This window comes from Streptomyces sp. NPDC088915 (assembly GCF_044749825.1).
In the GTDB taxonomy this organism is placed as follows: Bacteria; Actinomycetota; Actinomycetes; order Streptomycetales; family Streptomycetaceae; genus Streptomyces.
In genome coordinates, this window is sequence record NZ_JBIVIR010000004.1 from 57018 (window position 1) to 445704 (window position 388687).

The 388687-nt window shown below is 73.8% G+C and carries 286 protein-coding genes and 10 pseudogenes (1 of these 296 running past the window's edge); 124 read left to right on the plus strand and 172 right to left on the minus strand.

Going from position 1 to position 388687, the window contains the following annotated elements:
- From ACIP5O_RS08885 to ACIP5O_RS08900, 4 genes are all read right to left on the minus strand, one after another.
- On the minus strand, positions 1–402 hold the start of the coding sequence (locus tag ACIP5O_RS08885) for an alpha/beta hydrolase (protein WP_401290319.1). The gene continues 570 nt to the left of window position 1, outside the view; 402 of the gene's 972 nt are visible here — the first part of the coding sequence; its start codon is at positions 400–402; its stop codon lies beyond the left edge, outside the window.
- Between the two features lie 213 nt (positions 403–615).
- Positions 616–1584 carry an NAD(P)H-quinone oxidoreductase gene (locus tag ACIP5O_RS08890; protein WP_401290321.1) on the minus strand — a complete coding sequence of 323 codons (969 nt, stop codon included), beginning with the start codon at positions 1582–1584 and terminating at the stop codon, positions 616–618.
- A 193-nt stretch (positions 1585–1777) separates the two neighbouring features.
- A complete protein-coding gene (locus tag ACIP5O_RS08895) occupies positions 1778–2491 on the minus strand; it encodes a type 1 glutamine amidotransferase domain-containing protein (RefSeq protein WP_401290323.1) in 714 nt (237 codons plus the stop codon).
- A gap of 14 nt (positions 2492–2505) precedes the next feature.
- Positions 2506–3522: a DUF3533 domain-containing protein gene (locus ACIP5O_RS08900; protein WP_401290326.1), complete on the minus strand. Its 1017-nt coding sequence runs from the start codon at positions 3520–3522 to the stop codon at positions 2506–2508.
- 213 nt (positions 3523–3735) lie between these two features.
- Between ACIP5O_RS08900 and ACIP5O_RS08905 the strand changes: the two genes are divergently transcribed.
- The 4 genes from ACIP5O_RS08905 (at position 3736) to ACIP5O_RS08920 (ending at position 8395) form a co-directional block, all read left to right on the plus strand.
- Positions 3736–4989, plus strand: coding sequence for an NADH:flavin oxidoreductase/NADH oxidase family protein (locus ACIP5O_RS08905; RefSeq protein WP_401290329.1), 1254 nt, complete (start codon positions 3736–3738; stop codon positions 4987–4989).
- A gap of 96 nt (positions 4990–5085) precedes the next feature.
- Complete coding sequence (locus tag ACIP5O_RS08910; RefSeq protein ID WP_401290332.1) at positions 5086–6006, plus strand: acetoacetate decarboxylase family protein; 921 nt, start codon at positions 5086–5088, stop codon at positions 6004–6006.
- A gap of 18 nt (positions 6007–6024) precedes the next feature.
- Entirely contained in the window at positions 6025–7620 is a 1596-nt protein-coding gene (locus ACIP5O_RS08915; protein WP_401290335.1) for a succinic semialdehyde dehydrogenase, read from the plus strand.
- A gap of 160 nt (positions 7621–7780) precedes the next feature.
- Positions 7781–8395, plus strand: a complete 615-nt coding sequence (locus ACIP5O_RS08920; RefSeq protein WP_401290338.1) for a TetR/AcrR family transcriptional regulator — start codon at positions 7781–7783, stop codon at positions 8393–8395.
- A gap of 37 nt (positions 8396–8432) precedes the next feature.
- Here ACIP5O_RS08920 and ACIP5O_RS08925 read toward each other — a convergent pair whose 3' ends face one another.
- Positions 8433–8720: a hypothetical protein gene (locus tag ACIP5O_RS08925; protein ID WP_401290340.1), complete on the minus strand. Its 288-nt coding sequence runs from the start codon at positions 8718–8720 to the stop codon at positions 8433–8435.
- 88 nt (positions 8721–8808) lie between these two features.
- A complete protein-coding gene (locus ACIP5O_RS08930) occupies positions 8809–10476 on the minus strand; it encodes a sodium:solute symporter family protein (RefSeq protein ID WP_401290343.1) in 1668 nt (555 codons plus the stop codon).
- A gap of 245 nt (positions 10477–10721) precedes the next feature.
- Between ACIP5O_RS08930 and ACIP5O_RS08935 the strand changes: the two genes are divergently transcribed.
- From ACIP5O_RS08935 to ACIP5O_RS08955, 5 genes are all read left to right on the plus strand, one after another.
- Positions 10722–11981 (plus strand): NAD(P)/FAD-dependent oxidoreductase, encoded by a 1260-nt coding sequence (locus ACIP5O_RS08935; protein ID WP_401290345.1) that lies wholly within the window; start codon positions 10722–10724, stop codon positions 11979–11981.
- Entirely contained in the window at positions 11978–12745 is a 768-nt protein-coding gene (locus ACIP5O_RS08940) for a DUF1365 domain-containing protein (protein WP_401290348.1), read from the plus strand. The genes ACIP5O_RS08935 and ACIP5O_RS08940 overlap by 4 nt, the downstream gene beginning before the upstream one ends.
- 88 nt (positions 12746–12833) lie before the next feature.
- Positions 12834–14159, plus strand: a complete 1326-nt coding sequence (locus tag ACIP5O_RS08945) for a class I SAM-dependent methyltransferase (protein WP_401290351.1) — start codon at positions 12834–12836, stop codon at positions 14157–14159.
- A complete protein-coding gene (locus ACIP5O_RS08950) occupies positions 14156–15442 on the plus strand; it encodes a class I SAM-dependent methyltransferase (RefSeq protein ID WP_401290354.1) in 1287 nt (428 codons plus the stop codon). The genes ACIP5O_RS08945 and ACIP5O_RS08950 overlap by 4 nt, the downstream gene beginning before the upstream one ends.
- Positions 15439–16260: a DUF1295 domain-containing protein gene (locus ACIP5O_RS08955; RefSeq protein ID WP_401290357.1), complete on the plus strand. Its 822-nt coding sequence runs from the start codon at positions 15439–15441 to the stop codon at positions 16258–16260. The genes ACIP5O_RS08950 and ACIP5O_RS08955 overlap by 4 nt, the downstream gene beginning before the upstream one ends.
- A gap of 9 nt (positions 16261–16269) precedes the next feature.
- Here ACIP5O_RS08955 and sbnA read toward each other — a convergent pair whose 3' ends face one another.
- From sbnA to ACIP5O_RS08980, 5 genes are read right to left on the minus strand one after another with little or no spacing between them, the layout of a single operon-like run.
- On the minus strand, positions 16270–17259 hold the full coding sequence (gene sbnA, locus ACIP5O_RS08960) for a 2,3-diaminopropionate biosynthesis protein SbnA (protein WP_401290360.1): 990 nt from the start codon (positions 17257–17259) through the stop codon (positions 16270–16272).
- A 60-nt stretch (positions 17260–17319) separates the two neighbouring features.
- Entirely contained in the window at positions 17320–18366 is a 1047-nt protein-coding gene (sbnB, locus tag ACIP5O_RS08965; protein ID WP_401290363.1) for a 2,3-diaminopropionate biosynthesis protein SbnB, read from the minus strand.
- On the minus strand, positions 18363–19364 hold the full coding sequence (locus ACIP5O_RS08970; RefSeq protein WP_401290366.1) for a TauD/TfdA family dioxygenase: 1002 nt from the start codon (positions 19362–19364) through the stop codon (positions 18363–18365). Before ACIP5O_RS08970 ends, sbnB begins: the two co-directional genes overlap by 4 nt.
- Positions 19365–19390: 26 nt before the next feature.
- Positions 19391–21994, minus strand: coding sequence for an amino acid adenylation domain-containing protein (locus tag ACIP5O_RS08975; RefSeq protein ID WP_401290369.1), 2604 nt, complete (start codon positions 21992–21994; stop codon positions 19391–19393).
- Complete coding sequence (locus tag ACIP5O_RS08980; RefSeq protein ID WP_401290372.1) at positions 21994–24510, minus strand: Pls/PosA family non-ribosomal peptide synthetase; 2517 nt, start codon at positions 24508–24510, stop codon at positions 21994–21996. Before ACIP5O_RS08980 ends, ACIP5O_RS08975 begins: the two co-directional genes overlap by 1 nt.
- A 179-nt stretch (positions 24511–24689) precedes the next feature.
- On the opposite strand from ACIP5O_RS08980, the gene ACIP5O_RS08985 reads away from it, so the two are divergent.
- Positions 24690–26177, plus strand: coding sequence for a glutamate synthase subunit beta (locus ACIP5O_RS08985; protein ID WP_401290375.1), 1488 nt, complete (start codon positions 24690–24692; stop codon positions 26175–26177).
- A 91-nt stretch (positions 26178–26268) separates the two neighbouring features.
- Here the strand turns inward: ACIP5O_RS08985 and ACIP5O_RS08990 are convergent, their stop codons facing one another.
- Positions 26269–26646 (minus strand): hypothetical protein, encoded by a 378-nt coding sequence (locus tag ACIP5O_RS08990; protein ID WP_401290378.1) that lies wholly within the window; start codon positions 26644–26646, stop codon positions 26269–26271.
- A gap of 291 nt (positions 26647–26937) precedes the next feature.
- Here ACIP5O_RS08990 and ACIP5O_RS08995 point away from each other — a divergent pair, with 291 nt between their 5' ends.
- The 4 genes from ACIP5O_RS08995 (at position 26938) to ACIP5O_RS09010 (ending at position 29562) form a co-directional block, all read left to right on the plus strand.
- The gene (locus ACIP5O_RS08995; protein ID WP_401290381.1) at positions 26938–27372 is read left to right on the plus strand and encodes an ATP-binding protein; all 435 of its coding nucleotides are present in this window, start codon (positions 26938–26940) and stop codon (positions 27370–27372) included.
- A gap of 143 nt (positions 27373–27515) precedes the next feature.
- Complete coding sequence (gene sigK / locus ACIP5O_RS09000; protein WP_401290383.1) at positions 27516–28082, plus strand: ECF RNA polymerase sigma factor SigK; 567 nt, start codon at positions 27516–27518, stop codon at positions 28080–28082.
- Positions 28079–28825 (plus strand): anti-sigma factor domain-containing protein, encoded by a 747-nt coding sequence (locus ACIP5O_RS09005; protein ID WP_401290386.1) that lies wholly within the window; start codon positions 28079–28081, stop codon positions 28823–28825. The genes sigK and ACIP5O_RS09005 overlap by 4 nt, the downstream gene beginning before the upstream one ends.
- Before the next feature lie 101 nt (positions 28826–28926).
- Positions 28927–29562, plus strand: a complete 636-nt coding sequence (locus ACIP5O_RS09010; protein ID WP_356541929.1) for a carbonic anhydrase — start codon at positions 28927–28929, stop codon at positions 29560–29562.
- Between the two features lie 551 nt (positions 29563–30113).
- Here the strand turns inward: ACIP5O_RS09010 and ACIP5O_RS09015 are convergent.
- Together ACIP5O_RS09015 and ACIP5O_RS09020 are read right to left on the minus strand one after the other, a co-directional pair.
- The gene (locus tag ACIP5O_RS09015) at positions 30114–30542 is read right to left on the minus strand and encodes a VOC family protein (protein ID WP_401290389.1); all 429 of its coding nucleotides are present in this window, start codon (positions 30540–30542) and stop codon (positions 30114–30116) included.
- A 4-nt stretch (positions 30543–30546) separates the two neighbouring features.
- Positions 30547–31527, minus strand: coding sequence for a TIGR03557 family F420-dependent LLM class oxidoreductase (locus ACIP5O_RS09020; RefSeq protein WP_401290393.1), 981 nt, complete (start codon positions 31525–31527; stop codon positions 30547–30549).
- A 423-nt stretch (positions 31528–31950) separates the two neighbouring features.
- On the opposite strand from ACIP5O_RS09020, the gene ACIP5O_RS09025 reads away from it, so the two are divergent.
- The 3 genes from ACIP5O_RS09025 to ACIP5O_RS09035 all read left to right on the plus strand — a co-directional run bounded on the left by ACIP5O_RS09025 (position 31951) and on the right by ACIP5O_RS09035 (position 35215).
- Positions 31951–33120, plus strand: coding sequence for a polysaccharide pyruvyl transferase family protein (locus ACIP5O_RS09025; protein WP_401290396.1), 1170 nt, complete (start codon positions 31951–31953; stop codon positions 33118–33120).
- A gap of 30 nt (positions 33121–33150) precedes the next feature.
- Positions 33151–34560: an FAD-dependent oxidoreductase gene (locus tag ACIP5O_RS09030; RefSeq protein ID WP_401290398.1), complete on the plus strand. Its 1410-nt coding sequence runs from the start codon at positions 33151–33153 to the stop codon at positions 34558–34560.
- A 238-nt stretch (positions 34561–34798) separates the two neighbouring features.
- Positions 34799–35215: a CBS domain-containing protein gene (locus ACIP5O_RS09035; RefSeq protein WP_401290401.1), complete on the plus strand. Its 417-nt coding sequence runs from the start codon at positions 34799–34801 to the stop codon at positions 35213–35215.
- Between the two features lie 124 nt (positions 35216–35339).
- Here ACIP5O_RS09035 and ACIP5O_RS09040 read toward each other — a convergent pair.
- Positions 35340–35522: pseudogene (locus tag ACIP5O_RS09040) on the minus strand (plasmid stabilization protein); the annotation flags it as partial.
- A 40-nt stretch (positions 35523–35562) separates the two neighbouring features.
- Between ACIP5O_RS09040 and ACIP5O_RS09045 the strand changes: the two are divergent.
- Positions 35563–36120, plus strand: coding sequence for a DUF6328 family protein (locus tag ACIP5O_RS09045; RefSeq protein ID WP_401290402.1), 558 nt, complete (start codon positions 35563–35565; stop codon positions 36118–36120).
- Positions 36121–36154: 34 nt separating this feature from the next.
- Here the strand turns inward: ACIP5O_RS09045 and ACIP5O_RS09050 are convergent.
- The 4 genes and pseudogenes from ACIP5O_RS09050 to ACIP5O_RS09065 form a co-directional block, all read right to left on the minus strand.
- Positions 36155–36964, minus strand: a pseudogene (locus ACIP5O_RS09050) (cytochrome c oxidase assembly protein); the annotation flags it as partial.
- Positions 36964–37527 (minus strand): DUF2243 domain-containing protein, encoded by a 564-nt coding sequence (locus ACIP5O_RS09055; RefSeq protein WP_401290404.1) that lies wholly within the window; start codon positions 37525–37527, stop codon positions 36964–36966. The gene ACIP5O_RS09055 and the pseudogene ACIP5O_RS09050, both read right to left, overlap by 1 nt.
- 724 nt (positions 37528–38251) lie before the next feature.
- Positions 38252–39307: a LysR family transcriptional regulator gene (locus ACIP5O_RS09060; protein ID WP_401290407.1), complete on the minus strand. Its 1056-nt coding sequence runs from the start codon at positions 39305–39307 to the stop codon at positions 38252–38254.
- A gap of 107 nt (positions 39308–39414) precedes the next feature.
- The gene (locus ACIP5O_RS09065) at positions 39415–39963 is read right to left on the minus strand and encodes a carboxymuconolactone decarboxylase family protein (RefSeq protein WP_356541933.1); all 549 of its coding nucleotides are present in this window, start codon (positions 39961–39963) and stop codon (positions 39415–39417) included.
- Between the two features lie 142 nt (positions 39964–40105).
- Between ACIP5O_RS09065 and ACIP5O_RS09070 the strand changes: the two genes are divergently transcribed.
- Complete coding sequence (locus ACIP5O_RS09070) at positions 40106–40684, plus strand: TetR/AcrR family transcriptional regulator (RefSeq protein ID WP_401290411.1); 579 nt, start codon at positions 40106–40108, stop codon at positions 40682–40684.
- Positions 40685–40739: 55 nt separating this feature from the next.
- Here the strand turns inward: ACIP5O_RS09070 and ACIP5O_RS09075 are convergent, their stop codons facing one another.
- The 7 genes from ACIP5O_RS09075 to ACIP5O_RS09105 all read right to left on the minus strand — a co-directional run bounded on the left by ACIP5O_RS09075 (position 40740) and on the right by ACIP5O_RS09105 (position 49974).
- Positions 40740–42419 (minus strand): acyl-CoA synthetase, encoded by a 1680-nt coding sequence (locus ACIP5O_RS09075; RefSeq protein ID WP_401290413.1) that lies wholly within the window; start codon positions 42417–42419, stop codon positions 40740–40742.
- Positions 42416–45634, minus strand: a complete 3219-nt coding sequence (locus ACIP5O_RS09080) for an FAD/NAD(P)-binding protein (RefSeq protein WP_401290416.1) — start codon at positions 45632–45634, stop codon at positions 42416–42418. The genes ACIP5O_RS09075 and ACIP5O_RS09080 overlap by 4 nt, the downstream gene beginning before the upstream one ends.
- Positions 45631–46104: a cobalamin-dependent protein gene (locus tag ACIP5O_RS09085; RefSeq protein ID WP_356541941.1), complete on the minus strand. Its 474-nt coding sequence runs from the start codon at positions 46102–46104 to the stop codon at positions 45631–45633. Before ACIP5O_RS09085 ends, ACIP5O_RS09080 begins: the two co-directional genes overlap by 4 nt.
- A 232-nt stretch (positions 46105–46336) precedes the next feature.
- Positions 46337–46762 carry a cupin domain-containing protein gene (locus tag ACIP5O_RS09090; RefSeq protein ID WP_401290420.1) on the minus strand — a complete coding sequence of 142 codons (426 nt, stop codon included), beginning with the start codon at positions 46760–46762 and terminating at the stop codon, positions 46337–46339.
- The gene (locus ACIP5O_RS09095) at positions 46755–47666 is read right to left on the minus strand and encodes a sulfurtransferase (protein ID WP_356541944.1); all 912 of its coding nucleotides are present in this window, start codon (positions 47664–47666) and stop codon (positions 46755–46757) included. Before ACIP5O_RS09095 ends, ACIP5O_RS09090 begins: the two co-directional genes overlap by 8 nt.
- 72 nt (positions 47667–47738) lie before the next feature.
- On the minus strand, positions 47739–48278 hold the full coding sequence (locus ACIP5O_RS09100) for an HPP family protein (protein WP_401290423.1): 540 nt from the start codon (positions 48276–48278) through the stop codon (positions 47739–47741).
- Positions 48279–48423: 145 nt separating this feature from the next.
- The gene (locus ACIP5O_RS09105; protein WP_401290426.1) at positions 48424–49974 is read right to left on the minus strand and encodes a vanadium-dependent haloperoxidase; all 1551 of its coding nucleotides are present in this window, start codon (positions 49972–49974) and stop codon (positions 48424–48426) included.
- 331 nt (positions 49975–50305) lie between these two features.
- On the opposite strand from ACIP5O_RS09105, the gene ACIP5O_RS09110 reads away from it, so the two are divergent.
- From ACIP5O_RS09110 to ACIP5O_RS09150, 9 genes are all read left to right on the plus strand, one after another.
- Positions 50306–50857, plus strand: a complete 552-nt coding sequence (locus tag ACIP5O_RS09110; RefSeq protein WP_401290428.1) for a hypothetical protein — start codon at positions 50306–50308, stop codon at positions 50855–50857.
- A 50-nt stretch (positions 50858–50907) separates the two neighbouring features.
- Positions 50908–51336, plus strand: coding sequence for a transposase family protein (locus tag ACIP5O_RS09115; RefSeq protein ID WP_401290431.1), 429 nt, complete (start codon positions 50908–50910; stop codon positions 51334–51336).
- An 81-nt stretch (positions 51337–51417) separates the two neighbouring features.
- A complete protein-coding gene (locus ACIP5O_RS09120; RefSeq protein ID WP_401290965.1) occupies positions 51418–51831 on the plus strand; it encodes a transposase in 414 nt (137 codons plus the stop codon).
- Between the two features lie 271 nt (positions 51832–52102).
- A complete protein-coding gene (gene dhaK / locus ACIP5O_RS09125; RefSeq protein ID WP_356541954.1) occupies positions 52103–53095 on the plus strand; it encodes a dihydroxyacetone kinase subunit DhaK in 993 nt (330 codons plus the stop codon).
- A gap of 46 nt (positions 53096–53141) precedes the next feature.
- On the plus strand, positions 53142–53765 hold the full coding sequence (gene dhaL, locus ACIP5O_RS09130) for a dihydroxyacetone kinase subunit DhaL (protein WP_401290434.1): 624 nt from the start codon (positions 53142–53144) through the stop codon (positions 53763–53765).
- On the plus strand, positions 53762–54187 hold the full coding sequence (locus ACIP5O_RS09135; protein WP_356541957.1) for a PTS fructose transporter subunit IIA: 426 nt from the start codon (positions 53762–53764) through the stop codon (positions 54185–54187). The genes dhaL and ACIP5O_RS09135 overlap by 4 nt, the downstream gene beginning before the upstream one ends.
- Before the next feature lie 166 nt (positions 54188–54353).
- On the plus strand, positions 54354–56369 hold the full coding sequence (locus ACIP5O_RS09140) for an FAD-dependent oxidoreductase (RefSeq protein WP_401290438.1): 2016 nt from the start codon (positions 54354–54356) through the stop codon (positions 56367–56369).
- A gap of 64 nt (positions 56370–56433) precedes the next feature.
- Positions 56434–56973 (plus strand): PadR family transcriptional regulator, encoded by a 540-nt coding sequence (locus ACIP5O_RS09145; protein ID WP_401290439.1) that lies wholly within the window; start codon positions 56434–56436, stop codon positions 56971–56973.
- A gap of 69 nt (positions 56974–57042) precedes the next feature.
- The gene (locus ACIP5O_RS09150) at positions 57043–58446 is read left to right on the plus strand and encodes an FAD-dependent oxidoreductase (protein ID WP_401290442.1); all 1404 of its coding nucleotides are present in this window, start codon (positions 57043–57045) and stop codon (positions 58444–58446) included.
- A gap of 50 nt (positions 58447–58496) precedes the next feature.
- Here ACIP5O_RS09150 and ACIP5O_RS09155 read toward each other — a convergent pair whose 3' ends face one another.
- Positions 58497–59837 (minus strand): DUF2252 domain-containing protein, encoded by a 1341-nt coding sequence (locus ACIP5O_RS09155; RefSeq protein ID WP_401290444.1) that lies wholly within the window; start codon positions 59835–59837, stop codon positions 58497–58499.
- A gap of 183 nt (positions 59838–60020) precedes the next feature.
- Between ACIP5O_RS09155 and ACIP5O_RS09160 the strand changes: the two genes are divergently transcribed.
- Positions 60021–60782, plus strand: coding sequence for a GntR family transcriptional regulator (locus tag ACIP5O_RS09160; protein ID WP_401290447.1), 762 nt, complete (start codon positions 60021–60023; stop codon positions 60780–60782).
- A 134-nt stretch (positions 60783–60916) separates the two neighbouring features.
- Here ACIP5O_RS09160 and ACIP5O_RS09165 read toward each other — a convergent pair whose 3' ends face one another.
- Together ACIP5O_RS09165 and ACIP5O_RS09170 are read right to left on the minus strand one after the other, a co-directional pair.
- Positions 60917–62449 carry an amino acid permease gene (locus ACIP5O_RS09165; protein WP_401290450.1) on the minus strand — a complete coding sequence of 511 codons (1533 nt, stop codon included), beginning with the start codon at positions 62447–62449 and terminating at the stop codon, positions 60917–60919.
- Between the two features lie 90 nt (positions 62450–62539).
- On the minus strand, positions 62540–63514 hold the full coding sequence (locus ACIP5O_RS09170; RefSeq protein WP_401290453.1) for a hypothetical protein: 975 nt from the start codon (positions 63512–63514) through the stop codon (positions 62540–62542).
- Positions 63515–63818: 304 nt separating this feature from the next.
- On the opposite strand from ACIP5O_RS09170, the gene ACIP5O_RS09175 reads away from it, so the two are divergent.
- The 5 genes from ACIP5O_RS09175 to ACIP5O_RS09195 all read left to right on the plus strand — a co-directional run bounded on the left by ACIP5O_RS09175 (position 63819) and on the right by ACIP5O_RS09195 (position 68862).
- Positions 63819–65285: an FGGY family carbohydrate kinase gene (locus ACIP5O_RS09175; RefSeq protein WP_401290456.1), complete on the plus strand. Its 1467-nt coding sequence runs from the start codon at positions 63819–63821 to the stop codon at positions 65283–65285.
- Positions 65282–66751, plus strand: coding sequence for an FAD-dependent oxidoreductase (locus tag ACIP5O_RS09180; RefSeq protein ID WP_401290459.1), 1470 nt, complete (start codon positions 65282–65284; stop codon positions 66749–66751). The genes ACIP5O_RS09175 and ACIP5O_RS09180 overlap by 4 nt, the downstream gene beginning before the upstream one ends.
- The gene (locus ACIP5O_RS09185) at positions 66748–67968 is read left to right on the plus strand and encodes an FAD-dependent oxidoreductase (RefSeq protein ID WP_401290462.1); all 1221 of its coding nucleotides are present in this window, start codon (positions 66748–66750) and stop codon (positions 67966–67968) included. The genes ACIP5O_RS09180 and ACIP5O_RS09185 overlap by 4 nt, the downstream gene beginning before the upstream one ends.
- Positions 67969–68077: 109 nt before the next feature.
- The gene (locus ACIP5O_RS09190) at positions 68078–68554 is read left to right on the plus strand and encodes an NUDIX domain-containing protein (RefSeq protein ID WP_401290465.1); all 477 of its coding nucleotides are present in this window, start codon (positions 68078–68080) and stop codon (positions 68552–68554) included.
- Between the two features lie 62 nt (positions 68555–68616).
- Positions 68617–68862 (plus strand): hypothetical protein, encoded by a 246-nt coding sequence (locus ACIP5O_RS09195; RefSeq protein ID WP_401290468.1) that lies wholly within the window; start codon positions 68617–68619, stop codon positions 68860–68862.
- Positions 68863–68943: 81 nt separating this feature from the next.
- Here the strand turns inward: ACIP5O_RS09195 and ACIP5O_RS09200 are convergent, their stop codons facing one another.
- Positions 68944–70206, minus strand: coding sequence for a cytochrome P450 (locus tag ACIP5O_RS09200; RefSeq protein ID WP_401290967.1), 1263 nt, complete (start codon positions 70204–70206; stop codon positions 68944–68946).
- A gap of 412 nt (positions 70207–70618) precedes the next feature.
- On the opposite strand from ACIP5O_RS09200, the gene ACIP5O_RS09205 reads away from it, so the two are divergent.
- Positions 70619–72001: a D-alanyl-D-alanine carboxypeptidase family protein gene (locus ACIP5O_RS09205; RefSeq protein WP_401290471.1), complete on the plus strand. Its 1383-nt coding sequence runs from the start codon at positions 70619–70621 to the stop codon at positions 71999–72001.
- A 63-nt stretch (positions 72002–72064) separates the two neighbouring features.
- Here ACIP5O_RS09205 and ACIP5O_RS09210 read toward each other — a convergent pair whose 3' ends face one another.
- From ACIP5O_RS09210 to ACIP5O_RS09220, 3 genes are all read right to left on the minus strand, one after another.
- Entirely contained in the window at positions 72065–74452 is a 2388-nt protein-coding gene (locus ACIP5O_RS09210) for an ATP-binding cassette domain-containing protein (protein WP_401290474.1), read from the minus strand.
- A 227-nt stretch (positions 74453–74679) separates the two neighbouring features.
- The gene (locus ACIP5O_RS09215) at positions 74680–74922 is read right to left on the minus strand and encodes a DUF5133 domain-containing protein (RefSeq protein WP_125659285.1); all 243 of its coding nucleotides are present in this window, start codon (positions 74920–74922) and stop codon (positions 74680–74682) included.
- A 145-nt stretch (positions 74923–75067) separates the two neighbouring features.
- A complete protein-coding gene (locus ACIP5O_RS09220; protein WP_401290478.1) occupies positions 75068–75928 on the minus strand; it encodes a glutathione S-transferase C-terminal domain-containing protein in 861 nt (286 codons plus the stop codon).
- Positions 75929–76417: 489 nt separating this feature from the next.
- Between ACIP5O_RS09220 and ACIP5O_RS09225 the strand changes: the two genes are divergently transcribed.
- From ACIP5O_RS09225 to ACIP5O_RS09240, 4 genes are all read left to right on the plus strand, one after another.
- Positions 76418–76873 (plus strand): RrF2 family transcriptional regulator, encoded by a 456-nt coding sequence (locus ACIP5O_RS09225; protein ID WP_401290480.1) that lies wholly within the window; start codon positions 76418–76420, stop codon positions 76871–76873.
- Positions 76874–77054: 181 nt separating this feature from the next.
- The gene (locus ACIP5O_RS09230) at positions 77055–78512 is read left to right on the plus strand and encodes an acyl-CoA dehydrogenase (RefSeq protein ID WP_401290483.1); all 1458 of its coding nucleotides are present in this window, start codon (positions 77055–77057) and stop codon (positions 78510–78512) included.
- 156 nt (positions 78513–78668) lie between these two features.
- Positions 78669–79559 carry a universal stress protein gene (locus ACIP5O_RS09235; protein ID WP_401290485.1) on the plus strand — a complete coding sequence of 297 codons (891 nt, stop codon included), beginning with the start codon at positions 78669–78671 and terminating at the stop codon, positions 79557–79559.
- Positions 79560–79697: 138 nt separating this feature from the next.
- A complete protein-coding gene (locus ACIP5O_RS09240) occupies positions 79698–80420 on the plus strand; it encodes a CAP domain-containing protein (RefSeq protein ID WP_401290489.1) in 723 nt (240 codons plus the stop codon).
- Between the two features lie 9 nt (positions 80421–80429).
- On the opposite strand, the gene ACIP5O_RS09245 is transcribed toward ACIP5O_RS09240, so the two are convergent.
- The 5 genes from ACIP5O_RS09245 to ACIP5O_RS09265 all read right to left on the minus strand — a co-directional run bounded on the left by ACIP5O_RS09245 (position 80430) and on the right by ACIP5O_RS09265 (position 87034).
- Complete coding sequence (locus tag ACIP5O_RS09245) at positions 80430–82004, minus strand: sigma-70 family RNA polymerase sigma factor (protein WP_401290492.1); 1575 nt, start codon at positions 82002–82004, stop codon at positions 80430–80432.
- Positions 82005–82174: 170 nt separating this feature from the next.
- Positions 82175–82465: a hypothetical protein gene (locus ACIP5O_RS09250; RefSeq protein ID WP_356541991.1), complete on the minus strand. Its 291-nt coding sequence runs from the start codon at positions 82463–82465 to the stop codon at positions 82175–82177.
- A 97-nt stretch (positions 82466–82562) separates the two neighbouring features.
- A complete protein-coding gene (locus tag ACIP5O_RS09255; protein WP_401290495.1) occupies positions 82563–84785 on the minus strand; it encodes an NADP-dependent isocitrate dehydrogenase in 2223 nt (740 codons plus the stop codon).
- A gap of 44 nt (positions 84786–84829) precedes the next feature.
- Positions 84830–85900 (minus strand): phosphatase PAP2 family protein, encoded by a 1071-nt coding sequence (locus tag ACIP5O_RS09260; RefSeq protein WP_401290498.1) that lies wholly within the window; start codon positions 85898–85900, stop codon positions 84830–84832.
- 99 nt (positions 85901–85999) lie between these two features.
- Complete coding sequence (locus ACIP5O_RS09265) at positions 86000–87034, minus strand: LacI family DNA-binding transcriptional regulator (RefSeq protein ID WP_401290501.1); 1035 nt, start codon at positions 87032–87034, stop codon at positions 86000–86002.
- 284 nt (positions 87035–87318) lie between these two features.
- Here ACIP5O_RS09265 and ACIP5O_RS09270 point away from each other — a divergent pair, with 284 nt between their 5' ends.
- The 7 genes from ACIP5O_RS09270 to ACIP5O_RS09300 all read left to right on the plus strand — a co-directional run bounded on the left by ACIP5O_RS09270 (position 87319) and on the right by ACIP5O_RS09300 (position 95844).
- Positions 87319–89118: a VanW family protein gene (locus ACIP5O_RS09270; RefSeq protein WP_401290503.1), complete on the plus strand. Its 1800-nt coding sequence runs from the start codon at positions 87319–87321 to the stop codon at positions 89116–89118.
- 164 nt (positions 89119–89282) lie between these two features.
- A complete protein-coding gene (locus tag ACIP5O_RS09275; protein ID WP_401290505.1) occupies positions 89283–90314 on the plus strand; it encodes a serine hydrolase domain-containing protein in 1032 nt (343 codons plus the stop codon).
- Positions 90315–90512: 198 nt separating this feature from the next.
- Complete coding sequence (locus tag ACIP5O_RS09280) at positions 90513–91958, plus strand: glyceraldehyde-3-phosphate dehydrogenase (RefSeq protein ID WP_356542002.1); 1446 nt, start codon at positions 90513–90515, stop codon at positions 91956–91958.
- A gap of 113 nt (positions 91959–92071) precedes the next feature.
- Entirely contained in the window at positions 92072–92929 is an 858-nt protein-coding gene (locus tag ACIP5O_RS09285) for a DUF817 domain-containing protein (RefSeq protein WP_401290509.1), read from the plus strand.
- A 217-nt stretch (positions 92930–93146) separates the two neighbouring features.
- Entirely contained in the window at positions 93147–93350 is a 204-nt protein-coding gene (locus tag ACIP5O_RS09290) for a cold-shock protein (protein WP_015031667.1), read from the plus strand.
- A gap of 225 nt (positions 93351–93575) precedes the next feature.
- Positions 93576–94979, plus strand: a complete 1404-nt coding sequence (locus tag ACIP5O_RS09295) for a DEAD/DEAH box helicase (RefSeq protein ID WP_401290512.1) — start codon at positions 93576–93578, stop codon at positions 94977–94979.
- A 106-nt stretch (positions 94980–95085) separates the two neighbouring features.
- Entirely contained in the window at positions 95086–95844 is a 759-nt protein-coding gene (locus ACIP5O_RS09300) for an NADPH-dependent F420 reductase (protein ID WP_401290515.1), read from the plus strand.
- A 59-nt stretch (positions 95845–95903) separates the two neighbouring features.
- On the opposite strand, the gene ACIP5O_RS09305 is transcribed toward ACIP5O_RS09300, so the two are convergent.
- Positions 95904–96143: a hypothetical protein gene (locus ACIP5O_RS09305; RefSeq protein WP_401290517.1), complete on the minus strand. Its 240-nt coding sequence runs from the start codon at positions 96141–96143 to the stop codon at positions 95904–95906.
- Positions 96122–96691, minus strand: coding sequence for a hypothetical protein (locus ACIP5O_RS09310; protein ID WP_401290520.1), 570 nt, complete (start codon positions 96689–96691; stop codon positions 96122–96124). The genes ACIP5O_RS09305 and ACIP5O_RS09310 overlap by 22 nt, the downstream gene beginning before the upstream one ends.
- A gap of 843 nt (positions 96692–97534) precedes the next feature.
- On the opposite strand from ACIP5O_RS09310, the gene ACIP5O_RS09315 reads away from it, so the two are divergent.
- Both ACIP5O_RS09315 and ACIP5O_RS09320 read left to right on the plus strand, forming a co-directional pair.
- The gene (locus ACIP5O_RS09315) at positions 97535–97990 is read left to right on the plus strand and encodes a hypothetical protein (RefSeq protein ID WP_401290522.1); all 456 of its coding nucleotides are present in this window, start codon (positions 97535–97537) and stop codon (positions 97988–97990) included.
- A gap of 297 nt (positions 97991–98287) precedes the next feature.
- Positions 98288–98593, plus strand: a complete 306-nt coding sequence (locus ACIP5O_RS09320) for a hypothetical protein (RefSeq protein WP_401290525.1) — start codon at positions 98288–98290, stop codon at positions 98591–98593.
- A 111-nt stretch (positions 98594–98704) separates the two neighbouring features.
- Here ACIP5O_RS09320 and ACIP5O_RS09325 read toward each other — a convergent pair whose 3' ends face one another.
- The 5 genes from ACIP5O_RS09325 to ACIP5O_RS09345 form a co-directional block, all read right to left on the minus strand.
- Positions 98705–100753 carry an ABC transporter permease gene (locus ACIP5O_RS09325; protein ID WP_401290528.1) on the minus strand — a complete coding sequence of 683 codons (2049 nt, stop codon included), beginning with the start codon at positions 100751–100753 and terminating at the stop codon, positions 98705–98707.
- Between the two features lie 94 nt (positions 100754–100847).
- Positions 100848–101666, minus strand: coding sequence for a molybdate ABC transporter substrate-binding protein (gene modA, locus ACIP5O_RS09330; RefSeq protein WP_401290531.1), 819 nt, complete (start codon positions 101664–101666; stop codon positions 100848–100850).
- 321 nt (positions 101667–101987) lie between these two features.
- On the minus strand, positions 101988–102554 hold the full coding sequence (locus tag ACIP5O_RS09335) for a molybdopterin-dependent oxidoreductase (RefSeq protein WP_401290534.1): 567 nt from the start codon (positions 102552–102554) through the stop codon (positions 101988–101990).
- Between the two features lie 147 nt (positions 102555–102701).
- A complete protein-coding gene (locus ACIP5O_RS09340) occupies positions 102702–105485 on the minus strand; it encodes a molybdopterin-dependent oxidoreductase (protein WP_401290536.1) in 2784 nt (927 codons plus the stop codon).
- Positions 105482–106315, minus strand: coding sequence for an FAD binding domain-containing protein (locus ACIP5O_RS09345; protein WP_401290538.1), 834 nt, complete (start codon positions 106313–106315; stop codon positions 105482–105484). The genes ACIP5O_RS09340 and ACIP5O_RS09345 overlap by 4 nt, the downstream gene beginning before the upstream one ends.
- 240 nt (positions 106316–106555) lie before the next feature.
- Here ACIP5O_RS09345 and ACIP5O_RS09350 point away from each other — a divergent pair, with 240 nt between their 5' ends.
- A complete protein-coding gene (locus tag ACIP5O_RS09350; protein WP_401290541.1) occupies positions 106556–108100 on the plus strand; it encodes a PucR family transcriptional regulator in 1545 nt (514 codons plus the stop codon).
- A 35-nt stretch (positions 108101–108135) separates the two neighbouring features.
- Here the strand turns inward: ACIP5O_RS09350 and ACIP5O_RS09355 are convergent, their stop codons facing one another.
- The 3 genes from ACIP5O_RS09355 to ACIP5O_RS09365 all read right to left on the minus strand — a co-directional run bounded on the left by ACIP5O_RS09355 (position 108136) and on the right by ACIP5O_RS09365 (position 110651).
- The gene (locus ACIP5O_RS09355; RefSeq protein WP_401290543.1) at positions 108136–108534 is read right to left on the minus strand and encodes a molybdopterin-binding protein; all 399 of its coding nucleotides are present in this window, start codon (positions 108532–108534) and stop codon (positions 108136–108138) included.
- 119 nt (positions 108535–108653) lie between these two features.
- Entirely contained in the window at positions 108654–110126 is a 1473-nt protein-coding gene (locus ACIP5O_RS09360) for a hypothetical protein (RefSeq protein ID WP_401290546.1), read from the minus strand.
- Between the two features lie 435 nt (positions 110127–110561).
- Positions 110562–110651 carry a putative leader peptide gene (locus tag ACIP5O_RS09365; protein ID WP_356542022.1) on the minus strand — a complete coding sequence of 30 codons (90 nt, stop codon included), beginning with the start codon at positions 110649–110651 and terminating at the stop codon, positions 110562–110564.
- 255 nt (positions 110652–110906) lie between these two features.
- Here ACIP5O_RS09365 and ACIP5O_RS09370 point away from each other — a divergent pair, with 255 nt between their 5' ends.
- The 5 genes from ACIP5O_RS09370 to ACIP5O_RS09390 all read left to right on the plus strand — a co-directional run bounded on the left by ACIP5O_RS09370 (position 110907) and on the right by ACIP5O_RS09390 (position 114466).
- Entirely contained in the window at positions 110907–111872 is a 966-nt protein-coding gene (locus ACIP5O_RS09370; RefSeq protein ID WP_401290549.1) for an LLM class F420-dependent oxidoreductase, read from the plus strand.
- A gap of 103 nt (positions 111873–111975) precedes the next feature.
- On the plus strand, positions 111976–112221 hold the full coding sequence (locus ACIP5O_RS09375; protein WP_401290552.1) for a DUF6479 family protein: 246 nt from the start codon (positions 111976–111978) through the stop codon (positions 112219–112221).
- Positions 112222–112330: 109 nt separating this feature from the next.
- Positions 112331–113050 carry a HemK2/MTQ2 family protein methyltransferase gene (locus tag ACIP5O_RS09380; RefSeq protein WP_401290555.1) on the plus strand — a complete coding sequence of 240 codons (720 nt, stop codon included), beginning with the start codon at positions 112331–112333 and terminating at the stop codon, positions 113048–113050.
- A gap of 97 nt (positions 113051–113147) precedes the next feature.
- Entirely contained in the window at positions 113148–113438 is a 291-nt protein-coding gene (locus tag ACIP5O_RS09385) for a CDGSH iron-sulfur domain-containing protein (RefSeq protein ID WP_401290558.1), read from the plus strand.
- Positions 113435–114466, plus strand: a complete 1032-nt coding sequence (locus ACIP5O_RS09390) for an iron-containing redox enzyme family protein (RefSeq protein ID WP_401290560.1) — start codon at positions 113435–113437, stop codon at positions 114464–114466. The genes ACIP5O_RS09385 and ACIP5O_RS09390 overlap by 4 nt, the downstream gene beginning before the upstream one ends.
- Before the next feature lie 86 nt (positions 114467–114552).
- On the opposite strand, the gene ACIP5O_RS09395 is transcribed toward ACIP5O_RS09390, so the two are convergent.
- The 7 genes from ACIP5O_RS09395 to ACIP5O_RS09425 form a co-directional block, all read right to left on the minus strand.
- A complete protein-coding gene (locus ACIP5O_RS09395; RefSeq protein ID WP_401290563.1) occupies positions 114553–115293 on the minus strand; it encodes a class I SAM-dependent DNA methyltransferase in 741 nt (246 codons plus the stop codon).
- Between the two features lie 69 nt (positions 115294–115362).
- Entirely contained in the window at positions 115363–116379 is a 1017-nt protein-coding gene (locus ACIP5O_RS09400; protein ID WP_401290565.1) for a pyridoxal-phosphate dependent enzyme, read from the minus strand.
- Positions 116300–117349, minus strand: a complete 1050-nt coding sequence (locus tag ACIP5O_RS09405; protein WP_401290568.1) for a GHMP kinase — start codon at positions 117347–117349, stop codon at positions 116300–116302. Before ACIP5O_RS09405 ends, ACIP5O_RS09400 begins: the two co-directional genes overlap by 80 nt.
- A complete protein-coding gene (locus ACIP5O_RS09410) occupies positions 117346–118200 on the minus strand; it encodes a Rossmann-like domain-containing protein (RefSeq protein WP_401290571.1) in 855 nt (284 codons plus the stop codon). The genes ACIP5O_RS09405 and ACIP5O_RS09410 overlap by 4 nt, the downstream gene beginning before the upstream one ends.
- Positions 118201–118228: 28 nt before the next feature.
- Positions 118229–119020: an ABC transporter ATP-binding protein gene (locus ACIP5O_RS09415; protein ID WP_401290574.1), complete on the minus strand. Its 792-nt coding sequence runs from the start codon at positions 119018–119020 to the stop codon at positions 118229–118231.
- A complete protein-coding gene (locus ACIP5O_RS09420; RefSeq protein WP_401290968.1) occupies positions 119017–120000 on the minus strand; it encodes a FecCD family ABC transporter permease in 984 nt (327 codons plus the stop codon). Before ACIP5O_RS09420 ends, ACIP5O_RS09415 begins: the two co-directional genes overlap by 4 nt.
- Positions 120001–120394: 394 nt before the next feature.
- Positions 120395–121429: an ABC transporter substrate-binding protein gene (locus tag ACIP5O_RS09425; RefSeq protein WP_401290577.1), complete on the minus strand. Its 1035-nt coding sequence runs from the start codon at positions 121427–121429 to the stop codon at positions 120395–120397.
- 227 nt (positions 121430–121656) lie between these two features.
- Here ACIP5O_RS09425 and ACIP5O_RS09430 point away from each other — a divergent pair, with 227 nt between their 5' ends.
- Complete coding sequence (locus ACIP5O_RS09430) at positions 121657–122841, plus strand: MFS transporter (protein ID WP_401290971.1); 1185 nt, start codon at positions 121657–121659, stop codon at positions 122839–122841.
- A gap of 58 nt (positions 122842–122899) precedes the next feature.
- Here ACIP5O_RS09430 and ACIP5O_RS09435 read toward each other — a convergent pair whose 3' ends face one another.
- From ACIP5O_RS09435 to ACIP5O_RS09445, 3 genes are all read right to left on the minus strand, one after another.
- Positions 122900–123160, minus strand: coding sequence for a helix-turn-helix domain-containing protein (locus tag ACIP5O_RS09435; RefSeq protein WP_401290580.1), 261 nt, complete (start codon positions 123158–123160; stop codon positions 122900–122902).
- The gene (locus tag ACIP5O_RS09440) at positions 123160–123657 is read right to left on the minus strand and encodes a DUF2975 domain-containing protein (RefSeq protein ID WP_401290583.1); all 498 of its coding nucleotides are present in this window, start codon (positions 123655–123657) and stop codon (positions 123160–123162) included. Before ACIP5O_RS09440 ends, ACIP5O_RS09435 begins: the two co-directional genes overlap by 1 nt.
- 70 nt (positions 123658–123727) lie before the next feature.
- Positions 123728–125953 (minus strand): PP2C family protein-serine/threonine phosphatase, encoded by a 2226-nt coding sequence (locus tag ACIP5O_RS09445; RefSeq protein WP_401290586.1) that lies wholly within the window; start codon positions 125951–125953, stop codon positions 123728–123730.
- 454 nt (positions 125954–126407) lie between these two features.
- Here ACIP5O_RS09445 and argC point away from each other — a divergent pair, with 454 nt between their 5' ends.
- The 9 genes from argC to ACIP5O_RS09490 all read left to right on the plus strand — a co-directional run bounded on the left by argC (position 126408) and on the right by ACIP5O_RS09490 (position 136915).
- The gene (gene argC / locus ACIP5O_RS09450; protein ID WP_401290589.1) at positions 126408–127445 is read left to right on the plus strand and encodes an N-acetyl-gamma-glutamyl-phosphate reductase; all 1038 of its coding nucleotides are present in this window, start codon (positions 126408–126410) and stop codon (positions 127443–127445) included.
- Positions 127446–127560: 115 nt separating this feature from the next.
- Entirely contained in the window at positions 127561–128712 is a 1152-nt protein-coding gene (argJ, locus tag ACIP5O_RS09455; protein WP_401290592.1) for a bifunctional glutamate N-acetyltransferase/amino-acid acetyltransferase ArgJ, read from the plus strand.
- Positions 128713–128942: 230 nt separating this feature from the next.
- Entirely contained in the window at positions 128943–129782 is an 840-nt protein-coding gene (argB, locus tag ACIP5O_RS09460) for an acetylglutamate kinase (RefSeq protein WP_401290974.1), read from the plus strand.
- Between the two features lie 47 nt (positions 129783–129829).
- A complete protein-coding gene (locus tag ACIP5O_RS09465; RefSeq protein WP_401290976.1) occupies positions 129830–130960 on the plus strand; it encodes an acetylornithine transaminase in 1131 nt (376 codons plus the stop codon).
- 511 nt (positions 130961–131471) lie between these two features.
- A complete protein-coding gene (locus ACIP5O_RS09470) occupies positions 131472–132449 on the plus strand; it encodes a 3-oxoacyl-ACP synthase III family protein (RefSeq protein ID WP_401290594.1) in 978 nt (325 codons plus the stop codon).
- 66 nt (positions 132450–132515) lie between these two features.
- The gene (locus tag ACIP5O_RS09475; RefSeq protein ID WP_401290597.1) at positions 132516–133790 is read left to right on the plus strand and encodes an aminotransferase class III-fold pyridoxal phosphate-dependent enzyme; all 1275 of its coding nucleotides are present in this window, start codon (positions 132516–132518) and stop codon (positions 133788–133790) included.
- 62 nt (positions 133791–133852) lie between these two features.
- The gene (locus ACIP5O_RS09480) at positions 133853–134998 is read left to right on the plus strand and encodes an acyl-CoA dehydrogenase family protein (protein WP_401290600.1); all 1146 of its coding nucleotides are present in this window, start codon (positions 133853–133855) and stop codon (positions 134996–134998) included.
- A 47-nt stretch (positions 134999–135045) separates the two neighbouring features.
- A complete protein-coding gene (locus tag ACIP5O_RS09485) occupies positions 135046–135462 on the plus strand; it encodes a thioesterase family protein (protein WP_401290602.1) in 417 nt (138 codons plus the stop codon).
- Positions 135463–135568: 106 nt separating this feature from the next.
- Positions 135569–136915 (plus strand): hypothetical protein, encoded by a 1347-nt coding sequence (locus ACIP5O_RS09490; RefSeq protein ID WP_401290605.1) that lies wholly within the window; start codon positions 135569–135571, stop codon positions 136913–136915.
- Positions 136916–136964: 49 nt separating this feature from the next.
- Here ACIP5O_RS09490 and ACIP5O_RS09495 read toward each other — a convergent pair whose 3' ends face one another.
- On the minus strand, positions 136965–137525 hold the full coding sequence (locus ACIP5O_RS09495) for a CGNR zinc finger domain-containing protein (RefSeq protein WP_401290607.1): 561 nt from the start codon (positions 137523–137525) through the stop codon (positions 136965–136967).
- A 61-nt stretch (positions 137526–137586) separates the two neighbouring features.
- Here ACIP5O_RS09495 and ACIP5O_RS09500 point away from each other — a divergent pair, with 61 nt between their 5' ends.
- Complete coding sequence (locus ACIP5O_RS09500; protein ID WP_401290609.1) at positions 137587–138840, plus strand: MFS transporter; 1254 nt, start codon at positions 137587–137589, stop codon at positions 138838–138840.
- A gap of 49 nt (positions 138841–138889) precedes the next feature.
- Here ACIP5O_RS09500 and ACIP5O_RS09505 read toward each other — a convergent pair whose 3' ends face one another.
- The 4 genes from ACIP5O_RS09505 to ACIP5O_RS09520 are packed head-to-tail and all read right to left on the minus strand — an operon-like array spanning position 138890 to position 143526.
- Complete coding sequence (locus ACIP5O_RS09505; protein ID WP_401290979.1) at positions 138890–140470, minus strand: amidohydrolase; 1581 nt, start codon at positions 140468–140470, stop codon at positions 138890–138892.
- Between the two features lie 49 nt (positions 140471–140519).
- Complete coding sequence (locus ACIP5O_RS09510; protein ID WP_401290611.1) at positions 140520–141374, minus strand: ABC transporter ATP-binding protein; 855 nt, start codon at positions 141372–141374, stop codon at positions 140520–140522.
- On the minus strand, positions 141371–142453 hold the full coding sequence (locus ACIP5O_RS09515; RefSeq protein WP_401290614.1) for a FecCD family ABC transporter permease: 1083 nt from the start codon (positions 142451–142453) through the stop codon (positions 141371–141373). The genes ACIP5O_RS09510 and ACIP5O_RS09515 overlap by 4 nt, the downstream gene beginning before the upstream one ends.
- Positions 142450–143526: a FecCD family ABC transporter permease gene (locus ACIP5O_RS09520; RefSeq protein WP_401290616.1), complete on the minus strand. Its 1077-nt coding sequence runs from the start codon at positions 143524–143526 to the stop codon at positions 142450–142452. The genes ACIP5O_RS09515 and ACIP5O_RS09520 overlap by 4 nt, the downstream gene beginning before the upstream one ends.
- A gap of 256 nt (positions 143527–143782) precedes the next feature.
- On the opposite strand from ACIP5O_RS09520, the gene ACIP5O_RS09525 reads away from it, so the two are divergent.
- A complete protein-coding gene (locus ACIP5O_RS09525; RefSeq protein WP_401290618.1) occupies positions 143783–145480 on the plus strand; it encodes an ABC transporter ATP-binding protein in 1698 nt (565 codons plus the stop codon).
- Between the two features lie 68 nt (positions 145481–145548).
- A complete protein-coding gene (locus tag ACIP5O_RS09530) occupies positions 145549–147405 on the plus strand; it encodes an ABC transporter ATP-binding protein (RefSeq protein ID WP_401290981.1) in 1857 nt (618 codons plus the stop codon).
- 65 nt (positions 147406–147470) lie between these two features.
- On the opposite strand, the gene ACIP5O_RS09535 is transcribed toward ACIP5O_RS09530, so the two are convergent.
- The 4 genes from ACIP5O_RS09535 to ACIP5O_RS09550 all read right to left on the minus strand — a co-directional run bounded on the left by ACIP5O_RS09535 (position 147471) and on the right by ACIP5O_RS09550 (position 164574).
- Positions 147471–147611: a hypothetical protein gene (locus tag ACIP5O_RS09535; protein ID WP_401290620.1), complete on the minus strand. Its 141-nt coding sequence runs from the start codon at positions 147609–147611 to the stop codon at positions 147471–147473.
- Positions 147608–161866 carry an amino acid adenylation domain-containing protein gene (locus tag ACIP5O_RS09540; protein ID WP_401290623.1) on the minus strand — a complete coding sequence of 4753 codons (14259 nt, stop codon included), beginning with the start codon at positions 161864–161866 and terminating at the stop codon, positions 147608–147610. Before ACIP5O_RS09540 ends, ACIP5O_RS09535 begins: the two co-directional genes overlap by 4 nt.
- Before the next feature lie 131 nt (positions 161867–161997).
- The gene (locus ACIP5O_RS09545; RefSeq protein ID WP_401290626.1) at positions 161998–163053 is read right to left on the minus strand and encodes an iron-siderophore ABC transporter substrate-binding protein; all 1056 of its coding nucleotides are present in this window, start codon (positions 163051–163053) and stop codon (positions 161998–162000) included.
- Positions 163054–163221: 168 nt separating this feature from the next.
- On the minus strand, positions 163222–164574 hold the full coding sequence (locus ACIP5O_RS09550; RefSeq protein WP_401290628.1) for a lysine N(6)-hydroxylase/L-ornithine N(5)-oxygenase family protein: 1353 nt from the start codon (positions 164572–164574) through the stop codon (positions 163222–163224).
- A 264-nt stretch (positions 164575–164838) separates the two neighbouring features.
- Between ACIP5O_RS09550 and ACIP5O_RS09555 the strand changes: the two genes are divergently transcribed.
- Both ACIP5O_RS09555 and ACIP5O_RS09560 read left to right on the plus strand, forming a co-directional pair.
- On the plus strand, positions 164839–165786 hold the full coding sequence (locus ACIP5O_RS09555; RefSeq protein ID WP_401290631.1) for a methionyl-tRNA formyltransferase: 948 nt from the start codon (positions 164839–164841) through the stop codon (positions 165784–165786).
- A 149-nt stretch (positions 165787–165935) separates the two neighbouring features.
- On the plus strand, positions 165936–166619 hold the full coding sequence (locus tag ACIP5O_RS09560; protein ID WP_401290633.1) for a MarR family winged helix-turn-helix transcriptional regulator: 684 nt from the start codon (positions 165936–165938) through the stop codon (positions 166617–166619).
- Positions 166620–166656: 37 nt separating this feature from the next.
- Here ACIP5O_RS09560 and ACIP5O_RS09565 read toward each other — a convergent pair whose 3' ends face one another.
- Genes ACIP5O_RS09565 through ACIP5O_RS09575 form a run of 3 tightly spaced genes read right to left on the minus strand, consistent with a single transcriptional unit; the run spans position 166657 to position 170565 of the window.
- Positions 166657–168723, minus strand: a complete 2067-nt coding sequence (locus tag ACIP5O_RS09565; RefSeq protein ID WP_401290635.1) for an iron ABC transporter permease — start codon at positions 168721–168723, stop codon at positions 166657–166659.
- Positions 168724–168727: 4 nt separating this feature from the next.
- Positions 168728–169708, minus strand: coding sequence for an iron-siderophore ABC transporter substrate-binding protein (locus tag ACIP5O_RS09570; RefSeq protein WP_401290638.1), 981 nt, complete (start codon positions 169706–169708; stop codon positions 168728–168730).
- Entirely contained in the window at positions 169705–170565 is an 861-nt protein-coding gene (locus ACIP5O_RS09575) for an ABC transporter ATP-binding protein (protein ID WP_401290640.1), read from the minus strand. Before ACIP5O_RS09575 ends, ACIP5O_RS09570 begins: the two co-directional genes overlap by 4 nt.
- A 152-nt stretch (positions 170566–170717) precedes the next feature.
- On the opposite strand from ACIP5O_RS09575, the gene ACIP5O_RS09580 reads away from it, so the two are divergent.
- Positions 170718–171476 (plus strand): uracil-DNA glycosylase, encoded by a 759-nt coding sequence (locus ACIP5O_RS09580; RefSeq protein WP_401290643.1) that lies wholly within the window; start codon positions 170718–170720, stop codon positions 171474–171476.
- Positions 171477–171548: 72 nt separating this feature from the next.
- Here ACIP5O_RS09580 and ACIP5O_RS09585 read toward each other — a convergent pair whose 3' ends face one another.
- On the minus strand, positions 171549–172958 hold the full coding sequence (locus tag ACIP5O_RS09585) for an amidase (protein ID WP_401290646.1): 1410 nt from the start codon (positions 172956–172958) through the stop codon (positions 171549–171551).
- 187 nt (positions 172959–173145) lie between these two features.
- On the opposite strand from ACIP5O_RS09585, the gene ACIP5O_RS09590 reads away from it, so the two are divergent.
- On the plus strand, positions 173146–173790 hold the full coding sequence (locus tag ACIP5O_RS09590; RefSeq protein WP_401290648.1) for an isochorismatase family protein: 645 nt from the start codon (positions 173146–173148) through the stop codon (positions 173788–173790).
- A 45-nt stretch (positions 173791–173835) separates the two neighbouring features.
- On the opposite strand, the gene ACIP5O_RS09595 is transcribed toward ACIP5O_RS09590, so the two are convergent.
- The 5 genes from ACIP5O_RS09595 to ACIP5O_RS09615 all read right to left on the minus strand — a co-directional run bounded on the left by ACIP5O_RS09595 (position 173836) and on the right by ACIP5O_RS09615 (position 179849).
- The gene (locus ACIP5O_RS09595; RefSeq protein WP_401290650.1) at positions 173836–175719 is read right to left on the minus strand and encodes an SIP domain-containing protein; all 1884 of its coding nucleotides are present in this window, start codon (positions 175717–175719) and stop codon (positions 173836–173838) included.
- A gap of 140 nt (positions 175720–175859) precedes the next feature.
- Positions 175860–176912, minus strand: coding sequence for an ABC transporter substrate-binding protein (locus ACIP5O_RS09600; protein ID WP_401290653.1), 1053 nt, complete (start codon positions 176910–176912; stop codon positions 175860–175862).
- A 2-nt stretch (positions 176913–176914) separates the two neighbouring features.
- On the minus strand, positions 176915–177763 hold the full coding sequence (locus ACIP5O_RS09605) for an ABC transporter ATP-binding protein (RefSeq protein WP_401290656.1): 849 nt from the start codon (positions 177761–177763) through the stop codon (positions 176915–176917).
- Positions 177760–178836 (minus strand): FecCD family ABC transporter permease, encoded by a 1077-nt coding sequence (locus tag ACIP5O_RS09610; protein ID WP_401290658.1) that lies wholly within the window; start codon positions 178834–178836, stop codon positions 177760–177762. Before ACIP5O_RS09610 ends, ACIP5O_RS09605 begins: the two co-directional genes overlap by 4 nt.
- Positions 178836–179849 (minus strand): FecCD family ABC transporter permease, encoded by a 1014-nt coding sequence (locus ACIP5O_RS09615; RefSeq protein WP_401290661.1) that lies wholly within the window; start codon positions 179847–179849, stop codon positions 178836–178838. Before ACIP5O_RS09615 ends, ACIP5O_RS09610 begins: the two co-directional genes overlap by 1 nt.
- A gap of 194 nt (positions 179850–180043) precedes the next feature.
- On the opposite strand from ACIP5O_RS09615, the gene ACIP5O_RS09620 reads away from it, so the two are divergent.
- Positions 180044–180790 (plus strand): AraC family transcriptional regulator, encoded by a 747-nt coding sequence (locus tag ACIP5O_RS09620; protein ID WP_401290664.1) that lies wholly within the window; start codon positions 180044–180046, stop codon positions 180788–180790.
- Positions 180791–180993: 203 nt separating this feature from the next.
- Positions 180994–181203 carry an MbtH family protein gene (locus ACIP5O_RS09625; RefSeq protein WP_121830477.1) on the plus strand — a complete coding sequence of 70 codons (210 nt, stop codon included), beginning with the start codon at positions 180994–180996 and terminating at the stop codon, positions 181201–181203.
- A 49-nt stretch (positions 181204–181252) separates the two neighbouring features.
- Here the strand turns inward: ACIP5O_RS09625 and ACIP5O_RS09630 are convergent, their stop codons facing one another.
- Positions 181253–181756 (minus strand): GNAT family N-acetyltransferase, encoded by a 504-nt coding sequence (locus tag ACIP5O_RS09630; protein ID WP_401290667.1) that lies wholly within the window; start codon positions 181754–181756, stop codon positions 181253–181255.
- A gap of 136 nt (positions 181757–181892) precedes the next feature.
- Here ACIP5O_RS09630 and ACIP5O_RS09635 point away from each other — a divergent pair, with 136 nt between their 5' ends.
- The 13 genes from ACIP5O_RS09635 to ACIP5O_RS09695 all read left to right on the plus strand — a co-directional run bounded on the left by ACIP5O_RS09635 (position 181893) and on the right by ACIP5O_RS09695 (position 216164).
- Complete coding sequence (locus ACIP5O_RS09635) at positions 181893–182162, plus strand: phosphopantetheine-binding protein (protein WP_401290670.1); 270 nt, start codon at positions 181893–181895, stop codon at positions 182160–182162.
- Positions 182149–183489 (plus strand): enterobactin transporter EntS, encoded by a 1341-nt coding sequence (gene entS, locus ACIP5O_RS09640; RefSeq protein WP_401290672.1) that lies wholly within the window; start codon positions 182149–182151, stop codon positions 183487–183489. The genes ACIP5O_RS09635 and entS overlap by 14 nt, the downstream gene beginning before the upstream one ends.
- Before the next feature lie 139 nt (positions 183490–183628).
- On the plus strand, positions 183629–197887 hold the full coding sequence (locus ACIP5O_RS09645) for an amino acid adenylation domain-containing protein (protein ID WP_401290674.1): 14259 nt from the start codon (positions 183629–183631) through the stop codon (positions 197885–197887).
- 20 nt (positions 197888–197907) lie between these two features.
- Positions 197908–205173: an amino acid adenylation domain-containing protein gene (locus ACIP5O_RS09650; RefSeq protein WP_401290984.1), complete on the plus strand. Its 7266-nt coding sequence runs from the start codon at positions 197908–197910 to the stop codon at positions 205171–205173.
- Positions 205174–205371: 198 nt separating this feature from the next.
- Positions 205372–206187, plus strand: a complete 816-nt coding sequence (locus ACIP5O_RS09655) for a 2,3-dihydro-2,3-dihydroxybenzoate dehydrogenase (protein WP_401290987.1) — start codon at positions 205372–205374, stop codon at positions 206185–206187.
- 185 nt (positions 206188–206372) lie between these two features.
- Complete coding sequence (dhbC, locus tag ACIP5O_RS09660) at positions 206373–207548, plus strand: isochorismate synthase DhbC (RefSeq protein ID WP_401290990.1); 1176 nt, start codon at positions 206373–206375, stop codon at positions 207546–207548.
- Positions 207545–209233: a (2,3-dihydroxybenzoyl)adenylate synthase gene (locus ACIP5O_RS09665; protein WP_401290677.1), complete on the plus strand. Its 1689-nt coding sequence runs from the start codon at positions 207545–207547 to the stop codon at positions 209231–209233. The genes dhbC and ACIP5O_RS09665 overlap by 4 nt, the downstream gene beginning before the upstream one ends.
- A gap of 48 nt (positions 209234–209281) precedes the next feature.
- Complete coding sequence (locus ACIP5O_RS09670) at positions 209282–209905, plus strand: isochorismatase family protein (protein ID WP_401290680.1); 624 nt, start codon at positions 209282–209284, stop codon at positions 209903–209905.
- 6 nt (positions 209906–209911) lie between these two features.
- On the plus strand, positions 209912–210562 hold the full coding sequence (locus ACIP5O_RS09675; RefSeq protein WP_401290683.1) for a 4'-phosphopantetheinyl transferase family protein: 651 nt from the start codon (positions 209912–209914) through the stop codon (positions 210560–210562).
- A gap of 122 nt (positions 210563–210684) precedes the next feature.
- Positions 210685–212187 (plus strand): MFS transporter, encoded by a 1503-nt coding sequence (locus ACIP5O_RS09680; protein ID WP_401290685.1) that lies wholly within the window; start codon positions 210685–210687, stop codon positions 212185–212187.
- Positions 212188–212294: 107 nt separating this feature from the next.
- The gene (locus tag ACIP5O_RS09685) at positions 212295–212567 is read left to right on the plus strand and encodes a GlsB/YeaQ/YmgE family stress response membrane protein (protein ID WP_401290688.1); all 273 of its coding nucleotides are present in this window, start codon (positions 212295–212297) and stop codon (positions 212565–212567) included.
- A 433-nt stretch (positions 212568–213000) separates the two neighbouring features.
- Entirely contained in the window at positions 213001–214923 is a 1923-nt protein-coding gene (locus ACIP5O_RS09690; protein ID WP_401290690.1) for a sigma-70 family RNA polymerase sigma factor, read from the plus strand.
- Between the two features lie 47 nt (positions 214924–214970).
- The gene (locus ACIP5O_RS09695) at positions 214971–216164 is read left to right on the plus strand and encodes an MFS transporter (protein WP_401290693.1); all 1194 of its coding nucleotides are present in this window, start codon (positions 214971–214973) and stop codon (positions 216162–216164) included.
- A gap of 24 nt (positions 216165–216188) precedes the next feature.
- Here the strand turns inward: ACIP5O_RS09695 and rph are convergent, their stop codons facing one another.
- Positions 216189–218792, minus strand: a complete 2604-nt coding sequence (rph, locus tag ACIP5O_RS09700) for a rifamycin-inactivating phosphotransferase (protein ID WP_401290695.1) — start codon at positions 218790–218792, stop codon at positions 216189–216191.
- Between the two features lie 275 nt (positions 218793–219067).
- Between rph and ACIP5O_RS09705 the strand changes: the two genes are divergently transcribed.
- Positions 219068–219718, plus strand: coding sequence for a macro domain-containing protein (locus tag ACIP5O_RS09705; protein ID WP_401290697.1), 651 nt, complete (start codon positions 219068–219070; stop codon positions 219716–219718).
- 85 nt (positions 219719–219803) lie between these two features.
- Positions 219804–221420 (plus strand): ADP-ribosyltransferase domain-containing protein, encoded by a 1617-nt coding sequence (locus tag ACIP5O_RS09710; protein ID WP_401290700.1) that lies wholly within the window; start codon positions 219804–219806, stop codon positions 221418–221420.
- A gap of 13 nt (positions 221421–221433) precedes the next feature.
- Here ACIP5O_RS09710 and ACIP5O_RS09715 read toward each other — a convergent pair whose 3' ends face one another.
- The 5 genes from ACIP5O_RS09715 to ACIP5O_RS09735 form a co-directional block, all read right to left on the minus strand.
- Complete coding sequence (locus tag ACIP5O_RS09715; RefSeq protein ID WP_401290703.1) at positions 221434–221823, minus strand: hypothetical protein; 390 nt, start codon at positions 221821–221823, stop codon at positions 221434–221436.
- A 183-nt stretch (positions 221824–222006) separates the two neighbouring features.
- The gene (locus ACIP5O_RS09720) at positions 222007–222438 is read right to left on the minus strand and encodes a hypothetical protein (protein WP_401290705.1); all 432 of its coding nucleotides are present in this window, start codon (positions 222436–222438) and stop codon (positions 222007–222009) included.
- A 128-nt stretch (positions 222439–222566) separates the two neighbouring features.
- Complete coding sequence (locus tag ACIP5O_RS09725; protein ID WP_401290992.1) at positions 222567–223412, minus strand: RNA polymerase sigma factor SigF; 846 nt, start codon at positions 223410–223412, stop codon at positions 222567–222569.
- A gap of 146 nt (positions 223413–223558) precedes the next feature.
- Positions 223559–224002 carry an ATP-binding protein gene (locus tag ACIP5O_RS09730; RefSeq protein ID WP_401290707.1) on the minus strand — a complete coding sequence of 148 codons (444 nt, stop codon included), beginning with the start codon at positions 224000–224002 and terminating at the stop codon, positions 223559–223561.
- 114 nt (positions 224003–224116) lie between these two features.
- Positions 224117–225025, minus strand: a complete 909-nt coding sequence (locus ACIP5O_RS09735) for a PP2C family protein-serine/threonine phosphatase (protein WP_401290710.1) — start codon at positions 225023–225025, stop codon at positions 224117–224119.
- 410 nt (positions 225026–225435) lie between these two features.
- On the opposite strand from ACIP5O_RS09735, the gene ACIP5O_RS09740 reads away from it, so the two are divergent.
- Positions 225436–225951: a MarR family winged helix-turn-helix transcriptional regulator gene (locus ACIP5O_RS09740; RefSeq protein ID WP_401290712.1), complete on the plus strand. Its 516-nt coding sequence runs from the start codon at positions 225436–225438 to the stop codon at positions 225949–225951.
- 170 nt (positions 225952–226121) lie between these two features.
- On the opposite strand, the gene ACIP5O_RS09745 is transcribed toward ACIP5O_RS09740, so the two are convergent.
- The 4 genes from ACIP5O_RS09745 to ACIP5O_RS09760 all read right to left on the minus strand — a co-directional run bounded on the left by ACIP5O_RS09745 (position 226122) and on the right by ACIP5O_RS09760 (position 234412).
- Positions 226122–227321, minus strand: coding sequence for a PP2C family protein-serine/threonine phosphatase (locus ACIP5O_RS09745; protein WP_401290994.1), 1200 nt, complete (start codon positions 227319–227321; stop codon positions 226122–226124).
- A gap of 74 nt (positions 227322–227395) precedes the next feature.
- Positions 227396–227764, minus strand: a complete 369-nt coding sequence (locus tag ACIP5O_RS09750; RefSeq protein ID WP_125667364.1) for an STAS domain-containing protein — start codon at positions 227762–227764, stop codon at positions 227396–227398.
- Positions 227765–227811: 47 nt separating this feature from the next.
- Positions 227812–230301 carry a SpoIIE family protein phosphatase gene (locus ACIP5O_RS09755; protein ID WP_401290715.1) on the minus strand — a complete coding sequence of 830 codons (2490 nt, stop codon included), beginning with the start codon at positions 230299–230301 and terminating at the stop codon, positions 227812–227814.
- Positions 230302–230398: 97 nt separating this feature from the next.
- Positions 230399–234412, minus strand: a complete 4014-nt coding sequence (locus ACIP5O_RS09760; protein WP_401290718.1) for a HAMP domain-containing protein — start codon at positions 234410–234412, stop codon at positions 230399–230401.
- Between the two features lie 328 nt (positions 234413–234740).
- Between ACIP5O_RS09760 and ACIP5O_RS09765 the strand changes: the two genes are divergently transcribed.
- Positions 234741–234968, plus strand: coding sequence for a DUF5133 domain-containing protein (locus ACIP5O_RS09765; RefSeq protein ID WP_356542123.1), 228 nt, complete (start codon positions 234741–234743; stop codon positions 234966–234968).
- Positions 234969–235102: 134 nt separating this feature from the next.
- Here ACIP5O_RS09765 and ACIP5O_RS09770 read toward each other — a convergent pair whose 3' ends face one another.
- The 5 genes and pseudogenes from ACIP5O_RS09770 to ACIP5O_RS09790 form a co-directional block, all read right to left on the minus strand.
- Entirely contained in the window at positions 235103–235264 is a 162-nt protein-coding gene (locus ACIP5O_RS09770) for a DUF5670 family protein (RefSeq protein ID WP_073816292.1), read from the minus strand.
- A gap of 185 nt (positions 235265–235449) precedes the next feature.
- Positions 235450–235761, minus strand: coding sequence for a hypothetical protein (locus tag ACIP5O_RS09775; RefSeq protein ID WP_356542125.1), 312 nt, complete (start codon positions 235759–235761; stop codon positions 235450–235452).
- Between the two features lie 65 nt (positions 235762–235826).
- Complete coding sequence (locus ACIP5O_RS09780) at positions 235827–236549, minus strand: GvpL/GvpF family gas vesicle protein (RefSeq protein WP_401290723.1); 723 nt, start codon at positions 236547–236549, stop codon at positions 235827–235829.
- Positions 236550–236621: 72 nt separating this feature from the next.
- Positions 236622–237341: a GvpL/GvpF family gas vesicle protein gene (locus ACIP5O_RS09785; protein ID WP_401290725.1), complete on the minus strand. Its 720-nt coding sequence runs from the start codon at positions 237339–237341 to the stop codon at positions 236622–236624.
- Between the two features lie 209 nt (positions 237342–237550).
- A pseudogene (locus tag ACIP5O_RS09790) lies at positions 237551–237805 on the minus strand (GlsB/YeaQ/YmgE family stress response membrane protein); the annotation flags it as partial.
- A 186-nt stretch (positions 237806–237991) separates the two neighbouring features.
- On the opposite strand from ACIP5O_RS09790, the gene ACIP5O_RS09795 reads away from it, so the two are divergent.
- Positions 237992–239722: a thiamine pyrophosphate-dependent enzyme gene (locus tag ACIP5O_RS09795; protein WP_401290728.1), complete on the plus strand. Its 1731-nt coding sequence runs from the start codon at positions 237992–237994 to the stop codon at positions 239720–239722.
- A 181-nt stretch (positions 239723–239903) separates the two neighbouring features.
- Entirely contained in the window at positions 239904–240755 is an 852-nt protein-coding gene (locus ACIP5O_RS09800; RefSeq protein WP_401290731.1) for a TIGR04222 domain-containing membrane protein, read from the plus strand.
- Positions 240756–240941: 186 nt separating this feature from the next.
- Here the strand turns inward: ACIP5O_RS09800 and ACIP5O_RS09805 are convergent, their stop codons facing one another.
- The 7 genes from ACIP5O_RS09805 to ACIP5O_RS09835 form a co-directional block, all read right to left on the minus strand.
- On the minus strand, positions 240942–242942 hold the full coding sequence (locus ACIP5O_RS09805; protein ID WP_401290733.1) for a SpoIIE family protein phosphatase: 2001 nt from the start codon (positions 242940–242942) through the stop codon (positions 240942–240944).
- Positions 242943–242967: 25 nt separating this feature from the next.
- Positions 242968–244560: an oleate hydratase gene (locus ACIP5O_RS09810; protein WP_401290735.1), complete on the minus strand. Its 1593-nt coding sequence runs from the start codon at positions 244558–244560 to the stop codon at positions 242968–242970.
- A gap of 181 nt (positions 244561–244741) precedes the next feature.
- A complete protein-coding gene (locus ACIP5O_RS09815; RefSeq protein WP_401290738.1) occupies positions 244742–246169 on the minus strand; it encodes a cellulose binding domain-containing protein in 1428 nt (475 codons plus the stop codon).
- Between the two features lie 23 nt (positions 246170–246192).
- A complete protein-coding gene (locus ACIP5O_RS09820) occupies positions 246193–247689 on the minus strand; it encodes a beta-N-acetylhexosaminidase (protein WP_401290741.1) in 1497 nt (498 codons plus the stop codon).
- A gap of 9 nt (positions 247690–247698) precedes the next feature.
- Positions 247699–248532 carry a carbohydrate ABC transporter permease gene (locus tag ACIP5O_RS09825; protein WP_401290743.1) on the minus strand — a complete coding sequence of 278 codons (834 nt, stop codon included), beginning with the start codon at positions 248530–248532 and terminating at the stop codon, positions 247699–247701.
- Positions 248529–249428: a carbohydrate ABC transporter permease gene (locus tag ACIP5O_RS09830; protein WP_401290745.1), complete on the minus strand. Its 900-nt coding sequence runs from the start codon at positions 249426–249428 to the stop codon at positions 248529–248531. The genes ACIP5O_RS09825 and ACIP5O_RS09830 overlap by 4 nt, the downstream gene beginning before the upstream one ends.
- Positions 249425–250681: an extracellular solute-binding protein gene (locus tag ACIP5O_RS09835; RefSeq protein WP_401290747.1), complete on the minus strand. Its 1257-nt coding sequence runs from the start codon at positions 250679–250681 to the stop codon at positions 249425–249427. The genes ACIP5O_RS09830 and ACIP5O_RS09835 overlap by 4 nt, the downstream gene beginning before the upstream one ends.
- 192 nt (positions 250682–250873) lie before the next feature.
- On the opposite strand from ACIP5O_RS09835, the gene ACIP5O_RS09840 reads away from it, so the two are divergent.
- The 3 genes and pseudogenes from ACIP5O_RS09840 (at position 250874) to ACIP5O_RS09850 (ending at position 253590) form a co-directional block, all read left to right on the plus strand.
- Positions 250874–251641: a GntR family transcriptional regulator gene (locus ACIP5O_RS09840; protein WP_356542146.1), complete on the plus strand. Its 768-nt coding sequence runs from the start codon at positions 250874–250876 to the stop codon at positions 251639–251641.
- 34 nt (positions 251642–251675) lie between these two features.
- Positions 251676–252440 (plus strand): GntR family transcriptional regulator, encoded by a 765-nt coding sequence (locus tag ACIP5O_RS09845; protein ID WP_401290751.1) that lies wholly within the window; start codon positions 251676–251678, stop codon positions 252438–252440.
- A 189-nt stretch (positions 252441–252629) separates the two neighbouring features.
- Positions 252630–253590 (plus strand): annotated as a pseudogene (locus ACIP5O_RS09850) (hypothetical protein).
- Between the two features lie 111 nt (positions 253591–253701).
- Here ACIP5O_RS09850 and ACIP5O_RS09855 read toward each other — a convergent pair.
- Positions 253702–253797, minus strand: a pseudogene (locus ACIP5O_RS09855) (antibiotic acetyltransferase); the annotation flags it as partial.
- Between the two features lie 2 nt (positions 253798–253799).
- Between ACIP5O_RS09855 and ACIP5O_RS09860 the strand changes: the two are divergent.
- A pseudogene (locus ACIP5O_RS09860) lies at positions 253800–253973 on the plus strand (TetR family transcriptional regulator); the annotation flags it as partial.
- Between the two features lie 67 nt (positions 253974–254040).
- Here ACIP5O_RS09860 and ACIP5O_RS09865 read toward each other — a convergent pair.
- The 4 genes from ACIP5O_RS09865 to ACIP5O_RS09880 are packed head-to-tail and all read right to left on the minus strand — an operon-like array spanning position 254041 to position 258112.
- Positions 254041–254871 carry a glycosyltransferase family 2 protein gene (locus ACIP5O_RS09865; RefSeq protein ID WP_401290754.1) on the minus strand — a complete coding sequence of 277 codons (831 nt, stop codon included), beginning with the start codon at positions 254869–254871 and terminating at the stop codon, positions 254041–254043.
- Positions 254856–255899 carry a glycosyltransferase gene (locus ACIP5O_RS09870; protein ID WP_401290756.1) on the minus strand — a complete coding sequence of 348 codons (1044 nt, stop codon included), beginning with the start codon at positions 255897–255899 and terminating at the stop codon, positions 254856–254858. Before ACIP5O_RS09870 ends, ACIP5O_RS09865 begins: the two co-directional genes overlap by 16 nt.
- Positions 255900–255929: 30 nt before the next feature.
- Entirely contained in the window at positions 255930–257000 is a 1071-nt protein-coding gene (locus ACIP5O_RS09875; RefSeq protein WP_401290758.1) for a glycosyltransferase, read from the minus strand.
- The gene (locus tag ACIP5O_RS09880; RefSeq protein ID WP_401290761.1) at positions 256997–258112 is read right to left on the minus strand and encodes a glycosyltransferase family 1 protein; all 1116 of its coding nucleotides are present in this window, start codon (positions 258110–258112) and stop codon (positions 256997–256999) included. Before ACIP5O_RS09880 ends, ACIP5O_RS09875 begins: the two co-directional genes overlap by 4 nt.
- 440 nt (positions 258113–258552) lie before the next feature.
- Here ACIP5O_RS09880 and ACIP5O_RS09885 point away from each other — a divergent pair, with 440 nt between their 5' ends.
- Positions 258553–259584, plus strand: coding sequence for a hypothetical protein (locus ACIP5O_RS09885; RefSeq protein ID WP_401290763.1), 1032 nt, complete (start codon positions 258553–258555; stop codon positions 259582–259584).
- 33 nt (positions 259585–259617) lie between these two features.
- On the opposite strand, the gene ACIP5O_RS09890 is transcribed toward ACIP5O_RS09885, so the two are convergent.
- Genes ACIP5O_RS09890 through ACIP5O_RS09910 form a run of 5 tightly spaced genes read right to left on the minus strand, consistent with a single transcriptional unit; the run spans position 259618 to position 263778 of the window.
- Positions 259618–261063, minus strand: coding sequence for a cytochrome P450 (locus tag ACIP5O_RS09890; RefSeq protein ID WP_401290765.1), 1446 nt, complete (start codon positions 261061–261063; stop codon positions 259618–259620).
- Positions 261060–261683, minus strand: coding sequence for an ATP/GTP-binding protein (locus ACIP5O_RS09895; RefSeq protein WP_125668279.1), 624 nt, complete (start codon positions 261681–261683; stop codon positions 261060–261062). The genes ACIP5O_RS09890 and ACIP5O_RS09895 overlap by 4 nt, the downstream gene beginning before the upstream one ends.
- Positions 261664–262020, minus strand: coding sequence for a DUF742 domain-containing protein (locus ACIP5O_RS09900; protein ID WP_365540493.1), 357 nt, complete (start codon positions 262018–262020; stop codon positions 261664–261666). The genes ACIP5O_RS09895 and ACIP5O_RS09900 overlap by 20 nt, the downstream gene beginning before the upstream one ends.
- Positions 262017–262424 carry a roadblock/LC7 domain-containing protein gene (locus ACIP5O_RS09905; RefSeq protein WP_260607026.1) on the minus strand — a complete coding sequence of 136 codons (408 nt, stop codon included), beginning with the start codon at positions 262422–262424 and terminating at the stop codon, positions 262017–262019. Before ACIP5O_RS09905 ends, ACIP5O_RS09900 begins: the two co-directional genes overlap by 4 nt.
- Before the next feature lies 1 nt (position 262425).
- Positions 262426–263778, minus strand: coding sequence for a sensor histidine kinase (locus tag ACIP5O_RS09910; RefSeq protein WP_401290767.1), 1353 nt, complete (start codon positions 263776–263778; stop codon positions 262426–262428).
- A 780-nt stretch (positions 263779–264558) separates the two neighbouring features.
- On the opposite strand from ACIP5O_RS09910, the gene ACIP5O_RS09915 reads away from it, so the two are divergent.
- Positions 264559–265725 (plus strand): glycoside hydrolase family 64 protein, encoded by a 1167-nt coding sequence (locus tag ACIP5O_RS09915; RefSeq protein WP_401290996.1) that lies wholly within the window; start codon positions 264559–264561, stop codon positions 265723–265725.
- A gap of 389 nt (positions 265726–266114) precedes the next feature.
- Here the strand turns inward: ACIP5O_RS09915 and ACIP5O_RS09920 are convergent, their stop codons facing one another.
- Positions 266115–266519 carry a hypothetical protein gene (locus ACIP5O_RS09920; RefSeq protein WP_401290770.1) on the minus strand — a complete coding sequence of 135 codons (405 nt, stop codon included), beginning with the start codon at positions 266517–266519 and terminating at the stop codon, positions 266115–266117.
- 274 nt (positions 266520–266793) lie between these two features.
- Positions 266794–267372 (minus strand): TetR/AcrR family transcriptional regulator, encoded by a 579-nt coding sequence (locus ACIP5O_RS09925; protein WP_401290772.1) that lies wholly within the window; start codon positions 267370–267372, stop codon positions 266794–266796.
- Between the two features lie 79 nt (positions 267373–267451).
- On the opposite strand from ACIP5O_RS09925, the gene ACIP5O_RS09930 reads away from it, so the two are divergent.
- Positions 267452–268345, plus strand: a complete 894-nt coding sequence (locus ACIP5O_RS09930) for an NADP-dependent oxidoreductase (protein WP_401290774.1) — start codon at positions 267452–267454, stop codon at positions 268343–268345.
- Positions 268346–268822: 477 nt separating this feature from the next.
- Here ACIP5O_RS09930 and ACIP5O_RS09935 read toward each other — a convergent pair whose 3' ends face one another.
- From ACIP5O_RS09935 to ACIP5O_RS09960, 6 genes are all read right to left on the minus strand, one after another.
- Complete coding sequence (locus ACIP5O_RS09935) at positions 268823–269566, minus strand: amino acid ABC transporter ATP-binding protein (protein ID WP_401290776.1); 744 nt, start codon at positions 269564–269566, stop codon at positions 268823–268825.
- Entirely contained in the window at positions 269563–270471 is a 909-nt protein-coding gene (locus tag ACIP5O_RS09940) for an amino acid ABC transporter permease (protein ID WP_401290779.1), read from the minus strand. Before ACIP5O_RS09940 ends, ACIP5O_RS09935 begins: the two co-directional genes overlap by 4 nt.
- A gap of 10 nt (positions 270472–270481) precedes the next feature.
- Positions 270482–271342, minus strand: a complete 861-nt coding sequence (locus tag ACIP5O_RS09945; protein ID WP_401290781.1) for an ABC transporter substrate-binding protein — start codon at positions 271340–271342, stop codon at positions 270482–270484.
- A gap of 226 nt (positions 271343–271568) precedes the next feature.
- A complete protein-coding gene (locus tag ACIP5O_RS09950; protein ID WP_401290784.1) occupies positions 271569–272405 on the minus strand; it encodes an SAM hydroxide adenosyltransferase in 837 nt (278 codons plus the stop codon).
- A gap of 300 nt (positions 272406–272705) precedes the next feature.
- Entirely contained in the window at positions 272706–274430 is a 1725-nt protein-coding gene (locus tag ACIP5O_RS09955) for an acyl-CoA dehydrogenase family protein (RefSeq protein WP_401290787.1), read from the minus strand.
- 79 nt (positions 274431–274509) lie between these two features.
- A complete protein-coding gene (locus ACIP5O_RS09960; protein ID WP_401290790.1) occupies positions 274510–275073 on the minus strand; it encodes a PadR family transcriptional regulator in 564 nt (187 codons plus the stop codon).
- Between the two features lie 309 nt (positions 275074–275382).
- Between ACIP5O_RS09960 and ACIP5O_RS09965 the strand changes: the two genes are divergently transcribed.
- Positions 275383–276969 carry an MFS transporter gene (locus tag ACIP5O_RS09965; protein WP_401290793.1) on the plus strand — a complete coding sequence of 529 codons (1587 nt, stop codon included), beginning with the start codon at positions 275383–275385 and terminating at the stop codon, positions 276967–276969.
- A gap of 6 nt (positions 276970–276975) precedes the next feature.
- Here ACIP5O_RS09965 and ACIP5O_RS09970 read toward each other — a convergent pair whose 3' ends face one another.
- The 6 genes from ACIP5O_RS09970 to ACIP5O_RS09995 form a co-directional block, all read right to left on the minus strand.
- Positions 276976–278061, minus strand: coding sequence for an aldose epimerase family protein (locus ACIP5O_RS09970; protein WP_401290796.1), 1086 nt, complete (start codon positions 278059–278061; stop codon positions 276976–276978).
- 60 nt (positions 278062–278121) lie between these two features.
- Positions 278122–279171: a LacI family DNA-binding transcriptional regulator gene (locus ACIP5O_RS09975; protein ID WP_401290799.1), complete on the minus strand. Its 1050-nt coding sequence runs from the start codon at positions 279169–279171 to the stop codon at positions 278122–278124.
- A 72-nt stretch (positions 279172–279243) separates the two neighbouring features.
- Positions 279244–280290, minus strand: coding sequence for an ABC transporter permease (locus ACIP5O_RS09980; protein ID WP_401290801.1), 1047 nt, complete (start codon positions 280288–280290; stop codon positions 279244–279246).
- Positions 280287–281261 carry an ABC transporter permease gene (locus ACIP5O_RS09985; protein WP_401290803.1) on the minus strand — a complete coding sequence of 325 codons (975 nt, stop codon included), beginning with the start codon at positions 281259–281261 and terminating at the stop codon, positions 280287–280289. Before ACIP5O_RS09985 ends, ACIP5O_RS09980 begins: the two co-directional genes overlap by 4 nt.
- A complete protein-coding gene (locus ACIP5O_RS09990; RefSeq protein ID WP_401290805.1) occupies positions 281258–282904 on the minus strand; it encodes a sugar ABC transporter ATP-binding protein in 1647 nt (548 codons plus the stop codon). The genes ACIP5O_RS09985 and ACIP5O_RS09990 overlap by 4 nt, the downstream gene beginning before the upstream one ends.
- Before the next feature lie 299 nt (positions 282905–283203).
- Positions 283204–284301 carry an ABC transporter substrate-binding protein gene (locus ACIP5O_RS09995; RefSeq protein WP_401290808.1) on the minus strand — a complete coding sequence of 366 codons (1098 nt, stop codon included), beginning with the start codon at positions 284299–284301 and terminating at the stop codon, positions 283204–283206.
- 574 nt (positions 284302–284875) lie between these two features.
- On the opposite strand from ACIP5O_RS09995, the gene ACIP5O_RS10000 reads away from it, so the two are divergent.
- Positions 284876–288166, plus strand: coding sequence for a LamG-like jellyroll fold domain-containing protein (locus ACIP5O_RS10000; protein ID WP_401290811.1), 3291 nt, complete (start codon positions 284876–284878; stop codon positions 288164–288166).
- A 90-nt stretch (positions 288167–288256) separates the two neighbouring features.
- Here the strand turns inward: ACIP5O_RS10000 and ACIP5O_RS10005 are convergent, their stop codons facing one another.
- Positions 288257–288715 carry an AbfB domain-containing protein gene (locus tag ACIP5O_RS10005; RefSeq protein ID WP_401290999.1) on the minus strand — a complete coding sequence of 153 codons (459 nt, stop codon included), beginning with the start codon at positions 288713–288715 and terminating at the stop codon, positions 288257–288259.
- Positions 288716–288751: 36 nt separating this feature from the next.
- Positions 288752–291085: pseudogene (locus ACIP5O_RS10010) on the minus strand (AbfB domain-containing protein); the annotation flags it as partial.
- Positions 291086–291451: 366 nt separating this feature from the next.
- Between ACIP5O_RS10010 and ACIP5O_RS10015 the strand changes: the two are divergent.
- Positions 291452–292549: a glycoside hydrolase family 43 protein gene (locus ACIP5O_RS10015; protein WP_401290814.1), complete on the plus strand. Its 1098-nt coding sequence runs from the start codon at positions 291452–291454 to the stop codon at positions 292547–292549.
- Between the two features lie 21 nt (positions 292550–292570).
- On the opposite strand, the gene ACIP5O_RS10020 is transcribed toward ACIP5O_RS10015, so the two are convergent.
- Both ACIP5O_RS10020 and ACIP5O_RS10025 read right to left on the minus strand, forming a co-directional pair.
- Entirely contained in the window at positions 292571–293134 is a 564-nt protein-coding gene (locus ACIP5O_RS10020; RefSeq protein WP_401290817.1) for a class F sortase, read from the minus strand.
- Between the two features lie 92 nt (positions 293135–293226).
- Positions 293227–293739, minus strand: coding sequence for a sortase (locus tag ACIP5O_RS10025; protein ID WP_401290819.1), 513 nt, complete (start codon positions 293737–293739; stop codon positions 293227–293229).
- 376 nt (positions 293740–294115) lie between these two features.
- On the opposite strand from ACIP5O_RS10025, the gene ACIP5O_RS10030 reads away from it, so the two are divergent.
- Positions 294116–295192 (plus strand): nitrous oxide reductase family maturation protein NosD, encoded by a 1077-nt coding sequence (locus ACIP5O_RS10030; RefSeq protein ID WP_401290821.1) that lies wholly within the window; start codon positions 294116–294118, stop codon positions 295190–295192.
- A 69-nt stretch (positions 295193–295261) separates the two neighbouring features.
- Positions 295262–296308 (plus strand): methyltransferase, encoded by a 1047-nt coding sequence (locus tag ACIP5O_RS10035; RefSeq protein ID WP_401290824.1) that lies wholly within the window; start codon positions 295262–295264, stop codon positions 296306–296308.
- A gap of 96 nt (positions 296309–296404) precedes the next feature.
- On the opposite strand, the gene ACIP5O_RS10040 is transcribed toward ACIP5O_RS10035, so the two are convergent.
- The 7 genes from ACIP5O_RS10040 to ACIP5O_RS10070 are packed head-to-tail and all read right to left on the minus strand — an operon-like array spanning position 296405 to position 301701.
- A complete protein-coding gene (locus ACIP5O_RS10040) occupies positions 296405–296740 on the minus strand; it encodes a TcmI family type II polyketide cyclase (RefSeq protein ID WP_401290826.1) in 336 nt (111 codons plus the stop codon).
- Between the two features lie 41 nt (positions 296741–296781).
- Positions 296782–297261, minus strand: coding sequence for an SRPBCC family protein (locus tag ACIP5O_RS10045; RefSeq protein WP_356542188.1), 480 nt, complete (start codon positions 297259–297261; stop codon positions 296782–296784).
- Between the two features lies 1 nt (position 297262).
- Positions 297263–297523, minus strand: a complete 261-nt coding sequence (locus ACIP5O_RS10050) for an acyl carrier protein (RefSeq protein WP_121832942.1) — start codon at positions 297521–297523, stop codon at positions 297263–297265.
- 27 nt (positions 297524–297550) lie between these two features.
- On the minus strand, positions 297551–298798 hold the full coding sequence (locus tag ACIP5O_RS10055) for a ketosynthase chain-length factor (RefSeq protein ID WP_401290829.1): 1248 nt from the start codon (positions 298796–298798) through the stop codon (positions 297551–297553).
- Entirely contained in the window at positions 298795–300063 is a 1269-nt protein-coding gene (locus ACIP5O_RS10060) for a beta-ketoacyl-[acyl-carrier-protein] synthase family protein (RefSeq protein WP_401290831.1), read from the minus strand. The genes ACIP5O_RS10055 and ACIP5O_RS10060 overlap by 4 nt, the downstream gene beginning before the upstream one ends.
- The gene (locus tag ACIP5O_RS10065; RefSeq protein WP_356542196.1) at positions 300060–300521 is read right to left on the minus strand and encodes a cupin domain-containing protein; all 462 of its coding nucleotides are present in this window, start codon (positions 300519–300521) and stop codon (positions 300060–300062) included. Before ACIP5O_RS10065 ends, ACIP5O_RS10060 begins: the two co-directional genes overlap by 4 nt.
- Before the next feature lie 55 nt (positions 300522–300576).
- Complete coding sequence (locus tag ACIP5O_RS10070) at positions 300577–301701, minus strand: TcmI family type II polyketide cyclase (protein WP_401290834.1); 1125 nt, start codon at positions 301699–301701, stop codon at positions 300577–300579.
- A 306-nt stretch (positions 301702–302007) separates the two neighbouring features.
- Here ACIP5O_RS10070 and ACIP5O_RS10075 point away from each other — a divergent pair, with 306 nt between their 5' ends.
- Positions 302008–303660 (plus strand): FAD-dependent oxidoreductase, encoded by a 1653-nt coding sequence (locus ACIP5O_RS10075; RefSeq protein WP_401290836.1) that lies wholly within the window; start codon positions 302008–302010, stop codon positions 303658–303660.
- A 101-nt stretch (positions 303661–303761) separates the two neighbouring features.
- Here the strand turns inward: ACIP5O_RS10075 and ACIP5O_RS10080 are convergent, their stop codons facing one another.
- The 16 genes from ACIP5O_RS10080 to ACIP5O_RS10155 all read right to left on the minus strand — a co-directional run bounded on the left by ACIP5O_RS10080 (position 303762) and on the right by ACIP5O_RS10155 (position 340855).
- The gene (locus ACIP5O_RS10080) at positions 303762–305387 is read right to left on the minus strand and encodes an alpha/beta hydrolase (protein ID WP_401290838.1); all 1626 of its coding nucleotides are present in this window, start codon (positions 305385–305387) and stop codon (positions 303762–303764) included.
- 218 nt (positions 305388–305605) lie between these two features.
- A complete protein-coding gene (locus ACIP5O_RS10085) occupies positions 305606–306358 on the minus strand; it encodes a 4'-phosphopantetheinyl transferase family protein (protein ID WP_401290840.1) in 753 nt (250 codons plus the stop codon).
- 7 nt (positions 306359–306365) lie between these two features.
- Positions 306366–307682 carry an MFS transporter gene (locus tag ACIP5O_RS10090; protein ID WP_401290842.1) on the minus strand — a complete coding sequence of 439 codons (1317 nt, stop codon included), beginning with the start codon at positions 307680–307682 and terminating at the stop codon, positions 306366–306368.
- A 47-nt stretch (positions 307683–307729) separates the two neighbouring features.
- On the minus strand, positions 307730–308074 hold the full coding sequence (locus ACIP5O_RS10095) for a hypothetical protein (protein WP_356542208.1): 345 nt from the start codon (positions 308072–308074) through the stop codon (positions 307730–307732).
- The gene (locus ACIP5O_RS10100; RefSeq protein ID WP_401290846.1) at positions 308071–309375 is read right to left on the minus strand and encodes a glutamate synthase-related protein; all 1305 of its coding nucleotides are present in this window, start codon (positions 309373–309375) and stop codon (positions 308071–308073) included. Before ACIP5O_RS10100 ends, ACIP5O_RS10095 begins: the two co-directional genes overlap by 4 nt.
- Positions 309372–310385, minus strand: a complete 1014-nt coding sequence (locus tag ACIP5O_RS10105; protein WP_401290848.1) for an asparagine synthetase A — start codon at positions 310383–310385, stop codon at positions 309372–309374. The genes ACIP5O_RS10100 and ACIP5O_RS10105 overlap by 4 nt, the downstream gene beginning before the upstream one ends.
- 81 nt (positions 310386–310466) lie before the next feature.
- Positions 310467–311804 carry a methylaspartate mutase gene (locus ACIP5O_RS10110; protein ID WP_401290851.1) on the minus strand — a complete coding sequence of 446 codons (1338 nt, stop codon included), beginning with the start codon at positions 311802–311804 and terminating at the stop codon, positions 310467–310469.
- Positions 311801–312295 (minus strand): cobalamin B12-binding domain-containing protein, encoded by a 495-nt coding sequence (locus ACIP5O_RS10115; RefSeq protein WP_401290853.1) that lies wholly within the window; start codon positions 312293–312295, stop codon positions 311801–311803. The genes ACIP5O_RS10110 and ACIP5O_RS10115 overlap by 4 nt, the downstream gene beginning before the upstream one ends.
- Before the next feature lie 177 nt (positions 312296–312472).
- The gene (locus ACIP5O_RS10120; protein ID WP_383153204.1) at positions 312473–312688 is read right to left on the minus strand and encodes an MbtH family protein; all 216 of its coding nucleotides are present in this window, start codon (positions 312686–312688) and stop codon (positions 312473–312475) included.
- Complete coding sequence (locus ACIP5O_RS10125; protein WP_401290856.1) at positions 312685–320061, minus strand: amino acid adenylation domain-containing protein; 7377 nt, start codon at positions 320059–320061, stop codon at positions 312685–312687. Before ACIP5O_RS10125 ends, ACIP5O_RS10120 begins: the two co-directional genes overlap by 4 nt.
- A 157-nt stretch (positions 320062–320218) precedes the next feature.
- Positions 320219–325843 (minus strand): condensation domain-containing protein, encoded by a 5625-nt coding sequence (locus tag ACIP5O_RS10130; RefSeq protein ID WP_401290858.1) that lies wholly within the window; start codon positions 325841–325843, stop codon positions 320219–320221.
- Between the two features lie 155 nt (positions 325844–325998).
- Positions 325999–327891: an amino acid adenylation domain-containing protein gene (locus ACIP5O_RS10135; RefSeq protein WP_401290860.1), complete on the minus strand. Its 1893-nt coding sequence runs from the start codon at positions 327889–327891 to the stop codon at positions 325999–326001.
- Between the two features lie 8 nt (positions 327892–327899).
- Positions 327900–328934 (minus strand): TauD/TfdA family dioxygenase, encoded by a 1035-nt coding sequence (locus ACIP5O_RS10140; protein WP_401290861.1) that lies wholly within the window; start codon positions 328932–328934, stop codon positions 327900–327902.
- Positions 328935–328992: 58 nt separating this feature from the next.
- A complete protein-coding gene (locus ACIP5O_RS10145) occupies positions 328993–329793 on the minus strand; it encodes a thioesterase II family protein (RefSeq protein WP_401290864.1) in 801 nt (266 codons plus the stop codon).
- The gene (locus tag ACIP5O_RS10150) at positions 329790–339338 is read right to left on the minus strand and encodes an amino acid adenylation domain-containing protein (protein ID WP_401290867.1); all 9549 of its coding nucleotides are present in this window, start codon (positions 339336–339338) and stop codon (positions 329790–329792) included. The genes ACIP5O_RS10145 and ACIP5O_RS10150 overlap by 4 nt, the downstream gene beginning before the upstream one ends.
- 125 nt (positions 339339–339463) lie before the next feature.
- Positions 339464–340855: a helix-turn-helix domain-containing protein gene (locus ACIP5O_RS10155; RefSeq protein WP_401290869.1), complete on the minus strand. Its 1392-nt coding sequence runs from the start codon at positions 340853–340855 to the stop codon at positions 339464–339466.
- Positions 340856–341159: 304 nt separating this feature from the next.
- Between ACIP5O_RS10155 and ACIP5O_RS10160 the strand changes: the two genes are divergently transcribed.
- Positions 341160–341417, plus strand: a complete 258-nt coding sequence (locus ACIP5O_RS10160; protein ID WP_401290871.1) for a hypothetical protein — start codon at positions 341160–341162, stop codon at positions 341415–341417.
- Positions 341418–341488: 71 nt separating this feature from the next.
- Here ACIP5O_RS10160 and ACIP5O_RS10165 read toward each other — a convergent pair whose 3' ends face one another.
- Positions 341489–344575, minus strand: coding sequence for an AfsR/SARP family transcriptional regulator (locus tag ACIP5O_RS10165; protein ID WP_401290874.1), 3087 nt, complete (start codon positions 344573–344575; stop codon positions 341489–341491).
- 216 nt (positions 344576–344791) lie between these two features.
- Between ACIP5O_RS10165 and ACIP5O_RS10170 the strand changes: the two genes are divergently transcribed.
- The 3 genes from ACIP5O_RS10170 (at position 344792) to ACIP5O_RS10180 (ending at position 347275) form a co-directional block, all read left to right on the plus strand.
- The gene (locus ACIP5O_RS10170) at positions 344792–345190 is read left to right on the plus strand and encodes a nuclear transport factor 2 family protein (RefSeq protein WP_356542234.1); all 399 of its coding nucleotides are present in this window, start codon (positions 344792–344794) and stop codon (positions 345188–345190) included.
- Between the two features lie 286 nt (positions 345191–345476).
- Entirely contained in the window at positions 345477–346724 is a 1248-nt protein-coding gene (locus ACIP5O_RS10175) for a PP2C family protein-serine/threonine phosphatase (protein WP_401290877.1), read from the plus strand.
- A gap of 59 nt (positions 346725–346783) precedes the next feature.
- On the plus strand, positions 346784–347275 hold the full coding sequence (locus tag ACIP5O_RS10180; RefSeq protein ID WP_401290880.1) for a GNAT family N-acetyltransferase: 492 nt from the start codon (positions 346784–346786) through the stop codon (positions 347273–347275).
- Here the strand turns inward: ACIP5O_RS10180 and ACIP5O_RS10185 are convergent.
- The 4 genes from ACIP5O_RS10185 to ACIP5O_RS10200 form a co-directional block, all read right to left on the minus strand.
- The gene (locus tag ACIP5O_RS10185) at positions 347259–348011 is read right to left on the minus strand and encodes a class E sortase (protein WP_401290883.1); all 753 of its coding nucleotides are present in this window, start codon (positions 348009–348011) and stop codon (positions 347259–347261) included. The two genes, ACIP5O_RS10180 and ACIP5O_RS10185, sit on opposite strands and share 17 nt — an antisense overlap.
- A 149-nt stretch (positions 348012–348160) precedes the next feature.
- A complete protein-coding gene (locus tag ACIP5O_RS10190) occupies positions 348161–349252 on the minus strand; it encodes a DUF1996 domain-containing protein (RefSeq protein WP_401290886.1) in 1092 nt (363 codons plus the stop codon).
- 145 nt (positions 349253–349397) lie between these two features.
- Positions 349398–351566, minus strand: a complete 2169-nt coding sequence (locus ACIP5O_RS10195) for a discoidin domain-containing protein (protein WP_401290888.1) — start codon at positions 351564–351566, stop codon at positions 349398–349400.
- Between the two features lie 127 nt (positions 351567–351693).
- On the minus strand, positions 351694–353889 hold the full coding sequence (locus ACIP5O_RS10200; RefSeq protein WP_401290891.1) for a discoidin domain-containing protein: 2196 nt from the start codon (positions 353887–353889) through the stop codon (positions 351694–351696).
- Positions 353890–354079: 190 nt separating this feature from the next.
- Between ACIP5O_RS10200 and ACIP5O_RS10205 the strand changes: the two genes are divergently transcribed.
- Positions 354080–355099 carry a LacI family DNA-binding transcriptional regulator gene (locus ACIP5O_RS10205; RefSeq protein WP_401290893.1) on the plus strand — a complete coding sequence of 340 codons (1020 nt, stop codon included), beginning with the start codon at positions 354080–354082 and terminating at the stop codon, positions 355097–355099.
- 121 nt (positions 355100–355220) lie between these two features.
- Here the strand turns inward: ACIP5O_RS10205 and ACIP5O_RS10210 are convergent, their stop codons facing one another.
- The 4 genes from ACIP5O_RS10210 to ACIP5O_RS10225 are packed head-to-tail and all read right to left on the minus strand — an operon-like array spanning position 355221 to position 359816.
- Complete coding sequence (locus tag ACIP5O_RS10210) at positions 355221–356597, minus strand: GH1 family beta-glucosidase (protein WP_401290894.1); 1377 nt, start codon at positions 356595–356597, stop codon at positions 355221–355223.
- A 35-nt stretch (positions 356598–356632) separates the two neighbouring features.
- Positions 356633–357472, minus strand: a complete 840-nt coding sequence (locus ACIP5O_RS10215; RefSeq protein WP_401291001.1) for a carbohydrate ABC transporter permease — start codon at positions 357470–357472, stop codon at positions 356633–356635.
- 34 nt (positions 357473–357506) lie between these two features.
- A complete protein-coding gene (locus ACIP5O_RS10220; protein WP_365549349.1) occupies positions 357507–358499 on the minus strand; it encodes a sugar ABC transporter permease in 993 nt (330 codons plus the stop codon).
- A gap of 12 nt (positions 358500–358511) precedes the next feature.
- The gene (locus ACIP5O_RS10225) at positions 358512–359816 is read right to left on the minus strand and encodes an ABC transporter substrate-binding protein (RefSeq protein ID WP_401290898.1); all 1305 of its coding nucleotides are present in this window, start codon (positions 359814–359816) and stop codon (positions 358512–358514) included.
- A 170-nt stretch (positions 359817–359986) separates the two neighbouring features.
- Between ACIP5O_RS10225 and ACIP5O_RS10230 the strand changes: the two genes are divergently transcribed.
- On the plus strand, positions 359987–361294 hold the full coding sequence (locus ACIP5O_RS10230; protein ID WP_401290901.1) for an ROK family protein: 1308 nt from the start codon (positions 359987–359989) through the stop codon (positions 361292–361294).
- Between the two features lie 66 nt (positions 361295–361360).
- On the plus strand, positions 361361–361615 hold the full coding sequence (locus ACIP5O_RS10235) for a LapA family protein (protein WP_401290903.1): 255 nt from the start codon (positions 361361–361363) through the stop codon (positions 361613–361615).
- Positions 361616–361624: 9 nt separating this feature from the next.
- Here ACIP5O_RS10235 and ACIP5O_RS10240 read toward each other — a convergent pair whose 3' ends face one another.
- On the minus strand, positions 361625–362773 hold the full coding sequence (locus tag ACIP5O_RS10240; RefSeq protein WP_401290905.1) for an acetate/propionate family kinase: 1149 nt from the start codon (positions 362771–362773) through the stop codon (positions 361625–361627).
- 228 nt (positions 362774–363001) lie between these two features.
- Between ACIP5O_RS10240 and ACIP5O_RS10245 the strand changes: the two genes are divergently transcribed.
- The gene (locus ACIP5O_RS10245) at positions 363002–364843 is read left to right on the plus strand and encodes a thiamine pyrophosphate-requiring protein (RefSeq protein ID WP_401290908.1); all 1842 of its coding nucleotides are present in this window, start codon (positions 363002–363004) and stop codon (positions 364841–364843) included.
- Positions 364844–364942: 99 nt separating this feature from the next.
- Here the strand turns inward: ACIP5O_RS10245 and ACIP5O_RS10250 are convergent, their stop codons facing one another.
- Positions 364943–365743, minus strand: a complete 801-nt coding sequence (locus ACIP5O_RS10250) for an SDR family NAD(P)-dependent oxidoreductase (RefSeq protein WP_401290911.1) — start codon at positions 365741–365743, stop codon at positions 364943–364945.
- A gap of 352 nt (positions 365744–366095) precedes the next feature.
- Here ACIP5O_RS10250 and ACIP5O_RS10255 point away from each other — a divergent pair, with 352 nt between their 5' ends.
- Positions 366096–366752 carry a maleylpyruvate isomerase N-terminal domain-containing protein gene (locus ACIP5O_RS10255; protein ID WP_401290913.1) on the plus strand — a complete coding sequence of 219 codons (657 nt, stop codon included), beginning with the start codon at positions 366096–366098 and terminating at the stop codon, positions 366750–366752.
- A 144-nt stretch (positions 366753–366896) separates the two neighbouring features.
- Here the strand turns inward: ACIP5O_RS10255 and ACIP5O_RS10260 are convergent.
- The 3 genes and pseudogenes from ACIP5O_RS10260 to ACIP5O_RS10270 form a co-directional block, all read right to left on the minus strand.
- A pseudogene (locus ACIP5O_RS10260) lies at positions 366897–367357 on the minus strand (GAF domain-containing protein); the annotation flags it as partial.
- Between the two features lie 209 nt (positions 367358–367566).
- The gene (locus ACIP5O_RS10265) at positions 367567–369567 is read right to left on the minus strand and encodes a hypothetical protein (RefSeq protein WP_401290916.1); all 2001 of its coding nucleotides are present in this window, start codon (positions 369565–369567) and stop codon (positions 367567–367569) included.
- 341 nt (positions 369568–369908) lie between these two features.
- Positions 369909–370658: a hypothetical protein gene (locus tag ACIP5O_RS10270; protein ID WP_401290919.1), complete on the minus strand. Its 750-nt coding sequence runs from the start codon at positions 370656–370658 to the stop codon at positions 369909–369911.
- A 330-nt stretch (positions 370659–370988) separates the two neighbouring features.
- On the opposite strand from ACIP5O_RS10270, the gene ACIP5O_RS10275 reads away from it, so the two are divergent.
- The gene (locus tag ACIP5O_RS10275; RefSeq protein WP_401290922.1) at positions 370989–371606 is read left to right on the plus strand and encodes a thioredoxin domain-containing protein; all 618 of its coding nucleotides are present in this window, start codon (positions 370989–370991) and stop codon (positions 371604–371606) included.
- Positions 371607–372114: 508 nt separating this feature from the next.
- Here the strand turns inward: ACIP5O_RS10275 and ACIP5O_RS10280 are convergent.
- A pseudogene (locus ACIP5O_RS10280) lies at positions 372115–372375 on the minus strand (IS5/IS1182 family transposase); the annotation flags it as partial.
- A 198-nt stretch (positions 372376–372573) separates the two neighbouring features.
- On the opposite strand from ACIP5O_RS10280, the gene ACIP5O_RS10285 reads away from it, so the two are divergent.
- A complete protein-coding gene (locus ACIP5O_RS10285; RefSeq protein ID WP_401290924.1) occupies positions 372574–372786 on the plus strand; it encodes a hypothetical protein in 213 nt (70 codons plus the stop codon).
- A gap of 290 nt (positions 372787–373076) precedes the next feature.
- Here ACIP5O_RS10285 and ACIP5O_RS10290 read toward each other — a convergent pair whose 3' ends face one another.
- The 3 genes from ACIP5O_RS10290 to ACIP5O_RS10300 form a co-directional block, all read right to left on the minus strand.
- Positions 373077–373259 (minus strand): hypothetical protein, encoded by a 183-nt coding sequence (locus tag ACIP5O_RS10290; RefSeq protein ID WP_401290926.1) that lies wholly within the window; start codon positions 373257–373259, stop codon positions 373077–373079.
- A gap of 66 nt (positions 373260–373325) precedes the next feature.
- Complete coding sequence (locus ACIP5O_RS10295) at positions 373326–374270, minus strand: lantibiotic dehydratase C-terminal domain-containing protein (RefSeq protein WP_401290929.1); 945 nt, start codon at positions 374268–374270, stop codon at positions 373326–373328.
- Complete coding sequence (locus ACIP5O_RS10300; protein ID WP_401290931.1) at positions 374267–375697, minus strand: hypothetical protein; 1431 nt, start codon at positions 375695–375697, stop codon at positions 374267–374269. Before ACIP5O_RS10300 ends, ACIP5O_RS10295 begins: the two co-directional genes overlap by 4 nt.
- Before the next feature lie 81 nt (positions 375698–375778).
- Between ACIP5O_RS10300 and ACIP5O_RS10305 the strand changes: the two genes are divergently transcribed.
- A protein-coding gene (locus ACIP5O_RS10305; protein WP_401290934.1) for an IS5 family transposase occupies positions 375779–376653 on the plus strand; the annotation gives its coding sequence in 2 pieces (ribosomal slippage) (positions 375779–376159 and positions 376162–376653; 873 coding nt in all).
- Between the two features lie 21 nt (positions 376654–376674).
- Here the strand turns inward: ACIP5O_RS10305 and ACIP5O_RS10310 are convergent.
- Positions 376675–377130 carry a VOC family protein gene (locus ACIP5O_RS10310; protein WP_401290937.1) on the minus strand — a complete coding sequence of 152 codons (456 nt, stop codon included), beginning with the start codon at positions 377128–377130 and terminating at the stop codon, positions 376675–376677.
- 106 nt (positions 377131–377236) lie between these two features.
- Positions 377237–377773 carry a hypothetical protein gene (locus ACIP5O_RS10315; RefSeq protein WP_401290940.1) on the minus strand — a complete coding sequence of 179 codons (537 nt, stop codon included), beginning with the start codon at positions 377771–377773 and terminating at the stop codon, positions 377237–377239.
- Between the two features lie 458 nt (positions 377774–378231).
- Between ACIP5O_RS10315 and ACIP5O_RS10320 the strand changes: the two genes are divergently transcribed.
- A complete protein-coding gene (locus tag ACIP5O_RS10320; protein WP_401290943.1) occupies positions 378232–379071 on the plus strand; it encodes a hypothetical protein in 840 nt (279 codons plus the stop codon).
- Here ACIP5O_RS10320 and ACIP5O_RS10325 read toward each other — a convergent pair.
- Positions 379059–379562, minus strand: coding sequence for a hypothetical protein (locus tag ACIP5O_RS10325; protein ID WP_401290946.1), 504 nt, complete (start codon positions 379560–379562; stop codon positions 379059–379061). The genes ACIP5O_RS10320 and ACIP5O_RS10325 overlap by 13 nt on opposite strands.
- Positions 379563–379581: 19 nt before the next feature.
- Between ACIP5O_RS10325 and ACIP5O_RS10330 the strand changes: the two genes are divergently transcribed.
- The 3 genes from ACIP5O_RS10330 to ACIP5O_RS10340 all read left to right on the plus strand — a co-directional run bounded on the left by ACIP5O_RS10330 (position 379582) and on the right by ACIP5O_RS10340 (position 383582).
- Positions 379582–379740, plus strand: coding sequence for a hypothetical protein (locus tag ACIP5O_RS10330; RefSeq protein ID WP_401290949.1), 159 nt, complete (start codon positions 379582–379584; stop codon positions 379738–379740).
- A 1128-nt stretch (positions 379741–380868) separates the two neighbouring features.
- Entirely contained in the window at positions 380869–381465 is a 597-nt protein-coding gene (locus tag ACIP5O_RS10335) for a papain-like cysteine protease family protein (RefSeq protein ID WP_401290951.1), read from the plus strand.
- A gap of 881 nt (positions 381466–382346) precedes the next feature.
- Complete coding sequence (locus ACIP5O_RS10340) at positions 382347–383582, plus strand: metalloprotease (protein ID WP_401290954.1); 1236 nt, start codon at positions 382347–382349, stop codon at positions 383580–383582.
- A gap of 111 nt (positions 383583–383693) precedes the next feature.
- Here ACIP5O_RS10340 and ACIP5O_RS10345 read toward each other — a convergent pair.
- A pseudogene (locus ACIP5O_RS10345) lies at positions 383694–384441 on the minus strand (transposase family protein).
- A gap of 408 nt (positions 384442–384849) precedes the next feature.
- Between ACIP5O_RS10345 and ACIP5O_RS10350 the strand changes: the two are divergent.
- The 3 genes from ACIP5O_RS10350 to ACIP5O_RS10360 all read left to right on the plus strand — a co-directional run bounded on the left by ACIP5O_RS10350 (position 384850) and on the right by ACIP5O_RS10360 (position 388619).
- Positions 384850–386205 carry a collagenase gene (locus ACIP5O_RS10350; protein WP_401290956.1) on the plus strand — a complete coding sequence of 452 codons (1356 nt, stop codon included), beginning with the start codon at positions 384850–384852 and terminating at the stop codon, positions 386203–386205.
- A gap of 201 nt (positions 386206–386406) precedes the next feature.
- Positions 386407–387162, plus strand: coding sequence for a transposase family protein (locus ACIP5O_RS10355; RefSeq protein ID WP_401290959.1), 756 nt, complete (start codon positions 386407–386409; stop codon positions 387160–387162).
- Between the two features lie 716 nt (positions 387163–387878).
- Positions 387879–388619, plus strand: a complete 741-nt coding sequence (locus ACIP5O_RS10360) for a hypothetical protein (protein ID WP_401290961.1) — start codon at positions 387879–387881, stop codon at positions 388617–388619.
- Positions 388620–388687: the final 68 nt, after the last annotated feature.

Here is a 388687-nt window from a genome sequence, read left to right on the forward strand (position 1 = left end):
CTGGGTGGGGTACTTCGCCTCGGGCGCGCGGTCGTAGACGGGGAAGACGCCCGCCGCCCCGGCGCCGACCGTGAGTTCGCGGAAGAGCCGGTCGTGCGTCTTCTCGTCGCCGAAGACCCAGCCGGCGCCGTGGATGTAGAAGACCACCGGCAGCGGCCCGGTGGACCCGGCGGGCCGGATGATGCGGGTGCGGACCGTGCCCCACTCGCCCGCGTCCACCTCGACCCACTCCTCGTCGACCTCGGGGCGGGGCACGCTCTCGTCGCTCTGCAGGCCGAGCAGGATGTCGCGGCCCTTCTCCGGGGGGACCTCGTAGATCCGCGGGTGCGGATCCGTCGCCTCGCACAGCTCCTTCGCGGCCGGTTCCAGGTAGGGGGTGATCGGAGGAGGAAGATCGGTCATGTCCGCTCCATGTCACGGGCACGCGGGTGCCCTGTTCACACGGCCTCGCGGGCCGCGGCTGTCGCGTCTGCCTGCCCGGGCGCGGTGGCGCCCGATTCCATCGTTTGTGTCCGACCGGTCCGTCGCAACCCGGCCGCGAGGTCCGGCGCGTCGAGGAGCCGACGGGCCGGTCCCTCTCCGGCCCGCACGGCGAAGGCCTTCAGGGGCCCGGTGTCACGCGCTTTCGTCGTTCACGAGGAGGATCTTGCCGAGGTGGCCGCCGGCTTCCATGAGGCGGTGGCCCTCGGCGGCGTCGGCCATGGGGACGGTCCGGTCGACGAGCGGCTTCACGGTGCCGTCCTCGATCATGGGCCAGACGTTCTCCTGGACCTGGGCCACGATCTCGGCCTTGTCCTCCTTGGAGCGGGTCCGCAGGGTGGTGCCGTGCACGGAGGCCCGCTTGAACACGATCTCGGCGAGGTTGAGCTTCCCCTCCAGACCGTTCTGCAGGCCGATGACGACCAGCCGTCCGTCGGCCGCCAGGGAACGGACGTTGCGCTCCAGGTAGTCGCCGCCGACGACGTCGAGGATCACGTCGTAGGGGCCGTGCTCGGTGAAGTCCTCGGCGCGGTGGTCGATCGCCGCGTCGGCGCCCAGCTCCCGCGCCCGCGCGACCTTCTCCGGGCCGCCGACCGTGGTGACGACGCGGGCGCCCAGGGCCTTGGCGACCTGGATCGCCATGGAGCCCACGCCCCCGAGCCCGCCGTGCACGAGGAGGGTCTCCCCCGCCTTCAGACCGGCCGTCATGACGAGGTTGGACCAGACCGTGGCGGTGACCTCGGGAAGGCCCGCGGCCTCCACCAGGCCGACTCCCCCGGGGATCGTGAGGAGCTGTCCGGCGGGGACGGCGACCTTCTGCGCGTAACCGCCGCCCGTCAACAGGGCGCAGACCTCGTCGCCCACCCGCCATCCGGTGACGCCCTCGCCGACGGCGGCGATGCGGCCGGAGACCTCCAGGCCCGGGTACGGCGACCAGTCGGGCTGCAGGGGGTAGAGCCCCATGCGCTGCATGACGTCCGCACGGTTCAGAGCGCCGGCCGCCACGTCGACGACGACCTCGCCGGCGGCGGGCGTCGGGTCTTCGACCTCGATCCACTCCAGGACCTCGGGACCACCGTGCTCCCTGATCGTCACAGCCTTCACGACAGCTCCGTTCCTGAAAAATGCGATGAAGGGCTCCTACGGGGCGCTGAGGAGCGGGACCCGGCGAGCCAGAATGTTTACATCACTTACATCACTTACGTTACGACTTGAAGTGTGCAACGTCAACATTGGGGGCACGGGGAGGCGTCCGCTCCTCCGCCGGACGGGAGACCGGAGGCGCTCGGGACAGGCTCTAGCGGGCCCTCGCCGCCTCGACGTCGGCGACGACACGTTCGGCGAGGCGTTCGGAGGACGGCGGGTTCTGTCCCGTGTACAGGTTGCGGTCGACCACCACGTACGGCCGCAGCGGCAACCGGGCCTTGGAGTACTCCGCCCCGCTCTCCCGCAGCCGGTCCTCGAGGAGCCAGATCGCCTTGCGGCCGAAGCTGTTGAACTTCTCCTCCAGGTTCGAGAGGCCCGTCATCCGGTATCCGGCGAACGGCCACGACCCGTCCGGGTTCTTCGCCGCGAACGCCGCCGCCGGAGCGTGGCACAGCAGCGCCAGCGGCTTGCCCGAAGCGAGCACCCGCGTCAGCAGCGCGCCCGAGACCGGGTCGACCGCCAGGTCCTCCATCGGTCCGTGCCCGCCCGGGTAGAACACCACGTCGAAGTCGTCCGGATCGATCGCGTCCAGCGGGCGGGGACCGTTCAACTCGCCCTGGATCGAATTCAGGTACGCGGCCACCTTCCGCAGCTTCGACGGCCACCCGGCCGTCTTCGACATGCTCAGCCGGTCGAGGGTCGGGACCTTCCCGCCCGGCGTCGCGATCACGGTCTCCCATCCCGCCTCGGTGAAGACCTCGTGCGGCACCGCCAGTTCCTCGCCCCAGAACCCCGACGGATGCACCTCCCCGTCCCGCAAGGTCCACCGATCGGCCGCGGACACGACGAACAGCACCCTGGTCACAGCGGGCCTCCCCATCAGCCCGCCTCCGCGATGCGGCGCTGCCGGAGCACCGCCGCGAACAGGGTGATCAGGACGCCGACGACCGCCCAGGCCGACAGGACGAGCAGCGAGGAGGTCATGTCGTTGCCGTGGAAGTACGAGATCGAGCGGGCCGCCCAGGTGCCCGCGCCCGGCGGCAGGGCCGGGCCGATGGCCTGCCAGAAGGGTGGGAGCATCGGGGCGGGGAAAGCACCGCCCGCGCTCGGGTTGCCCGCGATCACCACCAGCAGGATCGCCAGGCCGATCCCGATGACGCCGAAGAGGCCCTGGAGGGCGAGGGTGGCGGCGCCGACGGCGAAGATGAGCAGGGCGCCGAGCCCCCACAGCGCCCAGACGCTGCCGGGCAGGGCGTCCAGGACCGGCCCCACGATGACCGCGCCGCCCAGCCCGCCGGCCAGCGCGACCAGGGTCATCGTGCCCAGGCGGGTGGCCGCGCGGATCGGGTTGGCCGGCCGGGCGCCGGCGCTGATCGCCAGGATCGACGCGCACAGGTAGGCGCCCACGCACCAGCCGATGACCAGGTAGAACGAGGACAGGCCGTTGAAGTCGTGCGGCGAGGCCGGGGCCACGTCGACCGTGCGGACGGTCCGCCCCTGGCTCTTGTCCACGGCGGTGATCAGCGTTCCCAGGGCCAAGGACAGGGCCTTGCCGCCGCCGGAGGCCACCAGGAGCGTGTCGGTGGTGCCGGCCGGGTCGACCACGAGCGCCCCGTAGAGGTCCCGATCGGCGATCCGCTCCCGGGCCGTCCGCTCGTCGGGCAGCGCCCGGGGGTCCAGCGGCGAGCCGGGCAGCCCGTCCAGGCGGGCCACCGTCTGCCCCGCCACCGCCCGCGGCGCCACCACCCCGAAGGACACGTCCTTCAGCCTGGGCTCGTGAAGGGCTCCCACGTAGGAGGCGATGAACAACAACTGCAGGACGATCACCCCGATCACCAGCAGCGTGGCCCGCGGAGTGACGGCGTCCTTCACCTCGGACAAGGCGCTCTGTCTCATACCCCCACGCTCCCGGGGACCGGGAGCCCACGCAGCCGGAGGGCACCCGAACGGCTGTCGACACGCCCGGGCACGCCCGGACACACCGCGTCGGACACGCACCACGCGGTTGCGACGTACCCCACAGCCTTGAATGTTTACGGCGATTACATCGAGGCGCTAATGTGAGTGGTGCACACATCGCAGGCGATCGAGACGGAAGAGAGATCCCACATGACCAGCGAGCTGTTCTCACCGCTGCCCCTGCGCTCCGGGCAGGTGCTGAACAACCGGATCGCGAAGGCGGCCATGGAGGAGAACATGGCCGGCGACGGCCAGCTCCCCGACGAGCAGTTGTTCACGCTGTACCGGCGCTGGGCCACCGGCGGCACCGGACTGCTGATCACCGGCAACGTCATGGTCCACGCCGAGGCGCTGACCGGGCCCGCCGGTGTCGTGCTCGACGAGCACGCGCCCCTGGAGCCGTTCGCCGAGTGGGCGAAGGCCGGCAAGTCCGGCGGGGGCGCGATATGGATGCAGATCAACCACCCCGGCCGCCAGGTGGCCTCCGACATGCCCGGCGTGGTGTGGGGCCCGTCCGAGATCGGCGTCAGCCTGGGCAGGCACAGCAGCCGCTTCGGCAAGCCGACGGCCATGACCCCGCGGCAGATCGAGGAGACCGTGGGGCGGTACGCGGTGACCGCGCGCCGCGCCGAACAGGCCGGCTTCGACGGCGTCGAGGTCCACGCCGCCCACGGCTACCTGCTCTCGCAGTTCCTCTCCCCCCTGGTCAACAAGCGCACCGACCGGTGGGGCGGGTCCCTGGAGAACCGGGCCCGGATGCTGCTCGACATCGTCCGCGCCGTGCGGGCCGCCGTCTCGCCGTCCTTCGCGGTCGCGGTCAAGCTCAACTCCGCCGACTTCCAGCGCGGCGGCTTCGACGCCGACGACGCGCGCCAGGTCATCGCCATGCTCGAACCCCTCGGCGTCGACCTGGTCGAGCTCTCCGGGGGCAGCTACGAGAGTCCCGCGATGACCGGCCGCTCCGCCGACGACCGCACCCGGGCCCGTGAGGCGTACTTCCTGGACCTGGCCGAGGACCTGGTCACCACCAGCCCGCTCCCCCTGATGCTCACCGGCGGCATCACCCGGCGCGCGACCGCGGAGAAGGTCCTCGCCGGCGGTGTGGCGGTCGTCGGCATGGGCACCGCCCTCGCCGTCACCCCCGACCTGCCCGACCGCTGGCGCGAGGACCGCGAGGCCGACCGGCAGATGCGACCGGTGACCTGGTCCGACAAGGCCCTCGCCTCCGCCGCGAGCATGGCCCAGGTCCGCCACCAGATGCGCCGTCTCGCCCGGGGCAGCAGCCCCAGGCCCGGCACCCACCCGGCGATCGCCCTGCTCTCCGAACAGCGCAGGCAGCGCAAGGCCCTGCGCGGCTACCGCGCGTGGCTGGCCGGGCCCCGAAGCGCGGCCCGAGGGGCGTGACCCGGACGGCGTCCCTCCGTCCCGACGCGTTGACGCCGCACACATAGCGCCTTACCGTCATGTATACGCCGCTCACATCGAAGTGAGGAACTCCCCATGTCTACGACTCAGCAGGACACCGTCAAGGTCGACCTCGGAGGCCGCGAAGTCACCGTCCCCAAGGGCGGCCTGTACGACCGGTACCGCATGAACCCCGACCTCGACACGATCGCCCGCGACCCGCGCGTCAGCGGCGTGGACTTCTTCCGGAAGCTGCCCAAGGTCAAGGTCGACTCCCCGATCGGCCCCACGCTGACCCCGAACTTCTACTACGCGATGTCGTCCGCCCGGCTGACGATGCTCGCGCCGTCCCGCGCGATCCGCGCCCGGCTGCCCGAGGAGCTCTCCCCGCTGGAGGTCGCGCCGGGTCTCGGACTGGTGTCGGTGATGTTCTTCCGCTACGACGTGTGCGACATCGACTTCTACACCGAGGCCGCCGTCGGCATCGCCGTCAAGCCGGCCCGGCACGGCGGGCTCGGCTTCTTCGACCTCGTCTCCGGCCTGAAGAACGAGCACCTGCACTCCTACGTCCTGTCCCTGCCGGTGAACTCGGAGATCGCGCAGGTCCGGGGCCACGACGGCTACGGCTTCCCCAAGTGGGTCACCGACCTCGACGTCTCCATCGACCACCACCGCACCACCGCGCGCGTGGCCGACGACTCCGGCGGCGTCGACCTGGCGCTCCTGGCGAACACGCCGGCCCAGAAGGCCCACCCGAGCGGTGAACGGGTCGGCTCGCTCACCTCGTACACGACGATCGACGGCGCCTGGCACTCCACGCTGAACCAGACCAACGTGCTGAACGCCGGCACGACGCGCAGCGCCAAGGGCATCACCCTCCAGCTCGGACAGGGCCGCATGTCCGACGACCTGCGCTCGCTCCAGCCGAAGCGGACCGTCCGGTTCGACGTCATGACCGAGGGTCAGGCCGCCCTGCACATGCCGGTCCCCACCTCGGTCCACAGCCGCGGCAAGTAAGAGCAGAGGAGCCCCGTCATGGCCACCACCCACGCCGGTCCGACGACCACCCGCGGCCCGGCCCTTCCCGCCTCGATCACCCCGTCCTTCCTCCAGCGCCTGACCGCCCGGGTCTCGGCCGCGCCGAACGCCGCGCGCGTCACCACCACCGCCCCCTACACCGGCGTCCCGCTGGCCGACCTCCCGGTCTCCACCCCCGGGGACGTCGAGGACGCGTTCGCCCGCGCCCGCACCGCGCAGAAGGTCTGGGCCGCCACGCCGATCGCGGAGCGCAAGAGGATCCTGCTGCGCTACCACGACCTGGTCCTGGCCCGTCAGGACCAGGCCCTGGACCTGATGCAGGCCGAGAACGGCAAGACCCGCCGCGACGCCTTCCTCGAAGTCGTCGACATCGGCATCGTCTCGCGCCACTACGCGCGCACCGCCGCCAAGTACCTGGGCCCCAAGCGGCGCAGGGGGGCGATCCCGCTGCTCACCCACACCACCGAGCTGCGCCACCCCAAGGGCGTGGTCACCGTCGTCTCGCCGTGGAACTACCCGCTGAGCATGGCCGCCAGTGACACCATCGCCGCCCTCATGGCCGGCAACGCCGTCGTACAGAAGCCCGACACCCAGACCGCGCTGACCGCCCTGTGGTCGATGGAGCTGATGTACGAGGCCGGGCTGCCCGAGGACGTGTGGCAGATGGTGATCGGCCGGGGCGGCTCCATCGGCGGCGCGCTGATGGACAACGCCGACTACATGATGTTCACCGGCTCCACCGCCACCGGACGCCGGATCGCGAGCGACGCCGGCAAGCGCCTGATCGGCGCCTCCCTCGAACTCGGCGGCAAGAACCCGATGATCGTCCTGGACGACGCCGACGTCGACAAGGCCGCCGACGGCGCCGTGGCCGCCTGCTTCCCCTCCGCCGGGCAGCTCTGCGTCTCCGTCGAGCGCCTGTACGTGGCCGAGTCCATCCGCGACCGGTTCGTCGCCGCCTTCGTCGCCCGCACGAAGAGGCTCAAGCTCGGCGCCGCCTACGACTACAGCATCGATGTCGGCAGCCTCACCACCCCCGCCCAGCTCAAGACCGTCACCGAGCACGTCGACGACGCCGTCGCCAAGGGCGCCACCGTCCTGGCCGGCGGCAGGGCGCGCCCCGACCTCGGCCCCCTCTTCTACGAGCCGACCGTCCTCACCGGCGTCACGCCCGACATGACGCTGCACTCCCACGAGACCTTCGGCCCCGTCGTCTCCGTGTACTCCTTCCGCGACGTCGACGACGCGATCGCGCAGGCCAACGCCACGGCCTACGGCCTCAACGCCAGCGTCTGGTCCCGCGACGGGGCCCGGGGCCGGGCCGTCGCCGCCCGCGTCCACGCGGGGACCGTCAACGTCAACGAGGCCTTCGCCGCCGCCTGGGGAAGCGTCGACGCCCCCATGGGCGGCATGGGCGACTCCGGGCTCGGCCGCCGCCACGGCGCCGACGGCATCCTCAAGTACACCGAACCCCAGACCGTCGCCCACCAGCGCCTCCAGGGCTTCACCCCGCCGTCGGGCGTCGGCTTCGAGACCTGGGCCGCCCTCCTGACCGGGGCGCTCAAGGTCCTGAAGGCGGTCGGCGCCCGCTGAGGCGGCGGCGGGCGTACGGCGGGCCCGCGCGGAGGAGCGGCGGCGGGCGCAGGCTGCCGGTCGGGCCGGTTCCCTCTTCCTTTTCGATCGCTTACGATGTATACGGCGTTCACATGAGAGAGGACGTGTGAACGCCGTGAACGCGAAGGATGTGCGCCCCATGCCCCAGACCGGCACGTACCACCACGGCGACCTGCGCGCCGCCTGCCTGCGCGCCGCGCGCGAACTCCTGGAGGAGGACGGCAGCGCGGGCCTCTCGCTGCGTGCGGTCGCCCGGCGCGCCGGGGTGTCGGCCACCGCCCCCTACCGCCACTACGCCGACCGCGACGCGCTCGTCTCCGCCGTGGCCGCCGAGGGGTACCGCGAGCTCGCCGGACACCTGGCCGAGGCCCATCCCGCGCCCTCGACGCCTGACGAACTCGCCGCGGTGGCGGTCGCCTACGTGCGGTTCGCCCTGGAGCACCCCGCCCTGTTCCGGGCGATGTTCGCCGAGCCCTGCGACCCGACCAGCGAGGAGCGGGTCGCGGCGACCGCCGCCATCTCCGAGTACGTCCGCGGCATCGTCCGCGCCACATTCCCCGACGTGGACGCGGACGCCCTGTCGACCACGGTGTGGGCGCTCGTCCACGGCCTGGCCTTCCTGCACCTCGACGGCAAGCTCGACTCCTCCACCCCCGAGGTGGTCGCCGCCCAGGTCACCTCCGCCGTCCACGCCCTGTTCGGCGCGTCCCCGGCGCTGTCCGGGGCGGCGGCGGCCGCGCGGGCGACGGCCTGATCCGCCGTCACCCTGCGGGGCCCCCGGGCCCGGCTCGTCAGGAGGCCGAACGGTCGGCGGGAGGAGCGGGCGGTGCCGTCGGCCGGAGCTTCAGCCAGACGAGGAAGAAGAGGCCGAGGGCGAGCATGCCCAGGCCCGTCCAGAGGTTGATGTTGACGCCGACGGCCTTCTCCAGGTCGGCGTCGTCGGCGGTGACGCCCGCGAGGGTCACCATCACGCCGTAGAGGGTGAACAGGCCGCCGATGATGCGCCGGATGTCGAAGAGCCGGGCGGCGGTGGCGGACTTCTCCTCCACTTCGGAGACTTCGCGCTGCGGTTCGGACATGGTGGGTTGCCTCCGGTCGTTCGGGTCGTTCGGGTCGTTCGGGTCGTTCGAGTCGTCAAGTCGTTCGAGTCGCCAGGTCGTCAGGTCGTCAGAAGGAGTACGGCAGGTAGCAGAGCGCGGCCAGGGCGACCGCCCCCCAGCCGAGGAGGACGGGGCGCCGGTACCAGGCGTCGTCGCCCTCGGACGGCGCCTCGTCCATGCCGGGTGACCTCGTCCCGTACACCAGCCCGGCCAGTTCGGCCTCGGGCTTGGGGGCCGTGAAGAGCGTGACGACGACCATCACCACGGCGCCGGCGACGAAGCCGACGATGGCCGAGACGAAGTTGGCGCCCTGGTCGGTGGGGATGCCGATGACGCCCTGCTTGTAGATGACGAAGTAGTTGACCATCGCGGCCACCGTGCCCGCGACCAGGCCCCAGAAGCCGGACTTGACCGAGGCGCGCTTCCAGAACATGCCGATGATGAAGACGACGAACATCGGCACGTTGAAGAAGGAGAACAGGGTCTGGAGGTACCCCATGATGTTGGAGAAGCTGGCGGCGAGGAACGCGGTGCCGATGGAGGCGAGGACGCCGAGGGCGGTGACCAGGCGTCCGAAGCGCAGGTAGTAGCCGTCCTCACGGCCCTTCACCACGTACTTGGCCCAGATGTCGGCGGTGAACACGGTGTTGAACGACGACACGTTCGCGGCCATGCCCGCCATGAAGGCGGCGAGCAGGCCGGTGACGGCGATGCCGAGCACGCCGTTGGGCAGCAGCTCCTGCATGAGCAGCGGGATGGCGTCGTTGTAGGTGAGGCCGGAGCCCTCCGTGCCGATCTTCGGCACCAGGGTGGCGGCGACCAGGCCGGGGATCATCACCACGAAGACGATGAAGATCTTGGGGAACGCGGCGATGAGCGGGGTGCGCCGGGCCGCCGACAGGTTCTTGGCGGACAGGGCCCGCTGCACCTCGGCGAAGTTGGTGGTCCAGTAGCCGAAGGAGAGGACGAAGCCGAGGCCGAGGACGATGGTCAGCCAGTTGGCACCGAGCGGGTTGGGGTCGCCGATGCCGGTGCCGCCCCAGGCGGACAGGAAGTCGGCGCCGTGGCTCTTCTCCAGGGAGGAGGTCAGGCCGTCCCAGCCGCCGACCCGCTTGAGGCCGAGGATCGTGAGCGGTATGAGGGCGGCGAGGATCACGAAGAACTGCAGGACCTCGTTGTAGATCGCCGAGGAAAGGCCGCCGACCGTGATGTACGCCAGGACGAAGAACCCGGCGACGACGATGGAGACCCACTGCGGCCAGCCGAGGAGCGCCTCCACGACGATCGACAGGGCGTAGAGGTTGACGCCCGCGATGAGGATGGCGGCGAAGGCGAAGAGGACCGAACTCAGCAGGTGCGCGGGCCGGTCGAAGCGCTGGAGCAGGAACTCGGGGACCGAGCGGACCTTGGAGCCGTAGTAGAAGGGCATCATCACCAGGCCCAGGAAGACCATGGCAGGGATGGCGCCGATCCAGTACCAGTGGACGACGGCGACGCCGTACTGGGCCCCGGTCGCCGCCATGCCGAGGATCTCCGTGGCTCCCAGGTTGGCGGCGACGAACGCCAGCCCGGTGACCCAGGCCGGCAGCGAGCGGCCCGAGAGGAAGAAGTCGAGGCTGGTTCTCACACTCGCCCGGGCGGCGAAGCCGATGCCCAGGACCACGACGAAGTAGATCGCCAGGATCGAGTAGTCGAGCCAGTTGGTGGGGAGCCGCAGCTCCGCGGCCAGGTGCATGGGGTACTCACTTCGTCGCCCGAAAGGAACAGGCGCGAACCTACGCACGTAACGACAAGAAGTGAACGGTCTCCTTGCTTATTTTTGATTGATCGTGATCGAACGTGGGGGAGGTTTCCGACAAAAGGCATGGCAAGGGACGTGGAAACTTCCGTGTCGCCTCTCTCCAATCCGTCCGCCCGACGGCTGCGAAGTACGGGTGAATCGTGCCGCGGTCGCGGCGTGTCGGGTGGCGGGAGAGTCGTGTGGAGCAACGCAAGGTGGCAGTGGTCGGCGCCGGGGTGGCGGGGCTGACCGCCGCCTACGTCCTCTCCTCGGCGCGCGAGGTCACCCTGTACGAGGCGGACGGACGCCTCGGCGGCCACGCCCACACCCGGGAACTGGCCGGGCCCGACGGCCGGCCGGTGTCCGTGGACTCCGGCTTCATCGTCCACAACGAGCGCACCTACCCGACCCTGTTGCGACTCTTCGACGAACTGGGCGTCGCCACGCAGGACACCGAGATGAGCATGTCGGTGCGGTGCGACGGCTGCGCCCTGGAGTACGCGGGCGCCCGCGGGGCCGCCGGGCTCTTCGCCTCGCGCGGCGCCCTGCGCGGCCGTTACCTGCGACTCCTCGCCGAGGTCCCCGCCTTCCACCGCGCGGCCCGGCGCCTGCTGGACCGAGGAGAGGACCAGGACGTCACGTTCGGGGACTTCCTGCGCGACAACGGCTTCTCCCCCTACTTCATCGGCCACTTCGCGCTCCCGCTGGTGTCGGCGGTGTGGTCCTGCCCGGCCCGCACCGCCCTCGTCCACCCGGCCGCGTACCTCTTCGCGTTCCTCGACCACCACGGCCTGCTGTCCGTCACCGGGTCCCCGCAGTGGAGGACCGTCACCGGCGGCTCGGCCGCCTACGTGGCCGCCGCCGCCAAGCGCGTCCAGCGCGTCCTCACCGCCAGTCCCGTCGCGGCCGTCCGGCGGACCGGTGGCGGCGCGGTGGTCACCACCCGGGACGGCGCCGCCGAGACGTACGACGCCGTCGTGATCGCCACCCACCCCGACCAGGCGCTGCGGATGCTCGCCGACGCGACCCCCGACGAACGGCGGGTGCTCGGCGCCTTCACGTACTCCCGCAACCCCACCGTGCTGCACACCGACGCCTCCGTCCTGCCCCGCTCGCCGCGCGCCCGGGCGTCCTGGAACTACCACCTGACCGGGTGCGACCCCTCCACCGACCCGGTGCGGATCAGCTACGACATGCGGCGCCTGCAGCGGCTGCCGGCCGGGGCCGAGTACGTCGTCACCCTCGGCGGTGACGGCCTCGTCGCCCCGGACCGGGTGGTGGAGCGCATGGTGTACGAACACCCCGTCTACACGCCCGCCTCGGTCGCGGCGCAGCGGGAACTCCCCGGTCTGAACACCGGAGTGACGGCGTACGCGGGCGCGTGGCACGGCTGGGGGTTCCACGAGGACGGCTGCCGCTCCGGGGTGCTCGCCGCCCTGTCCCTGGGCGTGCGGTGGTGACGGGCGCCGGTCCGGCGGCGCCCGCGCTGTACGAGTGCGTGGTCGCCCACGCGCGGACCGCGCCGCTGCGCCACTCCTTCCGGCACCGCACGTACCTGTGGTGCGTGGACCTCGACGCGCTGCCGGTGCTGCCCGCCCCGGTCCGGCCGCTGGCCCGGTTCGACGCCCGCGACCACTTCACGGGCCGTGCCGGGTCGATCCGGGCGGGCCTCGACGCGTACCTGGCCGGTCACGGCGTCGACCTGGGCGGGGGGCGCGTCGTGATGCTCGCGCACGCGCGCGTGTTCGGCTTCGTCTTCAACCCGCTGAGCGTGTACTGGTGCCACGACGCGACCGGCGCCCCGGTGTGCGTGGTGGCCGAGGTCCACAACACGTACGGGCAGCGGCACTGCTACCTGCTCCGGCCCGACGGCGAGGGGACCGCCGAGGCGGACAAGGCCTTCTACGTCTCCCCGTTCTTCGGCGTCGAGGGCCGCTACCGGATGCGCCTGCCGCTGCCCGGCGAGGAGCTGCGCCTGGCGGTGCAGTTGCGGACCGGGGACGGCCGTCCGTTCACCGCGACCGTACGGGGCCGCCGGCGCCCCGCCACCGTCGCCGCCCTCCTCGGGTGCGCGGTGCGCAGGCCGTGGTCGACCGGCGCCGTGTGGGCCGGGATCCGCCGCCACGGCATCCGCCTGTGGCTGCGCGGCCTGCCCGTACGGCCCCGTCCCGGAGCCGGGACGCCCTCCTCGCCGTGCGGGCGGCCGACCGCCCGTACGCGCTGATCCCACCGCACACCACCCAGAAGGACACACCGCTTTGAATCCTCCCTCCCCTGTCTTCCCCGATCGCGCCCGGGCTCCCCGGCGTGCCGTGTCCGTGCCGGTCCAGCCCGGTCCGGCCGCGGCCGTCCACACCGACGAAGCCGTGGACCGCGTCGAAGCCGCCGGAGCCGTCGGGGCCGTGGACGTCGTCGAAGCCGTCGACGCCGACCGCTGGCCGGACGTGGCCCGGCCGCCGAAGACGACGCCCGGCCGGACGGCCCTCGCCCGGTACCTGGTGCGCAAGGCGCTGAAGGACCTGTCGCTCCTCGCGCCCGACGGCGCCGCGGACCCCGCCGTGCCGTCCACGCCCCGGCTCGTGCTCCACGACCCGGACGCCTTCTACCGCAGGATCGGCGGCGCCGGTCTGATCGGCTTCGGCGAGTCCTACATGGCCGGGGAGTGGGACAGCGACGACCTGCCCGGGGTCCTGACCCGCCTCGCCGCGCACGTCGACGACCTGGTGCCCGCCCCGCTGCGCGGACTGCGCTCCCTGTGGGTGCCGTCCCGGCCGGACGGCGACCGCAACACCCCCGACGGGGCGCGGGAGAACGTCCACCGCCACTACGACCTGTCGAACGAGCTGTTCGCCACCTTCCTCGACCCGTCCCTCACCTACTCCTCCGCGCTGTTCCCCGCCTTCCCCGCCCGCTTCGCGTCCCTGACGGACGCCCAGCACCGCAAGATCGACCGGCTCCTGGACCTCGCCCGGGTCGGTCCGGACACGCGGCTCCTGGAGATCGGCACCGGCTGGGGCGAGCTCGCCCTGCGGGCCGCGGCCCGGGGCGCGCGGGTCACCACCCTCACCCTCTCCTCCGAGCAGGCCGACCTCGCACGCGCGCGCGTGCGGGAGGCCGGCCTGGCCGACCGGGTCGACATCCAGCTGCGCGACTACCGGGACGTCGAGGGCCGCTACGACGCCGTCGTCAGCGTCGAGATGATCGAGGCGGTCGGGGCCGAGTACTGGCACTCCTACTTCCGGACCCTGCGCGGCGCGCTCGCCCCCGGCGGCAGGGTCGCCCTCCAGGCCATCACCATGGGCCACCTGCAGATGCTGCACACCGCCGCCACCCACACGTGGATCAGCAAGTACGTCTTCCCCGGCGGTCTGATCCCCTCCCGCGAGGCCATCGACGCGCACTCCACCGCCGCCGGGCTGCGCACCGTCGCCGACAACGGCTACGGCCCGCACTACGCGGAGACCCTGCGCCTGTGGCGGGAGCGGTTCACCGCCCGGCGGGACGACGTCGCCGCCCTCGGCTTCGACACCGTCTTCCGGCGCATGTGGGAGCTGTACCTCGCCTATTCGGAGGCCGGTTTCCGCTCCGGCTACCTCGACGTCCGCCAGATCCTCCTGACCGAAGGGACCCCCCGATGAGGCCCGCCGCCGACCGTCTCGCCGAACTGCTCGGCCACTTCGTCACCGGTCCGCCGCCGGTACGGCTGCGCGCCTGGGACGGCAGCACGGCCGGTCCCGCCGACGCGCCCCTCGTCTCGCTCCGCTCCCCCGCGGTCCTGCGCCGCCTGCTGTGGCAGCCGGGCGAACTGGGCCTGGCGGAGGCGTACGTCACCGGGGAGCTCGACGTCGAGGGGGACCTCGCCCGGGCCCTGTCCCGGGCCGGCCGCGCCGTCCGCGACCAGGGGACCGTCCGGCCGGGACCGGCCGGACTGGCGGCGGCCGGCGCCCTGGCCGTGGGCCTGGGCGCGGCCGGGCCTCCGCCGCGCCGCCCCGACGGCCGCGCCCGCCTCGGCGGCCGGCTGCACACCACGGGCCGCGACCGGGCCGCGATCAGCCACCACTACGACCTCTCCAACGACTTCTACGCCCTGCTGCTCGACGAGTCGATGGCGTACTCGTGCGGGTACTGGACCCGTCCCGACGACCCCTCCTACGGTCTGGCCGACGCCCAGCGGGACAAGCTGGAGCTGATCTGCCGCAAGCTCGGCCTGCGCGCCGGGGACCGGCTCCTCGACGTCGGCTGCGGCTGGGGCTCGCTCGCCGTGCACGCCGCCCGCGAGCACGAGGTCCGTGTCACCGCCGTCACCCTCTCCCGGGCCCAGCGGCACTTCGTGGCCGACCGGTGCGTGCGCGAGGGCGTGGCCGACCTCGTGGACGCCGAGTTCGGGCACTGGCGCCACATCGACGCGACGGGCTTCGACGCGGTGTCCACCGTGGAGATGGGCGAGCACGTCGGCGACGCCGAGTACCCGGAGTTCGCGGCGAAGCTGTACGGCGCGCTGCGCCCCGGCGGGCGGCTGTTCGTCCAGCAGATGTCCCGGGGCGCGAACGCGCCGGGCGGGGGGCCGTTCATCGAGACCTACATCGCCCCCGACATGCACATGCGTCCGGTCGGCAGGACCGTGGACGTGCTGGAGTCCGCCGGTTTCGAGGCCCGGCACGTCGAGTCCGTCCGCGAGCACTACACGCGGACCATCGACGCCTGGCGCGACCGGCTCGAATCCGAGTGGTCCCGCTTCGAGGCGCTCGTCGGCGCGACGACCTGCCGCGTCTGGCGCCTCTACCTGGCCGGTGCCTCGCTCGCGTTCTCGGAGCGGCGCATGGGCGTCGACCAGATCCTCGCCGTCCGCTCCACCCGTGGGGGCGGTGCGGGCGTGCCGTCCACTCCCGCCGCCTGGTACGGCCCGGACGGCCGGCCGTGAGCCCGCCCGACTGGGGCGCGCTCGTCCCCTGCCTCCTCGCCACGGCGGCCACGGCGGTGGGGGTCCTGCTCGTCACGTTCGCCGTCGCCGTCCGCCTGGGCCTGCACCGGATCGTGGACATCGCCTGGGGCCTCGCCTTCTGCGCCGTCGCCGTCGTCTCCTTCGTGCTGTCCGACGGGCACGGCGACGACGGGCGGCGGCTGCTGGCCACCGGGGCCACCGTCGTCTGGGGGCTGCGGCTCTCGCTGCACATCGCCCACCGCTCCCGGGGCCACGGCGAGGACCCGCGCTACGCCGAGCTGCTCGACAAGGCGCCGGGCAACCGCACCTGGTACGCGCTGCGGACCGTGTACCTGCTGCAGGCGGGTCTCGTCTGGCTGGTCTCGCTGCCGGTCCAGCTGGCCGCCCACAGCCCTTCGCCGCTGGGCCCGCTGGACGCCGCCGCGGTGGCCGTGTGGGCGGCCGGGCTGGTCTTCGAGGCCGTCGGCGACCGCCAACTGGCCCGGTTCAAGGCCGATCCCGCGCACCGCGGGCGCGTCATGGACCGGGGGCTGTGGGCGTGGACCCGGCACCCGAACTACTTCGGTGACGCCCTCGTCTGGTGGGGTCTGTACCTCCTGGTCTGCACCACCTGGCAGACGGCCCTGGCCGGGCTCGTCTCCCCCGCCGTCATGACCCTGCTGCTGACCGTCGGCAGCGGCAAGCGCCTGCTGGAGAAGCGCATGTCCGGCCGCCCCGGCTACGCCGCGTACGCCGCCCGCACCAGCGGTTTCCTTCCCAGGCCGCCGCGCCGTACCCCTCCGCGGCACGGGAGGTGACGGTCTCCCTCACACCGGCGGCACCCGGTCGACGGTCCTGCCGTCCGGCACGAGGACGTCGTCGCCGTACAGCGCCTGCGCCCAGTTGGACTGGTAGATCGTGTCGAGGTAGCGCTCGCCGAGGTCCGGGGCGATCGCGACGGCGGTCGTCTCCCGGGTGCCGTGGCGGGCGAGCCAGCCGGTCGCGCCGCTGACGACCGTGCCGGTGGATCCTCCGAAGAGGAATCCGCGCCGGGCGAGCATGCGGCAGGTGCGCACGGTGTCCGCCTCCTCGACGGACACCGCCTCGTCCACGTACGCCTCATCGAGGAGCGGCGGCTTCATGCTCATGCCGAGGCCGGGGATCATCCGGCGTCCCGGGGTGCCGCCGAAGATGGCGGAGCCGACGCTGTCCACGGCGACGATGCGCACGGCCGGGTTCCAGGCGCGGAAGAACCGCGCGCAGCCCATCAGGGTCCCCGTGGTGCCGGCCCCGACGAAGAGGGTGTCGAGCTGCGGGAACGCGCGGGCGATGGCGGGCGCCGTCCTGCGGTAGTGGGCCTTCCAGTTGTTCGCGTTGGTGTACTGGCTGAGCCACACGCACCGGTCGTCGGAGGCGCACAGGGCGCGGACGAGGGCGAGCCGTGCTCCGAGGAGGCTGCCGCTGCCCGCCTCGTCGGAGACGACGTGCACGTCGCTTCCCATGGCCTCCATCATCAGACGGGTGGTCAGGTTGCAGTGGGAGTCGGTGACGCAGAGGAAGCGGTAGCCCTTGCCGGCCGCGATCATGCTCAGCGCGACGCCGAGGTTGCCCGAGGAGGATTCGACGAGGATCGAGTCCTCGGTGAGGAGCCCGCTCCGTTCGGCGGCCTCCACCATCTCGGTCGCCGCCTTCAGCTTGATGGAACCGGCGAAGTTGAAGCCCTCGCACTTGAGGAACAGGGGGTGCCCGATCGTCGGCCAGAGGTCGACGTAGAGGTCCTCCTCGTTGAAGGCCTGCGGGACGGATATGACGGTCACGGTGCTCTCCTTCTCGTGGTCGGACGGTCCGGCCGAACGGTCCGGCAGGACGGGACCGCCTCATCCGTAGCGGTTCAGCTCGTCGAAGAAACTGTCGACGAGCAGCAGTCGGCCCGATCGGGCCACCTCGTCGTAGACGTACTTGCCGACCGCCAGGTCGAGGACTCCGAGCCCGAAGGGCGAGAAGATCACGGGGCGGTCCGGCGGCGGCGTCACGCGTCCGGCCATGACGTCCTCGAGCGTGCCGTCGAGGAAGGACCGGTTGCCGGTGAGCCGTTCCGTGAGGTGGGGCGAGGTCGACTCCCTGAGGACGTGCTCGACGTCGTCGACGATGTTGGTCGCGGACAGCAGGACCTCGGGTGCGAGGTCGCGCAGCGAGATGTGCAGCACGAGGGGGTTGTGGTCGAACCACGAGGCATCGGTGACGTGCGGCCGGCCGGCGACGGTCGCGAAGACCACCAGGTCGCTGGTGCGGATGAGCGTCTCGGCGTCGTGGTGCACGGTGACGGGCCCGGTGTTCCCCGCCTGCTCCAGATAGAGCCGGAAGCCGGCCGCGCTGTCCGCCGACAGGTCGTGGACGCCGGTGTGTTCGAACGTCCAGCCGGTGCCGGCGAGATAGGTGTGGATGTAGCGGGCGATCAGGCCGGTGCCGACGAACCCGACGCGGGTGGGCCGCGGCCGGCCCCGGCTGAGCCGGTCGGCCGCCGCCGCCGCGGAGGCGGCCGTCCTGGCGGCGCTGATGACCGAGCTCTCCATGCAGGCGAAGGGATAGCCGGTGACGGGGTCGTTGAGGATGAGCACGGCCGAGGCCCTGGGGATGCCCGACCGCACGTTCCCGGGGAAGCTCGCGATCCACTTGAGGCCGTCCACCCGGCTCTCGTCCCCTCCCAGGGAGGCCGCGAGGGCGATGATGCGCGACGCGGGCCGGTCGGTGAACCGGAGGAAGGAGGAGGGCGGGTTGACGGTGTGTCCGGCGGCGTGCAGCCGGTAGGTGTCCTCGACGACCTTCGTCACGGCGCTCTCCCGGCCGTGGAGGACTTCCTTGACCTGCCGTCCGGGGACGACGGCGAACGGTGGCACCACGGGTGCGGCGACGGAAGCGGTCATGACCCGGTCCTCCTCGACGGCCGGTCCGGGGACGGCGGATCGACCGGGTCGATGGGTTCGGCCATGGCCACCAGGACGTCCCGCGGCCCCGTGTAGGCCTCCCGGCTGTGGGCGGTGCGCAGGTTGTCGACGATCATCAGGTCACCGGCCCGCCAGGGCCGGCGGACCGTCGCCCCGTCGTAGGCCCGGTTGATCCGTTCGACCACGTCCCCGGGCACCGGGTCGCCGCCGCCGTAGCGCGTGGTGAAGGGCAGTCCGTTCGGGCCGTACTCCCCGATCAGGAACTCCCGCACCTCGGGGGCCATCGTCCACTCGCTCAGGAAGGCGATCTGGTTGAACCAGCAGCGCCGGCCGCTGACCGGGTGCCGTACGACCGCGGCGCGCCGCTGGCGCGTGCGCAGCGTCCCGTCGGGCTGCCAGGCGGTCTCGATGTCGTTGGCCCGGCAGTACGCGTCGACGGCTCCGCGGTCCTCGGTGCCGAACGCCTGGGCCAGGGTGGCGCCGATCTCGCCGTTGTAGGAGCGTTCGAGCAGCCAGCCCTCCTCCTCGAAGCGCTCGACCAGGGCGGCGGGAAGGGCCTCCAGGACGGCGGCGGCGTCGGCGAGGGCGGTGGCTCCGCCGTCGGCCGGCGATTCCAGGCAGGCGAACAGGAGCAGTCCGGGGCAGTGGCGCGCGTAGCTCAGCTCGTGATGCATGCACATCGGCTGGTTGGCGGGCCAGACGGCCGACGAGTAGAGGCCTTCGCCGCGCGTCTCGCGGGGGGCGAAGCCCTCCGTCTCCCGCACGGGGCGGTCGGTCACCTTGCGGACGGCCGTCTCGACGTCGGCCGCGCCTCGCAGGTCCAGTCCGCCGACGAGGACCGCGCCGTGCTCGGCGACCCGGTCGAGCAGCTCCTTCCGGTAGGAGTCGGGCCAGGCGGCCGGGTTCGGGGGCGCCGCGCTTTCGCGGATCGCCGTGGGTTCCGGTGTCTGCGGCTTGCGGAACAGTGCGGACAGCATGTCGTTCCTCTCCATCGGTGCGTGGTTCACGAGGTCGCCGGCAGTGCGGCGGCACGGGCGCTCTCGGGGCCCGCCGGGGACCGGCGGGCCCGTTCGTCGATCAGGGCGGCCAGGTCGGCCAGGACGGGGTGGGCCGTCAGGTCGCGCGGGGAGACGGCCCGGTCCAAGGCGACGGCCAGGCGCACGGCGGACAGCGAGGTGCCGCCGAGGTCGAAGAAGTCGTCCTGCCGGCCGATGCCGTCGTCCGGTACGCCGAGGACGTGCGCCCAGGCCGTGGCGAGCCGCCGCTCGCCCGGCGTGCGGGGCGCGTCGCGCCCGCCGTCGGACCGGCCGAGGTTCCGGGCGAGGGCGCCGAGGGCCGCCCGGTCGGTCTTGCCGTTGGCCGTGAGCGGCAGGGTCTGCCGCCAGTGCGCGGAGGACGGGACCATGTAGGCGGGCAGCAGCTCGCCGAGTCGCCGGAGCAGGACGTCCTCGGCCTGCGGCCGTGGCCCGGTGCAGAACGCCACCAGCTGCCGCGCGTGGGTCTCCTCGCCGGTGACGACGACGGCGCCGTCGCGGACGCCGGGGAGCCGCAGCAGGGCGTTCTCGACCTCGCCGATCTCGACGCGGAACCCGCGGATCTTCACCTGGGCGTCGTGACGGCCGTGGTATTCGAGCTTTCCCCCCGGCAGCCAGCGGCCGAAGTCCCCTCCGCGGTAGAGGCGCTGTCCGGGGTGGTACGGGTCGGGGAGGTAGGAGTCCCGGGTGCGCTCCGGGTCGTTCACGTAGCCGCGGCCCACGCAGACCCCGGAGAAGACGACGGCTCCGGGGGCTCCGAGCGGAACCGGTGTCAGGTCGTCGTCGACCACGTAGATCCGCACGTTGGCCACGGGCCGGCCCAGGGGTATCCGGTCGCCCTCCGGCACGCCCGTCATCACTTCGTGGTTGGTGTCGTCCGACGTCTCCGTCAGCCCGTAGGCGTTGACCAGGGGGACCTCGGGCAGCGCGGCGAACCAGCGCCGGACGAGTCCCTTGTGCAGTGCCTCTCCGGTGACCGACACGCGGCGCAGGTCGGCCATTCGGCGCGGCGTGCGCTCCAGCGCGGACAGCAGGACGTCGAGGTACGACGGGACGACCTGGAACACCGTGACGCGCCCGTCGGTGACGGTGTCGAGGAACCTGGCGGCGTCGAGGACGGCCTCCTGCTCGACGAGGAGCGTCCGTCCCCCGGCCAGGGGCCCGGCGAGGAGCTGCCAGAGCGAGATGTCGAAGCACTGGGAGGCGGTCTGCGCCACGACGTCGCCCTCTTCGATGCCGAGGTCGTCGATCTTCGCCAGGAGGTGGTTGAGCATGCCGGCGTGTTCGCACAGGGCGCCCTTCGGCTCGCCGGTGGATCCGGAGGTGAAGTAGACGTAGGCCAGTCGGTCCGCCGCCACCGGGACGGCGGGATCGTCGGCGCGGGCGGTGCTCCCGGCGACGGCGGGGACGAGCAACGTGCGCGTGCCGGGCCGGGTTTCGAGGGCCCGGTCGAGGTTCCGGGAGGCGTCGGGCTCCGTGAGCACGAGGGCGCAGTCCGCACGGGTGAGCATCGCGGCGATGCGCCCGGACGGGTAAGCGGGGTCGATGGGCAGGTAGGTCCCGCCCGCCTTGAGGACGGCGATCACCGCCGCCATCCAGTGCAGCGTCCGTCCGGTGACCACGGCGACGACGTCCTCGGGCTCCAGCCCCTCGGAGAGCAGGGCCCGGGCCAGGCGGTTGGCCCGTTCGTTCAGTTCGCGGTAGGTCCAGCGCGTGCCGCGGTGCTCGGCCGCGACGGCGTCGGGCCGCTCGCGCGCCCGCTCCTCGAACAGTTCGTGGAAGCGGCGGTCCGGGATCGGCCGGGAGGGGCCGGCGAGTTCCTCGGTCTGGAACCGGATCTCCTCGGCGGACAGCAGGGTGCGGTGCTCGTGGTGTTCCTCGGGGGCGGCGGCGATCCGTTCGAGCGCGCGGAGGTGGTAGCCGCCGATGCGGGCGGCGGCGGCGCCGTCGAGCACGTCGGTGCGGTAGCGCAGGCGCAGGACGCGCGGGTCGTCCTCGGACAGGCTCACGCACAGGGCCGTGCCGTCCGGCGCGCGTCCGTCCCCCGACGGGTCGAACACGACGTCGGGCGGTGCGCCGGGGAGTCCGTCGGTGCGCCGCCGCTCCGTGGGGGACGGGAGCGGCAGCGCCCGGTGGGCCTCCTCGACCAGGTGGCGCCAGGTGCCGGGCCCGACGGTCAGCCGGCAGGCCGTCGGCCGGCGCGTGCCCGGGGACAGGTAGCCGGTCGTGACCTCGGCGTCGGCGGAGAGCGCGGAGAGCACCTTCGCGTGGGCGGCCAGGAGGACAGCGGCGACCGGCACCCCGAACGCGTCGGCGCGGGCGCGGAGCGCGGCGGCCGTCCGGCCGGGAAGAGGCATTGTGGTGTGCTCCGCGGTGCCGGGCACCGGATCGGGGGCCCACCTCGGCACGGTCGTGAACGTGTGGTCGTCGGTCGTGAACGCCTGACCGGCGGGGGCGGGCGCGGGGCCGGCGGGGATGTGCGCGGAGTCGGCGGGCGCGGGGCCGGCGGGGATGTGCGTGTGGTCGGCGGGGGTGTGCGCGGGCGGTGCGTCCGCGGTCGGTCGTTCCGTCATCACCGTTCGTCTCCCTGGGTGTCGTGCTCCGGAGCGGTCGGTCGTGCGGGGTTCCCCGACCACCGGCCGTGGTCGGGGACCGTCTCGCCCTTCATCAGGAAGCAGTCCGCCGCCAGGTGGGCGCCGTCGCCGACCGTGGCGCCGTAGTGGACGAGGGCGCCCACCCCGAGCGTGCAGCCGGCGCCGATCCGGCTGGTGTCGGACTTGAAGGTGCCGTCCTCCTGCGAGTGGCACTGGACGACGCTGCCCGCGTTGAGGGTGCAGCCGTCCCCGAGGGTGACCATGGTCCGCTCGGTCAGGCTGCAGCCGTCGTCGAACACCGACCTGCCGATGCGGACGCCGAGCAGTCGCCACACGAGGGGCTTGAACGGGGTGCCGTTCAAGACCTGCAGGTACGTCTCCGACGGGACCTTCCAGTACCGTTCGCGCCGCCAGAAGCGGACGTCGTAGATCGAGCAGAAGAGCGGTCCGAGCGGGTGCACCGCCCTGACCAGGCGTTCGATCAGCACGTAGTACAGGACGGTGAACGGCAGCAGCGCGATGTTGGCGAGGGCGAGGGCCGTGACGCCCCACTGGGCGTACAGGTCGGCCGCTCCCGCGTAGAGGAGGGTGGCCGCGAAGAAGTAGAGCCAGGCGGTGAACAGGAACCACGCCATGCTGGCGGCGTTGTGCCGGTTCTTGGCGAGCAGGCGGCGGTGCAGGCCCTCGCCCTGTGCGAGGGCGTCGAAGGTGCCGTCCCGCGCCACCGAGCGGGGGATCTCGAAGCTCGGTGAGCCGAGCAGGCCCACGTCGTGCCGGAGCGGGCCGTCGACGGGAACCATGACCTTGGTCGCCAGGAGGCAGTTGTCGCCGGTCCTGCCCCGGGAGGGGTAGGCGATCCTGTTGCCGAGGAAGTTGTGCGCGCCGATGGTGGTGCGGGTCACGCGGAAGGACGTGCTCGAGTAGTCGGCGTTCATGAGCGACAGGCCGTCCGCGACCATGGTCCCCCGGCCCACGGAGCTCAGCAGGGGGCTCTCGTGCTTGACCGCGGTGCCGAAGTTCGAGCCGGTCTGTTCCGCGGTGGACAGGTCGTAGCCGATCCAGCGCAGGTAGTGCACCACGACGGAGCTGTCGCCGAAGAGGCGCGTCATGAACCTTCTGTTGGTCAGCAGGGTGACCGCCCGGTGCGCCGCGTGGTGGACGCCGTACAGGGGGTACACCCGGCCGGGGGTGACGAGCCGGCCGAGCACGCGGGGGACGACGGCCAGGGCGATCAGGGCGATCAGGACGCCGCCGAAGAAGACGACGCCCGTCACGAGCAGCAGGTCGGCGTAGAAGACCCAGTCGGCGAGCGCGGTGGGCTCCGGTTCGAGCACCGTCGTCAGCTGCGGGGCCTTCGAGAGCAGCACGTCCAGGCATCCCACGGCGAGCGGTGCGAACACCAGCAGCGCCATGACGGTCTGGGCGGCGGCTTGGCCCGCGCGCCGCACCGCGCCGCAGCGGGCCGGAGCCACCGCCAGGAAGTCCGCGTCCGTCGGCTGGCCCGGCGATCCGTGCCAGTGCTCGCCGTCGGGCACGTGCTGGCCCGGATGGAGCGAGGACGCGTGGCCGAGCTGTGCCCCGTCGCCCATCGACGTGCCGATGTCGAGGACCGTCGCCTCGCTGACGACCACGTCGCGCCCGAGGGTGACCGTGCCCGTCTCGATCGCGGCGTCGTGGGCGCGGTAGCAGCCGAACAGGGCGTCCTTGCGGATGACCGTGCGGTCGCCGACCGTCAGGAGGTCGGTGCACACGGGCACGCTGCGGGAGAGGACGGTCACTCCGCGTCCGATCCGGGCGCCGAGGGCCTTGAGGTAGAGGACGTAGAGCGGAGAGCCGACGGTCAGTGCCATCGGGTTCGCCCGCGTCAGCGTCTTGACCAGCCAGAAGCGGACGTACGCGAGGCTCCAGACCGGGATCCGCCCCGGCTTCCAGCGGCCGATGAGGACCCACTTCGCGATGATCGGCAGGGTGCACAGGACCAGCAGGGTCACGGCGCCGAACACGACCGACCTCAGGTAGTCGTCCCAGAGGTTGGCACCGGTGGAGATCCAGTCGTAGCCGCGGGCGGTGATGAGGGCGAGGAGGAAGGCGTAGCCGACGAAGCACAGCAGTTGCACCGCACCGCACAGCACCTGGCTCCGGCGTTCCGGCGGGGGCTCGGGGCCGGGCGGTGCGGGGCCGGGCGGGCGGGCCTCGGGGGCGGCGACGGCTACGGTGACGGCGGGAGCCGGTTCGTCGCCGCCGAGGACCGTGCTCAGGCTTCTGATCGTCGGATGCCGGTAGACGTCCCTCATCGACACGTCGGGAAGGTCGCCCTGTTTCCTCACCCGTGCGCAGAAGTGCGCCATGACCAGGGAGTCCGTGCCCAGCTCGTCGAAGAAGTGGCTGTCGAGGGGCACGTCGTCCAGGTGAGCGACGTCCGCGAGCAGCCGGGCCAGTGCCCGCTGCGTGCCGGTGCCCGCGCGTTGTTCGGCGTCGAGCGACTTCTGTGTCATGGGAGAACTCCCCGGATCGGGCTTTGGCAGCCGCGTCGGATGCTGTACAGGTGATTCGTCGCCGGCTCCCGGATCGATGAAGATCCCTTCGAACTTCTCGTGGCTCGGACGGTGCCGTGGCGCGGACGTACGCTGGGAGGACTCCCGTCGACCCCCTGAGCAGCGTTGCGGAGGGCGGCATGACCGACCCCTTCGGCTTCCTCACCACACCCCGCCGGCCCGTGCCCGCGCGGCCTTCCGGGGAGCGCCTCGGTGACTGGGACGAGGTGTACGCGGGCCAGGCCCTGCTGCCGCTCGTCTCCGGGCAGGCCCGTCGCTGCATGGACTGCGGCGTCCCGTTCTGCCACGGGGGCTGTCCGCTCGGGAACCTCATCCCCGAGTGGAACGTGTACGCGGCCCACGGCGACTGGCGCACCGCCTCGGAACGGCTGCACGCGACCAACAACTTCCCCGAGTTCACGGGGCGCGTCTGTCCGGCGCCCTGTGAGGATGCCTGCGTCCTGGCGCTCACCGGGGAACCGGTGACCATCAAGAACGTCGAGCAGGCCATCGCCGACGAGGCCTGGGCGCGGGGCCACGTCCGCGCCCACCCGCCGGAGCGGCCGACGGGCCGGTCGGTCGCGGTGGTGGGCTCGGGTCCGGCGGGGCTTGCGGCGGCGCAGCAGCTCACCCGGGCCGGCCACCTCGTCACGGTCTTCGAACGGTCCGACCGCGTCGGCGGGCTGCTGCGCTACGGCATTCCCGCCTTCAAGCTGGAGAAGCGGCAACTGGACCGGCGCGTCGCGCAGATGCGGGAGGAGGGGACGCGGTTCCGCACCGGCGTCGACGTCGGCACCGATCTGGACGCGGCCACGATGAGGAGTGCGCACGACGCGGTGGTCGTGGCCGTCGGAGCGACGGAACCCCGTGAACTCCCCGTACACGGAAGGGCGTCGGAAGGAGTCCACCAGGCCATGGAGTACCTGACGGCGGCGAACCGGGCGGCCGAGGGCGACCGCGCGCGGCCGTCCGTGACGGCCGAGGGCAGACACGTGGTGATCATCGGAGGGGGCGACACGGGGACGGACTGCCTCGGCACCGCCCTGCGCCAGGGTGCCGCGTCCGTCGTGCACGTGGACATCAACCCGATGGCGGGCCCGTCCCGGCGGGAGAGCGAGCCGTGGCCGCTGGTCCATCCGAGGATCCACCGCGTCTCGCACGCCCACGAGGAGGCCCGCGACCGGGACGGTGACGATCCGAGGGTGTTCGGCGCGGCGGCCGTACGGTTCGAGCACGACGCCGCCGGTCGCGTCGAGGCGGTGCGCCTCACGGAGGTGGACCCCTCGGACAGGGCTCCGCGCCCGGGAACCGAGCGGATGCTGCCCGCCCAACTGGTCCTGCTCGCCCTGGGGTTCCACGGCCCCGCGCACGGCACGCCCCTCACGGAGGCGCTCGGGCTCGTCCCCGACGACCGGGGCAACTTCGCCCGGGCCTCCGACTTCGGGGCGCGGACGGCGGGGTCGGGTCCCGAGGGGGTCTTCGTGGCGGGCGACGCCGGGCGCGGGCAGTCCCTCGTGGTCTGGGCCCTGGCGGAGGGCCGGTCCGCCGCGGCCTCGGCGGACCGCTACCTGAGGGGCTCCAGCGACCTTCCGGCCCCGATCACGGCCGTGGACGGGCCGCTGGTGTAGCCGGACGGGCGCGCGGGCTCCGGCGCCGGCCGCGCGCCACGAGGAGGTGGGGCCGGGAGTCGCGCTCCCGGCCCCACCCCGGGGCTCCCCGTCAGCGGTGCCGGCAGTCCCAGTGGCCCTTCACCCACGTGTGGTCCCAGTGGCCGGGAACGTAGACCCACTTGTAGGAGTGGTCGTGGCTCCAGTGGCCCTTGACCCACTTCCCGTGCCCGTCGTGATGGCCCGGGTGCCAGGTCTTGTGGGGGAACGCCTTCTTCTCCCAGTGGCCCTTGGCCCACGTCTTCTCCCAGTGCCCCTTCTTCCACTCGCACCGGTCGTGATGGTCGACCGTCACCACATCGGTGGCGACGGACGCGGGTGCCGGGGCGGCTGCCGCCGTGCCCGACAGACCGAGTGCGGCACCGCCGGCCAGCAGGCCGGAGGCCGCGGCACCCGCCACCAGACGGCGGAGTCGGGTGGATGCGGTCATCGGATCCACCTCCTTCGAACGCATCGCATCGGCGCGCACGTACGAGAACCGGCGGGCGTGTGCAAGGAGGCCGTCCCGAGACGGCCGTCGCTCCGTCGCCGCTCTCGCTGCGCAGGACATGAGGGGTTCGGAGCCGAAGGCGCCGTGGACGAACCGGACGCCGGGAAATTCCCCGACCGCGGTGAGCGGCTCGCTTCCGGAACACCGGATGCGACATCCGGCGGCCGCGCGGCTCCGAATCCCCAGTACACATCCGCGTCCACCGACTCGATCCCCTCCGAGGGGGTAGTCATGATCACCACGATGCCGTCGCCCGGCATGACGCGCCACAGCGTCGCCCTGCCTTACGACCCGAGGACTCCGGCGGCCGCCCGCCGCGCCGCCGAACGCTGGTTGGAGGGCTCCCGGGCACGGCCGGCCCGGGCGGAGGAGGCCGTGCTGATCGTCTCCGAGCTGGTCACGAACGTCGTCCGGCACGCGCGCGGTCCCTGCGTCCTGACGCTGACGGTCCGCGGCCCGCTGCTCGACATCGCCGTCGCCGACCGGAGCGAGGAGCTTCCCTGGACGTCGCGGGAGGCGCCCGGTGACGAGCGGGGCGGTTTCGGCTTCCCCCTCATCCGCGGGCTCGGCGGCCGGATCAAGGTGGTCCCCGCCCTCGGGGGCAAGTCCCTGCACGTCGCGCTCGATCTGGACTCCGGCGGGTTCGGGCCGGACGGACCGCCGTGACTTCCCCCGCCCGTCACCCGATTGCCCCTGCCGTACGGCGTCCGCGCGGGATCACGGGCAGAGTCGGGCAAGGACGGCCCCCGTGCACCGAGGGCATGTCGCCAGCACGGCGGCCGACCGACGCAGAGGACGGTGAGCAGCGCGTGCCGCAGGGACACGAGCACGACGCGAAGGTGGAGGAGCTGCTGATCCGCTCGGCCGACGGGGACCAGGAGGCGTTCGCCGGCGTGTACGACGCCCTCGTCGGTTCGGTGCTGGGTCTGACCCGCCGGATCCTGCGGAACGCCGCGCAGGCCGAGGAGGTGACGCAGGACGTCATGATCGAGGTCTGGCGCACCGCCGACCGCTACCGGTCCGAGCGGGGCACGGCCAGGACGTGGGTCCTCACCCTCGCCCACCGCCGGGCCGTCGACCGGGTGCGCTCCGCGCAGGCGAGCGCGGACCGGGAGCGGCGGGCGGCGATGCTGTCCGCCGCACGCCCCTTCGACGAGGTCGCCGAGGCCGTCGAGGGCAGGGACGAGCACCGGCGCGTGTACCGCTGTCTGGGCCGGCTCGCCGGCGTCCACCGGGTCCCGCTCGTGCTCGCCTACTACGAGGGGCTCACCTGCCTTGAGGTGGCCCGGTCGCTGTCGACCCCGATGGGCACGGTGAAGTCGAGGATGCGCGCGGGCCTGCGGGAGCTCCGCGCCTGTCTGGAGGGACGGTCGTGAAGTCCGCCGAGAGTTCACACGACGACCTCGGGGCGTACGTCCTCCACGCCCTCTCCCCGGCCGAGGAGGCCGCCTTCGAGAACCACCTCGCGGGCTGCGACGCCTGCCGCGGCGAGGTCGAGGAACTCCGGCGGGCGACGACCCTGCTCGCGTCGGCGGAGAGCGTCACCCCGCCCCCCGAACTGCGGCAGCGGACCCTGGAGCGCATCGGCACCGTCCGTCAGGAACGCGCTGCCCGGCCCCCACGGCCCCGCAGGCGCGTGCTGGACATGGTCCTGGCCGCGTCCCTCGCCGCGGCCGTCGCCCTCGGCGGCATCGCCGCGTGGCAGCATTCCCGGGCCGAGGAAGCCCGCGCCGGGGTCACGCGGGCGGAGGAGCGGGCGCGCGGCTACGGCGCGGCCTTCGCCGACGTCCTCACCGCCCCCGATGCCGCCCTCCACTCGGAGCGGTTGGACGACGGGACGGCCGTCGCCGTCGTCGTCTCCCGCGGCCAGAACCGGGCGGCGTTCACCGCGCGCGGCCTGCCGTCCCTGACCGCCGACCGGGTCTACGAACTCTGGTACGCCGCGGCGGCGGGCGACCTGCGGCCCGCCGGTCTGCTTCCCGGCACCGGCGATGCGGCCACCCGCCTGCTCGAAGGCCCCCTCGGCGACGCCGTCGCCGTCGGCATCACCGTCGAACCCGCGGGCGGTTCCGAGCAGCCCACCACCGAACCCCTGGGCATCGTCCCCATCGACGCGTGAGCCGGGGCGGCGCCCCGCCCCGCCCACCCCGTCCGCGCAACCGGGCACATGTCACCAGCCGTACGTGCCGGTACGCCGACGCCAGGTCATAAGGTGATGCCATGCCTAGAACTTCTCCTTCCGTCGCTCTCGACGCCCTCCTGGCGGGCAACAAGCGTTTCGTCTCGGGCGCGCCCGAGCATCCGAACCAGGACGCCGCCCGCCGTGCGGAGCTGGCCCCCGGACAAGACCCGTTCGCCGTCGTCCTCGGCTGCTCCGATTCGCGGCTCGCCGCCGAGATCATCTTCGACCAGGGCCTCGGGGACCTGTTCATGGTGCGGACCGCGGGGCACGTGCTCGGCTCCGAGGTGCTGGGGAGCATCGAGTACGCCACCAGCGTCCTCGGCGCCCGGCTCGTCGTCGTGCTCGGCCACGACTCGTGCGGTGCCGTCGCCGCCGCCCGCGCGGCGGTCGAGGACGGCTTCGCCGCGAGCGGCTTCGTCCGCGACGTGGTGGAACGGGTCACGCCGAGCATCCTGGCCGCGCGCACCGCCGGTCTCACCTCGGACAGCGACGTGATCGACGAGCACATCCGCCACACCGTGGACCTGCTCCTCGACCGTTCCCGTCTCCTCTCCGAGCAGGTCGCTGCCGGTGACATCGCCGTCGTCGGCCTCGGTTACGCGCTCGCCGAGGGCAACGCCCGCGTCGTGACCACCCGCGGCGTCGAGGCCTCCGAGGAGGCCCCGGCCGTCTGACGGCCCCGACCGGAAAGAAGGCCCGCCGCCCCCCGGTCCGGACCGGGGGGCGGCGCCCCGTACGACGGCGCAGGCGGGAGACCTGACCCCTGCGCCGTACCGGTCCGCACTCAGCGCCCCGGGGGCGGAGTCCGGACGGTGCCGCGTGCCTCGTACTCCAGCATCTGCTCCAGGCCCGCCGCGACGTCCGCGCCGAGTTCGCGGCGGACCGGCCAGAGGGCGGGTTCGAGGCCGGAGGTGATGCGGCCGACACCGGATGCAACGGTCGAGGGGGCGAGCGAGCCGCCGAGTACCCCGACCTGAAATCGGCGCCCACCCCCATGCCCACCCGTCGGCCGACGGCCCGCCGCGTCAGACCGGCCACCGCGCCGTGCCGGGCACCCGGACCGGACAGTCGGGGCCACCGGCCCCATGTCCCCGTCCCCGGGCGCCGCACCGCCCGGAAGTGAGACGGCGGCAGGTCCGGCACCGGGAACGGACGTTCTTCCCGGGAGGCCGGTGGCGTCGGAGTGGCGTGTGCTCCTCGTGGGGCTGCGGATCGGGACAGGTGATCAGCTCCGGCGTGCTTCCCCACGGTGTGCGCGTGCAGACCATGCGGTCGCGTGGTCCGGCTTCCGGGCCCGGCAGCGGGTGCGGCCCGGACAGCGCGCGCCCGCCCCCTCGACGTAGACGGCGAGGTGCTGCCGGCCGAGGTCGTAGGGGAGCGCCGCGTCCCGCTGCCGGGGTCCGTCGAACGCGAAGAGCTCCAGGCCCGGGCCGTGCGGCAGGGCGAGCATCCGGATCGCCCGCTGTCGGCTGCCGGGCGGCACGCCCGGCCGCTGCTCCGGACCCGCGCCGCCGTTCGGTCCGTCCTCGCGGCGCAGCGTGTCGTCGAGCACCTCGGCGTCCGGGGCGCGGGCGAAGAAGTCGGTCGCCGCGTCGAGGTCGGGAACGGTGACCCCGACGTGGTCGATGCCGCGGCAGACGGAGTCCTGTGCCACGGGCTCAGGAAGCGGCGTCGGACGGGCGCAGGCGGCGCAGGGGCTGTTCGAGTTCGCTCCGGTAGAAGTCGAGGAATCCGTCGGGATCGGGGCCGGCGTTCTGCAGCACCAGCCGGTCGAACCCGGCGTCGACGTACCGCTGGACCGCTGCCAGGTGGCGCTCCGGGTCGGGACCGCAGGCGAACTTCTCCAGGACGTCCTCTTCGCGCACGGTGGCGGTGGCCGCGTCGAAGTTGACCGGATTGGGGAGTTCGCTCATGACCTTCCATCCGGTCAGCGCCCACCGTGACGTTCTCAGCACTTCCCGGGCGGCGGTCCGCTCGTCCGGCGCCCAGGCCATGGGCACCTCCGCGTACCCGGGACCGGAACCGCCGGCGTCCCGGTAGTGCCGGACGATCGACGCCTTGTCCTCCGTGGCGAACAGGCCGTCGCCGAGTTCCGCGGCGATCCGCGCCGAGCGCGGGCCGCTCGCGGCGACGGCGATGAGCGGAAGTTCCCCGGGCAGGTCGAACACCCGGGCGTCCGACAGCCGCAGGTGCTTGCCGTCGTACGAGCGGTAGCCGCCGCGCCACAGCAGGCGGATGATCTCCAGCGCCTCGCGGAGCAGCTCGTGCCGCTCGCGCACGGTGTCGGGGAACCCGCGTCCCACGACGTGCTCGTTGAGCCGTTCGCCGGAGCCCACGCCCAGGACGAAGCGGCCGTCGGACACCAGGGCGAGGGTCGCCGCGGCCTGCGCGATGATCGCCGGGTGGTAGCGGATCGTCGGACACGTCACTCCGGTCACCAGCGCGACGCGTTCCGTCCTGGCGGCGATCGCGCCCAGTACCGTCCAGGTGAAGGAGGAGTGCCCCTGGACGTCGAGCCACGGGTGGTAGTGATCGCTGATCTCGACGAAGTCGAAACCCGCCGCCTCGGCGCGGACCGCCTGCCGGACGAGCTCTTGCGGACCGTAGGCTTCCGAGGCCAGTTTGTAACCGATTTCCATGCGCCGACCCTGACACCCGGCGTGATCGCAGCCGGACGAACACCACCGGGCGGCCTTCCGCCTCCATCCGAATGGCGGTCCGGCCGGCCCGACGAGTTCGTGCCCGGTACGTGGTGGGGCGCCGAGGGCTTCGGCGGGACCGGTGCCCACCTCGGCCATGGGTTCGGCGATCACACCGGCCGGCGGAACCGCGATCCGGCGGTTGCCGATGATCACCGGACGAGACGCGTTCCCCACCGTCCGGGCGTGATCGGCCCTTCGGACCCGGCGTCCCGCTGCCTACCGCGCACATGCCCGTCACCCCGGTGACCGGCGCGGGTGGAGGTGAGTCCGCGCATCGAAGCGTCCCGAGATGCGCAAATCTCCCGATGGGGTGAACTGGTGGGGAGCAACCGCACTCGCTGGAGATCACGAGAGGCGATCATGGGCCACGGCAAGGGTGTGACCGTAGGGGTGCTGGGCTCCTACGGCGGCAAGAACGTGGGTGACGAGGCGATCCTCACCGCCGTGCTGGACCGTGTGCAGGGCGCGCGGCCGGATGCCCGCGTCGTGGTGTTCTCCCGCGACCCGGACTACAGCCGCGGTGTGCGCCCGGACGTCGAGGTCGTCGGCTGGGAGGGCGTGACGCGGGAGCGGCTCTCCGAGCACCTGCGCCGGCTCGACGTCCTGGTCCTGGGCGGCGGGGGCATCCTCTACGACACGGAGGCCCGCCGGTACCTGCGGCTGGCGCGCGCCGCCCAGGGCTACGGCGTCCCTGTCTTCACGTACGCCGTGGGCGCCGGCCCCCTCGCCGACGAGGTCGATCGTGACTGGGTCCGCTCGACCCTCACCGACGCGGCCGCGGTGACGGTCCGTGACGAGGAGTCGAAGCTCGTCCTGGAGGAGGCCGGTCTCGAACGTCCCATCACGGTGACCGCCGACCCCGCCCTGCTGCTGCGGCCCGGTGACAGCGGGGAGGAGTTGTTGAGGGCCGAGGCCGTGCCGCGCGGGGTGCGTCTGGTGGGCATGAGCGTGCGCGAGCCGGGCCGGGCCGCCTCGCACCTCGACGAGCACGGCTACCACCAGCTCCTCGCCCAGGTCGGTGACTTCCTCGTCAACCGGCTGGACGCCCATGTCGTGTTCGTCCCCATGGAACGCGACGACATCCGGCACGCGCACGCCGTGGCGTCCCACATGGCCGACGCCGGTGCCTGCACGGTGCTGCGCGGAGCCTCCCGTCCGCAGCAGGTCCTCGACATCGTCAAGCATCTCGACCTGGCCATCGGGATGCGGCTGCACTTCCTCATCTTCGCCGCGCTGGCCGGCGTCCCCCTGCTGCCCCTGCCGTACGCGGGGAAGGTCTTCGACTTCGCCCAGCAGATCGGCGCGCCCGCCCTGCGCGGGGTGGCGAGGGAGAACGTCGGCATGCTGCTCGCCGAGGTGGACCGCCTCTGGGACGAGCGGCCCGCACGGCTGGCGGAGATCGCCGCCCGGACGGCGGCCATGCGGGTGCGGGCCGACCGGACCGCCGAACGCTTCCTGACCTATCTGGAGACCATCGCCCCCTCGCCCGTGCTGCCCGGCCCGCCGACGACCGCGGCCCCCGTCGGCTGACCCCCGCCCGTCCCGGCCCCGGGAGGACCCGTGACCCACCTGATCGCGCCCCGCACGCCCCGCCACGTGGAGCTGCCCCCACGGCAGGCCCTGCACGGGGGCAGCACGCAGGTGCTGGTCGTCGGCGGCGGGCCGGCCGGCATCGGAGCGGCCGTCGGCGCCGCCAACGCGGGCGCCCGGGTCATCCTCGTGGAGCGGTACGGATTCCTCGGCGGCAACGCCACCGCCGCGCTGGTCATGCCGCTGATGAGCTTCCACAACGAGGTCAAGCAGGCCGTCGCGGGGGACACCGCCCGCCTGCTGCCGCCCGACCACGGCGAGGGCGAACCGGTCGTCGCCGGCGTCCTGTGGACGCTGCTCGACCGGTTGGTGCGCGCCGGAGCGGCGATCCGCCCGTCGGTCGAGACCGGCTACACGGTGCCGTTCGACGCGGAGCTGTTCAAGCTGGTCGTGTACGACCTGCTGGAGAAGCACGAGGTGCGCACCCTGCTGCACGCCTTCGCCTCCGGGGTCGTCCCGCACCCCGAGCGCGCCCGCGCGGTGTTCGAGACGAAGTCGGGGCCGGTCGTCATCGACGCCGACGTGATCGTCGACTGCACCGGCGACGGCGACATCGCCGCTTCGGCCGGGGCGGCGTACGAGATCGGCCGCCCCGAGGACGGCTGGACGCAGCCCATGACGCTGATGTTCCGGATGGCGCGTTTCGACCAGGAGGAGTTCGCCGGGTACGCCCGCGCCCACCCCGACCAGTGGAAGGGCGTGCACGGCCTGTGGGACCTCGTCCGTGCCGCCACCGACGCCGGCGAGCTGGACCTGCCCCGCGAGGACATCCTCTTCTTCGCCACCCCGAACGACGGCGAGATCGCGGTCAACTCCACCCGTGTCACCGAGGTGCTGGGCACCAGCGTGTGGGACCTCACCCGCGCCGAGTTCGCCGCCCACCGCCAGATGGAACAGATCTCCCGCTTCCTGCGCAGCCGCGTGCCCGGTTTCGAGCGGTCCTACGTCGTGCAGAGCGGCGTGCAGGTCGGGGTCCGCGAGACCCGCCGGATCGCGGGCGAGTACGAGCTCACGGGCGAGGACGTGCTGGGCGCGCACAAGTTCGACGACGCCATCGCCCGCGGCGCCTACCCGGTGGACATCCACAACCCGAGCGGCCGCGGCACCACACTGCGGCGGCTGCCGCGCGGAGAGTCGTACGACATCCCGCTGCGCTGTCTGATGCCCCGGGGCCTGGACAGGATCCTGGTCGCCGGCCGGTGCATCTCCGGCGACCACGTGGCCCACTCCTCGTACCGCGTGATGCCCATCTCGATGGCCACCGGGCAAGCCGCCGGCGTCTGCGCGGCCCTCGCCTCCACCCGGGGCGCCCTGCCCCGCGACGTCCCGGTCCACGCGGTCCGGCAGGAACTGCTCGCCCAGGGCGCCAGCCTGAGGTGAAGCCCCGGTGACCGCGTACGCCGAAGGAGACGAGAAACCCCGATGACGGGCTCCTCCTCGTTCGGCCGCCCCGTTCCCGCCGCGTAGAAGAAGGAACCAGCGGACGCGGGTATCCGGATGACGTGGCCGTTGTCCCGGCCGTGGTTTACCGCGAGGAGTCCGGGCCAGGCGTAAAAAGGAGAAAAGGTACGCAAACGAAGCTGTTCCCACGGCTGCCGACAGGAATGGGGTATCCCGAGTGACGACTGCGCGAGAGATCATGACGGCGGGCGCCGAGTGCATCGGTGCGAACGAGACGGTGCTGGACGCGGCGAAGAAGCTGACCGAGCTCGGCGTCGGCGCGCTGCCGATCTGCGGCACCGACGAGAAGCTCAAGGGCATGCTCACCGACCGCGACATCGTGGTGAAGGTCCTCGGTGCCGGTAAGGACCCGGCCCAGGTCAAGGCCGGGGACCTGGCCCAGGGCGAGGCGGTCACCATCGGCGCCGACGACGACGCCGAGGAGATCCTGCGCACGATGAGCGAGCACAAGGTCCGCCGCCTGCCGGTCATCGACGGACACACCCTGGTCGGCATCGTCGCCCAGGCCGATGTCGCCCGCGCCCTGTCCGACCCTCAGGTCGGCGACCTCCTCCAGGCCCTGTCCACGGACTGAGTCCACGGGAGGGCGGGTGGCGCGGCCACCACGACCGACACTTGCGACGAGGGGCGCCGGATGTTCACCGGCGCCCCTCGGCCGCTGAACCCGGCCCGGTCCGTCCATCCCGACCGGGCCGGGTTCAGCGGCCGAGGGGCTTCTTGAGCTCCTGCTCGTTCACGGACGAGCGGCCCTCGACCCCCCGCTTCTTCGCCTCGGCGTAGAGCCGGCCCTTCGTCGGCCCCTGGGAGCCGCTGTGCGAGCGCTCGCCACCGCGCTGCGAAGCGGACTTCCTGTCCTGGGGGGGGGAGGCCTTGCCCGCGGTCGCGAACATGGAAGGCCCGGGGCAGGGGCACACGACGTCCATGGAAACGGACAGCAACAAGGACGGGGCCCTCCAGGCGGTTCAGGACGAGCCGGAGGCGGCGCACGACCGGGACGCGCGGCCGGACGGGCGGGACGAGACGGAGGACGAGCGGGCGGACCGCCGCTGGGGCGAGTTGCTGCAGGAGCTACGAGTCGCCCAGACGGGGATGCAGATCCTGTTCGGTTTCCTGCTGGCGGTGGTCTTCCAGCCCCGTTTCACCGAGTTGAACGACGTCGACCACGCGATCTTCGTCGTCACGGTGGGCTTCGGCGCGGCCACGGTCGGCGCCCTGATCGGCCCCGTCGCGCTGCACCGCCTGGTCTCGGGCAAGGGCCTCAAGCCCCAGACCGTCACGATCGCCTCCCACATGACCTTCACCGGGCTGCTGCTGCTCTTCTGCACCATGGTGATGGTCCTGCTGCTCATCCTGCGGGTGGCACTGCACGACACTCTGGCGTTCTGGCTGGTCGCGGGCATGGCGGTGTGGATTGCGGCCTGGTGGTTCGCCATACCCCTGTGGGCACGTCACCGCGCCCACCGCATGTCCCGGCGCTGAGGCCACGGTTCGTACCGGGGCGGCGGGCGGACGTCGCACGCTCCTTACGGCGCGCCGAATGCCGGTGTTCGGGGCGCCAGGTGGTGACCAGGGCGACCGCCAGCAGCAGTTCGGCGATGTCGCCTCCGTAGTACATGATCTCCGCGCCGCCCCGGACCTGGTGGACGGGGGCGTGGACGTCGACCCAGAAGCCCCCGTACATCAGCTGGGAGATCACCGCATGCGCCGCGATGGCGATACCGAGGTAGACCAGCCGGGCACGCACTCCGGGCCGGGAAGGCGCCGGGTCGGGCCCGGCGATGACGTGGGCGAAGAGGCAGCCGGACAGCAGGAAGTGCGCGTGCAGCAGCCAGTGCGCGGCCGGACTGCCCGCGGTCGCGCGGTAGAGGGGAGTGAAGTAGAGCAGCGCGAGGCCGCCCGCGGACAGGGCCAGTGCGACCGCCGGATGGGCGACCACCCGGGCGGGCGGGCTGTGCAGTACGGCGGCCAGCTGCCGCCCCCGCGCCGCGGGCAGGGTGCGCAGCAGGAGGGTGACGGGGGCCGCGAGGACGAGCAGGAGGGGCGCGTACATGCCGATGAGCATGTGCTGGGCCATGTGGCCGCGGAAGTCCTCGTGCGCGAACGGGGCCACGGGCGGCAGCAGGGCCGCCGCGAGCAGGGCGGTGCCGGTCAGGAAGCCGGCGGTCCGCCACCGGCTCCAGCCCCGGGCCGGGTTGCGGCGGCGGGCCCGGCGGGCGAGCAGCAGGTAGACACCGGCGGCGGCCGGCAGGACGAGGGCGGGCAGCAGCCATTCGAGGAGGCTGCCGCCCACAGCGTGCCCGTGTGCGGGCATGTCGTGGTCCATCACGCGGGTCGGCCTTCACGGCGCTCGGCGGGAGCGTCAGGGTCGAAGGGCCGGCCGCTGCGCTGGAGCAGGTGACCACCGGCGACCAGCAGGGCGCCCAGGACGAGGAAGCCGATGTCCCACCAGACCTGGCCGTCTCCGGCGTAGACGTGGTGGATGCCCAGGACGTGATGGTCCAGGATGCCTTCGACGAGGTTGAACAGGCCCCAGCCCACGAGCATCCAGCCCCACAGCACCCGGGAGGTCCACACCCGCCGTCGGTTGTGGGTGACCCGCGAGTACAGGATGGCGAGGCCGAGGAGGACGGCGAGCCAGCACACGGTGTGGAAGATGCCGTCCCAGAGGGTGTTCATCTCCAGGCCCGGGACCGTGCGGGGGTCGTAGTACTTCACCCCGATGTGGTCCTCGTCGGTGCTGGAGAGCATGTGGTGCCACTGCAAGAGCTGGTGCAGCAGGATGCCGTCGACGAACCCGCCCATCCCCACCCCGAGCACGATGCCCGGCAGCCGGATGCTCCTCGGCCGTGAGAACCCGGCCCGTGCTTCGCCTTCCACGGTGGCCATCGCTTGTCTCCGCTCCTGCGCCTGGGCTTCGGTGGAACATGCCTCAGTCGCAGGTTCCCCTCTCCACGGCATTCACGCGCGCATGTCCTCCACCCGGCCCAGGCAGCGCGCGGTCGGAACTCGTGAACGTTTCGAACAGCGCCGGCGTGCGGCATCTCCTCGGCGAAGCGCCCGGCGTACGCGATGCCCCGGAAGCTGTCGTCCTCCCCTCGCACCAGCGGCTTCGGCATCCCCGAGCGACGCGGCGCCGTACCCGGTCCGCGAGTGCCGGCAGGATGTGGGAGTACTTGCCGCAGGAGCTCGACTTCGGGCCGGCGTGACGTCCCGGCGACGCTCGGCCGAGTGGGCCGGGGCCGGTGTGTGACCCCGGCTCTACGAAGAGCCTTGGCCGATGCTCCGCGGCGCGGACGCCCTGGGCTTCTCCTTGACAGCGGTCGACGGGCTCCCGCTTCCGGGCGGTAGAAGGGGCTTCGGTGCGGGACGGGGCCGTGCCGACCGGGGCAGGACGGACGGCGAGCACCGCTTGACCACCGATGCCACGGGCCTCTCGCTCGCCGCCACCCCGACCGGCGGCAACCGCAACGGCGTCACCCGGCTCGTCCCGCTGTTCCAGGCAGACGGGAAGGTGCCACGACGCGCCACCGTTCCCATCAGGACCCGGTCGGGGGTGGGCCGGGGGAGACGGCGGAGCGCCGTGACACCGGTCACGGGGATGCTCGACGGATCAGGATGCGATGCTCGTGTCCGGGTCGAGTGCGGTGGTCCGGCCGCCCAGCACGTCGACCGCGCACCCGGAGGCGGGATCGCCGGGGTGCAGGAGACACGAGAGCGCGGTGGCCTGACGGAGCGTCTCGACGAGGTTTTGCCAGTCGAGCGCGGGTCTGGTGTCGGGGCGGCCGAGGAGCAGCGAGGCGTTCCACCGCATCCGGGGCACGCCGGGCAGGAGACGCAGCCCGCCGGCCTCCTGATGGGAGGCGGCGAGGGCCACGGGCAGCATGGCGCAGCCGAGGCCCGCCTGGGTGGCGGCTCGGACGCCCGCCATGGAGCCGAGTTCATGGATCTCGGGGGGACTGTCGGAGCGCAGCCGGAGGAATTCGGGGAGCCAGCGCTGAGAGGGGCAGTCCGGGTCCGCGATGACCACTTGGCGGGTGAGACCGCGGCGCCGTTGGCCGACGCTGGTGACGGGGACGAACTCGACCTCTTGGAGCCGCACTTCCGACAGCTCGTCGGGACGGTCGGTGTGCAGCTGGTCGGCTAACCGGACGACCGGCTCGTCGGCGCCGACGACCGTGAGCACCAGCGCGCCGTCGATCGCTCCGGACCGGAAGGCGTCGTGGACCTCGGCGGTCCCCATGACGCGCAGGGCGAGCTGGACGCCGGGGAGGAGCTGACGCCCGACGTGGGTCACCCGGGCGAGCTGCTGTCCGTACGCCAGGGCCGGGACGATGCCCACGGTGAGGCGCGGCGGGTTGACCACCGGTCGGCGCAGGGCGGTCTCCATCTCACCGACGAGCGTGAGGATCTGGCGCGCGTATTCACACAGGACAGTGCCGGCGCGGGTCAGCCGGACGCCGTTGGGGAGCCGCTCGAAGACCGGCTCCCCCACCTGTCTCTCCAGGGCCCGCATCTGCGCAGTGACACTGGACTGTGAGTACCCGAGGCGGCGTGCCGCCTGGGTGAAGGACCCGGTCAGGGTCACCTCACGGAAGGTCCGAAGGGTTCTTGCGTCGATGTCCACGTGAATTCCCCCCTGCCGCACGCAGGCGGCAGCTCCTCGCACCGGGTGGCTGGTCGGCCACCTGCTTCGATCGCCCCGGTCGGTCTGACAAGCCGCAGGGGTGCCGGACGCCTCATCGCGCCCGACACCCCTGGTCGGCCGCGAAGACTCTACTCGGCGAGGTGCGCCGGAACCATCGGAAAGTCCAAGTCCGGCTGCGCTACGTGATTGAAGAAGTTGGACAGCACGTTGAGCGCGACGTGGCCGACGATCTCGGCGATCTCCGCGTCGGTCACCCCGGCGGCGCGGGCGTCGGCGAGGGCCTCGTCGGTGACGCGGCCGCCGGTGGCCATGACGGCGCCGGCGAAGCGCAGTACCTGGTCCATGTGCGGGTCGCCGGCGTCGGCACCGCGGCGGGTGTCGAGCAGTTCCTCCTCGGTCAGTCCGACCTTGCCGCCGCGCAGGGTGTGCGCGGAGACGCAGTACGTGCAGTCGTTCCGCTGCGCGATGTAGAGCGCGAGCTGTTCACGCTGCCGGGCGCTGAAGCTGCCGCCGACGAGGGCCTCTCGCATGGCGAGGTAACCGCGGAGCGCGGCGGGGCCGTTGGCGAGCGCGGCGTAGAGGTTGGGCAGCTTGCCGAGCTGCTTGAGGGTGCCTTCGAGCAGCTCGCGCTGCTCCTCGTCGGCGGTCTCGACGGTCAGTTGGGGCAGGCGGGGCATGGAGCTCTCCTTGAGACGGACCAAGATGGAACCGATCGGTACCATCCAAACGGTACCGATCGGTTCCGTCGGATGCAACGGGAGGCCGCCGCTCCACTCCGGGAGGGGGGCACCGACACGGAACCGAGTGGTACCGTCTGGTATGGCCACGAACGCGAAAGAACGGCTCCTCGGCGCGGCGGAGCGTCTGTTCTACGAGGAGGGGATCCGGGCCGTCGGCATCGAGCGGATCCTGTCCGAGTCCGGAGTCGGCCGCGCCTCCTTCTACCGCCACTTCCCCAGCAAGGACGACGTGGTCGTCGAGGTCCTGCGGCGCCGCGACGACATGTGGCGCGCCTGGCTCGACGGCCGGATCGCGGTCAGCGAGCGCTCCCCGCAGGAGCTACCGCTCGCGCTCTTCGACGGCCTCGCGGAACGCTTCGCGGCGGCGTCGTTCCGGGGCTGCGCCTTCATCAACACGATGGTCGAGACCGCCGACCCCGACAGCCCGGCGCATCACGTCGCAGCCGAGCACAAGGAGAAGGTCATCGCGGTCCTGGACCGGCTGCTCAGCGACGGCGGCTACCGCGACCACGAGGCCCTGGCCCGCCAGTTCGCCCTGCTCGGCGACGGGGCGATCGTGACCGCCCTGCGCGAGGGCACGGCGGAGGCGGCGGTACGGGCCAGGAGCGTGGCGGAGGTCCTGCTGCGCACGGCGGACCGGGAACCGGTCGGCGCCTGACGTCCGGGACGCGTGCGCGTCCGTCAGTGCGGTCGGAGTTCGCCGTCGCGCGGGCTCAGGGCTTCGGGCGCAGTTCTGCCCGGCGCACCTTGCCCGAGCGGGTGCGGGGCAGGACGGCGACCACCTCGACGCCGCGCGGGACGAACACCGGCGCGAGCCGCTCCGCGGCGAGGGTCAGGAGTTCGGCCCGGACGCGCCCATGGCCCGCGGCACCCGACGCCGCCGCGTCCGACCGCAACTCCACGACCGCGTACGGCGCGAGACCGCCCTCCGGGTCCTCGCACGGCACCACCGCCGCGTCGGCCACCTCCGGGTGGGCGCGCAGGACCGCCTCGATCTCCATCGGGGAGACCCGGTGACCGTACGACTTGAAGACCTCGTCCATCCGGCCGAGCAGCCGGATCGAACCGTCCGCGCACCGCTCACCCCTGTCACCCGTCCGGTACAGACCGTCGACGAAGGCCTCCGCCGTGCGGTCGGGAAGCCCCGCGTAGCCGAGCATCAGGCCGGGCGGACGGTCCGTCAGGTCCACGCAGACCTCCCCGCTGTCGGCCCGCTCCCCCGTCTCCGGATCGCGCAGCACGATCGGGTACCCGGGGAGCGGGTGCCCGAGCGGGGCGAGCGGCTCCGGGGTGCCGGGGGCGCGGCCGATGAGTGCGGTCGCCTCGGTCTGACCGTAGCCGTCCCGCACCCGTACCCCCCACGCCGTCTCGATCCGCTCCACCGTCTCGGCCGTCAGGGGCTCCCCCGCCGCCGTCGCCTCACGCAGCCGGGGGGCGTCCGCGCCGCCGGTGGCGTGGGGCAGCAGGGCCCGCCAAGCGCTGGGGGGCGCGCAGAAGCTGGTGACGCGGTGGGTGGCGAGGACTCCGGGCAGCGCCGCGGCCGGGAGGCCGCCGTCCGGGGGCGCGAGGACCGTGGCCTCCGCCGCCCAGGGCACGAAGAAGCTGGACCAGGAGTGCTTGGCCCAGCCGGGTGCGGAGAGGTTGAGGTGACGGTCGCCGGGCCGCAGTCCGCTCCAGTACAGGCTGGACAGGTGCCCGATGCCGTACCCCGCGTGGCTGTGCTCGACGAGCTTGGGCAGCGAGGTCGTGCCGGAGGTGAAGTAGCAGAAGGAGGGATCGGCGGCACGGGTGGGCCCGTCCGGGACGAATCGGGGCCGCCCGGCCGCGCGGGTGTCAGGGTACGGGACCCAGCCCGCCCGGTCCGCGCCCGGCGCCATCCGGATCCCCGGCACCGGCAGCCCGTCGAGGAGGCCGACGAGTCCGGGTGCGCCGATCACGTGCCGGACGGCGCCCCGGGTGATCCGGTCGGCCGCCTCGGCGCGGGTCAGGTCCTGGTAGCCGGGGACGACGACCGCGCCGAGCTTGATGCAGCCGAGCAGGGTCTCCCAGAGTTCGGCCCGGGTGCCGAGGAGGATCAGGACGCGGTCCCCGGGGACGACCCCGTGGTCGCGCAGTGCCTCCGCCAACGCGTCGGACCGCGCCGCGAGTTCGGCGAACGAGACACGGTCGACGACGGGGACGACGCCGTCCGGGGCCGGATGTCCGAGGATTTCGAGGGCCGGCCGGCCGTTGCCCTCGGCGATGACGTCGAACCAGTCGAGGGCCCAGTTGAAGTGCTCGGCCCGCGGCCACCGGAAGGCGGCACAGGCCGCCTCGCGGTCGCCGCGCAGCCGCAGCAGCAGGTCCCGCGCGGCCCGGTACTCCTCGTGGGCGGGCGTACGGCCGGAGCTCACACCCCACCTCCGGCCAGCGCCTCGGCGATGGCGTCCGCGTCGCGGGTGAAGGAGCCCCAGGGGCCGGGCCGGCCGCTGCCCACCTGGGTGAACCAGCGGGTGCACTCGGTCGGGATGCCGAGCACGTGGGTGGTGGTGTCCACCGTGCCGTCCGCCCGGACCGGGTGGAACGGCGAGTCGGTGCAGTCCAGGCCACCGGTGGCGAACTCCCCTTCGCCGTCTCCGGTGTTGGTGAAGGTGCGGATCTCGCCGTCCGCCATCAGTCCCCGCAGCAGCGGGTTCCGGTCGGCCGTCAGGTCGGTGCCGGGCACCCGGGCGTCCACGACGACGTCCAGCGGCACCCAGGAGTTCTCCACCTGCGTCGACTCCACCGTGAACCGCCTTTCGACGGGATCGGTCCCGAAGCGGGCACCGGGGCCGACCGGTTCGAGGATCCCGGCCGCGAGCAGCGCGAGGAACTGCTCGGAGCGCAGTTGCGGCGGTCCGGTCGAGACCATCGCCGCGACCGGGCCGAACTCGGCGAGGAACCAGCGGTGCGACGCGGGGGTCAGCCCGCCGAAGTCGACCACGGTACGGATCGTCTGTCGGACGTCCCGCAGGACGTCGGCCGCCGCCTTCAGGGGACCGTCGACATTGCCCTGGCGCGCCTCGAAGAGGTCGGCGCGCAACCATTCCGTGAGCACCTTGTGGTACTCGGCCGGGGAGCCGAAGCGCCGCTCGCCGAACGGACGGGCGAGCACGTCGAGGCCGGTGAGCGGCCGGGAGTCGATCCGGTACGCGGCGGCGAGCCGCTCCAGGAGGCGAGGGTCGGGCCGGTCCGCGAGGGCCTGCGCACCGCGCTCGGTGAAGTCGTCGGCCGCTTCGGAGCCGTGGACCTGGCGGATCCGGGTGGCGAGGAGGACGAGGTTGACCTCCGCGAGCAGCCAGGGCAGGACCTCGTGCTCGAAGTCGAGCGGCGCCTCCTCGGCGCGGAGCGCGGCCATCCGCTCGGCGGTGAAGAGCCGCGCCCGGTAGCGGTGGGCGGAGCACTTCTGGTTGACGCCCCGGGTGAGCAGGGGCACGCCTCCGCGCGACCCGGCGTGGATGCGGGGCTCCTTGCCGCTCGGCAGGTAGAGCAGGCCGTCGCAGCCCTCGGTGAAGGTGCCGCCGCGGCCGAGGGTGAGCTCGGCGAGGACGTCGTAGAAGGTGAGCCCCATGCCGAGGACGCCGACCCGCGCGCCCGCCGGGATCTCGGCGAGCGGCATCTCGTTCGCGGAGCCGCCGGCGATGTACCGGACGGGACGGGCCGGCGTGCTGTGGTCACGGGCGAACCGCTTCCAGACGCGCTGGTCCGCGTCGAGTTCGTTGACCGGGTGTCCGGTGGCGAGGACCATCCGGTCGACGGTGAGGACGTCACCGCGATCCAGTCTCAGCCGGTGGCCGGCGACGTCCCGCCCGTCCTCGTCCCGGGCGCGGTCGGCGCAGATCACCCGGGCGGGGACGCGGTGGACGGTGAGCGCGGACGGCAGGGTCTCCTCGATCCGCCGCATGACGTACGTCAGGTAGCGGCCGTAGACGGCGCGCGGCGCGTAGCCTTCCGGATCCGCGCCTGCCGGATCGTCCTCGGCCCACCACTCGCCGAGGCTCGGTCCGGCGCCGGGCCGGTGCGGCCCGGCGTCGGCGGGTCCGGAGAACATGGTGACCTCCTTGGCCGGCGTGTTCATCAGGAACCAGGACGACTGGTCCGTCCGCCAGATCCGCCCGGCCCCCGCCTCGTACGGATCCACCGCGAACACCTCGATCGGCCGCGCGGGCGGCCGCGCGGCGCACCGGGCCGCGAGCCGCTCCAGTACGGAGAGGCCGCGCGGGCCCATGCCGACGAACGCGATCCGCAGCGGCGCCGCGGGCGGAGCCGGGAGGTCGCGGGACGCCGGCTCCGGCGGCGGGTCCGTCGCCGCCGCCCGGTCGTGCTCACGGGCGACCCGGCCGAGCATGCCGGAGAGCTGGCGTGAGGTCATCGGAACGGTCCTCCTGCTGGTGGTGAGCAGCGGCAACGCGCCCAGGTCCGTCCACTGCAGGCGCCCGTCCGGTGTGAGGGTGGACCGGACGGCGCCCCGGTTGTCGGGGTGCAGGCAGAACGGCACATCGAGGAGGCCCCGGTCGAAGGCCTTCAGAAGGGCGACGCCGAGGTCGTCGGAGAGCGCGAGGACCCCGGTGACCAGGGCCCGGGCCTCGGCGAGGATCTCCTCGGCGTCCGCCGCGGAGCCCCCGGCCTCCTGGTGCGGGCCGCGCGGGACGGTGCGGGCCGCGTCGGCGGCGATCCGCAGGGCGGTCAGGTTCTCCTCGACGGTCGGGATGCGGTGCGCCTCGGTCTCGGTCTTCACGATGAGGCGCTGCGCCCCGCCCCGTACGGCGAGTTCGGCGCTGCGGCGCAGCAGCAGTCGGGCGCCGGGCACGGTCCTCGGGTACACGCCCATGTACGTGTAGAGCACGATGTGACGGTCGACGGACGGCGGCAGGAACTCGTCGGCGAGCAGCCGCAGGGCGGTGAGCGCACCGGTGTCCTGGGCGGGGTGGGTCTGCTGGGCGTAGCTGAGCGACACGCTGGTGGCGCCGTTGGCCGCGAAGAACAGGCACTCCAGGACCGAGACGGCGACGAGGAGCGAGGGCGGGCAGAGCTGTCCCAGGAGGCAGCCGCCGAAGGATTCGAGGTGGGCCCGGCGGCCGTGCGCGCGGCTCTCCTCGGTGAGGAACTGGACGGAGTCACGCCAGGCGGCGACGGATTCGGCCAGCGGGGTGCGTCCGTAGGGCAGGCAGTACGAGACGGGGCCGCCCTCGGAGGCGGCGAGTCCGGCGGCGGCCATGGTGCGGAAGATGGCCATCGGGTCGGCGGAGCCGTGCCGGACCTGGACGGGTGAGGCGCGTCCGGCCGCGGCGGCGACCCGCGCGGTGGTCTTGGGGCCGTGGCTGACCAACGGGAACCCGTTGAGGGGCCGGCCCTCCCGGAGGGCGGCGGTGGCGGCGGCGTGGTCGCCCACGCGGGTGTAGCTGTCGATGGTGAGGGTGGCGACGGTTCGTTCGGGCAGCGCGGCGACGGCGGCGACTCCACCGGCCATGTCCTCGGGTCCGACCATGCCCATCCGGGGCTGGACGACCAGTTCGCCGACCTCTGCCGACTCCTGGACGAAGGCTCCGAGATCGCCGGGGGCGTGCGGGGACGGGGCGGAGGTCGTCAAGCCGCGGCCCGCCCGGTACACGCGCCGCCGAGGTCCGCGAGCCGGCTCAGCAGGGCGGTGGGCGGGGTCCCGTCCGCGTACACCTCGTCGTATCCGGCGTCGAGGAGCTCGGCGGTACGGGCGGCGGCGCCCTCGGGCGAGATGCCGAGGAGGCCGCCGATGACCATCGGGACGGAGCGGGTCGTGCGGTCGGCGCGCAGGGCTCGGGCGGCGCGCAGCCCGTCCTGGTGGCCGTGGCCGTTGACGGAGGAGAGCACGACCAGGTCGGGCCTGGTCATCCGGGCCGTGTCGACGAGCAGCTGCTCGGGGACGCAGGGGCCCAGGTTGAGCACCGAGTGTCCGTGCTCCTCCAGGAAGAGCTGGAGGTGGACGAGGTTCCAGGTGTGCGCGTCGGAGGAACCGGTGGTGAGCAGGACCCGGCGGGAGGGCTCGGGACTGCGCAGGGGCTGGGGCCGTGCGGACGGGGTCATGGCGTCTCTCTCCGGAAGGGTGCGGGCGGGTGGGCGTACGGAAGGGCCCCGTACGGGCCGGGCCCGCGCTCGTGCACGGGCCGCATCGGACCGGCCGGGCGGTACACGGGCGCGTGTGGAGACGACCGGGCCCGGACGGGGCGCGGGCCGGGCCGCCGAGTGGTGCGGGGCGTACCCGGCCGGCTGCGTGGGCCTCGGCCGCCGGGCCCGGCGGCCCCGGTGTCGTACCGGGTCAGACCGACGGTGTCCCGGCCCCGACGCCGATGGTGATCTCGCCGGCCTCGGGGGACCGCGGCGCCGCGGGGCGGGCGCGGACGGCGAGGACGGTGCAGCCCTCGGCGCTGGACATCTGGTGCCGGGTGCCGGGCTCCTCGACGACGAGGTCGCCGCGGTGGAAGCGGCGCCCGTCGCTGTGGTCCAGGGTGCCGTCGAGGACGAGCATCAGCTCGTGGCCCAGGTGCTCGTGGAAGTCGCCGTGCGCGCCGGGCGGGAAGCGCAGCAGCAGGGAGGCGGAGTCCTCGCCCTCGGCGGGATCGGGGCCCCACAGGACGACGTACTCGACGCCGACGCGGCCGGGTTCCGTCCAGGGCACCCAGGGGAGGTCGTTCTGGTCGAATCCGTTACGGAGCACGTCGCGGAAGACGGTGACGTCAGGCATGGGCGCGGACCTCCGATGCTGCGTCGCGCTGGGCGACGATGGACGGGATGCCGTCGGGGCCCCAGGGCTCGGGGCCGTTGACGATGGGGGCGCCGATGAGGGAGCCGAACTCGCGCCAGGCGCCGTCGTAGTTGCGAATGCCGGGAAGTCCGAGGAGTTCGTGCAGGACGAACCAGCTGTGCGCGGAGCGCCAGCCGACCCGGCAGTAGACGACGGTCGGCACGTCGGTGCGGACGTCGGCGTAGGCGCGGGTGAGTTCCTCGTCGTCGCGGAAGGTGCCGTCGGGGTGGACGGCGGTGTGCCAGGGGATGTGTTCGGCGGACAGGGCGTGCCCGCAGCGCACGCCGAGGTCCTCGGGCACGCCGGGCGGAGTGTTGCTCTGCCCGAGGTACTCCTCCAGGGAACGGACGTCGAGGAGCTGGTGACGTCCGATGTGGTCGAGCACGTCCTCACGACGGGCGCGGATCGTCTCGTCGACGGACGGCACGGGGTAGGTGGTCGCCGGACGTTCGGGCGCGTCCCGGGTGAGCGGGGCGCCGAGTGCCTCCCAGCGGAGCCGTCCGCCGTCGAGGATCCGCAGCTCCCGGTGGCCGTACAGCCGGAACTGCCAGTATCCGGCGGTGGCCCACCAGTTGTTGTTGCCGCTGAGGAGGACGACGGTGTGGCCGGCGGTGATGCCGTGGCGGCCGAGGAGTCCGGCGAAGGCCTCGGGGCCGATGACGTCCCGGCGCACCGGGTCCTGGAGGTCGCCGGTCCAGTCCAGGCGGACGGAACCGGGGATCCGGCCCAGGGTGCTGCCGCCGTCGGTGATCTCGACGAGGACCGTGTTCTCGTCCCCGGCCGCGGGGTCACGCAGCTTTTCGATGATCTGCTCGCAGCTCACGAGCAGTCGGTCTCGGTTCACGGGCGCTCCGTTGGGTGTCGTTACGCGGAGGTGCGGGCGGACGGGAAGAGGGGCGGCGCCGGGGCCGGTGGGTCACCACCAGTACGTCGGGTACTTGCCGATCACACCGAGGCGGGAGGCGAGCACGCCCACGAGGACGAGAAGGGCACTGCCGACGGCAAGCAGGACGAGGAAGCGCAGCGGGGCGGGGTCCTGGAGGACGGCGAGGACGGCGGTGGCGGCGGCGGGGGCGTGGACGGCCCGCAGCAGCAGCATGAGGCCTACGCTGAGGCCGGCTGCGACGGCGGCCACCCAGAGGGAGGAGCCGAACAGGACGACGGCGGCGAGCCCGAGGACGCCGGAGCCGAGCTGGCCGAGCATGACGCCCCGGGGCTGTGCCGGGGGCAGCAGGGGGGAGCTGCAGATGATCATGGCTGTGGCGGCCAGGGGGGCGATCATCAGGAGCTGGCCGGTGGCCTTGCCGAGGGCGACCAGGACCACGAGGGACACTACGGTGACGAGGGTTCCGAGGGCGGCGGGCCGGCTGCCGGGGAAGGGCGGGGCGCCGCCCGCCCAGCGGCTGCGGACGGGCGGGGTCGCCGCGCCCTCGGGGGTCTGGGTCTGGTTGCTCACGGTGGTCTCTCCTCGGCAAGGCGGTGCGGGTGGGCGGACGGTGGTTGCTCGCCGCCGACCGGGTCGGGGTGGCGGTGCTCGCCCGGGGGTCCGGTCCGGGCGGCGGCGGGCGCCGCCCGGACGGGTGGGTGACGGCGGGGGCTGATCAGCGGTGGGTGCCGCCGAAGTAGCGCATGGCCTGGCGGTGCACGACCTTGCCGATGCGGTGGCCCATCTCGATGCCGGGCTCGTTGTCGAAGCTCCAGTGCATGCCGCCGTAGACGCGGGAGATACCGGCCTGCCGGGCGGCCTCGCTGAAGGTGGGCCAGTGCAGCACGACGTCGGTGCGCGGGGTGAGGCCGGGCTCGACGGTGGAGGCGCCCGCCTTGAAGCGGTACGAGTCGCCGAAGGAGTCCGAGCCGGTGAAGCGGCGCAGGAACTCGGAGGCGGCGCCGGAGAAGGTGCTGTGACCGGAGACGGTGGCCGGGAACGGCGGGACGGCCACGTATGCCTGCCAGTCGACGCCGTCCATGGTGACGGTGCCCCGGCCGGGTCCGCCCCAGGCGCGAATCTGCCGGCCTCGCCGGTCGAAGGGGATCAGGGTGGAGGGCCGTGCGAAGTCGTAGTCGCGCTTGACCGCCCAGGAGCCGATGGCGGCGTCGCACTCGGCCATGTTGAGGCCGAAGAATATCTGCGCGTCCTCGTCGACGCCGTGGCCGTCACGGGCGGAGACGTACCGTCCCCACATCTGCTGGGCGCCGGGAGGGGTGACGTCGTCGTTGAGCCAGAACTCGGCGATGGCCTTCTGCTCATCGGTCAGGTTGGCGCTGATGTCGAGGAGTTCCTCGATGGCGGCCGTCAGCCGGACGGAGGGGTAGGCGGGCGGGGCGGGGACCGTGAACTGGTCGGGGGTGCTCAGGGCGAAGGGCTTCATCACCGCGAACTGCGGAGTCAGGTAGCGCTGCGTCTTGCCGCCCACGATGAGCGGGGTCCAGTGGGCCGGGTCCGTGACCGTCGCCGGGTCGAAGGCGCCGGCGATCTGGGGCGCGTTGAGCGGCTGGTAACCGGTGGTGTCGGTGTACGCGGGGGTGCCGAGCTGGTTGGCGCCGTCGTCGTGCCGGTAGTCGAGGACCGCCTGCGCGGTGCGGCGGCCGATCCAGGCGGGACTGTTGCGACGGGGGTTCACGAGCTCGGGGTCGTGGCCGAGGCTGCGCAGCATGTTGTCGATGGCGACCTTGTACTCGGGGTACAGGTCGAGCATGGCGAGGTGGGCCGCGTAGCTGATGGCCTCGTTCTTGTTGTCGAGAGTCCGCTCGGAACGGGGCCGGCGCAGCGCGCCGCCGAAACGGGTGCCGACGGCGCAGCGGTCGTAACACGCCCAGGCGTCGTAGATCGCGTTGTGGATGATCGCGAGGGCACGGGCGTTCACGGTGGCAGGGCCGAAGCGGTTGCCCGCGGCCTGGTAGCGGCCGAGGATCGCGTCCATCGCGGCCTGGTTCCAGCGGATGACGACACTGGAGTCGGGGACGGCGCCGGGAGCACGGCGGCCGGTACGGGTCTCCGCCTCGAAGCTGGTGGGAACGGCCCATGCCGGAGTGCCGGGCAGAGCGAGCGCCCCGGCCGCCGCGACGGAGGTGGTGAGCACCCGGCGCCGGGTGAGTGCGGTGCGGGCCGCGTGGCTCGTGAGGGAGGCGGTGGCAGCGGGTCGGTGGGACATCCGTGGATTCCTTCGCAGGGTGCCGGGAGTAAAGGGACGCGGTCCGGGTCTATGGATCAAACGCAAACTCGAACAGCGCTCAGGCTGGCGAGAATTGATCGAGTCCGGCAACGCCCGATCGACTTCTTCCATCGCCGGTATGCAAGGAAGCGATGGGCATCGCGGAGGTGCTCGGGGCGTGGTTAGCGTGGCTTCACGGTGTCCGACCCTCCTGCCGTGTTTTCGGCGCGATCCGAGCGGTCCGCCGCCCGGCTCCGCCCCACTCGGCCTCGATCCGCCCCGCCCGGCCCCGCCCGGCCCCCGCGTCGACTCGTGATGGAGATGCCCGCGCATGACCGTTTCCTCTCGGGTGGCACCCGCCGCCTCGACCCCTCCCCCGCAGCCCCTCGCGCCCGGGGCTGCCGACTCCCCGGCCGCTGGCGCGCCGACTCCACTCGGCCGCTTCGACCGGCTCGCACCACGCCTTCACCACTTCGGTCTGGGAGCGCTCCGTACCGGTCTCGGCGGCGTTTTCGTCTGGTTCGGGGCGCTCAAGGCCATCGGGCTCAGCCCTGCGGCCGCGCTCGTCGTAGCGGTCCTGCCGTTCCCCGCGGGAAGCTGGTTCGTGCCCGCGCTCGGCTGGGGCGAGATGGTGCTCGGCCTCTGGCTGGTGTCGGGCCGCATCCGCGCGGTGGCCCTGCCGGTGCTCGCCGCGCACCTCTGCGGCACCTTCGCGGTGCTCGCGCTCACGCCGTCGGTGGCGTTCGCCCACACCAACCCGCTGCTGCTCACGCTGGTGGGTGAGTTCGTCGTCAAGAACGTGGTGCTGCTCGCGGGAGTAGTGGTGGTGACGACCACCCCGGCCCGTGAGGATGCGGCCCAGCTCTCACCCGAAAAGTCCTAAGAGGCGGCTTTTCATCCGGATGTCGCCGGACGGCAGGCACCGTCACCGCCGTGACAACCACCATCCAGCTCCTGGCCACGCTTGCGCGCCTCCGCCGTGCGACCCCTCACGACGCCCTGGCCTGCCGGTTCGGCGTCGGCCGCCCCGCCATCACCCGGGCGATCGGCGCAGTGCGGCCGCTGCTCGCCGAGCGGGGCCGCGCCGTCGCCGACGGCATCCGGCTCCGCACCCGCGCCGGGGTCGTCGACCGCCCTGGCGCCAGCGGACAGACCGGGACCGTCGACGGCGCCGGATCCGCGCCCGCAGGCCCACTGCCGGCCGAAAGGACCGGGACGAGTTCGTCTCCGGCAAGAACAAGCAGAACGCCGTCAAGGCCATGGTCCTCGCCGGCGCCACCGCCGTTCCGGCCCGGACAACGGGGCGGGGGACAGCGCCGGTGGCGGACCGGAAGGTGTTCACGGCGGTGGTCCACGTGCTGACCGGCGGTCGCACCGGGCGGCGCTGGACGAGCTCGGCGCCGGGGGCGAGCCGGATGGGACCTCGGTGATCATCGACGCCGCATCCGTCCGCGCGAAAGGGGGGGCTCACCGACCGGACCGAACCCGGTCGATCGCGGCAAGAAGGGCAGCAAGCCGCATGTGCTGTCCGAAGCCCAGGGCATCCCGCCGGCCGTCGCGGTCCCCGGCGCGAACGTGCACGACAGCCAGGCCTTCAGGCCGCTGCTCCTGGGCCTCCCCGCCATACGGTCCCGGCGCGGGCCACGACGACGGCGACCGGTCGGGGTCCGCACCGACAAGGCACACTTCTCCGCCGCACACCTCGCCCGGCTCCGCTCACGAGGGCTCGTCCCGCGCATCGCGCGCCCGGGGATCGAGCCCGGCGAGCGACTCGGCCGACACCGCCGGAAGGTCGAGAGGTCGATCGCCCGGTTGTTCGGCCATCGCCGCCTCCCCGTCCGCGTACGGGACAGGTGACACCGTGCACCCTCCGTCCTGGGACTGCGCTCTCCCCATGCACGCGCACGGTAGGACATCAGCGGTCTCGCCATCCTGCGCATGCGCGAAGTCCGTCCATTCGATCTTTACCTGACCTATCGTCAGGAAAGTCGGCATGAAGTCGGCGTCAGTACCGCACGGAACCGCTGCCCACCGCGGCGAACCGCCAAGATCGACATCTTGTCCGATTGCCCTGACCTGTGAAAACCCTGTTCAGCGGCTTGCCTGCTCATCCCACCAGGAGGTACCCATGAGGATGCTGATCAACGTCCCGGAGACCGTCGTCGCCGACGCGTTGCGCGGGATGGCCGCCGCGCATCCCGAGCTGACCGTGGACGTGGAGCGGCGGGTCGTGGTGCGGCGGGACGCGCCCGTGGCGGGAAAGGTGGCGCTGGTGTCCGGCGGTGGGTCCGGGCACGAGCCGTTGCACGGGGGGTTCGTGGGGCCCGGGATGCTCGCCGCCGCCTGCCCCGGCGAGGTGTTCACGTCTCCCGTGCCCGACCAGATGGTGCGGGCCGCCGCCGCGGTCGACAGTGGTGCGGGGGTGTTGTTCGTCGTGAAGAACTACACCGGGGACGTGCTGAACTTCGAGATGGCGGTCGAGCTGGCCGAGGACGAGGGGATCCAGGTCGCCAAGGTGCTCGTGAACGACGACGTGGCGGTGACCGACAGCCTCTACACCGCGGGGCGGCGCGGCACCGGGGCCACGTTGTTCGTGGAGAAGATCGCCGGGGCCGCCGCCGAGGAGGGCGCCCCGCTGGAGCGCGTGGAGTCGATCGCCCGCCGGGTCAACGAGCGGTGCCGCTCCTTCGGGGTGGCCCTGAGCGCCTGCACCACCCCCGCCAAGGGCGGCCCCACCTTCGACCTGCCCGGCGGGGAGCTGGAGTTGGGCGTCGGGATCCACGGCGAGCCGGGCCGTGAGCGGCGGGCCATGATGACCTCGCGGGAGATCGCGGACTTCGCCGTCGACGCCGTCCTGGAGGACCTGCGCCCGTCCGGGCCGGTCCTCGCGCTGGTGAACGGGATGGGCGGGACCCCGCTCCTGGAGTTGTACGGCTTCAACGCCGAGGTGCAGCGAGTGCTCACCGAGCGCGGGGTGCCGGTGGCCCGGACACTGGTGGGGAACTACGTGACCTCGCTCGACATGGCGGGCTGCTCCGTGACCCTGTGCGAGGCGGACGAGGAGCTGCTGCGCCTGTGGGACGCGCCCGTGCGGACCCCCGCCCTGCGCTGGGGACTGTGAGACGGGCGGGAGAAGGGCCGATGACGACACGGGAGTGTGAGGCGGCATGACGGAGACCTTCGGCGCGGAGTTCCTGGTGCGCTGGCTGGCGGCGGTGGCCGAGGACGTCGACCGCGAGGCGGACCGGCTCACCGAGCTGGACTCGGCGATCGGCGACGCCGACCACGGCGCCAATCTGAGGCGGGGGTTCGCCGCCGTGACCGAGACCCTGGCGAAGGAGCCGCCCGGGACGCCGGGCGCGGTGCTCGCCACCGCCGGACGGGAGCTCATCGCCACGGTGGGCGGCGCGTCCGGACCGCTGTACGGGACGCTGCTGCGGCGCGCGGGGAAGGCGCTGGGCGACGACGAGCGGGTCGGCCGGGAGCGGCTCGCGGAGGCGTTCGGCGCCGGCGTGGCCGCCGTGTCGCAGCTGGGCGGGGCCCGGGTGGGCGACAAGACGATGCTGGACGCGCTCGTACCGGCCGTGGAGGCGCTGCGGGAGTCGTTCGCGGCGGCCCGCACCGCCGCCGAGGAGGGCGCCCTCGCGACCGTACCCCTGCGCGCCCGCAAGGGCAGGGCGAGCTATCTGGGCGAGCGGTCGGTCGGGCACCGGGACCCGGGGGCGGCCTCGTCGGCCCTGTTGTTCGCGGCGCTCGCCGCCACGGCTGCCGCGGAAGGAGAGGAGGGATGAGCCCGTCGGGGGCGGGGGGCGCGGGGCCGGTCGGCGTGGTGCTCGTCTCGCACAGCGCGGCGGTCGCCGCGGCGGTGGCCGAACTGGCCCTGGGGCTCGCCGGCGGCGGCGATCCGCCTCTGGTCCTTCCGGCGGGCGGGACGCCGGACGGCGGTCTGGGGACGAGTTCCGAGCTGATCGGCGCGGCGGCGAAGGTCGTCGACCGGGGCGCCGGGGTGGCACTCCTGGTCGACCTGGGAAGCGCCGTGCTCACCGTGAAGGCGATGCTGGCCGAGGGCGACGAGCTGCCCGGGAACTCCCGGCTCGTGGACGCGCCCTTCGTCGAGGGCGCGGTCGCGGCGGTGGTGACGGCGAGCGCGGGCGGGGACCTCGACGCGGTGGCGGCCGCGGCCTCGGAGGCGTACTCCTACCGGAAGGAGTGAGGGGAAGGGGCGCGGGCGCCGGGTCCGGTTCCGCTCCGGGCCTCTGGCGCCCCCCGTGGTTACCGAGTAGTAGACATCACGCCCCGATTCTTCTGCAACTAGTTGCACAACTCGTGCGGGGTCCCCTACAACAGGGGATGACGATCCTGCGCGAGGAGGCGCCCGCATGACCCCGTACCCGCATCTGCTGAGCCCGCTCGACCTCGGGTTCACCACCCTGCCCAACCGGGTGATCATGGGCTCGATGCACGTCGGCCTGGAGGAGGCCGAGCACGGGTTCGCGCGCATGGCCGCCTTCTACGCCGAGCGCGCCCGCGGCGGCGTGGGCCTGATCGTCACCGGCGGCATCGCGCCCAACGAGGCCGGCCGCCCCTGGGACGGCGGGGCCAAGCTCACCACCGCCGAGGAGGTCGCCGAGCACCGGGTCATCACCGACGCCGTGCACCGGGAGGGCGGCCGGATCGCGATGCAGATCCTGCACTTCGGCCGGTACGCGTACCACCCCGCCCTGGTCGCGCCCAGCGCCCTCAAGGCCCCGATCAGCCCCTTCGTACCGAACGAGCTGACCGACGACGAGGTCGAGCGGACCGTCGAGGACTACGTCCGCTGCGCCGAACTCGCCCGGGAGGCCGGGTACGACGGCGTCGAGGTGATGGGCTCCGAGGGTTACCTGATCAACGAGTTCATCGCCGCCGCGACCAACCACCGCACCGACCGCTGGGGCGGCTCGTACGAGAACCGCGTCCGCTTCCCGCTGGAGATCGTCCGCCGGATCCGCGAGCGGGTCGGCGAGGACTTCATCCTGGTCTACCGCCTCTCGATGCTGGACCTCGTCCCCGGCGGCTCGACCCTGGAGGAGGTCGTCCGGCTCGCCAAGGAGATCGAGGCGGCGGGCGCAACGATCATCAACACCGGCATCGGCTGGCACGAGGCGCGCATCCCCACCATCGCCACCTCCGTGCCGCGCGGCGCCTACACCTGGGTGACGAAGAGGCTGATGGGCGAGGTCTCCGTCCCGCTCGTCACCAGCAACCGCATCAACACCCCCGAGGTCGCCGAGGAGATCCTCGCCGACGGGCGCGCCGACCTGGTCTCCCTGGCCCGTCCGTTCCTGGCCGACCCGGACTTCGTCGCCAAGGCCACGGCCGGCCGCGCCGACACCATCAACACCTGCATCGGCTGCAACCAGGCCTGCCTGGACAACACCTTCAGCCTGAAGATCACCTCCTGCCTGGTCAACCCGCGCGCCTGCCACGAGACCGAGCTGGTCCTGTCCCCCACCCGCCGCGCCAAGCGGATCGCGGTGGTCGGCGCGGGCCCGGCCGGGCTCTCCTGCGCGGTGTCGGCGGCCGAGCGCGGCCACTCCGTCACCCTCTTCGACGCCGCCGCCGAGATCGGCGGCCAGCTCAACGTCGCCAAGCGGGTGCCGGGCAAGGACGAGTTCGAGGAGACCCTGCGCTACTTCCGCGTCCAGCTCGACGAGCGCGGCGTCGACGTGCGCCTGAACACCCCCGTCACGGCGGCCGGCCTGGACGGCTACGACGAGGTCGTGGTCGCCACCGGCGTCTCCCCCCGCACCCCCGCCATCGAGGGCGTGGACCACCCGAGCGTCGTCAGCTACCTGGACGTGCTGCGGGACGGCGCGCCGGTCGGCGAGCGGGTCGCGGTCATCGGGGCCGGCGGCATCGGCTTCGACGTCGCGGAGTTCCTCACGGACGGCGGGGAGGGCGCGAGCCAGGACCCCGAGACGTACTTCCGCCAGTGGGGCGTGGACACCTCGTACGAGAACCGGGGCGGGCTGCGGACGCCCGAGCGGACCGCGCCGCCGCGGCAGGTGCACCTGCTCCAGCGCAAGGAGACCAAGGTCGGCGCGGGGCTCGGCAAGACCACCGGGTGGATCCACCGGACCGAGCTCAAGCACCGCGGCGTGGCCATGGTGGCGGGCGTGACGTACGACCGGATCGACGACGAGGGCCTGCACGTCACGATCGGCGGGGAGCCGCGGCTGATCGAGGTCGACACGGTCGTGCTCTGCGCGGGCCAGGAGCCGCGGCGGGACCTGTACGAGGAGCTGGTGGCGGCGGGCCGCACGGCGCACCTCATCGGCGGTGCGGACGTCGCCGCCGAGCTGGACGCCAAGCGGGCCGTCGACCAGGGCACCCGCCTCGCCGCCACCCTGTGACCGCCGCCGCCGTGACCGCCGCGGTCGCGGTGATCACGGCGGGCCCCGAACCTAGGATGCGAGCATGTCCCTCCCGCACGCGATCCTCACCGCACTGCTCGAGAAGCCGTCCTCCGGTCTCGAACTGACGCGCCGTTTCGACAAGTCGATCGGCTACTTCTGGTCGGCCACGCACCAGCAGATCTACCGCGAGCTGGGAAGGCTGGAGCAGGCGGGGCACGTCCGCGCCCTGCCCGCCCCGGTGCCCGTGCGGGGGCGGCGGAAGGAGTACGAGGTGCTGCCCGCGGGCCGCGCCGAGCTGGGCGACTGGGTCGCCAGGTCCGAGGACCCCAAGCCGATGCGGTCCGCCCTGCTGCTGCGGATGCGGGCGGCCGCGATGGTCGGCGCGACGGGGCTCGGGGCCGAGTTGGAGCGCCATCTCGCCCTGCACCGCGAGCAGTTGGAGGAGTACCTCGCGATCGAGGTCAGGGACTTCCCGGCGGAGCGGCGGAGCGCCGGGCCGGACCGGCTGCGCCATCTCGTCCTGCGGGGCGGGATCGACCTGGAGCGGTTCTGGGTGGAATGGCTGACCGGCGCCCTTGCGGAACTGGAGCGGGAGGAGTAGCCCCGGCGGGCGGGGCCGGGCGCCGGGCGATACTGGGGGCTGCCGGCTCCACGACACGAAAGGGTGGGTATGGCCGACGACTTGGGGCGCCGCGCGACACGTCACGCGGTGGTCATCGGAGGAAGTCTCGCCGGCCTGCTGGCCGCGCGGGTCCTCGCCGAGCACGCGGAGAAGGTGACGGTCGTCGAGCGCGACCGCCTGCCCGAGGGACCGGAGGCGAGGCCCGGCGTTCCGCAGGGCCGACACCTCCACGTCCTGGTCGAGGGCGGGCAGCGGGCGCTCGACGAACTGCTCCCCGGCTTCACGGACGAGCTGCGGGGACTCGGAGCGCCGAAGGTGGGCATGCCCGAGGACATGGTCCAGTGGCAGAGCGGCGCGTGGTACCGCCGCACGCCCGCCGCCGTGCACTTCTACTCCGGCCCCCGCGCCCAGCTGGAATGGCTGGTGCGGCGGCGGGTGCTCGCCGATCCGCGGGTCGAGCTGGTCGAGGGCGTCGAGACCGTGGGCCTGACCGGCGACTCCTCACGCGTGCGGGGCGTACGACTGCGGGAGCGCGGCGCGGGGGCGGACGAGGAGGCCCGCACCCTGGCGGCCGATCTCGTGGTGGACGCCTCGGGGCGGTCCACGAAGGCCGCGGACTGGCTGGCGGGCATCGGCGCGGAGGCTCCGCACGAGGAGACCCTCGACACGGGCCTCGCGTATGCCACCCGGATCTACCGCGACCCGTCCGGAGGCACGGACACCGACGCGATCGGCTACTACATCGTGCCGAGCCCCTCGCAGCCGTACGCCGGTGTAGTGCTGCCGCTCGGCGACGGGCGGCACCTGGTGACCCTCTCGGGGCTGCGCGGCGACGAACCGCCCACCGAGGAGGACGCGTTCGAGGAGTACGCCGAGCGGCTGCCGCATCCGGTGATCAGCGACTGGTTGGCCCGCGCCGAGCCGGAGTCGCCGGTGCACGGCTTCCGGAGGACCGCCAACGTCCGGCGCCGGTACGACCGTCCGGGGCGCCGCCCGGCGGGCTTCCTCGCCACCGGCGACGCGCTGTGCGCCTTCAACCCGATCTACGGGCAGGGGATGGCGGTCGCCGCGCTCGACGCGGTCGCGCTGCGCCGGGCCCTCGCCGACCCCAGGCGGACGCCGACGACCCGGGTGGTGCAGCGGGCGCTCCTGGACGCCTCGCGGCAGGCCTGGGACATCTCGGCGGGGTCCGACCGGAAGATGCCCGGCGCGACCGGTGACGCGGCGCGCTCCGGGGTGCTGGACCGGGCGGTCGGCTGGTACCTGGGCCGGGTGCTCGGCCGGGTCGGGGGCGACCCGGTGGTGGGGACGCCGTTCCGTTCGGCGATCGCCCTGACCGGCCCGATGACGGCCCTGTTCGCCCCGTCGGTGGCGCGGGCGGTGCTCTTCGGGCCGCCCGTCGAGAGGCCCGCCGAGCCGCCGCTGTGGCGCGACGCGCAGTCCTTCCGGTGAGGCCCCGGGGGGCCGGGCGCCGCGGCGGCCGGTGGCGGCCGCCGTCCGGTTCAGGCGCCCGGGGCCGCCGTGATCACGCCGGCGGCGATGGCCGCGCCGAGCGCCGCGTAGTCGTCGGCGTTCTGGTGGGCGTAGGCGAGCGCGAAGTCGGCGACGGCGCGGTCGAAGACGTCCGAGCCGCCGAGGTAGGCGGCGATGGCGACGCGGTCGCCGGAGCGGGCGTGGGCGCGGGCCAGGGCCCGGCCGCAGAGCCGGGCGTAGTCCCGCAGCATGACCGGGGACATGGTCTCCACCTCGGCCGAGCCCTTCATGTCGCGCAGTTGGCGCCAGTAGAAGTGGCGCTGTTCGGGGCCGGTCATCCAGCCGAGGAAGATGTCGCTCGCGGCCTGGATGAGCCGCTGGCCGCAGACGATCCGCCGCCCCTGGTGGGGGTGGGCGGCCGGGGCCAGGTACTCCTCCAGGACGGAGTGGCCGGCCTCCTTGATCTGGAGGATGAGCGGGTCGCCCTCGTCGCGGCCTTCGAGGAGGAGGACGAAGCAGCGGGTGCCGACGCTGCCGACCCCGACGACCTTGCGGGCGGCGTCGAGGAAGCGGTAGCGGTCGAGGAGCAGCCGCCGCTCCTCGGCGAGGGAGCTGCGGTAGTCGCTGAAGACCTTGCCGAGGGTGATCCGGTCGATGTCCGTGGCGCGTTCGAGGAGCGGCGGGTCGTCGACGATGTGCCGGTGTCCGTCCGCGTCCGCCTCGGTGAGCTTGGCGAAGGCCTGGAGGCTGGTGCGGCGGCGGGCGCGGGCGAGCCGGTTCTCCAGGCGGGCGCGGTCGCCGCGGTGGACCAGGGCCAGGAGGTCGTCGGCGGCGATCCGCTCGTACCAGACGGTGAGCTCCCCCAGGCCGGCGAGGCGGCGCATGGACGTGCGGTACGACTCGACGGCGACGAGGGCGGCGCGCCGGGCCTTGGGTCTGGTGCCGCCGTTCTGGAGGGCGGCGACGGTGATGCTCGCGGCGAGCCGTTTCACGTCCCATTCGAAGGGGCCGGGGAGGGTCTCGTCGAAGTCGTTCACGTCGAAGAGGAGCGTCCGTTCGGGTGAGGCGTAGACCCCGAAGTTGAGGAGGTGGGCGTCGCCGCAGAGCTGGACGGTGAGCCCGGTGTCGGGCTGGGCGCCGAGGTCGGCGGCCATGACGGCGGCGGCGCCGCGCAGGAACGCGAAGGGGGAGGCCGCCATCCTGCCGTACCGGAGGGGGACGAGGTCGGGCAGCCGGTCCTGGGCCTGGCGCTCCAGGACGCCCAGCGGGTCGGGCCGCTGGGAGCTGGGTATCCAGCGGCCGTGGGAGGAGCGGGGGACGCGTTTGCGCGCCTCCCTGCCCCGTGCGGCGCGCTCCGACGACGTCGTCATCCGGCCTCACCCGCCTCTTCTGCCGGGGCGGATTCGCCCCCGTCACCTGGAACCTCATTACACGGCGCAACGTGCGTTTCGGCCACTCTTTCCGACCGGACTGGCAAAATGGTTTAGACCAATGATAGGAATTGATCACCCATACGTCCCATGCGGTCACGCTGAGCAAAGAGAGGGTTGATCATGGCCGAGCCCGATTCCGGGGCGGCGGCGGAAGTGCCGCTCTACCTCCGGGTCGCCGCCGCCCTGCGTGAGGATCTCGCCCAGCGGCGCATCTCCCCCGGCAGCCGGCTCCCTTCGGAGCGTTCGCTGTCCCAGCGCTACCACGTCAACCGGCAGACCGTGCGGAGCGCGCTCCAGCTCCTGCGCGACGAGGGGCTCGTGGTCACCGACCGGCGCGGCACCTTCGCCGCCGGACCGGAGGCCGAGGCGGACGCCGAGGCCGCCGCCTCCGCCCCGAGGGCCCACCGGCCGACCTTCCCCGGCGGGCCCCGCGCGGCGGGGACGCTGGTGCGCGCCTCGCTCGCCTGGGAGCCGGCGCCGGTCCCGCTCGCGGCGCGCCTCCTGCTCGCCCCCGGCGAGCCGACGCTCGTCCACCGGCACGCGGTGCTCGATCCGCAGGGGTCGGCGCTCCAGCGGGCGGTGTCGTGGTTCTCCCGGGCGGCGCTCGCCGAGATCCCCCAGCTGGCCCGCTACCGGCGGGGCCGGGACTGCCGGCAGCAGCCCGATCTGCGGCTCCTCTACCACTGGATGCACCAGGCGGGGCTGCGGGTCGTCCACCGGGAGTCGGTGGGCGTGCCGGCCGACCCCGGGACGGCGGCCGGCGGCGCGGCCCGGCTCCTCGTGCACCGGGTGGTCAGCGACCAGCACGGGCGCGCCCTGGAGATCACGGACATCGATGTCACGGCCCGGTCGGCCGCCTGGACCTACGAGTTCAGCGCCTGAGCACGGGGGCGCCCGGGCGGCGACGGGCCGGCCCGGGCGTTCCCGTGCGGAGCACCACTCCGTACAAGGCCTTGAAGGCTCCGAAGGCTTTGGAGGCCCTGAAGGCTTTGGAGGCCCTGAAGGCTTTGGAGGCCCTAGACGATCCCCTCCGCGATGTCCGCCTCCTCGCGGGCCGTGCCGTACGCGGTCGGCGTGCCGTACGAGCGGCGGGCGACGTACCACCAGACGCTGGCCAGGACGAGGACGACGGCGAGGGCGATGACGGCGTAGTTCATGGTGTCGACCGTCACCGGCGACTTCTGCGGCAGGCAGAAGAGGACGGTCACCAGGGCCACCCAGACGACGGCGGTCCAGCCGATCGGCCTGCTCCAGCGGCCCAGGTTCCACGGACCGGGGGTGAACCGCTTCCCGGCGCGCAGCCGCAGGTAGATCGGGATGGCGTAGGCGGGCGTGATGCCGATGACGTTGATGGCGGTCACGGCGCCGTAGGCGGTGGCCGAGTACAGCGAGGGCACGGCGATGAGCGCGGCCACGCCGACCGAGAGCCAGACGGCCGGGACGGGGGTCTGGGTGCGGGTGCTGACCTTCCGCCAGAGTGCCGAGCCGGGCAGGGCGTTGTCCCGGCTGAAGGCGAAGACCATCCGGCTCGCCGCGGCCACCTCGGCGTTGCCGCAGAAGAGCTGGGCGACGATCACGACGAGCAGCAGGGCGGTGGCGCCGCCGGAGCCGAGCGCGTCCAGGAGGATCTGGGCGGGCGGGACGCCGGTGGCGCTGTTCTGCGTGGCGGCGTAGTCCTGGATCGCGAAGGTCAGTCCGGCGAGCAGGGCGAAGCCGGCGATCCAGGAGACCCAGATGGCCCGCACGATGCCCTTGGCGGCGGCGACGGAGGCGTTCGAGGTCTCCTCCGAGAGGTGGGCGGAGGCGTCGTAGCCGCTGAAGGTGTACTGGGCCAGGAGCAGGCCGATCGCGGCGACGTAGAAGGGGTTGGCCCAGCCGGTGTCGTTGACGAACTCGGTGAAGACGAACTCGGCGGACTGGTGGCGCTCCGGGACGATCGCGAGGGCGCCGACGATGACCGCGACGCCGGCCAGGTGCCACCACACGCTGACGGAGTTCAGGACGCTGACCAGCCGGACGCCGAAGAGGTTCAGGACGGCGTGGAGCAGCAGGATCGCCAGGAAGATGAGGAAGGTGGAGCCGGCGGTGGGTTCGAAGCCCCACTGGAGGTTGAGGAAGGCGCCGGTGAAGAGGGCGGCGCCGTAGTCGATGCCGGCGATGGCGCCGAGCAGGCCGAGGAGGTTCAGCCAGCCGGTGTACCAGCCCCAGCGGCGTCCGCCGAGCCGGTCGGCCATGTAGTAGAGGGCGCCGGAGGTCGGGTAGGCGCTGGTGACCTCGGCGAGGGCGAGGCCCACGCAGAGGACGAAGAGGCCGACGCCGGCCCAGCCCCACAGCATGACGGCGGGGCCGCCGGTCCCCAGGCCGAAGCCGTAGAGGGTCATGCAGCCGGAGAGGACCGAGATGACCGAGAAGCTGATCGCGAAGTTGCCGAAGCCGCCCATGCGGCGGGCGAGGACGGGCTGGTAGCCGAGCTCTCTCAGCCGCTCCTCCTCGTCCTGGACGGGCGGTGGCTTGCGTATCGCGTCGGTCGGGGCTTCGGTGCGGGCCATGGTTCCTCCGGGGACGGGGGCGGGCGGAAGGTGCGTACGGGGGTGGGCGGAAGGCACGTGCGGAAGGGCGGGGCGGGCCGGGTCGGGGCCTCAGTCGCCGAGACAGCGGGCGCGAGCCCGCAGGAAGACCTCTTCGGCGAGGGCGCGGTCGTCCGGCCGGGCGGTCCGGTAGGCCCACGGCAGCGTCGTGTAGTACGGGCCGAGCGCCTCGAAGACCCGGGTCGCGTCGGCGAAGCGGAGGGCGCCGAAGAGGGCGTGCGCCAGGTGGTTGAGGTCGAGCAGGGAGGCTTCGTCGACGGCGCAGAAGAAGAACCAGGTGTCCAGGGCCCGCTGGGTGTCGCGCACGGCGTCCTCGGCGACCCAGTGGAGGTCGAGGGCGCGCTCGTGGCCGCGCTCGCGCCGGTAGCGCTCGACGCGCACGTAGAGCGGCAGGGCGTGCAGGGCGGAGCCGACGGGCGCGGAGGAGGCGGCCCAGTGGGAGTAGTTGACGGCCTCGGAGAGCGGTCCGGAGCGCCGGGCGTAGACGAACTGGAGCATGCGGTGGTGCGCCTCGCGGTTGTGCGGGTCGCGCTTCTCCACCTCGGCGAGCAGGCCCCAGGGGCCGGACGGCAGCATGGGGGCCGGCGGGCCGACCCGGTGCTCGGCCATGTGCTGGGCCCCGTCGAGGGCGGCGAGGGCGAGCAGTCCCACCCAGGGCACCGGGTCGGCGGGCGAGCGGCCGACGGCCTCGCGGCAGGCGGCCCCGGCCTCCTGCCGGAGCTGCCCGGCGCGGGCGTGGCCGGAGCGGTGGGCGCGCACGGCCCGCTCGACGGCGACGCGGCTGTGCATCACGGCCGCGGCGGGGCTCTCGGGCTGCTCGTCGCGCCAGGTGCGGACGACGTCGGTGCCCGCGGCGACGGCGGCGAGGACCTGGGTGCGCCGGGTCCAGGCGCCCCAGTCGGAGGTCTCGTCGAGCAGCCGGGCCATGGCCACCCAGCGGCCGGTGCGTAAGTCCTGGAGGGCGTGGCGCAGGGCGTGGTCGTGGCCCGCCGGGTGGTAGACGGGACGGAAGCCTTGGCCGGCCATCAGGGAGCGGGGCGTGGTGTGGGTGGCATGGTTCCTCGGTGGATGGGATGGGGTGGTCAGTCCCCTGGGCGGTGTCCCGGCCATTGATCGGCGATCACTATAGAGCGCTCTGGACTCGACCGGTCCACTTTCTTTTGTGACGGCAACTATTCGGCCAGCGACCGAATTTGATTTACTGTCAGGTTCGGCGGCGGACCTGACGGGGTCGTCCGGCGAGGCTTGACGGGGTCCTCCGGCGGCGGCACCCTGACCCTTTTCGGTGACCGGACGATCACCGAACGGGACCATCGACAGGAGCGGCAGGATGACGGGCGGCCCGGTACTCGCCGTCGACCAGGGCACGTCGGGCACGAAGGCCCTCGTCCTCTGTCCGGAACGCGGTGTCCTCGGCAGCGGTACGGCGCCGGTCCGGCCCCGGTACCTGCCGGGCGGCCTGGTCGAGGTCGACCCGCGCGAGCTGTACGACTCGGTGGTGGCCGCGGGGCGGGCGGCGCTCGCCGGGGCGGGCGTACCGGTCGCGGCCGTGGGCCTCGCCAACCAGGGCGAGACCGTGCTCGCCTGGGACCCCGCCACCGGCGAACCGCTCACCGACGCGCTCGTCTGGCAGGACCGCAGGGCCGCCGGAGTCTGCGTGGAACTGGAGCCCCACGCCGAGGAGTTGCGCCGTCTGACCGGTCTCCCGGTGGACCCCTACTTCGCCGCCCCGAAGATGGCCTGGATCCGCCGCCACACCACCGGCGCGGGCGTCGTCACCACCAGCGACGCCTGGCTCGTCCACCGGCTCACCGGCGCCTTCGTCACCGACGCGGCGACCGCCGGGCGCACCGGGCTCCTCGACCTCGACACGGTCTCCTGGTCGGGGACCGCGCTCGACCTGTACGGGCTCGGCGGCGAGGTGCTGCCCCGGGTCGTGGACTGCGACGCGCCCGTGGGCACCACGACCGCCTTCGGCCCGCCGCTCCCCCTCACGGGCCTCCTGGTCGACCAGCAGGCGGCGCTGCTCGCGCAGAGCGCCGACGACCCGGCCGCCGCCAAGTGCACGTACGGCACGGGGGCGTTCCTGCTCGCGCAGACCGGTCCCGCGCCGCTGCGGGCCGCCTCGGGCCTGGTGAGCTGCGTCGCCTGGCGGCTCGGCGGGCGGGTAGCCCACTGCCTGGACGGCCAGGTGTACACGGTGGCCTCGGCCGTGCGCTGGCTCACCGACCTCGGGGTGATCGCCGGGGCCGGGGAGCTCGACGCGGTCGGCGGCACCGTCCCGGACGGCGGGGGCGTCACGTTCGTCCCCGCGTTCGCGGGGCTCGCCGCGCCCTGGTGGCGGGGGGACGTGCGCGGCTCGCTCACCGGCCTCGGCCTGGACACCGGCCCCGGGCACCTGGTCCGCGCCCTGTGCGAGGGGATCGCCGCCCAGGTCGTGGAGCTGGCCTCGGCCGCGGCGGCGGACCGGGGCGCGCCGCTGACCTCGCTGCGCGCCGACGGCGGTCTGACCCGGAGCGCGCTGCTCATGCAGACCCAGGCGGACCTGCTGCAACGGCCCGTCGAGGTCTCCGCCCTGCCCGACGCCACGGCCCTCGGGGTCGGCGCGGCCGCCCGCCTGGGCCGCTTCCCGGGACTCACGCTCCGGGAGGCCGTACCGGAGTGGAAGCCGTCGGCGGTGTACGAGCCCCGGATCTCCGCCGCCGAGGCGGAGGCGCGCCTCGCGCGGTTCCGCACGGAGGTCGCGACCCTGCTGGCACGGCCGGGGGCGACGACGGCCGACGGCGGGGCCGGGTGAGGGCCTCGGGGACGGCGACGGCCCTCGGGAACGTCACCCGGTCGGGGCCCCTCCCCGGGGGCGAGGGTGCCGCGTACGACGTCGTGGTCGTCGGGGCCGGAGTCATCGGGACCGCGATCGCCCGCGCGCTCGCCCGTCACCCGCTGCGGATCGCCCTCGTGGAGGCCGCGAACGACGTGGGCGACGGCACCTCGAAGGCCAACACGGCGATTCTGCACACCGGTTTCGACGCCGTGCCCGGCACCCTGGAGGCGCGGCTCGTCCGCGAGGGGCACCGGCTGCTCACCGCGTACGCGCGGGAGGCCGGCATCCCCGTGGAGCCGCTCGGCGCCCTGCTCGTCGCCCGGGACGAGCAGCAGCGCGCCGCGCTCCCCCGCCTCGCGGAGAAGGCCGGGCGCAACGGCCATCACGCCACCCGGATCGTCGACGCCGCCGCACTGGCCTCGCGCGAGCCCCACCTGGGATCCGGCGCGCTCGCCGCGCTCGACGTGCCGGGCGAGTCGATCGTCTGCCCGTGGACGACCGTCCTCGCGTACGCCACGCAGGCCGTCCGCTCCGGAGTGGACCTGCACCTGAACTGCCGGGTGGAGGAGGTGCGTCCGGGTGCGCCGCACCACCGGCTCGTCACCCGGCGCGGGACGCTCCGGACCCGCCTCCTCGTCAACGCCTGCGGCCTGTACGCCGACGCCTTCGACGCCCTGGTCGGGCGCGAGGACTTCGCCGTCACCCCGCGCCGGGGCCAGCTGCTCGTCTTCGACAAGGCCGCCCGCGCCCTGGTCCGGCACATCCTGCTCCCCGTGCCCGGACCGCTCGGCAAGGGCGTGCTCGTCTCCCCCACCGTGTACGGGAACGTCATGCTCGGGCCCACCGCCGAGGACCTCGACGACAAGACCGCGACCGGCACGACGGCCGAGGGGATCGCCGGCCTGCGCGAACAGGGCGGCCGGGTCCTGCCCGCGCTGCTCGACGAGGAGGTCACGGCCGTCTACGCGGGGCTGCGGGCCGCCACCGGGCAGGAGGACTACCGGATCGCCGCGCACCCCGCCCTGCGGTACGTGACGGTGGGCGGGATCCGTTCCACGGGGCTCAGCGCCTCCCTGGCCATCGCGGAGCACGTGCTCGGCCTCCTGGCCGACTGCGGGCTCGACCCGGGACCGGAGCGGCCGCTCGCCCCGGTCCGCATGCCGAACCTCGGCGAGGCCTTCCCCCGGCCGTACCGGGACGCCGGACTCATCGCACGCGATCCCGAGTTCGGGGCGATCGTCTGCCACTGCGAGCGGGTCACCCGGGGCGAGATCCGGGCCGCGCTCGCCTCGACGGTCCCCCCGGGCGGCCTCGACGGGCTGCGGCGCAGGACCCGGGCCCGGGGCGGCCGCTGCCAGGGCACCTTCTGCGGCGCGGAGGTGCGGGCGCTGTTCGAGGAGTCACGGCCCCCGGGAGAGAAGGACGGAGGGGACGGCCGGTGAACCGTACGGTCGACGTACTCGTCGTGGGCGCCGGGCCCGCGGGTCTCGCCGCGGCCGCCCGGCTCGCGGCGGCGGGCGCGGGCCGCGTCGAGGTCCTGGAGCGGGAGACGGCCGCGGGCGGGGTCCCGCGCCACTGCGCGCGCCCGGGGTTCGGCGCGGACGCGCGGGGACGGCCCCTGGACGGGCCGGGCTACGCGCGGCGCGCGGTGCGGGAGGCGCTGCGGGCCGGGGCCGTCGTCCGCACCGGCGTCTCGGCCACGGGCTGGGCCGGGCCGCTCGCCCTGGACGTCACCTCCCCGGCCGGGCTCGAACGGATCGCGGCCCGCGCGGTGGTCCTCGCCACCGGCGCGCGCGAACGCCCCCGCAGTGCCCGGCTCCTCCCGGGGACACGGCCCGCCGGAGTGCTGACCACGGGCGAACTCCAGCGGACGGTCGCGCGGTTCGAGGGTCGGAAGGGGCACGCGGGGCGGGAGCACGTGGGGCGGCGGGCGGTGGTCGTCGGCGGTGAACCGGTGGCCCGGAGCGCGGTGCGGACGCTGCGCTCGGCCGGGGTGGAGGTGGCGGCGGTCGTCACCGAACTCCCTTACCCGGCGGCCGGGTTCGGGGCCGTGCCGCTGCTCACCGGCACGGTCGTGACGGAGCTGCTCGGGCGCGGACGGCTGACCGGGGTCGCGGTCCGGGGGCGGGACGGCCGCGCGTCCGTCCTGCGGTGCGACACGCTGGTCCTCACCGGTGACTGGGTCCCGGACCACGAGCTCGCCCGTGCCCGCGGGCTGCCGCTCGCGCCGGGGACGCGGGGCCCGGTGGTGGACGGCGCCTTCCGCACCGCCGCTCCCGGGGTGTTCGCGGCCGGCAACCTCCTGCACGGCGGGGAACCGGCCCCGGTGGCCGCCGCCGAGGGGCGGGCGGTGGCCGACGCGGTGCTCGGTCACCTCGACGGCCCGCCCCGACCCGTCGGTGCGGTGCCGGTCGCGGCGGCGGGGCCGCTGCGGTGGGTGGCGCCCGGTCTCCTCGGCCCGGGAGCCGCGCCCCTGCTCGTACGGGCGGAACACCGTCTCGTACGGCCCGTCCTGACCGTCTCGCAGGACGGCGTGCGGCTGCGGCGGGAGCGGCTGCGCGGAACGCTGGTGCCGTGGCGTTCCGTACGGCTCGGGCCCGACTGGACGCGCGGGGCGGACCCGGCGGGCGGGCCCGTGACGGTCGGGGCGGAGGAGTGAACGGCAGGGCGACGGGGGCGTGAGGCTCCGGCGGACGCGCGTCGGGGCACACCGTCGCGGGTGCTCCGGCGGGCTGCGCGGACGGGGGCCTTCGGAGACACTGGACCCCATGCCGGTCAAACGCAGCGCGGGTCTCCTGGTCTTCCGCCGGACGGCGGACGGTGGTGTCGAGGTTCTCGTCGGGCACATGGGCGGCCCCCTCTGGCAGTCCCGTGAGGAGGGCGCCTGGTCGATCCCCAAGGGCGAGTACGAGCCCGACGAGGCGCCCGACGCGGCGGCCCGCCGGGAGTTCCGGGAGGAGCTGGGCCTCGCCGCCCCCGAGGGCGACTGGATCGACCTCGGGGAGAGCCGGCAGCGCAACGGGAAGCTCGTCACCGTCTGGGCGGTCGAGGGCGACCTGGACCCGGAGCGGATCGTGCCGGGCACCTTCACCCTGGAGTGGCCGCCCCGCTCCGGCCGTCTGGAGGAGTTCCCGGAGATCGACCGGGTCGGCTGGTTCGCCCCGGAGGCGGCGGCCCCGCTGCTCGTCGTGGGGCAGCAGGCCTTCCTGGAACGGCTGACCGCCCACCTCGACGGGCGGGGCTGAGCCCGATTGTCAGAGGCGTGCGAGAAGGTGGTGGGAGCCGAACTGTCGAGAGGGAGCCCGACATGACCACGATCACCGCCGACGAGCGCGCGGCGGCCCAGGCGTATCTGCGGCTGCTCGAATCCACCCGGGCCGTACTGACGGATCCGCGGCTCGCGCCGTACGCGGGGGCGATGCTCACCCGTCCGATGGCGGAGGCCGACGAGGCGCTCCGCGCGGCCGGCCTCGCCGGGAACGAGGACCGGCTGCTGCGCGTCGTCTCCTCCCTGCGGTCCTTCTCCCCGGCGACGTGGGGGCGGGCGGGCTGAGGCCTCGCCGGGTGGGCCCGGGCTCCTGCCGGGCGGCCCGGTGTCGCGCCGGGAGGAGAGCGGGCCGGTCGGGCCGGGAGGTCAGCGGGTCGGTCGGACCGGGAGCGTGCGGACGCTGTTGCCGACGAAGCCGGCGTGTCGGGTCAGGCCGTCCTCCGGGACGGCCAGGTCCAGGTCGGGGAAGCGGGTGAAGAGGGCCTCCAGGGCGGTCGTGGCCTCCAGGCGGGCGAGCGGGGCGCCCAGGCAGTAGTGGGGGCCGTGGCCGAGGGAGAGGTGCTTCACCGTCGTGGCGCGGGTGACGTCGAAGCGGTCGGCGTCCAGGCCGTGGGCCCCGGTGTCGCGACCCGCCGCCGAGTACCCGGCGAGGACGGGGGTGCCCTTGGGGATCAGGGTGCCGTCGACGGTGAGGTCGCGGGTCGGGTAGCGGAACGGGAAGTAACTGACCGGACTGTCCCAGCGGAGGGTCTCCTCCACCACGTCCGCCCAGGTCGCGCGGCCCTCGGTGACCAGGGCGAGCTGGTCGCGGTGGGCGCAGAGCGCCCGGACCGCGTTGGTGATCAGATTCAGGGTGGTCTCGTGGCCCGCGATGATCATCAGGAGCAGCGTGCCGATGAGCTCGGGTCCGCTGAGCCGGTCGCCGTCCTCGCCGTGGGCGGCGATGAGGGCGCTGGTGAGGTCGTCGCCGGGGTCGGCGGCCTTGGCGGTGACGATGGAGGCCAGGAGACCGGCGAGTTCCTGGTTGGCGGCGACGGCCCGCGCGGGTTCGGTGTCGGTGGCGACGACCAGGCTGGAGAGGTGGTGCAGCCGGTCCTGGTGGGCAGGGTCGACGCCGAAGAGCTCGCAGATGACCCCGAGCGGCAGCGGCAGCGCGTAGTGCCGGCGCAGGTCGGCGACGCCGTCACCGGCCGCGGCGGCCCCGGCGAGCCCGTCGAGGAGCCCGGCGGTGACCGCTTCGACGCGCGGGCGGAGGGCCTCGACCCGGCGGGCGGTGAAGGCGCTGCTGACCAGGGCGCGCAGCCTGCGGTGGTCGGCGCCGTCCGCGGTGGTCATGCCGGGCACGGTGGCGAAGGTCCGCAGCGGCCAGCCGTCGGGGATGCGGCCTTCGGCGAGGGCGGTGAAGTGCCGGGCGCCCTTGGCGACGTCGGGGTGGGAGAGGAACTCGCGCAGCGCGTCGTGGCCCAGTACCGCCATGCCCTCGACCTCGCCGGGCAGGACCACCGGGACCACCGCGCCCCCGGCGAGCAGTCGCGCGTTGTCCGCGTGCGGGCAGCCGCCCGCCGGGTCCGGGCGGTACGGCGGCCGGTCGGAGGGGGTGGCGGGGTCCGGGGTGTTCACGGTGTTCACGGTGTTCACGGAGGGAACTCCTGACTGCGGGACGGCCGGTGCGGCGCGCGAGCGGTCAGATCCTACGGTCAACCCTGTTGTTCTCGTACGGAGTTGTCCGGCACGGCGGGACGCCCGGCAGGGCGGGGTGGTGGTGCTCCGGGGCGGAGGGGCCTCTCGTACGGAACGGTGGCGCTCCGGGGCGGAGGAGGCCTCCCGTACGAACGTGGCGCTCCGGGGTGGAGGGGTCATCCCGTACGAACGGTGGTGCGTCGAGCCGGGTGTGAGGAGGCGTCACCGACGGCTCCCGGGCGTGCGGCGGCGGTCCGGGACCACCCGGTCGGCTCACGACGCGCCGCCGTACGCCACGCCCGCTCCCCCGGTCGGCCCACTCCGATCTGCGGGTTCGTCACCCTCTCCCTACGGTGGCCGAATGATCGTCACGTCAGCTGTCCGTCACGCTGCCGCCGGTTCCGCGGCCCTGCTGTTCGTGCTGCCCGTTCCGGCGGCCGTCGCCTCCCCCGCCCCCACGGTCTCCTCCGTCTCCCCGGCCTCCGCCGTCGGGGAACCCACTCCGCCCGTACGCGGTCGAGTCGACCCGGCCCGGCTCGACCGGCAGGGCGTGCAGGTGCAGCCGCTGGCGGGCGCGCCCCGGCTGCCCTCGGCCTCCGCGCTGTCGTGGGTGGTCGCGGACGCGTCCACGGGCGAGGTGCTCGCCGCGCGGGACGCGCACCGGAAGCTGCCGCCCGCCAGCACGCTCAAGACGCTGTTCGCCCTCGCCGCGCTCCCCCACCACGACCCCTCCGAGCAGCACACCGTGGCCGATTCCGAGCTGACCGGCATCGGGGCGGGCAGCAGCCTGGTCGGGATCAAGGAGGGGTACACGTACAAGGTCTCGGACCTGTGGAACGGCGTCTTCCTCAGCTCCGGGAACGACGCGGTGCACGTGCTGGCCGCGATGAACGGCGGCTGGGACGCGATGGCCGGGAAGATGCAGGAGAAGGCCCGCTCCCTGGGGGCGAACGACACCCACGTGGTCTCCCCGGACGGCTACGACGCCCCGGGGCAGGTGTCCTCCGCGTACGACCTGGCGGTCTTCGGCCGGGCCGGGCTCCAGGACCCCGCGTTCACGCGCTACTGCTCGACGCGTTACGCGGACTTCCCGGCGGGTTCGTGGTCGTACGGCATCGCCAACACCAACCGGCTCCTGACCGGGGCGAACGGGGTGGACCGCTACCCCGGGCTCATCGGCATCAAGAACGGCTACACGAGCAACGCGGGCAACACGCTGGTCTCCGCGGCCAAGCGGGGCGACCGGACCCTCGTCGTCTCGGTGATGAACCCGCAGGAGGGCGGCGGGTACGCCGTGTACGAGGAGGCCCGGTCGCTGCTCGATTGGGGCTTCGACGCGGCGGACCGCGTCCGGCCGGTGGGCTCGCTGCTGCCGGAGCGCGCGAAGGCCGGGGCGGACGCGCGTGCCGTGGCGGCGACCCGTGGCGGACGGGACGGGGCCGGGGCGGAGACGGCGCCCCGGGCGGGGGCCGAGCCCGGCGAGGACGCCCGGACGAAGGACGCCCCGGCGTCGGGCTCCCCCGCGAAGGTCGCCCCGACGTCGGGCGCGCCGGGGAAGGACGCCCGGGCCGGGGAAGCCCCCGCCAGGGCCGCCCTCGGGAAGGACGCGTCCACGGCGGCGGCCTCGGGCGCGTCGGCCGGCCTTCCGCTGGGCCTGATCGGCGCGGCCTGCGCGGCGGCCCTGGCGCTGTGGGCGTGGCGGCGCCGGGCGGGCGCCGGGGCCGACCACTCCCCTCAGGACTGAGGACCGCGGGGCGGGGCCCCGGGCCCTCGCCCCGCCCCGCCGCCGGTCGGGCTCCGCCTCCGGTCAGGCCCCGACGTACTCCGCGAGGTGTTCCCCGGTGAGGGTGGAGCGGGCGGCGACCAGCGCGGCGGGCGTGCCCTCGAAGACGATCCGGCCGCCGTCGTGACCGGCGCCGGGGCCGAGGTCGATGATCCAGTCGGCGTGCGCCATGACCGCCTGGTGGTGCTCGACGACGACGACGGACTTGCCGGAGTCGACGAGCCGGTCGAGCAGGCCGAGGAGCTGCTCGACGTCGGCGAGGTGGAGACCGGTGGTCGGCTCGTCGAGGACGTAGATCCCGCCCTTCTCGCCCATGTGGGTGGCCAGCTTGAGCCGCTGTCGCTCGCCGCCGGAGAGCGTGGTGAGCGGCTGGCCGAGGGTCAGGTAGCCGAGGCCCACGTCGGCGAGCCGGGCCAGGATCCGCCGCGCGGCCGGGGTGTGGGCCTCTCCGGAGCCGAAGAACTCCTCGGCCTCGGTCACGGACATGGCGAGGACCTCGCTGATGTCCCGGCCGCCGAGGAGGTGTTCGAGCACCGAGGCCTGGAACCGCTTGCCCTCGCAGTCCTCGCAGGTGGAGGAGGTGCCGGCCATCATCCCGAGGTCGGTGTAGAGGACGCCCGCGCCGTTGCAGGTGGGGCAGGCGCCCTCGGAATTGGCGCTGAAGAGGGCGGGCTTGACGCCGTTGGCCTTGGCGAAGGCCTTGCGGATCGGGTCGAGCAGCCCGGTGTACGTGGCGGGGTTGCTGCGCCGGGAGCCGCGGATCGGGCTCTGGTCGACGGAGATCACGTCCGCGCCCGGGGGGAGCGAGCCGTGCACGAGGGAGCTCTTGCCGGAGCCCGCGACGCCGGTGACGACGGTGAGGACTCCGAGGGGGACGTCGACGTCGACGTCACGGAGGTTGTGCGCGGACGCGCCGCGGATCTCCAGGACTCCGGTGGGCTCGCGCACCGCGTCCTTGAGGGAGGCGCGGTCGTCGAGGTGGCGGCCGGTGACGGTGCCGGAGGCCCGCAGGCCCTCGACGGTCCCCTCGAAGCAGATCGTGCCGCCGGCCGTGCCGGCGCCGGGGCCGAGGTCCACGACGTGGTCGGCGATGGCGATCGCCTCCGGCTTGTGCTCGACGACGAGGACCGTGTTCCCCTTGTCGCGCAGTTGGAGCAGGAGGTCGTTCATCCGCCGGATGTCGTGGGGGTGCAGGCCGACGGTGGGCTCGTCGAAGACGTAGGTGACGTCGGTGAGCGAGGAGCCGAGGTGGCGGATCATCTTGACGCGCTGCGCCTCGCCGCCCGAGAGGGTGCCCGCCGGGCGGTCGAGGGAGAGGTAGCCGAGGCCGATCTCCACGAACGAGTCGAGGGTGAGCTGGAGCGCGGTCAGCAGCGGGGCCACCGAAGGCTCGTCGAGGCCGCGGACCCAGGCGGCCAGGTCGCTGATCTGCATCGCGCAGGCGTCGGCGATGCTGGTCCTCCCGATCTTCGAGGCGCGGGCGCCCTCGGCGAGCCGGGTGCCGTCGCACTCGGGGCAGGTGGTGAAGGTGACGGCGCGCTCCACGAAGGCGCGGATGTGGGGCTGCATGCCCTCCTTGTCCTTGGCCAGGAAGGACTTCTGGATGCGGGGGATCAGACCCTCGTAGGTCATGTTGATGCCCGCGATCTTCATCCGGGTCGGCTCGTGGTGGAGGAAGGCGTCCAGTTCCTTCTTCGTGTACGAGCGGATGGGCTTGGCCGGGTCGACGAGTCCGGACTCGGTGTAGAGGCGGTAGTTCCAGCCGCCGGTGGTGTAGCCGGGGACGGTGAGCGCGCCCTCGTCCAGGGACTTGGAGTCGTCGTAGAGCTGCGTGAGGTCGATGTCGGAGACCGTGCCCCGGCCCTCGCAGCGCGTGCACATGCCGCCGGTGCGCTCGAAGGTCGCCTTCACGGCCTTCTTGGCGCCCTTCTCGACGGTGATCGCGCCGCTCGCCCGCACGGAGGGGACGTTGAAGGAGTACGCGCTCGGCGGGCCGATGTGGGGCTTGCCGAGCCGGCTGAAGAGGATGCGCAGCATCGCGTTGGCGTCGGTGGCGGTGCCGACCGTGGAGCGCGGGTCGGCGCCGAGGCGCTGCTGGTCGACGATGATCGCGGTGGTGAGGCCTTCGAGGACGTCGACCTCGGGCCGGGCCAGGGTCGGCATGAAGCCCTGGACGAAGGAGCTGTAGGTCTCGTTGATCAGCCGCTGCGACTCGGCGGCGACCGTGTCGAAGACGAGCGAGCTCTTGCCCGAGCCCGAGACGCCGGTGAAGACCGTGAGGCGGCGCTTCGGGATCTCGATGCTGACGTCCTTGAGGTTGTTCTCGCGCGCGCCGTGCACACGGATCAGGTCGTGGCGGTCGGCGGCGTGCGGCACGGACGTCCGCTCGTCCGACCCGGGGGCCTTGCTCATCGTGTCTCCTGCTGTCGCGCGGGGCCGAAAGGAGGGTCCATCGCGTCCGGTTCTCGAATCCGGTCCCCGGAGGGCCGCGATGCCCATGACCGTCACGCTAATGGCGGCACGACGACGACGCTTCTCGATTCCTGATCTCTTCCGGTCTCTTCCGGTCTCTACCGGTCTCTTCCGGGGAGCACGACGGGAGGCGCGGGAAGGACCGGGAAGGTGCCGGGTCCGGAGGGTCAGGCTCCCGGCAGGCCCTCCAGGGTCGGCCGGGCCGGGGCCCGGTTCCCGGTCACGTACCGTTCGGCGGCGCGGACCGCCGCGCGGGCGCTGCGCTCCCCCATCAGGACGCAGAGGGTGTACGCCGTGTCCTCGAAGCGCCGTCGGGCCGACAGGTCGCACGGCCGGGCGAGCACGGTCCGCTCCTGGGCGCGGTAGTGCCGGAGCAACCGGTCGACCGTGTTCCTGTCGGGCAGCAGCATGGCGTCCTCCTGTTCCTGCGTCGCTCCATACTGGCGGCCGTCGGCCACACCCGCGACCCGCGCGGACACGGTGGGTGACGGCAGGGGAGGACGCGGGATCGCCGGGGTCCGGGGGACGTGCTCCCCGGACCCCGCTCCCGGACCGTCAGCGCGGGGCGGCCGCCCAGTCGACGATGCGGATCCCCGCCCCCGCCGCCTCCCGGCCCCGGCAGTGGGCGCGGTGGCGGCGCAGGACGGCGTCGATGTCGAGGTGGCGGGCGAACTCGGGTCGTCCCGCCAGGCGTTGGGCGTACGCCCAGAGGGCCGGGTGGTCGGCGACCCGGTCCATGGCGGCGGCGTCCAGGTGCCAGCGGTGGACGGTGTCGAGCTGGACGAGGGTGATCCAGACGTGGACGTCGGCGAGGGTCGGTCCGTCGCCGAGGACGTACGGCCGGTGGGCGAGGCGGTCCTCCAGGGAGTCGAGCGCGGCGAAGAGGACGCCGAGGGGCTCGTGGTGGGCGGCCCCGTCGTCGAGTCCGAGTTCGCCGGCCCGCTGGGCGGCCCGGTTGACGCTCCGCTCGCACAGGTCGGCCACGGCGTCGATCTCGGCGCGGTGCTCCTCCGGCAGCAGGTCGGGGCCGTCGCCGCGGAAGCGCAGGGCGAGGTCCCGGAGGATGTCGGGGACGTGGGTGGTGACGATGCGGCCGGCCCAGCCGTCGCTGAGGACGGGCGCGGAGGCGGGGCCGTCGTAGAGGTGGGCGCTGGCCTCGTAGAGCGGGCGGAGCACGGCGTACCCGCCGTCGGGGGTGTCGGGGGTGTCGGGCAGGACCGTGAGCGGGAGGGTGTCGTCGAGCCCGAGCAGGCCGTGGGTGAGGGCGATGCCCAGACAGTCGGGATCGGACGGTGCGACGTGGAGGCGGTAGCGGTGCGGTACGGCGTAGTGGCCGCTGCGCACGTCGCGGCCGATGCGGCCGCGGAAGGCGGGCACGGCGGAGGCGGGCAGCAGCGAGGACGGGACGACGGACATGCTTCTCCCTTGAGGGTGCTCGGTGCCGGACCGGGGCGGCGCACGGCGGCGCCGGTCGCGGCGGCTCGGCGACGGCGCGGGCCGAACGGGGCCCCGGGGCGGCGGAGATGCGTACAGGAGGAGACGGGCGGACCGCGACGAAGAGGCCTGACGGGCGGAAGTGGCGCGGGGCCGCCCGGGAGGCGGCGGCGACTACGCGGCGCTGCAGACCCGCAGCAGGTCGATGTGGCGGCGGGACGTCAGGGGGAGGGAGCGCGGGAGGAGCGCGGCGGATGCGGTGTCCCTCCGGCCGGTGCGTCCCATGGTTTCCTACCTGTTCGCTCGGTTTCCCGTCCATGAGTGTCCGGCCGGTCACGGACGGCGTCAAGGGTGCGGTACGCCTCGTCTCACAGCGCGGTACGACGCGTCCCACGACGAGCGGTACGGCGAATGGCACGGCCCGCCCCACGGGCGGGTGGATCCGTCACGACCGTACGGAATAATGCGCGCATGCGCATTTCAGCCAGGGCCGACTACGCGGTGCGTGCCGCCCTCCAGCTCGCCGCCGCCCGGGACGCGGGCCCGCTGAAGGCCGAGGCCATCGCGGAGGACCAGGGCATCTCGCACAAGTTCCTGGAGGGCATCCTCGGGGACATGCGCAAGGGCGGCCTGGTGCAGAGCCAGCGCGGCGGCAACGGCGGGTACTGGCTGGCCAGACCCGCCGAGACCATCTCGGTCGCGGAGGTCATCCGCTGCGTGGACGGCCCCCTGGTCTCGGTGCGCGGGGAGCGGCCGCCGGAGCTGTCGTACACGGGCCCCGCCGAGTCGCTCCTGACGCTGTGGATCGCGCTCCGGGCGGGGGTCCGCGAGGTGCTCGGCGTCTCGCTCGCGGAGGTGGCGGCGGCGCAGCTGCCGGCCGGGATCGTCGCGCTCGCCGACGACCCGGAGGCCTGGACCAACCCCTGACCGACCCCCGCCCCGCCACTCGACCGGCCGGATCAACCCCGCACGACCTGCGCCGACTTGCTCCCGTCTCATCGCCCAAGACGCCCTTGTCCAGCCTGTGGACGCCCCTTGGGGGGAGGTGGTCACCTCTGCCACTATCCCTACTATTCCAGTGGGGATACTAGGGATCATGTGAGGTGACGTGAGCACGCCGAGGAAATCGCCGAAGAGACCTGCTGTACGCACCGCCTCCGCCCCTGCCGGCCGGGGCGTCGACCGGCCCGCCGACGACGAGATCTGGCCCCGCGTCACCCGGGAGCTCGCCGACGACCTGGCCGTGGACGCCCTGGCCAGGGACCGGGCGGGCAAGGCGCCCTTCGACGAGGTCGCCCGGCTCCAGGAGGCGGGCCTGCCCGCCCTCCTCACGGCACCGGGTCCGTCCCGGCGGGGCGCCGACTGGCGGGCCGCGTGCGCGGTCGTACGGGAGATCTCCGCCGCCGACAGCTCCGTGGGCGAACTCCTCGCCCACCACTACGCGCTCTCCTGGAGCAGCCGTTTCTTCGGCACCGCCCACGAGGCGCACGCCACCCGCACCGCCTCCGCGACGGAGCACCGGGACTCCACACCGGAGGACCGGGACCCCGCGACCGAGCACCGGGACCCCGCGACCGAGACGGACGGCGCACACCGGCCGGGAGCCGCCCGTCGGCGCCCGCTCGCCCTCGACGTGTGTACGGCGGAGGAGCGCTGGCTGCTCGCCGGAGGCGTCGAGCCGCCGCGCGCCGCGGCCGACCCCGGCCTCACGCTCACCCCCGCCGAGGGCAGCGGCGGCTGGATCCTCGACGGGCGCCGCGCCTTCGCCTCCGGCGTCACGGTGGCCGACCGGCTCGTCGTCGGCGCGCGCCCCGGCGGCACGGGCGACCTCCTGGTCGTCCTGGTGGACCCGGCCCACCCGGGGGTGTTCACCGACGCGGGCACGGACCGGGTCGGGCAGCGCCTGGCCGGCGCGGGCACCGTCACCTTCGACCACGTCCCCGTACCGCCCGAGCACGTCCTCGGCGTCCTGCCGCACGACGAGCACGCCGTGGCCCCGTTCACCACCCTCGCCCCGCTCGCCCTGCGGCTGCTCCTCACCCAGGTCGGCCTCGGCATCGCCGAGGGGGCGCTGGCCGAGGCCCGGGACATCAGCCGGGCCGACCAGGCCGGGCCCGCCCCGGCCGGTGGCGCGGGCGGCCCGGCGGCCGGGGACGGCGCCGTCCCGGTCGGCTCGGGGGACGACCCGTACCTCCTCCTGGCCTACGGGGAGCTGGCGACCGCCGCGCACGCCGCCGCGGCGGTGGTGGAGCGGGCGACGGACGCCCTCGCCCGCGGCCTGCACGCCGAGTGGTCGCTGACCCTGGAGGAGCGCGCCGACCTCTCCGTCCTCGTCGCGGCGGCCGAGACCGTCACCGGCCGGGCGGCCGTCCACATCACCACCCGCATCCTCGAACTGGTGGACGGCACGGCGGGCGCCGACTCCCGGAGCGGCGGGCCGGGGTTCGACCGCTTCTGGCGCAACGCCCGCGCGCTCACCGCCCCGACGCGGACGGACCACCGGCTCCGGGACATCGGGGACCACTACCTCAACGGCACCCACGCCCGGCTCACCCTGCTGGCCTGAGCCGCCTTCCTCACCGTGCCTCCGTGACGGAGGAGAACAGCGTGTCGGGACGTACGGCCCTGCCGTCGGGCGGCCGTTGGGCCCAAGCTGGAGGGGAGGGGGTCCGCCGGCCGGCGGACCCGCACCGCACCGCACCGCACCGACGGAGGCAGCCTGATGAGTCGTGAGATCGTCGCAGGAGTGGACGGTTCCCCGGAGAGTCTCGCCGCGGCGGACTGGGCCGCCCGCGAGGCCCTCCACCGGGGCCTCCCGCTACGGCTCGCGCACGCCTGGCGCTGGGAACCCCTGGACCTCCCCCTGGCCCAGGACCCCGAGGCCCAGGGGCGGGCCGCGTGGGCGGTCCTGCGCGAGGCCGAGGAGGAGATCGCGCGCCGGCACCCGGACCTGGAGCTCTCGGCCGAGGTGCTGCCCGACACCCCGGTCGCCGCGCTGCTCGACACCGGGGAGCGGGCCGAGATGCTCGTCATCGGCTCGCGCGGCCACGGCCCCGTGGCCGGGTTCCTGCTCGGCTCGTACGGACAGCAGATCATCGCCGGCGCCACCCGTCCCGTGGTGGCCGTGCGGTCCCGCGACGGCGAGCGGGCCGAACCGTCCGAGCCGGCCGAGCCGTCCGCCGGACACGTGCTCGTCGGCCAGCTCGGCAGCCCGGAGGACAGCGCCGCCGCGCTCGGCTTCGCCTTCGGGACCGCCGCCGCGCGCGGGGCGTCCGTGCGGGCCGTGCGCGCGTGGAGCCTGCCGGCCCTCTACGCGTACAGCCCGGCCTCGATGCGGCTCGCCGACGAGGCCGGCGGGCTCGTCCCGTACGAGGAGAAGGCGCTGCGCGAGGCGCTGGCCCCCTGGCGGGAGAAGTACCCGGACTTCCGGGTCGAGGAGCACGTCGAACTGGGCAGCGCGGGCCAGGTGCTGCTCTCGCAGTCGGGGGCCGCCCGGCTCCTGGTGGTCGGACGGCGGGCCAAGCGGGGGGCCGTCGGTCCGCGCATCGGCTCCGTGGCGCACGCGGCACTCCATCTGGCCCCCTGCCCGGTGGCGGTCGTTCCGCAGGGCTGAAAGGCTTCGACGTGAGCTGACGCGCCGGGTTGACGAGGGGTGTCGGGACGGCCGGGACCGGAAAGTGTTGTCTCCGTCGCCCCGGCGGCTCTCCCCTGCGCCGGCCGTCCGGCGACCCCGGCGAGAGAGCGGAGCACCATGCGGTACCACGTACGTCCCCGACCCTCCGACCGGCGCGCACGGCCCGCGCGGACGGGCGGCCGGCATCGAGGGGGAGGCGGGGTCCGGCGCCGCCCGGGGTTCCGCACGGTCGTCACCGTCGCGGGGACGGCGGCCGTCGCGCTCACGGTGGCGGCGGGCACGTACCTGGCCTCGACGGCCGGCGGCCCGGCGGCCGCCGTCTCCCCCGCACCCGTGACCGCGCCCGTGCCCGTGCCCGTACGGGTGGAGGCGGAGCCCGAGCAGGCGCGGGCGCAACTGTCGGAGCGGCTGCCCGTCCTGGTCCCCGGGGGCGGGACGGCCGCCGCCCGCAAGAGCGAACGGTACGTCAGGGAGGTCGTCGCCCTGACCAACGCCGAACGCACACGGGCCGGTTGCCGGCCGCTCAGGACCGACAAGAAGCTGCGGACGGCGGCCCAGGGACACGCCGCCGACATGGCCGCCCGCGGCTACTACGAGCACCTGAGCCCCGAGGGGCGGGACGCGGGCGACCGGATGAAGGGCGCCGGTTACGCGTGGTCGACCTGGGCGGAGAACATCCACCGCGGGCCGAAGACCCCGGCCCGTGCCGTGGCCGACTGGATGGGGAGCTCCGGCCACCGGGCGAACATCCTCAACTGCTCCCTCAAGGACATCGGCGTCGGAGTGGCCGTGACGTCCAACGGGCCCTGGTGGGTGCAGAACTTCGGCGTCAAGCGCTGATTCCCGCGGTCATCCCCGCCCGGGGGCGGGCGCGGCCAGCTTCTGCACCCAGAGCGTCCCCCGGGGACCGGGCACCGACGCCACGCCGGTGTCCCGGTAGCGGCAGTCGAGCATGTTCTCCTCGTGCATCGAGCCGTCCCGCCAGTCCTCGACGACGGCCTCCGGGCCGGTCGCGCCCCTGGCCAGGTTCTCGGCCCAGGCGCTCCAGTCGTAGCCCGCGGCGGTGATCCGCGCGCCCGCGAACTCGCCCTCCGGGCTGCTGTGTCCGTAGTAGCCCCGTGCGACCATGTCGCGGGCGTAGGCGCCGGCCGCCGCGACGAGCCGGGGGTCGGTGCGCAGCGGGGCGCAACCCGCCCGCGCCCGGAGCCGGTTGACGAGGGCGGTCACCCGCTCCCCGGAGGTGGGCGGCGGCGGGGGCGGGGTGGTGCGGCGGGGCGTTGGGGTGGTGGTCGTCGGCGCGGGGGTCGCGGTGGTGGCCACCGGGGTCGGAGACGTGGTAGCCGGAGTGGGTGTCGTCGGGGCGGGGGTCGTCGGGGGCGCCGCGACGGGCCGCTCGGGCCGCGGGCGCGCCTCCGGGGCGGAGGGTACGAGGAGGGCGACGGCCCCGAGCACGGCGACGGCGGCGACTCCGGCGACGGCCGCCCCGCGCCCCGGGGTCCACCGGCCGGCGGCCCCGTCACCGGCCTGTACGGCGGGACCGTCCCCGGCCCCGGCGGGCTCGCCGACCGAGGCGTCCCCGGTCGCGCCGGGCCCCGTCCCGTACCCGTGTCCGGCGAGCTCCAGGTCCGGTCCGTCCGCCGTGACGGCGGCGATCCCGAGCGGGGGCACGAGTCCGATGCCGACAAGGAGGCCCTCGACGGGGGCGAGGCCGCGGCGGCCCGTCACCCGGGCCGTGCAGGCGTCGCAGCCGCGCAGGTGGCGGGCGATCCGCTTGCGCCAGAGCGGGGAGGGGCGCTCGTCCCAGGGGCCGAGGATCTCCGTCAGCTCCGGGCACGGCGGCAGGGCGTCGAGGGCGCGGACCACCGCACGGCCGGTCTCCAGCCGCTCCTTCATCCGCTGGACCCGTACGGCGGCGTGCTGCGGGGGGACGCCGAGGCCCTCGGCGAGTTCGGCGCGGGTCAGCTCGCCGGCGGCCTCCAGCCACCACAGGGCGAGGAGTTCGCGGTCGTCCTCGTCGAGCCAGCGGGTGGCGCGGGCCACGTCGCGGCGCTGCCCGGAGAGGCCGAGGCGGAGGACGGTGAGTTCGGTGAAGTCGCCGGCCGGGTCGGCGAGGTCGACGGCCCGGTCGAGGCCGGGCACGGGGTCCTGCCGGCGTTCGCGCCAGCGGCGGCGTATCCCGTTCATCGCGATGGCGACGAGCCAGGACCGGAACCTGGCGGGGTCGCGGAGGCCTCCCAGGCCGCCGAGGACGCGGACCATCGTCTCCTGGACGATGTCGTCCGTGTCGGCGTGGCCGTCGAGGGCGCGGCCCACGATGTTGTGGACGAGCGGCAGGCAGGCGCGGACCAGCTCGTCCCTGGCGTGGGCGTCACCGGCCCTGGCCGCCTCCACCAGGGCGGTGGTGCGGCGCTCGTCGCTGTGCATGGATCTGCTCCCTCGTCCCGGGTCCGTGTCCCCCGTCTTCCGGAGACCCGTGGGCGCGGGAGGGATAACACTTCTCGCGGTACCGGATGCGTGTCGTATTCAGGTGTCGGAGTGTTCGGGTGTCGGGGTGTTCGAGTGTTCGGGTGTGCGTGGTGCCGGGGCGTCCGGCCCTACACCAGGGGTCCGGGCAGTCTCGGGACCGTGGCCCCGTTCCCCTCCCGGACGGCCTCCACGACGGCGTCGTGGAGCTCGCGGCTCTCCTCCTCCGTTGCGCAGGGGACGGGACTGCCCGACATGGTGAACCAGTCGGACGCGCCGCTGTACTGCACGGCCACACGTGCTTCGCGCTCGGTCCAGGTGGTGTGCACGGTCAGATCGCCCGTGACGGTCCCGGCCTCGTCGGTCAGCACCCCACCTCGCCCGGTGTAGACACCGGTGGTCGTCCAAGATGCCCAACTCATCCATCCAGGTTCACACCCGGATGCCACATGCGCCACCGACGGGACCGCCCCGGCCGGAGGAGTTTCCGGCCGGGGCGGTACGGGGCCGCGCGCCGGATCAGGCGAGGGACGCGAGGGCCTCGTTGAGCGTGGCGGACGGGCGCATCACGGCCGCGGCCTTGGCCGGGTCGGGCTGGTAGTAGCCGCCGATCTCGGCCGGGGAGCCCTGGACGGCGATCAGCTCGTCGACGATCTTCCGCTCGTTGGCCGCGAGGTTCTCGGCGAACGGGGCGAAGGCCTTGGCGAGGTCCGCGTCCTCGGTCTGGGCGGCCAGCTCCTGGGCCCAGTACAGGGCCAGGTAGAAGTGGCTGCCGCGGTTGTCGATGCCACCGAGACGGCGGGTCGGCGACTTGTCCTCGTTGAGGAAGGTGCCGGTGGCGCGGTCGAGGGTATCGGCGAGGACCTGGGCGCGGGTGTTGCCCGTGGTGGTCGCGAGGTGCTCGAAGGAGGCGGCCAGGGCGAAGAACTCGCCGAGGCTGTCCCAGCGGAGGTAGTTCTCCTTGACGAGCTGCTGGACGTGCTTCGGGGCGGAGCCGCCGGCGCCGGTCTCGAAGAGGCCGCCGCCCGCCATCAGCGGGACGACCGACAGCATCTTGGCGCTGGTGCCCAGCTCCAGGATGGGGAAGAGGTCGGTCAGGTAGTCGCGCAGGACGTTGCCGGTGACCGAGATGGTGTTCTCGCCGCGGCGGATGCGCTCCAGGGAGAACTTGGTGGCCTCGACCGGGGACAGGACGCGGATGTCCAGGCCCTCGGTGTCGTGCTGCGGCAGGTACTGCTCGACCTTGGCGATGAGCTGCGCGTCGTGGGCGCGCTCGGCGTCCAGCCAGAAGACGGCCGGGTCGCCCGTGGCGCGGGCGCGGGTGACGGCGAGCTTGACCCAGTCCTGGATGGGCAGGTCCTTGGTCTGGCAGGCGCGGAAGATGTCGCCCTCGGCGACCTCCTGCTCCAGGACGACGTCGCCCGCGGAGTTCACCAGGCGGACGGTGCCGGCCTGGGCGATCTCGAAGGTCTTGTCGTGGGAGCCGTACTCCTCGGCCTTCTGCGCCATGAGGCCGACGTTGGGTACGGAGCCCATGGTCGACGGGTCGAAGGCGCCGTGGGCGCGGCAGTCCTCGATGACGGCCTGGTAGACGCCGGAGTAGCTGTGGTCCGGCAGGACGGCGAGGGTGTCGGCCTCCTGGCCGTCCGGGCCCCACATGTGGCCGGAGGTGCGGATCATGGCCGGCATCGAGGCGTCGACGATGACGTCGGACGGCACGTGCAGGTTGGTGATGCCCTTGTCGGAGTCGACCATCGCGAGGGCGGGGCCCTCGGCGAGCTCGGCCTCGAAGGAGGCCTTGATCTCCTCGCCCAGGTGCGGGACGCCGTCCAGGCCGTTGAGGATCGAGCCGAGGCCGTCGTTCGGGGAGAGGCCGGCGGCGACGAGGACCTCGCCGTACTTGGCGAAGGTGGCCGGGAAGAAGGCGCGCACGACGTGGCCGAAGACGATGGGGTCGGAGACCTTCATCATGGTGGCCTTGAGGTGCACGGAGAAGAGCACGCCCTCGGCCTTGGCGCGGGCGACCTGCTCGCTCAGGAAGGTGCGCAGGGCGGCGGCGCGCATGACGGCGGCGTCGACGACCTCGCCGGCGACGACCTTCAGCGGCTCGCGGAGCTCGCCGACGGTGCCGTCGGCGGCGGTGAACTCGAAGCGGAGGGTGTCGTCCTCGGCGATGACGACGGACTTCTCCGTGGAGGCGAAGTCGTTCTCGCCCATGGTGGCGACGTTGGTCCTGGACTCGGGGGTCCAGGCGCCCATGCGGTGCGGGTGGGCCTTGGCGTAGTTCTTCACCGAGGCGGGGGCGCGGCGGTCGGAGTTGCCCTCGCGCAGGACCGGGTTGACGGCCGAGCCCTTGATCTTGTCGTAGCGGGCGCGGATCTCGCGCTCCTCGTCGGTCTTCGGGTCGTCCGGGTAGGCCGGGAGGGCGTAGCCCTGGGCCTGGAGCTCGGCGACGGCCGCCTTGAGCTGCGGGATGGACGCCGAGACGTTCGGCAGCTTGATGATGTTGGCCTGGGGCGTCTTGGCCAGCTCGCCCAGTTCGGAGAGGGCGTCGGCGATGCGCTGGCCCTCCTCCAGGTACTCGGGGAAGACGGCGATGATGCGGCCCGCGAGGGAGATGTCCCGCGTCTCGACCGTGACTCCGGCCTGCGAGGCGTACGCCTGGACCACGGGCAGGAACGAGTAGGTCGCCAGGGCAGGCGCCTCGTCGGTGTGGGTGTAGATGATGGTCGAGTCAGTCACCAGGGTGCTCCGCTCCACGTCTGCGTATGCGAGATTGCTCGACATCAAGATATCTCGTGATCGCGGTCCTCGGTAAAGGGCCCCACGAGCTCCTCGTCCTCGGGGACCCCGGCGGCCTCGACGAAGGGGCCGGCGAGCCGGTACGGGGGCGGGGGGCCGCTCACGTCGACGTGGCGGAGCAGGGCGAGCAGGACGATTCCGGCGGTGGCGGTCACCCCGGCGGCGAGGGCCTGTCCGCAGCGGTGGGCGAGCCGGAGCTCGGCCGGGTCGTAGGGGGCGGTGGCGGGCAGGGCGAGGGCGTCGCCGAGCAGCCAGATCCCGGCGCCGAGGCCGCCGGCCGCGACCAGGGCGAGCGGGAGGAAGACCAGGAGGGACGCCGGGGCGGGCAGGCGCCGGGGGGCCGGGCGGACCTCGCCCCTGCGGGCGCGGAGGGCGAGCAGGCCGCAGAGGACGGCGAGGACGAGGAGGGCGGCGGCGATGACGTCGCCGGGCCGGTGCCGACCGTCGGCGAGGGTGTACGCGCCGACCGCGGCGGCCCACAGGGTGGCGGCGCCGACGGCGGGGGTGCGCAGCCGCTGGGGGACGACGAGGGCCAGGCCGAGGGCGACGCCCAGGGCGAGGGCGGTCTGGGCGCTGGGGAAGCCGCTGGGCAGGAGGGCCCCGGTGTCGGCGGCGCGGGGGCGCGGGGCGTACAGCCGGAGCAGTCCGGTGAGGGCGAGGGCGGTGACGACTCCGCCGGCGGCGAGGCCGGTGAGGGCGTACCGCCCGCGTATCAGGCCGACGGCGAGGAGGAGGACGCAGCCGAGGACCAGGGAGAGCGTGGTGAGCCAGGCGAGGGAGGGGTGGTCGCGGAGCAGGCCGGCGGCGGCGGTGTCGGCGCGCCGGCCGGTCGTGGCGGCGTCTCCCCAGCGGCGGCCGGTCGCGGTGAGGACGAGTCCCGCGTAGACGACCGTGAGCAGGAGGACGGCCCCGAGGCAGCCGCGCCGGGCCCGGACGCGGACGCGGGCGGTGAACGAGCCGGCGGTCTCGCCCGCGATGGCGGCGTACCACCAGGTGTCACCGGCCCTCAGCGGCCTCGGGGAGCCGCCGGTGCGGGGCCTGTCGTTGGAAGCCATGCCCCGATTCGACCCCACGCCCGGCCGTGCCGCCCGCTGGGCTCACCCGAACGACACGCCGGCGGCGCGCCCCGTCCGGGCTTCCCCCGGCGGAGGCGCTCAGGAGGAGGCGCGGACCACCAGTTCGGTGGGGAGCATCCGGCGGGGCTGGTCGTCGGGGTCGCCGGGCGAGGCGATCTCCTGGAGGAGCAGCCGGGCCATGGTGCGGCCCATCTCCTCGATGGGCTGGCGCACGCTGGTGAGCGGCGGGTCCATGTGCCGGGCGACGGCCGAGTCGTCGACGCCGACGAGGGCGACGTCCTCGGGGACCCGGCGGCCCGCCTCGCGCAGGACGGCCCGCGCGCCCGCCGCCATCACGTCGGAGGCGGCGAAGACGGCGTCCAGGCCGGGCCGGCGGTCCAGGAGCTCCCGCATGGCCCGGCGGCCGCCCTCCTCGGTGAAGTCGCCGTGCGCGACGAGCCCCTCGTCGGCCGCGAGTCCCGCCCCGGCGAGGCCCTCGCGGTAGCCGTCGAGGCGGCAGCGGGCGACGTACATGTCGAGCGGTCCGGTGACGGTGGCGACGGCGCGCCGGCCGCGTGCGGCGAGGTGGGCGACGGCGGCCCGGCCGGCGCCGGTGTTGTCGGAGTCGACGAAGGCGACGCTCTCGTCCCGCGAGCGGCGGCCGTTGAGGACGGCGGGCAGGCCGAGGGCGCGGACCTGGTCGGGCAGCGGGTCGTCGTCGTGCACGGAGACGAGGAGGACGCCGTCGACGCGCTGCGCGGCGAGGTACTGCTCGAAGCGCTGGCGCTCCTGCTCGCTGCGGATCAGGGTGAGGAGCAACTGCTTGTCGGCGTCGGCGAGTTCGGCGCTGACGCCGCGGATGATGTCGAGGAAGTACGGCTCGGCGAAGAGCCGCGCCTCGGTCTCGGGGACGACCAGGGCGACGGCGTCGGTGCGGCTTCCGGCGAGGGCGCGGGCGGCCCGGTTGGGGACGTAGCCGAGTTCGGCGACGGCCCGTTCGACGGCGGTCCTGGTCCGTTCGCTCACCTTCGGGGAGCCGTTGATGACCCGGGAGACCGTGCCGCGGCCGACTCCGGCCCGCGCGGCGACCTCCTCCAGGGTGGGCCTGCCGGTCTGCCGCCCGCTCGCCGCCATGTGCCGCTCCTCCCCCTCGGGACGCCGCCCCGCCCGCGTTGCCCGCGAACCTACCAGGCGGGGCGGGGCTCCCCCGGGGCGCGGCGAGAAGACCCCGGGCCCCGCCTCCCGCGCCCCCGCCGGAGGCACCGGAACGGTCCCGGAACGCTCTTGGGCGCCACCTTCCGTACCCCCTCCGCGGCCCTCCGTATTGCCGCAGGTCAAACCGCCCTTATGTGCATAAGACACTCTTTCGGCGTACCGTCGTGGAGTTCCCCTTCCTCACCGACGCCCCGGGAGAGCGCGTGCCCCGCTCCACGACCGATCATGACCCGACGCCCCGCGAGGGGCGCCGTCCGCGTCTTCGGACGGCCGCGATCGCGACCGGTGTGGTCGCGGTGGCCGCCGGCGGCCTGTACGGTGCGGGCCTGCTCGCCACGGGGGACGACATATCCGCCGGTACGCGGGTCGCCGGGATAGACATCGGCGGCATGAGCCGCTCCCAGGCAGAGGCGAGACTCGCAGCCGAGGCCCCGGCCGCGTGGAAGGCGCCGATCCCGGTCCGGGTCGGCGACCTCGCGTCGACCGTGGACCCGGCCTCCGCCGGCCTGACCGTGGACGTGGCGAAGACCGCCGAGCGGGCGGCCGACCCCTCCCGCGACCCCGTCACCGTCGTCCGGCGCCTCTTCTCCTCCGGCGAGCGCGAGATCCGGCCGGTCTTCGCGTACGACGAGGCCAGGGCGAAGACCACCGTGTCCGACCTGGCGAAGCGGAACGACCGGGCGGTCCGCGAGGGCTCCGTCGCCTTCCGCGACGGCAAGGCCGTCGCCACCCAGCCGGTCACGGGCCGGAAGCTGGACACCGCCCGGGCCGTCGAGTCCCTGCGCGCGGCCTATCCGGCCGCCACGGGCGCGGCGCCGGTCGCCCTCCCCGTCGCCCTGACCCGGCCGAAGCTGCCCGCCGCCGAGGTGAACCGCTTCCTCGACGCGTACGCCGAGCCCGCCCTCTCCGGTCCCGTGACGCTCACGGCCGGGGGACAGCGCCTGCGGATCTCCCCGGCCACGCTGAGCGACCACCTCACCGTGAAGAACGACGACGGGCACCTCAGCGGGAACCTCGACGCGGAGGCGCTGCTGCGCGACCCGGACGTGGCGCGGCCGCTCGCCTCCCTGACGAACGCGCCGACGCAGTCGACCCTCGGCGTGCGCGGCGGCAAGGTCGTCGTGGAGTCGGAGGGCCGGCCCGGTCACGAGGTGACCGCGAAGGCCCTCGGCGACGCCGTCCGCCCGCTGCTCACGAAGACCGGCGACGCGGCCCGTACGGCCGCGGTGGCCACCAAGGTCACGCGGCCCGACCTGACCTCCGACTCGCTGGCCCGCCTCGGCATCACCGAGCAGATGTCGTCCTTCACCGTGAACTTCCCCTCGGCCCCCTACCGGACGACGAACATCGGCCGGGCGGCCGAGCTGATCAACGGCTCGCTCGTGCAGCCCGGCGCGGTGTGGAGCTTCAACAGGACGGTGGGCGAGCGCACCCCGGACAACGGCTTCGTCGACGGCACGATGATCCTCGACGGCCAGTACCGGTCCGCGCCCGGCGGCGGCGTGTCCGCCATGGCCACCACCGTCTACAACGCCATGTTCTTCGCCGGGGTGAAGCCCGTCGAGCACGGCGCCCACTCCTTCTACATCGAGCGCTACCCGGCCGGCCGCGAGGCGACCGTCGCCTGGGGCAGCCTGGACCTGAGGTTCCGCAACGACACGGGCAAGCCGATCTACATCAAGGCGAGCGCGACGGACTCCTCGGTCACCGTGAGCTTCCTCGGGACGAAGAAGTACGACTCGGTGGAGGCGGTCGCCGGACCGCGCACCAACCTCACGCAGCCCACGAAGCGCGAGGGCACCGGAAAGGCCTGCGTGCCGCAGCCGCCCCTGGAGGGCTTCGACATCTCGGTGGACCGGGTGTTCAAGAACGACGGCGTCGAGGTCAAGCGGGAGACCTACAAGACCCACTACACCCCGCGCGACGAGGTGACCTGCACGGCGGACCCCGAGGAGAAGCCCCAGGACGCCGGGGGCGCGGCGGACGTCCCCGAAGGGCGCTGACGGACCCCGGGGAGACGTGCCGGGGCGTGCCACGGGTGGTGGCGCACCCCGGCGGGTGACGACGTCCGCCGGAAGGGTGTCTTCCCCTTCGGTGCGGGCATGACTTCGGAGCGCGGTCCTTCGGGGTGCCGGACGGGCCGCCCCGATCCCGTCGGAGGCCCGCCTTGGCACAGCGCACCGACCCCTGTGAGCGGCTGCTCGGCGACGCCGTGCGCGCGGGCGCCGTCCCCGGCGCCGCATGGGCCGCGGGCGACGCCCGCGCCACCCTGTCGGCCGGGGCCGTCGGCGTCCTCGACCCGGCGGACCCCGCCGGGCCGACGCGCCCCGACACGCTCTTCGACGCGGCGAGCCTCACCAAGGTCCTCGCCGTCTGGGCCGTGACCGGCACCCTCGTCGACGCCGGCAAGCTCGACCCGTCCGCCCCGCTCGGCTCGTACTGGCCGGAGGCGGCCGGGCGGCCGCTCGCCGGGGTCACGGCCCACCACCTCCTCACCCACACGGCGGGCCTGCCGCTGCGCGCCAACCTGCGGCACCTGTACGGCTCCGATCCGCAGGACGTCCGGGACGGGGTCCTGTCCGAGCCGCTGCGACACCGGCCCGGCGAGGCCGTCGCGTACACCGACCGGGCGGCCCTGATCCTCGGCTACCTCACCGAGCACCTCACCCGGCAGCCCCTCCCCCGGCTCGCCGGGGAGCGGGTCTGGGCGCCCCTCGGCATGACGGAGACCCGGTACGGGCCGCTGCCCGCCGCCCTCCGCGAGCGGTGCGCGCCGACGGAGTACGACGAGGAGAGCGGCGTCCGGCTCAGGGGCACCGTCCACGACTTCTCGACCCGGCTCCTCGGCGGGGCCTGCGGCATCGCGGGCGTCTTCACCACCGCCGCCGACACCGGCCGCTTCCTGCGCCACCTCCTCGACCCGGCACCCGGCACCTTCTCCGCCGAGTGGACCGCCGCCTCGCTGCGCGTGCGCACCGGCCGCCTCGATCCGCCGCGCGGGTTCTTCTGGCACCCGGCGCCGGGCACGGGCCCGGCGGACGACGTCTGGGCGCACTTCGGCTTCACCGGCACGGGCCTCTGGGTCTCGCCCGCGCGGGGGCGCTGGGCCGTCCTGCTGACCAACCGGCTCTACCTCACCCGCGATCCCGGGCCGCTGGCCCGGGTCAGGGACGCCTTCCGGGCGCTGGTCTTCCCCTGACCGGACGTCCTTCCGTTCCCGCTCACCCGGTGAAACCCGAAGGCCGCTCCCCGGCCGGGCTCGCGGGGACGTGACGGGTCCCCGGAAGTGGTGCGCGGGGGGCTCCACAAGGGGCCCTCGTCACACCCCGGACCCCTTGATCGATCGAATGGGCCCGGGGGTACCATATGAGCGCCGCCTAGCTCGAAAGATAAACTTGTGACTGTCAATGACGACTCGTTCACCAGCTGGAAGAACCGCGAGGAGATCGCGGAGTCGATGATCCCGATCATCGGGAAGCTGCACCGGGAGCAGGACGTCACCGTCCTCCTCCACAGCCGCTCCCTGGTGAACAAGTCGGTGGTCAGCATCCTCAAGACCCACCGCTTCGCCCGGCAGATAGCCGGCGAGGAGCTGTCGGTCACCGAGACGCTCCCCTTCCTCCAGACGCTCACCACCCTCGACCTGGGCCCGTCCCAGATCGACATCGGCATGCTGGCCGCCGACTACAAGACCGACGACCGCGGTCTGTCGGTGGCGGAGTTCACCGCCGAGGCCGTCGCCGGCGCCACCGGTGAGAACAAGATCGAGCGCCGCGACGGACGCGACGTCGTCCTCTACGGCTTCGGCCGCATCGGACGCCTCGTCGCCCGCCTCCTCATCGAGAAGGCCGGCTCCGGCAACGGTCTGCGGCTGCGCGCGATCGTCGTCCGCGGCGGGGGCGAGCAGGATCTCGTGAAGCGCGCCTCGCTGCTGCGCCGCGACTCCATCCACGGCCAGTTCCAGGGCACGATCACGGTCGACGAGGAGAGCAGCTCCATCGTCGCCAACGGCAACACGATCAAGGTGATCTACGCCAACGACCCCTCCGAGGTCGACTACACGGCGTACGGCATCGAGAACGCCATCCTGATCGACAACACCGGCAAGTGGCGCGACCGCGAGGGCCTCTCCACGCACCTGCGCCCCGGCATCGACAAGGTCGTCCTGACCGCACCCGGCAAGGGCGACGTGCCGAACATCGTGCACGGCGTCAACCACGACACGGTCAAGCCGGACGAGCGGATCCTGTCCTGCGCCTCCTGCACCACCAACGCGATCGTCCCGCCGCTGAAGGCGATGGACGACGAGTACGGCGTGCTGCGCGGCCACGTGGAGACCGTCCACTCGTTCACCAACGACCAGAACCTCCTGGACAACTACCACAAGGCGGACCGCCGCGGCCGTTCCGCGCCGCTCAACATGGTGATCACCGAGACCGGTGCCGCCTCGGCCGTCGCCAAGGCGCTGCCGGAGCTGAAGGCCCCGATCACCGGCAGCTCGATCCGCGTCCCCGTGCCGGACGTCTCGATCGCGATCCTGAGCCTGCGCCTGGGCCGCGAGACCACCCGCGACGAGGTCCTGGAGTACCTCCGCGACGTCTCGCTGCACTCGCCGCTGAAGCGCCAGATCGACTTCACCACGGCCCCCGACGCCGTCTCGATGGACTTCGTGGGCTCGCGCCACGCGTCGATCGTCGACGCCGGCGCGACCAAGGTCGACGGCGACAACGCGATCCTGTACCTGTGGTACGACAACGAGTTCGGCTACTCGTGCCAGGTCATCCGGGTCGTCCAGCACGTCTCCGGCGTGGAGTACCCGACCTTCCCGTCGCCGGCGGTCTGATCCGCGCGGCGCCCGACGGCCGCGCCGCACCCTCCCGGGGTGCGGCGCGTTCCCGTTCCCGTACGTGGACACGGACGGCGAACCGAACAGGCGTCCCCCGCGTCCCTCCCGCCATGGAGACGTTCGTCCACGGGACACGCCAGCTGCTGCGCTTCGCGGTCCTCGAGGCGCGCTGCTGCGCCTTCGCCGTCGCGCTCGTCGGCGGGATCGCCGCCTCGACGCTGCTGCCGGAGCTGCCGGTCGCCCGCTACGACCTGCTCCTCCTGTACGGGGCCGGGCTCACGCTCCTCGCGTGGCGGGTCGGCTGGGACACCGGCCGGGACGTCGCCGTGATCGCCGGCTGCCACGCCATCGGCCTGCTCTTCGAGCTGGTCAAGGTGCGGATGGGCTCGTGGAGCTACCCGGAGGAGGCCCTGACGAAGTTCGGCGGCGTGCCCCTGTACGGCGGGTTCCTGTACGCGGCCGTGGGCAGCTACGTGTGCCGGGCCTGGCGCCTGTTCGACCTGCGGCTCACGGGCTACCGGCCCCGGGTGACGGCGGTCCTCGCCGGGGCCGTGTACGTGAACTTCTTCAGCCACCACTGGCTGCCCGACGCGCGCTGGGCGCTGGCCGCGCTGCTGCTCGTCGCGACGGCGGGGACGTGGGTGCGGTTCCGGGTCGGACCCCGGGACCACCGGATGCCGCTGGCCCTGTCGTTCGTCCTGATCGGCTTCTTCCTGTGGGTCGCCGAGAACGCGGCCACGTACGTCGGGGCCTGGAGCTACCCGCACCAACTGCACGGCTGGCAGCCCGTGCCCCTCTCCAAGTTCGGCGCGTGGGCGCTGCTCATCAGCGTCACCTTCGTCCTGGTGGCCCGGAGCGGGGGCCGGGAGGACGGCGACCGGGGCGACGGGCGGGGTGACGGGCAGGGCGGTGGCCGGAACGGGTGCCGGGGCGGTGGCCGGAAATTTGTTCTCGGCGGCTCCGGGTGAGAAATTTGTGGATTTCGCGCACGGGCGCCGCCGACGTGCTACAGTCGATGTCAGTTGCAGTTGTGGTTCCCAAATACTTACAAGTGCCTTCGACGATTCGACATCGTCAGGCACTTGATTTGTTTTCGGTGCAGTTTCCGGACGGGGCAATCATCACGGCGACTCCGGGTTCCGCACAGTGCGGTTCCCAGGGCTACGCCCCGAAGGAGACAAGACAATGGCCAATGGCACCGTGAAGTGGTTCAACTCGGAAAAGGGCTTCGGCTTCATCGAGCAGGAGGGTGGCGGCCCGGACGTGTTCGCCCACTACTCCAACATCGCCACCTCCGGCTTCCGTGAGCTCCAGGAAGGCCAGAAGGTGACCTTCGACGTCACGCAGGGCCAGAAGGGCCCGCAGGCGGAGAACATCCTCCCCGCCTGACGTTGACACGTCCGACGCGGCCGGTGGCCCCACCCGTGTGGTGGGGCCACCGGCCCGTCGCGTTTTCCGCTTTTCCCACGGCCCGGACGCCGTGCGCCGCTCTCGCGGCACGTCCGGATCCGCACGCATACGGCATTCGGTACGTCGCGGCAATTCACGGGCCCACCGCCCGTCGTGAATTCCTCGGAGCGCACCGTTCCAGCGCACCGTTTCGAGGAAGGTCACATGAACAGCACGCCCCGCACGGACGACGTCCGGAAGGACGAATCCGCCGCGTCCCCGGCACCGGTCACCGGCTTCGCCGAGCTCGGTCTGCCGGCCGAGGTCCTCCGGGTGCTCGGCCGTCTGGGCGTCGACGAGCCGTTCCCGATCCAGGCCGCCACGCTGCCCGACGCGCTCGCGGGCCGCGACGTCCTCGGGCGCGGGCGGACCGGGTCCGGCAAGACGCTCGCCTTCGGCCTTCCGCTGCTCGTCCGGACCGCAGGACGCCGGGCCGAGGCGCGCAGGCCGCTCGCCCTGGTCCTGGTGCCCACGCGGGAGCTGGCCCAGCAGGTCACCGACGCGCTCGCCCCGTACGCCGCCGCGCTCGGTCTGCGCCTGGCGACCGTGGTCGGCGGCATGTCCATCGGCCGGCAGGCGGGCGCGCTGCGCGACGGGGCCGAGGTCCTGGTCGCGACGCCGGGCCGCCTCATGGACCTCGTGGAGCGCAAGGACTGCCGGCTCGACCGGGTGGCGGTCACGGTCCTCGACGAGGCCGACCAGATGGCCGACCTGGGCTTCATGCCGCAGGTCACCGAACTCCTCGACCAGGTGCGCGCCGAGGGGCAGCGGATGCTGTTCTCCGCCACGCTCGACCGGAACGTCGACCTGCTCGTCGAGCGCTACCTCACCGACCCGGTCGTGCACTCGGTCGACCCGTCGGCCGCCGCCGTCTCCACGATGGAGCACCACGTGCTCCACGTGCACGGCCCCGACAAGTTCGCCACCGCCACGGAGATCGCCGCCCGCGACGGGCGCGTGATCATGTTCCTGGACACCAAGCACGCCGTGGACCGCTTCACCAAGCACCTCCTCGGCAGCGGCGTACGGGCGGCGGCGCTGCACGGCGGCAAGTCCCAGCCGCTGCGGACCCGCACCCTGGACCGCTTCAAGAGCGGCGAGGTGACGGTCCTGGTCGCCACCAACGTGGCGGCGCGCGGCATCCACGTCGACGCGCTCGACCTCGTCGTCAACGTCGACCCGCCGGCCGACGGCAAGGACTACCTCCACCGCGGCGGGCGCACCGCGCGGGCCGGCGAGTCCGGTGTGGTCGTCACCCTGGTCACCCCCGAGGAGCGCCGGGACGTGGCCCGCGTCATGGCGGAGGCGGGCATCCGCCCCCAGGTCGCCCGGGTCCGCTCCGGTGAGGCCGAACTGACCCGCATCACCGGCGCCCGGAAGCCCTCGGGCGTCCCGGTCGCCGGCAGCGCGCCGACCCAGGAGGGCGCCAAGCGCGGCGGCGCCGCCTTCCGCGGCATCGGCACGGTCCCGGGCCGCCCGGGCCGCGCCAAGAACGAGTCCCGCCGCGCCACCGAGGCCCACAAGACGGCCGAGGCCCGCCGAGCGGCGAAGATCCGCAAGGGCGGCTGACCGGCTTCGACGGGGCGCCCACCAGGGCCGTTCCACAGCGCGTGCCGGGATCGGCCGTACCGCGGAAGAAACCTCCGGATCATGGTGTTCTCCCTCACCGACGGGGATGCGCGACGCCCACCGGCGCCGCCCCGGACGCACCCGGGGCACGCTCCCGGACCGCGCCGGATCCGCCCCCGACCGCGCTCACGAAGGACGTGTCATGAAGATCGGCATCATCGGCGCCGGCAACATCGGCGGCAACCTCACCCGTCGTCTCACGGCCCTCGGCCACGACGTGTCCGTGGCCAACTCCCGCGGCCCCGAGACCCTCACCGCGCTCGCCGAGGAGACCGGCGCCACCCCGGTGCACGCCACCGAGGCGGCCCGCGACGCCGAACTGGTCGTCGTGACCATCCCCCTGAAGAACGTCCCCGACCTCCCCGACGACGTCCTCGCCGGTGCCGCCGAGGGGTTCGTCCTCCTCGACACCAACAACTACTACCCCCGGGAGCGCGACGGGCGGATCGACGCCATCGAGGACGGGGGACTGACCGAGAGCCGCTGGACGGAGAAGCAGTTGGGCCACCCGGTGGTCAAGGCGTTCAACGGCACCTACGCCCAGGACATCCTCGACCGGCCGCGCCCGGCCGGCGACCCCGAGCGGATCGCCCTGCCGGTCGCCGGTGACGACGGGGCCGCCAAGGACACCGTCCGCGCCCTGATCGACGAGCTCGGCTTCGACACCGTCGACGCCGGCGGCATCGACGACTCCTGGCGGCAGCAGCCCGACACCCCCGTGTACGGGCTCCGCGCCGGTGTCGAGGCCGTGACCAAGGCCCTCGCCGAGGCCTCCCCCGAGCGCCCCGCCGCCTTCCGGGGCTGAAGCTCGCGGCGCCCCGCCCGGCCCGGAGGACCCCGTGTCCCCGGGCCGGGCCCGGCCGCTCACGGTCTGCCCGGGGCGAAGGAGAGCATGCGGGGACCGTGCTGCGCGTCGTCGCCGTCGACGCCCGAAGGAGTGATCACGATCCGGCCCTTCGCGTAGGCCGGCCTTCCGGCCGCCATGAGGTACTCCTCGGAGCGTGCCGACGCGGGGTGGCGCAGCACCTGCTCCTTCGTGTCCGCGCTGCCCGGGCCGAGCCGCGTGATCCCGCCCGGCCGGTTCAGCGAGGCCGTCTCGTACACGAGCGCCCGGTGCCGCCCTCCGCGTGCAGGGGGTGGAGGGTGCTGTCGCCCCCGTTCTTCACGCCCCGGAGGAACGTCCCGGTGCCGAGGTCGTAGGCGCCGACCCGGTCGGTCCCGCCCAGGTGGACGGCCCGTTCGTCGACGAGGGTGCCCGCGCGGTTCTGCATGTTCTCGCCCGACTCCCCCGTGTCGGCGCAGTGCGCGAACCCCTTCGCCCTGGCGTCGATGGTGGCGCGTGGCTTCCCGCCGGGCCCGGGGGAGACGATCCGCCGGTCGTCGGTGCGCTTCTCCGCGTGGAGGGTGGTGAGGACCACCGGGTCGACGGAGAACGCCCTGCCGATCTTCCGGCCGGGCCGGGTCCGGTAGCGCCGGAGCACCTTGCCGGTGCGCGGGTCGAGCTCCCGGATCCGGCTGTACGTCCTGCTCCGGTGGACGCCGATCGCGCGGTCGGAGCCGACCAGGAGACGGGGGCCGCCCGCCACGTCGTCGGGGTGGCACTCGCCGGGGTTCTCCGTGGGGATGAGGACCACGACGACCTTCCGGTACACGGTCTGGACGACGGTGTCGCCGACGACCCACAGGTCGTGGAGCGCGACGTGCCGCCGGGGCAGGTCGGTGCGGTCGTCGACGATCCACGCCGTGGTGTCCCCCGCCTCGCGCCCGGCGTTGATCTCCCGCGTCGTGGGGATCCGCCGGGGCGCGGGGGCGCGGTCGCGGGGGTACGGGCGGCGGTCGGCGTCCCGGAGGGGCGCACCGTCCCCGTCGCCACGGGCGGCGCGGCCGTTCCGCCCTGCCGGTCGTTCCGGACGGCGTACGTCCCGAGGCCCGCCAGGAGCAGGAGGGCGACGAACCCGGCGATCACCGGTCCCCTGCCGAACCGGGCGCCGGCCGCGTCGAACGGGAACGCCGTGCGCCGGTTCTCGTGCCGACCGATGAGGAAGGGGACCGCCGCGACGATGACGACGCCTCCCGCGATCGCTCCCCACAGGCCCGCCCGGTCCCGGGCGGAGAAGGGGTGGACGACCCGGTAGCGCTCCCAACGGCCGCCGCGACGGGTGGGACGTGTGCCGGACGCGCCCTGGGGACGGGACGTGGAAGGACCTCTCTCGGCAGACCGCTCTCGGCGGTTCGACGGTGCGGGGGCGGGCCGTTCGCGATCCGGACCGCCACGGCGGCCCGGTCCTCCGACGGCTGCGGGGCGGCAGCCGACACTGCCGCCCCGCCCTTGTGCGTCGTCACCCGGCACCTCCGCCCCCGTCGATGCGTGGGTACCCGACACAACTCGGCCAACCCTGGCGCACCGCGTTGCAAGGGCGATGAAATCCTGTTGAAGCAAGGGCCTTGAAGAACTGCGCGGGCACGGGGCGCACGGGAAGCACGGGGGCGGCGAAGTGGACGAGCGGGCAACGGAGCCGGGCGGGGCACCGGCCGGTGCGGGGGAACGCCTGCGGATCGACCTGCTCGGATCCGTCCGGGCCCGGCGCGGCGGTACGCCGATCGTCCTCGGCCCGGTGCGCAGGCAGGCGGTCCTCGCCGCCCTGGTCCTGCGGGCGCCGGCCTTCGTGACGTACGAGCGGCTCCTCGACGACGTCTGGGGCGCCGAACCGCCCGGAACCGGCCACGAGGCCCTGTCGGCGCTGACCCGGCACACCAGCACGTGGCTGGAGCTGCAGGTCCGCGTGCGGCTCGGCGGCACCTACGCGGCCGCGGGCCGGCACGCCGAGGCCCGCCGGGAGTTCGAGACGGCCCTCGCCCTGCCCGGTGCGGAGAACCACCCCCACGAGTACGGCCTGGCCCGCGACGGCCTGTCGGGCGCGGCGGCGGCGCCCGCGGGGGAAGGCTCCTGACGGCCCGGGACCGTGTGGGGCCCCTGCGCGCCGAACACCGCGCGCGGCGCACAGGGCCCTCCTGACCGGTCGGTCCGGGGCGGCGAGAGCCACTTCTCCGCTCCGGGGCCGGCACGAGCCAGTCAAGCACTCCCCGGCCCGTCGGGGCGATGGGATCCGGGCACAGAAAACGGCCCTCCCGCGAGGCATGGGCACGGTGGATCATCCAAGGGGCCAAGACGCTTCTTGGGCTCACATCTGCGAGGTGAATATCGGATGGGTCCCGGCTGATGCCTGACGGCGGTCCGCCCCGACGGCGTGCCGGTCGTCGCCGCCAACGCCCACGTGCGGCTGGCCGCCACGGCCGTCCACGGTGACGCGCCCGTGTTCCGCCGCGGCTGGTCGTACCACGACGGGATCCGGCCGGACGGCACCCCGGACGCCGGTCTGCTCTTCACCGCGTGGCAGCAGGATCCGCGTACCGCCTTCGTCCCCGTGCAGCGGCGGCTGGCGCGCGGCGATGCTTTGTCCCGTTACCTGGTGCACGAGGCGTCGGCGGTGTTCGCGGTGCCCGGCGGGGTGCGTCCGGGCGGGTTCGTCGCCCAGGCGCTCCTGGAGGACTGATCCCGCTTCCCCGGCCGGGCCGGGTTCCCCGGGCGGCGATCCGCGGCCGCAGCTCGCCGGTGTCGACGCGTGCGGCGAGACGGGCGAGGCCGGTGGCGTCGGGGAGGGCCGTCAGAGGGGCACGATCGTGGTCTCGGTCGCCTTGACGCCGGTCCAGACGGGCACGCCGTCGGCGAGGCCGAGTTCGGCGGCGGCCTGCGGGGTGATCTCGGCGACGAGGTCGGGCGCCCGGTCGGAGGTGACGAGGACGCGGAGCCGGCTGCCGCTGGCGGTGATCTCGCGTACGGTGCCGGGCCAGACGTTGCGGGGACTGCCGGTGGGCCTCTCGCGGTGGAGGGACACCGCCTCGGGCGCGACGATCGCGAGCGCCGGGGTGCCCGGCGGCGGGGGTTCGGCGGCGACCAGGGTGCCGCCGCCGTCGAGGGCGAGGCCGTCGGGGGTGGCGGTGCCGGGCCAGGCGTTGCGGCCGAGCATGCGGGCGACCCACGGGGACCGGGGGTGGCGGGTGACCTCGGCGGGGGTGTCGTCCTGGAGGGCCCGGCCGTCCTGGAGGACGAGGACGCGGTCGGCGAGGGAGACGGCCTCGACGGGATCGTGGGTGACGATGAGGCAGACGCCGCCGAAGCCGGCGAGGTGGGTGCGCAGGGTGTGCCGGACGTGGGCGCGGGTGGTCTGGTCGAGGGCGGCGAGGGGTTCGTCGAGGACGAGGAGCCGGGGGCGGGCGGCGAGCGCCCGGGCGAGGGCGACCCGCTGGGCCTGGCCGCCGGAGAGCTGCGCCGGCTTCCTGTGTCCCAGGTGGCCGACGCCGAGCCGGTCGAGCCAGGCCTGCGCCTCGCGGCGGGCCTCGGTCCGGACGACGCCCTGGGCGCGCAGGCCGTAGGCGGTGTTGGCCAGGGCCGACATGTGCGGGAAGAGCGCGCCGTCCTGCGGCACCCACGCGACGTGGCGGCGGTGCGGGGGCAGCGCGGTGACGTCCTCGTCGCCGAGCCGGAGATCCGCGCGGGCGCGCGGGGTGAGGCCGAGGAGCGCGCGGAGCAGGGTGGTCTTGCCGGCGCCGTTGGGGCCGACGACGGCGATGGTGGTGCCGGGTCCGGCGTCCAGGACGAGCCGGGTGAAGCCGGTGACGTCGGCGTGCAGCGCCCACCGGCCGGCGGCCGGGGAAGCGGGCGGGGCGGCGTCGGCCGACGGCTCCGCCGTGACCGGTCCCTCCACGCCCGGTCCCTCCACGCCCGGTCCCTCCACGCCCGGTTCCTCCACGCCCGGCCTCTCCGCGAAGGGCCCCTCCCCGCCCGGTCCCTTCGCCGGTTCCTCCGTGGTGGCCGGTGGGCGCTTCCGGTCCTGCGGGGTGCCGGTCCAGCGTCCGCGCAGGGCGACGAGGACGCCCATGGCGATGGCGAGGAGCAGGAGGGAGACGGAGGTGGCGGCCTCGGGTTCGTCCTGGAGCAGGAGGTAGACCTGGAGCGGGAGGGTCTGGGTCGTCCCGGGCAGGTTTCCGGCGAAGGTGATCGTGGCGCCGAACTCGCCCAGCGCCCGCGCCCAGGTGAGCGCCGCGCCCGCGAGGACCCCGGGCGCGACCATCGGCAGCGTGACGGTGAAGAAGACGCGGACCGGCGGGGCCCCGAGGGAGGCCGCCGTCTCCTCGTACCGGGGGCGGAGCCCGCCGAGCGCGCCCTCCAGGCTGATGACGAGGAACGGCATGGCGACGAACGTCGCCGCGATCACCGCGCCGGAGGTGTGGAACGGCAGGGTGATGCCGAAGGTGTCCTCCAGCCACGGCCCGAGCAGCCCGCGCCGGCCGAAGGCCAGGAGCAGCGCGACGCCGCCGACGGTCGGCGGCAGCACCATCGGCAGCAGGACGAGCGACCGGACGACCGCCTTGCCGGGGAAGGAGACCCGTGCGAGCAGCCAGGCCAGGGGGACCCCGAGGAGCAGCGAGAGGCCGAGCGCCCAGAAGGAGACGAGGAGCGAGAGCTTCAGCGCCTCGACGGTCCCCGGCGCGGTCAGGTGGCCGGGGAGTCCGCCCCACTCGGTCCGTACGAGGATGCCGATCAGGGGGAGCGCCAGGAAGGCCACGGCCGCCAGCGCGGGCAGCACGAGGGCGAGGGGCGGCCGGGAACTCCCGGCACGCCTCCCGGAGGCGCGTATGCCTGCTCGTTTCATTCGACGGTCCCGGAGAGGTGAGGGCGTGGAGCGGAGGGGCCGCCCGGCTCCCCCGGTACGGGCGGCCCCTCCCGATCGTGGACGATCCCGTACGTTACGGCTTCTGGAAGCCGGCGTCCTGGAGGATCTTCTGGCCCTCGGGCGAGGACAGCCAGGCGACGAACGCGGCGGCGGCCTCGGCGTTCTTCGAGTCCTTCAGGGCGGCGGCCGGGTACTGCGCGATCGCGTTCTGGCCGTCGGGGATCTCGACGGCGTCGACCTTGTCCTCGGCGCTCTCGGCGTCCGTCTTGTAGACGAGTCCGGCGTCGGCCTCGCCCAGCTCGACCTTGCTGAGCACGGCGCGCACGTTGGGCTCCTGGGAGACCGGCTTCACCGTGATCTTCTGCTTGTCGAGGATCTGCTTGCTGTACTTGCCGGCGGGGACCTCGGGGGCCGCGAGGACGACCTTGAGCTTGGTGTCCGCGAGGTCCTTCAGGTCGTCGACCTTGTGCGGGTTGCCCTCGCCGGTGGCGATGACGAGCCGGTTCTTGGCGATGACCGCCGGCGTGCCGGTGTCGGCCTTCACCTTGTCCATGCTCTTGGTGTCGGCGGTCACCAGGACGTCGGCGGGCGCCCCCTGGGAGACCTGGGCGACGAGCTCCTGCGAGCCGGCGAACGAGAAGGTCAGCTTCGTGCCCGGGTGGGACTTCTCGTACGCGGCGCCGGCCGTCTTGAACACGTCGGTCAGGGACGCGGCGGCGAGCACGGTGAGGTTCGCCGCGGGGGCGCCGGTGGCGGAGCCGGAGGCGGAGGGGGTGGAGCCGCCGGTGTCCTTCTTGTCGTCGTCGCCCGACGAGCAGGCCGCGAGCGGCACGAACAGGGCGGCGGTGAGCACGGCGGCGGCGGTGCGGCGTCCGGCGGGGGTGAGACTCATGGGATCGGAACTCCTTGGAGAGGAACGGGGGACGTGCGGACGGGCCGGTCGCGCCGACGGCCGGGGTGTCTCGGGTGCTGCGGGGGACGTGGTCAGGGGCGGCCGGTGCGCACGCCGTTCGACTTCGTCCTGTCGGCGTCCGCCCGGTGCCGTGCCGTGTCCGGGCCGACGCCTGGCAGATGCGCTGCCCGCCCGGGTGTGTGGGGCTGCATGTGCGACACCGTAGGGCGTGATCTCTCTCATCTGCAACAACATCGTGGGACTCTCCGTCGCAGGTGAGGGAGAGGTGGTAGAAACCGACGAGAGGCGCCCCCGGCGGTCTCACCCCTCGGACGGAAGGGTTCCGGCGAGCCGGAGGGGGCCGATCCAGATCCCCGTGACCGCGCTGACGTAGCGGGCTCCGCAGCGGTCGGACGGGACGACGAGCTGCGGGCCGTCCCCGTCGAGGTCCCGGTCGTCCATCCGGGTCGCGAGGAGGACGGGGGCATCACCGAAGTCGGCGTCGATCTCCGCCCACGACAGGAGCGCGTGGTGGCCGTCGCCGCCGTCGACGGCGATCAGGAAGCGGGAGCGCTCCTTGCGGCGGGCGGGGTCGAAGCGGGGGTGCGCGACGGCGACGACCTCCCGCAGGAGGGGCCCGGCGAAGGTGTGGTGCTGGGGCCCGGCGGTGGCGCAGTCGAAGACGACCTCGACCCGGTGCTGCTCCCAGCCCCGGCGCAGGTCGGCGACGGTGAGCGTGGCGGGGCGGGCCACGTCCCCGCGGAGCGCGAAGGATCCGGCGGGCGCGGGCCCGGCGGCGGGCGGGGCCGTGGACACGGACACGGGCGCGGTCGCAGGTGCGGGTGTGGCGGCGGTTGTCGGGTGGGGCGCGGTGTTCGGTCGGCTCATCGTCGGTCCCCTCGCGGCGGTCGGTACGGCGGCTGCGCGCAGTGATACCCGACCGCCGGAGCGGGGAACCGTTTTTGCCATGTGAATCGAGGCGTTCGGCCCGTACCTGTGAGCTTCGTACGAGACGGACCCTCGTCCTTGCCTGGTTCATCGGACCGTGTTCCGTCCCTGCCGGTCGAGGGCGAGCCAGACGCGGTCGCGGGTCACCGGCAGTTCGGTGAAGCGGATGCCCGTGGCGTCCCGCAGGGCGTTGGCGAAGGCGGGGGCGACCGGGTTGAAGGGGCTCTCGCTCATCGACTTGGCGCCGAGGGGGCCGATGGCGTCGGTCGTCTCGGTGAAGTGGACCTCGGTGCGGGGCACGTCGGCGTACTGGGGGAGCCGGTAGCGGCGGAACGCGGCCGTGGTGACCTCGCCGCGCTCGTCGACGCGCACGGTCTCGAAGAGGGTGGCGCCGAGGGCCTGGGCGACCCCGCCCTCGACCTGGCCCCGGCACTGCATCGGGTTCATGACCTTGCCGGCGTCGGCCGCGTGGACGCTGCGCAGGATGCGGATCTCCCCGGAGCCCGGGTCGACGGCGATCCGGAACCACTGGGCGTTGAAGGCCACCGAGCGCGGCGAACCGCCCCAGTGCCCGTCCGCCGCCAGTTCCTCCGCCGCCCCGAGCGCGTGCCCCGCCTCGTACAGTTCCTTCAGGGTGACCGTGCGTCCGGCGCAGTCGACGGACTCGGCGCCGAGCACGCACAGGTGGCGGGCCGTGCCCGTGTGCCGTGCGGCGAGGGTGCGCAGCCGTTCGGCGAGGGAGGTCGCGGCGAGCAGGACGGCCTTGCCGGCGACGACGGTGCCGGCGGAGCCGAAGGCGCCGGTGTCGTGGCGCACGACGTCGGTGTCGGACTGGCGGACGACGAGCCGGTCCTCGGTGGTGTTCAGGGCGCCGGCGGTGATCTGCTGGTGGACGGTGGTGGTGCCGTTGCCGAACTCGGCCGTGCCGACCGCGATGTCGTACGTGCCGTCCTCCAGGAGCGAGACCCGGGCGTCGGCGTAGTGGCCGCCGGGCGGCCCGGTCGCGATCATCGCCATGCCCGTGCCCTGTCCGACGAGCCAGCCCTCGGGGGCGTCCTCCGCGCTGCGGTCCCCGGCGAGGGCGTCGCGCACGACGGAGAGGCACTGGTCGAGCCCGTACGAGGCGATGTGGAGGTCCTCCTCCTCGCCGATCGGGCTGTGCATGCCCTCCCCCGGGCCGATGACGTTCCTCTCCCGGAAGGCGAGCGGGTCCATGCCGAGGCGGCGGGCCAGTTCGTCCATGACGGACTCGACGGCGAAGGTGACCTGGCCGAGGCCGTAGCCGCGGAAGGCGCCGGCCGGGACGGCGTTGGTGTAGACGGAGTAGGCGTCGACCTTCTTGTGCGGGGCGCGGTAGACGGCGAAGGACTCGCCGACGCTGTGGAACATGACCGCCGGGCCGTGGTTGCCGTACGCGCCGGTGTCGGCCACCACCCGCATCCGTACGGCGGTGAGCGTGCCGTCCTGGCGTGCGCCGACCTTGATGCGGATGGTGAACGGGTGGCGGGTGGTCGCGCCGTAGAACTGCTCGGCGCGGGTGTACTCCAGCTTCACCGGTCGCCGCAGTTTCAGCGCGGCGAGCGTCACGATGTCCTCGGTGAGCATCTCCTGCTTGCCGCCGAAGCCGCCGCCGACCCGGCCCGCGACCACCCGTACCCCGTCCTCCGGCAGGCCGTAGAGCGCGCACAGGGCCCGCCGGGTCAGGAACGGGGTCTGGGTGGAGGAGCGGACGGTGAGCCGCTCCCCCGTGCCGTCCTCCTTCGGCTCGAAGTACGCCACGCAGCCGTGCGTCTCCAGGCTGGCGTGCTGGACGCGCTGGGTGCGGAAGGTCTCCTCGTACACGACGTCCGCCTCGGCGAACCCCCGCTCGACGTCCCCGATCTCGCCGTGGACCTCACCGGCGACGTTGTTCTCGACCCGGGCGATGCGCTCCTCCGTCCCCTTGCCCGCGTGAAGGACGGGGGCGCCGGGGCGCATGGCCTCCTCCGGGTCGGTGACGTGCGGCAGCGGCTCGTACGTCACCTCGATCCGGCGGCAGCCCTCCTCGGCGGCCCGCTCGCTGTCGGCGACGACGGCGGCGACCCGCTGGCCGACGTACCGGACGACGTCGTCCAGGACGCGGGTGTCGTCGGGGTCCTCGGTGGGGTGCTCGTGGCGGGCGCTGGAGTACAGGGTCGCGGGGGCGTCCTCGTGGGTGAGGACGGCGTGCACGCCGGGGACGCGGAGCGCGGCGGAGGCGTCGATCGCGACGATCCGGGCGTGCGGGTGCGGGGAGCGCAACAGCTTCATGTGCAGCAGGCCGGGGACCTCGACGTCGAAGGTGTAGCGGGCGGTGCCCGTCACGACCTGGGGGCCGGCGGGCGCGCCGACGTTGCGGCCCACCGCCTTTCCGGCGCACGGGCGTTCGGTGTGCTTCACGCCCCGTACGGCGTCCTCGATCGCCCGGTAGCCGGTGCAGCGGCAGATGTTGCCCTTGAAGGCGCGGGGCAGGTCGTCGAGCTTGCCGTCGTCGTGCGGGGTGTCCCGCTCGGCCTCCAGGGCGGCGGTCGTCATGAGGAAGCCGGCCGTGCAGAAGCCGCACTGGTAGCCCTGCGCGTCGAGGAACCGCTGCTGTACGGGGTGGAGTTCGCCGTCCGGGGAGGCGAGCCCCTCGACGGTGGTGACGGCGCGGCCCTCCGCGCGCACCGCCGGGTACAGGCAGCTGTGGACCGGCTGCCCGTCGACGTGGACGGTGCAGGCGCCGCAGTCCCCCGCGTCGCACCCCTTCTTCACCCCGAACCAGCCGCGCTCGCGGAGGTAGGTGCGCAGGCACTGGCCGCCGCGCGGCTCGTCGTCGAACGCGCGTCCGTTGACGCGGACCTCGAAGCTCATCGGGCGTCCTCCTCCGGTGCGGTCAGTTCGCCGCGGACCTCCTCGGCGAGGCGCAGGCCCATGTGCCGGCGCCACTCGGGCAGTCCGTGGATGTCGTCGAACCAGTCCTCGTCCCGTACGGCGGTGTCGATCGCGGTACGGAGCGCCTCGCGGGCGGGCGGGAGCGGGAACCAGAAGCGGAACGGGCGGGTGGTGGCGGCGGTCACCGTGACCGCCAGCGAGCCGTCCACCGGGTCGAGCGTCCCGATGACCAGCGCCCCGGACCGGCCGAGCCCGTACAGCGAGGCCTGCCGGAAGGCCGTGCGGCACTCCAGGGCCCGGCCGGGCAGCGTCACCGAGCGCAGGAGTTCGCCCTCCGCGAGGTCCTTGACGCCCGCGCCCCGAATGAATTCGGCCACCTTCACTTCGCGCGTGGAGCCGTCCTGCGCCTGGAGGAGGCAGCGTCCGTCGAGGGCGGCGGTGAGCGAGATCATCGGTCCGGCCGGGAGGCCGTTGCACAGGTTCCCGCCGACGGTGGCCGTGTTCCAGATCTTGAAGGAGGCGAGGAAGGCCCGGCAGCACTGTTCGAAGAGCGGCGCCGCGGGGGCGTCGAGGGAGCGCCGTCCGAAGCGGGAGAGCTGGGTGATCGTGCAGGTCGCCGCGATCTCCAGCGAGCCGTCCGGGTGGCGCGTGAGCGGCTCCCAGCCCGTCCGGCTCAGGTCGACGAGCCGGCGCAGGTGCGGCTGGGGCTCGGAGAAGAGGTAGGTCCCGCCGCCCAGCCAGGCGTCCCCGGGGCGCCAGGGCTCGCGCAGGCGCGCGTCCCGCACGTCCGTGATCGTGTTGAGGTCCATCCCGTCCCCGCCTTCCGACCGGCGTCCTCCGACCGGTTCCTTCAGGCCAGTGAAGCCCGGCGGGGGCGCACGGCACGACTGGACGCGCACCCGGAAATCGCCTCCCTCCCGGCGCCCGGCCCTGGAGGATCGTCCAGGAGCTTTTCCCGGCCCATAGCCGGGCATCTACGATGCAGCGACTCGCATTCGCCTCGTGAATGTGAGGGCGGGCCCGTCCCGCGACCGCGCAAGGAGCCCCGCATGCACGTCGACCACCTCCTCCGACTCGACCGTCTGGACCTCTCCCTGGTCTGGGGCGACGAGGCGCTGCTCGGCCAGGAGATCGCCGGGGTGACCGCGACCGACCTGGAGGACCCGGAGCGCTTCCTCCAGCCGGGCGAGGTCGTGCTGAGCGGGCTCGTGTGGTGGAGCAGGGAGGGCGCGCCGGCCAAGACGGACCGCTTCGTGTCGGCCCTGCGCCGGGCGGGGGCGGTGGCGCTGCTCGCCGGCGAGGAGACCCACGGGCACGTGCCGCGCGAACTGGTCGACGCGTGCCGGAGGCACCGCGTCGCCCTCGTCGCCGTGCCCCCGCACACCAGCTTCCGGGCCGTCACCGAAGCCGTCTACCTGCGCCAGTGGGGCGAGCTCAGCCGGCATCCCGCCGACCACCGCGCCCTGCCGGAGAACGTCCGCCTGGACCTCGACCGCGCCCTGGAGGGCGGCGCGACGACCGGCGAGCTGCTCGACCGGGCCTTCGCCCACCTCGGCACGCCCGCCTGCCACCTGCTCACCCCCGGCGGCCGGACCGTGGCCCGCACCGGCGGAGCGGCGGCCCTGCCCGCCCGGGAGGCGGCGGAGGTGCTGCGCGGCGGGCGGGGCACGACGCTGCGCGTCGAGGCCGAGGGCACGGACTTCGACACCTGGTACCTGCACCTGCCGGAGGAGGGGCGGGTGCCCCCGCGGGTCCTCCAGGAGATATCCGAGCTCTTCGGCCGGCACCGGCGCCGCGAGGACCGGCACCGGGCGGCGCGCGCCGCCGCCTCCGCCCGGCTCGTGGAGGCCGTCGGCGCCCTGCGCGCCGACACCGACCGCCTGCGGTCCGCGCTGGCCTCCTGCGGCCTGGCGGACCGGGCCGCCCACACGGTGGTCGTCGCGGCCCTGGAGCCGGACGGGAACGCCGGTGCCGACGGCGTCGCCGCGCTCACCGAGGCGCTCGGCCACCTGCCGTCCGTCGCGTTCGCCGTCGCCCGGGGCGCCGGTGACGAGGCGACGGCCGTCCTCGCCCACGAGGAGGACGCGGCGGAGTGGGTGGGAGAGCAACTGCGCGAGGTGTGGCCGCTGATCCGGGCCTGCCGGCCCGAGAGCGCCTGGCGGGTCGGGGTGAGCCTGCCCGTCACCGCGCCCACGTCGCTGAACACCGCGCTCGCGCAGGCCCGTTACGCCCTCGCGGCGGCCCCCGCCCTGGCCCCGCCGGCCCCGCCGGTCGCCGGGCTCCGCGACCTCGGCGGGCTGGCCCTGCTGCTCGCCGGCGTCCCCGTCGACGTGCGGGAGGTCTACCGCACGACGGTCCTCGGCCCCCTCCTCGGCGCCGGGCGGGGGTCGGGCGCCATGCTCCTGGAGACCCTGGAGGCCTTCCTGGCGCACGACTGCTCCTGGACGCGGACCGCCGAGGCCCTCCACATCCACGTCAACACGGTCCACTACCGCGTCGAGCGCATCGAGACCCTCACCGGCCGGGACCTGTCCCGGCTCGACGACCGGGTGGACCTGCGCGCCGCCCTCCTCTGCCGCCGACCCGGCCGGTGATTCGGCCGGTGATTCGGTCGGTGATTCGGTAGGGGTCAGGTCAGGTCGACGTGCACGCCGGTCGACTTCACCCGGGCGGTGGCCGTGACCCCGACGTCGAGCCCCAGTTCCTCGACGGCCTCGCGGGTCACCAGGGACACCAGCCGGTGCGGCCCCGACTGCACCTCCACCTGGGCGGCCACGTCGTCGGTCCGCACCCCGGTCACGATCCCCACGAAGGAGTTCCGCACCGAGGTCGGCACGTCGTCCTCCGGGACGGCGTGCAGCCCGGCCCCCCGCTCCCGGGCGAAGGCGGCCAGGGCCACCCCCTCGACCACCCGCCGGCCGGCCCCGTCGCGCTCCACGGCCAGTCTGCCCCCGTCCGCCCACCGGCGAACGGTCTCCGAACTCACTCCGAGCAGCCGCGCGGCCTGCCCCATGCTGTACGACGGCATTCCCGCACTCTAGGGGGTGACCGGAGGCCCCCTCGCCTCCGGCCGCCTCGACCGGCCCGACACCGCCTCCTCCCGCGACCGGCGGTACGTCCGCGACGTGTACTGACGCGGGGCGGGGCTCAGCCCGCGGTGATCCGCAGGACGCCGGTGACCGTGCCCTGGAGGTACGCGCCGTCCGGGGCGACGGTGCCGGCCATCTGGAGCGTGTCGTACAGGGATCCGATGCCGACCTGCTGGGAGCGGGTGACGCGGCCCGTCTCCGGGTCGATCTGGACGTAGCGGTACGGGTCGAGGACGCCCGTCCCCCCGGTGCCGGGGATCAGCGGGTCGCGCACGACGGTGTGCAGGGTGTTCGTGGCGGTGGACAGCTTCGGGACGGCCGCCGAGCGCAGGGTGTTGTCCCAGACCGTGGCGCAGCCGGTGCCGTCGGGAAGGATGTCCACCCGGGTCAGGCCGCCGGCGAAGTCGGCCGAGGAGGGCACGGACGGTCCCGCGCCGTCCGGGAGCGCCGGGTACGGGTAGCCGTAGGTGCCGGCGACGAAGACGCTGTTGCCCGCGCCGATCGGCGAGTTCTCGCTGCCGGGGCCGCCGGCGGCCCGGAGGACGGGGATCGAGCAGATCTCGCCGCCGTCGGCGGTGCGGTACACCTTGAGGCGGACGGTGGTGTCGGCGTTGTCGACGATCGCGACGTAGTCGGTGCCGGTCTTCGGGCCGAGGAAGGTCGGGGTGGAGCCGCTGCCCCAACTCAGCAGGCCCGGCTTGCGGGCCCGGCCCCGGTCGTACGCCTGCCGCCAGACGGTCCTCGGCGTGCCGTCGGCGTCCGCGGTGAGCAGGTAGGTGGCGTGGGTGCTGGTGACGGCGGTGCCCTCGGGGGCGGTGGAGATGCTGTTGGCGACGCGCTCCCCGGCCGGGAGCCGCAGGGTGCCGATCCGCCCGGTCCGGTCGTCGGCGAGGCCGACCACGCCGTTGCCGGTGGCGAACCAGACGCGTCCCTGCCAGTCCGGCGAGAGGCCGGTGACCGCGTCGTCGGCGGGGACGGCGGAGGCGAGGGAGAGGCTGCGGTCGACGGAGAGGCGCCAGGTGCCGGAGGCGTCCTTGCGGTGGGCGACGCGCAGGAGGTTGCGGCTGCCGTCCACGACGACGAGCCGGTCCTCGGCGTCCAGGTAGGCGTAGACGCCGCCGAGGAGCGAGCCCTTGGTGAGCCGGAGGGTGGTGAGGGAGGAGCCGTCGGCCGGGTTCAGCAGGTGGACGGTCGGGACCTGGCCGAGGATCGGGGTGCACAGGGCGACCGGGTGGCCGTCGGAGCCGACGAGGACGGTGGGGCAGGCGGAGGCGAGGGCCACCCGCTTCGAGGCCAGGGCGCCCGCGCCGGGGCCCGCCAGCGGGGTGGTGTCCGAGGAGCCGGTGTCCCCGTGCATGGTGGCGGTCCCGGCGGGGCCCGCGTACGGGTTGTGCGGCGGTACGGGGAGGAAGCTCCCCGCGGTGGGGGCCGCTCCGGCGGGGACGGCGGTGGCCGCGAGGGCGAGGGCGGAGAACAGCGCGGCGACCAGGGGCCTGCGGCGGGCGCGGGGGCGCGCGGACGGGAGTGCCATGACGAGGGCGGTTTCCTTCCGGAAGGGGAACGGGCGTGGGGGCGCGTGCGCACGGGCGCGGGGGCGGCCCGTACGGACGGGGGCGGCCCGTACGGACGGGGTCGCGGCCCGTACGGACGGGGGCGGGCCCGTACGGGCGGGGGCGGGCCCGTACGGGCGGTGGGAAGCCCGTACGGGCGGGGTGGTGCGTACGGGCGGGGCGGCGGGCACGGCCGGGCGGGCCCCGCGGGTCCCCCGGATCGGGAACTCCCGGGATCGCCGGGAGGAGGGAGGGACCGGCGGGGCCGGTGAGGAGGGCCGGGCGTCACGCGGCCGGGATCCGGCCGCGGCGGACGGCGACGGGCGCGGAGGGTGACGGGCCGCGGCCGGGGGCGGTGCCCCCGGGGCGGCGCGGCCGGACGCGGTTCCGGCGGGCGCGGAGGGCGGCGGCCGGGGTCAGCGTCCGCTACAGAGGGCGCCGGACGTGCGCGCGAGGTCGACGTGACGTCGTCGCGTGAGGGTCGTCCGGCGGCTCTTCATGTGCATGATCGAAGCAGGTGCCCGTCGGCGGGGTCAAGGCGCACCGGCCCGCGTTCCACGGAGTGGGACGGTGGCGCGGGCTGCTCCAACCCTCGCCCCGGGCAAGGGGGTTCGGCCCCGCGTCACCACGAACCGCCATGACGAGGCCCGCCCCCGTGGGGCCGGCACCCGTTTCGCCCGGCGAACGCCTTTCCGGCCACCATCGGGAGAAGTGCCCGGCATGCCCGTTTCAAGGAGCGGGTTCGCGGCAAGTCGCCCGGCATGATGCAGATCGGGTACACGATGATGACCGAGCAGGCCGGGCCCCGTGAGCTGGTGGGGCACGTGGTCGAGGCGGAACGCGTCGGATTCGACTTCTCCGTGATCTCGGACCACTCCTTCCCGTGGCTGGACTCCCAGGGGCACGCCCCGTACGCGTGGAGCGTCCTGGGGGCGGCGGCGCAGGCGACCTCCCGCATCCCGCTGATGACGTACGTGACCTGCCCGACCTTCCGCTACCACCCGGCGGTCGTGGCGCAGAAGGCCGCGACCGTGCAGCTCCTCTCCGAGGGCCGGTTCCGGCTCGGCCTCGGCTCGGGCGAGATCCTGAACGAGCACGTCGTCGGCGCGGGCTGGCCCTCGGCCGGCGTCCGCCTGGAGATGCTGGACGAGGCCGCCGGGATCATCCGCGACCTGTTCTCCGGCGAGTACGTGACCCATCGCGGGACCCACTTCCAGGTCGAGAACGCCAAGCTGTGGGACGTCCCCGACACTCCCCCGCCCATCGGGATCGCCGTGTCGGGCCCGCACTCCTGCAAGGTCGCCGGGCGCCGGGCGGACCTGGTGATCGCCACGGAGCCGAAGGGGGAGCTGCTCGAGTCCTTCGACGCGCACGGCGGCGCGGGCAAGCCGCGCGTCGGCCAGGTGCCGGTCTGCTACGACCCCGACCGGGAGGCGGCGGTGGCGCGCGCCCACGACCAGTTCCGCTGGTCGCTGGGCGGCTGGGGCGTCAACTCCGAGCTTCCGCTGCCCTCCGGGTTCGCCCAGGCCACCGAGACGGTCCGGCCCGAGGACGTGGCGGAGAACATCCCGTGCGGCGACGACGTCGACGCGTTCGTGGAGGCCGTCCGTCCGTACGCCGAGGCCGGGTTCACCGAGCTGGCCCTCGTCCAGATCGGCGGCGAGCACCAGGAGCCGTTCCTGCACTGGGCGGAGAAGGAGCTCCTCCCGGCCCTGCGCGAGCTCTGAGAACGGGCGGGGACGGGGCACCGACCGTGAGCGAATGGATCTTCTCCGCGAGGGTAGCCGCCGTTCCGAACGAACTGCCCCGTCTCCGACAGGAAGGGCGATCATGCTTCTCTCCTTTCTCCCCGCCGCCGCACCGCCTTCCCTCCTGGCCGCCAAGGGCTCTTCCTCGCTCCTGCTGATCGTGGTCGGAGTGGTGGTGGCGGCCCTGCTGATCGGCGCGTTCTGGTGGGGTTCCCGGCGGGTGGCCCGGCGGAGGCAGGCCCCCGGCGTGGCGCAGCCCCCGGCGGCCGAGGCGAGGCGGGACTCCTGGCAACCGCCGGAGGAGTCCGAGCGGGACCAGGGCCGCTGAGGAGCGGGGCCATGAGGATCTCGGCGAGGATCTCCGAGAAGGCGTCCGCGCCGGCGGGCCACGTGCTCCGGGCCCCCGGCGCCCCGTTCCGGACGGGAGGGCGATCGCTGTGACCCAGGTGACCCCTTCCGTCGGCGAGGGCTTCGCCGCGCCGCTCGGACACGGACCGGCGGACGTGCCGCGCGTCTACCGGCTCCCCGGGGTGTACGCGCCCCAGGGGGACACCGAGCTGTTGCTCGCGAACCTGGCGCGCGAGGAGTTCCGGAGCGGCATGCGGTCGCTCGACCTGTGCACCGGGACCGGCGTCGTGGCGGTCGCCTCCGCCCTGCGGGGCACGCGGGCCACCGCCGTGGACATCTCCCGCGCGGCCGTCACCACGGCCCGTCTCAACGCGCTCCGGCACCGCTGCCGGGTGCGGCTCCTCCGGGGCGACCTGGAGGCCCCGGTGGCGCACGAGCGCTTCGACCTGATCACCGTGAACCCGCCGTACGTGCCCTGCGAGGACCCCGCGCTGCCCGCCCGCGGCAGGAGACGCGCCTGGGACGCGGGGACGGACGGGCGACTCCTCCTCGACCGGGTCTGCGAACGGGTGCCCCGGCTGCTCACCTCCTCGGGGACGCTGCTCGTCGTGCAGTCGTCGCTCTCCGGCGTCACCGCCACCCTGGACGGGCTGCGCCGGGCCGGGCTGCGCGCCCGGGTGGCCGACCGCCTCGTCCAGCCCTTCGGCCCGGTGATGGCCTCCCGCGAGGACTGGTTCGCCGCCCGGGGGCTCGTCCCGCCCGGGACGCGCACCGAGGACCTCGTCGTGATCCGCGCGTCCCGCGCGTGACCCCCCGGCTCCTCCCCGCCGCACCGCCCGCGCATGGGCACGGTCCGGCGGGGCAGCCGCGCAGCAGAGAAACGAGATATCCGATGGGTGGTGTGTGATGTCCCCTTCCCCGGACGCACGGCCCGGGGCCGCGCCCCCGGTGCGGACGGAAGGCCCCGCGCGGGGCGCGCCGACCCTGGTCCGGCCCCTGGACGACGGGCCGATGCTCGTCGAAGGGCCGGTGGACGTCGTCATGCCCGACGGATCGGTGCGGCACTGCGAGCGGCCGACGGTCGCCCTGTGCATGTGCCGGCGCAGCAAGCGGGCCCCGTTCTGCGACACCAGCCACCGCCACCGGCAGCGGCGTCCCCGCCCGGCGGCCGACTCCCCGGAGGACCCGACCCCATGACCGCCGCCCCGCAGATCCTCCGTACGGCCTCCGGAGCACCCGAGGTCCCCGAGGCACGCGGCGAGGTGTCGCGGGCGGTCCGGCGACGGCTGCTCGGCGATCCCGGGGCGCTGCCCGACGGCCCGGAGATCGCGCGCTGCGACCCGTACGGCGAGGACCTCCAGCTCGCGCTGCACCTCTGCTACGCCCTGCACTACCGGGGCTACGACGGTGTCCCCGACACCCTCGAATGGGACCCGCACCTGCTCAGGACCCGGGCGCTCCTGGAGCACCGCTTCGAGAGCGCGCTGCGCCACGACTGCCGGCACCACGGGGACGTGGACGAGGAGCTGGGCGCCCTCCTCGTGGAACCCGCCGAGGCCACCGGCGTCTCCGCGTTCCTCGCCTCGCGGGGGGAGCGGTGGCAGGTGCGGGAGTACGCGGCGCTCCGCTCCGTGTCGCAGCTCCGGGAGGCCGACCCGTACCTCTGGGTGATCCCCCGGCTGCGCGGCCGCGCCAAGGCGGCGATGGTCGCGATCGAGTACGACGAGTTCGGCTGCGGGCGGGCCGAGCGCATGCACGAGCGGCTCTACGCCGAGCTGATGGTGGACCTGGGGCTCGACCCGGAGTACGGGCGGTACGTGGACGCGGTCGGGGCCGAGACGCTGGCGGCCGTGAACCTGTCGACCCTGCTCGCCCTCCACCGGCGGCTGCGCGGCGCGCTCGTGGGGCACTTCGCCGTCGTCGAGGTGACCTCGCCGCCGGCCGCCGCCCGGCTCGCCGAGGCCATGCGGCGGACGGGCGCGGGACCGGCGGCGGAGCGGTACTACGACGAGCACGTGGAGGCCGACGCCGTCCACGAGCAGCTGGTGCGCCGGGAGGCCGTGGGCGGCCTCCTGGAGGACGAGCCGGACCTCGCGTCCGACGTCGCCCTCGGCATCGCGGCGACGGGGTTCCTGGAGGACCGGCTCGGGGCGCACGTGCTGGAGTCCTGGGAGAACGGCCGGAGCGCGCTGCGGGCTCCGCTCGACGCCGTGGACGCCCTCTAGGGATCCTTCGTGGCGGGCGGGGGGTTCGCGCCGTCGCGGCCCCGGAGGGTGCCCGGGAAGTGACCCCGTCGGCTTGGTGGCCGGTCTCAGGCCGGCTTGCGCCAGACGGAGACGTGCTTCGTGGAGTCCTGGGTGAACGGGGTCCCGTCCCAGTCCGCGACGCGGCGTTCGAGCGCGAGCCCGGCGATCCGTGCCATCAGGTCGAGCTCGGCCGGCCAGGCGTAGCGGTGCCGGGAGGCGTCCCGGCGGTAGCGGCCGTCCTCGCCGTCGCGGGTGAGGTGGTGGGAGACGAGGACCTGCTCGACCAGGTCGAAGGTGTCGAAGCCGAGGTGCCGTTCGGAGACGTCGAACGGCACCGCGACCTGTCCGGGCGGCAGGAACCGCAGCGGCGGGACGCCCAGCTCGACGACGAACCGGCCGCCGGGCTCCAGATGACGTGCGGCGTTGCGGAAGCACTCGACCTGCTCGTCCTGCGTGAGCAGGTTCGTGATGGTGTTGTAGACGAGGTAGACCAGGCCGAACCCGCCGGGGACGACGGTGGTAGCCATGTCCCCGACGACCACGGGGAGCGCGTCCTCGTCGACCTTGCGCCGCAGCACCGCCGCCATGTGCTCGGACAGTTCGACGCCCACCACCGGCACGCCGCGTTCCCGGAGCGGGACGCCCACGCGTCCGGTCCCGATGGCGAACTCCAGCGCCCGGCCGTCTCCGGCGAGTTCGGCGAGGAAGTCGAGGGTCGGTCCGAGGACGGCGGCCGAGGACATCTCGGTCTCCCCGGCGTCGTAGCGTTCGGCGGTCTCACGGGTCCACAGCTCGCTGCTCGTCATGACCGGCCACTCTGCCGGGTGCCGGGGGGCGTTGTCGACGCATTTGTCTCCCGGCGCCGCGGGCGGGTGTCAGAGGATTCCCTCCGGGGCCGGGCCGCGGTTCCAGCGCATCCGGGACCACGGCAGGGCGAGGTCGTTCCGGTCGGTCACCTCGCGCGGGGCGAGGTCCTCGATCCGGGCGGCCCCTCCGTGCCGGGCGTGGACGGTGTCGACGTAGCGGTGCCCGGTGTCGGCGGCGACGAAGAGGACCGTGCGGCCGGGGGCGCGGTCGCGTTCGTGGCGGGCCGCGAGGTAGCCGGCGCCGGTGGACAGGCCCGCGAAGACGGCGTGCCGCCGCAGCAGGTCGACGCCACCGGCGAGGGCGGCGTCGAAGGAGATCCAGTGCAGGGTGTCGTACAGCTCGTGGGAGACGTTCCCGAAGGGGATGGAACTGCCGATCCCGGCGATGATGATCTCGGGGTCGGAGACGTGCGCGGAGCCGAAGGTGACGCTGCCGTACGGCTGGACGCCGACGAGTTCGACGTCGGCCCCGCCCCCGGGGACCTCGCGCAGGTAGCGGGCGAGGGCGCCCGTGGAGGCGCCGGAGCCGACCCCGCCGACGACGGTGAGCCGCTCGGTGCCGAGCGTCTCGCGGATCCGGTCGGCGACGGCCCGGTAGCCGAGGTAGTGGACGTCGTCGTGGTACTGCCGCATCCAGTGGTACTCGGGGTGGGCGGCGAGGATCTCGTGGATCCTCGCCACCCGCCGTTTCTGGTCGAGCTTCAGGTCGTCGCAGGGTTCCATCCGTTCCAGGGTCGCCCCGAGGACGGCGAGCTGGACGGCCAGGGTGTGGTCGACGGTCGTCGAACCGACGATGTGGCAGCGCATGCCGTAGCGGTGGCAGGCCAGGGCGAGGGCGTACGCGTAGATGCCGCTGGAGCTGTCGACGAGGGTGTCCCCGGGGCGCACCGCCCGGGTGTCGAGCAGGTGGCGCACGGCGGCGAGGGCGGACACCACCTTCATCGTCTCAAAGCGCAGACAGACGAGCCGGTCGTCGAGCCGTATAAGGTCCGGCCGGCCGATCGACTCCGCGACGTGCTGGTCCATGCGGGAGCTCCTTGCTGGTCGTGAAGGTCCGGGTGACGGGGATGCCGTGGGCGTCCAGGGCGCGCAGACAGGCGTCCACGCGGCGGTGCGGGCCGGGGGCGGCCGGGTCGAAGAGGACGCCCGCCACGGCGCCGCTGTGCGCGATCTGCACCCCGACCGCCCCGGCCCGCCGGGCGATGCCGGTCAGGGCGTCGAACTCGGGGTGGCCGAGGGCCCGTTGGCCCCGGCGGGCGCTGGCGGTGGCGACCGCGCCAAGCAGGCGCGCGTCCCCGGTGGCGACCGCCCGGCGCAGCAGCGCCCGCAGCCGCTCCCCGGCCCGTACGTCCGCCTCGTCGGCGTCCTCGGGATCGCGCACGGGCAGGGACAGGGTGTCCACGGGCGCGCCCCCGCCGAGGGCGCAGCCCACGACGGTCAGCGGGGGCAGGGCGGGGCCGAGGGTCTCCAGGACGCGGCCCTCGCGCTGGGCGAAGAGGACCGGGCGGCCGTCGAGCATCAGCGGGTCGGAGGCGGTCTCGGCCCGTACGGCGAGACGGGCGGTGGTGGCGGGGTCGAGCCGCAGTCCGTACGCGTCCGCGACCGCGCGCAGGGTGGCGAGGACGTCGCTGGTGGAGCTGCCCATGCCCAGGCCCACCGGGATGTCGCCGGTGAGCCGCACCTCCCCGCCGCAGGCGGGGAGGCCGGTCCGCCGCGCGCACTCCGCCACGGCGAGGGCGGCGGCCCCGGCCGCTTTGGTGCGGCCCGCGGGGACGACGGCGACCGCCTCGGGCGGGGTGCCCGGCCGGGGGACGAACACGGCGGCGCTGCCGGGGCCGTCCAGGGGGAGGGTGACCAGGCCGGCGCACCGGCGCCCGGCGGCGTCGAGGAAGACGCCCTGGAGGAGTTCGCCGTGGTGGCAGGGGGCGGATCCGGCGCCGGTGCGGGGGTGGGCGGGTGTCGGACGGGTGGTCGTCGGGCGGGACGTGGGCGTCACGTGCCGTCCGCCGTCCGGTAGCGGTACAGGATCGTTTCCTCGGCGCTGAACTGGGAGAAGGGGAACGGCTCGGCGGAGAGGGCGGTGACGCCCGAGCCGAGGAAGGCGCGGGCGACGGCGCTGCCGGACTGGGCGTAGACGACGAGCGGGACGCCCCGGGTGCGACAGCGCTCCAGGATGGTGTCGAACGAGCCGTTGCCGAGGGTCATGCCGGTGGCGACGACGGCCTCGGCGCGGTCGAGGACCTCGTGCATGTCGGTGGTGACGGGGTCGCCCCACTGGGTGGCCTTCAGGTTGAAGTCGCAGGGCAGGGGGGTGCCGCCGCGCTCGCGGATGGCCGCGACCAGGGGGTTGACGACGCCGATGAGGCCGACCTCGGCGCCCGGCGCGATGTCGAGGAGGCCCGCGATGGCCGCGTCGCGGGCCCGGGCCCGGACCTCGGGGGTGCCGGCGGGCAGGACGACGGGCTCGGCGTCCTCGGCGGCGCGGTGGGGCCGGGCCTCGGAGAGGTAGGCGTCCAGGGCGGCGATCCGCAGCGGGCGGGGGGCCTCGCGCAGCAGGACGTCGAGCGGGGTGCCGGAGGCCTCCCGGCAGATCGCGGGGTCGATGTCGCCGGCCTCGAAGGCGCAGCCGCCGAAGGAGCCGCCGAGGCGGACGAGCACGTACTGGTTGAGGTAGGTGGTGTCGCCGCCGGCCAGGCGGGTGCCGTGGTGGATCCAGAAGACGCTGGTCGCGACGGTCTCGGCGGGCGGCGGGCCGTGGACGCCCGCGAGGACCTCCTCGACGAGCGCGTCGACGGCCGGTGCGGTGGTGACGGGTGTGGTGGCGGGGGTGGTTCGCGTTCCGCTCATGGGTCTCCTTGTCCGGGAAGGGGGGTTCTTACGGAAGGGGTGCCGCGGTCCGGGTGCCGAGGGGGCCCCGGTAGGCGACGACGGGGTGGCCGAGGGCGTCGGTGGTGAGCGCGGCGTCGACCTCGAAGACCTCGGCGAGGCGGTCGGCGGTCAGGACCTCGGCGGGGGTGCCCCGGGCGACCAGGCGCCCGTGGTGCAGGAGCAGCAGCCGGTCGCAGTAGCGGGCGGCGAGCGACAGGTCGTGCAGCGCGACCAGGACCGTCCGGCCGGCCCCGGTCAGGAGCTCCATCAGCTCCAACTGGTGCCGGACGTCCAGGTGGTTGGTGGGTTCGTCGAGCAGCAGTCCGTACGGCTGCTGGGCGAGCGCGCGGGCGATGTGGGCGCGCTGCCGCTCGCCGCCCGACAGGGCCCGCCAGGAGCGGCCGGCGAGCGCGGTGAGCCCGACGCGGTCGAGGGCGGCGGCGACCACCGCCCGGTCGGTCGCGTCCGGCCCGCGCCAGCGGTCCCGGAAGGGGGTGCGGCCCAGGCCGACGACGTCGGCGACCCGCAGGTCGCTGTCGGCGGCCGCGTCCTGTTCGACGAAGGCGACGTGACGGGCGATCCGGCGCGCGCTCCAGTCCCGTACGGGCGCGCCGTCGTACCGGACCGTGCCGGTGTCGGGGGTCCGCAGGCCGGCCAGGCAGCGCAGCAGCGAGGACTTGCCGGAGCCGTTGGGGCCGAGGAGTCCGACGGTCTCCCCCGGCGCGACGTCCACGGTGACGTCGTGGACGATCCGGGTGCCCGCCACCGACCAGCTCAGCGCTTCGGCGGTGATCCTCACAGCTCACCCCGCCTGCGCAGGACGAGGAGGAAGAGCGGGACGCCCAGCAGGGCGGTGATCACGCCGACCGGGACCTCGCGGGGGGCGAAGGCGATCCGGGCGAGCGCGTCGGTCCACACCAGGAACACCGCGCCGGCGAGGGCCGCGTACGGCAGGAGCACCCGGTGCGTGGGGCCGACGAGGAACCGCACCCCGTGGGGGACGATCAGGCCGACGAAGCCGATGGCGCCGACGGTGGCCACGGCCACGGCGGTCAGGACGGCCGTGACGACGAGCAGCAGCAGGCGGGTGTGCCGGACGCCGATGCCGAGGGAGGCGGCGGTGTCGGCGCCGAACGCGAGGCCGTCGAGGGCGTTCGCGCACAGCCACGCGGCCACCAGGCCCAGCGGGGTGACGACGGCGCAGATCACGACGGTGTCCCAGCGGGCGGGCGCCATCGAGCCGAGCAGCCAGTGGGTGACGGCCCGGGTGGTGTCCGCGTCCGCCGAGGCCATCAGGACGAGCGAGGTCAGCGCGGCGAAGAGCTGGCCGACGACGACGCCGGTCAGGACGATGCGGACCGAGTCGAGTCCGGTGCGCCTCAGGAGCAGCAGGAGCAGTCCGAAGGAGAGCAGCGCCCCGAGGAGCGCGCCGCCGGTGATCCCGAGGGTGCCCGCGCCCACGCCGAGGACGATCACGGCGACGGCCCCGGTCGAGGCGCCCGAGGAGACGCCGAGCAGATAGGGGTCGGCGAGCGCGTTGCGGGTGACCGCCTGGAGGACCGTGCCGCAGACGGCGAGCGAGGCGCCGACGAGGGCGGCCATCAGGACGCGCGGCAGCCGCAGGTCCCAGACGAGGGAGTCGATCAGCGGGGGCAACGGCTCGACGTCCAGGCCGAGTCGGGTGCCGAGGGCGCGGGCGAGGCCGGACCACGCGACGTCCGCGGTGCCGATGCGCACGGCCGCCGCGACCGAGCCGGCGAGGACGCCTGCGGCGAGCAGGAAGAGGAGGAGGACCCGCGCGGGAGGAACGGGCGTGGTGGAGCCCGGAGAGGCGGGTCCGTTGGAGCCGGGAGGGACGGGAGCGGTGGAGCCCGGAGAGGCGGGTGCGATGGAGCCGGGAGGGACGGGAGCGGTGGAGCCCGGAGAGGCGGGTGCGATGGAGCCGGGAGGAACGGGAGCAGTGGAGCCCGGAGAGGCGGGTGCGTCGGAGGCCGGGGCGGGGCCGGGAGGGAGGGGCGCGAGGGGGCCCGGGGTGGGGCCGGGAGGCCCGTCCGTCGCTCCGTCCCCGGTCGCCTTCCACCCCCTGGCCGCCGGGAGCAGCAGGTCCGGCGGGGGCGTGAGGTCCTCCGGGGGCGGGGACTTCGGGGACGCCGGGCTCTCGCGGGTCGTCGGGTCAGCGGGCACGGCCGAGCTTCCCCATGCCGTCCGCGAGGAGTCCGAGGGTGTGCACGGAGCGCACCGAGGGGTCCAGTTCGATGCCCGGGACCTCGATGATCCTGTCGTCGCGGACGGCGGGCAGGCGGGAGATCACCGGGTGCCGGGTCATCGTGGCGCGCTTCTCGGCGGCGCTGTCGCCGGGCCGGCCGCGCTCGGAGAGGTCGCCGATCATGATGACGTCCGGGTCGCGCTTCGCGACCTCCTCCCAGGAGACCTCCGGCCAGTCCTCGGCGATGTCGTCGAAGGCGTTCTTCGCGCCGATGATCCGGCTCATCTCGCTGGGCAGGCTCGTCCCGCCCGCCACGTACGGCATGCCGTTGAAGACGGAGTAGAGGTAGACCACGGTGGGCCGGTCCCCCTCGCGGGGCGTCTTCGCGCCGGTCTTCGCGGCCGCGGCCACGGCGGCGCGCTGGCCGGCGGCGAGCCTCCCGGCGCGGTCCTCGACGCCGAAGACCCGGCCCAGGTTCTCGTAGTCGGAGAAGAGCAGTTCGAAGGGGGTCCGGCCGGCGGGGTTCCGCTCCGGGCAGTCGACGGCGCTGACGAAGGTGGGGACCTTCAGGGCGTCCAGCTCCTCGCGGGTGCCGGCCCGGTCCTCGGTGTAGAGGTCCGAGGAGCCGGCGACGACGAAGTCGGGGGTGGCGGCGCGCAGTTGTTCGCCGGTGGCGATCTTCGGCGCGATGACGGGGACCCGGGCGTAGGCGGCCCCGTACCGGGCGGGGATCTTCGTCTTGAGGTTGGCCGTGCCCGCCATCCGGTCCTGGAGGCCGAGTTCGAGCAGGGTCTCGGTCGAGGTCTGGTCGAGGGCGACGGCCCGGCTCGGGGGTCCGGAGAGGCTTATCGGGCGGCCGCAACTGGTCAGGGAGACCGTCTCGGCGGAGGCCCGGCCGGAGGGAGCGGCGCCCTTCCCCGGGCCGTCGACGGCCGCCGAGGAGCAGCCGGCGGTGGCGAGGACGAGGGTGAGGGCGATGCCGAGGCGGGCGGGGTGGCGCATGGGGTGGTCTCCGGTCTGGGAGGGCGGGCGTGGTGGCGCACCGGGCAGGAGTGCCGCGTTCGAAGGGTACTGTAATGGAAATCATTTCCAGTAACGACCCCCGGGCGGTTTCCCGAGCCGCCCTGCCGCCCCCGAGGAGCCTCCACGCCGTGACCACCACACCCACCCCCGCAGCGGCCAAGTCCCCCGTCCCGCCACCGCGTTCGGTCCTGCGCGAGCTCGCGTTCCTGCGCCTGTGGGCGGGCACCACCGCCTCCGGGCTCGCGACCTGGGCCCTGCCCTTCGTCCTCGGACTCGCCGTGCTCCACCGCGACCTCGGCGCCGCCGGCCTCGGGCTCGTCCTCGCCGCGCGCACTGCCGGGTTCCTCGTCGCCGTCGCCGTCGGCGGAGTCCTCGCGGACCGGCACTCGCGCCGCGCGGTCGTCCTCTGGTCGGCCCTCGCGGCGGCGTTCGCCGCGCCCCTCCTCGCCGCCGGACTCGGCCGCTCGCTCGTCCTGATGACGGCGGCGGCCGCGCTCGCGGGGGCCGGACAGGGCGCCTGCCGCCCGGCGTTCCAGGCGCTCACGGCCGAGACCGTGGACCCCGAACGGCGCCAACAGGCCAACGCGGCCATGACCCTGGCGGTGCGGAGCTCCACCCTCGCCGGGCCCGCCCTGACCGCGCTGCTCGCGGCCGTCCTCGACGTCCGGGCGCTGCTGCTCGGCATCGGCCTGCTGTGGCTGGTGGCCGCGCTCGTCCCGGGCGGGGGGGCGGCCACGGCGCCGCCGGTCGCCGAACCCGGTCGGCGCACGGGGTTCCGCGCCGAGTTCGCGGAGGGCATACGCGAGGCGCGCAGGCACCCCTGGTTCCTGGCCGGACTCGCCGCCCTCGTCGCGGTCGTCGCCCTCGGCTACTCGGCGACCAGCGTGGCCCTGCCCCTGATCAGCCGGGACCGCTACGGCACCACGTGGGTCCTGGCCTCGGCCATGACCGCGTACACCGTGGGCGCGCTCGCCGGGGCGCTGGTCGTCGCCCGGTGGCGGCCGCGCTCCCGGGGCTGGGCGGCCCTCGCGGGCCTGGCCGCGTACGGCTTCGCGCCGCTGAGCCTGATGCTGCCCGTGCACCCGGTCGCGGTCGTCGTCGCGTACGCCGTCGCCGGGATCGGCATCGAGCTGTTCAACGTGCCCTGGTTCACGGCCACTCAGCGGGAGGTGGCCCCGGACAAACTGGCCCGCGTCTCCTCGCTGGACTTCCTGGTCTCCTACGGCCTCGCGCCGGTCGGCCTCGCCCTGATCGCCCCGGCCGTCGGGGCGTTCGGCGCCGCTCCGGTGCTCGCCGTGTGCGCCGCCGCCTGCTTCCTCGTACCGGCCGGTGCGGCGCTCGTCCCCACCGCCCGCCACTTCTCCCGTACGGCTCCGAAGCCGGCGGACTGATCCCCCGTCACCGCACGCGCGGCGCGCCGGGAGGGACGCTCCCCTCCCGGCGCGTCCGTCAGCCGTTCCCGCCGGCCGCCACGGCCCCCTCGGCCGCGTCCTCCTCCGCCCCGGGCTCCGGCTCCCAGCGGAGCAGGTCGCCCGGCTGGCAGTCGAGGACCTCGCAGAGGGCGCCGAGGGTGGTGAAGCGCACCGCCTTGGCGCGCCCGTTCTTGAGCACGGCGAGGTTGGCCGGGGTGATGCCCACGCGTTCCGCGAGCTCGCCCACCGACATCTTGCGCCGGGCCAGCATCACGTCGACGTCCACGACGATCGGCATCAGATCACCTCGGCGAGCTCGGCCCGCATCCGCGTCGCCTCGGCCTCGCGCTCGACGGCCTGAGCGAGCAGCGTCCGCAGTACGAGCACGATCAGGGCCACGCCCAGGACCGCCAGGCTCGCCCCGCAGATCAGGAGCACGACGCCCGGGGCGACGGCCTCGCCGGGCGCGAGGAGCACGGCGAACGCGAACACCAGGGCGGCGCCCGCGGCGAAGGCGCCGGTGACGACGTCCACGTAGCGGAAGGCCGCGTGCGAGAACACCGTGCCGCGCCGCACCATCGTCACGAGCCGCCACACGCAGACCAGGACGGTCTGCGCCGTCAGCGCGCCCAGGACCAGGAGCACGAGCATCGGCGTGCGCAGGTGGGCGTACTCCGGCCGGAGCCCGTTCAGGTCGGCGGCCAGGAGCGGCACCATCACCGCCTCCACGAAGACCGAACCCGCGAGCAGTCCCACGAGCACGGCCCGCAGGGCGAGCACCGTCAGCTTCCCCATGACATCCCCTTCGATCGAAAACCGATAACAAGCTATCGATTTTCGATAGGTGTAGCAAGGGGGACGGTCCTCAGGGTTCGTGGCGGACGAGCAGGAGGGCGACGTCGTCGGTGCGGTGCGCGGGGTCCTTCACGTGCCGGATCAGGCCGTCCGCGAGGGCCTCGAGGTCCTCGGTCCGGGACCGCGAGAGACGGCCGGACAGCTCCGCCGTGGCCGTGCCGATGTCGACGCCGGGCGTCTCGACGAGGCCGTCGGTGTAGAGGGCGAGGACCGAACCGGGCTCCCAGGGCACCTCGGTGGTGGCGTACGCGACGTCCGGGGCGATCCCGAGGAGGAGGCCCGGCGGGGCCTCCAGGAGGCGGGTCCGGCCGTCGGGTCCGCGCAGGAGCGGCGGCGGATGGCCCGCCGTGGCGAGCCGCAGGCGGTGGCGGGCCGGGTCGAGTTCGACGATCAGGCAGCTGGTGAAGCGGTCCGGGTCCAGGTCGTTCAGGAGCCGGTTGGTGCGGTCGAGGACGTCGCCGGGGGACGCGCCGGCCGTCGCGTGCGCGTGGACGGCGGTGCGCACCTGCCCCATGAGGGCGGCGGCGTTCGGGTCGTGCCCCTGGACGTCGCCGATGACGGCGATGAAGGTGCCGGGCGCGGCGCGGATGAGGTCGTAGAAGTCGCCGCCCACGTCCATGCCGTGACCCGCCGGCAGGTAGCGGGCGGCGACCCCGACCCCCGGCAGCGGGACCAGGCCGTGCGGGAGCAGGCTGGTCTGGAGGCTGTGCGCGAGGGAGTGCTTGGCGTCGTAGAGCCGGGCCCGGGCGAGGGCCTGGGCGATGAGGCCCGCCAGGGAGGTGAGCATGGCCCGTTCGGCCGCCGGGAAGGGACGCGGCCGGGCGTACGAGAGGATCAGGGAGCCCACCGGGCGGCCGGAGGCGATCAGCGGCAGGAACGCCCAGGCGGAGCGGTCCTCGTAGCGCGGGGCGTGGGGGTGGGCGCGGTACAGGTCCTCGGGGCCGGTGAAGAAGACGGGGACGCCGGTGGCGAGGACCTGGGCATCGGCGACCGGCGCCGTCAGGGGCGTGCCGTCGTACCGGTCCACGAACTCCCGGCTGTAGCCGCGGTGGCCGATGATGCGCAGCCGCCCCTCGTCCACGCTCATCAGGACGAGGCCCTGCGGGCCGAAGGCGGGCACGATCTGGTCGGCGACGAGTTCGACGACGTCGCGGACGCCGGCCGCCTCCGCCAGGGTCGCCGCCATGTGCATGAGGTGGTAGACGGCCCCGGCGCCCACGGGCTCGGCGTGCCGAGGGGGCGGGGCCGGGCCCCTGGAGGGGACGGACATGTCGGAGGTCCCGTACGCCTCGGAGGTCCCGGAGGTCCCCGGCGGGGCCGTCGCACCCGCGCCGGGCTCCCTTCCGGCCCCCTCCCCCGCACCCGTCGCGGAGGGTCCCGCCACCAGGGTGATGTGGACGCTGATGCCGGTGGCGTCCGGGTACAGCTCGAACAGCAGACAGGTCGCCGGCTGCCGCACGACGGTGAACGACACCGGCTGGCGGGCGACCACCGCCGCGCGGTAGCGGTCCTCGAAGAGGGGGTCGTTCAGCCAGAGCAGCACCTCCCACGGGCGCTTGCCGAGCAGTGCCGCCGCGCCCGCCTGGAGCAGCTCCGCGGCGGCGGTGTTGAGGAAGGTGAGGCGTCCGTCGAGGTCCAGGGCGCAGCACCCGAAGGGGAGGCGTTCGGCGAAGTGGAGGGCGGACCTGGCCAGGACGGGATCGGACTCCGGGGGCCGGGCCGGGTGCACGACGCGCGGCTCGGAGGGGTACGACGCCGATCCCCGCTCGGCCGCCCGGCGCAGCAGGCCGGCCGCCCGGAGGCCGCAGGCGTCGAGCGCCCCGCGCTCGCGCTCGTCGAGCCGGGGCGGGTGCCAGACCGGCCACAGCAGGACGATCCCGCCCCACACGGCGGTGTCGTCGGCGATCGGGGCGGCGGCGAGGAGGAAGTCGTACGGCAGCACGATCCCCAGGCGCGGGTAGCGGCGGGCCATCTCCTCCTGGCCGCCGAGCCAGACGAGGCTCCGGTCGCGCATGGCGTCGACCACCGGGATCGGCGCGTCGGCCGGGATGCGGACCCAGGGGGCGGCGATCTCCTGGGAGACGCCCGACACCAGCGCCAGGCGCAGCATGCTCTCCCCCGGGACCCGGAGGTAGACGAGGCCGACCGAGGCCCCGGCGTCGCGCATCACGTCGGCGAGGACGGCGTCCAACCGCCCCGAGCCGAAGACGTCCTCGGCGTCCGCGGGCTCTCCCATATCCGGACCCTACGCCGGGCCCGTCCGGGACGCTCGACGGGACCGGCCCACCGGTGGACCGCGGCGGGCGAGCCCCACGGAAGCTCAACTTAGGTTAGGCTCAGCTAAGTCCCGATCGAAGGGTGAGGGGGGTGCGGACCCATCCGCTTTTCGCGTTCTTCCCGAAGAGCGCGAACGATTCCACGGCGACGGCACGGAACGGCGGCGCGGACCGGGCCACGGACGGCGGCGCGGCCGGTGGTCCGTCCCGCCGCGGAGCCCGTCCGCCGGGCCGGGGCGCCCGGGGCCGGGCCGCTTCGCGCGGTCCCCGTCCGACCGGGCGCCGCGAGACGTTCGCCGGGACGCACGACCGGGGGCCCGTGCCGGCAACCCCGCGCCCCCACCCTGGGACGGCGTTCCGCGGCCCCCTCCCCGGGGCGACGCCCCCCACACGTACGGAGAGAGACGGAAGAACATGACCGTAAGGGTCGCGGTGGCCGGTGCGAGCGGCTACGCGGGCGGGGAGCTCCTCCGCCTGCTGCTGTCGCATCCCGGCGTGGAGATCGGCGCGGTGACCGCGCACAGCAGCGCGGGCCGGACGCTCGGCTCCGTACAGCCGCAGCTGGCCGAGCTCGCGGACCGGGTCCTCGACGAGACCTCGGCGGCCGCCCTGCGCGGCCACGACGTGGTCTTCCTGGCCCTGCCGCACGGGCGGTCGGCCGCGTACGCGCGGGAGTTGGACCCCGGCACGCTGATCGTGGACTGCGGGGCGGACTTCCGTCTGCGCGACCCGGCGGCCTGGGAGCGCTTCTACGGCTCCGCGCACGCCGGGACCTGGCCGTACGGCCTCCCGGAACTCCCGGGCGCCCGGGAGGCGTTGAAGGGCGCCACCCGGATCGCCGTGCCCGGTTGCTACCCCACGGCGGTCACGCTCGCGCTCTTCCCCGCGCACGCGGCCCGGCTCGTGGAGCCGGAGGTCGTGGTCGTCGCGGCCAGCGGGACCTCGGGCGCCGGACGGGCCCTCAAGCCGCACCTCCTCGGCGCCGAGGTGATGGGCTCCATGACCCCGTACGGGGTCGGCGGCGGCCACCGGCACACCCCCGAACTCGTCCAGAACCTCTCCGGGGCGGCCGGTGAGCGCGTCACCGTCTCCTTCACCCCGACGCTCGCCCCCATGCCCCGGGGCATCCTCGCCACCTGCTCGGCGCGGCTGCGCCCCGAGGCGCTCGCGGCGGGCCCCGAGGCGGTGCGCGAGGCGTACGCGTCCGCCTACGCCGACGAGCCGTTCGTCCGGCTGCTGCCGCCCGGGCAGTGGCCCTCGACGGCCGCCGTCCTCGGCTCCAACACGGTCCAGGTGCAGATCGCCGTGGACCCGGACGCCGGCCGGCTGATCTGCGTGAGCGCCGTCGACAACCTGACGAAGGGCACCGCGGGTGGCGCGGTGCAGAGCATGAATGTCGCCCTCGGCCTGCCGGAACGGCTGGGCCTGCCCACGAATGGAGTCACTCCGTGAGCGACGCACGCACAGCCACCGGTCCGCAGACGACGAAACCCGCACCTCTGCGCTGTACGGGCGGAGATGGGGGCGCCTCCCAGGCGTCAGCTCTGGGGGAGAACGGAGAAGCACAGTGAGTGTGACCGCTGCACAGGGGTTCCTCGCCTGCGGCATCGCCGCCGGCATCAAGGAGTCCGGTGACCGCGATCTGGCCCTGGTGGTGAACCGGGGGCCGTCGCGCGCCGCCGCCGGCGTCTTCACCTCCAACCGCGTCCAGGCCGCGCCCGTGCGCTGGACCCGGCGCGCCCTGGCCGACGGCCGGATATCGGCCGTCGTCCTCAACTCCGGCGGCGCCAACGCCTGTACGGGACAGGCCGGCGCCGTCGACGCGCGTCTGACGGCCGAGCGGACGGCGGGCGCCGTGGACGTGGACCCGCACGAGGTCGCGGTGTGCTCCACCGGTCTGATCGGCGTGCGGCTGCCGATGGACCGCGTCACCGCGGGCATCGCCGCCGCCGGCGGGCTGCTCTCCCCCGACGGCGGCGAGGACGCGGCCGTCGCGATCAGGACGACGGACTCGGTCCACAAGACCGCCGCGGTGACCCGGGACGGCTGGACGGTCGGCGGCATGGCGAAGGGCGCGGGCATGCTCGCCCCGGGGCTCGCGACCATGCTGGTCGTCCTCACCACCGACGCCGACGTGGACGCGGAGGCGCTGGACGGGGCGCTCCGCGCGGCGGTGCGCACCACCTTCGACCGGGTGGACTCGGACGGCTGCATGTCCACCAACGACACCGTCCTGCTCCTCGCCTCGGGCGCCTCCGGGACCGTCCCCGACCCGGAGGCCTTCGCCGGGGCCGTGCACGCGGTCTGCCTGGACCTGGCCGGGCAGCTCGTGGCGGACGCCGAGGGCGCCTCCAAGGAGATCGAGGTGCACGTCGTCGGCGCGGCCTCCGAGGAGGACGCCGTCGAGGTGGGCCGGTCCATCGCCCGCAACAACCTCCTCAAGTGCGCCCTGCACGGCGAGGACCCCAACTGGGGCCGGGTGCTCTCCGCCATCGGCACCACGTCCGCCGTCTTCGACCCGGACCGGCTCGACGTGGCGATCAACGGCGTCTGGGTGTGCCGGGACGGCGCGGCGGGCGAGTCCCGGGACGAGGTCGACCTGTCGGACCGGCGGATCACGATCACCGCCGACCTGCGCTCCGGCGACGCGTCGGCGGTCCTCTGGACCAACGACCTGACGGCCGAGTACGTCCACGAGAACAGCGCGTACAGCTCATGAGCGGGCCCGGGACGACACGGACGGGGACGCTCCCCCACGCGCGGCCGGGCGACGCCCCGGCCGGAACGGCCGCCCCGGCCACCGCCGCCGCCGCCTCGGCCACCGCCACCGCCGCCGCTTCGGCCGCTCCGGCCGCCTCGGCCGCCGACGCGGTCACCGCCGCCGCCGACCTGCCCTGGGCCGAGGAGCTCAGGGGCCGGACGATCGTCGTCAAGTTCGGCGGCAACGCCATGGTGGACCCGGCGCTGCACCGGACCTTCGCGCAGGACGTCGTGGAGCTGTGGCACGCGGGGCTGCGGCCGGTCGTCGTGCACGGCGGCGGACCGCAGATCAGCGCCATGCTCGACCGCCTCGACCTGGAGGTCCGCTTCGAGGCGGGCCTGCGGGTGACCACGCCCGAGACCATGGACGTGGTCCGCATGGTGCTGACCGGGCAGGTGCAGCGGGAGCTGGTCGGCGCCCTCAACGCCCACGGCCCCTTCGCCGTGGGCCTGTCGGGCGAGGACGCGCACACCATGACCGCCGTGCGGCGACCCGCGTGGGTGGACGGCAGGCCCGTGGACATCGGCCTCGTCGGCGAGGTCGTGGCCGTGGAGACCGCCGCCGTGCGCGCCCTCCTGGAGGCGGGCCGCATCCCCGTCGTCTCGCCCGTCGCGCGGGGCGCGGACGGGGAGGTCTACAACGTCAACGCCGACCTCGCGGCCTCCGCGCTCGCCGTGGCCCTCGGCGCGGACCGGCTCGTGGTCCTCACCGACGTCGAGGGCCTCTACGCGGACTGGCCCCGCAGCACCGAGGTCGTCGCCCGGCTGACGGCCGGTGAACTGGACGCGCTGCTCCCGGGCCTGGCGAGCGGCATGCTCCCGAAGATGGAGGGCTGCCTCCGGGCGGTCCGGGCGGGCGTCCGCGCGGCCCGGGTCGTCGACGGCCGGGTGCCGCACGCGCTCCTCGGCGGCGTCTTCGCCGCGGACGGTCCGGGCACCACCGTGGTCCCCGACCCCGACCCCGACCCCGACCCCGAACCGGAAACCGCCCCCGTACCCGCTCCCCCGTCCGAGGAGGACGACGCGTGACCGCCGCCGACAGCACCAGGACGCTCACGGACCGCTGGCGCGCGGTCATGATGGACACGTACGGCACTCCCCCGCTGGCCCTGGTCCGGGGCGAGGGCAGCACCGTCGAGGACGAGTCGGGCCGTACGTACACCGACTTCACCGGCGGGATCGCGGTCAACACCCTGGGCCACGCCCACCCGGCCGTCGTCGCGGCCGTCCGGGAGCAGGTCGGGCGGCTCGGCCACGTGTCGAACCTGTTCGTCGCCGAGCCGCCCGTCGCCCTGGCCGAGGAGCTGCTCCGGCTCTTCGGCAGGCGGGGCGGGGTCTTCTTCGCGAACTCGGGCGCGGAGGCGCTGGAAGCGGCCTTCAAGATCGCCCGCCGGACGGGCCGCCCGCACGTGGTCGCCGCCGAGGGCGGGTTCCACGGGCGCACCATGGGCGCCCTCGCCCTGACCGGTCAGCCGGCGAAGCGCGAGCCGTTCCTGCCGCTGCCCGACGGGGTGACGCACGTCCCGTTCGGGGACGTCGGGGCGCTGCGCGCGGCCGTCACGGAGGAGACCGCGGCGGTCGTCCTCGAACCGGTGCAGGGCGAGGGCGGGGTCGTGCCCGCGCCCGAGGGGTACCTGCGGGCAGCGCGGGAGATCACCCGGGCGACCGGCACGCTGCTCGTCCTGGACGAGGTGCAGACCGGCATCGGCCGGACCGGCCACTGGTTCGCGCACCAGGCGGACCGGGACGTGGACCCCGACGTGGTCGCCCTCGCCAAGGGGCTCGGCGGCGGGCTCCCGATCGGCGTCACGGTGGCCTTCGGCCCGGCGGCCGGGCTCCTCGGCCCCGGCCAGCACGGCTCCACCTTCGGCGGCAACCCGATCGCGTGCGCGGCCGGGCTCGCCGTCCTGCGGACCGTCGAGGCCGAGGGGCTGCTCGCCCGGACCGTACGGGCGGGCGAGCGGCTGCGCCGGGGGATCGAGGAGCTGGGGCACCCCCGTGTCGCCGGGGTGCGGGGCGCCGGCCTCCTCCTGGGCGTCGTCCTCACCGAGCCGCGGGCCGTCCCGGTCCAGCGGGCGGCCCAGGACGCCGGCTTCCTGGTCAACGCGGCGGGCCCGGCCACCGTACGGCTCGCTCCCGCCCTCACGGTGACGGACGAGCAGATCGACGGTCTCGTGGGGGCGCTGGCGAAGGCACTGGACGCCTGAGCGCGACGGAAGGGCGGGCCCGGAGCCGTACAGGCGCTCCGGGCCCGCCCTTCGTCGTGCCGAGGCACTGTTCAGCGACCTTTTCCTTTGGGAGGTAAACACCTGGGCGCGAGAAGGCCCGATCGGAGCCCGCGATCCCCTTCGGCCATGGCGCGTCGCCCCCTCTTGCGCGGCCTTCGATCACGATCCGCCACGGGCGCACGAGGCTGCCGCCACGCGCTGGAATCCCCCTTCCCACCTGCGTTCTCCTGCCGGCCGGGCCGCTTTGCCGCACCTCGGCACCCCCTTACGGCCATGACCGCCGAGAACCGTCACACCCTTCCTGAAAGGAACCTTCCGGCTGATTTACGAGCCAAAACGATCAATAAGCGTGTCCAGAAAGGCACTTGGTGACACCTCTCACAAGCCGAGGAGCTTGTGTTTACCGCCGTAGGCGTGAGGTAGACGGCCCCTCGCAGCGCCGACCGGTCATTACGGGATCAGGTCGATCATTTTCCTGAATGGGGAGAACATGCCGAACGGGATACTCCGGGTGGCCGGTCACGTGCCGTCCCGAGTGGTGGACAACCACAGGATCAGCGACTGGGCGGGGACCGACGAGGACTGGATCGAGGAGCGCACCGGCATCCGCGAACGCCGGTACGCGGACCGCGAGTCGGCGACGTCGGACCTCGCCGCGGCCGCGGCGTCCCGGTTATGGGAGACGCCGTACGAACCCCACGACGTCGACGCCCTGATCGTCGCGACCACGACCCCCGACCAGCCCCAGCCGGCCACCGCCGTCTTCGTCCAGGAACGGCTCGGCCTCGGCGCCGTGCCCGCCTTCGACCTGAACGCCGTCTGCTCCGGCTTCCTGTACGCCCTGGACGTGGCGGACTCGCTGCTGTGCGCCCACGACGCGTGGCGCAACGTCCTGGTGATCGGAGCGGACACCTACTCGACGATCATGGACCGGACGGACCGCAGGACCGTCAGCCTCTTCGGAGACGGGGCGGGGGCCGTGCTGGTGGGGCGCGTCCCCGACGGGTACGGCATCCACGCCAGCTCCCTGCTCGCGGACGGGACGACCACCGACCACGTACGGGTCGAGGGCGGCGGCTCGCGGCGGCCGGCCGCCACCCTCCGGGACCCCGGCGCCCACCACTTCCGCATGAACGGCCGGGCGGTCAAGGACTGGGCCGTCCAGCACGTGCCCAAGGCCGTGCACCAGGCGCTGGACGAGTCCGGCGTGGGCCTCGGCGACATCGACCGCGCCGTCTTCCACCAGGGCAACCTGCGGCTGGTGCACACCCTCGCCGACACCCTGGGCATCGACTCCCGCAAGGTCGCGGTCACCGCCGACCGCTACGGCAACACCGCCGCCGCCTCCATCCCGCTCACCCTCAGCGAGAGCCACCGCGCCGCGCCCCTGCACCGGGGCGAGCGCGTCCTGATGGCCTCCGTCGGCGGCGGCATGACGGCCGCGGCCTCCGTCATGACCTGGTACTGAGCCCCGTCCGGCCGCACCGCCGCACGCCGCCCCCGCGTCCACCCCTCACGCAGTCAGGAGACACCCATGCTTCCCACCGTCAGCCACGGCAACGGCGTCCGCGTCTACGACACCGAAGGCCGGGAGTACCTCGACGGCTGCTCCGGAGCGATCAACACCAACCTCGGCCACGGGCTCCCCGAGATCACCTCCCGCATGCACCGGCAGATCGACGCCATCAGCTTCGCCTACCGGACCCAGTTCACCTCCGAGCCGCTGGAACGGCTCTCCGCGCTGCTGACGGAGCTCGCCCCGGGCACCCTCGGCAACCCGGTGTACTGCAACTCGGGCTCCGAGGCCGTCGAGGCCGCCCTGCGCCTGGCGACCCTGTTCCACTCCCGGGCCCACCGGCCCTTCAAGTGCGCGGTGCTGACCGAGGAGCCCAGCTACCACGGGATGACCGCCGGCGCGCTCGGCGCCTCCGGGCACCCGGCGCGCAAGGACGGCCTCACCCCGCTCCTCGCGAACCAGGCCACCGTCGCCAAGGTGCGCCCCCGGCAGGGCGACATGCGCGCGGACGTCGAGCAGTGGGAGCGGGCGGTCGAGGAGATCGGGCCGCAGAACCTGGCCGCGGTGATCGTCGAGCCCGTCGGCGGCGCGTCCTCCGGAGCCGTACCGTGCGACCTCGCCGTCCTCAGGAGGCTGCGGGAGCTCGCCGATCAGCACGGCTTCCTGCTGATCGCCGACGAGGTCATGACCGGACTCGGCAGGACCGGCACGTGGTTCGGCTGCGACCACGCCGGGATCGTCCCCGACGTGATGGTGCTCGGAAAGGGCGTGACCGCCGGATACGCGCCGCTGTCCGCCGTCCTGGTCCGCGACGAGGTCGCCGCCGCCTTCGAACAGCCTCTGGGATCGGTGGTGTTCGGGCACACGATGGCCGGCGCGCCGCTCGCCGCCGCCGCCGGCCTGGCGACCGTGGAGTACCTGAAGGAGCACGACGTCCCCGCCCTCGCCGCCCGGTCCGGCCGCCACCTGCGCACCCTCCTGGAGGGCCTCGTCGACCGCCACGCCGTGGTGCGCGACGTCCGCGGCCGCGGCCTGCAGCTCGCCCTCGGCCTGCACGCCACCCCCGGGCGGTCCCCCGGGACCGCCCACGACCTGGTCCTGACGGCGCGCGACCACGGACTGCTGCTGTACCCCGCCGGGGTCAACGCCCTGACGGAGTCCGTGATGGTGGCGCCGCCGCTGAACAGCACGGAGGCCGAGCTGGAGGAGCTGGCGGTCCGTCTGGACCACAGCCTCACCGCCCTCACCCCGGCGCCCGCCGCCCGGGCCGGCGAACTCGCCGCCGCCCGCTGACCCGCCCCTCCGTAAAGAAAGCCCCTCCTTACCGAAAGCCCCTTCGCACCGAAAGGCAGACCATGCTCCAGCACTTCACCGATCCGGCCCTGCGCACGCGGTACGCGGACCTCGCCGCCGCCACCGTCGCCAAGCGCGCCGACGACTGCAGGGCCGAGCGCGTCCTGGACCGGGAGTCCTGGCAGGAGGTGAGCGACGCCGGCATATGGCGGCTGGCCGTGGACCGGGAGTGGGGCGGCGACGGCGGCACCTGGTGGGACTTCACGGCGGCCTTCGAGGGCGTCGCGGCGGGCGGCCGCGACCTCGGCTTCTCCCTGTCCATGGTGGCGCAGGCGGGCCTGATCCGTTCCCTGCTCACCTACGGCAGCGACGACCAGAAGGGCTACTGGCTGCCCCGGCTGCTCTCCGGGGAGGTCGGGGCCACCGCGCTGACGGAGACCACCGGCGGTTCCGACGTCACCCGGATCAGGACGGCCGCCGTCCGCGACGGCGACGCCTACCGCCTGAACGGGCACAAGGACCACATCACCAACGGTCCCGTCGCCGACGTGGCCCTCGTCCTGGGCCGCGTGCCCGAGCAGGGCGCCCGGGACATCACCCTCTTCATGGTCGACCTCCACGCCGAGGGCGTCAGCCAGGGCCCCGTGGAGCGGATGATCGGCAACCACACCAGCCCGACCGGACCCATCGCCTTCGACGACGTGCGGGTCGACGCCCGGAACCTCGTCGGCGAGATCGGCGCGGGCATCGAGGCGATCTACAACACCATCGCCCTCGACCGGCTGCTGTACGGGGTCCTCGCCGCGGCCTACCTCGACCCCCACCTGGACGAGGTGCTCGCGTACGCGCGCCGCCGCCAGGCGTTCAAGCAGCCGATCGCGGACCACCAGTACGTGCAGGGCCGGATCACCGACGCCAAGTTCGCCATCGAGGCGGCCCGGTACGTGTCCTACGGCGCCCTGGACGCCCTGCTCAGCGGCGACCCGCAGGCGTCCCTGCTGTGCTCCACCGCCAAGTACCACGCCGGCGAGACCCTCCGGCTCGGCACCGAGACCGCCCTGCGCGTCTACGGCCACCTCGGCTACATGGACGGCCCCGCCGCGCACGCCCTCCAGGACGCCCTGGGCACCCTCATCGCCGGCGGCACCGCGGAGATGCAGCGCAAGAACGTCTTCAACCAGATGCGGGCCCTCGCACCGGCCTCCTGACCCCTGCGCCGCCCGAAGCCCCTTCGCCACCCGACCGAAAGGCAGTCATGTCCGACACCACCACGTCACCGCGTCCCGTGCTCGACTCCCTCATCGGCGCCTCGGCCACCCGCCACCACGTGGTCGGGCCCCGCGACTCCGCCACCGCGTGGGAGAACGACGTGGACGTCCTCGCGACCCCCGTGCTGCTGTGGCTCGGCGAGGTCACCGCCATGGACGTCCTGCGGGAGGAGATCACCGCGCCCTGGATGACCCTGGGCCTGAACCACGACTCCGCGCACGTGGCGCCGACGCCCGTCGGCGAGGAGATCACCGTCACCGCCACGCTGACCGAGGTCGACGGCAAGATCCTCACCTTCGCCGTGGAGGCGCGGGACAGCCGTGCCGTCATCCTCCGCGGCGTGCACGGACGGGCCGTGGTCAACCGCGACGCGTTCGAGAAGAAGCTCGCCGAACGCGCCTGACCCCACCGCCCCGAGGGGGCCGCGTGCGGCGCGGCCCCCTCGGGGCGGGACCCGTGCCGGAACTCGTACCGGAACCCGTGCCAGAACTCGTGCGAAAGGACCTCCCGTGCCCCAACTCGTCGTCGGCAACGTCACGAGCGAGTACATGTTCGCCAGCCCGCTCACCTCGTTCGGGCCCAGGGGAACCCTCAAGCAGCACGCCGTCTCCACCCGTACGGCCTGGCTGCTCGAGGACGGCGACGCGATGCTCGCGCACCGGCGGCCGACGCCCGACTTCCGGGACTACCTCGTCTCGTCGCTCGGCCTCGACCCCGCCGCCCCGACCTTCTTCACCCCCGACGGGCCGGACGAGGGCACCTTCCTCGACGCGCGCACCGCCCTGGCCGAACCGCTGGTGGAGCGGCTGCGGGAGAGCGTGCGTCCGGACTGGACGCTGACGCCCTACCTGTACGACCGGACCGTCGCCGAGCTCGCGGGCCGGCTCGGTCTGCGCGGGACGGACTCCGCCTTCTTCGCCCAGGGCGGCAGCGACTTCTTCAACAGCAAGTCCTTCTTCCGGGCCTGGTCGACCGGCACGGGCGTCCCGGTGGCCCGGGGAGAGGTCTGCCGCAGCCGGGGGGCCACCGCACGGGCCGTGCGCGAACTGCTGCACCACACCGGCAGCGTGATCGTGAAACAGGACTTCAGCGCCAGTGGATACGGCAACGTCCTGTTCACCGTCGACGCCGGGGTCCCCTCCATCGGGGCCTCCGCGAAGCACGTCGTCGGCCCGCTCTCCGGCCTCCGCGAGATCGAGGCGGCGCTCGCCGACTCCTTCCCCGTCGTGGAGGAGGTCCGCGACTTCCCCACGGGCCTGCGCCCGAGCGAGGCCGTCGTCGAGGTCTACCACCCCCACAGCCGCACCCTCTACAGCGAGCTGTTCCTCCCCGACCCGCCCGGTGAGCCCGTCCTCCTGGACCACGGCGACATGCGCATGGAGCCGGTCTGGAACGGCTTCGCCATCCCCCCGGTGGCCCTGGACCCCGCGGCGGAACGGCGGATGCTGGACGCGTCGCTGGCCATGGCGCGGACGATCCGGGACCTCGGCTACCGCGGCTACCTGAACTGCGACTCCATCGTCACTCCCGAGGGCGAGGTCCTGTTCAACGAGGTGAACGCGCGCGTGGGCGGCTGCACCCACGTGCACGCGGCGGCCCGGCGGCTCCTCGGCGACGACTACCTGGACGGCTACACGGTGCTCACCCGCAACGACCTGCCGGTGCGGGACTTCGCCAAGCTCGCCCTGGCCGTCGGGCGCGCCCCCCGGCTGAACCCGGACGGGGAGAGCGGCGCCGTGGTGCTCGTCGACGACAGCCCCTACACCCACACGGTGGAGTACCTGGTCTACGACCGCGAGCCCGGGGCGGCCGAGGAGACGGAACGCCTGCTGCGGCACGTCGCCTCGACCCTCTGAACAGCCGTCTCCACGTCGCGGGGCGGGGGCGCCGGCCGGGCCGGTGCCCTCACCCCGCCTCTGCGTCGGCCGTCCGCCGCTTCTGCGTCTCGCGCATCCGCTTGACCTTGGCGATGCTGCCGCACGCCCGGCCGTTCTCGCCCGCGTACATGCTGCACCAGGTCCGCGTGTTGTTCCGCGACTGGTCGTAGAAGACCCACCGGCAGTCCGGGCAGGCCCTGAGCCGGCGCCAGCGCTCGGCGAGCACCAGACCGGCCGCCTGGCGCAGGACGGCGTCGACCGGGGCGGCCGGTCCTTCGAGCCGCAGTTCCCCCTCGCCGATGCGCACCGTCTGCGGTCGCCGGGCGAGCCACTCGTCCAGCCTCCGCGTGCCGTGCTCGTCCACGTCGGCCCGCAGGTCGTCACGGAGCCGGAGCAGGTCGGCCAGTTCGTCGGCGCGCGGACGCGGCAGGCGGGGCAGCTCCCGCGCCCAGTCGTCCGGGGACGCGGCGAGGTCCGGCAGGTTCTCCGTCTCCTGCCGTGTGTCGTTGGGGATCACCCAGGTGTTGAGGAAGGACCTCATGTCCTCCACCTGCGGTCCGGCCACCGTCGTTCCCGTGCTCTTTCCCATGCGTAAATAATAGTCGGTAAACAAGTTTTGACACCCGGGCAAGCGGTTACCGGTAAAAACTATGAGTGGTAACACAGCGCCGGTCGCGCGGCCCACCCCGACCTACCGTGATGTCCTGTGCCGCGAGGGCGGCACCGCCTGGTACGTCGCCATGGGGCTGATCCGAACCCCTGTCGCCATGGCTCCCCTGGCCCTGGTCTTCCTGGGCCACAGCACGGGATCGTTCTCCGCGGGCGGCGTCCTCGCCGCCTCGCACGCGCTCGGCGAGGCGGTCGGAGCCCCCTTCATGGGACGCGGCTTCGACCGGCGCCCCTTCCTGGGGCAGCTCCGCTTCGCCCTGCTCGCCGAGGCGCTCGTCTTCGCCGCCGTCGCCGTCCTGGCGGGGCACACTCCCCTGGTCCTCCTGGTGGCCCTGGCCTTCGCCGCCGGAGCGGTGGCGGCGGGCGTCCCCGGCGGCATGCGCGCGCAGCTGTCCGGGACCACCCCGGAGCACCTCCGGCACACCGCGCTGGGGCTGGAGAGCGCGCTGAACCAGGCCGTCTGGGCCGCCGGTCCGGTGCTGGCCTCGCTGGTGTCCACCCAGGTGTCGCCGCGGATCGCGCTCCTCCTGATGGCCGTGGTCTCGGCGGCCCCCCTGGCCTTCGCCGGACGCATCCGGCACGCCGCTCCCGACGCCCGGGAGGACGCCCCCGAGCCCGCGGGGACGCTGAGCGTCGTGAGGATGGCCTGGCCCACCGTCCTGCTCGCCGCGGCCATCATGTTCCTGGTCGGCGCGATGGACGTGGCCCTGCCGGCCCGTCTGGAGTCGACGGGCCAGCAGCTGGCGCTGACCGGCGTCATCACGGGGGCGTTCGCCCTGGCGAGCATCGCCGCCGGACTGGTCTACGGGCGGCGCACCTGGCCGGGCTCCCCCGGGACGCAGACCCTCTTCCTGCTGCCGGCCATGACCGCGGTGCTGACGCTGTGCGCCGTCACCGGCCGGCTCTGGGCGTTCTTCGCCGCGTTCCTGCTCGGCGGCCTCTTCTACAGCCCGCTCATGATCATCCGGAACCTGGCCCTGCAGAACCGCCTCCCGCAGAACGTGTGGGCCACGGGCTTCTCCCTCCTGTACGCGGCGGGCGGCCTCGGCTACGGGGCTGCCGCCCTTCTGACGGCCGGCCTCGTCAAGGCCACCACCCCGGTCGTCACCATCGTCGTCTGTACGGCGCTGACCACGGTGATCGGCCTGGTGGCGGGCATCGGAGAACGCCGGGGGGCCGCGCCGGGCGGCACCTCGAAGGAGGAGGGCGCGCGGGACGACGCGACGGTCCGGTAGGAGACGAGCGCTCCGGCGCCGCTCGCGTGCCGGGCGGCGCGGCCGGGAGTCACGGCTTCCTCCCCGCCGTCGCCTCGCGTCCGTCCACGAAGGTCGCCACGACCTCGATGTCCCCGATCCGGGAGGGATCTACGGCGTGCGGGGCGTCGCCGAGGACGACGAGGTCGGCGCGCTTGCCCGGGCTCAGGGTCCCCGCGCTGTCGTCCCACCGGCAGGCGTGGGCGCCGGCGACCGTGTAGGCGTACAGGGCCTCGTCGACGGTGATCGCCTCCTCGGGGCCGATCGGGCGGCCGGAGAGGGAGGCGCGCTCGACCATGAACTGGATCGCCCGCAGCGGCGATCCGTCGGTGACGGGCCGGTCGGAGCTGCCGACGAGCGGGACGCCGTGGTCGAGGAAGCCGCGTCCCCGGTACATCCAGGGCGCCCGGCGCGGGCCCATGACCGCGGCGTAGTCGTCGCCGAAGTACCGCAGGAAGTTGGGCTGGACGACGGCGCTGAGGCCGAGCCGGGCGAAGCGCGGGAGCTGGTCGGGCCGGATCAGACCGGCGTGCTCGATCCGGTGGCGGGCGTCGGGACGGGGCCTCAGCTCCTGGGCGCGCTCCAGGGCGTCCAGGGCGAGGTCGGCGGCGCGGTCCCCGATGGCGTGGACGGCGAGCTGCCAGCCGGCGAGGTGTCCGTCCACGATGAGGGAGGCGAGGTGCTCGGGGTCGGCCTGGAGCTGCCCGGTGCCGTCCGTGCCCTCGTACGGCTCGGTGAGGGCGGCCGTGCGGGCCATCATGCCGCCGTCGGTGTAGATCTTGAGGGCGCCTACGGAGAGCCAGTCGTCGCCGAAGCCGGTGCGCAGGCCGAGGTCGAGGCCGCGGGGGATGCCGTCCCGCTCGTGGGCACCGAGCGGCTTGAGGGTGTCGGCGCCCGGCATGAGCTGGACGCGCAGGGGCAGCCGCCCCCGGTCGCGCAGGAGTTGGTAGGCGCCCAGCTCGGCGGGGCTGTGGCCGAGGAGTCCGCCGCCGATGCCGGCCTCGGCGCAGGCGGTGACGCCCTCGGCGAGGCAGGCGCGGCCGGCGTGCTCGATGGCGTCGGCCAGCTCCTCCTGGGCGTACGGGAGGCGGAGCCGGCGCACGGCGCCCATCGCGCTCTCCACGAGGAGGCCGGCGTCGTGGGGGACGTCGGCGGGGAGCAGGTCGAGGACGGCGCTGTTGACGACGCAGGCGTGGCCGGAGGTGTGCATGAGGAAGATCCGGTGGCCCGCGGCGACCCGGTCGAGGTCGGCGGCGGTCAGGTGCCGGCCGAGGGCCCGCTGGTCGTAGCCGCCGACGTGGATCCACGCGCCGGGCGCGGCCGTGCGGGCGACCGCGTCCGCGACGACGGCGAGGGCGTCCTCGATCCGCTCGACGCCGGCGAGGCTCGGCGAGGCCGCCTTCAGGCCGGTCCACGCCAGGTGCACGTGGCTGTCGATGAAGCCGGGCAGCACGGTGGCGCCCTGGAGGTCGACGACCTCGCGCGCGGGTAGGCCGCTCACGGCCTCGTCGAGACCGACGATCCGGCCGTGCCAGACGCCCAGGTCGTGGGCGACCGGGTGGTCGGGGTCCATGGTGAGGAAGCGCGCGTTGGTGAGTCGGGTGCACAGCATCATGGGCGGGTCCCGTCCCTGGGGTGGCTTCGAGGGGTCGCGAGGGGCCTCAAAGGGCCTTGGTGAGCACCGTGCCGTCGGTGTCCTCCGCGTCGTACCGCCGGGGCGCGGCGGGCACCATGAGCGGGGTGCCGGTCTCGGGGTCGTCGATGATCCGGCAGGGGAGTCCGAAGACGTCCTCGACCAGTTCGGCGGTCATGACGGCGGCCGGGTCGCCCTGGGCGGCGATGACGCCGCCGGGGCGCATGACGACGAGGTGGGTGGCGTAGCGGCAGGCCTGGTTGAGGTCGTGCAGGACGGCCACGACGGTGTGTCCCTTGCGGGCGTGGAGTTCGGCGCACAGGTCGAGGACCTCGACCTGGTGGGCGATGTCGAGGTAGGTGGTGGGCTCGTCGAGGAGCAGGACGGAGGTCTGCTGCGCCAGGACCATGGAGAGCCAGACGCGCTGGCGCTGGCCGCCGCTGAGGTCGTCGACGGGCCGGTCGGCGAGGTCGAGGACGCCGGTCTGGCGCATGGCCTCGGTGACGGCCGTCTCGTCCTCGGCGGACCACTGCTTCAGGAGCCGCTGGTGCGGGTAGCGGCCGCGGGCGACGAGGTCGCCGACGGTGATGCCGCCGGGCGCGCTGGAGGACTGCGGGAGCAGGCCGAGGCGGCGGGCGACCTCGCGGGAGCGGTACGAGGAGATGGCCGCGCCGTCGAGGTAGACCTGTCCGGCCTTGGGGGTGAGCATCCGCGCGAGGGCCGAGAGGAGGGTGGACTTGCCGCAGGCGTTGGGTCCGATGATGACCGTGAAGGAGTGGTCGGGGATGTCGACGCTGAGGGACGTGGCCACCGTCCGGCGGTCGTAGGAGAGCGTGAGGTCCTCGGCGCGCAGCCGGGGCCCGGGGTGATTCGTTGCGGTCATGCGCGGCTCTTTCGCGACTCGGTGATCAGCAGCCAGATGAGGTAGGTCCCGCCGAGGGCGCCGGTCGCCGTGCCGACGGGGAGGAGCGCGGGCGCGAAGGCCCGCTGGACGGCGAGGTCGCTCAGGGCGAGCAGGAGGGCGCCCATGAGGGCGGAGGGCAGCAGGGCGGGCGCGGGCGACCCGGTGAGCCGGCGCACCACCTGGGGGGCGGCCAGGGCGATGAACCAGATGGGGCCGGTGACGGCGGTGGCGAAGGCGGCGAGGGCGACGCCGACGACGAGGAGCGCCGTACGGGTGCGCCGGACGTTCACGCCGAGCGCGGTGGCGGTGAGGTCGCCCATCTCCACCATGGCGAGGCGGCGGGAGAGGAGGAGGGCCGGGGGCAGCAGGACGGCGAGGGCGAGGCCGATGGCGTTGGCGTGCGTCCAGGTCCGGTTGCCGAGGCTGCCGATCAGCCACGCCTGGGCCTCCAGGGCCTCCTGGAAGGTGGCCCGGGTGATCAGGTACGAGTTGACGGCGAGGAGCAGGGCGCTGACGCCGACGCCGATGACGACGAGCCGGAACCCCTGGAGTCCGCGGCCGATCATGAGGAGGTGGACGGCGAGGGCGGTGGCGAGGCCGCCGGCCAGGGCGCCGAGGGCGATCTGGGTCATGCTGCCGTGCAGGAGGACGATGACGACGAGGGCGCCGACGGCCGAGCCGTTGGTGAAGCCGATGATGTCGGGGCTGCCGAGGGAGTTGCGGGTGAGGCTCTGCAGGATCGCCCCGCTCACGGCGAGGGCCGCGCCGACGAACACCGCGGTCAGGACGCGGGGCAGGCGGAGGGTGTTGACGACGAAGTCGGCGGCCCCGGAGTCGTTGCCGGTGAGGGCGCGGAGGACCTCTCCGACGGTGAGCGGGAAGTCCCCGGTGGTGAGGGTGGTGCCGACGACGAGCACGAGGGCGGCGAGCAGCAGGGCGGTGACGGCGACGGTGCGGCCCCGCACGCGCAGGGAGACGGCGCCGCGGCCGACGCGGACGACCCGGCCGCCGACGACGCGGGGCGCCGGGGCCTTCGCCTCTCGTACGGGAACGCTCACAGCATGACCAGCTTCCGTCGGCGGCAGAGCGCGATGAACAGGGGGGCGCCGATGAACGCGGTGACGATGCCGACCTGGACCTCGCCGGGGGCGCCGAGGACGCGGCCGAGGACGTCCGACCCGATGAGCAGGACGGGCGCGAGGAGCGTCGCGTACGTGAGGACCCAGCGCTGGTCGGGGCCGACGACGAAGCGGGCGATGTGCGGCACGGCCAGGCCCACGAAGCCGATCGGTCCGGCGGCGGCGGTGGCGGCCCCGCACAGCAGCATCACGGCGAGGGCGGCGAGGAGTCGGGTGCGGCCGACGTTCACGCCGAGGGCGCGGCCCACCTGGTCGCCCATGGCGAGGGCGTTGAGGGAGGGCGCGAGGAGGAGCGCGACGACCAGGCCGGTGGCGACGAACGGCAGGATCAGGAGGACGACGTCCTGGTAGCGGCCGGCGAGGGAGCCCACCGTCCAGAAGCGGAACTGGTCGAAGGCCTCCGGGTCGAACAGCAGCACGCCCCAGTTGAAGGCGTACAGGACGGCGGTGACGGCCGCGCCGGCGACGACGAGCCGGTCGGGGGTGGCGAGCTTCCGGCCGGAGGAGCCGAGGAGGTGGACGCCGACCGACGCGGCGGCGGCCCCGGCGAGGGCGAACCAGACGTAGCCGAGGGGCGAGGCCACGCCCAGGAAGGCGATGGCCACGACGACGCCGGCGGAGGCGCCCAGGTTGACGCCGAGCAGTCCGGGGTCGGCGAGCGGATTGCGCGTCAGGGCCTGCATGAGCGCGCCCGACAGGCCGAGCGCCACGCCGACCAGGAGGCCGAGGAGGGTGCGGGGGACGCGGTAGTCGTGGACGATGACGGAGGCCTCGGAGCCGTCGGGGTGCCACAGCAGGTCCCAGGTGGAGGCGAAGGGGATCCCCCGGGTGCCCACCCAGACGCTGAGCAGGCAGACGAGGAGCAGCGCCCCGAGCGTCACGAGGAGGCCCAGGCCGCGCAGGGCGACGGTGGCCGGGCGCACGGGGGGCGCGGTGGGCCCGTCGGGGCCGCCGGTCCTGCCTCCGGACGCCGTCTGGATTTCGACGGACAACGGCCACTCCCCCTGACGGCGGTTCGCGCCCCCGTCCGGCCGTGGGCCCAAGGCGGATGCGCCGCACGTGACTTGACGTGCCGAACAGGTCAACTTAGGTGAGCCTAACCGCATCGCCCCGACGGGTCAACGCGACCTCCGGACCGGCGGGAGCGCGCGCACCCCCGGCACCCTGCGACGTCTCGCCGACCCCCTTGGCAGCCCCCCTCATTAAGCTAGCCTTACCTAACCATCCCTCGCTTCGTGGAGGCTCCGCATGCCCGCTGGAGGACCAACGGGAGGCCACGTCCTCCGCAGAGCGCTCGGCGACCAGCGCCGCCGGGTCGGTGGGGCGTCGCTCCTCGCCATGGCCCACCAGGCGTGCGAGGCCCTCGTGCCGGTCGTCATCGGCCTGACCATCGACGAGGCGGTGGGGACCGGGTCCGCCGGGGCGCTGCTGCGTCGGCTGCTCGTCCTCGCCGTGCTCTTCCTCGTCCTCTCCACCTGCTACCGGATCTCCGCCCGGTTCGCCGAGGGGGCGGGCGAGAGCGCCGCGCACCGGATCCGGCAGGACCTCGCCGCCCGGGTGCTCGACCCGAGGGGCGGCGCCGACACCGGCCGGCTCCCGGGCGCGCTGACCGCCGTCGCGACCGGCGACGCCCGCCGGGTCGGCTCGGTCGCCTCCGCCCTGCCGTACGCGCTGTCCGCGCTCACCGGACTCGCCGTCAGTGCGGTGGCCCTGCTCCGCACCTCCGTCCCGCTCGGGCTGCTCGTCCTCCTCGGCGTCCCGCCCCTGCTGTGGATCGGCCACCTCATCAGCCGCCCGCTGGAGCGGCGCAGCGAGGCCGAGCAGGAGCACGCCGCCCACGCGTCGGGGGTCGCCGCCGACCTGGTGGCGGGGCTGCGCGTCCTGAAGGGCATCGGCGCCGAGGGCGCGGCGGTGGCCCGGTACCGGGAGACCAGCCGCAGCTCGCTGGCCTCGGCGCTGCGGGCGGCGAACAGCCGGGCCTGGCACGACGGGGCCATCCTCGCCCTGACCGGCGTCTTCATCGCGGTGATCGGTCTGGTCGGCGCCCATCTGGCGATGCGCGGCACGATCAGCGTGGGCGACCTGGTGGCGGCCGTCGGCCTCGCCCAGTACCTCCTGGGCCCCTTCCAGCTCCTCACCTACGTCAACGGCGAGTTCGCCCAGGCCCGCGCCTCGGCCGACCGGATCGCCGAGGTGCTCGCCTCGCCCCCGGCCGTCGCCGCCGGGACGACCCCGCTCCCCTCCCCCGTCGCCGGACGGCTGCGGCTGCGGGGCCTGACCCACGGCGCGCTGCGCGGCCTCGACCTCGACGTGGCGCCCGGCAGCGTCGTCGGCGTGGTCGCCCGGGACCCGGCCGCCGCGAACGACCTGCTGCTCTGTCTGGGCCGCGAACAGGAGCCCGCCGGGGGGAGCGTGGAGCTCGACGGCGTCCCGCTGTCCGACCTCGACCCCGGCGAGGCCCGCCGGGCGGTCCTGGTCGCCCACCACGACGCCGACCTGTTCGAGGACAGCCTCCTCGCCAACGTACGGGCCGGGGCGGGCGACGGGGCGACGGACGTCGGTCCCGCGCTCGCCGCCGCCGCGGCGGACGACGTCGCCGAGGCCCTGCCCGACGGCGTGCACACCGTCCTCGCCGAGCGGGGCCGCTCGCTCTCCGGCGGCCAGCGCCAGCGGGTCGCGCTCGCCCGCGCCCTGGCCGCCGACCCGCCGGTCCTGGTCGTCCACGACCCGACCACGGCCGTCGACACGGTCACCGAGGCCCGCATCGCCGCCCGGCTGCGGGAGCTGCGCCGGGGCCGCACCACCCTCCTGGTCACCACCAGCCCGGCCCTGCTCGCCGGGACCGACGTCGTGGTGGTGCTCGACGGGGGGCGAGTGACCGCCGAGGGCAGCCACCCGGAGCTCGTCGCCTCCCACGCGACGTACCGCTCGGCGGTGCTGGCATGACGGCCGGCCCCGACGCGACCGCGCCGGGCCCCGGCGCGAAGGACGAGGACGAGGACGAAGGACGGACGATGAGCGGATCCGGCACGCCCGACAGCGCGTCCGCACCCACCGGGACCGGTACGCCCGAACGTACGCCCGCGACCGGCGTGCCCGAGCGGGCCCTCCTGCCCACCGCGACCGGCGCGCAGACCCTCGCCGTGGTCCGCGGGCTGCTGCGCCGCCACCGGCTGCTCGCCGTGACCTCGCTGACCGTCCTGGTCGCCGGCACCGGCGTCGGACTCCTGACCGCCCCGCTGCTCGGCCGGATCGTGGACCTGGTCGTGGACCGCGCCGGCACGGCCGCGCTGACCGTGCCGATGGCGCTGCTCCTCGCGGTGGCCGTGGCCCGGGGCGTGGCGACCGCCGTCGGCAAGTCGCTGGTGGCCCGGCTCGGCGAGACGGTCCTCGCGGACCTGCGGGAGCGGTTCATCGCGCGGGCGCTGCGACTGCCGCTGGAACGGGTCGAGAAGGCCGGTTCGGGCGACCTGACCGCCCGGGTCACGGGCGACGTCACGCTGATCGCGCGGGCGGTCCGGCAGGCGCTGCCCGAGTTCGCGAACGCCTTCCTCACCATCATCCTGACCTTGGTGGGCCTGACCGTCCTCGACTGGCGCTTCCTGCTCGCCGTCCTCGTCGCCGTCCCGGTGCACGTCCTGACCGTGCGCTGGTACATCCCGCGCGCCGCAAGGATCTACGCCGAGCACCGGGTGGCGACCGGCGCCCTCCAGCACCAGCTCCTCGACAGCGTCGGGGGCGTCCGCACCGTACGGGCGTTCCGTCTGACCGACCGCCACGCGGACCTGCTGGAGAAGCGGTCGGGGGCGGCCGTCGACCTCGCGGCGAGCGGCATGCGCCTGGTCTCCGGCTTCTTCTCCCGCCTGAACGCCGCCGAGTTCCTCGGCATGGCCTCGATCCTCGTCACCGGCTTCCTCCTTGTCGACGCCGGGTCGGTGAGCATCGGTACGGCCACGGCGGCGGCGCTCTACTTCCACGGCCTGTTCAACCCGATCAACGCCGCGCTCTTCCTCATCGACGACGCCCAGTCGGCCGGGGCGAGCCTCGCCCGGCTCGTCGGCGTGTCGAGCCTGCCGGCCGAGCGGGAGCCCGAGGGGCGCCCCGCCGTGCCCGTGGACGGCTCGGTCAAGGTGACGGGGCTTGGCCACGCCTACGTGGACGGCCACCCGGTGCTCCACGAGGTCGACCTCGACGTGCGGTGCGGCGAGCGCGTCGCCCTGGTGGGCGCCAGCGGCGCGGGCAAGACCACGCTCGCCAAGCTGATCGCGGGCGTCCACGAGCCGGCGTCCGGCACGATCGCCCTGGGGGGCGTGGACAGCCGCGAGCTGGGCCCCGCCGGGGTGCGGCGGGCCGTCACCCTGATCAGCCAGGAGGTCCACGTCTTCTCCGGTCCCCTCGCCGAGGACCTGCGCCTGGCCCGGCCCGGGGCCACGGACGGGGAGCTGCGCGCGGCCCTGGACCACGTCGGCGCCCTGGAGTGGGCCGACGCGCTCCCCGAGGGGCTCGCGACGGTCGTGGGCGAGGGCGGTCACCGGCTCACGGTGACCCAGGCCCAGCACCTCGCCCTGGCCCGGCTCGTCCTCACGGACGCGCCCGTCGCCCTCCTCGACGAGGCGACCGCCGACGCGGGCAGCGCCGGAGCCCGGGTCCTGGAGGCCGCCGCGCTGCGCGCCCTGGAGGGACGTACGGGTCTGATGGTGGCCCACCGGCTGCCGCAGGCCGCCACGGCGGACCGGATCGTCGTCCTCGACGGGGGCCGGGTCGTCGAGACCGGCACCCACGACGAACTGGTCGCGGCGGGCGGGCACTACGCCGAGCTGTGGTCGGCCTGGTCCGACAGCCGCCGCGAGCCGACCGGCGTACGGGACTGACGGAACGGACGCGAAGGGCCCCCTCCCGTGCGGGAGGGGGCCCTTCCTCTGTCCGCGACGGGTCCTCAGCCCCGCCCGGACGCCGGGCTCGCCGGGCGCAGGTCGGTCCAGCGGGTCTCCCCGTACTCCACGCGGGCCTCCCTGGCGTCCTCGTGGACCGGGACCGGGAAACGCCCCTGCGGTTCCTCGAACGGGCCGGTGGTCATGCGTCGTCACGCCCCGTGGGCAGGGCGGTGAACAGCTCCGAGAGCGGCTGTTCCGGGTCGGTGACCGCGGCGCGCAGCAGCCCCTGGAGTTCGTCGGCGAGCCGCCGTGCCTTGGCGGCGCCGAACAGGTCGGTGGCATGGATGAGGCCGCAGTGGACCGGACCCTCGCCGAGCGGCTCGTAGAAGCCGAGGGTCAGCCGGGCCCGCGTGGAGCCGGTCGGCACGGTGTCGAGGGAGCCGACGCCGCCCTCCAGGCGGTCCAGGTCCGCCTGCTCGTGGTGGATCACCATGACCTGCGGGCCCTCCGGGGGCAGTCCGGCCGCCCGGGCCACCTCCTCGAAGGGGACCTCCTGGCGGTCGAGGGCGCTCAGGGTGGTCTCCCGCACCCGGGAGAGCAGTTCGGCGAAGGTGGGGTCTCCGGCCGTGTCGGTGCGCAGCACGAGCGTGTTGAAGAAGCAGCCCACCAGGTCCGCGAGCCGGTCGTCCGCGCGGCCCGCGACCATCGTGCCGAGCGGCAGGTCCGTGCCCGCGCCGTGGGCGGTGAGCAGGGCGGCCAGGGCGGAGTGCAGGACCATGAACATGCTGGTGCCGGTCGTGCGGGCCAGTTCGTCGACGGCCGCGTGCAGCTTCTCGTCCAGGACGAAGCCGACGTGGCCCGCGCCGGGCGCGGACGCGTGCGGGGCGTCGGCCGGGAGGGCCAGCGCGGCCGGCGCGTCCTTCAGGACCTGCCGCCAGTACGCGAGCTGGCGGGCCGCCCCGCTCTCCGGGTCGTCCGGGTCGCCGAGGACCTCGCGGGCCCAGCGGGCGTAGTCCCCGTACGCGACGGGCAGCGGCTCCCAGTCGGGCGCCCGGCCCTCCGTACGGGCCGTGTAGGCGGAGGTCAGGTCGCGGAAGAGGGGGACGACCGACCATTCGTCGACGGCCAGGTAGTGCAGGGTCAGGAGCAGCGCCTGGCGTCCGTCGGGGCCGGTCAGGAGGTGGGCCCGCAGCGGGGCCTCGCGGTCCGGTGCGGGCGCTCCCGCGGCCAGTTCGCGCAGGCGGGCCTCCGGGTCGGCGCTCTCCTCCCGTACGAGGGCGGGCGGTGCGGCGTCCACGAGGTGCAGGACGCCGTCGCGTTCGGCGAAGGCCGTGCGCAGCGGCTCGTGGCGGGCCGCCACGTCGGCGAGCGCGGCCGCCACGGCGTCCGCGTCCAGGCCGCCGGGCGAGCGGAGCACCAGGGCGTGGTCGAAGGCGGGGGCGCGGCGGTACGCGTCCCACTGGAGGCGCTGGACGGGCGCGGCGAGCCGGGGGCCCTCGTGCTCGCCTGCGGGCAGGAGCGCCGGGCGGGCCGCGGCGGCCCCCTTCAGCTTGGCCTCCAGACCGTCGACCGTCAGGGCGTCGAAGACGTCGCGGATGCTCAGCTCGACGCCGAACTCGGCGCGGATGCGGCCCAGGAGCCGCATCGAGGCCATGGAGTGGCCGCCGAGCGCGAAGAAGTTGTCGTGGACGCCGACCCGGTCGAGGCGGAGGACCTCGCGGAAGAGCGCGGCGAGCCTCTCCTGCGTCGCGTTCGCCGGGCGGGTGTCGCCGGTCATGGCGGCCCAGTCCGGCGCGGGCAGCGCCTTCCGGTCGAGCTTGCCGTTGGGGGTGAGGGGCAGCGGGCCGTCGAGCGGGACGACGAGCGCCGGGACCATGTACTCCGGCAGGACTCCGGCCACGTGGGCGCGCAGTTCCTGCGGGTCGGGCTCCCCCTCCCCCGCCTCCGGCACGGCGTAGCCGACCAGGCGCACGATGTCGCCGTCGCGGTCGGGCACCACGGCGGCCTGGGCCACCGACGGGTGGGAGGTGAGGGCCGCCTCGATCTCGCCGAGTTCGATGCGGAAGCCCCGTACCTTCACCTGGGTGTCGACGCGGCCGAGGAAGTCGACGTTGCCGTCGGCGCGCCAGCGGGCGCGGTCGCCGGTGCGGTACATGCGGCTGCCGGGCGGGCCGTACGGGTCGGCCACGAACCGCTCCGAGGTCAGCCCCGGCTTGCCGAGGTAGCCGCGCGCGAGGCCGCGTCCGGAGACGTACAGCTCGCCCGCGACGCCGGGCGGGACCGGCCTGAGGTGCTCGTCGAGGACGTAGCAGCGGGTGTTGGGGTCGGGCCGGCCGATGGGGACCCGGCCGGACGGGCGGCCCGGGTGCTCGCGGGCGGGCCACAGGGTGGAGTTGACGGTCGCCTCGGTGAGCCCGTACGCGCAGATCAGGTGGGCGGTGGTGCCGAAGCGCTCGAAGAGGTCCGGCGGCACGGTCTCGGTGCCGACGAGGACGGTCGATCCCTCGGGGAGCGCGCAGCCGGGCGGCAGGGCGGAGACGAGGGACGGCGGCAGGATCATGTGGGTGATCCGCTGGTCGGCGAGGAAGTCGGTGAGGGCGGGGCCGGCGACCCGGGCCTCGTCGGTGATCAGGACGAGCCGGCCGCCGTGGCAGAGGGCCATGGCCAGTTCGAAGACGAAGACGTCGAAGCCGACGGAGGCGAACTGCAGGACGCGGCTGTCGCGTTCCAGGCCCATCCGGTCGACGGCGGTGGCGACCAGGCTGGCGATCCCCTCGTGGGGGACGACGACGCCCTTGGGGCGGCCGGTGGAGCCGGAGGTGTAGATGACGTACGCGGCCGTGTCCAGGACGGCGGGGCCGCTGCCGAGGGGGGCGTCCGGCAGGTCGCGCAGGGCGGTGGCGGTCTCCGGGTCGTCGAGCAGCAGCACGGGGACGCCCGGCACGGCGGGGATCTTGCCCGCGACCGGTTCGGTGCCGACGACCAGGGCCGCCCGGGAGTCCTCGATCATGTACGCGAGGCGGTCGGCCGGGTGGACCAGGTCGAGCGGCAGGAACGCGGCGCCCAGCTTCATGGCGGCGAGGACCGTGGCGACCGTGTCGGCCGAGCGGGGCACGGCCACGCCGACGACGCTCTCGGCCCCGACGCCCCGGGCGGCCAGGAGGGCGGCGACGCGGTCGGCGCGGGCGTCGAGCTCGGCGTACGTGACGGAGCGGGAGCGCTCCACGACGGCGACCGCGTCGGGGCGCTCGGCGCGCCGGCGGGCGAAGAGGGCGGGGAAGGTCTCCTCGTCGACTTCGCGGGCCGTGGCGTTGAACTCCTCCAGGACGAGGTGCCGTTCGGCGTCGTCGAGGAGTTCGGCCCGGGAGACGGGCCGGTCGGGTGCGGCGGCCAGGGCCGCGACGAGGGTGCGGAGGCGTTCCCCGATCCGCTCGGCGGTCTCCCGGTCGAAGAGCTCCGTGGCGAACTCCAGGCGGCAGCCGAGCGAGCCGGGGCCGCCGTCGGCCGGGGTGTGCTCGGTGAAGGAGAAGACCAGGTCGAACTTGGCCGAGCGGATGCGGAAGGGGAGGTACGCGGCGCTCAGGCCGGGCAGGTCGAGGGCGTCGCCGGTGCGGGCGTGGTGGCCGACCATCACCTGGAAGAGGGGATTGCGGGAGAGGGACCGGGTGGGGTTGAGCTTCTCCACCACGGCCTCGAAGGGCACGTCGGCGTGGGAGAACGCGGCGAGGTCGGTCTCCCTGACGCGGGCGAGGAGTTCGGTGAAGCTCGGGTCGCCGCTCAGGTCGGTGCGGAGCACCAGGGTGTTGACGAAGAAGCCCACGAGGTCGTCGAGGGCCTCGTCGCCGCGGCCCGCGATGGGCGCGCCGAGCGGGATGTCCGTGCCAGCGCCCAGGCGGTGCAGGAGGGCGGCCACGGCGGCGTGCACCACCATGAACATGCTGGTGCCGGTCGTCCGGGCGAGCCGCCGCAGCCCCTCGTGGACCTCGGGGTCGAAGGCGACGTCGAGTGCGGCGCCGGTGAAGGCGGGGCGGGCCGGGCGCGGCCGGTCCGCGGGCAGCTCCAGCTCCTCGGGGGCGCCGTCCAGGACCGTGCGCCAGTGCTCCAGTTGCCGGGCGGCCCGGCTGTCCGGGTCGGCGGGGTCGCCGAGGAGGCGCTGCTGCCACAGGGCGTAGTCGGCGTACTGGACGGGCAGCGGCTCCCACTCCGGTGCCGTGCCGGCGGTCCGGGCCGCGTAGGCGGCGGCGAGGTCGCGGAGGAAGGGGCGGTCCGACCACTCGTCGGTGGTGATGTGGTGGAGCAGCAGGACCGCCGCGTGGTCCTCGGGGCCGAGCTCCACGAGCGCGGCGCGCAGCGGGAGTTCGGCGGCGAGGTCGAAGGGCCGGTTGACGGCCGTGTCGACCAGGCCGGGCAGCTCGTCCTCGGTGGCGGTGAGCCGTTCGACGGCGGGCCGTGCCTCCACGGCGGGCAGCACCCGCTGGAACACCCGGCCGTCGCGCTCCGCGAAGACGGTGCGCAGGGCCTCGTGCCGGGCCGTGACGTCGGCCAGGGCGGCCTCCCAGGCGTCGGCGTCGAGGGGGCCGCGCAGCCGCAGGACGAGGGGGAAGTTGTAGGCGGCGGAGGTGCACTCGATCTGCTGGACGACCCAGAGGCGCTGCTGGGCGTGGGAGAGCGGCAGCTCGTCGGGGCGCTCGCCCGCGGTGAGGGCGGGCCGGGCGGGACCCGTGGCACGGTCGACGCGCTCGATCAGCTCGGCGACCGTGGGGGCCTCGAACAGGTCGCGGATGGCGAGTTCGGCGGCGAGCGCCGTGCGGGCGCGGCTGACGAGGCGGGTGGCGAGGAGCGAGTGGCCGCCGAGGTCGAAGAAGTCGTCGTCGATGCCGACGGCCTCCGCGGGCAGTCCGAGGGCCTCGGCGAAGAGGTCCCGGAGGGTCTCCTCGCGCGGGGTGCGCGGGGCGCGGCCGGTTCCTCCGGCCCGGGCGAGGTCGGGGGCGGGCAGGGCGCGGACGTCGAGCTTGCCGTTGACGGTCAGCGGCAGGGTGTCCACGGCGACGAGCGCGGCCGGGACCATGTAGTCGGGCAGGGCGGCCTTGAGGTGGGCGCGGAGGGCCTGCGGCTCGAGGGCGTCCTCCTCCGGTACGTAGTAGCCGACCAGGCGCTTCGTGCCGGTGTCGGTGTTCACGACGACCGCCGCGTGGGCGACGCCGGGGTGGGAGGACAGGGCCGTGGCGATCTCGCCGAGTTCGACGCGGTAGCCGCGGATCTTGACCTGGTCGTCGGTGCGGCCGAGGAAGTCGAGGAGTCCGTCGGGCCGCTGCCGCACGAGGTCGCCGGTGCGGTACATGCGCTCGCCGGGCCGCCCGAAGGGGTCCGCGACGAAGCGTTCGGCGGTGAGGCCGGGGCGGTCGTGGTAGCCGCGGGCCAGGCCGGTGCCCGCGATGTACAGCTCGCCGGGGCAGCCCGGCGGGACCGGGCGCAGCATGGGGTCGAGGACGTGGGCGCGGGTGTTGCGGATGGGCCGGCCGACCGTGGGGGTCGCGCTGTCGGCCGTCGAGCCGCCGAGGGTGTTGATGGTGTACTCGGTCGGCCCGTACAGGTTGTAGCCGTAGCAGCCCTCGGTGTCCCGCAGCCGGTTCCACACGGTGTCGGAGACGGCCTCGCCGCCGAGCAGGACCAGGGCGGGCCGGTGCCGGTGCTTCCCGGCCGCCTCGTCGCGGTCCCCGTCGTGGTCCTCGTCGAGCAGGCCCTCCTCGACGAGGAGCTGGGCGTAGGTGGGGGTCACGTTGACGACGTCGATCCGGTGCCGGTCGCAGTAGGCGACCAGGGCCTCGGCGTCGCGGCGCAGCTCCTCGTCGCAGACGTGGACCTCGTGGCCCTCGACGAGCCAGAGCAGCTCCTCCCAGGACATGTCGAAGGCGAAGGAGACGGTGTGCGCGATGCGCAGGCGCCGTCCGCCGGCCGAGGCGACGGCCGGGGCGAAGATCTCTTCCCGGTGGTTGAGCTGCATGTTCGTCAGGCCCCGGTAGGGGGTGACGACGCCCTTGGGGCGGCCGGTGGAGCCGGAGGTGTAGATGACGTACGCCGGGTGTTCCAGACGGTCCGGGACGTCGTGGGCGAACGCGGGCCGTTCGGCGTCCGCGAGCGGGCCGCCGTCCAGGGCGTCGAGTTCGGCGGCCACGGCCGGGTCGTCCAGGAGGAGTCCGGGCGCGTCCGCGCCCAGGGCGGCGGCGACGGCCGTGGTGGAGACCAGGCAGAGCGGGCCGGTGTCCTCGACCATGAGGCGCAGCCGGTCGGCCGGGTGGTCGAGGTCGAGCGGCAGGTAGGCGGCGCCGGTGCGCAGGACGGCGAAGAGGGCGGCGACCATGTCGAGGGAGCGGGGCAGCGCGAGCGCCACGACCTTCTCGGGTTCCGCGCCCCGGGCGAGCAGCAGCCGGGCGATCCGGTTGACGCGCGCGTCGAGTTCGGCGTACGTGAGGGAGCGCTCGCCGAAGACCAGGGCGGTGTCGTCGGGGGTGCGGGCGACCTGGGCCGCGAGCAGGTCGGCGACGGTCTCGTCCGGCACGGGCTCGCGCCCGGCGGCGGCCCCGGCCGCCAGGGCGGCGCGCTCGGCCGGGAGCAGCAGGTCGACGGCGGCGGTGCGGACGGTGGCGGCGTCCGGTCCGGCGAGGAGGTCCGCGAGCCGTTCCAGGACGGCCGTGAACCGGTCGAGGACCGTGGTGGCGGCCTCGGCGTCGAACAGGTCGGGGCGGGCCGCCAGGGTGACCCGCAGCCGGGCCCCGGGGGTGACGATCAGGGTCAGCGGGAAGTGGGTGCCGTCGACGTTGGAGACGCCGGTGATGCCGTGCCGCCGCCGGAGCGCGGCGGCCCGGTCCTCGCCGTCGGCGGAGCGGAGCACGAAGAGGGTGTCGAAGAGGCGGCGGTGGCCGGTCTCCCGCTGGAGGGTGCCGAGGCCGACGTACTCGTACGGCATGACGGCGGCGCGCTCGGTCTGGAGGCGGCGCAGCAGGTCGAGCAGCGGCTCGTCGGGGGCGAAGGCGGTGCGGGCCGGGACGGTGTTGAGGAACATGCCGATGATGCCGGCGGCGTTCGGCAGGTCGGCGGGGCGGCCGGCGACCGCCGTGCCGAAGGCGACGTCGGGGCGGCCGGTGACGGCGGAGAGGACCAGGCCCCAGGCGGCGTTGAGGACCGTGTTGGGGGTGAGGCCGTGGCGGCGGGCGGCGGCGCGCAGCCGGTCGCTCGCCTCCTCCGTGAGGACGGCGTCGAAGTCGGCCGGGATGACCGGGCCCGCGTCGCGGCCGGTCGGGGCGACCAGGGTCGGTTCGTCGAAGCCGGCGAGGGCGCCGCGCCAGGCGTCGACGGCCTCGGCGGTGTCCTGACCGGCCAGCCAGGCGAGGTAGTCGCGGTACGAGCCGGGGGCGGGCAGCCCGGTGGGGTCGCCGCCGTTCTCGTACAGCGTGAACAGCTCCTCCAGGAACAGCCAGGCGGACCAGCCGTCCCACAGGATGAGGTGGTGGGTGACGACGAGCCGGTCGCGTCCTCCGGGCAGGCGGATCAGGCGCAGGCGGCACAGCGGCGGGGCCGACAGGTCGAAGCGCTGCCGGCGGTCGGCCGCGAGGAGTTCCTCCACGCGCGCGTGGCCCTCGTCGGCGGGGAGCGCGGACAGGTCGGTCTCGGTCAGCGGGATCTCGGCGCCGTCGACGACGAACTGGACGGGCCGGGGCAGGCCGTCGCTGGTGAATCCGGCGCGCAGGCCCTCGTTGCGGTCCAGGAGCGCCCGGCAGGCGGCGCGCAGCCGGTCGGCGTCGAGGCGGTGGTCGAGGTCCAGGGTCTCCTGCGACAGGTAGACGTCGAGGGCGTCCCCGGCGTCGTAGGTGGCGTGGAAGTACATGCCCTCCTGGAGCGGGGAGAGCGGCCAGACGTCGGTGACGGGCAGTCCGGCGGTCTCGGCGACGCGGGCGGTCTCCTCCTCGGTCAGGTCCGGGCCGCCGAGCGGGGCGGCCGGGGCCGGGGCCGGGGGTTCCTGGGAGGTGCCCGCGGTGGCGGTGAGCCGGTCGAGGAGGGCCTGGAGGGCGGGGTCGACCTGCTTCTGCTGCGCGAGGACGGCCCGGAGCGCGGCGGCGGCCTGTCCGGCGTCGGTGGCGGAGACCGTGACGGCGGGGGGCTCGGTGTCTTCCCGGGGCTCGGTGCCTTCCCGGGGTGCGGGCTCGGGCTCGGCCGGTGGCGCCGCCGCGAGCGCGGCGGGCGTGCGGTGCTGGAACACGTCGCGCGGGCTGATCGTCAGTCCCCTCTCACGGGCCCCGGTCGCGACGGCGATCGAGGTGAGGCTGTCGCCGCCGAGCACGAAGAAGTCGTCGTCGGCGCCGATGTCCTGGATGCCGAGGACGGCGGTGAAGACCTCGCACAGGGCGCGCTCGCGGGCGTCGCGGGGCGCGCGTCCGCCCGCCCGGGGGGCGGTGGACGGCGAGGGCAGGGCGTTCTGGTCGAGCTTGCCGCTGGGCGTCAGGGGCAGCGCGTCGAGGACGACGACGGCGCTGGGCACCAGCGGGGCGGGCAGGGCACCGGCGAGCGCGTCGCGCAGGGCTCCGGCGTCCGGCGCGGGCGCGCCGGGGGCCGGGACCGCGTAGCCGACGAGGGCGCCGTCGCGGACGACCACGGCGGCGCGGGCCACACCGGGGAGGTTCGCGAGGGCGGTCTCGATCTCGCCGGGTTCGACGCGGTTGCCGCGGATCTTGACCTGCCGGTCGGTGCGGCCGAGGTACTCGACGGCGCCGTCGGCCCGGCGGCGCACGAGGTCGCCGGTGCGGTACATGCGGGTGCCGGGCGCCCCGAAGGGGTCGGCGACGAACCGCTCGGCGGTCAGGCCGTGCCGGCCGTGGTAGCCGCGCGCCAGCTGGACCCCGGCGAGGTACAGCTCGCCGGGCACGCCGTCCGGGACGGGCCGCAGGAAGGGGTCGAGCACGTGCAGGCGCGTGTTCCAGACGGGCCGGCCGATGGGGACGGCGGGCCCGTCGCCGCCCTCGTACGGGAAGTGGGTGACGTCGACGGCGGCCTCGGTGGGCCCGTACAGGTTGTGCAGCGGTACGGGCCCCCGGCCGGGCCGGGAGGTGAGCTCCGCCCAGCGCCGGGCGTCGGGCCCGGTGAGCGCCTCGCCGCTGCAGAACACCCTGCGCAGGGGCGCCGCCCAGTCGGGGCCGCCGGGGGCGGCCGCCAGGGCCTGGACGAAGGCGGCCAGCATCGAGGGGACGAAGTGCAGGGTGGTGATCCGCTCGGCGCGGATCAGTTCGGCCAGGTAGCCGGGGTCGCGGTGGCCGTCGGGGCGGGCGAGGACGACGGTGGCGCCCGTGGTCGGGGCCCAGAAGAACTCCCACACGGACACGTCGAAGCTCGCCGGGGTCTTCTGGAGGACCCGGTCGTCGGCGGTGAGCCCGTACTCGCCCTGCATCCAGGCGAGGCGGTTGACGATCGCCCGGTGGGTGACGGCGACGCCCTTGGGGCGGCCGGTGGAGCCGGAGGTGTAGATCAGGTACGCGGGGTGGTCGGGGCCCGCCTCCGTGCGGGGCGCCTCCGTGCGGGGCGCGTCGGGGACTTCTTCCTCGCGGTCCACGAGGACGGCGTCGAGGCCCGGGACGCCGGGCAGCCGGCCGACCGCTCCGGCGGTGGTGACGACCGTGCGCGCGCCGGAGTCGGCGAGCATGAACGCGACCCGGTCGGCGGGGTAGTCGAGGTCGACGGGCAGGTAGGCGGCGCCCGCCCTGTGGACGCCGAGGAGGGCGACCATCAGCTCCGCCGAGCGGGGCACCGCGACGGCGACGAACTCCTCGGGTCCCGCGCCCCGGGCCCGCAGCCGCCGGGCGAGGGCCTCGGCGCGCCGGTCGAGTTCCGCGTACGTGAGGGTGGTGCCCTCGTCCACCACGGCGGGCGCGTCGGGGGTCCGGGCGGCCTGTGCGGCGAAGAGCGAGGCGAGGGTGGCGTCCGGGTCGGGGAGCGGACGGTCGGTGGCGTTCAGCCCGGCGATCCGCTCCGCCTCCCGGTCGGAGAGGAGGCCGATCCGGGCGGTCGGGCGGCCGGGGTCGGTGACGAAGGTGCGCAGCAGCGCCTCGAAGCGGTGCGCGAGGACGGCGACGGTCAGCCGGTCGACGCGGTCCGGGTCGTGGGTGAAGCGGAGCGACAGGTGTCCGTCGCGGGGCTCGGCGACGAGCGCGAGCGGGTAGTGGACGGCGTCGAGCACCTCGGTGCCGGTGACCAGGGGGGTGGCGGCGGGCGGTCCGGCCGGGTGGTTCTCGAACACCACGAGGGTGTCGAAGAGTTCGCCGCCGCCCGCGAGCCGCTGGATGTCGGCGAGGCCGAGGTGCTGGTGGTCGAGGAGCGCCGCGTGCTCGTCCTGGACGCGCCGGAGCAGCTCGGCGAGGGGTTCGCCGGCGCGCAGGCGGACGCGGACGGGGACGGTGTTGACGAAGAGGCCCACGGCCGCGTCCAGGTCCTCGACCTCGGTGGTGCGGCCGGAGACGGTGGTGCCGAAGACGACGTCCCGGCTGCCGGTCAGACCGCCGAGGAGCAGGGCCCAGGCGCCGTTGAGGACGGTGCTGGGGGTGAGGCCCTCGCGGCGGGCGCGGGCGGTCAGCTCGGCGGTGAGGGCCTCGGGCAGGCGCACGTCGACGCGCTCGGTGCGGGTGCGCGGGGTCGGCGCGCCGTCCCCGGCGGGGGTCCCGGCGAGGAGGGGCAGCCGGGTCGGTTCCTCCAGGCCGGCCAGCGCCTCGCGCCAGGCGTCCCGGGCGGCGTCGCGGTCGCGCGCGGCAAGCCAGGCCAGGTAGGGGCGCGGGTCGGCGGGCAGGGGCAGGGTCTCCCCCGCGTACGCGGCGGTCAGTTCGCGCAGCAGGACGGTGACGGACCAGCCGTCGGCGACGACGTGGTGCAGGGTGAGCAGGAGCCGGTGGCGGTGCCCGTCGCGGATCAGGGTGGCGCGCAGCAGCGGCGGTGCGGCGAGGTCGAAGCCCCGGTCCCGGTCCTCCCGCAGGATCTCGTCCAGGGCGGTGCGGGTCGTGTCCGCCTCGTGCCACGGGAGGGCGGTGCGGTCCGCGAGCCGCTGGACGACCTCGCCGCCGGGCAGCTGCCGGAAGGAGGCGCGCAGCAGCGGGTGGCGGTCGAGGAGGAGTTGGAGGGCGTCGCGCAGCCGGTCCGGGTCCACGGGCTCCGCGAGGTCGAGGAGTTCCTGGACCACGTACAGGTCGTCGGCGTCCTCGTCGTACACCGCGTGGAAGAAGAAGCCCTCCTGGAGCGGTGAGACGGGCAGGGCGTCCTCGTCGAGGGCGGCGGCCGGGAGCGGCGCGGGCCCTTCGGCGACCGGGGCGGCGTGCGCGGCGAGGGCGGCGACCGTGCGGAGCCGGAAGACGTCGCGCGGGGTGAGCGCGAGGCCGGTGGCGCGGGCGCGGTTGACGAGCCGGATGGCGACGATGCTGTCGCCGCCCAGTTCGAAGAAGCTGTCGTGGACGCCGACCGACGGCAGGCCGAGGACTTCGGCGAAGAGCGCGGCGAGCGCGGTCTCGGCGGGGGTGGTGGGCGCGTCGTCGCCGGCCAGGGCGGTCCACCGGGGCTCGGGCAGGGCGCGGCGGTCGAGCTTGCCGTTCGGGGTGAGCGGCAGGGGTCCGTCGAGCCGGACGAGGGCGGAGGGGACCATGGGGGCCGGGAGGGTCCCGGCGATCCGGGCGCGGGCCCCGGCGACGGCGGCGTCGGCCTCCTCGGCGTCCGTGCCGGCCGCGGCCACGAGGTAGCCGACGAGGCGCTTGACGCCGCGGTGGTCGTCGCGGACGAGGACGGCGGCCTGGGCGATGCCGGGGCAGGCCATGAAGGCGCTCTCGACCTCGCCGGGTTCGACGCGGTGGCCGCGGATCTTGATCTGGCCGTCGGCGCGGCCGAGGAACTCCAGGTTGCCGTCGGCGCTCCAGCGGACCCGGTCGCCGGTGCGGTACATGCGGGCGCCGGGCCCGTCGGCGTACGGGTCGGCGACGAAGCGCTCCGCGGTGAGCCCCGGGCGGCCCAGGTAGCCGCGGGCGAGGCCGCGCCCGCCGACGTACAGCTCGCCCTCGGCGCCGACCGGGACGGGCCGCAGGGCCGAGTCGAGGACGTAGGCGCGGGTGTTGGGGTCGGGGCGGCCGATGGGGGCGGGCCCGGGGCGGTCGGCGTCGGCGGGCCAGAGCGTGGAGTTGACGGTGGCCTCGGTGAGGCCGTAGGCGACGACGACGCGGACGCGTCCGGCCCAGCGGGCGACGAGTTCGCCGGGGACGGCCTCCGTGCCGACGACGAGGACGGAGCCGTCGGGCAGGTCGCACTCGGGCGGCAGCGCGGAGACGAGGGAGGGCGGCAGGATCATGTGGGTGGCGCGGTGGCGGGCGATGTAGTCCGTGAGGGCCGGTCCGGCGACGCGGCGCTCGGTGGGGACGAGGATCACCCGGCCGCCGACGCACAGCGACATGACGAGGTCCCAGACGGTGACGTCGAAGCCGGCGGAGGCGAACTGCACGATCCGGCTGTCGGCGGTGACGCCGATGCGGTCGGTGGCGGTGGCGATCAGGCTGCCGACGCCGTCGTGGGAGACCACGACGCCCTTGGGGCGGCCGGTGGAGCCCGAGGTGTAGATGACGTACGCGGCCCCGTCGAGCGGCACGGGGACGGCGGGGTCCGTGGGGTCGAGGGCGTCGCGTGCGGCGGCCGTGGCCGGGTCGTCGAGCAGGACGCGGGCGACGCCGGGCGCGTCGGGCAGGGCGTCGGACAGCTCGCGGGTGGTGACGACCGTGCGGGCGCCGGCGTCGTCCAGCATGTAGGCGATGCGGTCCCGGGGGTGGTCGGCGTCGAGCGGGAGGTAGGCGGCGCCGGCCTTCATGACGGCGAGGAGGGCGACCACCAGGTCCGGGGAGCGGGGCAGGGCGACGGCGACGACGTCCTCGGGGCCCGCGCCCCGGGCGGCGAGGAGCCGGGCGAGGCGGTTCGCGGCGGCGTCGAGTTCGGCGTACGTCAGCTCCTCGTCCTCGCAGACGAGGGCGACGGCGTCGGGGGCGAGGCGGACCCGCTCGGCGAAGGCGGCGGGCCAGGTCGCCTCGGGCGCGGGCCGGGGTGCCGTGCCGAACTCTTCGAGCAGCAGGGCGCGTTCCTCCGGGGAGGTCAGCTCGATGTGTCCGACGGGCCGGTCGGGGTCCTCGGCGAGGGCCTCCAGGACGGCGAGGAAGCGCCGCCGGTGCTCGGCGAGGGCCCGCTCGTCGCAGACGTCGGCGTCGGCGTCGAGGTGGATCCGCAGGCGGCTGCCGCCGGAGTCCCCGAAGGTGAGGGCGAGGTCGCCGACCGGGCCGAGCCAGTGCGGGACGAACTCGGCCTCGGCCCCGTCGAGGCGGACGTCGGGCCGGGGCAGGACGTTGACGGTGGGGCCGACGAGTTCGCGTACGCCGTCGGTCAGGCCGAGGTCCCTGGCGAGGTCCTCGGCGCGGTAGCGGCTGTGGGCGAGGAGTTCGGAGACGCCGGTGGCGACGGCGTCCAGGAGCCGGGCGGCGGTGGTGTCGGGGCGGACGGCGAGGCGCAGCGGCAGGAGGTTGGACACCATGCCGGGGACGTCGCGGGTCGCGGGGTCCCGGCGGGCGGTGACGGGCAGGCCGAGGACGAGGTCCCGTTCGCCGGTGGCGCGGTGCAGGTGGACGGCGACGGCGGTGAGCAGGAGGCGGGAGAGCGGGACGCCCGCGTCGGCCGCGCGGGCGCGCAGCGCGGCGACGGTCGCGGGGTCGAGGAGGACGGTGTCGTGGACGCGGCGGCGCATGGGGGCGGTGGCGCGCGGGACGAGGCGGACCGGTTCGGGCCGGTCGGCCATCCGCTCCCGCCAGTGGGCGCGGTCCGCGGCGTACTGCTCGGAGGCGGTGTACGCGGTGTCGGCCGCGACGAGCCGGGCCAGGGACCAGTCGGGGGCCGGGGCGGCGTCGCCGAGGGTGTGGAGGTCGGCGGCGCGGCGGGTGATCAGGGCGGCGCCCGCGCCGTCGACGAGGAGGTGGTGGTAGCGCTGGTACCACCAGACCCGGTCGTCGGCGAGCCGGAGGAGGGCGTGGGCGAACGGCGGGCCGCCGGCCGGGTCGGCGGGGCGGTCGCGGTCGGCCTCCATCCAGCGGTGGGCGGCTTCCTCGGGGTCGGCCTCGGTGCGCAGGTCGACGCGGGCCACGTCGACGGGGAAGCGGACGGGCACCTGGCGCGGGGCGCCGTCGGCGCCGGCGTCGGTGATCCGGACGTGCAGGCTCTCCGCCTCCTCCACGGCCCGCCGGACGGCGGCCGCGAGGCGGTCGGTGTCGATGTCTCCGTGGAGTCTCAGGACGAACGCGATGTGGTAGGCCGAGCCGTCCGGCTCGATCTGCTGGGCCAGCCAGATTCCGGACTGTCCGCCCGTGAGGGGCAGTCCGGCGGCGGTCGTCCGGTCCGACTCGACGTCAAACATCGTTCGCGAGTGCCTTTCCCTGGTGGTGCGTCGGTGGGGTGGAGCGGGGCGGCCCCGTTCGCACTCCGCCCGTCCGTCGGCCGGGGACGGGCCGGCGACGGACGGGCGGAGGGGCGAGCGGCGGCCGTCGGTTACTTGACGGCCGTCAGGAGCGGCTCGATCTCGTCGATCGCGTAGGGGATCGAGAGGACCGTGTTGAAGGAGAAGGCGGCGCCGATGTCCGGGTCCTGGTAGGGCACGAACAGGTCGCGCTTCTCCTGGTTGACCTTCAGCTTCTTGTAGAGCGGCTCGGCCTTGATGCGGTCGTTGGCCCCGGTGCTGGAGGTGACCCAGACGAGGCGGTCGGTGTCGAGCACGTTCAGCTTCTCGGCGCTGAGCTCGGCCACGTTCCAGCCCGGCTTGGCGAGGGCGTCGATCTCGGGCTTGAGCGTGAAGCCGAGCTCGGAGAAGAAGATCGCCTTGGGGTCGGTCCTGGTGAAGGCCGAGTACTTGCCGGCCTCGAAGCTGTCGGCCACGGTCAGGGTCTTGCCGGCCCACTCGGGGTGCTTGTCCCGGACGGCCTTGAAGCGGGCGTCGACGTCGGTGATCAGCTTCTCGGTCTCGGGGCCCTTGCCGAGCGCCTTGCCGATCTGACGGGTCATGACCTGCCAGGGGGCGCCGTAGTCGGGATGCTCCTTGGGCTGGGCGACGACCTTGGCGATCTTGGAGAGGGTGTCGTACTGCTCCTTCTTCATGCCCGAGTACTGGGCGACGATCAGGTCCGGCTTCAGCGCCGCGATCTTCTCGATGTTGTACTCGTCGCGCTCACCGACGATCTGCGGCGAGGTCGAGCCCCACTTGTCCTTGGTCCACGGCCACTTGCCGTACGGCTTCTCCTTGAACCAGTCCACCGAGCCCACCGGCTTGACGCCCAGGGCGAGCACCGCGTCCTGGTCGGAGAGGCCGAGCGTGACGACCTTCTTCGGCTCGGCGTCGATCGTCGTGCTGCCGTACTTGTGCGCGACGGTCACCGGGAAGGCCCCGGCCGACGACGTGCTCGCGCCCGGCTCGCCCGAGGGCTCGGCGCCGTCGGTCTTCTCCGTGCCGCTCCCACAGGCGGCCAGAGCGAGCGCGGCGACGGCGGCGACGGCCACGCGGGGGACGTTCCCGGCGAACCGCGCCAGGGCGGGGCGTGTACCAGTGGACACGTGTGTTCCTTTCACGGGGACTTCACGGTGCTGCCGCGCACGTCCGGCACGAGGTGCCGCCGGCGGTGCGGGGCGGTGTGGGGGGTGGAAGCAAGGGGGCGCCCGGGGCTGTACGACCGGCGCGGCCTGAGCCGTACGACCGGTCCGGTCCGAGCCGAAGGACAGGCCCTAGCGGCCCGTGCCGATGCCGCCGGCGATCGGGCGGACCGGGTCGGAGGAGTCCTCCAGTCCCCGTTCGAGGATCGACTCCAGGATCTCGCCGACCCTGATCGCGGTGTTGGAGAGCAGCGACGACGTGATGCCGTGGGTGTGCTCGGTGCCGCCCTGGAGGTAGATGCCGCAGCGCAGTTCGGGGTCGGTGGCGACGCGGTAGTCCCGCTCGACGCGGACGCGGCCCTGCTCGTCGCGGCGGCAGCGGTCCGCGACCTCGCCGAGGAGGCCGAGGCCGTCGGCCTGCAGGTAGCCGGTGGCGAAGACCACGACGTCGGCGTCGAGGACGCTGTCCTCGCCGGTGACCAGGTGGGCGACGGTGGCGCGGACGCCGTCCGGGTGCTCCTCGACCCCGGTGAGGCGGGAGACGTTGATGAAGCGCAGCCGCTCGGTGCCGAGGACCTTCTCCCGGTAGGCCTGCCGGTAGAGGTCGTCGATGAGGTCGATGTCGACCACGGAGTAGTTGGTGTTGCCGTGGTACTCCATCAGCTTGCGCTTGACGGCGTCGGGCGCCGTGTAGTACTCGTCGACCGCCGCGGGGTCGAAGATGCGGTTGGCGAAGCCGCTGTCGTCGGCGGGGCTGTAGCCGTAGCGCGAGAAGACGGCGCAGACCTCCGCGTCCGGGAAGCGGCGGTGGAGGTAGGCGACGTTCTCGGCGGCGCTCTGGCCGGCGCCGACGACGACGAAGCGGGTGGGGTCGGTGCCCTCCAGGCCGTCGACCTTGGCGAGCAGCTCGGAGTTGTGCCAGACGCGGTCGCCGCGCTCGACGCCCTCGGGCATGAGGGGGCGCAGTCCGGTGCCGACGACGAGGTTGCGGGCCCGGTGGACCACGGTCTCGGTGCCGGAGCGGGCCGTCACGTCCAGGTACTCGATCAGGCCGTCGCGGACGACGGGCTCCACGGAGACGACCTCGTGGCCGTAGGAGACCATGTCGTCGACCTTGGCCGCCGCCCACTCGAAGTAGTCGTGGAACTCGACGCGCAGCGGGAAGAGGTTCTTGTGGTTGACGAAGTCGATCAGCCGGCCCTTGCTCTGCAGGTAGCGCAGGAAGGTGTACTCGCTGCTCGGGTTGCGCAGGGTCACCAGGTCCTTGAGGAAGGAGACCTGCATGGTGGCGTCGTCGATGAGCATGCCGCGGTGCCAGCCGAAGCCGGGCTGCCGCTCGAAGAAGTGGGCGGTGACCGTGTCCTCTCTTCCGACGCTCGCGTTGTGCTCGCTGAGCGCGATCGCCATGGCCACGTTGGACGGCCCGAAGCCGATTCCTATGAGGTCGTGGATCAGCGGTGCGTCGTCAGGAAGAGCCTGAGACATGTCACTCCCATCGTGCGGGACAGCCGCCTGTCAGGCGTGCTGTCAGGCGTGGGGAACGGCGGAGTCCGGGCACGACGACACCACGGCACCGCCGACCGAACTTAGGTAAAGCTAACCTGATCTGGCCGGGCTGTCGACGGGACGAATCGGACACCGACCACCCCGGACCAGCCAACTGGCCGGTAAATTCGCCCCGTTGCATCCTTAGGTTAGGCTTGCTTTACTGGCGGGCGATCCACCGCTCTCCCGAGGAGGAACTTGCCCATGCGGGTCGTCATGTTCGGTTATCAGACCTGGGGCCATCGCACCCTGCAGGCGCTCCTGGACTCCGAGCACGACGTCGTGACGGTGGTGACCCACCCGAAGAGCGAGCACGCCTACGAGAAGATCTGGAGCGACTCCGTCGCCGACCTGGCCGAGGCCCACGGCGTTCCCGTCGTCATCCGCAACCGGCCCGACGACGAGGAGCTGTTCCGGCTCCTCAAGGAGGCCGACCCGGACATCATCGTCGCCAACAACTGGCGCACCTGGATCCCGCCGCGCGTCTACACGCTGCCCCGGCACGGCACGCTGAACGTCCACGACTCGCTGCTGCCCAAGTACGCCGGCTTCTCGCCCCTGATCTGGGCGCTCATCAACGGCGAGACCGAAGTCGGCGTCACCGCCCACCTGATGGACGAGGTGCTCGACGCCGGCGACATCGTCCTGCAGCGGGCGGTCGCGGTCGGGCCGAAGGACACGGCCACCGACCTCTTCCACAAGACCGTCGACCTCATCGCCCCGGTCACCGTCGGCGCGCTCGACCTGATCGCCTCGGGGCACACGGAGTTCACCCCGCAGGACCGGTCGCAGGCCACCTTCTTCCACAAGCGGGCCGAGGAGGACGTCCGGATCGACTGGACCTGGCCGGCCGAGGTCCTGGAGCGCCTGGTGCGCGCCCAGTCCGCGCCGTACCCCAGCGCCTTCACCTTCCACCGGGGCAGGCGCCTCGAAGTCGTCTCCGCCGTCGTCTCCGAGGGGCGCTACGGCGGCACCCCCGGGCGGATCTTCTACCGGGAGGGCGAGGGCGTGGTGATCGTCGCCGGCGCCGACGCCCGCACCGGCCGCAACCACGGCCTCGCGATCACCCGCGTCCGGACCGAGGACGGCCGGGAACTGCCCGCCACGGAGTACTTCACCTCCATGGGCGGCTATCTGACCGCCCGTCCCTGACGGCCGGTCACCGAGAACACCGGTCCGCCCCGGACGGTCCCGGGGCGGACCGGCACATTGGGGCGACATTGGGTTAGGCAAACCCAACCCCCTCGACCCGTACGGTGGTTCGGGCCGCCCGTACGGCACGTGGACAGCGAGGAACAGCGATGGAGCACCCGGTCTTCTCCGGCACCGCACACGACCCGAGCGGGGCGCGGTTCGCCGTCGTCGGCATATCGAACATGCCGACCGACTGGGCGCAGGTGCTCAGGGGCCTCGCGGGCGGGGACCTGACGCTCCTCACCGCGCCGCCCGTCCCCGAATCCGTCCCCGCCTCCGCGTCCGTCTCCGTCGGGACCGCGGACCGTCCGGCCGCCGGGCCGCCCTCCCTGAGCATGACGCCGCCCAGCGTGCTCGACCTCAACGCGTACCTGATGTACGCGCTCGGCAAGGCGGCGCGGCGCCGGCTCCAGGAGCGGCTGACCGCCCGGGGGCTGAGGCTCTGGCACCTCACCGTGCTCGCCCTCCTCTCCGACCTGGGCCCCCAGATGAAGACCGTCCTCGCCGCGCGGCTCGACATGAACGCCAGCGACCTGGTGCGGATCGTCAACGACCTCGTCAGGACGGGGTACGTGGAGTGCGACCGGGACCCGGAGGACCGGCGCCGGGTCGTGGTGCGGCTGACCTCCGAGGGCGGGTCCGCCCTGGCCGAACTCGGCGCGGACGTCGCCTCGGCGGACGACGAGCTCCTCGCCCCCCTCGACGCGGAGGAGCGCCGGCTGCTCTCCTCGCTGCTGCGGCGCGTGCACGCCCACCTGGAGGCGGGAGCGAGGACGGCCGCGCGCCCCTGACGCGGGGTGCGCGGCCGTCCGTGCCCGGCAGGCGCCCTCAGCGGCGGCTGCGGACGAGCAGGTGGAGGAAGTACGGCGTGCCGATGACGGCCGTCATCATGCCGGCGCCGAGCTGGGCCGGCGCGATCACCGTCCGGCCCACCAGGTCCGCGGTGCAGACGAGCGCCGCGCCGAGGAGCACCGCCACCGGCACCACGCGCACGTGCCGGCGGCCCACCAGGGCGCGGGCGGCGTGCGGGGCGACGAGCCCGACGAAGCCGATCGTGCCGGCGGCGGCCACGGCGGTGGCGCTGAGCAGGACGCTCAGCGCGAGGAAGCCCAGGCGCCCGCGGCCGAGGTCGAGCCCGAGGAGCCGGGGGGTGTCCTCGTCGAGCGAGACGAGGTCGAGCTCCGCGCGCCGCAGGAGGGCCACGACCAGACCCGCCGCCAGGACGGCGGCGAGGGGCAGCGCGTCGGGCAGGGTCCGCCCGTAGGTGGAGCCCGACAGCCAGGTGAGCGCCTTCGTCGCGTTGAACGGATCGGTGAGGACGATGAGCAGGCTGATCAGGGCGGCGCTCGCGGTGGCGACGCCGAAGCCGACCAGGACCAGCCGGTTCTGCTGGAATCCGCCGCGCGCGGCGAGGCCGAAGACCAGGACGGAGCCGAGGGCGGCGCCCGCGAACGCTGCTCCGGCCACGCCCCAGGAACCGGCCGACGGCACCGTGGTGACGAAGAGGACGGCGCCGAGCGCGGCGCTGTGGGAGACGCCGAGGATGCCGGGCTCCGCGAGCGGGTTGCGGGTGACGGCCTGGACGAGCGTGCCGGACAGGGCGAGGGCCGCGCCCGCCAGGAGCGACGCGACGACCCGGGGCACCCGGGTGTCGAGCACGAAGGAGACGGTCCGCCCCGCCCGGCCCTGGGCCCAGTTCACGACGTCGCCCAGGAGCAGCTTGGAGTCGCCGAGCAGCACGCCGGCGACGACCACTCCCACGACCACGGCGACGAGCGCGCCGGTGGTGACGAGGAAGACGGTGCGGCTCCTGATGCGCAGCCGGTCGACCGGCGGGGCGCCTGCGGTGTCCTTGACCCTGATGGCCAGGACGATCAGGAAGGCGCCGCCGACGAAGCTGGTGACGACGCCGGTGGGCACGGCGACGGCGACGTCCGCGGGGACGAGGGCGCGCAGCAGCACGTCCGAGCCGAGGACGAGGGCGGCGCCGGTGAGGCCCGCGACCGGCAGGCCCGTACGGGAGCGGTGGAGCCGCTGGGCCCGGCGCGCGAGGCCGCGGACGAGCGCGGGGGCGCACAGGCCGACGAAGCCGATCGGTCCGGCGAGCGTGACCGCGGCCGCCGAGAGGAGCGCGGCGAGGACGACGGCCGTGACCCGGGTGGAGCGGACGGGGACGCCGAGGCCGCGGGCCGCGTCGTCGCCGAGGGCCAGGGCGTCGACCCGGCGGGCGAGGAGGAGCAGTCCGGCGAGGGCGACGAGGGCGACGGGCGCCATCTGCAGGACGCCGTCGAAGCCGCTCTGCGCGATGCTGCCCTGGTTCCAGTCGTAGAGCCCCTCCGTCTCCCTCGGGAAGAGGAGGAGCAGGCCCTCGGCGACGGCGGTGAGGCCGAGGGTGAGGGCGCTTCCGGCGAGGACGAGGCGGACGGTGCCCGCGCCGAGGCCGGAGAGGCCGAGGACGACGGCGGCCGCGGCCAGGCCGCCGGCGAAGGCGACCCCGGAGGTGGCGAAGAGCGGGAGCGAGACGCCGGTGACGGCGGCGATGCCGAGCGCCAGGTAGGAGCCGGCGTTGACCGCGAGGGTGTCGGGCGAGGCGATGACATTGCGGCTGACGGCCTGGAGGGCGGAGCCGGCCATGCCGAGGACGGCGCCGACGAGCAGTCCGGCGACCGCCCTGGGCAGCCGGGAGGCGACGACGACGGACGCGTCGGCGGGGTCGGCCCGGCCGGTGAGCGCCTTCCAGACCTCGGCGCCGCCGACGGCGGCCGTGCCCTGGGTGACGTCGACGAGGGCGAGGCCCGCGACGAGGAGGACCAGTGCGGCCGTCACCGCGGCCGCGCCCCTCCGGGACGTGACCGTCGTCGGACGGGTGGAGGGTGTGGTTGCGGTGACGGCCATGGTGTTACTTCGTCAGCTCCGTGACGGCGGAGTCGATGTACCGGTTCATCGACGCGGGACCGCCGAACATCCAGATGCCGTCGGGCAGGCGGTGGACGTTGCCCTTCTTGACGAACGGCAGGGAGGTCCAGACCTTGTCCTTGGTGAGGACGCCGGTGAAGGGGTTGCTGGTGGGGTCCTGGTCGTTGCCGATGTAGGCGAAGTGCACGTCGCCGATCGTGGTGAGGCCCTCGACGTCGGTGGCGCCGAGGCCGTAGGCCGGGTCGCCCTTGACGGTCCAGGCGTTCTCCAGGCCGAGCTTCTCGTTGACGGCGCCGATGAGCGAGCCGTCGGTGTACGCCCGGAGGGAGACCTGGTTGGCGTTCAGGTAGCCGTCGGTGAAGGCGTACTTCGCGCCGGCGAGACCGGCGGCGGCGAGCTTCTTCTTCCCGTCCTCGATCTTGGCGTCGAAGTCCTTCTTGAGCCGGTCGGCCTCGGCGGTGGTGCCGGTGGCCCGCGCGATGAGGTCGAGGTTCTCCGTCATCCGCCCGATCGGGTCGGCCCCGTCGGCGGCCTTGAGCTCCAGGACGGGCGCGACCTTGCGCAGCTGCTTCACGGCGGCCGGCGGCAGGTCGCTGGTGGCGACGATGAGGTCGGGCGAGAGGGCGGCGACGGTCTCGACGCTCGGCTCGCCGCGGGTGCCGATGTCCTTGGCGTCGTTCTTCAGCGGGGCGGCGGTGTCCCAGGCCTTGTAGCCCTTGACGTCCGCGACGCCGACGGGGTCGACGCCGAGGGAGATCAGGCTCTCGACGACGTTCCACTCGGTGCCGACGACCTTCTCGGCCGGGCCGTCGAGGACGACCTTGGCGCCGGTGGAGTCGGTGAGGGTGATGCTCTCGGCGGTCTTCTCCGCCTTCTTGTCCGCGGCGGGCTCGGTGGTGCCGCAGGCGGTCAGGGCGAGGGCCGCGGCGGTGGCGGTGGCGGCGGTGAGGAGGAGGCGTCTCATGACGGGGTCGTGAGCCTTTCGCTTCGCGTGTGGTGCCGGCCGACGGCGCGGGTGCGCAGCCGGCCGGTCAGGGGGTCGGTGTCGACCTCGATGCGGATGCCGTACGTGTCGGTCAGCCGCTCCGCGGTCAGGACGTCCTGCGGGGAACCGTCGGCGACGACCCGTCCGGTGTGGAGGAGCACGATCCGGTCGGCGACGGCGGCCGCCTGGTCGAGGTCGTGCAGGACGGCGCCGACGGCGATGCCGTGGTCGTCCGCCAGGTCGCGGACGAGGTCCAGGAGTTCGACCTGGTAGCGCAGGTCGAGGTAGGTGGTGGGCTCGTCGAGGAGGAGGACGCCGGTCTCCTGGGCGAGGCAGCTCGCGAGCCAGACCCGCTGGAGCTGTCCGCCGGAGAGGTGCTCGACGCCCCGGTCGGCGAACTCGGCGACGCCGGTCAGGGCGAGGGCGCGGTCCACGGCGGCGCGGCCGTCCGGGTCCGCCTTCCCCCAGCGCCCCCGGTAGGGGTAGCGGCCGAACTCGACCACGTCCCGCACGGTCAGGCCGCCGGGCGTGGGGCGCCCCTGGGTGAGCAGGGCGACGTGGCGCGAGAAGTCGCGGGGGGACAGCGCGAGGCCGTCGGTGGCGTCGTCGATGACGAGGGTGGCGGTCCGGGGCCTCTGGAGCCGCGAGATCGTCCGCAGGAGTGTCGACTTCCCGCTGCCGTTCGGTCCGACGAGGACGGTGACCTCGCCGGGCCGCAGGGTCAGCGCGGCGTCGTGGACGACGTCGACGCCCTCGTAGGCCACGGTGACTCCCGTGGCCGCCAGTTCGTGGCCGCGGGGACGACCGTCCGCGGATCTCTCTTCTCCAGCTCGCACAGCCGTAGGTTAGCCTAACCTAAGTGTTGGGCGAAACGGGGGGTTGCGTCCGCGTGAGCAAGACGAGAATCAGCCAATTCGGCAGCGTGAAGCCCGGGGTGGGTAGGGGGTTCCCGGAGAGGACTTCCCCCTTCCGGACGGAGCGATCGACCGTGTGCACTGCCGAGGACTACCCCGTACGGGCCGCCGCCCGGGCGCGCACCCCCGCCGGCCTCGACGCGCGGCTCGTGCGGTGCCGGGCCTGCCCGCGCCTGGTGGCGTGGCGGGAGGAGACCGCCCGCGTCGGGCGCGCCGCGTTCCGGGGCCAGGAGTACTGGGGGCGTCCGGTGCCCGGGTTCGGCCCCCCGGACGCCGCCCTGCTGATCAGCGGCCTGGCGCCCGCCGCGCACGGCGGGAACCGGACCGGCCGGATGTTCACCGGCGACCGGGCCGGCGACCTGCTGTACGCGACGCTGCACGAACTCGGCCTGGCCTCGCGGGAGACGGTCACGGGCCCCGACGACGGTCTGGAGCTGTACGGGGTGAGGGTCACGGCGCCGGTGCACTGCGCCCCGCCCGACAACCGCCCCACGCCCGGCGAGCGGGACGCCTGCCGCCCCTGGCTGGCCCGCGAGGCGCGGCTGCTGCGCCCGACGCTGCGGTCCGTCGTCGTCCTGGGCGGCTTCGGCTGGCAGGCGGCGCTGCCCGCCCTGGCGGAGGCCGGCTGGCTCGTGCCCCGGCCTCGCCCGAAGTTCGGGCACGGCGTGCGGACGGTCCTGGCGCCGGCCTCCCCCGGGGACCCCGCGCTCACGGTGTTCGGCAGCTACCACGTGAGCCAGCGCAACGTGTTCACCGGGCGGCTCACGCGGGAGATGCTGCGCGAGGTGCTCGCGGAGGCCGCCCGCACGGCGGGCCTTCCGGTGACGGAGTGACCGGTTCGGGCGAGAGGCCTCCGGCACCCGGACGACCGGCCCCGGAGGACCCGCGCCCGGGCCCGCCGGGCGTCACACGTCCTGGACGCGCCGGAAGGGCCGGTCCGCCTCCAGTTCGAACGCGAGCTCCAGGAGGGTCCGTTCGGCGCCGGGACGCCCCGCGAACATGACGCCGACGGGCAGCCCGTCCTCCGTCGCGCCCACCGGCAGCGAGAGGGACGGCGTGCCCACGACGTTGTCGATCGGGGTGAACGCCACGTACGCCAGGATCCGCTCGATCAGCGTCGGGTACGGGACGTCCGGGGCGAGGTGGCCGAGCCGGGGCGCGGGGTGGGCGAGCACGGGGGAAAGGACGAGGTCGAGGCCGCGGAAGGCCGCCGCGTACGCCTCCTTGGTGCGCCTCAGCCGTCGCAGGACGCCCGGGGTGCTCCGCCAGTTCTCCAGGTAGGTCGCGCGCAGGCCGCGGCTGAGGCCGTCCATGCGGTGGCGGTCGAAGTCGGCGCCGAGGGTGCGGCCCGTGGTGCCGAGGAGGAAGGAGAGGAAGCCCCAGTAGGTGAGGAAGTCGTCGGTGAAGCGGGGGTCGACGGCGATCTCCACCGGCTCCACCACGTGGCCGAGCCGTTCGAGCCGCGCCACGGTCTCCGTGACGGCGGCCCGGGTCGCGGCGTCGGAGGCGACGCCGGTGGGCGAGTCGAGGAGGAAGCCGACGCGCAGCCGGCGCTCCGAGGGGCCCTCCACCAGGCCCAGGGGCGGCATCTTCGGGTTGCGCCAGTGCTGCTCGGCGGCGGCGAGGAAGGCGGCGGAGTCCCGTACGGAGCGGCTGACGATCCCGTCGGAGACGATGTCGAGCGGGAGTTGGCGGCCCTGGGCGCTGGGCACGACCCGGCCCCGGCTCGGCTTGAGCCCGACGAGCCCGCAGCAGGCGGCCGGGATCCTGATGGAGCCGCCGCCGTCGTTGGCGTGCGCGATCGGCACCGCTCCGGCGGCCACGAGCGCCGCGCTGCCGCCCGAGGAGCCGCCCGCCGAGTGCGCGGTGTTCCAGGGGTTGCGGACGGGCTCGGCGCCCTCGTACTCCGTGGAGGGGCTGAAGCCGAACTCGGGGAGCCTGGTCTTGCCGAGGACGGTCACGCCGCTGCTGAGGAACTGGCGGGTGAAGGCCGCGTGCCGGCGGGCGGGCCTCGGCGTGAAGGCGGCGCTGCCGTGGCCGGTGGGCAGCCCCCGGTAGTCGGTGTTGTCCTTGACGAAGGTCGGCACCCCGGCGAGGAGGCCCGCCCCCGGTCCGGGCAGCGGGTGTTCGGCGTGCGCCTGGACCGCGCGGAGCCGGCCCTCCACGGCCCGTACCCGCTCGGCCGCGTCCCGGGCCGCCTCGGCGGCGCTCACCTCGCCCCGCCGGATCGCCGCCGCGAGGCCCACCGCGTCGTGGTCTCCCAGGGCGTCGTCCCGGAAGGCGTGCACCGTGGTCCGTTCGTCGAAAGTCGTCACCGCTGCCCCAAGTGCCCGTGTGTGGTCGGTTGGCCGCCATCATCGCGTACCGACGGGTAACAGGCGAGCACCGGAAGGAGGGCGAGTTCTTTTCACCCGCCCTGAAAGACAGATGGTTAGGTTAGGCTAAGCTAACTGAATTTCACGCGCCCGGCCCACGGCCGTCGCGGCAGGGAGGGACACAGCCATGGGACTGCCGGCCATCGATTCCTACGCCATGCCGGACCGGTCGGCCCTCCCCCGCTCCAGCGCCCCCTGGTGCATCGATCCGGCGCGCGCCGCCCTGCTCGTCCACGACATGCAGAACCACTTCGTCGGGCGCTTCCCGGCCCGGCAGCAGCCCGTCGTGGACCTCGTCGGCAACATCGTGGCGCTGCGCGAGCTGGCCGGGGCCCTCGGCCTGCCCGTGGTCTTCAGCGCCGAGCCGACCGTGCAGCGCGGGCTCGCCGCGGACGTCTGGGGACCCGCGATCGGCGACGGCCCCGGGGACGCCGCGATCATCGAGCCCCTCACCCCGCGCCCCGGCGAGCACCTGCTCCCCAACGCCCGGCAGAACGCCTTCCTCCGCAGCCACCTCGGCCGGCTGCTGCGCGAGGAGGGGCGCGACCAGCTCGTCATCTGCGGGGTCTACGCCCACCTCGGGGTGCTGCTGACCGCCGCCGACGCCTTCATGAACGACATACAGCCCTTCGTCGTCGCCGACGCCGTCGCCGACTACTCCGCCGAGGAGCACGAGATGGCCCTGCGCTGGGCCGCGCGCAGCGGGGTGGTCTGCACGACCGACGACCTGCTGCGGGGTCTGCTCCTCGGCAGGAACCGGCGCGACGCGTGACGCGGGTGGCGCCCCCTCGGAAGGGGGCGCCACCCGCCGGGCCCTCTAGGAGGCGGTGCGCTCCAGGACCCAGAGGCGGTGGTCCCAGCCGACGTCCGCGCGGGAGCGCACGGCGAGGCCCGCGCTCCCGGCGAGCGCCGCGATCTCCTCGGCGTCGCGCACCCCGGAGCCGAAGGCGCACTTGAGGCGCAGGTGGTGCAAGACCGCCTCCATGTCCTCCGGGTCGCCGGTCGCGACCTGCTCGACCAGGAGCAGGGTGCCGTCCGGCGCCAGCGAGGCGGCGGCCTCCGAGAGGGTGTGCACCGCGTCCTCGTCGTCCTGCCACTCCAGCTGGCGCGACATCAGCAGGGTGCGCGTGCCGGCCGGTACGGCGCCGGAGCCGGCGACAAGGTCGATCCGGGGCAGCAGCTCCTCGTCGATGATCGCCTCGCGCAGCACCCTGAGCACCGAGGGCATGGCGACGATCCGCGCGCGCAGCTCCGGGAACTCCTTGACCAGGGTCTCGACGACGGTCGCGACCCCGTGGCCGGTGGCGGTCAGCTCGGTGACGGCCGACCAGTCGTGGGCGCGCAGCACGCCGGGGGCGATCCAGCGGGCCTCGTCCTCGACGGCGGCGCGGGCGGTGTCGGCGATTCGGGACTCCCGGGCCATCTCCTCGGTCAGGGTGCGCCCGGCGAGGGTGCGGTAACCGGCCTTCCCGGTGCGGACGGTGTGCAGCAGACCCGAAAGGGAGGCGTCGAACGCGGCCTCGGCGCCCTCCAGGTGGTACTCCTCCGCCGAGTGGTCGTCCTCGACGAGCTCCTCGCTGATCGGGGTGAGGCTGTAGTGGCCCTCGCCGTCGGTGGCGAGCAGCTCGATCCCCACGAGGTAGTCGAGGAGGGCCCTCAGGGTGGCGGGGTGGGCCTCGGCACTCCGGGCGATCTCGGCGGCGCTCCGCACGCCCCGGTCGACGAGGTCGAAGACGCCGAGGGTGACGGCGGTCCGGATGGCGTAGGGGGGCGCCAGGTCGGTCAGCTCGTGGAGGCGCTCGTGCGCGGCGTCCTCGTCCTCCTCCGTCACCACGGGGGCTTCGGGCAGTTCCTCGGCCGAGGCGGAGACGGAGGCGGAGGCGACGGGGACGGCGGGCGCGGTGCGGCGCCAGTACCCCGTGATGTGGGTCTGCTCGCGCGGGACCTGACGCTCCGTCGCCAGGTGGCGGCGGATGCCCTTGAGGGTGACGGCCTCGCCGGCGACCCAGGCGAAGACGGTGCCGGGCGGCCACTCGGCGGCGCGGACGGCCTGCTCCAGGAGGTCGGTGGTGCCGGCCGGGGCGCCGTCGCGGGAGAGCCAGACGATCTCGGCGTCGGCCTTGGTGGGCAGCTCCTGGCGGTGGCTGTCCTCCCCGACCTCGATGAAGACGCGGGCCTTGGTGCCCTCGGGCATCTCGGCGAGCCAGCGGCCGATGGCGGGCAGGGCGGTCTCGTCGCCGACGACGAGGATCCAGTCGGCGCCCTCGGGGTGGCTGTGGGACATCTTCGGTCCGGCGATCCAGGCGCTGTCGCCCGGGACGGCGTTCTCGGCCCAGGTGGAGGCGACGCCGCCGTCGTGGCGGACGAAGTCGAAGTCGATCTCGCCCTTCTCGGGGTCGTGGCGGACCGGGGTGTAGTCCTTGGCGACGGGCCGCCCGTCCGACCAGTCGAGGCTGCTCACCTGCTGCCGGGGCAGCACGAGGCGCCCGGTCTCGTCGGCGAAGAAGAACTTCACGTGGTCGTCGAAGCCCTCGGTGCGCAGGGCGGGGAGTTCCAGGCCGTCCTTGACGAAGGCGTCGAGCTGGGGCCCGCCGAGGGTGAGGCGGCGCATCCCGGGGGTGATGTTCTCGGCGCGCAGCACGGTCAGCTCACGCAGCACGATGGGGAAGGTAACGACCGAGCGGGGGCTGCGGGTGGGCATGGGTACTGCTCCTTCGTACGCGGCGCTGGGGGTGCCTTGTAGGTCCGGACGGACCGGTGGGCCGGGCGGGCCGGCGGCGCGGCGCGCCCGGCCCACCCGGCCCGTGCGGGTGGTGAGGTGCTCCCCGGGGGGAGCGGGGGTCACTTGCCGGCGACGGCCCCGGCGAGGATCGGCGTCAGCTTCTCGACGATCCAGGGGGCGCTGAGGGCGTCCGGGTAGGCGACGGCGGAGGAGAGGGTGTTCTCCGAGGGGATGACCGCGTAGTGCTTGCCCTTGACGACCTTCAGGGACTGGAACAGCTTGTTGCTCTCCAGCTCCTTGGCGCTGAGCAGGCCGTTGTCGCCGAAGGGGTACGTCATGAGGAGGACGTCGGCCTCCAGCTCGTCCAGGTTCTCCAGGCTGACGGCGTTCTTGTCGGCCTTGTAGCTCTTGGCCTTGTCCGTCTTCTCGAAGCCGAGCTGCTCGAAGACGCCCGGGTCCTGGTCGGCGTAGGACATGAAGGTGATCTGCTCGGGGTGGACGACCGCGTAGGTGTACGTCTTGCCCTTGAACTCGGGGTGCGCGGCGGCCGCGTCGGCGGTGGCCTTCTCGTTGGCGGCGATGACCTTCTCGGCCTCGGCGGTCAGGCCGAGCGCCTTGGCGGCGGTCTTCAGGCGCTCCTGCCAGGTGAGGGTGTCGGAGTGCGCCTTGTCGGTGAAGGTGACGACCGGGGCGATCGGCGAGAGCTTGGCGTAGTCGGTGTCCATCGACCAGGTGTTCATGCCGAGGATGACGTCCGGCGCCTCGGCCGCGATGGCCTCGTAGTCGGTGCCGTCGGTGTCGTCGTACGTCTTGAGCTTGCCGGCGCCGAGCTTGGTGATCGCGCGCTGCTTGTACTCGGGGACGGGGCCGCCGTCCTCGGCGTCCGGGGTGATGACCGGGACGATGCCGAGGGCGAGCGCGATGTCGGTGTCGCCGTCGGAGACGGTGGCGACCTTGAGTGGCTTCTTCTCGACCTCCGTCTTGCCCCAGGCGTTGGGGAGCGTGACCGGGAAGGCGGCCTCGGCGGCGCCGGTGCTCGCGCCGCCGGACGGCTTCTCGCCGGCCTTGTCGTCCTTGCCGCCGCAGCCGGCGAGCAGGGTGGCGCACGCGACGGCGGCGATCAGGGTACGGGCGGTGGAGCGCCGTGCGAGCGGTCCGGCGTGGCGGTTCATGGTCAGTTCTCCTGCGAGTGGTGACGGCGGCCGAGGGGGAAGATCTGCGGCCTGGCGGTGTGGGGGTGGGGCACGACGACGCACGCGAGGCCGAAGACCTCGGCCACGGTCCGTTCGTCGAGGACCTCTTCGGGCGGGCCCTGCCGGACGACGCGTCCGTCGCGCATGGCGACGATCGTCGAGGCGTACAGGGCGGCCTGGTTGAGGTCGTGGGAGACGAGCACGATGGTCTTGCCCGTCTGTTCGTTCAGGTCTGCGAGGAGGTCCATGACCTCGATCTGGTGCGCGACGTCCAGGTAGGTGGTGGGCTCGTCGAGCAGCAGGGTCGGGGTGTCCTGGGCGAGGGCGAGGGCGATCCACACGCGCTGGCGCTGGCCGCCGGAGAGCTGGTCGACGGGGCGGTCGACGAGTTCGGCGGTGCCGGTGGCCCGGAGCGCCTCGGCGATGATCACGTCCTCGTGCTCGTCGCGGCGGCGGCCGAACCGGCGGTGCGGGTGGCGTCCGCGCCAGACCAGGTCCCCGACGGTGATGCTCTCGGGGGCGACCGGGGACTGCGGCAGGACGCCGAGCCTGCGCGCCACCTCGCGGGTGGGCAGGCGGTGGATGTCGGCGCCTTCGAGGAGGACCGATCCGGCGGCCAGGGGCAGCAGTCGGGCGATGGACTTGAGGAGGGTGGACTTGCCGCAGGCGTTGGGGCCGACGAGGGCGGTGATCCGGCCCTTCTCGATCCGCAGGGACAGGTCCTCGATGACGGGCGTCCTGCCGTATCCGGCGCTGATGCCACGGGCTTCGAGCTGGTGGGGCGCGGTGGCCTCCGGGCTCTCGGTCTGCGGTGTCACGGTGTGGGTCACGAGGCTCCCTGCCTGCGTCGAAGGATCAGCCAGACGAAGTAGGGGGCGCCGAGCAGCGCGGTGAGGACGCCGGTGGGCACCGGGCTGATCAGGGGGGCGTGCTGGGCGAGGACGTCGGCGCCGAGCACGATGAGGGCGCCGACGGCCGGGGCGAGGAGGGTGGAGCGCTCGGGCCCCACCAGGCGTACGGCGATGGGGCCGCTGACGAGGGAGACGAAGCCGATGGGGCCGACGACGCTGGTGGCGAGGGCCGCGGCGGCGGCGCCGAGGAGCAGGACGCCGACGCGGGAGGCGGTCACCCGGGTGCCGAGGCCGGAGGCGAAGTCGTCGCCCAGGGTGAGGGTGGCGAGGGGCCGGGCGAGGAAGAGCGCGGCGAGCGCGCAGGCACCGAAGCCGACGGCGAGGGTGGTGACGCCGTCCCAGTCGGCGGCGTTGGTGCTGCCGACCGTCCAGCGCATGGCGATGGCGATGGTCTGCTGGTCCGCCACGGTGAACAGGTAGTTGGTGTAGGCGGTGCAGACCGCGCTGAGCCCGATGCCGACGAGGACGAGGCGGTACGTGTCGACCCCGCCGCGCCAGCTGAGCGCCTGGACGGCGGCGACGAGGACGAACGAGCCGATGACGGCGGCGACCGGGACGCCGAGGGTGAAGGCGGCGGGTGCGTAGAGCAGCGCGGTCGCGGCTCCGGCGCCGGCTCCGGCGGAGATGCCGACGATGTCGGGGGTGGCGAGCGGGTTGCGGATGAGCCGCTGGTAGAGCGAGCCGGCAAGGCCGAAGAGGGCTCCGGCGAGGAGCGCGGAGAGCGCCCTCGGCATCCGCAGCTGGAAGATCATGTAGTCGGCGAGGCCGTCCCGCAGGCCGAAGGCGGCGGGGAGGACGTCGGCGGGGTCGAGCCGGCCGATGCCGCCGAGCAGAACGGAGGCGGCGGTGAGGCCGAGCAGCGCGAGGGTGAGCACGGCGGCGGTCACGGCGGCGCGGCGGTCGCGGGCGCGGCGGTCGGCGCGCAGGTGCGCGACGACGGCGGGCGTGGTCGGGGAGTCCGGCCGCGGGGACCGGGTGTCGAGTGCGGTCATCACATCCGCACCAGGTCGCGGCGGCGGGCCAGCCAGACGAAGAAGGGGGTGCCGACGATGGCGGTCATGAGGCCCACCTGGACCTCGCCGTGGTCGAGGACCAGACGGCCGGCCGTGTCGGCGCCGGTGAGGAGGACGGCGCCGACGGCCATGGAGATCGGCAGCGACCAGCGGTGGTCCGGACCGACGAGGAGCCGGGCGCAGTGCGCGGCGACCAGTCCGACGAAGGCGACGGGGCCGACGGCGGCGGTGGCGGAGGCGCAGAGCAGGACGGCGACGGCCGCCGCGATGAGGCGGGCGCGTTCGACCCGGACGCCGAGGGCGCGGGCGGTCTCGTCGCCGAGTCCGAGGATGTTGAGGGTGCGGCCCAGCGGCAGGGCGAGGAGCAGGCCCACGATCACGAAGGGCATGACCTGGCTCAGGACCTCGGCGCGGCCGGTGAGCTGGCCGACCGACCAGAAGCGGAGGTGGGCGAAGGCCTCCTTGTCGCGGACGACGAGGAGGGTGATGAGGGAGGACATCACGGCGGCCATGGCGACACCGGCGAGGACGAGGCCGACGGCCGAACTGCCGGCGTCGGTGCGGGTCCCGATGAGGTAGACCAGGGCGGCGGCCACGGAGGAGCCGAGGAGGGCGAGCCAGAAGTAGCCGCCGGCGTCGGTGACGCCGAGGAACATGATGCCGAAGACGACGAACATCGAGGCGCCCTGTTCGACGCCGAGGATGCCCGGGTCCGCGAGGGGGTTGGCGGTGAGCGCCTGCATGACGAGGCCGGAGGCGCCGAGCGCCGCGCCCACCGCGAGGCCGAGGAAGGTCCGGGGGATGCGCTCGGTCCACAGGACGTGGGTGTCGAACGCCTGCTCCCCGGGGTGGAGGAGGATGCGCACGACCTCCAGGGGCGAGATGTCCCGGGCTCCGAGCCCGATGCCCGCGACGAGGGTCACGAGCACCGCCGCGACGGCGAGCACGGCGACGGCCGTGCCCCGGGAAGCCCGGGTACGGACCCGCGGCACGCCCCGATTCCCTTCCGGCGGCGGGGCTTTCACCACCGGCGCGGGCGGTTGTGTCATCTGTTGTCCTTGTTCTCACGGCTCGTACGGCGACTTAGGTTACCCTTGCCTAACCTTCGGGGATCCAACCCGGAGGCCGACCGATCACATCGAGGGGCCGGAGTGCGTCCGGCCCGGTACCACGGGGGGTGGCCCGCATGGCCGACGGCACGACACGGGTGGTGGGCGAGGACGCCATCACGGCGACGGGGCACCCCACCCACGTGCACGACTTCCACCAGTTCCTGTACGCGCCGCTGGGCCGGATCACGGTCACCACGCCGGACGGCACGCACGAACTCACCGCCCCCCTGGGCCTGTGGCTCCCGGCCGGGACCCCGCACGGCGCCCGCTTCGACCCCGACTCCCTGGTCCTCGCGGAGTCGTTCGACCCCGCCGCGCACCGGCTTCCGCACGCCCGGACCACCGCGATCCGGATCGACGACGAGACCCGGCGGCGCCTGCTCGCCCGGACCCGCGGAGCGGGGTCGGAGGCCGACGACGCGGCGATGTTCGCCGCACTGACCTGCGTCCGGACCCGCCGGGAGGTACGGCTCCCGCTGCCCCGCCCGACCAGCGAGGCCGCCCTCGCCGTCGCCGGCACCCTGCTGCGCAGGCCCGACGACCAGCGCACCGCGACGGAGTGGGCCGAGAGCCTCTACGTCAGCTCCACCAGCCTGCGGCGGGCCTTCCGCGCCGAGACCGGGCTGCCCTTCTCCGAGTGGCGGACCCGGGTGCGCCTCAACCACTCGCTCGAACTCCTGAACCAGGGGCACCAGGTGGGCGCGGTCGCCGCCAAGGTCGGATTCACGAGCACGAACGGCTACATACTGGCGTTCCGGCGGCACTTCGGGCGCACCCCGGGCGCCTGGACCAAGGAGTGCGCGGACCGTTCGACGGGGTGAGGCGGGGCGGTTCCGGACGCCTCCGCGGCACCGGGAGGGGCCCCGGGGAGTGACTTGACAGTCACTGACCTCTAGGCGATTTTAGGTAAGCCTTACCTAAACGCCCGCTTCCCGGGCGCCCCACCGAAACGAACCGACGGCCCCCCGCGCTCCGCCCCACCGGGCGAGCGCACGCGGGGCCGCACCGGCGCGAGGAGAGACCCATGACCGCGACCAACCCCTTCGAGGACGACGACGCCCGCTACTTCGTGCTCGTCAACGCCGAGAACCAGCACTCCCTCTGGCCGGCCTTCGCCGAGGTGCCGGACGGCTGGACCGTGGTGCACGGCGAGGACTCCCGGCAGGGCTGCGCCGCGTACACCGAGGAGCACTGGACGGACCTGCGTCCGGCGAGCCTCGCCGCCCGTTCCTGAAGCCGCCGCGTCCCGGCCGGTCTCCCCGGCCGGGAGGGGCCCGGCCGCGTCACCCGAGGGCGCGGACCAGGATCCGGGAACCGCGCGCGGGGTCGAGCGAGGCACGCCACACGGGCGGCGCCTCCTCGCCGCCGCCGGGGGTGAACCCGTACCGCAGGAACAGCAGTCCGCTGCCGGTGGTCGCGGTGAACACCCGGGTCGCGCCCCGCGCGCCGGCCTCCCCGAGGGCGGCGTCGAGGAGCGCGGAGCCGATGCCCCGTCCCTGGTGTCCGGGCGCCACGCAGAAGTTGTAGAGCACGGCCGCCGGGCCGCCCCGCGCGTCGGTGCGGGCACGGAGGCCCACGCAGCCCGCCAGGTCTCCGCGTCCGGCCTCCACGACCAGGAAGTCCGTGGCCGCGAGGGCCAGTTCGGCGGCCGTCCGCTCGCGCAGGGAGCCCTCGCGCACGAACGGCCGGGACAGCCGGCGGACGGCCTCGACGTCGCCGCTCCCGGCGGTCCGGACGACGGCGGCGGGGGCCGGCGGAAGCTCCGGGCAGGGCAGGGCTGTGCTCAACGTCTTCTCGCTCTCTGGTCACTGACATTCCGGCAGGCCGCGGTGGCGGCACCCGCCTGTTTGACTCCACGATAATGATTTAGGTAAGCCTTACCTAACCAATCTTGATCCATCGGACCGGAAGAGGACCCAGACCATGGCCGACGCGGCCGGACAGCAGACCTTCGCCCTGGAGCGGCTCGTGCGCGACGTCGCCGACGTGCTCTACGTCGAGGCCGAGGAGGTCGACCCGGACGAGAGCCTGCTCGACCAGGGCCTCGACTCGATCCGGCTGATGAGCCTGGTGGAGACGTGGCGCGCCGACGGCGCCGAGGTCGGCTTCGTCGAACTCGCCGAGCGTCCCACCCTCCGCGAGTGGGCCGCCCTGCTCGGGCAGTCGTCGGGAGCGCCCCGTGCGAGCCGCTGATCTCCTCGTCGACATCGGCCCGCTGCGGACCAGCCGGGACTTCCGGGCGATCTTCATCGCCCGGATCGTCTCCCTCTTCGGTCTCGGCATGGCCACCGTGGCCCTGTCCAAGCAGGTCTACGCCCTGACGGGGTCCAGCTTCGGCGTCGCCGTCTCCAGCATGATCATGAGCGTCACCGTCCTGGTGGGCTCCCTCTGGGGCGGCTGGGCGGCCGACCGCATGGACCGGCGGAAGCTGATCCTGTGGGCCCGCTCCTCCGCCGCCCTCGCCTTCGCCGGCCTCGCGGTCAACGCCTTCACGCCCGACCCGCACCTGTGGGCGGTCTACCTGTGCGTCGCGTGGGACGGACTCGCCACCGGAGTGAGCGTCACCGCCCTCATGGCCGTGGCGCCCACCCTGGTCCGCCCCGACCAGCTCCCCGCCGCCGGCGCCCTGATCTCCCTCACCGGTGAGATCGGCTCGGTCGCCGCCCCGTTCCTCGGCGGCCTGCTGCTCGCCCTGGCCGGCCCCGCGCCGGTCTTCGCCTTCACCGCCGTCACCACCGGCGTCACCACCCTGCTGCTCCTCCGGCTGCGACCGCTGCCCCCGGTCGAGGACGACGAGGACGACGACACCGAGGACTCGGGCTCGCCGCTCGCGGCCTTCCGGTACGCCGTGCGCAACCGCGTCGTCGGCGGCCTGCTCGCCCTCGGCGGGATCAACGCGCTGTTCAACATGCCGGTCGTCCTCTTCCCCGAGATGGTCGACAAGCGGTTCGGCGGCGGCGACGTCATGCTCGGCCTGCTCTACACCGCCCCGGCCGTGGGCGCGATCCTCGTCTCCGCCACCAGCGGCTGGATCACGCGCGCCGCCCGCCCCGGACGCCTGCTGCTCGTCGCCGCGTTCACCGGCGGCCTGGCCATCGTCGGCTTCGGCCTCAGCGGCAGCGCCGCCGTCGCCTTCGCGGTGCTGGCCGTGGGCGGCGCCGCCGGCACGGTGTACGAGATCCTCGAGTACGCCCTCGTCCAGCACAACACCCCGGACCGGCTGCGCGGCCGCATGGTCAGCGTCCTCACCTCCCAGGGCACCACGGGCGACATCGTCGGCGACGTCGAAGTCGCCCTGGTGGCCAAGTGGTTCAGCCCGGCCGGCGCCGCCGTCGTCAACGGCGTGGTGTGCGCCGCGGCGGCCCTGGTCGTCGCCGTCACCGTCCCCGGCCTGCGCAAGGCCACCCTCCCCCGCGAAGAGGAGGAGGAGTCCGGGGACGACGGCCCGCCCGCCCCCGCCCCGGTCTCCGTCGGCGCGGCCCCCGCCCCCGCCGGAGACGCCCCGTCGGCCACCGGCTGACACCGACCGGGCGGGGCGCCGCCGGTGCCACCGGCCCGGCGCCGCCCCGGCGCCCCGCCCCCCTTCTCCCTCCTCCCCCTCTCCGTCCCGTCCCGCGGCCGGCCCCGAGCCGCCGCGGGTGACCCCTGGAGCAAGACCCATGACCGAGCGTGCCCTGCGACGCCTCGCCCTGACCGGGGCCCAGACCGGAGTCTGGTACGGCCAGCGGCTCGACCCCGACTCCCCGGTCTACAACGTCGGGCAGTACGTCGCCGTCGACGGCGCGCTCGACCCGGACCTCTTCGCCACGGCCCTGCGCCGGGTCGTCGGGGAGTGCGAGGCCCTCACCGTCCGCTTCGAGGAGGACGAGAACGGGCAGCCGTCCCAGGTCCTCGCCGACGCGCCCCCGAGCGGCCCCCTCGTGGAGGTCGTGGACCACCTCGGCGCCCCGGACCCGGAGGCCGCCGCGCTCGCCCTGATGCGCGCCGACATGGCCGCGCCCGCCGACCCGGCCACCGCCCCGCTGTTCGGCTTCGCCCTGCACCGGGTCGCCCCGGACCGCACCCTCTGGTACCAGCGCGTCCACCACATCGCGCTCGACGCCTACGGCTTCTCCCTCCTGTCCCGCCGCACCGCCGAGGTCTACACGGCGCTCGCGCGCGGCGAGGAGCCCGCCCCCTCGCCGTTCGGCCCGCTGTCCGCCGTCGTCGACGAGGAGGCCGCCTACCGCGACGGCGAGCGGTACGCCGCCGACCGCGCGTACTGGCGGGACCGGCTCGCGGACCGCGGCGACCACGAGCCGCTGGCCGGCGCCTCCTTCCCGGCCGCCCCCGACTTCCTGCGCGCCGGGGCCGCGCTCACGCCCGAGGCCACCGCCGGGGTGTTCGCGCTCGCCCGCGCCGCGAAGGCCACCTGGGCGGACGCCGTGACGGCCGCCTTCGCCGCCTTCCTGCACCGCTCGACCGGCGACCGGGACGTGCTGCTCTCGCTGCCCGCGATGGCCCGCCTCGGCTCGGCCTCCCTCTCCGTCCCCGCGATGGTGGTCAACGTGCTGCCGCTGCGGGTCGCGGTCCGCCCGGACCTCCCCCTGGCCGAGCTGGTCGCCGAGGTCGCCGCCGGCGTCCGCGACCTGCGCCGCCACCAGCGCTACCGCGCCGAGGACATCCGCCGCGACCTCGGTCTCGTCGGCCGCGACCGGGGCCCCCTCGGCCCGATGGTCAACGTCAAGGCCTTCGACAACGCCCTGGACTTCGCCGGCGCCCCCGGCACCGTGCACAACGTGGCCGCCGGACCGGTCGACGACCTCACCCTGGCCGTCCGCCACGACACGGCCGCCGGCCGGATCGCCTTCGAACTCGACGCCAACCCGCGCGCCTACGACGCCGAGGGCCTGAACGCCCGCTGCGCCGAGTTCGTCCGCTTCCTCACCGAGGCCGCCACCGCAGGCCCCGGCACCCCCGTGGGCCGCCCCGACCTCCTCGACGACGCCCTCCTGGAGACGCTCGCCGCGCAGGCCGCCGCGACCGCCCGCGAGGTGGCGCCCGGCACCGTCGTCGAGGCCTTCGCCGCGCAGGCCCGGAAGCACCCCGAGGCCGTCGCGCTCGTCGCGGGCGCCGAGGAGCTCACGTACGCGCAGCTCGACGCCCGGGTCGACCGGCTGGCCCGGCTGCTCGCCGCGCGCGGCGTCGGCCCCGAGCGGTTCGTCGGCATCGCCCTGCCGCGCGGCGCCGACCTCGTCGTCGCCCTGCTCGCCGTGCTCAGGGCCGGCGGCGCCTATCTGCCGCTCGACCTCGAATACCCGGCCGAGCGGCTGGAGTTCATGGTCGAGGACGCGCGCCCGGTGTGCGTCCTCACCACCCTGGCCGCCGCGGCCGACGCCCCCGACGTGCCCGGCACCGAGACCCTCGTCCTGGACTCCGCCGACGCCCTGTCCGCCCTCGCGGACCTGGCCGGTGAGCCGGCCGAGCCGCTTCCGGCCCCGGACGGCGACCACCCGGCGTACGTCATCCACACCTCGGGCTCCACCGGCCGCCCCAAGGGCGTGGTGATCCCGCACTCCGCGCTCGCCAACTTCCTGCGCATGCAGGCCCACGAGCTGGCCATGGAGCCCGGCGACGGGCTCGTCGCCGTCACCACCGTCTCCTTCGACATCGCCGCCCTGGAGATCCACGTCCCGCTGATCAGCGGCGCGGCGGTCGTCCTCGCGGGCCGCGACACCGTCCGCGACCCGGCGGCCCTCGCCGCCCTGGTCGAGGCCCACCGGCCGACCGTGATGCAGGCGACGCCGTCGCTGTGGCACGCCCTCCTGGAGGAGGGCGCCCCGAGCGCCCTCGCCCGCACCAAGGTCCTCGTCGGCGGCGAGGCGCTGCCCGCCGCCCTCGCCGAGCGCCTCGCCCGCACGGCCGCCTCGGTCACCAACGTGTACGGGCCGACCGAGGTGACCGTCTGGGCCACCTCCTCCGTCCTCTCCCCCGCGCACACCGGCACCCCGGACATCGGCCTGCCGTTCTGGAACACCCGCGCCCACGTCCTGGACTCGGCGCTCCGCCCCGTCCCGCACGGCCGCCCCGGCGAGCTGTACCTGGCGGGCGACCAGCTCGCGCGCGGCTACCTCGGCCGCCCCGCGCTCACCTCCGAGCGGTTCACGGCCGACCCGTACGGCCCGCCCGGCTCCCGCATGTACCGCACCGGCGACCTGGTGCGCCGCCGCCCCGACGGCGTCATCGACTTCCTGGGCCGCGCCGACGACCAGGTGAAGGTGCGCGGCTTCCGCATCGAACTCGGCGAGATCGAGACCGCCCTGACGGACCGCCCCGAGGTGGACCGGGCCGTGGTCGTGGTCCGCGAGGACATACCCGGCTCCCCGCTCCTGGTCGGCTACGTGACCGGCGCGGGCGAGGCCGCCCCGGACGCGGCCGGGCTGCGCGCGGCCGTCGGCGAGCGCCTTCCCGCGCACATGGTGCCGTCGGCCGTGGTGGTCCTGGACGCCTTCCCGCTCACCGCCAACGGCAAGGTCGACCGGCGCGCGCTGCCCGCGCCCGACCTGGCCGGGTCCGCCGCGACCGCCGGCCGGACCCCCCGCGACGCCCGCGAGGAGATCGTCGCCGGGGCGTACGCGGACGTCCTGGAGCTGGCCTCGGTCGGCCCCGAGGACGACTTCTTCGACCTCGGCGGGCACTCCCTGCTCGCCGCCCGCGTCGCCGCCCGGCTGCGCACCGCGCTCGGCGCCGACTGCGGCGTGCGGGACGTGTTCGAGGCCCGTACGCCCGCGGCCCTGGCCGAGCGGCTCGCCGCCCGCACCGCGACGGGCGCCCGCCCGGCCCTCACCGCCGGGCAGCGGCCCGGGACGCTTCCGCTGTCCGACGCGCAGCACCGGCTCTGGTTCCTGCACCAGCTCGAAGGCCCCAGCGCCACGTACAACATCCCGTTCGTGGCCCGGTTCGGCACGCTCCTGGACCCGGCGGCCCTGGACGCGGCCCTCGGGGACGTGGTGGCCCGGCACGAGGCGCTGCGCACGGTCTTCGCCGAGCGGGACGGCGAGCCGTACCAGCGGATCCTGTCCCCGACCGACGCCGGGGTGCGGCTGCGCGTGGAGGAGACCGCCACGGACCGCGTCGACGCGGCCGTGGAGACGGCCCTCGGCCACCTCTTCGACCTGTCGGCCGAGGCCCCGGTGCGGGTCACCCTGGTCCGCGACACCGGGCGCGGCGCCGACGCCCTGGTGATCCTCCTCCACCACATCGCCGGCGACGAGTGGTCGATGGGCCCCTTCCTGAACGGCCTCGAACACGCCTACGCGGCCCGGCTCCGGGGCGAGACCCCCGAGTTCGCCCCGCTGCCGGTGCAGTACGCCGACTTCGCTCTCTGGCAGCGCGAGGCCCTGGGCGACCCGGCGGACCCGGAGTCCCCCGCCGCCCGCCAGGCCGCGTACTGGCGCGAGGCGCTCGCCGGGCTCCCGGCCGAGGCGACCCCGCCCGCCGACCGGCCCCGGCCCGCCGAGCCCGACAACGCGGGCGGCATGGTGCACCACGAGGTGCCCGCCGTGCTCGCCTCCGGCATCCGCCGCCTGGCCCGCGAGTCCGGCACCAGCGTCTTCATGGTCGTGCACGCGGCCGTCGCCACCCTGCTCCACCGGCTCGGCGCGGGCGACGACATCCCCCTCGGCAGCCCCGTCGCCGGCCGGTCCGACCCGGCCCTGGACGGTCTCGTCGGCTTCTTCGTGAACACGGTGGTGCTGCGCGCCGACCTGTCCGGCGACCCGACGTTCGCCACCCTCCTGGAGCGGGTGCGCGGCGCCGACCTGGCCGCGCTCGACCACGCCGACCTGCCGTTCGACGCGGTGGTGGAGGCCGTCAACCCGGAGCGTTCCCTCACCCGGCACCCGCTCTTCCAGACCATGGTGTCGCACAGCACCGTCACCCAGGACGTGCGCGCCCTGTTCGGCCTGGACGCGGCCGTGGACCGCACCGACCCGGGCGTCACCAAGTTCGACCTCGACGTCACCTTCTCCGACAGCGCCCACGGCGACGAGCTGGACCTGGAGGTCTTCTACTCGTCCGCCCTGTACGACCGGGCCACGGCCGACGCGCTCGCCGCCCGCCTGCTGCGCCTCCTGGAGCAGGCCGTCGCCGCCCCGGAGACCCCGGTCTCCGCGTACGAGCTGCGCTCCGCGGAGGAGCGGGCGCTCCTGGAGCGCTGGAACGACACCGCCGTCGCCCACCCCGCCGCCACCGTCGTGGAGATCCTGGCCGAGCGCGTCCGGCAGACCCCGGACGCCGTCGCCCTGGTCTGCGGCGACCTGCGCCTCACCTTCGCCGAGCTCGACGACCGGGTCGCCCGGCTCGCGCTGCTGCTCGCCGGGGAGGGCGTCGGCCCGGACGCCGTCGTGGCGCTCGCCGTGCCCCGCTCGGCCGAGTCGGTCGTCGCCGCCTTCGCCGTCCTCAAGGCCGGCGGCGCCTACCTGCCGCTCGACCTGGACCACCCGGAGGAGCGCCTGGCGTACATGCTGGGCGACGCCGCGCCCGTCTGCGTCGTCACCACCCGGGCCGTGGACGGGCGGGTCCCGGACACGGCCGGCGCGTCCCGGCTCGTCCTGGACGACCCGGAGGTACGGGACCGACTGGCGGCCGCCGAGGGCCCGGCGCCCCGCGCGCCACGGCCGGACGACCTGGCGTACGTCATCTACACCTCCGGCTCCACCGGCCGCCCCAAGGGCGTCGGCCTGCACCACGCCGGTCTGACGAACCTGTACCGGGACCACGAGCGGCAGCTCTACCGCCCGGTCGCGGAGCGGCTCGGCCGGCGCGTGCGGGCCCTGCACACCGCCTCGTTCTCCTTCGACTCCTCGTGGGAGCAGCTCCTGTGGCTGATCGCGGGCCACGAGCTGCACGTCCTCGACGAGTACGGGCGCCGCGACGCGGACGCCGTCGTCGCCCACGTGCGGGAGGCGCGGATCGACGCGCTCGACGTCACCCCGTCGTACGGCCGCCACCTGCTCGACGCGGGCCTGCTCACCGGCGACCACCGCCCCCCGCTGTTCCTCCTCGGCGGCGAGGCCGTGCCGCCCGCCCTGTGGACGGAGCTGCGCGCGGTCCCCGACGTGGAGACGGTGAACTACTACGGTCCCACCGAGTTCACGGTGGACGCCCTGGTCGCCCGGGTCACCGACTGCGCGACCCCCGTGGTGGGCCGCCCGCTCGACAACACCCGGGCGCACGTCCTGGACGCCCGGCTGCGGCCGGTGCCGCCCGGCGTGCCCGGCGAGCTGTACCTCGCGGGCGTCCAGAACGCCCGCGGCTACCTGGGCCGTCCGGTGCTCACCTCCGAGCGGTTCGTGGCCGACCCGTACGGCCCCGCCGGCTCCCGCATGTACCGCACGGGCGACCTGGCGCGCCGCCGCGCCGACGGCCTGATCGAGTTCCTCGGCCGCGCCGACGACCAGGTGAAGATCCGCGGCTTCCGCGTCGAACTCGGCGAGATCGAGGCCGAGCTGACGGCCTGTGAGGGCGTCGCCTCGGCGGCCGTCCTGGTCCGCGAGGACGTCCCGGGCGTGCCGCGCCTGGTGGCGTACACGACCGGCGGCGCCGACCCGGACGCGGTGCGCCGCGCGGTGGCCGAGCGCCTGCCCGCGTACATGGTCCCGGCGGCGGTCGTCGCCCTGGACGTCCTGCCGGTGAACGTCAACGGCAAGCTGGACCGGGCCGCCCTGCCCGCGCCCGCCGTGACGGCCGCCGCGCCGTCCCGCGCCCCGCGCGGCGCGACGGAGGAGCGGCTCGCCGAGGCGTTCGCGGAGGTCCTGGGCCTCGCGTCGGTCGGCGCCGAGGACGACTTCTTCGCGCTCGGCGGCCACTCCCTGCTCGCGACGCGCCTGGTGGCCCGGGTACGGGCGGCGGGCCGGGCCTGCTCGGTGCGCGACGTGTTCGAGGCGCGGACGGTCGCGGCGCTCGCGGCCCGGCTCGCGGAGCGGACCGCCTCCGAGCGGCCCGCCCTCGCCCCCGCCGTACGGCCGGAGCGGCTGCCGCTCTCGTACGCCCAGCGGCGCCTGTGGTTCCAGTACGACATGGACGGCGCGAGCTCCACGTACACCGTCCCGCTGGCCCTGCGGCTGCGGGAGCGGCCCGACGCCGACGCCCTGCGCGCCGCGTTCGACGACCTGGTGGCCCGCCACGAGGTGCTGCGGACCGTGTTCGCGGAGGCCGACGGCGAGCCGTACCAGCGGATCCTGGCGCCCGGCGAGGCGCGGGTGCCGTTCACGGTCCGCGAGGTGGCCCCGGAGGCGCTCGCGGACGCGGTGGAGGCGACGGTCGCGGAACCCCTGGGCCTGGAGGACGAACTCCCGCTGCGGGTCACGCTGTTCGGCACGTCCGGCGACGAGCACGTGCTCGTCGTCCTGCTGCACCACATCGCGACCGACGAGTGGTCCACCGGACCGCTCCTGACCGACCTGGACACCGCCTACACCGCGCGCCTCGCGGGCCGGGCCCCCGCGTTCCCCGAACTCCCCGTCCAGTACGCCGACTACGCCCTCTGGCAGCGCGAACTCCTCGGCGACGCGGCGGACGCCTCCTCCCTGGCCGCCCGCCAGTCCGCCTTCTGGCGCGACGCCCTGGCCGGGCTGCCGGAGGAGCTGGCGCTGCCCACCGACCGGCCCCGGCCGGCCGTCCCGACCCACCGGGGCGACACGGTCACGTCCGAGCTCCCGGCCGAGCTCGTGGCCCGCCTCGACCGGCTGGCGGCGGACTCCGGCGCGACGATGTTCATGGTGGTGCACGCGGCCGTCGCGGCCCTGCTCCACCGGCTCGGCGCCGGGGACGACGTCCCCCTCGGCACCCCGGTCGCGGGGCGCGGCGACGGCGCCCTCGACGGACTCGTGGGCTTCTTCGTCAACACGGCCGTCCTGCGCACCGACCTGTCCGGCGACCCCTCCTTCACGGAGCTGCTCGACCGCGCCCGTACGGCGGGCCTCGCGGTCCTCGACCACGCCGACCTGCCCTTCGACGCCGTCGTGGAGGCCGTCGCACCGGCCCGCTCGCTCGCCCGCCACCCGCTGTTCCAGACGATGGTGGCGTACGAGGGCGGCGGCCCGGACCTGTCCCGGCTGCTCGGCACGGACGCCGGGGAGTTCCCGGTGCGGGGCGGCGCGGCCAAGTTCGACCTGGAGATCCTGTTCCGGCGCACGCAGGGAGCGGGCGGCGCCGGCATGACCTGCGGCGTGCGCTACGCGACCGACCTGTTCGAGCGCGCGGGCGCCGAGCGCCTGACGGAGCGGCTCGTCCGCCTCCTGGACGCCGTGGCGGCCGCGCCCGAGGCGCCGGTGTCCTCGGCCGCGTTGATGGACGGAGACGAGCGGCGGCGGGTCCTGGAGGAGTGGAACGCGACCGACCGTGTCGTGGACGGCCCCCGGACGCTCGCGGACCTCGTGGCGGCGGGCGCGGCCCGCGCAGAGGGCCCGGCGCTCGTCTTCGAGGACGAGGAGCTGTCCCGTACGGAGTTCGACGCGCGGGTCAACCGCCTCGCCCGGCTCCTGATCGGCCGGGGCGTGGGACCGGAGTCGGTCGTCGCCGTGGCCCTGCCCCGCTCGCTCGACCTGCTGATCGCGATCCACGCCGTCGTCCGGGCCGGTGGCGCCTACCTGCCGCTCGACCTCACCCTGCCCGCCGACCGCCTCACCCACATGACGGACACCGCGCGTCCGCTGTGCGTCCTGACGGACCTGCCGTCGCTCGGCGCGCTGCCGGCCGGCGTGGAGACCGAGCCGGTGGTCCTGGACGCACCCGAGGTGCGTGCGGAGCTGGACGGTCTCGCGGACACCGGCGTCACGGACGCGGACCGGCGGGCTCCCCTGCTGCCGCGCCACCCGGCGTACGTCATCTTCACCTCCGGCTCCACCGGACGCCCCAAGGGCGTCGTGGTCGAGCACGAGGCCATCGTCAACCGGCTTGCCTGGATGGAGGGCACGTACCGGCTGACCCCGGCCGACCGGGTCCTCCAGAAGACCCCGACGACGTTCGACGTGTCCGTCTGGGAGCTGTTCTGGCCGCTCGCCCAGGGCGTGCCGCTCGTCGTCGCCCGGCCCGAGGGCCACCGGGACCCGCAGTACCTCGCGGAGCTGATCCGTGGGCAGCGGGTCAGCGTGCTGCACTTCGTGCCGTCGATGCTCCAGGCGTTCCTGGACTCGGTGGACGTGGCGGACTGCCCGAGCCTGCGGCTCGTGGTGTGCAGCGGCGAGGCGCTTCCGACGGACCTCGTGGACCGGTTCCACGCCTCCGCCGGGGGCCGCGCGGTCGCCCTGGAGAACCTCTACGGCCCCACCGAGGCCGCCGTGGACGTCACCGCCGCCACCGCCCTCCCGGGCGCCACCACGGCGTCGGCCTCCATCGGCTCCCCCGTCTGGAACACCCGCGTCCACGTCCTCGACGGACGTCTCGCCCCCGTCCCTGTCGGCGTGCCCGGCGAGCTGTACCTCGCCGGCGTCCAGCTCGCCCGCGGCTACCTCTCCCGCCCCGACCTGACGGCGGAACGATTCGTCGCGGACCCGTACGGGCCCGCCGGCTCCCGCATGTACCGCACGGGCGACCTCGTCGTCCGGCACGACGACGGGCGGCTCCAGTACCTCGGCCGCACCGACGACCAGGTCAAGCTGCGCGGCCTGCGCATCGAACTGGGCGAGATCGACGCGGTCGTGGCGTCCGCCCCCGGCGTGGCGCACGCGGTGACCCTGGTCCGCGAGGACCGGCCCGGCGTGCAGCGGCTCGTGGGATACGTCGTCGGTACCGGCGACGGGCCGGTCGCCGTGGACGCGGTGCGCGCCCACGCGGCCTCCCGCCTGCCGGAGTACATGGTCCCGAACGTGTTCCTGGAGATCCCGGCCGTTCCCCTCTCCCCCAACGGCAAGCTCGACCGCCGGGCCCTGCCCGTGCCGCCGGACGCCGTCGCCGGGCCCTCGCGGGCGCCGAGGGACGCGCGCGAGGAGATCCTGCTCGGGATCGTCGCGGCCGTGCTCGGCCTGGAGACGGCCGGTGTCGAGGACGACTTCTTCGACCTCGGCGGCCACTCCCTGCTCGCGGCCCGCGCGGCGAGCCGGATGCGGTCCGCCCTGGGCGTGGAGTGCTCGGTGCGGGACGTGTTCGAGGCGCGGACGGTCGCGGCGCTCGCGGCCCGGCTCGCGGAGCGGACCGCCTCCGAGCGGCCCGCCCTCGCCCCGGTCGTACGGCCGGAGCGGCTGCCGCTCTCGTACGCCCAGCGGCGCCTGTGGCTCTTCGACAGCGTCCGGGGTCCGGGGACCGCGTACAACGTGCCCTTCGCGGTCCGTCTCGACGGGTCCGTGGACGCGGCGGCCGTGCGGGCCGCCGTGGAGGACGTGGTGGCGCGGCACGAGGTGCTGCGGACCGTGTTCGCGGAGGCCGACGGCGAGCCGTACCAGCGGATTCTGACGCCCGGCGAGGCGCAGGTGCCGTTCGCGGTGCGCCGCGTCCGCGCCGACGTCCTGGCCGCCGAGGCGGAGGCCGCCTCCCGGTACGTCTTCGACCTGGCCCGGGAGATCCCGGTGCGGGTGACGCTGCTCAGCGCCTCCGACGAGGAGCACGTCCACGTGCTCGTCGTCCTGCTGCACCACATCGCGACCGACGAGTGGTCCACCGGGCCGCTCCTGGCCGACCTGGACACCGCCTACGCGGCCCGCGCCGCCGGCCGGGCGCCCGAGTTCACCGAACTGCCCGTCCAGTACGCCGACTACGCCCTCTGGCAGCGCGAACTCCTCGGCGACGCCGAGGAGTCGGACTCGACGGCGGCGCGCCAGACCGCGTACTGGCGGGAGGCGCTCGCCGGTATCCCGGAGGAGCTGGGTCTGTTCACCGACACCCCGCGTCCGGCCTCGCCGACGCACGGCGGCGACGTGGTCCCGTTCGACGTGTCGGCCGCGACGGGCGCCGGGCTCGCCCGGATCGCCCGTGACTCCGGCGCGACGATGTTCATGGTGGTGCACGCGGCCGTCGCGGCCCTGCTCCACCGGCTCGGCGCCGGGGACGACGTCCCCCTCGGCGCCCCGGTCTCCGGGCGCGGCGACGAGCAGCTCGACGGGCTCGTGGGCTTCTTCCTGAACACGCTCGTGCTGCGCGCGGACGTGTCGGGCGAGCCGACGTTCGCGGAGCTGGTCGACCGGGTGCGGGACGCCGGGCTCGCGGGCTTCGCCCATGCCGACCTGCCGCTCGAAGCGGTGGCGGAGGCGGTGGGCGCGGCCCGTTCCCAGGCCCGCAACCCGCTGTTCCAGGCGATGGTGACGTACCACTCGGTGTCCACCGAGGTCTCCTCGCTCTTCGGGGTCGCGGCCCGTGAACTGCCGGTGGAGATCGGCGGGTCGAAGGTCGACCTGGAGTTCGCGTTCGGCGGCTCGGAGGACGACGGGCGGATCGAGGGCGGCCTGCGGTACGCGACCGACCTCTTCGGCCGGCCGGGCGCCGAGCGGCTCGTGGAGCGGCTCGTCCGCCTCCTGGACGCCGTGGCGGCCGCGCCGGGCGCGCCGGTCTCCTCCCTGGACCTGATGGACGGGGACGAGCGGCACGCCCTGGAGGGCTGGAACGCGACCGGCCGTGCCGTGGACGGCCCCCGCACCCTCGCGGACCTCGTGGCGGCGGGTGCGGCGAAGGCCGAGGGTCCGGCGCTCGTCTTCGAGGACGAGGAGCTGTCCCGTACGGAGTTCGACGCGCGGGTCAACCGCCTCGCCCGGCTCCTGATCGGCCGGGGCGTGGGACCGGAGTCGGTCGTCGCCGTGGCCCTGCCCCGCTCGCTCGACCTGCTGATCGCGATCCACGCCGTCGTCCGGGCCGGTGGCGCCTACCTGCCGCTCGACCTCACCCTGCCCGCCGACCGCCTCGCCCACATGTGCGAGACGGCCCGGCCGGTCGCCGTCCTCACCGACGCGGCCTCGGCGCCGGACCTTCCGGCGGGGCTCGCGGCGGAGCGGATCGTGCTCGACTCGGCCGCCGTGGCGGCGGAGTGGACCGGCGCGGACGCGCACGCGGTGACGGACGCGGACCGGCGGGCTCCCCTGCTGCCGCGCCACCCGGCGTACGTCATCTTCACCTCCGGCTCCACCGGACGCCCCAAGGGCGTCGTGGTCGAGCACGAGGCCATCGTGAACCGCCTCCAGTGGATGCAGGGCGCGTACGGGCTCACGCCCGTCGACCGGGTCCTCCAGAAGACGCCGACGACGTTCGACGTGTCCGTCTGGGAGCTGTTCTGGCCGCTCGCCCAGGGCGTGCCGCTCGTCGTCGCCCGGCCGGACGGGCACAAGGACCCGGAGTACCTGGCCGAGGTGATCCGCGCACAGCGGGTCAGCGTGCTGCACTTCGTGCCGTCGATGCTGGCCGCGTTCGTCGCGGGCGTGGAGATCGCGGACTGCCCGGGTCTGCGGCTCGTGGTGTGCAGCGGCGAGGCGCTTCCGACGGACCTCGTGGACCGGTTCCACGCCTCCGCCGGGGGCCGCGCGGTCGCCCTGGAGAACCTCTACGGCCCCACCGAGGCCGCCGTGGACGTCACCGCCGCCACCGCCCTCCCGGGCGCCACGACGGCCTCCGCCTCCATCGGCTCCCCGGTGTGGAACACCCGCGTCCACGTCCTGGACCACCGGCTGCGGCCCGTCCCGGTCGGCGTGCCCGGCGAGCTGTACCTCGCCGGCGTCCAGCTCGCCCGCGGCTACCTCTCCCGCCCCGACCTGACGGCGGAACGATTCGTCGCGGACCCGTACGGGCCCGCCGGGTCCCGCATGTACCGCACGGGCGACCTCGTCGTGCGGCACGACGACGGGCGGCTGCAGTACCTCGGCCGCACCGACGACCAGGTCAAGCTGCGCGGCCTGCGCATCGAACTGGGCGAGATCGACGCGGTGCTCTCCGGGGCGCCCGGGGTGGCCCGTGCCGTCTCGGTGGTCCGCGAGGACCGGCCGGGCGTGCGCAGGCTCGTCGCCTACGCCGTCCCGGCGGGCGACGGACCCCTCGACCCGGACGCGCTGCGGGCGCACGCGGCGACGCGGCTCCCCGAGTACATGGTCCCGGCCGTGATCATGGAGATCCCGTCCGTGCCGCTCTCCCCGAACGGCAAGCTGGACCGGCGCGCCCTGCCGGTGCCGCCGGAGCCCCGCCGGGCGGCGACGGCCGCCCCGGCCGTGCCGGTGGCCGCCACCGAGACGCCGGCCGAGCTGCTCGCGCGGCTGATGGCCGAGGTCCTTGGGCTGCCCGCGGTGGGTCCCGACGACAACTTCTTCGAGCTGGGCGGCGACAGCATCGTCTCCATCCGGTACGTCAGCCAGGCCCGCAAGGCCGGGTTCACGGTGACGGCCCGCCAGGTGTTCCAGCACCCGACGCCGGCCGGTCTGGCCGCCGTCGCCGCGCCCGCCACCCCGGCGGGCAAGGCTCCGGAGCGTCCGGTCGAGCAGGCGACGGGCCCGTTGGTCCTGCCGCCGGTGGCGCACTGGTTCGCGGGGCGCGGCGGCGCGTACCGCAGGTTCTGCCAGGCCCGTCTGGTGCTGCTGCCCGCCGGGGTGCGGCACGCGGACCTGGAGACGGCCCTCCAGGCGGTCCTGGACCGGCACGACGGGCTGCGGCAGGTGCTGACCGTGGCGCGGCCCGGCGTGTGGAGCGCCGAGGTCGCCCCGGTGGGCGCGCTGACGGCCGCGGCGGTGCTGCGGACGGTGGACGCCGCCGGGCTCGGCGCGGAGGCCCTGCGGGAGCTGGTCTCGCGCGAGTCGGACCGGGCCGCGGGGGAGCTGGACCCGGAGTCCGGCCGGACCGTGCGGGCCGTGCGCCTCGACGCCGGTCCCGGCGAGCCGGGCAGGCTGCTGCTCGTCGCCCACCACCTGGTGGTGGACGAGGTGTCGTGGCAGATCCTGCTGCCGGACCTGCGGGCCGCGTGCGAGGCGGCGGCGGAGGGGCGGACGCCCGCCCTCGACGCCGTGCCGACGGCGCTGCGGACCTGGACGGCGGGGCTGCTCGCCGAGGCGCAGAGCGCGCGCCGGACCGCCGAGCTGAACCGGTGGCTCGCCGAGTCCGCCACCGGCGGGCGGCTCCTGACGGACCGTGCCCTCGACCCGGCGCGGGACACGGTGGCGACCGCGCGGCGGCTCACCGTCCGGCTCTCCGCCGAGCGCACCGAGCCCCTTCTGACCGCCGTGCCGCAGGCCTTCCACGGCACGGTCAACGACACGCTGCTCACCGCGCTCGCGCTCGCCGCGGGCGACTGGGCGGCCCGGCACGGGAAGCCGGCGAACGGGCTGACCGTGGACCTCGAGGGCCACGGCCGGGAGCAGGACCTCGTCCCGGGCGCCGACCTGACCCGTACGGTCGGCTGGCTGACCAGCGTGTACCCGCTGCGGCTCACCGCGGACTCCTACGACGCGCGTGCGGTCGTGGGCGGGACGCAGGACGCCGGGGCGGCCCTGAAGGAGATCAAGGAGCGGATCCGCGGGGTCCCGGACGGCGGGATCGGCGCCGGGCTGCTGCGGTACGCCAACGCCGCCACCGCCGGGCTGTTCGACCCGGAGGACCGCCCCGAGATCCTGTGGAACTACCTGGGCCGGCAGACCGCCGCCCGGCAGTCCGCCTGGGGGCCGGCCCAGGAGGCCGACGCGCTCGCCGTCGGCCCGGAGCCGGAGGCCCCGCTCGCGTACCCCCTCCAGGTGGACGCGGAGGTGGAGCAGGGCCCGGACGGGCCGGAGCTGGCCGCCTCCTTCCTGTGGGCGGGCGACGCCCTGTCCCAGGACACGGTCGCGGCGCTCGCGGACGGCTGGACGGCCGCCCTCGACGCGCTCGCGGCCTGGGCGGCGGGCGGGGTCACCGCCGGGCACACCCCGTCCGACCTCGACCTGCTCGACCTCGACCAGAACCAGATCACCATGCTCGAAGAAATGTGGAGGGCCCAGCAGTGACGCAGGCTCGTATCGAGGACATGCTGCCGCTGTCCCCCCTTCAGCAGGGCATGCTGTTCCACTCCGTGTACGACGACGGGGCGGCCGACGTGTACACCGTGCAGGTGTCGGTGGGGCTCGCGGGCCCCGTCGACGCCGACCGCCTGGAGCGGGCGGCCGCGGCGCTGCTGCGCCGGCACCCGAACCTGCGGGCCGGCTTCTGGCACGAGGGGGTGCCGCAGCCGGTGCAGTTCGTACCGGCGGAGGTCCCCTTCGCCCTGGAGCGGGTGGACCTGACGGAGGGCGGCGCTCCGGGCCGGTCCGGTGCTTCGAGCGCCTCGGGTGCTTCGGTGGAGGACCGGCTCGCCGGGCTGCGCCGGGCCGAGCTGGCCCGCCGCTTCCAGCTCCACCGGCCGCCGCTCCTTCGCCTGGTGCTCGCCCGGGTGGGCGGGGACGACCACCGCCTGGTGATCACGGTCCACCACATCCTGGTCGACGGCTGGTCGATGCCGCTCCTCGTGGGCGACCTGCTCGCCCTGTACGCGACGGACGGCGACGCCTCGGGGCTGCCGCCGGTGCGCCCGTACCGCGCCTACCTGAAGTGGCTGAAGGAGCAGGACGCCCCGGCGGCCGAGGCCGCCTGGCGCGGGGCGCTCGCCGGGGTCGAGGAGGCGACGCTGGTCGCGGAGCCCGACCCGGCGCGCACCCCGGTCCGGCCGGGCGTGCGGTCCCTGGAGCTGTCGGAGGAGGCCACCGCCCGTCTGACGGCGGCGGCCCGCCGTCTCGGCACCACGCCGAGCACCCTGATCCAGTGCGCCTGGGGCCTGCTCGTCGGCGGTCTGACGGGCCGTCGTGACGTGCTGTTCGGTCTGACCGTGTCGGGCCGTCCGGACGAGATACCCGGCGTCGAGTCGATGCTCGGCCTGTTCATCACGACCGTGCCGGTGCGGCTGTCGGTCCGCAACGAGGAGACCGTCGAGGGGCTGCTCCGCCGCTTCCGCGACGAGCAGAACGCCCTCCTGGCCCACCACCACCTGGGGCTGCGGCTCATCCGCAAGCAGAGCGACGCGGGCGAGCTGTTCGACACCCTCGTCGTCATCGAGAACTACCCGGTGGACCCGGCGGCGCGCGAGACCGTCGCCGCCGGGGTGCGGGTGACCGGGGTCGAGGCGGAGGACGCCACCCACTACCCGCTGACCCTCGCGGTGTCCCTGGACGAGCGGGCCCTGCTGCGCCTGGAGTACCGCCCGGACGTCTTCGACGACCGGCGCGCGGGCCTGATCGCGGACCGCCTCGCCCACGTCCTGGACCGGATCGCGGAGGAGCCCGGCACGGCGGTCGGGGCGCTGCCCCTGCTGCCCGAGGCGGAGTCGGCGCGGGTGCGCGGGAGCTGGCCGGGGACGGTGCGGGACGTGCCGGCGGGCACGGTCGCGGACGTGTTCGCGGAGCGGGCGGCCCGTACCCCCGACGAGGTCGCGGTGGTGTGCGGCGGTGCGTCGCTCACCTTCGCGGAGGTCGACGCGCGGTCCGCGCGGCTCGCGTCGCTGCTCGCCGCGCGGGGCGTGGGCCCCGAGTCGGTGGTGGCGCTCGCCGTGCCGCGCTCGGCGGAGACGGTGGTGGCGATCCTCGCCGTCCTGCGGGCCGGCGGCGCGTACCTGCCGCTCGACCTGGACTACCCGGCGGACCGGCTCGGCCTGATGATCGACGACGCGCGTCCGGTGTGCGTGGTGACCACCGTGCGCGGTCTGGAGCTGCTGCCGGAGGCCGGTGACGGGCCGGAGCGGCTCGTCCTGGACGCGCCGGAGACGGCCGCCGCCCTGGCCGCGGCCCCGGCGGAGTTCGCCTCCCCGGCCGTCGCGGACGGGCACCCGGCGTACGTCATCTACACGTCCGGCTCGACCGGGCGTCCCAAGGGCGTCGTCCTCACCCACGGCGGTCTGTCCAACCTGTACGCCAACCACATCGCGGACGTGTTCGGCCCGGTGGTCGAGGCGACCGGCGGGCGGCGCCTGCGTGCCCTGCACACGGCGTCGTTCAGCTTCGACACCTCCTGGGAGCAGTTGTTCTGGCTGGTCGCCGGGCACGAGCTGCACGTCCTGGACGAGGTGGGCCGCCGGGACGCCGAGTTCGTCGTGTCGTACGTGCGGGAGCACCGGATCGAGACGATGGACGTCACCCCGACGTACGCGCTCGGCCTGCTCGACCAGGGCCTCCTGGACCCGGCCGCGCACCGTCCGGCGCTGCTGCTGCTCGGCGGCGAGGCGGTGCCGGAGGCGCTGTGGTCGGCGGTGCGGGCGGCGACCGGTGTGATGTCGGTGAACCTGTACGGGCCGACCGAGTACACGGTCGACGCGCTCGCGGCGGACCTGGCGGCCTCGGCCACCCCGGTGGTGGGCCGGCCGATCGGCAACACGCGCGCGTACCTGCTCGATTCGGCGCTGCGGCCGGTGCCGGCCGGGGCGACGGGCGAGCTGTACCTCGCGGGGCACGGCATCGCGCGCGGCTACCTGGGCCGGTTCGCGCTGACGGCGGAGCGGTTCGTGGCCGACCCGTACGGCGCCCCGGGGTCGCGGATGTACCGCACGGGCGACCTGGCGCGGCTGCGCGCGGACGGGGAGATCGAGTACCTGGGCCGGGCCGACGACCAGGTGAAGATCCGGGGCTTCCGGATCGAGCCGGGCGAGGTCGAGTCCGCGCTCGCGGCGGTCGACGGGGTCGGCGCGGCGGCCGTGGTGGTCCGCGAGGACACGCCGGGGGTGAAGCGGCTCGTCGGCTACGTGACGGGCACGGCCGACCCGGTGGCGGTCCGCGAGGAGCTGGCCGCGAGCCTGCCCGACTACATGGTCCCGGCGGCGGTCGTGGTCCTGGACGCGCTGCCGTTCACGGTCAACGGCAAGCTGGACCGGGCGGCGCTGCCCGCGCCGGTGTTCGGCGGCTCCGAGGGGTCGCGGGCGCCGAGCGGGGAGCGCGAGGAGGCCCTGTGCCGGGTCTTCACCGAGGTCCTGGGGCTCGCGTCGGTGGGCGTGGACGACGACTTCTTCGCCCTGGGCGGCGACAGCATCGTCTCCATCCAGCTCGTGACCCGGGCCCGCAAGGAGGGCCTGGTCCTGACCCCGCGCGACGTGTTCGAGCGGCGGACGGTCGCGGCGCTCGCGCTCGCGGCCCGGACGCCGGAGGAGAAGGCGGCGTCCGCCGCGGCGGTGGACGCGGACGCCCCCCTGGTGGAGCTGGACGAGGCCGGCCGGAAGGTCCTGGAGCAGGTCTTCCCGGGCGCCGAGGAGGTGCTGCCGCTGGCTCCGCTCCAGGAGGGCCTGTACTTCCACGCGCAGTACGACGACCGGGCGCTGGACGTCTACCTGATGCAGAACTTCGTGGAGCTGCGGCACGCCGTGGACACGGCTGCGCTGCGCTCGGCGTTCGACGCGATGCTGCGCCGCCACCCGAACCTGCGCTCGGCGTTCTGGCACGAGGGCCTGCCGGGTCCGGTGCAGGTGGTTCCCGCCGCGTGGGAGCTGCCGTGGGAGGTGCGCGACCTGACGGGTCTCGACCGGGCCGCGCAGGACGAGGCGCAGCGGGAGTTCTCGCTGGCGGACGCGGCGACCCGGTTCGACCTGTCGGCGCCGCCGCTGATGCGCGTGACGCTGCTGAAGTTCGCCGAGGACCGCTGGATGCTGTGCGTGACGCAGCACCACATCCTCACCGACGGCTGGTCGGAGTCGCTGTTCTTCGAGGAGCTGTTCGCGCTGTACGGGGCGGGCGGGCGCGAGGAGATCCTGCCGCCGGTCACGCCGTACCGGGAGTACCTGCGCTGGCTGGCGGGCACCGACGGGGAGGCGGCGCGGGCCGCCTGGCGCGACCACCTGTCGGGCCTGGACCAGGCGACCCTGGTGGCGCCGGCCGATCCGACGCGGCAGCCGGTGACCGCCGAGGTGGTGGACATCGCGCTGGGCGAGGAGGTCAGCGACCGGCTGCGGTCGTTCGCGCGGGGCTCCGGCGTCACCCTGAACACGGTCCTCTCGGCGGCCTGGGCGCTGTCCCTGTCCGGGATGACCGGCCGGGACGACGTGGTGTTCGGCGCGACGGTCTCGGGCCGTCCGGCGGACGTGCCGGGCGTCGACCAGATGATCGGCATGTTCATGAACACGCTGCCGTTCCGGGTGACGCTGCGCCCCTCGGAGACGCTGCGGGACCTGCTCGTGCGGATGCAGGGCGAGCACGCCGACCTGCTGCCCCACCACTACCTGGGGCTCGGCCCGATCCAGCAGGGCACGGGGATCGGCCAGCTCTTCGACACGCTGTACGTGTTCCGGAACACGCCGCTCGACGACGCGGCGCGCGAGGAGGCCGTGGAGCGGCATCAGATCGGGTGGACGCACAGCGTCGACGGCACGCACTACCCGCTGACCCTGGCGGTCACGCCGGAGCGCTCGCTCGAACTGAGCCTGGCCTACCGGCCCGACCTGTACGACCGGGAGACCGCCGAGCGGCTCGCGGGCCGGCTGCGGCTGCTCGTGGAGCAGTTCGCGGCGGGCGGGGCGACGCCGGTGGGCCGGCTGCGGACCCTGGAGAGCGCCGAGCGGGCCGAGCTGCTCGCCCTGGGCGACGACACCGGGCACGACGTCCCGGACGTGCCGCTCGTGGACCTGTTCGCCCGGCAGGCGGCGCGGACCCCGGAGGCCACGGCGCTGGTCTTCGAGGACGAGCGGCTGACCTACGCGGAACTCGACGAGCGGGCCAACCGGCTCGCCCGGGCGCTGATCGCGCGCGGGGCCGGTCCCGAGCGGACGGTGGCCCTCGGTCTTCCGCGCTCGGCGGACTTCGTGGTCGCGCTGTTCGCGGTGCTCAAGGCGGGGGCGGCGTACCTGCCGCTGGACCTGGACCACCCGGTGGACCGCCTTGCCGCGATGGTCGAGGACGCGGTGCCGGTCTGCCTGGTCACCGTGGACACCGTGAAGGGCCGGGTCCCGGTCGTGGACGGCGTGCCGCCGCTCGCCCTGGACGATCCGGCGGTCGCCGCCGAGCTGGCGGCGCTGTCCGGCGGTCCGGTCGCGGAGGAGGAGCTGACCGGGCCGCGCGACGGCCGCCACCCGGCGTACCTGATCTACACCTCGGGTTCGACCGGCCGCCCCAAGGGCGTGGTCGTGCCGGGCTCGGGTCTGGTCAACATGCTGCTCAACCACCGGGAGCGGATCTTCGACCCGGCGGTGAAGCTGGCGGGCGGGCGCCGGATGCGGGTCGCGCACACGGTGTCGTTCGCTTTCGACATGTCGTGGGAGGAGTTCTTCTGGCTGGTCGACGGGCACGAGGTGCACGTCATCGGCGAGGAGTTGCGGCTCGGCCCGGCGGCCCTGACGGCCCACTACGACCGGGTCGGCATCGACGTCGTCAACGTCACCCCGTCGTACGGGCAGCAGCTGGTCGACGCGGGCCTGCTCGACGCGGACCGGCACCGCCCGGCGCTGGTCCTGCTCGGCGGCGAGGCCGTGCCCGACTCCCTCTGGACGCTCCTGGAGGAGACCGGGGGCACGATGGGCTACAACCTGTACGGGCCCACCGAGTACACGATCAACGCGCTGGGCGCCGACGTGGAGATGAGCGTCTCGTCCTGCGTGGGCCGCCCCATCTACAACACCCGCGCCTATGTGCTCGACAGCGCGCTGCGGCCGGTGCCGCGCGGGGTGCCGGGCGAGCTGTACCTGGCGGGCGCGGGTCTGGCCCGGGGCTACTTCGCGCGTCCGGCGCTGACGGCGGAGCGGTTCGTGGCCGATCCGTTCGGCGAGCCGGGCACGCTGATGTACCGCACGGGCGACCTGGTGCGCTGGCGCGGGGACGGGCAGATCGACTACCTGGGCCGGGCCGACCACCAGGTGAAGATCCGCGGCTTCCGGATCGAGCTGGGCGAGATCGAGTCGGCGCTCGCCGCCGCTCCGGGGGTGGCCGCCGCCGCGGTGGTCGTGCACACCGGGACCAACGGCGTGAAGCGGCTCGTCGCGTACACCGTGCCCGCCTCGGACGCGGTGCGCACCGACCCGGAGGCGGAGACGGCGGCGCTGCGCGCCCTGCTCTCGGCGACCCTGCCGGAGTTCATGGTGCCGTCGGCGTTCGTCGAACTGGCGGCGCTGCCGCTGACGGTGAACGGCAAGGTGGACCGGGCGGCGCTGCCCGCCCCGGTGTTCGCGGACGCGGGCGGCGGCCGGCCGCCGAAGGACGCCCGCGAGGAGCTGCTCTGCGGGATCTTCGCGGACGTGCTCGGTCTGGAGCGGGTCGGCGTGGAGGACAACTTCTTCGAGCTGGGCGGGCACTCGCTGCTCGCGATGCGGCTCGTGGGGCGCATCCGCGACGAGCTGGGCGTGCCGGTGCAGGTGGGCACGGTGATGTCGGCGCCGACGGTCGCGGACGTGGCGGCCCGGATCGGGTCGGACTCGCGCCGGGACGCGCTGCGGGTGCTGCTGCCGCTGCGCGAACGGGGCACGAAGGAGCCGCTGTTCTGCTTCCATCCGGCGTCCGGGTTCAGCTGGCAGTACACGGGCCTGCTGCGCCACCTGGACGCGGACCGGCCGCTGTACGGCGTGCAGTCGCCGGGCCTGGCCGGGGAGCTGCCGGACGCGGCCGACGTGGCGGAGCTCGCCGAGCTGTACCTGGCGGCGATCCGGGAGGTGCAGCCGGAGGGCCCGTACCACTTCGCGGGCTACTCCTTCGGCGGGACGGTGGCGCACACCCTCGCCTCGATGCTCCGGGAGCGGGGCGAGGAGGTCGGCTTCCTGGCGCTGCTCGACGCCTATCCGCCGGAGCGGGACGACTGGTCGTACCTGGACGGGCCGGACTGGCGCGAGCGCCTGGAGCGGGAGGAGAACGGCTTCCTGCTCTCGGTGGCGGGCCTGGGCGCGGAGGAGTCCGGCCGGGGCGGGGTGACGCGGGAGGAGGCCGTCGCGGCGATCCGGGACAGCCAGGGCCTGCTCGCCGGGTTCGACGAGGAGCTGCTGCGGGCGATCGTGGACACCAACGTGCACTGCGTGCGGCTGCTCTCGCGCAGCACGACCCGTCACTTCGACGGCGACGTGCTGTTCTTCACCGCCTCGCGCACGACCGCGCCGGAGGACGCGCCGGGCACGGTGTGGCCGGCCTACGTGTCGGGCGGGTTCACCGAGCACGTCCTCGACCGGGGTCACGACGAGCTGATGGCCCCCGAGGCGCTGGCGGAGATCGGTCCGCTCCTGGACGGGGCGCTGAGGGCCGTCGCGGAGAAGCGGCCGGTTCCCGCGCGGGCGGGGGCGGTTCGGAAGGCCCCGGAGCACGGACGCCTTTGAACGACCCCCGGGAACCGATGGGCAACCAGCGAGACTTAGGCTAGGCTTACCTAAGTACGAGGAGAGATCGTGACGGATATCAACGGACCGGGCAGACCCGGACCGGGCGGGAACCGGCCGGACGGCGCGATACCGGACGGCGCGGCGCCGGGCGGCGACGCGTCGAACGGTACCGGCATCAGCGCCGGCACCGGTACCGTGTCGAACGGCACCGGCCCGCGCGGTGAGTTCGCGGGCCGCGTGGCGCTGGTCACCGGCGCCGCCCAGGGCATCGGCGAGGCGGTGGTGCGCGCCCTCTCCGCGCGCGGAGCCACCGTCGCGGCGACCGACCGCTCGGAGCGGGAGCTGAAGCAGAGCGTCGCCCGGCTGGACGAGGACGCCGACCGGGACCCGGCCGCCGGGCCGGTCGTCCCGTACCGGCTCGACGTCACCGCGCCGGACGACGTGGCGGAGACCGTGGAGCGCGTCTCCCGCGAACTCGGCCCCGTGGACATCCTGGTGAACGTCGCCGGGGTGCTGCGGACCGGCCCGGCCGTCGAGACGACGGACCGCGACTGGGCGGACGTCTTCGCGGTCAACACGACCGGCGTCTTCCACCTGTCGCGCGCCGTCGTCGCCGGCATGGCCGCCCGGGGCTCCGGCTCCGTGGTGACCGTCGCCTCCAACGCCGCCGGGATCCCCCGCGCGGACATGAGCGTGTACGCCGCCTCCAAGGCGGCCGCCGTGGCCTTCACCAAGTGTCTGGGCCTGGAGGTGGCCGCCCGGGGCGTGCGCTGCAACGCCGTCTGTCCCGGTTCCACCGACACGCCGATGCAGCGCTCCCTGTGGGACGGCGACTCCGTCCCGGACAGCGTCCTCGACGGCGACCTCGCCGCCCACCGCACCGGCATCCCCCTGCGCCGCATCGCCCAGCCGGAGGACGTCGCGGAGGCGGTCGTCTTCCTCGCCTCCGACCGGGCCCGCCACATCACCATGCAGGACCTCTACGTCGACGGCGGCGCCACCCTGCGCTGACGGCCCGCGCGGTGCGGACCCCCGGCCCCCGGGGGCCCGCACCGCCCACCCACCTCACCGAACCAAGGAGCCCACCCGTGTCGACGGTCCCCCAGGTCGCCGCGCACCCGCCCGCGTCCGCCCCCATACCCGCCCCCGCGCCCGCCCCCCTCGTCGCGCCCGCCGCCGCGCCCGCCGCGGCGCCCGTGCGTGCCGCCACCCCCAGCTCCTCGGCCGTCGGCGCCGCCACCGGGCTGCTCGACGCCTTCCGCGCCGGCGACCGCTTCCTCGCCACGCCCACCCGGACCCTGCTCGCCCACGGCGTGCTGAGCGAGGTCCCGCACGGCACCGACCCGATCGCCGAGCGGGTGGCCGACACCCTCGCCGAGGCCCGCGCCGGACGCCACGCCGCCCCCGTCGTGATGGGCGCCATCCCCTTCGACCAGGACGCCCCGGCCGCGCTCGTCGTGCCCGAGACGGTCCGCACCGGACCGGCCCTCGCCTCCGACCCGCTCGTCGCGCTGCCCGCCGACGCGCCCCGCGCCGGCGCCTGGACCGTCCGCCCCCACCCGGCGCCGGAGGACTACGCCAAGGGCGTCGCCGCCGCCGTCGACCGCATGTGGAACGGCGAGTTCAGCAAGGTGGTGCTCGCCCGCACCCTGGAGGTCACCGGCCCCGACGAGCTGGACATCGCCGCCATGGTCCGCCGGCTCGCCCGCCGCGACCCGTGCGGCTACACCTTCGCGCTGCCCACCCGCCCCGGCCGCACCCTGCTCGGGGCCAGCCCCGAACTCCTGGTCTCCCGGCGCGGCGACCGGCTCGTCTCCAACCCGCTGGCCGGCTCCACCCCCCGCAGCGACGACCTCGCCGAGGACGTCCGGCGCGCGGCGGCCCTCCTGGAGTCCGCCAAGGACCTCCACGAGCACGCGGTCGTCGTCGACGCCGTGCACCAGGCGATGGCCCCGTACTGCTCCACCATCGACGTCCCCGCCCGGCCGTCGCTGATCCGCACCGCCGCCATGTGGCACCTCTCCACCACGGTCACCGGCACCCTCGCCCACCCCGAGGTGTCGGCCCTGGAGATCGCCTCCTCGCTCCACCCCACCCCGGCGGTCTGCGGCACCCCGACGCCGCTGGCCCGCGAGGTCATCCGCGAGACCGAGCCCTTCGACCGCGGCTTCTTCACCGGCATCGTCGGCTGGGGCGACGCGGACGGCAACGGCGAATGGGTCGTCACCATCCGCTGCGCCGAGGCCGAGGAGCGCATGCTGCGCCTGTACGCGGGCGCCGGCGTCGTCGCCGCGTCCGTGCCCGAGGACGAGACCGCCGAGACCGCCGCGAAGTTCCGCACCTTCCTGCACGCCGTGGGAGCCGAGCTGTGACCGCCCCGACCTCTCCCCTCCCGGCCGCCGCGCCCAGCGCGCCCGCCGCGTCCGCCGCGGAGCCGTACACCACCCCCACCTGGCCGGCGGAGTTCGCCGAGCGGTACCGGGCGGCCGGCTGGTGGGAGGGCATCACCTTCGGGACGATGCTCCGCACCCGGGCCGGGGCCCACCCCGACCGCGTCGCCGTCGTCGACCACGCGGGCCCCGGCGGCGCCCGGCGCGCCTGGACCTACGCCGAACTCGACCTGCGCGCCGACCGGCTCGCGGCCGGCCTCGCGGCCCGGGGCATCGGCGCCGGCGACAAGGTCGTCGTCCAGCTGCCCAACGTCGCCGAGTTCCTCGAAGTGGTCTTCGCGCTCTTCCGCCTCGGCGCGCTCCCCGTCTTCGCGCTGCCCGCCCACCGCGAGTCGGAGATCTCCTACTTCTGCTCCTTCACCGGGGCCGCCGCCTATGTGATCCCCGACGTCCACGGCGGCTTCGACCACCGCGCCCTGGCGACCGCGGTCCTCGCCCGCTCCCCCAAGCTGCGGCACGTCTTCGTCGTCGGCGAGGACGCCGGGCCCTTCGAGGCGCTCGCCGACGTCCCGGCCGAGCCCGTCGACCTGCCCGACCGCGACCCCTCGGAGACGGCGTTCCTCCAGCTCTCCGGCGGCAGCACCGGCGTGCCCAAGCTGATCCCCCGGACGCACGACGACTACGTCTACTCGCTGCGCGGCTCCGCCGAGATCTGCGCGCTCGACGAGGACAGCGTGTACCTGTGCGTGCTGCCCGCCGCCCACAACTTCCCGCTCTCCTCACCCGGTTCGCTGGGCACGCTGTACGCGGGCGGACGGGTCGTCATGTGCCCGCAGCCCGCCCCCGACGTGGCGTTCCCGCTGATCCAGGACGAGGGCGTGACGATCACCGGCCTCGTGCCGCCGCTCGCGCTCGTCTGGATCGACGCCGCCCCCGGTTCCGCGTACGACCTCTCCACCCTCGACGTGCTCCTGGTGGGCGGCGCCAGGCTGGCCGACGAGGTGGCCCGCCGGGTCCGGCCCGCCCTGGGCTGCACCCTCCAGCAGGTCTTCGGGATGGCCGAGGGCCTGGTCTGCTACACCCGGCTCGACGACGACCCGGACACGGTCGTCACCACCCAGGGCAGGCCGATCTCCCCGGACGACGAGATCAGGGTCGTCGACGACGAGGACGAGGACCTGCCGGTCGGCACCACCGGCCACCTGCTGACCCGGGGGCCGTACACGATCCGCGGCTACTGGAACGCGCCGGACCACAACGCCCGCGCGTTCACCGAGGACGGCTTCTACCGGACCGGCGACCTCGTCCGGCTCACCCCGAGCGGCCACCTGGTGGTCGAGGGGCGCGCCAAGGACCAGATCAACCGGGGCGGCGAGAAGATCGCGGCCGAGGAGGTCGAGAACCACCTCCTGGCCCACCCGTCGGTGCACGACGCCAACGTGGTGGCCGAGCCCGACCCGTACCTCGGCGAGCGCAGCTGCGCGTACGTGATCCGCCGTCAGGGCGCCGAGGAGGTCAAGGGCCTGGCCCTCAAGCGCTTCGTCCGGGAGCGCGGCCTCGCCGCCTACAAGGTCCCCGACCGGATCGTCTTCGTCGACGCCTTCCCGACGACGGGCGTCGGGAAGATCTCCAAGAAGGACCTCCGCGCGGAGAGCGCGGGCGCCTGACCGCCCGCCTCCCGCACACCCGCCCCACCCTCTTCGAAACGGACCGTCATGAGCCTCCCCGCCGTCCCGCCCTACCCGATGCCCCGCCCCGGCGACCTGCCGGCCAACCGGGTGGACTGGACCGTCGACCCGGACCGTGCCGTGCTCCTCGTGCACGACCTCCAGAACCACTTCCTGGCCCCGTTCGACCACGGCGCCGAGCCGCTCACCGCGCTGCTCGCCAACCTGAACCGGCTCCGCGAGGAGGCCGCCCGGCTCGGCGTGCCCGTCGTCTACACCGCCCAGCCCGGCGGGCAGACGCCCGAGCAGCGCGGTCTCCAGCAGGACTTCTGGGGCCCCGGCGTCCCGGACGACCCGCGCGCCGTGGCGATCGCGGACGCCGTGGCGCCCGAGCCCGGCGACATCCGCCTCACCAAGTGGAAGTACAGCGCCTTCGTCCGCACCGACCTCCTGGAGCTGCTGCGCGAGCAGGGCCGCGACCAGCTCGTGGTCACCGGCGTGTACGCGCACATCGGGGTCCTGATGACGGCCTGCGACGCGTGGATGAGCGACATCCAGGCCTTCGTCGTCGCGGACGCCGTGGCCGACTTCTCCGAGCGCGAGCACAGGATGGCCCTGGAGTGGGCGGCGGGCCGCTGCGCGGTGGTCACGACCACCGAACAGGTATTCTGACCTGTCATGTTCTACGAGGAAGTCCCGGGTCACCCGGGGGTGGTGACGGCCACCGTGTCGGAGGCCGCGGCACCGGCCCGCGCGCTCGCGTCCGTGCTCGACGACGAGGAGCGCGCCCGGGCCGCCCGGTTCCTGTTCCCGGCGGACGCGGACCGGCACCGGGTCGCCCACGTCGTGCTGCGGCTCGTCCTGGGCCGCCACGTGGGCGAGCCCCCGGAGCGCCTCGTCTTCCTCCGGCAGCCGTGCGCCGGCTGCGGCGGCCCGCACGGCAAGCCGTACGTCCAGGGCCACGACGTGCACTTCTCGCTCTCCCACTCGGGGGACCGGGTCCTGGTGGCGGTCGCGCCGGTGCCGGTCGGCGTGGACGTCGAGACGGTCCCGGCGGACGGCCTGGTACGGGACCTGGTCGGCGCCCTCCACCCGCGCGAGCGGGCTGAGCTGGAGGCCCTCCCGGACTCCGACCGGTCGGCCGCGTTCGCCCGCTGCTGGGCCCGGAAGGAGGCCGCGCTCAAGGTCTCGGGCGTGGGCCTGGCCCGGGGCGCCGTCGAGCCGTACGTGGGCGCGGCCGTCCGGCCGGCCCCGGTCCCCGGCCTCCGCCTCACCGACCTGCCCCCGCTCGACGGCCACGCCGCCGCCCTGGCCCTGCTGACTCCCTGACGCGTCGCGCGCCTCTCCGCCACCCCCGCGCGGCACGTTCTTCACCCGCATGGGCCACCGGCTTCCGGGCACCCGGGGGAAGGGCTTCTGTGGGGGATCACGCGACGGAGAGGGAACCAGCCATGGCTTCTGGAGTGTCACGGGCGCCCGCACCGGGCCCGGGAGAGACGTCGACGGTCACCACCGCCGTCCCCGCCCGCCTCGACCGCCTGCCGTGGTCGAAGTGGCACTGGATGATCGTGATCGGCCTCGGCACCGTCTGGATCCTGGACGGCCTCGAGGTCACGATCGTCGGCAACGTCGCCGGCCGCATCGCCGAGGACGGCAGCGGCCTGGACATCACCGCCGCGCAGATCACCGGCGTGGCCGCCGCCCTGTACGTGGCCGGCGCCTGTTCCGGCGCGCTGTTCTTCGGCTGGCTGACCGACCGCTACGGCCGCAGGCGCCTCTTCATGGTGACGCTGGTCGTCTACCTGGTGGCGACCGCGATGACGGCGCTGTCGTTCGAGTCCTGGTGGTTCTTCCTCTTCCGGTTCCTCACCGGCTTCGGCATCGGCGGCGAGTACGCGGCCATCAACTCCGCCATCGACGAGCTGATCCCGTCGCACTACCGCGGCCGGGTCGACCTCATCATCAACGGAAGCTACTGGCTGGGCGCGATCGGCGGCTCGCTGCTGTCCATCGTGATGCTGGACACCGACATCTTCCCGAAGGACCTCGGCTGGCGGCTCAGCTTCGCCCTCGGCGTGGTCCTGGGCCTGGTCATCCTGCTCGTGCGGCGGCACGTCCCGGAGAGTCCGCGGTGGCAGTTCATCCACGGCTACGGCGACGAGGCGGAGGAACTCGTCGACTCCGTCGAGAAGGAGATCGAGGCGGAGAAGGGCGTCCGGCTGCCCCCGCCGGACCGCGAGATCACCATCCACCAGCGCAAGAGCATCGGCTTCGGCCTGATCGCCAAGACGGTCTTCCACTCCTACCCGCGCCGGGCGGTCCTCGGGCTCTCGCTCTTCATCGGCCAGGCGTTCCTCTACAACGCCATCACCTTCGGCTTCGGCACCATCCTGATCACCTTCTTCGACGTGCCCACGGGCAGCACCGGCTACTACTTCGCCGTGATCGCCGCGGGCAACTTCATGGGGCCGCTGCTCCTCGGCAAGCTCTTCGACACGGTCGGCCGCCGGATCATGATCTCGTCGACGTACCTGCTCTCCGGCGTCCTCCTGTTCGGCACCGCCTGGCTCTTCGACCGGGGTTCGCTGTCCGCCACGACGATGACGGCCTGCTGGTGCGTGGTGCTGTTCTTCGCGTCGGCGGGCGCCTCCAGCGCGTACCTGACCGTCTCCGAGATCTTCCCCATGGAGACCCGCGCGATGGCCATCGCGTTCTTCTACGCCCTCGGCACGGCGGCCGGCGGCATCAGCGGCCCGCTGCTCTTCGCGGACCTGACCGCGTCCGGGGTCGTGGGCGACACGGTCCTCGCCTTCCAGATCGGCGCCGGGCTGATGTGCGCGGCCGGCCTCGTGGCCGCCTTCCTGGCGGTGAACGCCGAGCGCCGCTCCCTGGAGGACATCGCGGAGCCCCTGTCGACGGCGCGGCCGGCCCGGGACACCCCGGCGGGCACCTGACTTCAGCCGAAAGGGGTTTGGATCCACCGTTTCCGCGTATGCGTTCGATGTAAGCGTGCGATAAGCACGGAACGGGCCGAACGGCACACGCGAAGGAGACGGGCACCATGGGAATCGTCGCTTGGATCATCATCGGACTGCTGGCGGGCCTCATCGCGAAGGCCCTGACCCCGGGGCGCGACCCGGGCGGGTTCATCATCACCACGCTGCTCGGCATCGCGGGCGGCCTGCTCGGCGGCTGGCTCGGCAAGGTGATCTTCGGCGTCGACTCCGTCGACGGCTTCTTCGAACTGTCCACCTGGATCGCGGCCATCGTCGGCTCGGTGATCCTGCTCCTGCTCTACCGCCTCTTCACCGGCAACTCGCGCCGTCACGCGTAACGGCGTGAGGACCGGTCACCCGGCCCCGCACCGCTCCGCGCACGACGCGCGCACGGCCCGTCCACGGGCCCCGCGACCGGCCCCGCCCTCGGCCCCGACGAGGACGGGGCCGACGCACGTCCGGCGGCCGGCGGCCCGCGCCCCCGACCCGTCCGCTACCGTGGGGCGCGCTCCCCGCCCGGGGCACGCCGTGCCCGGGCGCTTCCGTCCGCACACGCCGAGGAGGTCCGCGTGTCCCCCGTCCCTCCCGTCGGCGCGTGCGCGGACCACGGTGTCATACCACCGCTCCCGAGGACCCCGGTCCCGGCCGGCCGTCCCCCGCTTCCCGGATCTTTTCCGGAAAGCCGGGGGATTTCTGTTATCGGCCCGGCGCCCGGTGGTCTCCCATGTGTTGGCCCCCGAGGACGACCGGAACAGGCAGGGTGATTCGAGCATGAGTACACAACAGCTCACGGAGCTGGTCAGGGCCGCGCAGAGCGGGGATCCGCAGGCGCAGGACCGACTGCTCGCCCACCACCTGCCGCTGGTCTACAACATCGTGGGCCGGGCGATGAACGGTCACCACGACGTGGACGACGTCGTGCAGGAGACGATGCTGCGGGCGCTCGCCGGGCTCGGCGGCCTGCGCGCCCCGGACGGCTTCAGGTCCTGGCTGGTGGCCATCGCGATGAACGTGGTCCGGAGTCACTGGCACCGCCAGCAGAACGGTTTCGTCACGGGCGGCCTCGACGACGCCCGCGACCTCCCCCAGCCGGGCGCCGACTTCGTCGGCCTGACGGTGGTCCGGCTGAACCTGTCCGGCCAGCGGCGCGAGACCGCCGAGGCGACCCGCTGGCTGGAACCGGACGACAGGGCCCTGCTGTCCCTGTGGTGGCTGGAGTGCACGGGCGACCTCACCCGGCACGAGGTGGCCTCGGCACTCCAGCTCTCCCCGGAGCACACGGCGGTGCGCGTCCAGCGCATGAAGGCGCAGCTGGACGCCGCCCGCGTCGTCGTCCGGGCGCTGACGGAGAACCCGCCGTGCCCCGACCTGCGGTACGAGCTCGGCGGATGGGACGGGCGCCCGTCCGGGCTCTGGCGCAAGCGAATAGCCAGGCACGCCCGCGCGTGCGTGCACTGCGCCGGCCTGTCCCACGGCCTCTACCCCGCCGAGGGCCTGCTCGCGGGACTGCTGCTCGTCCCCCCGGCCGGACTCCTGTTCGCGACCCTCCGCGAGCGGGCGGGCTTCGACCTCGCCGCAGCGGCCGGGTCCCCCGCCGGACACCAGACCGGGTACGAACCGGTGGGATCTCCGGCGTACGGGCACGAACCGGCCGAAGCGTCCGGATACGCGCACGCGACCACGGAAACGCCCGCGTACGCCTACGAACCGGCGGAGACCGCCGCGTACGCCTACGAGCAGACCGGGACGACGGGACACGAGCAAGCCGGGACAACCGGATACGAACCGACCGGATACGAGCCGGCGGGGGCGCCCGGGGCGAGCCCCTCCCCCGTCCTCGGGGCCCGCAGCGCCCGCAACGCGCGCCGCCGCAGGCGACAGCAGCAGCAGAGCGGGCGCCGCCGCGTGGTCATCGCCGCGGGCATGGCGGTCGCCGCCGTCACCGGCGGGGCCTTCACCCTGGTCAACGGTCCCGACGAGGACGACCTGACGGCCCTGGACGCGCCGCGCGCCTCCACCGTGGACCTCACGATCTCCGCGTCGGCCCCGGCCCCGGCCTCCACGACGTCCACCGCTCCGGCCCCCGTTACCCCGACGGCCACGCCCTCGGGCACGCCGCGCCCCAGCAAGAGCGTCTCCGCCAAGCCCAAGGCCAAGCCCTCGGCCTCGGCCCCGACCACCGCGCCGACCACCGCCCCGCACACCCCGCGGCCGACCGCGGACCGGCCGACCCGGAGGCCCACGCAGGCACCCGTCACCAAGAGGCCGACGGCCCCGAGCAGTCCCACGGCCACGAAGCAGGACTCCGGCCACACCTCCGTCGAGGAGCAGGTGATCGCCCTGGTCAACGCCGAGCGGGCCAAGGAGGGCTGCGGCGCCGTCACCGGGAACTCCCTCCTGGCCCGGGCCGCCCAGGGCCACTCCGACGACATGGCCGCGCGGGACTTCTTCGACCACACCAACCCGGACGGCGCCGGGCCCGGCGAGCGCGTCACGGCCACCGGGTACGGCTGGTCGACCTACGGCGAGAACATCGCGATGGGCCAGCAGACGGCGGAGCAGGTGATGGAGTCCTGGATGAACAGCCCCGGCCACCGCGCGAACATACTGAACTGCTCGTTCAAGGAGCTGGGCGTCGGCCTGCACACGGGCGACGGCGGGCCCTACTGGACGCAGGTCTTCGGCGCGCGCTGACCACGGGGTCCCGCGCCGGGCCCCGCGCCGGAGTTACGGTCGGCGGCATGGTTGGTGATCGTCAAGGGTGGCTGCGGTGCCTGCTCGGCGGGGCCGTGTTCGTCGTGGGGATGGCCGGCACCACGCTGCCGACGCCGCTCTACCCGCTCTACCAGGAGGAGTTCGGGTTCTCCGAGCTGACCGTGACCGTGGTGTACGCCGTGTACGCCTTCGGGGTCATCGGCGTGCTGCTCCTCGCGGGCAACGCCTCGGACACGGTCGGCAGACGGCCGACGCTGCTGTGGGGCCTCGGGTTCGCGGTGGCGAGCGCCGTCTGCTTCCTGTGCGCCGACGGCCTGGGGTGGCTGTACGCGGGCCGGCTGCTCTCGGGCCTGTCGGCGGGCCTGTTCACGGGCGCCGCCACCGCCTACGTCATGGACCTGGCCCCGCCGGGCGGCGCGTCCCGGGCGACGCTCGTGGCGACGGCCGCCAACATGGGCGGCCTCGGCTGCGGCCCCCTGCTCGCCGGGCTGCTCGCGGAGTACGCCCCCGGGCCGCTGCTGCTCCCGTTCGCCGTGCACCTCGTCCTGGCGCTGCTGTCGGCCGTCGTCGTCCTGCGGCTGCCGGAGACCGTACGGGAGCGCCGGCCGCTGTCCGCCGTACGGCCCCGGTGGCCCGCCCTGCCCGGGCCGGTCCGCCGGGTGTTCGTGCCGGCGGCGCTCGCCTCCTTCGTGGGCTTCGCCCTGTTCGGGGTGTTCACCTCGGTCAGCCCCGCCTTCCTCGCCCGCTTCCTGCACGTGGACAACCACGCGGTGACGGGTCTGGTCGTGGCCCTCGCCTTCTTCTCCTCCACCGCCGGGCAGCTCGTCGTCGGCCGCGTCGGGGTGTCCCGGTCCCTGCCCCTGGGCTGCGCCGTGCTCTTCACCGGCCTGGCCCTCCTGGCGGGCGCGCTCGCCGCCGACCTGCTCGTGCTCGTCGTCCTGGCCGCCGTCGTCGGCGGCACCGGACAGGGCCTGACCTTCCGCGCGGCCCTGTCCGCCGTCGCCGGGGCCGCGCCGGAGGACCGGCGCGCGGCGGTGATCTCGACCCTGTTCCTGGTCGCGTACACGGGCATCTCGCTCCCCGTGATCGGCGTCGGCCTGCTGACCGGCCCGCTCGGCCTGGAGCGGGCGGGCCTGGTGTTCACGGGCTGCATGCTGCTGCTCGTCGCCTGCGCGGGGGCCTACCTGCTCCGGCGTCCGGTGCGGACCGGGACGGAGTGACGGGCCGACGGGGAGGTCGTGGCTTCAGGAGAGGATTTCGACGTACCCGTCGGTCCCGTGCACCCGGATCCGCTGTCCGTCCCGGATCAGCCGGGTGGCCCCGTCGACGCCCACGACGGCCGGCAGGCCGTACTCCCGGGCGATCACCGCGCCGTGGGTCATCAGGCCGCCGACCTCCGTGACCAGGCCCGTGATGCCGACGAACACGGGTGACCAGCTGGGGTCCGTGTAGGCCGTGACCAGGATGTCGCCCGCCTCCAGGTCGGCCTCCTCCATGTCGAGGACGACGCGGGCCCTGCCCTCGACGGTGCCGGCGGAGACCGCCAGGCCGACGAGGGCGCCGGCCGGCACGTCGTCCCGCCGGTACGCCCCGCTGAGCGCCTCGCCGTCCGAGGTCAGCACCCTGGGCGGGGTGAGCGCCCGGTGCGCCCGGTACGCCTCCTCGCGCCGCCGGACGAGCTCCTCGTCGACCCGCCGCGTGCGCACGGCCTCGTGGAACTCCTGGAACGTGAGGTGGAAGACGTCCTCCGCCGCGGAGAGCACACCGGCCCGTACGAGGCGCCCGACCTCTTCGAGGAGGGCCCGCTTGTAGACGGCGTAGCGGCTGACGATGCCGTACTTCGGGTACTCGCGGTATCCGGCGAAGGTCCGGACCCGGTCGATCATCCGCTGGGTCTCGGCGGCCTTCCGCTCCCCGTCGGGCAGGTCCCGCAGCCGGGCCAGGACCTCCCGTTCCTTCTCCAGGGCCGTCCGCCGGCCCTGCTCGAAGCGCCGTTCGGCGGCGCCGGGGCCGAAGTTCCTGACGTTGTCGAGGATCGCGGGCAGGAGCGCGGCGGGGCGCTCGCGCCAGCGCGGCCTGGTGATGTCGATCTCGCCGACGCAGCGCATGCCGTACCGGTCGAGGTAGGCCTCGACGGCGTCGCGCGCCCCGGCCCCGCCCGGGAGCTTCGGCAGCCCGTCCAGGAAGTCGTCGCCCTCGACGCGTTCCAGGAACGCCACGACCTCCGGGTGGGGACGGATCGCGTCCGCGACGTCGAGCAGGGCGAGGCCCATCTCCGAGGTGACGTTGCCGGGGGCGGAGAGCGTGAGCGCGTCGGCCGCGTTCTTCTCGCCCAGCCACTCCTCCAGCTTGTCGTTGAGCCACCAGGTGGCTTCCATGCCCGCCATGAGCGCCCGGAAGCTCAGCGGGTCGGAGAGGACCCGCTTGTGCTCCTCGAAGGCTTCGAGGAGGAAGTCGAACAGTTCCGGTCCGGTCTTCGTCCGGATGTCGCGCTCCAGGGCGGCGACGGACGCCCGGCTGCGCTCGACCAGCGCGGCGACGATCGCCGGGTCGGCCTCGATCGGGGCGGGCGCGGGTGCCCCGGGACCCGCGGGCGCGGCGGGGTCCGCGTCCGGGAGCGGCAGGGGGAAGTCGTCGCGGTCGAGGACGGTCTCCAGGGCGTCCCTGATCAGCGGGTCGCCCTTGCCGACGACGTCCAGGAGGGCGGCGCGGCTCGCGGGCGAGGCGAGGCGCCGGGTGACGTCGACGAAGAGCCGCCCGCCGGCCTCGTGCATCGGGACCATGGCCGTCAGCCGCCACATGGAGTGCCCCAGGGTCTTCATGGCGTCGGTCATCATCTGCTGGTGACCGACCGAGACGTAGACGTGGTTGTCCCGGTCGTCGGCCTCGGGGACGGGGAACAGCGTCGTGATCGGCCGGCTCTGGACGATCCGGAAGTCGTCGTCGACCAGACACCACTCGACGTCCTGCGGGCGGCCGAAGTGCGCCTCGATCCGCCGCCCGAGCCGCACCAGCCGCAGGACCTGCTCGCGCGTCAGCGCCGGCCGCTCCCGCCGCCGCGCGTCGACCTCCACCTCCCGCGTGCCGCCGCCGGGCAGGGGCTGGAGGACGCGGTGCTTGGCGGCGATCGTCCCGGCGACGACCTCGTCGTCCCGCACGGTGAAGACGTCCGGGTTCACCAGGCCGGAGACCAGGGCCTCGCCGAGCCCGAGGCCGGCGTCCACCGTGGCGACCCGCCGGTCGCCCGTGACGGGGTCGGCCGTGAAGAGGACGCCGGCCGCGTCGGGGAAGGCCATCCGCTGGACGACCACGGCCATGCGGACCGTGCGGTGGTCGATGCCGTTGCGCCGGCGGTAGGTCACGGCCCGCTCGGTGAACAGCGAGGCCCAGCAGCGGCCGACGTGCCGGAGGACCTCCGCCGGTCCCACGACGTTCAGGTAGCTGTCCTGCTGGCCGGCGAAGGAGGCCGTCGGCAGGTCCTCCGCCGTGGCGCTGGAGCGGACCGCGTAGGCGTCGTGCGCGCCGAACCGGGCGAGCGCGCCCGTGATCGCCTCCGCGACGTCCTCCGGGACGGCGACCGCCTCGACGGCCCGGCGGACCTCCGCACTGAGCGTACGGGTCGCCTCCCGGTCGTCCGGGTCCAGGCGGGACAGCCGGTCGAGCAGGCCGTCGAGCGACGGCGCTCCCGCCAGGGCCCGCCGGAAGGCGTCCGTGGTCACGCAGAAGCCGGCCGGCACGTGGACGCCGTCGATCCGCGACAGCGCGCCCAGGTGCGCGCCCTTGCCCCCGACGACCGCGACCTGTGTCTCGTCGATCTCCTGGAGGTCCCACACGTACCGCGTGCCCATCGTGCTCCTCTTTCCGCAGGTCGTGGCCGAGGCCGACGATTCTGCGGCACGACCGGGGCCTTGCCGCAAGCCCCCCGGTGCGCTATAAGTTGAGCACGGCGAGGAGAGCGATCTCCTCGCCTTTGTCGTTCCCCCTCCTCCCCCTCCCGCCTTTCCTTCTGCTTCCCCTCCGCGCGGATCAGGACGGCCGGGGCGTTGTCAGTGGGTCGCTATAGCTTGGGAGTTGTTCGAGAAGCTGTGCGAGAGGGGGCGGACTCGTGGGTGTCCGGCATGCGTTGAGAGTCGTACTGGTCGATGTGAACGCCGAGGTGGTGGCGGCCTGGCGGTCCGCGTTCGCGGACACGCCCGAGGTCGAGATCCGGCGGGGCTCCCTCCTCGACGTGGACGTCGACGCGTGGGTCTCCCCCACCAACGCGAAGGGGCGGATGGACGGCGGGGTCGACGCCGTCGTCAAGCGGTACCTCGGCGCCGGCATCCAGGTGCGGGTGCAGCGGGCGATCCGCGAGCGGTTCGGCGGGAGCCTGCCGGTGGGCAGCGCGGTCTGCGTCCCGTCCGGGGCCGCCGTGCCCCGGTACCTGATCTCGACGCCGACCATGCGCCAGTCCTCGCAGGACGTCGGCGAGACCATGAACGTGGCCCTGGCGTGCGCGGCCGCGTTCCAGGCGGTGCACCTGCAGAACCGGGTGGAGCCCGGCAGCGTCCGGTCGGTGGCGCTGGTGGGCCTGGGCGCGCAGACGGGGCGGGTGCCCGCGCAGGTGTGCGCCAATCTGATGTGGACGGGATACACCCTGTTCCACGACCACGGGTTCGCGGACTACGACGAGTTGAGGGCCGCGGTACTGGGGCAGCTCGACGACATCCGGGGAGCGGGGTCCGCGCGGCGGGTCCGGATCGACGTGCCGCGGCAGCCTTCCTTTCGCCGCTGATCCGAAGACTCCCCGGACACCGCGGGCTCCGCAGACCGAAGCCGCCTCCACCGCCTCCGTACCGAACCCCGGGAGTTCCGCCCCCATGAGTGACACCGACGTTCCCGCCGCGGGCGATCCGCTGCGCCTGACCGAGCTGTTCGGCGGCGGTGGCGAGCCGTGGCTTCCGCTGCTCGGGCCGGTGATCGAGGCGCAGCCGGGGGCCGCCGACTTCATCGGTCCGAAGCGGAGCCCGGAGGTGGTGCCGGTGCGCGAGTTGACGTTCCAGGCGCTGAAGCCGCACCCGCCGCACAAGTGGAAGGTGGTCGTCTTCGGGCAGAACCCGTACCCGAGGGCGGAGAGCGCGACCGGCATCGCGATGTTCGACAACACCTTCGGCGACTGGAAGGACAGCCAGTTCGGCCGGGTGGTCAGCATCCGCTGCGTCATCAAGGCCGCCGCGATGTGGAAGTACGGCATCGTCAAGAAGACGCCGATCGCCGACGTGCGGGCCCTGTTGGAGAAGGAGGACACGGTCCGGCCGCCGGAGTGGTTCCAGGCGATGCTGACCCAGGGCGTGCTGCTGCTCAACGCGTCGCTCACGGCGAGCGCGGACGGGGCGGTGCCGACCGAACGGCACACGGCGTTCTGGCGGCCCGTGGCCGAGCAGATCGTCGAGGAGGTCCTCCGGGCCAAACAGGAGGCCGGGGAGGAGGACCGGGGGGTGGTGTTCGCCTGGTGGGGCGCGCACGCCCGGAGTCTGAAGAGGGTCGTCCAGCGGCTGGAGAAGAAGTACCCGGGGGTCGAGGTCCGGCACCTGGACCACTCGAACCCGGCGGCGCAGGGGGACGTCTTCTGCGAGGGCGACCACTTCGCCCGGGTGAACGACGCCCTGGCGGCGGTGGGGGCCGAGCCGGTCGACTGGCTGCCGAGGAAGGGCTGGGACCGGGAGGCGGCGGGGGCCGGCGGGCCGGAGGGCGGTGGTGTCGCCGAGCGGATGGGGGCGTTCATCGCCTCGACGATGGAGCTGCACCAGCTCTATCTGGAGCGGCTCACGAGCGTCAAGGACGAGGGGCTCGTCCTGCCGCCGGTCACCGGTGTGTTCGACACCCCGCTGATGGACTTCCGGAAGGCCGTCGAGCCGGTGTCGGGGGTGCTCCGGAACCTGGACCGGCACGTCGAGCGGTCGAGTCTCTTCGGGGAGGCGAAGGCCGCGTCGGCGGAGGACGTCGGCGGGCTGTCCGCCGACGCGATCGCGGCGCTCCACCTGTACACGTGCGAGTCGGCGTTCTACCGGGAGATCAACGCCGTGCTGCGTTCCCCGGACCGGGAGCGGCTGGTGCCGTACCTGCCGTACCTGCGGCTGCTGTTCTCGGCGGTGGCGGAGCTGCCGGCGCGGAGGCAGCCCCTGTGGCGGGGGGTGGCCCTCGACCTGCGGTCGCAGTACCCGGTGGGGCGGACGGTGACCTGGTGGGGCGTGTCCTCGTGCACGTCCGAGCCAGCCGTGGCCCGGGGGTTCCTCGGGAACCGGGGGAAGCGGACCCTGTTCGAGGTGACGCCGGCGCGGGCGGTGGGGATCCGGCGGTTCTCCGCGTTCACCGGCGAGGAGGAGTACATCCTCACGCCGGGAACGCAGTTGGAGGTGACGGAGGTGAAGGCCGAGCGCGGCGGCCTGTGCACCGTGCGGCTGACGGAGCTGGAGGGGCGGGGCCTGGTGTCCTGAGCGGTCCGGCCGTTCAGAGCAGCCCGACGGTCCGGGGCGGGGCGTAGACGTGGCGGGCGAGGTGTTCGCCGCCGCAGCGCACGTCGTGGTCCCGGCGCGGGCCGGGTTCCTGCTCGGCGGCGATCCGCTCCCGGTGGTGGGCGCAGGTCGCGCAGGCGGGGTCCCAGTCCGGCAGGAGGTCGCGGTGGCGGGCGGCGAGGTGGGCGCCGAGCGCGATCTGGGTGGTGACGGTGCTGTCGAACGGGTCCCAGTCGACGCCGCGTTCGCCGGTGAGACGGAGTTCGGCGATCCGGTCGCCGACGTTCCGCATGGTTCGGTAGAGGTCGGCGCACTCGTCGCAGTCCCACATCCAGGGCGGAGGCAGGGGCCACTCGTGGCCGGGGTCGATCTCGTCCGGGCTCATGGAGGGCACGATAGTCCGAGAGGGCCGGGGCCCCGGGCCGTTTCCCCGATACAGGGGGCTACCGCCCGGTTCCGGGGGCGCGGCGCCCCGGGACACGCTATGAAGTCCTCCGGACCGCCGCCGGCGGATCGCCCGGCTCCGCCGCGGGTCGCGCCGTGCGGGGCGGGCGTTCGCGCGGCCGGGCTACAGGTCCTCGCAGAACGTGCGGGCCCGGTCCAGGTCCTTCTTCACCGTCGCGTCGAACTGGAAGACCATGGAGAACCGTTGCCGGGAACCGCGGACGGCCTCGGCGAGCGGCTTGTACCGGGCGTCGCCCAACGCCGCCGAAGCGGAGAGCGAGTCGGCCGCCGCGTAACGGTTGACGGCGATCTCGCCGGTGGGGCCCTTCTCCGTGTACTTCGCCGGGTCGAACCCGTCGAGCGCCCGGCACGCGGCGCGCGCGTCCGCCTCCGGACCTCCCCCGGCGGAGGCGGTGTCCGCGCTCAGCATCCAGGCGGCGCCCGTCCCCGCGACGCCCAGCAGGAGTCCGGCCATGAGGGAGAGCACCACCGTCCTGGTGCGGTCGGGGGGCTGTGCGGGGACGGCCGGGGCGGTGTGAGGCTGTTGTGGCTGCATGCGGCCACAGGCTAGCGGGCCCGCTCACCGTCCCGGCAAGGGGACGGCGGCACGGGAAAACGGCCTCACCGGAAGGGGGGGGCGGTGAGGCCGTTCGGTTCCCGTGGGAAGGGGAAGGGAGGGGACCGTCACTCCATGGGGGCGAGCATGCCCTTGCGGAGGCGGGCCAGGTTGCGGGAGAGCAGCCGGGAGACCTGCATCTGGGAGATGCCGAGCTGCTTGCCGATCTCCGACTGCGTCAGTTCCTCGACGAAGCGGAGGTGGAGCAGCAGGCGGTCCCGCTCGCCGAGTTCGGCGACGAGGGGGGCGAGCGCGTGGAAGTCCTCGAAGAGGGCGAGCGCCGGGTCCTCTTCTCCTATGAGGTCGGAGAGCATGGCGCCGCCCTCCTCCCCCTCGCCGCCGACCGCGGCGTCGAGCGAGGTGGAGTTGTAGCCGTTGGAGGCGATCCGCGCCTCGATGACCTCGTCCTCGGAGAGGTTCATCAGGGTCGAGAGCTCCGCCACGCTCGGCGACCGGCCGAGGCGGGAGCTGAGCTCCTCCGTCGCCTTGGCCAGCTCCACGCGCGCCTCCTGGAGGCGGCGGGGAACGTGGACGGCCCAGGAGGTGTCGCGGAAGAAACGCTTGATCTCCCCCACGATGCAGGGAACGGCGAAGGTGGTGAACTCCACCTCGCGGGAGATGTCGAAACGGTCGATGGCCTTGATCAGCCCGATCGTGCCGACCTGGACGATGTCCTCCATGTCGTCGCCGCGGGCCCGGAAGCGACCGGCCGCGTAGCGCACGAGGGACATGTTCATCTCGATCAGCGTGTTGCGGGCGTACTGGTACTCGGGGGTTCCCTCCTCCAGTACCGCCATCCGGTCGAAGAACACCTTCGACAGTTCGCGCGCGTCCTTCGGCGCCACCTTGTCGGGGGCTTCGAGTACGGGAAGGCCCCCCACGATCTTCTCGGCCCCGGTGTTCGTCTCGGTCAGCACTGTGGTAGGCACTCCGATGACCCCCTCTTTCGTCGACAACCAGTCTTCCCCCGGACGGCCCGCATACCCCGGCTCTCACGGAGCATGCACACGTTTTCAAAAAAACTTCTCCGAGGGGGTGCCGACCCTCCGCCGGGGCGGGATCAGACGAGGGAGAGGCGCGCCCTGACCCGCTTCCCGTAGGGATGCGGCTCCACGCTGACGCTCTCGCAGACGGCGACGACGATCTCGACGCCGTGCTGCCCGACGCGGCCGGGATCGTGGCCCCGGGGGACGGGAGAGGTCTCCAGGCCGTCGAGGACCGAGATCTCCAGAGCGTCCTCGAACAGTTCGAGCAGCAGGCGGCAGGGCCCGGGCGCGTGGCGCACGGCGTTGGTGACCAGTTCGCTGACCACCAGGCGCGCGAGGTCGACGCGCTCGCGGGCGACCGGCCGGCGTCCCGTGGCCGGGGAGGCGGTGAGGAAGTCGGCGGTGAAGTCGCGGGCGGACGCGACCATGCCGTCGTCGGCGTCCGTACCGTCGTAGTCGACACTCGCGTACAGCAAGGGCCCCTGTGTCGCGCGCTCCGCGGCGATCGCGTCCGTCATCGACCTGCCTCCCCTCACACGGCTCGGTGCCGTGCTCCGTACCTCATCCTGCGCACCTTCCCTCCTTTGCGTTTTCCACACCGTCCGCATCCGGGAACGCGGACACGACCGTACTCACACGGCGGGAGGGCCGGGAAGGCCTTCGCTCTCCTCGCCGTCGACCGCGCGCCACCGGGCGGGGTCGCGGCCGTGCCAGTCCAGACAGAGTACGAGAACGTCGTCCGGCAGTCCGCCGGGGGCCTCCTCGCGCAGGGCGCGGACGACGGCCCGGGGGGTGTCGGCGCAGCTCGTACGGCGGGTCCGTTCGATCGCGCGGCCCACCGAGCGGTCGAGATCCGCGTCGCCGGGCGGGGGCTCGCCCCGGTCGCAGGCGACGAAGACCAGCCGGTCGCCGGGGAGGACGCGGAGGCGCTGGGCGGCGTAGACGGTGTCCTCGAACATGCCGAGGGGGAGCTGGCGCTCCAGGTCGATCCGCCCGGTCGCCCCGCCGCGGTCCCGCCAGACCGTGGGCGAGCCCGCGTCGACGACCCGCACCTCGCCGGTCGCGCGGGTGAAGCTCAGCAGGAGGGCGGAGAGGGACCGCTCGCCCCGGTGCTGCCCGTAGAGGGCCTGGTCGGTGAGGCTGGCCTGGCCGACGAGGTCGAGGCCGGCGCGCCGGGCGTTGCGGATGGCGTTCAGGGCGAGGTTGCTCACCAGGGCGGACGGGGTGCCGGGCCCGGTGCCGTTGGCGACGACCAGGGTGAGCTCCTCCTCGGTCGCGCACCAGTCCAGGACGTGGCCGCCCGAGGTGTAGGAGGGCTCCCAGTAGGCGTGCAGGTCGAACTCCGCGCCGGTGCAGGCCTGCCCGGGGAGCACGTCCCACTGCATCTCCGCCGGGACGCTGAGGGCGTGGGCCCTGCGCGTCCGGTGGTACAGGTCGGTGTGGCGGTCGGCGACGCGCAGGGCGTGTCCCAGCGTCTCGGCGACGTCGGCGAGCTCCTCGATCGCCGCGGGAGTGGCCCGGTCCGGGGGCAGGACGACCACGAGGACGCCACACCGTTCGCCGCGAACCGTCACAGGAAGGCATGCGGTCGCCGTGGGCCCGTCACCACCGAAAAGATATGGTTGCTGTGTGGAAAGAGCGCGACCTGCGGGTCCCGGCCCCACGGCCACGTGCCGCATCCCGGCCGGAGCCTGCACGGGCTCGACGGGTCGCAGTGACGTGAGCCCGTAGTCGACGAGCAGGAGATCGGCGGAGAGCGCGGCGAATCGCCGTGCCAGATCGACACGGAGGGAGTCCAGGAGGCGGTGTGGCGGCGCCCCGCGCAGAGCGCGTTCCACTGGCACGTGTCGATCCACCGAACCCTTACCGCCTTCTGGAGAGATGTGGAGATGACCGGCGCGTCGCATGGCCGACGCCTTCCGCCCCGGACGCCTGAGGAGTGTCGGTAGCCATGGACACGAACCCCGCCCCGTCCCAGCGGGAGCCGCAGGAGACGGCACAGGCCGCCCGGGAGCTCATCGAGCTTCTGGAGGTGCTGTGGGAGCGCGGCCGGGACATGGTGTCGTCGACACCGGTGTCGGCGTCTCAGCTCCGCGTGCTCTACAGCCTCGACCGCGAGGAGGGCATCAACCTCCGCGCCCTGGGAGAACTGCTCGGTTCGGCGCCGCCCTCGGTGAGCCGCATGTGCGACCGCCTGGAGGCGCTGGGGTTCGTGCAGCGGCTGCCCAGCGCCGTCAGCCGCCGGCAGCTCGAACTGCACCTGACCGTCCGCGGCAAGGCGTACCTGCGCGACCTGCGGGTCCAGCGGGAGGAGGCTCTGCTCGCCGTCATCTCCGACATGCCCCCGACGAGCCGGAAGGCGCTGCTGCGCGGTCTGACGGGCTTCCAGGACGCGCTGGACAAGGAGAGACCGTCGGCGCCCCCGGTCCACGGGGGCGCGCCGCTCAAGGACGTGCGGTCCGCCTGACCCCCGCGCGCCGCGCGCGCCGTCCGGTCACGTAGCCCATGTCCCACTGGTCACCCTCTGCTCCCCCACGACGTGTCCACTCCGGACACGAGCCAGGTGTTGCCCCAAGGATACAGTTGCCGCACGGCAACTGTTGACACTGGGTGCACGGGCGGACCCGGGGAACCGGGTCAGGCGTCGACGGGCTCCGGGGGGCCGGAGTCGTCCCCCTCCTGCCGTCCGTACCAGTCGAGACAGACGACCAGTGCGTCGTCCTCCAGCGGGGCGTCGCCGTGGTAGGCGGCGAGTTCGCGCAGGACCGCGCCCGGGACCTGTGAGGACGGCAGCAGCTTCGTGACGGTGAGCGCGCGGGCCAGCGCCCGGTCCCCGTAGGTCTCCCCGTCGGGGGAGGCCGCGTCGTACACCCCGTCGCTGCCGAAGAGCAGCCGGTCCCCCGGGCGCACCGCGAGGCGCTGCGGCGTGTAGACGGTGTCCTCGAACATCCCCAGGGGCAACTGGGCCTCGAACGAGACGGATTCGACGGAGCGGTCCCGCAGGCGCCACAGGCGCGGCGATCCGGCGTTCACGGCCTCCACCTCGCCCGTGGCGAGGTCGAAGCGCAGCAGGAGAACCGAGAGGAAGGCCTCGCCGTGGTAGTGCGCGTACACGGCCTGGTCCGCCAGGGCCGCCTGGTCCGCGAGGCCGAGGCCGGCGCGGCGGGCGTTGCGGAGCGCGTTGATGGCGAGGTTCGTCAGGAGGGCGGCCTCGATGCCCTCCCCCATCCCGTTGGTGACCGTCAGGGTCAGGTGGTCGGCCGAGGCCGACCAGTCGTAGTTGTCCCCGAAGATCGCGTAGGCGGGTTCCAGGTGCGCGCCGAGGGCGAACTCGGGGCGGGAGCAGGAGCGGCCCGGCAGGAGCTGCCACTGCATCTCGGCCGCCAGCGTCAGCCGGGTGGCGCGCCGCGCGAGGTCGTACAGGTCCGTGTCGCGCTCGGCCACCAGGATCTCGTGGCCGAGCGCCCCGCAGACGTGCCGCAGCTCGGGCAGCAGGGGCACGAGGTCGACGCCCGCCGGCAGGGCGACGGTGAGGACGCCCATCCGGTCCCCCCGGACGGTGACCGGCAGGTGGACGGAGACGGCGTCGGTCTCACGGGTGACGTACGGCTCCTGGGCGCCGAAGGCGCGGCCCTGCGGGCTGTCGTGGATGAGGACCGGCGGGGCCGCGTGGGGCACGCGTTCGACGAGCTGGAGCGAGCGCAGCGCGTAGTCGGCGAGGCGGAGCTCCACCCGCAGCGCTCCGCACTGCTTGCGCAGGGCGTCCGTCACGACGCCCACCAGCAGGTGCGGAGCGGCCCGGCGCAGTGCCTGCTCGACACCGGTGATCTCGTCCACGTGTTCCGGCTTCTCCTTCTCGTCTCCGTCCATGCTGCGGTCCCGTCCGTCCGGCGGGGCCGCGCCTCCCCCGGCTAGACCTCGTGCCCGGCCGCGACGAGCGCGTCCGCCACGTCGGGGTGCAGGGGCGTGGTCATCGTCACGCCCGTGATCTCCAGGATGCGGCGCACGGCCGGGGTCGGCGCGGCGAGGTGCAGGTCGCCCCCGGACTCCCGCGCGTCCCGGCCCGCCCTGATCAGGACGTTCAGGCCGGAGGAGTCCATGAAGTCCAGGGCGGAGAGGTCCAGGACGAGGTGGCGGCGGCCGTGCAGGAACTGGTTGGCCAGGTGGTGGTGGAGGAAGGTGGCCGACTCGATGTCGAGCTCGCCCCCCACGGAGAGGACGGCCGTGTCGTCGTCACGGACCTCCACCTCGATGTCCAGATTCACTTCGCGCTCGGGCATGCTTCCTGCTTTCCACGGATGGGGATGATGGGCGGTCGGGCGTGCGGTCAGGTGACGCGCACTCCGATCAGGCACGTGTCGTCGTCGGTGTCGGACTTGCTGTGGGTGAGCAGCAGGTCGAGGCGCCGCTCCAGGCCGTCGGCGGGCGTCTGTGCCGTGGCGAGGAGTTGGTCCAGGGAGTCGTGCACGGAGGTGTCCCGCCGCTCGACGAGGCCGTCGGTGTACATCAGCACGGTGTCGTCGGGCTCCAGCTGGATCTCCGCCTCCTCGTACTCGGCCTCGGAGAGGGCGCCGAGCAGCAGTCCCTGGAGCAGCGGCAGGGTGCTGGCCCGGTCGCCCCGTACGAGCACAGGAGGGAGGTGTCCCGCCCTGGCCCAGCGCAGGGTGCGGGTCGTGGGGTCGAAGACGCCGCAGACGGCGGTGGCGGTGACCTGGGCGGTGAGGTGGTGGGCCACGTTGTTCAGCCAGGACAGGAGCTGTCCGGGGCCCGCCCCGGTGACGGCGAGGCCGCGCAGGGCGTTGCGCAGGACGACCATGCCGGTGGCGGCCTCGATGCCGTGGCCCGCGATGTCCCCGACGCACAGCAGGATCTTCTTGGACGGCAGCACGACGGCGTCGTACCAGTCGCCGCCGACCAGGGACTCGGTCTCGGCGGGCCGGTAGCGCACGGCGACGTCGAGGCCCGGGGCGTCGAGCGGGGCCTTGGTCGGCGGCATGATGGCGTGCTGGAGCTGGAGGGCCAGCCGGTTGCGTTCCGCCGACTCCTGCTCGGTGAAGGCGAGTTGGTCGCGGGTGGCCGCCAGGGCGACCTCCGTCCAGTGCTGCGCGGAGATGTCCTGGTAGGCGCCCCGCACGGCGAGGAGCCGCCCGTCGATGTCGAGGGAGGGCTCGGCGATCACCCGGATGTGGCGGGTCACGCCGTCCCCGCGGAGCATGCGGAAGGCCGTCGAGCTGGCCCGCCGCTGCTGGAGCACGGCCTGGAGGAAGCGCCCGATGGCGATCGCGTCGTCGGGGTGGGCGTGGACGGTGAGGTCGCGCAGGGAGACCGGCCCCTCGGTGAGGTCCCGCCCGAAGAGGTCGAAGAGCTGCCCGTTCCAGGTGATCTCCCCGGTCAGGACGTCCTCCTCGAAGCCGCCGATCCGGCCGAGGCGCTGGGCGTGCTGGAGCAGGCTGGCGAGCCGGGCGGTCTCGTCCTCGATGCGCCAGATGAGGAGCACGCTGTCGCCGTGCCGGCTGATGCTGAGGTCGGCGACGGAGGCGAGCGGCACCTGGTCCACGAGGGCGGTCAGCCGGGTCCGCCGGGCGCGGAAGGGCTCCCCGGTGGCGTAGACGCGCTCGATCCGCTCGAAGAGCTCGTTCTCGCCGGCCGTGGTGGGGTACGCCTCCAGGAGCAGGGCCCCGTCGACGGCGCCGCGCGAGCGGCCCGCCGGATCCTGGAAGTGCTCGTTGGCGTGGCGGATGCGGAAGTCCCGCAGGCGCCCCTCGTCGTCCAGGTGCGGGGTGAGGACCAGGGCGGGGTCGTAGAGGCCGTCGGCGAGCTCCATGAGCTCCGACGCCCCGGCGGCCCCGGGCGAGAGCGCCCGCGTCCGCACCGGCTGCACGGGGAGGGTCTCCAGGGTGTGGGCGCACAGTTCGGCCAGGGCCTCGATCTGGCGCTCCACCGCCTGTGGCTGGGGCTCCAGCGGCCGGGGCCAGCAGATCTCCAGGACGCCGTGGATCCGCCCGCCGGTCCCGGCGGGCACCGCCACCCGGCCGCCGTCGGGGTGGCGCGCGTGGCCGATCGTGGGGACGCCGGCGGTCGCGAGCGAGGGGAACCGGACGGTCCTGCGGGCGGTGAGGGCCTCCCGGGCCACGGTGGCCACGCCGGGCGGCACGTACCGCCAGCGGGCGGGCTCGTCGGGGCCGAAGCCCGCGTGGCCGCAGAGGGTCAGGGAGGCGTCGGGGCCGGTGGTCCAGATGGCGACGGCGGTGGCGCCCAGGGGTGCGAGGGCGTGTTCGAGGAGGGACTCGGCGACGGCCTGGCTGTCCCCGGCGTTGAGCGCGGCGCTCTCGGCCGTGCGCAGGCGCACGGCGACCGATCCGCCGGCCCCGGCCGACCCGTCGGCCCCGGGGTCCGGCTCCGGCCCGTCCGCCTGCCGTACGCCCCTGACGAAGTCGTCGGCGACCTCGGCGACCCGGTCGTGGGCGGCCTGGTTGATGATGTCCGCGGCCAGTTCCAGCTGGGAGAGCCCGGCCTGGGCGGCCAGGTCGGCGAGCTGCTTCGCGGCCTGGGCCGGGCCGCAGCCGAGCCGCTCGACGATGACGCCCTTGGCGAGTTCGACCAGGGCGCGTCCCTCGGCCGCGGCGTGCGCGGCGCGCACCTCCCCGCGCAGCCGCTCCACCGTCGCGGCCAGCCGGCCCACGGTGGAGTGGTCGTCCGCCGGGTGCCGCTCCTCCTCCCGGGCGGGAGGGGGTGCGGCGGGCCCGGCCGGTGTCGGAGCGCCGTCCCCGTGGGGACCGACGGCGGGGTACCCGCCGTGGCGGTGGGGAGCACTCATGACGCGGCCTCCTCGGGGACGGCGGCCGGGGCCGCGGGCGGAAGGGAAGGGAGAGGGGTGACGGAACGGGGAGGGGCCGGGCGGGGCCCGCGGTCCCTCAGTCGTTCAGCCACCGGCGGATGCAGGCGATGAGGTCGTCGGCGTCGACCGGCTTGGTCACGTAGTCGCTGGCGCCGGAGGCGAGGCTCTTCTCGCGGTCCCCCGGCATGGCCTTGGCGGTGACCGCGATGACGGGCAGCCCGGTGTGGGCGGGCATCTGCCGGATCTTCGCGGTGGCGGTGTAGCCGTCCATCTCCGGCATCATGACGTCCATCAGGACGAGGTCGATGTCGGGGTGCGCGGCGAGCGCCTCGATGCCCTTGCGGCCGTTCTCGGCGTGCAGGACCTTGATGCCGTGCAGCTCCAGGATGCCGCTCAGGGCGTAGAGGTTGCGGGCGTCGTCGTCGACCACGAGGACCGTGCGGCCGTGCAGGGTGGTGTCGATGGTCTGCGGCGCCGGGGGCCGGTGCTCGCCGCGCACCAGGGGCACGACGTCGCCCGGCTGGTCCGCGGACAGGTGCAGGGCGATCCGCTCGCGCAGTTCGTCCAGGCTGGAGAGCAGTTCGAGGGGGCGCAGGCGGGCGCGCGTCTGGAGGGCCCGCTCCTGCTCGGGGGTGAGCCTGCGGTTGTTGTGGGCGAGGACGGGCACGGTGCGCAGCGCCTCGTCGCCGTCCATGGCGTCCAGGAACTGCAGGGCCTCGCCGTGGGCCATGTCGACCTCGAGCACGACGCAGTGGAAGGGCTGGGTGGCGAGGGCGGTCGCGGCCTCCTGGGGACCCACGGCCGTGATCAGTTCGATGTCCTCGCGGTCCGCGCGGTCGCGGCCGGCGGTCAGCTCCACGACGGCGTTCTCGGCGACGAGCGAGAGCAGTCCGCGCGGGCGCTCCTCGATCACGAGGAGGCGGCGGGTCTGCCGGGCCGGCGGGGCGGCGAGCAGGGCGGGGCGGGCGGCGGAGGCGTCGGAGAGCGCCGCGGGCTCCTCGTCCTCGTCGGACCGCAGAGCCGGGGCGTGGGCGGACTGCTCCTTGAAGTCGGCCCGGGCGACCGGCAGGTAGAGGGTGAAGGTGCTGCCCTCGCCGGGCTCGCTGGCGACCGTGAGGGCGCCGCCGAGCAGGTAGGCGATCTCCCGGCTGATGGACAGGCCGAGGCCGGTACCGCCGTACTTCCGGTTGGTGGTGCCGTCCGCCTGCTGGAAGGCGCCGAAGATGGCGTCCAGGTGCTGGGCGGCGATGCCGATGCCGGTGTCCTTGACCCGGAAGGCGACGACGGGGCCGCCGCGGTGGACCGTGGCGGGCAGCTCGTCGTCCGCGGCGGGCTCGATGCTCAGCTCGACGCTGCCGCGCTCGGTGAACTTGACGGCGTTGGAGAGCAGGTTGCGCAGCACCTGCCGCAGCCGGGAGTCGTCGGTGACGAGGTCCACGGGCACGCCGGCGGCGGTGGAGACGGTGAAGGTGAGGCTCTTCTGCGAGGTGAGCGGCCGGAACGTCGCCTCGACGTAGTCGAGGAGGCGGCGCAGCGCCACCCGCTCCGGGTTGAGGTCCATCTTCCCGGCCTCCACCTTGGACAGGTCGAGGATGTCGTTGATCAGCTGGAGCAGGTCGGATCCGGCGGAGTGGATGATGCCGGCGTACTCGACCTGCTTGGCCGTGAGGTTGCGGGTGGGGTTCTGGGCGAGCAGCTGGGCCAGGATGAGCAGGCTGTTGAGCGGGGTGCGCAGCTCGTGGCTCATGTTGGCCAGGAACTCGGACTTGTACTTGGAGGCGAGGGAGAGCTGCTGGGCGCGGTCCTCCAGCTCCTGCCGGGCCTGCTCGATCTGGAGGTTCTTGGCCTCGATGTCGCGGTTCTGCGAGACGAGCAGGGCCGCCTTCTCCTCCAGCTCGGCGTTGGAGCGCTGGAGCTCCTCCTGCTGGACCTGGAGCTCCTCGGAGCGCGCCCGCAGCTCGTCGGCGAGGCGCTGGGACTCCTCCAGGAGTTCGTCGGTGCGGGCGTTGGCGACGATCGTGCTGAGGTTGACGCCCACCGTCTCCATGAGCTGCTCCAGGAAGTCCCGGTGCACGGAGGTGAAGGGGGTGAAGGAGACCAGTTCGATGACGCCCAGGACCTGGTCCTCGACGACGATCGGGAGCACGATCAGGCTGCCGCCCGAGGCCTGGCCGAGGCCGGAGGAGATGTACACGTAGTCGCCGGGGACGTTCTCGGCGGCGATGGTGCGGCGGCTGCGGGCGGCCTGTCCGACGAGGGACTCGCCGAGGCGGAAGCGGTCGCGGCTGTCCGCGGGGCGTCCGTAGGAGCCGACCAGCTTGAGCTCGACGCCCTCCGTGCCGTCCTCGGCGAGGTAGAACGCGCCGTACTGGGCGGAGACCAGCGGGGTCAGCTCGTCCATGACGAGTTCGGCGACGACGGCGAGGTCGCGGTGGCCCTGCATCAGCTCGGAGATCCGGGCGAGGCTGGACTTGAGCCAGTCCTGCTCCTGGTTGGCCCGGGTGGTCTCGCGCAGCGAGCCGACCATCGCGTTGATGTTGTCCTTGAGCTCGGCCACCTCGCCGGAGGCGTCGACGGTGATGGAGCGGGTCAGGTCGCCCTCGGCGACCGCGCTCGCGACCTCGGCGATGGCGCGCACCTGACGGGTGAGGTTCCCGGCCAGCTCGTTGACGTTCTCGGTCAGGCGCTTCCAGGTGCCGGAGACGCCCTCGACCTCGGCCTGGCCGCCGAGGCGGCCCTCGCTGCCGACCTCGCGGGCGACGCGCGTCACCTCGGCGGCGAAGGAGGAGAGCTGGTCGACCATGGTGTTGATGGTGGTCTTCAGCTCCAGGATCTCGCCCTGGGCGTCGACGTCGATCTTCTTGGAGAGGTCGCCGTTGGCGACGGCGGTGGTGACCTGGGCGATGTTGCGGACCTGGCCGGTGAGGTTGTTCGCCATCGAGTTGACGTTGTCGGTGAGGTCCTTCCAGGTGCCGGCCACGTTCGGCACCCGGGCCTGGCCGCCGAGGCGGCCCTCGGTGCCGACCTCGCGGGCGACGCGCGTCACCTCGTCGGCGAAGGCCGACAGGGTGTCCACCATCGTGTTGATGGTGTCGGCGAGGGCGGCGACCTCGCCCTTCGCCTCCACGGTGATCCGGCGGGAGAGGTCGCCGCGGGCCACGGCGGTGGCGACCTGGGCGATGGAGCGCACCTGGCCGGTGAGGTTGGACGCCATCACGTTGACGTTGTCGGTGAGGTCCTTCCAGGTGCCGGAGGCGCCCCGGACGGTGGCCTGGCCGCCCAGGTTGCCCTCGGTGCCGACCTCGCGGGCGACGCGCGTCACCTCGTCGGCGAAGGCCGAGAGCTGGTCGACCATCGTGTTGATGGTGTTCTTCAGCTCCCGGATCTCGCCGCGGGCGTCGACGTCGACCTTCTTCGAGAGGTCGCCCTTGGCGACGGCGGTGGCGACGTGCGCGATGGAGCGCACCTGCGCGGTGAGGTTGCCGGCCATGGAGTTGACGGAGTCGGTGAGGTCGCGCCAGGTGCCGGAGACGCCCTTCACGTCCGCCTGGCCGCCGAGGATGCCCTCGGTGCCGACGTCGCGGGCCATGCGGGTGACCTCGTCGGCGAAGGAGGAGAGCTGGTCGACCATCGTGTTGATGGTGTTCTTGAGCTCCAGGATCTCGCCGCGGGCGTCGACGTCGATCTTCTGGGAGAGGTCGCCCTTGGCGACGGCGGTGGCGACGTGAGCGATGTCACGGACCTGGGTGGTGAGGTTGCCGGCCATCGCGTTGACCGAGTCGGTGAGGTCGGCCCAGGTGCCGGAGACGCCGGGGACCTCGGCCTGGCCGCCCAAGGTGCCCTCCGTGCCGACCTCGCGGGCGACGCGCGTCACCTCGGAGGTGAAGAGGGAGAGCTGGTCGACCATGCCGTTGAAGACACCGGAGATCTCGCCCAGGAGCCCGCCCGCCTCGTCGGGCAGACGGGTGCCGAAGTCCCCGTCGCGCACGGCGGTGAGGCCGGCCAGGAGCTGGCGCAGCTCCGCCTCTCCCACGGCGGCCGGTCCCGGCCGCCGCGCGGCCGAGGAGCCCTCGATCGTCGTCTCAGACATGCCTCATCCTCGTTCGCTCGCCAGGCACCACGGTGGGCCTGAACACAACCACGGCCGCAGGTCGGGCCGCCGCTCCCCCGGTACGACTCCGACCTCGACCGTTGTCATACGACAATAAACGACGACCCTACTCCCCCGTGATCGTCGCGAGGAGGGCCGTGGGGAATCAAGCGGCCGGAACGCGCCGGCGCGGAGGGGAAGGGCCGGGTCAGGGGTGTCGTGCACTCGCCACCGCGCTCCGCCTCCCGATCGCATACAACGCGGGGGCCGGGGTAAGCGGCGCATCGAACCGGGCGGTCGGCGCCCTGATGGCGAGGGGAGACCCACTGTGTTGATGGCCCATCCCGCGGTGTTGAGCAACCTGATCGAGCAGTACGAGACGCTGAGGGTGCTGCACGCGGAGGACGGAAGCCCCGAGGTGCGCCGGCGCATGGACGACATCGCGTACACGCTGTGCGTCTCCACCGGGACGCGTGACGTGGACACGGCGCTGATCGCCGCCCGTCACCGGCTGCCCGGTGCGCGTCCCGAGGACGATTCGGTGCTGATGGCCTGATTCAGCACGACGGAGACCCGGCACGCCCCTTCGTGGAGGGCGTGCCGGGTCTCCGTCGTGCCCGGCACCTCCGGGCACACGGCCGCGCCCGCCACCGGTGTCGGTGGCGGGCGCGGTCGGTGCCGGCGGACGGGTTACCAGCGGTACCAGCGGCCCGAGCCGCCCTTGGGCCGGGCCACGAAGCCGAGCAGCCAGAGGACGAGCACGATCACGGCTATCCACCAGAGGGCCTTCACGGCGAAACCGGCGCCGAAGAGGATCAGCGCGAGCAGAAGAACCAGAAGAAGAGGAACCATTTCTACCAACCTCCGAATTTTCACGTACCCGCCGCCCGCTTCTTTTTTCACCGGTGAGGTCGTTCCCCCGGATCCTTCCGGGGAATTCCGACCGGCTGTCCCGGTTTCCCGGTGGGCGACGGAAAGTCTTCGAGTCAGGACGGAGGGGGTGGCTCCGGGAGACCGGAGCCACCCCCTCCGCCACGTCAGATGCGGCCGCCGATGAGCCGGGAGAGCGGGCCGCGCGAGCGGCGTCCGGCCCGGCGCCCGAGGGCGTACGCCCCGGTGAGCGCGGCCGCGGCACCGACGGCGGTGCTGCCGGTGAGCGCCTTGCGGTCGCGCACGGCGGTCCACACGAGGCCGCCGGCGCCCCGGACGGCGTGGGCCGCCGCGAGGGTCTTCTCCGCGAGGGGCGCGGGGAGCGCGGTCAGGGTTCCGCCGTTCCCGGTGCCGTCCGCGGAGATGTCCGAGCCGTCCCCGCGGGGCCGGTTCTCGTTGCTCTTTTCCGATGCGCTCATGTGTTTCGTGTAGCCGGGCCGGGCGGAAACAAACCCCCCTCGCCGGGATTTCGCCGATCCGCCGCTCACCATTCGAGATCCTCGTCGGGGCCGACACGGGCGAAGGAATGGGGCGCCCGGGGACCGGTGATCTCCACGCGCAGCCCGGGGCGGACGTCGTCCGCGCCGGGCAGCACGTCGAGGAAGTCCCGTCGCCCCTCGTCGGGGACGAGGTACACGGCGCTCAGCACGTTCCGGCCGGGCTCCCCGGCCGGGTGCGCCCGCCGGGGCGCGCGCAGCACCGCTTCCGTCGCCGCGCGCGCGAGCGTCTCGTGCAGCTCCCGGGCGGCGCGGGCCGCCGTGTCGTCGGCGCCCCCGGCGGCCGGGCCCCCCGGCGCCTCGTCCGCGTACAGCTCGACCCCCCACTCGTGCATGCCCGTCAGCCGGCCGAGGGCCTCCGACAGGCCGCTCTCCCCCTCTTCGAGGAAGCGGCGCACGCCCGACTCCCCGCGGCGGACGGTCGCGAGCCGCAGGGGGACGGTGGTGGTCCGCCGGCTCGTGGCGCCCACCACGGCGTAGTGGGCCCTGGCCACCACGGCGAGCCAGTCGAGGTCCTCCAGCCGTTCGCGCAGGGGCGCCTCGGCGAAGTCGGCCGCCGGGACCGGCTCGACGACGGCGGTGAGGCCCCGGTGCTCGACGGTCGTGAGCCCCCCGCCCAGGGTCACGTCGGGCGGGGGGTCGGTGGGCGGTCCCTGGGCGTCGGCGGACCGGACGACGGCGTACACGTACAGCAGCGGTTCGTCGGTCATGACTCCTGCCTCGCTTCCGTACGGCCCGGGAGCGCGTCCTCCCGGCGGGTCTCGGCGAGCGGTCCCACGGGATCAGCCCGCCTCGACGAAGCTGTACGGGGGCAGCGGGCCCATCACCTGTTCCCTCAGGTGCTCGTGCTCCTGGTGGAGGGCGCGCACGGCCCCCAGGAACTCGTCCTGCCGGTCGCGCTCCACGAGGAACGACAGGTCGGCGAGGTGTCCGGTGGCTCCCGGGCCGCGCACCACCGCCGCCGCGTAGGGGGCGAGGGTCCGCTCGACGAGGGCGACGTCGGTCTTGCGGCGCTCGGCGACGGCCCGCGCGAGCAGTTCGTCGAAGACGGGCCCCTCCTCGCGGTCCCCGCCGTCCGCCGTACGGCCGGCGGCGTGCCGGGCCGTCAGGTCGGGGGCGTCGGCGAGCACCGCGTGGCGCACCGCCTCCTCGTCGTGGTGCACCTTGAGGTTGAACTCGTCCTTGCCGGCGAGCGTCTTCAGGCGCTCCAGGTAGACGTCGTGGTGCTCCTCCAGGACCGCGGCGACGGTCGCGTCGTCGGGCGAGATCCTGCCGAACCGCAGGGGCAGGACCGGGCCGTCCTTGCCGGCCTCGATCACGACGTGCTGGTGCGCGAGGAGGTCGCGGCGCTGGGCCTCCGCCTCGATCCTCGCGTCGCTGCACAGGGCCACCAGATCGCCGCCGCGCACGGCGCGCACGGGCCGCGGGGGGTCGCCGATGCCCTCGATGCCGTCGGGAAGCTTCCGGTCGGCGGGGGCGATGCCGTAGACGTACGTGCTCATTGCTTCTCCTCCCGGTGGGTCGGAGTGCGGCGACGCGGCCCGCCACCGCTGCTCCTGCTGCTCTTCTCCCCCGGCTCCTCGGCCGCCGACCTGCGCTCCGCACCGCTCTCCGACGGACGGGCCGTGGCTTTCTTCCGTTCCGTGTTGCCGGACGCCCGCGCGCCAAACGGGTTGAAAGGGGACCGACTTGGGGGCCGGGACCGGTCGAGTGCCTTCACCCGGGTCAGCGCGGCGACGCCGAGGGCCGCGAGCAGGACCTGCGCCGACCACTCGGTCCAGTCCGGTCCGGAGGTGTGCGCGAGCCCCGTCGCCCGCGCGAGCGCGGTGCCGAGGAGCGCCGCCGCGACGCCGACGACGACGGTCCACAGGATTCCGATGTGCTGGCGCCCGGGGACGACGAGCCGGCCCAGCACCCCGATGGCCACTCCGATGACCAGGGCGCTGATGACGCCTGAGACCTCCACGGCCGCCTCCTCGGTTCGAACGGTGTTCCCGACCCGCCTGCCCGCCGGGCGCGGCTCCACGCCCCCGTCCGCCCCGGAACGCCGCGAACGGCCCGTTCCCGGACGATCCCCCCGCATCGGCTCCGCCCTCGTGGGCAGGCGCGAGGGGAACGCCCGTATCCCCGTACCCCCGTGGAAGGACTTCCCGTGACACGTACCGTCGCCCAGGTGATCGTCGACGCCCTCGCCGACCTCGACGTCGGCCACGTCTTCGGCGTGGTCGGCGACGCCCTCAATCCCCTCACCGACGCCATCCGCACCACGGACGGCGTCGACTGGGTCGGCTGCCGGCACGAGGAGGCCGCCGCCTTCGCCGCCGGGGCGCGGGCCCAGCTCTCGGGCCGCCTCGGCGTCTGCATGGGAACGGTGGGACCGGGCTCGGTCCACCTCCTCAACGGGCTGTACGACGCGGCCAAGAGCGGCGCCCCGGTCCTCGCGATCTGCGGTCAGGTCCCGCTGTCCGAGGTCGGCGGCGACTACTTCCAGGAGGTGGACAACGACCTGCTGTTCCGGGACGTGGCCGTGTACCGGGCCACCGTCACCTCCCCGTCCCAGATGCCGAGGCTCCTGGAGTCAGCCGTCCGGGCGGCCGTGACCCGCGGCGGCGTGGCGGTCCTCACGGTGCCCGGGGACCTCGGGGACCAGGAGGTCGAGGACGACCGTCCCGTGCGGTTCGCGCTCCCCCGCCCGGCCGTGACCCGTCCCGACGACCCGGCCCTGGCCGAGGCCGCCGGGGTGATCGACGAGGGCTCGCGGGTCACCCTGCTCGTGGGGCGCGGCGCGCAGGGCGCCCGGGAGGAGGTGCTGCGCCTCGCCGAGCACCTCTCGGCCCCGATGGTGCTCACCCTCAAGGGCAAGGAGGGCTTCGAGGCGGACAATCCGTACGAGGTCGGCCAGACGGGCCTGATCGGCAATCCGGCCGCCGCCCACGCCATGGACGCCTGCGACACCCTGCTCATGCTCGGCACCGACTTCCCGTACCGCGACTGGTATCCGGAGGACTGCCGCGTCGTGCAGATCGACCTGCGGGAGGAGCGCCTGGGCCGCCGCGTGCCGGTGGACGTCGGGCTCGCCGGGGACGTCGGGGCCACGCTGCGGGCCCTGCTGCCGCTGCTCGCGCCGGTCGGGGACCGCGCGCACCTCGACGACGCCCGCGAGCGGTTCCTGAAGTGGGAGGAGGAGCAGGCCGGTCTGGCCCGTCCCGACCACGACAAGCGGCTCGTGGGGCGGGTGCGGGCGATGTTCGACAACCGGGACCACGAGATCCGGCCCGAGGCGCTCGCCGCGGCCGTGGACCGGCACGCGGCCGAGGACGCGGTCTTCACCTCCGACACCGGCATGGCCACCGTCTGGCTCTCGCGCTTCGTGCGGATGCGGGGCACCCGCCGGCTGCTCGGCTCCTACAACCTGGGCTCCATGGCCAACGCCATGCCCCAGGCGCTCGGCGCCCAGCTCTGGGACCGCGACCGCCAGGTCGTGGCGTTCTGCGGCGACGGCGGTCTGAGCATGCTCCTGGGCGACCTGATGACGCTGCGGTCCGAGCGGCTCCCGGTCAAGCTCGTCGTCTTCGACAACCGCCGCCTCGGCATGGTCAAGCTCGAACAGGAGCAGGCCGGCCTCCCGGAGTTCGGCACCGTCCTCGACAACCCGGACTTCGCCGCCGTCGCCGAGGCCGTGGGCCTGACCGGCATCCGCGTCACGGATCCGGCGGACCTGGACGACGCCGTGCGCCGGGCCTTCGCCACGCCGGGGCCGGTCCTCCTCGACGTGCTGACCAACCCCGAGGAGGTCGCCGTCCCCGGGAAGCCGACCGTCTCCCAGGGCTGGGGCTTCGCCATCGCCAAGATCAAGGAGAACCTGCCGTCGGGCGGCAACTGACGGGGTCCCGACACGGCGGCGCGTCGGGGCGGCGGTTCGCGACCGTACGTCCTGACGGCCCGTCGCCTCCGGGACGGCCGGTCCCGGAGGCGACGGGCCGTCAGGCGCCCTGTGCCGGAGCCCCCGGCCCGTGCACAATGCGTCCGGGACGCCTGTAGAAGCCGGTTTGCCGGGGGGGCTCATGTGGTGGTGGTTGGGTTCGGGCACGTGGGTGACGGTGGGCGTGACGACGCTCGGTTTCTGGGTGTCCCACTTCCGGCTCCGCGCCTACCGCCCCCTGCGGACCGCGCCGGAGGACGTCACCCTGGGGCCGTACGCGTACGCGTACCTCGGCGAAGGCCCCCGGCGCACCGCCCAGACGGCGCTGACGGCGCTTTACCGGGCGGGCCTGATCACCGTCGTGGGGGAGCGGATCGTCCGCGTGGACGCGCCCGCGTCGGCCGCCACCGGGACCGGCTCGATCGATCGTGACCGTGATCCCGGGCGTACGCCCGATCCCGTCGAGGCCGCGGCCCTCGCCCTGTGCCGGCCCGGGCGCGGCGCATACGGGGTGAAGACGGAGCGGCGCGTCAAGAGGAGCGGGGCGGTGCGCCGGGTCGGTGCTTCCCTGGGCGAGGAAGGCCTGCTCCTCCACCCCGGACGCGCGGCCCGGCGGAAGGAGTGGGAAGAGGCCGCGATACCGGCGGCCCTCACAGCCGTCCTGCTGGGGGAGGTCGCCCTCCTCGTGTGGTCCACCGGCCACCGCTCCGACGCGGGGTGGGTGGCGGCCCTGTCGCCGGTCCTCGGGGTGGTCTCCCTGGCGTCGCTCCGCTTCGCCCGCCGTCCCCCTGAGCGCCTCACCGAAATGGGCCGCCGCCTCGTCGAGGCCCTCCCGCTCCGGCCGTCCGGCGCCGACCGGGCCCTCTACGAGGTCGCCGTCCAGGGTACGGAGGCGGATGCCATGCCGCAGGACCTCCGCCGCGCCCTGCGCCGTCCGGCCCCGTCGGCCTACCGGCCGGACGACTCGCCGGGGCTGGGGGGCGGGGCGCTCTGAGCCGTTCCTTCCGGACGGGCGGCCCCGCCGAGATCCGGGCGGGCGCCGACGCGCCTCCGTAAAACAATAGCCATGCACATGGCATCCATGCACCGTGTCTGACCTGGGCAAAGGGTCACCGGATCCCACGCCCGGCTTTCCGCTCGGGGCGTAGAGGCGGGCCGGCGCAGTCGAGGGCGCCTTCCCTCAGCCCTCCGCCCCGTCGTCTTCGGCCGCCCCGATCTCGGCCCACACCGTCTTTCCCTCGGCCGAGTAGCGCATGCCCCAGTTGTCCGCGAGGGTGGCGCAGATGAGCAGGCCGCGGCCGCCCTCCTCGACCGCCTTGGCGTGGCGCAGGTGGGGAGCGGCCTGGCCGGCGTCGCCGATCTCGCAGACCAGGGTGGTGGTGTCGGTGATGAGGCGGAGGGTGACCGGGGCGGCGCCGTAGCGGATGGCGTTGGTGACGAGTTCGCTGACGACGAGCGTCGCCGTGAACGGGTCGGCGGGGTGGTTCCACTTCCGGAGCTGCTCCTCGACGTGCCCGCGCGCGACGCCGACGGCGGAGAAGTCGAAGGGGATGCTCCACTCGGCCAGTTCGTGCGGCGACAGGTGCCGGGTGCGGGCGACGAGCAGGACGCGGTCGGGGGCGAGGAGCCGGGCGACGTCGTCCGCCATGGCCTCCGGGGGGCGTCCCGGGTGGGCGAGGGCGTTCACCAGGTCCTCCGTGCGCGTGCCGCCCTCGCCCGGCGCCATGCAGAGGGTGCTGCCCTCGGGGAGGACCAGCGAGGCGCAGGCGAAGGGCGGTCCCTCCGCGCCGAGCAGCGGACCGTCGTCGACCGGCCGGGTGTCGACCGACCCGTCGGGGCGGACGACGGCGAACAGCGAGGTGCCGGCGCGCGCGATGTCGAGCCGTCCGCCGACCGGGTCGTGGACGGCGACCGTGCAGCTCGCCGTCGCACCGTCTCCCCCGGGCCCGGTCTCCTGTTCCCCGGCGAGCCGGAGGGTCGTGGCGTGGAGGCGGGCGAGCAGTTCGTGGGGGTCGAGGTCGAGCGTGGTCAGGCTGTAGACGGCGGTCCGCAGCCGGCTCATGGTGGCGACGGCGCTGAGTCCGGCGCGGTCGACCTGGCCGACGACGAGCGCCACCCGGGCCCCCGAGAGGGGGATGACGTCGTACCAGGAGCCGACGCCGCTGCCGTCGGGCTGGTTGCGCCGGGCGATGTCGACGGCCCGCTGGGTGGCCTCCTCCTGGCGCAGCGGCCAGCTCTGGAGCGCCGTCATGACGATGTGCTCGCGGGTGAAGCGCAGGGCGTTCTCCAGGCAGGTCGCCGTGCGGGTGGCGATGCCGTCGGCCAGTTCGAGGTCGTCCTCGTCGTACGGTTCGGCCCCTTCCGCGCGCTGGAAGACGACGGCTCCGAAGACCTGTCCCCGGACGAGCAGCGGGGCCACGATCCTCGTGCCGCCGGAGCCGTCGTCCTGCTCCGGGGGGAACAGCCGGGGTTCCGTCGGCAGCACCTTCCCGAAGATGCCGGGGAGCAGGAGGGCGCCGGCCGCCGGGATCCGGGGGCCGGCGTCCGTCCCGCCGGTCGCGGTGCAGCGGAGCAGGGGGGCCGGGTCGTGGGACCGGAGGCCGGGCTCCCTTCCCCTCAGTACGGCGTCGGTGAGGGCGACCACCACCGTCTCGGCGAACCGCGGCACCGCGACGTCGACGAGTTCCCGGGTCGTGCGCTCCACGTCCAGGCTGGTGCCGATCCGTTCGTGGGCGTCGTGCAGCAGCCGGAGGCGGGCCTGCGCCCGTTCGCGTTCGGTGACGTCCGTGCTGGTGAGGACCACGCCCAGGATCCGTCCCGCGTCGTCCTGGAGGCGGTGGGCGGAGACGGAGAAGACGTGCTCGCTGCGCGGGTCGGTGTACGGGCGTCCCGTGACCAGGTGGTCGAGCGCCGGCCGGCCCGTGGCGAGGACCTCCCGGAGCATCTCCTCGTCGACCTCCACCCCGAGGGGGGCGTACGCCTCCGCCGCGGGCAGGCCGACGATCCGCTCGACCGGGATGCCGCGGACGCCGACGCCCACCGTGTTCACGCGGACGACGCGCAGGTCCGTGTCGAGGACGTGGAGGCCGATGTCGGACTGGGTGAAGACGGCGTCCAGGACCGCCTCGTCCCACGGGTCCGGGGTGCCGGGGCCGGGGCGTCCGTCGGGGTCCGCGTTCATTCGTCCCTCCTCGGTGGCGGGCATGTCAGGCCAGGGCGGTTCTCAGCGCGGACCAGGCGACCTTCGGGTCGGAGAGGCCGTGGTACATCGGCGGGATCTCCTTGTCGACGTCGAAGTGGTGGTAGACGGCGATCATGGCGGAGCGGACCGAGTACTCGACGGTGAAGACGACGTCCTCGGGGATCTCGACGAACTGGCCGAGGAAGGCGAAGTTCCGTGCCCCGTCCGGGACGACGAGGGGGCGGTCGGAGGCGGCGCGGCGCTGGAACTGGGCGTCGGCGTACGGCATCTGGACGGTGGTGACCCGGGTGGTCTCCCGGACCTCGTCGGCGATGTCGTCGAAGCCGAGGTGGCCGAGGAGCTCGTCGAGGACCTCGGCGCCGGTGCAGTCGTCCATCTTCTTCGGCACGTGGTCGCCGGGGACGTCACCGAAGAGGGCGTAGCCCCACAGCGTGTACGTGTCCTCCTCCTGGTCGCGGAAGTGGGGCTGGGCCGGCACCACGACCGAGAGCAGCCAGCGGGAGTCCTTCCAGGTCATCAGGGCGCCCTCGCCGGGGACGTTGCCCGTGTACTCCTGGATGCGGTCCAGGAGGACGCGGCCGGTCGTGGTGAGGGTGAAGGACTCCCACTTGGTCTCGTCGATGTTGCCGCAGAAGACGTGGGGGCGCCCGAAGTCGGGGGCGTTCTTGGCGACCGACTCCCACAGGCGCCAGGAGCCGTCCCGCTTGTCGCGGACCAGTTCGGGGACGGTGGTGTCGTCGCCGTAGGTGGTGTCGGCGGTCATCGAGCCGAGGGTGAGGAAGGCGTAGTCGTCCTCGCCCAGCTCGATCGTCCCGGCCCCGGCGCCGCCCCTCTCCAGGTGCAGGCGGGAGAGGCGGCGGGCGGCGGGCCCGGAGAAGTCGGCGTCGGCGACGGTGACGCCGAAGTCGGTGCGCACGCCCCGGGCGGTGAGCCACTCCTGGAGGGGGCGGACGACGGAGTCGTACTGGTTGTACCTGCTGCGCCGGACTCCGGACAGGGTGTGGATGCGGTCGAACTCCTGGACGAAGGCGAGGAAGTACCGCTTGAGCTCGACGGCCGAGTGCCAGGTCTGGAAGGCGAAGGTGGTGCGCCACATGCACCAGAAGTGGGTGGTGAAGAAGTGCGGCTGGAAGAAGTCGTCGATGCTCCGGGCCCCGATCAGCCGCTCGGGCAGGGCGAGCAGCCGGGTCATGTCGGCGCGGTCGCGGGCGTCCAGGCCGAGCCGCGAGGCGTCGGCGATCGTGCGGTCGCCGTTGATGATCCGGGCCCTGGCGTGCGTGGGGTGGGCGGTGTTGAAGGCGCGCGTCTCCTGTCGCACCGAGACCGCCGGGTCGTCCAGGGTCGGGATCGTCTCCAGGAGGTTCCACAGGCACACGTAGTGCTCGTCCTCGAACATCCGGCCGCCCCGGGTGACGTAACCGCCCGCGCGCGTCGGGGCGGGGGCGCCGTCCAGCGAACCGCCCGCGATCGGCAGCTGCTCCAGGATCCGCACGTTCTCGCCGGGCACGCCCGCGTCCCGGACGAGGAAGGCGGCCGCGGCGAGCGAGGCGATGCCGCCGCCGACCAGGTGGACCTTGGAGCGCTTCGATGCCGGCACGGGCTGACCTCCGGTTTCGGTGAAGGGACGCGGCGCGGGCGGGCGGTCGGTCGGGCACGGCCCCGGTGTCGACCCTCCCCCGGGGCGGCGGGGCGGGCGAGGCGGCGGGGCCCGTACGGGTGAGGAACGCCCTTGCCCCGTCGCACGCGCGCACGACGGGGCAAGGCCGGGGCCGTACCGGTTACGAGGCCGGGACGGTGTCCTGGAAGGCGGTGCCCGCCGAGCGGTAGGCGGCGACCTTGGCGGCCACCTGGGCCGGGGTCAGGACCTGGTCCTTGACGTGCAGGACGTAGTCGACCTTCTGGTCGTAGGAGCGCGGGGTGGTCGAGGTCTGGCCCGCCAGGTCGATCAGCCACTGGTTGAAGTTGATCGACATCGGGCGCTCGGGCAGGTAGCGGGCGTCGTGCCGGCCGAACTCCTGGCCGTCGACGTAGTACACGATGCTGTTGTTGTCGACGGTCAGGACGAGGTCGTGCCAGCCGTTGTAGCTGGTCCGGGACTCGGAGTGCTGGTTGACGGCCTCCCAGGGGTCGGGCCGGTAGGTCTCCCACGAGGTGGTGTAGAGGATGTTGGCGGGCTCGCCCCAGCCGCCGTTGGGCAGGTACTCGAAGTCGTACTCGGCGTAGTCGTCGGCCATGGGGGCCTTGAGGTCGTTGATGGTGAAGAAGGTCTGGACGACCCGGTCGCCGTCGGGGCCCGACACCGGGGCGTCGGAGAAGCGGACCCGGGCGGCGTAGGTGCCGTTCTTGAACTTCGTCGCCTGGGTGAGGACCTCGGTGTGCTTGGTGGACTCGCCCGTGCCCGCGGTGGAGGTCCGCAGGTTCATGATCGAGTTGGTGCCCTCCTTGGCGAAGGTGACGTTCTCGGGGGCCCAGGTGGCGCCGGGCACGCCGGGTCCGCCGGCGTTGGAGCGGACGCTCCAGCCGTGGGCGCCGATCGCCGGGTCGGTGTGGCCGGTGTAGTCGAAGTCGTCGAAGAGCGCGGCGCCGGTGGGCGGCGGGGTGGTCGGGTCGGTCGGCGTGGGCGTCGGGGTGGGGTCGTTGCCCGCCGGGGCGGTGCCCCAGACGGGGACGCCGCCGACGGTCGCGGTGACCTTGGTCCAGTTGGCGTAGGCGGTCTGCGCCGGGCCGAAGGAGTAGTCGTCGCTCTGGTTCAGCGGCTGCCAGTTGGAGCGGTGGAAGCGCAGCTGCATGTCGCCGGTGTCCGCGCCGGGGGCGAGCGTGCCGGCCCCGGCGGTGAAGCCGACCTCCAGGTAGCGGTCGGCGGTCGCGGTGGGGTTGGCCAGGGTCCCGAAGGTGCCGGTGACGTTGGCGCAGCCCTTCACGGCCCAGGAGCAGGCGTAGGTGTACGAGGCTCCCGCGTCGGCCTTGAAGTAGTAGCGGACCTTGACCTGGCTGAGCGGGACGCCGGTCGTGCCGGTGTTGACCACCTTGAGCCAGGGCTCGACCTGGTCGCTCCCGGTGGCGCTCTGGCGGTACTGGACGGTGACGGCCTCGCCGGCGGCGGCGGCCGGGAGGGCGGTGAGGGCGGTGGCGCCGAGCCCGGTCACGGCGGCGACGGCGAGCGCGGCGCGGAGGCGCGGGGTGCGCGTCCTGGTCTGGTCGCTCATGGGGGTTCCTCTCCTCGGAGGTGTCAGGGGTGGGGGACGGGGGTTGCGGTGGAGAGACGGCGCGGCACCCCGAGGGCGTCGAGCCGGGTCCTGTGGTGGCGCAGGCGCTCCTGGAAGCCGGGCCAGTCGTGGCGGCCGGTCCAGACGACCTCCGCGAGGGCGCAGAGCCGGGGGAAGGTGAGGTACTCGGCGTGCGCGGCGGTGGGGACGTACTCGGTCCACAGCTGGACCTGGGAGCCGAGGACCCGGGCGGCCTCCTCGGGGCTCCAGTCGGCCGGGGCCGGGTCGTTGCCGTGGACGGTCCGCAGGTCGACCACCTCGCCGGCCTGGCCCGGCGGCTCGGCGGGGCTGGTGGACTGGGGGTAGTCGAGGTAGGTGGTGCGGTGGGGCGCCATGACGACCTGGTGGCCGCGGCGGACGGCGGTGCGGCCGTGGTCGGAGTCGCGCCAGGGCATGACGGTGAAGTACGACGGGAGGTCGGCGCCGTTCTCGGTCCAGCTCAGCGGCCGGCGGCCGGCCCGCAGGAGGTGGCCCCCGATCTGCTCCATGAACCAGCCGTGCAGGGCGTCGGGGCCGGACAGCCCCTCCTCGGCGACCCGCCGGAGGGCGTCCGGGGAGGTGTGCCACTCGGTGGTGGGGCACTCCTCGCCGCCGATGTGGACGTACGGGGAGGGGAAGACGTCCATCACCTCGTCCAGGACCGTGCGGCAGAAGTCGAGGGCCGTGTCGTGGACGCCGAGGATGGTGTCGCACACGCCCCACCGGTCCCACACGTCATAGGTGCGGCCGGGGGTGTTGCCGAGTTCGGGGTGGGCGGCGAGGGCGGCGCGGACGTGGCCGGGCATCTCGATCTCGGGCACGACGGTGATGCCGCGCTCCGCCGCGTACGCGACCAGGCCGGTGAGTTCGGCGCGGGTGTAGGCGCCGCCGTGGGGCGCCCCGCCGATCTCGGTGAGGCGGGGCAGGGCGGCGACCGGCATGCGCCAGCCCTGGTCGTCGGTGAGGTGGAGGTGGAGGACGTTGAGCTTGTGGAGGGCGAGGAGGTCCACGTACCGGCGCAGGTAGGAGACGGGGCGGAAGCGGCGGGCGACGTCGAGCATGGAGCCGCGCCAGGGGAAGCGGGGGGTGTCGGTGATCTGCACGCAGGGGACGGTCCAGGCGACGCCGCCGACGGGCTCGTCGGCGAGGGCTTCGACGGGCAGGAGCTGGCGGAGCGTCTGGACCCCGGCGAGGAGGCCCCGGAGGCCGGCGGCCCGGAGCAGGACGCCCCCGGGGCCGACGGTGAGGCCGTAGCCCTCCTCGCCGAGGCCGGTGAGGGCGGGGTCGAGGGCCAGGACGACGGAGCCGTCCGGGCGGGCGGGCAGCGGCAGGCCGGTGGCCGGGCCGAGCAGGGTGCGCAGCAGCCGGGCCGCGCCCTCGGCGCCGGGGGTGACCTTGAGGGCGGTCGCGGCGTCGAAGGTGAACCGGCCGGGCAGCGGCGAGAGGTGGGTGGGTTCGGGGAGGAGGCGGGGCAGGGGCATCGCGGTGCGTTATCCCTTCACGGCTCCGCCGGTCATTCCGGCGGCGACCCGGCCCTGCAGGACCAGGAAGAGGACGAGGACGGGCAGGGCGAAGAGCGTGGAGGCGGCCATGGTGGCGCCCCAGTCGGTGCCGAAGACGTTGGAGAAGGACGAGAGCCACACGGGCAGGGGGCGGTCGTCCTGATCCTTGATGATCAGCATGTTGGCGAAGGCGAACTCGTTCCAGGCGGTGATGAATCCGAAGAGCGAGGTCGCGAGGAGGCCGGGGGCGAGCAGCGGGAGGGTCACCCGGCGGAAGGCGGCGGCCCGGGTGCAGCCGTCGACCTGCGCGGCCTCCTCCAGTTCGGCCGGGACGCCGGCCAGGAAGGAGCGGAGGGTCACGACGGTGAAGGGCAGGGTGATCATGAAGTAGATCAGGCTGAGGGTCACGAGCCGGTCGAGCAGGCCGGCGTCCCGGGCGATGACGTACATCGGGATGAGGAGCGCCTCCCAGGGCGCCATCTGGGCGGTGAACACCATGAGGAGGAAGGCGCGCCGGCCGCGCCAGCGCATCCGGGCGACGGCGTAGGCGGCGGCGAGGGCCACCACGAGGGCGAGCAGGACGCAACCGGCGGTCACGAGCAGGCTGTTGCGCCAGAAGGTCCAGAAGCCGTCCGCCGCGACGGCGTGTTCGAAGTGCTCCAGGGTGACGGAGAGGGGCAGGAATCCGGGGGTCTCGGACTGGATGTCGCGGGTGGGCCGGAAGGCGGTGAGGACCATCCAGTACACCGGGAAGACGGCCAGCAGGAAGACGATCACGGCGGCGGTGTTCAGGGGGAGCCGCCGCAGGGCGCGCGGGATCACCGGTCGGCCTCCTGTCGGAGCATCTGGCGGAAGTAGGCGATCAGGACGGCCACGAGGATGAGGACGGTGAGGGTGGAGACGGCCGCCCCGAGGTCGTAGCGGTGCAGGGACTGGGCCACCCGGTAGGCGTAGACGGGCAGGGTGGTCGTCGCCTCGCCGGGGCCGCCCTTGGTGACGGCCCAGATCTGGGCGAAGCAGCGGAAGACCCAGATGACTTCGAGGCAGAGGACCAGGCCGAAGATCGGCCGCAGGAGGGGCAGGGTGACCGAGCGGAAGATCCGCCCGGCGCCGGCCCCGTCGAGCCGGGCCGACTCGTACAGCTCGGCGGGGACGGTCAGGAGCGCCGAGTGCAGGGTGATGGCGACGAAGGGGACCGACTGCCAGACCACGAGCAGCACCAGGACCGTGAAGGCGGCGGGGCCGTCGGCCAGCCACGAGTAGCCCTCGAAGGACTCGAACCCGAGGCGGACCAGGACCCAGTTGACCACGCCCAGGCGGGAGGCGAAGAGCCACTGGAAGACGGTCGTGGTGGCGATGACCGGGCTGGCCCAGGCGAGGACGAGCCCGCTGGTCACCAGGATCCGCATGCGCCGGCCGAGCCGCTGCGTCATCAGGGCGACCAGGGTGCCGATCACCATGATCAGGACGACGTTGACCAGGGTCCACCAGAGGGTGCGCCGGACGACCTCCCAGAACACGGGGTCGGCCAGAACGGTCCGGTAGTTGTCGAGCCCCACGAAGCCGGCGCCGCCGCGGATGAGCTCCCCCATGCCGTACTCCTGGAAGGAGATCAGCAGGTTGCGGACGAGGGGGTAGCCGAGGAGGAGCGCTCCGCCGAGGACGGTCGGGGCGACGAGGAGGTAGGGCCGGAGGGCCGGCCCGTGGGGGCGTCTCACGAGCCGAGGGTCCTCGTGATGCTCTCGGACGCGGTGCGCGCCGCGGCGGCGGGGTCGGTGCCGGTGAGCACGGCGGTCATGTACTGCTTGATCGGGTTGGTGGCCTCGACGGCCGCCCACTGCGGGGAGTTGGGGGTCGCCCGGCCCTGGGCGGCGCCCGCGGCCATGACGGCCGTGCCCTCGTCGTCCTGGACGACGCGGGCGAGGGAGGTGCGGTTGGGGACGTAGCTCATGGTCCTGGCCATGTCCGTCTGCCACTTCTCGCCGGCCAGCGCCTCGACCACCTCGTAGGCGGCGTCGGGGTGGGTGGAGGCCTCGGGGACGATGAAGTCGGAGCCGCCGGTGAAGACCGCGCCGGGCTTGCCGGCCGTGCGGCCGGGGAGGGGGAAGAAGGCGAGCTTGCCCTTGAGGGCGGGGTTGATCTCCTCGACGATCTTCGCGCCGCCGGGGACGGCGATGATCTGGGCGACGTCGCCCTTGGCGAAGACCTCGGCCTGCGGGGGCTTGGACTCGTCGGCGTCCTTGGGTCCCTTGCCGAGGGCCTGGAGCTTGCGGTAGAAGTCCATGCCGGCGAGGGCCTGCGGGGTGTCGAGCGCGCCCTTCCACTTCCCGCCGTCCCGGACGGCGAGGTCGCCGCCGGCCTCCCAGACGAAGCCGGAGAGGGTGTACCAGTTCTGGCCGGGGAGGTAGATGCCCTGGGTCTTGCCCTTGTTGAGCTTCGCGGTGGCGGCGAGCCATTCCTCCTGGGTCTTCGGCGGGGTGACGCCGGCCTTGGCGAAGAGGTCCTTGTGGTAGATCACGACGCGGCTGGCCCCGTACCAGGGGATGCCGTACTGCTTGCCGTCGACCTTTCCGGGCTCGGCGAGTCCGGGCAGCCAGTCGGCGCCGTTCAGTTCGGCGACCTTGTCGCTGAGGTCCCGGACGCCGCCGCTGGCCGCGTACTGGGCGACCTGGGTGTTGCCGACCTCGATGACGTCCGGGGCGTCCTTGCTGGCGAGGGCGGCCGTGACCTTCTCGCCGATGCCGTCCCACTCCTGGATCTGGATGTCGAGGTCGATGCCCTCGTGCTCCGCCTCGAAGCCGGTGCGGAAGCGGTCGAGGAAGGCGTCGGTGACGCTGTCCTTCATGATCCAGACGGTGACCTTCTCCGGCCCTCCGGAGGCCTTCGGGTCGTCCGAGCCGCTACAGGCCGTGGCGGCGAGCACGACGGTCACCGCGAGGGCGACGGTTCTGCCGAGGGGACGGATGTTCACGGGCACCTCGCTGCTTGTTTGACCAATTGGTCAAGTGGTCAGGTGTGTGAGCAGAAGGTGGCACGGTCCGTTCCGGCCGTCAATCCCCTGGAAAACATGTGCCGTTCACTCGGCGACAGGTCAAGCCGCCGGGTTACCATCGCACTTACCAGTTGACCAGTCAGGTTCAACTGATCAGTCAGGGAGAACGGCATGAAGGACGGCTCCTCCAGCGGAGTCCTGAAGCGGGAGCGGGTACGGGAGCACCTGCTCGGCCTGATCGAGGCGGGCGGCCCGGGCGACCCCATCCCGTCGGAGCGCACCCTCTGCGCCGCCCTCGGCGTCTCCCGCCCCACCCTGCGCGCGGCCGTCGACGAACTCGTCGCCACGGGCGCGCTCGTACGGGAACACGGCCGCGGCATGTTCGTCGCCCCCGCCAAGATCGTGCAGCAACTCGCCCCGGACGAGGCGGCCTTCGCCGTGCCCCGCGCCTCGGGCAGCTGGTCCAGCACCGTGCTGGAGTCGGCCACGATCCGGGCCGGCGCCCGCATCGGCCGCCGGCTCCGCCTCTCCCCCGCCGCCGAGCTGCTCTACGTCGCCCGCCTCCGGCTCGTCGACGGCTCGCCCATGGCCATCGAGCACCTGCACATCCCGGCGGACCTCGTCGGCGCCGCGCTCACCCCGGAGGAGCTGGAGGCGGGCGACCTCTACGACCACCTGCGGGAGCACCACCGGGTCCGGGTCAAGGAGGCGACCCAGTCGATCGAGCCGACCGTCGTCAGCGAGGACGAGGCCGCGCTCCTGGACGTCCCCGTCCTCTCCCCCGCGCTCCTCATCGAGCGCCTCACCCTGGACGCGGAGGGCCGGCCCGTCGAGTACGTCCACTCGGTCTACCGGGGCGACCGCTACCGCATCGTCTCCCGCCTGGACTTCACCCGCGACGGCGTCGTGACCTCCTCCACCGAGGGGGATGCATACTGACCCGCGACGGACGGCACGGCGGGGAGGGGCGGGCATGGAGCTCAAGCGGGAACGGGTGCGGGAGCACCTGCTGACCGTGATCGACGGCCGCCGCCCCGGCGACGCCATCCCCTCCGAGCGCACCCTCTGCGCGGTCCTGGGCGTCTCGCGCCCCACGCTCCGCGCGGCCGTCGACGAGCTGGTGGCGACGGGCCTGCTGGTACGGGAGCACGGCCGCGGCATGTTCGTGGCGCCCGACAAGGTCACGCAGGAGCTGGTCGCCGAGAACCGGGGCGCGGGCGCGCCCCGGAGCCGGGGCGACTGGACGAGCACGGTGCTCGATCTGCGCACGGTACGGGCCGGCGCCCGGATCGGCCGGAAGCTCGCGGTCTCCCCGGCGGCGGAGCTGGTGCACGTGACCCGCCTCCGGCACGTCGACGGCGCCCCGATCGCCCTGGAGCACCTCCACGTCCCCGCCGACCTGGTCCCCGGCCTCACCGCCGCCGACATGGAGGGCGGCTTCTACGCCCACCTGCGCGAGCGGCGCGGCATCCGCACGGCCCACGCGGTGCAGTCGATCGAGCCGACCGTCCTGAGCGAGGAGGAGGCCGTGCTCCTGGACGTCCCCGTCCTCTCCCCCGCCCTGCTCTTCGACCGGATCACCTCCGACACGACCGGCCGCCCCGTCGAGTACGTCCGCTCCCTCTACCGCGGCGACCGCTACCGCATCGTCTCCCGCCTCACCCTGGACACCCACCTCCCCGACCACCCGGCCCCGGGGGCGGGGCGGACGGGGGCGTGGTGGGGGACGGTGGAGTGAGCGGACCGCGCCTCCCACGCCCCGGACGCCGAGGGGGTATCCGGAGACCGGGGCCGCCGGGCGTCCAGGGGGTGTCTTGTCGATCGGGCCGGATCAGGGAGCGGTGTCCGGTGCCGTGCATCGCAAGGCGGAGGAGGGAGGCAGGGCGGAGCCCTGGCGAGTGACGACAACGCGGCTGGGGGTGCCCCCATGACCAGGACCACGCCCCCGCGCCCCCTCGACGTCGAGGCGCTCTTCCCGGAACTGGCCGCCTTCCGGGGGACCACGACCCGGCTCCATCCGCGGCCGGGCGCACCGGACCCCTCGGTCGGCTCCGTGGGCGGTCCCCTGTTGTGGCCGGCGGACGAGCCGTGGCCGGTGTGCGACGAGGCGCACGGCCGCGGGCGCGGGCGGCGGCCGGCCGACATCCGCCGCCACCGGCGGGTCCTGGACGCCGCGTGGGCCCGCGACCCGGCTTCCGGTCCGACGGACGAGGAGCGGGACCTCCTGGGCGAGTTGCGCCGGGAGCACCGGATCCCCGGTGCCTCCGAGGCCGACCCGCTGCCGCTGATCGGCCTCGCGCAGTTGTACCGGCGGGACGTTCCCGACCTGCCGGCGGGGCCGGACGACTGCGATCTGCTCCAGGTGTTCTGGTGCCCCTTCGACGCGCACGGCCCGAGCCGCCACGGCCTGGGGCCGCACCTGCGCCGGCGGCGGTCGTGGGAGGTCGGCGAGGTGCTGGCCCCGCAGCCGCAGCCGCCGGTCGTCGGGTCCGACGGCTTCGTGCCCGAGCCCTGCGTGCCGCATCCGGAGCAGGTGGTCACCTACCCGTTCGCCGGCGTCCTGCCCGAGGGGCTGTGCGCCCGGATCGACGCCTGGGAGGAAGCGCTCGAAGAAGAGGCGGAGGAAGCGGAGGACGAGGACGCGGAGGAGCCGCCCGGCTACCAGTACGATCTGTCCGGCCTGCGCGACGCCCATGCACCTGCTGATGACCGTCGACAGTTCGGAATGGGACGGCGGCAGCGGCAGCTGGAGACCGCTGGAGGACGAGGGCCGGTCCGCCCGCGGCGGCGCCACTCCCCCACAGGTCACCGTGGGCCGCTGGGGCGAGCTCAACGTGTTCGCCTGCCCCGCCGACCCCGGGCATCCGCACCGTTGGAGCATCCAGTGATCCGCCGCAGGCCCTGTTCTCGTACGGCTACGGCTACGGCTACGGCCCACGACGTGCAGTGCTGCTCGACCGTCGCGGGACGAGTGCGGGTGGAGTCGCGAGGACGCGGTGTCAGGGCCGGTCGATCCGCGCGGCGGCCGCCTCCAGCTCGGCGACGGTCCCCGACATGATCGTCCGTACGTGCTCGGTGATGTGCCGTACGGGCCAGTGCACGGCACACGGACGCGCAGAGCCTGCTGATCGCCGCCACGGCGCCGCTCTACCACCAACTGGTGCTCCTGCGCGCCGATCCGGACCCGCGGCTCCCGGAACGGGCCGCGGAGGCGGCGATCCTCGCGGCTGCCGCGGGCGCCTTCCGCGTCCGTCCGGAGGAAAGTGGGTGATCGAGAGGCCGGGAGCGGACACGAGCACGGTCAAGGGCGCGGCGGCGTACGGGAACGGGGCCGGCCCCTACCGCGCCTCCGGCGTCCTGCGCCAGGTGTCGGTACCGGGCTCGTGGACGACGAGCCCCAGGTCCGCGAAGTCGCGCAGCCAGCCCTCCATCGGCCAGGTGCCCCAGCGGTCCCTGAAGACGGCGCCGTTGCGCAGGATGTCGTCGAGGTGCTCGACGGGCGGCCTGCTGACGGGGTGGTACTGGTGGTGGGCGGGCGCGCCGCCGACCCACCACAGGCCGACGCCCCGGGCGGCCGCCGTGCGGGCGAAGTCGGTGTCCTCCCCGCCGTACCCGGTGTAGTCCTCGCAGAAGCCCCCGAGGTCCCGCCAGGTGGCGGCAGTCAGGGCGAAGGAGAGGGACCAGAAGAGCCGGTGGTCGCCGCCGCGCAGCACCTCGCCGTCCCCGGGCGCCGGGCGGCCGGGGTGGGGCGGCGCGAGCCCGGGGAGCTCCCCGAGGCGGTAGCCGTCCGGCGGTGGCGGCGGCAGGTAGGCGACCGTGCCGCACAGCAGGGCGCCGTCCGCGGCCGTCTCGGCGTAGCGCGCCAGGAGGCCGGGGCCCGGGACGCAGTCGACGTCGAGGAACACCAGCAGGTCGGCCCCGTCCGCCAGGGCCCGGGCGGCGCCGGCGTTGCGGGCGGCCGCGAGGGGCAGGCGTCCGCCGGGGCCGGCGGGGACGTCCACCGTTTCGGCGGCGGGCCTCCTGCCGTCGAGCGCCTTCCCGGCGTCCGGGTCGGCCATGGTGACGACCAGGTAGTGGTCCGGCTGCCGCGTCCCGGCCGCCAGTCCGTCCTGCTGGAGGCGGAGGTGGCGGTGACGGCCGGCGACCAGGGTGATCACCGCGACGCGCACGGCGTCCTCCGCTCCCCCGGCTCCGCCGCGGCCAGGTCGTCGAGCAGACGGGCCGCGCGCCGGGCGCCGTCGCCCGGGGCCCAGACGGACCAGCGGTCCCCGTCCCGCTTCGCCGTACGGTCCAGGATCCCCTCCCACTCCCCGGGCGCGGGCCAGGTCGCGCACACGGTCGCCAGGCCGGCGGCCCGCAGCGCCCGGGCGGTCGCCAGTTGCTCGTCGTGGGGCCGGTCCTGCGGGACGACGACGGCGGGCGTACGGGCGGCGGCGCATTCGGCGACGGCGTTCTGGCCGGCGTGGGTCACGACGACGTCGGCCCGGCACAGCAGCGGCCAGGGGTCGTCGGTCCACCGGCCGCCGTCCGCGCCGCCCAGGAACGTCCACGTCCAGCCGGGGGTCGCCTCGGCGGCCCGCCGCAGGTCGTCGGCGCCGATGCCGCTGCCCCCGGCCCCGAGCAGGACGACGGCCTCCCTGGTGGGCCCCGGGGGCGGGGCCGGGGGGCGCGGCCGGCCGTCGTAGCGGGAGAACGCCCCCGTGTGCAGGGTCTTGTCCAGCCAGTGGCGCGGCCAGTCGGGCTCGGGGACCGTGCCGGGCCAGGGCGCCAGGAGCGCCTCGGCCAGGTCGTACCCCAGGCGGTGGGCGGGGTCGAAGCGGTCGCCGCGCATGGCCGCGACCACCACGGGGACGCCCATGAGCCGCGCGAGGAGCGCCACTTCGACGGAGACGTCGCTCACGAGGAGGCGGGGACCGGTCCGGGCGGTCCAGTCCGCGATCGCGCCCATGCGGCCCCGCAGCCCCTCGTGGTGGCGGGGCGCCCAGTGGAGCCTTCCGCGGGCCGTGGGGTCCGCGGTCCCGGCCGGGCGTCCCGCCGCGTCCCCGGTGTCCATGGGCAGACGGATCCACTCCCCCGGCCAGTCGTCGGGGCGGGCCAGGGAGGAGAGGCCGGTGACGGGGACGCGCGCGTGCCGGGCGACGCACACGGCGCGGTGCAGGTGCCCCCGGCCCTGGTGGTGCACGTAGTAACCAATCATGCTGTGTAACCGATCATGTCGTGTCACCGATCATGCCGTGAGCTCCTGGTAGAGGGACGCGTAACCGTCGGCCATGGCCTCCAGGGAGCAGAAGCGCTCCGCGCGCCTCCGGGCGGCGCGGCGGTCCAGGCGCGTGGTGGCGTCGACGGCCTCGGCGAGCGCGCCGACGTCGTCCGGCGGAACGAGCGCGCCGCACTCCGGGTCGAGGATCTCGCCGAGGGCGCCGCGGTCGAAGCCGCACACCGGCGTCCCGCAGGACAGGGCCTCGGCGACGACCAGACCGTACGGTTCGTCCCAGCACGGCGTGACCAGGGCGGCGGCCGCGCCGCCCACGAGGCGGGCCAGGTCGCGGCGGTCGAGGTGGCCGACGTAGGCGACGTCCTCGTCCAGGAGCGGCGCCAGGTACGTCGTGAAGTAGTCCGTGTCGCCGACGGGTCCGGCGAGCAGGAGCCGTCGCCCCGCCTTGCGGGCGGCCTCGGCGGCGAGGTGCGGTCCCTTCTCGGGCACGATGCGGCCGGACCACACGAGGTGGTCGCCGCCCGGTCCCTCCGGCCACAGGGCGGTGTCGACGCCGTTGCGGATCACGCGGGCGTCGGCGACGAGCGGGCGCCAGACGGACGCGGTGTGCTCGCTGACGGCGGTGAACGTCACGGGACAGTTCGGGTCCGCCTGGATGGCCGATTCCAGCCAGGGCGTGGGGGGCGTGTGCAGGGTCGTCACCACCGGCACCCGTACGGCCGGGGCCATGGCGACGGGCAGGTGGTGGAGGCTGTTGTTGTGGACGAGGTCGAAGCGCCGTCCGCCGTCGCGCGCGAGGTCCAGCATGAGCCGCAGGTAGGCGTGGTGCTCGTCCATCCACTCCCGTGCGGGCATGCTGACGTCGGACCGGGCCGCGGTGCTCAGCGCCGGCCGGTGCACGGGGAGTTCCGTGACGCCGAGGGCCGGGTCGGAGCCTGGGGCGGCGAAGAGTTCGACGTGGTGGCCGCGCGCCCGGAGGGCGCGGGTGAGCGACCAGGTGTGCGCCTCCAGACCGCCGGCGAAGGGCTCCTTGATCGGGAAGCGGGAGGAGGCGATCAGGGCGACGCGCAGGGGGGCGCTCATCCCAGGAGCTCTTGGTAGACCGCGCGGTGCGCGGCGGCCACCCCGGTGCGTTCGGCGGCGCGCCCCGCCGCGGTGGCGCGCCACTCCGGGCGCGTCCGGTACGCCTCGCGCACGGCGTCGTACAGGGACGTCCCGTCGAGGCCGTCCTCGACGGTGTGGCCGTAGGAGAGGCACGGACGCTGTTCGGCGTAGAAGCCGCAGGACGGGGCGGCCACCGGGGTCCCCAGGTCGTGGCAGGCCTCCAGCCAGCCGGAATGCGTCCCGAAGGCGTAGGGGAGCACGGACAGGTCGAGCCCCGTGAGGTAGTCCCAGAGCTGGTCGTCGTCGAAGTAGTCGTGCGCGTGGAGGCGCAGGCGGCCCGCTTCGGCGAGGGCCCGCAGCTCCGCGGACACGTCGGGGGCGTAGGCGTGCGCGTCCGGGTCGTCCACGTCGTGGTGGACGTTCACGTGGAGTTCCGCCTCCGGCAGGTCCGCGACGGCGGCCGCCAGCGTGCGGACGACGGGCAGGAGGGACATGTTGGGCCGCAGGCTCTTGGCGTGCACGCCCACGCGGAAGCGGTCGCGGGGCGGGCGGGGCCGGGAGATGCGGGGCTCCTCGACGACGTGCGGGTGGGGCAGGACCGTCGCCGTGCGGTTCCAGCGCCGCCGGATCTCGGCCGCGGCGCCGGGGGTGAGGGTGATCAGGTGGTCGGCGGCCGGGACCAGGACGTCCAGGGCGGCGTCGTGGGGCGCCGGGTCGGGCTGGTGGGGGTTGCGCAGGTCGTGCGCGGTGTACACCAGCGGTTTGCCGTACTTCCGGAGGGCCCGTACGAGGGAGTCCAGGTCCCGCGGCGACTGCGCGTCGAAACCGAAGTGCAGGTGGAACACGTCGAAGTCGGCGTGCCGGGCGTGCACCCAGTCCGGGTCGAGCATGACCGGCGGCCACCAGCGCTGGGAGGTGCTGGGCGCCCCGTTGGGGCGCGGGTCCGCGAGGCGGACGACCCCGTCCGACGCCGAGGCGTCCGAGCAGTGGCGCACGTAGACGTGTCCGGCGGGTACGGAAGCGATCCGCACCGTCGCGTCGGGTGCTCCGCTCCGCTCCGGCACTGGCAAGAGTCGTCCGGTGGTTGCCATGGTGCTCCTGCCTCACGGGGGTGACGCCTGCCGGACGGCGGCTACCCGCCGGGGGTTCCGGCATGCACCGGCGGAAGGACGGATTCCCGTAGCGCCTTCCACTGGCAGCGCCCCTTACACACTGGTCGTCCGGACTCCCGCGCCCCCGGAGGACGGGACCGTTCCGTGGCGTCCCCCGACCGTGCCGCCGACGCGGGTGCGCGGAACGCGCACGGAAAGGACCGTTCTGTTCCGCGGGTGAACCCCTTCTGATTGGCGGTCAGAAATGCTTGGGTGGTTACCGGTCATTCGCGGCGGGCAGGTTTGGAGGGTTGCGGACCGGGCATCGCCCGCGCCTCGCGACAGGGGTGGTCGTCATGCGGACCGCCTTCCCCCGGCCGGGCCGACCGCATGGCGGTCCGTGCACCGGGCGGGCCGAGGAGAGAAGGAGGTCGGTCCCCATGACCGTGCGCACCGTCGAACTCCCGCAGTTGTGGATGCCCCACCCGCTGCGGGTGAACCCGTACCTGTCGGACCTGCACCGGGAGAGCGAGACCTGGGCGCGCGAGATGGGCATGCTGGAGGGGCACGGGGAGCTGCCCGGCCACCCGGCCATATGGTCCCGGGCCAAGTTCCACGCCATGACCGTCGACCAGTTGACCGCCTGGACGCTCCCCGACGCCCCGCTGCCCGCCCTCCGGCTCAACCACCGGTTCAACATATGGGCCCTGGCCTGGGACGACCACTTCGCCTCGGCCTTCAAGCAGACCGGTGACCTGCCCGGCGCGCGGCTCTTCACCGCCCGGCTGCACGCCTTCCTGCGGCCCGAGCCCGACGCCCGGCTGCCGGAGCCGGTGAACGCCGTCGAGCGGGGCATCGCCGACCTGCAGCAGCACCTCTTCCCGCCGGGACTCGCCCACTGGCGGCACGACTTCAACCGGGCCCTGGCCAGATACGTCGACGCGGGGGTCGAGGAGCTGGCCAACAGCCGCACCGGCCGCGTCCCCCACCTCATCGACTACGCCCCGTTCCGGCGGGAGAGCTTCGCCGCCCACACCGCCCCCTACTCCGTCGAGCTGGCGACCGGCGCGCGCATACCCGAGCAGATCCGGCACAGCCGGACCGTCCGCGCCCTCCTCGACGCCTTCATGGACTTCATGGGGCTCGCGAACGACATCGCCTCCTACGAGCGGGAGGTCCACGAGGAGAACGACGTCAACAACCTGGTCGTGGTCGTCGGGACGTCCCTCGGGATCGCCCTCCACGACGCCGTGCCCGCCGCCCTGAACCTGGTGAACGCCCGGCTGCGGGACTTCGAGCACCTCAGGCGGAACGAGGTGCCGCTCCTCGTCCGGCGGGCCGGGCTCGCCCCGGGCGAGCAGGCGGAGCTGGAGGCCTGGATCCGGGGGGCCTGCGGGTTCCTCTCCGGGATCCACGCCTGGTACACCGGCGCGCCCCGCTACACCGCCTCGGACGTCTCCTTCCAGGAGTGACGGCGGCGGGGGCCCGGCCCCCGCCGCCGGCTCCTACCGCCCGCCCAGCAGGCGCTTCACCCGCGTCCACCACGAGGCACGGGCCTCGGGCGGGCGGGTCCCTCCGGGCGCGCCCGCCGGCACCGGCGGCACCGGCGGCACCCCGTCGCTCTGGACGGGCGGGGCAGGGAGCGGGGCCGGACCGTCGTCGGCCCGGGGAGGACGTGGGGAGAAGCTCACGGGCAGCGCCGTCAGGTGCCGGGCCCAGGTGCTGGAGCGCCAGGCGAGGCTCTCCTCCGGTACGGAGAGGGCCACGTCCGGCAGCCGGGTGAGCAGGATGTCGATGCCGGCGTCGGCGATGATGCGGCCGATGTCCTGGCCGGGGCACTCGTGCGTACCGGCGCTGAAGGACAGGTGCGCCCGGTTGTGGTGCACGGGGGCCGCCGGGTCCGGCCGGATCGTCTCGTCGACGTTCCCCGCCGCCAGGCCCAGGAGGAGCATGTCCCCCGCCTTGATCTCCTGTCCGCCGAGGGTGGTGTCGCTGTTGGCCCAGCGGCCCGGACACACCATCAGCGGCGGCTCGTCCCAGAGGACCTGCTCCACGGCCTCGGGCAGGGTCATCTGACCGCCGGCCAGCGACCCGCGGAACCGGGGGTCGGTGAGGACCATCCGCAGGACGTTGGACATGAGGTTGGCGGTCGTCTCGTACCCGGCGAGCAGGATGAGGCGCAGGTGGTGCTGGACCTCCTCGTCCGTGAGGCCGGCGGGGTGGGCCATCAGGGCGGAGGCGATGTCGTGCCCCGGGTGGGCGCGCTTGGCGGCGACGAGCCGTTCGAGGCTCTCCAGGACGAAGGCGTTGCTGGCGAGCGACGTCTCGGTGGCCTTGAAGAGGTCCCGGGCGGCGTGCACCAGCTCGGGGGCCTCCTCGTCCGCCATGCCGAGCAGGTGGATGAGGGTGAGCATGGGCAGGTGCTCGGTGAACTGCCCGACCAGCTCGGCCTCGCCCTTCTCGCAGAACCCGTCGATCACCTGGTGGGCGAAGCGGGTGATGTGGCGGCGGACGCCCCGGTGGTCGAACTGGCTGAGGCCGGCCGTGACCGCGCCGCGCAGCCGCTGGTGCTCCTCGCCGTCCGCGCAGACGCAGTCGGGGCGCCAGCCGATCATCGGCATGAGCGGCGAGGTGGCGGGGTCGATCTCCCCGCTCCGCCAGCCGTGCCAGACGCGGGGGTCGCGGGAGAACTGGGTCGGGCGGCTGGCCACGTCGCGGTTCTCCAGGTATCCCAGGACGAGCCAGGCGCGCACGTCGCCGTCGAGCAGGACGGGTGCCACCGGGCCGTGGGCGGCCCGCAGTTCCTCGTACAGGCCCATGGGGTCCGTGGCCGCCGCCTCGCCGTAGAGCCGGGTCGGCCCGTCGGTTCCGGCGGCGGCGTGGGCCGGGCAGCCGGGGGGCGGGATCCGGCCCGCCTGCGCGGTGGCGTGTTCGGCGGGTGGGAAGGTCATGCGGTCTCCTGGGCGGCGACGAGGGTGTGCAGGTAGTCCATCAGCGAGAGCAGGGCGTCGCGGCAGGACGCCCGGTCCCGTGCGTCACAGGTGACGAGGGGCACGGATTCGCCGAGGGCCAGGGCGGTGCGCAGCTCCTCCACGGGGTACTGCGGGGCCTCCGGGAAGGTGTTGACGGCCACGACGAAGGGGACGCGGCGGTCCTCCAGGCGGGTGATGACCTCGAAGCAGACCTCGATCCTGCGCGTGTCGACGAGGACCACCGCGCCGAGCGCCCCTTCGAAGATGCCGTTCCACAGGAACCAGAAGCGCTCCTGTCCCGGGGTGCCGAACAGGTAGAGGACCAGCTCCTGGTTGATGCTGATCCGTCCGAAGTCCAGCGCGACGGTCGTGGTGTTCTTGCCTTCGGCGCCGGGGTTGTGGTCGATCCCGACGCCCGCCTGCGTCATGGTCTCCTCGGTGGTCAGGGGCGGGATCTCGCTCACCGTCCCGACCATGGTCGTCTTGCCGACGCCGAAGCCGCCGACGATCACGACCTTGACGCCCCTGGCGCTGTGCGGCAGCAGCTTGTCGGTGCCGCGCGGGCCGGGAACGAGCGTGTCAGAGCTTGCGTAGTCCATGGATCACCGCCTCCAGTAGGCCGCGTTCGGGGAAGGCCGCCACCGGCACGGGTGCGATGGCCTCGACCCGTTCGTTCTCGACGAGTTTGACGAGCAGCACGGTGACGACGCTGAACGGAAGGCTGAGGTAGGCCGACAGCTCGGCCACCGAGAGCGGGTACGCGCACATCGTGAGGATGGCGGCCTGCTCGGGTTGCATCGAGGGGTCGGGCGCCGACCGCGCCACGATCAGGGTGACCAGGTTGAAGCCCTTGGGCGAGGAACCGGAGCCGCCGGTGATGACGTAGAGCGGAACGGGGTTGCCTTCATTCCAGGGGCCCGGATTCTCCGATGTCACATCGCCTGCCTGACGTCCTGCCGGGGCGGGCTGGTCATGTGCTGGCCGATCCGGGCCACCAGCGTCCGCATGCGGTCGCCGAGCAGTCCGGCGTCCACCTCCTGGTCGGCGAGGACCGCGAGGTAGGCGCCGGGGCCGGCCGCCATCAGGGAGAAGTAGCCTCCGTCGGCCTCGATGCCGACCATCCGCGTCGAGCCGTCGCCGTGCGGGAACATCTGGGCGATGGCCCGGGCCAGGCTCTGGATGCCGGAGCAGGCGGCGGCGATGGCGTCGGCGGTGTCGGGCGCCGTGTTCGCCTGCCCGATGCTGAGTCCGTCCGCCGAGAGGATGACCACGTGGCGCACGAACGGAACGCTGTTGACGAGCTCCGTGAGCATCCAGTCCATGTTGGGCAGTGGCTGCATGTTACTCGACCTCATCTGAAGGCTCGTTGGGGGAAGGGGAAGGTTCGGCGGCCGCTCTCTTCTCGCCGTTGAACGCCTCCCACATCAGGCCCGGCTGGGGCGACGGCTTGGAGGAGGCCGGTACGGCGGGGGGCGTGGGGCCCGTCACCACGACCGGGATCGGGACGGGCGACTCGCGCCGCCGCTGCGGAAGGCCGTTGGGGGCCTTCCTGACCTCGCCGGTCTCCATGGCGAGGGCGGGGGACGGCAGGGGCGGGGGCGTCGGCGTGGGCACCGGCGCGGGCCGGGTCGGGCCGCCCGCGGGCCGGTACGGTCCGCTCACGGGGCCGGTCGGGCCGTTCGCGCGCCTGCGGGCGAAGTCGTTGGGCCGCAGGGCGGACGGGGGCATCGTGGTGATCAGGTTCCGGGGGACGAGCACGACGGCCCGTACGCCTCCGTAGGCGGAGGTGCGCAGGTGGACCTCGCAGCCGTGCTCGCGGGCGAGGCGGCTGACGACGGGCAGGCCGAGCTGGGTCACCTCGCCGAGGCTGGCCAGCTGGATGGTGCGCTGCGACTGCGCCATGACGCGCTCGACGCGCTGCCTGACCTCCTCGGTGAGGCCGACGCCCCGGTCCTCGATCTCGACCACGACGCCGGAGGGCACCTCGTTGGCGGTGACCTCCACGGGGGCGTGGGGCGGCGAGAACGACGTGGCGTTGTCGAGGAGTTCGGCGAACAGGTGCATCAGCGGCTCGGCACCGGGGCCGACCACGGCCACCTCCGCCACCGCCTGCAGCTTGACGCGGGGGTAGTCCACGATGCGCGACATGGCTCCGCGCAGGATGTCGTAGAGCGGGATCGTCTTCGACCACTGGCGTCCGGGGCGGGCGTCGCCCAGGACCGCGATGCTGGCCGCGAGGCGGCCGATCAGGGCGTTGCGGTGGTCGACGTCCTGGAGGCCGCGGGAGACCACGATGTCGTTGCCGTGGAGGATCTGCATGGCGTGCAGGTCCTTGGCGAGCTGGTGCACGATCGCCTGGACGCGGCGCGCGACGGCGACGAGCGCCCGCTGGGAGGCGTCGCGGGTGTGCTCCTCGGCCTCGACCGCCTCCAGGAGGGCCCGCAGGGCTCCCTTGAGCGCTTCGGTGAACTCCTTGTCGAGGTGCTTGCCGAAGTCGACGGCGCGCAGGATGTCCGAGGCGAGGTCGCCCCTCTTCAGGCGGGCGACGGCCGCGGGCAGGAGCTCCTCGGCGAGCCAGACGGTGGTGGCCCGCTGGTCGGCGAGGCGTCCGAGCAGGGCGGCCTCGCGCTGCTCGTAGTACCTCTCCGCCTCGGCCCTCGCCCGGGTGTGGCGGGCCGCCTCCGCCGCGCGCACCCGGCGCGCGGTCCCGGCCGAGGTGAGCGCCGTCAGGGCGACCGCGGCGAGACCGCACCAGGCGACCGGTGTCCGTATCTGTGCAGGGGAAAGGAGGAGCGCGATCAGGGAGGCTCCCGCCAGAACTCCCGGGGGGAGGAGCCATTCCCGGACGACCGGAGCCGGCCGGGATCTGGAAATCGAACCTGCACGAACCATCAGGAGGGTCCCTAAGAAGTCTGGAATGAGCGGACCGTGGGGGTGCGGTGCGCCGAAAGGGGCGGAGACGGACTTCATTCGGGCATGTGTACGCGTGCTCCGATGAAAACCCGACGGGCGGAAACCCGGGGGTCGCTCCGGAAAGGGCGCCGGCGGGCGCTTTCCTTCGCGGCCGTACTCCGTCCGCGCACCCACGGCGTTCATGACTCGCTGTGAGCGCTGCGCAACACACCGGTGAGCATAGTCAGTTCGGGTTGCCCGTGTGACCTTGCCGAAAGGACAACCGCCACCGGTCATTCCGGTCGCATAAAGCGACCGACGGCCGTACCTGAAATGCAATAAAACGATCAAATTCTGTCGCCCGTACGTCGGGAGGGCGGGGCGGGACGTCCTGCCGAGCGCCCTCGGATCCGCCGCGGCCATTGACAGGTCCATCCCACCCTCCCATCCTTGAGAGCGCTCTCAAGCGCGTTCCGCAGAACGCGGTCCCCCTGGATTCCCCCCACACGGATTCCCCCCACCTCCGAGGAGCCCCACGTGTCCGCACGTCACAGGCGCACGCGCGTCCGACTCGTCCCCCTCCTGGCGGCCGCCGCGCTGGTCGGCACCGGCGTCACCGTCGCCGTCTCCTCCGACCCCGCCGAGGCCGCCGTCCCCGCGACCATCCCGCTCACCTTCACGAACAACTCCGGTCGCGGGGAGCAGGTGTACGTCTACAACCTCGGCACCGAGCTCTCGACGGGCCGGCAGGGGTGGGCGGACGCCAACGGGACCTTCCACCCCTGGCCGGCCGGGGGCTCCGTCCCCAGCCCGGCGCCCGACGCCTCCATAGCCGGTCCGGCCAACGGCAGGTCGATGACGATCCGGCTGCCGAAGTTCTCGGGTCGGGTCTACTTCAGCTACGGCCAGAAGCTGAACTTCAAGGTGGCGACGGGCGGGCTCGTGCAGCCCGCGGTCCAGAACCCGAGCGACCCCAACAGGAACATCCTCTTCAACTGGTCCGAATACACGCTCAACGACGCGGGCCTCTGGCTCAACAGCACCCAGGTCGACATGGTCTCGGCGCCGTACGCGGTGGGCGTGAAGCGCCCCGACGGCTCCGTCGCGAACGCGGGGCGCCTCAAGCCCGGCGGGTACCGGGGCTTCTTCGACGCGCTGCGCGCCCAGCCCGGCGGCTGGGGCGGCCTGGTGCAGACCCGCTCCGACGGCACGGTGCTGCGCGCGCTCGCCCCGGGCCACGGCATCGAGGCCGGCGGGCTGCCGGCCGGGGTGATGAACGACTACGTCAACCGCGTCTGGAGCAAGTACGCCACGTCGACCCTGACCGTGACGCCCTTCGCGAACCAGCCGTCCGTGAAGTACTACGGGCGGGTCTCGGGCAACGTCATGAACTTCACCAACGGCGCCGGGCAGGTCGTCACCTCCTTCCAGAAGCCCGACTCGGACAGCGTCTTCGGCTGCTACAAGCTCCTGGACGCCCCGAACGACCAGGTGCGCGGCCCCATCTCCCGCACGCTCTGCGCGGGGTACAACCGCTCCACCCTGCTCACCAATCCCAATCAGCCGGACGCCTCGTCGGCCGGGTTCTACAAGGACGCGGTGACCAACCACTACTCCCGCGCGATCCACGAGCGGATGGTGGACGGCAAGGCGTACGGCTTCGCCTTCGACGACGTCGGCGCGCACGAGTCGCTGGTGCACGACGGCAACCCGCAGCAGGCGTACGTGACGCTCGACCCGCTCGACTAGGGCTGTGACCGCACAGGTCCACCGGGTTGCCCGTTGTGCCGGTGGGAAGCGATGTCGCTTCCCACCGGCGGGGGAGGCGTGACGGCACCACCGGTCAGGGTCCGGAGACCGACGGAGCGAGAAGGGCGGAAGCTTCGGCACGGGCAGGGTCATCGGCTCGCTCCCCCGCCGTCACAGTGCCCGGCGCCCCCGACACTCCCGCGAACGCGAGGACGACTCCTGGCCATCGGGTCATCCCTGACGGTCGAGGAGGTCGCGTTTGCACTGAAGGTGCGCCGGGCGCGGTCACGGGCCGGGAGCTGGACCGGACCAAGCCGAGCGCGCCGGAAAGGAGGGGAGATCCACCGGCACAGACCGGGCCGATGGTGAGGAAGGGGGACGCTGTCACGTCACTGCGGATCACGGCTCTCAGGAGGAAACGCCGCGTACAGGGCCTCGGCGTGCACGGCGTCCCACTGGCTGATCAGCAGGCGCTCCACCCCGCCGTCGTGCCGGCGCAGCTCGATCTCCTGTCCCTTGTCGAACTCCACCCGCGCCCGTGGATCACTGCACACCGCCTCGGCCTCACCGCGCATGATCTCGAACAGAACACCACGTATGGCGTACCGGCGGTCATTGCCCCGGTGGCGTAGCACACGCACCCGGCGGTCGGTCAGCAGAAGCGAGGCGCGCCGCGGTACCAAGCCCCCCATCGAGCGCCCGTACGTCACCGCGCAGCCGGCCGTCATCCGCTCCCCCTCGGGAACCCACTGCTCCAGGCGCTCACGGTCCACCGACCACTTGGCCGCTTCCATCGCCACCCCCTCCTGCCCTCGCACGGCAGGACAACCGTTTACGGCCCTTCTACCCGGAAGCGGTACGGAAACCGGCCTTTGGCAATATCCCCGAGCCCTGTCCGGTGGGTCATCACCTCGGCGGTGAACTCCGCCGGGACATGGGGGGCCGTCCCCGCGGGCGCAGGGGCGAGGGCTGCCGTCGTCGCGCCGGCCAACTGCGCCCCGGGCGGCGGCAACCACCTCGTCCAGCAGGCCTGCGACACGCTGCCGCGACTCGGCGGCCGGCCTCGGGTCAGCGCGGCCGGGCGACCTCCCAGGCCGCCTCGACCATGCGGAACACCTCGTCCACCGCCGCTTCCGGCTCGGCCGCCTCGCGGCCCAGCGCGTACGCGTCGAGCACGAACCGCGCGATCGTGCGGCACGCCGTCGTCGGCTCCGGCAGGGCGAGCTCGGCGGCGATGGCGGTCGCCAGCGCGTCCGCGTGCCGCAGCCGCATGGACTCCTCGTACGTGCGCAGGGCGGGCGACGCGTCGATCATGCGCCAGATCGGGGCGGCGCCCTCCGCCGAGCAGTGGCGGACCATCGCGTGGACCTCACGGCGCAGCGCGGGCATGAGCGGTTCCCGCGGCCCCCGGTCCGCGACCGCCCGCACGAGGCGTTCCCTGAAGTCGTCGTCCCGCTCGAAGACCAGCGCCTCCTTCGAGGCGAAGTGGGAGAAGAGCGTGGTCACGGCGACGTCGGCCTCGGCGGCGACGTCGCGGATGCCCACCGCGTCGTATCCGCGCTCCAGGAACAGCCGCAGGGCCGCGTCGGCGATCTTCTGGCGGGTGGCGGCCTTCTTGCGCTCGCGGCGTCCGGTGGGCACGGTCATGCGCCCACGCTATCAGCGCCACCGAGTACGCAAACCTAACGACTCCAAAACGCTAACCGTTAGTGCTACGGTCGATCGCATGAAGAAAGTGAGCTTCGCCGAATTCGGCGGCCCGGACGTCCTCCGTCTCATCGACGCCGAGAAGCCCCACCCGGGCCCCGGCCAGATACGTATCGCCGTACGGGCGGCAGGTGTGAACCCCGTCGACTGGCGGATCCGCGAGGGCCAGGTCCTGGGAGCGCACCCCACCGAGCTGCCCGCGGGGGTGGGCATCGACGCCGCCGGGATCGTGGACGAGGTGGGCGCAGGGGTCGAGGGCGTCGAGGTCGGAGACCATGTGTTCGGCGAAGGCGCGGACACGTATGCCGAGTTCGCCGTGCTCGGCGCCTGGGCCCGGATGCCCGGGGGCCTGACCTTCGAGGAGGCGGCCGGATACCCGTCCGTGGTGGAGACGGCCCTGCGCGTCATCCGCGAGGTCGGCGTGGAGCCGGGGCAGACCCTGCTGGTGAGCGGCGCGGCCGGGGGAGTCGGCTCGGCGGTGCTGCAGATCGCCCGCGACCGCGGCATCGAGGTGATCGGCACGGCGAGTGCCGCGAACCAGGACTACCTGCGTGGCCTCGGCGCCCTCGCCACGACGTACGGCGACGGCTGGACGGAACGTGTGCGGCGGCTCGGTCCCGTCGATGCCGCCCTCGACCTGTCCGGCTCGGGCGTCGTCCCCGAACTGGTCGAGCTGACCGGGGACCCGCGCAAGGTCGTCACCATCGCGGATCTCGGCGCGTCCGCCTTCGGCGTCCGCTTCTCCGGCGTGGCCGGGAGCGTGCCGGACGCGCTCGCCGAGGCCGCGGCCCTCATCGCGCGCGGGAAGCTGCACATCCCCGTCGCGCGGTCGTACACACTCGGCGAGGCCGCGGCGGCACACCTCGACAGCAAGGCCGGACACACGCGCGGACGCCGCGTCATCGTCGTGTGACGTCTGCCGTCCGAGCGGGTGCGGAAATTTCTCGGGGCCGAACCGAACATCGGCCCCCGGTTCGGCACGTGCACACCAAGCCGGTCGATCGGACCGGCCGGAGGTGCTGGAGGCGCCCGCGTTCGACAACAAGTCCCGTCAGTGTCTCGGCCCGGTGCCCGCAAGGTCTGGAGTCCAAGCCCGCTTTCCAGCACCGCGACAACGACGCCGAGCGGCCCAAGCGGGTGCACGGGGAACGGGCGTGGTGGTGCGCCGAGTGCCGGCGGGACCGTGGACGAGATCGCCGCGTGATCCGGGCGGAGCAAGAGCACCGTGTCCGAGGGCCTGACGCGCGTCGGGCACCCTGCGCAAGGGCGTCGAGGAGTTCGTCCGGTACGCGAGCCTGCCGATGTCGATCGGGCGTGTCCGTTCGACGAAGCCGGCCCCTCCCCCGGGCGGAGGCGGGGCCGGCTTTCGCGGTCCGCGGGAGGGGCGGGGTCAGGGACGGTCGAGCGCGCGGGCGAGGAAGCGCCGGGTGGCCTCCTCCCGCGGAGCGGTGAGCACCTGCTCCGCCGTGCCCTGCTCCACGATCACGCCGCCCTCCAGGAAGCAGACCCGGTCCGCGACCCGCCGGGCGAAGTCCATCTCGTGCGTGGCCATCAGGATGGTCAGGCCGCGCCCCTTGAGGTCGGCGACGACGTCCAGGACCTCGCCGACCAGTTCGGGGTCGAGGGCGGAGGTGATCTCGTCGAAGAGCAGCAGCTCCGGTTCGGTGGCCAGGGCGCGGGCGATCGCCACGCGCTGCTGCTGTCCGCCGGACAGCCGGTCGGGGTGTTCGTGCGCCTTGTCCGCGAGTCCGAGGCGGTCCAGGAGCTCCCGGGCCGAGCCCTCGGCCTTCCTGCGCGGGACGCCGTGGACCTGGCGGGGCGCGAGCGTGATGTTGTCCAGCACGCTCAGGTGCGGGAACAGGTTGTACGCCTGGAAGACGATGCCGATCCGCCTGCGGGCGACGTCGGGGTCCAGCCGGGGGTCGGTCAGCTCGGTCTCCCCCAGATGGACGGTGCCGTCGTCGACGACCTCCAGCAGGTCCACGCAGCGCAGCAGGGTCGACTTGCCCGAGCCCGAACCGCCGATCAGGCAGACGACCTCGTGCTCGGCGACGTCCAGGTCGACCGAGCGCAGCACCAGCCGCTCCCCGTACTGCTTGCGGAGGCCGCGGATGCGTAGCAGCGGCCCGCTCATCGGTCCGCCCCCGCCCGGGTGCGCCGCGCGGCCCGCCGCTGGAGCCGGTCGGCGAGGCGGGTGAGCGGGATGGTCACCGCGATGAACAAGAGGGCCGCTCCCAGGTACGGGGTGTAGTTGAAGTCGTAGTCCGCCTTGATCTGCGCGGCCCGCAGCGCTTCGAGCGGGCCGAGGACGGCGACCAGCGCGGTGTCCTTCTGCAGGGCGATGAAGTCGTTGAGCAGGGGTGGGAGCACGTTGCGCACCGCCTGGGGCAGCACGACGTGCCGCAGGGTCTGCCGCTCGTTGAGGCCCAGGGCCCGGGCGGCGTTCCGCTGCGCGGGGTGGACCGAGTCCAGTCCCGCCCGGAACACCTCGGCGACGTAGGCCGTGTAGGAGAGGACCAGGGCGATGACGCCGAGGACCCACGGCTCGGAGGGGGTGCCCTGGAGCTGGAGCGCCGGCAGTCCGAAGCCGACGAGGAAGACGAGGAGCAGGGTCGGCACGCCGCGGAAGACGTCCACGTAGACGGTGGCGGCGAGCCGCAGCGGCTGGAGACCCGGCGCGCGGGTGACCCGTACCAGGGCGATCAGCAGCCCCAGGACGAGGATCAGCACCTCGGCGACGAGGAACATCTGGATGTTGAGCCAGAAGCCCCGCAGGAGGTCGGGGAAGGCGGAGCGGAGCTCGGCGCCGTCGAAGAACAGGCTGTCGACGCGTTCCCAGCCCGGCGAGGCGATCGCGGCCGCGCCCACGGCCGTCAGGCCGAGCAGGGTGCACAGGAGGGAGACCCAGGTGTGGCGGCGTTTGCGGGAGCGGCGGTAGCGCTGCCGCTCCCGTTCGTGGTCGCTGGGCCGGTAGAGGGCGTCGGGTGCGACCGGAGAGCCGGCCGGCCGGTCCGGTGCGGCCGTCTTGCTGATGTCCACGGTCCGCCCGTCAGTGCTTCAGCTCGGGGACGTTCGCCGAGGCGGAGAGCCACTGCGTGGTGAGCCTCGCGAGCGTTCCGTCCGCCCTGAGCGCGTCGAGGGCCCGGTTGACGCAGGAGGTGTACCCGCTGTTCTTCGGCAGGAGCAGGCCGAACTTCTCGGGGGTGCCGCCCGCGTAGCCGAACTGGCCGACGATCTCGCCGTTCTCCAGCTCCGCTCCGGCCAGGTAGAAGACCGTGGGCAGGTCGGTGACGATCGCGTCGATCTGGCCGTTCCGCAGCGCGGTGACCTCGTCCTTGGTGGTGCTGAAGACGCTCGGCCGCTTCGAGGGCTTGATCTGGTCGAGCACGGCCTGGTAGCTGGTCGTCGCGACCTGCACGCCGATCTCGGCGTCCTTGAAGGCGCTCAGGGACGTGGCCTTCGCGAACCGGGATCCGTCGAGCGTCAGGACGGCCTGATTGGCCGTGTAGTAACTGGTGGAGAAATCGACGGCTTTCGCGCGCTGCGGCGTGATGGAGATCTGGTTGATGTCGAAGTCGAAAGCCTTCTTCCCGGGGGCGTAGGAATGGGCGAAGGGCTCGACGACCCACTTCACCTGGTCGCGTGCGAACCCCAGCTTCTCGGCCACCGCGTAGGCCACGGCGCTTTCGAATCCCTTTCCGTTGGACGGGGTGTTGCTGTCGAACCACGGCTCGTAGGCCGGGGAATCCGTCGCGACGGTGAGCCGGCCGCGCTCGTGGAGGCTCGGGCTGTCGGTCGTGCACGGGGCGGCCTTCTCGGCGCCGGCCGGTCCAGGGGTGCTCTGCGGCTGGGGCGCGCAGCCGACCGCCGTCAGCGCGACGACGGTGGCGGCGGAAGCCGCGAGAGACATGCGGGTACGGGACATCAGAGGTCCTTCGGGGGAAGTCCGGGAGAAGTACGGGAAAGGAGGGCCGGTGCTGTGTGCTCAGCGACACAGATCGGCCGCGCAGCGCACGTGGTCCACGTGGCGGCGGCGTACCAGCAGAAGAGTTCCGGACATGCTTTTCAGCATTCCGTTCGACGGAGAGCGGCGTCAATCTCGAAGACCGCTTCCGGAGTAACGCGTTGATAACATGTCAGCCAGTGAGATGAATGACTCGATCGCCTTGGCGCAGGCCGAAGACATCTGCCGCGGAACCGCCGCGAACCACCAGTTCGGCGAATCCGATACCGGAACTCCCGACGGTGATTCCGGGTTCGCCGAGCGGGACGTCGGGGAGACGGTCGTAACAGCGCACCGGGACGTCGCGGCCGTCGAGCCGGTTGCGCACGAGCAGGCTTTCGGCGGTGGCGTAGCCGGGCAGGTCGGCGGCCGGGCGGTCCAGCTTGCAGTTGCCGAAGTTGTCGACGACGGCGATCCGTACGTCGTCGTCGACGGGCGGACGCACCGCCGTCGTCCGGGCGGGGACGGGGTGGCCGTCCACCAGCCAGCGGGCCAGCAGGGGCGCGTACCACAGACTGCGGAACTGGGTCCGTACCATCTCCTCGATCTCGGCCGGCGTCAGCTCGGCCCAGTCGCCGGCGGCGGCCTCCAGCACCTCGCGGACGTCGGTGACCCGCACCTCCGTCAGGTCCAGGTAGGCCGCCAGCGGGGCGAGGACCCGCTGGTTCAGGGTGCTGACGACCAGGTGGTCGCCGTGGCGGAAGGAGCAGAAGGGCACGCCGTTGGGCCAGTGCCCGTCCCTCGGCGCGATGTTGACGAGCACCACGACCGGGCGGCTGGGGCCGCCGATGAGGTCCGTGGAGCGGAGCAGGTCGAGCAGGGTGAGGGCGGCGGCGCCCTCCGGGTCCGGTCCGCCGAGCGGCAGGACGGTCGGTGTGGAGCCGAAGAGGGCGGCGATCCGAGTGGACTGGCGGGCGAGGGCGTTGGGGTCGGAGCAGTCGGTGAGGGAGACGACCGGGGGAAGGGTCATGGCGGTACTTCGCCCTTCTGTCGGGAGACGTGCGGTGGGAGTGGGGGGCGGGGTCGGGGTCCGGCTCGCGGACCCGGTGGCCGGGTCCGGGTCCGGGTCCGGGCAACAAAAAACGGACCCTCCGTTTCCGGAGGGTCCGTCGCGTCCTGCGCGCACACGGCTTCGCTAGCGAAGCGCCTCCGGGGGCGGGGGCATCATTCGCATCATGGCGAGGGTGGCGGTGTGCTGCATGGGCCGGACGATAGCAGAGGCCCCGACCGTCTCAGTCGCCTTTCCACATGGTGGACGAGCCGGGAGGGCTCAGGGCGTCATCTCGTACGCGCCCGAAAGGGCCTCGACGCGCTGCCAGACGCGGCCCGAGCGGGCCTCGTCGACGACGGGGCGCCGGACGGCGCCGAGCGCCCAGAGCTGCTGCTGCTCGGTCGCGGAGTCCTTGCCGTGCAGCTCGACGGCGTGCGCGGAGAAGTCGCGGACCAGGACGGCGAACAGCTCGTCGAGCACGTCCTCGTCGAGGTCGGTGAGGGCGGCCTGCTCCAGGACGAGCTGTCCGTGGACGACGAGCGCGAAGAGCTGGCCGACGGCGAGCAGCAGGTCGAGGTCGCGGCTCTGCTCCTCGTCCGGGGCGGCCTTGAGGACGAACTCGCAGAGTGCGTCGGCCTGTTCGCGGAAGCGGGCGACGTTGGAGACGTGGGCGTACGCGTCGTAGGCGGCGCGCCAGTCGTGGAAGCGGACCGAGCCGAGGCCGCGGGCCGGGCCCTGGCGGAAGAGGAACGTGTCGTCGGCCGCGTCGAGGCGGGTCGGGACGGGCTCGTGGGCGACCGGGTCGAGGAGGTGGTTGCGCAGGAACTTGAGGATCAGCGCCAGGTTGACGTGGACGGTGCCCTCCAGCTTCGGCAGGCTCCGGATCTCCACGGCCGCCTCGGCGAAGTAGTTGTCCTTCTCGAAGCCCTTGGCGGCGATGACGTCCCACATCAGGTCGATGACCTTCTCGCCCTCCGTGGTCACCTTCATCTTCGTCATGGGGTTGAAGAGGAGGTAGCGGCGGTCGTCGGGGCCGGCGGTGCGGAAGTAGTCGACGGCCCGGTCGCTGAAGAGCTTCATGCCGACGAGCCGGACGTAGGCGTCGGTCAGCTCGCGCCGCACGTGCGGGAAGGCGGTGACGGGGCGGCCGTACAGGACGCGGTTCTGCGCGTGGGTGACGGCCTCGTACATCGCGTGCTCGCAGATGCCGATGGAGGCGGTGCACAGGTTGAACTTGCCGACGTTGACCGTGTTGAGGGCGGCGTCGAAGGCGGCGCGGCCGGTGTGCAGGACGTCCCCGGCGGCGACCGGGTAGTCCTCCAGGCGGAACTCGCTGACGTACTTGGAGGAGTCGACGACGTTCTTGACCAGGTGATACGCCGGGTGGCGGCTGTCGACGGCGAAGAAGACGTAGCCGTCGGGGCCCTCGACGTCGGTGCGGCGGCCGAAGACGGAGACGAGTCCGGCGGCGTTGCCGTTGCCGATGTAGTACTTGGAGCCGGTGGCGCGGAAGCCGCCCTCGCCGTCGGGCGTGAGCAGCATGTCCGTGGAGTAGATGTCGGCGCCGTGGGTCTTCTCCGAGAGGCCGAAGGCGAACACCTCGCCCTGGGAGAGGAGCTCGGCGGCGCGGGCGCGGGCGGCGGCATTGTCGCTCTGCCAGACCGGGCCCAGGCCGAGGATGGTGACCTGCCAGGCGTACCAGTAGTCGAGGCCGTAGAAGCCGAGGATCTCGTTGAGGGCGGCGATGCGGGCGGTGTCCCAGCGCTTGTCGCCCTCGTCCTCGCCGGCGGCGGAGGAGGGGGTGAGGAAGGTGGCGAAGAGGCCCTCCTCGGCGGCGAAGGCGAGGAAGTCGCCGAGCCAGGCACGGGTCCGGTAGTCCTCGATGAGCCGGCGCTTGCCGCGCGCCTCGAACCAGTCGACGGTGGCGCGCAGGAGCCGGCGGGTCTCCGGGTCGAAGTGCGCCGGGTCGTAGGTGTGCGGGTGGAACAGCAGCGGGTCGGCCATGACGTCCGCCTTTCCGGCTCGGAACGAGGGGTGAGGGTGGTGGTGAGGGGTGGTGCGGGAGGGGCGCGCGGCCCCGGGGTCAGCGCCCCGCTTCGAAGCGGGCGAGCGTGGCGAGGACGTCGTCGAGCCAGGCGATCATCATGCGTTCGTACGCGATGCCGCCCCGCAGCACGACGTGCTGGAGTTCGCGTTCCGCGTCGAGGAGACCGTCGGCCGTCCGCCCCGGCTCCCCGAAGTCGCGGGTCTCGCCCGCGAGGTAGTGGGCGAGGCGGTCCGTGTGCGCCTTCCGGTGCCGCTCGACCTCGCCGATCAGCGCGGCCGGGTCGTCGAAGGCGGCGCCCCGGATCTTCACCGCGAGGTCGTGCCGCACGCTCTCGGGCTCGATCGGTTCGTGCAGCCACGCGGAGAGCGCGTCCCGCCCCGGTCCGGCGACGGAGTACTCCTTCTTGTCCGGGCGCCCCTGTTGGGGCACGTCCCGGACGTCGATCCAGCTGTCGCCCTCCATGCGCTTGAGCACGCGGTAGATCTGCTGGTGGGTGGCGGTCCAGAAGTATCCGATGGACCGCTCGAAGCGCCGGGCCAGCTCGTAGCCGGATCCGGGCTTCTCGAGCAGGGACACGAGGATCGCGTGGTCGAGCGCCATGCGCCCGATCTTGCTATGCAACGAGTTGCATAGCAAGGCCGTGCGGGGCGGGTGAGACGCGGCTCACCCCGGGCCGGCTCGGCCCGGACGGGATCGCCGCCGTCCCGGCGTTCGCGGGGCTCGACGGCGACGGGGGCCCGCCCGCGCGGACGGCACCGGTGCTCGTCCTGCTCGACGCGATGCCGCGGCCGCTCGAGGAACGGCTCCTCGCGGAGTTCGTCGGTTCGGTCTTCCGCGTCCGACGCCTCGCGGGCCGCCGGAGCGACGGCTCGGCATGCACGCCCGGAGGTCCGGGGAGACCATCGAAGCATGGCTGGTAACTCCACGGCCACGCGGGACGGCGCTGCCGTCTCGCGTGCTCCCCGCCAGAAGCTGGCGCTCGCGGCCATGCTCTTCGCGGTGTCGATGACGTTCATCGACCAGACGATCGTCTCGATCGCCGCCCCGAACATCACGGCCGAGCTGGGCCTCTCCGCCTCCGGGATGCAGTGGGTCGTCAACGCCTATCTGCTCTCCCTCGCCGCGTTCTTCGCGCTCGGCGGGCGGCTCTCCGACATCTTCGGACACCGCAGGGTCATGCTGACCGGGACGCTGCTCTTCGTGATCTCGTCGGCGCTGTGCGGCTGCGTGCCCTCCGGGGACTTCGCGCTGACCTGGCTGATCGTCTTCCGTGCCACGCAGGGCCTGGGGGCCGCGCTGATGTTCCCGGCGGCGCTCGCCGTGGTCATCGCGGTCTTCCCGGTGGAGCGGCGCGGCCGGGCACTGGCCCTGTTCTTCGGGCTCTCCGGCGCCCTGACGGCCATCGGGCCGCTGCTCGGCGGCTGGCTGACCGCCTGGACCTGGCGGGCGATCTTCTGGGTGAACGTGCCGGTCGCCGTCGTCGCGATCGTGCTCACCGTGCTCGCCCGGGTCCCCGAGAGCCGCCGCCGCGAACGCCTCGACGTGGTCGGCGCCGTCCTGGTCGCCGTCGGCATGGGCCTGGGCGTCCTCGGCTTCCAGCAGGCGTCGTCCTGGGGCTGGGGCAGCGTCGCGACCTGGGCGTGCATCATCGGCGGCGCGGTCGTCCTGGTGCTCTTCCACGCCTACGAGCGGCGCACCGCGCAGCCGCTGATCAACTTCGACGTCTTCCGGGACCGGGCGTTCACGATCGACAGCCTCGTGCTGTTCTTCGCGATGCTCGCCTTCGTCCCGGTCTTCTTCTTCGCGTCGGTGTACGCCCAGGTGTCGCTGAGCGCCTCGCCGAACCAGGCCGCGCTGTTCCTGCTGTACTTCTTCATCGGCTTCGGCATCGCCTCCCAGTGGGGTGGCAAGATCCTCGACAAGCGCGGCGCCCGCCCGGCCATGAAGATCGGCTGCGCGCTCGGCGCGGTCGGCTTCTACCTGTGGGCCCAGAAGCTGACCGACCTGTCGATGCACGACCAGTGGCCGTACGCGGCCATGGCGGGCGCCGGGATCGGGTTCCTGCTCGCCCCCGCCTCCACCGACGCCGTCAACCGCTCCATCGGCGCCTCGTACGGCGAGGTCACCGGCATCACGCAGACCGTCCGCAACTACGCGGCGGCCATCGGCATGGCCGTCTTCAGCACCGTCCTCGCGCACGTCTCCGCGAACCGGATCACCGACACGCTCACCGGGCGCGGTCTGCCGCCGGCCGAGGCGGAGGCGACGGCCGGGAGGGTCGCGGAGGCGGTCACCGGCCATCCGGACGGCCGGGCGCCCACCGGGGACGGGCCCGTCGCCAAGGCACTCCAGGGCGCGGGCGACGCGATCCGCATGGACTTCGCCGAGGCGAACCAGTGGGTCTTCTACGGCATGGCGATCGCGCTGGCCGTGGCCTTCCTGTTCGCCCTGGCGCACCCGGGGACGCGGGTCACCGAGAAGCCCCCCGAGGTCTGAGGGGCCTCACCCCGGCAGGCCGGGGAAGCGGAACTCGGTGCGGCGCCGGCCGACGGCCCCCGGTTCCAGTACCGCGCTGGGGTACGCGGGGCGGTTGGGGGCGTCGGGGAAGTGCTGGGGTTCCAGGCACACCGCCCCGTGGCGGGGCAGCGGGCGGCCGGCGGGGTCGGTGAGGGTGCCGTCGAGCTGGTTGGCCGTGTAGACCTGGAGTCCGGGGGCGGTCGTCCACACCTCCATCGCGCGCGTCCCGCCCGGGGCGGCGAGCCGCGCGGCCCGGCGCGGCACGGCGGTCTCCCCGGCCTCCCCGCCGGAGAGCGCCCAGCAGTGGTCGTAGCCGCCGGCGCGGCGGATCTGTTCGTCGCCGTCGGCCAGGACGCCGTCGCCGAGGCGGCGCGGGGAGGTCAGGTCGAAGGGGGTTCCCGTGACGTCCGCGACCGGGCCGAGGGGGATGCCGTCGGGGTCGACGGGCAGGTATCCGGCGCCGTCCACCCCGAGGGTGTGGTCCAGGACGTCCCCGCCGTCCGCCGCCAGGTTGAAGTAGGCGTGGTGGCTGAGGTTGACGACGGTCGTGCGGTCCGTGGTGGCCGCGCAGTCCAGGGCGAGGGTGCCGGCGGCGTCGAGCGCGTACACGGCGGTGACGTCGAGCGCGCCGGGGAAGCCCATGTCGCCGTCGGGGCTGCGCAGCCGCAGCCGCAGCCCGGCCGTGTCGCCGTCGGTGAAGGGCTCCGCCTCCCACACCCTGGCGTCGAAGCCCCGGGGGCCGCCGTGCAGGGCGTGGCCCCGGTCGTTGACGGGGATCTGGTGGACCGTCCCGTCGAGGGGGAAGCGGCCGTGGGCGATGCGGTTGGCGTAGCGGCCGATCAGCGCCCCGAGGTACGGGCTCTTCTCGGCGTACCGGTCGAGCGTGGGCAACGACAGGACGACGTTCCCGGTGCGGCCGGTGGCGTCGGGGACGCCGAGGGCGTGCAGGACGCCCCCGTAGGTGAGGATCTCCGCGTACACGCCGGAGGGGGAGGCGAGGTGCCAGAGGGTGACGTCCTCTCCTTCCGGGGTGGTGCCGAACGGCCGGTGACGGGCGGTGGGTCGGGGCATGGGGAGTCCTCGGGACGGGTGGGCGGGGGAAGTGTGGCGCGGGGGCGGGGCGGGCGGCGGTCAGTCCGCGTCCCCTCCCCCGCGGGCCGGTGCGACCGTGTGGGCGCCGCCGGTGGACTCGCGGACCGCGAGCCGGTAGCCGGGTCGGATGCGCCGGGGCTCGGTGACGGTGCCGCCCGCGAGGCGTGCGACGAGCCGGTCGACGGCGTGCCGGGCGATGGCCTGCTTGTCCGGGCGGACGGTGGTGAGGCCGATGGCGCCGTAGCGGCTCTCCTCGATGTCGTCGAAGCCGACCACGGCGATGTCCTCGGGCACGCGCAGGCCGCGTTCGGCGAGGGTGCGCATCGCGCCGAGGGCGATCAGGTCGTTGTACGCGAAGACGGCGTCCGGCCGGGCGCCCCGCCCGAGGAGCTCCGCCATGGCGGCGGCGCCGTCGCCCCGGCCGTAGCCGTCGGTGGCGACGACCAGGCTCTCGTCGGGTGCGACGCCCGCGGCGGTGAGTTCCTCGCGCCAGCCGCGCAGGCGCAGGTGGGCGGGCTGGCGTTCGCGGCCGGTGCGGGAGCCGAGGAAGGCGATCCGCCGCCGGCCGAGGCCGAGGAGGTGCCGGACCGCGCTGCGGGCGGCGGCCACGTTGTCGATGGCGATCTGGTCGTACGGCGCCTCGTACTCGCGCTCGCCGAGCAGCACGAGCGGCGAGGTCTCCTGCCGGGCGAGCAGGTCGTCGTTCTCCAGGTGGATGGGGCTGAGGATGAGGCCGTCGATGACGTGGGAGCGGAACTCCTGGCAGACCAGGAGCTCCCGCTCGCGCAGTCCGGCGGTGTGGTCGACAAGCACGGTGTAGTCGTGCTGGGCGGCGGCGTCGATGACGGCGCCCGCCAGCTCGGCGAAGTACGGGTTGCCCAGCTCGGGCACGGCGAAGGCGATGATGCCGGTGCGGCCCTTGCGCAGGTGCCGGGCGGTGAGGTTCGGCCGGTAGCCGAGCTCGTCGATGGCCCGCTGCACCTTGGCGCGCATCTGGGGGGTGACGTGGGGATAGTTGTTCACCACGTTGGACACGGTCTTGATCGACACGCCGGCCCGCTGCGCGACGTCCTTGAGGCTGACGCCCACGGAACTCCTCTGGTTCGGCTCTGACCGGGCGGACCGGTGGTCCGGATGGTCCGGGTGGGGTGGGCTCCGGCGTCAGAGCGTTCTTCTGCTCCGTGAAACGTACCGCTGCGCCACGACGACGAGGATCAGGAAGCCTCCGCTGACCACCGACTGGTACGAGGAGTTCAGCGAGCCGATCTGGTTGATGAGGTTCTGGATGACGGCGAGCAGCAGGACGCCCCACAGGGTGCCACTGACCGAGCCGGCGCCGCCGACCAGGAGGGTGCCGCCGATGACGACGGCGGCGATGGCGTCGAGCTCCATGCCGGTGCCGATGACGGTCACGCCGGAGGAGAGGCGGGCCGCGTTGAGGGCCCCGGCGAAGCCCGCGAGCAGACCGCTGAGCACGTACACCGTCACCTTGGCGCGGGCGACGGGCAGCCCCATGAGGGTGGCCGCGTCGCCGCTGCCGCCGACGGCGAACAGGGTCTGTCCGAAGGAGGTGCGCTGGAGGACGACGCCGCCGGCGCCGAACAGGGCGAGCGCGACGAGGATCGGGTACCCGAAGCCGAGGACGTCGCCCTGGCCGAGCGCGGCGAACGCCGAGCCCTTGGGCACCAGGTGGGTGGTGGCGCCCTCGTGGGTGAGGGCGAGCAGCAGGCCGCGCGCGCCCAGGAGCGAGGCGAGGGTGACGATGAAGGGCGCCATGCCGGCGCGGGCGATGAGCAGGCCGTTGAGCAGGCCGATCGCGCCGCACACCACGAGCGGGACGAGGAGCGCCGGCAGCAGGCCCCACTGCGAGGCCCAGGCGGCGAGGACGCCGCCGAGGGCGAAGACGGAGCCGACGGACAGGTCGATGCCGCCGGTGATGATCACCAGGGTCATGCCGAGGGCCACGATCGCGAGGAACGAGGCCTGGACGAGGACGCCGCGGGCGTTGTCGAGGGTGGGGAAGGTGGGGTACGCGAAGGAGGCGATCACCACGACGAGGAGGAGCACGGCGAGCACGCCCTGGCGCTGGACCAGGGAGAGGAGGCGCTCGGGGGCGGAGGCGCCGGTGGCCGCGGAGCCGGTCTTCGCCGCGTCGGCGGGCGCGGGAGCGCCCGTCCCCGGTGCGGTGAGGGAGGAGGTGGGGTTCATCGGGATCGGCGCTCCCGTGCGACGTAGACGGCGGCGACGATGATGGCCGCCTGGGCGATCTGGGCGGTGGAGTCGGGCAGGTCGTGCTTGACGAGGGTGGCGCGCAGGAGCTGCATGAGCAGGGCGCCCGCGACGGTGCCGAGGACGCGGACGGAGCCGCCGCTGAGCGGGGTCCCGCCGACCACGACGGCGGTGATGGCGGAGAGTTCCATCAGGGTGCCGAGCGAGGACGGGTCGCTGGCGGTGAGGCGGGCGGTGGCGAGGATGCCGGCGAGGGCGGCGAGGACGCCGCACAGGACGTAGACCCCGGTCAGGACGCGCTTCACGGGCAGGCCGGCCAGGGTGGCGGCGGCGCGGTTGCCGCCGATGGCGACGACCTGGCGGCCGAAGGTGGTCCGGTGGACGAGGAGGGCGACGGCGAGCGCCAGGGCCCCGGCGACGAGCACGACCAGGGGGACGCCGAGGAGGCTGCCGGTGCCGAGGGCGAGCAGGTCGGGGTTGACGATCTGCTTGAGCTGTCCGTCGGCCATGACGAGCGCGAGGCCGCGGCCGCCGACGAACAGGGCGAGGGTCGCGACGATGGGTTGCAGCCCCACCACGGAGACCAGGGTGCCGTTGACCGCGCCGACGACGGCGCCCGCGAGGAGGGCGACGAGCAGGGCGGGGACGAGTCCGTAGCCGAGGTAGAGCGGCAGCAGCGCCGTGGCCAGGGCCATGGCGGAGCCGACGGACAGGTCGACGCCCTCGGTGCCGATCACCAGGGCCATGCCGAGGGCCACGATGACGATCGGGGCGACCTGGACGAGCTGGGTGCGGAGGTTGTCGGCGGTGAGGAAGTGGTCGGTGAACAGGGCGTTGAACAGCAGGAGCGCGGCCACGGCGGCGTACACGCCGTACTCCTGGAACCACGCGGCGGCGTTCGGCCGGGTCCCGGCGGCGCGGGTCGGTGCCGCGGTGGCCTGGGTGGTCATCGGGGGTCCTCCTCGGCGGCCGGGGCGGTGGGTGCGGGATCTTTCACGAGGGGTGCGGGGCCGGTTCCTCCGGCGGGCGGCGCGTGGTCGGCGAGGGCCGCGAGCAGGGCCCCCTCCGACACGTTCTCGCCGACGAGTTCGCCGGCGGCGGCGCCATTCCTGAGGACGACGATCCGGTCGGCGCCCTCGACGAGCTCCTCGATGTCGGAGGAGATCAGCAGGACGGCGAGGCCCTCCCGGGCGAGTTCGTCGATGAGGGCCTGGACCTCGGCCTTGGCGCCGACGTCGATGCCCCGGGTGGGTTCGTCGAGCAGCAGGACCTTCGGTTCGAGGCAGAGCCAGCGGGCCAGGAGGACCTTCTGTTGGTTGCCGCCGGAGAGTTCGCCGACCTTCTGCTCGGGGCTGGACGCCTTGATCCGCAGCCGCTTCATGAAGACGTCGACCACCCGGTCCTGCCGCTCGCGCGAGACGATGCCGGCGCGCGAGAGCCGGGGCAGGGCGGCGAGCACGATGTTCTCGCGGACGGAGAGGCCGGGGACGATGCCCTCGGCCTTGCGGTCCTCGGGGAGGAGGCTGATCCCGGCGCGGATCGCGCTCGCGGAGGAGGGGCGGCCGAGCGGCGTGCCGCCGACGCGGACCTCGCCCGCGTCCAGGGGCAGGGCGCCGGCCAGGGCCTTGGCGGTCTCGCTGCGGCCGGAGCCGAGCAGGCCGCCGAGGCCGAGGACCTCGCCGGGGTGGAGCGCGAGGGAGACGTCGTCCAGCTGGTGGCGGCGGGTCAGGCCGGTGGCGGTCAGGACGGGTTCGCGGGTGATGTCGTGGCCCTCGGCGCCGAAGCTCGTCACGCCGTGCCGGCGCACCTCGGAGATCTCGCGGCCCAGCATCATGGACACGAGCCGTACGCGGTCCAGTTCGGCGAGCGGGCCGGTGTGGACGTGCCGGCCGTCGCGCAGGACGGTGACCCGGTCGCAGATCCGGTACAGCTCGTCCATGCGGTGGCTGACGTACACCACGGCGATGCCGCGCCGGCGCAGGTCGTCGATGACGCGGAAGAGGGTCTCGACCTCGCGCGGCTCCAGGGAGGAGGTGGGCTCGTCCATGACGACGACGTGGGCCTCGACGGAGACCGCGCGGGCGAGGGCGACCATCTGCTGGGTGCCGATGCCCAGGGTGTTCAGTGCCCGGCGGGGGTCGACGGTGACGCCGAAGCCGCCGAGGAGTTCCGCGGCCTCGGCGTGCATCCGGGCGAAGTCGATGAGGCCCAGGCGGTTCTTGGGCTCCCGGCCGAGGAAGACGTTCCGGGCCACGCTCATCAGCGGGACCAGGTTCACCTCCTGGTAGATCGTGGAGATGCCCGCTTCCTGCGCCTCGGAGGGACGGGCGAACCGCACCGGCCGTCCCGACAGGAGCAGTTCGCCGCCGTCCGGGCGGTGCACGCCGGTGAGCACCTTGATGAGAGTGGACTTGCCGGCGCCGTTCTCGCCGACGAGGGCGTGGGTCTCGCCGGCGCGGAGGGCGAACGAGACGTCGTCGAGGGCGACCACGCCGGGGAAGCGCTTCCCGACGCCGCGGGCCTCCAGCACCGTCGGGGCGGCCGGGGGCGCGGTGCCGCTCGCCGCGGACGCCGCCGTTTCGGGGGGTGCCATGAACGTGGCCTTCCGGAGAGGTGTCGTGAGAAGGGGTCGGGGCCGCCCCCGTCGCCGCGCGACGGTGAGCGAGACCGCCGCGGGCGGGGAGGCGGGGCGGCCCCGCGGCCGGGCGGAGGCCCGGGCCGGTGGGCGTACGGACCGGGCCGCGGTTCCCGCCGGAACCACGGCACCGGCCCGTACGGATCGGGGGGCGGTGCGCAGGACGTGCGCGTACCGGTCGCACGCCGGTACCGGCTTCGCGCCCGTACCGGCCGTGCGTGCGTGCGTACCGGCCGTGCGTGCGTACCGGCCGTGCGTCAGTACGCCCCGCCGAGGGACTCCTTGGCGTTGGCCGGGTCGTAGGAGCGGTCCGAGATGATGACGTCCTCGGGGATGCCCTCGCCCGCGTAGAACTTCTGCGCGGTGGCGAAGGCCAGCGGGCCGAAGCGCGGGTTGGACTCGATCACGGCGTTCAACTCGCCGTTGGCCAGGGCCTGGACGGCGTTGCGGGTGCCGTCGATGGACACGACCTTGACGTCCTTGCCCGGGGCCTTGCCCGCCGCCTTGAGGGCGGTGACGGCGCCGAGGGCCATCTCGTCGTTCTCGGCGTAGACCGCCGTGATGTCGGGCTTCGACTGGATGAGCTGCTCCATGACCTGCTGGCCCTTGTCGCGGGCGAACTCGCCGGTCTGCTGGGCGACGATCTCCAGGCCGGGGGCCGTGGCCTTCACCTGGTCGACGAAGCCCTTGGTGCGGTCGGTGGTGACGCTGTTGCCGGAGGAGCCGAGCAGGATCGCGACCTTGCCCTTGCCGCCGGTCGCCTCGACCATCGCGTCGGCGGCCCGCTTGCCCTGCTCGACGAAGTCCGAGCCGAGGAAGGCCAGGTAGTCCTTGCAGGCGGCGGCGTTGACCTTGCGGTCGATGGTGAGGACGGGGACCTTCTTGGCGGCGGCGGCCTGGAAGGCGGGCTCCAGGCCGTCGGAGTTGAGCGGGGCCACGATGAGGAACTGGGCGCCCTGGGCGAGCATGTCCTGGATGTCGCTGATCTGCTTGGACAGCTGGGACTGCGCGTTGGTGGTGAGGAGCTTCTTGACGCCGACCTTGGCGGCCTCGTCCTTGATGGACCGCGTCTCGGCGATGCGGAAGGGGTTGGCCTCCTTCTCCGACTGGGAGAAGCCGACGATCGCGTTCTTCAGGTCGAGCTTCGGGGCGCCGTAGGTGGTGAGGGTGCAGCCCGAACCGGCGGACGCGGTCGGCGTCTGGACCGTCTGGGCGCCCTGGCCGCTGTCGCCGCCCGCGTTGTCCGCGGTCTCGGACTTGGCGCAGCCGGAGAGGGCGAGCGCGGCGGAGGCCGCGACGGCGCAGGCGACGGAGAGCGTGCGGGATCTGCGCGGAAGGGTCGACAGAAGGTTCATCGGAAGGACACTCCTTGGCGGGGGGACAGCACCGCCGAGTGGCGTGCGGTCGCGCGGGGCGGGAAGAGGAGCCGGTCCGCCGCGATGGGCCGGCGGACCTTCGGTGCACGGCCGGCGACGGCCTCGATCGCTCTGGATCAAGGCCCCGACCTGGGAACGTCAAGGCCCGCAGCGACCGTCCGAGGGGGTGGCCGCTCTGGCTTTACAACGTTATAACCGCGCTTCGGCGAGCGCTGCAAGAGGCCGGGGACAACGTTTCCGGAATGAGTCCCGGAGACGAAGCGGCCGTAACAGCGCGCAGGGTGACGGGCCGTCGGCACCGCCCCGTCCGGGGTCTGGACAGCCTCCGCACCGCGTGTTGTCATTTCCGCTGCACGCGATTTCCAACGTTGGAATGACGGCCGTACGCCCCCGCCGGCACCCCCGTGCCGGTGTACGGGCGGGCCGTGCGCCGCCCCGCGGCGACCGCCGGGCCCCGCGCCCCCGAGGCGAACGCGCTTCCTCGCCGGGTGCTCCACCGTCACGTCCCGACCCGGGTCCGGCTCCGATTCCCCTCCCCCCGAGGAAAGATTCGATGACACGACGAACAACCCGATCCCGATCCCGAACCGGAACGTGGGCACTGCTCGCCGCGGCGGCCCTGGTGCTGCCCCTGGGCGCCCCGGCCGCCACCGCCTCGGCCGCGCCCGCCTCCTCCCCCACGGCCGTCTCCCCGTCCGCCCGTGACGCCGCCGTCGAGGTGCACGGTCTGAAGGGCGAGTACTTCAGCATGTCGGCGCCCGGCGCGCGGGACTTCGCCGAGCTCGGCGGCACGTCCCTCGACCCGCGGATCGACTTCTCCGGTCTGACCGGCACCTTCCAGTCGCTCACCGGCCGGTCCGAGCACACCACCGCCCGCTGGACCGGCCGGATCGAGGCCCCGGTCACCGGCGACTACACCTTCCACGGCATCGGGGACAACGGCTTCCGGCTCTTCGTCGACGGCGAGCCGGTCATCGACCACTGGGTGCCCGACTGGGACCGGGAGCAGACCAGTGCGCCCCTCCACCTGAAGGCCGGCGAGAAGCACGACTTCCGCCTGGAGATGTTCCAGGACGTCGGCGGCGCGAACATGTTCCTGCGCTGGTCGACGCCGACGCTGCCCAAGCAGCTCGTGCCGGAGTCCGCGTTCACCCCGCCCGCCGACTTCGAGGTCTACCCGGTGGAACCGACCGTCCCGGCGGGCGGGCGGCAACTGCGGCTGCGGTTCGACCACCGGGTCGGCGGCCTGGAGAAGGTGGCCGAGCACCTCACCGTCGAGGCCGACACCACCCCGATGCCGATCGAGAAGGTCCGCGTCGCCCCGGGCGACCGGAACAGCGTCCTCGTCGACCTCGCGGAACCGGTCCAGAAGGGCCAGCGGGTACGGGTCGACTACGACGGCCTCGGCGGGCTGAGGAACGGGGACGAGACCGTGCCCCGGATCCTGCGCTCGGCGTCCAACGCCTCCACCCACCGGCTCACCACCGAGTGGGGCGACGAGCTGGACGAGAAGCACCCGCTGCCGGAGTACCCGCGCCCGCAGCAGGTGCGGAGCAGGTGGAAGAACCTCAACGGCCCCTGGCAGTTCGCCGGCGCGGAGGCCGGGGAGACGCCGGTCTTCGGCAAGGACCTGGACGAGCGGATCACCGTCCCGTTCCCGGTCGAGTCCCAGCTCTCCGGGATCGAGCGGCACGAGGACCACATGGTCTACCGGCGCCTCGTGGACGTGCCGGAGGCCTGGAGGATCGGCAAGGCGGGCAAGGGGGGCAGGGGCGACCGGCTGATGCTCAACTTCGGCGCCGTCGACTACGAGGCCCGCGTCTGGGTCAACGGCAGGCAGGTCGCCGAGCACACCGGCGGCTACAACGCCTTCAGCGCCGACGTCACCGACGCCCTCAAGACGAAGGGACCGCAGGAGATCGTCGTCGCGGTCACCGACACCGGAGGCCCGAACCAGCCGACCGGCAAGCAGTCCACCAACCCGGGCGGCATCTTCTACACCCAGTCCTCGGGCATCTGGCAGACGGTGTGGATGGAGCCCGTCGCCCCCGTCTCCATCGACGACGTCGTCACCACCCCGGACATCGGCACCGGCACCCTGGCCGTGAAGGTCGAGTCGGCCCGCGCCTCGGCCGGCGCGCGCGTGGAGGCCGTGGCCCGCGACACCCGCGGCCGGGTCGTCGGCCGGACCACCGGCCCCGCGGGCGCGGAGCTGCGCCTGCCGGTCGCGAACCAGCACCTGTGGAGCCCGGACGACCCGTACCTCTACGACCTGGAGGTGCGCCTGACCGACGGCAGGTCCTCCGACCGGATCGACGGCTACTTCGGCATGCGCGAGATCGCGGTCGAGAAGGTCGGCGGCTTCCCCAAACTGGTGCTCAACGGCAAGCCGGTCTTCTCCCTCGCCACCCTCGACCAGGGCTTCTGGCCCGACGGCCTCTACACCCAGCCCAGCGACGAGGCGCTGGCGTTCGACCTGGAGGCCCACAAGAAGCTCGGCTTCAACGCCGTGCGCAAGCACATCAAGGTGGAGTCGCCGCGCTGGTTCTACCACGCCGACCGGCTCGGGCTCCTGGTCTGGCAGGACTTCGTCTCCGGCAACCTCACCGACGACACCGGCCGCAAGGCCTTCGTCGACCAGGGCCGCGAGATGATGCGCCAGCACCACGACTCCCCGTCCGTCATCGGCTGGATCGTCTTCAACGAGGGCTGGGGCGAGTGGGACCGGGAGGAGACCGGGCGGATCGCCGAGGCCGTGAAGGCGGCCGACCCGTCCCGGGTCGTCAACGCCCACAGCGGGGTCAACTGCTGCAACTCCAAGGGCGACTCCGGCAAGGGCGACGTCCTCGACCACCACGACTACAACAACACCGACGCCCCCTATCCGGACCACCGGGCCGCGATGGACGGCGAGCACGGCGGCTTCACCCTGCGCACCCCCGGCCACATGTGGCCCGGCGCCCCGACCGTGATCTACAGCGGCGTCGCCGACAAGGAGGCGCTGACCCGGAAGTACGTCGAGAACACCGAGAAGTTCTACCTGGAGGCCGCAGGGGCCGAGCTGTCCGGCTCCGTCTACACCCAGATCTCCGACCTGGAGAACGAGCTCAACGGCCTCTACACGTACGACCGCCGGGAGATCAAGGTCGACCCGGTCCGGGTCCGCGCGATCAACCGCAAGGTGATCGCGGCGGGCGCGGCCGCCGGGCAGCGCGCTCCCCTGAAGGGCGGCGCCTCCTGGTCCCTGGACGAGGGCACGGGCACGACCGCGCGGGACTCCGGGCCGCAGCAGCGTCCGCTCACCCTGAACGAGGGCACCACGTGGGCCCCGGGCGTCGGCGGCAGCGCGCTGAAGTTCGACGGGAAGGGCGGCTTCGCCCAGACCGACGGGCCCGTCGTCGACACCACCACGAGCTACACCGTGTCCGCGTGGGCCACGCTCGACGCCCTGCCGGGCAACTACGCGACCGTGGTCAGCCAGGACGGCCGGCGCCAGGAGAACCCCTTCTACCTCCAGTACGGGCAGGGCGCCTTCGCCTTCAGCACCCCGGGCGGCAACCGCGCCCGGTACGCGACGACGCCCGAACTCGGCCGCTGGTACCACCTGGTGGGCGTGCGGGACGCCGCGAGGAACGAGATCCGGCTGTACGTGGACGGCGCGCTCGTGGCGACGGCGGTCCCGGGCCCGGCGGACGTGAGCACCGGTCCGCTCGCGGTCGGGCGCGCCAGGTGGGGCGGCGGGAACGTCGACTTCTGGAACGGTTCGGTCGACCAGGTGCGCGCCTTCGACCGGGCGCTCTCCTCCGAGGAGGTGGCCGCGCTGCACACGGCCGAGAAGCCGTAAGCCGTGATCGGCACGTGAGCGAGCGGGTCCTTCCGGGCGGTGGCGCCCGGAAGGACCCGTTTCCGTTCTGTCGGTTCGGTTCGGATCGGGTCAGGGCGCCCAGGGGGCTTCGAGCGTCCAGCTGCTGTCGGCCGTGAGCGTCTGCGGGCGGTCGAAGCCGCCGCTTCCGGCGCCCGAGGCGATGGACACGGCCGAGTCGAAGTGGCGCAGGTACGCGCCCGGGACGTTCAGCGACTCGAAGGTGACGCCGGTCCCGCCGACGCCCGGCCGGGCGCAGAAGGTGGCGTCCTGCCGGAAGAGCGCGGTGCCGTCGTCGGCGGCGGTGCCCACCCGGCTGTTGGCGTGCCGCAGGAAGCGGCCCGGGTAGTTGACCGACTCGAAGGAGTAGCACGACGAGTCGGCGAGGCCGCGCCGCACGGTGAACGTGGCGTCCTGCTTCAGCAGGGCGGCGCTGCTCCCGTTGACGACCTCGGTCCAGGCGAGGCTGTCGGCGTGGCGCAGGTAGCGGTCGGTGTGGCCCCAGGTGGTGACGCGCAGCGAGCGCCGCACGTCCGTGGGCAGCAGGACGGAGCTGCGCCACAGGGCGGGCTCGCCCGTGTTCCAGGTGGCGTCCGCCGCGAAGGAGGAGGCCACGTCCCAGGGGTTGGGGCCGCCGCTGCGGGCGAGGTACACGTTGTCGGCGTAGTGCCGCAGGTACGAGCCGGGGAAGTTCAGCGACTCGTACGAGGTGCCGCCGGCCGCGAGTCCGGTGCGGGCGCACCAGGTCGCGTCGGCCGCGAACGACCCGCCCGTGTTCGCGTCGAGGCGGACCCGGCCGCCGGAGTGGCGCAGGTAGCGGCCGGGGAGGTTGACGGACTCGAAGGAGTGGCAGCGCGGGTCGGCGAGTCCGGCGACCGTGCGGAAGGAGGCGTCCTGGCGGGCCCCGTCGGCGGAGGCGCCGGTCAGCACGTCGGTGCGGGCCAGGGAGTCGGCGTGCCGCAGGTAGCGGTCGGTGTACCCGGGTGTGGTGACCCGGAAGGAGCGCACGTGGCCGAGGGTGTGGCCCGGTGTCGCGTTGAGGTTGCGGGAGGCGGCGATCAGCGCCCCGTGGGCGGCGCGCAGGGCGGCGGTGTCGACCTTCTGGACCCGCCGGTCGTAGGTGAGCAGGCCGTTGTACTCGCCCTCGACGTCGGTGATCTCGGTGTAGACGTAGGCGGAGACGCCCTTGGTGGTCATGAGCGACTGCACGTCGCGGACCATGCCGGTGTACCGGTCGTTGAGCTGGGCGGCGCTGGAGACCTGCTCGTAGGCGAAGAACTGACCGTTGGGGCTGTACTCGTGGCCGGGGGTGCGCAGTCCGATGCCGCCGAACTCGCCGAGGACGGAGACCCGGGTGGCCGAGGGCCGGGGCGCGTCGGGTCCGGTGTAGACGTGCCAGTCGATGATGTCGCCGGTGCCCGGATCACCCTTGGAGGCACAGCAGTTGTAGCCGCTGTGGGCGTTCATCAGCCGGCCGGGATCGTAGTTCTCCAGGTCGGTGGTGACCCGGCGGGTGTCGTCGAGGTTCCACTCGCCCCAGCCCTCGTTGAACGGGACGTAGGCGACGACGGCCGGGGAGAAGCGGTGCTCGTCGACGATCTCGCGGGCCTCGGTCTCGAACTGGGCGATCTGCGCCGGGGTGCGGTTGGCGTCGAAGGCCTGGGTGGAGGGGATGTCCTGCCACACCAGGAGTCCGAGCCGGTCGGCGTGGTAGTACCAGCGGGCGGGCTCGACCTTGATGTGCTTGCGCACCATGTTGAAGCCCAGGTCCTTGTGCTTCTGCAGGTCGGAGGCGAGGGCGGCGTCGGTGGGCGCGGTGTAGAGGCCGTCGGGCCAGAAGCCCTGGTCGAGGGTGCCGATCTGGAAGACGAACTCGCCGTTCAGGGTGGGGCGCATGACGCCGTTGACGAGCTTCTTGCCGATCTCGCGCATGCCGAAGTAGCTGGTGACGGTGTCGACGGCGGCGCCGGAGGCATTGCGGAGGGTGACCTTGAGGTCGTACAGGAAGGGGTCGTCGGGCGACCAGCGGCGGGCGTTCGGGACGGGGACGGAGAACTCGGTGAAGCCGCCGGTGGCGGTGCCGACCACCTGGGTGCCGTTCAGGGCCTCGGCGAGGACGGTGTGGCCGCCGGCGTCGCCCCGGGTGAAGACCTTGACCCGTGCGGTGTTGGTGGCGAGGTCGGGCCTGATGTCGACCGAGTGGATCGAGGAGACGGGGGTGGGCTCCAGCCAGACGGTCTGCCAGATGCCGGAGGTGGGCGTGTAGAAGATGCCGCTGGGGTTGTTGGTCTGCTTGCCGACCGGCTGCTTCTCGCCGCGTCCGTCGGTGGGGTCGTAGACGCGGACGACCAGTTCGTTGGAGCCGGCGCGCAACTGCGGGGTGATGTCGACCTCGAAGCGGTCGTAGCCGCCCTTGTGGCTCGTGACGCGGGTGCCGTTGACCCAGACGGTGGCCTCGTGGTCGACGGCGCCGAAGTGGAGCTGGACGCGGCGGCCCGACCAGTTCTGGGGGACGGTGAAGGAGCGCTTGTAGAACATCAGGTCGCGGTTGTCGTTGCGCATGATCCCGGAGAGGGCGGACTCCACCGGGTACGGGACGAGGATGCGTTCGGGCAGGGTCTGGCCGAGCGGCGGGGCCGCGTTGCGGTCGACGTTGCCGGAGGCGTCGGCGGGCGGGTTGAGGAACTCCCACTCGCCGTTCAGGGACTGCCAGTCGGGCCGCGTCATCTGGGGACGCGGGTACTCCGGCAGGGGGCTGGTGGTGGACACCTGCGAGGTCCACGGGGTGGTCAGGGGCGGCGTCTTGGGGACGACGGCGGCGGAGGCTGCGGTGGTTCCGGTGAAGAGCAGGCCTCCGGCCATCGTCAACAGGGCCGCCAGGCAGGCGACGACGCGTCGCATCGGGTTCCTCCCGGGCAGGACGGCGCCCGGATTCCGCGCACGCGTCGGGGCCGTCCGGCCGGTCGACGTGCGGGAGTCCGTGCGGAGTTGACGGGTGACTCGGGCGAGGGCCCGTCCGGTGGGTTGCCGACCCGGACGGGTCCGAGGGGCGGAGCGCCCCGGTCCTCGGCGGCGGACGAGGTGGGGAGGAACCTAACAGGAAACAGTTCCGAACGGAATCACCCAGCAACCGAAAGGAAACAAACAATTTCCTTCGCCGTGCCATGTGGCGCGCGCTTCCCCGCGGACACCGTGCGAGCGCTCCCATATTGACATGCCCACCGCCAGCCGTGATGCTGCGAACGCCGGATTACATCGATGTAAACCATGTCGGCCCGCCCCACCGGGAGCCCCGTGAAACGTGCACGACGCCCCTCCGGAGTCCTCGTCCTGGCCCTGTCCCTGCTGTTCGCCCTGGTCGCGGCCCTGCCCGGGGCCGCCCCCGCCGAGGCGGGACAGACCTCGCTGCGGGCCGCCGACCCGAGCGTCCTGCGGGTCGGCTCCACCTACGTCGCGGTGCAGTCGACCGGCAACGGCATCGACGTGCGCCGGGCCTCCTCGACGGCCGGGCTCGCCACCGCGCCCGCCCGCCGGATCTGGACCGACGGCCGGAACCTCGGCGAGGTGTGGGCCCCGGAGATCGTCCGCGACGGCGGGCGCTACCACGTCTACTTCACGGCCGGCCGGGGCGCCGCCCACCGGATGTACGCGATCAGCTCCGCGAGCCCGGACAGCGGGTACACGGCGGAGACGAGGCTCGCCCTGCCCGACGACAAGTGGGCCATCGACGGCACCCTGTTCACCTTCGGCGGGCAGCGCTGGTTCGTGTGGTCCGGCTGGGCCGGGGACACCAACGTCGAGCAGAACCTCTACATCGCCCGGATGAGCGGCCCGACCACCCCGACCGGGGCGCGGTACGTCATCTCGCAGCCGCGCGAGCCCTGGGAGCGGGTCGTCGGCGGCCCGTACATCAACGAGTCCCCCGAGGCGATCGAGGACCCGAACGGGCAGCTGCACGTCGTGTACTCCGCCAACGGCAGCTGGAGCGACCGGTACTGCCTGGGCGACCTGCGGCTGCGGGCCGGCGGCGATCCGACGTACGTGTGGGACTGGTACAAGTCGAACGGCTGCCTCTTCGGCTCCCACCGCGACACCATGATGTCCGGCTGGGACCCGACGCTGCACGTCGACGGCCCCGGCCACCACAGCTTCGTGCTGCTCGACGGCGACATCGCCACCAGCCCGCCGGCCGGCCCGACGTTCCCGCTGATGTTCCACGCGGTGCCGAAGGGGACGCCGTACGCCTGGGAGAACCGCTTCTGGTACACCGGCGGCTTCTGCTGGTGGGGCGGCACCACGTACCGGCGGGCGAACGTCCCCGGCGCGAACACGGACACCGGCTGGAGCCTGAAGTTCTTCGAGTGAGCCGGTCCCGGCGCGGAGCGTCTACGCCACGCCGGTCAGCGTGGCGTAGACGACCGTGTTGGCCCGGTAGCCGGTGTCGCCGGACCAGTCGCCGCCGCAGGTGATCAGGCGCAGCTCCGGGCGGCCGGAACCGCCGTAGACCCGGTCGTCGGGGAAGCGGTCCTTGGGGTACTCCTCCACCGCGTCGACCGTGAAGAGGGCCGTGCGGCCGTCCGCGCGCTCGACCGCGATCCCGGCGCCCGGCGTCAGGGCGCCGAGCCGGTAGAAGACGGCCGGGCCCGCGGAGGTGTCCAGATGGCCCGTCAGGACCGCCGTCCCGGGCGCGCCGGGCGGGGTCCCGCGGGCGTACCAGCCGGCGAAGGCCGGGAGGTTCGGGGGAGGCGGCTCCAGCCTCCCCTCCCCGTCCAGTTCGAGGCGCATCAGACGGGCGTCGACCCCGACGGCCGGGATCCGGACCCGTACCGGATCCGAGGCGGGGAGCGGTGCGGCGGCGGAGCCGGTGCGTTCGGGGGCGTCCCGTACGGCGGTCCGCGCGTCCTGCGGCCGGACCCGGGCCGCGGGCGGCGGGGTCCCGTGGCCGCCCACGGAGTCGACGAGCAGCAGCGCGCCGGCGAGCGCCGCCCAGGCGAGCGGCCTGAGCGGCGGGACGTACCGCGACCGGGGGCCGCCGGGCCGCGTCAGGCCCGGGTCCCCGCGCCCGCGGCGCGCCGGCGCATCCTGAGCGCCCCGCCCGCGACGGCCGCGCCCACGAGGAGCCAGCCGAGGCCGAACTCGGACTCCTTGCCCGCGCTCCCGCCGAGGCCGGCCTCGACGGCGCCGTTCGGACGGCCGGAGATCCGGTAGGTGGCGGTCAGCTTCGTCCGCGGCGGGCACTTGAGCGTCACGGTGTCCGTACCGGATTCGACGCCCTCGGGCAGCCGGAACTCGCCCGTCAGGACGCCCTCGCGGTCGCCCGGGAGGAGGTGGAACGGCCCGCCCGCCTCGGACTCGCCCTTGCCGTAGGTCTCCTTGCCGCAGGCGGTCGTGCTGACGGTGACGGTGCTGCCGGGGGACGCCGTCCCCGGGTCGAGGCGGACGTCCCCCGCCGTCGTGATCGTGGTGTCGCCCTCGGCGGCCAGGGCGGTGGGGGCGGGCAGGACCAGGGCGGCGGCGATCAGGGCGGCCGTGGCGCCGGTACGGGCGAGACGCATGGTTTTCTCCTCCGGGGAGCGGTTTCCGCCCGGCTCGTCCGCGCGGCTCCTGATGCTGTGCTCCGAGCACGAGGGAACGGCCCTCCGTTGATCATCGCAACGCGAGCGGCGTCCGCCCCTGTCGCCCGGTCGGCCCTCCCGGCCGCCGCCTGCGGCGCCGTCGCCGCAGGTCACGACGGTGGGCCGGGGCGGCAGGAGCGGTTCCGTCCCGGTGGCGAACGGGTGAGGGGCTGACGGCGGATCAGGTGACGCCGGGCCCGCCGCGCCCGCCTCCGGCGGAGGTGCGGACCGGGGTCCGGTCGGCGTTCGGGGGACGGGCAGCCCGGCCGGGTGATCAGCGGTGGCGGGGCGGTGGGCCCGCTCATAGCTTCGCCGTATGACCAAACGACAGATCGCCCTCGTGGCATGCGCCGTGGCCGCCGCGACCACGGGACTGGGCGCCGCCCCGCCCTCCGCCCCGGAGGCCGCCTCCGCCTCCCGGACCGTGCACCGGGTGAAGCCCGGCGAATCGATCCAGAAGGCCGTGGACGCGGCCCGGCCGGGGGACAGCGTCGTCCTCTCCCCCGGCACCTACCGCGAGAGCGTCACCATCACCACGTCGAACCTGACCCTGCGGGGCTCGTCCGCCGCTCCCACCGTCATCGTGCCCGGCAAGGCGGCCTCCGGCGCGTGTGCCGTGGCCGGCCACGGCGTCTGCGTGACCGGCACCGCCCAGCGGCCCGTCGAGGGCGTCACCGTGCGCACCCTGACGCTCCGGAACTTCGCCCGCAACGGCCTGTGGGCGTCCCGCACCGACCGGCTGACGGTCCGGGGCGTGACCGCCGAGAAGAACGGCAACTGGGGCATCGCCCAGGAGCGTTCGGTCCGCTCCGTGCTCAGCCACAACACCGCCCGGGACAACGGCGACGCCGGCCTCTTCGTGTCCAACACCACCGACACGGAGGAGGGGGCCGTCGACACCAGGGGCACGGAGATCAGCCACAACCGCCTGTCCGGCAACCGCATCGGCCTCACCGTGCGGCGGCTGCGGAACGTGACCGTCGACCACAACGAGGCGACCGGCAACTGCGCCGCGGTGTTCGTGGTGGGCGACGAGTCCACCCCGCGCGCCGGGGCGATGCGCCTGCGCCACAACCACGTCCACGCCAACAACAAGTACTGCCCCAAGACCCCCCGCCTGCCCTTCCTCCAGGGCTCGGGCATCGTCCTCACCGGCGCCGAGGAGACGCTGGTGGCCGACAACCGGGTCGAGGACAACAAGGGCACCTCCCCCCTGTCGGGCGGGATCGTGCTGTTCAAGAGCTTCGTGGGCGCCCTCAACGAGCGCAACGAGATCCGCGACAACGTCGTGCTCCGCAACGGCACGGCCGACCTGGCCAACCGGGACACCGGCGAGGGCAACGCCTTCCGCGGCAACACCTGCGGGGTCTCCGAGCCCGCGGGCATGTGCTGAGCGGCCCCTCCCTCCTCCCCCACTCTCCCACTCCCCCCCCACGGCACGAAAGACAAGGCAGGGCCACAGATGACGACCGTTGACCCGGTGAGGACCGTCGACCCCGCTCCCCCGCCGCCCATGCGGCTGAGGGAGCTCGTTTTCGGAGCGGCGTGCGCCGCCGCCGTGCGGGCCGCCGCCCGGCTCGGCGTGGCGGACGCCCTCCAGGACGCGCCCGCGAGCGTGGAGGACCTGGCGGCGGCCGTGCAGGTCCAGCCGCGGACGCTGCGCAGGCTGCTGCGCGCCCTGGCCTGCCAGGGGATCTTCACGGAGCACCCCGACGGCACCTTCGCGCACACGGAGATGTCCCGGCTGCTGCGCGAGGACGACCCGCACAGCCTGCGGTACATCGCCCTGTGGTGCACCGAGCCGTGGACGTGGGACGTCTGGCCGAAGCTCGACGAGGCGGTGCGCACCGGCGGCAGCGTCTTCGAGGACGTGTACGGCAGGGAGTTCTTCCCGTACCTCAACGAGGAGGCGCCCGAGTCCGCGTACGTGTTCAACCGGGCCATGACCACGTCGAGCCGGCAGTCCGCGCAGGACGTGGCCGACCTGCTCGACCTGTCGGGCGCGGCGTCGGTCGCGGACATCGGCGGCGGCCAGGGGCACGTCCTGGCGAGCCTCCTGGAGCGGCACCCCGCCCTGGAGGGCACGCTGCTCGACCTGCCGGGCGTGGTGGGGAACGCCGACCCGCGCCTGCGGGCGGGCGGCGCGCTCGCCTCCCGGGCCCGGGTCGTGGCCGGGGACTGCCGCGAGGACATCCCGGTCGAGGCCGACGTGTACGTCCTCAAGAACATCCTGGAGTGGGACGACGACAGCACCCGCAGGGCGCTGGCCAACGTCCGGCGGGCGGCGCGTCCGGGCGCCCGTGTGGTCGTGATCGAGAACCTCGTGGACGACACGCCCTCGATGCGGTTCACGACGGCGATGGACCTGCTGCTGCTCCTGAACGTCGGCGGCGCCAAGCACACGCGGGAGAGCATGCTGGAGCGGCTGACGGCCGCGGGGCTCGCCGTCGGCGAGGTCCGCCCGGTGAACGCGTACCTCCACGCCTTCGAGTGCACCGTCCCCGCCTGACCGGGAGGCCCCTCCCGTAGCGGGGAAAATCCGAGGCCGCCGGCTCCGCTTCTCGCGGGGCCGGCGGCCTTCGGGTTTCCCGTGCTCCGGGACCGGTCAGGAGGCGGGGTTCCGCTCCCAGCGGTAGAAGCACTGCGCCATGGCGTCCTTGGGGCTGCGCCAGGTCTCCGGGTGGTACGCGCTGACGTACGTCGACAGGCGCTCGCTGACGTCCCGGAACTCGGGGTGTCCGGTCAGCTTCGCGATGGCCGGCGCCGGGTCCCGCTCGGACTCGATGAGGTGCAGGTAGACGTCGTCGCCGAACTGGAAGAGGCTGCGGCGCGAGACGCCGATCAGGTGGGGCAGCTCGCCGCCGTCCGAGGCGGCGAACACGTCGGCGATCGCGGGCGCCGAGCCGGGCGCCATGCGGGCGACGATCAGGGCGTGGTGCATCGGGCGTTCCTTCCTGGGACCGCTCGGTCCGCTCGGTCTGCTCAGTCGGCGAGGACCGGGGCGGGCCGGCGCTCGCGGGCGGCCTGCTCGATGCGGTCCCGGATGAGGGCCATCTGGGTGCGGGAGTTGCGGTTGATGTTGTCGGTCATCCAGTCGTCGTCGACCGGGGCGTCCGGCTTCATCGCGAAGTCCTGGACCCAGCGCATGTGGACGCCGGCCGGGGTCTCCTCGTACTCCCACCGGATGTCCATGTGGGCGAAGGGGCCGGTCTCGACGCGACGGGCGGTGACGGTGCGCCGCGCGCGGTCCGGGGTGCGCTCCGAGACCCAGCTCCAGACCTTGCCGGACTCGTCCGGGTGCATGGTCAGGCGGAAGGTCGTCGTGTCGCCCTCGCGGGAGAGGACCTCGACGGAGGCGTACTCGCTGAAGAGGGAGGGCCAGTTCTCGAGGTCGTTGGTGATGTTCCAGACGAGGTCGAGGGGGGCGTCGATGGTGATGCTGTTGTCGGTGTGACCTGACACGTCAGACTCCGGTGGTGAGGGTGCTGTTGACGAGGCCGAGGAAGTCGGCCGGGGTCTTGCTGCGCTCCGCGTCGGGCGGGAGCGCCACGCCGTGGCGGTTCTCCAGCTCGCCGACGATGCCGAGCAGGCCGAGCGAGTCGACGCCGAGGGCGCTGAAGGGGACGTCCGCGGCGTTGCGGAGGTCCTCGGGGGCGACGGTGACGCCCGCCGACTGCTTGACCAGCGCGGCCAGCTCTTCGAAGGTCAGTTCGGTGATGCTCATCTCTGCTCTCCTTACTCCCGCCCGGTCCTACCGGGCGGTCTCGTCGCCGCGGCGCACGACCAGCGCGGCGTTGGATCCCATGAGGCCCCTGCTGAGGACGAGGGCCGTCCGCAGCTCGGCGGGGCGGGCGCGCGACACCACCAGATCGATGTCGTGGCAGATGTCGAACACGTTCGGGGTGGGGGGCACCAGGCCGTGTTCCATCGCGAGCACCGCGGCCGCGACGTCCAGGACGGGGGCCCCGCAGTAGGCGCGGCCGATCCCGGTCTTGGGCGCCGTGACGGGCACGCGGGCGGCGTGCGCGCCCAGGGCGTCGGCGAGCGCCAGCGCCTCGGCGCGGTCCGCCTCCGGCACGCCCAGGGCGTCGGCGAACACGACGTCGACCTCCTCCGGGGCGCAGCCGGCCTCGTCGAGGGCGACCCGGATCGCGCGGGCGAGCCCCTCCCGGGACTCCGCCCAGCGGGAGGCGCCGGTGAACGTGGCGCCGTGTCCGGCGACGACGGCCCGGACGGCCGTCCCCCGGTCCCGGGCGCGGTCCTCGTCCTCCACGACGAGCACGGCGCCGCCCTCGGCCGGCACGAAGCCGGAGGCCCCGGCGGTGAAGGGGCGGTAGGCCCGGTCGGGCTCCTCGACGGTGCTGAGCTCGGGGTAGCCGAGCTGGCACACCATCGAGTACGGGGCGAGGGGCGCCTCGGCGGCGCCGACGACCATCGCGCCCGTCCCGCGCCGTACGGCCCTGGCGGCGTGGGCGAGGGCGTCCAGGCCGCCCGCCTCGTCGCTGGCGACCACGCCGCACGGGCCCTTGAAGCCGCTCCGGATGGAGATCTGGCCGGTGCTGGCGGCGTAGAACCAGGCGATGGACTGGTACGGGCCGACGAACTTGGAGCCCTGGCCCCACAGCTTCTGGAGCTCCCGCTGGCCGAACTCGCCGCCGCCGGACCCGGCGGCGGTGACCACCCCGATGGAGAAGGGGTCCTCGGGGGCGTCCCGGCCGAGCCCGGCGTCGTCGAGGGCGAGCGAGGCCGCCGCCATGGCGTAGTGGCTGAACCGGTCGGTCTGGACGAGGAAGCGGTCCTCGATGAGGGTCGAGGCGTCGAAGGACCGGACCTCGCCCGCGACCTTGAGGGGCAGGTGCTCGCACCCCTCGCGGGTGATCCGGTCCAGGACGCCGATGCCCTCCTGGACGGACTTCCAGTAGGTGTCGGCGCTCAGGCCGTTGGGGGCGATCACCCCGATGCCGGTGACGACGGCGCGTTTGGGCTGCTCCGTGCTCATCGTGTCCTCCCTGCCGGCTCCGTGAGGAGCACGGCGGACTGGAAGCCGCCGAAGCCGCTGCCGACGGAGAGCACGTTCCTGAGCTTCCGGGGGCGGGCGGTGCGCGGCACGTAGTCCAGGTCGCACTCGGGGTCGGGAACCTCGTAGTTCGCCGTCGGGGGCACCACCTGGTGCTTGAGGGCGAGGACGCAGGCGGCCACCTCTATCGCGCCGATCGCCCCGAGCGAATGTCCCACCATGGACTTGATGGAGCTCATGGGGGTTTCGTACGCGTGGGCGCCCAGGGAGCGCTTGACGGCGGCGGTCTCGTGGCGGTCGTTCTGCCGGGTGCCCGAGCCGTGCGCGTTGACGTAGTCGATCAGCGTGGGGTCGAGCCTGGCCTGGTCGAGGGTGCTGTCGATGGCCCGGGACATCTCCAGGCCCTCGCCGGTGAGACCGGTCATGTGGTAGGCGTTGCCGAAGGTGGCGTAGCCGCCGATCTCGCAGTAGATGTGCGCGCCGCGGGCCCGGGCGTGCTCGTACTCCTCCAGGACGAGGACCGCCGCGCCCTCGCCCATGACGAAGCCGTTGCGGCGGTCGTCGAAGGGCTTGGAGGCGTGCTCGGGGTCGTCGTTGTCGGGCGAGGTCGCCTTGATGGCGTCGAAGCAGGCCATGGTGATCGGGGAGATCGGCGAGTCCGACGCCCCGGCGATGCAGACGTCCGCCCGGCCCTCCTGGATGGTGTGGAAGGCGTAGCCGACGGCGTCGAGGCCGGAGGTGCAGCCGGTGGAGACCGTCTGCACCGGGCCGCGGGCGCCGAAGCGTTCGGCGACGAACGAGGCGAGCGTGCTCGGCGAGAACGCCAGGTGCAGCTTCGGGTCGGCGGCGCGGTGGTCCACGTCCCACCGCTGTCCGCCCGCGCTGACCAGGACGTAGTCGTGTTCGAGCCGGGTGGTGCCGCCGACGGCGCTGCCCAGGGAGACCCCGACGCGCCACGGGTCCTCGACGGCGGTGTCGAGCCCGGAGTCGCGGACGGCCTCCCCGGCGGCGACCGCCGCGAACTGGATGTAGCGGTCGGCGTGCAGGCTCAGCTCGGGGTCGAGGCCGTGCGCCAGCGGGTCGAAGTCGCACTCGGCGGCGATGCGCGAGCGCAGGCCGGCCGGGTCGAACAGGGTGATGCCGCGGGTCGCGGTGCGGCCCTCGGAGAGGAGGTTCCAGAACGCCGTCGTGCCGGTGCCGCCCGGGGCGACCACTCCGATCCCGGTGACGGCCACGCGCCGGTTCACTCGATGGCCCCGGTGCGTTCGGGGACCTGACCGGGGCCGCCCACGGTCAGCTGCGGTCCGACGGGGGCGACGGCCGTCTCCTCGGTGTCGACGTGGCCGAGGCTGGGGTGCGGGGCGAGCGGGCCCAGGTGGAAGACCATGCGGGCCTCCTCGTCGCCGACGTTGCGGAAGCGGTGCCGCACGTCGATCGGGATCAGGAGCCCCTGGTCGGACCGGAGCGCGTACGTCTCGCCGTCCAGGTCCACTTCGAGGGCGCCGGAGACGACGTACACGAACTCCTCGGAGTACGGGTGGTAGTGCTCGCCGATGCGTTCGCCGGGCTTGACGATGGCCAGGCCCATGAAGCCGCTGGTGGAGCCCACGGCGGCCGGCGTGAGCATGGCCCGCAGGTCACCTCCGCGCCTGCGGTTGGGCTCCGTCTCGTCCAGGCTCACGATGAGGGGCTGCTGGTGGGGCATGGTTGATACCTCCGGGTGGGGCGGTGACGTCCGGGCGGGAGGCCGCGGCCGTCGGTCAGGAGTCCGCCGAGGTGCGGTCGGTGACGGGCAGCATGTCGGCGTGCGACAGGAGCCGGTTGACGTTGCGGTCCGTCGTCAGGGAGCCCTCGACGCCGATCGCGGCGCCGTCGAGGAGCCGTTCGAGCTCCTCGGCCTTCCCGGGGCCCTTGAGGCCGAGGGAGGCGACGGGGTCGAGGTCGACGTCGCCGGTGATGTCGACGAGGCGCACCACGATGTCGTCGCGGTGGAAGACGGTGCTGCCGTACACCGGGTTGTCCGGTTCCCCGGCCGCGGCGGCGTCCTGCTCGGCGAGCAGCCGGGCCAGCTCCATGCCGCGGCCCTCCTTCGCCGGGTAGTACAGGGCGTGGCGCCGCAGACCGGCCGGGGCGGGCCGGTCGGCCACCACGTGGTGCACGGCGGGCAGCGCCGCCCGGGTGAAGAAGACCCGCGCCGACTCGGGGTCGGTCAGGTCCCGCTCCTGCTCCAGGTACGGGTTGAGGGCCTCCTCGACCGCGCGCACCTCGGGCTGGCGGGCGACGTGGCGCAGGGCCGCGAGGAGGTCGCCCTCCACCTCCACCGCGCGCACGACGCGGTTGCCGTGCATGAAGAGGGAGGTGCGGCGCAGCCGGGTGTTCTCGTCGACCTGGGCGCGGGGCGAGTCGTAGCCGGCGAGGATCTCGGCGACCTTCGACTCCGAGCCCGGCTTGACGGTGAAGGTGAGGGCGTGGCGCGCCACCCCGTCGCCCTCCCGGGCCGCGACCCGGAGGCCCGCCTGTGCGGTGTCCTCCGCGAGCGGCCGGCCGCCGCCGGTCTCCCGCAGGACGCTGTAGCGCATCGACCGGGTGTCCCGGACGCAGCTGTGCATCGGCTTGACGACCTCGACGTGGTCCTCGCTGTTCACCCAGGCGAGGAAGGGCGGGGCGCTCTCCCACTCGCTGGTGATGAGCCACTGCGAGGGGTTCTCGATGGACTGGCAGAGCTGGTCGCTGATGTGTCCGGGGACGGCGGCGACCTGCTTGCGCATCAGCTCGTACGCTTCGAGGAACTGCTGCTGGGCCCCTTCGTACAGGTCGAGCAGCAGGATCACGCGCAGCCTGGAGCCGTCGAACGCCGACTGCGAGACACGTGCCGAAACGGTCATCCGGCGCACCTCTTCTTTCTTCGGGAGTTTCCTTCGGGGGCTTCTCGGAGGCTTCTCGGGGTCTGCTCGGGGTCTTCTCCCGAGGGGACCTGCTCCGGGGAAGCCGGGAGGGGACCGCCGTGCCGAGGGGGCAGGGGCCGTCATGTGCCGATCGTCAGCGCCTCTTCGCGGGTCGCGCGACTCCCACGGTGCGGATGAGTGAACCGCGCGTCATTCGGGTGCCCCGGACGCACGAAGCGGTTTCCGGAGGGCATGGATCTCCATCCCACCCCCGACTCGCGTCACAGGTGACGCTGGAGGCATTCGATGAACCGATGCGAAGGGTCCGGCGAGGACGTCCACACGTCCGTCCTCATCGTCGGCGGCTCTCTGGTCGGACTGTCCGCCTCGTTGTTCCTCGGCCGCCTCGGCGTGCCCCACGTGCTCGTCGAGCGTCACGCCGGCACCTCGATCCATCCGCGTGGACGCGGCAACAACGTGCGCACGATGGAGCTCTTCCGGGGCGCCGGAGTGCGGCAGCGCGTCCGGGACGCCGCCTCGGTCCTGGCCGGCAACAACGGCATCCTCCAGGCGCCGAGCCTGGTCGGGGACGCCGGCGAGTGGCTGTTCCGGGAGATCGACCCCGGCGGCGGCCTCGCCCGCTTCAGCCCCGCCGAATGGTGCCTGTGCAGCCAGAACGACCTGGAGCCCGTGCTGCGGGAGAGCGCCCTCGAACTGGGCGGGGACCTGCGGTACGCGACGGAGCTGATGTCCTTCGAGCAGGACGCCGGAGGAGTGACCGCGCAGGTCAAGAGCCGCGAGACCGGCGAGCACACCACGATCCGCGCGGAGTACCTCGTCGCGGCGGACGGCCCGCGCAGCCCCGTGCGCGAACGGCTCGGCATCGGGCAGAACGGCCCGGGCGACCTGTTCCACAACGTGAGCGTCACCTTCACCTCCCGCGGCCTCGCGGACGTGGTCGGCGACCGGCGCTTCATCGTCTGCTACCTGACGGACCCGGGGGCCGACGGGGCCCTCCTGCCGGTCGACAACCGGGAGCGCTGGGTGTTCCACGCGCCCTGGCACCCCGAGCGCGGTGAGACCCTGGAGGAGTTCACCGACGAGCGGTGCCGGGAGCAGATCCGGCGGGCCGTGGGCGTGCCGGACCTCGACGTGGAGATCACGGGCCGGGCCCCCTGGCACGCCGCCGAGCGGACGGCCGAGCGGTACGCGCGGGGGCGGGTGTTCCTGGCCGGAGACTCGGCCCACGAGATGCCGCCCACCGGGGCGTTCGGCTCCAACACCGGCATCCAGGACGCGCACAACCTCGCCTGGAAGCTGTCCGCCGTCCTGGACGGCTGGGCCGGTCCCGGCCTGCTGGCGTCCTACGACGCGGAACGCCGCCCGGTCGCGGAGGCGACCAGCGCCCGCGCCTCGTCCCGCTCGGTCGAGCACAGCCACCCGGGGTACGCGCCGGACCCCGGCGTCGGCGCGGCGGGCAGGAAGGGCGGCATCCTGAACGTGGTCCTGGGGCACCGCTACCCGCGGGGCGCGGTCCTGGGCGCCGACGGGACGCTGCCGGTCCTGCCCGACGCGCTGCGGCTCACGGGCGAGCCGGGATCCCGGTCGCCCCACCTGTGGCTGGACCGGTCCGGGGAGCGGATCTCCACCCTCGACCTGTACGAGCGGTTCCCGGTGCTGCTGAGTTCGGCGGGCGGCACGGGCGCGTGGCACGCCGCGGCGGCCCGGGTCGCGGACCGCCTGTCGGTGCCGCTCGACTCGTACCGGATCGGCGGGGGGCCGGACGCCGATCTGGTCCCGGAGGACGGTGCGGACTGGGCGGAGGCCCACGGCGTCACGGAGGGCGGGGCGGTCCTCGTCCGGCCCGACGGCTTCGTCGCGTGGCGCTCCGAGGAGGCCGCGGAGGATCCGGAGGAGGCGCTGCGGGCGGCCCTCACGGCACTCTTCGACCTGATGTGACCCGAGGAGAGGCCCCCTGCCCGCCCGGTGCGCCCGGGCGGGCAGGGGGCCTCGTCGTCAGCGACGGCCGTGGGTGATCAGCCCGAAGCGGCCAGAAGCGGTCAGAAGCGGTCCTGCCGGCCCGGGAGGCCGGGGGCGGACGGGATGCCCGGAACGGCCGGGGACGCCGACGGCGGGAGCCGCGGGCCGTCGAGCCTCTGGCCCGCGGGGGCCCGGCAGGACAGGTCCTTGACCGGCAGCCTGCCCGTCACCAGATAGACGTTGGCGACCTTGTCGGCGCAGGACTTGCCGCCGTAGACGCCGTGGCCCAGGCCGTCGAGGACCGTGACCATCCGGGCGCCCTTCAGGGCCCGGCGCATCCCCTGCCCGCTGACCAGCGGCGTCTGGGGGTCCCATTCGTTCTGCAGGACGAGCGCGCGGACGGTGTTGTCCACCTTCGTCGCCGGCTCCGCGCCCGGCCCCCAGAACGCGCACGGCTTGACGTGGGACGCGAAGTCTCCGTACAGCGGGTACTTCGCCTTGTCCCGGATCGCGTCGCGGCGGTACTGCTCCGGGTCGCGCGGCCAGGCGCGGGTGTCGGCGCACACCACGGACCAGAAGCTCGCGTCCCCGTTGTCGGACGGGACGGCGCGGGCGAACGACGGCGGGACGGGAGCGGTCGGCAGGACCCGCCGCGGAAGCGTCGCACCCGGGGCCGGTGCCTTGCCCTCGGCGGCCTCCTTCAGCAGGACGACGGTCTGGGCGGCGTCCTCCACGGAGAAGAACATGCCCCGCAGGGAGCGGATGTCGTCACCGGTCATGAGCAGGCCGTCGAGGGGTACGGGCTTCTCGTTCGCCGCGGCGACCAGGTTCCAGAAGGTCGTGCGGACCTCGGCGGGGGTGCGGCCCAGCTTGTACGTGGCGTTCCGCGCGGCGGTCCACTCGGTCCACCGGGTGAACGCCGGCTCCGCGCCCTCCGCCCACACCTGGATCATGCCCCGCCAGATCCGCTCGGGGTCGACCGCGCTGTCGAGGACGAACCGGTCGGCCCGCTTCGGGAAGAGCTGCGTGTAGACCGCGCCCAGGTACGTGCCGTAGGAGTAGCCGAAGTACGAGATCCTCTTCTCGCCGAGCACGGCGCGGATCACGTCCATGTCGCGCGCGGTGTTGCGGGTGCTGAGGTGGGGCAGTACGCCCCGGTTGGCCTTCCGGCACTTCTCGGCGACGGTCCGCGCCTGCCGGACGTCCTCGTCGAACGTCTCGGCCTTGTAGGGGCGTTGCCAGTTCAGCTCGTCGTCGCTCAGGCCGCAGCCCACCGGGGAGCTGTTGCCGACGCCCCGGGGGTCGAACCCGATCAGGTCGTACCGCTTCTTCACCGCGTCCGGCAGGTCCGACGCCATGTAGAGGGGCATGTCGAGGCCTGTGCCCCCGGGACCGCCCGGGTTGAGGAGCAGGACGCCGCGCCGGTCCTTGGCGCTGGTCGCCTTCGTCCGGGAGATCGCGACGTCGAGCTTCCCGCCGTTCGGACTGGCGTAGTCGAGCGGCACCTTGATCGTCGCGCACTCGAAGTTCGCCGGCCCCTGGGCGTCGCAGCGCTTCCAGCGCGGCTTCTGCTGCGTGTACTGCGCCAGGGGGTCGGCGGCGGGCCGGAGCGTCGGGACGGCCGCGGAGGCGGCGGGTGTGAGGGCGGGCAGGAGCGCCGCGGCGACGCCCATGGCCACGAGGGATGCTGTTCGCCTGTTTCTCACCGTGGGTCAGGTCCTTGCGGGAGGCGGATGAATCGGTCTCATGCACCCTTGCTCACACGGAAGTTGGGCGAATCCTCCGCCGGGCCACGATCGTGTCCGACCCCGGGAGGAGCGCGCGGCGCGGCGAATGGTTCCCGAGGCGGAGAACGCGACGGGCCGTTTTCCCGTCCGGGGTCGTCCGCCCCCCCCTTCCGGGGAGGGAGCGGACGACCCGGGCGTCACGGGCGCAGGGCCACCGCGGCGTGGTGGCCGTCCGGGACGAGGACGTCGGCGAGGAGCCATCCCCCCGGGGCGGCGGGGACGGGCCCCGAACCCACGTAGTCGGCCGACGGGTCGGCGCCCAGGCCGATCCCGAGCCCCTTCAGATAGGCCTCCTTCCTGGTCCACACCCGGGCGAACGCGGCGGGCCGGCGGGGCGGGGCGAGGGCGGCGAGCTCCGCCGACTCCGCCGGGTGGAGCACCTCCCCGGCCTCGGTGACCGTGTGCGGGGGCGGCACCCGCTCGATGTCCACCCCGACCGGCGTGGACGCGAGGGCGATCAGGCTCAGTCCCTCGCAGTGCGAGAGCGAGAAGTGCAGGCGCCCGTCCGGCAGTACGGGACGGCCGTGCGGCTCGCCGCAGCAGGGGCAGGGCGCCCGGGCCACCGACACGGCCCGGGGCGCGACCCCCAGGTGGGCGCCGAGCAGACGGCGCAGCCCCGCGTGGGCGCACAGGTAGGTGGCCCGGTCGCCGGGCCGGCGGAACTCCCCGGCGCGGGCCAGCTCCGTCCCGTCCAGGACGAGGGACGCGTACCGGCCGACGGTCTCCCGGTGCGCGTCGGTGGCCACCAGCCAGAGCTGCGGCCGCGCGGGCCGGAGGGCGGGGAGCGCGGGCAGGGCCGTGGTGAGGAGCGGCAGCGGGGCGGGGACCAGCGGGCCGGACGGTGGAGGGGAAGGCGGGGCGAGCGAAAGCGGAAGAACCGACTGGATCATGTCTGCCTCACACGGAAGGGGCGGTGGACTCCTGCGCGGTACGGGCGCGGGCTCCGGCGCGCGGGGCGGCCGGGTCCGTCTCCTTGCCGCTGCCGGTGCCGCTGCCGCGCAGGGCGAGGGCGGCGGCGATCGGGGAGAGGAGGGCGAGGCCCGCGCAGAGCAGCCAGGTCCCGGTCACCCCGAGGTGCAGCGAGACGGGGGTGAAGACGGCCAGGGAGAGCGGTGCCGCGCCGATGCCGGAGAGCGTGAAGGTGGACATCGCGGCGCCCATCCGGCCCTCGGGGACGGCCTGTTGGTAGGCGGTGATGAGGGCGGGCCCGTTGAGGCCGGACAGGAGGCCGACGGCGCCGGCCGTGACGGCGAGGGCGGGGGCGGTGGGGACGAGCGCCATGGCCGCCATGCCGGCCGCGAGGCCGGTGCCGGTCACCACGAGCTTGGCGTGGGCCGGGATGCGGTGGGCGAGGACCGCGCCGAGGGCGGCGGACGCGAGCGCGCCGGCGCTGAAGGCGGCCAGGACCAGGGCCACGGCGCCGATGCCCCAGCCCCGGTCGGCGGCGCGCAGGGGCAGCGCGACCTCGGCCGGCCACAGGAACGCCAGGTCCATGCAGAAGCAGGCGACGAACATCCACCGCAGGCGCGGGTGGGCGGCCAGGAGGCGGAAGCCGTCGCCGGACCGGGCGAGGAGGGAGGACCCCTGCGGGGCGCGTTCGGGGCGGGTCATGCCGTGGGTGACGTGGGCGGCGCAGCCCAGCCAGACGGCACAGCCGATCGCTGCCGCCGCGACGGCGCCGGGGAGGCCGCCGGCGACGACGAGCCAGGCCCCGAGGGGCGATCCGGCGATGGGCGCCAGGCGCAGCACCATGGAGAAGAGGGAGTTGGCGCGGCCGAGCTGCTCCTGCGAGGCGAGGCGGGGCAGCAGGACCCCGGAGGCCGGGCCGGTGAGGCCGAGCAGGGCGCCGTCGACGAGGGCGAGGGCGATCAGCGGCCACAGGCTCTCGGTGGTGACGGTGACGAGCGCCCCGGCCGCGAGGACGGCGACGCGGACGCTCGTCGCGCGGAGCAGGACCGCCCGGGGGCCGAGCGCGTCGGTGAGGGCGCCGCCGAAGAGGAGCAGCAGGGCGCGCGGGAGGGTGGCGGCGAGGGTGACGGCCGTGACGGCGCCGCGACCGCCGAGCTGGACGGCGGTCCAGCTCATGGCGATCAGGAGGGCGAAGCTGCCCGCCTGGACGGCGGCCTGCCCGACGACGAGGCTGCCGATGCGCGGCCAGTCGACGAAGGGCTTGGCACCGGGCGGCGCGGGAGGGGCGGGGGTCGTCGTTGCCATGAGGTCGGCTTTCTGTCGTCGGAGGGGGCGGGCGGTCAGGTCCCGGGTCAGCGCGGGGGCGTGTGGGGTGGGGTGGGTGGGCGGATCGGGATGTGGACGCCCGTGGTGTCGCCGCGGAGGCACGCCGCGACGGCGAGGGCCACCGCGCGGTCGGCGGCCCGGCGGACCGCGTGCCGGCGGCGCGGGCCCGGGGCGGCGGTCCGGGGGGTGCGGAGTTCGACCCGGCCGCCGAGGTGGCCCCGGCCCGCCTCCGTGAGGGCGCGCTGGGCGGTGCGCCGGGCCGCGGCGGCGGTTCCCTCGTCGGGGGCGGTCACGGTGATGCCGGGGAGTTCCCGTACGGAGAAGCGGGCGTGGACCGTACGGCGGTCGCCGCCCGGCCGGCGCGCGGTCACGGCGCCGCCCCGGCCGGGAGGGCGACGGGGTGACCGGCGTGGGGGCCGTCGGGCCACCACAGGTCCTCGGGGCCGAGTGCGGCCACGGCGTACTTGCCCAACGCGCTGACGAGCAGCCGCAGTTCGAGGGCGATGCTCTCCACGAGGCGCTCCAGGCCGTGTTCGGGGTCCTCGTCGACGGCGACGAGGGCGGCCCGGCCGAGGCCGGCGGCGGTGGCGCCGAGGGCGAGGGCGCGCAGGACGCGTCCGCCCTCCCACATCCCCCCGCCGGCGAGGAGGCACCCGGCCGGGGGCCCGATGCGGCGCAGGCACTCGGCGAGGGGCAGGCCGACCTGGTCGAGGAAGACGCGCGGGGCCCAGCCGGTGCCGCCCTCGGCCCCGTCGACGGTGACGGCGTCCGCCCCGGCGTCCCAGGCGGTGCGGGCGGCGTGGGCGATGTCGCGGCCGGGGTGGAACTTCACCCAGGCGCGGGCCCTGGGGAAGTTGTTGCGCATGAAGCGGAGCTGCTGGCGGAGGATCTCGTCCGTGAAGGTGCCCGGGGTGGCGCAGCGCAGCAGGCGTCCGTCCTCCGGGCCGAAGACCTCGCGCACGGTGAAGCGGCGGGCGAGCTGCTCGGCCTCGGCCCGGTCGACGACGGTCATGCCCCCGAGGCCCGGCTTGGCGCCCTGGCCGGTCTTCAGCTCGAAGGCGAGGCGGCCGGTCTCCAGGAGGGGGCGGGTGCCGGGGTCGCTGTAGAGGAGGTTCCAGACCTCGGAGTCGGCGTCCTCGGTGGACTGCTGGACGACGATGCCGCCGGTGCCGTCGGGCGCGGCGTCGAGGTAGGCCTCGACGCGGGCGAGGAGGGCGGAGCGGGTGGCGTCGCCGGCCCGGCGGTAGCCGTGGACGGGGATCATGTTCTCCCCGATGACCATGGGGATGCCGAGGCGGGCGGCCTGCCGGCTCGCGTGGACGGCGAGGTCGCCGCTGCCGGCGCGGGTGGAGCCGAAGGCGGACAGGTAGAGGGGCAGCCGGGCGGTGAAGCCGCCGGTGCGCGTGGTGAGGTCGACGTCGGTGAACTCCGGTTCGCGGGCGAGGTCGATGAGCTTCTCCAGGCGCTCGGGCATGAAGACGGGCGGGACCACGCGCGCCCGGTCGAGGGCGTCCCCGGAACCGGAGCCGGAGCCGCAACCGGTTCCGGTGCCGCTCGGGCCGAAGAGCCGGGTACCGTACGCGGCGGGGTCGGGGAAGACCTCCGCGGTGCCACGCCGGGCCCGGGCGCGTACGGCCTCCTCGGGGAAGCCGGGGGCGGCGAGACCGGTCACGGGGTCACCGCCCCGGGGAGCTTCGGGTAGGCGCTGACCTGCCAGAGGGCGTCGAGCCCGGTGAGGAAGCGGACCAGGCGCTGGAGGCCCATGCCGAAGCCGGCGCTGGCCGGGATGCCCTCGCGGGCCTCCTTGAGGTACCAGGCGTACTTGGCGGGGTTCTCGCCGCTCTCCCGCATGCGGGTGACGAGGGTGGCGTAGTCGGACTCGCGCTCGCTGCCGGAGACCAGCTCGCCGTAGCCGTGCGGGGCGATCAGGTCGAAGTTGCGCAGGACGCCGGGGCGTTCGGGGTCCTCGCGGTCGTAGAAGCCCCGGGAGCCCTTGGGGTAGTCGTCGACGAAGAAGGGGCGGTCGCTCTCCAGGGAGAGGATCCGCTCGCCGGTCCAGTCGATCTCGCCGTCGGGGTTCTGCGGGTGGCCGGAGGCGAGGAGGCGGGCCACGGCCTCGTCGTGGGTGCGGACGTCGTACTTGCCGGCGCGGACGTCGGCGAAGTCGCGCTCCTCCCGGCCGAGTCCGGTGAGGAGGCCGGGGACGGCCGTCCAGACGTGCTCGGTGACGTGGGTGAGCAGTCCGGCGGCGATCTCCTGGGCGTCCTCGCGGCTCGCGTCGGCGATCTCCACGTCGATCTGGTGGAACTCGACGAGGTGGCGGCCGGTGGTGGCGGTCTCCTCGGGTTCGACGCGCACGTTGGGGGCGATGTAGAAGAGCTTCGGGAAGCCGCGCAGGGACGTCTGCTTGTAGAGGATGGCGCTGGTCATCAGCTTGTACGGGTGCCCGTAGTAGTCGACGTCCAGGGCCTTGGCGCCGCGGCCGCCGGGGTCGGTGACGGGGCCGACGAGCGGCGGCAGGAGCTCGGTGAAGCCCCGGCCGTACAGGAAGTCGCGGGTGGCCCTGAGGGCTTCCTGCTGGACGAGCATGGCGGTCCGCAGCCGCGGCGAACGGAGGTGTTCGCCGAGCGGGGGCGGTGCGGCCGGTGCGGTCGGCGCGTCGGCGGGGTGGGGCTGGTCCATGGCGGGGCTCCTGTTCGGGGTGGGTGCGGGTGGGCGGGGCCGGGCTTCGTGGTGGGTGCGGGTGGGCCGGGCGGTGGGCGTTCAGACGGCGAGCGGGGTGGCCCGGGGGCGGTCGCGGCCGTCCTGGTCGTCGCCCTCGTCGCCGTGTGGCCCCGGGCCGTCGTAGCGGCCGGCGACGTGGTGGAGGGCGGTGAGCAGGCCGTCCGCCGTGAGGGGGGTGGCGTCGGCCGCGGGGTCGGCGGGGATCGGCATGGCGCCGGTACGGGCCCAGCGGAGCCGCCCGGCGGGGTCGATGAAGCCGCGGGAGCGGCCGGGGTTGTCGGGGTGGAGGCAGAACGGGACGTCGAGCAGCCCCCGGGCGAAGGCGGCGGGCAGGGCGCGGGACAGGTCGGGGTGGAGACCGAGGACGGCCTCGATCAGGGTGCGGGCCTCCTCGTACACCTCTCCGCTCCCGTCCGTCGCGGGGGCCGGCTCGGGGGGTCCGGCGAGCGCGGCGGCCGCGGCGGCGGTCTCCAGGGCGCGGACGTTCTCCTCGACGGTGGGGATGCGGTGCGCCTCGGCGGCGGTCTTGACGATCAGGCGGCCGGCCCCGGAGCGCACGGCGAGGCGGGCGGACGCCTCCAGGAGGCGGGTGGCGCCGCGTTCGGTGCGGGGGAAGACGCCCATGTAGGTGTAGAGGACGACGTGGTGCTCGACGCCGGCGGGGAGGAACTCGGCGGCGAGGCGGCGCAGCGCCCGTACGGCCTCCTCGTCCTGGCCGGGGTCGGTCTGCTGGGCGTAGCTCAGGGAGACGCTGCGCAGACCGTACTGGGCGAAGAACAGGCACTCCAGGACGCTGGTGGCGACCAGGAGGCCGGGCGGGCAGAGCTGGCCGAGCAGGCAGCCGCCGAAGCTCTCCAGGTGGGGGGTGGTGCCGGGGCGGGCCGTGGTGGCGAGCAGTTCGCAGGCGCGGGCCCAGGCCTCGACGGACTCCCGCAGGGGGGTGCGGCCGTAGGGCAGGCAGTACGAGACGGGGCCGCCCTCGGTGGCGGTCAGGCCGGCGGCGGTGAGGGCCCGGACGATGGCGCCGGGCCGGGCGGAGCCGTGGCGGACCTGGACGGGGAAGGCGTCGTCGTGGAGCCCTTCGAGGAGGCCGCGGGTGGTGTCGGGGGTGTGGGTGGCGATCGGGTAGCCGTTGAGGGGGGCGCCCTCGGCGACGGCGGCGCGGGCGGCGGCGAGGTCGCCGACGCGGGTGTAGCTGTCGACGGTCAGGGTGCCCACGGTGCGGGCGGTGGCGGCCCGCGTCCGCGCGAGCCCGGCCCGCATCCGGCCCGGGTCGCCGAAGCCCATGCGGGGCTGGACGACGAGCCGCCCGGCGGCGGCGGATTCCGCGACGAACGCCCCGAAGGAGGGGGCGGGGGCGGTGTCGACGGCGGTCAAGCCGGCACCTCCCGAAGCGACGTGGCGGTCTCCCGACGCGGTCCGGCGGGCTCCCGGAGCGGCTCGGCCGCACCTCGGCGCGCCCCCGCGACCTCACGGCGCGCCCCGCTCGCCAGGAAGGCCCGCAAGGCGTTCAGGTCCTCACCGAGGACGGCGTCGCAGCCGGCCTCGGTCAGGCGTGCGACGTCCGCCTCCTGGCGGTGGCCGGCGACGCCGAGCTTTCCCCCGAGCACCACGGGCAGGGCGGCGAGGGCGGGTTCCGCGCGCAGTCGGCGGACGGCGGCGAGGCCGTCGCGGTAGCCGTGTCCGTTGACGCTGCTGAGCACCACCGCGTCGGGGGCGTGCCGCAGACAGGCGGCGGCGAGCAGCTCGGCGTCCGCGCAGGGGCCGAGCCCGACGACCTCGTGCCCCAGCTCCTCCAGGAAGAGCCCGAGGTACACCAGATTCCACGTATGGGAATCCGACGCGGTTCCGCTCAAGAGAATCTTCATGCCTGAAGAATAGATTTCGGCGCACCGCCGGAGGGGAAGTAGGAGCGGCAGCAAGGACCGGCACTTTCGTCTCCGCGTTTCCGCGCCGGCACCCGGCCGCAGGCAAAAGGAAAGGCGCCGCGCCCCGTGTCGAAAACGGGGCGCGGCGCCTTCCGGGTCTCCCCCGGCGGGACGGCGTCAGGCGTACTGGGCGACGAGGCTGCGCGGGCGGATGTCGGTCCAGTGGGCGGTGACGTACTCCAGGGCCTCGGCCCGGCCGGTGGGGCCGTGGACGCTGGTCCAGCCGCCGGGGACGTCCGCGAAGGCCGGCCACAGGGAGTGCTGGCCCTCGTCGTTCACGACGACGTGGAAGGTGCCCTCGGCGTTGTCGAACGGGTTGACGGAATCGCTCATGACTGGCTCCTCATTTCCTTCTTCTGCAGGGCGGAGAGTTTCTCCGAGAGAATTCTTCCGATGTGGGCGAGTGGTTCGGGTCCGGCCATTTCGAGGTGGCCGCATTCGATGGTGTGGTTGTCGACGATTCCCTGGACGAAGGGAATCCAGGTGGCGGCGAGGGCGCCTTCGGGCTCCCCCGGTCTGCGGGCGGTGAAGAACAGCGCGTCGGTGTCGGCGACGCCCGGCACGTGCCGGGCCATGAGCCCGGCGTGGGTCTCGGAGGCGCGGAGCACCGCCCGGAGCTCGGCGTCGGAGAAGCCGGCGAGGACGGGGTCCTCGCGGCGGATCCGGGCGATCGCCCCGGCGAGGTCCTCGGGGGGCGCCCCGGCGGTCCGTTCCTCCGGCGGCAGGACGGAGACGCTGCCGGGTCCGGTCTGGTGGACGTCCATCAGGGCGAGGAGTTCGACGTGCTCGCCGGCCTCGCGGAGCCGTACCGCCATGGTGTGGGCGACGACGCCGCCGTACGACCAGCCGAGCAGCCGGTAGGGGCCCCAGGGCTGGATCCGGCGGATCCGCTCCAGGTAGTCGTCGGCCATCTCCTCGACCGAGCGCGGCCGGTGGCCGGGGTCGTGCAGGGCGCGGGCCTGGAGGGCGTAGAGCGGCTGGTCGTCGCCGAGGTGGCGGGCGAGGCCCGCGTAGGCCCAGCCGACGCCGGTGCCGGGGTGGACGCAGAAGAGCGGGCGGCGGGTCCCCCGGGTGCTGAGCGGCAGCAGGACGCCCAGGGCGGCGGCCGTGCCGTCCTCCTCCGTCCCCTCCTCGGGGGAGCCGAGGAGCCCGGCGGGGGTGGGCATGCGGAAGAGGTCGCGGACGGTGCGTTCGACGCCCAGGACGCCGCGCATGCGGTGGACCAGGCGGACGCCGAGCAGGGAGTGGCCGCCCAGGGAGAAGAAGTTGTCGTCGACGCCGACCTCGGGCACGTCGAGGATCTCGGCGAACAGGGCGCACAGCACCTCCTCGCGCGCGTTGCGGGGCCGTCGTCCGCCCGCCGCCGGGGCGGGCCGGTGGGGGGCGGGCAGCGCGGCGCGGTCGGGTTTGCCGTTGACGGTCAGCGGCAGGGCGTCGAGGACGACGACCGCGGAGGGCACGAGGTGTTCGGGGAGCGTCGCGCGGGCCGCGGCGAGCAGTTCGGCCTCGGTGACGGTGCCGCCGGCGCGGGGGACGGCGTAGCCGACGAGGGTCTTCTCGCCGGGCCGGTCCTCGCGGACCACGGCAAGGGCCTGCCCGACGGCGGGGTGTTCGGCGAGCGCCCGCTCGACCTCGCCGGGTTCGATCCGTACGCCGCGCAGCTTGATCTGGCCGTCCGCGCGGCCGAGGAAGCGGAGTTCGCCGTCGGGGGTCCACAGGACGCGGTCGCCGGTGCGGTACATGCGGCTGCCGTCGTTCTCGAACGGGTCGGGGACGAACCGTTCGGCGGTCGTGCCGGGGCGGCCGACGTAGCCGCGGGCCACGTGCGCGCCCGCGACGTACAGCTCGCCGGGGACGCCGGGCGGCACGGGCCGCAGGGCGTCGTCGAGGACGTGGCTGCGGGTGTTGTCCATGGGCTGCCCGAGATGGACGCCGGCGCCCCGCAGGGTGCGCTGTCCGGTGGTGAACCACTGGTTGTGGGAGGCGAAGGTGGTCTCGGTGGGTCCGTAGGAGTGGACGAGGACGGTGTCGGGGCAGTGGGTGAGGACCCGTTGGACGGCGGCCGGGGAGGCGACGTCCCCGCCGGTCCACACCTCGCGCAGCGCCCGGAGGGTGTCCAGGCCCTCGTCGGCCATGACGTGGAAGAGGCCCATGGTGAAGTAGGCGCCGGTGACGCCGTGCCGGTGGACGGCGCGGGCGGTCTCGGCGAGGTCGGTGCCGTCGCCGGGGGTGATCACGAGGCTGCCGCCGCCGAGCAGCGGCACCCAGGTCTCGAAGACGGAGGCGTCGAAGCCGGTCGCGGAGTGCACCAGCATCCGCCGGGGTCCGCCGACGGCGAGGTCGCGGTCGGCGGCGAGTTCGAGGACGTTGCGGTGGGTGACGCCGACGCCCTTGGGCCGGCCGGTCGAGCCGGAGGTGAACATCACGTACATCAGGTCGTCGCCGGTGGCGCGCGGGGCTTCGGACGCGTCCGGCGCCGGGTCGTGCCCGGCGGGCGCGTCCACGGCGAGCACGGCCGCGGGGAAGCCGTCCGGGAGGGCGGTGGCGTGCGCGGTGTCGGTCGCCACCAGGCGGGCCCCGGCGTCCTCGGTCATCAGCCGGATCCTGGCCTCCGGGAGGCGGGGGTCCAGCGGCAGATAGGCGGCGCCGCACTTGAGGACGGCGAGCGCCGTCACCACCAGGGGCACGCCCCGGTCGAGGAGGACGCCGACGGTGTCGCCCCGGCGTGCCCCGGCCGCGCGGAGGCGGGCGGCGAGCGCGTCGGCGCGGGCGTCGAGTGCGCCGTACGCGACGGTCTCGTCGTCGGTGACGAGGGCGGGGGCGCCGGGGGTGCGCGCGGCCCGGCGGGCGATCCGCCCGTGGACGGTGTCCGGCCCCTCGGGCAGGACGGTGGCGGTGTCGTTGTACGCGGCGCCGAGCCGGAGGCGGTCGGCGTCGGTGAGCAGGTCGACGTCCCCGATCCGTACGCCGGGATCGGCCGCGGCGGCGCGCAGGGTGCGGTCCAGGTGGGCGGCGAGCAGGGCGGCGGCGGGGGCGTCGAACAGGTCGGTGGCGTACTCCAGTCCGCCGGCCAGGCCGCCCGGGCCCCCGTCCGCGTCCCGCAGCTCCGTCAGGGCGAAGGTGAGGTCGAACTTGGTGGAGACGGTGTCGAGGAGGGCGGGCCCGCCCTCCCGGAAGAGGCCGCGCGCGGCGGCGGCGCCGGGGGCGTCGCGGGTGTAGTCGTGGTGGAGCTGGACGACGACCTGGGCGAGCGGGTGGTGGGCGGTGGTGCGGACGGGGTTGAGGTGTTCGACGACGCGGTCGAAGGGGAGTTCCTGGTGGGCGTAGGCGGCGAGGTCGGTGCGCCGGACCCGGTCGAGGAGTTCGGCGAAGGTGGGGTCGCCGGAGGTGTCGGTGCGCAGCACCAGGGTGTTGACGAAGAAGCCGACCAGGTCGCCGAGGTTCTCGTCGTCGCGTCCGGCGGTCATGGTGGCGAGCGGCAGGTCGGTGCCGGCGCCGTGCCGGGTGAGGACGGCGGCCAGGGCGGCCTGGAGGACCATGAGGAGGGTGGTGCCGGTGCGCCGTGCCAGGGCCTCCAGGGCCCGGTGGGTGGCGGGGTCGAGGGCGACGGGGGCGTGTCCGCCGCGGTGGGTGGCCTCGGCGGGCCGGGGCCGGGCGGAGGGCAGTTCGAGGACGGGCGGCGCGCCGGCGAGGGTCTCCTCCCAGAACTCCAGGTGCTCCCGGGCGGCGGGCCCGTCGGTCAGGTCCCGCTGCCAGAGGGTGTAGTCGGCGTACTGGACGGGCAGCGGCTCCCAGCCGGGGGCGCGGCCCCCGGCGCGGGCGCGGTAGGCGGTGGTGAGGTCGGCGAGGAGGGGTCCGGTGGACCAGCCGTCGGCGGCGATGTGGTGGACGAGGAGGACGAGGACCTGTCCGTCGCCGTGCGGGCCCTCGCCGTGCGAGCCGTCGCCGTACGGGCCGTCGCCGTACGGGCCGTCGCCGTACGGGCCGTCGCCGTACGGGCCGTCGCCGTGCGAGCCCTCGCCGTGCGGGCCGTCGCCGTACGGGCCGTCGCCGTACGGGCCGTCGCCGTACGGGCCGTCGCCGTGCGAGCCCTCGCCGTGCGGGCCGTCGCCGTCGTGCGCCCCCTCCTCGGTGTTCAGGAGGGTGGCCCGCAGCGGGGTGTCCTCGGCCAGGTCGAAGACGTGCCCGGCGGCCCCGGCGACGGCCTCGGGGAGCCGGGCTGCGGGGACGGTCCGGACGTCGAGCGGGGGCCGGACCCCGGTCAGGACCTCCTGGTGGGGCTCGCCGTCGACGGACCGGTAGCGGGTGCGGAGCACCTCGTGGCGGTCGGAGAGGTCGGTGAGCGCCCGGGCGAGGACGTCCGCGTCGAGCGGCGCGGCCGGCCGCAGGACGAGGGGGATGTTGTAGGAGGCACCGGGTCCTTCGAGGGCGTCGACGAACCACAGGCGGCGCTGGGCGTACGAGAGGGGGAGCCGGGCGGGCCGGTCCGGGCGCGGGACGGGCCGGGGCCGGGCGCTCCCGGCGGCGCCGGTGCCGTCGGGGCCCGGGCCGGTCTCCCGGTCGGCGATGCGGCGGGCGAGGGCGTCGGGGGTGGGGGCGAGGAGGAGGTCGCGGACCTGCGCGTCGGCGCCGAGGCGGGCGCGGATCCGGTTGGCGAGGCGCACGCCGCTCATGGAGTGGCCGCCGAGGGTGAAGAACCCCTCGTGCGGGTCCACCCGGTCCAGGCCGAGGACCTCGGCGAACAGTTCGCACAGGGTGTCGACGTGGGCCGGGGGCGGCTCCGTGGCCGTGTGCGCGGCGGCCAGGGCCTCCTCGGCGGCGGTCTCGGCGGCGCGGGCGGCGGTGCGGGCGCGCCGCGCGTCGAGGGCGAGCCGGTCGGCGGGGCTGACGAGCGCGGTGTCCGGGACGGGGTCGCCGGGGCGGTCGGCGGCGGTGCGCAGGGCGCGTTCCAGGGCGGTGAGGAGGAGCCGGGCGGTGTCCTCGTCGAGGACGTCCGTGGCGTACTCCAGGGCGATCCGCAGTCCGGCGGGGGCGCCGTCCGCGTCGCGGAGCTCCTCGCAGGCGGCGGTCAGGTCGAACTTGGTGGTGACCGGGCCGTCTGCGGCGAAGCGGCCCCCGGTCGCGCCGAACCGGAAGGTCTCCTCGCCGGTGCCGGTGGTCCGCAGGGTGAGCATCACCTGGAACAGGGGGTGGACGCCGGGCGTGCGGGGCGGGTTGAGGTGTTCGACGAGGAGGTCGAAGGGGAGCCCCTGGTGCTCGAAGGCGGCGAGGACGGTGTCGCGGACCCGGCTCAGGAGGGCGGTGGAGGCGGGCTCGCCGGAGGTGTCGGCGGGCAGCACGAGCGTGTTGACGAAGAAGCCGACCAGGTCGTCGAGGGCCTCGTCGTCGCGTCCGGCGACGGGGGTGCCGACGGCGACGCGGTCCCCGGCGCCGGACGCCCGCAGGGCGAGGGCGAGGGCGGTCTGGAGGACCATCAGGACACTGGCGTGGTGCTCCTCGGCGAGGCGGACGAGCCGGGCGTGGACGCCGGGGCCGAGGGCGGTGGTCACCTGGGCGCCGGAGTGGTCGCGGACGGCGGGCCGGGGCCGGTCGAGGGGCAGGTCGGTCGCTTCCGGGAGGCCGTCGAGGGCGGCCCGCCAGTGGGCCAGCCCCCGGGCCGTGAGGGAGTCGGGGTCGTCCGGGGTGCCGAGGACGTCGTTCTGCCAGAGGGTGTAGTCGGCGTACTGGACGGGCAGCGGCTCCCATGCGGGGGCGCGGCCCTCCGTACGGGCGGCGTGGGCCCGGGCCAGGTCGGTCATCAGGGGCGTGAGGGACCAGCCGTCGCCGGCGACGTGGTGGAGCAGGACGGCGAGGGTGGCGCCGGGGCCCTCGTCGGGCAGGAAGAGGGCGACGCGCAGGGGCAGTTCGCGGGAGAGGTCGAAGGTCTCGGCGGTGAAGGCGGCGACCCGGCCCGGGAGTTCGGCGGCGGGGCACTCGACGGTGCGGAGCCGGACGGCGGTGGGGGCCAGGACGTGCTGGTACGGCTCGTCGTCGGGCGCGGGGAACACGGTGCGCAGCACCTCGTGCCGTTCGGCGAGGTCGGTGACGGCGGCGGCCAGGGCGGTGCGGTCGGGCGCCGCGTCCAGGTGGAGGACGACCGGCATGTTGTAGGCGGCGGACGGGCCGTCGAACTGGTTGACCAGCCAGAGGCGCCGCTGCGCGTGCGAGAGCGGCACCCGGTCCCCGGCCGGCAGGGGCTCCTCGTGGACGACGGGCAGCCGCGGGTCGGTGGTGCGCAGCCTCTTCCGGTCGATCTTGCCGGAGCTGGTGCGGGGCAGGGCGACGACGACGCTGACGGCGGGCACGGCCGCGGGCGGCATCCGGTCGCGCACCCAGGTGCGCAGCTCCTCCGCTCCCGTGCCGCCCTCGGTGACGACGAAGGCGACGAGCCGCTTGACGCCCTCGGCGTCCTCCTGGGCGACGACGGCGGCCTCCCGGACGGCGGGGTGTCCGGCGAGGACGGAGTCGATCGCGGCGGGGTCGATGCGCTGGCCGCCGATCTTCACCTCGTCGTCGAGGCGCCCGTGGTAGAGGATCTGCCGGTCCTCGCCGACGGTGACGAGGTCGCCGGTGCGGTAGGCGCGCTCGCCGTCCAGGGTGGTGAACCGGCGGGCGTTCAGCTCGGGGCGGTGCAGGTAGCCGCGGGTCAGTCCGCCGCCCAGGAGCCAGAGTTCACCGGCGACGACGGCCGCGCGGACGCCGGGCAGGGGGCGGCCGATGGGGACGGGCCCGGAGGCGTGCCGGGTGAGGTCGGCGACGGTGGCCACGACCGTGGTCTCGGTCGGGCCGTAGCCGTTGAGGAGCCGGATCCGGTCGCCGGCCAGGCCGCGCCACTGGGCGATCCGCTCGGGCAGGACGGCCTCGCCGTAGACGAGCACGGTGCGCAGGTGGTCCGGGAGGCGGACCGAGCCGGTGGTCAGGACGTGGACCAGTTCGTGCCAGTAGGCGGCGGGCAGGTCGAGGAGGGTGACGCCGTGGCGCTCGCAGCCGGCGAGGAGTTCGCCGACGTCGAGCATGTCGTCGGTGCGCAGGACGAGGGTGCCGCCCGCGCCGAGGGTCGGGAAGACCTCCTGGACGCTGGCGTCGAAGTGCAGCGGGCTGAACTGGAGGACCCGGGAGTCCGGGCCGATGCCGTAGGCGGGGGTCGCTCCGGCGACGAAGTGGGCGAGGGAGTCGTGGGCGACGACGACGCCGTTGGGGGTGCCGGTGGAGCCGGAGGTGTAGATGACGTAGGCGGCGCCCGGCTCCGTGCCGGGTCCGCCGAGGACGAGTTCGCCGTGCCGGGCGACCTCCGCCGGGGCGGGGGCCAGGTCGCCGCAGGCGTCCCGGAGGATGGCCGCGTTGCGGGCGTCGGGGGCCTGGACGTCGAGCGGCAGGTAGGCGGCGCCGGTGGTGAGGACGGCGAGGAGGCCGACGATCGCGTCGACGCCCCGGGGCCGGTGGAGGGCGACGAGCCGGCCGGGCCCCGCGCCCAGGGCGGCGAGCTCCCGGGCCCTTCCGTCCACGGCCGCGGCGAGCTGCGCGTACGTGAGCCGGGTGTCGGCGTGGACCAGGGCGGGGGCGTCGGGGCGGGTGCGCGCCTGATGGGCGATCAGGTCGAGCACGGGCGGGGCGGGGGCGGGAGAGGGTCCGCCGTCGAGCAGGTCGTCCGTTCCGCTGGGGGGCATGCTGGGTTCCTCCGGTAAGGGGCCGAGAGACCGGGGCGAACGGTTCCCCTCGCCTCCGTGCCCTTCACGCTAGGCGCGGCCCGCCCGCTCCCGGGGCAGTCGGCCCGGCAGCTCCGGGCGGCAGAAGGAGCCGCCCGGAGCTGCCGGTGCCGGGCCGTCAGCGGCCCTGGCGCGCCCCCGCCCGGGTGCGGCGCCGCAGCGCGGGGGCGGCAGGCGGCCGGGGCGCCGCCTTCCCCGCCGTACCTGCCGCGCCCGCCGTACCGGCTCCGCCCGCCGTACCGGTTCCGCCCGCCTTCCCCGCCGTACCCGCCGTGCCCGTCACGGGAGACGCTTCGGCGAGGCGCCGGGCGAGGGAGGCCGCGGTGGGGTTGCGGAACACGTCCCGCAGGGTGAGGTCCCGGCCGAGCTCGGCGCGGATCCGGTTGAGCAGCCGGACCGCGAGGAGGGAGTGACCGCCGGACTTGAAGAAGTTGTCGTCCCGGCCGAGCGCCCGGCCGCCGAGGACCTCCCGGAAGAGGGCGAGCAGCTCGTCCTCCCGGCCGCCCGGGGCCGCCGCGCCCGGCACCTCCCCCTCCGGAACGAGGTCGGGGTGCTCACCGGGGGCGGGCAGCCGGTCCACGACGACCACGCGGGCGGGGACCAGGTACTCGGGCAGCCGCTCGGCGGCCCGGGTCCGCAGCTCCGCCTCACCGGCGGCCCCGGGCACGCGGGTGACGTACGCGTACAGCCGGTCGTCGCGGACGGCGACGGTCGCCCCGGTCACGCCGGGATTGCCGGTGAGGACGCCCTCGACGCGGCCCGGCTCCACCGGATAGCCGCCCGCGGTGAGGGTGGCGACGGGCCGCAGGGTGCCGTCGGCGGCCGGGAAGGCCCGCCGGCCGGTGGGCCGGTCACCGCCGCCGGGGACCGGCTCGTACACCTCGCCGGGCACCCGTACGGGGACGGGGCGCCCCTTCCCGTCCCGTACGGCCTCCGGTCCCGTGGGGGCGGCCGGGCCGTACGCGGGTCCGGACAGCGGGAGTCCGGGGTCGGCGGCGAACGCGTCGAGGGTATCGGCGAGGCGCCGGGCCAGGAGGCGGGCGGTCTCCTCGTCGTAGAGGGCGGTGGCGTATTCGAGGGCGCCGCGCAGCCCGGCCGGGGCGCCGTCCGCGTCGGTGAGCTCGGTGAGCGCGAAGGTGAGGTCCGACTTGGCGCCGACGGCCCGGAACGCGACCGGCTCGCCGTCCAGGACGTTCGGGGCGCCGGAACCGCCCGAAGCGGCGGCGGTCGCGGCGTGGACCTGGAGCATCACCTGCACGAGCGGGGCGTGGGCGGCGGAGCGGTGCGGGCTGAGGTGCTCCACGAGCCGGTCTAAGGGGAGGTCCTGGTGGCTGTAGGCGGCGAGGTCCGCCTCGCGGACGCGGTGCACCAGGTCGGTGAAGGCGGGATCGCCGGAGGTGTCGGTGCGCAGCACCAGCGTGTTGACGAAGAAGCCGACGAGGGGGTGCAGGGCGTCGTCGGCGCGGCCGGCGACGGTGGTGCCGATCGCGAGGTCGGTGCCCGCGCCGTGCCGGGTGAGGAGGGCGGCGAGGGCGGCCTGCACGACCATGAAGAGGGTGGCGCCGCTGCTCCGGGCGCGGCGCAGCAGGGCCCGGTGGGTGGCGGCGCTCACGTCGAGGGCGGTGAGGGCGCCGGCCCCGTCGCTCTCCGCCGGACGCGGCCGGTCGGTGGGCAGGGCGAGCAGCGGCGGCAGCCCGTCGAGGGCGTCGCGCCAGTGGGCCAACTGCTCGCCTGCGAGGCCGCTTTCGCCCCCTTGCCCGTCGAGGAGGTCGCGCTGCCAGAGGGTGTAGTCGGCGTACTGGACGGGCAGGGGCTCCCAGTCGGGGGCGCGGCCCCCGGCGCGGGCGCGGTAGGCGGTGTCGAGGTCGGCGAGCAGGCACGGGGTGGACCAGCCGTCGCCCGCGATGTGGTGCAGGAGCAGCACCAGCACCTGGCCGCCGTCGGCGCCGGTCACGAGCCGGGCCCGGAAGGGGATCTCGCCGGCCAGGTCGAAGACGTGTCCGGCGGCCTCGTCGACGGCCGCCCGCAGCTCCTCGGGCCCGGCGGCCGCGATCTGTTCGAGGACGGGCACGGCACCGTCGAGGACCTGCTGGTGGGGCTCGCCGTCGACGGAGCGGTAGACGGTGCGCAGCACCTCGTGCCGGGCGGCGACGTCCGTGAGGGCGGCGGCGAACACGGCCGGGTCGAGGGGGCGGCGGAGCCGGGTCACGACGGGGATGTTGTAGGTGGCGGACGGCCCTTCGAGCCGGTTCAGGAACCACAGCCGGCGCTGGGCGTAGGAGAGCGGGATCCGCTCGGGCCGCCGCTCCTCCGGCACGGGCCGCAGGGCCGGCCGGGCGGGCCCGGCCCCCTGCCCCCGCCCCTGCTCGTCGAGTCGCCGCAGGAGCTGGCGCGGAGTCGGGGCGAGGAACACGTCGCGGAGGGCGGCCCGGAGCCCGAGTGCCTTGCGGATCCGGTTGGTGAGCTTGCCCGCGAGCAGCGAGTGCCCGCCGAGCTTGAAGAAGTTCTCCCCCGGCAGCACCTCCTCCCGGTCCAGGATCTCGGCGAACAGTCCCCGGAGGATCTCCTCGCGGGGGTCCGTGACGGCACGGGCCCCGTCCCGCGCCCCCTTTCCGGCCGCGCCGCGGCTCCGCTCGGCGGCGGCGAGGGCCTCGTGGCGCCGGTCCAGGTCCCGGCGCTCCTCGTCGGTGACCAGGCGGACGGCGCCGAGGGGCGTGTCGGCGGGCCGCTCGGCGAGGGCGGTGAGACCGCGCCGGAACAGGTCGAGCAGGAGGAGCGCGGTGTCCCGGTCGTAGAGCCCGGTCGCGTACTGGAGTCCGAGCAGCACGCCGCCCGGTTCGCCGTCGGGGCCGAGCGTCTCGGCGCAGTGGAAGCTCAGGTCGAACTTGGCGGTGGCCAGGTCGGCGCCGTCCAGGGTGCCGGGGATGCCGCCGAGGGCACGGGCCGTGTCCTGCGCCGCCCCGGCGGCCTGCGCGCTGACCATGACCTGGAAGAAGGGGTGCCGGCCGAGGGACCGCTCGGGGTTCAGGTCCTCCACGAGCAGGTCGAACGGCAGGTCGTCGTGCGCGAAGGCCGCGAGATCGGCGTCCCGCACCCGCCCCACCAGCTCGCCGAGCGTCGGATCGCCCGACAGGTCGGTCCGCAGGGCCAGCGTGTTCACGAAGAACCCGACCAGATCGTGCAGCGCCTCCTCCGGCCGCCCCGCCACCGGCGTCCCCACGACCAGATCGGATCCGGCCCCCGCCGCCCGCAGAGCGAGGGACAGCGCCGAGCGGACCACCATGAAGAACGTCGCCCGCTGCGCCCGGGCGAGGCCGCCGAGCGCCTTGTGCACGCCGGCGTCGACCTCCGTGGTCACCACCTCGCCCCGCCGCTGTCCGGGCTCGGCCGACCGGGGCCGGTCGGCGGGCAGCCGCGTCTCCGCCGGAACGCCGTCGAGGGCCGTACGCCAGAAGGCCAACCGACTTCCCAGGAAGTCGTGTTCGGCATCGAGGAGGTCGCGCTGCCAGAGGGTGTAGTCGGCGTACTGGACGGGCAGCGGCTCCCAGTCGGGAGCGCGGCCCCCGGCGCGGGCGCGGCAGGCGGTGTCGAGGTCGGAGAGCAGGCAGTCCACCGACCACCCGTCCGTGGCGATGTGGTGGACGAGCAGGACCAGCACCGCCGTCCCGTCCTCCACGGCGAACAGCCTTATCCTGAGCGGCGGTTCGGTCGTCACGTCGATCGGCGTCCGGGCGAACTCCGTCGCCAGCGCCTTCGCCTCACCGACGGGGACGCGTTCCTCGACCTCCACCCGTACCTCGGGAGCGTCGACGACCCGCTGGTACGGTTCGCCGTCCCGCGCCGGATACACCGTCCGCAGCACCTCGTGCCGCTCCACCACGTCCCGTACCGCGGCCTCCAGCACACCCGGGTCGGGCATCGCCTCAAGCCGGAGCACCACGGGCGCGTTGTACGCCGACGACGGGCCTTCCAGCCGGCTCAGGAACCACAGCCGGCGCTGGGCGTAGGAGAGCGGGATCCGCTCGGGCCGCCGCTCCTCCGGCACGGGCCGCAGGGCCGGACGGGCGGGTCCGGTGCCCTGCTCGCCGAGCCGCCGCAGGAGCTGGCGCGGGGACGGGGCGAGGAACACGTCGCGGAGGGCGGCCTGGAGCCCGAGGGCACCGCGAATGCGGTTGGTGAGCTTTCCGGCGAGCAGGGAGTGCCCGCCCAGCTTGAAGAAGTTCTCCCCCGGCAGCACCTCGTCCTTGTCCAGGATCTCCGCGAACAGTCCGCGCAGGATCTCCTCCCGGGGGTCCGTGGTGGTGCGCGCCCGTTCGCCGTCGCGCGGCTCCTTCCCGGCCCCGGCCCGCCGGTTCCCGGCGGCGGCGAGCGCCCGGTGGCGCCGGTCGAGTCCCCGGCGCTCCTGGTCGGTGAGCAGCTCCACCCGCCCCAGCGGCGTGCTGTCCGGCCGCTCGGCGAGGGCGCTCAACGCCCGCCGGAACAGGTCGAGCAGGAGGAGCGCGGTCTCCTCGTCGTACAGGTCGGTCGCGTACTGGAGTCCGAGCCCCAGCCCGTCCGGCGCGCCGTCCGGGCCGAACCGCTCCAGGCAGTCGAAGGAGAGGTCGAACTTGGCGGTGGCCAGGTCGGCCCCGTCGAGGACGGCCGGTATGCCGCCCAGGCGGTACGGGTCGTCCTGCGCGGTCCGTGCGCTGACCATGACCTGGAAGAAGGGGTGCCGGCCGAGGGTACGCTCGGGGTTCAGGTCCTCCACGAGCAGGTCGAACGGCAGGTCGTCGTGCGCGAAGGCCGCGAGATCGGCGTCCCGCACCCGCCCCACCAGCTCGCCGAGCGTCGGGTCGCCCGACAGGTCGGTCCGCAGGGCCAGCGTGTTCACGAAGAACCCGACCAGATCGTGCAGCGCCTCCTCCGGCCGCCCGGCCACCGGCGTCCCCACCACCACGTCCGCCCCCGCGCCCGCCGCCCGCAGAGCGAGGGACAGCGCCGAGCGGACCACCATGAAGAACGTCGCCCGCCGGGCACGGGCGAGGCCGGTCAGGGCCTGGTGGGTTCCGGCGTCCAGGTCCAGGGAGACCACGGCGCCCCGCTGCCGGCCGGGCTCGACCGGCCGGGGCCGGTCGGCGGGCAGCCGGGTCTCCGCGGGGATGCCGTCGAGCGCCTCGCGCCAGAAGGCCAGTTGTTCGCGGGCGGTGCTGTCGGGGTCCTCGGGGTCGCCGAGCATGTCCCGCTGCCAGAGGGTGTAGTCCGCGTACTGGACGGGCAGCGGCTCCCGGTCGGGGGCACGCCCCTCGGCCCGGGCGCGGTAGGCCAGGTCCAGGTCCGTGAGCAGGCAGCCCACCGACCACCCGTCCGTGGCGATGTGGTGGACGAGCAGCACCAGCACCGCCGTCCCGTCCTCCACTCCGAAAAGCCTTACCCGGAGAGGTGGTTCGGTCGTCACGTCGACGGTCAGCCGGGCGAATTCCGTAGCCCTCGCCTCCACCTCCCCACCGGGCACGCCCCGTTCGACCTCGAACCGCACCTCGGGAGCATCGACGACCCGCTGGTACGGTTCGCCGTCCCGCGCCGGATACACCGTCCGCAGCACCTCGTGCCGCTCCACCACGTCCCGTACCGCGGCCTCCAGCACACCCGGGTCGGGCATCGCGTCCAACCGGAGCACCACGGGAGCGTTGTACGCCGACGACGGGCCTTCCAGCCGGCTCAGGAACCACAGCCGGCGCTGGGCGTAGGACAGGGGGATCACGATTGCTGCTCCTCGGGAGTGGCGGAGGCGGGTGGGCGAGCCGGTGGCGGGGCCGGGATCGGAGTCGGGACCGGGGCCGGGGCCGGGATCGGGACTGGGACCGGGACCGGGGTCGAGGTCGAGGTCGAGGTCGGGGCCAGGGTCGGGGACCGCGGTCAGGCATCCTTCGCGGCCGTCAGTCCCTCGATGTGGGCGGCGAGGTCGCGCAGCCGGGGGTGGGCGTAGACGGCCTTGACGGGCAGTGCCACGGAGAGTTCGGCCCGGACCCGGGAGACCAGCTTGATGGCGAGCAGGGAGTGGCCGCCGAGCTTGAAGAAGTTGTCGTCGGGGCCGATCGAGGCGGCGCCCAGGACCTGGGTCCACACGCGGGCGATCAGCTCCTCCGCCGTACCGGTCAGGCCTTCGGCGGGACCGGCGGGACCGGCGGAACCGGCGGAACCGGCGGTCCCCGCCCGGTCCTTCGACGCCTCGACGCGGGTGGCGAGCGCGGCCCGGTCGAGCTTGCCGCTGGGCGTGGTGGCGAACCGGTCCACCGCGACGTACGCGGCCGGGACCATGTACGAGGGCAGGGCGGCGGTGAGCGCGGTGCGGAGCGCGGTGGCGTCGCCACCCCGGTGGTGGGCGATCAGGCAGGGCGTGCCGCCCGCGTCCTCGCCGAGGACCACGGCGGCCTCGGCGACGCCGTCCACCCGGGTGAGGGCGGCCTCGATCTCGGGGAGTTCGATGCGGTGTCCGCGCAGCTTGACCTGGCCGTCGGCGCGGCCGAGGTAGGCGAGCCGGCCGTCGGGCAGCAGCCGGCAGCGGTCGCCGGTGCGGTACATGCGTCCGCCGGGGGCGCCGGACGGGTCGGCGACGAAGCGCTCCGCCGTCAGGCCGGGGCGGTTGCGGTAGCCGCGGGCCACGCGCGGACCGGCCAGGTACAGCTCGCCGGCCTCCCCCTCCCCCACCGGGGCGAGGTCCTCGTCGAGGAGCCGGGCCCGGAGCCCGGGCAGGGCGGTCCCGATGTGCGGCTCGCCCGGCCGGTCGATCCACCCGGCGGTGGCGTCGACGGTGCACTCGGTGGGCCCGTACACGTTGAGGGCGCGCAGGAGGCCGGAGGTGTGGGCGGCGGCCAGGCGGTCCCACAGCGCCGTGCCGATGGCCTCGCCGCCGACGAGGAGGGTCAGCGGGCGCGGGCCGCCGTCGGGGGTGAGCAGGTCGAGCAGCGGGTCGGCGTGCGACGGGGTGACGTCCAGGTCCGTGAGGGCCTGTGCGTCGACGAGGGCGGCGAGGAGCGCCGGGTCGCGGCGGGTCTCCTCGTCGATCATGACGAGCGTGTCGCCCCGGCAGAGCCGTACCCACTGCTGCACGGACGCGTCGAACGACGGGGAGGCGTTCCAGCCGACCCGGCGGCCCTCGCCGGTGGCGGCGCCCGCCCCTTCGAGCTCGCGCAGCAGCAGGGAGACGGCGCCGCGGCCGATCTCCACGCCCTTGGGGCGGCCGGTGGAGCCGGAGGTGTAGATGACGTAGGCGAGGGTGTCGGCGGTGACCGGGGCGGGCGCGTACGGGACGGGGGCGTCGCTCCGTACGTCCGTCAGCTCGGCGATCGTCACGGCGCGGGCACCGGGGGCGGGGGATCCGGCCGTGCCGTCCGTCACCACCAGGTCGGCGCCGGAGTCCTCGACGAGGTAACGGCGGCGCTCGACGGGCAGGGCGGGGTCGACCGGCAGGTAGGCGGCGCCGGCGGTGAGGGTGCCGATGATCGCGGTGACGAGGTCGGCGCCGCGCGGCAGGCAGAGCGCGACGACGCTCTCCGGACCGGTGCCGAGGGCGGTGATCCGGGCGGCGAACGCGGCGGCCTCGGCGCGCAGTTCGTCGAAGGTGAGGGTGCGGTCGCCCGCGACGACGGCGGTACGGCCGCCGGGGGCGGTGGCGAGCCGGGCGAGCAGGTCGGCCGCGCCGGTGCCGGCGGCGGCGCACGTGCCGCAGGGGCAGGGGCCCGCGGTGGGGTGCTCCCCCAGGAGGGAGGTGGAGAGGGCGGCGGGGCGCTCGGGGAGGACGGCGGTCATGGCGGGGCTCACCTTCCGTACGGGGCGGTGGAGGGGGCGGTGGTCGGGGAGCAGGCGGACAGCGGCACCGGCTCGCCCATGGCGACGAGGATCTTGCGGTCCCCGGTGTACGACTCCCGGCCGTGGGCGCAGAGGATGTTGTCGACGAGCATCAGGTCGCCGGCCTGCCAGGTCTCCCGCACGGTGACGGCCTGGTAGGCGTCGTTGACGGCGTCCACCTCGGCGTCGGTGAGGGTGGTGCCGTCGCCCAGGAGGGTCTGGAAGGGCAGGCCGTCCTCGCCGAACGTCTCGGTGAGGACCTCGCGGACGTCCTCGTCGAGGCTGCGGGCGTTCCAGAACGCGAAGTGGTTGAACCAGACGCGCTCGCCGGTCACCGGGTGGGTGACGATCGCGGAGCGGCGCTGGCGGGTGCGCAGGGTGTCCTCGTCGAGCCATTCGTAGCCGATGGCGTGGGCGTCGCAGTACGCCTCGGCGCCCGCCGGCTCGTCCGACGAGAACGCCTTGCGCCAGGGCATGCCCGCGAGGTCCGAGTAGTTGCGGACGAGGAGCCAGCCGGCCTCGGCGAACCGGTCGACGAGGTCCTGCGGGAGGGCGGCGAGGGCCTTCCGCATGTCGCCGACGGTGGTCGCGCCGCCCGTCTCGGGGGCGGTGACGCAGCCGAAGAGCAGCACGCCGGGGAAGTCGAGGGTGTAGCTGTTCTCGTTGTGCAGGCGGATCGGCTGGGCGGCGGGCAGGTCGGTGGAGGAGAAGACGCCCTCGCCGAAGTCGGTGCGCGGGGTGGCCTTCTCCTTGTAGCCGGCGCGCTCGGCGATCAGCGCGTCCCGGGCCTCGGCGAAGGTGGCCGCGTCCGTGACGGGCAGGCCGCGCAGCAGGACCGCGCCGGAGCGGTGCAGTTCGGCCTGGATGTCGGCGCGCCGGTCGGACAGCCACGCGGTGGCCTCGGCCATGGTGCCGAAGGCGGGCGTGTGGAGGACGGCCGGCTTGCCCGGCTCCCGGACTACGGTGACGCCGGCGGTGGCCGGGCTGGGGGCGAAGGTGGTCATGGCGGGTTCCTCGTCTTCCGTGGGAAGGGGGTGGGGTGGTGTCGACAGACGGCGCGGGTCAGGCGGCCGTGGTCGCGGAGGCGTGCAGGGCGTCGAGGACCGGGTTCAGCCGGGCGAAGAAGCCGGGCAGGTCCTGCTGGAAGTAGAAGTGGTCGCCGGGGAGCACCTCGGGCTCGACCGGGTGCCCGGCCACGAGGGACCAGCCGCCGAGCATGTCGACCGGGACGATCGGGTCGGCGTCGCCGCCGAACACCGCGACCGGGCAGTCGAGCCGCACGCTCGGGGCGGTGCACCGGTAGACGTCGTCGATGGCGAAGTCGGCGCGGATGGACGGCAGGACGATCTCGCGGAGCTCCGGGTCGTCGAGGATGCCGTCGTCGGTGCCGCCGCGCTCCTTGATGGCGGCGACGAGCTGGTCGTCGTCGAGCAGTTCGGGGCGGACCGGGCACTGGTTGGGCAGGACGGGCGCCCGGCAGGCGGAGGCGATCAGCCCGTGCGGGGTCCGGCCGCCGGCCTGGAGGGCCCGGGTCACCTCGAAGGCGACCAGGCTGCCCATGCTGTGCCCGAGGACCACCAGGGGGCCGGTGTCCGAGGGGAGGGCGTCGACCACGGGGAGCGCCAGGTCGTCGACGGACTCGGGCAGGTCCTCGCTGTAGCGGGCGCCCCGGCCCGGGTACTGGCCGACCAGCAGCCGGACGCCGGCCGGCAGGTGCTCGCGCCACGTGCTGTACGCGTGGGCGTTGCCGCCCGCGTGCGGAAGGACGAGGAGCGACAGGCGGTGCGGGGCGTCTCCGGGGAGGTCCCAGACGACGTCTTCGGGCGCGGGGGCGGGGGCGGAGTCCGGGAAGGAGGAGGTCATGAGCTGATCCGTTCTGTCTCGGTACGGCGGCGGAGGGCGGGTCGGGCCTTCTTCGCCGGGACGGCGGCGGCCCTGAGCGCTTCGATGTGCGCGGCGAGCCGGGCGGGGGTCGGGTGCTGGAAGACGTCGCGGACGGTGAGCCGCACGTCCAGGGCACCGGCGATGTGGTTGGTGAGGCGGGCCCCCAGGAGCGAGTGGCCGCCGTGGTGGAAGAAGTCGTCGTCGACGGTGAGGTCGGCGGTCGTGTCGAGGACGCGGACGAAGAGGGCGAGGAGGGTCTCTTCGAGCGGCGTGCGCGGGGCGCGGCCGGAGGCGGCGGTGACGGCCGGCTCGGGCAGGGCCCGCTTGTCGATCTTGCCGTTCGGTGTGAGCGGCAGCCGCTCCAGGAACGTGAGGTGGGTCGGGACGAGGTGCTCGGGGAGCCGTGCGGCGACGTGCCCGCGGACCTCCTCCGGATGGATGTCGCCGTCGGTGACGACGTAGGCGGCGAGCCGTTCGCGATGGACGGTGACGACGGCCTGGGTGACCCGGGGATGGGTCAGGAGGGCGGCCTCGGTCTCGCCCGGTTCGACGCGGAAGCCCCGTATCTTGATCTGGTCGTCCGCCCGGCCCTCGTAGACGAGACGGCCCTCACGGTCGAAACGGGCCAGGTCACCGGTTCGGTAAAGACGCCCACCGGCCGGCCCGAACGGGTTCGGCACGAAACGGGTCGCCGTCAGGTCCGGCCGCCCGAGGTAGCCGTGCGCCAGGCCCTCCCCGCTGAGGTAGAGCTCGCCGGTGACGCCCGGCGGGCACAGGTTCAGGCGGGCGTCGAGGACGTAACTGCCCTTGTTGACGAGCGGGATTCCGATCGGGACGAGGGCGTGCGGCTCGTCGCCACGGGCGATGGAGTGGGTGGTCGTGAAGCCCATCGACTCGGCCGGCCCGTAGCCGTTGACGATCTCGATGCCGGGCTTGAGGCGCTGGAGCTTGTGCACGTGCGCCGGGGAGGCGGCCTCGCCGCCGGTGAAGGCGACCGTGACCGTGGCGAAGGCCTCCGGGTGCTCGTCCACCAGGAAGTTGAACAGACTCGCCGACAACTGCAACATCGTCACCCCGTGCCGGCGGGACAACTCGCTGATCAGTACGGGCTCGGGCCGCTGCCCCGGCTGGAGCACGGAGGTTCCGCCGTGCAGCAGCGCGCCCCAGAACTCCAGGCTGAACGCGTCCCAGGAGACCGGCGAGCACTGCAGGAACACCTCGTCCGGCCCGAACCGGCCGTACGACTGACCGCTCACCGTCGAGACCAGGTTCCGGTGCGACGACAGGATCCCCTTCGGCCGACCCGTCGACCCCGACGTGAACATCAGGCAGGCGGAATCGTCGGGACCGATCGGCAGGCCGAGGTCGTCGGAGTCGAGGGACGAGAGTTCGGCCGGGGTTTCCGTGTGGGTCGTCCAGGGTCCGTCGACGCGCGCGGCGAGGGACGGGCAGGTGAGGAGGTGACGGATGCCGGCGTCGGTGGCGGCCGAGCGCAGCCGCTCGTCGGGGAAGTCCGGGTCCAGGAGCGTGTAACCGGCCCCGGCCTTGACGACCGCGATCACCGCAGCCGCGAAGTCCGCACCCCGCTCAAGCAGGACACCGGCCATGTCACCGCGCCCCAGACCCCGTGAACGCAGGCGGCGGGCCCAGCGGTTGGCGGCGGTGTTCAACTCGGCGTACGTGATCCTCCGCTCGCCGTCGACCAGGGCGGTACGGCCCGGATGGCGGGTGACCTGCTCCTCGAACCGCTCGACCAGCGACGCGTCCCCCACGTCGGCGACCGTCCCGGCCCACGGACCGGTCAGCAGCTCGCGCTCCGCACCGGACAGCACCTCGATCCCGGAGAGCCGGACACCCGGCTCGTCCAGCACCTGCGCCAGTACGTCCCCGAGGATCCTCGTCATGCGCCGGACCGTCACCTCGTCGAACAGCTCGGCGGCGAAGAGGACCGCACCGTGCAGGCGTCGGCCGTCGTCGGAGCGGAGCAGGAACTCCAGGTCGAACTTGACCGAGCCGTTCGCGAGGCCCGAGACCTCGGAGATACGGACACCGGCCAGGTCCACCTGCGGGGCGGTGCCCGCCTCAAGGCCGAGGCAGATCTGGAAGAGGGGATGGCGTGAGAGCGTACGGGTGGGGTTGACCGCCTCCAGGACCAGATCGAACGGCGTCTCCTGGTGCGCGAACGCGTCCAGATCGGCGGTGCGGATCCGGTCCAGCAGCTCGCGGAACGTCGGATCACCCGCGCTGTCGGTCCGCAGGACCAGCGTGTTCACGAAGAACCCGACCAGGTCCTCCAGCGCCTTGTCCCCGCGTCCGGCCACCGGCGAACCGATCGCCAGATCGGATCCCGCGCCCAACCGGGTCAGGGCCGCGACGAGCGCCGCGTGCACCACCATGAACGGCGTGCACCCCTCGCTCCGGGCGAACGCGGCCACCCGCTCGAACACCCCCGCACCGAAGTCGACCTCGATCCGGTCGCCCAGGTGAGAGGCCTTCGCCGGCCTCGGCCGGTCCAGGCTCAGCCCGTGCTCCTCGGGAAGGCCTTCCAGCGCACCGCGCCAGAAGCCGAGGTCCCGGCCCAGCACGCCGTCCGGATCGTCGGCCGACCCCAGCACCCGCCGCTGCCAGGCCGCGTAATCGGCGTACTGGACCGTCAGCGGCTCCAGCACGCTGCTCCCCGCTCCCCCGACCCGGGCCTCGTACGCCCGTTCCAGGTCCGCGAAGAACACACCGTTCGACACGCCGTCGATCGCGATGTGGTGCACCACCAGCAGCAGGACCGCAGGCCCGTCTCCGAGGTCGAACACCACCGCCCGTACCGGGATCTCCGCGGCCAGGTCGAACACCCGGCCCGCCTCGGCAGTCAGTTCCGCTTCGAGGAGCCCGGTCTCGGTCCGGCGTGATTCCACGCTCACGCGTGCCTGCTCCGGCGGAAGGATCCGCTGGCGCGGTTCGCCGTCCACGGTCGCGAAGACCGTCCGCAGCGGAGCATGCCGTTCCACCACGTCTCCCAGCGCCGCTTCCAGCGCGGCCGGGTCCAGCCCGGCGCCCTCGAACCGCACCACCATCGGCACGTTGTAGGCCGCGCTGTCCCCGTCGAGCTGGGAAAGGAGCCACAGCCGCCGCTGCGCGAACGAGGCCGGGGGCAGTCCGTCCTCCGTCTCCCCCTCCCCCGCGACCAACGGCGGGAGGACATCCCGTGTGCCTTCCTCCCCCGCGACCAGCTCCGCGAGGCGCGCCACCGTCGGACTCCCGAACACGTCCCGGATCGTGAGCCGCACGGCCAAGGCGTCCGCGATGTGGTTCGTCAGACGCGCCGCGAGCAGCGAGTGGCCGCCGTGGTGGAAGAAGTCGTCGTCGACGGTGAGGTCGGCGGTCGTGTCGAGGACGCGGGTGAAAAGGGCGAGGAGGGTCTCTTCGAGCGGCGTGCGCGGGGCGCGGCCGGAAGCGGTGATGACGGCCGGCTCGGGAAGGGCCCGCTTGTCGATCTTGCCGTTCGGGGTGAGCGGCAGCCGCTCCAGACCGATGACGTGCGCGGGGACGAGGTGCTCGGGAAGCCGGCCCGCCACGTGCTTGCGGATCTCCTCGGGGTGTACGTCGTCGTCGGTGACGACGTAGGCGGCGAGGCGGTCGTGGTGGACGGTGACAACGGCCTGGGTGACCCGGGGATGGGTCAGGAGGGCGGCCTCGGTCTCTCCCGGTTCGACGCGGAAGCCCCGTATCTTGATCTGGTCGTCCGCCCGGCCCTCGTAGACGAGGCGGCCCTCACGGTCGAAACGGGCCAGGTCACCGGTCCGGTAAAGACGCCCACCGGCCGGCCCGAACGGGTTCGGCACGAAACGGGTCGCCGTCAGGTCCGGCCTCCCGAGGTAGCCGTGGGCCAGGCCCTCCCCGCTGAGGTAGAGCTCGCCGGTGACGCCCGGCGGGCACAGGTTCAGGCGGGCGTCGAGGACGTAACCGCCCTTGTTGACGAGCGGAGTTCCGATCGGGATCACGGTGTGAGGGCGGTCGGCCGCCTCGACGGGGTGCGTGGTGGTGAAGCCCATCGACTCGGCCGGCCCGTAACCGTTCACCACCTCAAGGCCGGGCTTGAGGCGCTGGAGCTTGTGCACGTGCGCCGGGGAGGCGGCCTCGCCGCCGGTGAAGGCGACCGTGACCGTGGCGAAGGCCTCCGGGTGCTCGTCCACCAGGAAGTTGAACAGACTCGCCGACAACTGGAGCATCGTCACCCCGTGCCGACGGGACAGCTCGCTGATCAGCACCGGTTCCGGCCGCTGCCCCGGCTGCACCACCGAGACCCCGCCGTGCAGCAGCGCGCCCCAGAACTCCAGGCTGAACGCGTCCCAGGAGACCGGCGAGCACTGGAGGAACACCTCGTCCGGCCCGAACCGGCCGTACGACTGACCGCTCACCGTCGACACCAGGTTCCGGTGCGACGACAGGATCCCCTTCGGCCGACCCGTCGACCCCGACGTGAACATCAGGCACGCCACGTCGTCCCCGGTCAGCTCCGTGCCCAGGTTCTCCCCGGACAGGTCCTCCAGCTCCCCGGGCGAGCAGGAGACGGTCTGCCACGGCCCCTCCAGACGCCCCGCGAGACGGAGGTCCGTGACCAGGACGCCGATGCCGGCGTCGGTGGCGGCCGAGCGCAGCCGCTCGTCGGGGAAGTCCGGGTCCAGGAGCGTGTAACCGGCCCCGGCCTTGACGACCGCGATCACCGCAGCGGCAAAATCCGCACCCCGCTCAAGGAGCACACCGGCCATGTCACCGCGCCCCAGACCGCGTGAACTCAGGTGCCTAGCCCAGCGGTTGGCGGTGGCGTTCAACTCGGCGTACGTGATCCTCCGCTCGCCGTCGACCAGGGCGGTACGGCCCGGATGGCGGGCGACCTGCTCCTCGAACCGCTCGACCAGCGACGCGTCCCCCACGTCGGCGACCGTCCCGGCCCACGGACCGGTCAGCAGCTCACGTTCCGCACCGGACAACACCTCCAGGTCCGAGAGCCGTGCACCCGGCTCGGCCAGCACCTGCGCCAGTACGTCACCCAGGACCGTCACCATGCGCCGTACCGTCACCTCGTCGAACAGCTCGGCGGCGAAGAGCACGGTGGCCCGGAGCGACTTCTCGTCGTCGGAGCGGAGGAAGAACTCCAGGTCGAACTTGGCGGATCCGTTGGAGACCGTTTCGACGGGCCCGGTCCGTACGCCCCGCAGCCCGAACGCCGGGCCGCCCTCGGACTCAAGACTGAGGCAGATCTGGAAGAGGGGATGACGCGAGAGCGTACGGGTGGGGTTGACCGCCTCCAGGACCAGATCGAACGGCGTCTCCTGGTGCGCGAACGCGTCCAGGTCCGCCGTACGCACCCGGTCCAGCAGCTCGCGGAACGTCGGATCACCCGCACTGTCGGTCCGCAGGACCAGCGTGTTCACGAAGAACCCGACCAGATCCTCCAACGCCTTGTCCCCGCGCCCCGCCACCGGCGAACCGATCGCCAGATCGGATCCCGCGCCCAACCGGGTCAGGGCCGCGACGAGCGCCGCGTGCACCACCATGAACGGCGTGCACCCCTCGGCCCGCGCGAACGCGGCCACCCGCTCAAACACCCCCGCACCGAGATCGGCCTCGACCTCTCCGCCCCGATGCGACGCCCGCGCCGGCCTCGGCCGGTCCAGGCTCAGCCCGTGCTCCTCCGGCAGCCCCTCCAGCGCACCGCGCCAGAACCCGAGGTCCCGGCCCAGCACACTGCCCGGGTCGTCCGCGTCGCCCAGCCCCCGCCGCTGCCAGACCGCGTAATCGGCGTACTGGACCGTCAACGGCTCCAGCACGCTGCTCCCCGCTCCCCCGACCCGGGCCCCGTACGCCCGCTCCAGGTCCGCGAAGAACACGCCGCTCGACACGCCGTCCGTCGCGATGTGGTGCATCACCAGCAGGAGCACCGCCGCCCCATGCTCCAGGTCGAACACCGCCGCCCGCACCGGAATCTCCGTGGCCAGGTCGAACACCCGGCCCGCCTCGGCGGCCAGTTCGGCGTCCAGGTGTGCCGTCTCCACGCGCCGCCGTCGGACCGGCGTCCTCGCGAGCTCCGGCGGGAGGATCCGCTGGCGCGGTTCGCCGTCCACGGTCGTGAAGACCGTCCGCAGCGGGGCATGCCGCGCCACCACGTCCCCCAGCGCCGCCTCCAGGGCTCCGACGTCGAGCCCGCCGCCCTCGCACCGCACCACCATGGGCACGTTGTAGGCCGCGCTGTCCCCCTCCAGGCCTGCGAGGAGCCACAGGCGCCGCTGTGCGTACGAGGCCGGTGGCAGGGCGCCGTTCTCGCCCGTGCCCTCCCCCGCGACCAGCGGCGGAAGGACGTCCCGTACGCCTTCCTCCCCCGCGACCCCCGCGATCAGTTCCGCGAGGCGCGCCGGCGTCGGGTTCTCGAACACGTCCCGGATCGTGAGCCGTACGCCCAGGGCGTCCGCGATGTGGTTCGTCAGGCGTGCCGCGAGCAGCGAGTGGCCGCCGAGGGCGAAGAAGCCGTCGTCGATGCCGATCGGGTCCGCCGTCTCCAGCGTCGTGCCGAAGAGGGCGACGAGGGTCTCCTCCGTCCGGGTGCGCGGGGCGCGCCGGGTGGTGAGGAGGGCCGTCGGGGCCGGCAGGGCCCGCTTGTCGATCTTTCCGTTGGGAGTGACGGGCAGCCGGTCGAGAGGGGTCAGATAGGTGGGGACGAGGTGCTCGGGGAGCCGGTCGGCCACGTGCCGCCGGATCTCCTCCGGGTGGACGGCGGGGTGGGTGTCACCGTCGAGGACGACGTACGCGGCGAGGCGCTTCTCGTGGACGGTGACGACGGCCCGGGTGACCCGGGGGTGGGTCAGGAGTGCGGCCTCGGTCTCGCCCGGCTCGATCCGGAAGCCCCGTATCTTGATCTGGTCGTCCGCCCGGCCCTCGTAGACGAGACGGCCCTCGCCGTCGAAGCGGACCAGGTCACCGGTCCGGTAGAGACGACCGGGTCCGAACGGGTTCGGTACGAAACGGGCCGCCGTCAGGTCCGGTCGTCCCAGGTACCCGTGGGCCAGGCCCTCGCCGGCCACGTACAGCTCCCCGGTGACGCCCGGCGGGCACAGGTTCAGGTGGGGGTCGAGGACGTAACTCCCCTTGTCGACGAGGGGGGTTCCGATCGGGATCGCGGTATGCGGGTGCTCGCCGGGCTCGACGGTGTGGGTGGTGGCGAAGATCATCACCTCGGCCGGTCCGTACCCGTTCACGACCTCGATGCCGGGCCTGAGCCGCTGGAGCTTGTGGACGTGGGCCGGGGAGGCTGCCTCGCCGACGGTGAAGGCGGTGGTGACGGTGTCGAACGCCTCCGGGTGCTCGTCGGTGAGGTAGTTGAAGAGGGTGGCGGACAGCAGGAGCGTGGTGACGCCGTGGCGGCGGGCCAGTTCGGTGACGAGGGCCGGTTCGGGTTTCTGTCCCGGCTGGAGGACGACGGTGCCGCCGTGGAGGAGGCCGCCCCAGAGCTCCAGGCTGAACGCGTCCCAGGAGACCGGCGAGCACTGAAGATAGACCTGGTCGGGGCCGGTGGGGAGGTAGGGCTGGCCGATCAGGGTGGACACCAGATTCCGGTGGGACGACAGGATCGCCTTGGGCCGGCCCGTCGAGCCCGAGGTGAACATCAGGCAGGCGGGATCGTCGGGGGCGACGGGGAGGCCGGGGTTGCCGGGGCCGTGGGAGAGGAGTTCGCCGGGGGCCTCGGTGTGGACCGTCCAGGGTCCTTCGAGGCGTCCGGCGAGGGACGGGCGGGTGAGGAGGTGACGGATGCCGGCGTCGTCGGCCGCCGTGCGGAGGCGCTCGTCGGGGAAGTCGGGGTCGAGCAGGACGTGGGCGGCGCCGGTCTTGAGGACGGCGAGGAGGGCGGTGGCGAAGCGGATGCCGCGCTCCAGGAGGACGCCCGCCAGGTCTCCGCGTCCCAGACCGCGTGAACTCAGGTGGCGGGCCCAGCGGTTGGCGGCGGCGTTGAGCTCGGCGTACGTGATCGTCCGCTCGCCGTCGATCAGCGCGGTCGCGCCCGGGTGGCGGGCCACCTGCTCCTCGAAGCGTGCGACGAGGGTCGTGGAGGCGGTGCCGGAGCTGCTGACGGGACCGGCCCACGGGCCGGTGAGCAGGGCGCGTTCGGCCTCCGTCAGGACGTCGAGGTCGGCGATCCGGCGCTCGGCCGGCCGGTCCGGGGCGAGGACGCCGGCGAGGAAGGCGGCGAAGCGGTCCTGGTGGGCGGCGACGGCCGTCGCGTCGACGCCGTCGAGCGGGGTGTCGAAGTCGATCCGCAGGCCGTGCTCGGCGCCGAGGTCGAGCACGGCGACGGCGAGGTCGTCCACCGGGCCGTTGCTGATGTTGTGGTTGAGGGTCGGGCTGCCGCACACGGTGAGTTCCGCGTGGAAGCCCATGATGTTGAGGACCGGGGCGGCGAGGCGGCGGGAGCCGTCGACGGTTCCGGCGTCCCGGCACAGGTCCTCGTACCGGGTCAGCTGGTGGCGCAGTCCGTGCTTGACCTCGGCGGCGGCCGAGCGGACCAGGGCGGCGAGGGTCTCCTCGGGCCGCACCCGGAGGCGGAGCGGCACCACGTTCGACAGCATGCCGGGGGTGCTGCGGGCTTGGCGGGTCGTGCGGCCCGTCACGGGCAGGGCGAGGACCAGTTCCTCGCGGCCCGTGACGCGGTGCAGGTAGACCGAGAAGAGGGCCACGAGGAGGACGGACCAGGAGACCCACTCGCCCCGGGCGACCGACCGCAGCCGGTCGGCGTCCGCCGCGGACACCCGTACGCTGCGGCGCGCGAAGGGCAGGCCGCCGTGCGCGGCGGGGGCCCGGCCGGTGCCCCGGACGAGGCCGGCGGGCGCGTCCGGGGCGCCGGCGAGGTGCTCCCGCCAGGCGGCCAGGTCGGCGGCGGCCCGCTCGGAGTCGCGGTATGCGGCGTCCTCGGCGAGCAGGTCGGCGAGGCTCCCGAACGGGGAGGGCCCCCAGGGTTCGCCCGCGACCGCCCGCTCGTACAGCTCGACCAGGCGGGCGAGGGCCATCGAGACGCCCACGCCGTCGACGACCAGGTGGTGGAACCCGTAGAAGTAGAAGTACCGCTCCTCGCCCAGTTTGATCAGCGCGCAGCGGACCGGCGGGCGGCGGGCCAGGTCGAAGGGGGCGCTGATCATGCCGTCGATCAGGCGCCAGGCCTCGGCCTCGGGGTCGTCGGCCGCGCTCACGTCGGTGAACGGGAGGCTCCGAGTGCCCGCGTCGGGGTCGACGACCTGCCAGACCCGCTCGCCGTCGTCCTCGAAGCCGCGGATGCGGAGGAAGTCGGCCTCCTCGACGAGCCGGCGCCAGGCCGCCGCCATCAGCTCCGGGTCGACCGGGCCGATGATCTCGCGGCACTCGGCGACGTTGTACTTGACGCCGGTGGGGTCGAGGGCGTGCGCCGTCCAGATGTCACGCTGGGCCACCGAGAGCGGCAACCGGACGGCGGCCGGAGCGGGTGCGACGGGCGTGTCGAACGGCATGGAGGGCTCCTGGAGAGGAAGGCGCGGCGGCCGGGGGCGGGGCAGTGGCCATACAACCCGTGGGCGCGGGCCCGGAGCGGCAGTTGCTCCGGCGGTACGCGAGCGATTCGGCAGCGCGGCGGCAGTCAGGCGGCAGCGGTTCCGGCAGGAGCGGAGGCACCGGCCGCCGGTGCGCACGCGGTCGTCGGCGCGCACGCGGTCGTCGAGGCGACGGCCCGTACGACGCACAGCACGCGGAACGCGGAGCGGCCGCCGTCCGTGCTGGACCGGATCACGCCGCCGACGAGGAGGTCGCGGACCATGCGCCCGCAGTGCGGCAGGGGCAGGCCGGTCAGCCGGACGACGTCCTCCAGGAGGAACTCGTCCCGGCCGGCCGCGCACAGCTCGGCGATCAGGCTCCGGTGGCCGGCGGGCAGCGCGGCCAGGGTCCGGCCGACGCTCTCCCGGAGGTGGGAGCCGGACCGGCCGTCGGCCAGGTGGTCGAGGAGCGGGGCGGGGTCGGACTCGACGATGCCGCGCAGGGTGGGCAGGTCGCAGACGGTGAGCCAGGAGGCGGCCGCGGCGAGGGCGAACGGGTGTCCGTCGAGGCGGTGGCAGACCCACGCGATGTCCGTCAGGGCCCGGTCGTCGGGGACGACGTCGGGGCGGACGCGGCGGAGCCGGTCGAGGAAGAACCGGGTGGCGGGGGCGTCGGGGCGGGCGCCGGCGACCGGGGCCGGGGCCTCCAGGGGGGCGAGGAGGAAGAGGCGTTCGCCGGGGACGTCCCAGGGCGTGTCGGCGGTGACGAGGAGGCGCAGTCCGGGCAGTTCGCGCAGCAGCCGGCCGAGGCGCTGGAAGTCGAGCCGCGCGGTGTCGGCGCCGTCGAGGACGAGGAGCGCCGCACGGTCGCCGAGCAGGCCGGTGAGCTCGACGGGAACGGTGTCGGAGGGCCCTTCGCCGTGCAGGAAGGCGGCGCAGTCGGCGGTCGGGGCGGCGAGCGGGTCGTCGTCGGCCGGCAGGCAGTCGGCGACCGCCCCGGGGGCGGTGTGCCACAGCACGGGGAGGCCGGCGTCGTGCAGTCGGGCCGCCGCCTCCAGGGCGAGTCTCGTCTTGCCGACGCCGCTCAGGCCCACGACGGTGATCAGCCGTTCGGTTCCGGAGCGCAGCTCCTCCGCGACGACGGCGGCCTCGGCCCGCCGTTCGATCAGCGGGTGCAGGGGTACGGGGGGTGCCGAGCGCTCCAGGGACGGGTACCGGGCGCCTCCGCCGCCGCGGTGGCCGCGCCGTCCCGCCTCCTCCAGGGCCGTGCGGGCCCGGGGGCCCAGGCGCAGGGCGTCGGCGATGAGCCGGAGCGTGTCGGTTCTCGGCCGCTGGGCTTTGCCCTTCTCCAGGTCGCGGATGGCGCGGACGCTGATGGTGGACAGGTCGGCCAGCTCGCGCTGGGTGAGACCGATGCGGAGCCGGTGGCCGCGTATGAGGGTGCCGAGCGCGGCGGTGGCCGCGGTGGTGTCCTCCGGGGAAAGAATGGTCGTCGCCATGAAGAGCCCCCACTGGTCGAGTCGGGGCGAGGCCCTGGCGGCGGCCCGGTCGGGCCGCCGGCCGGCGCAAGGCCTCGCCGTCTGCTGCTCTCCATCGTGAGGACGGGGCTATCCAGGGGACATCCCGTGACTAACCCCCTGGTGGGGGCGGTGCGAGGCCCCCGGTGATAGCGGATCGTCCGCCGGGGAAAGCGGGACCGCGCCGTGATAGTGGGGTGATAAGGCAGCGGACGGTGCCGTGAATCCGGTCGTTCCTAGCGTGGTGGTCACAAGGAAGCACCGCCCCACCGAGAGGGAGAATCCGATGTCGAAGACCACCGCCGCCCGCACCGCCCTCCGCACCGCCGTCGCCTCCGCCCTGATCGTGCTCGTGACCGGCGTCGGCGCCCAGGCGAGCTGGGCGGACGAGCCCACGGGCACGGTGACGACGGCCCCTTACGGGAGCGGGTCCGGCGACACCACCGGTACAGGTACGGGCAGCGGCACGGGTACGGGCACCGGCACCGGCACCGGCACCGGCACCGGCACCACGGGCACCACCGACAACAACCCCTGGGACTGACCCGGCCGCACCCCGATCACGCCCCCGGTCACACCCCCGCTCGTGCCCCCGCCCACGACCGCCCCACGGCGTCAGCCGGCTCCGAGCAATCGTTTCGCCTCCGCCAGTTCCCGTCCCATCCGCCGCTCGCGGAAGACCTCCACGGCCGGGGCGAGCAGCTCCCGGGAACGCCCCGGTTCCTCGATGATCCGGGCGAGGTCCAGGCGCACCAGCGCGCCCCCGCTCAGGTCCATGATCTCCTCCCGCGCGGCCACGGCGCGGTCGTAGAAGTCCCTGGCCCGGTCGGGACGGCCCATCACCGCGAAGGCGTGGCCGAGGTCGCGCAGCAGATGTCCCTCGCCGATCACGTCGCCGGAGTCCCGGCAGAGTTCCAGCACTTCGGTGAAGGTCAGGACCGCCAGATCGCTCCGGCCCTGTGCGAGGAGCAGTTGTCCGACGCGCCGCAGGGTCCGCGCCCTGCCGCCGGTGTAGCCGACCCCCTCGTAGATCTCCAGCGCCTCGTCGAGCTGCGTCTGCGCCGCGTCGGTCTCCCCCTGGCGCATCCGGATGTGGGCGCTCTGGGTCAGGACGATCGCCCGGCCCACCACGTCCCCGGCCCGGTCGAAGTCGGCCAGGGACCTGCGGTACAGCTCGAGGGCCGAGGCGTCGTCGCCGTTGGTGCGCGCGATGAGCGCCATGTCGCGCCGGCACAGCGCCTCGCCCCGGGGCTCGTCGAGCGCCTGGAAGACGTCGAGCGCCGAGGTCAGCGCCTGGCGTGCCGTGTCGAACTGGTTGCGGCTCATGTAGAGCGAGCCGAGCGACGCGCGCACGGCGGCGGTGCCCCGGAGGTTGCCCGCCTTGCGGACCGCGGCGAGGGCCCGCAGGTGCGTCTGCTCCCACAGGTCGTAGTGGCCCCGCACCTCGAAGAGCGTGACGAGGGAGGTGGCGAGGTCCCAGCTGAGGTCGTGGAGTCCTTCGTCGGCGGCGTGCTCGACCATCCGGCACAGGGCGGTCTGTTCCGCGTCGAGCCAGGCCAGCGGGTCGGCCAGGACCTCCTCGGTGTACGAGGCGGGCGGCTCCCAGCGCGGGGCGTCGCCGTGCAGGACGGTGAAGTCGCCGCCGTACACCGTGCGGTGGGCCTGCTGGGTCAGGTGCATCCAGCCGCCCGCCATCCGGGCGAGCGCCTCCCGCCGCACCTCCGGCGGGTGGTGGGCCGCCAGTTGCTCCCGCGCGTACACCCGGATGATCTCGTGGAAGCGGTACCGGAAGCCACCGGTGCGCTCGACGCCGTCGACGTCCAGCATCTGCACGTCGACGAGCGGTTCCATGAGGTCGGAGGGGAAGGGGCGGCGGTCGTCGAGCAGGGCGCCCGCCAGCCAGCTCGGGAGGGTCGGCGCCTGGGCCATGCTGAGGAGCCGCAGCAGTCGGCGGTCGTCCGGTCCCAGTCCTTCGTACGTGAGGGACAGGCTGGCCCGCATCGTCATCTCGCCGTGCGTCAGCTCGTCGAGCCGGTGCCGTTCGTTGGCGAGGCGCTGCACCATGGAGGCGAGGGTCCAGTGGGGGCGCGCGGCGAGCCGGGCGGCCACGATCCGCAGGGCGAGCGGGAGCCGTCCGACCGTGCGGACCAGGGCCTCGGCCGCCTGGGCCTCTCCGGCGACCCGTTCCCGGCCGACGATCCTGGCCAGGAGTTCGAGGGCCATGTCCTCGTCGAGGACGTCCAGTTCGACCCGGTGGGCACCGGGGAGGGCGGTGAGGCGGGCCCGGCCGGTGACGAGGACGGCGCAGCCCCGGCTGCCGGGCAGCAGCGGCAGCACCTGGCCCTCGCCGGCCGCGTCGTCGAGGACCACGAGGACCCGGCGGGAGGCGAGCCGGGTGCGGTACATCTCGGCGCGCTCGTCCAGGGACTCCGGGATGAGCTGGCCGGGGATGCCGAGGGCCCGGAGGAAGCGGCCGAGCACCTCGGCGGGGGTGGCCGGGGTGCCGGTGGTGCCGCGCAGGTCGCAGTAGAGCTGCCCGTCGGGGAAGCCGGTCTCGGCCAGGGTGTGGGCGACGTGCACGGCGAGGGTGGACTTGCCGGTGCCCGGTTTGCCGGTGATGGCGGCGAGTCCGACCGTGGTGCGGTCCGGTCCCCCGGTCAGCGCCCGTTCCAGGGCGGCGGTCCGGGCCTCGTCCGACACGAAGTCGGCCACGGCGGCCGGGAGCTGGTGCGGGACGGTGTCCTGGCGCACGGCCTCCGCGGCCGGGGCGGGCTCCTGGACGGGGACGGACTCCTGGGCGGGGGCGGGCCTCTGGGCGGGGACGGTCGGTTCTTCGCCCTCCGGCGTCCCGGCCCCTCCGCTCCCCGCGGGCTCGTCGTGGGCCCTCGTCCGTCCCCGCTCGCGCGCCGCCGCCGCGGCGGACGGCCGGTCCGGTCCGGGGCCGGCGGGCGGGGGCAGGGCGCCGGCCAGGATCGCCGACTCCAGGGCGCGGAGCTCCCGGCCGGGCTCCAGGCCCAGTTCCTCGGCGAGGATCCGCCGGCCGGCCCGGAAGGCCTCCAGGGCCTCGGCCTGCCGGCCCGACCAGTACAGCGCCTGGATGAGCTGGCCGCGCAGCTTCTCCCGCAGCGGGTGCTCGTGGGTGAGCATCTGGAGTTCGCCCACGAGCCGGTCGTACCGGCCGAGTTCGAGTTCGAGCTGGATGCGGAGTTCGGTGGCGGACAGCCGTTCCTCGTTGAGCTGGCGCGCCCGGTTCGCCAGCGGACCGCTGTCGAGGCCGGACAGGCACTCGCCCTGCCACAGGGTCACCGCGCTCCTCAGCAGGCGCACGGCCTCCCGGGGCGCGCCCTGTTCGCGCAGCCGCCGCGCCCGTAACACGAGGCCGGTGAAGAGCGCCGCGTCCACGTTGCCCGCCTCGGTGTGCAGGACGTAGCCCGGGGGCCGGGTCGTGATCGTGGCCTCCCCCGCCGCCGCGGCCAGTAGTTTCCGCAGGCGGGAGACGCAGATCTGCACCTGGGTGCGGGCGGTCTCCGGCGGGTTGTCCTCCCAGATGAGGTCCACGAGGTGAGGGGTGCCGACCACCCGGTTGGCGTCGAGGAGCAGGGCCGCGAGGATCACCTCCTGCCGGCCGGGGGGCACCCGCAGGGGCCCGGTGGGACCGTGCACCTGGAGCGGTCCGAGGAGCCGGAAGGGGAGGCGCGACACGTCCGGGAGTCCCGGGTCTCTCTCACCTGTGCCGTCAGTCACCGATTCCCCCACGAAACAAATGAGTTGACACTTGGGACCCAAGTGAGGACAGTCTCCACATCCACCCCCGCCCTGTCCATGCCGTGAAGATCCCGGTCGGAGATAGAGGGGTGATAACCCGGAGTTGGTGACGCCCCCCAGAATCCTGCACCGAGAGTGAAAGGGGCTCAGCCGTTGAACCTCCACGATGACACCACCACCGGCCTGCCGGGCCACGTCGACCTGGTCACCGCCGCGGGCGTCGACCACGTGCGCCTCGTCTACGACTACCTCGACGCCGGCGACCTGGACTCGTGCGCCTCCCTGCTGCACGACGGCGTGGTGTTCGAGCTGCCCGGGATGCCCCCCGTCCGGGGCCGCACGGCGGTCCTGCGCGCCCGGCTCGGCCACACCCCGCCGAGGGGCCGTCACGAGATCGACCGCGTCGTCGCCCAGAACCGCAGCGTGGTGGCCGCGGGCCGGTGCGTCGACCCGGACGACGGGGGGCGGGAGCTGCGCTTCGTCGACTTCTTCAGCATCACCGACGACGGGATGGTCCTCGCCTGTACGCGGTACTACCACGTGGCGCCCTGAACGGCCCGGGACGCGCGGCCGGACGGCCCGGGCCGGAGGTCCCGGGCCCCGGGGGCCTTCGGTACCTGCCGCCGGGCCCGCACGGGGTGGAAGGTGGCCACGACGGCCGAATGCCACGCGCGACGGCCCCGGAGACACAGGAGGGAGCGGCGAGGTGCACGGATCGGTGGACACGAGGCGGTCCGGTGCGGCTGGTGCGGCTGGTCCGGTCAGCACGGCCGGCGCGGCCGAAACGGCCAGTGCGGCCGGTGCGGCCGGTGCGGCCGAAACGGCTGGCGCGGCCGGTGTGGCCGGCACGGTCGGCACGGCCGGTACAACCAGTGCGGCCGGAGCCGCCAGTACGACCAGTACAGCCAGTACGGCCGGCTCCTCCCGCCCCGCCCGTACCTCCCGCCCCGCCCGCCGTGGTCCCCGCCGCCGGGCGGAGTTCCGCTATCTCCTCGGCCGGGCGCTGCCCTTCCTCGTCCTGGCGGCCGCTCCCCTCGCCGACGTGCTCACCGCGCCGGAGGAGCGGTTCGACCGGTTCCTCATCGCCGCGCCCGCGCTCGCCGCGGTGACCTGGGGCGTCCGGGGCACGCTCGCGGTGGGCGCGCTGGCGATGGGGGCGACCACGCTGCTCGCCCTGGGCCGGGGCGAGCGCCTCTTCCCCGCGCTCCTGGCGGGCCAGACGGTCCTGGCCGTCGTCACCCTGGCCGCGGCCCTGTCCGGTCAGGCCCGCCAGCGGCGGGAGGTCGAGCTGCGCCAGGTGAGCGAGGTCGCCGAGGCCGCCCAGCGGGCGGTACTGCGCCCGCTGCCCCGGCGCCTCGGCGGCGTCGACCTGCGGCTGCTGTACGAGGCGTCCGCGGCCGGCGCGCACGTCGGCGGCGACTTCTACAAGGCCCTGAAGGTCCGGGGAGGCGTACGGATCATGCTCGGGGACGTCCAGGGCAAGGGGCTCGCGGCCGTGGAGGCCGCCTCGCTGCTGCTCGGCTCCTTCCGCGAGGCCGCGTACACGGCCCCCGGTCTGCCCGCGATCGCGGAGTGCCTGGAGGCGAGCATGGCCCGCTACGCGGAGAGGGCGCCGGAGTCGACAGCGGCCGACCGCTTCGCGACCGTCCTGCTCGCCGAGATCCCCGACGACGAGCCGGTGGTGCGGCTCCTGAGCTGCGGCCACCCGGCCCCGGTCGTCCAGCGCGGCCCGGTGGTGCGCACGGTCGAGCTGTCCGCGCCCTCCGTCCCGATCCACCTGCCGGTTCCGGTCGACGCGCCCTTCACGGTGGACGAGGTGCCGTTCGCCCCCGGTGACCGGATGCTGATGTTCACCGACGGCGTCAGCGAGACCAGGGACGGGCACGGCGCCTTCTACCCCCTGGAGCAGCGGCTGCGCGGCTGGGCGGCCGAGCCGGCCGACCGGATCCCGGGCCTCCTCAAGGAGGACCTGGCCCGCTACGGCGCCCACGGCCTCGACGACGACACGACGGCCGTCCTCGTGGTCCGGGGCGAGGCCGGGGAGGAGACCCTGCCGTCGCACGAGGACCACCTGGTCGCCATCTGAGGGTCCCGGGCCGCGTAGGGTCGGCCCGCCCGGACACCGAACTCCCGAGGAACGCACCCATGGACCTGCTGCCCTTCACCCCGGAACACGCCGCCGCCGTGGCGGGCTGGCCCGCCTCGCCCGAGGAGGTCCTCCTGTGGTGCGGACGCCGGGAGTTCCCCGTGACCGGGGAGACCGTGGCCGGGTGGCAGGAGGACCCGGAGGTCCACGGGTACGTCCTCGTCGGGGACGGGACCCTGCTCGGGTACGGCGAGGTGTGGACGGACGCCGAGGAGGACGAGGCCGAGCTGGCGCGCGTCGTCGTGGCGCCGCCGGCGCGCGGCCGGGGCGTGGGGCGGGCCCTCGTGCGGGCGCTGCTCGACCGGGCCCGGGGCGCCGGTTTCGACGACGTCTTCCTGCGGGTCCACCCGGACAACGCCGTCGCGCTGCGCTGCTACGAGGGGGCGGGCTTCGTCCGGGTCGACCCCGACGAGGCCGCCGGGTGGAACGCCGTCCAGCCGGTGGCGTACGTGTGGCTCACCTGGCCCGTGCGGGTCACGGGGACGCCGTAGAGGATGCCCGGTCGACCGGGCGGGTGGCGACGAGGACGCCGATCTTGTCGATGCGGTGCTCCGGGTTGCCCAGGGCGTCGCGCCAGTGGTTGCCGGCCGCGTCGTCCTCGGGCGTGGCGCAGGTGGAGAGGGTGATCATCGCGCGGGTGGGCTTCTCGCCGGGCTCCCCGGGGACGGGGGCGCGCTGCGCGGCGAGGGAGGCGGCGGACCGGAAGGACGTCGAGCGGGTGTCGACGATCCGGTACTCGTACACGGCGTCGTCGGCCGTCACGACGACCGTGTCGCCCTCCTCGACCTCGGGGAGCAGGCGCAGGGGCCCGCCGGCCGAGAGCCGGTGCGCCGTCACGAGGTAGTTGCCGACGTCGCCCGGCCCGACCCCGCCCCGGTCGCCGTGGGGGCTCGCCGCCACTCCGCGGTCCTGGATCCGGGTGCCGGCCCGGTCGTCGCTGGTGCCCTCGTACGGCAGGACGGGCAGGTCCGCCACCCCGATCGAGGGGATGTCGAGCTCGGCGCGGCGCGGACGGGCCTCGGGGACGGGCGAGGGGGACGGCTCGGCGGGGGATCGGGAGACGGCGGGGGGCGCGGTCGACGGCTCACGGACCGTGACCGAAGCCGTGGCCGGGGCCGTCGACGCGCCCGCCGTGCCGCTTAGGAGGGGCCCGCAGCCGAGGACCGCGAGGACCGCCGTCGCGGCGGTCGCGACGGCGAGGCGGGTACGACGACGGGTTCGGGTCATGCCGGGCGCCCTCTCACGACGACACGGGGCTCACCGGGCCATTGTCCCGCGTCGCCCGCGTCCGCGCTCCCCGGTCGCGCACGGCCCGGACGCCGTGTCGGGCGTCCGGGCCGTGCGCCGGCCGGCGCCGGTGGTGTGCGGGTGTCGGGTCAGGGCAGGCGGTGGTTCTCGTCCAGCACGACACCGCGCTCGGGGCGGTACAGGTCGAAGCCGCGCGTGTCGCACTGCAGGCCGCCGACGATGCAGTGGTCGACCAGGGCCTTGAGGGTGCGCTCCTCCCACGCGTTGAAGAAGTCGTAGTGGAAGGAGTAGCCGCGGCCGCTGGCCAGGCGGACCTGGCTCATGTCACCGTTGACCGGCCACGCCATCTTGAACTCGATCATCGGCAGGGCGACCGGGTGGGAGGCGGGGCACATGTTGTCGTTGGTGCCGGGCTTGACCACCGGGTAGGCCATGTGGCTCTTGTGGTCCGGGGTGTCGAGGTACTTTCCGTCCCAGCAGCTGGGGGCCTGCATGCGCAGGTTCAGCTGGACGTCGGGCCGGCTCGGACAGCTCGCCGGGATGTCGGTGTTGAAGAAGCTGTCGCCGCACTCCCAGCCCTCGACGAAGCCCTTGTGCGCGCGGAACTCCTGGGCGGTCTGCGTCGGGTTGCCGACGACGAAGCGGAGGCCCTTCGGGAAGGGTCGTACGCTCCGGTAGTCGGTGACGCCGGCCTTGTAGTAGATGACCTGCGGGCCCACCGGCAGGATCTTCTGGTCGCCCTTGTACAGCGAGGGCATCCAGTAGGCGGAGGCGTCCGCGGGCGCCTTGCAGGTGGTGCTGCCTCCGTAGAGCGAGCCGGTGGTGCTGGCGGCGTTGGTGGAGGTGTTGCCCATGAACGTGTGGTCGTGGGACTTGCCGAACTGGCCCGGGTAGACGATCGGGTCGTCCGGCGCGGTGTGGGTGACGGAGCAGCCGGCCTGGAACTCGTGGTGGTAGGCCGGCGGCGGGGTGGCCGTGGACGGGACGACGCCGGTGACCTGGGGTACGGCCGGGATGTAGCCGTCCCCGTCGGCGTCGTCGCCCGACGCCTGGGTGGAGGCGGCCATCTGGTGCCCGGTGTGGTTGACGGCCGCGGCGACGGCGGCCGGGACACCGGCCTGCGGGTCGGTGGCCTGGGCGATGGTGCCGATGCCGAGGGCGCCGGCGATGAGAGCGGTGCTGACGAGGAGTACGGAGAGCCGCTTCGGACTCGATCTCATGGGGATCTCCTGCCCGTGGGGGTGGTGTCGCGCGCACGCGGGGGTGCCACGCGAGCGGTGTGGTGGTTTCCCGTGCGGTGGTGCCGGGGTGGCGGGGCCGAGCGGCGGGCCCCGCCACCCGTCATGGGGGGGGCGGCGCCGGCCGTCAGGCGTAGACGCCGAACTCGTGGAGCGAGTAGCCCCAGCCGGTGCCGCGTGCGGTGAGCTGGAGCTTGACGTACCGGGCGGTGGCACCGGTCTCGATGGTGTCGATGTCACCGTTGCCGGTGGTGGTGGCGTGGAGGGTGCGCCAGGCGTTGCCGTCGTCGGAGACCTGCACCTCGTAGGACTTGGCGTAGGCGGGGTCCCAGACGAGCTGGAGGCGGTTGAAGGAGCGCACGGAGCCGAGGTCGACCCGGATCCACTGCGGGTCGCTCCAGTCGCTGGCCCAGCGGGTGGCGGTGTTGCCGTCGGTGGCGTTGGAGGCGGGGCAGGGGCAGTCGCCGTAGGAGGCCTGCGCGGAGGAGGCGGTGGTGGGCTTCCCCAGGGCGATGTTGGTGCCGGCGACGGGCGGGGCGACGACCTTGACGGACTTGGTCTCGATGCCGGCGTTGCCGCGGCCGTCCTCGGCCTGGATATAGACCTTCCAGACGCCGAGCTTCTCGGGCGCGGTGACGGCGAAGGTGCCGTTGCCCAGGGAGCGGTACTGCGCGTCGACGAGCCGCTTGTCGCCGTTGGCGTAGTTCCCGCTGAGGTAGATCTTGGGCGTGACGGGGTCGCCGTCGGGGTCGCGGATGTCGGCGCGGACCGTGAGCTCGCGTCCGGCCGGGGCCGCGGAGGCCGGGGTGACGGTCATGTTGGTGATGACCGGCGGGGTGTTGTCGCCCGTGGTGGAGCCGGTGTAGGCCTTCTTGACGGCGTAGTACGAGAGGCGCTTGAGGCCGTCGGGCAGGAGGTTGAACCAGATGCCGCCGAAGTCGTGTTCGAGGCCGTAGTGGAAGAGGGTGGCGCCGAGGGCGACGCCCTGGTGGCCGGTGACGCAGCCCCACGCCTTGGTGTAGCCGTCGGCCTTCTGGACGTCGGTCGGCTCGTCCGGGATGCCGTTGGCGTCGTTGGGGACCTCCCACTCGCCGGCGGGGCCGCCCTCGGTGATGACGTACGGCTTGGTGTAGCCGCCGTCGATCCAGTCCTGGCGCACCTTGCAGAGGTTGCCGTAGGAGTTCATCGAGTACAGGTCGAGGTCGGGGGCGTTGCGCTTGTAGTACGGCCAGGCGCCGGTCCAGGCGTCGGTGGAGGTGACGGGGTGGTCGGGGTCGATGGAGTGGATCTTCTTGGCGACGTCGTTGACGAAGGTCGTGTACGCGTTGCGCTGGGCTTCGAGTTCGGTGCCGCCGTAGCAGTTCTGCAGGCCGAGGACGGACTCGTTGCCGACGTTCCACATGAGGGTCGCCGGGTGGGACTTGTAGGTGTCGACCCACTTGGCGAACTCGGTGAGCGCGTTGTTCTTGTACGCGGTGTCCGTGACGTAGTTGACGCAGCCGCCGGCGCCGGGGCCGCCGCCGGGCTGGAGCCAGAAGCCGTTGATGACCTTGAGGCCCTGGGCGGCCGCCGCGTCGAGCAGGGGCTTGCTGGCGGCGTCCGTCCCCCAGGTCCGGACGGTGTTGACGCCCATGGACTTCAGGTCCGGCATGTAGCGGGGGGCGTCGGCCATCGCCGGGCCCCAGGTGAGGCCCTTGACGGTGTACGGCTTTCCGCCGACGGTGAGCTGCCAGTTGCCCTGGGAGCCGGTGACCCGGACGGCGCCGCCGGGTCCTGGCTGGGTGGTGCCGCTCTCGCCGTAGACCCGGAACTCCCAGAGGGAGTAGCCGTATCCGCCGGAGCGGGCGACGCCCTGGAGGCGTACGTAGCGGCCGGTGCCGGAGACCGCCAGTTCGTCGGTGCCGCCGTCGCCGGCGGTGACGGACTTGACGGTGCGCCAGTCGGTGCCGTTGTCGGAGAGCTGGATGTCGTAGGCCTTGCCGTAGGCGCCCTCCCAGTTCAGGACGACGCGGCTGATGTTCGCGCTCGCGCCGAGGTCGACCTGGAGCCACTGGTTGTCGCTCCACTGGCTGGCCCAGCGGGTGCCGGTGAGGTCGCCGTCGACGGCGGCGGACGCGGCGTAGGCGGCGCCCTCGGTGGAGGAGGCGGTGGCGGTCTTCCCCTGGGAGAGGAGGGATTCGGCGGCGGTGGCGGGCGCCGCGGTCAGCACGGTGGCGGAGGTGGCGAGCAGGGCGCCGAGGGACACGAGCGAGGCCGTGGTGCGGGCCCGCCTTCGTGCGGTCGAAGCGGTGGTCATGGACTTCTCCTGGACGGAGGGGAGGGAGGGGGTTGCCTTCCGGGCGGCGTGGCGGGGACTTGTGACGCCGCCCGGAAGGAGTGGGGAGGGCCGGGACGCGCCGGTCGGGCGCGTCCCGGCGGGACCGTCAGGGGAAGGAGACGACGGTCGAGGGCACGGTGGAGGTGCCGGCCGGGACCGTGGAGGCGCCGGTGTCGTTGATGACGTGGTTGTAGTGGCCCATGCCGCCGAGGGAGACCACCAGGAGGCTGTGGAACTTCACGCCCGGCTTGACGGGTGCCTTGAAGCCGTGGTCCTGGCGGATGTTCGGGTCGACGTTGTAGTTGCAGTAGCTGCCGAGGCCCCAGGCCTCGTGGGTGTTCACGGAGTCGTCGACCCGGTAGGCGGCGTAGCCCTTCGTGGTGCCGTTCTGGATGGCGGCCTGGTTGGGGGCGTCGTACGCCTTCTCGTTCTGGTAGAAGATCGTGCGGCCGCGCTCGCCGTACCACTCGACGTCGTACTTGTTGAAGTGCTCGACGAACAGGCCGGTGGCGAGCACGTCGTCGCCGTTGACGCGGACGCCGTAGTCGGCGCGGTTGGTCTCCCAGCCGACGCCCTCGCCGTGGTCGGCGCGCCAGATCCAGGTGTGGTCGATGATCGCGTCGTCGCTGTTCACGACCACGCTGGTGGTGGCCTTGCCGGCGCCGGCGCCGCCGACGCGGACGTAGACGTCCTGCACGGTGGTGGGGTTGGCGGCGTGGTCCGCGGAGGCGTTCTGCGGGCCGACCTCCAGGAGGGTCGGGGAGTTGACCGGACCGGCGTCGATCAGGAAGCCGGCGAGCCGGACGCCGTCGACGTCGGCGACCCTCATCGCGGTGACGCCGTTGTCCGGGATGATCGTGGCGAGGCCGAGGCCGAGCACGATGGTGTCGGCGCGGTTCACGTTGATGGTCTGGTCGACGTGGTAGACGCCCGGGGTGAAGAGCAGGTGCAGGCCCTGGGCGAGCGCCTGGTTGATGGTGGCGGCGGTGGCGCCCGGCTTGACCACGTAGAACTGGCTGAGCGGAACGGACGTGCCCTGCGGGGTGCCGTTGGCCCAGGTGGTGCCGCGGGCGTTCACGCGCTTGGCGGGCGCGAAGACCTTGTACTCGTTGCCGTCGAGGTACAGGTAGGGCTTCTCGCGGGAGACCGGGGTGGTGTCGAGCGTGGTGTAGCGCGGCTCCGGGAAGGAGGTCGCCGGGGCGCCCTCGACGCCCGAGAACGTCTGGTTCCAGACGCTGTTGGACCAGCCGCCGATGGAGCTGTCCCGGGTGTACCACTGCTGCTGCGAGTAGTTGCCGATCTGGCCGTCGACCTTGGAGTCGGCGATGTAGCCGCCGCTGGCCCAGCCGTAGCCGTTCGGGGCGAGGTTGAGGCCGCCCTTGACGTGCATGCGGCGGAAGGAGGAGGCCTGGGAGACGGCCCAGCGGTCGGTGCCGCTGACCGGGTTGAGGGTCAGGCCCTCGGCGCCGCGCCAGAAGTTCTGGGTGGCGTTGCCGTTGAACCAGCCGGCGTCGACGGTCACGTCGCCGTTGATGGTGGTGTCGCCGGGGCGCAGACCGAGGCCGGCGATCTGGGTGTAGAAGCCGATCTGGGCGTTGAGGCCGTTGTACGTGCCGGGCTTGAAGAGGAAGGCGTGCCGGCCGTTGCCGAACTGGGCCGACTCCTGCTGTTGGAAGACCTGGTCCAGCTTGGCCTGGATGCCGGGGGTGGAGGGGTCGAAGACGTGCACGTTGGGGCCGAGGTCGCCGCCGCCGGGGAGGGTGGGGCCGGTGCCGTCGGTGGTGCCGTACACCTGGAACTCCCAGAGGGAGAAGCCGTATCCGGTGGCGCGGGTCTGGCCGTTCATGCGGACGTAGCGGCCGGTGCCGGAGAGGGAGACCTCGTCGGTGCCGCCGTCGCCGGCGGTGACGGTGGCGACGGTCCGCCAGTCGGTGCCGTTCTCGGAGGCCTGGATCTGGTAGCCCTTGCCGTAGGCGCCTTCCCAGGTGAGCGTGGCGCTGCTGAGCGTGGCGCTGCGGCCGAGGTCGACCTGGAGCCACTGGTTGTCGCTCCACTGGCTGGCCCAGCGGGTGCCGGTGAGGTTCCCGTCGACGGCGGCGGACGCGGCGTAGGCGGCGCCCTCGGTCGAGGAGGCGGTGGCGGTCTTCCCCTGGGAGAGCAGGGTGGGGGCCGCTTGGGCCGTCGTGGCGGGACCGAGGGCGAGCAGGCCGCCGGCCAGGGACGCGACGAGGGCGCCGACGGTGGCCCGTCGGACGGTGGGGGCGGGACGCCGGAGGACCGGCGGGGACCCGACGGAGGACATGGGTCTCCTCTGGGATACATGGGGGAAACGTGGGAGAGCGCTCTCCGAAACCTTGCATGCAGGGCCCGTGGACGGTCAAGGCGTGTGACACGACTTTTCTTTTGGCTTTCATTAAGTCACGACACCTATGGGTTCTGGCCGGACCCGGACCGTTCCCCCACCGGACGCGCGACACCGTTAAAGTGCGGAGGTGGGGAATCGAGCACCGACTCTGGAAGACGTCGCACGTGAGGCGGGGGTCTCGCGCGCCACGGTGTCCCGCGTCGTCAACGGGGTGCGGAACGTGGCCCCCGACATCCAGCGCAGCGTGCGCGACGCCATCGCCCGCACCGGCTACACGCCGAACCAGGCCGCCCGTTCCCTGGTGACGCGGCGGACCGGGGCCGTGGCCCTCGTGCTCTCCGCGCGGGACGGGGCCTTCGCCGCCCGGGTCTTCTCCGACCCGTTCTTCGGGCGCATCGTGGACGGCGTCCTGCCCGTGCTGCGCGAGCGCGCGATCCAGCCGGTGCTGCTCGTCTCCGAGTCGGAGCAGGCCAGGGCCCAGCTCGTGGAGTACCTGCGGCAGGGAGGCGCCGACGGGGCCCTCGTGGTGCCGATCGACGACGAGGACCCGCTGCCGGAGATGCTGGTGGCGGCGGGCCTCCCCACCGTCCTCTTCGGCCGGCCCCGCGACGGCGAGCGGTACGGCTTCGTCGACCTCGACAACGCCGCCGGGGCGCGGCTGGCGGCCGAGCACCTGTGGGCCACCGGGCGGCGGCGCCCCGCGACCATCGCCGCGCCGGTCACCGCCCCCGCGGCGGGCGCGCGCCTGGACGGCTTCCGCCGGGCGCTGGCCGCCCGCGGCGTGACGGACGTGCCCGTCGTGCGGGGCCGGTTCACGGTCGACAGCGGCCGGCGCGCCATGGCCGAGCTGCTGCGGGAGCACCCGGACGTCGACGCGGTGTTCGCCGCGAACGACCTGATGGCCCAGGGCGCCTGCCAGTACCTGCGCGAGCGGGGCGTGGACGTCCCGGGCGCGGTGGCCGTGGTGGGCTTCGACGACTCGGCGGCCGCGCGCAGGGCCCGGCCCCGGCTGACCACCGTGCGCCAGCCGGTGGAGCGCATGGCGGCCGCGATGGCCGGGCTCCTGGTCGAGGAGCTGGAGGGCGTCCGGTCCGGGCCCGCCTCGAAGGTGTTCGCGCCGTCCCTCGTCGTGCGCGAGTCCGCCTGACCGGCCCCGTCGCCCCTCCGGGCCGGGGGCCTCCCCCGGGGAGGAGGGCGTGCGTCGGCCTCCGGAGGGCGCCCGAGCGGTCTCGGGGCGGCCCTCCGGAGGCCGGTGACGGAGTGCCGGTTCAGCCGGCGGTCGCCTCCCGGTGGGCGCGGATGACGTCCGCGTACCGGCGGCCGCTCGTCTTCACGGTCCGCTTCTGCGTGGCGTAGTCGACGTGGACGAGTCCGAAGCGCTTGTCGTAGCCGTAGGCCCACTCGAAGTTGTCGAGCAGGGACCAGGCGTAGTACCCGGCGAGCGGGACGCCCTTGCGGACGGCGCGGGCGCAGGCCGCGAGGTGCTCCTCCAGGTAGCCGGTGCGCTCCGGGTCGTGGACGGCGCCGTCGGGGCCGACGGTGTCGGGGAAGGCCGAGCCGTTCTCGGTGACGTACAGCTCGCGCACGCCGTAGTCCTCGGTGAGCCGCAGCAGGAGGGCCTCCAGGCCGCCGGCGTCGATCTGCCAGTCCATGCCGCTGCGGGGCACGTCGGGCAGGCGCACTTCGCGGGCGTGCGGGACGGGTCCCTCGGGGTCGTCGGCGACGGTGACCGGGAAGTAGTAGTTGAGGCCGTGCCAGTCGAGCGGGGCGGCGATGAGCTCCGCGTCGCCCGGCTCCTCGGGGAGTTCGACCCCGTACAGCTCGCGCATGTCGGCCGGGAAGCCGCGGCCGTAGACCGGGTCGAGCCACCAGCGGTTGGTGTGGCCGTCCATGCGGGCCGCGGCGGCGAGGTCCTCGGGCCGGTCGGAGGCGGGCGCGACGGTGGAGTGGTTGGTGACCAGGCCGATCCGGGCGCCGGGGGCGGCGGCGCGCAGGGCCTGGGTGGCGAGGCCGTGGCCGAGCAGCAGGTGGTACGAGGCGCGGACGGCGGCCGTGAGGTCGGTGAGGCCCGGGGCCATCCGGCCCTCCAGGTGACCGATCCAGCCCGAGCAGAGCGGCTCGTTGAGGGTGGCCCAGCGGGTGACGCGGTCGCCGAGGCGCTCGGCGACGGCGGTGGTGTAGGCGGCGAGGTGCTCGGCGGTCTCGCGGACGGTCCAGCCGCCCCGGTCCTGGAGGGCCTGCGGCAGGTCCCAGTGGTAGAGGGTGACGGAGGGGGTGATGCCGGCGTCGAGGAGGCCGTCGACGAGCCGGTCGTAGAAGTCGAGCCCGGCCTTGTTGACGGGCCCGTCGCCGCCGGGGACCACGCGGGGCCAGGCGACGGAGAGCCGGTAGGCGTCGGTGCCCAGCTCCTTCATCAGGGCGATGTCCTCGCGCCAGCGGTGGTAGTGGTCGCATGCGGTGTCGCCGTGGTCGCCGTTGTCGATCGCACCGGGGACCCGGGAGAAGGTGTCCCAGATGGAGGGGGCCCGCCCGTCCTCGGCGACGGCGCCCTCGATCTGGTAGGCGGAGGTCGCCGTGCCCCAGGCGAAGGACGGCGGGAAGGCCTCCAGGTCGAGCGCGGGGCGGGGGCCGGTGGATTCGGACACGGAGAACCTCTTCGTGGTCGGTGGGGAGGAGGACGTCACTTGACCGCACCCGCGGTGAGGCCGGCGACGAGGTAGCGCTGGAGGAGCAGGAAGCCGACGACGACGGGGACGCTCACCACCAGGGAGGCGGCCATCACCTGGTTCCAGTAGACGTCGTTCAGGGTGGCGTAGCCCTGGAGGCCGACGGCGAGGGTGCGGGTGGAGTCGGTGGTCATGACGGAGGCGAAGAGGACCTCGCCCCAGGCCGTCATGAAGGCGTAGATCGCGACGGCGACGATGCCGGGCGTCGCGGCCGGGATGATCACGCGGAACAGCGCCTTGATCGGCCCGCAGCCGTCGACCTTGGCCGCCTCGTCCAGCTCGCGCGGGATCGAGTCGAAGTAGCCGGTCAGCATCCAGATGGAGAACGGCAGCGAGAAGGTCAGGTAGGTGAGGATCAGGCCCTCGCGCGAGCCGAAGAGCGCGATGCCGGTGGCGTTGCCGAGGTTGACGTAGATGAGGAAGAGCGGCAGCAGGAAGAGGATGCCGGGGAACATCTGCGTCGAGAGGACCGTCACCGTGAAGACCCGCTTGCCGCGGAAGGAGTAGCGGCTGACGGCGTACGCGGCGAAGATCGCGACGATCACCGAGAGCACCGTGGCCGCGCCCGCGACGACGATCGAGTTCACGAAGTAGTCCGCGAGCGGGACCGTCTCCCAGATGTCGACGTACGGGCGGAGCGTGAGCCCGGTGGGGAACCACTCGAACTTCCCCGAGACGTCCTTGAGGGGCTTCAGGGAGCTGGAGACCATCACGTACACCGGCAGCACCACGAACGCGGTGAGCAGGGTGAGGAAGATCCGCCGGGTCCACAGGAACGAGCGGGGCGCCGCCATGGGCGACCGGGGAGCCGTGCGCCGGGCTGCGTGCTCAGACATCGGAGGTCTTCCTTCCGCGGGTGGTGAGCAGGAGGTAGACGCCCGTGACGACGAGGAGGAAGAGCAGGAGCAGCACGGACATGGCCGAGCCGGTGCCGAAGTTCCACGTCTGGAAGGACGACTGGTAGATGTGGAGCGAGATCAGGTCGGCGGCTTCGGGGGCCGCCTTGCCGAAGAGCACGAACGGCGTGTTGAAGTCGTTGAACGTCCACAGGAACAGGACGAGGACGAGGACCTGGTTGACGGAGCGCAGGGACGGCAGGGTGATGTGCCGGATCTGCTTCCACACGCCGGCGCCGTCGAGGGCGGCGGCCTCGTACATGTCCCGGGGGATGTTCTGCAGTCCCGCCATGACGGTGAGGAAGGCGAAGGGCCAGCCCTTCCAGACGGAGACGATCAGCAGGGCCCAGAAGCTGTTGTCCCCGATGAGCCAGAAGGCGGGGCTGTCGCCGATGCCGAGCTGGTCGTGCAGGACGTGGTTCACCAGGCCGTTGTCGCGCTGGAACATGAACGCCCAGGTGATGACGGCGGCGTAGACCGGCAGGGCGTACGGGACGAGGAAGAGGGTCCGCAGGAAGCCCCGGCCGCGGAAGTTCTCCTGGAGGAAGACGGCGGCGGCCGTCCCCAGGAGCCAGCACAGTCCGACGGAGAGGAGGGTGAACAGACAGGTCGTCAGGAAGGACTTGAGGAGCGCCTGTCCGACGGGGGCGTCGAAGTCGATCGAGACGGCGTAGTTGTCGAACCCGGACCAGGGGGCCTCGGACCAGTTCCGGACGTAGAACTGGGTGAGCTCGCGGAAGCTCATGGTGATGCCCATGAGCATCGGCACGAGGTGGACGAGGAGTTCGAGGAGCAGGGCGGGCAGGAGCAGCAGGTACGGCAGTGCGATGCGGCGGCGCCCGGAGCGGCGCGGGGTGCGCGCCTCTCCGGGTGCGGCCTTGCGCACCGTCCGCTCACTCGGAGGAGTGACGACGGTTTCGGTCATGGTGGGTGCGGCCTACTTCTTGGGCATCTGCTGCTGGGCCTTTTCGAGCTTGGCCCGGACGGACTCGGTGGTGACCGGACGGCCGGCGGCGGCGTCGGCGAAGAGCTCCTTGACCGCGGTGCCGACGACGGTCTCGAACTGGGACTCCTCGGGGACCTGCGGCAGGGCGGCGGCGCTGGTGGCGAGGGTGTCGCGGATGACGGTGAGCGAGGGGTCGGAGAACGCGGCGTCCTGCTGGGCGCTCTTGACCGGCGGGACCGAGCCGTACGCCTTGTTGAGGGCGATCTGCTCCTCGTCGCTCGTCAGGTACTTCACGAACTTCAGCGCGCCGTCGAGGTTCTTGGTGTTCTTGAAGACGGCGAGGTTGATGCCGGCGACCATCGAGTTGGTCTGCTTGCCCTGGCCGGGCTTGCCGGACGGGACGGGGGCGGGGGCGACGCCCCACTCGTCGGGGCCCATGCCCTGCGCGGAGAAGGTCTGCGACGGGGTCTGCCACAGGACCATGCCGGTCTTGTTCTTGGCGAAGTCGCTGAGGGACTGGTTCTGGGCGTACTCGGCGTTGCCGGGGGCCACGATCTTCTGGGCGGCCATGAGGTCGACGTACTGCTTGACGGCGGCGACGGCGCCGTCGGAGGTGAAGTCGGGCTTCCCGTCGGCGGTGAAGAAGTCGGCCCCGTGCTGCTTGCCGAGGACGAAGACCTGGTGGATGTTGTTGGAGAGGTTGGAGCCCTCGACGCCGATGCCGTTCTTGCCCTTCGCGTCGAGCTTCTTGCCGGCCTCGGCCACCTCGTCCCAGGTGGTCGGCGGCTTGGCTATGCCCGCCTCCTTGAAGAGCTGCTTGTTGTAGTAGAGCGCGTAGGCCATGGAGTAGAGCGGGACGGCGGCCGGGTCCTGGCCGGAGACGCCGGTGGAGCCGAGCGCGGAGTCCACGAAGCGGTCCTTGCCGCCGATGGCCCCGAAGTTCTTCTCGTCCCAGGGCAGGAGGGCCCCGGTGGACTGGAGGGAGGCGCTCCAGGTGTTGCCGATGTTGAGGACGTCGGGGCCCTGGCCGGAGGTGGTCGCGGTGAGGATCCGGTTGAGCAGGTCGCTCCAGGGCACGACCTCCAGCTTGACCTTGATGCCGGTCTCCTTCTCGAACTGGTCGAGCTCGGGCTGGAGGACCTTCTTGTCCACCTCGATGCTGGCGCCCTGGTTGGAGGCCCAGTAGGTGAGGGTCTTCGGGGACGATCCGCTGTCTTCTCCCCCGCCGCAGGCGGTGGCGGTGAGGACGAGGGAGAGCGTGACGGCACCGGTGACAGCGGCTCTGATTCTGCGCATGGCTCCTGGGCCCTTTCGGGGACGAGGGAAGGGCCGACACGGGGAGCTCCTGGACCGCTCTCCGTAACATCGGCTTAATTTAGGATGTGAGTTAAACCCCATGAGAAGGTCGCGTCAAGGCTTGTACTGCGGGTATGTTGAAACGAACGACATGAGAGACGGGGACCAGAGTGCACGCGAGAAGTGGCCGCACGGTGCGTGACCTGCGGCGCGAGAACCGCACCGCCGTTCTGCGCAGGCTGTACTTCGACGGACCGATGAGCCGGCTCACGCTGGGCCCCGCCACCGGGCTCAGCTCCGGCTCGGTCAGCAACGTGGTCGCCGAGCTCGTCGCGGAGGGCCTGGTCGAGGAGGCCGGCAGCGTCGACTCGGCCGGCGGACGCCCCCGTACCCTGCTCCGGATCTCCCCCGGCAGCGGCTTCATGATCGGCGTCGACATCGGCGAGACCCGGATCAGGATCGAGCTGTTCGACCTCGCCCTCACCGAACTCGCCCGCACCGAGCTCCCGTTGGCCAGCTCGGGGCCGCGCACCGCGCGCTACGACGTCGACCTCGTCGTGGCGCACCTGCGGGAGGGCATCGCGGAGGTGCTGCGGACCGCGGAGGTGCCCGCCGAGCGTCTGCTCGGCGTCGGCGTCGGCGTGCCCGGCATCGTGGCCCGGACCCCGGAGGACGGCGCGGTCGTGCACGGTCAGACGGTCGGCTGGGACGCCGTCCCGCTGGAGCGGCTGCTGCGCGAGCACGTGGAGCTGCCCGCCTCGGTGCCGTACTGGATCGACAACGGCGCCAAGACCCTCGGCCAGGCCGAGATGTGGTTCGGCGCGGGCAGGGGCGCCCGCAGCGCCGTCGTGGTCCTCTTCGGCTCGGGCGTCGGGGCGTGCGTGGTCACCGACCCCATGGGGCCCGGACGGGCCCTCGAATGGGGGCACTTGACGGTACGGGTACGGGGCCGGCGCTGCCGCTGCGGCTCGCAGGGGTGCCTGGAGGCGTACGCGGGCGCGGAAGCGCTCCTGGAGCGCTGGCGCGAGGCGGGCGGACGGCCTCCGGAGGACGCGGACGAGGAGACGGCCCTGACGGCGATGCTCGCCGCCGCGTACCCGGCCGGGGCCGGCGCCGCCCCCGACGCCACCGCCCTCGCCGTCCTGGAGGAGACCGCCGAGTTCCTCGGCGCCGGATTCGCCGACCTGATCAACCTCTTCCAGCCCGAGCGCATCCTCGTCGGCGGCTGGGCCGGCCTCCAGCTCGGCGCCCGCTTCCTGGAGACCGTGACCGGCTACGCCCGGGAGTACGCCCTGAGGTATCCGGCCAGCCGCACCGGCATCGGCCTGGGCACCCTCGGCCCCGAGGCCGTCACGGTCGGCGCGGCCCTCCTGCCCCTGGTCGACTTCTTCGCGCAGGGCGGCCGCCGCCCCGAGACCGAACCCACCCCGCCCTCCCCCGCCTGGCAGACCGCCCTGCGGGACCGCGTGTCCTCCTGAGACCGGCGGCGGCGTCCTCGCCGCACTCGGACGGCCCGACCGGACGGACCACCCGATACCGATCGCATGGCAGAGGAAACGGCGAAAGAGCACCCGCCGTCGAGCGTGACGGTCAAGGGGCGGGACGTCCGGCTGCGCACCATCGGCTTCCTCCTGCTGGCGGCCCTGGCCATCTGGTTCATCGCCGCCAACACCCGCTCCGTCACCATCCGCCTGTGGGTCCCCGAGGTCACGCTCCCCCTGTGGACCGTCCTCGCGGTCACCCTGCTCGCCGGGATCGCCCTGGGGCTGATCGTCGCCCGCCGCCGGGCCCGGCGCTGACGCCCGCCGTCAGGGCGTCCGCCGCGCACCCGCCGCTCCCCCTCGGCGGCGGGCCAGGAGGGCCCGGGTCTCGCGGTCGACCTGCCGGGCCTCTCCGGTGGGCACGACCAGGACCGGGACCCGCGCACCGGGCTCGCTGACGATCTCGGGGCGTTCGGCGACGAGCGGCCGCAGACCGCCGGTGAGGCCGAGCACGGACAGCCGGGCGCACACCTCCTCGCGCACTTCGGGCTGGTCCTCGCCGATCTCGCCGGTGAAGACCAGGGCGTCGAGCCGGTCCAGGGACGCGGCCGTCGCCGCGATGCCGCGACGGCAGTGGTGGGCGAAGACGTCCAGGGCCAGCGCGGCCCGCTCGTCCCCCGCCGCCCGGGCGCGGACGAGGTCGCGCGTGTCGTCCGAGGTGCCGGAGAGGGCGAGCAGACCGGACTCGTGGTTCAGCGCCTCCTCGACGGCGTCGGCCGTCAGGCCGTGCCGGGTCTGCAGCCACGTCAGGGCGCCGGGGTCCACGCTGCCGCTGCGGTGGCTCATCACCAGGCCCTCCAGCGGGGTGAACCCCATGGTCGTGTCGACGCTGCGCCCCTCCCGCACGGCGCAGGCGGAACAGCCGCCGCCGAGGTGCGCGATCACCAGGTGGAGCCGGTCGGCGGGGCGGCCGAGGAGTTCGGCGGCCCGGTCGAGGGCCCAGGCGTAGGACAGGCCGTGGAAGCCGTAGCGGCGCAGCCCGTACCCCTCGCGCCACTCCTCGGGCACCGCGTACTCCCGTGCGGCGGCGGGCAGACCGGCGTGGAAGACGGTGTCGAAGCAGGCGACGTGCGGGACGTCGGGCAGCAGGTCCCGTGCCGCGTCCAGGACCGTCAGGGCCGGCGGGACGTGCAGCGGCGCGAGGTCGGCCGCCCGGTCCAGGCGGGCGCGGACCCCGTCGTCGACCGGGGTGTGGCCGCGCAGCTCCGGCCCGCCGTGGACGATGCGGTGGCCGACGGCCACCGGGGCGGGCGCCTCGTCGAGGAGGCGCCGCAGGGCGTCCCGGGCCCCCTTCCCCGGCGGGGTGTCGTCGTGGTGCTCGGCGAGCACCTCGCCGTCGTCGCCGAACACGGTCAGACGCAGGCTCGACGATCCCGCGTCGGCCACCAGGACCGGGCCGTTCTCCTGTGGGGACACGCTGCTCCTTCCCCCGGCCCGAGGGTCGGTCCGGGTTCCGCGCGACGACCGCCGCCCTGTGCGCGTCGCGCCCGCCGCCCTGTACGCGTAACACCGGAGGAGGGGCGGGAAACCTCCCCGCCACCCGCGACCGCCGGCCGGCGATGTTTTCGCCCGGCGGGTCGGGGGTTACCCATGGACTGTCCGGCCGCGCCGGCGAGAACCGCCCAGAACAGGAACGGAACCCCCATGACCAGCACGAAGGTGTCCGATCACGTCCTCCTACGGCTGCGGGAGTGGGGGGTGGAGCACGTCTTCGCGTACGCCGGCGACGGGATCAACGGCCTGCTCGCCGCGTGGGGGCGCGCGGACAACAGGCCGAAGTTCGTCCAGGCCCGGCACGAGGAGATGGCCGCCTTCCAGGCGGTCGGGTACGCGAAGTTCTCCGGAAAGGTGGGCGTGTGCGCGGCGACCTCCGGACCGGGGGCGATCCACCTGCTCAACGGTCTGTACGACGCCAAGCTGGACCACGTCCCGGTCGTGGCGCTGGTCGGGCAGACCAACCGCAGCGCGATGGGCGGCTCGTACCAGCAGGAGGTGGACCTGCAGAGCCTGTACAAGGACGTCGCCTCCGACTTCTGCGAGACCGCGACGGTCCCCGAGCAGCTGCCGAACCTGATCGACCGGGCGATGCGGACCGCGTACGCCCGGCGCACCGTGACCGCGGTCATCCTCCCGGCCGACGTGCAGGAACTGGACTACAGCCCGCCGACGCACGCCTTCAAGATGGTCCCCTCCAGCCTGGGCATGAGCGACTACGCCCCGGTGCCGGCGGACGCGGACGTGGCACGGGCGGCGGAGGTCCTGAACTCCGGCGAGAGGGTCGCCGTCCTCATCGGGCAGGGGGCGCGCGGTGCGCGCGGCGAGGTGGAACGGCTCGCGGACGTCCTGGGGGCGGGAGTGGCCAAGGCACTGCTCGGCAAGGACGCGCTGCCCGACGACCTGCCGTACGTGACCGGCTCCATCGGCCTGCTCGGCACCCGGCCGTCGTACGAGCTGATGCGGGAGTGCGACACCCTGCTCGTGATCGGCTCCAGCTTCCCGTACGCGCAGTTCCTGCCGGAGTTCGACCAGGCGCGGGCGGTGCAGATCGACCGCGACCCGCACATGATCGGACTGCGCTACCCCTTCGAGGTGAACCTCGTCGGCGACGCGCGCGAGACCCTCCAGCGGCTGCTGCCGCGCCTGCACCGCAAGACCGACCGGACCTGGCGGGAGAAGGTCGAGGACGACGTCGCCCGCTGGTGGGAGGTCATGCAGCGGCGCGCCGCCGTGGACGCCGACCCGGTCAACCCCGAGTACGTGGTCCACGCCCTGGACGGCAGGCTGCCCGACAACGCGATCCTGACCGCCGACTCCGGCTCCGCCGCCAACTGGTACGCCCGGCACCTGCGGCTGCGCGGCTCCATGCGCGGTTCGCTGTCCGGCACGCTGGCGACGATGGGGCCCGGCGTGCCGTACGCGATCGGCGCGAAGTTCGCCCATCCCGACCGGCCCGCGATCGCGATCGTCGGCGACGGCGCGATGCAGATGAACGGCATGATGGAGATGGTCACGGCGGCGAAGTACCACCACGAGTGGTCCGACCCGCGCCTGATCGTGGCCGTCCTCAACAACGGCGACCTCAACCAGGTCACCTGGGAGATGCGCGCCATGACCGGCGCCCCGCAGTTCGAGGAGTCCCAGCACCTCCCCGACCTGCCCTACGCCGACATCGCCCGGAGCATCGGTCTCGACGGGGTGCGGGTCGAGAAGCCCAAGCACGTCGAGGCGGCCTGGGACCGGGCCCTCGCCGCCGACCGGCCCTTCGTCATCGACTTCCGCACCGACCCCGCCGTACCGCCGATCCCCCCGCACGCGACCCTGGACCAGATCGAGGCGGCGGCCGCGGCCGTCCTCCAGGGCGACAGCGACCGGGGCGCCGTGCTCAAGCAGGGCCTCAAGGCCAAGGTCCAGGAGTTCCTCCCCGGCACCCGCCACCGCCACGACCGCCCCGGCGCCGGACGGGACGACAGCGCCCCGGGGAAGTAGGGACCGCCCCGGAGCGACCGCCCCGGGGCGACCGATCCGGGGCGACCGATCCGGAACGGCCGGTCCGGGGCGGCTGCCCCCGCCCTTCGCCGGCCGCTCCTACTTCCCGTCGCCGGAGCCGGGTTCGGCCATCTTCCGGTGGGCCTCCGCCTTCAGGCTGTCGGGCAGCACCTTGTTGGCGGCGGCCTGCGCCTTGGTCTTGACCGAGCCCGCGACGATCTTGTCCTTGCCGGAGAAGAGGGCGTCCAGGCCCTGCCGCGCGACCTGGGCGGGATCGTCCTTGTCCTGCTGTCCGACCTTGGTGTCGTCCATGTCGGCGCGGTGGAAGAAGTCGGTCTCGGTCGGGCCGGGCATCAGGGAGGTCAGGGTGACGGCCGTGTCCTCGAGTTCGTTCTGCAGGGCCTCCGTGAAGGACTGCAGGAAGGACTTGGACGCGTTGTACACGGCCTGGAAGGAGCCCGGCATCGTCGAGGCGATGGACGAGGTGACGAGGACGCGGCCCCGGTCGCGGGCGGCCATGTCACGGAGGGTCAGCTTGGCCAGGTGGACGGTGGAGCGGACGTTGAGGTCGATGATCTCCAGCTCGTCCGCCAGGTCGGTGTCGACGAACGCCCCGCCCTGCCCGACACCGGCGTTCAGGACGACGACGTCGAGCGGCCGGCCGAGGCCGGTGGCCGCCGCGAAGAGGCGTTCGGTCTGCTCCGGGTCGCGCAGGTCGGCCCGGACCACCTCCACCCGCGCCCCGGCCGCCCGGACCTGCTGGGCCGCCTGCTGGAGCCGTGCGTCGTCCTCGGCGTTGACGACGAGGTCGTAGCCGCGTTCGGCCAGCTGCCTGGCCAGCTCGAAGCCGATGCCGCTGGAGGCGCCGGTGACGAGGGCGAGGGGCCTGGTGTCGCTCATGTGCGATCGCTTTCGGTTCGGGTGTCGGGACGGCACGGCTCCGGCGGGCGCCGGTCGCCCGGTGCCCGCCGGAGCCGTACACCGCCTGTTCCCGCTTTCCGTCGCCCGATGGCCCGCTCGCAGGAGCCGTTCACTCCTACGGTCGGGCGCCCGGTCGTACGGACGCGGACCGTGGCGGAGGGGGTCGGCGACGCGCGCGGAAGCGCCGGCGAAGAGCGGGACGGCCGCGATGCCGCAGGCCGGTGCGACCGCCCGTCGCGGGGTGCGCCGCGTCCATGCGATCACGCCGTGCGTCGTCCCGCCCGCGGGCGCGGCCCGGCCGGTCCGCACCCATCGGAGTAGCCTGCGGCACGTGGACGACTTCTCACGTTCGTGGACCGCGCTGCGCGCGGCCGTCGCCGGTCTCGCCGACGAGGACTTCGCCCGGCCCTCGGGCTGCGCCGGCTGGCTCGTGCGCGATCTGGTGTGCCACCTCGTCATCGACGCCCAGGACGTCCTGATCACCCTCGCGACACCCGCCGCCACGCCTCCCACGCGCGACGCCGCGACGTACTGGGAGGTCTCCGGGACGCCGCCGACCGGCGACGATCCGCTGGACGCGCTGACCGTACGGCTCGCCGCGGCCTACGAGGAGCCGGGGCTGCTGACCTTCCACCTCGACGACGTCGGCTCCGCCGCCGGCCGCGCGGCCGCGCTCGCCGACCCCGGCGGGCGGGTCGGCACCCGTGGCGAGGTGCTCACGGCCGCCGACTACCTCTCCGCCTACGTCCTGGAGTGGACGCTGCACCACCTGGACCTGGTCGCGCACCTGCCCCGGGCACCCCGACCGCCCGCAGAGGGCCTGGCCGCCGCGCGCGCCCTCCTGGAGCGGATCGCCGGCGCGCCGTTCCCGGCCGTCCTGTCCGACACGGACGCGCTGCTCGTGGGAACCGGCCGCCGCGCACCGAGCGCCGCGGAAAGCGCCGCCCTGTCCGGGGCCGGCGTACGGATCCCGCTCTCGCTGGGCTGACGGCCGCGGCGACGGCAGGAGGGCGGGAGCCCTTACGCGTCCGCACCCGCGTGGGCGTGGCGGCCTCCGGCGCGGGGGCCGTACCGGTCCAGGCAGATGACGGTGGCGTCGTCCTGGAGGTGGCCGCCGGCGGCGTCACCGACCGCGGTCGGTGACGCCGATGTACGCCGGCGCGTGCGCGGCCTCTTCGGCCTGCTCCAGGACGCCGTCGGTGGATTCGGGCAGGAACAGCTCCAGGACGCCGATGACGTCGCCCGGTTGGTGACCGGGGCGAGGATCCGCTGCCCGTCGCCCCCGTCCCCGGCCCGGATCGGTTTCTGGGTGCGCAGGACCTGCTCGTAGACGCTGCCGGCCGGCGGGACCCGGTCGGCCCGGCGCCCCTGCTGAGTCCCGGCCTCCTCCGTGACCCGCACCACTTTCCGGCCGACGACGTCGAGGAACAGGAACGACACGTACCGCGCGCCGAACCGGTCGCGGAGGTTGCGCGCCACGACGTCCAGGGAGGCCACCGGCGCGGCGTCCTCCGCCTCGGCCAGCACCTCGGCGAGCCCGATCCGCTCGTCCTCCGCCGCCTCCCAGCGCCCGCGCGCACATGCGTCCCCCATGGACGAGCGGAGCGCCCCTGGACGGTTCCCGCAACCGGTGGAGCGCGGTACCCGGCGGGAGGGCGCCGTTTCCGTCCGGTCCCGCTCACGGTTCCCACGGGACGGAAGCCTTGTGCGGTACGGGGCCGAAGCGGTCCTTGACGACGAGGACGTCCGCGCCGGCGGGGAGGGTCGTACTCCTGCCCGGCACCGGCCGGACGAGCCCGTCGTCAGGGAAGAGGAAGGGCGAGGACGTCGTCGATCGCGGACCGGATCGTTTCGTCCTGGAGGATCGCCCGGTAGTCACGGTACGTCGACAGCGGCCGGTCGAACCCCCGCACCGTGCGCAGGACCGCCCGCGCCGCCGGGGAGACGGTGCCGATCCGGGCGAGGGCCCGCAGCGCGTGGAGGAAGCCGCCGTAGGTGTCGCCGCCGTGGGCGACGGGAGGGAGTTCCTCCTCCAGGACGGACGCGCCCGGTTCCGGTTCGCCCGTGATCGACCAGAGCGCGACCGCCGCCCGCGGCCGCAGCCAGTCGTCGCCGTGCCGCACGAGCTGCCGCACCCGGTCGGCGTAGGGCGCGGCCGCCGGGCCGAAGTCGCCGAGGAGGTGGACGGGGGCGGTGTGCGGCTCCTCCTCGTCCAGGACCGCCTCGCCGATCAGCCGCAGCGCCGCGTCCCGGTCGCCGCCGAGGCGCCAGGCCGCCCATGCCAGGCGGTACTGGTTGTGGGGCGGGTCGAGGACCGCGCACCGGCGCACGGCGGGCCCGGCGGACGCCGCGGCCGGCCCCATCGCCACCAGCGCGTCGACCGCGTACAGCGAGTACCGGGCGTCGTCCAGCAGGGCCACCACCTCCGGCAGCGCGGGCGCCGCGGCCGGCCCCCACGCCTGGAGCACGCACAGGAAGGCGCAGGTCAGCGCGCCGCCCTTGCCGTCCTCGCGGAGCAGTCGCCGGACCTCGGGCAGGAGGACCTCCGCGTGCGCCCCCAGCGGAGCCAGTACGTCCTCCACCTCCGGCGGACGCGGGTCACCGTGGGAGTACGCACGGGAGTGCGCGTCCCGGTACGGCGCGTGCAACCGCTCGACCAGCTCCGGCAGGGCACGCCGGTCACCCGCGCGGGTCAGCGCCCAGCGGGCGTGGTCGCCCACCGTGCCCTCGAAGAACTCGTCCCCGCCCGGGTCGTCGAGCAGCGCGGCCAGTTCGTCGGCGTACGGAGCCGCCCGCGCGCCCAGCGCCGCGAGCAGATGGGCCGCCCGGTACCGTACGCCGTCGTCCGGGTCGGCGAGCAGTGCGCCCGCGCGCGGCAGCAGCGCGGACGCCGCGGACGGCATCGCCACCAGCAGCCGCCATCCCTCGTCCAGCGCGGCCCGGCACAGCGGACCGTCCCCGGTCCGGCGCGCCGCGTCGACGAGCCGGACGACGAAGGAGAGCGCCGTCTGCGGCGCGTCCTCGAACAGCGCGACCGTCCGGGACAGGACGTCCTCACGGGTGAGGGGGCCGTCGACGTCCGGCACGTGCCAGAGCGCCTCGAAGCGCGGACGCACGGCCGGATGGGACAGGACCTCGACCAGCAGGTCCAGTTCACCGGCCGGCGGCCCGGGGGCGAACGCGGCCCGGGCGTGCACGGCCGCGACCCGCATGACGGGAGCACCGGTCCGCAGCACCTCGCTCACGACCCCCCGCACCCGCTCCACCGCCCCGGTTTCGCCGGAGCCGGCCGCGGCGGTTCCGAGCGCGAGCAGCACGGACAGCCGCACCCCCGGGTCCGTCTCGGCGTGCCACCGCTCCAGCAGTACGCCGACGTCCTCCGCGAGCGGCAGGGCCTCCCTGCGCACCTCGGGCAGCCGGTCCGCGAGCAGTGCCAGGAGCCCGGGCCGCCGGCGCCGCCACTCCTCGTGCCACCCCGCGTCCACGCACCCCTCCGCGGCGTCGGCCGCCGCCGCGGACAGGCCCGTGAGCAGTCGGACCAGCGTGACCCGGGCGCCCATGCCCGGATCGCGAGCGAGGGCGACGACGAACGGCAGCGCGGCGGTCGCCACGGGGGTCACACGTCCGGTGCCCGGTGCGACGCATGCGAACAGCGGGTCGCAGTCCTCCCCGGTCGCCGCCGCGCCCTTGCGCGCCAGGGCCCGCAGTGCGCGCCGCAGCTCCACGGCCGGACCGCGCCCGAGCGCCGACTCCAGCCGCTCCCCCGGCACGTCGTCCCACGCCTCGATTACGGTACGTGCCACGCGTGCCCCCGTGTCCTCGGCCGATCGGTCCCCGGCGGACATCCTGTCACCGGGGGCGGCCCGGCCGGTCCCTTCGAGGGCCCACGTGGGTCCCTTACGACCGTGGCCGGCGTCGACCCCGGCGCCCGGGGCGCGGCCCGCCCTCTCCCACCCGGCCTTCCACACCTTGCCGTTGTCCTCGACCGTGATCTGCTCGGCCGGCCGGTCGGCCGGCCGACCGGGGAGGATGCCTTGGTCGCGTCCCGGTTCCCGGCACCGCAGCCACCGGCCGGCGGGGCCGCCGTACCGAGCCCCTCGACGTCGTCGGTCGCCGGCGCTTACGCCGTACCGTCGATCTGCGGTCAGCCGTTCGCGGTGACGGTCTTGGGGTCGACCACCTCGCCGGCCGACGGCTGCTCCACCTCGACCTTCTCGTTGTAGTCGCTGAACAGCGTCTCGCTGGGCTGCTTGCCGCCCTCGGAGACGGCCTTGAGGAGGTAGGGATCGCCCTCGGTGGCCACGTAAAGGGTCAGCTTCTCGCCGTCGGCCTCCTGCTTGGTGAGGGTCAGGGCGTCCTTGCCGTCGACCTCCGTGGTGGCGCCGCGCCGCATGCCGTCGCGCTCGGACTTGTCGCCGTCCAGGGCGGCCAGGAGGGTCTGCTTGTCGCACATGCCCTGGGTGGACTTGTCGCCGGGCTCGCTCTTGACCCACTTGCCCTGGAGCCGGTCGACGGCCGTGTCCGTGCCGGACCGGCCCTGCAGGGCGTTCTGCCAGAACCGCTCGTTGCCCCGGACGTAGACGTTCCGGCCGGCCTGCCGGACGTCGGCCTTCGCGTCGTTCATCGACATCGTCCCGAGACAGTTGTCCTTCTCGTCGACCTGGAACTCCGTCTTCACGACCGCGGGCGCGCCCTGCGCCTGCGACGTGCCGGTGATGCGCACGGAGTCGGCGTCGCGGGTCGCCTTCACGGCCTCGGCCGCGATGGCGTCGGCGCTCTGCCCGGCGAAGGCCTCGTCGGAGTCGCCGTCCCCGCATCCGGCGAGAGCGGTGGCACCCGCGCAGACCAGCGCCGCGGCGAGAACGGCGTTCTTCCTCAGGATGCGTACGGCCATGACGTCCCCTTCCCTGCGGAACGATGAATTCCGCTTCACCCGGTTCGGTTGCTGTGCGGCCTCACGTACCCGTCCTTTCGGAAAAGAACGGGCATAATCAGGACATCGTTTCCAGCCAGGTGGGCCCGAGTTCACGTCCGGAGCGGTGCCCGGGTCCGTGTCCGAGTCCGCACGCGCCGGGCCCCCTCTCCCCCGGCCGATCGCCCCCACCCCACGCCCCTCGACCTCCGCGTACGGGCCCTGCGCGTGACCCGTACGGCAGCCGCCACGCGTCCGCACGCCGGGGGCGCCCCTTTTGCGCGGGCGGCGCGGTGGCCGCAGCCTGGCCGCATGACCTCTGACACCCCCGGCGGGGCGACGACCGTTCCCGCGCACACCTCGGGCCCCGGCAACACCGTCGTGCGCTACGGCGACGAGAACGCCGCGCACGTGCTCGGCGTGTACCTGGACCCGCGCTGCCCGTACTGCAAGCGGATGGAGAACGGTCTGGGCACGGTGATCCGGGAGGCGGCCGACGCCGGGCGCTTCCGGGTCGAGTACCACTTCGCGACGTTCCTCGACGACGAGGCCGGCGGCAGCGGGTCGCTGCACGCCCTGGCCGCGCTGGGGGCGGCGCTCGACGAGGGGAGCGAGCCGTTCGCGCTCTACCTGAGGCTGCTCTACGCCGAGCAGCCGCCCGAGCAGGAGGACGGCTTCGCCGACGAGGAGACGCTGCTGAAGCTGGCCCGGGAAGTGCCGGGGCTGGCCACCGGGGCGTTCGCGAGCAAGGTGTCCGGGGGCGTCTACCTGCCCTGGGCACGCACCGTCTCCGCCGCCTTCGAACGCGGCGGGGTCGAGGCGACGCCGACCGTACTGGCCGACGGCGACCCGGTCGCGGTGCTCGGCCCGGGCGGCTACGCGGTGACACCGGAGGCGTTCTTCGCCCAACTGTCCGAACGCTGGGGGTGAGACGGGGACGACCGGGAAGACACGCCGCCGGCCGGGGCCACCCATTCGGCGGAAGCCCCGGCCCGGCTCTTCGTACGACGGGGTGACCGGCACAGTCATCGGTAAACCGGGAGTTCAACCGGCCACGGGCCGACAGCACCAGCAGATGGCCGTCCGGGTCCCGTTCGTCTGCGACGGCCGGGGCAGACCCCGGCCTTCCTCATCACTGCCGGGAACCGCGACGACTGCGCCCCGACCGAAGCCGTCATCGCCCGCATCCGCGTCGCCGGCCCGGGGTCGGGCGGACATCGCACCCGGCCCGACCACGCGGTCGCGGACAGGGACTGCTCGGCCCGCACGTTCCGGATCCACCCCCGACGGCACGGGAGCAGAAGCCCCTTCCCGAACGCATCGACCGGACGCAGGGGCACGGACGGCTCCGTGAACAGCCTTGTGCCTTCGGCAAGGCCGCCAGTTGGTGCCACAACGTCGTCACATACGGCGTCCACCGCCTCCATCAATGACATGGCACCGGCCGTCCGACCACAACGACCGTCCGCGCGTCTGCGTCGATGACCACTCGGTGACTGGTGGAGTACCTGCGGTTCTCGGACCGCTCGGCGGTGCTGTGGTCGCGGGTGGGTACGAGCGTGCCGTCGACGATGAGCACGGTGCCGGTGCGGAAGCGTCGTCGTCGCTTGAGCGCCAACAACGTCCCGACGCGGGCGACGACTCGATAGGCAGCCACCTCGGAGATGCCGAACAGCGGGGCAGGCCGGCGCGATGTCAGTCACGTTTCGTTTTCGGGAATCGCCGTCATCGTCGTTCGAGCAGGCAGCGAGGTACTCCGTCCAGCCGTCCTGGGCGAACCGAACCCACCTGTGAGCGCCGGAAGCACTGACGGGGATGGCCGTCGGGGGAACACTGATGACGTGGTGGTCCATCATCTTGTTCCAGCCGTTGGCATCCTCCGGAGCCGGCCAAGGTCGTGGACGGCGTCGCCCCGCACGCGGTCAAGGTGACCGACACCGACGAGGACCGCTCGATCCAGGCCTGCGCGTTCTCGGCCGAAGTCGCGGGCAAGGAGAGCATCGTGGGGCGTCGACTCGACGAGCTGCAGGACTACTACGGATTCGTGCAGCGCGAGAGGACCGCCCCGATCGAGGAGTGGCGGGAACGGTACGGCGCGGACCGCGGCTGACGGGCCTACGGTTCCGCGAGTCGCAGCCGAGGTGCGGCACAGGGGCGTCGTCTCAGCGCGGGTGGAGGCCTGAGAACGATTGCATCCGATCCGCAAGGGCGGTCGGTACCGCTTCCGGCCCAGGAGACCGAAGGCGGATCTGGAATCGCCGGCCCCGAACCGGAGTCGGCCGGGGCGGCACCAGCCGCACCTCGATGGCGGACGCGTGAGTCGGCAGGGGTATCGCCCCGGCTCCGGCGCGCGGGCCGGACCAGAGCCCGGCCCGAGCGCCCGGCGGCCTCCCCTCGGTGTTACCTGGCCGCGGCCTTCCATGCCGCACCCGCTCCGGCGATCAGAACGACCGTGATCCCCACGCAGACGGCACGCAACGTCGCGTCATCGCCCACGACACTCACGACGGCGGCCGCCACGCCGCACAAAAGCGCCACCAAGGCGGCCGCCCGGAAGCGCCGGGCGTTCTGGTTCTGCTGCATCTCGACCTCAATCACTGTTCGTACATCGGTACTGATCCATCATCCGTCACCGGATATCGCGCACCCTCATCCTGGAGTCGGAGCGGGCGGGTCGAGAGCGACGGGTCGGCTCGCCAGCACCCCCAGCATGGCCTCCTCACGCGGGAGGACGCCAAGTCGGTTCGTCATCATGTGCACTTGGTGGAACAGGAGGTGTCCCGGTGTGCGCGGGACACCGGACTCGACCGCCTCGCGAAGGTGGGAAGCGAGAAGGGCCGTCCAGCCCGCGAGCCGCTCGGCCACCTCGGTGTGCCGTGCCAGTTCGGCCATGCGCGGACCGATCCCCCGTCGGTCGCGTGCGGCCTCGGCACACAGCCGGGAGCGCAGTTCTTCGGCCGCGGATCCCGCGTCCTGCGTCCACCACTGCAAGTGGCGCTCCCAGAACCGCACGGGACGCAGTGCCGTGCCGCCGGACTCGTCGCCGACCGGTCCCGCGAGTACGTCGAGGGAGCGAACGGCCGAGGCCATCAGGAGCGCGGCCAGCGCCGCGCGGTCGGGTACGCGGGGGAAGTCGGCCGCCCACAACGCGATGTCGCTCGAGTGCTGGAACACCTCCTCGGCAAGCCGCACACCGTCCGGACCGCCGTACTTGCCGTATTCCGGTTCGTACACGGCGGTGTCGGCTCCCGCGAACCGCCCGGCGAACGGTCGGACGTCGACGTCGAACAGCGAGGTCCGTTCCCCGGTTCGCCGCCGACCGGGCTCCGCGCACTGCGCGTTCAGCTCCGGCAGCCGGGCGTGAAGGTCGTCGAGCAGCCCACGAGGGCCGTGAATCCTCAGGCGCAGGTGCGGGCCCCGCCAGTCCGTGTACTGGATGTAGAACCAGCGGACAGCCCCTTGAGACACCGCCTGGCCGGCCAGCGGGCGCAGTACGTCGACGACAGCCCGGTCCAGCCTGTCGAGCCCTCCGGGATAGAGCCGTACGTACCACCAGCCCGGCGCGTCCAGGCCGCGCACACCCTTCATCGTCATGCTCCTCCCCCCTGGACCGGTCGCTCCCAGCGCAGCAGCGTCACGTGTTCGGCGGCCCTTCGCAGGCCCTGGTCATCACGGACCCAGAATTCCTCGGGTGTCGGCGTCATCTCGGCGAACCTCACGCCGGTGACATCCGGCGCTCCGATCCTGCTCAGCGCGGCCCGCACGGCGTGCGGACTTGCGAAGGACAGCCACGTCGGCTTGACCGCGGACGGGTCACGCGACGTCACCGACTCGATGGACAGGAAGACCCGCTCGGGTAGGGCGTGCGCGAGCCGCCATCGCTGGATACGCCGGTGGAAGGCCACATCGCTCTCGCTCCGTTCGGGACGGGGAACAACACCCGGTGTGCAGCGCCAGGTTCTTCTTCCCAGCACCAGACGGCCCTGCGTCACACGCTCGGTGATCCGTATGTCGTCAGGTCCGAGCGGTGACGGGACGTCCAACGGGCTCGGGGTGCAGCGCAGTCGGCAGCCGTTGACCCAGGGGTCGGAGAGACACAGCAGCAGCCTGGCCACGCCGGGCACGAGGTGCAGCGGGACGACACCCAGGTACACGGGCGCCACGGGCCGGTCGTCCGGGCCGACCAGGGTCAGCGTGTCGTCCGCCGTACTGTGCCGTACGCCGATGCCCGTGAAAGGCCGGGCCCGCCTGCCCGAGGAGACGGGTTCACCCGGCCAGTCGAGGTGATCCGCCAGGACGCCGTCGGCGATCTTGTGCATGCCGTTCACGTCACCTGCCAGGGTAAGCTGGCGAGGCGTCGCGTGGGGGTACAGAGCGTCGATCCAGGCCCTCAGCGCCGGAGTCAGGGCGGTTTCCGTCCGGCCGTCGGGGGTCGTGGAGCCCGGCTCGTCGAGTATGTGGCGGAAGCGCGCGACCAGACCTCCCACCCCCGGGTTGTACTGGTTGACCACCACACGGTGCCGGCCTTCTCCGATGTCCTCGGCCGAGGCCGCCGCGATCTGATAGAGCACCGCGGTGGTCGGTGGTGCGCTGCTCGCCGAGACGGGCAGCCGGGCCCGCTCCGTCGGACTGCCCATGGTCCGGTGATCCAGGGTGAGCGCGCGGGCGAACTTCTGGTCGTGGGCCGGATCCGCCGCCACCCGCCACAGGAAGTCCAGCACGTCGTCGCATCGTCCGCCCGCCCCGTGGCGAGCGGTGAACTCGTCTCGGAGCCAGTCGTAGACGTGCGACCGAAACACGTACGGTCGGACCGTCTCGGCGAGGTCGGCGAGGTCGGCCGCGATCTCGACGGCGGAGTGGTCCACCCGCACGTCGCTCGATGCGTCCTCGTAGGCCGCGAACGGAACGGCCGGCCGGGGCGCACCAGTGCCGTCGGGGCGGGCCAGGGCGTCGAGACGAGCGACCTGACCCACCTCCGCCTGCGCGGAGAGCACGAAGACCACGGCCCAAAGCGCGGGCATCGCGGCGTGCTCTCCGCGCAGGCGGAGGTGGGTCTAGGGCCCGTTGCGAAAGTGGATCTTGTTCGTTGATGATCATGTCCTGTGGGACGTGGGGATCTGACGAACAGCCAGTGGGCCCGGCTTGAGCCGTTGCTGCCGACGGGTATCAAGCCGGGCCGTCCGCAGGTGTGGACGCGGCGGCAGCTGATAGACGGCATACGGTGGCGGACCCGGACCGGCGCCCCCTGGCGCGACGTGCCAGAACGCTACGGGCCGTGGGACCGGGTCTACGACCTGTTTCGGCGCTGGCAGCGCAACGGCACCTGGGCCAGGATCCTCACCCGGCTCCAGTCCGAAGCCGACGCGAAGGGCCTGATCACCTGGGACGTGAACGTCGACTCCACCATCTGCCGGGCCCACCAGCACGCCGCCGGCGCGGCGAAAAGGGGGGCCTCCAGAAGGAGCCGCCCGGCGGCGTCTTCGTCGAGCCTGCCGACCACGGACTCGGACGCTCCCGTGGCGGACTGACGAGCAAGATCCACCTCGCGGTCGAGCAGGGACAGAAGCCCTTGGCCGTGGTGATCACGGCCGGGCAGCGGGGTAACTCGCCGCAGTTCGAGCCGGTCCTGGAGGCGATCCGGGTACCGAGGCTGGGGCTCGGCAGGCCGCGTAAGCGACCCGACCGGGTGCGGGCCGACAAGGCGTACGACTCCCGCAGCAACCGCTCCTACCTGCGCAGACGCGGCATCAAGGCCACTATCCCGGTCCCGGCGGACCGCGTCCGCAACCGGCTCAAGCGCGGCTCGCACGGCGGCCGGCCGCCGAAGTTCGACAAGGACGACTACAAGCAGCGGCATGCGGTCGAGTGCGGGATCAACCGCCTCAAGCGCCACCGGGCCGTCGCCACCCGATACGACAAACTCGCCGTCCGCTACGAAGCAACCGTCCTGGTCGCAGCCATCAACGAATGGCTGTGACCAGCACCGTTCCAACGCCCCTCAGACGATGTCGAATTCGTTGCCCTCGGGGTCCTGCATGGCGGCGGCGTAGAACCCCGCATCCGGATCTTCCTTGATCCGCAGCACGGTGGCGCCGGCTTTGACCAGCCGCTCCACCGTAGCCTTGACCCGCTGTATGCGGACGTCCAGTGGGACGTCACGGCCCCCACCGACCTTCAGGTCGAAGTGCCACCGGTTCTTGGCGGCCTTCGGTTCCGGAACCTCCTGGAACCACACCCGTGGCCCGCGTCCCTCGGGATCGATGATCGATTCCGGAATGTCCCCGGCGCCGGCCGGCAACTCCTCCTCGGGCACCCCCATCGCCGCCCAATAAGCACGCCACGTGGCATGCCCGTCGGGCGCAGGGTCAGGCACATAGCCCAGGGCCTCGGCCCAGAAGGCCACCATCTTCTGCGGATCGGAGCAGTCGATCGTCAGCTGCACTGTCATCTCCATGCGCGAAGCCTGCCAGGCAGGTCTGACAGACGATTCACTTTCACAACAGGCCCTAGCCGCGGCTGGCGAGGGCCTCGGCGGCGCCCCGGCCTGAGCCTCCCGGCGGTCACCGGTTCATGAACTCGTAGCGGATCAGGCGTGAGCGGGCCTTGTCCTCGGTGATACCGAGCCCCTCGGCAACGGCCTCGTCCGAGACGTCGTCGAAGGCGATCCGGCGGGCGACATACGGACCGGTCGACGCTGCCATGGCCTCCAGTTCGCCCACCACCCGCAGTGCGGCGAGCGGGTTCTTGTCGTCGATCTCGGACAGACGCTCGCAGAGCTGGTTCAGCAGGCCGGTCACGTCCTCGGGCAGCGGGACCGTGCGGGCGGCGACCTCGTCCATGTGCCGTTCCCAGTCTCGCTCAGGGCCGGAGGTGTCGTACTCCTCGGGGTGATGGCGGTCGACCAGGTCCCAGTCGATCGGATAGCTGGCCTCTCCCCGCCAGCCGCAATCGCACTTCCCGCGCATCCGGGCCGCCACGGGCGCACGCAGAGTGCCGTCATAGACCGACCAGGTAGTGGACTGGTGCACGTGCCCGCCGCTGCCGGTGTCGAAGAACACCGGACCGGGCTCGCTTCCGTCCACCAGCAGAACCCCCACCGCACCCTCATGGCCGTCCGCCCCGCACCACTCCCACATACCACTCCCCTTCCATGCCGGCGCTGACGAAGCGGACCGCTTTCGCATCCGCCACACCCCACGATCCCGAAGCGCCGGAAGTCCGCGCAGCAAATCACGACATATTCCACAGGCAGATGGAGTGCGCTCCAGTGGCACGCGCCGTCATAGAACGCCCATCAGGACCGTTCCTGCACGCGAGGGCCGGATAACGCGACTCCGGCGGACCACGTCGCCTTCGGCGAGGCTCGGTCGCCGGTGTACGTGCAGCCAAACAGGAGCAAGGGCAGCATGGTTAGGTCGCCGGCGGCCCGTCCACTGACTTCCCATAGATGATTACGGAGAACCGGCTGCGGGCAGTGGGTAGGGCGACCGCGAGCCGCCTGCGGAGGCGCGCGGTGTTGGGCTTCGCGTGCTGCGTCTGGGGTACGTTCGGGCACATGACGCTGCGTTCGGTGGATCTGCGTAAAGAGCCGGTGGAAGCCGTACTGGACCGTGTCGAGCGGTCGCTGGGGACGGCTCTGGACCGCGAGAGCGTGGTGCGTAAGCGCCGCTCGGTGGGGGCGCGTACGGGCCGTGGTACGTGGGTGCGTATCGAGCGGCGCGGGCTCGACCGGATCGGGGTCCAGGGAGGGGACGGTACCGCGTCCGCGGAGGCCCTGTCCGGGATCGCGAAGCCGGCCTGGTTCGCGGGTGTCGCGTGGCGGGATGAGACGGAGCCGGTGATATGGCGGGCGGACGAGACGGAGCTGCTGCCCGGGGCGCCGGTGGGCAACGCCGTGGTGACGAAAGAGCCGCAGTTGGCCGAGGAGTGGTGGGCTTCGCTGAACGCTTCGCTGAATGCCCTCGCCACGCAGCAAACCAGCAGGATCGCGACCCCGGATACCGAGACCCTCACGCAGGAACTCGTGACGGCAACGATCCACAGTGTCTTCCCCGGCGTCGACACGGCCCTGGGTGAGTGGTGCCCGGCTCACGCCGACTTCAACTGGGCGAACATCACGATGTCGCCGTTCTGCGTATTCGACTGGGAGGACTGGGGTATGGCCCCGCGGGGCCTGGACGCGGCGAACCTGTGGGGCGCCTCCCTCGCCGTCCCGACTCTGGCGGACCGTGTCTGCGGCGAGCGGCGTGGCGATCTGGAGAGCCGGGACGGCCGACTGATGACGCTGTTCGTGGCCGCGAAGATCCTCGGCCCCTACGCCGACCCGGACGACCCTCGACTGAAAGCTGCCCGGGAGACGGCCGAGCGCGTGGTGAAGCAGCTTCAGGAGCGTTGACGGCGGCCCTGGAGCAGCTGCCGGTACTCCGAGACCACCTGGTCGTCGATCTCCCAGGCCAGGGCACCGACCAATTCCCTCAGGTGGTCGACGCTGTTCGTGCCGACCGCGACCGCCTCGACCGGGGGAAGGCCGTAGGCGGAGCGGAACACCGCCTGGATCTTCGTGGCCAGCGGGGAGTCCCGCAGAAAGATCCGGGGGTCGAACCGTTCCCACACCGCTTCGGTCGTGTTGCCGCCGAAGGGGCTCATGCCCCACACCCGCGACGGCCGCCATCGCGCCACCAAGGCCTCGGATGCTTCGAGGACGTCGACGCCGACGAGCAGCCCGGCCCGGGCCATGAGCACACCCGGGCGGGGCGCGGCGAGGTCCACGAGCGGGCGCGGATCCCAGCTCGATATCCCCCACCCGCCACACAGGCCTGCCCGTGCGGCGTCGACCAGGACCGCGCACGCGGTCGCCAGCGTCTCGTGGAAGGCGAACAAGCGCAAGGACCGGACCGGTCTGCCCGTGAGCTACGCCCTGCTGGTCTCCCTGCGCACACCGGAGGTCTCCACCGACCTGTACACGCCGATCGCCACCCAGCTCGGCGTACCGGTAGAGATTGCGTCGGCTGTCCAGAACGAGATCGCCGATGGTGTTCCCGTCCAGATGGAGTTGGGCTGGTGACCTTATTGCGGTCAGCCATTTGGTGTGGCCTCAGAAGGGGCTGACTGTCTGTCGCTTCCTCTGGCCCGGCCGGAGCATCGTGTCTGCGCGGCTGGGGCCGGTTTCACGGCGCGTAGGAGCTCATGCCCAGGAGCAATCCGGAAGCAAGCGGGCTGGTGGGATTCTGCTGAGCTGGGTCATCCGGATGTGTCCCGGCGGCGTTCGGCCAGCCTCATCACGCACGAGTCGGCTGTGAGGTGTCGGGCCGCTGCGTGGCGCGCCAGTGCGGGATGGGCATGAGGGCGGTGGCGGCTGCGTCGAGGAACCAAGCCAGGTGTCCGTGCATGTGGGTGATGGCGCGGCAGCGAGTGTGTCGGCCGGTCGGCTTCGGACAGGGCCTGTTGGGCATGCAGGGTTTCCACAACGGCGTGCAGGTCGGCGGCGGCCTTTGCCGCAACGAGACGGTCGGCAGGTGTCAGGTCCCACACTCGATCACGGATCAGCCGCTCGGCTTTCTCCGCCGGTTCTTCGATAGGCGGGGGTACAGCCGGGGTACCGAGGAACTCGACCGTCAGGGCGATCGGCCGGAGAGCCCGTATCCGTCGTTGCTTCGTTCTACCGGTCGAGTCCGGCACTTTGCGTACGGTGTGCGCGTCGGACGTGATGCTGCCACCGCTCGCTGTGGAACGACTGTGCTCGGATGAATCTCCGAGTCCGTCAGCCAGGGCGGAGAGGTGGACAACCGGGTCAAAGGTTGCCCGGGTCCGACCGCAGCCGCTGGCATGAGGACGAGCTCATTCACTGCGGTACGAGAAAACTTACCATTAAGCGCCGATTGTCATTAAAAGTCCCTTTTTAGTGACGCAGTAGTGCCGTGGCACTTCCGTGCCATCGCATCGGTCTGCAGCGCATGTATAAAGGCTCCACCGATCGACGGACCTTCCCGGTTCGACTGGCGAAAAGCACCGCTTTTCCTGGCGTACACGTGCCCTTAACAGAGGGCGCGGGTGTGAAAGGAAGGCCCCTCGGCCCTGTACAGCAGGAACGGCCGGGCCCGCTTTTCTCGTCTTTCGGTACCCCCACAGCCTTTCCTTGCCGACCGCGCCACACCGGCGTATCGCCGCAAGGGCATGAAGGAAGGCCAGTCCAATGATTCCTCCGCGTCTCCTGCGAACGGCCGCCGCCATTTCGCTGGCCGCGATCGGCACCTTCGGCACCGCGCAGAGCGCCGAAGCGGCCGATCTCCCCTACACGCAGGACGTCCAGCAGGGCGATTACTGGTGCTGGGCGGCGACCGCGGCCGGCATCGAGAAGTACCACGGCTCCTCGATCGACCAGAACCGGTTCTGCCACATCGCCAGAAACCTGCCGTCCAGTCAGCCCTGTCCCGACGAGGGCCTGGAGTGGCCCAAGATCGTCAAGGGGTACAACGCCACCGGCTATTCGGCCACCTGGACCCGGTCGTACCTGCCCTTCTCCACCGTGAAGAAGGAGATCGACGCCAACAGCCCCCTGGTCATGGGAGTCACCTGGACCAGCGGTTCCAGCCGGGGCAGCCAGCACACCATGGTGATCTACGGCTACGACGACTCCTACAGCACCGCCAACCCCACCATCAGCTACGCCGACCCGGGCCCCAACTCCCAGCGCAAGACCACGGTCGCCTGGAAGGACCTCGGCGTGCGCACCCCGTCCTCGACGTTCACGTGGAGCGACTCCATCCACAACATCCGCAAGAAGGGCTGAGCCGGCCCGTGCGACGGCGCATGCGATGCGTCGCCCTCGCCGCGGTGCTGTGGTGCCCACTGCCGCAGGCCCATGCGATGGAAGCCGCGCCCCACTCCGTGGTCGAGGAGCTTCCGCCGGAACAGATACGGGTCGCGGTCCGGGCGGCGCACGTACCAGCCGCGGTGAACTTGGCACGTAGCAACCTGGGCATCCCGGCGCAGGCCGCTGGTCCACTGCACGTAGCGGACCAAGGCGTATGCGTCTACCGGCTGAACCCATCCTTCCGGCAAGGGCAGAGCGACGTCCCTCTCGCGGTCCTGGGCTACGTGGCGGTCGCCGCGCGAACTCCCGACGGCCGTACGACGACCCTCCAGGTCGCACCGGTTCCGTCGGCCGGGGGAGGTGCTCCGTCCTGGGCCGCGGTGGCCGCGGCCCAGGACGACACCGAAGCCCGTCTGGCCCGGGTACTTGAGAAGGGAGCGGTCCTCTTCGAGGACCAGGGGCTGCGCGGACGTGAATTCTACGCACTCGACCAGCAGGCCCTGCGGCTCCTGACCCTTGAGGACGGCCGGCCGCGCCAGTCTGCCGTCCTCTCGGTCACCGCCTATACGAAGCACCTGCGAGAACCAACGGCGCCAGCCGCTTCCGCACCTTCCTCCGCACACCCCACAGCACGGCACACCGGGGTCAGCACAGAAACATGGCGGCTCCTCAACGCCGCCCTCTTTCTCGCGATCAGTGCTCTTGCAATCCTTCTCCGGCCCCGTCCCCGATCCCGGTGGCGCGCCGTCCCAGTCGAAGACACCACTTCCTCCTAGGGCTGCGCCCCCGACCGCCCGGCGGTCGCTCTTCGTCCGCCAGGCGTCCCATCCCCCCACTTCTCAGTACAGGAGTGCTCCATGCACCACCGTTCGCACCTCTCGTCCTCTGCCTCGAAGAGGGCCGACGGGCGGCATTCCGTCTCCCCGAAGCGGCGCACCTTGCTGGCGGCCGCCCTGGCCGCCGGAACCGGTCTCGCCCTCACCACCCCGCTCATGAGCGGCACCGCCGCTGCCGCGACGACCACCTGCCTGAACGGCTCGCTGGCCTACGACCACTACAGCGCCGAAGCGGGGAGCAACAAGCCCCTGGTCACGCAGCAGGCCCGCAACACCAACTGGGAACTGTGGGGCAAGACCAGCCCCTCGGGCCAGGCACAGAGACTGAACGGTGGCCTGACCAACTACAACGACGGTTCTTTCTCCGCCTGTTACACCGGGGCCACGAACCTGTCCGAGGCGTACGTCCGCTTCTACTCCAGCTCCGGCACCCTGTGGCGCGTGGTGGGGGCGGGCACCGCGAACTCGGGTGACCCGAACTGGAAGAACACCGGCCAGTACGCCTTCAACACCACCACCAAGACGAACCCGGCGGGAAGCACCAGTCTGGGTACGGTCAAGGTGCCGGTGGCCATGCAGCGAGCCTTCAACATAGCCGACACGCTGAACGAGCTGTACTGGAAGCGCGGGACCACTTCCTCCTGCTGGACCGCCAACCAGACCTCCGCGTGCGACACCCTGACCTTCGCCTGGCGCCAGGACGGCACGGACGGCGGCTACTGGGACCACCCCTCCAACCCCAGCGACACCAGCTACGGAACCGACTGGCCCGTTCTCAAGGGCGACGACCCCGACTCCAAGCACCTGATCCTCCACGAGGCCGGCCACTGGTTCCAGTGGCAACTGCACGGCAAGAAGTGGCCCCCCGTCTACGGCTGCAACGACCACAACCTGAGCTACGGCACCTCCACCACCTGCGCCTGGACCGAGGGCTTCGCCAGCGCCGTCGGCGCCTACGCACTCGGCGACAGCAACTACGTCTTCAGCAACGGCGCCACCTACAACCTGCTGGACAGGAACACCACGGCGACGTGGGGGACGGGAGACAAGGTCGAGAGCCGCGTCACCGCCTCACTGCTCCAGCTGTGGGGCCCCAACGGCCCCGACGGCGGCAACTGGAACAAGACCCTGACGCTCATGAACAAGTACGTCAGCAGCGACTTCCGCCAGTACTTCACCGAGCACCGCCCCAAGGAAGGCCTGGCCACCACGGGCACGGCCAAGAGCATCATCAACAACAACACCATCGCGTACTGAACCGGCCCTGCTGTGCCCGGTGTCCCTCCACCGGGCACAGCAGACCTCCGACGAAGCCGCTCGTGCCACGTCCCAGCCGGTGTCACCAACTCACTGAAAAAGTGAGCGTTTTCAGCGTTGCCTCTCCAGAGTGAGGACGGCTTTGGTGATGACGGTTATGCGGTTCGGGCTGATGCGGGATCGGCGGAAGATCTGCCAGGACTTCAGCCGTGCCATGCCACGCTCGACCGGGGCCCGGGCTGCGGCCAGGGCCCGGTTGACGGTGCGCTGGGTAAGGGTGAGCTCACCGCCCGGTGGGCGTTTGAGTCCGGTGGTGACCCAAGGGCCGGCGCCTGTGTAGGCGCGGTCGGCGAGGACGGGGATGCCCTGGCGTTCGCAGATACGGATGATCCGGTGGGTGCGGGCCGCAGTGAGGTCATGAGTGCGGCCCGGCAGGGCGGGCGAGATCCACAGCAGCTCGCCGGCGGGATCGGTGAGGACCTGCGTTCACGCCGTGCCGGCGGTGCTTGGCCGAGTAGTCCGCCCGGCTGTCGCCGACGCGGTCGCACTCGGCGAGGGTCCCGTCCAGCAGGACGAAGTCCGGATCGTGCTCGCGTAGCGTCTTGAGCAGGCCAGGGGCCCGTTCGGCGAGCAGGCCGATCACGCTGGTGACGTAGGCGTGGGCGGTGCCGACGGATATCCCGAACCCGGCCGCGATCCGGGTGAGGGCGTCGTGGCGGCGCAGGTACACCAGAGCGACGAGCGCACGCTGGTGCGGCGGGAGCTTGCAGCGGCGGTCACCCTCGCGGGTGGCGATGAGCATGGTGACCCACTCGACCAAGGCGTGAGGGAGGTCGAGTGCGGCAGGATAGGGAGCCAATAGGGCTCCTGTGCCGGTGGGTTGAGACGTCGAATACCTCCCTCAACGGCACGGGAGCTTTGTGCGCTGCGGCTCTCACCTCGGCCTAACCGGCGTCACCCGATCAGTGGCCACGCTGAAAACGCTCAGTGAACCAGCCGGCCGCACACGTAGGACGCAGTCCAAGTCCCATACGCAAAGAACCGCACAAGGGCTTGGGGCTGGCCGCCAACCGGCCTCAAGCCGCCCAAGGAGTGCGGCATGCTCCTGCGGTTCAACCACTCGGCGGTCCGTCCGGTCGAAAGTCACACCAGCCCTGGCAGAGCGTCAAAGTCCCTCATGCCGCATGGGACCAGACTCTCTTCTTCCATTCACACGCGCGGGCACCCACTTGCCCTGTTCGAATGGCTGCCCTTCCTAAGGAGAAACATGTCCGCAGTCCCGGCTCGCCGACGTCTCATAAAGGCCACGACCTCGCTGCTCGCGGTGTCCGCCGCGACGGTCTCCGTGATCGTCCCGGCCTCCGCAAGCACTCCGGTGCCTGTCAACGCCCCGGCCCCGGCATCCGCCGCCTCCAGCCCCGCGCCGCCTGCCCCTTCCTCGCTCGCCGTCCGTTCCAGCGCGCCCAGCCGCGTTGCGGCGCAGGCCGCCGATTCCACCCTGCCCGTCGACCACACCTGTAGCGGCAGCCTGCGCATCCGGGCACAACGGATGAGCGCGCAGCAGCTCAAGGCGACCTGTGACAGCCTCGCCGGCCAGGACGCCTACTTCCACAACGTGGTCAAGGACAATGGGCAGCCGGTCGCCGGCGACAAGAACACCGCACTGGAAGTCGTGGTGTTCGACTCCAGCTCCGAGTACCGGCGGCTGGCCGGCAACCTGTACGGAGTCCCCACCAACAACGGAGGGGTGTACATGGAGGGCAACCCCTCCGCGTCCGGGAACCAGGCCCGGTTCATCGCCTACCGCGACGAGACCGCTTCGGCCTTCACGATCAAGAACCTCAACCACGAGTACACGCACTACCTCGACGGCCGCTACGACATGTATGGCGACTGGGACGCCAACATATCCACCCCAACCCTGTGGTGGATCGAGGGCCTGGCCGAGTACGTCTCCTACGGCTACCTCAACAAGCCCAACACCTGGGCCGCCGGCGAAGCCTCCAAGCAGACCTACAACCTCAGCACCCTGTTCGACACCACGCAGCAGCACGACCAGAACCGGATCTACGCCTGGGGCTACCTGGCCGTCAAGTACCTGCTGAAGAACCACCCGGACGACGTGACGAAGATCCTCGGTTCCTACCGTGCCGGCTCCTGGCAGGCAGCGCGCACCTACATCACGCAGACCATCGGAACCCGCTACGACGCCGATTTCAAGCGCTGGCTGGTCACCGGCAGCAGCGATGGCGACGACCCCACCACTCCGCCGCCCGCCGGCAGCAGGTTCGAGAACACCAACGACGTCCAGATCGGTGACGAGACCACCGTGGACTCGCCCATCGCCATCACCGGCGTCACCGGTAACGCCCCCGCGAAGCTGGCCGTCACCGTCGACATCCGCCACACCTTCCGCGGCGACCTGAAGGTCGAGCTGGTCGCCCCCGACGGCGGCGTGTTCGTGCTGAAGGACTACAGCACCTACGACAGCGCCGACAACGTCCAGGGCACCTTCACGGTCGACGCCTCCACCAAGACCGCCAACGGCACCTGGAAGCTCCGCGCCACCGACCGCTGGGTCAACGACACCGGCTACATCAACGCCTGGTCACTCCAGTTCTGACGTCACCTGACTCCACAGAGCCTTTTCCGACCTGGCTGCCGGCACAGCCGCCCGCGTCTGGTCAAGGCATCCGGGTCGCCGTCGCTGGTCCGGAGAACAACGGCGTGGCCCCGCGGCGGGTTGCCGCAGGACCACGTCGTTGCTGGTGGGTCGGTCAGTGCCAGGTGGACTCCTGGAGGTTGGACTTGCCCGGACCGGCTGGTGTCCGTCGACCGGCTCCTGGCCACTCTTGTCCATCGCCGTCACGGGGTTACTCATGATGCGCCGGCCTGCTGGTTCGGCGTGGACCGCTCCACCAGCAGCCGGGCTGTCGGCGAGGTGCGGCTTCTGCTCGCCGAGCGAGGCTGCACCGTCAGTCCGGACGTGCGGCCGCGAACCCTGGCCGAGGTCGTCGAGCACCTTGGTGCCGGCGGGAAGACCGGCATCATCGACGGCACGGAGATCCGGGCCCGGCGTCCCGCCGCCGGACGCAGGGGCCGGGGTAGTTTCATCTCCGGCAAGAACAAGCAGAATGCCGTCAAATCCATGGTGGTCACGGACGGCGAGGGCCACGTGCTGTGGTGCAGTCCGACTATGCCCGCAAGCTGCGCAGGCATCATCCGTGCCCGCCAGTTAGGCCTGGTCAGGCTCTTGGCCGACGGGCCCGCAGTCGAGGTCCTTACCGATGCCGGCTATCAGGGCCTCGGCGCCCAGACCGGCGGACGCGTGGTGACACCACCGCACCGTGAGTTCAAGAAGGACGCCCCGGACTGGTACGAAGAGATGCACGAGCGGCAGCGCAGGGCATATTCCTCCAGGCGGATCCGGGTCGAGCACGGCATCGTCCATCTGAAGAACTGGCGGGCACTGGCCCGTCACCTCGGTCGCCGCGAGCACATGAGCGGCATCGTTCAGGCCGTTGCCGGCCTGCTGTCCCACCAGCAGGCCACGGACCTGATCCCCGCCTGTCAGCGGTGAACACCGAGCCCCGCCGGAGCCCTCGACATCTCACCGCCCACCGTGCACGAGCTCGTTAGTGCGGCCGTGCCGGCGACGACCTGGCCGACTTCTGCCAGAAGCAACGCCGCCACGGGGTGAACGTGGAGGCCGTCGCCATCCCGTGGGCAGGCTGCTTTGGATCTCATCCGCAGTACCCGGCCGTACCCATGACCTGAACGTGGTCCGCACCCACCGAATCGTCCGGAGCTGCGAACACCAAGGCGTTCTCACCGACCGTACCTACATCGGCACTGGTTCCTGGATGGCCAGACCGATCACCTGAAGAAGTTCCTTGTCCGGTGCGGCCCCCGGCCAGGTCTCCGCATCTGGCCGACACCTCCGGGTGCCTCCCACGGCTTTCTCCGTCCAGTGGAGGCTCCAAGCTGAGAAAGCTCATTGCCCGCACAGCCCGCACTCTCGGACAAGGCGGCCGACCTCTACGCGCCACTTCTTGTCAGCAGTGGGATAAAACGGGGTAAAAGAAAGATATGAGTAAATATTCAGGTCGTTTCTGGCTCAGGCGAAGCCGCGCACCCGTCCGCGTCAGTGCCTCGGGCGTGCCCTCTTCAGAAAGCGATGGCGGGGAGCGGCAGGAGGGCGCCCCGCCAGGGGCCGGGAGACTACGGCGCGTCCGCCCTTGGCTGGGCATACACAGTGTCGCCCGGCAGGTCTTCCTTCTCCAGCTGGTGCTCATAGTGCTGCTCGTCACGGCAGCGGTGGCGGCCTTCGTCGTCCAGGCCCGGCACGACATCATGGCCGATGCCCGGCATCGGACGATCGCTGCCGCTCAGGCTTTCGCGCACGCCCCAGGGCTTTTGGAGGCCCTGGACAGTGACAATCCGACCGCGAAACTGCAGCCGCTTGCCGAAAGTGCGCGGAAATCTTCCGGCGTCGATGCTCTCATCGTGTACAAGTTGAACGGAATCGCGCTCACCCACAGTGACCCCCGGCAGCTCGGCAAGTACGTCATCGGTCCGTATGCCGATGCGGCGGAAGGCAGGGCCTTCACCCGCACCTTTGAGGGCGCCCTGGGCCTCTCCATCGTTTCGGCGGCCCCCGTCAGAGACGCGTCGGGCCGTGTAGTCGCCATCGTCGCTTCACCGGTCACGGTGGAGAAGGTGCAGGATTCGGTGAATCGGCAGATCCCCATCTTCTTGGTGAGTGCGGTCGGCGCTGTAGCGCTCGCCGGCGTCGGCGCCGGGCTGGTCAGCCGTCGCCTGCGCCGACAGACCCATGGCCTGGGTCCTGCTGAGATGACCCGGATGTACGAACATCACGATGCGGTCCTGCACGCGGTGCGCGAGGGCGTGCTCATCATCGGCGATGGCGGGCGGCTCCTTCTCGCCAACGATGAGGCACGACGGCTGCTGAGCCTGCCGGACGATGCTGAGGGGCGCCACGTCGCCGCCCTAGGCAGTGTCTTCAAAGTGGCCTGATGGGGGATCATGTCGTCATGGTGCGTCGTCATGAGCTGACGGATGTGGAGTGGGAAGCGCTATCCGGG

Excerpts from the sequence above, each read along its gene's own strand:
- ACIP5O_RS09400 (WP_401290565.1), bottom strand. The coding sequence starts at position 116,379 with ATGGACCAGCACGTCGCGGAGTCGATCGGCCGGCCGGACCTTATACGG.
- ACIP5O_RS10185 (WP_401290883.1), bottom strand. The coding sequence starts at position 348,011 with ATGACCCGAACCCGTCGTCGTACCCGCCTCGCCGTCGCGACCGCCGCG.
- ACIP5O_RS09680 (WP_401290685.1), top strand. The coding sequence starts at position 210,685 with ATGGCTTCTGGAGTGTCACGGGCGCCCGCACCGGGCCCGGGAGAGACG.
- ACIP5O_RS09325 (WP_401290528.1), bottom strand. The coding sequence starts at position 100,753 with ATGAAACGAGCAGGCATACGCGCCTCCGGGAGGCGTGCCGGGAGTTCC.
- ACIP5O_RS09425 (WP_401290577.1), bottom strand. The coding sequence starts at position 121,429 with ATGCGCCACCCCGCCCGCCTCGGCATCGCCCTCACCCTCGTCCTCGCC.
- ACIP5O_RS08900 (WP_401290326.1), bottom strand. The coding sequence starts at position 3,522 with ATGAGACAGAGCGCCTTGTCCGAGGTGAAGGACGCCGTCACTCCGCGG.
- ACIP5O_RS09295 (WP_401290512.1), top strand. The coding sequence starts at position 93,576 with ATGAACAGCACGCCCCGCACGGACGACGTCCGGAAGGACGAATCCGCC.
- ACIP5O_RS08995 (WP_401290381.1), top strand. The coding sequence starts at position 26,938 with ATGATCACCACGATGCCGTCGCCCGGCATGACGCGCCACAGCGTCGCC.
- ACIP5O_RS10215 (WP_401291001.1), bottom strand. The coding sequence starts at position 357,472 with ATGGCGGCGCCCCGCTCGTTCCTGTGGACCCGGCGGATCTTCCTCACC.
- modA (WP_401290531.1), bottom strand. The coding sequence starts at position 101,666 with ATGAGTCTCACCCCCGCCGGACGCCGCACCGCCGCCGCCGTGCTCACC.
- ACIP5O_RS10150 (WP_401290867.1), bottom strand. The coding sequence starts at position 339,338 with ATGCCGTTCGACACGCCCGTCGCACCCGCTCCGGCCGCCGTCCGGTTG.
- ACIP5O_RS08970 (WP_401290366.1), bottom strand. The coding sequence starts at position 19,364 with ATGCTGTCCGCACTGTTCCGCAAGCCGCAGACACCGGAACCCACGGCG.
- ACIP5O_RS09165 (WP_401290450.1), bottom strand. The coding sequence starts at position 62,449 with ATGGCCCGCACCGAAGCCCCGACCGACGCGATACGCAAGCCACCGCCC.
- ACIP5O_RS09595 (WP_401290650.1), bottom strand. The coding sequence starts at position 175,719 with ATGCCCACCCGCAGCCCCCGCTCGGTCGTTACCTTCCCCATCGTGCTG.
- ACIP5O_RS09930 (WP_401290774.1), top strand. The coding sequence starts at position 267,452 with ATGAAGAAAGTGAGCTTCGCCGAATTCGGCGGCCCGGACGTCCTCCGT.
- ACIP5O_RS09360 (WP_401290546.1), bottom strand. The coding sequence starts at position 110,126 with ATGGCACTCCCGTCCGCGCGCCCCCGCGCCCGCCGCAGGCCCCTGGTC.
- ACIP5O_RS09970 (WP_401290796.1), bottom strand. The coding sequence starts at position 278,061 with ATGCCCCGACCCACCGCCCGTCACCGGCCGTTCGGCACCACCCCGGAA.
- ACIP5O_RS10055 (WP_401290829.1), bottom strand. The coding sequence starts at position 298,798 with ATGAGCACGGAGCAGCCCAAACGCGCCGTCGTCACCGGCATCGGGGTG.
- ACIP5O_RS09820 (WP_401290741.1), bottom strand. The coding sequence starts at position 247,689 with ATGCCCCTGCCCCGCCTCCTCCCCGAACCCACCCACCTCTCGCCGCTG.
- ACIP5O_RS09840 (WP_356542146.1), top strand. The coding sequence starts at position 250,874 with ATGAAGGACGGCTCCTCCAGCGGAGTCCTGAAGCGGGAGCGGGTACGG.
- ACIP5O_RS10300 (WP_401290931.1), bottom strand. The coding sequence starts at position 375,697 with ATGCCCGCGCTTTGGGCCGTGGTCTTCGTGCTCTCCGCGCAGGCGGAG.
- ACIP5O_RS09540 (WP_401290623.1), bottom strand. The coding sequence starts at position 161,866 with ATGTTTGACGTCGAGTCGGACCGGACGACCGCCGCCGGACTGCCCCTC.
- ACIP5O_RS08930 (WP_401290343.1), bottom strand. The coding sequence starts at position 10,476 with ATGCACCTGGCCGCGGAGCTGCGGCTCCCCACCAACTGGCTCGACTAC.
- ACIP5O_RS10340 (WP_401290954.1), top strand. The coding sequence starts at position 382,347 with ATGCACCACCGTTCGCACCTCTCGTCCTCTGCCTCGAAGAGGGCCGAC.
- ACIP5O_RS09760 (WP_401290718.1), bottom strand. The coding sequence starts at position 234,412 with ATGTCTGAGACGACGATCGAGGGCTCCTCGGCCGCGCGGCGGCCGGGA.
- ACIP5O_RS10145 (WP_401290864.1), bottom strand. The coding sequence starts at position 329,793 with ATGACCTCCTCCTTCCCGGACTCCGCCCCCGCCCCCGCGCCCGAAGAC.
- ACIP5O_RS09920 (WP_401290770.1), bottom strand. The coding sequence starts at position 266,519 with ATGGAAGCGGCCAAGTGGTCGGTGGACCGTGAGCGCCTGGAGCAGTGG.
- ACIP5O_RS10040 (WP_401290826.1), bottom strand. The coding sequence starts at position 296,740 with ATGCACCACGCCCTGATCGTCGCCCGCATGGCGCCCGGCTCGGCGCCC.
- ACIP5O_RS09020 (WP_401290393.1), bottom strand. The coding sequence starts at position 31,527 with ATGGAAATCGGTTACAAACTGGCCTCGGAAGCCTACGGTCCGCAAGAG.
- ACIP5O_RS09955 (WP_401290787.1), bottom strand. The coding sequence starts at position 274,430 with ATGGCCGACCCGCTGCTGTTCCACCCGCACACCTACGACCCGGCGCAC.
- ACIP5O_RS10050 (WP_121832942.1), bottom strand. The coding sequence starts at position 297,523 with ATGAGCATCACCGAACTGACCTTCGAAGAGCTGGCCGCGCTGGTCAAG.
- ACIP5O_RS09390 (WP_401290560.1), top strand. The coding sequence starts at position 113,435 with ATGACCGCCGCCCCGCAGATCCTCCGTACGGCCTCCGGAGCACCCGAG.
- ACIP5O_RS09265 (WP_401290501.1), bottom strand. The coding sequence starts at position 87,034 with ATGGCGGCGAGCGGGCGGCAGACCGGCAGGCCCACCCTGGAGGAGGTC.
- ACIP5O_RS08920 (WP_401290338.1), top strand. The coding sequence starts at position 7,781 with ATGCCCCAGACCGGCACGTACCACCACGGCGACCTGCGCGCCGCCTGC.
- ACIP5O_RS09770 (WP_073816292.1), bottom strand. The coding sequence starts at position 235,264 with ATGGTTCCTCTTCTTCTGGTTCTTCTGCTCGCGCTGATCCTCTTCGGC.
- ACIP5O_RS09925 (WP_401290772.1), bottom strand. The coding sequence starts at position 267,372 with ATGACCGTGCCCACCGGACGCCGCGAGCGCAAGAAGGCCGCCACCCGC.
- ACIP5O_RS09290 (WP_015031667.1), top strand. The coding sequence starts at position 93,147 with ATGGCCAATGGCACCGTGAAGTGGTTCAACTCGGAAAAGGGCTTCGGC.
- ACIP5O_RS10310 (WP_401290937.1), bottom strand. The coding sequence starts at position 377,130 with ATGGAGATGACAGTGCAGCTGACGATCGACTGCTCCGATCCGCAGAAG.
- ACIP5O_RS09965 (WP_401290793.1), top strand. The coding sequence starts at position 275,383 with ATGGCTGGTAACTCCACGGCCACGCGGGACGGCGCTGCCGTCTCGCGT.
- ACIP5O_RS09465 (WP_401290976.1), top strand. The coding sequence starts at position 129,830 with ATGATGGACACGTACGGCACTCCCCCGCTGGCCCTGGTCCGGGGCGAG.
- ACIP5O_RS09740 (WP_401290712.1), top strand. The coding sequence starts at position 225,436 with ATGGACACGAACCCCGCCCCGTCCCAGCGGGAGCCGCAGGAGACGGCA.
- ACIP5O_RS09780 (WP_401290723.1), bottom strand. The coding sequence starts at position 236,549 with ATGACCGACGAACCGCTGCTGTACGTGTACGCCGTCGTCCGGTCCGCC.
- ACIP5O_RS08910 (WP_401290332.1), top strand. The coding sequence starts at position 5,086 with ATGTCTACGACTCAGCAGGACACCGTCAAGGTCGACCTCGGAGGCCGC.
- ACIP5O_RS10200 (WP_401290891.1), bottom strand. The coding sequence starts at position 353,889 with ATGTCCTCCGTCGGGTCCCCGCCGGTCCTCCGGCGTCCCGCCCCCACC.
- ACIP5O_RS09135 (WP_356541957.1), top strand. The coding sequence starts at position 53,762 with ATGAGCCCGTCGGGGGCGGGGGGCGCGGGGCCGGTCGGCGTGGTGCTC.
- ACIP5O_RS09570 (WP_401290638.1), bottom strand. The coding sequence starts at position 169,708 with ATGAGACGCCTCCTCCTCACCGCCGCCACCGCCACCGCCGCGGCCCTC.
- dhaK (WP_356541954.1), top strand. The coding sequence starts at position 52,103 with ATGAGGATGCTGATCAACGTCCCGGAGACCGTCGTCGCCGACGCGTTG.
- ACIP5O_RS09160 (WP_401290447.1), top strand. The coding sequence starts at position 60,021 with ATGGCCGAGCCCGATTCCGGGGCGGCGGCGGAAGTGCCGCTCTACCTC.
- ACIP5O_RS09190 (WP_401290465.1), top strand. The coding sequence starts at position 68,078 with ATGCCGGTCAAACGCAGCGCGGGTCTCCTGGTCTTCCGCCGGACGGCG.
- ACIP5O_RS10085 (WP_401290840.1), bottom strand. The coding sequence starts at position 306,358 with ATGATCCAGTCGGTTCTTCCGCTTTCGCTCGCCCCGCCTTCCCCTCCA.
- ACIP5O_RS09785 (WP_401290725.1), bottom strand. The coding sequence starts at position 237,341 with ATGAGCACGTACGTCTACGGCATCGCCCCCGCCGACCGGAAGCTTCCC.
- sbnB (WP_401290363.1), bottom strand. The coding sequence starts at position 18,366 with ATGACCGCTTCCGTCGCCGCACCCGTGGTGCCACCGTTCGCCGTCGTC.
- ACIP5O_RS09175 (WP_401290456.1), top strand. The coding sequence starts at position 63,819 with ATGACGGGCGGCCCGGTACTCGCCGTCGACCAGGGCACGTCGGGCACG.
- ACIP5O_RS09335 (WP_401290534.1), bottom strand. The coding sequence starts at position 102,554 with ATGAGCCGACCGAACACCGCGCCCCACCCGACAACCGCCGCCACACCC.
- ACIP5O_RS09815 (WP_401290738.1), bottom strand. The coding sequence starts at position 246,169 with ATGAGCGACCAGACCAGGACGCGCACCCCGCGCCTCCGCGCCGCGCTC.
- ACIP5O_RS08915 (WP_401290335.1), top strand. The coding sequence starts at position 6,025 with ATGGCCACCACCCACGCCGGTCCGACGACCACCCGCGGCCCGGCCCTT.
- ACIP5O_RS09395 (WP_401290563.1), bottom strand. The coding sequence starts at position 115,293 with ATGACGAGCAGCGAGCTGTGGACCCGTGAGACCGCCGAACGCTACGAC.
- ACIP5O_RS09690 (WP_401290690.1), top strand. The coding sequence starts at position 213,001 with ATGAGTACACAACAGCTCACGGAGCTGGTCAGGGCCGCGCAGAGCGGG.
- ACIP5O_RS09635 (WP_401290670.1), top strand. The coding sequence starts at position 181,893 with ATGGCCGACGCGGCCGGACAGCAGACCTTCGCCCTGGAGCGGCTCGTG.
- ACIP5O_RS09695 (WP_401290693.1), top strand. The coding sequence starts at position 214,971 with ATGGTTGGTGATCGTCAAGGGTGGCTGCGGTGCCTGCTCGGCGGGGCC.
- ACIP5O_RS09960 (WP_401290790.1), bottom strand. The coding sequence starts at position 275,073 with ATGGCGCTCGACCACGCGATCCTCGTGTCCCTGCTCGAGAAGCCCGGA.
- ACIP5O_RS10155 (WP_401290869.1), bottom strand. The coding sequence starts at position 340,855 with ATGGCGACGACCATTCTTTCCCCGGAGGACACCACCGCGGCCACCGCC.
- ACIP5O_RS10195 (WP_401290888.1), bottom strand. The coding sequence starts at position 351,566 with ATGACCACCGCTTCGACCGCACGAAGGCGGGCCCGCACCACGGCCTCG.
- ACIP5O_RS09340 (WP_401290536.1), bottom strand. The coding sequence starts at position 105,485 with ATGAGCTTCGAGGTCCGCGTCAACGGACGCGCGTTCGACGACGAGCCG.
- ACIP5O_RS10160 (WP_401290871.1), top strand. The coding sequence starts at position 341,160 with ATGTCGAAGACCACCGCCGCCCGCACCGCCCTCCGCACCGCCGTCGCC.
- ACIP5O_RS08925 (WP_401290340.1), bottom strand. The coding sequence starts at position 8,720 with ATGTCCGAACCGCAGCGCGAAGTCTCCGAAGTGGAGGAGAAGTCCGCC.
- ACIP5O_RS09355 (WP_401290543.1), bottom strand. The coding sequence starts at position 108,534 with ATGCCGTCGTACAGCATGGGGCAGGCCGCGCGGCTGCTCGGAGTGAGT.
- ACIP5O_RS09620 (WP_401290664.1), top strand. The coding sequence starts at position 180,044 with ATGGCCGACGGCACGACACGGGTGGTGGGCGAGGACGCCATCACGGCG.
- ACIP5O_RS09285 (WP_401290509.1), top strand. The coding sequence starts at position 92,072 with ATGGAGACGTTCGTCCACGGGACACGCCAGCTGCTGCGCTTCGCGGTC.
- ACIP5O_RS09670 (WP_401290680.1), top strand. The coding sequence starts at position 209,282 with ATGAGCCTCCCCGCCGTCCCGCCCTACCCGATGCCCCGCCCCGGCGAC.
- ACIP5O_RS10065 (WP_356542196.1), bottom strand. The coding sequence starts at position 300,521 with ATGCCCCACCAGCAGCCCCTCATCGTGAGCCTGGACGAGACGGAGCCC.
- ACIP5O_RS09445 (WP_401290586.1), bottom strand. The coding sequence starts at position 125,953 with ATGGGAGAGCCCGCGGACGCCGAGGACGTCTTCGGCTCGGGGCGGTTG.
- ACIP5O_RS10335 (WP_401290951.1), top strand. The coding sequence starts at position 380,869 with ATGATTCCTCCGCGTCTCCTGCGAACGGCCGCCGCCATTTCGCTGGCC.
- ACIP5O_RS09535 (WP_401290620.1), bottom strand. The coding sequence starts at position 147,611 with ATGACCACCGGCCCGTTCGAGGAACCGCAGGGGCGTTTCCCGGTCCCG.
- ACIP5O_RS08975 (WP_401290369.1), bottom strand. The coding sequence starts at position 21,994 with ATGACGGAACGACCGACCGCGGACGCACCGCCCGCGCACACCCCCGCC.
- ACIP5O_RS10250 (WP_401290911.1), bottom strand. The coding sequence starts at position 365,743 with ATGAGCGACACCAGGCCCCTCGCCCTCGTCACCGGCGCCTCCAGCGGC.
- ACIP5O_RS09945 (WP_401290781.1), bottom strand. The coding sequence starts at position 271,342 with ATGTCTCTCGCGGCTTCCGCCGCCACCGTCGTCGCGCTGACGGCGGTC.
- ACIP5O_RS09055 (WP_401290404.1), bottom strand. The coding sequence starts at position 37,527 with ATGGCCACCGTGGAAGGCGAAGCACGGGCCGGGTTCTCACGGCCGAGG.
- argB (WP_401290974.1), top strand. The coding sequence starts at position 128,943 with ATGGTGGACCCGGCGCTGCACCGGACCTTCGCGCAGGACGTCGTGGAG.
- ACIP5O_RS09750 (WP_125667364.1), bottom strand. The coding sequence starts at position 227,764 with ATGCCCGAGCGCGAAGTGAATCTGGACATCGAGGTGGAGGTCCGTGAC.
- ACIP5O_RS10030 (WP_401290821.1), top strand. The coding sequence starts at position 294,116 with ATGACCAAACGACAGATCGCCCTCGTGGCATGCGCCGTGGCCGCCGCG.
- ACIP5O_RS10220 (WP_365549349.1), bottom strand. The coding sequence starts at position 358,499 with ATGACCGAAACCGTCGTCACTCCTCCGAGTGAGCGGACGGTGCGCAAG.
- ACIP5O_RS10075 (WP_401290836.1), top strand. The coding sequence starts at position 302,008 with ATGAACCGATGCGAAGGGTCCGGCGAGGACGTCCACACGTCCGTCCTC.
- ACIP5O_RS08950 (WP_401290354.1), top strand. The coding sequence starts at position 14,156 with ATGAGGCCCGCCGCCGACCGTCTCGCCGAACTGCTCGGCCACTTCGTC.
- ACIP5O_RS10070 (WP_401290834.1), bottom strand. The coding sequence starts at position 301,701 with ATGACCGTTTCGGCACGTGTCTCGCAGTCGGCGTTCGACGGCTCCAGG.
- argC (WP_401290589.1), top strand. The coding sequence starts at position 126,408 with ATGACCGTAAGGGTCGCGGTGGCCGGTGCGAGCGGCTACGCGGGCGGG.
- ACIP5O_RS09675 (WP_401290683.1), top strand. The coding sequence starts at position 209,912 with ATGTTCTACGAGGAAGTCCCGGGTCACCCGGGGGTGGTGACGGCCACC.
- ACIP5O_RS09260 (WP_401290498.1), bottom strand. The coding sequence starts at position 85,900 with ATGGCTTCCAACGACAGGCCCCGCACCGGCGGCTCCCCGAGGCCGCTG.
- ACIP5O_RS10295 (WP_401290929.1), bottom strand. The coding sequence starts at position 374,270 with ATGACGATGAAGGGTGTGCGCGGCCTGGACGCGCCGGGCTGGTGGTAC.
- ACIP5O_RS09215 (WP_125659285.1), bottom strand. The coding sequence starts at position 74,922 with ATGCTGCTGCCCGACAGGAACACGGTCGACCGGTTGCTCCGGCACTAC.
- ACIP5O_RS09505 (WP_401290979.1), bottom strand. The coding sequence starts at position 140,470 with ATGCTGTGCACCCGACTCACCAACGCGCGCTTCCTCACCATGGACCCC.
- ACIP5O_RS09225 (WP_401290480.1), top strand. The coding sequence starts at position 76,418 with ATGCGCATTTCAGCCAGGGCCGACTACGCGGTGCGTGCCGCCCTCCAG.
- ACIP5O_RS09085 (WP_356541941.1), bottom strand. The coding sequence starts at position 46,104 with ATGACCCCGTCCGCACGGCCCCAGCCCCTGCGCAGTCCCGAGCCCTCC.
- ACIP5O_RS09990 (WP_401290805.1), bottom strand. The coding sequence starts at position 282,904 with ATGGCACCCCCCGAAACGGCGGCGTCCGCGGCGAGCGGCACCGCGCCC.
- ACIP5O_RS09880 (WP_401290761.1), bottom strand. The coding sequence starts at position 258,112 with ATGGCAACCACCGGACGACTCTTGCCAGTGCCGGAGCGGAGCGGAGCA.
- ACIP5O_RS09715 (WP_401290703.1), bottom strand. The coding sequence starts at position 221,823 with ATGAGCCCGGACGAGATCGACCCCGGCCACGAGTGGCCCCTGCCTCCG.
- ACIP5O_RS09350 (WP_401290541.1), top strand. The coding sequence starts at position 106,556 with ATGCACGTCGACCACCTCCTCCGACTCGACCGTCTGGACCTCTCCCTG.
- ACIP5O_RS09985 (WP_401290803.1), bottom strand. The coding sequence starts at position 281,261 with ATGACCACCCAGGCCACCGCGGCACCGACCCGCGCCGCCGGGACCCGG.
- ACIP5O_RS09500 (WP_401290609.1), top strand. The coding sequence starts at position 137,587 with ATGAGTGGTAACACAGCGCCGGTCGCGCGGCCCACCCCGACCTACCGT.
- ACIP5O_RS09755 (WP_401290715.1), bottom strand. The coding sequence starts at position 230,301 with ATGAGTGCTCCCCACCGCCACGGCGGGTACCCCGCCGTCGGTCCCCAC.
- ACIP5O_RS09410 (WP_401290571.1), bottom strand. The coding sequence starts at position 118,200 with ATGAGCGGAACGCGAACCACCCCCGCCACCACACCCGTCACCACCGCA.
- ACIP5O_RS09950 (WP_401290784.1), bottom strand. The coding sequence starts at position 272,405 with ATGACCCTTCCCCCGGTCGTCTCCCTCACCGACTGCTCCGACCCCAAC.
- ACIP5O_RS10320 (WP_401290943.1), top strand. The coding sequence starts at position 378,232 with ATGACGCTGCGTTCGGTGGATCTGCGTAAAGAGCCGGTGGAAGCCGTA.
- ACIP5O_RS08905 (WP_401290329.1), top strand. The coding sequence starts at position 3,736 with ATGACCAGCGAGCTGTTCTCACCGCTGCCCCTGCGCTCCGGGCAGGTG.
- ACIP5O_RS10275 (WP_401290922.1), top strand. The coding sequence starts at position 370,989 with ATGACCTCTGACACCCCCGGCGGGGCGACGACCGTTCCCGCGCACACC.
- ACIP5O_RS09440 (WP_401290583.1), bottom strand. The coding sequence starts at position 123,657 with ATGGGGAAGCTGACGGTGCTCGCCCTGCGGGCCGTGCTCGTGGGACTG.
- ACIP5O_RS09650 (WP_401290984.1), top strand. The coding sequence starts at position 197,908 with ATGCTGCCGCTGTCCCCCCTTCAGCAGGGCATGCTGTTCCACTCCGTG.
- ACIP5O_RS08985 (WP_401290375.1), top strand. The coding sequence starts at position 24,690 with ATGACCGACCCCTTCGGCTTCCTCACCACACCCCGCCGGCCCGTGCCC.
- ACIP5O_RS10125 (WP_401290856.1), bottom strand. The coding sequence starts at position 320,061 with ATGCCCCCCAGCGGAACGGACGACCTGCTCGACGGCGGACCCTCTCCC.
- ACIP5O_RS09510 (WP_401290611.1), bottom strand. The coding sequence starts at position 141,374 with ATGACCGCAACGAATCACCCCGGGCCCCGGCTGCGCGCCGAGGACCTC.
- ACIP5O_RS10035 (WP_401290824.1), top strand. The coding sequence starts at position 295,262 with ATGACGACCGTTGACCCGGTGAGGACCGTCGACCCCGCTCCCCCGCCG.
- ACIP5O_RS09090 (WP_401290420.1), bottom strand. The coding sequence starts at position 46,762 with ATGCCTGACGTCACCGTCTTCCGCGACGTGCTCCGTAACGGATTCGAC.
- ACIP5O_RS09385 (WP_401290558.1), top strand. The coding sequence starts at position 113,148 with ATGTCCCCTTCCCCGGACGCACGGCCCGGGGCCGCGCCCCCGGTGCGG.
- ACIP5O_RS09980 (WP_401290801.1), bottom strand. The coding sequence starts at position 280,290 with ATGAACCCCACCTCCTCCCTCACCGCACCGGGGACGGGCGCTCCCGCG.
- ACIP5O_RS09710 (WP_401290700.1), top strand. The coding sequence starts at position 219,804 with ATGAGTGACACCGACGTTCCCGCCGCGGGCGATCCGCTGCGCCTGACC.
- ACIP5O_RS09220 (WP_401290478.1), bottom strand. The coding sequence starts at position 75,928 with ATGTCCGTCGTCCCGTCCTCGCTGCTGCCCGCCTCCGCCGTGCCCGCC.
- ACIP5O_RS09485 (WP_401290602.1), top strand. The coding sequence starts at position 135,046 with ATGTCCGACACCACCACGTCACCGCGTCCCGTGCTCGACTCCCTCATC.
- ACIP5O_RS10105 (WP_401290848.1), bottom strand. The coding sequence starts at position 310,385 with ATGGACCAGCCCCACCCCGCCGACGCGCCGACCGCACCGGCCGCACCG.
- ACIP5O_RS09370 (WP_401290549.1), top strand. The coding sequence starts at position 110,907 with ATGATGCAGATCGGGTACACGATGATGACCGAGCAGGCCGGGCCCCGT.
- ACIP5O_RS09625 (WP_121830477.1), top strand. The coding sequence starts at position 180,994 with ATGACCGCGACCAACCCCTTCGAGGACGACGACGCCCGCTACTTCGTG.
- ACIP5O_RS09345 (WP_401290538.1), bottom strand. The coding sequence starts at position 106,315 with ATGGACCTCAACACGATCACGGACGTGCGGGACGCGCGCCTGCGCGAG.
- ACIP5O_RS10180 (WP_401290880.1), top strand. The coding sequence starts at position 346,784 with ATGGACCTGCTGCCCTTCACCCCGGAACACGCCGCCGCCGTGGCGGGC.
- ACIP5O_RS09365 (WP_356542022.1), bottom strand. The coding sequence starts at position 110,651 with ATGCACATGAAGAGCCGCCGGACGACCCTCACGCGACGACGTCACGTC.
- ACIP5O_RS09155 (WP_401290444.1), bottom strand. The coding sequence starts at position 59,837 with ATGACGACGTCGTCGGAGCGCGCCGCACGGGGCAGGGAGGCGCGCAAA.
- ACIP5O_RS09210 (WP_401290474.1), bottom strand. The coding sequence starts at position 74,452 with ATGAGCAAGGCCCCCGGGTCGGACGAGCGGACGTCCGTGCCGCACGCC.
- ACIP5O_RS10140 (WP_401290861.1), bottom strand. The coding sequence starts at position 328,934 with ATGACCACCTTCGCCCCCAGCCCGGCCACCGCCGGCGTCACCGTAGTC.
- ACIP5O_RS08990 (WP_401290378.1), bottom strand. The coding sequence starts at position 26,646 with ATGACCGCATCCACCCGACTCCGCCGTCTGGTGGCGGGTGCCGCGGCC.
- ACIP5O_RS09775 (WP_356542125.1), bottom strand. The coding sequence starts at position 235,761 with ATGAGCGCATCGGAAAAGAGCAACGAGAACCGGCCCCGCGGGGACGGC.
- ACIP5O_RS09240 (WP_401290489.1), top strand. The coding sequence starts at position 79,698 with ATGCGGTACCACGTACGTCCCCGACCCTCCGACCGGCGCGCACGGCCC.
- ACIP5O_RS10015 (WP_401290814.1), top strand. The coding sequence starts at position 291,452 with ATGTCGGCCCGCCCCACCGGGAGCCCCGTGAAACGTGCACGACGCCCC.
- ACIP5O_RS09730 (WP_401290707.1), bottom strand. The coding sequence starts at position 224,002 with ATGACGGACGCGATCGCCGCGGAGCGCGCGACACAGGGGCCCTTGCTG.
- ACIP5O_RS08980 (WP_401290372.1), bottom strand. The coding sequence starts at position 24,510 with ATGACACAGAAGTCGCTCGACGCCGAACAACGCGCGGGCACCGGCACG.
- ACIP5O_RS09935 (WP_401290776.1), bottom strand. The coding sequence starts at position 269,566 with ATGAGCGGGCCGCTGCTACGCATCCGCGGCCTCCGCAAGCAGTACGGG.
- ACIP5O_RS09550 (WP_401290628.1), bottom strand. The coding sequence starts at position 164,574 with ATGTCTCAGGCTCTTCCTGACGACGCACCGCTGATCCACGACCTCATA.
- ACIP5O_RS09150 (WP_401290442.1), top strand. The coding sequence starts at position 57,043 with ATGGCCGACGACTTGGGGCGCCGCGCGACACGTCACGCGGTGGTCATC.
- ACIP5O_RS09435 (WP_401290580.1), bottom strand. The coding sequence starts at position 123,160 with ATGCCGATCGTCGTGGACGTCGACGTGATGCTGGCCCGGCGCAAGATG.
- ACIP5O_RS09885 (WP_401290763.1), top strand. The coding sequence starts at position 258,553 with ATGACCGTGCGCACCGTCGAACTCCCGCAGTTGTGGATGCCCCACCCG.
- ACIP5O_RS09475 (WP_401290597.1), top strand. The coding sequence starts at position 132,516 with ATGCTTCCCACCGTCAGCCACGGCAACGGCGTCCGCGTCTACGACACC.
- ACIP5O_RS09525 (WP_401290618.1), top strand. The coding sequence starts at position 143,783 with ATGCCCGCTGGAGGACCAACGGGAGGCCACGTCCTCCGCAGAGCGCTC.
- ACIP5O_RS10190 (WP_401290886.1), bottom strand. The coding sequence starts at position 349,252 with ATGAGATCGAGTCCGAAGCGGCTCTCCGTACTCCTCGTCAGCACCGCT.
- ACIP5O_RS09205 (WP_401290471.1), top strand. The coding sequence starts at position 70,619 with ATGATCGTCACGTCAGCTGTCCGTCACGCTGCCGCCGGTTCCGCGGCC.
- ACIP5O_RS10135 (WP_401290860.1), bottom strand. The coding sequence starts at position 327,891 with ATGACCGCCGTCCTCCCCGAGCGCCCCGCCGCCCTCTCCACCTCCCTC.
- ACIP5O_RS09530 (WP_401290981.1), top strand. The coding sequence starts at position 145,549 with ATGAGCGGATCCGGCACGCCCGACAGCGCGTCCGCACCCACCGGGACC.
- ACIP5O_RS10245 (WP_401290908.1), top strand. The coding sequence starts at position 363,002 with ATGACCAGCACGAAGGTGTCCGATCACGTCCTCCTACGGCTGCGGGAG.
- ACIP5O_RS10270 (WP_401290919.1), bottom strand. The coding sequence starts at position 370,658 with ATGGCCGTACGCATCCTGAGGAAGAACGCCGTTCTCGCCGCGGCGCTG.
- ACIP5O_RS09890 (WP_401290765.1), bottom strand. The coding sequence starts at position 261,063 with ATGACCTTCCCACCCGCCGAACACGCCACCGCGCAGGCGGGCCGGATC.
- ACIP5O_RS09110 (WP_401290428.1), top strand. The coding sequence starts at position 50,306 with ATGACCGTTTCCTCTCGGGTGGCACCCGCCGCCTCGACCCCTCCCCCG.
- ACIP5O_RS09065 (WP_356541933.1), bottom strand. The coding sequence starts at position 39,963 with ATGCCCCGCCTGCCCCAACTGACCGTCGAGACCGCCGACGAGGAGCAG.
- ACIP5O_RS09195 (WP_401290468.1), top strand. The coding sequence starts at position 68,617 with ATGACCACGATCACCGCCGACGAGCGCGCGGCGGCCCAGGCGTATCTG.
- ACIP5O_RS09995 (WP_401290808.1), bottom strand. The coding sequence starts at position 284,301 with ATGAACCTTCTGTCGACCCTTCCGCGCAGATCCCGCACGCTCTCCGTC.
- ACIP5O_RS09870 (WP_401290756.1), bottom strand. The coding sequence starts at position 255,899 with ATGATTGGTTACTACGTGCACCACCAGGGCCGGGGGCACCTGCACCGC.
- ACIP5O_RS10090 (WP_401290842.1), bottom strand. The coding sequence starts at position 307,682 with ATGGCAACGACGACCCCCGCCCCTCCCGCGCCGCCCGGTGCCAAGCCC.
- ACIP5O_RS09565 (WP_401290635.1), bottom strand. The coding sequence starts at position 168,723 with ATGGCCGTCACCGCAACCACACCCTCCACCCGTCCGACGACGGTCACG.
- ACIP5O_RS10225 (WP_401290898.1), bottom strand. The coding sequence starts at position 359,816 with ATGCGCAGAATCAGAGCCGCTGTCACCGGTGCCGTCACGCTCTCCCTC.
- ACIP5O_RS10120 (WP_383153204.1), bottom strand. The coding sequence starts at position 312,688 with ATGAGCGATTCCGTCAACCCGTTCGACAACGCCGAGGGCACCTTCCAC.
- ACIP5O_RS09045 (WP_401290402.1), top strand. The coding sequence starts at position 35,563 with ATGGAAACGGACAGCAACAAGGACGGGGCCCTCCAGGCGGTTCAGGAC.
- ACIP5O_RS09560 (WP_401290633.1), top strand. The coding sequence starts at position 165,936 with ATGGAGCACCCGGTCTTCTCCGGCACCGCACACGACCCGAGCGGGGCG.
- ACIP5O_RS09805 (WP_401290733.1), bottom strand. The coding sequence starts at position 242,942 with ATGAACGCGGACCCCGACGGACGCCCCGGCCCCGGCACCCCGGACCCG.
- ACIP5O_RS09375 (WP_401290552.1), top strand. The coding sequence starts at position 111,976 with ATGCTTCTCTCCTTTCTCCCCGCCGCCGCACCGCCTTCCCTCCTGGCC.
- ACIP5O_RS09250 (WP_356541991.1), bottom strand. The coding sequence starts at position 82,465 with ATGAGTTGGGCATCTTGGACGACCACCGGTGTCTACACCGGGCGAGGT.
- ACIP5O_RS10115 (WP_401290853.1), bottom strand. The coding sequence starts at position 312,295 with ATGAAGATTCTCTTGAGCGGAACCGCGTCGGATTCCCATACGTGGAAT.
- ACIP5O_RS09300 (WP_401290515.1), top strand. The coding sequence starts at position 95,086 with ATGCGCGACGCCCACCGGCGCCGCCCCGGACGCACCCGGGGCACGCTC.
- ACIP5O_RS09010 (WP_356541929.1), top strand. The coding sequence starts at position 28,927 with ATGCCTAGAACTTCTCCTTCCGTCGCTCTCGACGCCCTCCTGGCGGGC.
- ACIP5O_RS09645 (WP_401290674.1), top strand. The coding sequence starts at position 183,629 with ATGACCGAGCGTGCCCTGCGACGCCTCGCCCTGACCGGGGCCCAGACC.
- ACIP5O_RS09105 (WP_401290426.1), bottom strand. The coding sequence starts at position 49,974 with ATGTCCCACCGACCCGCTGCCACCGCCTCCCTCACGAGCCACGCGGCC.
- ACIP5O_RS09070 (WP_401290411.1), top strand. The coding sequence starts at position 40,106 with ATGGCCACGAACGCGAAAGAACGGCTCCTCGGCGCGGCGGAGCGTCTG.
- ACIP5O_RS10235 (WP_401290903.1), top strand. The coding sequence starts at position 361,361 with ATGGCAGAGGAAACGGCGAAAGAGCACCCGCCGTCGAGCGTGACGGTC.
- dhaL (WP_401290434.1), top strand. The coding sequence starts at position 53,142 with ATGACGGAGACCTTCGGCGCGGAGTTCCTGGTGCGCTGGCTGGCGGCG.
- ACIP5O_RS10350 (WP_401290956.1), top strand. The coding sequence starts at position 384,850 with ATGTCCGCAGTCCCGGCTCGCCGACGTCTCATAAAGGCCACGACCTCG.
- ACIP5O_RS09720 (WP_401290705.1), bottom strand. The coding sequence starts at position 222,438 with ATGCAGCCACAACAGCCTCACACCGCCCCGGCCGTCCCCGCACAGCCC.
- rph (WP_401290695.1), bottom strand. The coding sequence starts at position 218,792 with ATGGGCACGCGGTACGTGTGGGACCTCCAGGAGATCGACGAGACACAG.
- ACIP5O_RS09555 (WP_401290631.1), top strand. The coding sequence starts at position 164,839 with ATGCGGGTCGTCATGTTCGGTTATCAGACCTGGGGCCATCGCACCCTG.
- ACIP5O_RS09590 (WP_401290648.1), top strand. The coding sequence starts at position 173,146 with ATGGGACTGCCGGCCATCGATTCCTACGCCATGCCGGACCGGTCGGCC.
- ACIP5O_RS09235 (WP_401290485.1), top strand. The coding sequence starts at position 78,669 with ATGAGTCGTGAGATCGTCGCAGGAGTGGACGGTTCCCCGGAGAGTCTC.
- ACIP5O_RS10290 (WP_401290926.1), bottom strand. The coding sequence starts at position 373,259 with ATGCAGCAGAACCAGAACGCCCGGCGCTTCCGGGCGGCCGCCTTGGTG.
- ACIP5O_RS09610 (WP_401290658.1), bottom strand. The coding sequence starts at position 178,836 with ATGACCGCACTCGACACCCGGTCCCCGCGGCCGGACTCCCCGACCACG.
- ACIP5O_RS09245 (WP_401290492.1), bottom strand. The coding sequence starts at position 82,004 with ATGCACAGCGACGAGCGCCGCACCACCGCCCTGGTGGAGGCGGCCAGG.
- ACIP5O_RS09905 (WP_260607026.1), bottom strand. The coding sequence starts at position 262,424 with ATGCAGCCACTGCCCAACATGGACTGGATGCTCACGGAGCTCGTCAAC.
- ACIP5O_RS09470 (WP_401290594.1), top strand. The coding sequence starts at position 131,472 with ATGCCGAACGGGATACTCCGGGTGGCCGGTCACGTGCCGTCCCGAGTG.
- ACIP5O_RS09875 (WP_401290758.1), bottom strand. The coding sequence starts at position 257,000 with ATGAGCGCCCCCCTGCGCGTCGCCCTGATCGCCTCCTCCCGCTTCCCG.
- ACIP5O_RS09480 (WP_401290600.1), top strand. The coding sequence starts at position 133,853 with ATGCTCCAGCACTTCACCGATCCGGCCCTGCGCACGCGGTACGCGGAC.
- ACIP5O_RS09895 (WP_125668279.1), bottom strand. The coding sequence starts at position 261,683 with ATGGACTACGCAAGCTCTGACACGCTCGTTCCCGGCCCGCGCGGCACC.
- ACIP5O_RS09025 (WP_401290396.1), top strand. The coding sequence starts at position 31,951 with ATGGGCCACGGCAAGGGTGTGACCGTAGGGGTGCTGGGCTCCTACGGC.
- ACIP5O_RS09845 (WP_401290751.1), top strand. The coding sequence starts at position 251,676 with ATGGAGCTCAAGCGGGAACGGGTGCGGGAGCACCTGCTGACCGTGATC.
- ACIP5O_RS09600 (WP_401290653.1), bottom strand. The coding sequence starts at position 176,912 with ATGAACCGCCACGCCGGACCGCTCGCACGGCGCTCCACCGCCCGTACC.
- ACIP5O_RS09495 (WP_401290607.1), bottom strand. The coding sequence starts at position 137,525 with ATGGGAAAGAGCACGGGAACGACGGTGGCCGGACCGCAGGTGGAGGAC.
- ACIP5O_RS09140 (WP_401290438.1), top strand. The coding sequence starts at position 54,354 with ATGACCCCGTACCCGCATCTGCTGAGCCCGCTCGACCTCGGGTTCACC.
- ACIP5O_RS09170 (WP_401290453.1), bottom strand. The coding sequence starts at position 63,514 with ATGGCCGGCCAAGGCTTCCGTCCCGTCTACCACCCGGCGGGCCACGAC.
- ACIP5O_RS09800 (WP_401290731.1), top strand. The coding sequence starts at position 239,904 with ATGTGGTGGTGGTTGGGTTCGGGCACGTGGGTGACGGTGGGCGTGACG.
- ACIP5O_RS10000 (WP_401290811.1), top strand. The coding sequence starts at position 284,876 with ATGACACGACGAACAACCCGATCCCGATCCCGAACCGGAACGTGGGCA.
- ACIP5O_RS09685 (WP_401290688.1), top strand. The coding sequence starts at position 212,295 with ATGGGAATCGTCGCTTGGATCATCATCGGACTGCTGGCGGGCCTCATC.
- ACIP5O_RS09145 (WP_401290439.1), top strand. The coding sequence starts at position 56,434 with ATGTCCCTCCCGCACGCGATCCTCACCGCACTGCTCGAGAAGCCGTCC.
- ACIP5O_RS10025 (WP_401290819.1), bottom strand. The coding sequence starts at position 293,739 with ATGCGTCTCGCCCGTACCGGCGCCACGGCCGCCCTGATCGCCGCCGCC.